We start from the raw sequence: 461,373 nt of genomic DNA, 5'->3' as shown, positions 1-461,373 counted from the left end.
AATGCTGAGCGCTGTGTTGTTTTGCCGCTGAGTCTGATTGAGGTTCATACGGCATTTCAGATAGAAGGCGTATCCGCCGCCTTATACTTGCGGAAACTGATTTTACCGACAGAGAGAGGATGAACTGACCCCATGAAAAAAATACAGCTGATTCAAAAAATTACGGAACAGGGCGTAGTCGCCGTTCTGAGAGGCAAGACGCCGGACGAAGTCGTCGAAGCCGCCGAACAGGCCATCGAAGGCGGCATCAAAGTCATCGAAGTGACGATGACGGTGCCGTTTGCGCTCCAGGCCATTGAAAAGCTGGCCAAAACCTACAGCAGCACGGCGCAGGACGCGTCCAAATTCGCCATTATCGGCGTAGGTACCGTCCTGGACCCGGAAACGGCGAGAGCGGCCATTCTGAGCGGCTCCGAGTTCGTGGTGGGGCCTTCGCTGAATCCGGCGACCGTGGCGCTCTGCAACCGGTACCGCGTGCCGGTGATGCCGGGCACGATGACCGTCAAAGAGATCCAGGAAGCGCTGGAGCTCGGCGTGGATATCGTGAAGTTGTTCCCGGGCAACTTGTACGAGCCGTCCGTAATCAAGGCCATCAAGGGGCCTCTGCCGCAGGCTAACATCATGCCGACCGGGGGCGTATCCCTGGACAATCTCGCCGATTGGATCAAAGCGGGCGCCGTTGCCGTCGGGATCGGTTCGGACCTGACGACGGAAGCGTCCAAAACCGGCGATTTCAGCCTGATCGCGAAGAAAGCGGCTCAATATACGCAGGCTTTCAAAGAGGCTAAAGCGGCTCTTTCTTAAGGGAGCGGAAGTGTTCTTGCGGATGGAGCGGACGTTGGCCGAATCGTTCATCCGACTGAGATGGAAGGACCGGAGAAATTTACTCCGGTCCTTTCTTTTTAGGTGCGGAAATGGCGCCTTTTCCCTGTTTGTAGGAAGTGTAAAAAATTGGATTAAAATTTAAGCGGAAAAGGGATTGAGTTTTCATTAATTATTTGTTATGATATCTCTTGTCGATTCGGAAATGTTTCGAACGAAAGTTTGCGGAAGTGGCTCAGCGGTAGAGCATCGCCTTGCCAAGGCGAGGGTCGCGGGTTCGATTCCCGTCTTCCGCTCCAATCACCTTTGCGGGTGTAGTTCAATGGTAGAACTCCAGCCTTCCAAGCTGGTAGCGTGGGTTCGATTCCCATCACCCGCTTACAGAATTCAGAAGAAGCAGTCTCCTTTGCGGAGGCTGCTTTTTTTCGTATACCCGATGGATACAGCGTCCAGCCCTACTAGAACCGGGCATAGCGATACCCGGCTTTTATACTGCCCTCCCATCCCTCTGCCGGTTATGCAACATTTACAGACTTGTGCCGTTTAACTGGGTAAGAAAGTCACTGGGGGTTGTCTTATGCGGCGGAACAAATGGATAGGGCTGTCCGGCGGACTTGTTATCTTAGTGATGGCTGTTGCCGGGGCCGCCTCGCTTTGGCTTCCTTCAGCCGAGCTCAAGCCGAAGAAGGTGGTTCTCAACTGGGACGGACGCATCATCGAGGTTCCACAAGCGGATTCCCGGTATCAACGTCTGGTGGACGATGCCGAAGCAGTGATAGAATCTACCGCGAAGGGGCCCTGCAAGTGTACGGCCGAGCTGACCGGGGATGTGCCGGACAAGCCCGGACTGCTTCTTATGCTGCCGCCGGGCCAGTCGGTCCGCATCCGGAAGGAGCTTCCGTTGGCCTCACTGGTCAATGACGTCCGCAGGCTCTACGTGTCGTTTCAAGACGGCGGGGATTCGCACCGGATGGAGTTGGACGGAGGAGTCTATGAAGTGAGCAGTGAGAGCCTGAATGCCCTTAAAAAGACTGCCGCCGAGGCTGCCGGAAACTTCCGAGAGGAATAAGATGGGCCGGGAAGCGGAGCTGTGGTACGATAAGCGTTGAAGAAGACGGAAACGGCCGGAGAAGGACAGCGGACATCCAGCGGTTCGGATCGGCAAAGTAGAGATGCCCCGGACCGGAGAGTAAACGAACGTCCCTGAACGAATGATCCAAGGAGGCGGAGAATGACTGAAAAAAGACGATCGCGCGGCAGAAAGTGGCTTCTGGCGCTGGTGATTTTTATACTCGCCGCCGGAATTGCGGCGGCATTCTATTTGCGGCCGTACGGACCGGACCGCACGGCGGTCGAGTCCATGCGAAGCGGCGGCGGTGTTACCGTTACGGACAGCAAGGATGTAACGGTCTACGAAGGCGCAGAGCCGAAGGAGCCCGGCGTGATCTTCTACCCGGGCGGTCTGGTGAAGCCGGAGAGCTACGCGCCTCTGGCCCGGGAGCTGGCTCGGCGCGGGCACCGCACGGTGGTCGTCAAAATGCCGCTGAATTTGGCGGTATTGGGAGGCGGCCGCGCCTCGGCGGTGCTGGAGGCCCATCCCGGGGAGTCCTTCGTCATCGGAGGGCATTCGCTCGGCGGCGTGATGGCGGCCCGCTATGCGGCGGAGCATCCGGAAGGGCTGCGGGGCGTGTTTTTCCTGGCGTCGTACGCCGATGACAAAGGAAGCCTCCGGGACAAAGGGCTTCCGGTTCTCTCCGTGACCGGTTCGGAGGACGGCGTGCTGAACCGCGACAGCTTCGAGAAGAACAAGAAGAACTTGCCGGAGGACGCCAAGCTTTTGACCCTGCCGGGAGGGAATCACGGCCAATTCGGCAGTTACGGCCCTCAGAAGGGCGACCGTGCGGCCTCGATTTCACCGGAGGAGCAGACACGCCGCACGGCCGAAGCGATTACAGATTGGATGACCGGAATCCGGGAGAAGGGGAAGAACTGACACGTGACAAACGATAACAACGGGCAAAAAAAGCGGGTAAACCCCGAAATGCTCCGTCTGCTCCGCTTCGGGGCAGTGGGAGTCGGCAATACGGCAGTGGACTGGGCCGTGTTCTGGCTGCTGTTCTCGGGCCTGCATCTGCATTACGGAGCGGCTCAGACGGTTTCGTACTTGTGCGGAACCTTGAACAGCTACCTCTGGAACCGGAAGTGGACATTCGCCAGCAAAGAACCGGTGCGGGTATCGGAAGCATTGAAGTTCCTTCTGGTCAACGGACTGTGCCTAGTTCTGTCCTACCTGCTGCTCTATGTGTGCAGCGATGTTCTGGGCTGGAACATGCTGTTTAGCAAGCTGACGGTGACGGTTCTGCTGCTGTTGGTGAATTACGCGGCCAGTAAATGGTGGGTTTTCGCGCCGGGCGAAAAGCGCAAGGACGGCGAATCATTGGAGCCTTAATTCGGATAGAAAATTCGCCGGATTTTAGACCAGACGGCGGAGGATTTTTGCAGTATAATGGACCTGAACTTCTGTAACGGATAAAAGATTTCTTCTTTTGTCCGTCTTCTTTTACTCAACGCGTAAGTGCAAACATTTTGCTGACGAAGCCGGAAAACAGCACCGGCTCAAAGGAGAGCTACCGACGTGCAGGCCAAGACCCGCTCCTGGAACCGTTTTACCCCGACCCGTAAACATCTTTGGATCGCGACTCTCGAAGGGGCTCCGGCCACAGTGGTTCAAACCCTTCTCAACGGTCCGTTCCTGACGGGTTATTTGCTCTATCTCGGCGCAACGTCCGCACAGATCGGGCTTGTGCTTGCCATGACGACGATTGTGAACGTTGGTCAGATCCTGATGGCTTTTTTCATGCAGAGATGGAAAAACCGGAAGCTGCAGATTCTCATCTTCGGAGGGCTTCACCGGATTCTGTGGGCGGCAACGGGATTAATTCCGCTATTGCTGGACCGTGATTTGTGGATTCCGGCTTACATCGCCTTATACACGTCGGCTTTTCTTTCGAACGCCTTCGGGGGCGTAGTCTGGTCCACGCTGATGGCGGATATGGTGCCGTCTTCGGTGAGAGCCCGCTATTTCGGCATCCGGAACATGACTCTGAACGCTCTCGGAGCTCTGTGCCTGTTTGCGGGCGGACAAATACTCGACAAGCTCGGTAACGAGGCGGGGTTTGAGGTTCTTTACCTGGTGATCGGCACGGCTGCGGTGCTCAATGTAATCGCTTACCTGTTTTATCCGAACCCGCCCTTCGAGCCTTCCGCGGAAAGCGGGCTTCTGCCCATGCTTACGCGCCCTATGAAAGATACTTCGTATATCAGGGCGACGGCGTTCCTGTCGTTCTGGCTGTTTTTGCAGGGGATTGCGGTGCCGCTCTTCTCATATGTCATGCTGAAGCTGCTGCAGGTAAGCTACGAGACGATTTCCGTGCTGACGGTGCTGCAGACGGCTGTGATGATGATTTCTTTCTACGTATGGGGAAATCTTAACGCGCGGTGGAGCAACCGTCGGCTTCTGTTCTGGACGCTCCCGCTTCTGTCGCTGTCGTGTCTGCTGTGGGGGATGCTCGCCTGGCTTCCGGTCCTTCCGGTGCTGATTGCGGTTCACATCCTGCTTGGAGCGGGGACCGGGGGATTCAACCAACTGGCTTTCAATTTCATTATCGGGGATACGCCGAGGGGCGAGCGGCCGATGTTTATCGCCATGTACAACACCTTGACGGGACTGGCGGCTTTCCTGGGCCCTCTGCTCGGGGGCGTGCTTTACGAAAAGGCGGAAGGGCTGCCGCTCTGGGTTCAGCAGTACGGAATTGCCGCGGGAACGGGCACGATTATGCTCGTCCTGGCTCTGACCCTGGGGCGGAAGGTGCTGCTGGAACGGCAGAGCCGCAGGACAAAGACGAAAGACGCCGGATAAAAGCATGCCGGTTTAGCTCCGTACATACAGTTTTGAACCGGAAGAGTGCGGCGCGCCGTGCTCTTTTTTTGTATACGGGAGCGGAAGGTCCATTGTATCGGCACCCGGAACCCTCTACAATAAGAGCATAAGAACTCATTGGGAGACTAAAATGGAAGCATGGATACGAAAGATCGAGCGGGAGCTTCTTCCCGGCCTCGACTTTAAAAGCGAAAAGCCATATGACCCCGTCGTGGTACATAAACTTCCCGCCCCTTGGCAGTTAGTCGGTGCGGGCAATTACGCGATTGTCGTCTCGCATCCGGACATGCCCGGGCTGGTCGTTAAAGTATACGCCCCCGGAAGAGACGGTTGGGAAGACGAGGTCGAAGTCTACCGCAAGCTGGGCGAGCACCCCGCGTACTCCCGCTGCCATTATGCGAAAAAGCCCTACCTCATCCTGAAACGGATGAACGGGAGGACTCTGTACGATTGTATCCGTTCGGGGATACGGATTCCGGAACGGGTCATTCTCGATATCGAAGAAGCGTGCGACTATGCGCGAAGACTGGGACTGGTGCCGCAGGATCTGCATGCCAAGAATGTCATGATGGAAGACGGACGCGGGAAAGTGCTGGATGTTTCCGATTTTCTGGGCGACACGCCGGATACGATGTGGGAGGATATGAAGAAGGCCTACTACCGCCTGTATCTGCCGCTTCTGTCCAAGCGCCCCATTCCGATGCCGGACACGCTTCTGAACGGCGTACGCAAAAGCTACCGCTGGCTCCGCCGCAACTCCTCTTAGGAGGAAGCGGGATGCGCCTGCGCGGGTTTATGCTCCGCCGGACGTCCGGCATACGAAAAAGCCGCACCCATTGCAAACGGGTGCGGCTTTTTCGGCTCCGTGACGGAGGCACGGTTCCGCGTAAGCGGCCGGCAGCGAAGGCTGCTTTAGGCTGCGCGCGGGCTTTTTTCATGCAAGAATAGAAGCTTACATGACGTCCCTGCGGCGGAACACCGTCCAGGTGAGTACGTTAAAGACGATAAAGTAAGCGGCCAGCACGAGGATCGAGAAGGTCATCGTCATGCCCGGGACAAGAGGCTGACCGTGCAGGTAGCGGGTCAAATCCATGTTGGAGAACAACAGGTATTTGCTCCAGTCGTACCGGCTCAGGATCATGCTGACCGTGTTGCCCAGGAACATGATGCAGAGCGAGATCCCGATCGCCAGCGAGTTGCTGCGGAACAGGGTGGAGATCATGAAGGCGAGCGTGACGATCATGATCAGCTCCACGCATTTGAAACCGTAGGTGCTCAGCATGTCGATGATGACGTTCTTCTCGACGATGGCTCCCATGCTGTTCAGCTCCAGCACGGTCGGGCTTGTTCCCGCCCCGCCGTACAGCACCAGGTTGATGACCAGGGCCGAGGTGAACAGCAGGAGCAGCATAAAGATCGAGAACTGGAAGCCCGCCGCATACTTGGCGAACACGATTTTCGATCTGGAGACGGGCCGGATCAGCAGCAGCTTGATCGTTCCGCTCGAGAACTCACCGGACATGGCGTCGGCGGCAACGACCACGGTGAAGACGGTAATGACCGCAATGAGGCTGGACATGGAGCCGACGGCCTGCCATACGGCAGCCTGGTTCGGGGACATATCCCGGTTCAGATATTCCTGGGCCAGCTTGATCTGCTGATCCAAATCGGCAGCGTTGTCCGGGAAGTCCGCCTTGGTCTTCTCCAATTGCTCGATGCGCTGAGTCTGTGCCTGGCGCCAGTCCGCACTGTTCATTCCTCTGGAATCGTAGTGGATCAGGAACGAAATCAGCCCGACCAGCCCGACAAGCAGAATGACCATAATCCAGGTCGTCAGCCGGCGGTAAATTTTCATATTTTCATTACGAATGAGATTAAGCAATTTGATCACTTCCCGTTATCTGCAAGAATTTGTCTTCGAGCGATTGCGTGAGCGGCTTCATCGCGTACAGGCGAAGACCCGCCTGGATAAGCAGAGCGCCGATGTCGGCGGCTCTTTCGCGTCCGATCGTAAGCTCGATGCCGTTCGGATGCGGGGTCACGTGCAGGTGCGGGTCAATTTCCTGCACCACAGCCTGCGCCGTTGCCGGATCGTTCACCTCGAAGAAGTAGGACGTCTCCTTCGGAGCAGCCCCTTCTCCGCGCAGATCCTGCACGTCGACGAGCTTGCCCTGCTGGATGATGGCGACGCGGTCGCACATCAGCTCCATCTCCGACAGCAGGTGACTGGAGACGACGATGGCGATGCCTTCTTCGCGGGCCAGCCGGCGAAGGTAGTCGCGCAGCTCCCGGATGCCCGCCGGGTCGAGACCGTTCGTCGGCTCGTCGAGAATGAGCAGGGACGGCCGGTGCAGCAGGGCCTGAGCGACGCCAAGCCGCTGGCGCATGCCGAGCGAGTAGGTCTTGACCTTCTCTTTGATGCGGTTTTTCAGCCCGACCAGCTCGACGACCTCGTCGATTCTGGACTGCGGGATGCCGCCCGGAAACATGCGGGCGTAATGCACGAGATTGTTCTGGCCCGAGAGGAATTTGTACATCTCGGGATTTTCCACAATGGCGCCCACGTGCTTGATGGCGCCTTCGAAGCTTTTCTGGATCGACTGTCCGTGGATCACGATGTCGCCTTTGTTCATTTTCATCAGACCGACGATCATGCGGATCAGCGTCGTTTTGCCGGCCCCGTTCGGTCCCAGAAATCCGAAGACTTCACCGGGATACACTTCGAAAGACAGGTCCTGGATAATCTTTTTGCCGCGAATTGTCTTGTTGACGCCGCGTATTTCCAATACGGGTTGATTGTTCATTTTTTTCTCTACCTCCAAAAATCCGTAATCCGTTATCGCTCGTGCAGTGCTCTCGGTTTCTCATTATATAGACCGTTCGTGTCCGGTCACACCGACTCAGGTCTAGGTTTGCTGCCCGACCTTGGTACAAATAGGTCCCCGACCCCGACCGACCCAATGGAGAATTTATTTGCTATAATAGGCATACCCAATAGATTGTAACCGTATACAAAGCAGTTGGCGAAGCGGGTGACAGCTAGAAAACAGGCTGTACGGAGGAGGAACAACGTGAAGAAATGGGCCCCGTCCAAGTGGACCGTCGGCCTCGCTGTGCTGTTTGCGCTGTTCGTGCTGCTGCTCGGCAGGTTTGCTTATACAAACGCCGAGATCAACGGGATTGTCCGGGACATAGAGGACCGCGGCCGTACCCCGGCTTCAGGCGGTAAGACGAAGCATGTGGTCATGATCTCCCAGGAGCTGGACAATCCTTTCTGGCGGACGATTGAAAAAGGGGCGAGAGACGCCGCGGAGCAGTATAACATCAAGCTGGAGTACAGCGGGCCTTACCGCAACAATATCGAAGAGCAGGCGGAGCTTTTCGGCAAGGCGATCGCCGGTAAGCCGGACGGGATTCTCATCCAGGGAATCCGCAGCGAAGCTTACAACAAACAGATCGACAAGGCCGTCGAACAAGGAATCGCCGTTCTGACTGTCGATACGGACAGCCCGGACAGCCGCAGGCTGAGTTATGTCGGCACCGATAATGTGGAATCCGGACGGCAGCTGGGCGAGCTTGTGGCAAAAGCTTACGAAGGCCGCAGCGCGTCCATCGGCATGGTGATCGGCAGCTATGAGGCCGGCAACCAGCAGCAGCGGCTGGAAGGCTTCCGGTCGGTTGTGGACGCTGAACCGAATCTTAAAATCGTGGAGGTCGGCGTCTCCAACATCTCCCGCATCCAGGCAACCCAGGCCGCGGAGCACATGCTGCGCAGCAGGGAAGGCATCAATGTGATGGTCGGCACGAGCGCGCTGGATGCGCTCGGTATTTTGCAGGCGTCCAAAAGCTTGAATAAACAGGAGCAGGTCCGCATTTTCGGATTTGATGACCTGACTGAGACGCGCGAGGCGCTGGCCCGCAAGGAAATTGAAGCCACGGTGATCCAAAAGCCGTATACGATGGGCTTCCGGTCGGTCGAAATGCTGAACCGCTATTTTCAGGGGGAAACGCTGCCAGGTTTTTCTTTTACCCGGATTGATATCTTGAATCCGCAAAATGTAGGAACGGCGGTGGCGCCGTGAGTATCCGCATGAAGCTGTTCCTGTTTATTCCGGCACTTGTCATTTTGATGAATTCGGTTACGTTTTTTATTTATCAGAGCGGACGAACGATACAGGAAAGTTATCATTTGACGATGGACCGCATTTTGCTCTACAAGGAAATTGCCCATAAAACGGAAGAAAGCTTGCGGTCCCTCAGCAGCTACCTGATCAACCTGAACGGAGAAGGCCGCGGAGCATTCGTCGCGCTCCAGGAGGAGCTGAGCAGCCTTCAGGGCAAGCTGGAGTCGGACGCCAGAAGCGAGGAGGACAGCTTCGCACGGAGGAATTACGCAAACATGCTCGGCACCTATCTGGCGGCGGCCGATTCCGTTCTTGCGGCGGTCGAGAGCAAAGACATGCAGAGATACCTCCAGCGGTACGAAGAGGCGGACAAAACCGCCGGGTACATAAAGGCCGAACACCAGAATCTGGTCGATATGGAGCTGAGCTTCTACCAGCCTCTCTACAAACAGATGCTGCTTAAAACCGGCGAAATGAACATGCTCGGCCAAACGCTTGTCGCGGTGAACATGCTGCTCAGTCTGGTTTTCGCCATCTGGCTGTCCCAGAGCATTACAAAGCCGATCGGGCGTCTGGTGCATGCTGCCAGGCAAATGTCCAAAGGCCATCTTGACACGGCTCCGCCGCCCGTGCAGAACGAAGACGAGATCGGCATATTGACGCTCGCTTTCGGGCATATGCAGGTCAATTTGAAAGAACTCATCGCGAAGAACCAGGCCAATATGGAGAAGGACAGACTTGTAAAAGAGCTGGAGATTAAAGCGCTGCAAAGCCAGATCAATCCTCACTTCCTGTTCAATACGCTGAACGTGTTGTCCAAACTGGCCCTCCTGGAAGGAGCCGAGAAAACAAGCGACCTGACGGTGTCGGTGTCCAATCTGTTCCGCTATAATCTCCGTAAGCTGGATCAGCCGGTCAGCCTTCGCGAGGAAGTCGATCACGCTAGGGAATACTTCGCGATCCAGCAGTCCCGCTTCCGGGACCGGATTTCTTTCGAGACGGACATCGACGAAGGGGCCCTGGAACAGCAGATTCCGTGCCTGACGCTTCAGCCGCTGCTGGAAAATGCCTTCATGCACGGGATCGAAAGCATGGAGGAGGGAGCTTTCATCCGGCTCGGCATCATGAAGGCCGGGGGGAACGTCCGCGTCACCGTGGCGGACAACGGAGCGGGGATGAACGAGGAGACCCGGCTTCATTTGCTCCGTTACGGATCGGCGTCCGGTGACGGGGCGGTGCCCGCTGCGCGTGAAGGGATCTCAGCCGGAGAAGAGGAAGGAGTGCGGCGGATCGAGGCGCCCTCCGGGTACGACTTCAGCCGTACGGAAAGGAAACCGTCCACGGGCCTCGGGACGCAAAATGTATTCCGGCGCCTGCAGCTTTTTTACGGAACGGACGGATTAATTGAGATTGAGAGTGCTCCCGGAAAAGGCACGACCGTGGTGCTTACACTTCCGGAAATGACCGGACAGCGTGCCGGGATAAGGGGGGATGCCTATGTACCGCTTGCTGATCGCGGATGACGAGGCGCTCGAAAGAGAAGGGCTGGAGTGGATGATATCACGCTCCATGCCCGGCGTATTCGAGGTGATCCATGCCGAAAACGGGCGGACGGCCATTCAGCGCGCCGAGCAGCACCGGCCGGATATCGTGCTGATGGACATTAAAATGCCGGGAATCGAAGGGCTGGAAGCGCTGCGCCGCATCAAAGAGATTCATCCCCGGATGAAGCTTGTGCTCGTCACGGCTTACGATTATTTCTCTTATGCCAAGCAGGCCCTGGAGATCGGAGTCCGGGATTATATGTTGAAACCCGCGAAGCGGGAGCAGATGATTGGACTCCTGACTTCACTTGTGCAAGAATTAGAGGAAGAGCATGTCCGCCGGGAAGAAGAACTGAAGACTACGGAAAAACTGGCCCGTCTGGAACCTTTGGCGGAGAGTGAGCTGGCTATGCATCTGATGCGTGAGCGGACTTCGGAAACCGGGGAGAGCGATCTGCTGGAGCTGCTGGACCTGCCCGCCGACCCTTCGGGTTACGCGCTGGTTCTTTCATTCGAGGAAGAGGAGCCGCACCGCGTAAGCGGCGGACCGGGACTCTGGGGAAGCGGCGGAGAGAACGGGGATACGGCTTCCCGGAAGCATATGTACGACGCGGTCAAAAGCTGGTGCCGCACGCGTTACACATGCGTGGTCAGCCCGCTCATGGGCCGTCACCTGGCTGTTTTTGTGATCCGGCCCGGTGAGACGGAAGAGAGCGAAGGCTCCGGCCGGTCTTCGCACAGTGTGCCGAGAGGTACTTCGGCAGAAGAAGGTGCGCGGGTCGGCGGTGAAACCGCAGCCGCAGCCGCAACCGCTAGGGCGGCCGAGTCCGCGGGGGAGGCCGACAGCGGCCGGGACGGCGGAAATGGAGCGGGAAGCAGCCGGTACGAGACCGCCGCGGCGAATGCCGTACTGGACGACAGCGGCCCAGACGGAGCGGCCGTGAAAGCGCGTCACGGCCGTCCCATTCCGCCTGCCCCGTCAGCGGAGGCCGCCGAGCCTGCCGCAGCCGCGGGCAAGCTGCACGGCTACGTGAGCGGCCGGCTTGGCCGGCGGGTGACCGTCGGCGCCGGCAGGGCGCATCGCGGCCTGACCGGGCTGCGCCGGTCCTACGCCGAAGCCTGCGCCGCCGCTATAAACGCGGACGAATCTGCGTTTGTCCGCGTATATGACGGCGAGCCTGCAGGGGACGGCCCGCCTGTCTTTGCCGGGAACGCCGCGGCGGGTCACGGCGTTCCCGGCGAGCTGGAGCTTGCCGCGCAGAGGCTGCTGAGCGAGCGCGAAGAGCGTACGACCTCCGTGCTGAAGGAGGCCAAGGATTGGATCGACGGGCACTTCGTCGAAGAGATTACGCTGGAGCAGGCGGCGGAGCGGGTGCATTTGAGCCCCCATTATTTCAGCAAAATGTTCAAGCGGCATATGGGGGCGACGTTCATCGATTATGTCACCCGCCTGCGCATCGAAAGGGCCAAAGAGCTTATGAGGAACGAGGAGCTAAGCTTGAAGGAAGTCTGCTTCGAGGTCGGCTATAAGGACCCCAACTACTTCAGCCGGGTATTCCGCAAAGTAACCGGGGTTTCCCCGACCGAATACCGGGGGCGTTAGCTCCATGGCGTTTTCCGGGGCCGACGACCGTCATGCTATGCCCCGCCGGGCTGGGAGCCCACGGTTTTGCGAAGGGATCATCGGCGGCCCGGCAGTAAACCGTGCAAGCTGCACAAACTGACGTGGTAAAGCGGGATTTTGCGATAAGTATACACTCATAGAATGGAAGAGGACTTATGTATTCTTATATAGAAGAAACTTACACAGGCACGGATTTCAGCGGGCGCGATTTGGGAGAGGGAGAGCTGAGGAACTGCACGTTCGAACGATGCCGCTTTATCGGCACCCGTCTGGAAGAAGCCTGGACCGAGAGCTGTCAATTTATCGACTGTGACTTCTCTGGAGCGCAGTTCAACGCCTCTTCGCATAAGCGGAGCGCTTTTACCAACTGCCGGTTCCGGGGAGCCAATTTTTTTGTCGCCAAATTTGAGGAGTGTAAGATGATCGGTTCCGATTTTAACGAAGCTTCTCTGGACGGAATTACGATTGCCGGGGGAGACTGGTCTTACACGAATTTGCGCTTTGCGAATTTATCGAAGCAGGCCATGAGGGGAATCCGGCTGATCGAAGCCGATTTATATTCCTGCAACCTGGAAAAGGCCGACCTGAGGGACGCCGATCTGACCCGGGCGAGAATGGGCAAATCCCGGATGCAGGGGACAGATCTACGCGGAGCTGTCATGGACGGGGTCGATTTTATGTCGCTCGATATAAAAGGGGCCCGCATGGACGCTCATCAGGGAGCGGCTTTCCTGCGTGCCTATGGGGCCAGAGTGGACGACTAGACCGGGAAAAAGGAAGGAACCGGGCCGATCCGCTCTCTGCGGTTTCTTTCCTAGATGCGGTGCGGACGCAAAGGCCATAAAGGGCGTAAAGTCAGGCCGTGCAGGAGGCCATTGCGGTGCATATCGCTCGGAACGCATGCTTTGATGAGAGAAAAAGTCATCCGGGCTGCGTCACGCATTGCCAAACATACACGCTGGTTTACAGACCGGGGAGGCGGCAGCCGCCCGGCCAAATCCATTCCGTTTATATAGCGGGATGGATTTTTTTGTGGAGATGAAGAGCTGGCAGCGTAAAATAATGCTGATTTTTGAAAAGGGGCAGAGTGTGCTTTCATACAATACAAAATTTTCCAGAACACGCGCAAACTTGTGCAGATTATTCCGCAGCCGGTGGCCGTCAGCCTATGCTACGATATTTATGTAAACGGATACATCAAGGTTGCGGCCCATAAATATAACGAAAAAGGGGATCGATCACATGAAACGCAAGATGGCCACCGTACTCTCTGTCATGACGATAGGTACGACACTGATCGCAGGCTGCGGGTCCGGAGAAAGCGGCGGGAACGGAGCGCAGACAACCCCCGGAGCGTCTTCGCCGGCTCCGTCGGCAGCGGCAGGCGGCTCCAAGAAAGTGGAAATTTTCAGTTGGTGGACAGGTGCCGGTGAAGAAGCGGGCCTTAAAGGGCTCATTGATCTTTTTAAAACGAAGAACAAGGACATTGAGCTGGTCAACGCGGCCGTAGCGGGCGGCGCAGGCACGAATGCCAAAGCGGTGCTTGCCAGCCGGATGCAGGGCGGTGATCCTCCCGGTACGTTTCAGGTGCATGGAGGCGCTGAGCTGAATACGGGCTGGGTGGCGGCCGGCAAGATGGAAGCGCTGAACGATCTGTACGACAAGGAAGGCTGGAAGGATAAATTCCCGAAAGATCTGATCGACCTTGTGAGCAAGGACGGCAGTATTTATTCGGTTCCGGTGAACATCCATCGCGGCAACGTCCTCTTTTACAATAAAAAAGTATTCGACGCGAACGGCCTGAAGGCGCCGAAGACGTTCGACGAGTTTTTCCAGGCGGCCGACGAGCTGAAAGCGAAAGGCATCACACCGCTGGCGCTGGGCGATAAAGAACCTTGGACCGCCACGATGATTTTCGAAAACGTGCTGCTCGGCACGCTGGGTCCGGACGATTACATGAAGCTGTGGACGGGCGAGATTTCTTTCGAGGACGCCAAAGTGAAGCAGTCGCTGGAAACGTTCAAGAAGATGCTCACGTACACGAACAAAGACCATGCCGCCCGCAACTGGCAGGATGCGGCGCAGCTCGTGGCGAAAGGCGATGCCGCTATGAATATTATGGGCGACTGGGCGAAGGGCTACTTTACTACCGATTTGAAGCTGAAAGCCAATGAAGACTTCGGCTGGGCGGCGACGCCGAACACCGAGAACAGCTTCATGGTCATCACGGACACCTTCGGATTGCCGAAGGGCGTGAAAGATCCGGAAGCCGTGAAGGAATTTCTGAAGGTGCTAGGCTCCGTCGAAGGACAGGACGTCTTCAACCCGCTGAAAGGCTCGATCCCGGCACGCACCGATGCCGATACGGGCAAGTATGACGCCTACGGCAAACAGACGATCGAGGAGTTCAAAAAGAGCAAGCTCACGCCGAGTATGGCGCACGGCTCCGCGGCTCCGGAAGGCTTTGTGACGCAGGCCAACCAGGCGATGACGATCTTCGTGACGAAGGGCGATGTGGAGCAGACCGCGAAGATGCTTCAGCAGGCGGCAGCCGCGAGCGGCATGAAAAAATAAATGAAGCGGTCAGGTGGGCGGCCATCTGACCTTCTTTTTCGGGAAGGAGGCTGGAGGCTGTGCGAACGGAAGCAGCGGTGCATGTGCCCGCAGAGACAGAGCGGGGTGTGAAGCCCCGGCGTAAGAGAAAAGGCGGCAGGTGGGTGCCGATTTTGATGGTGCTGCCGTCTTTTGCCGCTATCCTGGTGTTCGTATACGGCTTTATCGCCTGGACGGGGTACGTGTCTTTGTCCAATTGGAATACACTGGTGAAGGATTTATCCTTCGCGGGTTTAAGCAACTTCAAGTTTCTGTTCGCCGATTTCCGTTTTCAGTCGGATCTCCGCAACACGCTGATGTTTACCGTCCTGTTTATCGCGGCCACGATGGCGATCGGGATTTTCCTGGCGATGATGGTGGACGCGAAAATTAAAGCGGAGGCGCTGTTCCGCAACCTATTTATTTTCCCGATGGCGCTCTCGTTTGTGGTAACCGGAGTCGTCTGGCAGTGGATTCTTAATCCGTCGACGGGGGTGAACCTCATCCTGAAGTCTTTCGGAATGATGGACCCTCCGAAGTGGTACACAAGCACGGAAATCGTGCCGGGCATCGCCTGGGGACTGATCGATTTCGGCCTGCCGCTGGCCCTCATTGCCGTTGTCATTGCCGCGGTATGGCAGATGTCCGGCTTTACGATGGCGATGTATCTCGCCGGGCTCCGTGCGATACCGGACGAGCTGAGGGAAGCGGCGCGTATGGACGGGGCTGCGGAGCGGCAGGTGTTCACCAGAATCATTTTGCCGCAGCTTCGGCCCGTGACCGTGAGCGTCGTGATCATTCTTGGGCACATCTCGCTCAAAATCTTCGATCTCATCTTCGCGATGACCGGACCTGGGGCGATGTTCCTGACTGACGTGCCGGGTGTCTACATGTTTGAGACGACCTTCCGCGGCAATCATTACGCTCAGGGGGCGGCCATCGCCATTATCATGCTCCTGTTCGTATCGTTGTTGATCGTTCCGTATCTTTTCTCGAGTCTGAAAAAGGAGGAAGGCTGATGCGTCTCGCGCAGATCAACCGTTCGCTGCTCTATATGCTGCTCGCCGTCATGGCCTGCCTTTACCTGGTGCCGATCTACGTGCTCGGGGCGACCAGCTTCAAGGGCTTGGACGAGATTACGCTCGATCAGATGTGGAGGCTGCCGTCTCATCTGGATTTCTCGGGATATAAGACCGCTTTCGACAAGCTCGCGCCGAATTTCTTGAACAGTCTGTATCTTGCCGTACCGGCGACGCTGCTGTCCGCACTGTTCGGATCGCTTAACGGCTACGTGCTGTCCAAGTGGCAGTTTCGCGGATCGAACACTCTGTTTGCCCTGATGCTGTTCGGCATGTTTATCCCGTACCAGAGCATTCTCATTCCGCTCATTCAATTCCTGCAGAAGATTCACCTGTACAATTCGATTCCCGGCCTTATCCTTGTCCATGTCGTGTACGGTCTGCCTATCTGCACCCTGATCTTCCGCAACTTCTACGCGGGCGTGCCGGACGAAATCATGGAAGCGGCGAAAATCGACGGCACCGGTTTCTTCGGGGTGTACCGCTATATCATTATGCCGCTGTCCATTACCGGCTTCGTAGTCGTCGGCATCTGGCAGTTCACGAACATCTGGAACGAGTTCCTGTTCGCGGTGACACTGACTTCCCAGAAGCAGCAGCCCGTTATGGTCGCTCTGCAAAATTTGTCGGGAAGCCAGATCGTGCAGTGGAACGTGCAGATGGCCGGAGCCATTCTGGCGGCCCTTCCGACTTTGCTCGTTTATATTTTCCTCGGCAAATATTTTGTCCGCGGCCTGCTTGCCGGCTCTATTAAAGGCTGAACGCGAGACCCCGCGGCGGCGGCAAAAGTCTGCATCCCTTCCGGAGAAGGATGCGGACTTTTTGCGTATCCGGCGAGGAAGGGGGGCCGGACCGGACGCCGGACAGGCGGGCAGGTGAACAGGCAGAGAGGAAGCCGGGTGCAAAGGACGGTGTTCCCTTGCACCTTAAGTCCCAAAATTTAGAAAATATCGGAACTTCAGGCGGTTGTTTTCCAAAAGGTTTGATGATACAATTTGTATCGTACGACAAGATTGAGGGAGGACCTTTCTTGAAGAAAAAAACCAAATGGAAAATCGCGGCGCTCAGTGTTCTCGTAATCGGGGTTTCGGCCAGCGGCTGGGCTTACTGGAGCCTGGACCCGTCCAGGCATTTCGAGAATCAGGATATCCCCGTACTGGCACAGCCGCAAACTGCCGAAGCGGCAGCACCCGGACCGGTTCAGGAACCGCCCAAACCGGACATGAAGTCGTTTAACATTCTGATACTCGGTGTCGATTCACGCAGCGGGGAGCCTTCCCGCAGCGACGTCATGATGGCGGTTCATGTCGTACCGGCGGAGCGCAAAGTCAATATCCTGTCCCTGCCCCGGGATACGCGCGTGCCCGTTAAGGGAGTCGGTTTGACGAAGCTGAATCATGCGCACATCGTGGGAGAGTCGAAGGGAGGCAATCAGCAGGGAACACTTGTGGCCACGCAGACGGTCAGCGATTTCCTCGGCGTGCCGATCAACTATTATGCGAAAACGAATTTCGAAGGATTCAAGCGGATTGTCGACAAAGTCGGAGGTGTGGACCTGACACTGGAGAAAGACCTGCACCTGAAATTTCAGAAAACGACGATTCCGAAAGGTCAGCAGCATTTCGACGGAGACACGGCCCTGAAGGTCGTACGGGAACGTTACGGAGCGGAAGGGGGAGAATTCGGCCGGCAGGAAGAGCAGTCCCAAGTTCTTCGCTCTATTGCCATCGAGCTTTTAAAACCGGATAAAATTCCGCAGCTGGCGACACTCCTGCCCTCCTTGCGCAAAGACATTCTCGATACGAATTTCTCGGATTCCGATCTGATCAGCCTCGCCTGGCTTTTCAAAGGGGTCGGTCAGGACAACTTCCGTTACACCCAGCTTCCGGGGCACAGCGGACGTGAAGAAGACCCGCTTGTCGGCTCCAATTTGTACTACTGGATTCCCGATTCCGAGTCCGTCAAAAAAATAAAAGAAGATTTATTTTAGATATTATGATACAATTCGTACCAAAATGAAGTCTTTAGACCTAGATACAAAGATTCATTCCCGCAGGCGGACATGAGGATTAAGTAATGATAAAAGATCGCCAAAGGGACTAGGCATACGAAATGTGGTGTGCTATAATGCCCTTGATACAAAATGTATCATACCATGGGTTAACTAATTTAATGGAGGGATTTCTTACATGCAAGTGGCCCAACCTATTCGTGACCCCGAAAAAATTATAGAACTTCAGGGCGTCCTGAAGAATCATTCCATGAGGGACTGGCTTCTTTTTACGATCGGCATTAATTCGGGTCTGCATCTCAACGATATCTTGAGACTCCGGGTGAAAGACGTGAAAGACCGCAATGAAATCAGCATCACCGAGGAGAAAACCGGCAAGAGCAAATCGTTTTGGATCGATGACGCCCTGAAGTCTTACATCGGCGAGTATGTGCAGTATATGGGTGACGAGGACTATATGTTTCCTTCGCAAAAAACCGGCAAACCGATCAAGCGCATCCGCGTCTACCGGATATTAAACGAAGCCGCCAAGCGGGTGGGATTGCAGGACATCGGAACGCATACGCTGCGGAAGACATTCGGTTACCATTATTACCAGCGAACGAAGAATATTTCCGTCCTTCGCGACTTGTTTAACCATTCGGCTCCTTCCGTAACCTTTAAATACATCGGCATTGATAAAAGAAACAGCGGTTGAGCGTTTACTTTTTATTACTCCGGAGGCTCCGAAAAGAGCAGGAAAGACCTGCTACAGCAGATAATCCGGTAATGTATGCGGTTTCATAAAAGATCCCGGCTAAACAAAGAATCGACACCCGGGATGGAGGAGTCGAAAGGTTTGAAAAGGATACAAAATGTGCTTGACACGGATACAAGATGTATCATAAATTAAATTCATGAGCAGAACGCTTGGGTATGATTACCATTTCAAAACCGGTGAGGGTGCCATAAAAATGACGGATGAAATTGTTATTGATCTCTATAAACTAGTGGACCAGCTGAATTTGAATCCGGCTATACTAAGCTCGTTTCAGACACGAGGTCCGGGAGACGGAACCGAGCCGCCTACTCCGACATCGAACGTTCCGCCCTCACGAAAGCGATAAAACGCTTGGCTTCTTCGGCAGTCAGCTTGCGGCCGTCAATGGACAGTGCGAATTTTTCCAGAATCTTATCGTCGGAAAGTTCCAGGCTGTTCACGAAATCTCTCACATCTTCGTCGAGCACCGCATGCGGGTTGGTCGTTCTTCCGAGCAGATAGTCGGCGGACACTTTGAAGAAGGTCGCGATCTTGTTCATCGTTTCGAAATCCGGCTCGCGCCGGCTCGTCTCGTAATGCGATAACGCCGCGCGTGATATGCCGAGTTTGTTGGCCAGCTCTTCTTGAGTCAAAGCATGCTTTTCTCGCAATTGAGCAATGCGATCCCCATGTTTATTCATCTTAGAATTCCTCTCATTCCACTAGAAAGTAATAACCAGTATAACCACGTCGGCCAATCGTTTAAACCGGTATCACCTAACAACCGCTCGCTTGAATAGGGCTCAATCGGTTACCCGTCAGAGATTACATTGAAAGGTCGATATACTGAAATTATAAATTTTTTGATACAAAATGCAACTATTTGTCGATAAAATGTTTCTCCACAGACCGTAATAACCCCTTTTTTTATGCCGTTTTTACTTTAATTTAAAGAACTTTATACATTATATTCCGTGCTTGACGACTTATGTAATGTTTGGGATTGTATCATAATTTGAGATGGAAAGCATACGCTAACTATCATTCGATCGTCCCAAGCCCGGGTTCCTTCTGCCCACTCATGAAAAAATGAAGGCGGACTTTCATGAAAATTTCATGAAAGTCACGCAAAACTTAACCCGGTCCAGACCGGAATCCGGATGAAGGAGGCGGTCATATGTATACGGATCTGCACTGCCACATCCTTCCGGGGCTGGACGACGGCGCTCCGGATCTGGAAGCCGCGCTGACGATGGCGGAGCACGCTGCGGCGTCGGGCATCAGCCGTGTCGTGGCAACGCCTCATCACGGCGGCGCCTACGAGAACGAAGCCCCGGCCGTGCGGGAGGCCGTCGAGCTCCTGCAGCAGGCGCTGGACCGCCGGGGCATCGCCCTGACCGTCCTGCCCGGACACGAGATCCGCGTCTACGACCGGCTTCTCGATGACCTGCTGGACGGCCGGCTCTGCACCCTGGGCGGTTCCCGCTATCTGCTGCTGGAGCTCCCCGGCGGCCGCGTGCCGGGCGGCTTCGCCGAGCTGCTCCATGAGCTTGGAGTGCGCGGAATCGTCCCGATTCTCGCGCACCCCGAGCGGAGCAGCGAGATTCAGCGCCGGCCGGAGCTGCTGCGCGAGTGGATGGACGGCGGCCTGCTGCTCCAGGTGACGGCGGGAGCCCTCACCGGGGACTACGGCCGCCGGATGCAGGCATTCTCGCTGAGCCTCTGCCGCGCTAATGCGGTCCATTTCCTGGCCTCCGACGCCCATGACGTCGTCGTCAGGAAATGGCACCTCGCGGACGCCTACGCGCTCGCAGCCCGGAAGGTGGGGCCGGAACAGGTCGCGGCCTACCGGGCTAACGCGGACTATGTCGCGCGTGACGAAGTCATTGTGCCGGCTCTTCCGGCCCGTAACATGTCGCTATCTCGGGCCCTGTGGCCCTGGCCCTTCAATATTCGAGTTAAAGGGTAGGGATTGGTCATTTTTCGCTTGACAAGATACATATCGTATCATAAAGTTAGTATTGTAGATACGAATTGTATCGGTTTGGTGTGAAACGGATACTCGTTGTAGCAGAGTCCCTTTCATAAATAATTATCCGCAAGGAGTGAAGCTAGTGAAGAAGGCGTATATCGCACCGACTGTTTTAAAACACCAGCAGATCGTTTTCGAGACCAAGCCGTCCAAGCCGCATCCGTGCGATAACGGCGGTCACACAGGCAGTCCGAATTGTAAATGACACAGCCCCTCATCCGATTTATGAACGACCTGTATGTGGTTCACGGTGCATTCTCCTTCACTGAGGAAGAATACGGACAGATCGCCGAAGACTTGGACCTATTCTCCATCACGGCTCAGGTGTACCACATGCTGAAAGAGAAAGGGAGACTGGGTGAGCTCCCCCTCTTTCTCCAAGACCATCTGAAGCGCAAGGCGGAAGCGACTCTGTTCCAGAACTTGCTTCTCAAGACAGAGACAGACCGGCTGCTCCGATTGTTTGAAGAAGCGGGGCTTCAGGTCCTGCTTATGAAAGGCATCTATTTCAGCGAGCGGTATTACGGCGGGTTCGGAGTAAGAGGGACGACGGACATTGATCTTCTTATCCAACCGGAGAACCTTTCCGCAGCGGCTGCTATTGTCGAGACCTTGGGGTTTGAAAGGTTTGACGAATCGGATGCGAGCCATCACGTCGTATACACGAGAGAAGGAGCTGCCGGCCGGCTTCCCATTACGGTTGAAATTCACTGGGGACTGGTGGAGTTTCGTACAGCCGATATCGATTACGATTTATTTTGGAGTCAGTCCCTTCCTTTGCAGAACTACGTGCATATCCGGAGGATGAACGATTCGGATACATTTTACAGTATATGTTTACACGGTTCTCAACACAGGATGAATTCCATACGCTATTTCTTGGACGTTGTTCATTTGCTCCAGAATGCGGATGTTGAATCCGTCAAGAAAGGAGTGGTCCAACGGGCTGCTCGGGAATATACCGTGAAAAGAATGAAAACGGTGCTGGCGGCCGTTGATTATCTCTTCCCGGGTCTTCCGGTTATCGTGCCGGTCAGACCATCTATCCCGCCATTCTGGTCCTACTCGCTTATTCGCAACGTGCAGCAGGGTCATAAAGGATCTAGGAATGCCCTTTACATCCTGCTTTATCATCTGACACAAGTATATGACAGGTCCGCACATACGGGTGCCTGGTTCTGCAATTTTCTTTTCCCCTATGTTCACCCCGCTTTGCTGGGATTGGATGGAGTGAGGAGCGCCTCACGCTGGAAGCATTTTAAATCCGTTTATGCTGAAAGGTGGAAACGCTTGACTCGTCACGTCAAAATGAAAAAATATGTTTAGGAGATTCGCTGGATGGAAAAAAAATTCAGGCGCCATCAAGATACGGAAGTCATGCTTCTGGACGGGGAATACGTGATTATGCAGATGAACAGGCAGAGCATCACTAGAGTCAACGAAGTAGGCGGTATGATTTGGTCCCTGCTCTCCGAGACCAGAACCGTGCATGAACTTGTGTTATGTTTGCAGGATCACTATGAGACGACTTACCAGACGGCCGAGAATGACATTCATTTGTTTTTACAGCAGCTTGAAGAATATGATTTGGTTGAGATTATGGAAGTCGTAGAAAAAGAATCTGCCCCGCTACCGTATCGTTCGGCGGTTACGTAAACTAGAAACAGGTTGTTATTGGTAAAAACTGTATTTTTATGTTCATTGTGATACAATACGTATCAGTGATTGAATAAAAGTGATACAAATTGGTAAGAGTAAGGCATTTCACTCCACTGGAGGTTAGAACCATTATGGAACTCGACTTGAAAGAGTACTTGCACATTATTCGAAAACGGATTTGGCTGATTGCAACTATCGTTGTCCTTTCTTGTCTTGTGACGGGGTTAATCAGTTATTTCTATATAAAACCGCAGTATGCGGCCAGTACAAAATTGATTGTAAATTCCTCGTATCAGACGGAGGGAATTTCCAGAATCGATTATAGCGAAGTCAGCGCGAGCATCATGCTGGTGAACACCTACAAAGAGATTATACGGACGCCGGCCATCTTGGATAAAGTGGCGGCTCAACTGCCGGAACTTCAGCTGACAGCGGATGAGATTATTTCGATGGTAAAAGTGAGCGCCGTTAATGAAACGCAGGTTTTGACCATCACGGTCACCGACTATAGTCACGCTACGGCCGTAAAACTGGTGAATGCGATATCCAATGTCTTCAAAACGGATATCCCCCAAATTATGAAGGTAGACAACGTAACTCTGCTAAATCAGGCGAAACAGGAAGAAGCTCCTTTTCCGGTTAAGCCGAACCCCAAAATGAATATCGTCATCGCCTTCATTTTATCGGCGCTAATCGGAGTCGGTCTGGCGTTTCTGCTGGAGTATCTGGATGACACGCTCAAGTCGGAGAAAGAGATTGAACAGTATCTCGGACTTCCTACATTAGCGGTAATCAGCCGGATTAAGGCTTCGGATGCACCGAGTAATGTCCCTTCCAAACCGGAACAGAAAGTTGTAGGTGAATCGGTCTATGCCGGCGTTAACCAATAACCGCTTAATTACACATGTTAATCCTAGGTCGAATATTGCCGAAGCTTATCGAACTTTGCGAACGAACATTCAATTCTCCTCCATTGATCAGGAAATTCGGAGCGTTCTCATTACCTCCGCACAACCCGAAGAAGGGAAGTCGACAACGGCGGCCAATCTTGCCGTGGCTTACGCTCAGGAGAACAAGAAAGTCCTGCTGATTGATGCGGATTTAAGAAAGCCGACCTTACACAAGGTATTTAATGTCTCTAACCGTTCCGGACTTACTCATGTACTCGTAAACCAGGATCGATTTGAGGATGCTTTAACCGATACGGGAATTCCTAACCTGACCCTACTTCCATCGGGACCGGTTCCGCCGAATCCCGCTGAACTGCTTGGCTCTAACCGCATGCTTACTCTGCTTGAAGAAGTCGGCGATTGGTATGACATGGTCATTATTGACTCGCCCCCGCTGCTTGCTGTAACGGACTCGCAAATCTTGGCGGCCAAAGCGGACGGAGTCGTTCTTGTGCTCAATCACGGCAAGGTCAAACGCGACCGGGCTCAGAAAGCTCTGTCGCAACTTCAATACGTAAAAGCGCGCGTTCTCGGCGTGGTGCTTAACAATAAAGCCTACTCCAAAAAAGAGTCTTCTTATTACTACTATTACGGCGAAAAAGCTTAAAAAGCGGTTTGTTGTTCGGCTCAGGTTATGTCTACTGTACCTCTATCACTGTAGGCACTCGGTCATGCTGTGGGCGCGAAATGCGCCTTAGACGTTAATCGTCGAAGGGATGATGTGAGGGGGGGTTCGATGCCCCGGTTTTTATTTTGACTTGTCAAAATAAAAACACGAGCTATGCGGTTTTAAGGAAAACCGCATAGCTCGTGTTTTTATAACAATCTTTTAAGGGAGGTAGACGGTAATGTTTGCTGCGTCCAACTGTCATCCTTAACGATCTTAAACACCAGATGGCCATGGACCTTTTTAAAATATGGAGGTAGATGAAACATGTATAATGACCAAAATGGGCTTCTGAGGGAGCCGGCAGTGTCGGTGGAAGTGTCAATTCGTGAGAAAAAATATTTCTTTGGTTTTTATTCGTTTTATACATACGCGAAAAGAATTTCTGATTTTTTGTTAGCCTTGATTGGTATCGTGCTGTCTCTGCCCATTATGCTCGTTGTTGCTCTAGCTATCCGCCTGGAGTCGCCGGGCTCGGTCTTCTTTATGCAGGAAAGAGTAGGGAAGCATGGCAGGCTTTTTAAAATTATTAAATTCCGTTCTATGACTATGGATGCGGAGAAGAATGGAGCCCAGTGGGCACAAAAAAACGATAGTCGGGTGACCCGTGTCGGCAAGTTTATACGCAAGACAAGATTAGATGAAATCCCGCAGTTCATAAACGTTTTAAAGGGAGATATGAGTCTGATCGGCCCTAGACCGGAAAGGCCTGTGTTTACGGAGCAATTTAACGAAGAAATTCCAGGCTTTATAAATCGGCTGGAAGTAAAGCCCGGAATTACGGGATGGGCTCAGGTAAATGGAGGGTACGAGATCACCCCTAAGCAAAAACTGGAACTGGATTTGTATTATATCAAGAAAAGTTCTTTTAGGCTTGATATGAAAATTTTACTCAAAACTGTTGGCGTCGTATTTACAGGAGACGGAGCACGATGAATGCATGGTTGTTGAAACCTTTAGGGGCCAGGTGGAAAACAGCTTTATTGACCCTGTTTGTAATTATTTTGGTTAGTATATGCTCCATTCTTTTATTTGCCCATATCCTTTTAACCCAAATTACTGTGTTTTGCTTGGTGAATATTGCTTTTATTCGATTATATCTAAAGTTAAATCCTGCTCTAAACGCTTTTACAAGCGTTACTGTTTTATTTAGTTTCTTTTTTTTGATTTATGGCATAGCTTTGCCGATGGATACTTTGTTTCAAAATATAAATTTGATCCAAAGTGATGAAGTAATTGGAACCTTTAAAGCCTATTTAGCTGCTAACCTTTGCTTTGTAGCCGGTGTTTTGGTAAGTCAATTTCTGAAAGTTCGGGGAAAGGATAAGTTAGTATCGGATACACCGATAGATCTATTGAAAATACAAGCAGCTGCTATTGGATTATTACTGATCGGTCTTACCCTAATGGTGTATGACCAGTTTCGATTGGGTGGCTTTGATGTAATCGGTGTTGAGAATAGAATGAATAATTTTGTGGCACAAAGACAGTCAACCAACCTTGCCATTCCTTGGAAGATAATGATTACGGCAGGATTTTTTGGCTGGTCTATTTCTGTCTGTAGTAAAAAACAGCTTTATCTTCTTTATTTTACCCTTATAAGTGTTTGTTTGTTTTATTTTTTTGGTTTGGGAAGCCGTTCTTTAATTTTAATGACGATTCTGCCGACCTTCGCCTGGTTAGTTAACCAACGTAAAATAAAGCTGACGAGTATGCGTAAAGTTATCCTTGTCGGAATCGTTTTAGCTATGATGTCACCTATTTTTAACAATGTACGGCAATCCATAATCGAAAATAAAAGCATGGATTCTCCTAAGCAATCGTGGTCTTTTTCCGAAGGAGAGACAGGAACGGCCTTTGAAATCACAAATGACATACTAACTACATCCATCTACCCGAATGCCGATCCATCTTATTTAACAGCCGTGTTATATTTTCTCCCCTCCTCAATATATAAGTTTTTTATAGATCATGAGAAACCTTTAAATATGGGGGACTGGTATGTCAGCTACTTTCACCCTTACCTTTACCAACATGGCGGGGGGATGGGATTTTCTCCAGTAGCTCAAGCTTGGATGAATGGGGAATGGTGGGGAATTTTCGGTGTTTTTATCATCTTGGGTTTTATTCTTTGCAGCTTAGATAGAACCCTACATATTCATTATTTGGTTCTTCCCTTTGCTATCTGGTTTCAAAGGTCTTCATTTCATTCGGTTATGACAGACTTTATCTTTATCTTGATCTTTTATTCATTCATTCGGTTTGTCGGTACACTAGGTCAGGTTTCCAAAAAACCAAAATATAAAATTCAATAGAATTTAATGTAGGAGACGAAGGAATGGAGACGGATAGAAAGAGAATCGCCTTTGTAGCTACTGTATTTGGGCACCTGGAGGCTTTTCATATTCCTTACATGACTTTGTTAAAAAATAAGGGATATGAAGTCCATGCTTTCGGTGCTGTAGATCATGGCTATCCGGGAATCAGCAACCGATTTAAGAGTTTTCCAATTTCTTTTAACAAAAACCCATTTCATAAAGACAACTGGGAAGCATATATGGACTTGGTTTCTTATTTTAAGGAAAACGAGTATAGCATGGTTCATTTTCATACTCCCATTGCCAGTATAGTCGGGAGGTTGGCAGCCCGGAAGGCTAAGATACCTTCAGTAGTCTATACGGCACACGGCTTTCATTTTCATGGAGGCGCACCGCTTTTAAATTGGCTGCTGTATTATCCGGCTGAACGAATAATGGCTAGGTATACTGATTATCTTATTACAATAAATAAGGAAGATTATTTGAGAGCCAAGAGATTTAAAGTAAGAAAAGAGATTATCTATCTGCCTGGAATAGGTGTAGACACTTCAGCATTTGACAGTAAAATTTCACAGGAAGATTCCCAGTCTTTACGGAAGTCATTGGGAATGCAGAACGGTGATTTTATTGTGACTTGTATCGCTGAATTAAATAGCAACAAGAATCAGGAGCAGCTCATTAGGGCGGTCCATATATTGGTCTCCAGGTATCCCCACTTGAAATGTTTATTCATCGGGCAGGGAAACAAGGCTGAATATTATAAAGACCAAGTCGCAACGCTTCAATTAAACGATCATATTCAATTCCTTGGCTTCCGTAGAGACATACCTGAGTTGTTGGCCATTAGCCAAGTAGTAGCGCTTGTTTCAAAAAGAGAAGGTCTGCCAAAGGCTTTATTAGAGGGCATGTCGGCCGGAAAAGCTCTTTTTGGAACTGATATAAGAGGCATCAGCGATCTGATAACAGATGGAAAAAACGGTTTTTTAGTAGAAGTTTCTAACATTCCCCAGTCTGTAGAGGTTCTGGAGAGTATGCTTCAAGATCCGCAAAGGATTGATGAGATGGGATTACAGAGTAAATGTCTTGTCAGCAAATATGATCTTTCCGTGGTTATTAGCGAAATGAATGATATTTATGAAAAAGCATTGTCTAAAAATGTAATTGGGTATATCACGGCAAATGGGGAACCTGCAGAGCTTAGTAAGTAATTGATCGTATAGAGGGTGTAAACACATTTTGGATTCTAAAAGCGATATAAAAGCCCAGGGACCAGTGAAATCTTTGTCACTTAAAATGAACTTTTCTTGGACCTTTGCTGGAAACTTATTTTACGCCATTTGCCAATGGGCAATGCTTTCTGTTATGGCTAAATTAGGAACCGCTGAGATGGTCGGTCAATTTTCCCTTGGGTTAGCGATTACTGCTCCTGTTTTTATGTTTACAAATCTGCAGCTTCGTGGGATTCTGGCATCAGATCGTAAAGATGAATATACTTACGGTCAATATTTTGGTCTAAGATTAACGGCTACCCTAATAGCCTTTTTAACCATCGTAGGAATATCTTTTCTCGGTCCTTACAATTGGGAGACGGCGGTGGTCATTGTTTTGATCGGTTTAGCTAAGTCGGCGGAGGCCATGAGTGAAATTGCTTTCGGTTTGATGCAAAAGCATGAGCGAATGGATAAAATATCGCTATCTTTAATAGCTAAAGGAATTATATCTTTACTGCTATTAATAATTCTTCTTTGGCTGACCCAAAATATTATCCTCGGTATGGTCAGCTTTGCCTTATCCGCCATTTTGCTTTTTTTAACCTATGATTTAACTAATTCAAGAAATTATGATTCCACCAAGATTATTCTAAATCTTCACGAACTTAAGAAATTAATTAAAACAAGTCTGCCTATGGGCTTAGTCATGCTTCTAATTTCATTAAATGCGAACATACCGAGATATTTCATTGAACACGGGATGGGGACAGATAAATTAGGATACTTTTCGGCTATATCATATATGATGATGGCGGGTACGACGGTTGTCAGTGCTCTCGGACAATCAGCTGTTCCCAGGTTCGCAGGATACTACGCTGAAGCTAAGTGGGGTATGTTCCGTAGCCTGATGATAAAACTTGTTATGATAGGTACCATCCTTGGAGTCTCCGGTGTTTTTATTGTGTTGGTGTTTGGAAAAGAAATGCTAACCATTATTTATAAGCCGGAATATGCTTCCTATCAAAGTGTCTTCATCTTGATCATGATTGGAGCGGGAATAAGTTATATCAGCTCGTTTTTAGGTTACGGACTCACTTCAGCGAGGTTGTTTTCTGTCCAGCCGTATATATTTCTTGTCGTTTGTTTAACGACTCTTCTAGCTTCCTATTGGCTGATCCCGCTATGGGGATTGGAGGGAGCGGCAGTAGCTGTAATAGTAGGCAATGTTATCAACCTTGCAGGTTGTATGACAGCCAATTCATTCATTTTAGGAAGATTAAAGGGCTCTCAGGAGGTTAGAACGGTTAATGAAGCCAATTAGAATTCTGCATGTAGTCAGAATTATGAATCGCGGTGGTGCGGAAACGCTTATTATGAACCTGTATCGTCAGATTGATAGGAACCAAATTCAATTTGATTTTGCTGTAAGTTCAGATAAACCTGGCGATTATGACAACGAAATACGGGAATTGGGAGGGCGGATTATCATCCATCCACATCCCACAACTGAGGGAATCATAGCTTTTCAGAAGAGTTTCCTTAATACTTTAAGAAGTCATGGTCCTTATCAAGCCGTTCATAGCCATGTCTATACGTTTAGCGGATTCGTACTGAAAATAGCAAAAAAAGAAAATATTCCGGTTCGTGTTGCTCACTGTCATACCACACAAGACGGCCATGGCCATAATCCTATGAGGGCGATGTACCGCTGGTATGCGAGAAAAATGATCCTTACGTATTCTAATCATATGATTGGCTGTTCAAAAGCAGCTAGTGAAGCATTATTCGGGAAAAATTGCTTTAGCGATCCTAGAGTGCAGGTACTCGCCAACGGAATTGATTTAGAACCTTATAAAGCGTTGAATAGCCAGGCAAAATCGGAAGTTAGAAGGAGACTTGGACTTCCTGTTGACAGTAGAATAATAGGCCATATCGGTCGTTTCTCGGAAGTTAAAAATCATAAAAAGATCATTGAAATTTTTGAGTGCGTAGTAAAGGCTAGACCCGACACTCAATTGGTATTGGTTGGAGACGGGCCGTTGAAAGCTGCTGTAGAAGAGGATGTAAAGAACAGAGGATTGGGAAAAAAAATTCACTTTATGGGTGTGCGTAAAGAAATTCCGGAAATTCTAAAAGCTATGGATGTATTTTTAATGCCTTCTCTTTTTGAGGGAGTTCCGGTTGTTTTAATTGAAGCACAAGCTTCGGGTCTGCCTTGTATTGTCTCCAATACTATTACAAAAGCAGCAGATTTAAGCAGCAGCCATTTTAAATTTTTAAGTTTAGAGGATTCCGCTGAACATTGGGCTGATGAAGTCATAGATTTTCTAGAGAATGATTTGCCAGAGTGGGATATGCGGGAAAAAGCAATACAACAAGCAGGGTATGATATCCGGACAGTTGTGAATAAACTAAGTGCTGTATACATGTAACCAAAATATTAAGGGGCCCTCCTACAGAGGGCTCTTTTATGTTGGAAGTTTTACCAATGTTTTTTGCATAGAAATAAAATTATCGGAGGTCGGGAAATGAAAGTACTGGTTACAGGCGGAGCCGGATTTATAGCATCCCATATTACGGATAAATTGATCGAACAAGGACATGATGTTGTATGCGTGGACAATTTATCGACAGGCACTGAAGAAAATATTAATCCACAAGCTACCTTCTATAAAGAAGATATTACATCCGATAATATAAGAGAAATTTTTATTATTGAGCGTCCCGAATGTGTTATTCATCATGCCGCACAAATTGATGTTCAAAAATCAATTAGATATCCGGTTGAGGATGCGAAGATAAATATCCTGGGAACCATTAATATCTTAGAAAGCTGCAAAGAAGCGGGAACCAAAAAAATAATCTATGCTTCTTCTGCAGCTGTGTACGGAGATCCGCAATATCTTGGAGTAGATGAAATTCACTCTATAGTTCCTTTGTCTCACTATGGAATTTCCAAATATACTCCGGAGCATTATATTAAAGCTTACGAAAAATTGTATGGACTTAGGTACACAATTTTGAGATATGCCAACGTGTATGGCACTCGGCAAATATCTAAAGGCGAAGGCGGGGTTATCTCTATTTTTGTGGAGAATCTGCTTAATAATAATTCTCCTATCATATTTGGAGACGGTGAACAAACCAGGGATTTTATTTACGTCGAGGATATTGCTGCAGCAAATGTAGCGGCCTTAACTTTTGGTGATAACTTCGTACTTAACGTAAGCACAAATGAAAGAACAAGTATCAACCAATTGGTCAATATGCTTAATCGCGTCGCTAACACAGAACTTCCAATAGTTTATCGTGAAGCCAGAAATGGAGACATTGTGCATAGCTGCTTAGATAATACTTTGGCTAAGTTGGAACTGAAATGGGCCCCGAAATTCACTTTGAAAGAAGGACTCCAAAAGACGGTTTCTTACTATGCTTTGAAAAGAGAATTGCAGCCGCAAGTCCAAGTTCTATAATGAATGAAGGAAGGATTTCAATGAAACTTACCTTTGCTTATGATGTGGTTATCGAGCATTTAGAGGGAACGGAACAGTACTTTCATAATTATTTTGACTATACGGTTTGGCAGAGATATTTAAGTGTTTTTGATACGATAGAAGTAATTTCTAGACAAAAAGAAGTGGATTCAGGAAGCAGACAAAACTTAAAAGTTTCAAGCGGGCCGGAAGTCACTTTTTTAAAAGCGCCGTCTTTAAGTGATCCCGTTTCTATGATTACAAAAAGAAAAGAAGTTATAGAGATAATAAAAAAATCACTTTCTACCACTGATGCAATGATAGTAAGACTTCCGAGCGAAATTGGCCCATTGGCGGTGGAAGTAGCTAAATCGATAGGGAAGCCATACGCGGTTGAAGTAGTAGGTCATGCTTGGGATGCGCTTTGGAATTATGGAAACTGGAAGGGAAAGGTTTACGCTCCGATCATGACATGGAAGATGAAGAAGACAGTGAAAAACGCTCCATTTGCTCTCTATGTAACACGTGAATTTTTACAAAAGCATTATCCAACTAAGGGCCATTCGATAAATTGTTCCAATGTAGAGCTCCCGTCCCTTCCTAAAAGTATTCTAGAGGATAGAAAAGTTGTTATGGACGGTAATAACGATACTATAAAGATTGGCCTAATTGGTTCTATGGTGTCAAAATATAAAGGCATTGATATTGCTCTCCAAGGCCTTCATTTGATTAAAGATGAAATTTCATTTGAATTTCGTGTTATTGGAGAAGGGAATCCCACAGAATGGGATGAGTTAAGCAGGAATCTTGGTATTCGCAATAAAGTTAAATTTTATTCTCCAGTTCCTAGCGGAGAACCTATCTTTAAATGGTTGGATGATCTTGACTTGTATATTCAACCCAGCTTTCAAGAGGGACTGCCACGAGCCTTGATTGAAGCCATGAGCCGTGCATTACCAGCTATAGGGTCTGATGTCGGAGGAATACCGGAATTGCTTTCTCCAGATTGTGTATTTAAAGCAGGTAACGCTGAAGAATTGGCTTCTATTTTATTAAGGATGGTCCGAGACAGACAAAAACGTGAAAAAGAAAGTGAAAAAAACTTCAAGACGGCGTTAGAATATACGAACCTTATACTTAACGAACGAAGAACAACATTCTGGGGTGAATTCAGTCAGTTTGCTGAATCATTCAAAAAGGTGATGTAATATGATCTTAGTTACCGGTGCTGCTGGTTTTATCGGTTTTCATCTGGTCCACAAACTTTTAGACGAAGGACAGATTGTTGTAGGTTTAGACAATCTGAACGACTACTACGACGTTCAATTGAAAAAAGACCGGCTTGCACAATTAGGTAAGCGGCCATCCTTTCATTTTGTAGAAGGGGATTTAGAAAACGCAGATGCGGTAAATTCCCTTTTTGAAGCGCATAAACCTGCCGTTGTTATTAATTTGGCTGCACAAGCGGGTGTCCGCTACAGTCTGGAGAACCCTTCGGCATATATTTCTTCGAATATTGTCGGGTTTACCAATATACTTGAAGCTTGCCGTACGTATAAGGTGAAACATCTAATCTACGCTTCGTCTTCTTCTGTATACGGGCTCAATAAGAAAATTCCATTTTCGGTGGAAGACTCTGTAGATCATCCGGCCAGTCTCTACGCAGCGACTAAAAAGTCTAACGAATTGATGGCCCATACCTACAGTCATTTATTCGGGATACCGAGTACGGGCCTGCGCTTTTTTACAGTTTACGGACCATGGGGAAGACCGGATATGGCTTATTTTTCTTTTACTCAAAAGATTCTGCAGGGTAAGCCTATTGCGGTGTTCAATCATGGAGATATGCGTCGTGACTTCACTTATATCGATGATATTGTGGAAGGAATAGTTCGGCTTGTGGATCACCCGCCGCAAAGCAAGACAGGAGCAGACGGGGAGAAGGCCGCTCCTTACAGCATTTATAACATCGGAAATAACAAACCGGTCCCTTTAATGAAGTTCATTCAAGTACTGGAGGATTGCCTGGGCCAAAAGGCGGTCATAGATTTTCAGCCCATGCAGCCCGGTGATGTAAAAGAAACATTTGCTGATATCGATGCGTTGGCAAAAGAAGTGGGGTTTGCTCCGTCCACATCCATTGAGGTCGGATTGAAACGTTTTGTGGAATGGTATACGGAGTACTATAAGACATCGGAAAAAAGTGTGACGCAGACCAGGTAGCTAATCAACCCTGGTCTTTTTTATTTCATTGGGTCTAGGAGGGAACCATGACAATCAAAAAGGCGATCATTCCCGCAGCCGGTCTTGGGACCAGGTTTCTGCCGGCAACGAAAGCGCAGCCCAAAGAAATGCTTCCCATTGTGGATAAACCGACTATTCAATATATCGTCGAAGAGGCCATTGCCTCGGGAATTGAAGATATCCTGATCATAAGCGGCCGGGGTAAACGTGCGATCGAAGACCATTTCGATAAATCTTTTGAGCTGGAAGAAACATTGGAGCAAAAAGGGAAATTAGAAGATCTGAAGCAAATTCAGGCAATCTCGAATTTGGCGAACATTCATTATGTGAGGCAGAAGGAACCGAAAGGGCTTGGACACGCGATCCTGTGCGCCAAGTCTTTTATCGGTCAAGAACCTTTTGCCGTACTGCTTGGAGACGATATTGTTCAGGCGGAAACTCCTTGCACCGCCCAGCTAATTGAAGTCTATGAAAAATACAAGTCAACGGTAGTCGGCGTTCAGTGGGTTGCGGATAAAGATGTTAACAAATACGGCATCGTAGACGCGGGCAAAGAAATTGTTGATCGCCATGTAATCCCTGTCCGATCTCTCGTCGAGAAACCGCAGCCGTCGGAAGCGCCGTCCAATTATGCCATAATGGGCCGCTATATTCTGACTCCCGAAATCTTTAACATTCTGGAGACGCAGCAGCCTGGAGCCGGAGGGGAAATACAGTTAACGGACGCTATAAGAAGACTAAATGAGAACCGGCCCACATTTGCTTACGAATTTGAAGGAATCCGTTATGATGTCGGGGATAAATTAGGTTTTATCAAAGCGACAATCGATTTTGCGCTTCAAAGGCCGGATTTAAGCAGTGATTTATACCGTTACATAAGGGAGATATACGAGAAGGATCTTATTCTACAAGGAGGCTGACAGGATGAGCACTATTGGAGTCATTGGAACAGGATATGTCGGGCTGGTATCCGGAACTTGCTTCTCGGAAGTTGGTCATCAGGTCATTTGTTGTGATATAGATGAAGCGAAGATCGCTAAACTGCAAAGGGCTGAGATCCCGATTTACGAGCCGGGTCTTGAAGAACTGGTAAAGCGGAATACAAATTTAAATAGACTTTCCTTTTCTTCTGATATAGCCTCCGTTATCCACAGGAGCGACGTCATCTTTATTGCAGTGGGAACGCCGATGTCACCAAGCGGAGAGGCTGATCTGAGCTATGTAAGAGCAGCCGCTGCTGCTATAGGGCAGAGTATTCGTGACTATAAGGTGATTGTTACCAAAAGTACGGTTCCTGTCGGAACGGGAAGACTCGTTCAGGAGATCATTCGGAGCAATCAGTCAGATCCTTCTATCCCGTTCGATGTCGCGTCCAATCCGGAATTTCTACGCGAGGGTTCGGCTGTCCATGATTGCATGAACATGGAGAGAGCCGTTATCGGGGCGACGAGCGACAGAGCGGCCGAGATCATAGCCAGGCTGCATGATCCTTTCCGTACAACGATTTTTAAAACGAGTCTGGAGAGCGCGGAGATGATTAAATATGCAGCGAATACGTTTCTGGCTGCTAAAATTTCATTTATCAACGCGATTGCCAATATTTGCGAAAGAGTTGGAGCGGATGTGACCGAAGTAGCCAAAGGGATGGGGCTGGACAGCCGCATCGGTAACAAATTTCTTCAAGCGGGCATTGGTTACGGGGGAAGCTGTTTCCCTAAAGACACCCATGCTTTAAAGCATATAGCCGATGTTTCCGGCTACGATTTTAAGCTTCTTGAGGCTGTTATCGAGACGAATGACAAGCAAAGAATGCTGGTTATTGAGAAATTGGAAAAGGCGATCGGCAATCTGACCGACAAGAAAATCGCTGTACTGGGCCTTGCCTTCAAACCCAATACAAACGATGTAAGGGAAGCACCTTCTCTTACGCTTATTCCCAAGTTACTGGAGAAAGGGGCTCGCGTCCAGGCGTATGATCCTATTGCGGTGGAAGAGGCGCGCTGCTATCTGCCCGATAGTGTGGTATACACCCAAGATCTGTACGACGCCGTTAGGGACTGTGATGCCTGCGTGATTCTGACCGAATGGAAAGAAGTCGTCACGATGGAACTCGATCATATCCGCGAGCTATTACGAAAACCTGTAATTATCGACGGAAGGAACTGCTTTGCATTGGAGAGAATGAGGCAGGAAGGGTTTGAATATTACTCCATCGGGCGGCCCGAAGTTCTTGCTCCAAACGCAGTTCTTTCCGTGTAAACCAAAAGCGGGGGGCTAATATGGATAATCATTCGAATCAGTTGCTTGTACATTTGCAGCAATTCATTGAAAAAGTCGAGAGGCAGCCGGCCCCATTCTCCCATCTTCAAGTAAAACCATTCGTTGAGGATTTAAAGGATATTTTACTGCCTCATCTTTCCGAAAAATCAGGTTCGTCCAATTAGCGATTCCCCCAACGATCTTTACGGTCGGATGGGGGAATTTTTTTATTTAGCACGGAAATGGAAGTGATACTAATGACGCATCGCAGCCGGTTGCGATTTTTTGTTCTGTTCGGGCTTCCTCTTCTCGTCTGGATGGCGGTTATTTACCATTTTTCTTCGGAGCCATACAGCAAGCAGAATCTTAGGCCCTGGTTAAAGCAGGAGTTTTCCGATAAACGTATTAACCAGCTCTTTTCGGAATCCAAGATTCAATATAACGGGAAGGAGGTAAGTATCCGAAAGAGCGGAACGTGGGGATTCGTGGAATTTTTCATCCGCAAAGCCGCCCATTTATTCGTTTATGGGGTACTTGCTGTTCTGATTGCCCGTTTGCTGCATAGAGGACTGGGACAAAGTAAATTAGCCGTCTATGTTACGGTGATTTTGGCCTCGGCTTTGTTTGCAGGTTTGGATGAATTCCATCAATCCTTTGTTTCACAAAGAACCGCCGCAACCGAAGACGTTATCCTGGACACCTGCGGTGCCCTTCTAGGTACAGCGATGTATTATTTTTTTCTAAAAATTCTACAAAAATCTCGTAAAAACGCACCGAATTACCCAAAAACTTCTTGATTTGTTACAAAACGTATCTTATAATAATTTATAAATACAGAATGTAACAAGTTGCGACAACAAGAAGCAAAATGAAGAGGTGTGTGAGAATGAAAGCTTTGGATTTGGTCTACTGCATTCACTGCGGTTCGATTGTGTCCCGGATACAGGCGGATCATATTTTCAAAACCGGATTTTACCGGGTGTCGATACCGCTGGCAAGCTGCAAAGGCTGTGCAGCCCCGAATTCGAACACCACGAGCTGTCACGATCTGCCGCATCATGGACGTTTGAACGAGTACGAGACTCGCCTTCCGTTGATGGCGTAATGCAGAACCGGGTTACATGCTCCCCAAGTCGGTAACGTTCAGGTCAGGGAAAGTAGGATGAGAAGAATGGTTGTTGAGGGGGATAAGGCATGGAAGCCTTGGCTCCGCTGGCTGATCAGCTCGCTTTATTTGCTTCTGGGGATCGTTTCATTGACGCTGGGCCTCTGGCTGTTCTAGTCGATCCCGGTCGTGTTGTGTGCCGCTTTGACTTTGCGAAAAAAAATGACCGCTCCTGTCCCGAGAGGGCCGAGCGGTTTTTTTGGCGTGTATCCGGATCGGTCTGCCTGAAATCTTCCTGCGAGTATGGATAGAAGGATCAGGAATTGATCAGATGTTTGTAAGGCGTGTAGTCAATTTTCTCGCGTTCAAGGAAATTCATCAGGCTCCGGTAATCCCGCTTGGGAGTGGCGATGATATAACCTTTGATGCAGTGCTCGCGCGTAACTTCCGCCGCCTCTTCTTCCAAGGCGATCTGCCCGATTTTGGCCGCGATGGAGTGCTTGGCGATGTCACGGAACGGGCCGGGCACAGGGGCGACAAGTTTGTTAAGAAAGGCTTTGGAATCGTCCGTCCACATATGGCGGGATTTCTCCACGTAGTAGTTCTGCCAGTCGAGCTTGGATTTTCCGTCGGCCTTCGGCAGCACCTTCAGGAATTTACGGAACATAAAATATCCGCCGATCGCCATCAGACCAATGAGGACAAGGGGCCAGAAAGTAATAAACCACATAAACAGGGAGTTGTTCAAAACTCGTCACCTCGGAATCTATATATTCCCGCGCGGGGCCAGGTTTAAGCACTGGATCTCTCTTGAAATTATACCTTATTTCTGGCTTTCTTGCGACATTGCCTGTAAAATAGGGGGAAAAGATTTTACTAAGCAAGGAGCCAATTCCCTATGATTAAAATCGGTTCACACGTTTCATTTTCCGACAAAGGTTTGCTGAATGCGGCCCGGGAAGCTGTCTCGTACGGCTCCGGCACATTCATGATCTACACGGGTGCACCTCAGAATACACGGCGCAAGCCTATTGAAACGCAATATATCGAAGAGGGCCGGGAAGTCATGCAGGAGCACGGGATCGGCGAGATCGTCGTTCATGCCCCTTACATTATCAACCTGGGTTCCTACAAAGACAACACGTACGAGCTGGCGGTCCAATTCCTGCAGGATGAAATCCGCCGCACGGACTATCTGGGCGTGAAAAATATCGTGCTTCATCCCGGCGCGTTTACGGACAAGGATGCGGAGTACGGCCTCGCCCGCATTTCGGAAGGGCTTAACGAAGTCCTCGCCGGCGTCAAGGACACGGGTGTGCATATCGCCCTGGAAACTATGGCGGGCAAAGGCACAGAGATGGGCCGCAGCTTCGAGGAGCTGGCGCAGATTATCGACAAGGTCGAAGACAACGGCCGCTTGACGGTATGTCTGGATACGTGCCATATCCACGATGCAGGGTATGATGTCGTAGGCGACCTGGACGGCGTGCTGGATCAGTTCGACCGCGTGGTCGGTCTGGACCGCATCGGGGTCGTCCACCTTAACGACAGCAAGAACCCGCGCGGCGCGTCCAAAGACCGCCATGCTCCGGTCGGAGCGGGCTGGATCGGCTTCGAGGCGATGAACCGCGTCGTTCATCACGAGAAGCTGCTCGGCCTGCCGATGATCTTGGAGACTCCGTGGATCGGGAAGGACCCGAAAACCCAGCGTCCGATGTACGAAGCGGAAATCGCGCTGCTCAGCGGAACCGTCCTGGAACGTTTCGGCGCATCCTTTGTGGAAGACGTGGAGCGGCTGGCTTCCTTTTTCGAGAAGAAAGAGGTCGATTCGCGCGGCTTCGTCTTGCAGACCTGGGAGCTGCTCAAAACCGACGCGAAAGCCAAGAAAGCGGACGGGCGCGAACCGATGGAGCGCTTGTACGACATGATCGCGGAAGAGCGTCTGTTCCCGGAGCTGTCCGAAGAGCAGATCAATCAGCGCCTGACGGCATGGTTTGCGGGCAAAGATCTGCTGAAATCTCTGTAAGTTAACGGGCAACTCCGTTTTCATCACCGGCTAGACCCGGATAGGTTACTATTTTGCAGGTACAAAGGAGAATCCAGTAGAGATGGCAGCAGCAAACACGTCCGGCGCAGCCGGCAAACAAAACCGCGGCAGAATGCTCATTTCCTGCCCGGACCGGCCTGGAATCGTGGCCGCGGTATCCAAATTTTTGTCCGACTACGGGGCGAACATCGTCCAGTCGGACCAGTACACCATGGACCCGGAAGGCGGCATGTTCTTTATCCGGATCGAATTCGACTTAACCGACCTTGAGCAGCGCAAGCCGCGGCTTGAGGCCGATTTTGCCGGAGTGGCGGCGGAATTCTCTATGGACTGGAGCCTGTCGCTGGCCAGTCAGAGAAAACGTCTGGCGATCTTCGTGTCCAAAGAAGATCACTGTCTGCTGGAGCTTCTGTGGCACTGGCGTGCCGGGGATCTCGACGCGGACATCGCCATGGTCGTCAGCAACCACCCGGATATGGCGCCGCTCGTCGAGCCGTTCGGTATTCCGTACCACCATATTCCGGTAACTCCGGATACGAAGGCCGAGGTGGAGAAGCGCCATCTGGAACTGCTCGAAGGCCAGGTGGATCTGATCATCCTCGCCCGGTACATGCAGATTATTCCACCTTCTTTTATCAAGCATTACCAGAACCGGATCATTAATATTCATCATTCCTTCCTTCCGGCTTTCGTCGGAGGCAAACCTTACGCGCAGGCTCACGGGCGGGGAGTTAAGCTGATCGGGGCGACCGCGCATTACGTGACCGAGGAGCTGGATGGAGGTCCGATCATCGAGCAGGACGTGCAGCGCGTCAGCCACCGCGACAATGTCGACGATTTGAAGCGCATCGGCCGTCATATCGAGCGGATCGTCTTGGCAAGGGCCGTTTCCTGGCATACGGAAGACCGCATCCTCGTTCATCAGAACAAAACGGTCGTCTTCAGCTAACGCCGCAGCCGTGGAGCGATATCGCATCAAGGCTTTTCAGAAAAAAATCCGAAGAAGGCTTCTATGCCGCTTCGGATTTTATTAAAGGAGCATCCCCCTGGACTGTGCCGCTTTAAAGCGGGTCATTCCTTTTTAGAGGCTCGAAGAGCTTTTGTGCCTAAAACGGCGAGTATCACGCCGTAAAGAAGGTGTCCCGCGATCCACCAGATCATGGCGGTTACATCCGAAAGGACGGGTGTTTTCGCCGATACGGCCAGTTGGGTAAGAGGTACGAACAAGGGGATAGGCGAGATACCGAGCAGGATCCCGGGCAGCCACGGTTTTTCCGTACATCTGAGCAGAATCGCGTACAGGAAACCGATAAGGACCGACACGGCCAGATGCAGGGTCAGTTCGAACCATTCAGGCTGATCGCCCCCAAGACCCGGGATAAAGTCGACATTGAGCAGAAGCGTATAGACGCGGGAACCTGCAAAGAATTCCACGGCTTTAAAAAACAGAGCGAGTGCGGCCCCGGGCACCAGCCCGAAAGCAAAGCCCCGCGCGACAAGCGTGTTTCCGTTTTCAAAAAAAGGGCGGCTCATCCGCGTTTCACTCCTCTTGCCCGAATGCGGGCGCTTACACGGCGGGCCTGACATTGCGGTTTCGGATTTTAGCTTTATAATGGAACTAAAGCTTCAATATTGGTGATAATATCAACAACAGTATAACACGAGACTATTCCTAGGAGGATACACCATGTCTGCAAGCAATACGCCTATTCAGGAACTTGCCGTTCACACGATCCGTACACTCGGAATCGACGCTATCGAGAAAGCCAAGTCCGGTCACCCCGGCATCGTTATGGGAGCCGCGCCTATGGCTTATACGCTGTTCGCGAATCAAATGAAACATAATCCGGCCAACCCGACATGGATCAACCGCGACCGCTTTGTCCTGTCCGCAGGCCACGGTTCCATGCTGCTTTACGCGATTCTGCACCTGACGGGTTACGATCTTCCGATGGAAGAAATCAAAAATTTCCGCCAGTGGGGAAGCTTGACTCCGGGACATCCCGAGTTCGGTCACACGGCGGGCGTAGACGCGACAACCGGTCCGCTCGGACAAGGTATCGGCATGGCCGTGGGTATGGCGATGGCCGAAGCTCATCTGGCAGGCCTGTACAACCGTGAAGGTTACCCGGTTATCGATCACTATACATACGCCATCTGCGGAGACGGCGATATGATGGAAGGTGTATCTTCCGAGGCCGTATCACTGGCCGCAACCCTTAAACTGGGCAAGCTGATCATGATGTACGACTCCAACGACATTTCGCTTGACGGCGATCTGCACGTTTCCTTTACCGAAAATGTTCAAAAGCGTTTCGAAGCATACGGCTGGCAGGTGCTCCGCGTAGAAGAGCAAAACGACCTGGAAGCCCTCAATCGTGCGGTTGAAGAGGCGAAAGCCGACACGACCCGTCCGACTCTGATCGAAGTGAAAACGACGATCGGCTACGGCAGCCCGAACAAAGGCGGCAAGGGCGGACATGCCGGACCGCACGGTTCCCCGCTCGGTCTGGAAGAAGCCAAGCTGACGAAGGAATTCTACAAGTGGAACTACGAAGAAGATTTCTATGTTCCTGAAGAAGTCCGCGAGCATTATGCGGCGGTTAAAGAAAAGGGCATCCAGGCCGAACAGGCATGGAAGAAGCAGTTCGACGACTACCGCAAAGCTTTCCCTGAGCTCGCCGAGCAGTTTGAACTGGGCGAAAGCGGCAAGCTTCCGGAAGGCTGGGACCGCGATCTTCCGGTGTACACGCCGGAAGACAAAGCTCTGGCTACGCGCGCCGCTTCCGGTAACGCGCTGAACGCCATAGCGAAGAACGTGCCGTTCTTCTTCGGGGGTTCCGCCGACCTGGCAAGCTCCAACAACACGGAGATCAAGAACGCTCCGATCTTCAACGCGGAAAATTACGCGGGCCGCAACATCTGGTTCGGGGTGCGCGAATTCGGAATGGGCGCCGCCCTGAACGGAATTTCCCTGCACGGCGGTCTCCGCGTATACGGCGGCACGTTCTTCGTGTTCTCCGACTACCTGCGTCCGTCGATCCGTCTGGCCGCCCTGATGAAGCAGCCGGTGATCTACGTCTTCACGCACGACAGCATCGGCGTAGGCGAAGACGGCCCGACTCACGAGCCGGTCGAACAGCTTGCGGCCCTCCGCGTCATTCCGGGCATGACCGTTCTCCGTCCTGCGGACGGCAACGAGACGAGCGAAGCTTGGCGTTATGTGATGGAGCACAACGACGGACCGTACGCGCTCATTCTCACCCGCCAAAACCTGCCGCAGCTCGAAGGCTCCGCCAAATATGCGCGCGAGAACCTCTCCAAAGGCGCTTACGTCGTATCCGACGCGCCTAACGGCAAGCCGGACGCGCTTATCCTTGCGACGGGCTCGGAAGTCCAGCACGGTGTAGCCGCTCAGAAACTGCTCGCCGAAGAAGGCATCCAAGTACGCGTCGTCAGCATGCCGAGCTGGGAACTGTTCGAGAAGCAGTCCCAGGAGTACAAGGATTCCGTCCTGCTTCCGGACGTCAAAAAACGCCTCGGCGTAGAGATGGCTTATCCGCTCGGATGGGAGCGTTATGTAGGCGACGAGGGCTCTATCCTCGGCATCAGCACGTTCGGCGCTTCGGCTCCGGGCGATCTGCTCATCAAGGAATTCGGATTTACGGCAGAGAATGTCGCCAAGCGCGTCAAAGAACTGCTTAAATAAATACAAGAATGCCATCCGGACGACCGCTTTCACAGGGTCGTCCTTATGTGCAGCCGCCAATCACGAGGGGGAGAACAGGTTGTCGAATTTCGAAGGAGTTACCGTAGTCAAGAAAGCGAACGTTTATTTTGAGGGGAAAGTGACCAGCCGCGCCGTTCTGTTCGCGGATGGCACGAAGAAGACGCTGGGCATCATGCTTCCGGGGGAGTATGAATTCGGTACGGACTCCAAAGAGATCATGGAAATCCTGGCCGGCGACCTGAGCGTCCTCCTTCCCGGCGAATCCGATTGGACAGACATTCAGGGTGAAGGGGAGTTTACCGTCCCGGCAAACGCGAAATTCAAGCTGAAAGTCCGGACCGTCACGGATTACTGCTGCTCCTACATCGCGGAATAAGCTTCCGGTTTTAGCTGCGTCTGCGGCTATACGCGCCGGCAGGTACATGCACCGCGGCAGCACACGATTGCGGGCATGCGCAGCGGGTATACGCGCCCGCAGGTGTATGCAAACGCGGCAGCACGCGGTTGCGGGCATGTGCAGCGGGTATACGCGACAGCAGGTACATGCAGCGCAGGCAGCACGCAGCCGCAGGCAACAGAAAAGGCCCTACCGAACGCAGCGTTCGGTAGGGCCTTTCTTGCCATGCGGAGCTCTCGGCACGCGGTGGTTGGCTTCGCATGACGGTGGTTCGCCGGAGCCGCGGTTTCAGCAGCGTGTACCCCCTAGGGATCTCGCGACCGCACGCAGGCGGAGCGGCGAGCTTACGCCGCCTATGCTGAATTGTTTTACACGGTACGCGGCATCACCCCGATAAACGCCGATAAAACCGAAGCGCGGTTACCGATACTGTTAACGGACGGATGATGCGTACTAAACGGTGGTGAGCCCCTAAACGGCGCATAAATCACGAAGCAAGCGGAGATGCAAGTCCCGTCTGCCGTTACGTTGGTACCCACCGGAACCGGCTAAAAGGCGAGCTTTACTGCCCGCCTTTTTTCTCCACGCGCTCGTTCATCCATTCCTCGTAGCACTGGATGGCGGCGGCCAGGTCTTCCTCGCCTAGGCCCTTGCTCAGGCCCATCTGGAAGACGGTGGTGGCTGCATGCAGCATGGGAGCGGGCAATTGGAATTTGCCTGTCAGGTCCGACGCCAGCAGCAGATCCTTCAGCATCAGCTTCAGCGAGAACTGGTTGCTGAAATCGCGCTCGAGGATCTTCGGGCCTTTGAGCTCGGCCTGCTTGCTGTTCCCGGAACCCGCCTGCACGATTTGCAGGAACTGCTCCGGGGCAAGGCCTGCTTTCGTCGCGATCGAGAGGCCCTCCATCAGGCCGATCGCGTTGATGCCCACAATCGTGTTGTGGGCCAGTTTCGTATAGGAGCCGGAACCGGACGGCCCCATGTAAAGCACCTTGCTGCCGAGATCGCTCAGCAGCGCGTGCTGGGCGTCGAACACGGGGCGGTCTCCGCCGACCATGAACACGAGCGTCGCCGCTTCCGCAGCGGGCTTGCTTCCCGTTACGGGCGCGTCCAGGAAGTACGCCCCGCGTTTGCCCAGATCGGCGTGAAGACGCTGGCTGAGGGCCGGGGAAACGGTGCTCGAATCAATCACGGTAAGGCCTTCACCGGCCTTCTCCAGAACCCCATTCTCGCCGTAAAAAACGCTCTCGATGGCGGAATCGTTGCTTAGCATCGTGAACAGAACCTCGGCGCCGGAGACGGCTTCCGCAGGGGTTGCGGCAAGCGAAGCGCCCGCCTGGACGAGCTCCGCCGCTTTATCGGCACTGCGGTTGTATACGGTGACCGCGTACCCTTTGCGGAGCAGATTCAGGGCCATCGGAGCGCCCATGGTGCCTAATCCGATAAATCCGATTTGTTTCATCACTAATCACCTCGTTTAGAGTCACGCCAGACACGATAATTTCACTTGCAGTTTGTCCGGAAAGCTTTTATAGTAAGGAATCAATGCATGCGAAGCCGATGCGCCGGGTGTTTCCGGAGAATAAATCCGCCATCCTGGCAATACTACCGGAGGGTTGTCCGGCAGGCCCGCCCACACGTATCCGTTCCATGTAGCCTTCCCCGCAAGCGCTCGGATGAAGGTACGGCACTAGGCGTTTTTCCTATTGTAGCACGTTTTGCAAAGAGGCAGCATGCCTTGGGGGCGCGACTTGCGGACAGCGGCACAGAAGCGGTATGCTAGAGGAAAGAACCAAGTATAAGAACCGAGGAGGAGAGAAAGTTGACCCAGAAGCTGCAATTTGATTACAGCAAGGCGCTTGACTTCGTTGCCCAGCACGAAATTGATTACCTGGCCGGGCCGATCCGTACCGCACATGACCAACTGCATAACGGAACCGGAGCCGGTAGTGATTATTTAGGGTGGATCGATCTTCCGGTCGCTTACGACAAAGAAGAGTTCGGCAGAATCCAGAAGGCGGCGAAACAAATTCAATCCGATTCCGAGGCGCTTGTCGTGATCGGCATCGGCGGTTCCTACCTGGGGGCCCGTGCGGCGATTGAAATGCTGTCCCATTCTTTCTATAACCTGCTTGATAAAGACAAGCGTAAAACTCCGGCCGTGTACTTCGTCGGCCAGAATATCAGTTCTACATACGTAACGCACCTTCTGCAGCTGCTGGAAGGCAAGGACTTCTCCGTAAACGTCATTTCCAAATCCGGAACGACGACGGAGCCGGCGATTGCTTTCCGTATTTTCCGCGAGCTGCTGGAGAAAAAATACGGCAAGGAAGCCGCGCGCAAGCGCATCTACGCGACGACTGACCGCGAGAAGGGCGCTCTTAAGCAGCTTGCCAACGGCGAAGGCTACGAGTCCTTCGTTATCCCGGACGACGTGGGCGGACGCTACTCCGTGCTGACGGCCGTAGGCCTGCTCCCGATCGCCGTGGCCGGCATCGACATCGAAGAAATGATGAAGGGGGCGGCCGATGCACGGGAAGCTTTCTCCAATCCCGAGCTGAGCGAGAATGCGAGCTACCAGTACGCGGCTGTCCGCAACGCCCTCTACCGCAAAGGCAAAACGACGGAGATTCTCGTGAACTACGAGCCTTCTCTGCATTATGTATCGGAGTGGTGGAAACAGCTTTACGGCGAGAGCGAAGGCAAAGACAACAAAGGGATCTTCCCGGCTGCCGTCGATTTCACGACTGACCTTCACTCCATGGGCCAATTCATCCAGGAAGGCACCCGCAACCTGTTTGAAACGGTTCTGTTCGTAGACCAGTCCGCAGAGGAGATCGTCATCGGAACCGATGAAGAGAACTTGGACGGGCTTAACTTCCTGAGCGGCAAGACGATGGATTTCGTAAACAAAAAAGCGTTCCAGGGTACGATGCTGGCTCACTCGGACGGAGGCGTGCCTAACCTGATCGTGACACTGCCCGACACTTCGGCTCACACGTTCGGTTACATGGTTTACTTCTTCGAAAAAGCCTGCGGCATCAGCGGCTACCTCCTCGGAGTGAATCCGTTCGACCAGCCGGGTGTGGAAGCCTACAAGAAAAACATGTTTGCCTTGCTGGGCAAGCCCGGTTACGAAGAAGACAAAGCGAAATTGGAAGCCCGCCTCAACGACTAGTTTCGTCTAGACAGAACCCGTATCGGGCTCTGTGAGCGGGTTTTGAACGAGAACAGGCCTTTTCCTTCGGGAATAGGTCTGTTTTTTGTTGGAAATAATATTAGAACTAAATTAACTATTGTACTAATATTCTGATTTGTGTAAAATGATATGAAACAGAAGGCGCATTCGTCAGGAAATGGAATGAAGAAGCGGCATGATAGCATCCTACAGAACGGTACAAAAGCATGGAGCCGATGAAATTATCATCAAACGTTCCCGGTTTATCGGTCAGGCGTTGCCGGTTTCGTCCGAAGAGGAAGCGCTTGCTTTTATCGCCGGCGTGAAGAAAGAACACTCGATGGCGACTCACAACTGCTCCGCTTACATGATCGGGGAACGCAACGAGATTCAGAAACAGTCTGACGACGGGGAGCCGAGCGGCACAGCCGGCAAGCCGATTCTCGAAGTGATCCGCAATATGGATCTCAAGAATGTGGCCGTAGTCGTCACCCGGTATTTCGGCGGTATTATGCTGGGAGCCGGAGGGCTGATCAGAGCCTACACGGATGGCGCCGTCGCGGGAATACAGGCCGCGTTGCCCGTTTACAAAGTAAGTCATCAGGAACTGCTCGCTGAAATCGATTATACTTGGCTGGGTAAAGTGGAGAATGAGCTGCGGAACCGCAACATGCGGATGGGCGATACGGAATTTACCGACAAGGTGATCCTCCGGTGCTATCCCTTATCTGCCGAGGCGGATTCTTTTGCCGACTGGTTTACCGATTTGACCCAAGGTCAAGGAAACATCATACGCGGCGAACATACATATATCGAACATAGCGAGCTACCCTAACAATTTCATACACCACCGAAGCGGAGGGATTCTTATGGCGAGGAAGGCAGTCGCTCAGGAACTTAGCAGAGAGCGGATTCTTGAAGAGGCCAGGGAGTTATTCGTAACTCGCGGTTATCGCGCTTTAACGATGCGAAGCATCGCTAAAGCAATGGGTTACAGCCATGGCGCGTTATACTATCATTTTAGAGAAAAAGCAGAGCTGTTCAATGCGCTCATTCTGGAGGATTTCAGCATACTTCTGCAGCGGCAGCGGCAAATCATCGTCGAATCCGCTGTTCTCGGGGTTCCCCTGCTGCAGAAACTGATGATGGAGTTTATCCGGTTCGGGTTGGAGAATCCGAATCACTACGAAATCATGTTTATGATCCGGGACGAGGAGCTGCGTCAGTACTCTCGTACCGAGCAGGCGAAATGTTTCGATCTGTTTGCCACGGTCGTACGCCAGGTCATTTCGGGAATGCCGGACAAGGAAGATCAGGAATACCGGCTCCCATGGAACTTGTTCATGTCTATGCACGGATTTATCTCGCATTCCATTCATTACGGACAGACGTACGAGCTGGTGGAACAGCTTGCCGAAGAGCATGTACAGCTGCTGTGCAGCAACATGGTCTCTACGGCGGCCCGTTCCGAATCTTCTAAAGTCAGTCTGGTCAATCACGAATCAGCTTAACGGTAAACGTACGGCTGCGGGGTCCGTCAAATTCGCAGAAGTAGATTCCCTGCCAGCGGCCCAACTGAAGGCGGCCTCCGCGGATAAATACGGTTTGCGAGGCTCCGACGGTCATGGCTTTCAGATGAGCGGCCGTATTGCCTTCCGCATGACGGTCGCGCGGATGCTCCCAGGGAAACACTTCATCTAAGCGCATGAGCACATCTCTTTTTACATCGGGATCGGCATTCTCGTTGATCGTAATTCCTGCCGTTGTATGAGGGCAGTATACGATAGCGGTGCCGTCTTCCAGACTCATGTCCTGAACCAGCCTAGCCACGATGTCTGTAATTTCAACCATTTCGTCCCGTTTGCGGGTAACAAGATCATAGGTATGCAGCATAAGCGAATTTCCTCCTTGCGGCGTTTGTAACCGGCGTGCAGTAAAGATTGGATGCATAGGAAGCCGAGCGGGCTGCGCATCCTCTTATATGCACGGCATGGTCAAGCCCGGATCTGGGTCAGATTCTATCGTAACGGACGGGATTTCCGGTGTCAAAACGTGTTACAATGAAAGCATAACCGGATAACGAGAGGATGAAACGCATTGGATTTGGCGGTATGGTCGGAACAGAATGTAGAGTATATGTTCGACGAAATCAAAACCAAACTGAGAATGGCGACAGGCGGTTCGATTAAAGCGTCCAACTTTAGCCAGGAACAATATGAAGATCTTAAGGATTTGTACGATCTGGTGATGAGCAAGCCTAATTTCAGCATTAGCGAAATTGACGCGATCACAACGGAACTGGGCAAGCTCCGCAAGGCCTGAAGCCTGCTTGCCCTTTTGCGAAAAGCCTTTCTGCATGGAGATGAATCTTCCGGCAGGGGGCTTTTTTCTATGAAAAAAAGACACCTTCCTTCAACTTGCACTCCTTGCATTCTCTCGGAAAGAATACCTTTACTCCATAAAAAAGGAAGAAGGGACAGCTATCCAATCGGGCCGTTAGCCGGCCGCATATGCTGTAGGGTAGCATGCATGATTCGCTGAAAAGGGAGGTAGACGGTATGAGTTCCAAACTTCGTAATGACGCGTCCAAGCTGGTCGGGCAGAACATCGTGGCCGTCCGCAAGGATGGGTCCATGGTAAGAGGCAAACTGGTACGTATTCAAGGTAACGAGCTGATTCTCGAGCCTCAAGAGGGAACCGCTCAAACAAAAGCGTTCGTTCCTCTCGTCTTGTTCGATTTGCTTGCCATCGGCACATCCCCGTTTGTCAACGGATTCGGTTACGGCGGCGGATTCGGCGGCGGATTCGGTTACGGCGGCGGTTTTGGCGGTCCCGGATTTTTCTGGTAAAGAGCGAGACAGTACAACAGGTTCCGTTTACGGGACCTGTTTTTTTATTTGCGGGCGGGCTTGACCAAACACTAAAGGCCCGGCTGCGGAATAGGCTGGTGTGTATAAGGCGGCGGGAAACGACGTTGCGTTTCTTGAAAGAAGCGGAAAGAGGGGAAGAAGATGAGCAGAGGAAAGAACGAGTTCGACTATGAAAAAGAGTGGGAACGAAAATTCGGATTTCGTTCCGGTGAGATTCCTTCGTTTTCCTCCATATTCGGAGGTGGAGAGACTTTGTTTACCGAGCTGTCCAAACGGATTTCAGAAGACCCGGAAAACACGGCGTGGCTGGACCAATGGCTGGATAAGCTTCTCCGGCAGGCGATGCCGGGCTACCGGATTCCGGAGTGGATGGGAACCGATTGGGAAAACGAGCCGGCCGGGGGGCCGGCGGGCCAGAACGCGCAGGGAAGCACGATGCCGCGCGGCGGGGAGAAACGCCGGGCGAGCGAGGATCACTCTGCCGCCGCCAAGCCTCCCGCGGCCATTCCCATCCCCGGCCTAAAGCCTGTTAAAGGCCTCGCTGCGGGAAGCAAGAAACGGCAAACCGCCAAGGTTAAGGCAGCGGAGTCTTTTGCCTACTCGATAACCGAGGACGGAAGCCGGCTGGTGGTAATCGTGCAGCAGCCGTCGGGGATACGCCCGGGAGAGATTGAACTGGCGGCGGACAGGCGGAGCATCCGTCTTAGCGGCAGCCGGGTCGGCGGGAAGCAGACCATCCGCCTGTTCAGGCCTATCCGGCCGGGTTCATGCCGGATGACCAGCGAAGACGACTCTCTGGTCATCCGGGCCGATTTGGCCCGCCGGTGACGGACGGAGCCGCAGCTTTATGCTCAGCCGCGCAGAGCGGCACACTTGCGGGCACTCCTGGCAGGCTGCGTTCCGGCGTTCCGGGATCACTTCGGTCCGCCGCGTTCCGCCAGCTGCTTCTGCGCCATCCGGACAAGCTCCCGCACCATGCGGCCGCCGATTTCGCCGCCGATTTTACCGGCATCCTCGGTGCGGAGCTGACCGTTGTAGCCCGGCTCAAGAGGCACTCCAAGCGTGCGGGCGACTTCGTATTTAACCAGGTTCGGTTGATCGGCGGACACGTTGTAGCCCGCGTCTCTCATAACCTGGCCCTTGAGCTTATCCAGACTGCGTTCGCTTCCGGGAACAGCGGCTCTGCGGCTTCGTCTTCTTGCCATGCTATCACCTCCTGCGGTTAGGATGCCCAAGAGTTCCCGGAGTATCACTGGGTCCGGCGGTATCGGGTCCGGTAAGATAGTCGTAAGCCCCGGAGCCTGAGTCAGTCCATATAGAAAAACACCGTGCGCAGTAAGCACACGGTGTGATGAGAGAACTGCGGGCATAAAGCTCGCAGCAAAAAGGCTAAGCCTCGTGCTGAAGCTGGCCGTGAGGATATCCCGTCGGAAATTCCGGCAAAAGGGGAGATGTCCACATTTTCACTGAAAGCCGGTTCCCGTCTAAAAAGCTAACGCCCCGCTCGTTCCGCCCCTACCGGAATCCGGTCGAAGTCTGCCGGGCCTTCATAGTCCTGCTGCGTCGGGATTGACTTTTCGATGAGATACAAGGGACGGTGTTTGACCTCACGGTAGATTTTGCCGATATATTCTCCGATCAGCCCCAGGGCAAGAAGCTGCACCCCGCCGATAAACCAGACGGATAAAATAAGAGAAGTCCAACCGGAAGCCGTCGTTCCCCATAATTTCGAAATAATGGCATAAGCGCCCGCCAGCAGGCTGATAATGGAGAACAGAAAACCGGTGACCGTCACCATCCGGATCGGTTTAACGCTGAACGAAGTGATGCCGTCCAGTGCAAACGACAGCATTTTGCGCAGCGGATACTTCGATTCCCCGGCAAAACGTTCTTTCCTCTCGTACATAACCTCGGCCGTACGAAGTCCCAGGAGCGGGACAATCCCTCTCAGAAACACGTTAACTTCCTTGTAGCGGGACAAATAATCCAGAGCGCGTTTGCTCATAAGCCGGTAATCCGCATGGTTGTTCTTAATCTGGACGCCCAGACGTAGCATTAATTTATAGAAGGATTCGGCGGTCGTTTTTTTGAACCAGGTGTCGGTCGTCCGGTCGCTGCGGATTCCGTAAACGATCTCGGCCCCCTCCATATACTTCCGTACAAATTCGCGTATCGCGTCCGTATCGTCCTGCAAGTCCGCATCGATGGAAATCACGATGTCCGATGTATGCCGCGCCGTCATCAAACCTGCAAGCAGGGCATTCTGATGGCCCGCATTCCGTGCGAGCTTAACGCCTGTTACATAGTCATGGGAACGGCTGTATTGATCGATAAGATCCCAGGTCCGGTCTTTGCTGCCGTCATCGACAAGCATCATCACACTTTCTCTTGCGACAAGTTTTTCTTGGATGAGGCGGTCCAGAACCGCGCTTAACCGGCTTACCGTTTCCGGGAGAACTTCTTCTTCGTTATAGCAAGGCACCACGATTGTTAAAATTGGGCTCGACATCCCGCAAAATCTTCCTTTCTTATCCTGGACTGGACATTGCTGCATCCCACCGGATTATTCTTATTGTAAACAAGCACGGTCGGATAAAGCAATTGCCTTCTCGTCGGAACGTGTAGAAATCAGGCGATTTTTTTCTAGATTAAAATAATTATAATTTTATAGTCATTCTATTGACGAGGACAAGAAGACGATGCTATACTACCGTCATGACATTGATAATCATTTTCATATAATAATAATTATAAAGAGGTGTAGAATGAATCCACATCGTCCTTATCTCACAACGAATCAAGGCTTGCCCGTTTCCGACAATCAGAATTCGAAGACAGCCGGTACTCACGGACCGACGCTGCTCGAAGATTATCACCTTTTGGAGAAACTGGCTCATTTTGACCGTGAACGTATTCCGGAGCGTGTCGTTCATGCGCGGGGTGCGGGGGCGTTCGGAGTCTTCCGGCCTTATGCCAGTATGAGCGAGTATACGAGAGCCGCTTTTCTGCAGGACCCTTCCATTGAAACGAAAGTGCTTGTCCGCTTCTCGACGGTTATTCATCCGAGCGGATCGCCGGAGACGCTTCGTGACCCGCGCGGCTTTGCCGTTAAGTTCTACACGTCCGAAGGAAATTATGACCTCGTCGGCAACAATTTGCCCGTATTCTTTATCCGCGATGCGCTCAAATTCCCGGACATGGTACATTCACTGAAGCCGGCTCCGCATACAAATGTCCAAACGCCTAATCACTTGTGGGATTTCATGTCGCTTTCTCCCGAATCGACTCACATGCTGACCTGGGTCTTTTCCGACCTCGGAACTCCCGCCAACTACCGGGAAATGGACGGATTCGGGGTGCACGCCTTCAAATGGGTGAACGCGGAAGGCAAGGTCGTTTACGTCAAATACACCTGGAAATCGCTGCAAGGTGTCCGCTCGTTGAGCCGCAAAGAAGCGCAGGAACAGGGAGGCCGCGACCACAATCACGCGACGCGCGACTTGTATGACGCTATCGAGGCGGGCAGCTACCCGGAGTGGGAACTGAATGTACAGATGCTGGAACCGGAGCGTTTGGACTCGTTCAGCTTCGATCCCCTCGATCCGACGAAGGAGTGGCCGGAAGACCTCGTTCCGTTCGTTAAAGTGGGACGGATGACCTTGAACGAGAATCCTAAAAATTTCTTCGCCGAAGTCGAGCAGTCCGCTTTTGCACCTAGCGTGCTTGTGCCGGGGATCGAACCTTCCGAAGACAAACTTCTGCAGGGCCGTCTGTTCTCCTACCCGGATACACAGCGCCACCGGTTGGGACCGAACTACATGCAGATTCCCGTAAACTGCCCTTATGCGCCGGTACGCAATTATCAGCGGGACGGTCAAATGGCGGTTCGCCAAGATCATTCGCCGATCAATTACGAGCCGAATTCCTACGACCATTTGCCGAAAGAAGCGGGAAGCGCCTATGCGGAGAGTGAGAAGCCGCTGACGGGCTCCACTACACGCCGCAAAATCGAGAAAACGGACGATTTCACGCAGGCAGGCGAGCGTTACCGCCGGTTTACGCCGGAAGAGCGCGCTAACCTGATTGATAACCTCGTGAACGATCTCAAACAAACGGACATGCAAATCCAGCTTCGCGCCGTCTGCAACTTCTTCCGTGCCGATGTGGAATACGGGACACGGCTTGCGGAAGGACTCGGAATCGATCTCGGCGGTTTTATTCCGCAGGGAGCGGGTTCCGGTTCCGGACAAATGCCTCCGCGTTAATTTGTCACCCTGAGCGGAACAGCGGCATCGGGCTAAGCGGCCCGCCGCCATGCAGGAGGAATTCCCCCCTTCCCGCATGGTGTCATAATGCCCGCGCTCACGGATGGTTGGAGGGCACCGGCTGCTCTATCGTTTCCGGCGCGAGGTTTTTAAGATAGATGGCCCTGTGGTCCATCGGCTCAAACAAAGATGCCGTAGGCCGTGTCTTCAAGGGCCGGTACTAAAAAAGAGGCTGTCCCCAAAGTCACGAAAGTGACTAAGGGACAGCCTCTTTTTTTCTGTGAGCTTAGCCGAGCTAGAGGCTCTGCTGCTTTATCGGCATCATGAGCGCATGGTTACCACCGGTTTCGTGATGCAGTCCGATGCGCCGCCTTCGATGCAGACTTCCCGATCGCCGGGAAAGGCCCGGGCGGTCAGCGCGATTACCGGTTGCTTTCCTCCGGAAGCGGAGAGGAAAGCGGCGTAAGCCGGGGAAGCTTGGCGTCGTCCACGAGCTGCCGAAGCTCCCGCTCCTGACCGCTCAAGCTGCTGGAAGGAAGGAGGAGGGTAAACGTGCTCCCGGTCCCTTCTTCACTGGTCAGCCGGATTTCCCCGCCCAGGAGCCGGGCAAATTGGCGTGAAATAGAGAGGCCGAGTCCGGTTCCGCCGAATTTGCGGCTGGTCGTGCCGTCCGCCTGGTAAAAGGCCTCGAAGATCTGCTCCCGCTTGTCCGCCCGGATGCCGATACCGGTATCCCGGATGGCGGCGGCGGGATGCTGAAGGCCTTTGGCGTCCATTTCGATGTAAAAGGTAAGCGTAACACCGCCGCGCTTGGTAAATTTGAACGCGTTGGACAACAGATTTTTCAAAATCTGCTGAAGCCGCTGTTCATCCGTATGAATGATGTCGGGAACGCCGGTTGAACGGATGTGAAAGTACAGGCCCTTCTGGGCGGCAACGGGTTCGAACGTGCGGGTCATCGCTTCCACGACTTCGCTGACGTTCACTTCTCCCGGCGTGATGGACATATGGCCCGCTTCGATTTTGGACAAATCCAGAATATCATTAATCAGCGTAAGCAGATCCTGCCCAGAGCTGTGAATAATCCCGGCAAATTCAATTTCTTCTTCCGAAAGCGTCCCATTCTGATTTTCGGCCAGGAACTGGGACAGAATCAGCATGCTGTTCAGCGGGGTCCGGAGCTCGTGAGACATGTTCGCCAGAAATTCGGATTTGTAACGGGAAGCGGCGACCAGCTCTTCGTTTTTCACTTCCAACTCGTCATGAATCTGCTGAAGCTCCGCGGTTCTTTCTTCGGCCAGCCGGAACTGTTCGGCCAATTCTTGATTGGTCTTGTTCAGCGCTTCCCGCCGGAGAAAATCAGCTTTGAAATCGTGCAGGATGAACGTAAAGAAAAAGCTGAAAAACAGGCCCGCCGTGCCGGACAGCGGAGCAAGCTCGATCAGATATGTAGCGACCGGATATACTCCTAGAATGGCGATATTCGCCACATTGAACAGATTTACGATAAGAATCAGCAGTAAAATCCGGACGGTCTGACGCAGAGACGTGCGTTTGAGCAGCTCGCTGGTCAGAGCCGTTACGATGCCGAGGATGACCATATTGCCGAAGCCCGCCCAAGCGGCGTGGTCCAAGCCGAACGATAAGCGCGTCAGTCCGATTCCGATTCCGATGAGCATAATGTGGGAGGGGCGCGAGAGGAACAGGGGAGCCGCGAGGATAGGAACGAATCTTAAATCGAAGATGACCGACGGGGTCAGCCGGGCTCCGTACAGCATGGAGAGCCAGCCCGCCGCTATCGAAAGCAGGATGTACAGCACTTTCATCCAGTTGACGGGGACCCGGTACAAAATATATTTATAAGCCAGACTGCCTAAATAGGTAAATGTGAGCAAGGTGCTTATATTGGCAAAAAACGATTTGAAATAATCCCCTAAATTATCCATTCCTCTTCCTTTCCCATTTCGAAAGTCCTTCAACTCAGCTCCAATTAGATGATCTTTCCTAGTATACCAAAGTTATCGGCATTCCATCGGCATAAAAAAAGACCCTCAAGGGGTCTTTAGGCATATCGCCGGGCGATATATTGAAAATAACGGAACTCATTTTCGGTCAGGAGCGGGCATGGGCTAAGCTGTTTACAGCCGGTTAAATGAAGTCGGCGGCTTAGCGGTTATCAACCTTTTCCGGATAAAGGTCGTGGTTCATCAGGCGGTGCTCCGCCATCTGTTCGTACTTGGTTCCGGGACGGCCGTAATTGCAGTAAGGATCGATGGAGATCCCGCCCCGCGGGGTGAATTTGCCCCAGACCTCGATGTATTTCGGGTCCATGAGCTTGATCAGATCGTTCATAATGATGTTCATGCAGTCCTCATGGAAATCGCCGTGATTGCGGAAGCTGAACAGGTACAGTTTGAGCGATTTGCTTTCGACCATTTTGGCGTCCGGCATATAGCTGATATAAATGGTGGCAAAATCGGGCTGTCCCGTGATCGGGCACAGGCTCGTAAACTCGGGACAGTTGAATTTGACGAAATAATCGCGGTAAGGGTGTTTGTTATCAAACGATTCAAGCACTTGCGGCGCATAATTAAACGGATATTGTGTCTGCTGGTTGCCCAGTAGGGTGAGATCAAGTTCTTCCTGGTTTCTTCCGGCCATAAAGGCACCTCCGGTTTTGATTTGTGAAAGTTGCGGGTGACTGCATGATAGGTAGAGCTGCAGGAAGGCAGGCTGCTATGCTGTCTAAAAGCAGGATGCGCCGGGCACCGCGCTGTGAGCTTCGCGCGGTACGGAAAAAGCAAGGCTGCCAGGCAGCATGTCGTAGCATCTGTTTTTCGGGCGGTTAGACCGCCTTAGACAGATGCGGGGTCCGGCCCTGCGGTCTGCTGCGGTCCGCTGCCGTCCGCGGGGATCAGACGCCCCGCTTGTTGCCCCACAGCAGGGCGTGAAGCTGTGGCAGCACGCGCACGTCGTTCAAATCCTCGGACGCCATCGTCAGGTCAACGAGCCACTCGTATTTGCGCAGCAGCTGCCCGCGAAGCAGGTCGTCGTCCGCGAGACGGACGTCCTCATTGCCCGCCTGCAGGTAGAACGGGACGGCAGGGTAGCGGCGGTGGACTTCCCGGGCGAACGCGAAATCGCGTTCGTCGAACACGACCACCTTGAGACTGACGCCGTCCGGGTTCAGCCGCCGGACGATATCGTCCAGCTTGGCGAAGTCCGTCTCCATGCCGGAGCTTGGCGGCTTGGGAGAGAGCGTGACCTCGTCGATCTCGGTCAGCCAGTCCTGCCAGCGGGAGCCCTGCGTCTCGACGGCGGTGCGGATGCCTTGGGCCCGCAGCAGCTTCACGAGCGGGCCCAGGCTGCGCAGAAGGGCGGGATTGCCGCCCGACAAGGTCACGTGGGAGAAGCGGGAGCCGCCGGTGCGGACGAGCTCCTCCCATACCGCTTCCGCGGTGAGCGGACGGATATCGGCTGCGCCCGATCCGTCCCACGTAAACGCGGAATCGCACCAGGAGCAGCGGTAATCGCAGCCGGCGGTGCGCACGAACATCGTCTTGCGCCCGATGACCATGCCCTCGCCCTGGACGGTCGGGCCGAAGATTTCGAGCACGGGGATGGTTGCTTCACCCGCTGCCGCTGTGCCCGAAGGGGACACGGCGGCAGCCGCCGTTTTGCCCGCTGCAGGCAAAGTCCGCGGAGGGGACGGGACCGCCGCATTTGTTTGGCTTGCGCTCATTCGGACATCCACTCCCGTCTTGCTTCGGCGTAACTCGTCGGCGTCTCGTACAGACGGACGAATTCGACCCGTCCGCCCCGGGCTTTCGCCTGCATTTCATCCGACTGCAAAGCCGTCTCCATCTGTTCGTACAGCCAGACGACCATATTCTCGGCGGTGGTGTTCATGGGCGGGAGCGTCTCGTTCAAATACCGGTGATCGAGATAAGGCTCGATCCGGGCTTTCCAGATGTCTTTGATCTCTCCGAAATCAAGCGTGAGGCCGATCTCGTTGACATAGCCGCTAATTCCGTAAACGGCTTTGTACGTATGGCCGTGAAGGTTTTTGCACTTGCCCTCGTAGGCGTGAAGATGATGCGCCGCATCGAACGTAAATTCTTTGGATACGAGGACGCGTTTGGTATGGTAACGGAGCTGTTCGTGCCGGATGTCCTGCCCGTACTGCTGAAGGTTCTCTACGATGCGGAATTCGCCTGGCGCCTTCATCGGGCATCGGCTCCTTCGCGCTCCAGAAGATAGTTCTGCAGACCGGCCGAACGGAGCTTGCATGCCGGGCACTCGCCGCAGCCGTCCCCGACGATGCCGTTATAGCATGTAAGCGTCTTGGTGCGCACAAAATCGAAAGCGCCCAGCTCGTCGGAAAGCTTCCACGTTTCCGCTTTATTCAGCCACATCAGCGGCGTATGGATAACGAATGGATAATCCATGGATAAGTTCAGGGTCACGTTAAGGGATTTTACGAAAGCGTCCCGGCAGTCCGGGTAGCCGCTGAAATCCGTCTCGCACACGCCGGTAACAAGGTGTCTGGACCCGGCCACTTTGGCGTATACGCCTGCAAAAGAAAGAAACAGCAGGTTGCGTCCCTCTACGAACGTGGAAGGAAGCTCGCCTTCTTTTTCTTCAATCTCGATATCGCCGCGCGTCAACGCATTGGGTGCGAGCTGGTTCAGCAGGCTCATATCCAGTACGGTGTTTTTTACGCCGAGCTCGCGTGCAATCCGGGCCGCGCACTCGATTTCGAGTTTATGGCGCTGTCCGTAATCGAACGTGAGTGTTTCCACCTCGCCAAAATGCTTCAGGGTCCAGAACAGGCACGTTGTGCTGTCTTGTCCGCCGCTGAATACGACAACCGCTTTTTCTTGTTTCATCGCTCTTCCGTCTCCTTTTAAATAAAAAAAATAGGTGATGGAGAGAGTTCTTGATCCGTCATTTTAAACAAAACAAAAACAATGCCTCAAGGAAGGACGCAGCGCAATCATAAAGCGAACCGGAAGTGAACGTCAAAAAAACGCACATCTAACGTCCGCTTTGTAAGCAGGTGTGCCCGAATATCCAGGGATATTGTTTTTCCTTAGTTTTTTATAGAGGGAGTTCGCGAACCTCTCCCATATGCGTGGGGCATATGGATTTTCTTATTGGGTTATGAATCCGGCACCTTCATCGTTCCGTTCCAAGCCGTGCCGCGCATCGGAACCGTCTCATTATAACGCATTTGCCACGCCCGTGTAAGGGAGCGGTGGAAATTTCCTTTATAATCGAACAATCTGTACAGGGGATCGTGATGCCGTTTTATACTGAAAGTAACAAAAAGCCTCACTAACCAACGTTAGCAGGAGGCGGATGGAGGTACTCATGCACGGAAATAGGCCGGATTCGGCAAATAAGGCTGTTGAACGCGCTAAAGAAGGCCGTGCTCCTGTTGCCATCGTAACGGGAGTTTCCCGCCGGATCGGTATCGGCGCCGCGATATGCCGGGCGCTGGCGGCCAAAGGAATGGATGTGATGTTCACATCCTGGACCGCATTCGATAAGGGAATGCCGTGGGGAGCGGATGAAGAAGGGCCTGACGCGATTCTGCGGGAGCTGGCCGAATCGGGAATCCGCTGCGAAAGACTGGAGATCGACCAGTCCGATCCGGAAGCGGCGATGCGAATTGTGGATGAAACGGAGAAACGGCTCGGGTTTCCGTCAGTCCTCGTCAATAATGCGGCCTACTCGGTAAATGACGGGTACGAGAAGCTTGATGCGGCGACTCTGGATGCCCATTACGCCGTGAACATGAGGGGCACCGCCCTGCTCAGCGTGGAATTCGGCCGCCGCTTTAACCGGGGATCGGGCGGCCGGATTATTAACCTGACATCCGGCCAGTCTTTGGGTCCGATGCGGGGAGAGATCGCTTATGCGGCTACGAAGGCCGCTGTCGAAGCGATGACCGTCACATTGGCTGCCGAGCTGGCTCCGAAAGGGATTACCGTCAACGCGGTCAATCCCGGTCCTACCGACACCGGCTGGATGACGGAAGAACTCCGGAACGGGCTCGCAGATCAGTCCCCGTTTGGCCGGATCGGCAAACCGGAAGACGCCGCCCGGCTTATCTCGTTTCTCGCGGGCGAAGAAGCGGAGTGGATCACGGGCCAGATCCTCCATTCGGAGGGCGGTTTTCGGCTGAGCTAAACGTTCTCTCTACTTTACAGGAGTGCAACATTCCCTTTGGATGACCCTTGCTCCTTTACTGGGCCCATTTGAACCGGGCAACTTCCGACTCGCCCAAGGCCAAATTGGAGGAAGAAATAAAACGAGCTCTGCAGCCTATTCTGCAGAGCTCGTTTTATTTTGCCTGTCCCGCAGGCTCGTCCACGAAAATCGTTTCCGCTTCTTTGCCTTCGAAGCAGAGATTGACGGTGCGCACGTCCGCCCTCGTCCGGTGGATCGTGCCCGCCGGAATCGTAAGCGTGTCGTTCGCTTTCAGCGAGGCAGTCGTTCCGTCCTCGATGTCTATGAAGAGTTCTCCTTCAAGCACCATAAACAGTTCATCCGAATCGGGATGAAAATGCCAGCGGTAATTGCCGGTCATGACCGCGATGCGGAGCACATGCGAGTTTACGTCCGCAACGGCGAAGTTGACGTGCCGCTCTTGGATGTCCCGGGTAAGTTCAAGCAAATTTTGAGTAGTCAGGTTCATTTCGGTTTATCCGGTTCTGCGGACAACTTCGTTTCGATCCGGTCCCGATACCGGGCAAGTGCGGGTGAGAGGTTCATGCTCCGCTCTTCCATTAACATATTGAAGCGAAGTTTCTTGGCGTTGAGCGTTTTCTTCAGCTTGCCGCGTTCCTCCTCGTCATGACAGCATGCAAGGAGTTCCTCCAGTGTGATCATGTCTTTGCGGAGCTGCATTTCTTCGGGAAGGAATCCTGAATTTTTCATGATTTTATAGGACAACCGCAGCTCTTCGGGAACAGCGGACCAATCTTCGAGAACGAGCGGTTTGCCTTTGCCGGGCAGATTGTCGAAATCGCCGTTGCGAATCGCTTCCTGGATACGCTGCTCTACCAGACTGTCGAGAAAACTCATAGGTAAACGCCTCCTTCAAGTATGTTGAAGCGGGAGTTTAGACGGATTTACTGCCGATTCCTGCAAAAATAAAGACATGAAGCGGAACCCTCATGTCTTTGCCTACTGCTTATGACGTTCAAAGGTTAGACACCCATACGTCTTCTTTGATTGTTTTGTTTCTTGGTCTGCTGGCTTTTCATCATCTGATTGCCGGTTACCTGGTGCTTCTGCTGGGAGTTGGCCTGGGCTTGCGCCGCTTTCTTCTGGGCCATTTTCTGTTTCATGGCTTCCGCGAGCGAAACTTTGCGCGGTTCGGCGCCTTCGACCGGTTGTGTTTCTGCGGATTGCGGTGTCTGTTGATTCTCTGACATTCGTATCACCTCACTGCGTTCATTACTTTTAGTTTATTGGTTTTCAGGCCGCTTTACAATAGGGTTTCAGGGCTCTTGTACAATTTCCTGCACCCGTCCGACCTGGCCGTCCGTCAGCCTGACTTTGATGCCGTGGGGGTGATTCGGCGAATTGGTCAAAATATCTTTCACGACTCCGCGCGTCCGTTTGCCCGTACGCTGATCCTGCTTGAGCACAATGTCGACGGTCAGTCCGGCATGGATATTTTTTCTCGATTGTCCGTTCATGGAATTCTCCTTTTATGATGTGGGCTTGCCGGCGAAAACACGCAGAAACTTGCCCGGAATTTGGGTCTCGAACCTCATCGGTTGTCCCGTGGAAGGATGTTCGAACGCGATGACCCGGGCGTGTAAACCGAGCCGGCCGATCGTATTTTTCACGGAGCCGTACTTCTTGTCGCCGACAACCGGATGGCCGATGTCCTGCATGTGGACGCGGATCTGGTTTTTACGGCCCGTTTCGAGCTGAACTTCAAGCAGGGAGTAATCGGAGGAAGCCTGCAGCACTTTATAATGCGTGACTGCCTTCTGACCGCCGTTGTCAACCGGGCTGGAATACATCAGCAGCGTTTTGCTTTCTTTCAGCCACGACACGATCGTGTCTTCGGGCTTCTTGACCTTTCGTTCGACGAGCGCGACATAGGAACGCTCCTGTACGGCCTCCTGCCAGGCGTTTTGAAGCGCCTGCTGGGTTTTCTCGTTCTTGGCGAACAGCATGACGCCCGATGTATCCCGGTCCAGACGGTGGACGACGAAAATACGTCCCTTCGGGTCTTTTCGGCGGACATGCTCAGTGAGCTGCCAATAAGCGGTCAATTCTTTCTCGTCTCCGCCGGAGATCGAAAGCAGGCCCGCTTCTTTATTGATAACCAGAAGGTCCTCGTCTTCATGCAGGATGTGTAGTCCGATCGGTTTCTCCTCTTCGGTAACGACACTCCACTGAACCGTAACGCGGTCGCCGGGCTGGAGAGGATGGTCGTGGCGGGTCGTTTTTTTGCCGTTCACCGACACTTGGCCTCTGGATAGAATGCCCTTAACGGTATTTCTTCCTTTACTTGCAAGCTTTTCAAGCAAAAATTTCATCAGCTCGGCCGGCTGCCCGATTTCGAATTGAGCGGGTTCTTTATCCGTTTTGGGAGTGGCCGGCCTGGCCGTTTTCGTTTTGGGATTATAAGGGGGACGCTGTTTTCGCATAGGTTGGCTCCTTCGGATCTTCTATCCATTTACTATAGCGCATTGGGGATTTAATTTCATCCCGCCCGGGCTTGTGGTAAGTGCCTGATCGAGTGATATAATGGAAAAGCTGGAATTCCTTTTGGGAAAATGAACGCGAAACTCGTACCGGGTTCGGTATCTGACGGAACTAAACGTACATAAAAAATTGAAAAAAGGAGGCTGGGAATGCCGCAGACGGACGGATTATCTGACGAAATTCTCATTGATGTGGACGGGCTGGTCAAAACATACGGAAGCTTCACGGCCGTAAACGGCGTGCGCTTCCAGGTACGTAAGGGAGAGGTGTTCGGACTGCTCGGTCCCAACGGTGCGGGCAAGACCACGACCATCGAAATGATGGAAGGGCTGCGCAAGCCCGACGGGGGAACGGCGAGTATTGCGGGTTACGACACCATCCGGGATCTCCGCAAGGTCAAGGAAGTAATCGGCGTTCAGCTGCAATCGACCTCCCTGTTCGATCTGCTGAAGGTGCGCGAGATCGTGGAGATGTACGCCAGCTTCTATCCGAAATCGGTGCCTGTCGGCCCGCTGCTCGCGGATATGACGCTGGAAGAGAAAGCAGGTGACCGCGTGAAGCACCTGTCCGGCGGACAGAAGCAGCGGCTCGCCATCGCGATCGCGCTGGTCAACGATCCGCAGGTGCTGTTCCTGGACGAGCCGACCACGGGTCTCGACCCGCAGGCGCGGCGCACGCTCTGGGACATTATCCTGCGCCTGAAGGAGAAGGGCAAGACCATCGTCCTGTCCACGCATTACATGGACGAGGCGCACGTGCTGTGCGACCGGATCTGCCTGATCGACAAGGGGCAGGTCGTCGCGCTGGATACGCCGGCCAACCTGGTGCGCAGCCTTCAATCGGAGAATGCGATTGAATTCCGGCTGCCCCAGGCGGATTTGGCTTCCCCGCGGGAGCGGACGGAGCTGACGGACACGCTGCGCAAGGTCCAGGGCGTGAAGCAGGTGGAGCTTGCCCGCGACACCCTCGTGCTGTACACCGACCACCTCCAGCAGTCGCTGACCGGCCTGATCCGGGAGGCGGAGCTGCGGGGCTGGAAGCTGACGGATCTGCTGACACGGACAGCCACGCTGGAAGACGTGTTCATTCACATGACGGGAAGGAGCCTGAGGGAAGAATGAAAGCGTACATTCAATTGACGCTCGCACAGCTCCGGATTTTTATCCGGAACAAACAGGTGCTTCTCTGGTCTTTTCTGTTCCCGGTCTTCTTCATGGTCATGTTCGGCACGTTCTTCGGCGGGGGTAGCAGCATGTCCATCAACGGAGTCGTTATCGACCAGGACCGGTCGGCCCAGTCGGCTCAATTGGTCGGCGCTCTGATGAAGACGCCTGCCATGAAGCTCAAACAGGAGGAGCATACGGCTCCGGGACTCCAAAAGCTCAAAGACGGCGGTCTTCAGATGGTGGTCATCATCCCCGCCGGGTACGGCAACAAACTCGATGCCGCCGTCAAGGGGGGAGAGGCCTCCTCCGTTACCGTTTATTATGACCAGACGAACATGATGACCGCCGAGCTCGGCAAAACCGTCGTGGCCCAGGTGGCGGACGGCATCTCCAAAGAGAAAACGGCCTACAAGCCGGCGATAACGGTCAAAGCGGAAGGCGTTCAGGCGCTGAAGCTGTCTTATATCGACTTCCTCGTTCCCGGCATCGTGTCGATGATGATCATGTCCAACAACCTCAACGGTGTGGCGGGACAGATCGCCTCCTGGAGGGAAAGAGGCATTCTTCGCCGGATGCAGAGCACCACGCTCAAGTCGTCCACGTTCATCGCCTCGCAAATTACGGCGAGGCTCTTGCTGAACGGACTGCAAGCGGTGATCGTTCTGCTCATCGCGTCCGTCATCTTCGGAACGAAAGTGAACGGTTCGTGGGGGCTGCTTCTGCTTTTCGTTATTCTCGGCACGCTGGCGTTTATGTCGATCGGCTTTATCGTCGCATCGCTGGCGAAAACGCCGGAAAGCGCCGGACCGATTGCGGGATTTATCTCGTTCCCGATGCTCTTTCTGGGGGGTGTCTTCTTCTCGGCGGACAACATCCCGTCCTTCCTCCAGCCGGTCGTGAACCTGATCCCGATCACGCATCTGTCAACGGCTATGCGGCAGGTCATGAACGTGGGGGCGGATTTGACCGTGCTGTGGCCGCAGGCCCTTATCCTCGGCGGCTGGATGGTCGTGGCTTTCGCGATCGCGAGCTTTACCTTCAAATGGGAGTAAGGCGGACGTCATAGAGTAACCGCCTGAACATAGAGCAAAGAGCCGTTTCCGTAATAGGAAGCGGTTCTTTTTGTTGTTCGGATAAAGGTTCCGTACATCAAATCGGAAGAGCCAGATAAGCGATGTCGATAATTTTTAACGTAAGAGGATCGATTGTATACTGCTGTTTGTACCGTTCGGTGAATGTCTTTCCGTCCAGGTTATATTCGATTTCTCCCTTAATGGTAACGATGGTTTTCCCGCCTGCGATTTCATGAGTCGCAATGATATTACGGTCCAGCTTCCGCAGGGGGAGATGGTCTCCCGGACGCGAGAGATAGCTGCCGTCGCTTTCTTTCATATAGCCGTAGTCGAAAAAGCGGGCGGCCAGATTCGGTCCGTAGACGGTTTCGAGCTGTTTCAACAGTTCTCCGCGGCCCTTCTCATCCAAGGTTTCTTTACCCGGCTGATAAAGAGTGTCAAATGTCCATTTCTCCACGGCGCCGTAATAATCTTTGGTTGCGACGGAGAGATCTGCTTTTGCGGCCGATGGCTTGGTCTTGAGAATTTCCGCTTGTTTGAGCGAATCGTTCCAGGTCACGGAAGCTCCGAGCAAATCACCCAGCGATTTCAGGGGGACATACGTGCTGCCCTCGTAATTTAGAAGGGGAAGATCGGGAGAAATGTACGTCTGCCCGTCAACGGTTACCGGATAGGTCGCCGCTTGAAGAAGATAGTCGATTACAGGCTTGGCCCACACATCTGTCTGGGAGAAGAGCGTTCCGATCAGAATGCCTCCCGTTAAATAAAGAACCGGTTTTTTGCTTTTCATAAACGAATCCCTCCTGAATGTTCGGTCCGTCCGGTTTATCGTGAACTAGGTCCGGCCGCTTTGAAACTTTAGACTGTATGGATAGGAGAAATGTTTCAATAAAAGAAAAATATGTAAGCGTCGCGATTTACGGTTTCCTCCTGACGGTATGGCCAGGCGGCTAAAAGGGCAACCTGATACTTAAATGACAGCGCTTTAAAAGGAGGAAACACCTATGATTTTGTACCAGCTTACCCAGTGGCTTCAGGAGCATACCAGTATCCGCAAAGCGATTCGGCAGGAGGCGGGGGACCCCGGCGAACTTATGCAGCGCAAAGAACAGGTGGAGCGGCAGCTGATGGAACAGGCGGAGCGGTGGAGGAACGTGTACGCCGATGTGCCTGCCCTGCCCGCCGCCGATCAGTTTCCTTCCTGGTCTTCCGAATCGGGCGCGGGGTGGGAGGACGGGGAGCCGGAATTCGACACGCCGCGCTGACGGGGTGCATGCGCCCGTTTCCGCCCGCTTTGTCAACTCGGCGAGGTTCGTGTAGAATAAGAACGATCCTTGATTTTATTGATAAAAGAGGTTGTAAACGACCATGAATATCGTTCTTGCCACATTGAACGCCAAATACATTCATACTTCGCTGGCTCTGCGGTACCTGAAGGCATTCAGCGAGCCCGAATTTCCGATTGATATCGTGGAGTACACGATCAAAGATCCGGCGATGAACATCGTTTCGGACTTATACGGCAAAAATCCCGACGTGCTCGGTTTTTCGTGCTACATCTGGAACATTGAAGAAACACTCCGCGTCATCCGCATGATCAAAAAAATCCGCCCCGATTTGACCATCGTACTCGGCGGACCGGAAGTCTCCTACGATACGGAGGAATGGATGCGTACGGTACCGGAGGTGGACTTCATCGTGATGGGCGAGGGGGAGGAGACGTTCAAGCATTTCCTCCAAGAGCTTTCAACCACGCGGAAGTTTCATTTCGTGTACGGCATCGCATACCGCAAAGGGGAAGAAATTATTTTAACCCCCGGCCGTCCGAAGCTGGATCTCAATGCGATTCCTTCCCCACACCGGTTCGAGGAAGATCTGAAGGACCTCGGGAACCGGGTCGTTTACTTTGAAACGAGCCGGGGCTGTCCGTTTTCATGCCAGTTCTGCCTGTCCTCCATCGAAGTGGGGGTGCGCTATTTTGATATGGAGCGGACGAAGTCCGAAATTCTGTACCTCATTGCGAACGGAGCCAAACTTATCAAGTTTGTCGACCGGACGTTTAACATTAAGCGGGATTACGCCCTGGAAATTTTCCAGTTCCTGATTGACAATCATCAGGGCTGCGTGTTCCAGTTCGAGATCACGGCCGATATTATGCGGCCCGAAGTGCTGGATTTCCTCGCGGAGAACGCGCCTCCGGGAATTTTCCGCTTCGAGATCGGCGTCCAGTCCACGAACGACGAGACGAACAACCTGGTGAAGCGCCGCCAAAATTTCGCCAAGCTTACCCGTACGGTGACGAAGGTGAAGGAAAGCGGCAAAATCGACCAGCATCTGGATCTGATTGCCGGCCTTCCCGAGGAAAACTACGACTCCTTCCGCAAAACGTTCAACGACGTCTTCGCGCTGGGCCCTGAGGAACTTCAGCTCGGGTTCCTGAAAATGCTCCGGGGAACCGGTCTGCGCATTGATGCGGCCAAGTACGGCTACATTTTCATGGATCAGGCGCCCTATGAGATTCTGGGCAATGACATTCTGCCTTTTACCGATCTGATCCGGATCAAGCGGGTGGAAGACGTGCTGGAGAAATACTGGAACGCCCACCGTACCGATCATACCGTGAACTACCTGATTGCCTCGGAATTTCCATCGGCTTTCGATTTCTTCCAGGAGTTCGGCGATTACTGGGAGGAAAGAGGCTGGCAGAAAATCGGCCACCAGCTGGAAGATTTATTCACCCGGCTGCATGCTTTCCTGACCTGGCGAGGCACGAAGGGAATGGGCGTCATCGAAGGGCTGATGAAGCTCGATTATTTCCTGAATCACAAATACAAGCCGCGTAAAATCTGGTGGGATTTCAAGCTGGACAAAGCCGAACAAAGCGATTATCTAAAAAGAGCTGCGGATCGTCCGGACGAGGTTTCCGGCGATTTCAGCGAGCTGCGCATGGGCGAAAAGGACCTGCACAAGCATGCCGTCATCGAAGTAGTCCCGTTCGACCTGCGGCGCTACCTGCAGGACGGCTCGCTCGACACGTCGGCGGAATCGCTGCTCCTGGCCGTCTACCGGCCGGAAGCGGGCGGTCGTCCGACGGTGTATTCGATGCCGTTAGGCCGCGCATCGGCGCCGTCCGTGTCTGCCGGGAACTGAGCAGGCGTACGGCAGAAAGGCTCCCGCCCCTCGTTATTGGGGGCGGGAGCCTTTTTTGTTCGTGCACGTGCTTCGTCGTGACGACGATGCGCACGGGTCCTTTTGCCGGATTCATCACGTATCCGATGTCAGGAGTCTCACGCGGCCGGGAGGGGCGGCATCGCACATGGCCAAGGCCAGCCGCCCTATGTAAAGCCGTCCTATGTGAAGCCGCACGATGCGCGGCAGCTTCGCATAGGGCGCCTTGACGCAGCATGCTTCGCTTTCCGTACTGCGCGAAGCTCCCAGAAGCGCGGTGCTCGGCCTCACATGACGGTGGTCAACCGCATGCTGCCGGGCTCCCGCCGAGCGAAGGGCGCAAGGACGGCTGCCGGCGACCTGCGGCTCCGTGCCAAGCCCGGCACGCTTGAAGCGAGCGCTACACGGTCGCGCGTTCAATGAGGCGGAACGGCAGCTCCCGGTGTTCCACGGGGCTGGCGGGGTCCTGCAGCCGCTTCAGCAGCAGGGAGAAGGCCGTACGCCCGATTTCGACGAGCCGGTTGTCGATCGTGGTGATATCGAACAGCTGCGCAATCGGGTGGTTGTCGAAAGAGACGATCGCCAGATCCTCCGGTACGCGGAGGCCGTTTTTGACCGCCTCGCTGATGATGCCGGCGGCTACCTGGTCGCCCGCCACGAGCAGAGCGGTCGGACGCTCCTCCATGTCCAGGATACTGCGGACTACCTCCGCTCCGTCTTCGATGGAGTAGATCTGGTAGAACATCCACTCCTCCCGGACGGGAACGCCCGCCGAAGAGAGGGCGTCGGAAAAAGCGCGCCGCCGGTTCCGGCTGTTGAAGCTGTGCCCCCGCCCCAGGCAGTAGCCGATGCGGGTATGCCCTTTTTCCAGAAGAAGCTGCATGGCCAGCCGGAAGCTGCCGTAATGGTCGATATGGACCGAGGAGATCCGGTCGCTCTCGATATATTCGCAGGCAATGATCGGCCCGAACTGCGAGTAAGCCTCGATGACTTCCCATTTCAGGGAACGGGAACAGATCAGCAGGCCGTCAATCTGTTTGATTTTCAGCATGTTCAGCAGCTCGGTTTCTTTATCCGCCGCATAGTTGGTCTGGCTGACGAGGAGATGCACATTGGCTTCCAGCGCCTCCTGCGCGATGCCTTCCATAATGCTGTTGAAGTAGGGCAGATTAAGATAGGGGATGACGACCCCGACCATGTTCGTTTTGCCGGTGATGAGATGAACCGCATTCACATTGCGGGAGTAGTTAAGGCGTTGTACGACTTCCTGTACAGCCGCGCGTTTGGCTTCGCTGACGTAAGGATGATCGTTGAGCACGCGGGAAACGGTCGCTACGGAGACTCCGGCCAGTCTGGCAATATCCTTGATGTTGGCCATAGGTCCGGCCTCCTTTCTGTCCTCAGTTTAATGCAGCCTAATCATCCGCGTCAAAAATTTCGGAAGAGAGACTTGACGTGAAAAGCATTTCATACTTTACGCTTAATTTGCAAGTCTTCATGTCTCCGTCCGGCGTAACCTCCGGGGCGTTACGGACGAGGCGGAGGGCTTCCGATCAAGACCTTGTTACCTCGGCAGATTTCAAAACGAACTTATACCGGAAGGGGTACAGAGAGATGGAGAGAGCGATCGTATTTTTTGATATCGACGGAACATTGCTGGATGAAAATAAACAGATTCCCGCATCCACCCGCAAAGCCGTCAGGCTGCTGCAGGAACGGGGCGTGTATACGGCCATCGCGACCGGGCGCGTACCGTCCATGTTCAAGGACATAAGGGAAGAACTCGGCATTTCGTCCTACGTGTCCATTAACGGACAGTATGTGCTGTTCGAAGGCCGTGAAATTTATACGAATCCGATGGATCCCGAGAAGCTGGCGGAACTGGTCCGAGCGGCGGACGAGCAGGGGCATCCCCTGGCGTACTGCGGCCACCCCGAGATCCGCGTAAGCAGCTCGCATCCTCATGTGAAGGAAAGCTACGACAACCTCAAGCTTCCGTGTCCGGAAACCGATCCGGAGTTTTACAAACATTCTGCGGTTTTTCAGGGACATTTATTCTGCGACGCCGAATCCGAGAAATTGTACGCGGAGCGGTATCCGTATTTTCAGTTCATCCGCTGGCACGAGCATGCTCTTGACGTTCTGCCTGCCGGAAGCTCCAAAGCGATTGGCATTCAGGAAATGCTCAAAGCCGTCGGAATTCCGAACGAGAATTGTTACGCTTTCGGCGACGGGTTGAACGATATACAGATGCTCACCAGCGTAGGAACGGGAATCGCGATGGGCAATGCGGCTCCCGAAGCGAAAGCCGCGGCCGATCTGGTCACCGACTCGTGCTCGGAAGACGGCATCCTCAAGGGACTCGTCCAGGTAGGTCTGCTTCCCGAAGAGGCCCTAGAAGAACTGGGCGAGCATGCCCGCTGAGACAACCCGTCTCCTATAACGTTAAAAAGCCTTCTTCCTTTACGTGCGTCGGCACGGAGGGAAGAAGGCTTTTTTATGTTCGGCCGCAGGGCCTATCTGTAGACTAAGAGCCTAACGCCTTGGGTCTAAGGCAGATAAGAGCGCAGCACCGTCTGGCTGCCGCTTAGCGTATAACCGCCCAGCGTGGCCGGCAGCAGGAAGCAGTCGCCCGGCTTCATCGCCAGGGAGCCGTCGGCCCATTCCAGCGAGCCGCTGCCTTCGCAGGCGATCAGCAGCGTGAAGCTTTCCGGCGTTGTGGACAGGTTCCACGGAGCGGTTACGACGCCTTTTTCCACCACGAAATAAGGGGAAGCGGCCAGCTCCAGCCATTCGTTCGGCGCAGCGTCCATCGTTTTCATAAAAGTGGCGCCGGCCTTACCGAAGCCGATAACATTCAGCGAGTCTTCGATATGAAGTTCCCGCGGCTTGCCGTCGAGTCCGGGGCGGTTATAGTCGTACAGGCGGTAAGTCGTGTCCGAGTTTTGCTGGATTTCCGCTACAAGCACGCCGGAACCCAGCGCATGGACCGTACCTGAAGGAATATAGAAGCTGTCGCCCTTCTCGGCTTCCACAGACATCATGGTGTCCAGAATGCGGTCCTCTTGAACGGCGGCTTCGAATTCGGAACGCGTGATTCCGTCCTTCAGCCCGTAGATGATCTTGGCGCCGGGCTTAGCGTCCAGCACGTACCACATCTCGGTCTTTCCGAGCTCGCCCTGCGCGAGGTTCTCATAGTCATTGCCGGGGTGTACCTGAACGGACAGGTCGTCGTTGCAGTCAAGCAGCTTGACGAGCAGAGGAAAACGTCCGTTTCCGGCGGAAGCGCCTTTCGCACCGAACCATTCGGCGCCCAGCTTTTCGCGGACTTCGTCCAGGCCGAGGCCTTTCAGCTCTCCATTCGTAACGGTAGAGGTGCCGTTCGCATGATCCGCGATCATCCAGCCTTCGCCGACATGGCCTTCGGGAATCTCGTAGCCGAATTCCTCCAGGGCGCGGCCGCCCCATACACGGTGTTTAAAATCGGGTTGAAAATGAATCGGGTAAGGTTTCATTTCAGTACTCCTCTCGGTTTCTTTTTCTCTATACCAATCAGGTAAGGCGACCGTGCCGCACTGTTGATAAACCGGTAGCAGAGCACGCTCCACTTCTCCTGGGGAAGCCCGGCGGCCCAGCTTTCGACCGCCTGCGCCTCGGAAGCTCCGCCATCGTGGCCCGGGTACAGGGCGACGGTGAGGATGCCGCCTTCGTGCAGAAGAAGGAGCGCGGCTTCCAGAGCGGGCAGCGTGGAAGCCGGCACGGTAATAACCTCGGGATCTGCGCCGGGCAGATACCCGAGGTTGAACATGACGGCGGCCGTCCGTCCCAGGCATTCGCCCGGGACGGCGGCCGCCATGTCGGCATGGCTGCGCAGCAGAAGCGAGACCCGCTGCGCGCCGCCGGAGCCGTCCAGCTCGCGTTCCAGCCGCGTACGGGCCGTTTCCAGCGCCTGCGGCTGGATATCGAAGCCGTACACGCGGCCGCGGCTGCCGACGAGCCTAGCGAGGAAGATGGTGTCCACCCCGTTGCCTACGGTGGCGTCGATCACCGTATCGCCGGGGCGGACACGTCCCTCGATCCATTTATGCGCGCAGCTCAGAATGGAGAGAAATCCCATGGCGGCCTCCGCTTATGCCGGTCCGGCGGGGGCTGCGGGCGTCCAGAGCTTCCCCTGCCAAGTATCCCGGCGTTTCAGCTCGGCGTCGATCGCGTTAAGCACTTCCCATTTCTTCAGGCTCCACATGGGGCCGATGAGCAGATCGCGCGGCGCATCGCCGGTCAGCCGGTGAACGATCATTTCCGGCGGGAGCAGTTCAAGCGTATCGACGATGAGCTTGATGTATTCGTCTTGCTCCAGGAAGCGGAGCAGGCCCGCTTCGTACTGCTTCACCATCGGCGTTTTGCGCATCAGGTGGAGCAGATGGATTTTGATGCCCTGCACATCCATGGCGGCAACGGCTTTCCCGGTCTCGATCATCATATCATCGGTTTCCTGAGGCAGTCCGTAAATAATATGCGCACACGTGCGGATGTTGTGTTTTCTCAGCTTGGCGACCGCTTCCGTGTAGCACTGCGTATCGTGAGCCCGGTTAATGAGGGTCGACGTGCTTTCGTGAATGGTCTGAAGGCCCATTTCGACCCACAGGTAGGTGCGCTCATTGAGTTCGGCCAGATATTCCACGACATCGTCGGGCAAGCAGTCCGGCCGCGTGGCGATGGAGAGCCCTACAACGCCGGGCTGCTGAAGAATGACTTCGTAATACTCCCGCAGCTCGTCCACGGGCGCGTAAGTGTTGGTGTAGGCTTGAAAATAGCCGATGTACTTCGCATCCGGCCATTTCTGGTGCTGGCGGTCCCGGATCGTGTTAAACTGCGTTACCAGGTCGTCGCGGCGTCTCCCCGCAAAGTCGCCTGACCCTCTTGCGCTGCAGAACGTGCAGCCTCCGGTAGCGATTTTGCCGTCCCTGTTCGGGCATGTGAAACCCGCGTCCAGCATGACTTTAAATACCTTCTCGCCGAACTGGCGGCGCATCTCGTAATTCCATGTATGAAACCGTTTATCCCCCCACAGGAGAGGCTCGGTTGTAATTGCGTTCATGAGGTTTCAGTACTCCTTTTTCAAATCTGACTTTTCCTATTGTAGCCCAAAACAAAAGGGAATGCACCCCTTCCTCTGCCAGTATGTACCCCGTTTAAAGCAACCCGGGCCGGACATCCTAAGGGAGCAATAAAACAACTGCTTTGAAAGGGGACTGTCCATGAAAAAGCTTCGCTATGCTACGCTTGCTGTTGCCCTGACTTCTATGCTTACGGTGGGTGCCGCGCACGCCAGCACGTTGGGAACAGGTTCGACAACAGGAACGACCAACACGACGGTGACCGGCACGACGACTCCGGGGACAACCATGAACGGTGTCAACCCGAACGCCACAGCTCCGGATCAGTTGAACCGCGCATACAACACGGGCCGTAACGCCGTAACAGGTACGGTAGGCGCTGTAACCGGTGGTGTGACCGGTGCCGTTACCGGTGCCGTAAACGGCGCGGCAACGGGTGCGGCGACAGGCGCAGCGACAGGCACAACGAGCGGCGTGAATACCTACGGTACGGGTCACAACGTCAACACGGGCACGTACGGAACGACCGGTACGGTCGGTACCAACGGCAACCGTATGATGGACCGCATGACCACGACGGGCACCAACAACCGCGGTGCTTACGACACGTCCACCTACCGTACGTACGGAACGACCCGCAACAATAATATGAACTGGGGTTGGCTCGGTCTTCTCGGCCTCATCGGTCTGGCCGGTCTGGGCGGACGCAACAAAAGAGAGAACGAAATTCATAACCGTTAACCCACGGGAAGCAGAAGGGCATCTCTTTTGGAGATGCCCTTTCCCGTCTTCGGAATATATGGTGCCCGAAAGAAGCCATGATCTTGACGGGAACCGCAAATTTTGCTTGGGACGCCCGGGCCGTGGCCGAAGCGCGCCGAAAAGTACGCGTGAACCGGAGGCGGTTTCGATTAACCGCTGACCCTTTTAGCCGGATAGAGCGTTGATTTGGAACGTTTCCGGGGCTTGCCGGATGCTTATTTTCCTTTGCATTTTCCGGGGGAATCGTCTATTATTTGAAGCATGTTTCCGTGATCCCACAGGGAATGACTGCAGGTGACCGGGTAAGGATTAGGGGAGGTAAGCAATGCGTTTAAGAGGAAGAAAAGGAATCCGGGAAGCAATCGAGAAGCAGCGCGATCTCATTGTTCTGGAACCGGCTTTATATAAAGGAAAGTGGGCGGAAGTGTTCGGAAACGGCAATCCGATTCATGTGGAACTCGGGATGGGGAAAGGCCAGTTCATCAGCGAAATGAGCCGGCGCAATCCCGGAATCAATTTCATCGGGGTAGATATGTACGATGAACTGATCCGCAGAGCGAGCGAGAAAGTCCGGATCGCGCACGGCATCGAGGAATCGGCCGTGGATGTATCGCTTGAGAACATCCGGCTTGCTTTGTTTAATATCGAACGGCTGGAAGAAGTTTTCGACGAGAATGAACTGGAGCGGATTTATCTGAATTTCAGCGATCCGTGGCCCAAGAAGAAACATGCCAGACGCCGCCTGACTCATGCGGGCTTCGTCCATAAATACAAACACGCGCTTAACGAGCGCGGCGAAATTCACTTCAAAACGGACTCCAGATCCTTGTTCGAATTTTCGTTGAACTCTTTTGCGGATCTGGATCTGAGAATGCGGAACATCTCCCTCGATCTGCACGGCGGTTTCGAGGAAGGGTTTAATCCGGATCACGTGATGACGGAGTACGAAACGAAATTTGCCAAGCAGGGCATGAATATACACCGTGTGGAAGTGGTCCTCGGGTCCCGGGCTCTTGCCGAACACGTGGAACGCCTACAAGAAGAACAGCAGTCCTAAACGGACTGCTGTTCTTCTTTGTGTATAAGCGTCATGATGACTTGAGAGTAGTCCGTCTGGAACATATTGCGGCAGCTTTCCCGGATATCTTCCCGCATCCGCCGCATTTCGTTTCCGCGTTCCGACAACCCTTTGAACCACAAGCGGATGGTTTCTTCCGACAAAATGGATTCCCCGAAGCCGTTTTCCGTGAAAAACAGCAGATTTTCCTCTTCCTGTCCCGGGATAGGCTTGTGAAAGAGCATCGGAATGCCTTTGGCCAGGCCTTCCGTGCAGGTCATTCCGCCCGGCTTGGTCACCAGCAGATCCGAAACTTCCATCAGCTTGTCGACTTCGTTCGTAAAGCCGAGCAGCTTCACGTGGGGATGAAGGAACCGCGGGTCCTCCTGGCATTTCGCCAATGCCTTCTGATTGCTGCCGAAGCAGAAAATAAGCTGGACCCGGTCGCGCCAGCGGAGCATTTCGTCAAGCACGGTGTCGCCCCCGATGAGTCCCCAGCCCCCTCCCATGACGAGCACCGTAGGAATGGAGGCCAGCTCGAACCGGTGGCGTATTTCCGTCTTGTCGTGAGGCTGTCGGAAACCGGGATGCACCGGAATACCGGTGATTTCGATCTTGTCGCCGGCCACTCCGCGGTGGAGCAGCTTGGTTTTGACTTTGTCGGAAGACACGAGATATTTGTTGACTTCCGGCGAAATCCAGGTGCCGTGCACGTCATAGTCCGTTATGACCGTGCATAAAGGCACAGACAGTCCGGCCCGTTTCAGACGGGATACGACGATGCTGGGGAACGGGTGCGTGCAGACGATGGCGTCCGGACGCAGTTGAGTGATGATCTGGGCCGTCTGGGCGTAAAAAATTCGGTGAAGCGCCATTTGCGTGATGGGATTCAATGACTTTTTGTATTGGAAGCGATAAAGCTTTCCGTATAATTTCGGCTGGGAATGAAGCGTTTTACGATAGGCGGAAAAAATCCATCTGGCTAATGTTGGGTGAAGGAAAGCGCCGAGTTCCAGAACGCGCGTCTGGATGCCTGGATACAGCTGCCGCATATTTTCGGAAAGGGCGTAAGCGGCCTGGGTATGTCCGGCACCGAAGCCTTCGGATAACAGCAGTACTCTTTTTTTGCGCAAGTCTATTCACCTTTCCTTCTTATCCATGAATTTCCATCCTATTACCATACTCAATTCAAGGCCACAGCGCAACGGAGGCAGCAGCCGCTCCCGAGCCGATTACCGCGCCGGCCAGGCAATCGCTGGGATAATGAAGCCCGAGGTACATGCGGGACAGAGCGACCAGCAGGGCGAGCGGAATGAGGACGAAACCGAGAACGGGCATATGGGCCACAAACGGGACGATCACGGAGAAAATGGCCGTCGTGTGTCCGGACGGAAAGCTGTGGTCCTGCAGCGGCTTTCGGCCGGTTCTCGTATTGGGCACAACCAGATACGGGCGTCTGCGAGGATACAGCTTTTTGACGATGGCTACCGGAATATGGCTTATCGCAAGGGCGGCAAGCGCCTGGATGCCGGCAATCTGCCAGACTCCTTTTCCGAATAGGGACAAGAGCAGTGTGACCGCAATGGTTGCGGTCGCTCCCCCGAGATGAGTAAGCGTCCCGAGAATACCATCCAGTATGGTGTGCCGGAACCGCTGGTTGACATAGAGAAACATGCGTGTTTCGTGCCGGTGCATCCAATGAACGACTTTGCTCATGATGATGCCTCCTTCCCTGTTAGCTAACGGTAGTTTAGCTGTTAATTCTTAAGGAGAACGAGTGCTAATTCTTAAGAAAGGTTTAATTTTTCATGGATTTTCTTCGTTTCTTATTTTGACGAGGAATTCCCTCGGACACCTTCAGTATAAAAGCATTTTGTTAGCGCAGTATCAACGGAGGCCGACGCCGGATATTTACAACTTATTAACCGGGTTATGACTTTTCAAAGCTCTCTCGTTAACAAACGCCCTATACAATCGAGAAGAGAAACTTCTCGGAGCGCAGCGGATTGCACTTTCCGGGAGGTCATCCGAGCTGTGGAAACGGAGGGCTGTCTTATGAGAGTCGCGTTATTTACGGATACGTTTCTTCCCGATGTCAACGGGGTCGCCAAAACGCTGGGACGCTGGGTCCGCTACCTGGAATCCCGCGGAGCGGTGTGCCGCGTATTTGCGCCTGCGGCCGGAGAGGCCGGAACTTCGGGCATCCGGAGTGTGGAACGATTTTACAGCATTCCTTTCTCATTGTATCCGGATTGCAGGATGGCGATACCCAATCCCTTGTTGGTCGGCAGGATGCTTAAGGAATTCCGCCCGACCCTCATCCATCTGGCGACGCCGTTTAACCTCGGCCTGACGGGCCTCCACTACGGGAAAAAGCACCGCATCCCCCTGGTCGCCTCCTATCACACGCATTTCGACCAGTATTTGGCCCATTACCGTCTTCAATGGATGGAGCCGATGCTCTGGAAATATCTGCTTTGGTTTCATCAAAACTGTGTAAAAATATATGTACCCTCGCCTTCGACCGGTGAAATACTCCATACAAAAGGGCTGACAGGTATCGAATTATGGGGGCGGGGCATCGATACGGCCGAATTCCGCCCGCATACGGATAGGCGGAAAGTTTTGAACAAGCACAACCTTTTGCCCGGCAAGTTCGTATTACTATATGTAGGACGTCTCGCGCCCGAAAAAGGTTTGGATGCGCTGGTGCGCGCCTTCGCCAATCTGCCCGAAGCCTTCCGCTCGAAATGCGCGCTGATCCTTGCGGGAGACGGCCCCATGCGGGCGGAGCTGGAGAAGCGGCTTGCCCCGTACCCGGACGTCCGCTTCTGCGGCTTCGTGGAGGGCAGGGAGCTGGCGGAACTCTACGCGGCCGCCGACGTATTCGTGTTCCCGTCCGCCTCGGAAACGTTCGGCAACGTGGTGCTGGAGGCGATGGCGTCCGGAACGGCCGTCGTCGGTGTGAACGCCGGCGGAGTGGCGGATAACGTCAGGCATGGGAATACCGGCCTGCTTTGTCCGCCTGACGATGCGTCCGCGTTGGCCGCGGCGGTGCAAAGGCTTTACGAAGCCCCCGAACTGCGTCGAAAACTGGCGCTTGAGGGCCGTTCGCACGCGCTTACCAGGAGTTGGGACTCAATTTTCGCAACTCTCTACGAAAGCTATAGGGAGGTTGCGGGAGACGCCGGCGGCGGAGCCCGAAGGGCGGCAGGCATCGTGAAATAAGCGCCGCGCCGGGATAGTCCGTCCAAGTTGTTTTGGCCCTGCGCCTCGATTATAATGGAGCAGACGGCCCGGCCCGCCGCAAATTAAAACCAAAAAAAGGCCGGCAAACATGGATTTTATAGAGGCCAAAGTCACAAAAAAGCAGAAAACCGGGGGAAGAAGCCGCAATCGCACACGAGAACGAGCGCCGATTACTTTACTGGGGTCTTTTCGCGCTAAAATGTTCGAACCGACCAAATAGTCCATTAATAGGGTTTTGACAAAAGCATGGAAACCCGTCACAATCAAGAACGATTGCATTGGCTTCTGCAAAAAAATGATTACAATGGCTTCAAGTGGAACAAAATGGGTTACATACAAAGCGATAAATATAAAAACAGACTTTGTTGTGAACATTAAAAGGGGGGTTTACGATGCTGGATACAATTTTGCTGGTCTTGCAAATTGTATTGGTGTTATTCGGGGCTTATCAGTTGTTTCTAACATTCTTTGGCTGGAAGCGTCCGAAAAAGAAAACGCAGCATCCGCCGCAGAAATCATTCGCAGTTCTGGTAGCGGCGCATAACGAAGAAGAAGTAGTAGGGGCCTTGCTCGAGAACCTGAAGCAGCTCGACTACCCGAAAGAGCTGTACGACGTTTTCGTCATTTGCGACAACTGTACGGACAGCACCGCCGATATTGTGCGCAGCCACGGACTGTATGCGTGCGAGCGCAACAACCCGAATCTGCGGGGCAAAGGGTACGCCATCGAATGGATGCTCAAAGAGCTGTGGAAGCGTCCGCGCCAGTATGACGCCGTCGTCATGTTTGACGCCGACAACCTGGTCGGTCACGACTACCTGCGTCACATGAACGACGACCTGTGCAGCGGCTCCCAAGTGATCCAGGCTTATCTGGACACCAAGAATCCGAACGATTCCTGGGTTACCGCTTCCTACGCCATTTCGTATTATTTCGCGAACCGCTTCTGGCAGGTTCCGCGTACGAATCTGGGCCTTGCCAACTATCTTGGCGGTACAGGCATGTGCTTTGAGTCGAACTTGCTGAAGCAGATCGGCTGGGGCGCGACGAGCCTCGTCGAAGACCTTGAGTTTTCGATGCGCTGCGTCAAACTCGGCATCAAGCCGACGATGAACTACTACGCGAAAGTCTACGACGAAAAGCCGCTGACGTTCAGAGCGTCCGTCAAACAGCGCCTGCGCTGGATGCAGGGACACTTCGACGTCTGCCGCCGCTATCTGTTCCCGCTTCTGTGGCAGGGACTTAAAGAGCGCAGCTGGACCAAAATCGACGCCGCTTTCTATTCGGCTAACGTATATAACTATTTCTTCGGTTCCATCCTGAGCGTGGCGATTTGGATCAAAGCCATCGTGCCGGGCGGAACGGACATGAATCTGTACGAATTGGCTCCGATTGTCAACGTCCTGGCCATCTCGATTTATGTGATGCTGCCGATCTCGCTGTTTATCGAGAAGGCGTCCGGCAAGACATACAAGTACCTGATCGCGTATCCGATCTTCATGCTGTCCTGGTGGCCTATTACCGTGTACGCGTTCTTCACGCAGAACAACAAGCAGTGGAGCCATACGAAGCATACGCGTGTTATCCGCCTGGAAGAAGTGCAGAGCAAGCAGGTCAGCTAACTTACGGGAGGAGCAGAATAAAGTTGACTTGTCTTCTCCGGAGTGGTATAGTGGTACGAGTGATTGAAAAACTGCATATCTTTGAAAGAAGAGGCGCCCGCTTCTCACCTGACCGATTCCGTCGGCTGGTTACGATGAATAACGTCAACGTTTTGTTTTTGTGTGAACAAACGAACCGTGGGGATGTGGGCTGTTAGCCTGCATCCCCTTTTTATATCCTGGCAACAAGCTTGGAAACAATGGTTGGAGGTGGAGAATATTAGTAAAGATCACATGGTTAACGATGAGATTCGCGCGAAAGAAGTCCGTTTGATCGGGCCCGACAGCGAACAGCTCGGCATTAAACCGATTCGTGAAGCGCTCCAAATGGCGATTGACGCCAACTTGGATCTGGTGAACGTAGCGCCAACGGCTAAACCGCCGGTATGCCGCATCATGGACTATGGGAAATACCGTTACGAAATGCAGAAGAAAGAAAAAGAAGCCCGCAAGAATCAGAAAATCGTGGACATCAAAGAAATTCGCCTGAGCGCTACGATCGACGAGCATGATTTCCAAACGAAGCTGCGCAATGCGGTTAAATTTTTGAACGACGGTGACAAAGTGAAAGCTTCCGTCCGTTTCCGCGGCCGTGAGATTGCTCACGCCGAGAACGGAAGAAAAGTACTGCAGCGTCTTGCAGCCGAAACCGAGGAGATCTCCAGCATGGAGCGTGCTCCTAAGCTCGAAGGACGCAGCATGATCATGATCTTGACACCGAAAGTAACAACCTAAAATTTCTGGGCGCGTGTAAACGCGCCCTGCCTATGAATTTTATTTGAGGAGGACTTCCAGATGCCTAAGATGAAAACCCACAGCAGCTTGAAAGGCCGTTTTAAAATTACCGGTACCGGTAAAGTGAAAAGATACAAAGCTTACAGAAACCACCTGCTCAGCGGCAAATCCGGCCGTCAAAAGCGCGTACTCGCTACAAACCCGGTTATGGCTCCTGGCGATGTTAGACGCCTGAAGCAAGGTCTTGCACAAATTAAGTAATCACTTCGTTTCCATTACCCAAAATCGTTTAGGAGGTCATCATTATGGCAAGAGTCAAGGGCGGATTCACATCCCGTCGTCGTCATAAAAAAGTTCTGAAACTCGCAAAAGGTTATTTCGGTTCCAAACACCGTCTGTTTAAAACAGCTAATGAGCAGGTAATGAAATCCCTGTTTTACGCATACCGTGACCGTCGTACGAAAAAACGCGATTTCCGCAGACTGTGGATCGTGCGTATTAACGCGGCTGCTCGCGTAAACGGACTTAGCTACAGCAAACTGATGCATGGTCTGAAACTGGCCGGTATCGAAGTTAACCGTAAAATCCTGGCTGATCTGGCTGTCAACGATGCTAAAGGCTTCGCTGATCTGGCAACGGCTGCCAAGCAAAAAGTGAACGCCTAAACCGGCGTTTTCCGAATCGTCATGCGTGATAACTGCGTATGGCGATTCTTTTTTTGTCAGAGCTTGTAAATGGGTCTTACAATTATTTTAAAGAAAAGTTGTTGACTATAGAGAGCGGCGTGCATATAATTATCTCTAAATCAATATTCTAAATTGTAAGACTCATCAGAAATCGGCTATGAAGAGGACGAAGTTATAAGGGCCCTTATGCTCAGAGAGCGATCGGAAACGCTGAAACCATCGCCATAATCCCTTTGTACGAGCTCACCTCGGAGCTGTTTTCCTGAAAAGCAAGCGGGCTGGTTAAGCCTTAACGCTTGGTGATTAGGGAGAATCGGAGCGGCACACGTTACCGTGCCAAGTGTGCATTATGTCTGACATAATGTAACCTGTTAAGGTCCTGTGCCGCGAGGCGCACGACAAACTAGGGTGGTACCACGGAAGAATTCAAACCCCTTTCGTCCCGTATGACGCCGGAAATCCGGCGCCGGGAGGATTGGGGTTTTTTGCATGCTGCCATGCGTTGATTTTAAAAAAAATGGAAAAGAAACGAGAGGAGGATTCTCATGAATGTGGGGACAGCCAAAAGGTCTAAAGAGGAATTGATGGAAGCGATGCGCAAGCCGGAACTGATTAACGGTTCGGAAATCTTGCTGCGGAGCCTGGTGCTCGAAGGTGTGGAATGCGTCTTCGGTTATCCCGGAGGCTCGGTACTTTATATTTACGACGCCATGCATGGATTCTCCGATTTTAACCACCTGCTGACGCGGCACGAGCAAGGCGCGATTCACGCGGCGGACGGTTATGCGAGATCGACTGGCAACGTGGGAGTTTGCATCGCGACGTCGGGGCCGGGGGCAACCAACCTGGTAACCGGAATCGCAACGGCGTTCATGGACTCCGTACCGCTCGTTGTCATCACCGGCAACGTGGCGACGACGGCGATTGGTACGGATGCTTTCCAGGAAGCGGATATCACGGGAATCACGATGCCGATTACGAAGCACAGCTACCTGGTACGCGATGTGAACGACCTGCCGCGGATCATTCACGAGGCCTTCTTCATTGCAAATACAGGACGCAAGGGCCCGGTACTGATCGATATTCCGAAGGACGTATCGGCACAGACGGCCATGTTCCATCCGGCAAGCGAAGTTAACATCCGCGGGTACAACCCGACGGTTCATCCGAACAAACTGCAGGTAGAGAAGCTGATCAAGGCGATCGAAGAGGCGGAGCAGCCGCTTATCATCGCCGGCGGCGGAGTCGTTTACTCCAACGCATCCAAAGAACTGCTGGAGTTTATCAACAAGACGCAGATTCCGGTCACGACGACGCTTCTCGGTCTTGGCGGATTCCCAAGCGCTCACGAACTGTGGGTGGGAATGCCGGGCATGCACGGCACGTATACGGCAAACCAGGCGATCCAGAATGCGGATCTGCTGATCTCGATCGGCTCCCGCTTCGACGACCGGGTGACGATGAAGCTGGACGGCTTCGCGCCGAAAGCGAAGAAAATCGCCCACATCGACATCGACCCCGCCGAGATCGGCAAGAACGTGAAGACGGACATTCCGGTTGTCGGAGATATCCGCTCCGTGCTGGAATATGCCAACACGAAAGCGAAGCCGGCTAAATCGGAAAAATGGATCGAACGGCTTCAGGAGAGCAAGCGGAACTTCCCGCTGAAGTATAAAGACTCCGACACGGTGTTGAAGCCTCAGTACGTGATCGAGATGATCAACGAAACGACCAAAGGCGAAGCGATTGTGACCACGGATGTCGGCCAGCACCAAATGTGGGTAGCCCAGTACTATAAATTCCAGCATCCGCGCTCCTGGATCTCCTCGGGCGGCCTGGGCACGATGGGCTTCGGTTTCCCTTCCGCCATCGGAGCGCAAATGGGCAATCCGGATAAGCTGGTCGTCTCGATCAACGGAGACGGCGGCATGCAGATGTGTTCCCAGGAACTTGCCATCTGCGCCATCAACAACATTCCGGTCAAAATCGTTGTCATCAACAATCAGGTGCTCGGCATGGTCCGGCAGTGGCAGGAAATTATTTACGACAATCGCTACAGCCACATCGACCTGGCAGGAAGCCCGGACTTCGTCAAACTGGCGGAGGCATACGGCGTGAAGGGTCTGCGGGCCACGAACAAAGAGGAAGCTCAGAAGGCTTGGCAGGAAGCTCTGGATACTCCGGGGCCGGTTCTAATCGATTTCGTGGTTGCCAAGCACGAGAATGTGTTCCCGATGGTAACGCAAGGCAGCACGATCAGCGAGATGTTGATGGGGGAGGACGACTAATATGATCACGAAACATACCATATCCATTCTGGTTAACAATCAGCCCGGCGTCCTCCAGCGGGTATCCGGCTTGTTCGGCCGCAGAGGATACAACATCGAAAGCATCACTGTGGGAGAGTCCGAAGAAGTCGGACTCTCCCGGATGGTGATCGTCACCGAAGGCGACGACAATACGCTGGAGCAGATTTCTAAGCAGCTGTACAAATTGATCGATGTAATCAAAGTAATCGATCTCAGCAAAAACCCGATGGTCGCCCGGGAGCTCGCTTTGATCAAGGTCAATTCGGAGCCCGCCCAGCGCCCTGAGATTCTCGGCATCGTAGAAACGTTCCGGGCCGCTGTAGTCGATATCGGTCCAAGCTCCCTGATTGTCCAGACAATCGGCGACTCCGAGAAAATCGACGCGATGATTGAACTGCTCCGTCCTTACGGAATACGTGAGCTTTCCAGAACGGGCGTTACGGCGATGATCCGGGGCGCTATCAAGTAAAGCGGCCCTATACCGCCGGACTTTTTAACCTAATACCTTCATTCTTCGTTCTTAACGGAAATCAGAAAAGCCGATTCATCAGCTAAGTCCCCTTGAATGGGACTTTCAGCCCTTAACTCTTTGCTGCTGCAAATCAGTAATTCATTGATGGTTGAAAGCTGAAAGGCCCATTCAATGGGGAAATCATACACGGTTATTTAATTTAAGGAGGATATTATCCAATGGCAGCTACTATGTACTATGAAAAAGACGCAGACTTCGCATCCCTTCAAGGCAAAACGATCGCAATCGTAGGTTACGGTTCCCAAGGTCACGCTCAAGCGCAAAACCTTCGCGATAGCGGACTGAATGTAATCATCGGTCTTCGCCAAGGTAAATCCTGGAACACCGCACAAAACGACGGCTTTGAAGTGTTCACGGTTGAAGAGGCGGCTGCACGCGCAGACGTGATCCAAATCCTTATGCCGGACGAAACGCAAGCACGCGTATACAAAGAAGCGATCGAGCCGAACATGAAAAAAGGCGTAGCGCTCATGTTCTCCCACGGTTTCAACGTTCACTTCGGTCAAATTAAAGCGCCTGCCGACGCAGACGTATTCCTCGTAGCGCCAAAATCCCCGGGCCACATGGTTCGCCGTACGTATGTGGAAGGTTTCGGCGTTCCCGGCCTGATCGCGATCGAGCAGGACGCAACCGGCAACGCGAAGCAAATCGGTCTCGCTTATGCCAAAGGTATCGGCTGTACACGCGCGGGAGTTATCGAAACAACCTTCAAAGAAGAAACCGAAACGGATCTGTTCGGTGAGCAAGCCGTTCTTTGCGGCGGTGCAAGCGAGCTCGTTAAAGCCGGTTTTGAAACACTGGTTGAAGCGGGTTATGCGCCTGAAATGGCTTACTTCGAGTGCCTGCACGAACTGAAGCTGATCGTTGACATGATGTACGAAGGCGGTCTGTCTTCCATGCGCAGCTCCATCTCCAACACGGCAGAGTACGGCGACTATGTAACGGGCCCTCGCATCATCACGGCTGAAACGAAAAAAGCGATGAAAGACGTGCTGACGGATATCCAACAAGGTAAATTCGCACGCGACTTCATCCTTGAGAACCAATCCAACAACGCGTTCATGAACGCGACACGCAGAAACGAAGCCGAGCACCCGCTGGAGCAAGTCGGTTCCCAACTGCGTGAACTGATGCACTGGATCAAGAAGTAAGCGGAGTCCGAATAGATAATCAAAACTCAAGCTTCAGGAGGTGAACGCAAGTGAGAAAAATCTATGTGTTTGATACGACGCTCCGGGACGGAGAACAGTCACCGGGGGTCAATCTCAACATGCAGGAGAAGGTCGAAATTGCGCTTCAGCTTGAGAAGCTGGGCGTTGACCGGATCGAGGCCGGGTTCCCGGCCGCTTCTCCGGGAGATCTGGAAGGAGTCGCTTCCGTCGCCCGCGCCGTGAGAAACGCAACGATTATCGGTCTTTCCCGCTCGCGGGAACAGGATATCGATGCGGCGCGCGAAGCGCTGAGGCACGCTCAGGATCCTTGCCTGCATTTGTTCTTGGCCACTTCGCCGATTCACCGCAAGCATAAGCTGCGGATGGAGAAGCAGCAGGTGCTGGAGACGGCTGAAGCCGCTATCCGCTATGCGAAGAAATATTTCGATAAAATTGAATTTTCCCCCGAAGATGCCGGACGGACCGAGCTCGACTTCCTCTGCGAAGTAACCGAGATGGCGATCCGCGCAGGCGCTACCGTGGTGAATATTCCGGATACGGTCGGATTTCTGAATCCGAGCGAATTCGGAAACATTTTCAAAACGCTTAAAGAAAACGTGCCGGGCATCGAGAAAATCCAGCTCAGCGCCCACTGTCACGATGACCTCGGCATGGCTACGGCCAACGCGCTGGCGGCGGTTCTGAACGGTGCCGATCAAATCGAAGGCACTATCAACGGGATCGGCGAGCGTGCCGGCAATACGTCGATCGAGGAAGTCGCCATGGCGCTGGAAACCCGCCAAGAGTTCTTTCAGGCGAAGACATCCCTGGTGCTTTCCGAAATCTACCGCACAAGCCGTCTCGTCAGCAAATTGACGGGAATGGATGTGCCGGGCAATAAAGCGATCGTCGGCGCCAATGCCTTCGCGCATGAATCGGGTATTCACCAGGATGGCATGCTGAAGGAGAAGACGACGTACGAGATCATGTCTCCGGAGACGATCGGTCTCAAGGAAAGCAAGCTCGTACTCGGCAAGCATTCCGGCCGCCACGCGTTCCGCGAGAAGCTCGTCGATATGGGGTACGACCTCGGCGACGAGCAGGTAAACGCGGCGTTCGCTAAATTCAAGGATCTGGCCGACAAGAAGAAGAACGTGCTGGATGATGACATCCGCGCTCTTCTCGAAGAGAAGCTGGTCAGCACACCGGAAGTATATGTGCTGGATTCTCTGCAGGTATCCTACAGCAACCAAGCCGTTCCGAGCGCTTCGGTGCGTATCCATGCCGAGGAAGGCAAAGTGCTGCAAGAATCGGCAGACGGCAACGGTTCCGTAGATGCCATCTACAACGCAATCGATAAAACGACCGGCGAGGAAGTGGAGCTGGAGGATTACACGATCAAATCGGTTTCCTACGGCAAGGACGCTCTCGGCGAAGTTCATGTCATTTTGGGCCAAAAAGGCGTTTCCGTACAGGGCCGCGGAATTTCCACGGATATTCTGGAGGCAAGTGCCAAAGCCTATATCGATGCCTTGAACCGTCTGATCGAAAAGCGCAAAACACCGACTGCCAAACGCAGCAATGTCACGTTGATTTAATACGCAGCACCTCACTCCCGCCGGGCGCGGAAGTGAGGTGTTTTGTTAACACGAAAGGGGCGGCACCATGAATTATCGGTTCTCAAAAACATTGGGGGCATTTTCCTCCTCCGCTGTACGTGAAATCCTCAAACTTACGCAGGGCAAGTCCATCATCTCTTTTGCGGGGGGCCTTCCGGCGGAGGAATTTTTTCCGGTAGAAGCCGTCAAAGAAGCGATCGGAAGAGTCATGGAGGGCGGAAAGTCCGCTTTGCAGTACGGGCTGACGGAAGGCTACACTCCGCTGCGCCAGAGCATCTGCAACCGCATGGCAACGAAGGGCATGAAGGTTACGCCGGACGATATGCTGCTGACGACGGGCTCCCAGCAGTCGATTGATCTGCTTACTCGCGTCTATATCGACGAAGGCGACGTCATTCTGGTCGAGCGTCCGACCTACCTCGCGGCCATTCAGGTATTCCAGGCGCGCGGCGCCAAAATCGTGTCGGTCCGGAGCGACCGGCACGGGATGGATTTGGAGGATCTCGCCGTCCAAATCAAACAGCACCGGCCGAAGATGGTGTATGTGAATCCGAGCTTCTCCAACCCGGCGGGCCGCGTGTGGAGTCTGGAGCGCCGCAAAGGCCTTCTGGCGGCCTGCCGTCAGAACGATGTGCTCATCCTAGAGGACGATCCTTACGGCGAGCTGAAATTCGGCACGACCGAAATCATGCCGTCTATCTTCTCGCTCGATCAGCATCCGGAGGGAAGCTGCGTCGTGTACACGAGCACGTTCTCCAAAATCGTGGCGCCCGCACTGCGCACCGGCTGGGTCATGGGCGACCGCGCCGTTATCCGCAACATGGCTCAGGCCAAGCAGGCGGCGGATCTGCACTCGAGCACCCTCGATCAGATGACGCTGCACCAACTGATGGAGCAGTTTGATATGGATGCCCATATCGGGCTGATCTCGGTCGAGTACGAGAAGCGGATGCGCACCATGGTACAGGTGCTTCAGGAGAAGAACTGGCCGGGCGTCCACTGGAACGATCCGCAGGGCGGCATGTTCCTGTGGCTGGAGCTTCCGGCGCACATTGACACGCAGGTGCTGCTGGCCGCCGCCGTCCAGCAGGGAGTGGCCTTCGTCCCCGGCGTTTCTTTCTTCGCCGACGAGCCGGAGCGCAACACCATGCGGCTGAATTACACGCACGCGGGAGAAGCGGAGATCAGGCTGGGCCTCGACCGCCTGGATGCCGTTCTGCAGCCTCTGCTGGCGGCTGCGCCGAGGGTGTAATTTTTTGAAGAGTTATAAGAGACCCTGCCGGGTTATGTCTGAACGTTAGAGTCAGATAAAATCGGTGCGGGGTCTTTTTTTTATATCGTTAAGGGGAGCAGGACAGGTGGAAGAGACGATGAGATCATGAAGTGAAAAAAAGAATGAGGTCTCTCAAAAAGATGTTTATAGGTTTTTCCTATGAAACTGATAGCTTTTATATCTTAGTCATCCGTTACCAAATGTGTTAAAACTGAAAGTAGAGATGCAGTAGGGATCGGATTAGCACGGCCCTGTCAGCTACGGACAATCCAAAGGAGTGAACGAACATGTCAGACGTGAAAAAAATCGCCGTCATCGCGGGGGATGGAATCGGCCCGGAAGTCGTTGCGGAAGCGGAGAAAGTTCTCAAGAAAACCGAGGAGCTTTTCGGTCATCGCTTTGAGACGGAGCATGGCTTGTTCGGCGGAATCGCCATCGACGAGAAAGGCACGCCGCTGCCGCAGGAAACGCTGGAACTGTGCCAGCGTGCGGACGCGGTACTGCTCGGAGCCGTAGGCGGTCCGAAGTGGGACAACAATCCGAAGGAGCTTCGTCCGGAAACGGGCCTCCTCGGTATCCGCAAAGCGCTCGGCTTGTTCTCGAACATTCGCCCGGCTGTCGTGTTCGACTGCCTAAAGGACGCGTCCACTCTCAAGCCGGAAGTGCTTGACGGTACGGATCTTATCGTGGTCCGCGAGCTGACAGGAGGCATTTACTTCGGCGAGAAATTCCGCCGCGAGACAGAGAACGGACAAGAAGCGGTCGATACTTGCGCTTACAACGTAAGCGAAGTGGAACGCATCGCACGTCAGGCGTTCGAAATCGCCCGCACCCGCAGCAAGAAACTGGCTTCGGTCGACAAGGCGAATGTGCTGGAGACTTCCCGGTTGTGGAGAGAGACGGTCATCCGCATTTCCGCGGATTACCCGGATGTCGAACTTGAGCACGTGCTTGTCGACAACTGCGCGATGCAGCTTCTGCGCCGTCCTTCCAGCTTCGACGTTATCGTCACCGAGAACATGTTCGGAGACATCCTGAGCGACGAAGCGGCGATGCTGACCGGATCGATCGGCATGCTCTCGTCCGCCTCGCTGGGCGAAGGCAGCTTCGGCCTGTACGAGCCGGTACACGGCTCCGCACCGGATATCGCCGGTCAAGGGATTTCGAACCCGATCGCGACAATCCTCTCGGTAGCGTTGATGTTCCGCCTGACGTTCGGTTACCACGAAGCGGCGGACGCGATCGAGCGTGCCGTGAAGGAAGTGCTTGATGCGGGCCACCGCACGGGCGATATCGCGGTCGATAAGTTGAAAGCGATCGGCACGAAAGAAATGGGCGACCTGATTGTCGCGGCCATCCGTAAATAAAAGAATGCCTGACACCGACACGCAGAAGAGAATTTGCTTTCTGCGTGTTTTCTTTTGTGAAGAAAAGATGTAGGCGGCGGGATGCAAAATGCGCACTATTATAATAGTAGAGATTCGTTTGAAAACTTTGCGTTAGCGAACAAAAATCAAGAAGCGGAAGGCCGGAATGGCAGCAAATGTTCGCACATTGGTCATATTTTTATAATAATTATTATTTAATAGACTCTATAATCTTGACTTTCTTTTGGGCGGATGATACCATTTTATTATTCGACAAGGAATAGATCAAAGGAGGAATTTTTGACATGGCAGAACGTTTGGTAGGCAAACCGGCTCCGGCTTTCACTATGGAAACTGCACTTGGAGACGGAACGGATTTTGGAACAGCGTCTCTTTCCGATTACAAAGGCAAATGGTTGGTACTTTTCTTCTATCCTCTTGATTTCACTTTCGTATGTCCGACTGAAATTACGGCGCTTAGCGAAGCTGCTTCCACTTTCAAGGATCTGAAAACCGAAGTCCTCGGTGTTTCCGTGGACAGCAAGCACTCTCACCGTGCATGGATCAACACCGCTCGTGAGGACAACGGCCTGGGCAAGTTGAACTTCCCGCTGGCGGCTGACCTGACGAAATCCGTAGCTCGCGACTACGGCGTCCTGATCGAAGAAGAAGGCGTAGCTCTGCGCGGCCTGTTCATCATCGATCCGGAAGGCGAACTGAAATACCAAGTCGTTAACCACAACGACGTAGGTCGCAGCGTAGAAGAAACTCTTCGCGTTCTGCAAGCTCTTCAGTCCGGCGGCCTGTGCCCGATGAACTGGAAACCTGGCGACAAAAACCTGTCCGTAAAGTAAGTTGACGGACTGATTATAGGAGCTCCTCGCTTTCCGCTTAACGGCGGCGGGCGGGGAGCTTTTGTTACGATTGCGAACGAAAGGAGGAGCAGGATGGATATCCCGCAGGAACTGTTGTATACCCCGAATCATGAGTGGGTCCGGGTAGACGGAAGCCGGGCTACGATCGGGTTGACGGATTACGCGCAAATGGAGATCGGAATGATTGTGTTTGCAGAGCTTCCGGAGGAAGGGGAGGAGCTGCAGGCCGGCGATTTTCTGGGGATAATGGAGTCCGTTACGGCGGAAACGGATGTGTTTATGCCGTTGTCGGGAACGATTGTATCCACTAACCGGGAGTTGGTTAAGAACTCCCATTATATCAACCGTTTTCCCTATGGCTCGGGATGGCTTATTCAGATTGAGATGAACAAGCCGGAAGAGCTTGAGGCTTTGTGGAGCGCGGAGAAATATGCGGAAGTGTTTGAAGAACGGCTGTAAATGCCCCCGGTCATGAGGTGCCGGTACGGTCTTGGCACCTTTCGTCTTTCCCGTGCCGCGGCTCGGGGCATCCAAGCGTGTACAGCGGCGGGGAAAAAACAGCAGAACTTTCACGCCCTCGGAGGGCGGGAAAAGCCCGTAAAAGCGCCGTAAAGCGTCTGTAATGGCTTTTCGGGTGGAGAGCGGTTTTTTGCCTTTTTTGCAAGGGACAGGGCGGCTGACCGCCTGATAAAGCAGGGAGATGCTGAAAAAACCGCAGGCCGAATTTGAACGGCTTGCGGTTTATTTCGGGAGCAGGCAGGGTTATTTTCCCGCAAGCTGCTCATATTTGCTCAAGTATTTGACGACGGCGAGAACGAAGGTAGCGTGCGACCAGGTGAGAGGGGCGACGGACACGGGATCGCCGTTATACGGATCGAGCTGCTCGGGAAGTATTCCGCTCTCCATTTGATGCTTCACGACCCATTCCAGCGTCTGCCGCGGCGCTTCGAGATCTTCCAGCTTCTTGGCGCATTCGATTTCCCACTCGGCGATCCACAGCGTACAGATGATCCAGGGGTTGCCCGGCACCTGATTCACATCCTGCGACCGCTGGAAATAATAATCGTGATGATAGCGGGCTACGCCGCCGACAGGGGTCTTGATGGACAGGCCGTTCTTGTTGGCCTGCATGGTGCGCACGACGCGATCGTCGTCCGCCGGCAGAACGCCGAACTCGAATATCCCATAGACCGAGCTTTCCAGCGTCATGTCGCGAACCCAAGTTCCGTCCTTTTGATGCAAACCGCGGGCGAAACGGCCTTCTTTCTCATCCCAGAGATGAGTGAGGATGCCGTTTTTGATTTTCTCGGCCGTATGGCGGTAGCGGCTGCTGCGTTCCTCATCGCCAAACAAGTTGCAGAAGTTAGCCGCGGCGATCAGCCCTCCGTAAACCGCGGAAGCGGTGAACGTATAGATACCGTATCGTTCTTCCCACAGATCGTAGCTCGGCTTCGGCAGGTTCAGTTCTTGGTCGATATAAGTGGACATGAAACGTGCGGCCTTGCGGATCAGATCGCGGTAGAGGGACTGTACCAGCTCCAGATTGCCATGCTTCTTGTAGTCCTGCCAGAGAGCGAACAGCACAAGCGCCGTCTCGTCTTCCTGAATCGGCAGCTGCTCGCCGCCGTTGTGTACATACGGATGCCAGCTCGATCCGACGGTTCCGTCCGGGTTGTATTTGTGGTGCAAATACCCCTCGGGAGAAATCACGTTGGCGCAGAAACGGTAAAATGGTTCCATCATCGCCTGATGGCCGGCCATGGACATGGAGTAGGCGACCAGAGCGCCGTCGCGAGGCCACATGTAGCTGTAATGGTCGCGGTTGCTCTGCATGATGTCCGAATCGTTGGCCGCGATAATCGCGCCGTTCACGTCGGTTTGGGTGCGCACAAGGAGCAGGCTCTGCTTGAACAAGCGGATAATTTCTCCGCTCAGATCGCCGAATGACCGCTCCGTCTTGTTGACCCAGCGCTGCCAGTAAATCTGAACGCGGTCGAGCAGCTTGCCGGGATGGCTTTCCTTGACATACTTGTCGAGCTTTTTCACGTCTTCAAGCGTGCGTCCCGCACTCAGCCAGTAGTACAGGGTATGGTCGCCGGAAGGCGGCACATACATCCGGAACGAGATGGTGCTGTCGACCGAGCCCTGCGAGATCGGGTTGCCCATCAGATGGCCGTCTTCGGCGTCGCGCCATGTGCCTTCGGCATTGTAAAAGCGCTTGACTCCGGTTGTGTACTGAAAAATGCCGTCCGTTCCCGTACTTCCGTTGAACATGAAGTATTTGTCTTTTTTATAATGGAAAACGGTGTGATTGGCCGGGTAATAGGCGGCAGTATCGCCGACTTCCGTCTCGTTAATGACGAGATCCTGGTTAAAAAATACCCGTACTTCCTTCACCGCCGAGTGATGGTTGGTGATCTGAATCCGTTTTAGAAAAATATCCTCCCGCTGATGCACGCCGTCTTGAATGCGAAGCGTAACCCCGAGGCCGGGATGCGTCGCCTTCACGTCGGTCACTAAGGAGTCTTCCACATAAGCACGCTGAAACTGCCATTCAGGCGCGTCCAACCACGAAAAAGCACCGTCCACCCAAATTCCGACACGACAATGATACCCGCCGATATGATTCAGCTGCCCTACATACGGATAGTACAAATCCCGCATGTAAGAGTGTTCATCCAGATTGATGAGAAACTTCCCGTTACCGACAACGAAATGTCTGGGCAAAAAATCACTTCCTTACTGGTTACTGGTAAATCCAGGTTATTCGCCATAAGGTTACCGTTTTCAGAAGAAGAGGTCAACAAGTTTTTGTCGATCTTTGGCAATTTATGGCGCTTTGGTAAACGTTCGCGGTGGCGGCGCCGATTTCCTTCATATTAAAGCATGTGTGTAATTTAGCAGAGGCGCGCTTCGTAAAAAGAGCCGCAAGCTCCGGATCGCCCAGCAGAAGGCAAATCTTCCCGGCCCAAGCCCGGGGATCGGCCGGCGGGAGCCGGAAGCCGTCTACGCCGTCTTCGACAAGTCCGGCAAGGCCGCCGGTGTCTGCAGCGACGAGAGGGACGCCGGCTCTCATCGCTTCAAGCGCCACGATTCCGAAGGGCTCGTATAGGCTCGGAATGGCGCAGACATCGGCTTCCGCCAAAAGCTCCGCTTTGGCGGCTTCGTCGGCGAAGCCCGTAAACCTTACGCGGTCTCCGAAGGGAGCGGCCAGCCCGCTGAGGGAAGCCGCCTCCGGTCCCGTTCCGGCAATGACCAGTTCCGTCTCCGGGAACTGCTCCAGGACGTAAGGGAACGCTGCCAGAAGCAGCGGAACATTCTTCTCGGGGACGAGGCGTCCGAGATATAGAATCCGGCGCTTTGCAAACGCCGAGCGCAGCGTACGTCCGGAATCTCCGGCACATGCCGGAGCCGGATGCGGCTTCCGGCTGCTTTCCGCATCGGAAGCGGCAGGAAGACCGTTCGGAATGACCGTCACGCCGGATTTTTTAAGGTTGAAAAGCGACGTCACTTCCTCCGCCATCGAATCGCTGCAAACGATAAGTTTGTCGGCCAGCTCCGCCAGACTGCTTTCCGCGGCGTGAATTTTGCGGGAGACGGGATCGTCCAGCCGGCCCAGCTTGCGGCCGTGTTCGGTTGCGTGCAGGGTAGCGACAAGCGGCAGGCGAAGAGCCTGCCGGCAGTCACGGGCGGCGTAATACACCAGCCAGTCATGCGCGTGGAGGATATCGAACCGAAGCTCCTGATTTTCCTCCAGCAGACGTTCCATCCGTAAAATCATGGCGATGTTCAACCTGAACACCCAGTCGAGAAAAGCCGGGGATTCGGGGCTTTGCAGCACTTCCACGCGATGAACGTGCACTCCGTTCCATAGACTGTCTGAGGCCTCGTCATCCCGGCGGCATGTTATCACATGCACAGTATGCCCGTCACGAGCCAGTTGTGCCGTAAGGTCTCCGACCGCTCGCCCCAGCCCTCCTATCAGATGAGGCGGGAATTCCCAGGCCAGCACGAGAACGCGGAGGGAGGTTTTTTTGCCGGTATTCGGACCAGTGGTGAAGCTGTTTGCGGCAGGCGGTTTAGCCTGTGAACTTCCGGCGGATGGTTTGCCGGTTTCGCTCTCTTGGGCGGCCGTTTGCTCTTCAAGCAAAGGAGCGGCGAGAGCAGAGGCGGGTGCCTGGGATCGTTTTTTACCCGCTAGCGTTTCGGAAAGATACCCCGTGAGGTAGGCTCTCCAATTAACATCGGGAAAAAGAGAAGCGCTTCTTTCCATTCTATGAAGCAATTCTAGCTTTTCGGGTGAAAGAACGGCGGGTTGTCTCTCATCTATATCATCCAGTATCGGTAGCAACTGATAGAAGTTATTCCTATGTTCGTGAAATCTTCCGGCGGCATAGCCCGCCATTTCTCCCGCTTCGATCATAAACGCCCAATCGCTGCTTTGGGCGAGCATAAGCTCCCGCGCAGCTTGGCGCAAAATTCTATCGGTGATAGCGGTGTGCGAAAGATTTTCGTCATCGCGCCGATTCGGGCCGGGGTCAGAGGAATAGAAGGAAAAAGGATCCGAGCTTGAAATAGCGTCAAGTTCCACATTGAGGGCTTGGTGAGCTTTTCTCGCTGCGGTGTCTGTCCGGGCAGCTCTTGCGGCGGCCAGCGCCATGGCTTCTTCTGCGGCATGCAGAAGCGGATACATCCAGTCTGTAGCGGGATTCAGCCAGACTCTGGCATCGCCTCCCCGTCCCCAGCTGGATAGAACGGGGGCCGTGCCTTTGCCGAAAGCGTAGCGCTTTTCATATAGAGAGGGCGTAAGAAACACGGGCTGCTTCTCCGAATCGGGAAGTGAAGGGCCGCTGTGCGAACCGCTGGCGGTATACCGCCGCCGCTGTTCACGGTCGCCTTCGCGCAGCAGGGTTTCCAGCCAGAGGGGGCCTTCGTGCCACCAGTGTCCGAAAAGCTCCAGGTCGAAGGCGCAGACGGCAACCGGCCGGGGCGGCAGCAGGCGTGCCTCCGAGACGGAGGCGGCCTGCGGTCTGGCCCCGCTCTCTCCAGCATAGCTGGCGGAGAGACGTACGGGCTCGGCTTCCGGTGCTGCGCAGGAAGCTTGTCGATCGTAGCGGAGCTCAGCGTCTGAGAGTTCGGCTCGCGTCTGCCGTGCCGCGTCCCCCGCAGGGGCCGAAGCCGGGGGAGCCTCGGCAGGCTGGCGTTTGGCTGCAGCGGAGGCGGGGGAGGCAAGCCCGGCTGCAGCCTGGACGGTCGGCACGGCAGCAGCCCAATCGGCAGCGGAGCCAGCGGCATCGACGGCCGCCCCGCCCGTTGTCGCTGGCTCCGCCGCCCCGAGGGATGCGAGGAAATGCCTCGCATGCACGGCGGCCAGCTCCGCGGCGCGGCCGGCGTCGTACGGGGCTTTGCCGCCGGCTTCGTCTGCGCCCCCGGCGGCGCCCGTTATGCGACAGTACTTGTAGCCTGTCGCAACGGACGTGCCATCCGGCAGCACGTACGGCCGGATGTAAGCTTGCTCGGCCGGAGTGCCGCGGCCGAGTTCGTACCCGATATCGCGATAATATTCGCGATAATCGGGGTGGCCGGGGTAGCCGCTATCCCGGCTCCATACAAGAGCCGAGGCGGCCGCATCCCGGGTGAAAACCCGGAGGCCGTCCGGTGTGACATACGGAGCGGCCGGTCCTTGCCCGGAGTCCCCCGCTTTGTCTTCCGGCGCCTCCAGGATCGTAAAGCGCAGCCCCAGCCTAAGCAGGATAGGCTCCAGCATGGGCGTATATCCGCATTCCGGCAGCCAGATCCCGGAGGGGGCGAAGCCGAAATACCGCCGGAACTCCGTCACGGCGGTATACAATTGCGCGAACGCGGCTTCCTCCGTTTTGAACAAAGGGAGGAAAGGGTGGGTAGCGGCTGCGGGAATCAGCTGGATCAGGCCATGGTCGGCATACAGGCGCAGCCGCGGGATGATTTTACCGTCTATCTTGTCGAATAAAGCAAGCATGTCCGTATACCTTCCCGCATAACGGGAGGCAAGGGAGGCCGGCCCGGGCTTGTCTGCAAGCCGCTCTTTTTCTTTGTGGCCCAGCTCCACGCGCCGTTTCAATATTTCCCGCGTACGTTGCTGCAGGTCGGGATTCTCCCACATAGACAGCAGTACGGGGCTTACGGACAAGGTCACCGCGGAGCAGACCTTGCCGTTTAGCAGACGGTCCATACAATCCGCGAAGGGCAAATAGACGTCGCACATCGCTTCATGGAACCAATATTCTTCTAGAGTGAGACCGCTGCCCGGCCGGTAGACGTAAGGCAAATGCGCGTGAAAAACGAGCAGAGCGGAAACGGGCTGGGATACGCTCACGGCTTTTCTCCTTCCTGTTTGGGCGGCGGATAGATCGTGTAAGTAGAATAGAAGCCAAAATCTACCGGCAGAAGAGGAAAAGGGGGATGATTGTTCCCGCTGTGCCGCCCTTCTTCGGGGAACGGACTTTCGCCGGAACCGTCACCCGTCCTAACGGGAGCGGATCTCAGTAAAGGAAGAAAGCCGCAGTTGGCATTCAGTATTCCCAATTCCGCCTGCCATAGGCCTTTCCGGCCTTGCGTGCGGATATAGGCGGAACCGGCATTTTCGGCCGGTGGCATGGTTCGGACCTCATAAACGACAGACTCGTCGGAACTTTCACCATACCCGTTTATGCGGACGGATACCAGACCTTGTTCGGCTTCGGTTCCGTACTCGGCGATCATGGGTGCCAGGCGGGATGAAATCGACCAGTAAACAAACAGAACCGTCTGCCGTTGAATCATAAGATGCACATTGCCGAGCTTGAGCTGCGGCAGTGGGGAATGGTTTGGACGGATACCGTGCAGAGTAAATTCCTCTCTTCCTTGCCGGGCATATGCCGTATCGTTTTTGAATGCTTCTATTGTAGCACAGCGGAAGGAAGCTCCCAATCTTTGAGCGGAGGAAGCCAGAGAATGCAGCGACGGCAGGGTGTCCCGCTTCCCGTTGTCCGGTTACCGCCGCTTATTTTACCTCCGGTCCGTCATCTTCATGTAGGGGTAGTCTGGGGAAGACGCCGCGATTCCGTCAAGCGCATCAGCGTATCGTAACGGTTCGCCGAGTCCCAAAGGGCTTGAATGTCTTCCAGGTTGAAACCGGTGTAATTCTCCACCTTTCCCGTGTGGTAATAGACCGAGAATTCACCGGTCTGGCTCTCGAATTTGGCAAAAGCAATCTGCCGAGAAATGATGGGAATAATCGTCATTTCACGTCCCTCCGATCTGGTGGTAAAACGGACTCCGGCATGGTTAGCGCAGTTCCCGGAAGTCCTGTTCCTCTTATTTTATGCGGGCTGTGTTAGAGTTAGAAGCGCGGCAAAGCTTGGCCCCGAAGGGTATAAGCTTACGATTTGGGGTTAAAAACCGGTGTCGGGCGAGGCCTATATTGCTAGAAAAAGAGGAATTTTCCTTTGTGCCGGTGAATAGGAATGTTGTAAAATAAAGCATCACATGCAAACGACATGCGTAAATTCACTTCCGCAGGCCGGGAAGGTCTGCAGGACGATCCTTGGGAGGGAAGTATTATGAGTTTTTGCTGCGGTGCAAGTATGATCGGGTCGAAGGGGACCCTTAAACATATACGAACAAGCATTCACAATGTCCCGATTCTTTTCTGTCCGGTGTGTCACCGGATCGAGGTTCATCATCTGATAGAAAACGAGTATGAGCTGCTCGCCGAATACGCGCACGGAGACGGCGCCGCCGAGGTTGATTTCATCGATTATGTGGAAGGCAAGCAGGGACCGGCTATTTATGAGAACTGCGTGAACCACGAGGATGAGGAACCGATGGATGTAGTCCAGAATCAGATCGACATGGGACTGGATCTGCTTTCGGTCGCTAAGTCTCTCGGAGACAGCGCGTGGGAGGACCAGCTCAAAAAACGTCTTCAGGTGCTCAGCCGCCGCCGGAGCAAGCTTGTTAAAGGGCGTACGCCTCAAAGTCCGTAAGCCTCAAAGCAATCGCATTTATTATAGATGGTATTCTCATATAAAAACGGCCAGAGGGTGCTCTGGCCGTTTTTTTTGTTTCATGCAAATGTGCAGGAAGAATCGGCTTTCGTACAGCTTTTTTTAATACGTATAGGTGTTAGTAGGGATCGATTAGATGACGGATAATACCATTAGTTTACTGATCCTGGAATATAATTATGCTTCATCCGCGATTTTTGAGAAGATAAGGGGTATTCCGCTCTTTTTTCTGAGAAAACTCTGTGAAATCTCTTAACTTTTTCGCCGATATTAAAGCTTGTGCTATAATAGCAAAGATTGACCCCCCGAAGAAATTGCTGGAAATCGAATTGTATAAGTGAGGTGGAACAGTGATTCTGGTACTGTTTAAGAAGTTATTCGGCAGCAAACGTCAGTCCAGCCACCACCAAAAAAACGCACCGCAGCCTGAAGAGGTTGTGAAGAAAATACAGCAGGGAGACCTGCGTCTGCGCAATCAGTTTATCTCGGATTACCAGCCGTTTGTCATCAAGGTGGCAAGCCGCTTTTGCAAAAGATATATTGATCCTGCCAGAGACGACGAATTCAGTATTGCTTTAGCCGCGTTTAACGAAGCCATTAATCAGTTCTCCCATGACATGGGGCGTTCGTTTCTCGGTTTTGCCGAGACGGTGATGCGCCGCAGACTGATCGACTATTTGAGAAAGGAGCAGCGGTTCAAAGGACAGATTCCGTACAGTGCGTTTGACCAGGAGGACGAAGAAGATCATTACGTGAATCCCATCGAGATTCATCAAGCGCTGGAACAGTATGAGAAACAGAAGGGAATAGAAGAACGCCGCGGAGAAATTGTGGAATTTAACCGCAATCTTGCCGTTTTCTCCATTCAATTTACCGATTTGGTCGATGCCTCTCCCAAGCACGAAGATTCTCGTATCATGTTATTCGGGATCGGTAAGCTCCTCTCCGAAGACCCAGAACTGATGCGTCTTCTGCTTAGCAAAAAGCAGCTTCCTATTAAGGAACTTCTGGGTAAGGTTAGCGTTTCGCGCAAAACGCTGGAACGAAACCGAAAGTATTTGATTGCCATAGCGCTCATAAACACCGGCTCCTATCCATATCTCAAAGAATATCTGCATATTAAAGAGCAATCAAAGCAAACTTTCCAGGAAAGAAGAGAGGCATATGAGTAAAGGCATCGTCATGGAGCTGAAGGGAAACAGCATTATTGTCATGACGGAGGAGGGGCGTTTCGAGCGCATTTCTAAGAAAGGGCGAAACTGCCAGGTCGGACAAGAAATCCATTACAAATCGACAAGGGGATTCGGGCGTTCTCAGATTTTGGTGCTGACATCCGGTCTTACGGCTGCCGCGATTATTTGCTTTGTTTTCATCGGCGGTTTGTTAAACATGGGCGGTCAGGTAAAAGTGGCGGCGTATGTGACGATGGACGTTAATCCGAGCGTAGAGCTTGCGCTCGACGATGAGGAGATCGTACGGGAGGTCAGAGGGCTCAATCAGGACGGTGCTCGGATGGCCAAGGCGCTTCATGTGGAAGGCAAGCCGCTGACTCAGGCCGCGTCCGTTATTTTGGATTGGCTGGATCAAGGACCGCTCGCCAAAGGCGAAGGGGATATTATCATTTCGAGTACGGTTATAGGCAACGAGCGCAAGGTGAGCGACGTTCTGCTGGCCGACAAAATGGAGAAGCAGGTAACGGACCATCTGCTCGCGAATCATGCCGACCTGAGTAAATATGCGGTCGCGGCTTTCGCGGCGCCGCCTGAACTGCGGCAGGAAGCGGGTACGCATCAGCTGTCCACGGGCAAGTACGCGATTTATTTGAACGCGAAGAGTATGGGAACCGAAATCAGTCTTGATCAGCTGCGTGAGATGTCCATTTACACACTGGCCAAGCAGATGGGCGGAATGGGTAAGCTGTATAACCGCACACAGCCCATCAACAAAGACAACCTTACAAATTGGCTGGCCATGGAAAAAGAAGGCTCCTGGAACAAGGACAACATGGCTCTTCCGAACGAGGAAGAAAAGAATCAGCCGGAGGCTACGAAGACGCCGGAATCTACTCCGACGCCTACGCCTCCGAACAATGCGGCAGGAAACACGGCGAATACGTCCGGCAAAACCTCCGGAACCCAGAATACACCGGTTCCCACACCCACCCCGAAAAAGGAGAATACCTACACGGGCAGCGGCAACGCGGACAACGCGCGGGAAGAATGGCTTCGTCAGAAAGTGGAGCGGGAATACAAGCGCGCCCAGGAAGAGTTGAAGAGGAAACAGGAAGCACAGAAGGAAAAAGAAGAAAGAGAAAGAAAAGCACGGGAGAAAGAACGCGAGAAGCAGCAGAAAGAAAAAGAAAAGAAAGAAAAGAATCGGGAGAACGACGACGACAGGGATGACCAAGGTTCCTGGAAAGGCGGACATTCTTTCGGGGTCCCATTCAAGGAGGGCCCGGTTTATTATAACATCAGCTGAGCGGATGCGCGTACAACGCTTGAACGAATAAGCGCCCCATCCGCAGACAGGCTCGAATAGGAAAAGATAACCCCGCCGACCGCGGGGTTATTTAGCTCGCATATCCAGGCAGGACAGTGAATTTCGGCAGCCGGCAGGCGATCCCGGTTTTAAGGCGGATTCTTACATTTTCCTCTTTTTATGCTCCAAATCGTATCGTAATTTTAAACTTCCTATGTTACAATGAGTGAGATTCCGATAATTAACAAATTCGCGAGGAAATGTAAGAAAATGACGAAAAACCCTTGATTTTTGACGAAAAGTGTCGTTGTGCCGGGTACACAACCCCACGCATAATCTAGGAGGAGTCACATGCCGGATATCCGAACGATGTATCTGCAAGTTTTGCAAGTATTGATGCAAAGCGGACCGGAGGAAGCCCGCTCATATTCCAGCACCCTCAAACCGCTTATCTCCTCTATGCCGCCGCAAGAGGTGACTCTTCTGCATGATAGATGCATGCGGGAGTTAACCGGCCCTGCCAGACCTGAAGATGTTGTGCTGTATTATCAGCAATCGTTCCAAATACTTAGTGAAGCGATATCCTTTTGCACGTCTCAATCCGAGCAGGTTGGTAGAGAACCGTCAAGACGCTTTACCGACAGATTGATGCAGGACTCTTCCTACCCGCCGTCCAACAGCAAGTATGAGAATGTGCTCCAGCATATGGACAGCGGAATAGCGTTATTCGACCAGGAAGGCTTTCTTTCGTTTGCTAACGTAAAGCTCGGCCAATTCCTGGGACTTCCTCGCAAAAGCATGATCGGACGCACGTTCTACGAGCTGGTCAGGCTGCGGAAGCTTTCGAGAGGAATGCGTAAACTTCTGATCAAGCTTCACCGCGAGATGTTCGTGTACCGGCTGCCCTTTCAGGAAGTTCTGGACGAGAAGGGCCAGCATTTTCTGGTGACGGCCAAGTACGATGAGGAGCTCGACGGGGACATTCTCATTTCCGTCAAGGACGTGACCGACTTCAAGCGGATCGAGCAATCCGTCTATTATAACGACAAGCTGGCCATGCTGGGGAAAATCGCGGCTTCCATCGCTCACGAAATCCGTAATCCGCTTACCTCGATCCGCGGGTTTATTCAGCTTTTGCAGCCTGAACTGCTTCGTTTGGGCAAACAGGATTACGCCGATATTATTTTAAGTGAAATCGACCGCGCCAACGATATCATTTTTGAATTTCTGAATTCGTCCAAGCCTACCGCTCCGGTGAAGCAGAAGATCCAGATCGCCTCGCTTATTAAGGAAGTCGTGCTGCTGTTCGAGAGTGAGGCTTTGTTAAAAGGCTGCGATATCCAGTTAAGCGAATCCGACCCGAATTTGTACGTATGGGTGGACGTGAAGCAGATCAAGCAGGTGCTGCTCAACATTGTTAAAAATGCCATAGAAGTGATGTCCGACGGACAGAAAGAGCATGGGCTTATTCGCATCCGGACGATTAAAGTGGATCATCAAGTATGGATTTACATAGAAGACAACGGCAGAGGAATGGATCAGAAAACGCTTTCAAAACTGTTCGATCCGTTTTTTACGACGAAAGAAGACGGGACCGGCCTGGGGCTTTCCGTCTGCTACCGCATCATCAAAAACCATGGCGGTGTCATTCATGTGGAAAGCGAAGTTGGAGAGGGGACAAGCTTCCGGATTCAGCTCCCTTTAAACTGACGCCACGGTGTATTACAATAGAAAAGAACACCCATATGCTCCCCGCTGACGATGTTGCTGATAAACTCGCCGGCCTGAGGGAGTTTTGACTATTTAGAACGGGAATACTGCAAACGCGGACCGAAGGGAAAGACTTGCCGCCAGAGGCATGAGAGGGGCTGAACTCTTAGATGAGAGCGGACTATACAACGAATACGAAAATTTCTATTGCGGAAAGCGGCGGATGGGCTTCGGCGGATGCCGACGCCCTGCTGTTCTTCACGACTGAGGGGGAAGACCCGGGGAGCCTGCCGGATCTGCCGGAAGAGCTCCGGGCTGAGCTGGACCGGCTGAAGCGGGCCGGACGCTACAAAGGAAGCGCCGGTGAAGTGACCGTGCTTCCGGCATACGGGAGCCTGGCTGCGCCGTACGTGATCGCCGCCGGTCTCGGTGCGGCGCCGGCGGGCCGTGACACGCTGCGGCTTGCCGCGGTACAAGCGGCCCGCGAAGCACAGCGGCTCGGGCTGGGCCGCCTGGCCGTGCTGCTGCCGGAGGGGGCCTTCCCGGCTGAACCTCCGCGCGGCGGGACGTATGCGGCTCCGCTTGCGGCGCAGGGCACAGGCGGAGCGGATGCCGCGAGAGGCGCTTCGGTGAAGGCCGCAAGCGTTGACGGCGTGCAAGAGGAGCCGCAGAGCGTGAGCGGAGCGGATGCACGGACGGCGGCAGGCGCGCCAAGCACCGGCTCGGCAGACGAGCGGCCTGCGGGTGCGGCTTCTGCCGCGAAAACGGTGTCCACCGTCGCGGAAGGGCTGCTGCTCGGCGCGTACCGCATCGCGACGTACGCGCGGGAGGCGAAGCCGCGGCAGGAACTGGCCGCGGCGCAGCTGTTCGTTCAGCGGGACGCGCTGAACGGGGAAGCGCTGCAGGCGGCGGTGGCCGCCGCCGAAGCGTATGCGGTCGCGACGAATTATGCGCGCGACCTGACGAACTTGCCCGGCAATCTGCTGCTTCCTTCCGATCTGGCGAAGGAAGCGGAGAAGCTGGCCGGGCAGTTCGGAATCGCCTGCGAGGTGCTGGATGAGCAGGCGATTGTGGAGCGCGGCATGGGAGCGCTCGCGGCCGTCGGCCTCGGCAGCGCGAACCCGCCGCGCATGATTACGCTGAGCTACGACGGCGATCCGTCGTCGGGCGAGGTGCTGGGGCTTGTCGGCAAAGGCGTCACCTTTGACACCGGCGGCATTTCCATCAAGCCTGCGGGCGGCATGGAAGAGATGATCAGCGACATGGGCGGCGCGGCGGTGCTGCTCGGTCTGCTGATCGTGGTGGGCCGCCTGAAGCCGCGCATCAACCTGCGGATTGTCATACCGGCCGCCGAGAATATGCCGTCCGGGACGGCAATGCGCCCGGGAGATGTTATCACGACCTTAAGCGGACGCACGGTCGAAGTGCTGAACACGGATGCGGAAGGGCGTCTCATCCTTGCGGACGGCGTCACGTATGCGATCGAGAAAGGGGCAACCCGTCTGATCGACATCGCCACGCTGACGGGCGCGGTTCTCGTCTCTTTCGCCGATGTCGCCACCAGCGCCCAGACGAACGACGACGCCTTCCTCGCTTCCGTTCTGCAAGCCTCGATACAAGCGGGAGAAAAGGTGTGGCAGCTCCCGAATTTCCCTGAATACCGGGAAATGCTGCGCAGTACGGTCGCCGATATCAAAAATGCTGCCGCCCATAAGTGGGCGGGAGCGATTATGGGCGGCTCGTTTATCGAGGCGTTCATCGAAGATAAACCGTGGATTCATCTGGATACGGGCGGTACGGCATGGCTTTGGGGTGACCGCGGAATCGATCCGAAGGGCGGCACCGGCGCTATGGTGCGTACGCTGGCCGAATATATTTGCGGTGCCGGTCACGGAGCGTAAGGCACTTTAGAAGTCGCCCCGGTCGATTGGGGTCAGGTGCCCGCGAACGTTCCATGTGCGTTACGGAGTCAGCAGTCAACAGTCAACACCGGGCAAGCTCAAGAGTGCAATATGGCCTAGATGGCGTTGGTAAATCCGATCAGGAAATTTATAAAAGAAAGACCCGGTCCTTGTACTAGGACCGGGTCTTTTCGATTTTATTTTAATAGGGAATGTGTCCGATTTGCTTGATGGGCTTACAGACGGCGCGAACGGTCAATGTCATCATTCGGCGCATTGTAAGGCAGACCCGAATTGACGTCGTATGCCGGGGTATCCGTATCGCGGAATACCTGGTCGTCGTAAGTGGATGCGTTCAGGGAACGGTTCGTGCGAAACGTGTCGTAAACGTGAGCGTCGCGTTCGGCATCGGAATCGACGAGCACGAGGATTTTGCCGTCATTGACATAGTTGTCATATTGCTGGGCTTCATCCTCCGGGATGCCCATGCCTACCAGGCCGCCCACTAGGCCGCCTGCGCCCGCTCCGACAGCGGCGCCCGTCAATGTAGCGGCGATCGGTCCCGCCGCGATGAAGGGACCTACGCCCGGAATGGCGAGCGTGCCGATTCCGGCCAGCAGGCCGGTCACACCGCCGAGAATGCCGCCTGTAGCTGCGCCCGTGGCCACGCCTTCAGGCGCTTTCGTTCCGGTTTCATCTAAAATATCGGCTGAATCTTGTTTATCCTTGGCAATAACGGAGATATCATCGGCATGGAAACCTTGCTGTTTAAGACCGTCGATCGCTTGAATAGCTTCTCTTTCTGTATCGAAAACACCAACAATTTTCTTATCCATTTGAACTACCTCCTCAAGAGTCTAGTGCGTATTCTTTCATTTGGCTTAGCTTTCTTCCGGTTACAGCATATCCTTACCCCGCAGGTACCGTGGGTAAACGGATTTCGGACAACTTACGGACGTTTCCAGATATTGACGGACCCCGTGAATAACCCAGATGAAGCACGAACAATGCTTCCCTTTAAGGAAGCGATTTATAAAATGTAAAAACTATTTGACATTCTTGCCCGTTCTTTTATAATAAATATATGTAAAATATATTTGACATTTTAAATAAAATCACTAGAGAGCTTTTGCATCGTAGATCGGGGAGGAAAAGGTTATGAAACTGAAACTGCGTAAAGCGGATGAAATGGAACGATATCAGACGGACAAGTCGGCGAAGATCGCTTTTATATTTTATACGGGGGCTCTGCTTGCCTGGGGGCTTTATAATTTTTTCAGCACGGGGAAGACGGGGGGGGAGTTTACGATTCTGCTTGTAGGTAACGCGATTTTTCTGTGGTCCCGAGTGGTGTACAGGCGGAAAATGCAGTAAGAGGCTGCCGGCGGAGCCTGAAGAGGTGCGCAGACGTGTTTGTGAGGACAGATGTGCCCGAGTTCCGTTTACGAGAGGATTTTGCTTCTTCTATCGCGAAAAGTACTGCATACCATGTGGTGATAAAATACATATCCAAACAATGAGGGGGAGAATAGAAGAATGAAACGGTCTTTTTGGAAAAAAAGCGCACTGGCCGCCGGAACCGCGCTCGTGCTGGTCACGGCTGCGTCGCCCGCAAGCGCTCACTGGCTTTACGAGGATATCGACGGGGTTCCTTGGGCGCAGGACAGCTTAATCAGCACGTCTCAAATGCGCGTAATTGACGGGGTGTCCGAGAAAACGTTCGATCCGGGTGCGAAGGTAACGGGCATCCAGTTCGTCAAGATGGCCGTGATGGCGAACGATCCGTCTTACGAACCCGATCTGGGCAGCTATGCCGCCTGGTACGGAGCTTATTTAAATAAAGCGCAGGCGGAGATAGGTCTTGTGGACGAAGCTTTCCAGAAAACGATGCTCGATCCCGCTTCCCGTCTCGAAATCGTGCGTGTGGTGAGCAAGCTGATTCAGCCGGAATGGAGGTTTAAATCGGTTCCGGATGAAGACGCCGTGGCGCTCTGCGTAAAAGAAGGCATCCTGCAGGGGCGTGCGGAAGGTGATCTGGCCTTGGAGGCTCCCGTTACCCGTGCGGAAGCGGCCGTCCTGATCGACCGTGTCATGGAGAAAACGGGCAAGTACGGCAAGCGCTTCGATAAGCCGGTTGTCGGAGTGGAAGGCGGGGCATTTGTCCTGAACGGACTGTATCTGGGACAGAAGGCGGAGGAGGTCACCGCTATTCTCGGAACTCCGTTCCTGAAAGGGCAGGATGAGCTGGACGGGGATGCTGCCGAAGAGTATAAAAATTTCTATATCGCTTACTATGAGGGCAACGCATCGAGGATTATGTACAAAGCGGTAGATGAAAAGCTTCAGTCCGGCGATGTCGAGCTTCCGGGTGCGGCCGTTTTCAAAGGCTTCGACTCCACTTATTATTACCTGGAGCAGTCGGAGGAAATCCTGATGGTGAAGGATCAGAGCACGTACCTCGGCTTCGCGGACGGCAATTTCTATTTCCACGTCGATAACGGCGGCATCCAGCCGTATAACGAGGCGGCGCGCAAGCTGAACGATTTGTTCGAAAAGCACAAAAACAAATAATAGAGGAACGTTACCCGAAGAGATTCATTCCATGAATCTCTTTTTATTTTGGCCGAACGGGGAGGGACGGAATTTTTCTGCACGGACAATTGTTTATGGAGATTGAGGCTAAACATTTTGTTCCCTTTTGTCGATATTAGAAGAGAGGATTCCAACAATTGGGTAAACCGCCAGTCAAGCGTTAATGAAACGCTTAATCGGAAGTTACCGTTTCTGCCGGGCGAACGCCTTTGACCTAAAAGGGGGATTACATTTTCCAGGTACCGACAAGGACGTCGAAATTACAGTTCGGGTTCGGCACGAAAAGAAGGTCAGCTTTTTGAACAGTTGCGGAAGGAATGCTTGTCTAAGCAGGTTTCCGTGAGGGCTGTCCAACAAGAACAAAGACTAGGAGATGAAATGATGCGGGCAATGAGGATTTTGGCTTTATTCCTTACCTTAACTCTGGTATCGAGCAGCTTCGGCGCAATGAGCGCGATGGCGTTGGAAGTTACCAGCCTGGTGCTGAACAAAAACGAGCTTTCGCTGGAGGTAGGCGGCACCGCTTCCCTTACGGCAACCGCGGTTTACGACAGCGGCGCGACCGAGAACGTAACGGTTAAAACCGACTGGACCTCCGGTTCTCCGGAAATCGCATCCGTGTATGCGGGATCGGTTACGGCGAAGAAAGAAGGCAAAGCCGTTATTACGGCCACTCATAAAGGGAAAACGGTTATCGTCAACGTGACGGTAAGCAAGCATGTCCGTTCCCTCATTAAAGACGTACAAACGATTGATTTGCGCAAAGGCAAATCCGAACAAATTAAACTGACGGCCTACTATGACGACGGTACGAACGAAGACGTAACGAAGAAGGCCGAATGGAACATCGACAACGGTTCCGTGGCTACGGTCGTCAACGGTCTCGTCACAGGTCAAAGCTCGGGTACGGCGATCGTATCCGCGAAATATAACAACCAGACCGTTTCCGTACCGGTCAGCATCGAAATCGCGAAGCGGGTAGATCCCGATAAATCGCAGATCTCCATGCTTCTGAAAGACTCGGAAGCGATCACGTTAATCGCGACTTATCCCGACGGCACTTCCGAGGATGTTTCGGACATCGCCGAGTGGGAATCCGACAACCCGAATGTGGCGGATGTCCTGAAAGGCAAAGTTACCGGGTATGGACCGGGTAAAGCTACGATCAAGGCAAGCTACGGCACGAAGTCGGTGACTATCAAGGTAGACGTGGACAATGCCATCAAGCTGGACTTGGGCAAGGAAACGGTTCTGCTGAAGAAAAACGGCACGGAGCAGCTGAACCTGAAAGCGACTTATGCCGACGGCAGCTCCGATGATATTACGGCTCGTGCGGACTGGTCGTCCAGCGACGAGAATATCGTCAGCGTCGTCAAAGGCAAGCTGTTCGCGAATGCTACGGGCGAAGTGACCGTTACGGCCAAGTACGGCACGAAAACCGTTTCGGTCGTCGTAGACGTGGATGTTCCGAAGCGTCTGGAAGCCGAGAAGGATCCGTTGTTCCTGCAAACCGGCAAAGAGGAGCAGATCGTCCTGTGGGCGACCTATGCCGACGATACGAAGGAAGACGTGGCGGATGAAGCCAAATGGACGGTCGACAACGAAGCGATTGTCAGCGTGACGGACGGCAAAGTAACCGCGCGTAAAGCCGGTGAAGCCAACGTAACCGCGACTTACGGCGGCAAAACCGTCACGGTTAAAGTGTCGGTCGATATTCCGAACACGATCAAAGCAAGCGTGAAAACCGTTAACTTCCAAGTGGGCAGTTACGAGAAGGTAACGCTGAACGCCATCTACAGCGACGGCAAGGTGGAAGATGTAACGGAGAAAGCCGACTGGACCTCCAGCGCCGCGGACATCGCGGAAGTACGCAAAGGCGTGATCACCGGCGTAGGCACAGGTGCCGCGACAGTGACGGCGAAATACGGAACGAGAACGGCTGTCGTTCAAGTGTCCGTAGGGGTGCTGAAAACGTTGACCACCGGCAGCAAGACGACCATTTCATTGAAAAAGACCGGTACTCAGGTACTGGACCTGACGGCGACGTATTCGGACGGCACCAAAGAAGATGTGACGAAAGAAGCGGCCTGGACGAGCTCCAATGAGAAAGCGGCTACCGTAGATGCCGGTCTGGTAACGGGTGTCGCTTCCGGCGAGTCCACCATTACGGCCACTTTCAATAACAAGACGGTTACATTCAAGGTTCAAGTCGACATGGCGGACAAGCTGACGGCGAATCCGACATTCCTGAATTTCGATCTCGGCGAGAACAAACTGATCACCCTTACGAGCACGGACGGCAGCGGAACGCCGAAAGACGTGACGAAAGAAGCGGAGTGGACCTCCAGCAGCGCGGCAGTTGCTACGGTGGATAACGGTCTCGTGACTCCGGTCTCCCGCGGCAAAACGACGATCACCGCGAAGTACGGCGGCAAGACGGTTACGATTCCGGTCGAAATCGGCGTCGTTTCTACTCTTGAAGTGGACAAGCGTTTCGTGACGACCAAATCCGGATCGAGCGTTCAAATCAAAGTAACGGCGACCCTTTCGGACGGAAGCAAGAAAGACGTCACTTCGAGCGTCCTCTGGAAGTCCAGCAACTACAAAATTGCGGATGTGAGCGCAGGGAAAGTGACGGGCGTCAGCGCGGGAAGCACGACGGTTTCCGCAACGTTCGGCGGCAAGAGCATTTCGATTCCAGTCGATGTGGACAAATTGAAATACTTGCAAACCGATAAAGTTACCGTGGAGCTGAAAGCGGGAGCTACGGCAAACGTGAAGGCTACGGCAACGTTCGAGGATCTGTCTGAGCAGGACGCTACGGTCCAGGCGTTGTGGAAATCTTCCAACATCCGTGTAGCGGATGTGAAGGACGGTATCATCCGGGCAACCGGCAAAGGCAAAGCCACGATTACGATTACGTATGCGAAGAAATCGACCAAAGTTTACGTGACGGTCAACTGATAGCATCGGATAAAAAGGATCTGCAGCCGCAGGTCCTTTTTATCGTTTCCCGCAAGGCTTTGGGGGCATACAAAGAGCATCCGCTCGAATTACAAATAGCGGGCAGGAAATTGTTCCCGAAAATACGGCGCGCCTCGGTTTGTTTGTTACCACCCCGTTCAACGTGGCATGCGGATCGTGCCGGTACTCCAATCACGAGCTGTATACAGCCAGTATCGGCAATCCCGATCCGTACGGGGACATAAGCGGATTTTTCGGCCAGGTAAAAGAAAAAGATCAGGTTCCCCCTGCACCGGAGAACCTGGTCTTTTTCTAGCGGATCAAGTCAGCAGATGCCCGCCGTCGACATGGAGGACGGTGCCCGTTACGAAGCTGTTGTGAAGCAGATAAAGCACGCTTTGCGCCACATCTCCGGGCTGTCCGACCCGCTTGACCGGCAGTCTGGCGGCCACGGATTCGTAGAAAGCGCTGCGCGCCGCGTCATCCATGCCGGCCCGGGAAGGCGTATCAATGATGCCGGGCGAGACGACATTGACCCGCAGGGGAGCCAGCTCCAGGGCGAGCGTCTGGCCGAGCGAAGCGACGGCGGCATTTACGGCGCCAAGACTAGCGGCGCCGGCCATCGGCTTGAAGGCGACCAGGCCGGAGAAGAGGGTGATGGAGCCGCCTTCAGCGAGAAGAGGGGCGGCATGCTTCGCCGCGTAGTACTGCCCCCAGAATTTGCTGTCAAACAGCTCCCGGGCTTTGGACGTTTCGGTGGCAAGGAAGGGACCGGACCAGGTCTGCGCCGCCGTGACGACCAGATGATCCAGACGCTTGACGTCGCGCGTCATGAATTCCTTGACGGCCTGCTCGTCGGCCATGTCCAGCTCATAGGCCGAAACGGAGGACCCGAGCGTATTGTGGGCTTGGCGGAGCTTGTCCGCCGATCGGCTGGCGATCACAACCTCGGCCCCTTGCTCCAGGGCCAAAGCCGCGGTCTCCAGCCCGATTCCGGAGCTGCCTCCGATAATCACGATTTTTTTTCCTGCGAGTGTCATGTTAAATTTCCTCCTCGGTTTGAGTTCGCAATGATGGACCGTTTCTGCCGTAACCGGGATAGGTAGATTGGCAAAGGTCGGCCGGTGTTGATTATTCTAATTCCAATTATTCATTTAGGAAAGTAGTGATATTTAATTCACCTTATTTCCCTAAAGTAACTATTGTGATATAGTTAGTTCCACTCAGGCAATAAAAACGGGAGGGTTATCGTTGGAAGAAGTCAAATTAAGCAAGGGCACCCCGGGTACGAAGTGCCCGATCGAGGCGGCCCTGGGGATAATCGGCAGCAAATGGACCTTTCTTATTATCCGGGACTTGCTGATTGACGGAACGGTAAGATTCGGAGAACTGCTGAAATCTTTGGAGGGCATCAGCCCGAAAACATTATCGGTTCGTCTGAGGGAGCTGGAAGAGAGCGGAATAGTCGTGAGAACCGTGTATCCCGAAGTGCCGCCCCGCGTGGAATACACGTTAACCGATAAGGGAAAACAGCTGGAGTCCATCTTCATCGAGTTGAAGGTGTGGGGCTTGAAGCTGTAGCGCGGAATTGCAAGCGGCTGGTTTATTTTCGGATAACAGCCGGCTGCCGTCTCTCTGAACTTGGTTAGCCATCGGAGAGGAATCCTAGATGAGACGTCCTTCTCACTGCCGTACAGCAGACAAAAAAATCCCCGTTTCGGCCGGCGGGGAAAGCACCGGACCGGGCGGACGGTGATATGAAACGGTTACATCGTATTCGAAGGGGAATGCGTATTATTCTTGTATGAGTGCTTCTCGATATACATTTCTTTATCCGCGGCTTCGATAATTTCGGCGGCGGACATGTCCGTGCCGGGTCCGACAGCGAAGAAACCGTGGCTGACCGAAACGGGAAAAGGAATGTCCGGCTCCCGGCTAAGAGCGAGCAGATCTTCGCGGATGCGGGTCCAGATGAGTTCGGCGGCGTCCGGCGGGGTATGGAGCACGAGGACGAATTCATCTCCTCCGTAGCGGAACAGATAATCTTCCGGCTCCAGATTTCTCTGCAGCACTTCGCACGCCTTGTTAATGAGCGAGTCTCCTTCGGCGTGACCGTAACGGTCGTTGACTTCCTTCAAATTGTTGATGTCGACGAAGCAGACGACCAGCTCGCCGCTCTGCTCTCTGCACTGGTCAAGTTCCTGCTGGAGAAGTGCCATCCCGTGCCCCCGGTTCAGCGCACCGGTCAGAGCGTCGAGGGATGCGTAGCGCGCGAGCTCGGCCTCGGCTTTTTTTAACTCCGTAATATCCGTAATCCCCGCGAGTACGCACGTTTCGTTGTCGTATATAATGAGCTCATAGTTGATCATGACCCATTTCTGGGAATGAGGCGATACGGACAACTGGCAGATACGGTTCTTGATGCTGTCTTTTTGCAGCAGCTCATGGATAATCTCTTCCTTCTCCGCGCTGCTCGGATAAGTAAAGGAGGCGTCGGCAGGCGTGCCGCTGTCCAGCGGAATTTGAAAAAAATGCGCGGCTTCCGCATTCAACTGTACGACGGTATTGTCCCGTATCCGGGACAGCACGAGCGGATAAGGGTTGACGGAGAACAGCTTCCGGAAATGAATCTCGTTCTCCTGAAGCTTCCGGGTGTTGATAAAATCTTTTTTTCTCAAGTTATACAAGGTAAGGACGATAAAGCACGCGATGATCGCCGTCCCCGTCGTGTTGATTTGCTTGGTCAGCAGATCAAATTTGTCTTTGTTTGCCATAGAAAGAAGGACTAGGAACACCGGATGGTTAATTAATAGAATAACCAAAAAATTCTTAGGGTGTATGGGAAGGATTATGGCGGCACTCAGCAGAATGATGATATAGGCGTCTACGTTTCCGGTCAGGCTTTGACTGTTGATCGAAGACAGCATGCCGATAAATAGATAGAGGGCCGTGTAGATAGTTACAAGGAGGCGTGGCCAGACTGTCCGTGAAGCAGCTGTCTGATTCCGGAGCAGACGGTACAGGATGAGGAACAGAACCGATAGCAGCGTACTCAGCAAATGTATGCCGATGGAGCCGTATCTGTAAGCCTCGACGGGAACGTCCAGGTAAAGGAAAAAATCCGCGTAGAAGTAATAAGGATAGACGGCAATCAGCAGTATGGAAACCAGTTTGATCCGGTGAAACAAGTGTCCGTGATGGGACTGGGCGAACAACAGCGAATCACCGGTCTGTTTGGAGGGAAAGATCAATTCTCGCAAAGTACTCATCCTTCTTTATCTGCTATACAATATGAATCATTTTATCACAAAAAGCGGAAAGGCCGATTCTTTTTTCGGCGGATTTACGAGAAGAAAAAAATAGAAAAACCCTTTTCCACGAAAAGTGAAAAAGGGCTTGAATTTGAAGAGAAGCTGTGATAAAATCACAAGTACTTATTTTTAGTTAGATATTTAGAATATATCATAATTTCATCTTGGTGTCAATACTCATAATTATAGCAGTTGCAATTGCGATCATTACCCGGAGCTTTGGCGGGTGCAGACGAAGAGAACGACAATGCACTGGACGTGATTCCGGTTTCGGGAAGCAGGGGGCTGAGCATATGACAAAAGATCAACACACAGGAACAGAAGCAGGACAATTCCAACCGGTACTAGATCCGTTTATGAAACCGGGGAAAGACGACTCCCGGGAGGCGGAACAGGGCGGGCAGCAGGATGACCTGTCTTTGCCGCATGGCATCCGTATGGATGATCCCGTACGTATGTACCTGAAAGAAATCGGACGTGTAGGGCTTCTTTCGGCTGAAGAGGAAGTCAATATCGCCAAACGGATCGAGCAGGGTGACGAGGAAGCGAAGCGTATTCTGGCGGAAGCGAATCTGCGTCTGGTCGTCAGCATCGCCAGAAGATACGCGGGCCGAGGCATGCTTTTCCTTGATCTGATCCAGGAAGGCAATATGGGACTGATGAAGGCCGTCGAGAAGTTCGACTATACCAAAGGATATAAATTCAGCACCTATGCGACCTGGTGGATCCGTCAGGCCATCACCCGCTCCATCGCCGACCAGGCGCGCACGATCCGTATTCCCGTTCATATGGTGGAGACGATCAATAAGCTGAGCCGCGTATCGCGCGAGCTTCTTCAGGATCTCGGGCGGGAGCCCGCTCCCGAGGAAATCGCCAAAGAGATGGAGCTCAGCGTAGAGAAAGTCCGCGAGATTATGAAGATCGCCCAGGAGCCGGTGTCGCTTGAAACCCCTGTCGGCGAAGAAAGCGACACGAACCTGGGAGATTTCATCGAGGACCAGGACGCGATGGCTCCGGCCGACGCCGCCGCGTTCGAGCTGCTGAAGGTGCAGCTGGAGGACGTGCTCGACACGCTGAGCGAGCGGGAGGAGAACGTGCTGCGCTTGCGCTTCGGGCTCGACGACGGGCGTACCCGCACGCTGGAAGAGGTCGGTCAGGTATTCGGCGTTACCCGCGAAAGAATCCGCCAGATCGAGGCGAAAGCTCTGCGCAAGCTTAGACATCCGAGTCGCAGCAAACGGTTGAAGGATTTTCTGGACGAATCATAAGAGCAGGGGGATGAAAAGCATGACTGCAGGATTTGTCATCCGCTGTCTGAACTGCGGAGAAGAACATAAAGTGGTGCCCGGCCAGCGTGCTTACCGGGATGAGCGCATCGTGTTCGGCACGGACAATTACGGCGCCGATCAGATTTCCTGCGAATGCGGGAACGCTCTGGAGGAGCACAGCGAATATGAGGGCGAAGCGTTTCACAGCGAGTTCGTCGTAAAATGGCGGGATTTATCCGGCAAAGAGCCGGTCAACCGAACGAATAACATCTGAACGGATAGAGCCGTTCCGGCAGGGCATTTTCCCGGTCCAGGTACTCGCGCGAGGCGCGGTATCTCCCGGCGGAAATGCCTTTTTTTGTTGAAGCGAGAGAAAGAGGGTTGCATAGTCCGGCCGTTCTGTGGAAAAATTAGCAGGGATTAAAGCCCGACCGGCGAAGGACGGGAAATTAACGGCAAGGAGGCGGAGTCCGATGATTCATTTGTATACACATAACGATCTGGACGGAGTGGGCTGTGGCATTCTCGCCAAATGCGCGTTCGGGGAAGAAGCGGAGGTCCGGTACAACTCCGTGGAAGGACTGAACGTCCAGGTCCAGAAGTTTCTGGAACTTGTCCGGCAGGGAAAGGCCAAGCACGAGTACCTCTACATTACAGATTTGTCAGTTAACGAGCAAAACGAGCAAGAGCTGAACGAATACGCGCAATCCGGCGGCAAAATCAGCATGATCGACCACCATAAGACGGCGCTGCACTTCAATGCGTATCCGTGGGCGGCGGTTACCGTGGCATATCCCGACGGCAGGCTCGCTTCCGCGACGTCCCTGTTCTACGAGCATCTGCTCCGGAACGGGTTTTTGAAAGCGACTCCGGCGCTGGATGAATTCGTCGAGCTGGTCCGCCAGTACGACACGTGGGAATGGGAGGCGAACGGCAACGCGCAGGCCAAACGGCTGAACGATTTGTTCTACCTCGTGTCCATTGACGAATTCGAGGAGAAAATGGTGCCCCGCCTCCTGGGAAGCGAACCGTTCGCTTTCGATGATTTCGAAGAAAAAATTCTGGATATGGAAGAGAGTAAAATCGAGCGCTACATCCGGAGAAAACGCCGGGAAATCGTCCAGACCTTCATTCACGATTACTGCGTAGGCATTGTCCACGCGGAATCGTATCATTCCGAGCTGGGCAACGAGCTGGGCAAGGAGTACCCGCATCTGGACTACATCGCGATTCTGAATATGGGCGGCAAGCGCGTCAGCTTCCGGACCATCCACGATCACGTGGATGTTTCCCAGGTGGCCGGACGCTACGGCGGCGGCGGTCACGCGAAGGCTTCGGGCTGCTCGCTGACCGACGAGGTTTATCCGGCCTATGTGGCCGAGCCGTTCTCCGTCGAGCCGATCCGCACGGATGCTTTTCGCAACTACTACAACGTGAAAAACAGCAGCTTCGGAACGCTGTATGAAGGCCGCAGCGACACGCGGTTTTTCCTTTATCCCTTTGACGGAAAGTGGAAGATGGAGATTAACGGCGAAGAAGTCGACGCTTCGTACGAAACGTACGAGGAAGCCGAGCGTTTTATTAAACGGCACTATGCCGCGTGGCTGGTTCGCGATGACGCGTTCGTGAAATTTCTGATGAAGCATTTCAGAAAAGAAACGTGAGCCCTGCGGCAGGGCGGAAGGCCGCGAAAGGCTGCTGAAGACTGCAAAGGCAGCGGAAGGCGACAAAGTGCATGTCCCTGCGGGTATGCACTTTGTCAATTTTACGGGATAACTTCGGCTTCCTAATTAAACAAACCGGGCAGCACCTCCAAGCTTCCAGCTTAGAAGGGCTGCCCTATGTTTTAACGAGTATCGGATGCTATATGCCCAAATGCGCCCTCAAAGTCGAGCCTGCATACTCGCTTCTGAACAGGCCTTTTTCGACCAACTGAGGCATAAGTTTTTCAAAAAATAGTTCCATAGATTTTTCTGAACCGCCCGGAAGAGCTATAAATCCGTCAATAGCACCGGCCTCAAACCGCTCAATAATATCGTTCAACACGTCCTCAACCGTCCCAACGGAAACCCAGTGAGCGGATCCGACGACCTCCGGCCTCGCCAGCACCTCTTCCACCGTAGGCTGGCGGTTTGTAATATACCGGCGCAGCAGCTCGGCATGTGTTCGGCTGCGGACTGGTTGATCGGGATCGGGAAGCATCTCGGCAGTTACACGATGTTCCGAGGTGAAGCCGCTTAAATCGAGGCCCAGCACTGATTTGAGCGATGCGAGTCTGCGCTCCATGCTCAGATTTGCGTGGGCAGCCTTATGTAATTCCCCCGCTTCCTCGCGAGTTTCACCCAAGAAGAAATATAAGCCGGGCAAAACTCTGATGGCGTTCGGATTGCGCCCGTGTTCCCGGGCCCTTCTTCTCAAATCATTGCGTAATTCCACTCCGGACTCCAGGTCCGGCATCGCCGCAAAAATAGCATCCGCTACGGAAGAGGCGAAGTTTCTTCCCGTATCTGACGCGCCTGCTTGAAATAGGGGAATGGAGCCCGACTTATGGGCAGGCAAAGTAAGCGGTCCCTGAACACTGAAAAATTCACCCGAATGATGAATGGGGGAGATTTTGTCCTTATCCGAAAATATGCCTGACTCACGGTCCATCACAATTGCTTCTTGCGGAAAACTTTCCCAGAGCTTGCGTACGACATCCGTAAATTCCATGGCTTTCGCATATCTTTCTTGCGGTGAAGGCATAGGAGAGTCGCTGAAATTTTCTGCGCCTTCAATCGAAGTTACGATATTCCAGCCGGCGCGCCCGTTGCTAAGCCAGTGCAGCGACTGAAGCTGCCTTGCGACAACATAAGGCGGGTTGAAAGTGGTGGAAACCGTTGTAACCAGTCCGATCCGCTCGGTTTCACGAGCAATCGCCGCAAAAATCATGGTAGGATCAGGGCTTCCGAAATTAGCGGAATCGCCCAGCATCTGCGGGCTGACATAAAGATAATCCGCTTTGAAAAGAAAATCGAGTTTTGCCTTCTCCGCCGTTTTTGCCAATTCGATGTAGTAGTCAATGGAATCCATTTTTTCCACACCGCTGCCCGGACGCCTCCAGCCGTCTCCTTTCATCCAAGTTGCAGATAAGGACAATCCGATACACAATGGTCTATGTGTAATCAATTCTACCAACCTCTCTATGTCCTAAAAGTAGTTTCGCAAAATTAATAATGATTCTCATTATCAATGTCAAGTGTAGCAAGGACAAAAGAAAATGCAAATACACAAATCGCGGATTCGATATGCAGGATTATCTAATCCGGACTTGCCGTGTGATTATTTATAATTCTCCATTTTATGTATGTATGCGGAGGGAGACACACCGAATTTCTTTTTAAATATTCTGCTGAAATAAAGCTGATTGGCATAACCGACACTGACAGCAATATCGCGGATGGGAAAATGGCCTGTTTTAAGCAATTCACTCGCTCTTTCCATCCGATAGCGAATGACATAATCGATGGGACGGAACCCCGTATATTTGTGAAAGAAGTAGGAGAAACGTTTGGAACTCATTGCATGCAGCTCGGCTAACCCGTCGAGTGTCAACGGATTCATATAATGCCCATTAATGTAGGCAACGGCCTCCTCTATCACTCTTTTGCTTGGAAAATGGCTGTTCTCCCGATACCTGCAGCCCGCCAGAACTTGATGCACGATGCTTAAGAATAATTCCTTCACACGAAGTTTTCCTATCCCTCCTGGTGTATGGACATTCTGTTGGAGCAGGATCAGTAATTCCGTCACTCTCGGATTTGCGCCAGGTTCTAGCTTGAAGTGAGAGTCGCATTCATGATCTCTATTTTCATTACCTAGCTTGTCCAATCGATAAAAGAGTAAATAGTACTCGAGCTCTGATTGTCCTATAACCCGGGAATCCAGCCGCATGCCCGGAGCCGCATGGAATACCGATCCCGGAAGTAATCGGTAAGCCGTTCCGTTCACGCACATTTTAGCCTCTCCGCGAATGATAAAAAGAAATCCGTGCCTTACGGTCCTAAAATCACTCAATACGCTTTGCGGCTGGATGACTAAACGGTAGGTGCCTTCTATATCATAGGAACAGCCAGCGAATATCCCGGCTAATTTATCCAAGTCTATCATTGCGTCACACCTGCTTCCTCTCAGTTGGTTCAATAGTGCCAAACCATATATCCGTTCTTGGGGTTTATAATTGATCCCATTTATTATATGCGAAACTTATCCGCAATACAGTTTCCTGTTCAACAGAAATCTGTTGCGCCGTTAATAGTGAACGGCCTTAAGGGGATTACCGTGCGGGCAGCGGGGGTAAGTTGTACACATAACGGGCGGGAAAATTTCCGTGAATGGCGCTTTCTGCCGGGGGGAGCCGCCCCGTAAACTTTTTTTTGGGAAGGGGAGAGGGCAGTGAAAAGAAAAATTCTCATCACGGGAGCGACGGGAAGAATCGGCAGCACGCTGCTGGCCGGGCTGGGAAACCTGGACCGTTACGACATCACGGGGGCCGATCTGGAAGCCGATGAAGAGGCCGGGATCGTACGGTTGGATGTGACGGATGCGGACCGTCTGGAGGAACTGACGAAAGGCGCGGATACGATTCTGCACATCGCCTGGGCCGAGGACGACGAGGATTTCCTGGGGAAAGTGCTGCCGGTCAACGTGACGGGCGCTTACCGGCTCTATGAAGCCGCACGCAAGAACGGAGTGAAGCGGGTCATTTTCGCCAGCTCCAATCATGCGACGGGGTTTTACAAGGTCGGGGAGGATGTGGAGGTTACGGACCCTTACCGGCCGGACAGTTTTTACGGACTCAGCAAATGTTATATCGAGCTGCTCGGACGCTTATATGCGGATAAGTACGGCATTTCGTCCTTCAATATGCGGATCGGCAATTTTCCCGGCGATGACCGCCCTCATTCCGAGCGTTCGGCTCACATCTGGATCTCGTCCCGGGACATGGTGCAGCTTGCCGAGCGCTGTATAGAAGCGGATGCGTCGATGAAGTACCTCGTTCTCTACGGAACGTCGGCGAATACCGGCAATTATTACGACATCGGTTATTTAAAAGAATTGATCGGCTACGCTCCGCAGGACGATTCCGCCGTTCTGATGGAGGAAGCCCGGCAGCGGCGCGAGACCATCAAGGAAGACGAGACCCCGTTCCAGGGGGGAAGCTTCGTCGATAAGAAGCCTTCCTAGGAAGTGGGCGGAAATTACAAGCTGCGTGTAACTTTAGCCGTATCCGCAGCCGGACCCGGCTCTCGGCCCGCCAGTCATGCAAGCATAAACGCAACCCCCGGTATAGAGAATACCGGGGGTTGCGCGGTTTGAAGTGTGCCGTCGCCGATGGCGGCGGAGGGATGGCGGTCTTCCGGCTCCCCCGGCTCCCTCAGATCCCAAAATATCCGATCGCCACGCCGCCGTAAATGAACGCGGCAATGATCACGAACGCCGGATGGATTTTGCGCCTCTGCATGGCCCAATAGGCGACGGCGGCAATGCCGAGCGACTGCCAGATGCCGATGGATTGGACGGAGCCCTCGGCCATCTGCCAGGTCAGCACGACCATCATGACGGCGATGACGGGCTGGACGAGCAGCGTCATGCCTTTCACGACGGAGGACTGCCGGTGCTTCTGAAGCAGCTTCAGAAGCACGATCAGGGCGATCGCCGACGGAACGACCGTCGCGGCTATGGCGACGGTCAGCCCGAACCAGCCGGCGACGTCGTAGCCCACGTAAGCGGCGATCTTCGTCGCGATCGGCCCGGGCAGCGTGTTGCCCAGCGCCAGGATGTTGGAGAACTGGCGGTCGTCCGCCCAGTGATAATGCGTGACAACTTCCTGATACACAAGGGGAATGGAGGAGGGTCCTCCCCCGTAACCGAGGACGTTGGAGACGAAAAAACCGATCAGCAGGTTCAGCCAGTCCTCTATCATGAACCGTCCTCTTTTCCGTCATCCGGTGCCCCTTGTTTGCCCAGCCTGCCGCGCAGCCAGCGGACGGCCTTGAAATGAAACGCTCCGTAGGCCAGGAAAACGATGATCACAATCGCCGCGTGGATTTGAATGATTTCGAGCATCAGCAGCGACAGCGCGAAAAATCCGAAGCCCGCCGGCTTACCGAGCCCTTTGACGGCCCGTTCGGCGAACTCGTAGGCCATCAGGCCGATCATCACGGCCACGACCGGGATGACGGCGGCGATCATCCCCTGCACGACGGCGGAGCTGCTCAAGTAGCCCACCACGGAAAGCAGCGCGATCATCGCCAGCGACGAAGGCAGAATATGCGCGATGACGGCGACGATAGCGCCGGAAGTGCCTTTCTGCCGGTAGCCGAGGTAGGCGGCGATCTTCGTCGCGATCGGCCCCGGGAGGGCGTTGGCGAGAGCCAGGATTTCGCCGAACTCCTCGTCCTCCATCCAGCCGTAATGATTGACGGCCTCATAACGGATCAGCGGAATGACGGAGGGCCCTCCGCCGTAGCCGAGAATGCCGGTTTTGACCATGGCCGAGGTCAGTTCGTAGTAGGGCTTTCGCCCGCGGGAAGCTTGTTCCATCTTACAACCTCATTCCCATGCGGCTTTTGAACCGGGTAATCAGCACCTGGCAGTCCACGCTCGTAATGCCCGGCAGCGGGTACAGCTTTTCTTTGAGGAACAGCTCCATCTCATGATGGTTCTTAAAAAGCCCGTGCATATGCAGCTTGCTCGGACCCGTCATATGATAGAGACTCGTCACCGAAGGCTCTTCCGCCAGCTCGTCGGCCACTTGGTGCAGAAACTTGGGCTCTACCTCCACGTTAAAAAAAGCGGAGACCCCGATCCCGATTTTTTCGGGGTTGATGACCGCGGTAAACCTTTCGATTACTCCCGTTTCCATCAGAGCTTGTATCCGTCCTTGGACGGCAACACGTGATAACCCGATATCTTTGGCCAGGTCGGTATAGGAAATGCGGCCGTTGGCGTTCAAGGCCCGGATAATTTTGCGGTCGGTTTCGTCGATTCCCGCGGATTTGGTTTCCGGCGGATCTTGTGTGTTCATTTTCGGATCGTCTCCCTTTGTTTCTTTTATTAAACATATTGCAGGATTAAAGATTACAAAAGTTTCGTTATGTAAGAATATATACGTATTTGATTTCGTTTTCAAACTATTTTTCTGAAAAATTGCGGCATTCGCATGAAAATAAGCCGGTTTATTCCCGGCACGACGGAGCTTCCGGGTCCGGAAGTTTTGGTTTCGGGGCTCTCGAGTCCGAAAAATCGGGGACTTGTTCCGGTCCCCCGAGCCATACTGTGGCCATTCCGGAGCGGACCAGGAGCTTCCCCTTAGCTCTTCTGCGGGAACCGATGTATGGGTCGCGAGATTGCGGAGGGTGGAGAGGAACAAGCCGCCGTCCGGTTAGTTTGACCGGAAAGAGGCCGCCGCATGAAAGAGCAGGCCGAAAAGACCCGGCAGCAAAACCGGGTCTCCCGCGCCTCTCTTTACAAAGCGGCCTGCGCTTCCGCAAACTGGCTGTTCCACAGAGCGCTGTAAGCGCCGCCCCGCCGCATAAGCTCGTCATGGCTGCCGGTCTCGACGATACGGCCCCTGTCCATGACGCAGATCCTGTCGCAGTGCCGCACTCCGCTCAGCCGGTGAGAGATCATCACTGTCGTGATGCCGAGGCCGGCCGTCAGCGAGGAAACGGCCTTCTCGGTGACGGCGTCCAGGCTGCTGGTCGCTTCGTCCATCAGAAGCAGGTGGGGCTTCTTCATGAGCGCCCTCGCTATCGAAAGTCTCTGGCGCTGGCCTCCCGACAGGTTGGAGCCGTTCTCTTCCAGCACTGCCTCGTAATGCTGGGGAAGCGAGGCGATGAAGTCGTGAATCTGCGCCTGTTTGCAGACTTCCGCGACTTCTTCCAGGGAAGGCTTGGGATCGAGTCCCAGACACAAGTTGTCGTAAACCGTGCCGTGGTAGAAAAACGTTTCCTGCGGCACATACGCGATCCGGCTGCGAAGAATACCGGCGGGGATATCGCGCAGATCGTGTCCGTTGATCTCGATGCCTCCCTGCTCGGCTTCGAAAAATTTCATCAGCAGCTTCAGCAGGCTCGTTTTGCCGGAGCCGCTCGGTCCGACCAGAGCCGTCGAGGAACCTTCGCGTATCGTGAGGTTTACATCGTCTAAGGTAAGGGGCCTGCTTCCGTAGCGGTAAGAGAGATTGCGGATCAGCACATCTCCCCGCAGGTCCAAGGCGTTCCCGGAGACGGGGGATTCATCCGGCGAAAGCTCTTTTTCCGGCGCCAGATCCATATATTCACCCAGCCTGGAGGCGGCGACATAGGCCGACTGGAGCACGGGCTGAAGGTCGATCAGCCGCTGAAGCGGGCTTAGAAAATAGGCCAGGAGCACGTTAAAGGTAATGAGCTGGCCGGCCGTGATTTCCCCTGCCAGCACCTGCCGGGCGCCTATCCATAGCAGGACGACTCCGCTGATAAGCTGGAGGGCCGTTTTCAACGCCGACTGGACGTTGTTCATTAGACCGTACTTAAACGCCGTGGCCAGAAAAGCTTCGTATTTCGCCCTTGCGGTTTCTTTTACTTCCCTTTGTGCCGTGGAGGCTTTGACGGTCTCGATTCCTTTAATGGATTCGATGACATAGGAAGTCAGCTCGGCATTTTCGTTCATCATCTTCCGGTTATACCGGTCGAAAAATCCGCGGAAGCCCGCCATAATCAGCACATACACCGGGACGAGCAGCAGCGTAAGGCCGAAGAGGAGCGGGTTTTGATTATAGAGGACGGCAGCCGCTATCAGCAGCGTCAGGGAATCGACCGCGATATGAAGAGAGGCTTCGGAGAGCGCGTCCCGGACGTTGGAGGCGTCGGTCAGCCTTGAGGTGATTTCACCCGTTTTGCGCGAACTGAAAAAGCTCATCGGAAGCGAAATGACATGATTGTAATAGTCCAGCACAAGACTGCGGTCGATCCGCTGGGCGAGATACAGGAACAGATGATTTCTCGCGAAGTCGAGCAGAGTCTGGACCGCATAGAGGACAATGATACCGACCGAAACGAGCGTGAGCGTGCCTTGCAGCTTTTCGGCCATAATCGTATCGAGCAGAATTTGAAAATAAAAAGCGCCGGCCATGCCGATCGCCGTTACGAGTAGCGAGGCCGCAAGGATCGGCAGGAGAAGCTTCCGGTTGCGGCGGAGCAGGGGGAAGAAACGCTTCGCAGCGCCCGTCACCCGGCTGCCGGGTTTGAAGCTTTCGCCGGGCGTCAGCAGAATAAGCACGCCGGTCCACAGGTTGAGGAATTCTTCCGTTTTGTAAGTCCGCATTCCTTCGGCGGGATCGGCTGCAAGGACCTTATCGGGCGTAATCTTGTAGATCACGATATAATGCTGAACTTCCCTGTCGATCACATGCGCGATAGCCGGAAGTTCGAACCCGGCGAACAGAGCCGGGGCATCGCCTTTTACCGCTTCGGCGGTGAAGCCGAGCTTTCCCGCCCCCTGCACGATGCCGTAGGCGTTCGTCCCCGTATGATCCGTGCCGCAAGCTTCGCGGATTAGGGATAGCGGCATTTTCAGACCGTAATAACGGGCCACGGCGGCCAGGCAGGCGGGGGCGCAATCTTTCCGGTCGTGCTGCCGGATACAAACCGGTTTACGGCTTAACCTCAACATAATCACGCCTTCCTACAGCAGGTTCTTACCTTTACATAACCCGTTAAAGCGAGATTAATAACATGTTTTATAATAATTAAAACCTTCAAATAAATGGATAATATAACCAAATAACGATTGAATTTTGGAACTCCGGGTTAAATAGAGACGAGGTTATTCAACCTACTTCGGAAAGGAGAACTTACAATGAAAACACTCAAAAGTAACCACTCTTTCACCAAGCTGGATGAAACCGAAATGATGAACGTCAACGGTGGCGACTGGAGAGACCATGCGCGCTGGACGGCTGACTTCCTGCGGGGCCTCTTCTCGAATCCGCTCGGCTGCGGACTCGGAGATGTGACCGGAGGCAACAGCAAACCGGCGAAGGGCTGCTCGCCTTATCCGGCGAAGAACAGCAACTGCTAATCAGGAAACGGGGCGGGGCCGGTATAACCGGCCCTGTTTTTTCATATCGCTATGCCGGGTAATAATCCCGGTATAAAGATTCAAGAGGCGGAGGAGTGAGCGCATGACTACGATGGACCGGGATTGGCTGAACGCGTACCGATACAATCTCCCTTTCTTTGAAACCATACATAAGGAGCTGCTTCGTTCCGCGGAGGAGTCCCGGAACCCGGGGCCGGAGCACGCATTCGGAGAGGTGCGGGCTCAAGCAGAGCCGGGGATGCCGCTCCCGCTCTCCGGATCTGTCCACTCCACACAACCGTCCAGCGCGGACGGGCTCGCGGAGAACCTGCTCCGCCGGGTTGAAAAGCGGATTACCCTGCTGGAAAAGGTGAGGGAATGCTCGGATGAGCTTGCTTCCCTCATCGGAGAAGAACCGCCTCACATGCGGGAAGAATTAGCGGCGCTGAACGGCAGCGAATACGGAGAACTGCTCGAGGATCTGCTCCGGCCGGGCCAGGCGTCGATATCGGTCGTTATTCCCGTCTTCAACGAAGAACGGTGCATCGCGCGCTGTCTCGACAGTGTGCAGGGGCTGGCCGACGAGATCATCGTCCTCGATACGGGCTCGACGGACGGCACGGTCGACATAATCCGCGGCGGCCACCCCCACGTCCGGATCGAATTTGCGGAATGGCAGGACGATTTTGCCGAAATCCGCAACCGGCTGAACGATCTGGCGGCCGGAGACTGGATCTTCCAGTTGGATGCGGACGAAGCCCTGATCGGCGACGGGGCGGAGCTTAGAGCTTTTTTGGGGCTGTTCTACGATTGTCCGGCCGAAGCGCTGGTCGTCTCGCCCAAAATCGTCAACCATGACGGCGGGGAATTGACGCTGACCCGCAGAATGTACCGCCGGGAAGACGGGCTGCGCTACTACGGCGTCATTCATGAGGATCTCCGGAGGGAGATGGACGAAAGAGGCGCGGATCTGCGGCATCTTATGACGAATTTCACGCTGTCTCACGACGGGTACGAGCCGAAGGTGATCAAGGCGAAGAATAAGCACGAGCGGAACATCCGGCTGGAAGAACAGATGGTGTCCAGGGAGCCGGATAACATCCGGTGGCACTATTTTCTGGCGAGGGAAAAGCAGGAAGCGGGATATCCCGACCATGAAGTCGTGGAGGGAATCCGCAAAGGACTCCGGCTAAGGGGAACGCGTACCGAGCCGGACCATTTTCATCTGCGCAGCCTGCTGCTTTTGGCCGGTATACTGGACAGACAGCCTCAATACAACGAGCCGCTGAATGCCCTGGCAGAGGAAATCAACGCGATCTATCCCGATTGCACCGACGGGCTGTACTATTTGCTTCTGCATGAGTATACGGACGGCACGGGGAATCTGGTGACCCGAGCCGAATCGGGGCTGAACCGGCTGAAACAGCTGGAGCATCCGTATTCCCTGCTGCACCCCAGAAGCGATCATGTCACGCGGCTGATCGGGGAGATATTTATGGCGGCCGGACAATACAAGCGGGCGTTCCATCTCTACTCCCTTATCTCTGACGAAAGAATCCTCCAAGACCTCCGGGAGAGGCTGGGCGGGCTTCAGGAGGAGATAGCCGCATTTTTGGAAGGATGATACGAACAGAACATCCGCATTAACAAGGTTTCTGCGCCGAGGTCAAGCTGCCGGCACGGAGGCCTTTTTTTCTATAATGAATCGTACCCTTGTAGGAACGGTCTGCCCTCTGGGATAATGGGAGTGTAACGAGAACCGGGAAACAGACGGAACTTATTTTAGCGATGAAAAAGAGAGGGGAACCGCATAATGGTTTTATTTGCGGAAGCAACCATTGCCGGGCTGCAGCATGCCATGGAGCAGGGAGAATGCACGTCGTTCCAACTGGTCCGGTATTATATCGAACGGATCGCGGCGTTCGATCAGCAGGGGCCCGGCATTAATTCAGTCCTGGAGCTGAATCCGGACGCTCTGCATCTGGCGGAGGCGGCGGATGCACAGAGGCGGCTCGGACAAGTACGCGGACCGCTCCACGGCATTCCCGTCCTGCTCAAGGACAACATTCAGACGGCGGATAACATGCATACAAGCGCGGGTTCCCTTGCGCTCAAGGATCATTACGCCGGGGAAGACGCCTTTCTTGTCAAAAAGCTGAGAGAAGCCGGGGCGATTATCCTCGGCAAAGCGAACATGACGGAATGGGCCAATTTCATGGCCGACGATATGATTTCCGGTTACAGCTCCCGCGGAGGCCAGGTGCTGAACCCGTACGGGGCGGACCTGTTCGCCGGCGGATCGAGCACGGGAAGCGGCGCCTCCGTCGCCATCGACGTCACGACGGTTGCCATCGGAACCGAGACGTCGGGCTCCATTCTCAGCCCGGCGATCCACAACTCCGTCGTCGGCATCAAGCCGACGCTGGGACGCATTTCGCGAAGCGGCATCATTCCGCTCGCGCACAGCCAGGACACCGCCGGACCGATGGCCCGGACGGTGGCGGACGCCGCCGCGCTGCTTAGCGTGCTCTGCGGGTACGATCCGCAGGATGCGGCGACAGGCAGCGCGGCAGGCTTGGAAGAGCCGGACTTTACCGTCCATCTGGACAAGGACGGCTTGAAAGGCGCACGGATCGGCGTTCCGCGCAGCGAGCACCTGGACCCGCTCACCGACGAGGAACGGGAGCTTTTCGAAGGCCTGCTAGAGGAAATCCGGGAGGCGGGGGCGGTCATCGTCGATCCGGTGGAGATTCCTTCGCTGGAAGAGCTGTCCGGTCACCATTCGAAGGTGTTCTACTACGAGTTTAAGGCGGATATCAACGCGTATCTGAGCAGGCTTCCTGACGGACTGCCGGTGTATACGCTGGCGGAGCTGATCGCCTTTAACGAGGCCCATGCGGACGAAGCGCTGAAGTACGGGCAGCAGGTGCTGATCCGGTCGGAAGCCACTTCGGGCAAGCTGACCGAACCCGAATATCTGCTTCACCGGCTGGCCGACCTCCGTTTGTCCCGGACGGAAGGGATCGACTTCGCGATGCGGAAGCATCAGCTCGATGCGCTGCTGTTCCCCAACACGGCGGGCGACGAGATCGCGGCCAAGGCCGGTTATCCTTCGATCGCGGTGCCGAGCGGGTACTTGCGGAGCGGGATGCCTTTCGGCGTGATGTTCACGGGAGGAGCTTTCGCGGAGCCCATGCTCATCAAGCTGGCTTACGCCTTCGAGCAGCTTCGCCCGCGCAGGAAGCCGCCGGTGCTGGGTTAGCGTCAGCGGAGGAAACGACGCCGGCAGAGGCGCCGAACAGAGGCGATTGGCAGAGACACCGCGCAAGGGCAGCATGCAGAAGCACCACGCAGAGGCGCTGGGCAGGGACACGGCGCAGAGACAACGAGCAAAGACACTGCGCAGGGACAGCATGAAGAAGCACCACGCATAGGCGCTGGGCAGGGACATCGTGCAGGGACACCGTGCAGCAACACTGTCCGGGAATTTAGGCTCCTGCCCATTCTGCAAACAAATCCGGCCCTTGCCTCAGACTGCAAACAAAACCCCCGCGGGTTAATCCGCGGGGGCTTCTTCTTTTCTGGCCAGCACGCCGTCGAGATAAGTCTTGTTGGCCAAAGCCTGGCGGTCGCCGGGACGGTACTCCAGCACCGTCTCGTTGTGCCGGTGCGCAAGCTCGTGTTCGCCTAGACGGTCATAGCAGACGCACAACTGCAGATGCGGGAGCCAGGTCGAGCAGGCGACATGGGTCAGCGCCCACGAATCCGTATGCTTTCCCGCCTGTAAAGCGGCCTCGTACCAGTACGCGGCGGTGCGGTACTCCTTTTTCCGTAAAAAGACGTAGCCCAGCCGGCAGCAAAATTCAGCGCGGGGGCTTGCGTAGAGGAACGAGCGGAACACGCTGTCTAGCTCCCGCTTCTCGTCCCCGAGCGCGTGAAAACAGTCCGCCAGCCTGCCGCATGCGGAGATGTTGTCCTCGATCCAGCCGTTCCCCGTCCCGAGAAACTCCTCGTAATAATGGATGGCCCGGTTGTACATCCGGTGGTCTTTCAATTCATTGGCGAAATAAAACAAGTCCCTCGGCGAGAAGGTTTCTCTCCGGGCCAGCCGGTTTTCGTAAATGCGCAAATTGCGGCCGCTGTCGTGGTACAGAGCCCGGTGGGTGACGGCGATATCCGTCGTCCGGACACTTCCGCCGACTTCCAGATATTCATGCACGGGTCCGTGCCAGAGAAAGCCGCAGCTTCTCTTGACGAGGCGGTTGCGCCGGATACTGGCGGATACTTGGCCGAATTCGTCAAAAGCGAGGTTGTAAACCATATTAACCGCGTCCACGGAAGGTTCCAGGGTTTTCTTGAGCGAGGCGAGCTTGATCCGGTCCGGCTCCTCGAATACGTCGTCCGCGTCCAGCCAGAGGATGTACTCTTTTTCGGCCAGGCTAAACGAATAATTGCGGGCGGCGGCAAAATCGTCGATCCACCGGAAATGATGGACGCGGTCCGTATACTCCCGCACGATGGGGACCGTCCGGTCCGTGGACCCCGTATCCACGATGATGATCTCGTCCACGAGATCCGCTACGGACGCAAGACAGCGCCCGATATGATCCTCTTCGTTCTTCACGATCATGCAAAGGCTGATGGTAGGCACGACAATCCCTCCCGAAGGTTGCTTGTAGCATCCTATTCAGCTTGCGGAAGGGTGTGACGGGCTGTCCGCCTGCCGGGCCACGCGCTGCCGCCAAAGCGGAGAGAACCCGGGGATGCGAAGCGAGCCCGCGGATGCGGAGTGAGCCGTGACAGGCTGCGGACGGGACTTGAATCTAGGGTCTTCGGGCCAAGAGCGTGACGGGCTGCCGGCCGTGACTACATGAGCCGATGAAAAATCGTGGATTGCGGCCAAGGTCGGTCGTCTGGCAGCTAAAAGACTGGACGAAACGGACCGGCAACCTGACTCAGCCGTAATCGCGTGACGAACGGCAAGAGGGCTTGCCTTGCAAGCGTGTGCCTGCATGCTCAATAAGAATGCGAAGCATGGGCGTCGTCCGGCGGGGAAGTTTACCGGGACGGAACATCGGCGCCTTTTTCCCCGAGTACCTGCTCCACTTTGGTAATATGTTGCTCCATTCGCGTCGAGGCTTCCTGCGGCTGCCGGGAACGGATGGCGTCGAAAATGGCCTGATGCTCGCGCAGCAGACGCTCCGCCGATGAACGCTCGGCGTAAAACCAGAGCGCCCGTGTGTCTTTCATGCTGTCGTGCAGCTTCTGCGAAAGCGACGCCATCAGATCGGCCAGCACGGGATTGTGCGTGGCGGCGGCGATCTGTTCATGGAAGCGGACATCGGCCTGCTCGCTCAGCGCTTCGTCGCCGAGATGTTCCTCCATGCTGCGGAGGGTCTCCGCGAGCGCGGCGAGATCGTCATCCGTCCGGCTGACGGCGGCTAGAGAGGCGCAGCCGGTCTCCAGCACCCGCCGGACCTCGAGGATGTGCCGCAGCGATTCGGCCCGGCCGACCCATTCCGGGCGCAGCAGGCCCGGGTGCGGGGGCTCTGTGGGGAGCGCCTTGACGAAGGTGCCGCCGCCCTGCCGGATATCGAGCAGGCCCATGGCCTTCAGGACGCTCAGCGCTTCGCGGATCGTGGAGCGGCCCACGCCGTATTGCGCGGCAAGGTCCACGACGGAAGAGAGGCGGTCGCCGACGGCGAGCCGTCCTTCCTCCAGCTGCTTCCGGAGATCGTTCAACACCCATTCATGACTTTTAAGCGGCCGTCCGTTCGTATTTACATCCATTTGTTAAGCCCCCGTGTTAAAAATTTTATTTTCCGGCTTCCGGTTGATTTATTTTAGTGTATACTTAATTGTAAAGAAAGTCATCAGATGACCTGATCTATTATCGAAATTTATTTCAACGCTTAAATGGCTTTATCAAAGAGCAATCACAAAGAAATGAAGACGTTTTCAGAAGCGGGCCGATTTTATAAAAGGGGTGCTGAATTTGCTGAACGAACAAGTCAGACAAAAATTGATCGCCATTGCGGGCGCGGAAGGGTTTAAAGACGATCCGCAGTCGCTCGTGACCCATTCCTACGACGGGACGCCGATGCTCCAGTCGCTGCCCGACGGCGTAATTTATCCGGCGGATACCGCTCAGGTGTCGGCCATTATGAAGGTGCTGAGCGAACACCGGGTACCGCTTATCAGCCGCGGATCGGGTACGAATTTGTGCGGGGGAACCGTGCCTGTGCAGGGCGGGGTCGTGATGGTGATGCACCGGATGAACCGCATTCTGGAGGTCGATCTGGAAAATTTGACGGCGGTCGTGCAGCCGGGCTTGAATACGAAACAGTTTATTACCCATGTGGAGTCTTTGGGGCTTTTTTACCCGCCGGACCCGAGTTCCATGTCGATCTCCACGCTCGGCGGCAATATTGCGGAGTGCTCCGGAGGTTTGCGCGGGCTGAAATACGGGACGACGAAGGATTACGTTATCGGTCTGGAGGCTGTGCTTCCTAGCGGGGAAATTATCCGTACCGGCGGCAAGCTCATGAAAGACGTGGCCGGGTATGACCTTACGAAGCTGCTTGTCGGATCGGAAGGAACGCTGGCCGTTATAACGGAGGCGACCTTGAAGCTCATTCCGCCGCCGAAGGCGAAAAAGACGATGCTGGCGATGTACAAAGATTTGTACGGCGCGGCTCGCACCGTTTCGAAAATTATCGAGAACCGGATCATCCCGGCCACGCTGGAATTTCTCGATAATCCGACCATCCGGGTGGTCGATGATTTCGCCAAGCTGGGGCTGCCTCTCGATATGGAAGCGATTCTGCTGATCGAGCAGGATGGCGACCCCGCCACGGTGGAGCGGGATATCGCGATGATCGAGAACATCTGCCGCAGCGAAAACGCGGACCGCATCGCCGTCGCGGCGGACGAAGAGGAAGCGCTGAAGCTGCTGACGGCAAGGCGCAGTGCGTTTACCGCGCTTGCAAGGCTGCGTCCGACGACGATATTGGAGGATGCGACCGTTCCCCGCTCCAAGATCGCCGATATGGTGATGGAGATTAACCGGATCGCCAAGAAGCATGACGTAACCATCTGCACGTTCGGCCATGCGGGCGACGGAAATCTTCACCCGACGGCGACGACAGATGCGCGAGATCCCGAGGAGGTTCACCGGGTCGAGGCCGCTTTCGAGGAAATTTTCGAAGCGGCGATCCGGCTCGGGGGTACGATTACCGGGGAACACGGAGTCGGCCTCGTCAAAGCCCCTTTCCTGGAGTGGAAAGTGGGCGCGGCGGGTATTGAGGTCATGAAAGGGATCAAGCAGGCGTTCGATCCGTTTAATCTGCTCAATCCCGGCAAAGTTTTCGCCAAAGAATCACGCAAAAGGGTGGTGATCGACCGTGGCTGAGAAAGCAGCATGCACCACGAGCAATCCGCTGGCACAGAAGCTGAAGCTCCGCCTGGACGAGGACCAGTTGACGAACTGTATGCGCTGCGGCTTCTGCCTGCCGGCCTGCCCGACTTTCCGGGAAACGGGCATCGAGGCGGAGTCGCCGCGCGGCCGCATCGCGCTCATGAAGGCGGTCGCGGACGGGATTATGGCGCCGGACGCCGCATTCGAAGAGCAGATGAACCACTGCCTCGGCTGCCGGGCCTGCGAGCCGGCTTGCCCCGCCGACGTGAAGTACGGGCAGCTTATCGAGCAGGCGCGCGATGCGATCGAGGATCACACGGACAGTCACCGGGGCTGGGTGAAGCTTGCCCGCCGTACGGCGTTTAAGGCGGTATTCCCGAAGCAGAACCGGATGAAGCTGCTGGGCGGCGCGCTTGGATTTTATCAGCGTTCGGGGCTGCAGAAAATCACGCGGGGCAGCGGCATCATGAAGCTTTTCCCCGATCATATGAGGGAAATGGAACAGATTTTGCCGGAGTCGTCCTCGCGGGGCGTAATCGAGCGGATCGGGAGCCGCCATCCGGCTGTCGGGGCCAAGGTGGCGACCGTAGGGCTTTTCCGCGGCTGCCTGATGGACGTTATGTTCACGGAAACGAATGTCCATACGGTCGAGCTGCTCACCCAAGCGGGCTTCGAAGTGGTCATCCCCGACACGCAGAACTGCTGCGGCGCGCTTCACGCGCACAGCGGGGAGGCGGACGGGGCACGCTCGCTGGCCCGCGGCAATATCCGCGCCTTCCGGGAAGCCGGCGTGGATTATATCGTCTCCAACGCGGGCGGCTGCGGAGCCATCCTGACGGAGTACGACCATCTGCTGCATGAGGATGCGCAGTGGAAGGACGACGCGGCGTGGTTTGCCGCCCGCGTCAAGGACGTCAGCGACCTGCTCGTCAACTTCGGCCGGGTGCCGAAATTCGCCGAGCGGGGCCGGGCTCTCACGGCAGGCGGTCCGGTTGCCGCCGGAGCGAGTGCGCCGCAGGCCGCGGACCCTGCGGCGCAGGCGGAAGCCTCTGCCGCCGTTGCGGGCACGCCTGCAACCGCAGCGGCCGCCGGCAGCACGGCAGCCGCTCCCGCGGACATCGGCGCCGAGCTCGCGGCGATCGAGGACGCGTCCGTGCAGCCGTCTGCCGCGAGCGCCGCTGCCGCCTCGGCACCCGCGTCTTCCGTTCGCATCACGTACCAGGACTCCTGCCATCTGCGCAATGTGATGCGCTCCTCCGACGCTCCGCGGAAGCTTATGCGGCAGGTGGCGGGCGTCGAGTACGTGGAGATGTTCGAGGCCGACCGCTGCTGCGGTTCGGCGGGCATCTATAATCTGACCCAGCCGGAAATGGCCAATCAGATATTGGATCACAAAATGGTCCATGCCAACGCCACGGAAGCCAGATATCTGCTGACGAGCAATCCCGGCTGCCTGCTTCAAATGAAGCTGGGCAACGAGCGTCACGGCGACGGCAGCATGAAGGTCATGCATGTCGTCGACTTTCTCCATGAGCGGCTGCTCGGGGACAGATAAGGCCGTCTGCAATTTTTAAACCCTTCGCTTATAAAGAAGGGTTTTTCTTTTTTGCTGCGTTTCGTTACTCGCTATCTTCGCCGAAATGCCGTCGGCCCGCTTACTTATTAATGACGTGAATGATACAATGAACCCAACATCATGAATTACTGAGGGGAGAAATAAAGGTTGGCATACACCCGCGGGAGCTGCCGACTTAGGCTGCTGCTTCAAAGGGCCGGGATGAGACAGGCTGAATTGGCACGGAGGACGGGCTATTCGAGGCATCAAATCTCCAACTGGGTCAACGATCGGGAGAAGATGTCTTTCGATGCGGCCGCCACAGTCGCGTTCACTCTTGACTGCCATATGGAGGAGCTTTATGAATTCCATGAAGGATGAGCCTATGTCGGCTCTTCTCCGGTTGTTTTGTATAGACATAACTATACAAATTGTGTATGATCAGAGTGTTGTGAATCCCATTTATTGTAAAGTTTTAGGTGGTTAAGACTTCATCCCGACCTATATGTTTATGAAGGCGTCAAACGGTTTGGCCCCTCAACTTTACCAAAATAGAATTGAAAACTGGAGGCTTGAAAGAATTGGAGAAAGCGTTTCAAGTGTGTGTCCTGCTTTTTAATCAAGCTAATGAATATCAGTTAACGGCAAAACTTTACGATTCCCTGGGGTATAAAGGACAAGCCAAAAGGTACGCTCATAAAGCGGAAGCTTTTAATGAATCGGCTTATATCGTCCGGAGTTGTTTAGGTATCTCCTTTTCGGATGTGATCGAAGCCGTATCTGCCGCCGAAGCTTGCCCGGAAAATAAGGAAAATTAAGAAATTAACAAATTTATTTACAAAAGAATCATAAAACGATTTCTAAATTATGGTTGACAAGGAAATTGAAAGCGCTTATAGTTTGAGTTAGGATCAAAACGCAGCAGCTGCCGAATTACTCTGAAAAACGCAATTTCGTTCACGATTTTGTTGGGTCAGGTGAGGACAGCTGTTTTTTTACGGCCAAAAGTTAAAGCGCTTTAACTTTATGTACCGGACTGTGGAGTGTGGTCTGGCCGATGCGTTCCGGGAGGTGATGGCCCGCGCGAAAGGGTGGGGATTTTGCTGGTCCGATTCATACGCAGTGCAAATCAGAGAGGAGAATGAACGATGAAGAAAACATTACTGGGATTCACCGCATCCGCTTGTTTGTTATGCAGCCTGGTGGCCGCTCCGGTTATGGCGGGCGCTCAAGGTGTACCGGCCGCATCCGCTTCGGAAGATACCCTGGTACAAAGTCAGGCTGTTAACGCGGTCGCGGCAGCCGCCCTAAAACCGTTCCCTCAGCATGTCTCGTATACGTCCGGCACGATCAAACCGAACAATTATACCCAGGCCCAGCTCGATCAGCAGGTCAAAACGAAATATGACGAATGGAAATCGAGATACCTCGTCAAGCATCCGAAGATTTCAAACCAGTACTACGTATTTTATAATAAAGAAAAAATCGTAACGAAACCGAAGGACGTCGTTTCCTGCTCGGAAGGCCACGGATACGGCATGCTGATCACCGCTTATATGGCGGGTCACGATGCCGACGCCCAGACGTATTTCGACGGGCTTTACCGCTTCTATAAAGCCCACCCGAGCTCGATTGATCCGGCTCTGATGGCATGGCAGCAAGCGAAGGATTCGTCCGGCAATATCGTGGACACTTCGGGCAGCGACGCGGCTACGGACGGCGATATGGATATCGCCTATGCGCTGCTGCTTGCCGACAAGCAGTGGGGCAGCTCGGGAACGGTCAACTACAAGAGCGAAGCCGTGAAAATTATCAACGCCATCATGAAGCGTGAAGTGCACGCGAAATATTTCCATCTAAAGATGGGCGATTGGGCCTCCGACAGCGATCCCGAATTCGGTCCGGGCACACGCGCGTCCGATTTTATGCTGAATCATCTTAAGGCATTCAAGGCCGCCACGGGCAATGCGAACTGGGATAAAGTGACGGACACGACTTACAACGTGATCAATACGGTGTTCAAAAATAACTCCCCGAATACGGGGCTGCTTCCGGACTTCATCGTGCGCAAGTCGGACGGCACTTACGCGCCGGCGCCGGAAGGTTATCTGGAGGAAGCGACCGATAACGACTACAGCTGGAACTCCTGCCGAACGCCTTGGCGGATTGCGACGGACTACCTTATAAGCGGGGATACCCGGGCGCTGAGCCAAGTCCGCAAGATGAACAGCTGGATCCAGTCCGCAACCGGAGGCAACCCGGCCAAGATCGCTTCGGGCTATGAACTGAGCGGCAAGGTGATCGAAGCGGATCACGCGATCGCGTTCACCGCTCCTTTTGCCGTCAGCGCGATGGTGGATTCGTCCAACCAGACGTGGCTGAACAAGGTGTGGAGCGACATCGTGAACTCGCCGACCTCCGACAGCTACTATTACGACAACAGCATCCGCGTGCTCAGCATGATTATGGTGTCCGGCAACTGGTGGACGCCGTAATCGATCCAAGTAAGATGCCCATCCCGGGCATCTTTTTTTGTCCGTTTTTTCGGCAGGAAAGAATTTTCGACGGAAAAGAAACTTTTTTTGAAGAAATAGAGTCTGTAAAAGTGTGGAAATAAATGGATAGAACAGGTGGGCGTTTATGATCCGAAACATCCTTCTAGTTATTTTCGTGCTTGTCTGCTTGCCGGGATGTATAGAGAGTCCAGAAAGTCTAGAAAGTCCAGAACAGTCAAAAAGCACTTTTACCGGATATGTGGCGGAAAAAGACACGAAGGCGAATCGGGCGCTGCTTGTGAGCAATTCCGAAAGCAGCTTAATGGGTAACGAAAAAATTTATGATGCGGACTGGATAGCGGGAATTGCGGATCAAGTTAATGTGGGGGAAAAAGTTACGGTTGAGATTACAGGGATGATCATGACGTCCTATCCGGGACAAACAAGCGGAACCTTCCTCTCTAAGGAAAAAACGGAGAAGCCTGAAGGCGCGGTTCTGGAGCCTGAAGAGGTGCTGCGAAGGGCCTTTCATCAGGAAAAGACCCATATCCCGACTGTGAAGAAAATCTCTCTGGACAACGAAAAGAATGTTTGGAATGTAACTCTCTATGACAATAGCCTCCATAAGGATATCGAAGTTGTTATCGAAGATCGGGAATAGTTTGGGAGGAAGTTCGTTTATATGGTGAAAGTAATCCGCTACACCCTTTTTCCGGTGCCCTTGTTTGTTCGAGAGGATAGCCTGTTCCGGCTTTCTTATGACCTTAATCCGACCGGCTTCATCCGCTGGGACGACGCGCAAATTTACAACAATATTTTGTTTTCGGTTCCGTTCGGGTTCGACCAAGAACAAAGGTGGCAAAACCAAGTACAAGCCTTACGCTTCCAAAGAGCTCTACGACGCGAACAAGAAGCTCGACCGGGACAAAGACCAAATTGCCTGCGAACGCTGATGAAGTGGAACCTTTCCGTATTGAGGCTGTGGATAGAGGGTGGGAACCTGGCGAATTATCAACAGATTGCTATTTCCTATTCCTACCGGGATTTGAGATCAAATGCAGGGGTCAAAAGTAGAACACAAAGAAGACGAAACGGGGAAAAATCCTTCCGTCCGGTGGCGGATGTAGCCCCACGGGAGGTGAAACGGAAAGAAACGGTTTAGATGAAAAATACATTAGCCTGGCCACAGTCGGCCGTCCGCCGGCGCCAGGTGCTCCTTGCGGATCGAATTAAAATGAATCTTTCTGACAAAATTGAAGTATAATGTAAATGAGCTATAATTTTACAGACCCCCCCATCTTCCGCCAGATAAAAAAGAAAAAGGAGTTGAAACGTTTTGAATCACTTACTCGCTGCTGTTTGCGTACAAAGCCTAATTTATTTAATACTATTTTTGTTCATAAGGAAATTGATAGAAAACCACAAAGTAAAGCTCAAAATTTATTGGGTAATGTTAACTCTCTTTGTATTGGGAATTCTTTCATCGATATCAATTTTTATTATAGCAACCTAAATAGTTGCTTTTAATCCCGAATATGCTATTATTTATTTGTGGTAAAAAATAGCATTGGAGGGATTTTTTTGAAAAAGATTTCGATTTTTATGTTGTCCGTTTCTCTTGTTTTAATGTTTGTATTTTCATCGAGTGGTTTCGCTGCTCCAATTGACAACAAGGTCAAATTTGAACAGTATCTTTACAACTTAGATAAATCTGATCCTCTTGTTAGCGAACAGATTCAAAAATACAATAAACTGTCTGAAACAGAAAAAAGTCGTTTGGTTGAACTTATTTATGATCCGAATGTCACTAAACAAGCTTTTGATTCTATGAAAACGGTAGCTTTAGGAAGATCCACTTCTATTTCAAACGGAGAAGTAGTTATACAAAGCAAGGTAGAAGAATCATCCAACAAAAAAAGAGCCATCACAACAGCAAGTGAAGAAAGCTATTGGGGGTCTTATTCCTGGACTATGACATTTTTAGGGATTGATTTAACAACTCTAAAAACAAAAGTATTCTATACCATTGACGGAAATAATAACGTGCTCTCAGCAGACACTGCTGTGAATTCACACTGGAACATCGATCCTTTAGTTATTGTAAGTGATGGTGTTTCAAGCGCCTATAAAAGCGGAGGCTACGCTTATGGAAACGGTCCGTTTACAGTTTATGGAACTGCTACGCTAGGCTTCATTTCTGCATCAGTATCGGTCATAGTAAAATCAAAACCTGGTGACACTACTGGTTGGAAAGAATCCGCAATTACTTAGTAAAGGTGTGAGGTAGTTAGCCTCAATCCTTTCCAAAAACAACAACTCCAAAAGTAAAAAATCGGCCTTTGTTCGCATTCTTTGCGACAGGCCGATTTTTTAGTGGGGTCAGTTCCAGCGAAAAGGAACAGCTCTCTCCCATCACAACAGTCGTATAAAAATGTGCTGCATGGAGCCGTTAAGGGGCACGAAAGGCCTGTTAAATCCGCCGGGAAGGTTCTTTTTTATTGGATACAGGACGGTCTTGCGGTAAATGCTGATTAGGGCATGAAATCTTTCGCGGCAGAATGTTCGGTTAAGAATTCTTCAGACTGCCGCCGCAGGAACGGCACAATCGGTGCTGCTTGGAGTATGCGTCCCGCTCTCTGTCCAAAACGCCCCGGAATAGGGTAAAATCAGAGAGACAACCGGTTAGCCGGAAGAACGGGGGACTCAATTTTGAAAGTAGAAATGGATCTTTACAACGATTGGATTGAAACGGTGAAGGAAATTTTCCGAGGTTCGGGAGCGCCTCTGCCGCAGGGTTGGAGCGCCGAAGAGGTCGGCCGCGAGTATTACCTCCAGACTTCGCCGTCCGAAGAGGAAGCGGAGGAGCGCCGGAAGGCAAACGAACAGAGGCTGACGGATATGCAGCGGACGCTGATGGACAATATGGAGACGGTGGTCGTTCCCGATATCCGTGAGAAAACGGGCTATGGTGGCAGTCACTTCCGCTTCCGCTGGATTTATTCGCAAGGGGAGCATATCGTGGAAGAATGCTCGCAGTACCGCATCCCGCTGGGGCCTTCTCCGGAATAGACGTCTGTTTTATTTAGACAGGCCCAAAAGTTTCGGACCCCTATTGCGAATGTGCTTGACACCTCTTTCGAAGAGGTGTATATTTATCTTAAATTAAAGATATTCAAATTTGAGATATAAACGAAACGGTGGTGAACCGCATGAAAGAGCAGGACAGCACCTTAGTGAATGAAGACATCGACTTATCGCTTAAATTGTTTGTCGTCCTTTCGAAAGCCCAGAAGGTTATTATGGACCGCTCGGTCAAGGATATGAAAAGACACGGCTTGTCTCCTTCGGAGTTCGCCATACTGGAGCTTTTGTACCATAAAGGAAAGTTTCCGCTTCAGCAGATCGGAGACAAGATTCTTGTGACCAGCGGAAGCATCACCTATAACATTGACAAACTGGAGAAGAAAGAGCTTCTGAGACGGATCTCGTGTCCGAGTGACCGCCGGGTGACTTATGCGGAGATTACGGAACGGGGTACGGAGCTGTTTAACGATATTTTTCCCGAACATGCCGAGGTTGTGAAGGCGAGCATGAACGGATTGACGGCCGAAGAGAAGAAGCTGGCGATCGGGCTGATCAAAAAGCTGGGTACGGCGGCTCAGAAGCAGAGCTGAAAAATTTTTTGGCACATATCTTAAAATTAAGATAACCAAATTTAAGATTTCATGTTGAGTTCATTCGGATGAAGGGAGCGGTTCTCATGATCAAAGTACATGGAGCGCTGGCGCGCATTACGAGAAATTTCGGCTGGCTGTATACGAGCCACAGCTTTTCATTCGGCGGATATTTCGATCCGGGGAATACGGAGTTCGGGCCGCTGAGGGTGTTTAACGACGATCGGGTGCAGCCGCTAAAAGGTTTCGATTTCCATAAGCACGAGGAAATGGAGATTGTGACGGTTGTGCTCCGGGGAGAGCTTCAGCACGAAGACACGCTGGGCAACAAAACGGTCACGCGTGCGGGAGAAGTCCAGCGGATGACCGCGGGGACCGGCATCGAACATTCCGAGACGAATCCTTCGGCTTCGGAAGAAGTGGAGCTGCTCCAGCTCTGGTTTACCCCGAATGAGGAAGGGCTGACCCCTTCCTATGAGCAGGCAGCCTACGACCTGGACAGCCGCAAAAACGAATGGGTGCCCGTCGTAACGGGACGGCCCGGGGAAAGCGCCGCCGGTGACGGCGATGACGGAGTGAAGCCGGCCCGCATCCATCAGGATCTGACGCTCTACCTGGCCGAGCTTGAGCCTGGACAAGCGCTTACGTTCAGCCAGAAGCCGGGAAGACGGATGTACGTCTTCGTCATCGAAGGCTCCGCCACGGCGGACGGCGCTTACAAGCTCTCCCGCAGGGACGCGGCGCGCATCACGGAGCAAGAGCGGCTCGAACTGCATACGGAGACGGGAGCCCGTCTCATGCTGATCGACCTGCCGTAAGCGTAAGAGGACTTTTGTCCGGCACGCTTCCGTAACAAGTCCGCACGACCGAAACACATTTCCCGCAAGCTTCCGCTTGACGGTTGATATAGACGCAAAACCCTACCACTGTTGAAATAGGAGAGATGATCATGAAAGAATTCGAAACGGTATTAAAAGAACGGAGATCGGCTACCAAATTCGTGCAAGGTGTCGAGCTGCCGGATCAGGAACTGGATGCGATTTTCAGCCTGGTCAAATATGCGCCGTCGGCTTTTAATTTGCAGCACGCGCATTACGTGGTCGTGAAAGACCCAGCGGTAAAGGAGCGGATATATGAGGCCGCTAACAAGCAGTACAAGGTAAAAATGGCTTCGGCCGCGATTCTGGTGCTCGGTCATATGGACGCCCATCACGATGCCGGTAAGATCAACGAAGGGCTGCTGAATTTGGGCGTAATCAACAAGCAGGAGTATGATCAGACGATCGAAGCGGTCACGGCGTTTTACGAGGACAGAGGCGAAGCGTTCAAACGCGACGAAGCGATCCGCAACGCGAGCTTGTCGGCGATGACCTTCATGCTGGCCGCCAAAGACAGAGGGTGGGACACCTGCCCGATGATCGGCTTCGACGCGGACGCGATGCGCGAGGCGCTGAACATCCCGGACCGGTATGTACCGGCCCTGCTCATTACGATAGGCAAGGAAGACATTTCCGGCCAAAGGCCGCGCGGTTACCGCAAGCCGGTCGGCGAATTCGTAAGCAGGGACTCTTTCTGAAGGGTTCCCGACTAATTTTCTCCTGTAAAGCCAACCTATATTAAAACCGAAGAGGTGCTAAACCATGACGAAAAAAACAGCAGGCATTCATCATATTACCGCTTTTGTGAAAGACGCGCAGGCGAACGTTGATTTTTACGCGGGTGTACTCGGTCTGAGACTTGTGAAAAAAACGATCAACTTCGACGCGCCGGAAGTGTATCATCTGTATTTCGGCAATGAATCGGGAAGCCCGGGCACGGCCATCACGTTTTTCCCTTGGGCAACGTCGCGCAAAGGCCGCATCGGCGGCGGGCAGGTCGGCATTATCACCTTTGCGGTTCCGCAGGGAGCGCTGCCTTTCTGGAAAGAGCGGCTGCGGAAACTGGATGTTTCGTTCCGTGAGACGGAACGTTTCTCGGAAACGTACATCCAGTTCCAGGATATCGACGGCTTGGAGCTTGAGCTGGTGGAACGCGCGGAAGGCGCGGACAGCAAATGGTCGTTCGGCGGCGTACCCGCGGACAAAGCGATCAAGGGCTTCGGGGGCGCGGTGCTCTACAGCCTGAACCCGGAAAGCACGATGCATACCGTTGAACATGTTATGGGGCTGACAAGAACCGCCGAGGAGGACGGATTGGTCCGTTTCGTATCGGAAGGCGACATCGGCAATGTGGTGGATATCAAAAAAGACGAGGTGCCTCACGGCTCGGGCGGATCGGGTACGGTCCATCATATCGCTTGGAGGGCCAAAGACTTCGAAGACCACGAGGACTGGAGAGATCATGTCCAGACGAACGGATTCGAGCCGACGCCGGTTATCGACCGACAGTATTTTAACGCGATTTACTTCCGCGAGGCGGGCGGAATCTTGTTCGAAATCGCCACGGATCCTCCGGGCTTCACGCGTGACGAGCCGTTCGAAGCGCTTGGCGAAGAGCTTGTGCTGCCGGAGTGGTACGAACCTCACCGGGCGACGATCCAGAAAGGACTTCCTCCTATCGAAGTCCGTGTATTGGAGGCGGATAAACAATGACGATGAAACATGTGTACCGCGAAGGAAGCAATCCGGCCGCGCCTGTCCTGGTTCTTTTTCACGGGACGGGAGGAACCGAGCACGATCTGCTTCCGCTGGCCGAGCGCATCTCGCCGGAATCCTCGGTGCTGAGCGTTCGGGGCAATGTGCTTGAAAACGGGATGCCGCGTTTTTTCCGCAGACTGGCGGAGGGCATATTCGACGAGGAAGATCTCGTATTCCGTACGGAGGAACTGGGCGGGTTTCTGGACGAGGCGGCGGAAAAGTACGGGTTCGACCGCAGCAATCTCGTTGCCGTAGGCTATTCCAACGGAGCGAACATTGCGGGAAGCCTGCTTTTCCACTATAAGCAGGCGTTGAAAGGGGCGATCCTTCATCATCCGATGGTGCCTCGCAGAGGTATCGAGCTCCCGGATTCCGCAGGTCTGCCCGTCTTTATCGGCGCCGGCAAGAACGATCCGCTCTGCACGCCGGGCGAGACGGAGGAACTTAAGAGCCTGCTGGAAGCGGCGGGAGCCGAAGTGGACATTCACTGGGAGAACTACGGGCACCAGCTGACGGGTTCGGAAGTTGACGCCGCGGCCCGTTGGTTTGCGGATCGCTTTAAGGGCTGAGGCTGCGTGCGAGGCACGGAATCAGGGCAGCGGTCGTAACCCTGTAGGGCAGGAAGCGCCGCCTAATGGAGCTTCCTCGCCGGCGTCACAGTACCCCGCCCCGCGGAAGCGGAGACGGGAAAGGGGAGAGGAATATGATTGAGATTGACCCGGAAAGCCAGAGCGAACGCGAAACGTATAAGCTGCTGATCGGGAGTATCATTCCCCGGCCGGTCGCTTTCGTGACGACGCTGTCTAAAGAAGGCATTGTAAATGCGGCGCCGTTCAGTTACTTCAACATTGTGGCGGCGAACCCGCCGTTGATTTCCGTCTCCGTCCAGCGGAAGAACGGAGAGCCGAAGGATACCGCGCGCAACGCACGCGACCTGGGCGCGTTCGTCGTTCACATTAGCGACGAATCGTACATCGACGCGATCAACGCGACGGCGGCCGGTCTGCCGCCGGATGAGAGCGAGATCGAGCTTGCGGGACTGACGCTCGTCGAGAGCGGCAAAATCGCCGTGCCCGGCGTAGCGGAAGCGAAGATCCGCATGGAATGCGTGCTGGAGCGGTCGATCCCGCTCGGCGGCATCGAATCCGCGCCGGCGTGCGATCTCCTGATCGGCCGCGTGGTCCGCTTCCACATCGCCGACGAGCTGTACAGCGGAGGGCGCATTGATCCGGCCGCGCTCCGTCCGGTCAGCCGGCTCGCCGGCAGCAGCTACAGCAAGCTCGGCGAGATTTTCTCGCTGGAGCGGCCGGAGTGAGCGCGGGCGGTGTTGGCAGACGGGCGGCGGCGACAGCTAGCGGTGACGGCTAGGGGCGACTGCCTGGCTTCCGCTCAACCGGAGAAACGGTGATCGAAAAGATAAAAAGCTGCGGTCTTTGCCGGGATACCGGAAAGATCCGCAGCTTTTGTTTTGCGCGGGATTTACTCTGGGTGAAAGGTCGTTTTCATGGATTCACCAAGCAACTCATGAAAATAGTTGTCATCATGTTGTTTGAAGTTTTCTTCTGCGAATGCGGCTATATTATTACCTTTGACTTACATGTAAATTATTGGTAACATTTAACAGTGATGACTATGAAAGACTACTACAATTTTAAATAAGTAGTAAAACGGTGGTGATGCTGTGAAAACCCGCACCCAAAGAATAATTCTGACCGTCCCTTTTGTCCTTGCAGTCGTTACGATTGCAACAAGACTTGACCTTTATTATGATTCAAACATGACTTATCAATCTATTGCCACACTCCTGGTTGCTTATCCGGCTGGGTATTGGGCGGCTGGGGGAACGGAAGAGAATTAGGTCAACACTCCATACACCCAGGTACTAAATAAAAGCCCCGTCCAATTGGATGGGGTTTACTTGTTTATATGTGGTCCATGAGGAGGAAGCCTTGCCTTGCTGAATGCTTCTTTGAATCTGTGATCGGATAATCAAGTTCAATTCGCCTCCGGCGATTTCACCGGAACGATTCCATACTCGTCATGTATTTTCGTCGGGTCCGTCCCGGGCTATAATGGGGGATAACGACTAGCGGATGCTTGAGGCGTTTGCGGCAGGGAGTGTTACATAGTGGGTACGAGGCTCATTTTGCACGGCATTTCAAAAAAAAGGCACGACCGACCCTCCGATTACTTGTTCCGGGACATCTCGGCTGAGGTTGGGGAGGGTGAGCGCGTTGCGGTGATCGGGACGTCGGGGCAGGGGAAAACGACGCTGCTCCGCATACTGGCTCGTCTCGACCGGCCGGATGAAGGGGAACTCAGGCTTCATGGCAAAAGCGCAGACGGCTGGAAACCGCAGGAGTGGCGCAAAAAAATCTGCTACGTCGCCCAGCAGCCGGTTATGCTGCCGGGCAGCGTGGAAGAGAATTTGCAGACGGTGAGCAGGCTGCACGGAACCCCGTTCGACCGCGGGCTCGCAGAGCGGTCTATGGCTGCACTCGGTCTGGAAGGTCTGGACTGGTCGAAGCAGGGCGGAGATTTGTCCGGCGGCGAAAAGCAGCGGACGGCTCTCGTCCGGGCCATGCTCCTTCAGCCGGACGTGATGCTGCTCGACGAAGTGACGGCGTCGCTCGATCCCGGCAGCAAGAGGGCGGCCGAGCGTCTGCTCGTCGATTGGTCGCAAAGCGGCGGCGCGTCGCTGGTCTGGATTACGCATGATCTGGAGCAGGCGGCTCAAACGAGCGATTCCGTATGGTTTATGGACGAAGGGCGGCTGATGGAGTCGGCGCTGACCGCAGAATTCTTCCGGGGGCCTTCGACCGAGCAGGCGCGCCGGTTTATCTCGCGTCCCGACCGGGAAAGGGAGGAGTACTGATGTCCAATCTTGCGCTGGCCAGCACGCTGGTGTTCGTGGCCGTGACGATTTTACTGTCCATGAGACAGAAGCTGGGGCTGGAGAAAGAAATTATCGTCGGCACGATACGTTCCGCCGTGCAGCTCCTGTTTGTCGGGTATGTGCTGCATATGGTGTTCGATGCCAAGCACCCGCTGTTTATGGTCTTGATCGTGGCGGCTATGATCGCGGTCGCCACCTGGAACGTGGGCAAACGGGCTAAAGAGATTCCCGGCATAAAAACCCGGATTGCCCTCGCTCTGGCTTGCACCGAGGCTGTGACGATGGCGCTGCTGCTCGGGTTCGGCATCATCGAAGCGATTCCGCAGTTCATTATCCCGATCAGCGGGATTACCATCGGCAGTTCGATGATCGTGGCGGGTCTTTTTCTGAATGCGATGAAAAGGGAAATGGAGGCGGCTCGCGGAGAGATCGAAGCTCTGCTTGCTTTGGGCGCCACCGCGAAGCAGGCCATTCATGCATCGATCAAGCGGTCGGTCCGCTCCGGCATGATTCCGACACTCGACGGCATGAAGACGACGGGACTCGTCCAGCTTCCGGGCATGATGACCGGCATGATCGCGGCGGGAGCCGACCCGGTGGAGGCGGTGCGCTATCAGATTCTGATCATGTTCGTGCTGTCCTCGGCCGCGGCGCTGACCGCCATGCTGCTCGGATTGCTGAGCGCGCCTCTGTGGTTTACGGAGGACGGGCGGCTCAGAGTGCAGGACGCGAAAAAGCTGTAGAGGGAGGCGGTCCGTTCTTCCCGGTGCTGCGGGGTGCCGCTCCCGGCTTCCGTTAACGCGAAGTCGGCCGGAAACGTTTTTCCTCTCAAAAAGGGGAAGCGAAGCCGGTGGATTCGGAGGCCGTGAAGCCTCACAACGGCACCGGTCGCATAAGGCTCGGACCGCAAACAAAAAAAGCGCCTCCCCGGCAGACGACGGGCAGGCGCTTTTTTTGCGGAGGGGCGGGCAGACGGGGAGGCGCCGGCAGAACCCGCTTCCGCGAGCGTTGTGCTGGTGTCGTGCCGTGCCCTGCAGTGACGGGCCTGCCGCTACGGCTTTAGCCCGCCGGATGATCGAACAGCTTACTGCGCAGAGCGGTTCCGAACCATTTGAGGGGCGCGGGTCTGAAAGCTGGCCGGGCATCGACGGCGCGGCGCCGTTTTGCCTCAGATTTCTATATCTCCGCTCGATATCGCGGCCGGAGCACATTTTGATCGAAGTCCATGCGGCGCAAGCCGCCGCTATTTTGCCGATAGTACCGGGCATGATAAACTAGGAATCATACATAACGGTTGAAAAGAAAGGAAGACGAGGATGATCAGATTTGCAGTCGTAGGAACGAATTGGATTACGGAAGAGCTCATTCATGCCGGCAGGGAATCGAAAGACTTCCGGCTCACCGGGGTTTATTCCCGCACGGCGGAGCGCGCGCGGCAATTTGCGGACAAATTCGATATCCAGCACATATATACGGACCTGGAAGCCATGGCTCAAAGCGGCGAATTCGACGCGGTTTATATCGCCAGCCCCAATTCTTTTCACGCCGAGCAGGCCATTGCGCTGATGAAGGGCGGCAAGCACGTGCTGTGCGAGAAGCCTATCGCTTCCAATACGCGGGAACTGAGCGCGATGATCGAGGCGGCGAAGGAGAACAAAGTGCTGCTGATGGAAGCTTTGAAATCCACGCTGCTTCCGAACTTCAAGGCCATCCGGGACAATCTTCACAAAATCGGTCCGGTACGCCGGTATTTCGGCAGCTACTGCCAGTATTCTTCGCGCTATGACGCGTACAAGCAGGGCACCGTCCTGAACGCGTTCAATCCCGTTTTTTCCAACGGGTCCATGATGGACCTCGGGGTATACTGCGTGCATCCGGCCGTTCAGTTGTTCGGCAAACCCGACGCCGTAAAGGCGGGCGGCATGCTGCTGGAATCGGGCGTGGACGGAGAGGGCAGCGTGCTGCTCAAGTACGGGGAGATGGACGCCGTTATCATGCACTCGAAAATTACGCATTCCTATCAGTCCTCGGAGATTCAGGGCGAGAACGGCACGATGGTGATCGACAAGATCAGCCAGCCGGAAAAAGTCGAAATCCGCTACAGGGACGGTTCCGTGGAGGATCTTACGCAGCCTCAGATCGCGCGGAACATGTACTATGAGGTTCAGGAGTTTATCGACCTGATCCGGGACGGCAAGACGGAATCCGCCGTCAATTCCCACGAGGTTTCGCTGACCGCGATGGAAATTATGGACGAAGCCCGCAGACAGATCGGGCTTGTATTCCCCGCGGACAAGCAAACATCCGTGTGACAGACCAGATTTCCCAGGTATAGGTAATAAACCGGAGTAACCACGGTCGCCGCGACCGTGGTTATTTGCTGCGGATTTGGAATTCACCCGTCAGGATGACAAGACGGGTCCTGCGGCCGGATCTGAGCTGGTCACCTGCTCCCGGTCCTTCTTCTTAATCTCCTTCCGGTCATCGTCCGGCAGTCATTTTTCACCTTGAGTTCCTGCAGGCGTTCCCCCAAAGCAAAGTCAAAATAGTGCACATTTAGGTCAGAATCCGAATCGGTCCCGTTCGTCCGGCCATCGTATAGTGAAGGTACCATCAAGGTAGAGAGGTGCTTGAGTATGAAACAGGACAGCTCGAATGTGAGCAGGGCAGCCGCGTCGGCTCCCAAGAAGCCGTTTTGGAACCACCGGAGGAAAGAGGCTACGATAGGCTGGCTGTTTCTGTCCCCGGAGCTGATCGGCATTGTGCTGCTGTATTTATTCCCGGTCTTATTTTCCCTTTATATGAGCTTGTGCGATTGGAACCTGCTGGGCGGGATGTCTTCCGTCAAATTCGTCGGTCTGCAAAACTATGTAGAAATGTTCCAGGACGATAAGGTTCTTGCCGCGATCAAAAACAACTTGATCTACACCGTCCTTACGGTACCGGTCGGCATGGCGCTGTCCCTGGTGCTTGCGGTGCTGATTCACACGAAAGTGTACGCGCAGAGCTATTTTAAAGTGGCGTTTTTTATTCCGTACATTTCGTCGATTATTGCGGTCGGCGCGGTCTGGAGCGCTTTGTACCACCCTTCGCTGGGGCCGATTAACGGTTTTCTGAAAAGCATGGGGATCGACAATCCGCCGATGTGGCTGGCAGATCCGAAGTATGCCCTGCTGTCCATCGCGATTATCGCCATCTGGGCGGGACTGGGCTATCAGATCATTATTTATATGGCGGGCCTGTCCGGAATTCCGGACGATATGTACGAAGCCGCCAGCATTGACGGCGCGAGCTCTCTGCAGAAGTTTTACAAAATCACGATGCCGATGCTCGGCCCGACGAATACGTTCTTGTTTATCACGCTGCTGATGGGTTCGTTCAAGGTATTCGATCTGATCGCCTTCCTGACGAGCGGCGGCCCCAATAACGCCTCCACGGTGCTGGTGTACCGGATTTACGAAGAAGGATTCCGCAACTTCCGGATGGGCTACGCTTCTTCGATTTCGTGGCTGCTGTTCGCCATTGTCGGCATTATCACTCTGATTTCCTGGCAGATTCAGAAGCGCCAGGTTCACTACGGATAGGAGGAAGCACCTATGAGTCTGCGCAAATTCGACTTCTGGAAATTGTTTAACACCGTGATTATCGGCCTGTTCTCCCTGTGCTTTCTGATTCCGCTCCTGTGGATGACCTCGGCTGCCATGAAATACGAGAAGGACGTCATGGTTTTCCCGATCGAGTGGATCCCGAAGGCATGGAACGCGGTAGGGAACTTCAAAGCCGTGTGGGCCGGCAATGTCCCGTTTCACCTGTTTTATTTTAACTCGATCAAACTGTCCGTAATCGTTACGGCTCTGACGCTGATCATCTCCTCGATGGCCGCGTTCTCGTTCACGAAGCTGAACTTCCGGGGACGCAATATCGCGTTTACGCTGCTTCTGACGTTTATGATCGTGCCGGAGCAGGCGACGCTGATTCCGCGCTTCCTGCTGATCCGCTGGCTCGGTCTGTATGATACGCACGCGGCGCTGATCCTGATGATGATGTTCTCCATCTATTTCACATTCTTGCTGCGACAGTTTATGATGAGCATACACAGCGACTTCATCGAAGCCGCCAAAATCGACGGCGCGGGTTACTTCCGCATTTACTGGCAGATTATGCTGCCGCTCTGTAAGCCGATTCTCGCCACGGTCGCGATCATCAAATTCATCTGGACATGGAACGACTACCAGATGCCGCTTATTTTCCTGCTGGACAAAGACCTTTATCCGATCACGCTCGGTATTCAGCTCTTCAAGGACGACTATGCGGACAACTTCGCGGTGCTTATGATGGCTTCTTTATCCGCCATTATCCCGCTGCTGGTTATTTTTATCGCCCTGCAAAAACAAGTGATCAAGGGCATCGCCCTCGGCGGTGTGAAAGGATAACGCCAGGACGCGCAAAATCGTGCACAGAGTCAAAATTGTTCACAAAAGTAGTCAAATTGTTGCACAACGTTTGCCCCGCACGGGGGCTATAATACCGATTGTAAAGGAAAACACATACAGGTTGAGGGGGAACAACACAATGAAAAAGGCGACGGCATGGGTACTCATCTGCGTCATGTTGGCCATTACGGTTCTCAGCGGCTGCGGCAAGTCCGAAGAGAGTTCCGCAGGCAAAGACAGCTCCGGCAAACAGGTCACCATCAAGTATTACAACTGGGATAACGAAACCCAGGCGCAATCGACCAAGAAATATATCGACCAATTCCAGGAAAAATATCCGAACATCAAAGTTCAGCATATTTCTCTGGTACCGGGGAACTCGCTGGAGTCTCTTAAAAAGCTCGACGTCCTACTGACATCCGGTGAGAAAGTCGATGTCGTCATGTTCCCGAGCATCAGCGAGCTGGATACGCGTGTAGCCAACAAAGTGCTGGCTCCGCTGGATGAGTTTTACGCGAAAGACAACGTTAAACCGGAAGAAGAATACTTCGTTAATCCGAAGTTTGAAGGCAAATATTACGGCATCCAAAACAACATCACAACCAACTTCGTGCTTCTGAATAAAGACGCTCTGGACGAAGCGGGTCTGCCGGTTCCGAAACTGGGCTGGACGTGGGACGAGTTCCGCGAATACGCCAAGAAGCTGAACAAAGGCGAAGGCACGGAAAAACGCTACGGCGCCTACTTCCACAACTGGCCTATGTACGCTAACCCAGACGCGCAAATTTACATGCAGCATCCGTTCCTGACGGAAGAAGGCAAAACGAACTTCGACAGCCCGACCTACACGTATTTCTTCAATCTCCGCCGCGCGATGGAGAAGGAAGACAAGACGGCCAAGCCTTACGCGGACGTAATCGGCGCGAAGCTGAACTACCGCGCGGAATTCTTTAACCAGAAAGCGGCTATGCTGCTGTCCGGTTCCTGGATGATCAGCGAAATCGGGGATACGCAAAAATTCCCGCATACGTTCAAAACGGCCGTCGCGCCGGTACCGGTTCAAAAGAAAGGCGATTCGACCGATATGTTCATGGGGGGCAACTACATGTCCGTAGGTGCAAGCTCCGAGCATAAACAGGAAGCTTACCAGTTCATGCGCTTCATGTCCACGAACCTGACGGACGCGCGCGCCGAGCTTCCGGGCTGGAAGAAAGGCGATGCCAAGCCGCTTGCGGAGCGTCTGATCGGCCAGAACAAGGACCTGTACGATGTGGATTCCCTGATGTACACGCTATTCGGTGCAGGCATTAAGGCCCTGCCGCCATCCAAGAACAGCATCTCTTACGCGGCTGCTCTGGACAAGATCCTGACCGACGGATTCAGCATGTTCATTCTGGACAACAAGAAAGTGGAAGATGTTCAGAAATGGATGGTAGACGAAGCGAATAAGGTCATCGAGAAGAATAAAAAGTAATTGAAGGACGATTCTGCGGCAAAGGCCTCCTGAACTGGGGGTTTTTGCCGTAGCTCGTTTTCGGCCATTCTTGGTATAGTGAGAAAACAACCGGTTCGAAAGCGCTTGCGAAGGTCCGGACAGAGGAGGAGCGTCATGCTGCAGAGCTCGTTTTACCGCAAAATTCAATTCTCGTTCCTGATCTTCATCCTGCTGCCGATCGTGACCGTATCCTCGCTTGCCTACATCACGATCAAACGGACCACCATGGATAAAATGGAAGCGGCGAATCAGTCGATTTTGCAGCTCATGACCAAGGATATCGAAAAGCTGCTGGACGACATCTCTTTCGCTTCGCATTTCTACGTGCAAAACGAGGAGATCCGGGACAATCTCCGCGAAATTCAAGGGATGACCGGTATTCATACTTTTGACGATTTCAACAAGTACACCAAAATCCGCAACAGCTACGATCAGGTGTCGATTAACGCCCTGAACAAGTATGTGCGGCTGTTCCTGGTTAACGATACGGGCTTTATCGTGCCGTATATGGATGTGGGGAGCGGGCAGACGCTGCCGCAGATGGAGAACGACTGGAGGACGGTCAAGCCGCGGATTGTGCTGGACAACCCGACCAGTATCCAATGGCTCGGAACGGTCGCGGGATCGGGTCCGGACAAGGACACGTACTATTACTTGTCGCGGGTCATCCGGGACACGGATACCGGAGGCCTGCTCGGGACGCTGATGATCGGCATTTCCAGCACGTATTTCGATCCGTACTTTTCGTCGTCGACTTCCGGCCAGTTTACGCTTTTCGAGAAAAACGGGCAGCGCATCGCGGGCAATGCCTCCATCGCTTTTACGGAGCCGGAGCTTCCGCAGAAACAGGGAGACCGGAATATCCGCAGCGAGGCGATTATCGCCCAAGGCAACTGGAAGCTGGTGTACGAGACTCCGGAGAAAACGGCAACGGGACAAATTACGAAAACATTCTTTGTCAGCGCCATGGCCCTAGCGGTGTTTATCATCATGTTCCTGATGCTGTCCTTCTTCCTGGCGCGCAGCCTCCATCGCCCGATCCGCAAGCTTCAGCGGATTGCCCACCAGTTCGGGGAGGGAAACCGCAGCATCCGCTTCCCGGACAAAGGCAGGGACGAAATCAGCGATCTCGGCCGCTCCTTTAACTCGATGCTCGACGAGATCAACGGGCTTATCGCCGGCATCGAAACCGAGCAGGAGCAGAAGCGCGTGCTGGAGCTTCAGGCCTTGTTTGCCCAGATCCGGCCGCATTTTCTTCTCAACACGCTGAATTCGATCAAATGCAGTCTGTACGTGTCGGAGGATAAGCTGCACGGGCGGATGATCGATTCGCTGAGCAGTCTGCTCCGCGCTTATATGCGAGTGAACGAGCCGTCCACGCTGCGCAGCGAGAGCGCGCTCTTGAAGCATTACCTGGAGATCATGAACATGAGAAACGATCTCGCGCTGGAGCTTTCCGTCCGGATTCCGGCCGAACTTGAGAGGCAGCCGATGCCGATGCTGCTGCTCCAGCCGATCGTCGAGAACGCGGTGGTGCACGGTTTCGTCGACAAGGAGGAGGGCGGTCTCCTTGAGCTCACGGCAGAGCGCGCGGAAGACCGGGTCGTGATCCGCATCTCCGACAACGGCAGAGGGATGACGGACGGGCAGCTCCGTGAGCTGCAGGCCGTGCTGAACCAAGACCCGGACCAGCAGTCCTCGTACCGCCGTGTCGGCCTGCTTAACGTGCTGCAGCGTATGCGGCTGACCTACGGCATGTCGGCGGAGATGGGAATGGAGCGCAGCGAAAACGGGGGCGTGACAGTGCGGCTGTCATTCCCGATTCAACCTTTGGAGGGGGAGAGCCATGTATAACGTCATGCTGATCGACGACGATGTGCCGATGCTGAAATATTTGCACAAGCTGATTGACTGGGAGGCGTGCGGTCTTCACGTAGCCGGAGAAACTTACTCCAGCGTGCGGGCGCTGCAGATGTTCAAGGAGCTGCTGCCCGACATTGTCGTGACCGATATCGGCCTGCCCCAGATGAACGGGCTGGAGCTTGCCGCCCAGTTCTCGAGCATCAAGCCGGGAGTCCGGATTATTTTTCTGACCTGCCACGAAGATTTTCATTATGCCAAACAAGCGCTGCTGCTTAACGCCGACGATTATCTCATCAAGGACGAGCTGACGGAAGATCAGCTTCTCCGAAGCCTGAAGCAGTCCGTGGGACGGATTCAGCAGTCCGTCGTCAGTCTGGAGCAGGTGTCTTACCGGGAGGACGTGAACCGCAACCGGGATCTGCTGAAGGAATCTCTGTTTCAGCGGCTGATCAAGGGAACGGAGGCGGACGGCCTGCTCGGATACGCCGAGCGTCTCGGAGTGGAATGGAAGCATCCGGCTTATGCGCTGCTGCTCGGGCACTTGTCTCTCGCCGGGCTTCCCGAAAAATACGCGAGCCGGGACATGCCGCTTCTGCGCTACGGCGTTTACAACATCGCGTGCGAGGTGGCCCAGACGTACGAAGGCGTCACGGTTTTCAACACGGGCGATTTTCTCGTCATTCTGCTCAATTACCGGCCCGGGCTGACGTTTAACGAAAAGCAGTATCTGCACGATTACACGGCCGATCTGCGGGACAAGTGCGACCGGTTTCTGCATGTGGGCCTGCGGTTTTGGTCCAGCCCGGCGAGGCTGGAGCTGTCTTCGGCCGGCCCGACCTTCCGGAGCATGGCGAAGAACCGGTACCGCTTCTATTACGCGGACTCGGGGTATGCCGCGCCGAAGTTCGACGACGGGTCGGAGGTGTACTATTTGCCCGCGGAAGGGCTGTTCGGGCAGGAGCTGGAAGACATCGGGGCGGCCGCGGCCCATCGGGACCATGCGCTGCTGGAGGAGGCGATCGAGCGCATCCGCCGCACGGCGTGCGGCAAGCTGGCCGATCCCGAGGAGCTGAACCGGCTGTGCGTCCGAAAAGTCCGCCAGCTGTTTATTCAGCAGGCCCGGCCAGGCGCGGACGCGGAGGAAGACGAATGGATTCCGTATCTGCAGACGGCTATGCACGTTGATGATGCGCTCGCCGTCTTCGGCTGGATGATTCAGCGGCTTATGATCGGAACCGATACGGGAGCCGCGCCGGCCGTGAAAGAACCGAAGCTGCAGGTGATCGACGATTACATCTACCGGCACCTGGGAGAGAATGTGAGCTCGATCGACGTGGCGGAGCACCTGTTCATGAATCCGAGCTATTTCTCCCGGTACTTCAAACGCCTGACGGGGGAAAGCTTCACCGATTACGCGCACCGGTACAAGGTGAAAATCGCCTGCAAAGCGCTTCAGATGTCGGAAGACCCGGTGGAGCTGATCGCCGCCAAGCTCGGTTATTCGGACCGGACTTATTTTTCCAAAGTGTTTAAAAAGTACACCGGCCGCACGCCGCGAGAGTATCGGGAGAGATAACCCGGTGCTCTTTTTTTAGGTAAAAAAGGGCCGGCCGTCGGCTTGCGAGAGACGCGCGGACATGCTGCGGAACAGGCGGCGGCGCTTTGACGGGGCTGGGGGCATAGCCTCGAATTTCCGTGCGCGGTGGCTTCGTCTGCGGAACCCCAGGTCAAAATAGTGCACATCCCTGCCAAAATCACACCTGTGTCGGAGGAGCGGCTCCCGTTACAATGGACGCATCACACTCAGCTTGTTAAAGGACATGTTTTCAGACAGGAAAGGGGAATGGCCATGTGGAAGGCGGCAATTGAAGATGCGGTGCTCAAAACGCGCCGGAATATCGAGAAGTTCGGCGACAAGTTCCCGCACGTGAGCGACGGCGGCAGGTACGAACTCCGGGATAACGACGAATGGACATGCGGATTCTGGCCGGGCATGCTCTGGCTCTGTTACGAATATACAAAGGACGAAGTGTTTCTGGAAGCGGCGCGCAGCACCGTGAGAGGCATGAAAAAACGGATGGAAGAGAACAAGGTGCTCGCCCATCACGATATCGGATTTCTATACTCGCTTTCCTCCAAGGCGGAGTGGATCGTACTCGGAGACGAGGACGCCAAAAACTTGACGCTGGAGGCGGCTGACAAGCTGCTCGAACGCTGGAACGACAAGGGGCAGTTTATTCAAGCTTGGGGACCCATGGGTGACGAAACGGAAGGCGGCCGCATCATTATCGATTGCCTGCTTAACCTGCCGCTGCTTTATTGGGCTTACGAGCATACAGGGGATGAAAAATACCGCAAAACCGCCGTTATTCAGGCGGATAAAAGCAGACGGTTCCTCGTGCGCGGGGACGACAGCTCTTACCATACGTTCTTTTTCGAGCCTGTCACGGGTGAGCCGATCGGGGGCGCGACTCATCAGGGCTTTACGAACGGTTCCACATGGAGCCGCGGCCAGGCTTGGGGCGTGTACGGTTTTGCCCTGTCGTACCGGTATACCGGCAATGCGGCGTATCTGGAAACGTCCAAGCGGATGGCACGCTACTTCGCTTCCCAACTGCCGGAGGATTCCGTGGCGTATTGGGATTTCTATGCGGAAGTAACGCCGGAGACGCCGCGGGACAGCTCGGCTTCGGCCATCGTTGCCGCGGGATTGCATGAACTGATCGGACTCCTGGAGCCGGATGACCCGGACCGGGCCGAGTTCGCGGATCTGCTGGAACGTTCGCTTGCTTCTCTCGTGAAAAACTATTCGACGGCCGGCGAACCCGAAGCGGAAGGGCTGCTTAATCACGGGTCCTATCATGTACGTGGAAATCTCGGCCTCGATGACTATATGGTGTGGGGCGACTACTACTATCTGGAAGCCTTGATGCGCGTAGAGCGGGATATTCCGGGCTATTGGTATGACCGCAAGGAGCGGACCTTAGGATGAAGAGCGGCCGGATCGGGGAAGGGTTGAATGCCGGACAGCCGGATCTTGCCACTGCTGCCGCTGCTGCTGCCGCGCTCTTGAAGCCGGGCGGAGAGAGACGGAACGAAGCTTATGATACGCTGAAAAGGCATTACGAAACACGCACCTCTCCGGTGCTGTTTATCCGTGAGGAAGAACGGGAGCGTCTTGTGAGTCATGTCCGTAATCATTACGGGGAAGACATGCGGGAAGTGTTGGCCTCGGCCGAACGCGTTGCCGCGAAGACGTTCCTCTTCCGCGGGGAATGGGACATGGAACCGACCTGCGTTCCGGTCACCTTCGCGGAGGACATCGACTGGCAGCATGTGCCTGCAGGCGATGTGGAGTGGGCTTACATGCTGAACCGGCATGCGTACTGGGTCGATCTGGGACAGGCGTACCTGGTCACGGGCGACGGCAAGTACGCGGAAGCGTTCTGCATGCAGCTGGACGACTGGCTGCGCCGTAATCCCGTGCCCGCCGGTCCGGCGGAAGCATCCGCTACTTTGGCGTGGCGGACGATCGAGGCGGGGCTCCGCTGCATAAACTGGATCCGGGCGTACGAGTGCTTCCGCGATTATCCCGGGTTCACGGCCGAGCTGGTCGGCCGGATGCTGAAATCGCTGCATGAGCACGGCGAGTACATTGCCGGAGCCTTCGATCCTTGGAGACGCCTCAGCAACTGGGGCGTGCTTGAAAACGCGGGCCTCTTCGCGCTCGGCGTATTCATGCCCGAGTTCCGGAATGCGGCGTTCTGGCTGGAAGTAAGCGCCGACCGGCTGCGGCAGACGGCCGCCCTCCAGATCGGCCGGGACGGCATGCACTGGGAGCAGTCTCCGCTTTACCATAACGAAGTTTTCTTCCAATATATGCACGTGCTGCACCTCGCCGAAAATAACGGCATTGGATTGTATCCCGAGTGGATATCGGCCGTGAGGCGCATGGCAAAGGCGAATTTGTATTCCGTGAAGCCGAGCGGCAGGCAGCTGATGAAAGGCGACAGCGACGACAACGATATGCGCGACGCTCTGACCGCGGGCGCGATCCAGTTCGGGGACGCGGAGCTGAAATACGCCGGCCACGCCCGCGTGGATCTGGCGAATCTGTGGCTCTACGGCCTGCATAAGGCGGAAGCTTATGAGCGCTTGACGCCGGTACGGCCGGAAACGGCCTCCCTCGCGTTCGAGGAAGCCGGGCAGTATGTCATGCGCTCGGACTGGGAGCCGGACGCCCGGTTCGCCAGCATGAACTGCGGGCCGATGGGCGGCGGTCACGGCCATGCGGATATGCTGCATGTGGATCTCTGCGCATACGGCCGGGATTTGCTGATGGACCCCGGCCGCTACACGTATTACGGCGGGGACGAGTTCCGCCGGTATTTCAAGCTGGGAGCCGCCCACAACACGACTCTTGTGGACGGCAAAGAATTTACGGAGTACCTGGGCACATGGGACTACGGCCGTATTGCCGCTCCGCTGGGAACCCGGTGGACATCGGGACCTGCGGCCGACTATGCGGAAGGCAGCCACGACGGCTATCTTCATCTGGCCGATCCCGTCATTCCCAAGCGCCGCCTGATCTTCGTCAAGCCGGACTACTGGCTGCTGGCCGACAGCTTCCGCTGCGGGGACGCGCACCGTTTCGAGCAGCGGTTCCACTTCGCGCCCGGCCAGGTGCGTATCGAAGAGCGGGGAGTCTGCTTTACGACGGAGGACGGAACGGCGGGGCTGCACGTGCTGCCGGTTACGCGGACGCCTCTTCTGACGGAAACGGAGCCGGGGACCGATGGAAACAGCGCCGATGCTTCGGCAGGGAAGACGGCGTACGAGCAGAGCGGCGAGTGCGCCGATCAAGCGGGAGTAACGGCCAGCCCGGCCTCCCTCTCCGTGCCCACTCCCGGCGAGGGAGCGGTACCCGCGGACACCGGCGCAGCCGGGCGCGGCCCGCTGCACGTCCGGACGGAGGACGCCTACGTGTCCTACCGGTATAACGAGATGACGCCCGCTCCGGCCGTAACTTTCTCGTGCGGCTCGACGGGTCCGGCTTCCATGATGCAGGTGCTTTACCCGGTCCGTCCCGGAGAGACGGAGGTTCCGGTCGTAGAGCAGGCGGACGTCTTCACCTACAACGGAGCCAAAGTGCCCGACTCCGCCGCAGAAGCCTGCCGCCTGACTTGGACGAGCTCGGGGGAGCAGCATATTGTGGTGGTTTGCCACCAGAAGCCATCGACGAGCATTATGTCTTACGTCGTGGAAGGCGTTCAAATTTTCGGCGAAGTTGTGCTTATTAAAAAAACGCCGGAAGGCATCGAAACAATCAATGTAAGATAGCGGAGCCGAAGGCGGCAGCAGCACAAAAGACATCGGAACTTGGTCTCTCGGGACGGTTCCGGTGTCTTTTTTCTATTTTCAAAAAGGGAAAACTAACAAAATTTTTTGCCATTTTTAAATTAAATAATAAAATAATACTTCAAAAAGCGCTTTCTTTCCCTGATAATAGAAAAGGTGGGGGTATTTCTAAATCATGAATGAAAGTGCTCCCGGTTCATAAAATCTTTATAAAGATAGGGGGTGGAGTTTACAAGAGAACCGTATACTTTCCTGGCACGGCCCACTGCTCAACAGCCGGAATGCGGAAATGACGACAAACTTTGAACCAGCTTGGGAGGTATGTGACGATAATGGCGAAAAACAGACGGAGACTGGCATCTTTTCTCAGCGGAATGATGCTCTGTTCCATCCTGCTGCCGGCAGGACAGGGATTAGCGGCAGTGCCCGGCACGACAGCGTCGGCAGGGCAAATCGTGGACAAACGGGTGGTGGAAATAGGGCCCGGCGCCACGTACCAATGGATGAACATGAAGCTGGACCGGGGACCGGAAAAGCTCCATTTTGTAGAGTTCGATCCTAAAAACGCGGCTTTGGAGCTGCAGGCGGGCAAAACCGGAGGCAAGGTTTACGGGATGCAGGGCGTCAGCCAAATGGCTGCGGATGCGGACCGGACGGGCAACCGGGTCATTGCGGCGGTTAACGGAGATTTTTACGATATGTCCACGGGAATTCCGTCGGGGCTGTTTATGGGAGAGGGCGAAATTCTTGCGAGTCCTCCGGCGGACTGGTACGCCTTCGGCATAAAAGCCGACGGGACGAGTCTTTACGGGCGGAGCCCGAAGCTGACCCGGACCCTTGCGTTCGGCGGGCAGAGCAGTCCCCTTACGGAAATCAACCGGCTGCGCGGAACGGAGTCGCTTGTTCTTTACACACCCGAGTTTCACACTTCCACGATGACCAACGACCTTGGGGACGAGGTGGTGCTCGATGTGACGGGCGGAGCCGTGCAGAGCGGCCAGACGCTCGCGATGAAAGTATCCGAAGTACATAAAAACAAGGGAAATACTCCGCTAGCCCCAAATCAGGTGGTTCTGTCCGCCTCGGGCAAGTTCCGGGATACGCTGGCCCCTCTGAAGCCCGGGGATGACGTCACCGCCAGCTTTACGCTGGAAGGCGAATGGAAAGATGTCCGGGTGGCCATCGGCGGCTCGGGGCTGCTCGTCAAGGACGGGGCCGCCCAGCCGAACGGCGATCCGGCGGCGCATCCCAGGACGGCCGTCGGGACGAAAGCGGACGGTTCCGTCATCCTGCTGGAAATCGACGGCCGTCAGCCGGGCTTCAGTGAAGGCGTGGACTTGACGGAGCTGGGCCTCCTGATGAAAGACCTCGGCGCCGTCAATGCGCTGAACCTTGACGGGGGCGGCTCTTCCACCTTCGTGGCGAGAATGCCCGGCGAGAAGACGCGGAAAATCCTGAACACGCCGTCTGACGGCGGGGAACGTAAAACCGCGAACGGTCTGCTGCTCGTCAACAAAGCGCCGGAAGGCGCTGCGGACAAGCTGGTTGTCCAGCCGCAAACGGAGCGTGTGCTGACCGGCTCGTCCGCTGAGTTCAAAGCGGCTGCCGTGGACGCCAATCTGCATCCCGCGTCTTTTAGCGGGACTCCGCAGTGGAGCGTCGATCCGGCGGTCGGGACGTTTGCCACGGACGGTACGTTTACTGCCGGCTCCAAGGCGGGAGAAACCGTCATCACGGCCGCCTCGGGCGGGTTGACGGGAACCGGGAGGGTGGAAGTCGTGGAAGATTTGACCGAACTCAAATTTGCCGATGCCGTCAAAACCTTCACGTCCGGCAGCTCGGAGACGTTGAAAATAACGGCTTTGCGCGACGGGCAGGTCGTTCAAGCGGACAACAGCCGGATTCAGTGGCGCACCGAGGGGCCGATCGGCTCGATTGACGCCGCCGGGGTGTTCACCGCCACGGCCGAAACCGAGAAAACCGGAAAGATTTATGCCACATACAAGAACGTAGAAACTTCTCTGGATGTCCATGTCGGTGTTCCTCCGGTTATTCTGGAAGACTTCGAGAACGGGCTGGACCGCTACAATCCGAGTGCGGGCGCCCAGTTCAAGAGCACCAACGTGAGCATCGAAACGGATGAAGAATTCGTGCGTTTCGGTAAAAACTCACTGAAGCTGGCCTACGATTTTACCGGGATGCCGGGAACCTCGGGGGCTTATCTGCAAGTAAAAAGCGGCGCCCAGCCCATCCAGATTCCGGGGTACCCCGAGAAAATCAGCATGTGGGTATACGGGGACGGGAACAAGCACTGGCTTCGCGCGCAAATGCGCGACGGCAAAGGTGCCGTGGCGCTCGATTTTGTCGACCAGACGGTAGGGGTCGATTTCAAAGGATGGAAGTACCTGGAGGCCGTCGTGCCCAAAGGAAGAACCCTCCCGCTGACGATGGATATGCCGGTCCGCTATATGGAGACCTCCTCGGCCAAGAAAGACGCCGGAGCGATCTACGTCGACCAGATCCGGGCGCTTTACGGGCCTGCGCAGGACGATATGGACCCGCCCGTGCTGAAAAATTTCTCGCCGGCCGACGGCGAAACGATTAAAAGCAATCTGCCGACGATCAAAGTGTACGGGGAGGACTACGGCTACGACCCCGCCAAGCATCCCGGCACGACCTTGATCGACCCGGACAAAATCCGGTTCTATCTCGACGGAACCTTGGTCCAGCATACGCTGTATCCGCCGGAAGGCCGGATTTACTACACGCCGGGTACGCCTTTGGCGGACGGAATTCATCAGGCGAAGGTTTCGATCCGTGACTTGTCGGGCAACCAGACGACCAAGGAATGGACGTTCAACGTGGATACGGGCTCGGCCAAAATAGTGTACGACACGCCCAAAGAGGTGTATGCGGGCGGCACGTATTCCCTCGATGTTAAAGGAATCAAAGCTGCAAGCATCAAAAACGGCCGCATCGACTTCGCTTTCGATCCCGGTAAAGTCGAAAACATCCGGCTTGTCCGCGGTCCGAAGCTCAGCGATATGCAGCTGACAGCGGACATTGACGGCGCAGCGGGTCTTGTAAGCCTGAAAATGAAAGAGCTGCAGACGGCCTCCCTGACGGATCAGGATATCATCGGCCAAATTCAGTACGATATCCGCAAGGATGCGGCCGGCACGAATCTCATCGCCTTTAAGTCCGGCTCCGTTTCGTTTGCGAATACCGGGGATACGAGCTTCTCCTTCTTCGGTCTGCCTCTCTCTTCGGAGATCAAGAATCAGTTGAAGCTGGAATGGAACGATTACGGCCACGTGCAGGGGTACGAGACCGAGCTTGTCGTGAAAGACGAGCGTGGAGCCGCTGTCGAAGGAGCCGGGGTGCTCGCGGACGGTTCCTCCATCGGAACGACGGACGCTCAGGGCAAGCTCCGTACGCAGGCGCTGACGGCTGCCGTCAAAAGCTATAAGCTGCAGGCGGCGAAAGGGAACGCTTATAGCGCGGTTTCCGTGTTCGCGGTATCTCCTCTCGGAGGAAACGAGACGCCTTATAACATTGGCGTGAACATGGGCTCCGACCCGGCCTCGTCCCGGGCGTTTATCTGGCATACGAATCCCGGAACCGAACCGACTGTGGTCGAACTCGTCAAGCAGTCGGAATTTACAGATTTTCAAGGCGGCAGCGTGAAACGGATTACGGGAGACAGCAGCCTGTACAGCACGCTGGATATCGGCACGATCCGCATTCATAAAGCGGTCGCGGACGGTCTGGAGCCGGGAACTTCTTACGTGTACCGCGTAGGAGACGGCAAAGGCCACACGAGCAAGCAGGGAACGTTTAAGACGGCGGAACTTGCCGGCGATCGTACGAAATTCCTGTATTTCGCGGATTCCCAGGCAGGCGATCAGGCAGGCTTTAATTTGTGGGGCAATACGGTGAAAAAAGCGGTCGCCGACAACCCGGACGCGGAATTTATGGTTCATGCCGGGGATATGGTCGACAAAGGCTTTAACGAAAAAGAATGGAACATGTGGTTCGGTGCGGCCCAGGATGCGTTTTTGAATACGACGCTCGTGGGGACGATCGGCAACCATGAAGTCATGGGAACGAGAGAAAACAGCGACTTCCTGGCGCATTTCAACCAGCCGGGAACCGGACTGGACAGCTTGAAGGGCAGCAGCTTTTCCTATGACTATAAGGACGTTCACTTTGTGGTGCTGAACAGCGAATATCAGTATGAAGAGCAGAAAGAATGGCTGAAGCGGGATCTGGCCAAAACGAACAAGAAGTGGAAGGTCGCCATTTTCCACCGGGGTCCGTACGGAAGTATCTACGATACCGCCGAACTCCGGAGTTTGTGGGCTCCTGTGCTTGAGGAGAACAAGGTGGATCTCGTGCTGAACGGGCATGATCACATTTATTTGAGAACGTACCCGATGAAAAATAACCAGATCGCGGCGGACGGACAGGGAACGACCTATGTGGTTGCCGGTTCCAGCGGTCCGAAATTTTATCCGGTCACCAAACGGGATTGGCAGCGGGTGATCGACGAGGAGCAGACGCAAATGTATGCTTCCATCGACATTGCCGGCGACGAGTTGAAATTTGTGACGAAAACGGTCGGCGGCCGGGTCGTGGACGAATTCAGCTTATATAAGAAAGAGGTTCCTCCGGTATCCGTTGAAATTGAACAGCAGAATCTTAAGCTGGCCGTAGGGGAAAGCGTGAAGCTGACCGCCGCCGTCAAACCGGCTGACGCGACGGACCGGAGCGTGACATGGTCCGTGTACAGCTCGACTCCGGCGGATGCCGTAACCGTGACGGCCGATGGTACGGTCAAAGCGGCGGGTCTCGGCAGCGCGGTGATCCGGGCGACGAGCGGCACGGCGCCGGATGTGTACGGAGAGACGACCGTGACGGTGGACCGTCTGCCGTCGGGCCAGCTTGCTTCCATTGAGCTGTCCGGCAAGGGTTCGCTTAAAGTCGGGGAAACCGATCAGACGGTTACCCGCGCGGTTTACACGGATAACAGCCGGTTCGACCTGACGGACGGCGTGACGTACAGCAGCAGCCGTCCGTCCGTGGCGCAGATCGACACGCACGGAGCGGTGAAGGCCTTGACGGAAGGAACGACCGTCCTGTCAGCCGTCTACGGCGGATTCACCGCGCAGTACGAGCTGACGGTGAAGGCTTCCGGCAGCGGAGGCAGCGACGGCGGCAGCGGAGGAGGCTCCGGCGGCGATAACGGCGGCGGAACTCCGCCCGTACCGCCGGTACCACCGGTAGAGCCGCCTGTGAAGCCGGAGCCCGGCTCCGCCGGCAAGCTTGCGGCCACCGCCGCAGAGCTGGCGGCGATGAAAGCCGCAGGCGCGGTCACGTTCGTGACGTCCGCGCCGTTTGAAGAGCTGGCGCTGCCGGGGAATGCCGGCGCGCTCTTGGACGGCACCGCCGTCCGCATCCAAGCGGGCAACGTGGCGGTGACGCTTCCCGCAGCCGTGCTGAGCGAGCTGGGCGAGCTGGTGCCGGCCGCCGAGCGGGAAGGCAGCATGCTGAAGCTGAGCGCAGCACGGATCGCCGGCGAGGACGCCCGCAGGCTGCTCGGCAGCGCATCGGCCGCTTCCGGGGCGCGGCTTGCGGCTGGAAGCGACCTGCTGGAGCTGCGTCTGACCGTCACGACGAAGGACGGCAAAACGAGCGAGCTGACGAGGTTTGCGAAGCCGGTCACGATTGAGCTTCCGGTCGGTTCGGGCGTGGATGCGAAGCTTGCCGGCATGTATCAAATCGCCGGAAGCGGCGCCCTCGAATATGCCGGGGGCACTTGGCACCTGAGCAAGCTCACAGCCGATGTGAATCATCTCGGCACGTATGCCGCGCTGGAATACGGCAAAGCTTATGCCGATGTGCCCGCAGATCACTGGGCCGCCGGAGTCATCGGGGAGCTAACGGCCCGGCACCTGATTGACGGGATGACCGAGAACACATTTGCTCCCGAGCGGAAAGTGACGCGGGCGGAGTTCACCGCCATGCTCGTCCGTCTGCTGAATCTGAAGGCGGAGGGAGTGCCGTCCTTCTCCGACGTGTCCGGACAGGATTGGTACGCGGGCGCCGTTGCCGCTGCTTCCAAGGCCGGACTCGTCAATGGCGTCAACGCCTCTGGATTTGCGCCGGAAGCGGTCATCAAGCGCCAGGAAATGGCGGCGATGATCGTGCGAGCGTATGAGGCTGCGGCCGGGAAGAAGGCAGCCGTCGGCGAACCCGTCCGTTTCGCCGATGTGGAGGCTTCTCCCGCATGGGTGCGGGAAGCCGTCGACGCCGCCTCGAGCCTGGGGCTCGTGAACGGGCGCACGGCCGGCGGATTCGAGCCGGAAGGCACCGCCACTCGCGCCGAAAGTGCGCAGGTGACCGCTAACCTGCTGAAAATGCTGGGAGGCGTCACCCGCTGATGGGGGTGACCACCGTCATGCAGCGCCACACATGCGCCGGGAGTGCGGGCGGTGTGTAAATAGACGGGATAACGCGAGTAACCCGAGTAACCCGAGTAACCCGAGTAACAAGAGTAACAAGAGTAACAAGAGTAACAAGAGTAACAAGAGTAACAAGAGTAACACAAGTAACTCATGAGTAACGCGAGGAATCCCTCCTGCCTCGGGAAATTTTATAAGGTGCGGAACTGAGCTAATGGGCGAAGCGCCGATCACGCTGCGGTTCTAGTATTTACTTTCATGTTCCGCATTCCGGTGAGTGCCGGAGGGAGGACCTTGGGAGGACAGCTCCCCCGTCGAATACAGCCTCGTTTTAACAACCTGCCCGGCGTCTCAGGACGACGAGGCAGGTTTTATTTTGCCGTAAAACTTATGGAACTTTCTACCGGGTCTTTCCGAAACATGATATGATTCAACCGAAACAGATTGCAGGAATGGACGGGATGAACATGCAAAATACACTGCTGCTTGTGGAAGACGATACGGAAATCAGCGATATGGTAAGCGATTATTTGACGAAGGAAGGGTTCGTAGTCGTGCGCGCCTACGACGGGGAAGAAGCGGTCCGCAAGTTTGCCGGCCGGCAATTCGACCTGATTCTGCTGGATCTGATGCTGCCGAAACTGAGCGGCATGGACTTTCTCCAGAAGGTGCGGCAGACGAGCCTCGTCCCCGTCCTGATTACGTCCGCCAAGGACGGCGACGTCGATAAGGCGCTCGGTCTCGGTTTCGGCGCGGACGATTATATCGCCAAGCCGTTCTCCATGATCGAGCTGGCCGCCCGGATCAAGGCGGCGATTCGCAGGGCGACGCAGTATGCGGCGGCCGCACCCGCGGAACGGACGCCGGCCCCGCCCGAAGTGCTGCGCGTTGGCGATCTGGTCATCGACCTCGAAAACTTTTCGGTAAGCAAAAACGGGGCAGAGCTGAAGCTGACGTCCAAGGAGTTTCATCTATTGAAACTGTTTGCCGTTCATCCCAAACGGGTTTTTACGAAAGCGCAAATTTACAGCTCGGTATGGGAAGACGATTATTACGGGGATGAAAATGTCATCAACGTCCATATGCGCCGGCTGAGGGAGAAAATCGAAGACGATCCGTCGAATCCGGTTTACATCAAGACGTTGTGGGGAATCGGCTATAAGCTGGGAGAATTCGGCGAATGAGCGGTTGGACGGGATTGCTGCTCGCCCTGCTTGCCGTCTCTCTCGTGCTTCACTTCGTTCAATACAGAAGCAAAAAAAAGCGGGACGAAAGCCTCGCCTACATAACGGCCCGGTTAGACGGGATTTTAAGCGGAGGCGCCGCCCGGGGGAAATTGCTGCACTTGACGGACGACAAGCAGCTAATCGCCCTGCTGAACAGGCTGAACGGGCTTGTGGAGACCAATCAGCGGATGACGGCTACGTACAATAAAACCGAAGATTCGATGCGCAAAATGCTCGCGAACATTTCTCACGATCTCAAAACGCCCCTTACTGTGGTGCTCGGCTATATGGAAACGCTCATTCAAAATCCGTCCACACCGGCGGAAGAACGGGAACGGCTGCTCGACAAAGTCCATGCGAAGGCCCGGGAAGTCCTCGTTCTGATCAATCAATTCTTCGATCTCGCCCGCCTGGAGTCCGGTGACCGGGACATCCCCCTGAACCGTATCCTTCTTAACGAAGTGTGCTCGCAGACGATCCTCGCTTTCTATGAACCGCTGACCTCCAAGGGGGTGGAGGTTGTAATCGCGATGCCGGAGACTCCGATTTACGTGATGGGGAACGAAGAGGCGCTGGTGCGCATTTTGAACAACCTGATCTCCAACGCCTCCCAATACGGCAGCGACGGGAATATGCTGGGCCTCACTCTGCGCGAGGACGAGGAACATGCCTATGTCGAGGTGTGGGACCGGGGCAAGGGAATCAGCGAGTTTCATCAGGACCGGGTCTTCGAGCGCATGTATACGCTGGAGGATTCCCGTAACCCTCTTTATCAGGGAAGCGGCCTCGGGCTTACGATCACGAAACGGCTGGTGGAGAAGCTCGGCGGCGTTATTACGCTGACCAGCAAGCCGTACGTGAAAACGTCGTTCACCGTAAAATTCAAAAAAACAGCTTACGGAAGGACGTAAGATTTTTGTAAGAATCGAGTAATAAAAAAGAGAAAATCGGAAGCTAAACTAAGAATCAGAAAGAGGAGATACGAAAGGGGCTAATGAAATGGGCACACTGCTGAAAACGACGCGGCTGACGAAAGTGTTTGACGGCAAAGAAGTGATTTCGGACGTCGATATGACGATCCGGCAGGGGGAAATCTACGGGTTTCTCGGATTGAACGGAGCGGGCAAAACGACCGTGATGAAAATGATGACGAACCTGATTAAACCGACCGGCGGCGAAATTGAAATTTTCGGTGAAAAATTAACGGAAAACTCTTACGAGATTCTGAAACGGATGGGCAGCATTATCGAGTATCCGGTGTTTTACGACAGGCTGACCGCACTGGAAAATCTGGAGCTCCATTGCGAATACATGGGCTTCCATAATAAAGCCGCCATCGGGGAGGCGCTGGACCTGGTTCAGCTGAGAAATATCGACCGCAAGCCGGTCAAAGACTTCTCGCTCGGCATGAGACAGCGGCTCGGAATCGCACGGGCCATCACGACCCGTCCGGAACTGCTGCTGCTCGACGAGCCGATTAACGGACTGGATCCCGTCGGCATCAAGGAACTGAGAAGTCTTTTCAAGATGCTGAGCAAGGAATACGGCATCACCCTGCTGATCTCCAGTCATATTCTGGGCGAGATCGAACAAATCGCCGATACGGTCGGCGTCATCAGCGAAGGCAAGCTGATCGAACAGGTACCGATGGACGAAGTAAGAGGCAGAAATACCGAATATATCGAAGTGGTTACGCCGGACCTCAACAAAGCGGTTTATGTGCTGGAAAGCGAGCTGGGTATGCGCAACTACAAAGTCGTCGGCGATACAACGCTGCGCATTTACGAACGGGGAGTCTCGCAGGCGGAAATTTCCAAAGGCTTGCTTCTTAACGGAGTTCAAATCGAGGCCTTGAACAAGAAGGGTAGCTCGCTCGAAGACTATTTCCTGCAATCCATTCACGGAGGTGGCGTCCATGCTTAAATTGATGAAACTCGAGCTTAAAAAATATAAAATCGGCCGATACTTCCCAGGCATTCTGATCGCCAACGCCGTGATTCTGCTGCTTATCAGCGGTATTCATGTGGCGGAACAGGTAGACGGCGGCATTGATGTTTTTCAGGACTATAAGATGGCGTTCGGTGTCATCATCGGGTTCGTCAAGATCACCTTCGTTATTTTTGCCTCCGTTATCCTGGCCAAGCTTGTGATCGGGGAGTACAATGCCAAAACGGTCAACATTCTGTTCACCTACCCGGTCCGCCGGAAAAAGATCATGGCAGCCAAGCTGCTGCTGGTCAGTCTCTGGACCTTCGCTACGGTTTTCCTCTCCGGCTTGTTTGTAACCGGCGGTTTTCTGCTGGCGGATGCTTCGCTGAATATGGTTCACGAAACGTTAACCGCCCCAATGATCGTGGATCACGTTCTGCGTATGCTGCTGAACGCCGTGTCGGCGGCAGGGCTTTGCCTGATTCCGCTTCTGTTCGGCATGATGAAGAAATCGGTTCCCGCGACGATTGTTTCCGCCGTCATCCTGGTAACCATCACCGATTCGAACAACATGGGGTTCGCGCTGAGTGCCGGATATATCCTTCCGCTTGTTTTTGCGGCTGTCGGTGTGCTGGCCGCGTTCTGGTCCATCCGTAAAATAGAAACGTCCGACGTCCTTTAGATGGGCCCGTCAGGGAATAAAGGAAATGTATTGAACCCTTCCTCCAAGATAGTGTATGATGATCCGGTGAGGAAGGGGGAATAGGGAAATGTTTACTTTAAAGGAAGAGAACCTGAGAACAAAAAAAATTTTATATGCGCTCATGGCAATTGTATTGGCCGTTTCCGCCTTTACGGCACTTTATTACGGAGACGCTTTTTTATTGGGTACCTACGAGAAAATGGACAATGACGACGTCAAATATATGTATGCGGCCAAGGTGCTTCTGGAGGAAGGGACGCTCGTTTACAAAAGTTATCCGAACCCGACCTTGTTCATTATGCCGGGCTTTCCCGTGATGCTGGCTTTTTTTATGTGGATATTCGGGGATTACGAAAATACGGCGATCGCCGTCAGACTCTTTCAATGTGTTCTGCAGGCGGCTTCCGTTTATCTGCTGTTCGTTATCGCCCGGCACATGTTCAATTCCCGGGTCGCTCTGATCGCCTGTATCATCGCCGCCTTGTATCCGCCGAATTATTATACCAGCGGCGTGATTTTGTCGGAGGGGATCTTCCAGATCATTTTCTTGCTGCTCGTATGTATGACTCTGTACGCGCTTCAGAAGCCGTCCGTCGGCAAATACATAGCAATCGGGGCTCTTCTGGCCCTTTGCGCTTATTTTAAGCCTCAATTTATTTTATTTCCGCTTGTTATCGGCGTCACTTGGCTGATCCGGCGGGTCCCTTTCAAGAAAATGGTCCTGTACACGGCGACAATCGTTCTAACCGCCTGCCTGCTGTTAAGTCCCTGGTGGGTCCGGAACTATGCTCAATTCGGCAAGTTTATCCCGTTTACGGACTCGTCGGGCAATCCGATGCTGATGGGGGTGCTTCCGGGCGAGCCTTCTCCGGGATTTTTTAAAGAATATCCGCAATATTCGCCTGACGTCTACGACGACTCCACGGAGAAAGTCGGCCACATTATTTTGTACAGCCTGAAAACGAAACCGTTCGAAACGATCAAATGGTATTTGTTCGACAAAACGATTCTGGCTTTCGAGCAGACGTTCTACTGGCTGGACTTCTGGGGCATGTCTTATCATTTCGTTCTGGCTCTCCATATTATTTTGTGCGTGCTGGGAGTCGCGGGTTTTATAGCGGCCTTGATCAATCGCAGGGGAGATATTCTCGTGGCGGCGCTGACAGTCGCGTACGTGATCGCGGTTCATATTCCGTTCGTCCAGTTTTCGAGATATATGTATCCGATCATATTTATCTTTACGATTTTTGCCGCCTACCTGATCGCTGTGCCGTTCGGATCGCTGTCGTTCCGGAGGTCTTCCTCCGTCACCCGGCACTTTCCGTAATAACGCCCTGCAGCTTTATCATGGCCGGAAGGGTATCCGCAAATGGTTACGAAAGCGGAGAATGTTGTAACTTTAAAAGACAGCCTGAATTTGGTAGCATGGAATAGTCTTCCATTTCAACCGAATCAGGCGAAGCGGCCGGACTTCTGAAAGGGAGTCCGGTCTTTTTTTATGTGATTTCCATTAAAGGGACTGGAGAGTGACCGGTGCTATGAAAAAAGGGGCTAGAGCGGCCACGGCCGTGCTGTTGGCTTTCAGTTTATCGGGTGTCTACGCTTCCGCGATTTACGGTGAAGGGAGCGCGTTCAAAGACGTTCCCGGCGATTTCTGGGGCAGGGACGTTATCGAGTGGGCCGTCGGCAATAAACTAGTGGACGGTTATCCGGACGGAACCTTTAAGCCTGCCCAGGCGGTTGTGCAGAACGAGTTTCTGGCCATGCTGATCCGGGCCTACCAGCCGGGAGATTTCAAGTCGGCCCCAGACAGCTCCGACTGGGCTTCGCCTTACGTGGACTATGCGAGCCGGCTGGGGTGGCCCGTCGTTCAGACGTCCGCCATCGACCGGAACGCTTCCGCGCGGAAAGCGCTGACGAGAGGCAGGGCGGCCCAGCTTCTCGCGAGCGCATCGGGCCGACATTACAGCGTGGACGATTCCATCCGGTATCTGCTGGATGTGGGGCTGGCCGAAGGCAAGGAAGAGCGGACCCCGGAAGGTTTCGGCAAAAACGATACGCTGAGCCGGGCCGAAGCCGTTACGTTCGTGCAGCGGCTGAGGGCGAACGAGAGCCGTCTGCGGCCTAGCCCCGGCAGTCTGGAGGTCTATGATTTGAGCAAGCTGAATACGGTGGCTTATGCCAACAAGACGTACGGATATTCGTTCAAACTTCCGGCGGGATGGGCAGGCAAAATCGACATCGAAGAGGACGGGGATTCCGTCCGGTTCATTCATCGTGCAAGCAAAGCCGCCGGCGGCCTTCTTTTTTCGATAAACGTGGGCTCCAAAGAGGATTACGAGCAAACGAGCGAACTGATCCGCACCGTCTATCTGGGCGCGAAAGGGGACCGGTACGTATATATCTGCTACCCGTCCGATGTGCAGTACAGTCTGGAAGACGCTAAGTCGAGCGCGGAGTATCACGATCTGTTCGACGGGATCAAGAGCTTGAAGCCGACCTTCCAGTGGCGGGATTCCGCACTTTCGGCTCAATAAACAAACAAAAGGACATTTCCCCGCCTTTAGACGGGGGAATGTCCTTTGCTGTTGTTTTAACATGGATAAAGAAGTTCAACGGATATGAATCCGGTCGGTTCCGGGCCGTCACGTTTTCAGCATACGCCCGGAATCACTGTTCGATATGGTTCACATTGATTTTGTACGCTTGCACGGAGCGGTCGCCCTGAAGAATCTTCGTCTCGCCGGTATAGGTGCCCGTAACGACCGCATTGCCGGGCTTCCAGGAGAACTTGCCGGACAGCAGGACATTCAGGCCGTCCATCTCCGCCACGGCCATTCCGCTGCCGATCCGGGTAATCGCCAGAGGCAGGCGGACAACCGTTTCCGCCTGCTGCTGCGGGAGCTCGGACGGTTGGATGTCCTTCGCTTCGAGGGAAGGGTCCGGCACCCGCTGCGGAACTTCCGCCAGCGCATACTGCCCTCCCTGAAGCTTGTAGACCGCTTCTTGTCCGCTACCCGCTCCGGCGGGATTGCGGACGAGCAGTACGCCCGCGCTCTGCAGCTTGTAGCCGTCGGCTTCCACGTCGAGCAGCGCGTTCAGGCCGGAGGCGTCCACTTCGTAAGCGGTGTACCGGGCATTGCGGGTGCGGGACTGGCTCTCCAGCATCACGACCGGGAGTTTGCCCGCGCCGAGCCCGTCGGCGAAAGAGACGGCCTTGACGGCCAGTCCGCCGCCGATCTCGCCTTCCGTCGAGACGACCGAACCGTCGGCCAGCAGGCGCGCCGTCACCAGCGTCCCGCGGTCGGTTACGCCGGCGGCGATCGCTTCGGAGCCCCAGAGGCCTTTGGCTCCGGCGGTCTGCACGAACCGGACGTTGTCCTTCGCCTTCGCGAGAAGGACGCCGGGCTCGGCCGCCATCCACCGGATCTCGGTCTGGCGGATTTCTTTGCCCGTATCCTTATAGTCCCCGAGCACTTTGTACAGCGCGATCGCGTCCGCATATTTGCCTGCGGAAGCAAGCTGCTCCGCTTTGGCCGTTTGCTTGCGCAAGGACGATTGAATAAAGGCATTCACTTTGGAGGAAGAGCCGGAGAGCTCTTTCAGATTCTGGAACGTTTTCGCATGAGTCAGAAATCCGGGTACGTCGTTCGTTTCCAGCAGCCGGGTCAGCGTGCCCTGCACATAGGTTTCCGCTTTAGGGAGCACCCACGCCGCTTCCACTTTACGCTCCGAGTAGAACTGGCGGATCCGGACGATTTCCCCGAGTGCTTCATCGAAAGATTTCTGATTGAAAATCGTCTGGAGCCGGGTCGTATCGTATTTTTGGAAAAGCGTGTTCAAATCTTTTCGCTTGGTTTTATCGTCTTTATAGACGGAAGCCGGAAGCTGAAGCAGCAGAGACATGGCGGATTCGCCTTCCTGCGCCGAGGCACCGTTTCCCTGCTGGAGCAAGGCCGTAAGCGACTTCTTCGCTCCCGCCAAGGCGGCGGCAAACTGCTCGTCCAGCTTGTAGGCGTCCGTCAGCTCACCGAAGCGTTTTTTGGCGGATTCGTCTGCGGCGGCCACTTCCGCTTTCTTGGCCCCATAGGCCGCATAAGCCTGCAGCAGCCGGGCCTGTTCCTGCGAACCCCCGTTGGTCACGGCAATTTCGGAAGCGAGCGAGGCGAACAGACGCTTCAATTCGGTAACGGGACGCAGGGCGGACAGGGCAGCGCTGATTTCGTTATTTTTATAATCGAAGGAAGAAATATCCCGGGCCAGCATGTAGAGGTTCTCCGCTTCGACATCGCGGCCTGCGGCTTGTTCGGCCGCGGCCCGGGCGTACAGGTCGGCCTTGTGCCAGACGCTGTAACCTTTGTATCCCGCAAGGCCCAGCATGAGGACCAGCAAAAGAATGGCTCCGTTTCTGTAACGAATGGACCGGTGGTACGTAGAACCTAGCATAACGTGCAGTCCTTTCATAGGAAGCCCTCAAATTCGGGATCGTTGCCGTATTTGCGGGCGGCCGTTTCCAGTACTTTCTGCCGCAGCTCGGGAGCCCGGTCGGGGTTGTCCTTCACCAGCCGGCACAGCCGCAGGAACCGCTCGCGGGGCAGCTCGTCCACGAAATCGTAAAGGAGGGAAGCGTACTCGAATGCGTATTCCTTCACGCGCAGCGCGGCTGCGGCAACCAGAGCGAGCGTCGCCCGCCCTTCCACCATCCCGCCGATCTGGACGCGGTATTTCTGCACATAATCGAGGGTATCGCGCTGCACCAGGCCCGGGTTGACTTTGGCCGCTTCGTACAGGTAAGTGATGAAGCCGGGTTCGAACTCATCCGGAATGAGCGTGCCCAGTTCCAGCTCCATATCGCTGCGCAGAATAAACCGGTTCAGGCAGTACACCTTGAGGTTGCGGATATGGCTGCCGGTAATGAGGGCTCCGATTTCCCTCAGCTTCTCGTAGGCGGACTTGAAATCCCCGTCCTCCATATCGGAAGCTGCGTCGTCGACGTCCAGCAGGATGCCCCTGCGGATCGCCCGGTTTTCGCCGAGCAGCAGCTTGCGCAGAGCGTTGTTCATCAGCGCCTCGGCATATCTTCTGCGCAGGAAAGCGTAGACGGCGATGAGCAGAACTCCCGCTCCCGCCGACAGGGCCATCTCCTGGAAAGTGCGGGCGAGATAGAAGGCGGCGCAGGCGATCGCGGCCAGAATGAGAGCATCCCTCTGAATATTGCGTCTGAGCACGGAAGAGACGATGTCCCCGATGGACAGGAATTTCCGCTCGGCTCCGCATGAGAGACAGTTATCGTGCCAGAGCACGGAGTAAGTGCCGCAACGCGTGCACTGTTTCAATCGTTCATAAGTATGGACCGTTTGACGGGCTTTGCGCAGCTCTACCGGAATTTTGCCGCTCATGAGGGGTCACCTTCGTTCAGCTCGGTCATAAATTCCCGGTCGATGCTCTCGGAAGTCAAGGCCGCGCGTTTCGCGGAGTTCCACGTCAGCCAGCGGATCAGGACGAAGAGGACCAGGAGGGCAAGAACAATCATCGTCAGCATAACATTCTCCTATCGGACAATTTCATAAATTTGCCGGATTTTTAGGTTCCGGACCCCCGTAAAAGTGGAATTAGCTTCTTGAAAAAGTTAAGATGTGAATGAGATGTTCAAACATTCTACCACCTTTTACATTTTACTACAAAAGAAGCGCGGACGGCTCTTAACGCCTGCCGCCGTGCGTAAACTTACAAGCTTTGGAGGAAAACATCCCGTGATGAAATTACAACGATACGCTTATATGGCTCTGGCATTGCTGTTGCTTGTCATGGCGGTGCCGGGCGGAGTCTTTGCGGCTGATGCCGCCACCGATACGAAGATCGATGCCGTTCTCGCTGCGGACGTCAGCACTTCTATGAACGAAAGTGACGTCAATAAAGTCAGCTACGAAGCGATGAAAATGTTTGTGGACATGGCTTCCGTACAGGGGGACAAAATCGGCGTGGTCGCTTATACGGACCAGATTCTGAGAGAGAAAGCGCTGCTCAAGATCAACAATGCCGGCGACAAGAAAGATTTGAAAACCTTTATCGACCAGCTGACGCGCGGACCGTACACGGACGTGGCGGTGGGACTTAGCGAAGCGGTGAAGGTGCTGGAATCCGGCGCGGAACAGGGCCATGTGCCCCTCATTGTGCTGCTGACGGACGGCAACAACTCCCTGAATCCCGGCAAAACGCAGGCGGATTCGGACAAAGTGCTCGGCGAAGCCGTGCAGAAAGCCAAAGACAAGGGCATCCCGGTTTACACTATCGGGCTGAACGCGGACGGCAAGCTGAACAAGGATAAGCTGGAGTCGGTTTCCAAGGAAACGGGCGGCAAGCTGTTCGTCACCAGCTCGGCGGAAGATCTGCCGAAAATTTTGAGCGAAATTTATGCGAGTCATTTGAAGCTGAAAGTCGTTCCTCTGAACGGCTTTACGGCAAACGGCCAGTTTCAGGACGTCAAAGTGACGATCCCCAACGGAAGTGTCCTGGAAGCGAACATCTCCATTATGTCAGGCAAACCGGTGGAGGCCAAACTGCTCGATCCCAAAGGCAAGGAGCAAAACATTCCGTCCGATAAAATCGTCTATACTTCGTCAAACGCCTATTCGCTGATCAAAATATTGAACCCCGCGCAGGGCGACTGGACGCTTAAGATCAAAGGGGTTCCGCAGGAAAAAATCGACATCAACCTCGTGTACAACTACGATGTGCAGGTCGTGCTGGACGCGCAGCTCCCCAAAACGGCCAAAGCAGGCGACAGCATTGCCATCAAGGCCCACCTGGAATCGGGAGGCCAGAAGGCTGCCGACGCCGGGTTGTACAAGAATGCCAAGGCTTCGCTGGTCGTCACCGACCTGGACACGAAGCAGGCGTCCGAAGCGCCTTTGACGCTTACCGACAAAGGCATCGAAGGCAGCTGGAAGGTTGCCGATTCCCACGCTTACGAGGTGAAGGTAAAGGTGGAAAGCGCCAACTTCACGCGTGAATCCGCACCCGTCTCCGTTTCCGCCAAAAGCGGCGGCGCCTCCTCTTCGGGAGAGGCATCCGGCGATAAAGGCGTCAACTGGGTGAAAATCGGCTCCTGGATCGCCGGACTGGTTGTCCTGCTGGCGGCCGCTTTGTTCGGACTCGCTTTCTGGAAGAAGGCGAACAAAGGCTTTTTCGGCCAGCTGGTCATAGAGATCAAGGACGAAGAGACCGGCGAGCGGACGAACCCGCAGTACAAGAAGCTCAGCGGCTTCAAAGGCAAGGTTCAGCTGCACCAGCTGCTCTCGCTCGCGCCGGAATTTGCGGAAACCAAAGGTATCGTCTTCAAGCCGGGCCCGAACGACACGCTTCTTCTGTTTAACGAGTCCGCCTGCACCATCGAGAAAGGCGGCCGGGTGTTCGATGCCGCGAAAGGCAAAGAACTCAAGAAAAACGACCGTATCCGCGTGACGGTTCCGAATATCCAGAAGTCCGTTTCGCTGGAATATCTGAAATAAGAAATTAAATAAGCCAATGCTTGAAATCCAATAAAAACATGCACACATGGGGGGCCTTTAGATATGAAAGCAACAGTCAGGGAACATATCCAGCAGCTCGACGTCTCTCTCGGCGGCGGAATTATCAGCGATAAAATCCGCGTCGATACGATCGACAACCCGATGCTTGTCATCGGCCTTGGCGGTACGGGCATTGATGCGCTGCTGCGCCTGAAATACCAGATCAACCGGAGATTCAAGCTGCCGGAAGATCCTTTTACGAAGAAAAAGAAAGAAAAGCCGAACAACGTCGAATTTCTCGCGATCGAAACGAACGAGCACGACCGCAACAAGAAATACAAAGGCATCGGGCTCGATCCGCTGACGGAATTCGTGCTCCTGTCCAATGCCGAGATCGGCAGCGTGCTGCAGAACCGCAGCATCCTGGAGCCGTACATCAAGGAATGGCTGTCGCCGGAGCTGACGATCACCGACGGCATCAACGGCGCTTCGGGCGTCCGTCAGGCGGGCCGTCTGCTTCTGTTCACGAAGATCGTGCAGGTCGTGCAGACGCTGGAGCGCAAGATCAAAACCTTGTCCATCGGCACGAACAAAAAGCTGATGGTGTTCATTCTGACCGGCCTGTCCGGCGGTACGGGAAGCGGCTGCTTCCTCGACATTTCGTACATTGTCCGGGGCATTCTGGAGCGCGATTACGGCTCCGCCGGCGTCGACAAGATCAGCCTGCTCGGCTATCTGTTCACGCCGGACGTGAACCTGGCGAACAAGAGCCTGACCGAGCATTCGCGCGAGTATATCAAGAAGAACGGCTACGCGGCGCTCAAGGAACTCGACTACTGGATGAACGTCGACGAGCGCACGGAACGCTTCAAGCAGCAGTACGCGAATATCCTGACGGTCAATTCGCCGATGCCGCCTTTCAACCTGGCGCACCTCATTTCGGCGACCAATCTGGAAGGCAAGCTGCTGGAGAACGCGTACGACTACTGCATGAACGTAACGGCGGAGAATATCACCAACTTCATGGCGAGCGAGGACAAGCAATCCGGCGAAGAATTTGCCATTCACGACTATATCAGCAACATCCGCACGAACATCAACCAGATGCCGAAGGCGTATGCCGCCAACTACCAGTACAACATTTTGGGAGCTTCCTCGGCCGTACTGCCGATCGAGGAAATGACCACCTACCTGGCGTACCAAGTCTTCAAGCGGATGGAAAAAATGTTCGACGCCGGCCCGTCCCAGGAAGAGGTAGAGAAGCTCGCGCATAAACTGGGCCTTGATCCCGATTCGCTGCACCGCGAGTTCGACAAGCGGGTGCCGGAGCCGATTCCGGGCTACCAGAACAGCGAGCGGCTCAGCTATACCAACGTGATCAAGCAGCAGGTCGTCAACATCGACACCGAGCTGGAGCAGAGCTTCTTGTCCCGGGCGCGCGAAGAATACATCAAATCCCGCAAGCAGCTGCCGGGACAGGTGAAGGAAGCCTTCTCCGAGCAGGTGACGAAAATATTCCGCAATCCGGAGCAGGGGCCGTTTTACGTGTCCCGGATTATTTTGCAGGACAAAGGCTTTTGCCTGCTGAAGCTCATTTCTTCCTATATCGAATCGCTTAAGGAAAGCTTGTACCGCATTCCGCGGGACATCCAGGCGGCCGAGGAAAATTCCGAGCAGAAAATGACCGAAGCGCGCAGCGCGTTCATTTCCAAGGACCGGAAGAAAGACGCTTATATCGAAGCAAAAATCCAGGAGTATCTGCTGCACGCCGACCGTGAGCGGATGGAGCAGATGATCGAGTTTTACGAAGATTTGTACAATCTGATCAATCAGGAAAACTCCCGCATTTATCTCGTGTTTACGGAACTTTTATCCGAACTCAACAAAATTTTCGAGAAAAACGGCGACATCCTCACAAGAGGCGACGAGGAAATCGACCACAAAGGCAATCGCACGTACTACTGGAACGTCGTCAGCGTTCCCGACATCGCGAAGCTGATCGGCCAAGTGACGGAAGACCGCAACGCGGACGAGCTGATCCGCGATTTCACGAACGAGCTGCTGGAGAAGTCCAACCAGTGGATCAAGGAACAGGAAGTCGATGTTATCGGCTCCGTTTCCGAGTTCCTGACGGATCATTTCGGCGAGCTGATTACGAAATCGATGGAAGAGTATCTCGTCATCAAGTACGGCCACGAAGATTCCATCGAGAAGCTGGTGGAAGGGCGCATCGCAAGCCGCTTGTACGAGGAAGCGAAGCCGGTGTTCCATCTGACGAACAGCTCGGGCCACTTCAACTTCCCGTCCTGGGGATTCGTTTCGGTTCCGGTTCAGGCCCCGAACATTTTCAAGGGCATCCGCAACTTCCAGGACAACGCGATCGCGAACTCGCGCTTTACGATTAAGGAGAGTGAAGTGAAGAACCGGATTTTCTGGCTCAATACCCAGAACGGAATTCCGCTGTTCCTGTATACGCCGCTTAAAGTATATGAAGAAAGTTACGAGAGAACTATTCTCGAGCCCGAAGGTATCGGCCGCCACCTCGTGCAGACGGACCGCGTGAACTGGACGTATCTGCCGTCTCCGATTCCCGAGAAATCCTGGGGCGAAACGTATGAGAACGGACGCGTCAAGTCCTACAACGCGAGTGTCCGCAGCTTGTTCGAACGCGCCGCGGAGTACCGCTCCGTCCGCCTGAAGGGCGAAGACAGCGGGACGATCAACCGCTACGAATGCGTGCTGACGAAGCCGTTCGATGTCGAAGCGTTCATTTCCGCTTATAACCTCCAGCTGGGTTCGCAGCGTCCGAACTTCGGCGAACTGCAGCGCTGCGTCAACGATCTGAAGGCCCTTCTTCAGACGGGTTTGGAGGCGGACCGCAGCAAAGATATCTTCGGCAGTGTCAACGAAGAGCTGGCGAAGGAAAATCTCATCCGCTCTCCCGAACTGCTCAAGCAGGTAAGGGAAGAGGTGCGCAAGTACGACAATATCGTGCGCAAAATCGGTGAGCTGGAGCAGGCCCTCAGCGCCCACCAGGACGAGGAAAAATTCGTCGCGCAGTATATCGAAGCGATGTACACGTCGACGATCGCCAAGAAAGGCGCCCTGTATGTCTACGATCACGATGCGGACGAAGATCCTTGGGAGCCGTTCGTGAATCTCATGCAGACGAACAAGTTCGTCGAATACGAGATTTACAGCAAAATGCGCGCCCTCGACGCCAAGCGGCTCAGCCTGCTGCAGCGCAAATCGTCCAGACGCAGCCAGGAGATGACCGCTTCCGAAGATATCTCGGGACTGGTGGAAACGCTGCGCGGTATGGCAGCCTCTTATCAGGAAGCCAAATCGGCGCTCGATTACGACCGTTCCGAATATGCGGCCGGGGAAGACATGTACCAGTTCTACAAGCTGGTGGCCGGTAAAGTAAACGATATGGTCAAGAGCTTGAAATAGCCCTGTGAAGATTAGAATCAAGCAGAGACAAAACGACGGAAATGCAGAAATTACGCGGGTATTCCACGGATAAAAGGATGCAGGCGGGACGGCGTGTTCACACGAACCGTCCTTCTCTGCACTGACGCCCAAAGGATAGGAGTGAGGAAACCATGCGGGAGAAATTGGTGGCGTTCGCAAACGAATATGCCGCGGAAACGGACAGCACGGGTTTGGACGGAGATGAGCAGCGCAGCATTCACCATCCGCTCGTTTTTCTGTTCCTGGGCGATACATCGGCGGAAGCCCTGCAGACGATGGCGGAAATCAACAACCGCAGGTGGAACAACAGCACGGGGGTCGTTTACCTCCATGTCGGAACGGAGCGGTCCCGCGAAGAATCCGGCGGGCCGCATGCGGAGCATGAGGCCGCAGCCCGTCAGGATTGGCCGCAGGCTGATCCGCCGGAGGCGGAGAAGCGTTCCGGGCAGGCCGTCCCGGATTACAGGGACCTGCCCCGCAGCGGCGGGACGCACCGGAGTGATCCGGCCGGCGGCCCCGAAGCCGGCAATATCTACACCTGGACGCTGCCGGTCCCGGGAAATAACGCACGCACGGCAAGACCGGACCTCCACGACAGCTTCCGGTCCAACCGGGAAAAGCTGCTGGAGCTGAACGTTCTGCTGCGCAGAATGAACAGCCGGATTTCCGAATTCGGCAGGCTGTACTCAAATCTCCAGCGGCTGAACATCGCGGTCGTCACAAGGCTCGACGATCCCTGCAACGTGCTGCTGCCGGAGCTGACCGCCCTGATGGAGACGATCTTCGGCGAGCATTTCCGCTCCGTGATCGTGGATCTGTACGGGCTGCTCGAAGAGAAGCAGGTCGGAGAGGAATTCGCTCTCCGCGCTTCCATGAGCTTCAGCTTTCTCAGGGAGCTGGAAGTGCTGCAGAGCAGGGACTATACCTTCTCAAGCCCGCTTCAAGTGACGGGCGAAGGCATTACGCTTCCCGCTCAGCACGGCCCTTCCCCGCTTTTCGACACGGTCTATCTCTTGAGCGACAAGGATGAGCGGGGCATTTTTACCGAGAGCGGAATGAAAGGCAGCTACGAAACGATCAGCTCGCTGAATCTGCTGAAATACCGGCATATCAAAGCCGAAAACGAAGGCGATTCGTCTAAGGCGGGCACGTACAATCACCAGCATTTCAAACAAAACATAGCGCCGCCCGGAGAAGAAGGCGTCGGCTACGTATCGGCGGGGTATTCCAGAGTCAGCCGTCCGAATTCGGCGATCGCCCTGACCGTCCTGTATCATCTTTACCGGCATGTACGGGAGAAGATGGAGGAGAACGTCCAGGGCGGCGCCCGGCTGCTGCCCGATCTGATCTCCATGGAGCCCCAGTTGTGGGACCGTGAGGTCGAATCGGTCGTGCCGGGACGGGAGCAGGCCGTGGAGGAGATGTACGGACTTATGCACGACCCGGTTTCTTACGGGGAGCTGAAGTCCATGTCTTTGAAAGAGGCGGAGCTTGCGCTGTTTCAGGACAGCGCCCGCCGGTTTTTCGACATGAACGTCCGGCAGAGAGCGGAGGCGGCCTTCGCGGAACGCGGCTTCGCCAAGCGGCTGGAGCGCACCCTGAAGGAGCGCGTCGTAGACGACCCGGCTTACGGGTACTACGCTCTGAACCGCTGGCTTGCGGAGGAAAGCGGCGCCGGAAGCCGGAGCCTGCCGGGTGAACTGAGGCAGCAGCTGAAGGACGCGGGGAACCGGGCCGATCAGCTCCGGGATGAGCTGGACAATTTTTACGGCGAACGTGTGGACCGGCAGCCGATAGGCAAAGGCTCGCTGTTCGGCTGGAAATCCGACAAGGCCTCGGTAAAGAACCTGATCCGTCACCTGCTGGATGAAGCCTACGGCCTAAGACGCGATCTGCTCGTTCTGGAATTGAAGCAGAAGCTGATGACGGCATACCTGGACAAGCTGGAGGAGCTGAGGGAGCGGGCGGCCGCGGCCGTCCGGCAGATGGACAGCCTGGAGAAGCTTCTGCTCGATACGAGCCGCAGCGGAATTACGGCGGCGAGCGACTATCTGGGCCGCAATATCAACGAGTACTACGAGCACGTGGTGAAGCAGATTTTGACGGAGATGGAAGGGCGCAGAGAGAGCCGGTTTTATTTCGACGAACGGTTCCTGGGGAACGTTTCCGTTGAAATCGACCGGGATGCCGCTCAGTGGCTTCGGAAATTGATGGCCACGGCCCGCCGGGACGTGCTCGTTCATCCTCTTTTCCATCAGACGTTCGAAGCGGAGCTGCTGGAGCGGGCCAATGTGGCCGCCAGCTACGATAACCGGGATGTGCTTTCGAAGGAAGACCTTTTCCGCGATCTTTATACGACGCTTGAGAACGAAGCCGCGGTCCGGATCGATGTGTATCATTCCACCCACCGCAACCGTCATGAAGAAAAATACTTTTTCGGCGACTCGCGGAGTGAGTTTATCCAATATGCGTTTGCGGTTGACGGCGGAAGCCGGACGTACAAGCTCGGCTGCGTGCATGAGAAGAAACCGGGCGGAATCGAAAAGCTCCGGCTCATGGGCGGCTTCAGGCTGGAGGATCTGATGGTGTACCGGAACAGCAGGCGCTATTACGAGACGTATACGGAGAACGGCTATCGCTTTCACAGCATGGAACTGCCCGAAACAGGAACGGACAGCACGAAGCTTTCATAAAGTACGGCTAGGTGACGGCACTCTGCTCGTAGGACAATAAAGAAAAGAGGGGGAGACCTGTGAAACAGAGAAAATGGAATCCGCTGCTGACCTTATTCAGCGTAATCGGAGGATTCGTCGGGTTTATCGTCGGCGAATTTATTTTGAACCGCTGGGAAGGAAGCTGGCATGAAACGGTGCTGATGGGGGTCTATTTCGGGCAGTTGGCCTTGTTTGTCGGCCTGTTCTGCCTTGTGGCGGAGATGATTTCGCCGCAGCTGAACGGAAAAAACTGGCGTCTGCGATACGCGGGCGACGGCTGGAAGTTTCTCGTCCCGGCTACGCTCGTGATGCTGTTTATAGCGGGGGCGCTGTTCCAGGTTTTGTACGGCTTCCAGGTGCTCGGCACGAAGAAGGCGCCGCAAAACTATGTGCTGGTCATCGACAAATCGGACAGCATGTCGCAGAACGATCCGCAGAAACAGAGCCTCCAGGCGGCCAAGTCTCTGATCGGCCGGATGGACGGCAAAAACAGTGCGGCGGTGTTTACGTTTAATGAGGAAACACAGCTTATCGCCCCGCTCACGAAGCTTACCGGCTCCGGCCGGGAAGAACTCCGCGGCAGGCTGGACAAGATCGGCGAGCCGACGGGCCAGACGGATATCGGCCGGGCTTTGACGACGGTCATGGATCAGCTGAAGAAGGACGGAGCGGCGGACAGCTCTTCTTCTGTTATCCTGATCTCGGACGGCTACAGCGATGTGAATACGACGGAGGTGCTGTCTCCGTTCGTTAAGGCGGGGATCAGCGTCCATACGGTCGGCATCGACGATTCCCAGGTGGAAGGCATCCAGCTGCTCCAGCGCATCGCCGAGCAGACGAGCGGCTCCTTCCATGACGTGAAAAGCGCGGACCGCATTACGGATGCGTTCGAGCAGATTTACACGGCCCAGCAGCCGTGGCATCTTGCGGGGGAACGCCTGGGAGCCGCCGCTTCGGACGGGTTCCACGCATTCCTGCGGGTGGCGTTTATTCTGCTGATCGGTACGCTGATCGGCCTTTCGCTGGGCATCATCTTCGACAACCGCCATCTCGCGCTCAGCTTTGCCATTGGCGGTACGCTTGCGGGCCTTTTGGCCGGACTTGTGCTGGAAACCGGAATGCCCGGAACGAACATTCCGTTCTTCTACCGGGCGGTGGCTGACATCGTGCTTGCCTTCGTTTTATCGCTGGGGGCTCTGCTCATCCCGGTTAGCACGAACGATTCCCATTCGGGTCTGCGCAAAAATTACCAGCGGGCCCGGCTCGAAGAGGGGCGTTACGGCAGAAAGGACAGCGCGCCGGTCGGCAAGAAGTTCCGCTGAACCGGGCTGCCCGCAAGCAGGGGAGAAGCGCAAATCAGCGTTCGGTGCTCCGGAGGCATGTGGTTGACCACCGTCATGTGACGCCGAGCACCGCGCGCTGGAAGCTTCGCGCGGTGCGGAATACAGGGGGCCTGCAGCGCCAGCGCACGACGTTTAACAAGTAGGCTAGTGATCAAGTGAGGCGATTTGCATGCAATGGGAAGAAATCAACGAAGAGAACCGGATCACGAAGCTGGCTTCGCAGCCGGCGCGTGAAGGGGAGTGCCTGCTGACATGGCAGTGGCCCAAGGAAGTCGGCGCGGTCTATGTGTACAGCTTCGAGAGCGGAAGCGAGGAGCCGCCCGAGCAGCTTGCCCCGCATCAGCTCAAGCTGTTTACGCGGGAAGAGTACAAGGCGTCCGGCGGTTACCGCGAGCGCATGGAGTACATCGGAATGCGGGGGTACCGCATTTTCCCGTGCGTCATGAAGGACGGCCGCGTGGCTCCGTACCGGCAGACCGGCACGGACAACACCATTCGGGTCAGCGCAGGCAAAGCCCGGATCCGGTATTCGATTAAATACGGAGGCCGGTTGTTCGGCAAATACAAGTCCGCGAAAATTCAATTGTTTTGCGAGATTCCGGTGCCACAGGAAGCGCTTTGTTACGTGAAGAAGGAAGGCGGCCATCCGGCGGGACGGCAGGACGGCACCGCTTATCCTTTCCGCCGGGATTTCGAGGCGGGCACGCAGACCCTGCCGGAGATCGAAATCGGCAAGCACGATTTTCTGCGGCTTTTTTTCACCGATTCCCGTTACGGGGATGTTTATGAACTAATCCAGGAATGAGGAGAGGCGCACATGCTAGGGTATCTGAAAAGTCTTTTCGAAAAAAAGCCGCCCGAGAAAGAGCGGCCGCCTTATTACAGCATCGTCTGCCCGTACTGCTTCAATAAGTTCGAGCCCAACGATGTTGTGTTCCGGGCCACTCATATCAAGGATAGCGACGATGATTTTATGCTTCAGGAGGACGAGCGTCTGAATAGCTGGAGGCGCAAATTCAATTTGTCCGAGGTGGACATGGAGGCCGTTATTCTGCCTTCAACGATTCCCGACTCGTACAAGACATATGTACAGAACGTGCTCGTCGCCGTAACCGACCGTTACGGGGAAACGACCCGGCGGCGCTTGTGTCCGTACTGCCATAACGAGCTGCCGATTTCGGCCGGTAAAGTGCCGAGCAATATTATTTCGATCGTGGGCGCTTCGCAGGTCGGCAAGTCTGTCTATATGACTTCGCTGATCCATACGCTCCAACATACGACGGCTTCGAATTTTAACGCGGCCTGCATGCCGCTGAGCGCGGAAATTTCCCGCAAATTCCGGCAGCACTATCACGAGCCGATCTTCGAACGGGGCAGCATGCTGCAATCGACCAACCCGAACGAACAGCAGGAGCCGTTTATTTTCCAGTTCGTGTTTAAGGATGAGCGTGAGGCTCCGCTGACGATCGTCTTTTTCGATGTGGCGGGCGAGGGTATGGTTCAGAGGGAATATCTCGATATTTATGCGTCTCATATCAAAAATTCATCGGGTATCCTGTTTCTAGTCGACCCTCTGCAAATCCGGAGCATCCGGGACAAAATTCAGATCAATGTCGGCGGGGAGCAGGGCGAATTCGCCAACCGGTACGACGAGCCGCGCGAGGTGGTTATTTCGCTGTTCGAGAATTTTATCGCCCACCAGAGCAACTCCAAGACGGAGATTCCGACGGCGATCGTCTTGACGAAGAGCGACATGCTCCAGTATTTGAAGGAAGAAGACAGCGAGTACATCCAGCCGAACAGCAACGTATTCCGAAATGTCGTCCATCAGGGCTATCTCGACGAATCGGAGTTCGAAAACATTAACGGCGAAATCGGCCGTTTTATTGAAAAAGTGGACCGTCCGTTCAAGGACGCGGTAGACGTCTATTTTTCGAATACGGCTTACTTCGCGGTTTCCGCACTCGGCACCAATCCCGTGAACAAGCAGATTTCGGGCGTCATTAATCCGACCCGGGTCGACGAGCCGTTCATCTGGCTGCTGCACAAGCTGGGCTATATCGCAAGGAGAGATGCGACGTGATGGCTAAACACATTCAACAGCACCTGTTTACGCGGGACCGCGAGGGGGTCTTCCGCACAAGCGAAGGGTTCGATACGGTCGCCAAATCGCCGGGGCTGGACCCTTCCTTTATCAAATCCGCGCTGCACCCATACTGCGTCTATAAGGCACCGCAAGAGCTTCTGGAACGCGGGGAAGAAAACTCCGGGCTGTATCCGGAGTCGGTCGTCGCTTACCACGCGGAGAACGGGGATTTCGTAATCGGGCGCAGCGTCTACGTGGCGACGGACTTCACGGGGCAGCGCAGCGCTTCCTTCACGCACCAGTACGTGATTCCGAAGGAGCGCAAAGAAGCGTACATCCGCGAACCCCGCCGCATTTTCGGCATCCGCGGCTTCCAGAGCCGCTACGACATCCAGGGCGGCAAGGAAATCCCCGAGCTGGAGGATATCCCGTTCGAGCCGGAAATCCGCGCGGGCGAAGGGGACAAGCTGCTGGAGAAGCTCGAGATCGACCGGGATCTGTTCCGCCAGCTCGTCTTCGCGGTGCTTGCCTCCGTGGCGAACAAGAAGAAAGTGTTCATTTCCCTGAACACGGACATCTCGGAGAGCGCCATCTACGCCAAGCGCCTGCTGGAACTCCTGTACCGCTGCCTTCCTTACGCGGTACGCCGGCAGCTCGGCTTCATGACCTTCAACAGCGAGCCGGAAGCGAAGCAGCATCTGCACGTCGTGTTCACGGAAAAAGGGAGCATCCGCTTGCCCGACCGCAAAATCGAAAAAGATTTCATTTTCGATTTCGCCGGCGGCCGCTTCCTGAACACGGAGCTGCCCGCCCAGGACCACGCGTACTTGGATTACGTGTGGTCTAACCGGAACAATCCGGCTGAGCTGCAGAAGTACTTCGACTTCTGCGACGAAGCGGTCTCCGGGCTGGATACCCAGACCTTGCTGAGCGCCGCAGCCTATTCCCGGCTGTGCGTCCTGTATGAGATCGAACGCGGCCGCACGGAGCTGTACGAACAGGACCGGGCCGCTGTTATGAACGGGATTCTGTCGTTCTTCACGACCGAATCTTACCCGCGTAAACCGCGCCTGAAGGAGCTGTTTGTCGGTCTTCTCACCCGCGAAGCGTCGGATAAGGGCCGTGCGGTGGCGGCGGACTATGCGGAAGCCGTCATGCGCTACGAGAAGTTTGCCGAACCGCAGTTGAAGGCGCTGATCGCCCGCTGCCTCGGCATCTTCGTCTCGCGGGCCGCCGATGCGGACGCGGGAGACGGGATCGAGGGCGCGGCTCCGCTGCTGGACCTGCTGGCCGCTTACCCGGCTGTTTTCGCCGGAGTATTCGGCGGGCTGATGGCGAGCCGTCCTGCCTTGGGCGAGGGCTACATCCGCTACCGGATGAAGCGGGTCAAGTCGGTGCAGGCTTTTACCGGCGAGATCGGCTTCTGGCAGTCGCACAGCGAAGAGCTGATGGGAGAAGAGCTGTTCTCCCGGGAAGCTTACGATCCGCTGCGCAAGCTTATGCGGACGGATCTCAGGAAGAAAGTCGCTCTGGCCCGGACGTTAACCGATTATTTCGAACAGTTGAGACAAAATTCGGCCGGAGAGAAGCGGCACGGCGTGAGGCAGTTCAGCCGGTGGATGAAACTTGCCGTGCATCTGGAGCTGGCGGATGACTTGAAGCCGAGCGGCCTCGGCATCGAAGATATCCAAGGGCTGGGGTTCCTGATCGATCCGATCAATCCGGACCTGAAAGGTCAGGCATCGCGCGATCAGGAGGGAGTTCTCCGCGTCTTACAGGCGGCGTACAAAGTGCTGACGCTTGACGGGAAGAAGCAATCCGAAGCGGAAGATGTGATGGCCCGTCTGGATCCCGTCGATTTGGACCGGGCGCAGCTCCTTCTTCAGAAGCTGATGCAAAACGAGGTCACCCCGGCCCGTTTCGGGCAGCTTGTGACGGCTTTCCATAAACCGGGAACCGGCAGAGGTCCGGATCGGCAGCCCGGCTACGATTACGAACGGCTGCTGAACTTTGTGGCCTCGGCCGGGCAAGGAACGGACACGTTTACGGATTTCGCCGCCTGGTCCGCGGAGGATATCCGTTTCCAGGACGGGAAAGGCGCCATTCATCCGTACTACAAGGCGGCGCTCAGCCGCGCGTTCGATGTTCACGCTCCGCAGGCTTTCCGCAACAAGGCTTTATCCCGTAAGCTGCTGGAGACGGGCAATCCTTCATTCGCGGCATTGTTCGAAACCGTCAGACTGCGGCAGTCCGGCAAATGGGCCCGTATCTGGGCCAAAAACAAACGGAAAATCGTACTTAGAGGCTCCATTTTTCTGATCCTGTTTATCGCCATTATCGCCGTGCTTTGGAAGCCGGTATCGGATTGGATGGCTCCGACTCCGGTCGTTATCGTGGGAGACTTACAGGAGAAAACCGGCAGCGAGACGGTGACGGTCAAAGCCTCGCTGAAGGAGCCAGATAAAAATACAAAGCTGTATGTCAACGACAAGGTTATCGAGAACGGGAGCATCGACCTGAAACTGAACGAAGGGGAGAATCCCCTTGTTTTCAAGGCGGTGAGCAAGTCCGGCAAAGCCTCCGAAACCGTGAGCAAAAAAGTGACCCTGGTACCGCGGCCGCTGGTAAAAGCGGAGCAGCCGCCGTTGACGGTGAAAGCGGCCAAGGTCACCGTGACGGTTAAAGCGGAAGACGGCAACGATCCGAGTCCGGAAATTTATATTAACGGGCAGCTTGCCGGGACGGGCAGCGTATCCCAGCAGGTACAGCTCATTCCGGGCGACAATCCGATCGAGATTACGGCGAAGAACAAGCTGGGCCGCCTAAGCGAGCCCGTACGTTATACCGTGAAATCGAATCCTGTGCCCGTAGGGCCTCCTGCCGGGGCAAGATAAGCACACGTGAACAAACCTGCTATTTTAGCCGATACGAATAAAAAACGTTTAAGCACATATCGCCAAAAGGCGGCCTCATCCGGTTTGGAGGGGCCGCTTTTTCGTGTCGGTTATGTTAGTACACGCCAAAAACACCACTGTCCCGAATGGACAGTGGTGTTCGGTTCGCGCCCTTATGGCGCGGACAGTTCAAGGATCGCCTGCACGATCGCTTCCGCATCCCAGCCGACAATCCGGTCGGCATTCTGCTTCACGATCAGGGAAGGCTCTCCCGAATCCGGGGGCCGGACGGCTATAAGCGGCTTGTTCATTTCGCTTGTGGCCGCGATGATTTCTTTGTTGATCCATCTGCTGTAGGCGGAAGGTGCGTCGGCCGGAATAAGCACGGCTTGGCAGTACTTCATCTTGCCGCGCACGGCTTCGTAAAGGGACCGCTCGTTATCCGCGCCGGCCGCCGGATGATCTTCCGGCAGCAGAAACGTATCGAAGCGGAAGCCCCGGTCACGGCAGGTTTGCAGCAGCGCAACCAGCTCGCGGAAGGCTGACCTGTCATTCCAGGCACAGCTCAGATACAGACTGGTTTTATAAGGTTTTGCCGGGGGCAGCACATCGTTCGCCTCCTTGGAACCAGCGTTTTATTCGATGCCCTTGATCCAGGCGTTCACCTTGTCGGCATTCGCGTCGGCCCATTCTTTGGCCGCATCTTCCGGCGATTTGCCTTCCTGGATCGCGACCATCACCTTAGCCATGTCGTCCGGGGTCCATTCGAACTGGTCCAGGAACTTGTAGGCGTTCGGCTGGTCTTCTTTCAGGCCTTTGCGGGCGAGCGTGTGAATTTCTTCTTCGCCGCCGTAGACGCCTTTGGGATCGGCCAGATACTTCAGCTCCATCTTGGCGAACATCCAGTGCGGTGTCCAGCCGGTGACGACGATCGGCTTCTGTTCTTTATAAGCCTTTTGCAGCTCCTGAGCCATGGCGGCCGAAGAGCTTTCGACCAGCTTGTAGCCGGAGAGGCCGTAGTCGGCGACCGCTTTTTCCGTGGACATCATAATGCCCGCTCCGGGTTCGATCCCGATGATCTGATTGTTCAGCGACGCGCTGACATCGGCTTTCTTGAGATCCTCGATCGAGTCGATCTTCATATAAGCGGGAACGGCCAGTCCCGTCTTCGTGCCTTTCAGGTTCGCGCCGAGATCCTCCACGCTGGATTTATACTTCTCCAGGTAGGAGGCGTGAGTGCCGGGCAGCCAGGCGGCTACCATGGCATCCGCGCTTCCGTCGGCGATACCGGCCCACATCGGCCCGGCGTCTACCTGGAGCATTTCGACTTTGTAGCCCAGCTTGCTTTCCAGTACATATTTGGCTACGTTCGTGCTGGCAATCTCAGAATCCCAGGCTACATATGCGAGCTTGACGGATTTGCCTTTGGCTCCGCCTCCGGTGGAACAACCGGCGACCAGTGCAACGGCGAGAACGACGGACAACAACAAACTCCATTTTTTAAAAATAACGATGACACCCCTTAGTTCGATTTTTTCTTTTTAAACACATTCTGGGTCAAACGGTCCAGCAGGATAGCCATAATGACGATGGCGATACCGGCTTCGAAGCCGACGCCCGTCTTGGCCTGCGTGACGGCCCGGTACACGTAAGCGCCGACCCCCTGCGCGCCGATCATCGAGGAGATGACGACCATGGACAGGGACAGCATGATGGTCTGGTTCACCCCGGCCATGATGGTCGGCATCGCGATGGGCAGCTGCAGCTTGACCAGCTTCTGCGCCGGTGTCGAGCCGAAAGCGTCGGCCGCCTCCACCAGCTCTTCCGGCACCTGCCGGATGCCGAGGTTGGTCAGGCGGATCGTAGGCGGAATCGCGAAGATGATCGAAGCGATTACGCCCGGCACGACGCCGAGGGAGAAGAACGACACGGCGGGAAGCAGGTAGACGAAGGCGGGCATCGTCTGCATGAAGTCGAGCACCGGTGTCACGATATTTTGCAGCAGCGTATGCCGCGCGCAGAGAATGCCGATCGGCACCCCGATCACGATGGACAGGATGGACGCCGTCAGAACGAGCGCGAGCGACTGCATGGACAGCTCCCAGAAGCCCAGGTTGTCGATCAGCAGCAGGCCGATAAACGCGAACAGCGCAATCCGCCAGCGGCCGATCCAGTAGGCAAGCGCCGTGATCAGAACGATCAGAACGAGCGCGGGAAGCGCGGTCAGAGCGGTCTCGATGGAGCCGACCATAGCGGCGATGACCGCTTTGATCGCGCCGAAGAACGGTCCGAAATGATCGGTGAGCCAGCTTTCGAGGAATTCGATCCAGCGGCCGAGCGGAATTTTAGGCAGATTCATCGCACACCACCCGCTTCCGGTTCCGCATTTCCGGCCAAGGCCGAAAGCACCGCTCCTTTAATGACGATGCCTTTCAGCCGTTCTTCCTCGTCGACGACGGCAACGGGAAGCCGGGTTTCGGCCATCATTTCGAACAGGTCGTTCAGAAGTGTTCCGGGCGAAACCGTAGGAACCTCGCGCTGCATGACCTGCTCCAGCGACTTGCCTTCTTTGAGAGCCTGGAGAGCATCCTCGGCGGTTACAATACCGAGCAGCTTCATCCCTTTGCTCGTCAGGTACAAGCTGGACACGCCGCTGTCGCGCATAAGTTGAAGGGCTACACGCGGCCCTCTTTCGAGGGAGATCGTTTCCGGCTTTTTCATGACATGGGCCGCCGTGAGGACTTTGGACAAATCCACGTCTTCGACGAAGCGTTCCACGTACTTGTTGGCCGGCTGAATCAGAATTTCCTCCGGCGTGCCGATCTGAACGATGGAGCCGTCTTTCATGAGGGCGATCCGGTCTCCGATGCGCAGCGCTTCATCCAGATCATGTGTAATGAAGACAATCGTTTTCTTGAGCTTGGACTGAAGTTCCAGCAGTTCAAGCTGCATATCCTTGCGGATGAGCGGGTCCAGCGCGCTGAACGCTTCATCCATAAGCAGGATTTCAGGATCGTTGGCCAGCACGCGGGCAAGGCCGACGCGCTGCTGCATACCGCCGCTGAGCTGATCGGGCAGGCTGTTTTCCCAGCCTTCTAAGCCGACCGACTTCAAAGCGACGGTTGCCATCTCCGTTCTCTTTTTACGTTCGACACCCTGAATTTCAAGTCCGTATTCCGCATTTTCAAGTACGGTCCGGTGCGGGAAAAGAGCGAATTTCTGAAAAACCATCCCGATATTTTTCCGTCTGAATTGACGGAGCTGCTCGGGGTTCATTTTAAGCACATCGGTTCCGTTAAAAAGAACCTGGCCTCCCGTCGGCTCGATGAGCCGGTTCAACAGACGGACGAGCGTCGATTTGCCGCTTCCCGACAGTCCCATAATGACGAAGATTTCGCCTTGCTCAATCGAAAATTCCGCCTTATTGACCCCCACGGTCAGTCTGTGTTCTTTCAAAATCTGTTCTTTGGTGCGGCCTTGATCCAGCAGGGTCAAAGCTCTCTTGGGGTCCGATCCGAATACTTTGGTAAGTTGTTTTACCTCAATGATAGGCATGTGGACCTCCTTTCCTGGGTCTTTTGACTGGCTTGCTGACTTGTTTCAGTGTAACGGCATTCTTTTTTGACCGTCAAAGTCCGTATAAGCTTATAAATGTTTGTACAGTTTTAACTTTACGTACGATACGTTAAGTATACTCCGTATAACGCCGTATTCCTTCTTTCGTGTTTTCTTTACTTATCGAGGGGACTTTGATTACAATACAATTTAGAGGTTGAGAAGCAGCAGCTTGTTCCTCAGGAGGGAAACCATGAACGATCTCAGCGGCTTTACGACAGAGCAGAGCCAGAAAATTCAAAAAAACCGTGAACGAGTTATTGATTCCATCGGCAAAAATATGGATTTATACGGCATTACCTTGTCGATCGGGCACTTATATGGTTACATGTACTTCAATAACGGCCCCGTCACGCTGGATGAACTGAGCAAAACGATGGGGATGAGCAAGACTTCCATGAGCACCGGTGTCCGGACGCTGATGGATTTGAAAATGATCGACAAGGTATGGGGAAAAGGCACACGCAAAGACCTGTACGAGGTGGAACCGGACTGGTACCAGAATTTCAGCGATTTTTTCTCCATTAAATGGCGTAAAGCGGTGGAAGGGAATATGAACGCCCTCAACAAATCGCTCGTCGAACTGCGGCATATGAAGAAGGAATACGAAGAGAGTCCGGAGCTCCAGGCCGTGCTTGATGCGGACGAAGCGAAAATCTCGCACGCCATGGATTATTACAAGTGGCTACTGAGGCTGATCGAGGCGATGGAAACCGGCAAGATTTTCGAGCTGATTCCGAAAGAGCCCCGGGAACCCGCTTCAGACGAAGCCGGCCGGCCGGAGCGCGACGGGAAAGAATAAGAAAAAGGACAAGCCGCCTAGGCTTGTCCTTTTTTATTTGGAGAGAATGCAACAGCTCGGGGGGCAGCGGAATAACGAGCCCCTCCAGATTGAGGGATATTAACGTAAGCAATCGCAGTCGCATATGCAAAAAGTGCCCTGTAAGGGGGCTTTTTCCGATTACGGACAACGCCTTTGTCCAAAGTTAGGCGGACTAAATTTAAAGGTTTATTTTTACAAAACATTAACATTAGAAAAAGAAACAATATTTGTTGTTTTACGTCTAATATTGGAAAAAAATAATTTTACAGAGGAGATGTTTCTATGAAGGCTGGGCTGTTTAAAGTTATGTCGCTTGTGTTAGTTTTTTGCATTATGTTATCTCAAGTAGCTAATGCGGCAACGGATACCCTGAAAGAAAGTTTAACTTCCTATCAGCTTCCTGTGAGAGATTTAAATGGTAATGTTATTGGAACTCAAAATACTACATTGCGCTTAGAACTTTCCAAAGAAAAGAATGTAGAAACGGTGACTATGTTTGACGAGACTACTTACAATTTTTTTAAAGATGAGGACGTTTATAAAAAAGTATATAAAAATGGTTCCCGTGTAACAAAATTAGAAAAGCAAGCTAATGGGGAATTTTTTATCAATGGCTCAAAAGTCAATTTAACGATTAATGAAACAAAAGCCAGCGGAGCATCTCCTCGAGCAGTTGATTCTGGAGGAAAAGAGTGGCTTACATATTATACGAATTTTTCAGATAATCCGGATTTGTACGAGTGTTTGGGATACCCTAGTGCGAATAATTTTTTAGACTATGGTACTGGAACCAAACTAGATAGGTTTGTAAAACCCATCGCCCCTTATACTATGTATAAGTTAAACGATTTTAAAATGTATGCGAATTCAGTTGCAAATGCTAGATCTAATATTAACACTGCCTCTGTGACACTAACCGCAGCAATCGGCACACTTGTTTTGACTTGGGAAACTGTCATCGGTGCAATGGTGGGCACCGGCGGAGCTGCAGTTGCTGCTTATCAAATATATGTAGCTAGTCAGGATGGAAAAGACGCTATGGCAAGCGCTTATAATGTGCTAAAAGGATGGCAGCCAGGGGTTAATACATAAGTAAGCAATCTTTTATGCCTAAGGAGGAGCTCCATGAATAACTTGGCAAAAATACTTCCTTTAGTGGTTGTCATTTGCATCATTGTAATATTCATATACCGACTCTCAACGGGGACGATTAAGACCCGTAAACGAGAAAATATAGGTCTGCTCATATTTTTAATTTTAATGATATGGTTATTTATTTCATATAGATAACCTTTCATGGGTTCAAGCCTCTTTTGGCGAAGTAGGATGATGTCTCAGCTTTGCTGCCTTCTATAAGAGTCAAAGTTCCAGCCGCAGGTATTAGACAAACGCCTTTGTTTCCAACGGGACAAAGGCGTTTGTCTGTCCGTGGGCTAGAGGTCCTCACGAAGCATTTTCTGTGTGTTTCCGCATCCGCGTTTGACTATTGCCAGCCCTAAGCAAAAGTGATCTGTAAAGTCTGCGCTTCACCTGGCACATCCGTAAAACAAAAAAGGACAAGCCCAGGCTTGTCCTTTTTTGTTTGGAGAGAATGCCGCAGTCCGGGGAACAGCGGAATAACCCAGAGGGGACCGGCAGAACGAGCCGGAGTTTGAACCTGCCCCTAAATAGCTTATTATAGAAGGAGTATAAGCTCGTATTTCGCCCTATAGGAGTGGGACCGGATGACCTTAAATGAAAAGATTGCCGCTTATGTCGAATTGATGAATGAAGCTCGTGAAATTTCGAACAGGGCAAACAGCCGGGCCTACGAACTCCGGCAAACAGCGGTTCGGATAGGTTTCGAAGCTACGGCCGCGGCGGAACATGCTGCTCTGATGGCGGAAATCGTGAGGGAAAACACGGAATCGGGCTCCTTATCCAAGCTGATTCACGCCAGCCGCGAAGCCGCATCGAGAGCCGCGGAAGCTACGCTGAAGGCTCTCGATGCCATCAAACAAGCCAACGTAGCGGATCATGAAGCGACCGAAGCTTTTGAACGTACGCGTGAAGCCGCGGAGAAATTGACGGAAGCCCTCCAGGTTGAGGGATATTAACGTAAGCGAACGGAAGTCACGAACGAAATCACAATAGCAATCGCATACGCAAAAAACGCCCTTGAGGGGCGCTTTTTTTATTCCGCGGGCGTCAGCTTGGCGGCTCTGCGGTATTCGCCGGGGGTCTGTCCCGTCCACTTTTTGAACATGCGGTTGAACGACGTGATGTTCCGGTAGCCGATGCGCAGACCGACTTCCACAATGTTGAGCTGAGTTCCCGTCAGCAGTTCCTGTGCTTTGGAAACCCGGATGGCATTCAGGTGGTCGCTGAAATTCGCTCCGGTTTTCTCCTTGATATAGACCGATAAATAGGCGCTCGACATCTGGAGGCGGTCCGCAAGATTTTCGAGGGTCAGCTCCTCCCCGTAGCCGTCCCGAAGAGCGTCCATGACGAAGCGGATCACGGGATCTTCCGTATCTTTCTTCTCGTAGATGAGCGCGGCCGCGGAGAAGAACAGTTCCCGGTAGCCTTCGATATAGTCCTCGAAGGTGCAGCACTCCTTGAGCCGCCGGATAAGCGGTTTGACGGACCAGGCAGCGTCCTGCGCGATTTTACAGATGTCCATGAGCTTCCATACCTTGCCCGCCATGGACTCCGCAAGCTGCCTGTACTGGACGACGCCGGCCCCGGACTCACGCATTTCGGCAAGCTGGCGGCCGATCAGCTCCAGGGCGCCTTTGTCGTCCCCGGCCTGAAGGCAGGCGTTCAGCTCCTGCTCCCGGGCGGGGCTTAGCGCGCAAGCCTGCAGGCCGGAGCGCGTTTCCAGGATGACCTGCGTTTCCTCCGCAAGGGTAGCCTGGCCCGCTCTTTCCAGCGCCTGCCGGTAGGCGTCGTTGAACTGGGAAGCGTGCTCGAACCGCGAGCTGACCGCCACGGCCGCCAGGCACTGCTGCTCGTGGGAATCGAACAGATGCCGGATGTCCCCGAGCATGGCCTGAAGCGTGCCGGCAGCGACTGCGCTGCTGATGACCGTAAGGATCTGGTTCTTCTCCATCTGGAACGTATGCGAACCGGGACTGTGTTCCCTCAGAAGCACGTCGAGATGCTCACGGTAATAGGAGGCAAGCCGCTCGTGCGGGACGGGTTCCTCACCCGGTTTCGCCTGCCGGAACCGGAGTTCATAGACGATAATCTGAAAGCTTTCGTCGCTCGCGATAAAATCCTGCCATTCGTGAATATCCGTATGAATGCTTCTCAGCTTGTTAATGTAGCTGTATTTCGTAAGAAGCGACTGCCGGCTGCGCAGCTCGCTGCGGATTTCAGTCTTTTCCTTGAGAAGATCGGCGATTTTCTCCTGGATGAACGCGAATTCCCGGATCGCGCTGGGCTCGCCGCCGCTGCCGCTCATAACTGCCGAAACCATCTGTTTGACGGGCCGGTTGATCCGGCGGCTGCTCAGCAGGGAGACGGCAAGGGCGATGGCGAGCGACAGGAGGAAAATCGCCAGCAGCGTCCAGTTCAGCTTCCGGAGCTGGGAGACCACGCTGGCATTGGGAACGCCGGTGATGTACGTCAGACCGTCGTCGCCGGTATAGCGGAAATAAACCATTCCGCCCGCAACGGCGGTTCCGCTGTTTTCTTCGAAGGCGGGAAGCCCCACCGGAGCCCCGCTTTCGTCTTCGCCCGTCCCGAAAAGAACGCTTCCATCGCCGTTCAGAACATAAAAGCGGCGCCCGTCTCCGCCTTCCCCGAGAAAGTCGCGCTGCGTCTTGTCCACGTCGAGATAAGCCGTAACGAGATAGCTGCTGCCGCTCAGATGAAAACTGACGGGAAGCAGCTTCTTCTCGGCGGGCGAATTCCAGACGGTCTTGAAATCCGCTGCGGGCAGCAGGGAGAACGCATCCGCCGATTTCAGGCGGTTTTCCCAGAAGAAGAGCGGATAAGCGGAGCTTTTGTACAGCCGGTTGTACTGGTCTTCCGCACCGCTGCTGCCGTCCTTGTCGAGCGTAACGCCGTGCGGCAGGAAATACACCTCGAGGTTGTCGAGAAACAGGTGCGGGTTCGAGGTATCCGAACGGAGCCGGGTTACGATGCTTTTCGCCTCCAGATAACGGAGCTCTTCATCCGTCGCGCCCTGCAGATGCCGGTTGAAAGCGATCACACCGGGATCGTTGTATGTATTGAACAGAAGCGTTTTGATCCGGGAGAAATGCGTGCTGTATTTTTCGGCCGTATTTTTAAGCATGGACTGGTTATGGGCGATAATTTCGCCGTGATATTTGGTCTTGAAATAAGCGAAGGCCGCCAGGTCGAACGCGGCAAACAATCCTATAATGACGAGAAAACTGATCAGCGTCGCAAGGAACAGGGAGGTCGGTCTGGTTTTGTTGAACGGCATCATGCGGTATCTCCTTACTCGTTTGGTGGAAAAGCGGCCGGTCTCTTTCCATTGTACGAGCCGAATGTTAGGGGAGTGTATACGCACGGAACAATTTGCCGCACCCTTGAAGCCTCTGTGCGAAGCCAAGTCGTGAAGCCAAGCCATAACGGGACCACCCGCACAAAAAAAGGCAGTACACGGTCGCCGCCGTATGCTGCCCTTTGCTTATTCCTGTTCCTTTACGGCAGAAAGCTTGCGCCGCTTTACGCTGATTTCATCCAATGAAACTTCGTTCGGATCGATCATGCCGGTAAACTGGTCGTCGTAGGTCAGATCCGCCGTTACGGCGTGCCGTTCTCCCCGTTCGTAGAAAACAATGTCGGCGGGCGCGTTCGTTCCGTAAAAGCGGGAGAGCGCTTTTACAAAATCGTGATACGTCGGAACCGGCATTCCTCCGAGGCTGGTCACGATAACCCCGCCATGCAAACCGGCCCGGCTGGCCGGACTGTTCGGGTACACGGTCGCGATGAAGTTCCCCCGTATGCCCGCGCCGGCAAGTCCCTGCTCTTCCAGTTGTGCGGCGGTTGCCGTATAATTCATGACCCCAAGGCGGGGATAATTAAAAATCGAGTTGCGCAGGTCCAGGCCGAGCTCGATTGTATTTTTCAGATGAAATAGAGATTGTCTCCAGCCCGTTTCTCCGCATTCCCTGACCCACTGCATCGTTTCATCCTCCGTATAGCCTTCAACGGTGACGGTCACCCTGGTACAAGTGCCGCAGCCGATGGGCTCGAAAGCGAACGAGGTCCTTAAGTTGTATTCCCAGAGGGAGCCGTCCGGCAAAATGGACGTGTAGCGCTCGTCGAATCGGATGAGCTCCGGTTTAACGCATTCGGCGCAGACGGCGCGATTCGTTAATTCTCCGATTACGAGGGTGAGCTCGTCCCCCTGGGCGATTTCGGGCTGTGCCCCCGAAAAGGTCGCGATGTCGCTCAAAAAATGTTTCCAGCCTTCCGCTGTCGCCACATACCACCAGATTGCGTCCGCAGACGCGTCGATATAAACCGAATTGACCGTTCTTCCTCTATCCGCATTCATCCCGAAAGCAGTCCTCCTCCGCCTGTCACTGATGCCCTTATTCTATCTTTTTTTACGAACAAATGATCGGTTTTTATCGGCATTCCGAAGGAATAAAAAGCCGAGCGGCCGGCAAGGAAAGCGTTCTATAATGCGGCAAAGCGCATGTTTTAGTTGGACTGCCAGGTCCGGAGGTGGTGGTGTTTTATGACAAAAATGAATGTGGTTATCCCGGTTTACAATCAAGCCTACGCTTTATCCCTGACTTTGCACGGGTTAACCAGGCAGGCGGCCCCTTATAACCGCTGCCCGGTTATCGTCGTAGACGACGGGTCCGAAGAGCCGATCCACGCGGTTGCGGAAGCTTACAGTGGGCGGCTGAATCTCACCTACGTGCGCATCCCCCGCAGCGGCAGGGCGGCCGCCCGTAATGCCGGAGCGAGGCTTCTGGACGAAGGCTGCGTCCTGTTCTGCGATGCGGACCGGATACCGAGGCCGGGATTCATCGAAGCGCATGAACAAGCCTGGCGGAAGCACGGAGGCCACTTTGTGGTGGGGCAGGTCCGGGAGCTCTATGTCCCGGATGCGGAGCAGAACCGGGATCTGGTGCTGGCCCGCTACGGGGAGCAGAAATATGACCGCATTCCGCAGTACTGCCGGCTCGTTTACCGGCTGTTTAACGAAAGCGGGTCGACGGTCTCGCCCGTTCCGTGGATAGCCGCCTTGAGCGGGAATATGTCCCTCCCTCTGGACCTGTTCCGGGATCTGGGAGGCTTCGACGATACATTCCGCGAGTGGGGCTTCGAGCACCTGGAGTTGGGCTACCGGGCCCACCGCCGGCAGATTCCCTTCGCTTACTGCCGGGAAGCGGTGAATGTGCATCTGGCGCATCCGCGGGCGGGCGCCTCTTATGCGGATTTTATCCGGCGGAGCCACGACACGTTTTTCCGCAAGCATCCGCACCCGGTGATAGGGGCTTTCTATGATTTTATGATGGGCAGAATCAGCCGGATTCAGCTTGAGAACCTGGCCTCTACGGGCATGCTCGGCAGCGCGGGGAGAAACACTCCCGACGAATACGTCAGGATTCTCAATTTCAAGGCATGAACCAATCCGAAACGGGGGAAGGACGATTGTCACAACAACGTGTGCAGACCAAGGCCGATTCTTTTTTGGGAAAAACGAACCGCGAGCTGGCCGGCTTGTACGTCCCGATGATGAATTCGCTCTGGAAAGTGATCACGACGGGCGAGTTCCGCTACGTCAAGCAGTGCGAACAAGACGAGAAGGATTATCAGGAGGCGCTTGCCTCTCCGGTTCTGCGTAAGCAGACGGAATATTGGCTGAACCGTCCGGGCCTGTCCGCAGACCAAGAGCGCGAGCTGCAAGTGTTGAAGGCTGAAATGGCGGAATACCGGATGGAGGCGGACGAACGGCAGGCCGCCGCTTCCTTGTGGAACGATCTGCATTACACGATCGGCACGTTCCGGGCGGAAGCGGGCGGCGCTCTGTTGTCGGAGCATGCGGCGCGGGTTCTGATGCGCAGGCTCAAGGACGGGCCTCAGCGCAAGCAGATCTGGCAGGCGGAAATGCGGCTTGGCGGCCTTGTCGCGCCCAAGCTCCTGGAGCTGGTCAAGCTCCGCAACCGCACTGCCCGGCGGCTCGGCTACGCCGATTACTTCGCGATGAAGCTGGAGATCGCTGGGGTCGGCACGGATACGCTGACGGAGCTGATCCGGCAAATCCGCGGCGGTCTGGATTTCGCCTACCGGGAGGTGAAATGCGGGATCGACCTGGAACTGGCCGACCGGTTTCGCATCGCGCGAAGCGAGGTCCGCTCCTGGCATTACACGCATCCGTTTTTCCAGATGCATGATGCGATGGAGGAGCCGCTTGGGGCGGGCACGGATGAAATGGCGGACAAGGTGTCCGGGTGGCTGCTGGAACGCGGATTCGATCTGAGCGCCGTCATCCGCAAGGCGGATCTGGCCGAGCGTCCGGGCAAGGGCCAGGCGAACTGCTGCCTGAACCTGGACCGGGGCCGGGATATCCGCATGTCCTGCAACTTGTCCCCTGACACGAAGGGACTGGCGGTGCTGCTCCACGAAACGGGACATGCCCTTTTCGAAAAAGAGCTGGACCCTTCGCTTCCGTTTCTGCTGCGTCAGCCGGCCCATCCCTTCTTGAGCGAGGGCGTCGCCCTGCTGCTGGAAAGACTGGCGTGGGATGCGGAGTGGAGAGAGGGGCTGTTCGGCGGGCAGCCGGAGGGCGATGCACGGTCCGGTCAAGAACGGCTGCGGAAAGAAACGCTGGTCAGGCTGTATTGGACGCTGACTCTGGTGGAATTCGAGAAGCAATTATACGCAAATCCCGATCAGCCGTTAAACGGCCTATGGTGGGATCTCGTGGAAGAAGTGCAGGGCATACCCCGGCCGGCCGAGTGGGATTATCCGTACTGGGCCGCCAAGGCGCATCTGTCCACGCTCCCGGTCTATTACTACAATTACCTGCTCGGCGAGGCGGCCGCCTCGCAGTTTCAGCACACGCTTCAGGCCCGCTTCAAGGTATGGCACGGGAAAGAAGCGCTGGGGCACCTGCGGAAGGAAGTGTTCCGTCCGGGAGCTTCGGCAAGCTGGCGGGATTTGTTAGCGGCGGGCACTTCGCAGGAGCTGAACCCGCTTTTCCTGATCCGTCAGCTGCAAGGCTGAATTTCGTATCTTAAGGAGGATGCCGGCATGGCAACGATTCATATCCAGAAAAGGACGATCGTTTCCCGTATGGAACGGGATTCGACCGAACCGGTTAACAGCCGGGTCAAGACGTATACGCTCACGCCCGAGGAGCTGGACTATTACCGCAGGCTGCCCCTGTCCGCTGCGGACAAGGCATTCAAGCCCGGACTTAAAGTGATGGCGATGGAACGGAGGGACGGAGATGGCGACGGCAGCCGAGAACCTGATCCGGCAGTTGGACCGCTTGTCGGAGGAACTGAGGGGGACGCTCACGCCCGAGAAGCTGGAGGGGCTTGACGAATGGTTCCGTCTGGAGGCGCCGGAGGCGTGCAGAAACGCCTCTCGTTTGCCGTTTCCGTATAACCAGCGGATACTCCGCCACTTCCGCCGTATGCGGGAGGAAGAACGGCCTTTGCCGGCTATCGCCGGCTTTCTTCGTCACGGGCTGGACGAGATCTACGATATTTTGCGCGATTATCAATCTGCTTAAAATGAAATATTTACCTATAATTCTAGAATAGACAAAAAAATCCTAATGCCATGCAAGAGAACCTGATCTTTCTTTCTTGCGGTTTGATACCATGACGGCACCGAAACCATTACGTGTAGGGGGAATGGGTGCCAGTGGACGTGCTACTTATTATCAGCCATCAGCTTAAGGAAGACGAGTTCGAACGAGTACAGCGGTTGTTTTCCCATATGTCCATCATTGCCGAATCGGATTTTAAAGCGGTCGAGAGGTCGCTCCACCGACAGGAAAAAGCTCACAAGCTATTCGTTTTCCTGTCCTTCGACGAATCGCTCCCCGAGGAATGGAAGATCGAGGAGCTTCAGCTGCAAAGCCCGATAATGGTGCTGCTTAAAGTGAACAAACGTGATCTTTTCGTGTTTTATTCTTTTCTCGATTCAGTGGGGCTTTTGTCCAAGCCGTCCGCCGATGTGTCGGCCAAGCCGGAAATTTCGCCGATGCTGTATCAGTCTCTTGAATATATCGAACAAAATTTGTGCGAAAACGACCTGTCCTTGGAGAAAGTGGCTTCGAGTATTTTCGTCAGCCGGTGTCATTACTCCAGGATGTTTAAAGAATATTTTGGCTTCGGCTTTAAGGAATACGTGATGAACAAACGCATTCAGAAGGCAAAGGCCATGCTGCAAAAAGGAGTGCCGGTCACGGATGTATGCTATGCCGTCGGCTACGGGGATTTAACGCATTTCGGCCGGGTCTTCAAAAGGCTGGTCGGGATAAACCCTTCGGTTTACCGGGGACAAAGGCGGGAAGCGCCGTCCTGCGGATAACGGGAAAGGGGGGAGGAGCTATGGAAACGGAGCCGATTCGCTCCCGTTATTTCAACCGGCTCACGATCGGGCCGGACGGGCGGTCCGTCCGCAAAACGAGCCGTCACGACAAGAAACTCCGCGACGAGATCAGTTGGTACCTGAATCTGCCGGAGGAATTGCAAACGTATATCCCCGGTATCCTGGGCTACTCGCTGCAAGATCAAGTATATCTGTGCCTGGAGTATATTCAGGCCCCGACTTTATCGGAGCTGTACATGAGCGGGCGGATGGATCAGGAAGGCTGGGCGGGCGTTTTCGCCCGGCTGGACCGGCTCTTCGGCCGGTTTGCCTCCTTCCCCGCCGAGCTGGCTCCAGCCTGTTTGCACGAGATGTACATCGGCAAGACCCAAACCCGCATGGCGGCCTTTTTAAACAGCAACGAGCGGGCCAGACGGTTTTACAACCAGGGCTATTACCGGCTGAACGGAAAGATGGTGCTCTGCCCCTTCCGGATTTTCGAAAGCCACCTCGGGGGTTTCCGATCCCTGCTCGCTAATCCGGCTATCGCTGTTTTGCACGGCGACCTCTGTTTCTCCAATGTGCTCTATGCGCCGGACACACAGGCCGTCAAACTGGTAGATCCCCGGGGCAGCTTCGGCAATCCGGGGATCTACGGCGACAGGCGGTACGACCTGGCGAAAATCAGACACAGCTTGAACGGGTACGAGCATATTGTCCGAGGCCGCTACTCCTTGCAAACGGAGGGCAACGACATCCGGCTGGAAATCCCGTTTACGGACGGGCAGATCCGGCTTCTCCGCGACTGGGACCGGCATCTGGGCGGCGGTCTGCGGGATGTGGCCAAGATCGAGGCGCTTCTGTTCCTTTCCATGCTGCCGCTTCATAGGGAGAGCCCTGAGCGCCAACTGGCTTTGTACGCCGTGGCAACCCGTCTGTTGTATGAAATTTTCGCCGATTAAAAGCCCCTCGTTAAGCCGAGGATCTTGGCGCTCATTCTTCTATACTGAAAAGGAGCCCAACAGAAAAGGAGAGTGACAAGAATGAATCAGACGGCTGCAAAATTTGTGATGGCGACTGCGATTCTCGTTTCGCCGGCGGCGGGAACAGCGCTGAAGGCAAGCGCTCAAACCGCTGCGGTTCAGGCCCAGCCTGCGGTTCAACCGGCCGGTCAGGCTGCGCAAGCTGCACAGGCTGTACAATCGGCGACATCCGGCACATTGTCCCAAACCGGAGTTTCCGGCGTGAAGACGGAGTCCCGGGAAAAGCTGCAGGAGTTCGGCGGAGCCAACTATTTCACCCCGTCAGTTGTGGGGAAAACTCCAGCGTGACCGGTCAAAAGAGATAAGCGCCCGACGCTTATCTCTTTTGTGTGTTCAGGCAGGGTCAAGGCCGGGAAGGTTTCGTGGTGCACGAAACTTTCGCAGGTTGAAGTCATCCGGTAAAGCCGAGAGAGCCGGGGGCTATTTTTCTATACTGAAGAAGTAGTCCATCCGAACAAAGGAGGTGAAACGAATGAAAGAGATCACGTCTAAATTTATTATCGCCACCGCTATTCTGGCGGCTCCTGCGGCCGCAACCGCTCTGCAGGTCAGCGCCCAGACCGTGGCTGTCCAGCCGGCGGCTTCCCATGAAGCGGCTTCGGCCGTTCAGACTGCGAAGCCTCAGGTACAGGCTGCGGAGACGTCCAAGGCGTCTGTGTATGAATCCGCCCGTATCGGCAGCATAGAGGAATATACGCTGGCGGGCCCTTCTTTCGGTCCCCCGCAAAAAACGATGGCCTAGTTTCTGTTTCATTGACTGTGCACTCTTGCCTGCGCAAGAGTAAGGGAGGATGGGTAACATGAACCAAACGGCTGCCAAGTTCGTTATCGCCACCGCTATTCTGGCGGCTCCGGCGGAAACCGCTCTGAACGCCAGCGCGCACGCCGCAGCTGTCCAGAGCCAGCCTTCGAAGAGCTCTGAAAGCGTGAGCACGGCCGTCACGGCTTACCGGCCATCCATTGCTGCCGCTTCCGAAACAAAGCCTGAGCCTCAGTCCAGGGCTTCCGCCGGTATTGTTGAATTAGTCGAGGCGGAGCCTTCTTTTACGTTCAATGCGGTTATAAAGAGATTGGCTTAAGCCGACTAAAAAGAGAGATGAGCGGGTTAGAGGCTTATCTCTCTTCTCTCTTTACGCCCATGCAGACAGGGAGGGAGTACATGAATCACCGGATGTTTACATGCCTCGATCTGAGGCCCTGCTTGAATAATTGCGGAACGACAGGCAGCCATAACTATCACGAGGGCTACTTAAGCTTGGCAAGGGCTTCTTTTCCGGAAGAATCGTTTCCGTTCGATACCCCTTTTGAATTTAAACAAATTCCGTTCGTTCTATTTAAGCGGCACACTTTCGATAATATCGTTACGGAGGGACAGTCTATCGAGTTCCCCCGGCAGCGGGTGACCAAAATTCATCTTCTCGGCACTTCAAGCGACGCCAATATGGCGGATTATGTGTATTTAATGCTGGACGAGCGGGAGGTCTCGAAGCAAAAGATTCTGTTATCCCATTTTATTTCGGAGGTTCCTTTCCCGCGTAACGAGTGTGTAATCGAAACGTCCTGCCTACATACGATGGATGGCCCTCTTACGCACAGATCCGCCAGGCTCTGGTATGACGGAATTGAATTAGACCGTCCGGTCGAGATGAACCGGATTACATTTGAGGACAACCCTTGCATGCATGTGTTCGGCCTGACGCTCGAAAGCGAATCCATACCGGACAGTAGGTAATATTTTCCTAATAAATGGGAGGGATACAGCCGAGGACCACGCAAGGAAAACTTTTATACTGAAGGAGAACCGGTATTCTTTAGAAGAAAGGAGGGTGGATGGAATGAAAGAAACGACTTCTAAGTTTCTCATTGCAACTGCTGTACTGGTGTCTCCCGCTATGGGGACGGCCCTGGACGTCAGCGCAGGGCAGCCTGCGGTTATCCAGACGTACTCGGCGCTTGCGGACGTTCAGCAGGATCGGGCGGTCTCCGCGTCTGAAGACACTTATGCAAGCTTACAGACAGCGAAGAAGGCGTCCGATCTGCGTTTGCAGGAACCGGGAGAATATACGGTTTCGGGCGTATCGTCACTGTGCGTAAAATGTGTGGCCTAAGTACCTGAAAAACTCCGGTGAGACGAGCACACAAGCGCAGTCTCCCGTTTTTCATGCGAAGAATTGCCCATTCCGGGGAAAGGAAGGTGAAACGGATGAACCAAACGGCCGCGAAATTCGTCATTGCCACCGCCATTCTTGTCTCTCCTGCGGCGGTTGAGACTCTTAACGCGAGTACGACTGTACAGGCGTTGACCGCCCAGAGCACGGCTGCGGATTCTTTGCGGGCGGAGCCGGCGAGCGGGGCATTTCTTTCCGGCAGCACCCTTGCGGGTGTCCAAACTACCCCGTCTGAGGCCGGGAAAGATGTGCGGCAGGAAGCAGCGTACACGGTACCGCCTCCAGACTCGACTTGCGCAGGATTTGCCCTGAAATGCTAGGTGAGTTTGGCGGCAGTTTCCGATGACCGGAAGAGATAAGCTGTAACCCGGCTTATCTCTTTCTCTCATTTATGAAGCGATGGAATCCCGATTTACAGCTTAACGGAGGAGGACGGACCGACGGATGTCTTTTACGTTATACAAAGAAACCCGATTGAATTGTTTCTATGTCAATATTGCCGCTCTGCTGAAGCGCCTTCCCGTTGAAGAGGGCCATCTGGTTTACCTGTTCAATCAGGCCGGATTGTTTTACCGCGATACGGAGGACGAGGATGAGTTCCAAATCAGCCCCTATTACCGGCAGCTGGACGATTTCGTATATGGGCTGTTCGGCGCCCGGCTCCATAAGGAGGCAGCCTCTGCGGGAAACGAGTATATGCGGATGCTGAAAGCGGCTCTTGCAAACGGAAAGAGCGCAATCATCGAATCCGATATTTATTATTTGCCGTACAGCGGGTTTTATAAAAGGACCCATTTCCCGCACGCCTTGGAGGTGATCGGCTGCCGGGAGGGCACGTTCGAAATCTGCGATCATTATTACGAATATCACGGCTTTCTCGAAGAGTCCGAACTGCAGGCCGTATTCGACGCTTCGCTGAACAGCGCGTTTTATAAACGGTTGTATGTGTGGTTCCTGGTAAGAACGGACGGGCCCCCTCCCGAGGAGCTTACGCCGGCATTCTGCAAAAGCGTAATCCGGGACAACCAGGCGAATATGACGGGAGCGATCACGTACGATTGCCCGCCGGGCAGCTATGCCGGTCTCGCCGCTTTCGTGCCCATTTGCGACAAAATAAGAAGCTTGAAGACGATCGAAGAGGACGCCGTCAAGTTTAAGTCGGCCAGTTATTTGTATGAAGGATTCAAGGAAATCGCCAACTCCCGGTATCACCATCACCTTTTTCTTAAAGCGATCGGAGAGCACCCGCTTGCCGAATCGTATCTGGAAGCCGACCAAAGCTGGATGGTGGCGGCTAATCTGCTTATGCGGGCGGCGACGGGCAATCAATTCGAGGCTTTCGAAGAGCGGGTATTGGCCCGAATGGAGCGGGTGAAGCAGAAGGAAGCCGATAATACCGCCCTTCTGCAGCAGTGGCTCGACCGGCGGAGGGAGGGGCCGTCCGATGACGTCCGATGACGTCCGCAGGGATGAATCAACAACCGCCTAATATCCCGCAACGGAATCTGATTCTTGTCCGGCCCGCTCTGGTACGATTGCCGTAGGCAAAGAATGGAGGAATACTATGCGGATCGTATTGGATTTGGACGGGACTATTTGCACATTGAAAAAAGAAGGCGAGTCGTATGCCGATGTTACGCCTTTACCGGGCTCGGTCGAGGCTCTGCGCAGGCTGAAAGAAGAAGGGCACCGGATTATCATCCACACGGCCCGTCATATGAAAACGTGCGGGGGCAATGTCGGGGAGGTTCTTGCCCGGGTCGGCAGCCTGACGCTGGACTGGCTGGAACGCTACGAAATCCCCTACGACGAAATTGTTTTCGGCAAGCCTTACGGCGACGTGTACGTGGACGATCTGGCCCTGGTCTACCACAGCTGGGACGAGGTTCTGGAACGGCTGAACATCGGATGAAGCCCATCCAAATCGTGATTCCGATGGCGGGCCGGGGGCAGCGCTTCCGGGATGCGGGCATATCCGTTCCGAAAATGCTCATACCCGTTGCGGGAAAGCCGATGCTGCAATGGGCGCTGGAAAGTTTAACGCCGCATTTTCCCGGGAATACAATCTTGTTCGTCTGTCTGGAAGAACATCTGGAGCAGGGAGAATTGGAGACGGTCATCAGAAGCTGCTGCGGGAATGCCGTTATCCGCTCTCTGCCCGAAGTTACGGGAGGACAGGCGGAGACGGTGTTAAGCACGGAAGCGTGCCTTGATCCGGAGCTGCCCCTTCTCATTTACAATTGCGATACGTATACGGAATCCTCCATAGGCAGAACGATCCGCACGAGAGGAAACGAGGCCGACGGGATTATCTCCGTGTTTACTTCCGCCAGCCCCGCTTACAGCTATGTGCGGACAGACGAGGGGGACCGGGTCGCGGAGGTCAGGGAGAAGCGGGTGATCTCAAACCGGGCGACGACGGGGCTGTACTATTTCCGGCAAGCCGGACTGTTTCTGGAGTCGGCGGAGGAAGCGGTGCGCTTCGGAACGGCGGAAGGCGAAACCTACGTGGCTCCGCTGTACAACCGGCTGATCGCGCGGGGATTTACCGTCGTCGCGGACCAGGCGGACAGATGCTTTCCTCTGGGAACGCCGGAGGAGGCTGCTTCTTTTACAAGAAACTACAGAAAGCGGGAGAGTGATGGGGCATGACGAAACGGATCTTTTTCGGTTTAAGCGGCGGCCTTGGCCCCGTGCTCCGGTGTTTGCCGGTAGCCGAGCACTTCCGGCGTTCCGGACATGCTGTGGCTTTCAGCATATACGGGGAGGGCAGCGCTGCTTTTATTGAAAGCAGAGGTTTCAAGCATCTGCCTGACGACGATCCGACCGTTCCGTCCGCGGAGAGGATGATAGCCGGGGGTCCGGTTTTCTATAACCTGGACCATTACTATGCGGGAGCGGGCCTGCTCGACCCGGATTTCGTCCAGGCCTGGATTCATCACCGGATTCGCATGCTGGAGAAATTCAACGCCGATCTGGTTATTACGGACATGAGTCCCCACACGGCAATCGCCGCCCGTTATCTGGGCATTCCGGTTGCCTCGATCACCCAGTCCTGCTTCCATCCGGACGGGCAGCCCATGCATTATTGGGGGCGGCCTCCCCGTAATCTGCCGAGAGTGACGCCGGTCGTCAACCGGGTGCTGAACAGGCTGGGCCTGCCGGACATCCGGCGTATGGAGCAGCTTAATGCGGGGACGCTCAACTTTATCCCGGGCATTCCGGAGATGGACCCTGTCTACACGAACGGCGTTCGTTATGTGGGCCCGATCGAATACCCGGCCGCAGGTCCCGCCGGCGCCCGTCTTCCGGACGAGCCGTTTGTCCTCGTCTATCCGGGCAGGCTGCAGGATACCGCGGGCGCTACGGGTTTGCAGCTGCTGAATCATGTCACGGAGGCATTCGGAGGGAAAGCGGAAGCGGTCGTTATAGCCGCAAGCGACGGACTGCCGGAGCGTTTGAAGGCGGGGCTTCCCGCGAATGTCACGGTCATCCCGTATTTTAATTCGCATATGCTGCAGAACTGCCGGTTGTTTATCCACCACGGGGGACATGGAAGCTGCCTGTCCGCCATCATGAGGGGCATTCCGTCGCTTATCCTGCCGACGCATACGGAGCGGGAGTTCAATGCCCGCAAGGTGCAGGAAACGGGAGCGGGAGAGTATATGCTGCCGGGAACGTTTACGGCCGATCATTTGTATAAGCTTGCCTTATATATAATCGAAGACGGTTACAAAGAACGGGCCGGGGAACTCGCTTCGCTGATCCGGAGCCGCAAGTACGGAGGAGCGAGGGAAATCTACAAGCGGTGCATGTCGCTTTTGAACCGAAGGGCGATGGCCCTGGAGGAGCTATGATCTACGGAATTGGCGTGGATTTACAGAACATTGCCCAGCTTGAAGAGGCGGTGAAAAGGCAGGGGGAGAGCTTCCTGCGGAAGGTGTTCACGGACCGCGAGCGGGCTTACTGCAGCCGGCATACGAGTCCCGCCCAGCATCTGGCGGCAAGGTGGGCCGTCAAAGAAGCGTTCCTGAAGGCGACGGGTTCCGGGCTGGGCGGGCAGTACTTATTTAAGGACCTCGAAGTCGTTAACAAACCCTCCGGTCAGCCTGAACTTATCCTGCACGGAAAGGCCCAGGAGGACTGCAAGCGTCTGGGACTTCACATTTACATAAGCATCTCTCATTCGGGGGAGTATGCGCTCGGCCAGGTGGTCCTCTGCAAGGCCTGAACATGTTCCGCAGTCTGTTGAAATGTCTCCGCCGGAGGCAGCCAGCAGGCTTTTTTTCCGTGGAGCGCACCCATTATTTCTTGACGCTCGAACAGCCGCAAAGGTAAGATGTAAATAGCTTTATCCAATTATGGAAGTGTATACCTATAAAGATCAAGGAGCTGATCCCGTGACCCAGACTTTGACCGGAATAGATCATGTTCAACTGCCTGTTTCTGACCTGAAGCAATCCATTGAGTGGTATGGGAAAATGTTCGGCTGCACGCTGCTCGACAACTACGGGGAATGTGCGATGCTGAAACTGGAGAACGGCCCGAATTTAATGCTGTGGCAGTCCAGCGATTATTCTTCCGCACATTTTGACAAAGACGGAGAGACCATGCCGGTCATTTTCTTCAAAAGCAACGAAATCGATCTCCTCGCCAGCAGGCTGGAAGAAGAACAGGTCAGAATCGTCAGCTTCGATGACGGCGGCTTCGCCAAGTTTCTGAAATTTTACGACATTAACAATAATTTTATCGGCGTTTTACAATTGGCGGAGGCTTAAAAAACCTCGGCAAGCAACCGGTACCCGGAAGGGGCCGGTTTTTTTGCGTTCTCCGGCGGCCGTCCAGCTTAATCCCGCAGCATTACGCATGGAAACCCGAGAAGACCGGGCGGCGGAAACCTACAATAAACCTATGCGGCGAACCTGGATGGCAAACGATACGGCGGCAACTCACAAAAACAATGAAGGTGCGTGAAGATGACACAGATGTTTCATCGTTCGAAAGTTTCTTGCCAGCTCACTCCGTGGGGGGAGGCATACCGGACCGGCCTGAAGGAGCTGGCCGCGCTGGATGTGGCCTATGTGGAAATCGGCAGCCGGCTGCTTCTGCCTTTTGAACGGGAAATGGACCGATGGCGTGAGCTGCTGGACGAAACGGGCCACAGGGTGTCCGGTGTGTTCGAATTCGGGCATTTCGCGGGCTGGAACCGGCGCCGGGAAATCTATCTTCACCATGACCGGCTGGCGAGAATGCTGGAGTCGGCCGGAATCGGCCGGGTTATTCTGGGCCCCGGCATCCGGCTGAAACGGGATTGGACCGGGGAAGACCGGCTCCGCATGGCGGCCATGGCGGCCGAAATTAACAAGCGGTACGGCTTTCACGGGGTAGCCGCCGCCATTCATCCGCACATTTCCCACTGTATTTACACACGAGAGGAAATCGATTACGTCATGGAGCGGACGCCCGGCGATCTCGGGCTGGTCCCGGATGTGGGACATCTCCATGAAGCCGGTATCGCGTTGCGGGATCTGCTGGAACGGTACGGACAGAGAATAACGGCTCTGCATGTGAAGGACGTCCGTCCTGTAGAGGGCGATCCGGGGAGCGCCCGGCCGGGCAGCCGGAAAACCGTTTTTACGGAGCTGGGAGGAGGGATGCTGGATCTTTCTTCTCTCTTGCGGGACCTGGCCGGACATGACTTCTCGGGTTTTCTGACCCTGGAAATGGACGAGGTCTCCTGTCCTCCGGGTGAAGCCGTACGTCTGTCTCTGGACGTTCTGAAGAGTGAAAGTTCGAAATTCAGTCAAGAAAGGAAGAAAATAGACGGACATGTGGACTAAGCTACCGATCCTCCCTTATTTTCGCCTGGTCGGCCCTTATCTGAAGCAGCACAAAAGCCGCTTCGCGCTGTTAACGCTGCTGCTGGCCGCCAATATCGTCGTACAGCTTACCATGCCCTGGCTGTTAATGAAGTACTTCGATTCACTGAATTCTCCGGAGCCCGCGGAAAGGTTCATTTTTCTTTTCATCCTGCTGGGCGTGTGTTATCAGATTCTTTCGCTGGCTTCCGACTATGTCGGAGAACATGTCGGCTGGTCGGCCGCCAACAAGCTCCGCAGCCGGCTGATGCGGCATTGTCTGGGGCAGGACATCGCTTTCTTCCACCATTACAGCCCGGGAGAACTGCTGGATCGCGTAGACGGAGCGGTCAACGGACTGGCTGAGTTTTTTTATAAATTTGTGGTCCGGTTCACGAACAACCTGGTGCTTCTGGGCGTCACCCTCATCGTTCTTTACAACATCCACTGGAGTATCGGAGCCGTCATGACTTTGTTTGTGGCGGGCTCGGCACTTGTATATTACCTCCTTCGCGATTACGCGCTGCCGCATTGGGTCCGCGTCGGTGAAACGTCCTCCGCCTTCTTCGGTTTTATCGGCGAACAGCTGACGAATACGGAAGATACTCGCTCGAGCGGGGCTTCGGGGTACGTGATGCGGAAGTTTAAAGCGCTTCTGAATCAATGGCTGCCTGTTCATATGGAGGCCGGCCGGGCGTTCTCCGTTATGTGGATGAGTTCCATGCTGCTGCTGGGTTTAAGCACCATCCTCACATTCGGCGTCAGCTCATGGCTGTGGCATGCCGGTTTGGCAGGTCCCGGCGCCATCTACATGATCATGATGTACACGGTTATGCTGGTCGGGCCTATCGATACCATCCGGCTGGAGCTGGGCGCCCTGCAGCGCGCTTCGGCCAATATCGAACGAATCCGGCAGCTGTTCGAAATCCGGCCGTCGGTGGGCGACCCGGCGGAAGGAGGAGACACCCTGCCGGGCGGCGCGCTTTCCGTCGAATTCAGCGGTGTCGAATTCGGCTATACGCCCGGCGAGCCTGTGCTGCACGGGATCGGATTCAAGCTGGAAGCGGGCGAATCGCTCGGTATAGTGGGCCGCACGGGGAGCGGCAAAACCTCGATCGCGAGGCTGCTTTTGCGCCTTTACGATCCCCAGTCGGGCACAGTTTCTCTGGGCGGAACCGACATCAGCCGCGTAAAGCTGTCCGGGCTGAGGGAGCGGGTGGGCATCGTCACGCAGGACGTGCAGATTTTTAAAGGCACGGTCCGGGACAATCTGACCTTCTTTGACCCAAGCATCCCGGACGGGAAAATTGTCAGCCTGCTGACCGAATTAAGCCTGGACAGCTGGTTCGAGGCGCTTCCGCAAGGCTTGGATACGCAGCTCGAAGCCGGCGGCGGCGGACTGTCCGCAGGCGAGGCGCAGCTGCTGGCGTTCGCGCGCGTTTTTCTCAAGGACCCGGGGCTGATTATCCTGGATGAAGCTTCTTCCCGTCTCGACCCGGCGACGGAAGAAAAGCTCGACCGCGCCGTAAGAAAACTGCTCCGGGGAAGAACGGCTATCCTTATCGCCCACAGGCTGAGTACGCTCCGGCATGTGGACCGGATTTTGGTCATGGACGGCGGACGGATTGCGGAGAACGATCTGCAGGGGGCGCTGCTGGAAGATCCGGATTCGCGCTATTCGCGGCTGCTGCGTCAAAGCTTGCGCAACCGGACGGTATGAGCCCACTTCGGCTGATGTGGAGATTGTCCGTCTGCCATCCCCGGCTTTTCTGGAAGGGGGCCGCGATCTGGCTGCCGTTCAATTTGTCGCCTCTAATCGCGGGGCTGCTGGTCAAGCTGGTCTTCGACAAGCTGGCAGGCACCGGGGAGGAGGCCGGCGGGGTGTGGTTTGTCATCGCGCTGCTGGCCGTGAATGCGCTGGCTTCGGCGGGGTCCATCGTGTGGGGGACCCGGACGGAGACGGAGCTGAACTTCCGCGTCAAGAGCCTGATCCGGCAAAATCTGCTGGAGCATATTCTCAAGCGGCCGGGGGCCAGGGCCCTCCCATACACGACGGGCGAAGCTGTCTCGACGTTCCGTGACGATGTGGAAGAGCTGGCCGATCTGCTGCGTTTGTACAACCTGCTGCCCGTCAAAGTCCTGTTTGCGGCGGCGGCGGGCGGAATTTTATGGTCGGCTTCCCCCGGCATCACGCTGCTTGTTTTTTTACCGCTAGTGTTCATGTTAAGTCTCGGTCAGTTGGCGGCGGCTTCTCTGCAAAAAAGGCGGGAAGCTTCCCGGAAAGCCGAAAGCGGGATATCGGGCTTTATTGGGGAGGTTTGCGGCGCGGCCCAGGCGATCCGGCTGCAGAATGCGGAAACGTTCGTAAGCCGGCGCTTCCGGTCTCTCGGAGAGGTGCGCATGAGGGCCGTTCTGAAAGAAAGGCTGCTGGACCGGACCGTCTCCGCTTTTTTGACGAACACCACGCAGACCGGAACGGGTTTCATTCTGCTGGCTGCCGCTTTTCTTTCGGGGAAAGGGGAGCTGACCGTGGGGAACTTCGCCCTGTTTGTCGCCTATATCGGAGTGTTGACGGGGTTTGTCCAGTACGTCGGTTATCTCTTGAAAACATACCGACAGGCGAGTGTGTCCGTAAACAGACTCCTTCATCTTCTGCAGGAAGCATCGCCCGATACGCTGCTCGCGCGAAGGAAGCTGGAGCTGAAGGAAGAAGCTCCGACGCCGTCTCCGGGTCTTCCCGCCTCCCCAAGCCGGCTGCATTTGCTGGAGACCAGAGGGCTGACTTACCTTCACCGCGGCACGGTCAGGGGAATCCGGAACATTGACCTGCACATTCCCGGAGGATCGTTTGTGGTCGTTACGGGGCGTAACGGCTCGGGCAAAACGACGCTGCTGCGGACGCTGCTCGGCTTGCTGCCTGCGGATGCGGGAGAAATACGCTGGAACCTGGAGAAAGTGGAAGAGCCGGACATGTTTTTCACGCCGCCGCGGGCCGCTTATACCTCGCAGGTGCCGGGCCTTTTCGACGGTTCCCTGAAGGAAAACATTCTGCTCGGCTTGGCCGAAGAACGGCTCGGGGAAGCGGTCTATCAAGCTGTGCTGGACAAGGACATCAGTCAATTGGAAAAAGGTCTCGAGACGATTGTCGGCGTGAAGGGGGTCAAGCTGTCCGGAGGACAGATTCAGCGGACGGCGGCGGCCCGGATGTTTGCCCGCGAGAGCAGCCTCCTCGTCCTGGACGACTTGTCCAGCTCTCTGGACGCCCGTACCGAAAGCGAGCTGTGGAAGCGGCTGGATCGGCTCCGGGATACGACCTTCCTTGTCGTGTCCCACCGCAGGGCGGCTTTCGAGAGAGCGGATCATATCGTCGTCTTGAAAGACGGCGCTATCGCGGAGCAGGGCACCTTGGATGAACTTCTGCGATCCTCCGGTGAAATGCGGCGCTTATGGGACCGGCCGTAAGACCCGCCGTGAAATCTGATCCTGCAAGGAGGAAAAGCCGAGTGGCCTTTTTATCGATACCCAAGGTTCCGGTGCTCCGTTATTACAAGCTGCTTAGAACCTATCTGGCCGCGCTGCGCTGGCCCGTTCTGGCCCTTTGCGCCCTGGTCGCCCTGAATATCGGCCTGCAGCTCATCAATCCTCAGGTGCTGCGCGTGCTGATCGATACGGGACTGTCCTCTTCCGCCGCGGGCATAGCAGGGCCGGCCTTATTGTTTGCCGGGCTGGCTTTGGTTCAACTGCTCGCCACGATCTCCGCCGACTACGCGGGGGAATGGATCGGCTGGACGGCGGCGAACCGGCTCAGGGCGGACTTGCTGGAGCACTGTTTGATGCAGGACGGTTCTTTTTTTCAGGCGCATCCGGCCGGCGAGCTGATCGAGCGCATAGACGGCGACGTGAGAGGACTGTCCGGATTTTTCGCCATGCTGACAGTTTCGTTGTGCGGCAATCTCGGTCTTATCGCCGGGGTGCTTGCCGTCCTTTTTTACGAAAATAGCTGGATGGGAGCCGCTATGACATTATTTGTCGCGGCTGCTTTGCTTACGTTTGGCCGGATCAGGGAATGGACGCTTCCGTTCTGGGTGAGGGTGGGGGAAGCGGGCGCGGATTTTTACGCCTGTCTCGGGGACCAGTTGTCTCATACCGAAGATACGCGCTCCAGCGGAGCCGAAGCCTATGCTCTCTACAAGTTCAGGCGGATGCTCCGGCAGTGGTTTCCGAGGCATATGCAGGCCGGATTCGGTTTTTCCCTGATGTGGGCGGCTTCCGTCGTGATTCTGGGTCTGGGAACCGTTCTTGTCCTGGCGCTGGGCACGTATTTATGGACCGGCGATTCAATCACCGTGGGGACCTTATACATGATGCTGTTTTATATGGGCCTTCTTGCGGGTCCGATTGATCAGATCCGGGATTTGATCGGAAATTTACAGCGGGCCGAGGCCCATCTGGAAAGGATCGGCGGACTGCTGGCCGAGGTTCCGATTATCCGGGACCCTGAGCCGGGGGAGGAAGCGCCGCTTGGGGAAGGCCCGCTCTCCGTGGACTTCCGGGGAGTGCGTTTCGGCTACGGGGGCGAATCCGGCAGCGTCCTTTCGGACCTTACGTTCAGCCTGCAAGCGGGCCAGTCGCTCGGCATCGTCGGCAGGACGGGCAGCGGCAAAACTTCCGTGATCCGCCTGCTCCTGCGGCTGTATGATCCCGCAGAGGGCACTGTTCTGCTCGGGGGAACGGATATACGCCGGGTCCCGCTGGCGCAGCTTCGCGAGCGCGTCGGTCTCGTAACGCAGGAAGTGCGGATTTTAAGCGGAAGTGTCCGGGATAACGTCACATTCTTCGCCTCGCACATCCCGGACGAACGGATTGTGGAAGTATTGGATCAATTGGGGCTCGGGGACTGGTATCGCGCGCTGCCCTCGGGACTGGATACGGAGATCCGGGCGCAGGGAGAAGGATTATCCGCAGGCGAGGCCCAACTGCTTGCTCTTGCCCGCATTTTTCTGCGGAATCCTTCGCTGGTCATTCTGGATGAAGCTTCTTCCAGGCTGGACCCTTCTACCGAGGAGAAAGTACAGCAGGCCACTAACCGGCTCCTGCAAGGCAGAACGGCCATCGTCATTGCGCACCGGCTGAACACGCTGCGCGGCGTGGACCGCATTCTCGTGATGGACGGAGGCCGGATCGCGGAACAGGGGAGCCGTCAAGCATTGACGGAACAGCCGGGTTCCCGCTATTCCCGGCTGCTAAGACAAACATCCGGAAAGGAGACTATATGAACACGAAGCAGTTTTTATGGAGGATGGCCGCATACCATCCCGGATTGTTTTGGAAGGGCATCTTTCAATGGCTTCCCTTTAACCTGGCTCCGGTTGCCGCCGGCCTTCTGATGAAAGTGTTTTTCGACCAGCTTACGGGTCATTCGGCATCGTCCGACGTCACCTGGTTCGTCGTGGCTCTGCTGGCTGCCAATGCGGCCGCAACGCTGGGATCGATCCGGTTTGCGTCCCGCACCGAAACCGCGCTTAATTTCCGCATCAAGGGACTTATCCGCCAAAACCTGCTGAATCACATACTCGGCCAGCCGGGAGCAAGAGCTATTCCGGGGTCGCCGGGCGAGGCCGTCAGCCAGTTCCGGGACGATGTCGATCAACTGGCCGATACGATACGGAACGTGAACCTTCTCGTTGTCAAAACGGTCTTTTTCCTTACGGCGCTGGCCGTGTTATTCGCTATAAACGTCCCGGTAACGCTGGGCGTCATTCTTCCGCTGCTTGCCGTATTTGCTCTTGTGCAGACCCGGATCATCCGGATGAGCGTCCGGCTCCGGCCGAAGGGCAACGGACGGCGGGAATTGTCCGGCTTTATGAGCGAGGTTTTCCAATCGGTGCTGGCGGTCAAAGTAGCCGGAGCCGAGGACAGTGTAGTGGAAGAATTCTCGCGTCTTTCCGATGACCGGCGGAAGCAGGTTTCCCGCGATAGAGTCATGAGCCAGCTGATGTACGCGCTGCTTCCGAATCTGGTCCAGATCGGATCGGGCATCCTTCTGCTCGCCGGAGCTCGCCTGCTTGGACCGGGAAAGTTTACCGTCGGAGATTACGCCTTGTTCGTTCATCTGCTGCTGCATATGAGCAAGTTTATTGAGTACAGCGGAACCAGCATCACACAGATCAAACAGGTAAAAGGGTATTTAAGGCGCCTGAACTGGCTGCTGCAGGGTTCGTCTCTAGACAGGATGATCGACTTCAAGCCCCTGGATCTGGCGGAATCGCCTCCGGCCGCCCCGCCGCCTGCCGTTTCGGAATCGAGACAGTTCAAACAGCTTCAGACGAAATCCCTGACCTATTTTTATCCCGGCACCGCCAAAGGAATCAAGCGGATCGATCTTCAGATCTCCCGCGGCTCTTTTGTCGTCATCGTAGGGCGAGTCGGCTCGGGCAAAACGACGCTGCTCAGAACGATACTGGGTCTGCTGCCGGCGGCGGCCGGAGAAGTCCGCTGGAATAACCGGCGGATCGCGAATCCGGGAGAATTTTTTGTCCCTCCGCGCACCGCTTATACGCCTCAAGTGCCTAAGCTGTACAACGGAACGCTGAAGGAGAATATTTTGCTCGGCCTGCCTGAAGAGGGCTTGGAGCAAGCCGTTTATGACGCCGTGCTGGAAGAAGATGTGCGCCTGCTGGACAAGGGGCTCGATACGGAGGTCGGAGTCCGCGGCGTAAAATTGTCGAACGGTCAAATCCAGCGTTCCGCCGCCGCCCGGATGTTTGTCCGCGGCAGCGAGGTTCTGGTCGTCGACGACATGTCGAGCGCCCTGGACGCCGAGACGGAAAGCAGACTGTGGGAGCGTCTGAACGCCCGCGAGGAAGCGACCTGCCTTGTCGTTTCTCACCGGAGAGAGGCACTGCGTCGGGCCGACCATATTATCGTTATGAAGGACGGGGAAATTGAAGCCCAGGGTACCTTCCGGGAGCTGGCCCTCTCTTCGGAGGAATTCAGAGCTCTGTTGGACGAAGCCGGCGGCACTTTACCGGGGAATCGTCCTTAAAAAGCCGAGTGCTCCGACTCCGTGCTTCTTACACTGGACGTATGGAAGAACCGATTTGGCTTTGGCTAAAGCAAGCGGCTTTTTCCGAACAGAAGAGAAGGTGATGGATTGGAACCGAGCCGCAAAGAGAAGCTGCTGAACCGCCTGGGGCGCAAGCCGCCGGGAACCACGATCGTTCTCGGCGATATTCTGCTTGATGAATACACGGCCTGTACCCGGGATTATTCCGCTAACGAACACTGTGTCGTCCTGCGTAAAGGACCGAGCCTGTTTTTTCCGGGCAATGCCCTCAACGTTTCCTTGAATATCGCGGCATTGGACGGGAGCGCGGCCATTCTCGGCGCGATGGGCACCGATACCGAGGCGGATAGGCTGCGCAGTCTGGCAGGAGACCGGATTGATTCCGGCGGACTGATCGGCGAGACCGGCAGACAAACGACGCTGAAAACCCGGTTGTCGGACGGAGACGGTCTGCTGCTCCGCGTGGACAGGGAGGACAATACGCCGTTGTCCGCATCCGCTGCGGGGCTTCTGCTGAAGCATGCGGACAGCTTGCCCGCCGTCAGCTGCGCCGTGCTGTCCGACCTGGGCAAAGGCGTGCTGCCGGATTCTCTGATCGCCGGTTATATCCGCCGGGCGGCGGATAAAGGCATTCCGGTTCTCGTCGATCCGGCCGGGGAGAACATACGGCGCTACGCGCACGCCTCCGTGCTGTTCCCGAACCTCGCCGAGTTCAACAAGCTGACTTCGCGCAGTTGTGAAAATCCGGCCGAGGCGGCGAGGTACGCCCAAAGAAAGCTGGCCGAATGGGAGATCGGCGCTCTCGTTCTAAAGGCGGCGGAGGCGGGCAGCTATCTGATTACCACAGAAGAAATCCGCCATGTTCCTGCCTATTGCAAGGAGCCGGTTTGCGAGGTGGGCGCGGGGGACTCTTTCCTCGCGGCTTTTGCGGTCGGAATTGCCCACGGCCTACCGCTGGAAGAAAGCTTTATGCTGAGCAATGCGTCGGCGGCCGTTTCGGTTTCCAAGGCGTACACCTCGACAGTGAGCACCCGGGAATTGACCGCATTTATCGGACAATTGAAACAATGGGACGACAGGCGCCCGTGAGGAGGTGGAGTTATGGCGGACGAAGCTTTTCGGCAGCAGGTGAAAAACAGAAGGGACTACCTCCGGTCGTCCCGCGGCAAAATTCTCGTATGGACGGCGGCGGAATGTGAAGAAGACGTCATGAGGCTCCTGTCGGAGAAAACGCCCGATCTGGCGGCCGTCCGTCTGCGTATGCCGGATCTCGCCTTGTTCCGGGCGGGAGGGTTTACGGTGCTCCCCGTCATTGACCGGAACGGGCTGGAGGCTCTGGCGCGGTTTTTGCAAGGGGAGCGCGGCCGCGCAGAGATCGAATCCGATTCCGGCGCAAATCTTACCGCAGCGGCGGACTCCGGCCGGATTGTGACGGCGTTCGTTTTTCATGAGCCGAGGACAGAAAGCGTAACCGGTACCGGAACCGGCACCCGCATCGAAACCGGATCGGAAGCCGCGGATTACGCCCACCTGATCGGGGACATTCCCAAGCAGTATGAGCCTGCGGAGCTGTACGTCTACAGGGAACGGTTCTGCTTCCCGTTCTACTTCCGGGCGGCCGAACCGGCCGAGAAGCTGGACGCCCGCACCGCGGTTCGCGGCAAGCCTAAACCGAAGGCCGTTATAGCCGACTGGTTTCTCGGATACGGGGACGGCGTCATCCTGCTTCCCCTGCTGCGGAAGTTTATAGACAGGGAAGCCCGTCTCGGGCAAGAGGTGCATCTCATAGCCAAGGAAAAGCTGGCGTCGTTTTTCGGGACTTTCCTGCAAGGCTGCCGCATTTACCGGAGTCCGGAAAGCCCGGCCGTGTACGAGGCGGTGCTGCGGTCCTCTCTGTACCGCAAAGCCATTCTTCTGCCGGTTTCCGTTTCTTCGCCTCCTATGCGGCACATAAGCGGGCTGTTCGGCGCGGCGCTCGGCTTTAAGCGGCCCTACCCGCTTCCGGAACCGGCTCCCGCCGTTTACCCGCCTCTGCCTGCCGAACAGGCAGAAGAGCTGGCGGTACTGCGGGCGGCGGGCTGCAAGGCCGTGGGCATCCAGTTCCACACCGGGGACGCGAAGCGCTCCTGGCCCGAAGCCAGAGCCAGGGAGTTTATCGCCCTGTGCCGGGAATGGGGACTCGCGCTGGTCAATTTGACGCCGCTTCCTTATCCGGCGGAAGGGTGCAGCGACTGGAGCATGCTGCCGGTGGAGGAGTTGTTTGCCGCAATTGAAGGGCTCGACGCGGTGGTCGGTATCGACAGCGTCTGCGGGCACGTAGCGGGCTTTCTCGGCGTGCCTCATATCACGCTCTGGGGCAGAAGCTTTCCCCATCTGCAGTTTCCTTTCACGTCCGACGAGTCCCACGTCAGTTTCCGGACGCTGAGAGCCAATTACAGTCTCGTGCCGCAGAGCGCGGATATCGCGGATATCCCTGCGGAGCTGGCTTTTGCCAGGCTCACGGATATTTTGGAGGGAAGACTTTCGCCCGGCAAGGAACTTCATACGGCGGAGGACACGCTGAAAGGACAGGGGATAGAGTGGGTGAGCGGGCGATGAGCACAATCGTGTATATCTGGGACCGGACGAGGGACGGAGCGGACCTCGAAAATTTGCGGGCGGAACTGTCCCGGACGATCCGGGAGTACGGCTATTCCGTTTCCGCAGCTTCCGATAACGAAGGACTGGCCGATTTTCTGCTACTGTCCGAGGCGGAGACGACGGAAGGGAACGCGGAGAATAAATCCGTCCTGATCGTAACCGACGATGAGGAAGTTTTGTCCGATTCGGTTTGTTACCGGAGCGCGGAGGAGATCTGGCAGACGCCTTTCGACGTCGGAGGGATCGTGCTGCTTGCCGAGATTCTCGGGTTTGCCCACCGGTTTACGGGCTTTTCCTATTCTCCCATGTGCCTCGTTCACGTTCCGTCCCGTTCCTTGTCGTATCACCGGCTCGTTTCGTATTGGATACATAAATCCGGCAGAAAGGTCCGGTGAACGATGAGGAACAAGATGGCGGATTTGCCGGAATTGAAAGCGGAGCTTGCGCGGGTGCGGGCCGGAAAAAGCGGAGAGAGGACTAAGACCGTCGTCATGGCCGGAGGCTGCTTTGATATTTTTCATATCGGGCATCTGGATTATTTGCAGGCCGCCCGCGGCATGGGAGATATTCTCGTCGTGGCTGTCAATTCGGACGCTTCCGTCCGCAGAATCAAAAGCCGTCCGCCGGTTTTCGAAGCGGGGCAGAGGGCGGGTATCGTAGCCGCTCTTGAGGCCGTGGATCATGTGTTTATTTTCGGGGAGGACGATTGCTGCGAATCGCTGAGAGTCATCCGCCCCGATTTTTTTGTCAAAGGCTGGGATTACAAGGACAAAACGTTTCCCGAAATGGCGGCCGCCCGCGAAATCGGCTGTGAAATCAAGATTGCCGGCGAGGATAAGAAATCTTCTTCCTCCCGGCTGCGTTCTATTTTGCGGGGCGAAAGGAGGTTTTTATGAACATACTGGGCTTGGGCGGCTCTATTCACGATTATTCGGCTTGTCTGGTTCGCGACGGCGAAGTCCGCTGCATGATGGAAGAAGAAAGGCTTACGCGGGTCAAGCATTGTCTGGGTCTCGGGGGAAAAGTGTTCCGGTGCAGAGCCGCCGATTACTGTCTGCAGGCGGAGGGACTGGATGCCGGGGCGCTCGATCTGGTGGTAGGAAACGATCTGATCGACCCCGTCTACTATATGAAGTACGCGGACAGCATTCAATTGATCAATCATCATTTGGCCCATGCGGCCAGCGGGTTTTATCCGTCTTCGTTTCCAAGCGCGGCCGTGCTGGTGGCGGACGGAAGAGGCAGCTTCACGGGTTTTCCGGCTGAGCGGGAGACGGTCACCTACTATTTTGGAAACGGCTCGGAGCTTAGCGAGATCAAGAAGGTGTCGGGAACGGACACGCTGGATTTCGGTGCCGCCCACGATTCCGAATCCGGTCTGACGGATGCGGATATGTCCAACTCGGTCGGGGGGTTCTATGAACGGGTCACGACGGAGATCGGCTTCGGGCTGCTGCAGGAGGGCAAAACGATGGGGCTGTCGCCCTACGGAACCGCACGGCATACCGACGCTTTCGGAAGCTTTTATTCGATGGATGACGAGGGTAATTTCCGCCAGACTCTGGATCAGGTAAAAGAACTCCGGATGTATATCCGCCGGACGCTGGAAGCTGCGGAAGACCCGGAAAAGTTCCAGGCAAAGGCGGATTTGGCTTATGCGGTCCAGTATCATATGGAGCGCATCCTTGTGAAGGCCTGCCGGTATTTGTACAACGTAACGGGCAGCCGGAATCTGTGTCTGGCCGGAGGGGTGTTCCTCAACAGCGTCGCCAACTACGAAATATTGCGGCAGACGCCGTTCGAGCATATTTTCGTCCAGCCGGCGGCCGGGGACGCGGGTACTGCTATCGGGAGCGCGCTGTACGGCTACCATGTACTCGGCGGCCGGGCGCGCACGGCAGTGAACATTCCTTTCTCGCCCTATCAGGGCAAAAGCTACGGGCCGGACGAGTGCGCGAAAGCGGCCGGGGCATTTGCGGACCGCATCGAACGAGTGGAAGCCGCCGACGTCTCCATGAAAACCGCCGAGCTGCTTGCCGAAGGCCATATTGTCGGCTGGTTTCAGGGCCGCTCGGAAATCGGCCCGAGAGCGCTCGGCAACCGGAGCATTCTGGCGGACCCCCGTCAGGCGGCCATGAAGGATACGATCAATACCCGCATCAAGCACCGGGAGCATTTCCGTCCGTTCGCGCCTGCCGTTCTGGAGGAGAGGCAGGCCGATTTTTTTGACCTCGGCTGTCCTTCCTATTATATGCTGCTGGTTCCTCCTTTCCTGCCGGGCAAAGGAGAGGAGACGGCGGCGGTGTGCCATGAAGACCGGACCGGCAGAGTCCAAACCGTCTCGCGCGGGCTGAATCCCCGCTTCCATGAGCTGCTCGTGCATTTTGAGAGCCTGACCGGCACACCCGTGCTGTTAAACACTTCGTTCAACGACAACGGAGAGCCGATCGTCGAGACGCCGCATGACGCCGTCTCCTGCTTCCTGCGGATTGATCTGGATTACCTGGTCCTGAACGGGACGATTTATAAGAAGCGCAAGGAAGGAGGTGCCGGCCGTGAAAAAAGCGGTGAGCCGCCATCTGGACACGCTGGTTCGGAAGCATGGCCGTCTTGAAGACAGCCGGACTGCGATGGGGGAAGCGTTTGCCGTGATGGAGGGCAGCTTCCGAAACGGGGGCAAGCTTCTCGTATGCGGAAACGGAGGCAGCGCCTCGGATGCCGAGCATATTGTCGGCGAGCTGATGAAGGGCTTCCGCTTGAAGCGCCCGCCGGAAGCCGCATCCCTCAAACGGCTGAAAGGGCGGATGCCAGACACGGCAGGCCTTCCGGGCGAGCCGGTACCGCCTTGTCTGTACGGGCTTCAGCTCGGGCTGCCCGCCATCTCGCTTGTCAGCCAGACCGCTCTCGTCACGGCCGTTCTGAATGATCTGGCGGCGGATGCCGTTTTCGCCCAGCAGGTTCTGGGCTACGGGAATCCGGGGGATGTGCTTCTGGGCATCAGCACTTCCGGACAGGCGGCCAACGTAACGCGGGCCATGGAAGTGGCCCGGACGCTGGGACTCGCCACCGTTGCGCTGACGGGAGCGGGCAAGGGCCGGATACGCGCCTGGAGCGATGTGGTGCTCGCCTCCCCGTCTTCCGTAACGGATGAAATCCAGGAAGACCACGTGAAGATGTACCATACCCTCTGCCTCATGCTGGAAGAGGAGTTTTTCGGACCGGAATCGGAAACGGAGGGATAGCATGCAAGACGGCTATTATTTGTCCGCTTATTTGCACATCGATCCTCTGGATCATTTGCTGGGAACGATTATCCGTCACGACCAGAACGCGGCTTTGTTTCAGAAGAGCGGGAGGACGGTGAAGCTGATCCGGCTGTGGGAGCTGGAGCGTGTGACGGGGATTAAGGAGCACTACGTCTCCTTCCATAGCCCGGAGCAGGCGAAGCGCGTTCTGAACGAGCTTTTGAAGCCGCTCGGCTTGTCGCTCCGGGACATGGTGGAAATATGGGGGACTCCGGGCTTGCAAACGGCGGCTGATTATCACAGCGTTCAGGAATACCGGGATCTTTCTTATCACAGCATTTCCCATCTGTTTTCTGCGGTTATGGCGGATTCGGAGTTGTTTTATAACAAGCGCATTCTCGGTTTTTCGGTTGACGGCGGTCCCGACGGGGTTGTGGACACGAGGGAACGGACGGAGAAATATTTCTTCACCGGAGGCTATATAAACGAGGGCAGGGTTAACCTGTTTCCGGCGGAATCGCCGGGTATGCTCTGGGGTTGGGCCAAGTTTTATTTCCGGATGCGGGAGGGCACGCTCATGGCGCTTGCTTCGGCAAGCACGAGCGAGATCTACGGGGAGAGGACGGCCGGCTTTCCCGTGCTGGACGGACTGCACGACATGTGGGAGTCGGACTGCATCCGCGACCTCGTCAACCGGGTCGAGCAGTTGACCGACGAGGATGCCGGGCGGTTGTTCAACGGATTCGATCCCCGTTTCTCCCGGCGGGAGAACAAGATCAGCATGATCATGAAAATCGTCCAGCAGGTCTCGATGGAAGTCATGGACGCCAATATCGACCGCAGCCTGGCGGCGTACTCCATCGATCCGTCGGAAACTTATCTGGCGCTGGCCGGCGGTTTTGCGTTGAACTGCCCGACGAACAGGCATTTGATGAATAAATACGGGTTTGCCGGATTTATCGCGCCTCCTTGCGTCGGAGATTCCGGGCTTTCGCTGGGGATGGGGCTCTATGCTTTCCACAAAAAGCTCCGGGGGGAACCGTTCGAGTTTAAGCTGGCTCACGCCTATTTCGGGGAGCCGGACTCTTCCCTCCCGGACATCCTTTCGAGTGAAGCCTATGCCCCGTTTATCGAGGGGGCCGGGCCGATGACCGAACAGCAGGCGGCGCGGGATATTCAGCGGGGCCTCGTCCTGTGGTTCGACGGCGAGTCGGAAATCGGCCCCCGCGCGCTGGGACACCGCTCTCTTCTGGGAGATCCGCGGACGGAAGAATCGAAGCGCATGGTGAACGAGGTCAAGCAGCGGGAGTGGTGGAGGCCTGTAGCGCCGATCATTCTGGAAGAGGAGACGGCGGAATGGTTCGAGACGGATTATCCGTCGCGGTTTATGCTGCATACGTTCAAGGCGAGGCCAGACAAGGCTCCCCTCATTCCGGGGGTGCTGCATCTGGACGGCAGCGCCCGTGTTCAGAGCATCGGCCGTCTGGAGAATCCCCGCTTGTACGGGGTCATCGGCGAGTTCCGGAAGCAGACCGGCGTCCCCGTCATTTGCAATACGTCGTTGAACGACCGGGGCGAGCCGATCGTCAACATGATCCATGAGGCGCTCAATTTCGCCCTCCGCAAAGGCATACCGGTGGCTTATATCAACGGGATGCGCATCCGGCTGCGGAATCATGGCGATTACGCCCAGGCTCATGAAGGTCCGTATCCCCGCAGGATCGGCATGAATGCCTTGAGCGACCGGGAAAAGGAGGCAGCGTGGAAGGAGCTGAACCCGTGGGACGTTCCCCGCGACGTGCTCTACCATTACCGGGACCCCAACGAACAGGAACCGGCGGGTGTTTACGACATCCGCAGCCGGGAAGATGCCGAGCGGCTGTGCAGGGAAGTCCGGCTTGTGCAGCGGCATAAGAAATTGTTCCGCACGATCTAAACTGGCGTAAAGGCGTGAATAACGATGCTCATATTGGGATTGGGAGGTTCTATCCACGATTTTTCCGCTTGTCTGCTGCATGAAGGAAAAATCGTATGCGCGATCGAGGAAGAGCGGCTGTCCCGCTCCAAGCAGGCTTTCGTCGATGCCTCGACCTTTCGCTGCAAAGCGGCCCGGTACTGTCTGGATTATGCGGGCGTGACCGAAAAAGACGTCGATCTTATCATCGGCGCGGACAATATCGAAAGCCGGTATTACGCCCGGTATGTCCCGGGAATCCGGCTGATGAACCATCATCTCGCTCATGCGGCGAGTGCGTTCTATCCGTCTCCCTTCACCGAAGCGGCGGTACTCGTGGCCGATGGCCGGGGCAGTTACCTGGACCGGGAGAACAAGATCGTGGAAACCGTTACTTACTATGCGGCAGGAGGTGCTGAAATCCGGGAAATCCGAAAGGTTGCGGGCCGGGAGAGTGACGATTTCCGCAACGTGTCCAACTCCGCCGGCCTCTTCTACTTGGCCGTGACGGAGGAGATCGGGTTCGGGCCGATGTACGACGAGAAGACGCTGGCCGTCTCCGCGTATGGAACCGACCGGCTGGTGGAGCCGTTCCGCGCCTTCTATTCCCTGGACGACGAGGGCGGGTTCAGCCAGACTCTCGGGCAGATGAACGAACTCCGGAGTCTTATCCGCGCGGAGCTCGGCCGCTCGGAAAGCGGCGGCGAGCTGTTCCGGACGAAGGCGGATGCGGCCTATGCCGTGCAGGTTCATCTGGAGCGGATACTGATCCATGCCTGCCGGTATTTGCATAAGCGGACGGGCTCGGACAACCTCTGCCTGGCCGGCAGCGTTTTTCTGAATCATGCGGCCGTAAACAGGCTGCTGCGGGAGACTCCCTTCAAGCGGCTGTATCTGCCGCCTGCCCCAGGCGATGCCGGAGCCGCGGTGGGAAGCGCACTGTACGGGCATTATGTGCTGGGCGGGCACCACAGAGAAGCGCTTCTCCCGGCCACCCCATACTTGGGGAAACCGTATCCGGCGGAAGCTATGGAAGAAGCCGCGCGCAAGGCCGGGGATTTCCTGGAGGAAGTGAAGACCGAGGATATCAACGGACAAGCGGCACGACTGCTTTCGGAAGGAAATCTGGTCGCCGTTTTCCGGGGAGGCGCGGAGTTCGGGCCGAAGGCGCTGGGAAACCGGAGCATCCTTGCGGATGCGGGGTTTCCCGGAAACATCTCGCGGCTGAACTCGGCCAAAAAGCGGGAAGCTTTCCGCCCCTTCGGTTACATTGTGTTGGAAGAGGATGCCGGTAAGGCGATCCCGCCGCAGGGAGAACGCCGGTTTCAGGCGCATGCAGCCGAGGCGTACGCGTCCGGCAGGCTTGACGATGCGGAGAGTGTCGGGGCAAGCCCGGCAGACCGGACAGACCCGGCGGGCCCAGTAAACCCGGCCAGCCTGGCAGACCTGGCAGACCCCGCAACCCCTGTAACCCCGGCAAACCGGACAGACCCGGTGGGCCCGGTAAACCCGAGAGACCCAGCAACCCCGGTAAACCCGCGGGGCCTGACGACGGAGGGGGCAGCGCAGATGCATGCCATCTCTCCCGGATTAAATGCGGAAATGGCCGCTCTTTTAGAAAGCTACAAGCGCATAACCGGCTGCCCGCTGCTCCTTAACACTTCGTTCAATCTGGACGGAGAGCCGATGGTGGAGACTCCGGCGGAGGCCGTCCGCTGCTTCCTGAAAGCCGAGCTGGATGTTCTCCTGATGGGGAATAAGCTGTATCGACGGAAAAAAACGGAAGGGGAGGCATAGGCGTGAAGCATTTGGACGACAAGCTGCTGCAAGATTTCCGCCGTTTTTACGAAAGCATTCCCGAAAAGAACGGCGTGTATTATTTGTTCTTCACGACGGGACTTCTTCACTGGGCGGCCAAATCGCTTCAATTCGTACCGGACACGGTTCCGGTCGTCTTAATCGGGGCGGGGTTTACCGAAGAAGAGCAAATCTGGGTCCGGCAAGAGATCCGGCGCCCTTTCTTTTGTTTCGGGGAAAAAGTAGACGAGGGAATTGTCTGGCATTACCTGACGGCCGTAAACAGGGAGGACTTCGGGTGGCTGGATATCGACTGTTTCGTTTTGAACGACCGGCTGTTCGGTGAAATGGCCCGCGTACCGCGCTCGGCCTCCATGAACTGCGTGTGGTCGTATGAGTACGGAAAAAGAACGGTCCCCCCGGCGCATTTTGATTTTCGCGTCCTCCGGACGTTCTTCTTGTTCATTAACCAGGATGTTATCCGCGAACTGGACGACGGGGATCTGCCCTGGTCGCCCCGGCCGTTTCTTCTTGATGCGGCGCCGGTCTCGTCCTCTTTTAAAAGGTACGATACGCTCCACGTGCTGGACGATGCCCATAAACGCACACTGGCCCGAATCCTCCCGGAAAACGGCGACGGAACGCCGATATTTCCCGCCCAGATCATAAAGAAGGACGGGGTCGTGACCCGCCATCTGGACACCCTGGTTCTGTATCAGCTTCTGGCATATTCCCGGGGATATCCCCTTCATCGCGTAAGATGTCTGGATGAAGACGAGACTGCTTTGTCGGATGAAGTCGTGCATATCGGTTCCGTCTCTTATTACCGTTCTTTTGCGGATCCCGGCTATGAGGTGGTTAGCGGGGAAGAACGGGCCCGGTACAACGAAATCTATGAAAGAGTCCTGCTGCTGGACTATACGATAGTCAGCCAATTCGAACGGCGTCTTCCCAGATCTTACTCCGTTTACCGCAGAATGCTGGAACGGGATATCAAACGGCTGGGCATATCTTCCGAACATGTGAAGGAAGCAGCTTTACAAAAGCTGACCGGTCAGGGCATGAGCCGGGAAGCGGCCGAACGCATCTGCGGGGACCCGCTATGAGGAAAGCCGCACGCAAAGTCCTTGTTACCGGAGCGGGTGGGTATATCGGGTGCAGCCTTGTGCCCGAGCTGGCTAAGCGGGGGTATGAAGTCCTGGCTCTGGACAAGTATACCCGGAGCCAGGACAGGCATTTTATTCACTCGGGCGTAAGCCGGATTTATGCGGATACGAGAACATGGAGCGGCGAAGGGCTTGAAGGCATAGACGCCGTTATCGATCTGGCCGCCATTTCCCATGACCGCCGGGGGGAAATCACTCCGCACGAGACGCTGGATATCAATCAGTTTGCACGCTACCGGACTGCGAAGAAATCCAGGGAAGCGGGAGCGGGGCGGTATATTTTGATGTCCACCTGCGGCGTGTACGGATTCCGGGACGATCCGGGCGGAGCGGATGAGAAAGCGGTCCCGAACCCGCTGACGACTTACGCCAGAGCCGCCTCCCGGTCGGAGCGGGATATTCTTCTTCTCGGCAGGGAAGGGTTTGACGTCACGGTGGCGCGTCCGGCCATCCTTTACGGATACTCTCCGAGAATGAGATTCGATCTCGCCGTTAACGCGATGGTCCGGGCGGCGTGGCAGACCGGTACGATCACTCTCCAGGGCGGGGGCGGGCAGTGGAGGCCGTTCGTCCATCTGAAGGATGCCGTCGAGGCCGTCTGCTGTCTGCTGGAAGCTCCTGCGGAGAAGGTGTCCGCCCAGATATTCAACATCGGTTCCGGTGGGCAGAACATCCGGATCGGGGATCTGGCGGAGCTCGTTGCGGCCGTACTGCCGATTCCCGTCGAGATCCGACGGGAGGGACCGGCCGATCCGAGGTCTTACCGGATCAATGCGGATAAGATCGGCGCGATGCTGGGCTGGAAAGCATCGCATTCGCTGAAAGAAGGGATTGAAGAGCTGTACGGAAAACTCGCCCGGGGTCTCGTCTGAAACGCCCGTTCTCCTTCATCAAGGGGCTTCTCCTTCGGAGCTTCTCCCTACGTCGCAGCCCCGAAGGAGAAGTCCCCAAACCGGAACAAAGAAGCTTCCAAACCCGCATCGCGCAGCGGGTCGGGAAGCTTCTTTCAGGTTTCCGAATCCGGGTTAAAGGCATCCGCTGAGAAGGATCGCAGATTGACTTCGGGGACGGATCGCTCCTTAGCTGCCTTTTTTATACACGAGCGGGTTAAAAGGGGTGTCCGCCGTCTCGCCCGTCTTCTGTCCCCCGAAGTATTGGTTAAGATGCCCGGTAGGGTCGGTCTCGAAAGGATTGACGATAGAGGCTCCGTCCTCGTAATACATCATCGTCATGGCTTCACGGGTATCACTTGTTTCGTTGGGCGGGGCATTGTGAAGCGTCCAGCCCGCGTGAAAGGTCACGTCTCCCAGTCCGATTCCGCCGTAAGTCATCTCCTCCAGCCCGAGTCTGTACGCCGCTTTCAGGTTCTGCTTGGCTGTTTTTCCGCGATTATCGAGCGTATGGGACCGCGAAATAAAGTGAAGCGAACCCATGGAAGCGGTAACCTCCCGAAGAGGAATCCAGGCTGTAATGGAGCGGTCCGTGTCGAGAAGCATGTAGTTGTTGTCCTGATGCATGGGCGTTGCGGCCGCACCGGGCTGTTTGAAGAAGGCGGAGTCCCGGTAAATCCGGACGCCTTCCACGCCCATCAGGTCGGCGGCGATCTTGGCAATCCGGCGGGAAGCGGTGAAGCGCCCGACATCCGGGTGGCGGAGACGCAAATTGACCGTGCCGGAATCGTCCGGACCCGATGAGGGGATCGTATTGGTCATGTAATCGCGGATGGCTTCCAGAATGCGGGGCCGGTAGGCCGTAATTTCCGCTGGGGTGAGAACCTGTTTCAAACAAATATGCCCGTTGTCTCTGAAATAACGGATTTGCTCCTGCGTCAGCGTGTAGCCCGACGATAAATCCGGCAGGGCTTTGTTTGCGGATTCGGATTTCAACTGAATACCTCCTTGTGCGCGTTTACTTTTTTTCTATTATAGAATCCGGTCCGTTTCGGGCCTCAGGTTTTCTTGTCCGGTTAACGCCTTAGAAACGAAGCGGGAAAGAATGTCCGATTAACGAGCAAGAAGTTCAGATTGTCCGTTCCACGGCGTTGTTAGAATGGAAATAAGTTCATGTGGCGAGGTGAAAGCATGCAGGACGGTTACTATCTTTCCACCTATTTTCATATCGGCCCCCTGGATTATTTGACGGGGACCTGTATCCGGCACGATCCCAATATGGCTCTGTTCCGGAAGGAGGGCGGCGATATCCGGCTTATCCGCTATTGGGAGCTGGAGAGATTTACGGGGCACAAACAGCACAGGCAGTCTTTCTATAGCCGTGAGCATGCCACAGGCGTCGTCAACGAATTGCTGGGCCCGCTCGGCCTGTCCTTGGAAGACATGACGGAAGTATGGGGGACCCCGGGTCTGGCTACGTGTTCGGATTACCACTCTCTGGACGATTTCCCGGACTTGTCCTACCACAGCATCTCTCATCTGTTCTCGGCAGTAATGGCGGACAGCAGGCTGTTCTACGAAGGGAATGTGCTCGGGCTTGCCGTGGACGGCATCCCGGATGACGTGGTGGACAGGGAAGCGGGGAGCAAACCGTTTTTTGCCGGCTGTCTGGTGCGCAGGGGGAAGCTGGAGCTGTTTCCGGTACAGTCCCCCGGTCCGCTGTGGGATTGGTCCAGCACGTATTACAACCTGAGAGAAGGCACGCTGATGGCGCTTGCGTATGCTTCCGAATGTGCCGTAAATCCTGTTCCTCTGGAGCTTCCGCCGGCCTACGACCGGAATTTCAATATCTGGGAGCACGATTATTTACGGCCTCTTATCGAAGCTGCGGACAAGCTTTGCGAGAGGGATGCACGCGAAAACCCCGCTTGTACGGGCTTCGATCCCCGTTTCACGGAGAGGGAAAACAAGATCTCCGCCGTGATGAAGCAGGTGCAGGAGGCATCCATCGCCCTGATGGAGCGGAATGTGGAAGCCATTCTCGACACATATGGCGTCAAGCCGGAAGAGACCTATCTCGCTCTGGCCGGCGGGTACGCGCTCAATTGCCCGACGAACAGCCACCTCATGCGCAAGTACGGGTTTAAAGGCATGATCGCGCCGCCCTGCGTAAACGATTCGGGCCTGTCGCTCGGCATGGGGCTGTACGCGTTTTACCGCAAAATGTCCCCGGCGCGCATCCGGTTCCGGCTCGGTCATGCCTACCATGGCGCAGCCGGGGGCCCGCTGGAGGAAGTCCTCCGGTCCGGCACTTTCGCCGGCTGCATCGGAAGCGTGACCCCGCTCGAAGAAAACCGGGCGGCCGAAGATCTGTGCCATGCGCCTGTCGTCTGGTTCGACGGACCGGCGGAAATGGGGCCCAGAGCGCTCGGCGCCCGTTCTCTTCTCGGAGACCCGAGGTCGCCGGCGGCGAAGGATGCGCTGAATGCCGTCAAGCAAAGGGAATGGTGGCGCCCGGTCGCGCCCGTCATTCTTGCCGGTGAGGTAGGGGAATGGTTCGAGGAAGGCTGCCCGTCGCCCTATATGCTCCACACTTTCCGCGTAAAGGCGGAGAAGCGGGAGCTTATTCCGGCCGTCCTTCATCTGGACGGCACGGCAAGGGTGCAGACGGTGGAGGACGCCCCGTCTACCCGGAATCTGTACAGGCTGCTCCGCGCTTTTAAGGAAGCGACGGGCGTTCCCGTTCTGTGCAACACTTCCCTGAACGACAAAGGAGAGCCGATCATCCAGGATATCGGGGAAGCGCTGCATTTCGCCCTGGTGAAGGGGATCGAAGTGGCGTATATCAACGGCGTGCGCGTCCAGTTGGTCAACCACGGCAGCTACCGGGCCCGGGCGGGGGCCGCCTCTTTTCCGCGAAGAATCGAATTCAGCCGGGTGAGTCCCGAAGAGAGAGAGGCTGCGATGCTGCGGCACAATCCTCACCGGATTCCCCTGGAGATCCTGAAATTTTATATGGAACGGATCGAAAGAGGCGGCATCGAGCGCTACGACCTGACCGATCCGAAGCAGGCCCGCCGGCTGATCCGGGAAGTCCAGCTGCACCGGTCGAGGCCGGGAGAACGGGAAGCTCGCGATCCTGAAGCCTAGTCATTCTATATCATTCGAAGGAGGCTGTTTATGACCGCGTATTCATTAAGTGTGCAGGAGAAACAATTTTTTGCCGAGGAAGGCTATCTGGTGCTGAAAGGCGTGTATTCGCCGGAAGAAGTGAACGCTTTGAAGGAGGAATACCACAAGGTTTGGCTGGATTCGATTCTCGACAAGAAAATCGTACAGGACCCGGAGAAGCCGTTAACGAGTCTGTTTCCGCGCATGAAGGATTTGCACAAAGACCATGCTCTTGTGCGCGAATTTGTTTTTAAAGAGAAGGCGGTAGCCGCCCTGGAAGAATTGGCCGGAGAGGAAGCGCTTCTGGTATCGACCAACTTTTATTTCAAGCCCCCGGGTTCGACCGGCATGCCGTTTCATCAGGACAACTACGGAATCGGCGTCCTTCCGGGCACCTGCTATGCGATATGGGCGGGCCTCGATCCGGCGGATGTGTCCAACGGCGGCATGCGGATTGTGCGCAAGACCCATACGCAGGACCTTCAGGTTCCGCAGAAAGTGTACACAACGGCGGAGGATACCTTCGGCGGCTATGTTCAGACTCTAGCGGTTCCGGAGGAACATGAGCTTATCGAGCTTCGGACAGATCCGGGCGATGTCGTGATTTATCACGGAAATTTGATCCACGATTCGGCGGACAATGCGAGCGAGGTTCTTTTCCGCCATTCGATTATCAGTCATTTCGCCGGGACGAGTGCCGAGAAGACGACGCTTAATTTTAACTATCTGATGGACAAAGAAGGCCAACGCGTGCGCAAGCGGATGAATGCGGGCGCCAACTTGGGCCGAAAGGGGGAGTGACCGATGAATGAAAAGCTTCCGGACGACAAGCTTGCCGCGTTCGCCGGCGAGGGATATCTCGTCCTGAACGACGTGTATACACGGGAGGAAGTCAGCGAGTTAATCCGCCAGTTTGATCTGCATTGGGTGCGGCTCACCGCTTCCGGGCAGATTATCCAGAACGGCAACCGTCCGCTCGAAAGTCTGTACCCCCGCCTCCGGGATTACCACCGGAAAAATGAAAAAATTAAGCGGTTATCCCTCAAACCGCAGTTGTTCGATTATCTGGAGCAGCTCATCGGCGAAGAGGCGCTTATTATTTCGACCAGCTATTATTTCAAGTCTCCTTCGACGAGAGGTCTTCCCCTGCATCAGGATAATTACGCTTTCGGCGTCTCGCCGGGAACGACTTATGCCGCATGGATATCGCTGGACAGTTCGGACGAGGACAACGGGGGCATGACTTTCGTGCCCGGTACCCACTCCTTAGACCTGCAGGTACCCGAAGGCGACGCTTCCGACGTCCGCCGGTATTTTTCCGATGAAGGGCAATGGCTGAAGGATTACGAAACGGCGGAGATGGTGAAGGTTGCCACGAATCCGGGCGATGTTATTTTTTTCAACGGGAATATTGTCCACGGCTCTTCGGACAACTTGTCCAGACACCGATTTCGCAGGTCGCTGCTCATTCATTTTACCGGGGTGAGCGTGGAGAAGCTTGCGCTTAATTTTAACAATCTGATGGACAAAACGGGCGCCAGAGTGCGCAGAAGGCTCAATACGGATACGAAAATTACCGAAGGCCAGGACTCGGTGTTTTCGATTCAGGAAGCGGATTATTTTGCCGGGTGGAGGTAGAAAGAGGCGTGGAGAAAGCGGGTGACAGGATGTTCATTCGAGTGCCGCTCGACAAGGTGGCGAAGGCCGGAGATCTGATTCAGCTCATGGAAAAAATCTATTATCTGTCCGATCGCATTACGAACGTCAGCCGGGATGAGGCGGCTTTGACGATCGAGTATGGGGGTTCGGACGAAGAAGAAGTCGTCCGCCGTCTGGATGCCTTATGCGCATCCATGGCCGGGCGCCGGAAGCTTCCGTACCGGAAGGTGAAGGATAACCGCAGGGACGGGAAGGCGGGCGGACGCGCCCAAGCGCAAACCGGAGCGTTATCGTCACGGGAGCGGGACAGCGAACGCAGTGAGGGCAGCGGAGTGAGCGAACGGAGCGAACACAGTGAAAGCGCCAAAGAGGCCCATGTGCTGCTGGAGCAGGCGCTTGTGAAGCTTCTGCGGGGCCGTGCGCATGCTTACGGGGCGGCTCTCCGCAGATACCCGGCGATGATGCCGGAATCCGTTCTGCAGAAGAGCGGGTATATCCGGAATTTCCCGCAGAATGTTTACGCCGTAGGGGAATTCCGGCATCAATTCGACACGATGCAGGAGATCCGCACCCGGCTCGAGGACAACGCGCCGCTGCACGAGCTGCTGCAGCCGAGCGGCATGTATCTGCAGCCCTGCGTCTGCTACCACGTGTACGAGGAACGGAGCGCGACAAGAAGCGGCAGCCCTGCGGGGAACGGGAGCGGCCCCGGGTCGGCGGGGGCGGTTTCGTCCGGCCCGAAGCTCGCGCTCTACTCCGCTTACGGCCCGTGCTTCAGGCACGAGCATGCCAGCCGGATAGACGATTCCCGGCTGCGCGAGTTCGGGATGTTCGAGATCGTCTACATCGGCGGAGCGCAGGAGGTAAGGGATATGCGGCAGAAGCTGCTGGAGGACACGTGGCGCCTCTTCGGGCAGTTGGGGCTGGAGGGGTACGTGGAGACGGCGTCGGACCCCTTCTTCCTGCCGGAAGACACGGACCGCCGGCTGTTCCAGCTCGCTGCGGAGTCCAAATTCGAGCTGCGGTTCGCACCCGGCGGAGAGAGCGCGAGCGATTATGCGGTCACGTCTTTCAACGTATGCGGCGACGTGTTGTGCAAAGCGTTCGGCATAACCGGAGAACCGGCGGAATACGGAGACTCCGGTGAAGCGGGCGAGGCCGGCAAGGGCGTTCCCCTTCATTCGGGCTGCACGGCCTTCGGAGTGGACCGCTGGGTGCAGGCCTTGGCCGAAACGCACGGTTACGAGGCCGGAAGCTGGCCGCAGCTCATCAGGGAGCATCTGTAAGATGGGTACGAGACACCTGCTTCCTGTCGTGGAATCGCCGGGTTTCGAGACCGAATGCTATCACAATATCCGGTTGAGTCTTCTGCTTGCGCATGCCCGGACGCTGCCTTGGTACCACAGCCATTTTATGAATCTGACCCTCAAATCGACGGGGGCCGATCTGTTTCCGGTCGTCCGCTTTGAAGAGCATCTCGACGTCTACTCGGAAGTTCTCGAGGAAACGCCTCTTGTCCGCTGTGAGGATTGGGTGGAGACGGCACGGAAGAACCTGGGCGAAGGCCGTTATATGATCGTGTATTTTAATTGGAGAAACATCCCCTGTTCCCGTTATTACAACAAACAGGATATGTTTCATGAAGCGCTCGTGTACGGCTTCGACGATGAACGCGGGGTTTTTCACTTTCTCGCTTTCGACGTGAACGGCAAAGGATACGGAAGCTCGGAGGTCCCTTACGGCCTGTTCGGCCGGGAGATGACCAGACTGTCCGATGAAGATTTGCATGCCCAGCGCTGGTTTGCTTTCTACGGGTTTCCCGCGTCGGTTATCCGGCTCAAAGACGGGCTGGCGTCCCGTCCCGATACCCGGAACATGTATTTTGCCCTGGAGAGAGGCAGGGTTCGGGGGAACGGCTCGCCGGATGAGACGTTTGCGATGGGCCATTACGTCAACGAGGTTCTGTCCGTTTATTTCCGGCAGCTTGCGGAGGGAAGACCTCTTCAGGTCAAGGAATTCATCTACTGGAACATTATCGTTCATAAAATGATTCTTCACAAAAGCCTGATGCTGCAAAGGATTATTTATCTGCAGACCGGGACGGATTCCAGTCAGCTCGACCTGCTGAAAAATTTGTATATCAAAGCCAAAACGGAGATGGACCGGGTCAAGTGGACGAGCATCAAATATCAGCGGACGAAAGCATCCGCGTACCTGCATCAGCTTGCGGATAATTTTCAGACCCTGTACGAGCTTGAAAAACGGGCTTCCGCCATGCTGATGGAGTTCCTTACGCTGTCGCATTTGAAATGAAAATCTGAATCGTCGAGGTGTAAGCATGGACCAAACAGCCATGGAAGCTGTGATTATTGAACATGTCAAACAGATTTTGCCCCAACAGATCGAGATTGAGCTGACCACCAAGCTTCTCGAAACGGGAATCGACTCCATGAGTTTTATCCGGCTTGTGGTTCTGCTGGAGGAAGCTTTTAACATCGTGATCGAGGACGAGGAGATTCTTCTTGAGAATTTTACCAGTGTGGAAACGATCCGGAACCTGATTCGGAAATGCCTGGACAGCAAAGGGTAAACCGGACGGCACGCACGCCAACAGAAGACGAAGAGGTCATGGTCAAAAGCAGAGTAACCGGCTGGGGGATATGAGATAGTAAAAGTACCCCGGGGAAACAAAAAACAGCCACTCAAGGAGGCAAAACCATGAAAACCGTATCGTCCAAAAAGAATGCCAAGCAAGTGACCATGACACTGGAAAACTCCAACAGCAAAACTTATCTGGAGCTGCTGGACGGACGTTCCGAGGAGCTTCAATTCACTCAAGTAGCGCCGACCGAGTTCACCGTTAACGATTCCGAATTCAGCCTGAAATCCGGCATCAATGTGGAACTGGGCATCAAGAACGTCGATCTTGTCGCGACTTCGAGCGTGATCTGGCCGGGACAAACCATCCGCGTCCGCGGTGGTCTGCACGGTCAAGGCGCGGCCATGAAAGCCCAAGCCACAATCCCGTTCAACAGAAAAATGGCGGACGGCGTTCAAGGCGAGTCCTGGCTGTACTGGGTGATCGAAACTCCGGAAGGCGAATTCCACAACAAGCAGGCGATTCACATGAAAGGGACCCTGAAAGGCCTGCCTCCGAAAAACGCCACGTTCTATTCGGACAGCGTCACTCCGCTGTTTGACAGCGAAGACAATCAAGTGGGAACCGTATACGGATGCCTGCAATCTAACTAATCGAACGGTCAAAGGAGGGGTCATCCACACGGGCCCCTCTTTCTTACTTGAAAATTGCCGTACGAGAAGGAGAATGCGATGTACGACGTGATTATCGTGGGCGCGAGATGCGCCGGAGCTTCGCTGGCTTCCTTTCTGGGGCGGCGCGGACACTCGGTTCTGCTGGTCGATCAATTTCCATACCCGAACGCGACAACGTCAACCCACATCCTGGGCGAGAGCGACGTGTACGAGAGGCTCGGCATTCTCGGGAAAATGGAGTCTGCCGGAGCGCCTTTCTTGACGCGGATGCGGGTGGATTTGGAAGGGACTGTTTTCGAATCGGATATTACGGTGACGAAAAGGGCCCTGGGACTCCGCAGAGAACTGCTGGACCCACTGCTTCTGCAAAACGCTGCCCGTCATCGGAACGTTGAAGTGCGGCTTAACACCAGAGTGACGAAGATTTTACTGGAGAACGGACGAGCCGCAGGCATCGAATGCCGGAGGAAGGACGGGCAGCTTCAGCGTTTCGCCGGAAAAGCCGTAATCGGCGCGGATGGCCGGTATTCGGCGGTGGCCAAAGGGGTGCGGGCCCCTCTGGAGACCGAGACGGAGCGGCCGCTCCACGGGGTTGCTTACGCGTATTTGTCCGGTGTGCAACGGCTGCCCGTTCCGGCGGTCGAATGGTACTGGAAAGGTTCGTCCGTCGTCCTGTGCAATCCGATCGACGGCCTGATGCACTGCGCAGCCATCATGTATTCCCCCGAGGAACAGGAGCGGATGGCCCGCCTCGGACGAGGGGAATTCATGGAAAGGCTGCTGGAAATCCGCACGCTGGCGCCGAGACTGGCGGAGAGCGGATTGGAAGGAGCCGTCCGGGGAATTCCCCCCGGTAAAAGCTTTATCCGTAAAGCTTACGGCTGCGGATGGGCGCTGGCGGGGGATGCCGGAGCCTTTCTGCACCCGGTGGCCGGCGTCGGAATCGACAACGCCGTATGTACGGCCGAAGTCCTGGCGGACGAGCTGCATGCTTTTTTCACGGGCGCGAAGGAATGGGAAGAAGCGATGCGGAGCTACGAAGAGCAGCGCAACAACCGGATTTACCCGCAGTACCGGCATTCGCTGGCCACGCTGGAAACGGCCGGCGACCCCTTTACGGAAACGTCGGCCGGCGCCCTGAAGATGCTGGCGACTTTCCCGAGTCTGGTCAAGAAAATCGGCCTGCAGGCGGAAGCCGTCATTTCATTTTTATCTGGAGGTCAAAATCATGATTGAATGTCCAACGGATCGTACACGCAATGTCACTTATCTCGAAGCCGCCCCGGAGCAAGTATGGTGGTCGATCGCCACGACGGAAGGAACGAATACGTATCTCACCTACTCTTCCTCTACGACAGGCGATCCCTCCCTGCCGAAGGCGGGGGATGTCTACACGCTCAATTACGGCGACATCGAGAATCAGTCTGTCGTTGTGGAAAGCGTGCCTAACCGCCGTTTCGTCCTCTCGGACGCTTATCAATCCCTGGCACCCGACGGCAAGGCGGAAATCTTCTACGTAAACACGGCTTTTACCCTGGAGGAATCGGACGGCTTTGTCAAATTGAGTCTGCAGGTGCAGGGATTCGCCGAAGACACGTACGGGCAGTGGCTGCGCGAGTGTCTGGAAATGGGCTGGCGGCGCTCTCTGATGAATTTGAAGTCGGTGCTCGAATTGGGCCTCGATCTGCGGACGGAGTTATTCAGTTATCCCCGGCTCGGCGTAACCAACTGCACGGTGAACCCGGAACAGAGCCGGGAGACGGGAGTTTCCGTGGGGGGCGGAAATTATTTGCTGGAAGTATTCCCGAACAGTCCCGCACAGAAAGCGGGGCTCCGGGCACACGATGTCATTCTCGGCATCGGGGGACGGAGAACGGCCGTTTACGGCGATTTCGTCCGAGTCATTTCGTCTTACTCCGGTAAAAAGGGGCCCGTATCGGTAACGTTCAGCCGCAGCGGCAAGCGGCACGAAACGACAGTCCTGCTGTCTGTCGAAGAGCAGTTTACCGGCTTGAATAAGGAAAGCCTCTCCCTGGAGGAAATTAAACAAAGGCGCGAGCTTATCGCGAAAAGCCGTTCGGCATCCGGAGCGATCTGGACAGGCACGGAGAACGGCATGAAGACTGCGGCGGAGAACGGGGAAGACGGCGCAGCGGGAGCCCAATGAAACGAAAGGAGCGTGAAGGGAATGATCGGGGAAGACCGCAGTGCGACAGCCGGGCTGGACAGGGAGTACAGACTTACCGGCGAGCAGATTAGCCGCTACCGCAGGAACGGGCATGCTTACCTGGAAAAAGTCTGCTCGGCCGAGGAAGTAAAAGCTTACCGTCAGGCGGTTACGGAAATTTACCCTGCGTTCACGGCCGATTCCTATCCGCCGGACGAACGGGAGTTTTACGGAGTGGAACGGGCTTTTCCGACCGTGATGAACATGTGGGAGAGAAGTTCCAAGGTGAGAACCTTCACCTTCGCCCGCCGTTTTGCCCAGATCGCCGCCGACTTGATGGGCGTGGACAGGCTGCGCCTGTACCACGATTCGGCAATTTTTCTGGAACCGGGGGGCGGAGCGATTCCCTGGCACCAGGACAGCCCCTACATGCTGCAGATGGACCCGGACATGACGATGACCATGTGGATGCCGCTTGTCGATCTGCCGGAGGAGCTCGGCTCCATGCGCTTTATGTCCGGCTCGCACGAGCTGCCTGCGGACAAGCATACGAATCTGCTTCTGCAGGCTTACCGGAAAGGACAGGCCGAGGTCCATTACGGGGCGATGCCCGCCGGAGACGCGACCTTCCATTCGGGCTTGACCCTGCATTATGCGGCGGCTAACCGGACCTCCATCGTAAGGGAAGTCGCCACGATTATTTACGTAGCGGATAACCTGCAAATCGTCGAACCGGATACCGAGGCGAGGGCGTATCACCTGAGACGGATTTTTCCCGGCATGAAGCCCGGGGATACAGCCGTCAGCCCTTGGACGCCGCTTGTGTTCGACCGGTTTGCAGAGTCCGGCAGCCGGACGGAAAGGAAGGGATAAGATGGAGAACACGCACGGTTTTGATGCGCTGGAGCAGGAATGGAGCGTGTCGCGGGAGGATATCGACGGGTTCCGCAGGGACGGACACCTGCTCCTGAAGCAGTTGGCCTCGGAGGAAGATATCGGCGGGATCCGGGAAGCGTGCCGGCGCGAGATCGCCCGGCTGGACGACGGGCTCAGGCTGCAGGTCATGAACGTCTGGGAGAAGGATGCCGCCGTGAAGGCGTTTGTATTCGCCCGGAAATTTTCCCGGATTGCCGCGGATCTTCTCGGTGTGGACGGAGTCAGGCTGTATTTCGACCAGGTCTTCTTCAAAAAGCCCGGGGCGGGCGCAATGCCTCTGCACCAGGCGAATCAGTTCATGCTTGAACTGGACCCCGATTCCGTCCTTTCGATGTGGATGCCGCTCACCGATATTCCGGGAGAGAAGGGGCCGCTCTCATACGTTGCCGGTTCGCATCTTCACGAGAAGCTCCGGGGCGCCAAAAATCCTCTCCTCGCGGCCATGAGACTGGGCCTCTCGGAGAAGCCGTGCGGCCCGATGCAAGCGGGGGATGCCTCCTTCCATACGGGCTGGACGCTTCACGGCGCTTACGGCAACGATACGGAGATCACGAGAGAGATGCTCATTATTACCTGGTTTGCCGAAGACGCCCGGATTACGGACCCCGCGGACAGCGCCGGCAGGAATCCGCAGCTTCAGAGCCTTTTCCGGGGCTTGGAGCCGGGCGGCAAAGCGCAGGGACGGCGGCTTCCGCTGCTGTTTTACCGGCCCTACCGGGATGTGGTCAAGCTGGTTCATCAAGCGGAGGAGGATGCGGAATGAACGGAGCCGTTCACGATGACTTGCCGCCTCTTAGCGACAACTACGCACTGCCGGAGGGCCTGATCGCACAGTTCCGGGCGAACGGGCACGTCTGCATCAGGCAGGCGGCCTTCATCCATGAAATCAGCGCCTACCGTCCGCATATCATCACGGCGGTGGAGGGCTACACGGGAGACCGTAGCGTCCGGCCGCATAAGCAGCTGTATATGAACCTCTGGGAGGAGGACACGCGTGTCCGGCAGTTCGTATTTGCGCGCCGGTTCGCCAAACTGGCGGCGGATCTGATGGGCGTCACGGGAGTCAGGCTGTACCTGGACCAGGCGAATTTTATCGAGCCCGGGGCGAGCGTGACGCCTTGGCATCAGACCGAGGCTTATATGCTGGAGCTGGACCCCGCGCAGATTATCACCATGTGGATGCCTCTGGTGGATCTGCCGGAGCCAGGCGGGCCGGTGACCTATTTGTCCGGCTCGCATCTGCTTCCGGGAGGCGCATCCAAGAATCCCCTGCTGGAAGCGAAAAGAGCGGGACTCCCCGAAGAGAACTACGGTCCGCTGAGGACCGGCGACGCTACGTTTCATGCGGGGCGTCTGCTGCACAGCGCTCCGGGGAACGGCGGGGCTTTCACTCGCGAGGTGATGACGGTAACGTATTTTGCGGACGGCGCGAGAATCCTGGACCCCGAGGACAAGTCCGGCAGAGCCCCGCACCTAAGGCGCCTCTTTGCCGGAACCGGGGCGGGGCGGCCGGCCGAAGGGCCGCTGACGCCTCTGCTTTACCGCAGGCTTTTTTAAGAGGAGGAAACCAGGTGGAAAATTCTCTTTTCACGGCAAATTTGCACGAGGAGATCGTGCTGTCTCCCGGACAAATAGAAGAATACCGCAGCAAGGGTCATGTTTATGCCGGACGGGTCGCCTCGGAAGAAGACGTGGCGGCCCTGCGTCCCCTGGTGAGGGAGCTGGTCCGGACCTGCGTGAAGGAAGACCGGCCGCTGGAGGAGCGGGACGATTTCGGCAAAGCTTTTCTCCAACTGATTAATTTATGGCAGAGAGACGAGGCGATGAAGCAATTCGTCTTTGCCCGCAAATTCGCCCGGATGGCCGCCGATCTGCTGGAAACGGACGGGGTGCGGCTGTACCTGGATCAGATTTTTTACAAGGAGCCGGGAGGCGGACCTACGCCTTGGCATCAGGATGGCGCGTATATGCTCCGCTTTAAACCCGACAAGCTCATTACCCTGTGGCTGCCTCTGACCGATATTCCGGACGATATGGGCTCGCTGCGGTTCATTTCCGGTGCGAATGAGATCGAGAGGATGAAAAATTCCGGCAATATTTTGCTGGATGCGGTCCGCAGAGGGCTGCCGGAGACCGGGTACAAGGGAATGAAGGCGGGGCATGCGACGTTTCATTCGGGTTGGACGCCTCACAGCGCGCTGGCGAATCCGACGGACTCCATGCGGGAAGTCCTGACGATCACGTATATAGCGGAGGATGCGGTTATAGCCGATCCGGAGGATAACGAGGCGAGGCGGAAGCATCTGGAGACGTACTTTCCGGGGCGGAAACCGGGAGAACGCGCGGACAGTCCGCTTAATCCGGTTCTGTACAGCAGGGACGGGGACTGCCCGGTCTGCGTCTGAATCCGCGGCTCAACAAAGCAAGAATTGTTTGCAATCGAAGCAGAGAGAAGCGGCGGCGTGACCTTTACAATGAAAACAACGGAAAGTTTGGAGGGGGGAGCAACGTGTCTGCGAAAGAGTCTGCGAAAGATCAAATACGTCTGTTTTTAAGCGATCAAGGCTGCGGTATGCTGCCGGTCGAGGAGATTAGCGAAGAAAAACGGCTTTTCGATGTGGGATTCGATTCGCTGAGGTTTATGGAGCTTGTCGTGCTTATCGAGGAGCATTTCGGAATCCAGTGGCCGGACGAGGCGCTGGAAATCAGCGGCAGTACGCAGGTCGGGGATATCGTTCAGGCGCTTGAAGGCTGCCTATGAGCCGCCGCCCGGACTACGGTCATTTGCTGACGATGCTGCCCCATCAGTTTCCCCTCCGGCTGCTGGACGAGGTAAAGGATTATTCGCCCGGAAAATTTCTCGTAGCCGGATGCAGCCCGCTACCGCTGAAGATTTACTTCGGCAATACGGATACCATTCCGCCTACCCTGCTCATTGAGGGGCTGGCCCAAGCGTGCGTCATCCTGACCCAATTGGAGACGGCGCCCCTGGAGGAAGATGAAGTTCCCCTGCTGGGAGCGATCAAGGCCAAGCTGCTGATGCCCGTATCCTGGCAGGAACCCATTACTTACAAGGTAGAACCCGTCCGTATTTTAAGCAAAAAAGCGATCTTTACCGGCACTTTGTACCGGTCGGACGGAACAATGGCGGTATCGGCCGAACTAAGCGTAGCTGTTGCCGCGACATCAAATTCATAATAGGCGGGGACCCTCGTATGCCGGCAGAGGCTTATTTGCATGAAGCAAAACCTTGGACCATGGTGGACCGGATTATCGGAGAAAGCGATAGGGCCATCTCAACATTGAAGAATATTTCCGGCAGTGATTTTTATTTGATTGGTCATTTCCCTTCATACAGTGTGTATCCCGGTATGCTGATGGTGGAATGCATCCTGCAGTCGGCCGAGCTTCTGCTGCGGCGTCAATCGCCCGGGAAACCGGGAGACTGCCGGTTCGGCGAAATCGCTTCGCGTTTCCTCAGTCCGGTCGTTCCGGGGGACTCCGTAAGGTTTGACGTCGGCTTTACAGCCGGAGGAAGCGAGCTGGCGGCCGTTGGCAAAGTCGGCGGCCGCACCGTGATTCACTGCAAAATGAAACTGCTGCGGGAGGAGAGAGAGAAGGATGAACGGAGATGAAAGGCTGGTGGAGCTTTACGACCAGGGGAAACTGGCGGGAATTCTGCACCTGCCTCCCGAACACCTCCGACCTTGTCCGGTTATAATCTACTGTCCGGGCAAAAACGGCGAAAGATATGAGGTACACCGGCTTGCCGTGAAATACGCCCGCAGATTGGCAGAGCAGGGGATCGCTTTCCTGCGTTTCGATTATTACGGAATCGGCCTGAGCGACGGGCATTATTTCGACATGACGACCTCCGGCAAAATATCGAATGTGCTGAAAGCCTATGAGTTTGTCTGCGGTCATCCGGATCTGCTGGAACGGGAGGCCGTCTTCCTCGGATTCAGCGATGGGGCCAGGATTGCCCTGATGGCCGCACAAGGCAGCGGGATAGAGAAGCTCGTCCTGTGGAGCCCGCTGTTTTTCGAATTCGGCGGAAACTATCCGAGCGGAAGGCATCCCCGGTTTATCCGGCATCCGGAAGCGGGCAAGCTGGTTATGCCGTGGGCGGGCCTATGGGTTGGGATGGATTTTTACCGGGATTTGCAGAGCATGGACACCGAAGCCGCCCTGGAATCATATAGTGGCTCTTCCGTCCTCATCTACGGAGACAACGATCCTCTGATCCTGGAGGAAATGGAGCTGTCTGAGTCCCGCCGGTCGGCGATTTACAGGCATTCCGCACAGAATCGGGTGGTCCGGGTTCCGGATGCGGGCCATCTGTTTACATCCAGGCCTCTGGAGGAAACGCTGATGGAGCATACAACTTCCTGGCTCCGCACGGAGCATCTGGTTAGGGGAGGGTGGGGGTGAATCATGTGGAAGCAAAGAAGATTCGGCCGTGACCGCGGCATCTACGGACTCGTGGAAGAACCTGACGGCCCCGGGAACGATCTCGTTGTGATGTTCGCGGGACTGGGCCAGGCGATGAGTGAAAAAAATTATTTTTTCTCCAACCTGCGCAAATATTTGGCCCGGAGCGGCGTAAGAGTCGTTCAATTCGACTACCGCGGCCACGGGGACAGCTTCGGCGAACTGGGGGACACGACGGTGTCGGGCATGAAGCGGGACGCGCTCGAAGTGCTTGCCGAGGTTCTGGAAGAGCGCCCGGCGGAGAGGATTTTCCTGATCGGCAATGCCCTCGGCGGGATTATAGCCCTCCAGACGGCAGCCGAGCTGACGGAGAAGGGGGAAGCTTCTCCCGTCTGCATTCCCGTGCTGCTGGCGCCGCCCTTCCGGGCATTCCCGGAGAAGGAAGCTTTGTTCGGGCGGGAGGCGCTTCAGGCTCTGGAACGCGAAGGGAAGCTCGACGCCCAGCTTCTTGTGCCGGGCTTCGACTATTACACGCTGAGCGACTTTAACCGGGAGCCGTACGACTTTTTTATGGCCTGGGGTGCGCATATGCTTTATTTGCACGGCCAGTGTATTTCCGCCGGTATGCTGGACGAGCTTCTTGAGCTGGATACGGCCCGTCTCGTCAAAGAATACGGCGGGCCTCTGCATATTCTATGCGGCAGTGAAGATGAGGACGCCCGGACGACGGCGGAGGAAACGGACCGCGTCATTCTTCATAGAATGCGGGGGTACCGGTATTTTTACCAGCATCCTGCGGCAATGGACCAATGGATAACCGAGGCCGCCTCCATTGTACGGAGCGATAACGGGGAGAGGGAGTAATTTAATGGAAGAAACCCGGAAAACAATAGCGCAAACCATCCTGTCCCAAAAAACCGACTGGCGGTTTCCGGACGGCGAAGGATTATCCCAGCGAACGCTTGACTGCAGACAGCTCTGCATGATGGAGGTGCTTAAATGGAAAGGAGAGCGGCAGCTTACGCCGGTGTTCCTGAACGCCTTCGACTGCGAGTCGAACGGACTTATGCTGAGGCGCAGCGAGCCCGAGCCGGGGAGAGGCTGGAGGCTGACGAAATATTCCCCTTTGAATACGGAGGGGCTGTATCCTCTGATTGATTCCGTTTTCGATCATGAAGGCTATTGCCTGCTGTTTTACAATGCGAAGGAAGCCGTGTTCTCCTCGTATCACGGGAAGCACGATATCGTTCATTGGTCGCTGCTGGTCGATTATGACGAGGCGGGGGTGACACTGGTCGATGACGAAGGGGCCCCCGCTTTTTTTAACGGTTATATCGGCAAAGTCCCCTGGCAAACGCTGATGAGCGCACATGCGAGCTCGGAGAAGGGCGGTGTGGCCATCCTTGGACGCCGGCCGGGGTATGCGAAGACTTGGGAGGAAGAATTCCTCTCGCTGGTCCGTGCCTCGGTACACAACATGGTCGATCAGCAGGGACTTAAGAATTTGGAGAACTTCGTAAAGGCGGTTGCGGAAAGCCGGGCGGAAGCCTTGATTCCCATGCTGGAAACGCTGGAGTTCGATGTCCACTATTTCCGCCGGTTGAGGGAGTTGTGGAAAGCGGCCGTGGAGAACGGCACCGTACCGGACCGGTACAAAGCCCCCGGCTGGGTGGAGGAGCTCGTTTACGTGTGCAAATTATGGTCCCTGGTTATGGGAGTTCTGGCAAAGTGGAAACGGCAGCCGGATAAAGACTATTCGGCCAAGCTTACCGATTACCTCGGGCAAGCCCTGGAAAGCGAAAAGGGGTTTTACCGGGAGCTACGACATCTGGTATGAGGTGAATCATGAAAGAAGAGTTCAAGCGGATTGCGGACACGGTCGTCAGCCATTCATTGAGTCTCCGTCCGGGGGAAAAGGTGATGGTCAAAGTCCGCGGAGATGCGGCGGACTTGACCGAAAGCCTGATCGCGCGTATCTACGAGGCCGGAGCGGTGCCTTTTTTGCAGACAACGGACGTCGAGGAGCTTAAATGGCTGCTGGCGGGAGCCTCCGAGGAACAGATCCGCCAGTGGGCGGAGCATGACCTGGGCCTTGTCGAAGCCATGGACGCGTACATCGGGATTCACTCGGAAGAGAATACCTTCGAAATGGAGGATGCGGACCGGACGCGCTACGGCTATTACGTGAAGCATTATCTTCAGCCGCTGACAATGACAATGGCGTCGAAGCCCAAATGGGTGCTGCTCCGCTATCCCACCCCGGGAATGGCCCAGCAGGCGGGCATCGGAACATCGAAGCTCCGGCAAATTTACGCCTCGTCCTGCCTGATGGATTACGGGGGACTCCAAGATAAGGCGGAGCCGCTCCGGAAGCTGCTCGGGCGGACAAGCCGTATCCGTATCGTCTCGCCGGGGACGGATTTGTCTTTCTCCGTGCAGGGCATTCCCTCTTTCCTGTGCGACGGCCGATACAACCTTCCCGATGGGGAGCTGTTTACGGCGCCGGTGGCGGGGTCGGCGGAAGGACGGATCACGTTCAATGTGCCGACAAGCTGCATGGGCAAAACGTTCGATTCCGTCGCACTCACGTTCCGGCAGGGCAAAGTGACCGAATGGTCGGCGGACGATATCGAAGCGCTGAGCGGCATTTTAAAGACGGACGAGGGAGCTTCGCGTCCGGGCGAATTCGGCATCGGGCTGAATCCCCATATCCGGCGGCCCATGCGCAGCCTGCTGTTCGACGAAAAAATGGCGGGAAGCATTCATCTTGCCTTGGGACAAGCCTACGAGATGGCCGATAACGGGAACACCTCGGGTATACATTGGGATCTCGTTTTATGCCAGCTCGAAGCCTATGGAGGCGGCGAACTTTATTTTGACGACATCCTGATCCGTAAGAACGGTTATTTCGTTGTGCTGGAATTGGAACCGTTAAATCCTTGAGCGGGAGGGAAGCGGATGGCTCACCTGTTTATCGCGGTCCAGAGGGTTCTGGGACATGTAGTTCCGGCCTTGGCCATCGGACAGCAGCTTAAGAAGAAGGGACATGAAGTCACGCTGGCTACTCACCCCGCCAATAAGGAGCTGGTTGTCCTTGCGGGACTGGATTTCCTGCCGGCGGGATGGGGGAAGTTTCCGGAGAAGTTTATTTATGAACAGGCGCTGGAAATGGATGCGCTGCTTGCGGGGAGGGAAGTCGATTGGATGATTTGCGATTCTTCCCAGGCGGCCCCGGCTTATGCGGCGGAGAGAAGAGGAATCCCCTGGATCAGCCTGCAAACGACGGTTCCTTATCCCGAAGAAGCGCTTCCCGGCAGCCGGACAGTCTTTAACCGGCTGAGGCAGAGCTACGCCCGGGAGCTGAACGGGGTCAGGATGAGACTGGGACTGCCGCCGCTTACCGATGACAGGAGAACGCGGGGAGATCTGGCGGGGCTGTCTCCCCGGCTTCATCTGGTCAACGTCCATGCCGCCCTGTACCCGGAAGAAGGCGGCATTCCGGAACAGTCCGTGTTTACCGGGAGCTGCACGCTCCAGTCCGGAGACCGTGACCGCGTAAACGAGGCGTCCCGGTTAGAGCCGGAAGCGTACCCCGGCCGTCCCGTTGTTCTCGTCTGCGCTTCTTCGACCGAACGGCATGATTCCCGGGAGGTCATGAACCGGTATATCGGCGCGGCCGTGAGTCTGTCGGAGGAGAATTCATTTAATCTGATCGTTGCGGAACATAAGCCGTACGAAGGGAAGCGGCCTCTGCCTCCCCATGTCCGCTGGATAACGGCTTATCCCAATCACGATCTCCTGCTGCCCCGTGCGGACGCTGTCATTACGCATGGAGGCTGCGGCACCGTACAGTCCGTCATGAGGTACGGCGTTCCGATGGTTGTGATTCCTCTCGCGTCCGACCAGCATCTTCTGGCCCGGACATGCGAGCGCCTCGGAATCGCCCTGACCGTCGGTCCGGAGGAAGCGGGACGCGGGCGGATCGGACAGGCGCTGCACAGCCTGCTGGCGGAGGGAAACCCTTATATGCCGCGGGCCAAGGAATTGGCGGCGATTGTGGGGCGGGACAACCCGAACGAAGCGGCCGTCCGCGCCATCGAACAAGTTCTGCAAAATAATTCGTAAAGGATGAAGCGCATGTTGACCGGAGAAGCGGCACTGGAAGTCATTCAGAAAATCGGCGGGCTCGATAGCGTGGCTATGGATACCAATTTTCTGGAAAAAGGAATAGATTCCGTTAAGATCGTTGAAATTCTGATTGAGTTCGAAATGATGTTCAATATCGACGTTCTGGACGATCAGCTGAACCTGGACGAACTGTCGACTCCCAAACACATCCAGGACTACGTAAACGGAATTATCGCCAAGTAGCGCAGAGTCGCCAGGAAAGCCGAGTAACACCGCCCTTCGACCCTCTATGCTTAGAGAGAGAAGGGGGAACGTTCCCCGCTAAACGGAAGGAGGGGTACATTGAGCAAGGAAATCATGACGGGCGAAATGATGGAGCACTACAGGGAAAAAGGATTCGCGGTCATTCCCGGGGTGTTTTCGCCGGACGAGGCGGAAGAGGTCAAGCGGGCCTTGAAAGAAGTGTGGACGCGGGGCATCCGCAGCCGCACGATTCTGCAAAGCCTGGTATTTCCGCTGGAAAGCTTATTCCCGCCCTTGAGGAATGTGCATGGGAGCCATGAGGCTCTCAGACGGTTCTCGCTCGATTCCAGAGCCTTCGGGACGGCTGCCCGGCTGCTCGGCGAGAATGCGCTGCTTGTCGGAACGACGGGGTTTTATAAATGTCCGGGGGCCAAGCAGCTGCCCCTGCACCAGGACAATTACGATATCGGGGCCGAGCCTGCCGCGGGCTGCGCGTTCTGGGTGTCCCTCGACGGGGCGTCCCCGGAAAACGGCGGGCTCCGGATGGTTCCGGGCAGTCACCGCCTGGGTCTGCTGAAACCCCGGGCTCCGGGCAGCCGTTCCACCTACGGGCAGTCGGTTCCGGTTCCCGACCGTCACACGGAGGTCGATCTGACCACCAAGCCCGGAGACGTGGTGGTGTTTAACGGCTACACCGTCCACGGCTCCCATGCGAACCGGACCCGGTACGGGTTCAGGAATTCTCTCGTGATGCATTTCGTCGGCGAAAGCGTCAGAAGTCTTTTTGTGCAGAACAGGGAACTTCTCAATTCGGCTGGCGATAACATATTCAGACCCGTCAACAAATCTCACAGCGTGAAAAGGTTGTTTCTGAAAAAGGATTCCAACTAAACGGGGAGGAGCGGGGATGGATGCAAAGTTATTTTTCCGTCAGCTACTTGACCATTCTGGCCTATGCGCAGTGGATGGAACTCATGAAGTCTCCTACAGCCGGATAACGGAGCTTGCGCAGAGTCATGCGAGGATGCTGGAAATAGCCGGACTCGTGGCCGATCCAAACCGCGGACAGCGGACCGTCGCCATCGACGTTTCCGTCGGCTGGAGAGCCATCCCGCTGTTCCTGGCGGCTCTGAGGCAGAAAGTCACCCTCGTTCCGGTCGATCCCGCCAAAAATCCCGGCTTGACCGAAAATGTGCTGAGCTGGATCAACCCGGACCTGTACATCACACCTGAGCTTCTAAACGAAGACGGCGAGCTTCTCCCCGGGCTTAAGCCGGTAACGGCCTCGCCGAGAGAAGAGCTGCGGGACGTCGCGGTCGTCCTGTACACATCGGGGACGACCGGCCGGCCCAAAGGCGTCATGTTGACCTACGGCAACATTTGGTCGAACGTCGGCAGCATCCTGGGCTACTTCAAGCCGGCTCCGGAGGATAGGCTTTATCTGTTCCGGCCGCTTACTTACGCTTCGGCTTTTACAGGCGAGCTGCTGCCGTCCTTATTCCGGGGAGCGGCCGTCTACTTCCGGCCCCCGGATACGAATCCGCTGAGCACGATGAAGAGCATTCAGCGGGACGGCATTACCATTCTCGGCACAACGCCCACCGTCGCCGCCACCTTCGCCCGTTTCCGGAAACGGTTCGATTTCGGCAGCCTCCGCTGCCTCATGCTGAGCGGGGAGTGCCTGACCGTCAGACAGGCGGAGCTCATTGCCGAAGCGTTTCCGGGCGCGGCTGTCTGGAACGCTTACGGACTTACCGAGGCTTCGCCCCGGATCAGCTGTCTGACCGAGGTGGGCGCCTTCCTGAACCGGAAGGGCTGCGTCGGCAAGCCTCTCGCAGGCGTCGAGGTGAAGGTGCTGGCGGAGGAAGCGAAAGGAAGGGCTGCCGCGGAAGGCGAGGAAGGCGTCCTGTACGTGCGGGGACCGAACGTCATGAAGGGCTACTACGGCGATCCGGCCGCGACCTCGCTGAAAATCAAGGGCTGCTGGCTGAGGACGGGCGACCGGGCCGTAATCCGGGAAGGCGACATCTATATTCTCGGAAGAGCCGATTCCCTGATCATCCGGGGGGGAGTCAATATGGACCCGAGCGAGATCGAAAGCGAGCTGATGAAGCTCCGGGGAATCAAGGAAGCGCTCGTTTTTGCGGATCATTCCGAAGACCGGACGAGAGTTCATGCCTGGATCACTTGCGAGAAAGGGGTTCCGATGACACAAATCCGTTCGACGATCGTTCACGAGATCAAAGATTCCCGCTTGTGGCCGGACGTGATCGAAATGAAAGAAGAGCTTCCGAAGACGGCCAGCGGAAAGCTGATCCGTCCAATCCAATCTTTGAGGTGAGTTCATGCACAAAAGCTATCCGGTCGTCCATCCGTTTACATGGATGCCTCCCAGCGGCACGCTAACGACGGACACCTGGCTCGGGCAGGTAACCTGTCTGGAGCGGGGAGACGGTTCCTGGGTGTACGACACGCAGGGCAAAGCCTATCTGTATACGACTACGGCGGTTCCCACGGTAGGGCTCTCCAACTGGCGGGTCATCCAGGCGATGAAGGAACAGATGGAACGTTTAAGCTTCGCGTCGACCTGCGCCCAGACGCACGGCCTGGTCGAGCCGCTGGCGGACAAACTGCTCCGCCTTTGCGGAAGCCGGTATGCCAAGGTGTTTTTTACCAACGACGGATCGGGGGCCGTGGAAACGGCAATGCGTCTCATCCGGCAGCATTTCATCTCCCGCGGGGAGGCGAAGCGGGACAAGTTTATTTCATTCGACGGAAGCTTTCACGGAACAACCTACGGCTCGGGCTCGGTTACCCATCTGGGCATTCGGGAAATGTTCGGAAGAGGCCTCGAGGATTGCTTGTGCGCTCCCGCGCCTAATTTGTACAGGCCTCCGGGGGGCGTCTCTTCTCCCGAAGGTGCGGCCGACTTCTGTCTGAAGGAGCTGGAGCGCCTGATTGAGGAAGCGGGGCCCGAAACGATCGCCGCCGTTCTTGTGGAGCCGATTCAGGCCGTGAACGGAGTGGTTCTTATGCCGGAGTCGTTTTTTTCACAAGTCAGGACTTTGACGCGGCAATACGGCATTGCGGTGATTTCGGATGAAGTAACGACGGGCCTCGGCAGAACGGGACATTGGTCCTTGAGCGAAAAATACGGGCTGGAGCCGGATGTTCTTGCCGTATCCAAAGGATTGACCGGCGGTTATTTCCCGATGGGGGCCGTGCTGATGTCGGGCGAGCTGGACGACAGCTTGTTCGGAAGCGGCGGCATCCTGCTCCACGGTTCGACGCAGTGCGGACATCCGGTCGGCTGCGCGGCGGCGCTGGAGGTGCTGGAAATCATCGAGCGGGATGGGCTGCCGGACCATGCGGCCGTGCGCGGACAGGGGATTCTGGATGATTTTGCGGACGCGCTGGCCGATCATCCGCATGTGGGCGATATCCGGGGAATGGGGCTTATGCTTGCGCTTGAATTCGTGAAGGACAAGGCGACCAAAGAGCCGGTCGATTTCGAATGGGGACGCCGGTTGTCCGGGCATCTCCATGACGAAGGCATACTCGGCAATTATTTTAACGGCATTCTTCTTATGTACCCTCCCCTGAATGTCAGCGGGGAAGAATGCGATTTTCTCGTTCACGGGGTGACGAGAGCATTACGGCGAATGGGGTGAAGACAGTGGCGGCAAGAGAGCACTGGCACGACTTTTTCGGGAAGGACTATCTCCTTTTCTCGGAAGTGATTCTGAATGAAGAGCGTACCCGCTTCGAAACGGGGCAGCTTCTGTCCCTGCTGAATCTGCCGGAAGGCGCGTCCATTCTCGACCTGGGCTGCGGGCAAGGCCGGATCGGCGTCCCTCTCGCTCTGAGAGGGTACCAAGTGACCGGTATCGACGCGTCGGATACGCTGCTGGACGAGGCGCGGCGCCGGGCTCAGGCATCCGGAGCCGAGGCGGTATTCAAGTCTCTGGATATGAGAGAGCTTGATTTCGCGGATGAATTCGATGCGGTTCTTAATCTCGGCACGGCATTCGGCTATCTGGAAAACGAAGAAGAGAATCAGGATATTCTGCATCGTGTCTACCGCGCTCTAAAACTTGGGGGACAGTTGATTCAGGAAACGGAAAACCGGGACTTCAAGCTTCTTTACAGCGCGAAAAAAACATGGGACATGATGAACGGCTGCCCCGTATGGTCGCGGCGGGAGTTCGACAGCGTAACCGGCAGATGGAATGAAGAGATGACGTGGTTTGACAATGGCGAGCTCAAGTCATCCCGGTTGAATCTGCGTCTGTATACGGCCGCCGAACTGCTGAGGCTGCACGGTAATGCGGGACTCGACGTCAAGGGAATATACGGAGGATTCGATCTGTCTCCGCTTACGACCTCAAGTCCGCGAATGCTGCTTCATCTGGAGAAAAAAACGGATTAATCCGGGGAGGGTTCTAGATGGAAACCGAAAATAAACACAAGCTCATTAAATGGGAAGAAATGAACTGGGAGCCGGGCATTTATGAAAACACCGAAATGAGTTACCTGTACGAAGACGAACAGGGCCGATTGTGCTTTCTGGTTAAACTTCATCCCGGAAGCTTCATTCCGATGCACGACCATCCGAGAAGAGAATTCGCCTATCTGATCAAAGGCGATCTTATTTTAAACGAGAACGAAGTGATGAAAGAAGGCGATTTCCTTACGGCGGGCCTGGCGGAATCCCATGACGTCCGCACCGAAAACGGCGCGCTGCTATACGTCTTCATCGACTATCATGTGATCCGGCAGCGGATCGTTGAGATCGAGACCACATCGTAAGGCTGGGAGGAACAGGGGTGAGTGGTGTTACGACCGTTAAGACGGCTTTGTTTAACGAAACTTATCATGCGGCCTATGAATATGTATCGGATTTTACGGCCTTTACCCTTTTGAACGCGATGAAGGCGGAAGGCATCGACCTGAACGGCCCGGTGCGGGAGAGCAGGCTGCTTTCTCAGATCGCCTGCTCGGAGGAGAATAGGCCGCTGTTGAACTGGGCCCTTCATTTTTTGGAGCAGCAGGAGTTTGTCCGGAAGACGACCGGGCCCGGGGGCGCAGTAGTCTTGGCGCTGACCGCCAAAGGCAGAGACTGGACGAACCGGGGGAATCCGTTCCCGGCCGTGCACGTGGCCCCCTCCCTTAAGCTAATCGAATACGCGGGTACATTCTGGCTGCGGGCCATCCGGGGAGAGGTTCAGCCTCAGCACAGGCTGTTTAACCGCGAAGGCATCGCCCTGTGGGAAGTGTATTTCCACAATGCCCATGACTTGTACGCGGTACACAACCAGTGGGCGGCGGAGGAGCTGGCGGATCTGATTCCCGCGGAATCCTGCACAATCCTGGAGCTCGGTACAGGTTTCGGTTCGGCGACACGCGCTCTGCTGACGGAAATCCGCCTCCGGTCGAAGTTCGTCGAGGAGTACACCGTCTCGGACGCCAGCAGACTGCTCACCGCTAAAGCCGGCCGGATGCTCGAAGGAGAGCTCCCTCCGCATAAGCTCCGCCAGCTGACACTGGATATCAACGAGGTGAAGAGCGGCGGGGAGACGTACGACTTTATTTATGCCGTCAATGTCATGCACTGCGCGGAGGATCTCGCTCTTTCCCTGGACGCGCTGCGCCGGCTGCTGAAACCGGGGGGAACGATCGTGTTGTCCGAGTGTGTGAGGGAGCATTACCGGTCCAGGCTTCATCAGGAGTTTATTTTCTCGCTGCTGCCCGATTTTAAGCCGGTCGGCGAAGCGGACGGGAACACGTCTTGTTTCGGCTTTCTTCGCCCGGAGGATTGGTGGAAAGTCATGCAAGCCGCGGGCTTCCGGGACATCAGCGTCAAGATGAACGAGGGGCCGGTCCGCGGTGCGATTATAACCGGAAGCCGGGAGGGCTAGCTTATGATCGTGTTCTGGGACAGGGAAGCCGGCAGGGAGGCGGACAGCGATCCGCTTGATTCCCGCGATACGCCCGCTGCGGCTTATGTGGCCGACGGATTGATTTTGCACGTCGGTACGGCGGAAGATGCCCGCAGCCAGGCTGCAAACGGAAGCTGCGAGGCACTGGTCGTTCTCACGGAGAACGAGCGGGTGGAGGACGGCGGATTGCTCGCGGACGTTTCCGTGCCCGTGTATGTTTTTACGAAAGCGGACAAGCAGTCACGGTTTGTGATCCAGCTTCTGTTTCACTATCTGGCGTCGATCCAGAGCCATGTCTTCTCGAGGAAGACATTCACGGGTGCCGGACCCGATGCGGAGATGGATTGGGAGCGCGTGCTGAAGCACATCCAGGACAACCTGGGCACGGGAGAGCTCTCTCTGGAGAGCGTGGCCAAAGAATGCTACGTATGCAAATGGCAGTTTTCGAAAGTGTTTAAAAAACGGTTCGGCATTACCTTCCGCGACTATCTGATCGAACAGCGGATCGGGGAGGCCAAGAAGCTGCTCGTAAAAGGACACTCCGTTACGGATGCTTGTTACGCCGTGGGATACGGAGATATGACCCATTTCGGAAGAATTTTCCGCAAGAAGGTCGGTGTGAGCCCTTCCGATTACCGCAAGCATTATTACAGCCAGTTTATTTTATGAAAGCCGAAGGGAGATCCCAATCAAGTCAAAGCGAGGGGTAACCGTATGAGAAAAAGATGGCAGTTCTTGCTTGCCGTTCTGATTGTGGCAGGACTATTAACGGAATTTTACTATTACTGGAACCGGCCGTATAAGCTTCCCCCGGTATCCGACGGTATGCGGCTTGAGGAATACAATCTTGCGTTCGAGAAGGAAAAAGCCGCAGCCGGCGGACTGGCGCAGGGAAGCGCGGAAGAATTGCAGAAAAAGGTCGCCGCCGAGCCGGACAACCTGGCCTACGGCAATGCGCTCCGGGTAACGATGGGCAAAGAAGGCCGGATCGACGCCTTCGTCGCGTTTATGAAATCGCTGGAGCAGCCCCCGGCAAGAGCCAAGCTGCAGTTGGCGCTCGCTTACGTGGACCAGATGCAGAACGAATCTCTGGGAACCGCCTCTCTCGGACAAATATCCGTTCATTCCATTGAATTGATGAATGAGGTGCTGGAGAAGGACCCTTACGACTGGCTGGCTCATTATGCCCGCGGAATCAACAATTTGTACTGGCCGGTGGGCTTGCAGCGGATCGACAAGTCCATTCAGGACCTCTCCTTCTGTCTGGCCGTCACGAAGAAATTCGAACAGGACCATCCTTTCTACATGTGGACTCTGGCGTACACGGCACTTGGGGATGCATTGGTTAAAAAGGGCGAGATCACCGACGGGATGAAGATCTGGAAAGAAGGACATCAAGCCCATCCCGATGATGCTGCTTTGAAGGAGCGGGCTCAGGCCTCCAAGGATCAGGCGGTCGAGATTGTCGTGCGCGAGCGGGGCATGGATCAGTTTCAGCGGCCGGAACCGGGAATCAGCGACCTCAGCCCCATTTGGAATCCCGCGAAAGAAGGGAAGGGCCAATGAACCACGCAGATTTTGCATCCGGCGAACGATCCCGTGAGGGGGAGCAAAGGGCAGTGGTAACGGGCCTGGGAGTCGTAACTTCGATCGGCACGGACGAAGTATCCTTCTGGAGAAACCTGCTGCGGGGAGAAACGGGCGTCAAACCGATTACGGTGTTTGACGTGGAGAAGCATACGAACCGGATGGGCTGCCAGATCGACGATATTCCTCTTTCCGAATACGCTCCGGATGCGCTCTTGAAATCGGGAAGGGCGACCCGGATTCTGATGCCCGCCATCGAGCAAGCGCTGCGGAATGCGGGGCTCGATAAGCCTGTGCTTTCCCGCTGCCGGGTCGGGCTTTGCGTGGGCACCACGATGGGGGATATCGACCCGCTCGAAGACGCCATTCAAGGAAAGCGCAGCGAGGCGTTCGGGGGGCCGCATGTCATAACGGAGCAGATCGGGCGGCTGCTCGGATTGAGCGGGCCCGTATGGACGTTCACTAACGCCTGCGCAGCGGGGAATTTCGCCATCGCCAGAGCCATGGACGAGATTGCGTCCGGCCGAGCGGACGTGATGATCGCCTGCGGAGCGGATTCGCTGTCCTGGGTCGCTTTTACGGGATTCAGCAGCCTGCGCGCCATGGCGCCCGACCGCTGCCGGCCCTTCGACGTCCGCCGGAAAGGGCTCATCCTCGGGGAAGGGGCGGGCGTGCTCGTCATCGAGTCGCAAGCTCATGCGCAGGCGCGCCGGATACGTCCGCGGGCCGGGCTGCTCGGGTACGGGATGAGCTGCGACGCTCATCACATTACCCAGCCCGATCCGCAGGGGGAAGGCGCCGTGCGGGCCATGCGCGCCGCTTTGAAGATGGCGGCGGTTCCGGCGTCCGCCGTCGATTATGTGAGCCTGCACGGAACGGGCACCCAGGCGAACGACAAGATGGAAGCGGCCGCTCTGACGGCCGTCTTCAAGGAGACGCGTCTTCCGGCTGCCAGCTCGATAAAGGGCCACATCGGCCATACGCTGGGGGCTGCGAGCGCGATTGAAGCGGTGATGAGTGTGAAATGTCTGGAAGAAGGGTTGGCTCCGCCGACGCTGAATCTGGAGCAGCCCGATCCGGCGTGCCCGGTCCCCGTTCTAATGAAGGAACCCGCGCCCGGCAGATACCTTATCGTTTTGTCGAATTCCTATGCGTTCGGAGGAGTAAACTCCTCGATCGTTCTGTCCGCCGTTCACCCGGAGCGGCCGGAAAACTTGGAATAAGGGGGAGATAGCGGTGCCTCAGTTCATTTATTTAAGCGGGTGCGGTTATTACATGGCCCCCAGCTTTGCGGCGATTGTCGAACGTCCGGACAGCCGGCCTTCGGCTGGGGATTCAGCTGAGGATTCGGGCGACGAGGCTTTGTCTTCCCGGATCGAAGATGAACCGGAGGAGGCGGCAGGGGGGCTTAAGGGGCTGAAGAGGCATTCCAGAGCCGTCCGGCTGGCCTGTCTGGCCATCCGGGAAGCGCTGCAAATGGCCTCGATTTCGGGGCACGCCCCGGGTGGGAAGAGAAACGACATCGGCGTGGTTGTCGGAACCAACGACGCGAATCTGGAAGCCATCGACCGGCTGCAGCAGGAGGCGGAAACGTACGGGGTGAACAACACGAACCCGGGTCTGTTTCCGGAAACCGTATTGAATGTAATAGCCGGCCAGGCATCCATTTACTTCGGGCTCGGCGGCCCCAATGTCACGATATCGGGCAGCGACTTCTCCTCGGTGAAGTCGCTGCAGTACGCGGCCGACATGCTGGAGTCGGGCAGTGCTTCCCATGTGGCGGTCTGCATCGTAAGGCTGCAGCCGCCCGCCGTCTTCGAGGGAAGCATCCGGTACCGGGCGGCCCGGGAGTCCGTCGTAGCTTTGGTGCTGTCCCGGCAGCCATCCGGGGGGAGCGGGAGCGGCCTCAAGCTGCGCTTAGAAAGCGTGACGGACCTGCCGGACGCGGCCGCAACCCGCGTGACGGACGAACAGCTTCCGGCGGTTCTGGCCGTCAAGCTCAGAAGCGGGGAGCTTCCGTCCGGAACGTCCGTGATTTATGCGGATGCCGGCCCGGAGGGGCTGCTTGCCGTCGAGTTTTAAAACCGTGCAAATCCGCATCGTTAAGAGGAGATAACCGTGAAGAATACTAGCGTTCTGGTTACGGGAACGAACATGTTGTGTTCCTTGGGCATGACCAATCACGAGGTATGGCAAGCCGCGCTGTCCGGTTCGGTGCCGGAGCCGTCACGCCGCTCTTATCCTTTTCCGGACGGCACCCGCCTGGAGTATCCGGTCTTTTCTCTGCCGGATTTCGACCTGTCGGATTGGCTGGAAGAGAAGAGCGTGCGGTGGCTCGCGGAAAATCACCTGCTGGACGACCGGGACTTCTGCATGCTGCTTCTGTCTATCCGGCAGGCGCTCGAAGATGCCTCTTTCCGGATAACCGGAGGCAGCAGAATCGGGCTCGTTATCGGTCACGAGAATTTGGGCGCCGTGAAGCTGACGGATAAATTCATCCGATATCAGGATGCCACCCCACAGACGGATCAAGCGGAGAAAATGCCGCTTTTCAACGAGTTCCGGCGTGAATTTTTTAATATCCAGACCTTTCCCTACCTGTTTTACTTGGCTCAGCTGCTGGGGGTGAACGGCCCGGGCTATGTCGTAAACAACGCGTGCGCCTCGGGTTTGTATGCCCTGGAGCTGGGGAGGATGCTTATTGCGAGCGGCAGCGCCGATCTCGTTATCGTCGCCTGTTCGGACTACGCGCACGCATCGGAGTATTTGTGGCTGCAGGAGAAGGGGTTCGTTTCCGGACAGATGAAAATCAGACCGTTTGACCTGCATAGGGACGGCTCCATTCTTGGAGACGGTGCGGGCACGATCATTCTCGAATCGGCCGAACATGCGGCGGGAAGGCCGGTGGAGCCGCTGGCGGTTTACCGCGGAGGAGCATTCCTCCAGGAACACTGGCATATGACGCTTCCGGACGTTTCGAGGCACTCTTACGCGTCGGTCATCACGGAGGCCGCCGGACACGGAACGGCTCCGGAAATTGACGTTATAGTTCCGCACGGGTCGGGCAGTACCCTGTGGGACCGGTACGAGGCTAACGAAATCCATCGCGCTTTCGGCCGTCTGAACCGGCCTGTTCCGGCCGTGACCTCCTTCAAGGGGTATTTCGGACATTTGCTGGGAGCGAGCGCCATGATCGAAACCGTACTGCTTCTGCACTGCATGAAGAGAGAGATTCTGCTTCGTACGCTGAATTACGAACAAGCCGATCCGAGGGTGCAGCTTCCCGTTCAGATGCAAACCGCGCGCAAAAAGACGGTTTCCGCCTTAAAATCGGTACCCGCTTACGGCGGATTCCACGCGGCCGTACTGTTTAACAAGCCGGATTAGGAGGAACTATGGCAACGACGACTTACAGTTTTGCAGGAAAAACGATTTTGGTGACCGGAGGGTCCCGGGGGATTGGCAGGGCCGTCGTTAAACAACTGGCTTCTGCAGGCGCCCGCGTGGTCTTCACCTACTCGAAGGACCGGGAGGCGGCGGAAACGCTCCTGGATGAGACGGGAAATGACTCATCGCGTGTCTCTTGCGTGCAGGCGGATTTTACAGATAGGCTTGCCGTCGCAAAGATGGTCGCAAACCTGCTGGAAGAGGGGCCCGTGCACGGTGTCGTCAACAACGCCGGCATTTTGCGGGATACGCCGATGTACCGGATGGCCGACGAGCAGTGGGACACCGTCCTTCAGGTGAACCTTACCTCCCTGCATATCATTTTGAAAAACCTCATCCGTCCCCTTGCCGCTTCACGGGGAAGCGTGGTGAACCTCTCCTCCGTGACCGGAATTGCCGGAGCGGCCGGACAAACCAATTATGCCGCATCCAAGGCGGGCGTCATCGGACTGACCAAAGCGCTTGCCAAGGAAGCGGGGCCTCTGGGCATACGGGTAAACGCCGTTGCTCCCGGGTTTATCGGCACCGACATGCTGGAATCCATTCCCGCCCGCCGCAAGCGGGACCTGGAAAAGGACATCCCGTTGAGAAGACTGGGAACGCCTGAAGAGGCGGCCTCCGCCGTCCTTTTCCTTCTCTCGGAGGAGGCTTCTTATATTAACGGCGCCGTGCTGGTTGTGGACGGAGGATTACTTTGAAAAGGAGAACTGTCATGAACGTTAAAGCTGTGAAATCCCGCATTATCGAAGTAACGGTGAGTCTTCTGGATTCTACGGAGCCGGTGGAAGAATTGGACGCCGACGCTTTCCTGCGGAAACCCCTGCCCGAAATCGGAATTGATTCTTTGGCTGTCCTGGAACTTGTGGTTACCCTGGAAAGAGAATTCGGCGTGAGAATGACGGAGGACGATCTCGGCGGCATCGCGACACTGGAGGATATTCTGACCTTTATTACAGGCAGGGCGGGACAAAGCTGAGCCGGATCTCATTATGAACGGATGGGGAGATGGAGAGTACATGCAGGTTAAACCTTTGAGCAAAATGCTGCTTGCCGCGACGGCGCTGCTTTTAACGGCCACAGGCTGCGGCGCCGGGCAGAGCCGGACGGATTTCGGCTTTTCGTTGAAGGAGACCACACAGGCTTCCGGTGTCAAATTCATCCACAGCAAGCCGACGTTCGACTCCAAAGTGGCGAACATTATGCCTTGGATGGCTTCGACCGGAGCGGGCGTATTTACGGCGGACTATGACGGGGACGGTTTTATGGACCTTTACTTCATAAACTCCGCCAAAGGCTCCAAGAACGCCCTGTTCCACAACAATGGAGACGGGACCTTTACCGAAACGGCCGAATCCGCCGGGCTTGCGGATGTTAACACGGACGGAATCTCGGAAGCGGCCGTCTGGTTCGATTACGATAACAGCGGATATCCGAGCCTGTTCGTCGGTTCTTGGGGCAAAAGCCGCCTGTTTCACAATAACGGGAACGGGACTTTTACGGAAGTCACGGACCAGGCGGGTGTCGGATACAAAGGCTACGTCAACAAGGCGATCGTCCTCGATTACAACAAAGACGGCAATCTGGATCTGTACTTGTCTTGTTATTTTCACGAAAAGAACGACCTGTGGAATTTGACGACGACGAAGATTATGCATAACGATTTCGAGAGAGCGCGCAACGGCGGAAGGAACGTGCTGTACCGGAATAACGGGGATGGCACCTTCACGGACGTTACCGCAGAGCTCGGGGTGGGCGATACGGGCTGGACCCTCGCTTCCGGGACATGGGACGTGAACAACGACGGCTGGCCGGATATTTACAATGCCAACGATTTCGGACCCGATACCCTGTATTTGAACGAGCAGGGCAAGAAGTTTACGGCCGTGGTTCAACCGAGGGGAATCGGAGATGATACCTTCAAAGGAATGAACGTCGATTTCGCGGATATTTTCCATGACGGCAAGCCGGCCATGTACGTCAGCAACGTCAGCAAATCCCAGTATATTCTGGAAGGCAATCAGTTGTGGCACGAGAAGGACGGACAGTTTATCGACCGCGGCAAAGAAATGGGCGTGAATTTGGCCGGCTTCTCCTGGGGGGCCCGTTTTATGGATCTGGACAACAGCGGCAATTCGAGTCTGGTCGTACAGACGGGGTTTGTTTCCGCCAGCAAGAAGAAAGATTACTGGTTCGACCTCGGGACACTCGCAACGACACCGGGCAATATCGTCGAGGATACGAAGAACTGGCCGGCTTTCGTCGACAAGAGTCTTTCGGGCTATGAGAACAAGTTCCTTTTTTATCCGCAGGGAAATAAATTCACGGATATAGCGGAGCAGGTCGGGCTTGACTTCGTGGAAGACGGACGCGGCATCTCGGCGATAGACATCCGCAACCAAGGCAAGCTCGACCTTGTGTTCGCCAATCAGGGCGGACCGGCCAGAGTGTACGAGAATACCGTCACCAATCAGAACAATTGGATCAAGCTGGATCTGATCGGCACGGCGCCGAGCAGCCGGGATGCGATAGGGGCGAGGGTGACTTTTGAAGTGAACGGAGTCGAAACGGTCATGGAAAAAGACGGAGCCAACAGCTTCGGCGGCCAGAGCGATCCGCGTCTGCACTTCGGCCTCGGCAAGGCGGACAAAGCGGACAAGATCACGGTGCGCTGGCCCAGCGGAAGAGTGGAGCAGTTCCGGGACGTTCCCAAAAACCAGATTTTGCGGCTGACCGAAAAGAAGGACTAGATGAGCAAAGATCCGAGACTGTACATTTTGGCGTTTTTGTTGTCCTTTGTTGCCGCAGGCCAGCTGTTTCTCGGTTTTTTTCAGAGATGGGACTCTTTCTTCGCGTCTGTGTTTACAGCGGTCGTTCTTGAGTTTGTTCTGGTCGGCTTGCTGAAGAAAAAGTGGGCGTTCCCCTTGAGCGCCCTCATTACGGGGATCGGCATCTCTCTGCTGCTTAGCTCTTATGCCGTATGGCCTTACGTCCTGACAGCCGTCCTGGCTGTAACGATCAAGCAGTTCGTAAGGCTGCGGGGCGCCCACATTTTTAACCCGAACAATGTCGCGATGGTGATCATGCTGATCGCTCTGCCCGCCTATGCCGTGAGTACTCCCAAACAATGGACCAACGGGATCGAGGTCATGAGCCTCATTATGATTCTTGGCCTCTTCGCGGCCTATAAAGCGAAACGGCTGGACTCCGTCCTGGCTTTTATCGGGGGTTTTTCCTTCTTCGCGGCTATAAGAGTCGGATTTTTCGGAGAACCGGCTCTGTATGCCTTCGGTCCGATGATGGGGGCATCGTTTCAGCTTTTTTCCTTCTTTATGATCACGGATCCCAAAACGACGCCGCCCACCCGGAAAGCGAGGATTCTGTTCGCCTTTCTGATTGCCTTTACGGATGCCTGGCTGCGCGTGAATCAAATAACGAATTCGCAGTTTTACGCTTCATTTCTGGTCACGCTCCTGCTCGGGGTTCCTTACAGGCTGCTGGCCAAAAAAGCGGGGGAAACGGGCATTCCCGTCTAAACCGTCTAAAGACGCAGCGGCAAGGCAGGGGACTTTCCTCCGGAAGAGGAGAGCCGCTGTATGGCCGGTTGTTTACACGCCAAAAAGTCCGGGGGAGGCGGCTCCGTTTGGAGCTTCCGTTCCCCCGGACTTTTTCTCGGGCGGCTATTCCACATAGCGCTTCTCGGCGCCCAAATGCCTGGCGATGCAGGCTGCGCTGCAAAACCAGTCCCGGTCGAAGTCCCAGTTCTTCTCTCCGGCGTAAATCGGGCTGCGGCATCTGTCGAATGCGCATTCCGTAACTTGACTGGGTTCCTCTGCCTGACGGTCCGGCAGTCCGGCATCAAATCGATCCAACGACGGCAAGTCGAGCCCTCCATTCATCCGTTATGAAACTAGCATACGATGACGGAGGTCGGCGGGACTCCTCGTTTGTTGCCGGCTGTACGGCGTTTGTTGACGTCCGGGCCGGTTTATTCGGCGTCCCGCAGCACGCTCACGACTTTGCCCAGTATGCTTACGTTGGCCGGATAGAGAGGCTGAAAGCGGTCGTTGGCGGGCTGAAGCCTGACGCGGTTGGATTCTTTGAAGAAGGTCTTCACCGTCGCTTCTTCGCCGTCGATCAAAGCGACGATCACTTCCCCGTTGTCCGCCGATAACTGTTGACGGACGAGCACCAGATCGCCGTTCTCGATTCCTTTATTGATCATGCTTTCCCCTTGAATCCGCAGGATGAAATGTTTTCCTTGGCCCACCAGATTTTTGGGGACGCTGAAATACTCTTCGATATTCTCCGCAGCCAGGATCGGACTGCCCGCCGTAACTTTACCGATCAGAGGAAGCCGGACGTAATACTCCGCGGAGAGCGAAGCTTCACGGAGCTCGCTGCCCGATTGGATGGAAGCGGCCCGCACCTTCCCGGACCGGTATAGATCTAGATCACCCGGCGTCTGAGCCCGGTTCTTGTTTGCAAGATGAGCGGCCATCGTCTGAAGGAGGACAAAATCTTCATCCTCAAGCTGCCCGGCGACATCATACAACGCATCTATGTATGGATGGCTTTTCTCGATAGGAGGGAAGGGGACGAAGTTCGCAGGAAAATCGGGAATCGTACCTGTCATCAGCCAATCAAGGGAAACGTTGAATTGTTTGGAAATGGAGATCAATGCTCTAGCAGTAGGGGTCGATTTTTTTTTGCCATTTTCCCAATCACTGATGTTTCCCGGAGAAACTCCGATCATAGCGGCCATCTTGGCCATGGTTAAGTTGTGCTTTAACCGCAGCTCTTTGATGCGCTGATTAATTTCATTCATTTTCAAGCCCCCAATTCGGCATATTCCAGAACAACCAACAAACATATGTTCTAATAGTATATCAAACATTAGTTTCAGAAAATAGCTATTTCTTCCTAGCTTACAAATAGTCAAAAATACGCATTTTCGAACTTTGTCTTGAATTCATACGCATAAGCGTTTATAATTTATTTTACCAGTTTCCTCCAAATGAAATTTGAATGATTATGCCTATCTTTTTCTAAGGATGTGAAACTTCATGACAAAAAAAGACGGATAGGTGACAATTCAAGCAGATCACCGACAAATTATTATTGGTAAAATTTATTACAGAAGCATTTAATAAATCTTTTTATCATTTATCGCTATTTTATGAAATAAAAGCTAATTATCAAGAGGGGGATGAACGAAGTGGATTTGCTGGTCTTTGTACATAAAGCCGAGAAATGTAAAGATTACCTGGCGGATTTGCTGCTTCTTTCCAAAAAAGTGAAGTTGACCGAGTTTGTCGATTTTAACTCCGCTCTCCAACTGGTCAAGCAGGCGCACTACAAACTGATCGTATTTCTTACCTTTGAGCCGGCCTTTCCGAGAACCTGGAACGTGAACGAGCTGCGAATCAACAGCCCTCTGCTCGCGTTAGCCGGAGCCGATAAAATCAGCTTATCTTCCTTAATATCTCTGATTGATATGGTGGCTCAGAATGAAGAAGTTTCCCATGATAACCGGCTTTTCGCGGAATCGCTGGCCTACATCGACGAAAACATATGCGAGAACGATCTGAATCTGGAGAAAGTCGCTTCGCAAATTTATGTCAGCCGGTGCCATTATTCCCGGATGTTCCAGAAGTATGTGGGCACGGGCTTCAAAGAATATGTGATGAATAAGCGTATCCAGAAAGCGAAACTTCTTCTGCAAAGGGGAGAGCCTGTGACCGATGTCTGCTTCTCGGTAGGTTACAACGACTTGACTCATTTCGGCAGAATTTTCAAAAGGAAGGTGGGGGTTAACCCGTCCGTCTACCGATTGAACAAAGCCGCTTCGCAGTAAGGAGAAAAAGGAGGGAAATGAAGAAAATAAGCAGGTCACTGTCTTTTACAAACGCGTCAACCGTTTCAGCCATAAGGAAAGCGGAGGAGATGGATCCATGCAGGTTATTGCAGTCGTATCGGCAATAGGGGCATTCCTGGCCGTTCTTGCTCCCTTCATTTATTTAAAAGCTTTTCACCGCAGCATCCCGAAGATGGTTGCCAAATTTCCGCTCACGCACAATGTCCACTACGACCGCAAATTTCCGCAGATTTTAAGAGCGTTCTTGTCCGGCAGCAACTGGGCTTTGAAACCGGTACTGCCGATGTCGGGGCTGCGTGCCAGGCTGGACAACCGTTTTGAACCGTTCTACAAAGGCTTCGCTTACGAAGGGGCCGGAATGGGACTCGGCGTAAAATCCGCTTTATTCCCGTCCAGAGGCAGGCGTTTCGAAGCTTACATTCATCAACTGTCGCCGGGGTATCTGTATCAGTATTACGTGGGACTCGGATGGTACCTCACGATCCGGCACGGCTTCCGGTACGGGGGATACAAGCGCTGGATCAAGCAGCTCCATCCAAGATACGCGCCTATTGTGTTCGACGGAGCGGGATTTAAAACGGCATTGTTTCACTATAAGAAAAATAAACAGATAATTCAGAAATTTCGACATTTTCCGTTCTCCTACCAGCGAGTCTGTTACCAGGGCTTCGGCCGTTGTTTATGGTTTTTGACGGAATTCGATTTACAAAAAACCGCTGCCGAACTGGAAAATTTGCCTGCTGAATTCAGACACGATGCATATAGTGGAGTAGGGCTAGCCGCAGCTTACAGCTTTTTCGATCAGCTTGCGTTTGCGGCCCATGCGGATAAACAGATTCCGGAGCAATACCGGCCTGCTTTCCGGCAGGGGCTTGCCTTCGGCTGGGAGGCGCGCCGTTTGCAGGACCCCGTTTACTGGGACGAACAATTGGAGAGATACACCTATCCCGTCATTCTCAAAGTCACCGGATTTGTGGACCGTGTCCACGAGGCCGTGCAGTTGTTGGGAGAGGACGATACGGAAGCGGATTATTACATGAGATGGATGGATACGGTACGGAGTCTGCTTAAGGAAAAATAGCTCGTAACCGCAGCGGGAGCTGCCGGTGTAAAGGAGAGAGGGTATGCGTGCGAAGAAGCTTGTGAATACCCGGGCTGTGTCTGATGGGGAATGGCTGGCCTGGCGGAGACAAGGAATCGGCGGCAGCGATGCGGGAGCCGTCTGCGGAGCGGACAAATGGAAAACGGCGCTGGAAGTTTACCTGGATAAAACCGGAGAACTGCCTCCTGTGGAAGAGAAGGAAGCGATGAGGCTCGGCAGTAAGCTCAAAGATTTTATCGCACGGGAATTTACGGATCGGACCGGACACCGGGTGATGAGAAGAAACTGGATTTTTCAGCACCCGGAGCACTCTTTTATGCTGGCCGGCCTGGACCGCTGGGTGATCGGCTCTCACGCGGGCCTTCTATGCAAATCAACCGGCGAATTCAGCAAGGAAGAATGGGAGGACGGCCGGGTTCCCGCGAAGATTGATTTTCAGTGCCAGCACTATATGGCCGTTACGGGCGCGGAGCACTGGTGGGTAGCCGTTCTGATCGGCGGCAACAAGTTCCGTACAGTGCGTCTGGAGCGCAGCGAAGAGCGGATCAAGCGGCTTATCGACCGGGAAGCCGTATTTTGGAACGAGCATGTCCTGAGAAGAAGACCGCCGGCCTTCGACGGAACGGACGCTTCGTCCGAACTGCTGAACCGGCTGTATCCCCCGGCGACGAGCCGGAACTCGTCCGTGCCCTTGACGGAAGAGGCAGAACGGTGGATCGGACAGTACCGGCAGGGGGCGGAGGAAGAAAGGGCGGCGGCGCTGCGCAAGACGGAGGCGGAAAACAAGCTCAAGGGACTTCTGGGCGACCACGAGCAGGGCACGGTAGGGAACTACAAAGTGGAATGGAAAAGCATCAACCGGAAGTCGGCCCGTTTCGCCCCTTACAGGCGGTTTCAGATTTCAACCATTTCGAAATAACGGAGGAATTGCATGCGCAACGAAATGAATACGCATTTGCGTTCGGTCGTATCCTGGCGGGATTACCGGATTGACCCGAGATACTTTATTCTGGTGTTCCTCAGCAGCTTTGCGATAGCCGGGCAAGTGTACTTGGGCTTTTTTCAGAAATGGGACGCGGTTCTTGCGGCCGTCGTTTGCTGCACGGGAACGGAAATCATTTTGAACCGGTTAAAAAATAAAACGTGGATGTTTCCGCTCAGCGCCCTGATCACGGGAATCGGCATCTCTCTGCTGCTCAGTTCCAATCAGCTATGGCCTTACGCGCTCACCGCCGTCATCGCGATCGCGCTGAAATATGCCATCCGCTTTAAGGGCGGGCATATTTTCAACCCCAACAACGTGGCGATGGTCATCATGCTCTACTCCCTGCCCCAGTATGCGGTGAGTACCCCCAAGCAGTGGACGAACGGGATCGGCGTCATGATTCTGATCTTGTGCCTGGGCATCGTGGTGTGCTATATCGCCAACCGGCTCGACGCGGTGCTGGCTTTCCTCGGGAGCTTTACGCTGTTTGCGTTCGTGCGGCATTTCTTCTTCGGAGCGCCTTTGTTTGCGGCCCTTGGGCCTCTCATGGGCGCCTCCCTTCAACTGTTTGCCTTCTTCATGATCACGGACCCCAAGTCCACGCCTGCGACAAGGAGCGCCCGCATCGCGTTTGCCTTTTTCGTGGCCCTGCTGGACGCGGTCTTCCGGATCAACCGGATTCCGAATCCGCAGTTCTACGCGCTGTTTCTTGTCTGCCTTGCTCTGATCATTCCTTACCGGCTGTGGGCTTCCCGCAAAACGGAGCCGGAGCCGGGACTGACGGCAAATTCTTAATCTGACGGCAAACTCCTAAATAGAGGATAGATGACGAAAAAAGATGACCGGGCGATTAATTCGACAAAAGAGGTGAACGCCATGTGCCGGAACGGGACATGCAGGGGGGCTTTCAACGGCGGAGAGGGGACAGGCTGCGGCAGACACTGCGCTAACCTCCGGACGGAAGCCAATTTTAATGAAGAAACGGATGATACAATAGCAAAACCGGTCAGTCGGGCCGCAAACCAGGTCGAAAAGCAGCCGGAAAATCGGATGCCAAGCCGTACGGAAACTCAGCCGCAGCACAGGGAGCGAAACGACGAACTGAAACAGGAGATGCGCGACCGTCTCCCGGCCGACCATTTGCCGTCGAGGTATTTCCTGCGCACGAAGTATTTTAAATACTGGGACTTCTGGGATCATTTCCGCTAACCCGCAAGCCGTAACCCGTAACCCGTAACCCGTAACCCGATAAGTATACAGACAACTCCATAAAATAAAGACAAGGACAGGACGAGCGATCCCGTTTTTGTCTTTTTTTATTTATCCGAATAAAAACAAACATAAAAATAAATATTCAAAAATAAATAAAGATATGATACGATTAAATAAAAGAAAGCAAATGCAAATAAAGCAAAACAATACTCGTTCAATTCCTGAGGAGGAGCACAAAATGACGGCAAATTTATGGGATGCGGAAATCGCGGTAGGCGTTAAGAAAGGGTTGGACGAACTGGTGTACCGGTCGAACCTGCTCGGGTTTGACCGTACGGTCGCCAACTGGGGCGGTGGCAACACCTCGGCCAAAACGGCGGTCACCGATTTTCGCGGGCGGGAAATCGAGGTCATGTGGGTAAAAGGCAGCGGCTCGGACCTTGCGTCCATGAAAGCGGAAAATTTCACGGGTCTGCGCCTGGACGATATTCGTCCGCTTATGGAGCGTGAAGAGATGACCGACGAAGAAATGGTCGCCTATCTGGGACACTGTATGATAGACGGCCGGCATCCGCGGGCTTCGATCGAAACGCTGCTTCATGCGTTTCTTCCTTTTAAACATGTGGATCATACCCATCCCGATGCCATCATCGCCCTCTGCTGCGCGGATAACGGCAAAGAGCTGGCGCGCGAAATATACGGCGACCGGTTTGTCTGGGTGCCCTATGTGCGTCCGGGCTTTACCCTTTCGAAAATGATCGCCGAAGGCGTACGCGGCAACCCGGCCGCCGAGCTTGTCCTGATGGAAAAGCACGGACTGGTCACCTGGGGAGAGACTTCGGCGGCCTGCTACAAGAAGACGATCGAGATTATCTCGGAGGCGGAAAATTTCATCGAATCGCGCGTGAATCGCGCTGAGTTGTTCGGCGGCGCGAAGTACGAAACGCTGGCGGATTCCGCACGCAGAGAGATCCTCGCGCAGGTGCTCCCGGTCATCCGCGGAGCTGTCGGCGGGGAACGGAAGATGCTGCTGACGGCCGATGCCGGAGAAGATGTGCTGGCTTTCGTGAACAGCCGCGAGGCGCAGGCGCTCTCCCAGGTGGGGGCCGCCTGTCCGGACCATCTCGTTCATACGAAGATGAAGCCGCTCTATGTGGATTGGAATCCCGCCGAAGCGGATGTTCCGGCCCTTATCGAAGCGCTGAAGTCCGGCATCGCCGCTTACAAGGAAGCGTACGGGGCCTACTTCGACCGCAACAGGAGCGAGGGTGATGTGATGTTCGAGGCGGCGCCGAGAGTGATTCTGATTCCCGGCCTCGGGATGGTGAATACGGGCAAAAGCCGGGCAATGGCCCAAGTGAGCGGCGCCCTTTACCATCGTGCCATCGCCGTGATGAGGGGGGCGACGGCGCTCGGAAACTTCGTTTCGCTGAGTGAAAACGAGTCCTATAACGTTGAATATTGGCCGCTGGAGCTGTACAAGCTGACACTCGCCCCGGCGGAAGCCGAATTCTCCCGGAAAGTGGCGTTCATTACCGGCGGAGCGGGGGGCATTGGCGGCGCGGCCGCCCGCGAGCTGCTGAAGGGCGGCGCCCATGTCGTGCTGGCCGACCTGAACTTGGAGGGGGCGCAGACGCTGGCCGCGGAGCTTAACCGGCAGTACGGGCAAGGACGCGTCATAGCCGCCGCAATGGACGTTACAAGCGAAGAACAGGTCGGGGAAGCATACAAGGAAACCGTCCTTGCCTTCGGCGGGGTGGACATCATCGTGAACAACGCGGGTCTCGCGACATCGAGTCCGTTTGAAGATACGACACTGAAAGAATGGAACCTGAACATGAACGTGCTGGGAACGGGCTATTTCCTCGTAGCGAGGGAAGCGTTCAAGATCATGAAGGTTCAGGGAACCGGCGGCAGCATGGTATTCGTCGGCTCGAAAAATTCCGTCTACGCGGGCAAAAACGCTTCCGCCTACAGCACCGCCAAAGCCGCTGAAATTCACCTGGCGCGCTGCATTGCCGCCGAGGGAGGCGCTTACGGCATCCGCGTCAATTCGGTGCTGCCGGACGCCGTCCTCCAAGGCTCTGCCATCTGGAATTCCGGCTGGCGCAACGAACGCGCCGCGGCTTACGGCATCGAGCCGGATCAGCTGGAGGAGTATTACCGCCGGCGTACGACGCTGCTCGTCAACGTCTATCCGCGCGACATCGCGGAAGCGATCGCCTACTTCGCCTCGTCGAAATCGGAGAAGACGACCGGCTGCATGCTGACCGTAGACGGCGGCGTTCCGGCGGCGTTTACGCGATAGCCGGAGGGGTGCGGCGGGTTTCGCCTGGCCTTTCGTCTAGTCCCTTCCCGCCCGATATTGTACAATAAAAGAAACAGAGGCGAAGCCCGGACTGCCCGCATCCGTGCGTACGGCAGAAGAACAGGCCCGCCTCGGCAAGAATGGAACCATGAAATGAGGATGCACGATGCTTGTAGCGGAAAGATGGCAGAAAATACTCGCGCTGGTCAATGAAAGAGGCAGCATACGGGTGACGGAGCTCAGCGAGCTGTGCGGAGTCACTGAGGAAACGATCCGGCGCGATCTGGACAAGCTGGAGAGCGAAGGACGGCTCATGCGCAGTCACGGCGGAGCGGTCCGCGTGGGAGAATCCCAGCCCGAAATTCCGTTCAAGGAACGGGAAACGGTGCACGCGGACCTCAAGCGGAGTATCGCGAGGGAAGCCGTCAAACATATCCGGGAGAACGACCGGATCATACTCGATGCGAGCACGACGGCGTGGTATATGGCGCAAATTTTGCCGGACGAACCGCTCACGGTGCTGACCAACTCGATCCAAGTCGCCGTGGAGCTCAGCTCCAAGGAGAAAATACAGGTCGTTTCCACCGGCGGCCGTCTTCTTCCCCAGTCGCTTTCCTACGCCGGTCCGCTGGCCGAACGCTCCCTGGATACGTACCATGTGGATAAAGCGTTCCTGTCGTGCAAAGGCGTGCATACGGCCCGTGGCATTTCCGAATCGAGCGAGCTGCAGGCGCTGGTCAAAGCCAAAATGGTCGCCATCTCCGACGAAGTTTTTTTGCTGGCGGACCACAGCAAGTTCGGCCAGCAGTCGTTTGCTCACGTCGCTTCATGGGAGCGGATCGGGCATGTCATCACCGATTCGTCGACGAGTGCGGACAGCCTGGAAGCCCTGCGCGAGAAAGGCGTAAAGGTTACCCGGCTCACCTGAACCGCCGAGCCGCATCGTGCCCTGCCCGTTCCCCCATCTTGTACGAGGAACGGAACGGGCTTTTTTTCAATCATCGAGACGTATCGTATTTCTTCTATATAAAAGAGAGCGCTTTCAATCGAAAGGGGCGATTCATCTTGAAGGTTTCTTTATTTATCACCTGTTTGAGCGACCTCGTGTATCCAAGGGTCGGGCAGGCAATGGTGCGGCTGCTCGCCCGGTACGGCATCCAGGTTCATTTTCCGGAGGTGCAGACCTGCTGCGGACAGCCGGCTTTTAACAGCGGCTACTGGGACGATGCACGCAAGTCGGCCCGGACTCTGCTGGAAGCGTTTGACGACAGCGACTTTGTCTTGTCGCCTTCGGGCTCGTGCACGGGCATGGTTCAGCATTATTATCCGAAGCTGTTTCAGGATGATCCGGAGATGCTTGCCAAGGCGGAAGCCCTCCGGGAAAAAACGTACGAGTTTACGCAATTTCTCGTCGGTGTGCTGGGCGTTACGGATCTCGGTGCGGTGTTTCCCCACAGAGTCACCTATCATCCGTCCTGCCACGGTACGCGGCTGCTTGGCATTAAGGACGAACCGGCCTCCCTGCTGGAGCATGTGCGCGGCCTTGAACTTGTTCCGCTGCCGCATGCGGAGGACTGCTGCGGGTTCGGAGGCACGTTTGCCGTCAAAATGAGCGACATATCGGGCGCGATGGTCGCGGAGAAATCCGATCATGTCCTGGAAACGGAAGCGGAGGTGCTCGTCGGTCTCGATATGGGCTGCCTCATGAATATATCCGGGAACCTGCTATACAGAGGCAGACCGGTTAAGGTCATGCATCTGGTGGAACTTTTGGAGGAAGGAGTGAGACGGGCCGATGAGCATGTCTAGTGGTAGGGTCAGTGTTAAAGACCGGGCGAAAATCGCGCTTAACAACGATTTCCTGCGGAAAGCCGTCAAATTCACGACCGAGCGTCTGAAAACCGGCAAGTTGAACGCGGCCGCCGAGCAGGGAAACTGGGAAGAATGGCGGGAGCGGGGACGGCAGATCCGTCTGCATACGATCGCTCATCTCGATTATTACCTCGGTGCCTTCGTTGAAAATGCGCGGGCGCAGGGCGTCCATGTCCATTTCGCCGAGACGGCGGAGGAGGCAGTCTCGATTACGATGGAGATCGCCCGTCACCGAAAAGCGAAGAGCGTCGTGAAATCCAAATCCATGGTATCCGAAGAGATTCACATCAATCGCGCGCTCGAAGAGCTCGGCATTGAAGCCGTGGAAACGGACCTCGGCGAATACATCATCCAGCTTGCGGGGGAAGCGCCGTCTCACATCATCATTCCCGCGATCCACAAAAACCGCTACCAGATTGCGGAGCTGCTGTCGGAAGAAGCGGGCGAAACGCTCCCGCCCGATACGGCCGTGCTCGCCGGGTTCGTGCGCCGGAAGCTGCGGGAGAAGTTCCTGGAGGCGGACATCGGCATGACCGGCTGCAATTTCGCCGTCGCCGAGACCGGTTCTATCGTTCTCTTCGAGAACGAAGGCAACGGCCGGATGGTCAGCACCGTCCCCAAGACGCAGATCACCTTCATGGGAATGGAGCGGATCATTCCCACGCTGGACGATCTGGAGGTCATGGCGACGCTGCTGCCGCGCTCGGCCACCGGACAAAAGCTGACCGTGTACATGTCGGTCATCTCCGGGCCGAGAAGAGAGCCGGACGGGGACGGTCCGGAGGAGATGCACGTTATCATCCTGGACAACGGGCGCTCGCTTCAGCTCGGAGACCCGGATTTCCAGGAGCTGCTGAACTGCATCCGCTGCGGCGCCTGTCTGAATGCTTGCCCGGTCTACCGGCACATCGGCGGGCATGCGTACGGCGGCACTTACAGCGGTCCGATCGGGGCCGTCCTCACCCCGGCGCTTAACCGGAACACGGCCGAGTGGGACGATATCGCCGGTGCTTCGACCTTGTGCGGCGCCTGCTACGAGGCTTGTCCGGTCAAAATCCCGCTGCACGACATGCTGGTCTATTTACGCGGCCGCAAGGTCGAGAAGGGCCATGGGGATGCGGCGGAGAAGGCGGGAATGTCCGCTTTCGGTTACATCATGGCCGATGCCAAGCGCTTGAGGCGGGTTGCGGCTCTGGGCAGATTCGGCCAGCGGTTCGTGGCCCGCGGCGGCGTGATCAAAGCGAGAATCGGTCCGCTCAAGGGCTGGAACGCGCACCGCTACGCCCCGGCGCTTCCGCCGAAAACATTCCGCGAGGACTGGAAAAGCTTCGCCGAAGAAGCCGCCGGAAGCCTGCCGGAGATGGACGCGGAAGTGAAGAGCCGCATGGAGCGGATTTTGGACGCCCGCCGGAAAGGGGGCGGCCGCCATGAGTAAATCCGCCGCCGATTTCCTGAAGGGGCTGGAAGCCGAGTCGAGGCGGAAGCAGGAGGCGTTCTTGGGCGGCATCGCCTCCCGGCTGGGGCGTCCCCGGATAACGGAGCCCCCGGCAAGACCGTTCCGGGGAGCGCCGGACTTCTGGAACGCCGTAGATTTGGACGAAGAGGCGCGCATCCGCCTCTTTATGGACAACTGGCGCAAGGCGGGCGGCCATGCCGAGCAGTTGGCCTCCATGGAGGAAGCGGCCGCTTTCGTGCGGCAGTTGATCCGCGACCTGGAGGCGAGGCGGGTCATCCGCCAAGACCAGCCCGAGCTGGAGGCGATAGCGTCCGTGCTGGAGACGGTGGAGGGACTCGACCGCCTCACCGTCTGGAACGCGGAGCATGCCTCGGACGAGGAGAAGGAGGCCATGCTGGCAGACGCGGCCGGAGCCGACATCGGGCTTGTGGCGGCCGACTGCGCCGCGGCTCATACCGGTACGGTCGTGCTGATGTCCTCGCCCCGCAAAGGCAGGAGCGTCAGCCTGCTTCCGGCTGTCCTCGTCGCGGTGGTTCCCGCCAGCCGGCTGAAAATGCGCCTCGGCGAGGTGCTCCGTCCGCTTGACGGACTGGCGGCCGGAGCGAGGCCGGCGGGGATCCACTTCGTATCGGGCCCGAGCCGTTCGGCGGATATTGAGAACGACCTTACCATCGGCGTGCACGGTCCCGGCATTGTCTATGCGCTTGTGGTGGGAGACTGTTAACATCATTCGTCCCCGCCGGGCGGGTTCGGCGGCTTGTCTGCGGAAGCAAGCGAAAATTTTATGGAAATCAACTGCCGTTTCCGAGCGGCAGTTCCTAAACGGTTCTTTCTTTTCATGCCAGTACGCGTTAAAGGCCGGGAACGTTTCAACCTCCCGCAACTAACTTCGTCATGCCGCAGCACCACGCCTGAGCGCAAAAAAAATGCCGTCCCTCAAAAAGGGACGGCATTTTCTCGTTAGGATTCGGCAGGCTCCATGGCCCGTTCGATGAATCCGGCGTTACTTCGCTACCGGTACGGCATTCAAATACTCTTCCATCGTCGTGTTTTTCGTCTTGATATCTTTGGCCATTTGGGTACCTACATAGCGCAGGTGCCACGGCTCGTACTGATAGCCTGTGATGGATTCCTTGCCCTTCGGATAACGGATGATAAATCCGTATTCGTGGGCGTGGTCTTCCAGCCACTTGGCTTCGGGCGTTCCGCCGAAGCAGTCTTCGGCCGCACATTTGCCCGTGCTGCCCGAAACGTCTATGGCCAGTCCCGTTTCATGCTCGCTGTGTCCCGGTACGGCGCTGTATTTCTTGGCCGCGGCCTCGCCGTCCTTTTGTACGTAACGGTTGAACAGGGTCGTCTGCGTGGAATGGGAGCGGTAAGCGGACACGCCGGCCAGCGGTGCTCCGTCGTTCTTGGCCGCGGCGAACATCTTTTCCAGCGCGCCTGCCGCTTCTTTGCGCATCATGCGCTTTTCGATTTTTTCGGCGAATACGAAATTTACATCCGGATACACCAGATCGGAAGGCTTGTACGAGTCCGGAAGCTTGAATTGTTTGTTAACCAGAACGGTCATGCTTTCCGGTTTGGCGGCCACCTGCTCCGAGCCATCCGTTCCTTTGCCCGCTCCGGTTTCTTTGGAAGACGGATTCGGTGTCGGCGAAGTCGTCGGCTTGCTCGTGCTTCCCGGTGTCCCGGACGGATTTGCGGAAGGCGAAGTTACCGCTGACGTACCCGGAGTCGACGTGGCGGACGGGGAGTTCCCGCCCGCTTCCTTGCTGCTCTCGCAGCCGGCGAAGAGTGCGACGGCGGAAGCCAGGATCAGAAGCCGGGTGATTCTTTTTTTCGGGGTCATGGTAGTTCCTCCTTGAATTAAAAAAAGGCGCATTCTTATTCGGGACGGGCCCGGAATACAACCTATTTTATTATACCTTAAGCGGATTAAAAAACCCAATGCGGGGCAATTGTGACTAAGCGGTGAAAACACTATCATCTTGCCATTTCATTCGCTACAATGGGGGTAACGAGAAGGGAGGCAGCAGCTATGATGATCGCATCTCTGATTATCGGCCTGGCTTTGGCGGGTCTGATTTTATGGGCAACGATTTGGATCACCAATAAGGCGTACTCCAGAAAATGGGAAAATCCCGACGAGGATTGAATCCGGGATACCCGGCGGTTCCTGCCCGGGGCCCGACTCCGCCGTCCGGGGGAAGGGCATTTTTCGATTCATGCGTTACCCGTAAGAGAGAGAAGGCAGCAGCAATTGTCGGGGATAAGCCGCAGGAGACGGAGCGGACGCCTTCTTTGCTCTTTTCAATTCATTCCATTTTGCAACCATCGGGTTTACCTCCTTCATAAAGCGTTCTGCTATATATTCGCACTTTTTGCGGATAAGGTTCGCTTTATTCCGTGCCGGGTATGTACATATCCCCCGAAAAAACCTTATGACCCCGATATTCATCCGGTTCTACCCGCCGTATGAGGTCATATTTTCCAAAATAAACCGTTCTTGGCGTTTCACACCTTTCCATTTCGGGTTAACTCCAAATAGGGCAGGATTTCTTCAATTTCCTCCTTTATACAAATTTTTGTCTTTGCTTCCTTTGGAAGCTGTATTATAATCGTTCATGTTCTTAATTATCGTGAGGGATAGAGAGAGGGGAAATCGTGTGAACAAGAAAATTTGGACGTCTGTACTCGCATTACTATTGACTTTTACTGTCGTGTTGGCGGGTTGTGGCAAGAAAGAATCACCGAAGACGGCTTTGGAGGAATCCTACACCGCCGCTTCAACGATGAACAGTGCGGATTTCAACATGAATATGACCTTGAACCTGGATTTCCCGGAATCCGCGCTTAAAGCGGATCCGAGCTTGGAGATGGGAGCCAATCTCCTGAAAAACCTGGATGTTACGGCTAAAGGTGTTTACCAGGCCGATCCTATGCAGCTGGAAATGACGCTGGAAGCCAACCTCAAAGGCGACATGCCGATGAAGATTTCCCTGCCTATGGTCATGACCAAAGACAAGATGTATGTGAAAGTTCCGAACATTCCGCTTCTGCCTATTCCTAAAGACGCTGTCGGTAAATACATCGTCGTGGATGTCAACGAGCTGAATCAGACGACGGAAGGCAAAGTGAACGTAAATGCCATCGACGTGAAGAAACAGCAGGAGTTCGGCCAAGAAGCGATGAAAATCTTTACGACCAACTTTGACGAAAAAACGTACTTTGTCGAGGTCGACAAGAAAAACGCGGGACTGCCCGAGAGCGTAGACGCGAAGCAGGTCGTGAAATTCCAGATCACCAACGAAAACCTGGAACCTGCGATCAAAACGATTGTCGAGAAAGTAGCTCCGCAGCTTCTGGATCTCGTATCCAGCGACAAGTATAAAGACATGCTTCAAGTCGATCCGGCCGAAATCGAGAAGGCAAAGAAAGAACTTGCCGCCGGTTCGAGCAAGGAAGATACCCAGAAGGCGATCGACGAACTGAAAAAAGTGCTGAAAATCAACGATTTCAACATTTTGACAGCCATCAATAAAGATAAATTCCCGGCTTATCAAGAAATTAACGCCAACCTGGACATCACGGAAGAAAAGCAGGGCACGATCAAAATCGGTACGAAAATCAAAACCGAGTACAGCAATATCAACAAGAAGGCTAACCTGCAGCCTCTTCCTACCGATACGCTGACGATCGAACAATTCTCGCAAAAAATGCAAGCTTCCGGTATGTAATACCCGCTCCGGTAGCGTGCAAGACAAATCCCCGGTTTCCTTGATGGAAGCCGGGGATTTTTGCCGTTGTCCGTCGTTAACGGCATGCAGAAACCGTCGGGAAGGGAGGGGGATGCCCGGGTCAGCCGGGTTTATTATTCGGATGTAGAATCGCGATTAAACAGCTTATGCGAATAGTTCATCACGAGGATCATGGCGGCTCGCTGCTCGTCCGTTTTGGCCAGCAGGCAGTGGCGTCTCCAGTCCAGGAAGCGGATGGCGGCCTCTCGGCTGCCGTCCCGGGCTCTCTGCCAGGTGTCTTCGATCTCTTCAATCGACGGAATGACCTGATGTCTCCGGTAAAAGCCGACCGTCCGGGAAATGGAGGACCAGTCATATTGCATGGGAAACCCTCCAACTGTTTCTTTTTCCGCCTTGCCGCTCGAACCCGGTCCGGAACAGGAAGTCTATTTGGGGCTCATTATTCATCGTGTCTTCCTCCTTCGCCTGGCTGCCGGATTTGTATGCAGAGTGTGGACGACTTTTACCGTATCCTGTATTATTACCTCCGTCTCTTTTAAAGAAAACAGCGAAATCAGTCACAAGGGGTTCGTACGGAGACGCTTTTAGAAGGAAGAGGGATTATAGGGCGCTATTTTTACGAAAAAGGGGGTCTGGGTGCCGTTTACGCTCCTATATGAAGTAGAAGAGAGCTTGCTTCTTGCGGAACGGTTTTCTATGATACAGGTGTACATATAACCCTTACAGAGAAACGAGGCGGCCTCTTTTGAAAATCGGATTAAGCTCTTACAGTTTGTACCGTGCCATCAAAGCCGGGGAATTGGACTATGTCAGTGCGTTGGATTGGATTGCGGCTAACGGCGGCGAACACATGGAAGTCGTTCCGCTGGAAATTGATTTTACCCGGGAACCCCAGCTTGTGCAAAACATCAAGGAAAAAGCGAAGTCCGTAGGCATCGAGCTTTCCAATTATGCGGTCGGAGCCAATTTCCTGACGCAAAATGAGGGCGCTTACGAGGAAGAAATTTCCCGGGTGAAGCGGGAAGTCGATGTAGCGGCCGAGCTGGGCGTTAAGCTGATGCGCCATGATGTGGCCCGCCATGAAGACGTTTCCATCCGTACGTTCAACGCGAATCTGGACCGCATGATCGAAGCGTGCCGGACGATTGCGGATTACGCCGCTCAGTACGGGATTACGACCAGCATCGAAAATCACGGCTATCTGGTGCAGGCGAGCGACCGGGTGCTTACCGTCGTTCAAGGCGTGAACCGCCCGAACTTCAAGACGACGCTGGATATCGGCAACTTTATGTGTGCGGATGAAAATCCGGTCGCTTCCGTGCAGAAAAATCTGCCGTTTGCTTCTATCGTACATATTAAAGATTTCTATCTCCGCCCTTCTTACCGGAATCCGGGTGAAGGCTGGTTCAAGACCACGGCCGGCAACTACCTCCGGGGAGCTATTGCCGGGCAGGGCGATATCGACATGTGGGAAGTGCTGCGTCTGGTGAAACGTTCCGGTTTCGACGGCTATCTGTCCATCGAATTCGAAGGCATGGAAGAGTGCAAACAAGGCTCCAAAATCGCCATGGATAACGTGAAACGAATCTGGGCCGAAGTTTAGGCGATTCTGTCTTTGCAGAACCGTTCAGGCTCTATAGAAGAAGCGTTCTGCTTATAAGAAAGGGGACGCTTCTTTCCGGTTACCGGAAGGGAACGGGGAACAGGGAACTTTTTCTGAATAAGGAGAAGTTCTTTTTCATTTTCCGGGAAGGTGGAAACTGATATACTAAGGACAGACTTTGTCCGGATAAAAAGGAAAACCGATGATTTGAGGTGCGCTTGGAAATGAATAAATATTTGGAACTGCTTAAGGATATCAAGGAAAACGGAACCCGCAAAGAAGACCGCACGGGGACCGGCACGATTTCCGTGTTCGGACGTCAGATGCGGATGAATCTGGCGGAAGGCTTTCCGCTTTTGACGACTAAAAAACTTCATATGCGCTCGATTATCCACGAGCTTTTGTGGTTTCTGAAAGGTGAAACCAATATTCACTATTTACACGACAATGGCGTCACCATTTGGGACGAGTGGGCCGACGAGGACGGTAATTTGGGCCGTGTGTACGGCGCCCAGTGGCGCACTTGGCAGGCGCCGGACGGACGGGCAATCGACCAGATTACCCAAGTGATCCATCAAATTAAAACCAATCCCGATTCTCGCAGGCATTTGGTTAGTGCTTGGAATGTCGCAGAGGTAGATCAGATGGCGCTGCCGCCCTGCCATTACGCGTTCCAGTTCTATGTGGCGGACGGCAAGTTGTCGTGCATGTTCCAGATGCGTTCGGTCGATACGTTCCTCGGTCTGCCGTTCAATCTGGCCTCGTACGCGCTTCTCACGCACATGGTCGCGCAGCAGTGCGATCTCGAAGTCGGGGACCTGGTATGGACCGGAGGGGACGTGCATATTTACCTGAATCATCTGGAGCAGGTGGAGAAACAGCTTACGAGAGAGCCGTTTCCGCTGCCCAAGCTTGAAATCAAGCGCAAGCCGGATTCTATCTTCGACTACGCTTATGAAGACTTCGAGTTTGTCGGGTACCAGTCGCATCCCGGCATTAAAGCCCCGATCGCGATCTGATTGCGGGAGTTGTCCGCGAAGAACGTTTCGGACCGGATTCGAACGGAAAATAGGATGATCCATGAACGGCCGCAAAGTCCGCATGGGTCGCAGGAAGAGGTGTTGGTCAGGTGAGTATTTCTTTTATTTTTGCGATGGACCGCAACAATGCGATCGGGATCGACAACAAGCTGCCGTGGCATCTGCCGGCGGATTTGAAATATTTCAAGAAAATGACGACCGGTCATCCGATCCTGATGGGGCGGAAAACATACGATTCAATCGGACGTCCGCTGCCGAATCGGGACAATATTGTCCTGACCCGGCAAAGCGGCTTTGCAGCCGAAGGCTGCACGGTCGTGCATACCGTGGAAGAAGTGTTGGAACGTTACACGGAAGGGGAGGTTTTCGTGATCGGCGGAACGGAAGTGTTCCTGCTGTTCTGGCCTCACGTTGACAAGCTGTACGTGACGTATATCGACGATACCTTTGAAGCCGATACGTTCTTTCCGGAGATTGATCCCGGCGAATGGACGCTTGTTTCCGACGAGCCCGGCATCCGGGATGAGAAAAATCCGTATGATTACACGTTCCGGGTGTACGAGCGGGCGCAGTGACGCCGAAAATGCCGGTGCCGGAACCGAAATCACAAGCGGATACTTATGCGTCAGAAGAGGGTTGGAAGTCCGGCACGGTAACGGAGGGGCCCGGGTGCGCAGGGGATTACGAAGGACGGTAAACGAGCGCTCAACGGTTGCTTTCTCATCTTCCTCCGGCGGCCCAGTCCTCTATACGGCATTCCTTCTAAAAACCGCAGCACGACTAACCCGGCGGCTTACATAAGCCGGGAAAGCTGAACGGGGGGCGTTAAGGTGCAGTCATCAAGCTTACGGATCGGCATGATCGGATTGGACACTTCCCATGCCGTCGAATTTACGAAACTGCTCAACGATCCGGAACATCCCTGGCATGTGCCGGGGGGCCGGGTCGTAATCGCCTATCCGGGAGGATCGGAAGACTTCGAGCTGAGCCGTTCCCGCGTGCGGGGGTTCACCGAGAAACTCCGCGGCGAATACGGCGTGGAGATCGCCGATTCTCCGGCGGCCGTTGCGGCGGCATGCGACGCCATCCTGCTTGAATCGGCGGACGGCCGGGTACACGCCGAACAGTTCCGGCAGATCACCGCCTACGGCAAGCCGGTGTTCGTCGACAAGCCGCTGGCCGTCAGCTCGCGGGATGCCGGCGAGATCGCCGCTCTGGCCGTACGGCACGGCGCTGCGCTCCTGAGCAGCTCGTCCCTCCGCTTCGCCGAAGGCTTAACGGAAGCGCTTAGCGACTCGGAGAAGGGAGCGGTCACCGGAGCCGACTGCTTCGGTCCGCTGGCGCTGGAGCCGACGCAGCCCGGCCTGTTCTGGTACGGCATCCACATGGTGGAGATGCTGTACGCTGCGCTTGGCCCGGGCTGCGTGCACGTCACGGCGTCAGCCGGGGAGTCGCACGAGGTGGTGGTCGGCGTCTGGGCCGACGGCCGCATCGGGACCGTGCGCGGCAGCCGTGCGGGCAGTCCCGCGTTCGGCGCGGTGGTGCACCGCGAAGGAGGGAGCCGCGCGGTCGATATTTCCGCGGACGCGAAGCCCTTCTACGCGAGCCTGCTTGAGCGCGTCATGGAGCTGTTCCGCGGTGGCGAACCGGCGGTCGATATGCGGGAGACGCTCGAAGTGATCCGCTTCATCGAAGCGGCGAACGAGAGCCGCGAGACGGGCCGGCGGGTCCGGTTGTAGGCGGCGTATCGGCTTGCCTCGTGCGGAGCCCCGCCGTTTCCCGTCGCACCCGGGGCCGCGCGACCTCCATCGCCCCAGGGCGTCTCGCTTCGCCTCAGGCCGCTAGCGCCGACTTGCATCGCTCAGGCGGTCTCGCCTCAGGCTGCCCGCACCGGCTCGCACCGTCCCGCGCAGGCTCGCCTTAGGCCGCGGCCCCACGGGGCACCGGCTCACATCGCAAAAAAAGACCTGAACCGCTCTTTACAGCGGTACAGGTCTTTTCAATTGAACCAAAAAGCTGCGGAATTCGTATTCCCGCAGCTTTTTTCCGTTTCCGTCCCGCTGCTCCGGCAGGGCGGAAACGGAACGCAGCTTCGCTTAGGCGCGTTTTCTGAACAGGCTGAGCAGCAGGGAAGCCGCGCTCAGTACCACAGCGGCAATCGACAGATACAGCGGCGTATTGCTCGCGGAAGCGCCTGCCTGCTGGGCCGGAGCCGCAGTGGCGCTGCCCGGCGCCGTGCTTGTATTGCCGTGGCTGTCCGTGCCTGCGCCGGACGGTTTAGCGGCAACCTTCGTTACGGAAGCGGGCTTGTCCGAGCCTTCGGCGCCGGTCCACTCCACTACGCTGCCGTCCTGGTAAGTCTGATAAGCCTTCCAGACGATGGAAGTGGCGTTGTCGGCGACTTTGCCCTGCATATTGAATTCGCCGAATTCGGTTTTGCTGAGGCCGCCGTTTTCCGCGGTCCAGGTCACACCCGTGATTTTATCCGCTCCGTCTTTGGCAATTTCGTATTTCCAGCCCGGTTTCGGTTCGAAACGCGAGATGGATACGGCGTCTACCGGGAATTTCACTTCGATTTTGGTAGTCGGCACATCTTTTTCCGTCGGTACGCGAACGGTAAATTTCTGATAGGAACCCGCCGTCGCTTCGGCAGGATTAACGGTAACGTGGGCGCTGGCCACGCCGGCAAAGAGCATCAAACCGGCTACAACGGCGGCCGCTTGCATTTTAAGCTTGTTCATGATTAACTCCCCTTCTCTCGCAATCTTGTAGTATTTCTACTGTACCCAAAGCGGGCGGAAGAAAGTATGACTCAACTGGGCCATTTTTGCCCCCTAGTTATGATCTTTTCGTGACATTCCGTGTTTCACGGCATAGGCGGTAAGCTGGACGCGGTTATCCATGCCGAGCTTTTCGAAAATATTTTTCATATGGTTTTTAACGGTGTTTTCCGAAATGAGCAGCTTTTCCGCGATTTGCCGGTTGTTATATCCTTCGGCGACATAGAGGACAATTTCATGTTCGCGGGCCGTAAGCTGGGGCAGGGGCTGACCGGAGGCGGCCGATGCCCCGGACGGACGGAAGCGCCGCATAAGCCGGTCCGCCATCTGGCGGGCCACCTGGGAATTGTCGTCGAGCAGGGCGTGCAGATAGTTGAGCCACTCGTCGGGGTCCATATTTTTGAGCAGATAGCCTTGCGCTCCGAACTGGACGGCCGTGAACAGATCGGCCACATCGTCCGACACGGTCAGGATTACGATGCGGATGTGAGGGTAGCGCTGTTTGATCTGGCGGGTCGCCTCCAGGCCGTTCACGGGGCTCATATGGATATCCATGAGCACCACATCCGGCTGAAGGTTGCCGCAGAGGGCGATCGCTTCCTCGCCGTTATAGGCTTCGCCGACGACGTTGAATGAAGAATCGTCTTCCAGCAAGCTCTGGATTGCCTGGCGGGCAAGGGGATGATCATCCGCGATGAGAACGCGATAGCAGGTCTCTGACATGAGGTTTCCTCCTTGATGAAGTGACGGACAGCTCCGTACCGTTTTCGGGCGAAGACTGAAGTTCCCACGACGCTCCGAGTTCGGCCGCCCGCTTGCGCATCATGGTCAGGCCATAACGGTGCCGCTGGGATTCGTCCTCTGCGAAGCCGACTCCGTTGTCGGCGATTCTGAGCGACCATTCCGGGCCGCTCGTTTCCAGGTCGATAGAAGCCTGGGTCGCGCGGGAATGCTTGCGGATATTGGTGAAAGCTTCCTGGATGATGGCGAAAATCTGCACTTCTTCGGCAGCCGTGAGAACTTTGTCGGTTGCCCGCAGATTTTGGACGGTTTCAATGCCGGTCAGCACTTCCCAGTCCTGCAGCCACTTGCCGATGCGCAGGGTGAAGGAGGTCCCTTCCTCGGGCAGGGACCGGAGATTGAAAATCGCCTGACGGAGATGATGGTCGATTTCGGAGACGGCGGCTTTGGCTTCCTCGGTCTTCCCCTGCTTCAGCTTCACGTTAATAAAAAACAGCGTCTGGGCGAGATTGTCGTGCAGCTCCCTGGCCAGCCGCTCGCGTTCTTCGTAGACGGCGCGTTTGGACGTTTCGCGGGCGAGCCGGTTATTGGTACGCTCAATACTGCGGAACATCCAGGTGGCGAATATGTAGGAGACGAGGAGAGTGAGGAACGTAATGTACCAGTTTCCGGTTTCCATGGACATATAGCTCAGCATGAACTCATGCCGGATAAACTCGAATCCTCCGATAAACAGGGCAGGGGTCAGAGCGGCCAGCCATTTGAGGGTTTTAAGCGACATAAGAGCCCGTCCTTTGCATAAATTAATCATTCTTGTCTTAACGGATGTACCCAATATACCGTAACGCGTCCGGAGCAACAAGGCGAGAGAAATTTTCCTCTTCGCAGACCGCGACTTTTTGGAGAAACTTTCGTCTAATGGATTTAGCGTCCTTTTTCGGACGAAAAAAAGCCTTCGGGCAAAGCAAAACCGGCCCCTCGGGTCAAAGGGCCGGCTGCGGATCACTCAATAGAGCATTTCCCGTAAGGAAGCTCCTTTATTAATCGGTTGAGCGGGCAGGTCCGCATAACAGAACGGATCGCCCTCTTCCTCCACAACTTCAATCATGAGAATGTGTTCGATCGGCAGAAGGACGTTATCCATCTTAATCAGACCAAACTGTTCGTAGTGATTGGAAATGATACCGGTAATGGTATCTTTACCGCAGCTGACTTTAACTTTCTGCTTCTGGTATATGAGTATATCAAACATAAATAAACTCACCTCTCTATTAAGATATGACAAGTCATCTGTGATATTCGTCACACCATTTTTTAAAAAGAAAAAACATTAAATTTAATTAAAGACAATTTAAAGATTTGTCTTTAAATGAAGTCTTTCTTTAAAATAAAGGAAGAATGTAAACGCCTACAACAAACGGATTGCCGAGGTGCGTGCTAATCGCGGCGGAAATCCGGCCAGGGACAAGGAGGATGTGCAGCATGGAAATAAAACGACCCCCCAGCCGGGACGAAATCGTAATCGGGCTGATCGGTCCGGAAGAGCTTCTCGATAAAGCGGAGGAGACGATCAAAGCTTTTCCTTCTTTTCATCCTTTGTCTTTAAAATGGGAAGGGGAGCCGCACCGGCTTCCAGACGTTCAGCGTCTCGGCGAGCAGGCCGAGGTGCTGCTCTTTACGGACCCGGACACATTCCGCCTGGCTAAACAGAGCGTCACGTTCCGGATTCCGGCGCATTATGTGCCGCTGACGGGCACGGGCTTATACCGCGCGCTCTATCTGGCCGGCCATACCGGCTCCCCCGGCAAACTGACCGTGGACGGACTGACGGAGCCTGTCGTAGCCAAGGCGCTGAGGGAACTCGGGGTGAACGGCATGGACGTGGTCTGTTACGGCGGACAGATCGACGGCAGCCTGCAGGAGCTGATCGACTTCCACCGGGCAGGCGCATCGGGGGACACAGTTGCTCTAACGGGAATGAAAGCGGTTGCGGAGGCTCTGGCGAAGGAAGGACTGCGCAGCGAGTGGATCGCCCCGACCGAGCACGATATGACGATTTCGCTGCAGCGCGCGCTGCTCTCCACGGAGACGCGCCGGAGCAAAGAGGGCCAAATCGTCATCGGGTTCATCAACATCGACGGATTCGAACGGCTGGCCGCCAGGTCGGGCTCCGAGCACGAAGTGCAGCGGATGAAGCTGGACCTTCACCGGATGGTGCTGGATTACGTCGAACATCTCGACGGGTATCTGAACACGCTCGGCGGGGACGAGTTTCTGTTCATGACGACGAGAGGGATATTCGAGCGGGAGACGGGCGGCTACAAATCGATTCCGCTGGCCAAAGATTTGTCGCTCATGCACGACCTCACGCTGAGCATCGGCATCGGCTTCGGCCGTTCCGCTAACGAGGCGGGTACGCATGCCCGCCTTGCCCTGCGGCGCTCCAAAGATGCGGGCGGCAACATCACGTTCATCGTGCGCGAGGACCGCAGTGTCATCGGTCCGCTGGAGATGACGGAGCCGAACCGCTTCGATCTGTCCCTGCTCGATGCCGAGCTGATCAAGGAAGCGGGAAGGGCGGGCATGACGCCCGCTTACCTGAGCCGGCTGGTCGCGTACGTAACCCGCTTCGGGAAGCTGGATTACACGGCGCAGGAGCTTGCGGGCGTCCTCGATGTGACGGTGCGCAGCACCCACCGCTTCCTGCTGGCTTGGCAGGATGCCGGACTTGTCGACGTTATCGGCGAAGAACGAGGCGTTTCCAAGGGACGCCCCAAGCAAATATTCCGCCTGGCCTTTCTGCAGGAGAGAATCCGTTCGTGACGGTGACCGGTGATCGGTCACCAGCGACCGGAGGTCCTGCCGGACACCTGCGGATTTCGTGGAACGGACCTCTCCTTCACGGCAGCGGGAATAAAGACCGGAGAGGCGGAGCAAACTGTCAATGATTTACTCCATGCCCGCACGCTTCCAATCCGCCTCAAGTTTTTTGGCAGCCGTACCCAGGCAGCGCGGTGCGCAAATAAAAAAGCTCCTCGGCAAGGAGCTTTCAAGTATCGGCTGCGGAACGGGTTTATTCCACAGCGGAGTTTTTTAAGCCCGGTGCATGCGGGTCTCGAATTTTTTGCCGAGCAGCCACAGCAGGACGATTACGACCAGGACGATCAGGAACTTCCAAGGCTGGCGGATAAAAGACATGATGTCGTACCCGACGAACGCCATGGTAAACACCATAACCGCCTTCCCGGCAACGATAGCCGGCAGAAAAATCATTTTCTCGACCCGGGACAAAGCCGCCGCCACCACAACCAGCGAAGAAGGCGTGAACGGGAAGCAGCTCAGCAGGAAGATCGTGCCGAACCCGTGGTTATGAATCCAATTCATTCCGTTGCGCAATTTGGGCGAGCGGGTCAGCTTTTGCATAAACGCCGTATTGGACAGTCTGCGGAACAGCAGGAACAGGCAGATCGCCCCCAGACTCGTGCCGAGCCAGGAGTACAGGAAGCCGAAGCCGAGCCCGTAGGACGCGGCGTTTCCCATGACAATCACGAACAGCGGAAGAACGGGGATGAAAGCTTCGATAAACGTCAGCAAAATACCGGGCAAAGGACCGAGAGAGTTATAATGAGACAACAACTGGGCAATATTTTCTTCGGTCAGCACATTTTTTATAGATTCCCAAGTCACGGCGGTTTCAATAGCTCCTTTTTCGGGTAGTGAAAGATCAACTGGACTGTTTTAATGTTTAGTAAAAAAGGGTTTATACATGAGTATAACGAATGAAATCCCGGAATGGTTTCTCGGGCAAAGGCGGCATCCATATCCGGCAGATTGATCCGTTACCCAGTTTTACCTTAAAACAGAATATTTCTTACACAGCACGAAAGGGGAATTTTGTTCATGGCAAACCGCAATCACAACGGAGGTGGCCCTTTGAAAACGGATCTTACCCGCATTCAGGATTACTTGGAGTGGCTTAAAACGAAAATCTATTTGGACTCCCTGTCCGATAAAGCGAAAACGCGTGCCCTGCGCCGCGGCGAAGTCTACAAATGCAACTTGGGAAAAGGCATCGGAAGCGAAGAAGAGAAAGAGCGTCCGTGCATCATTTTACAAAACGACGTTGGCAACAAACATTCCGGGAACACGATCATCGCGCCTATTACGCATACGGCGGGTATTCCTAGCGTATCCGTAGAACTCAAGGGCAACTATACGTATTTGGAAGTGGGCAAAGAAAAGCAGCTTACCGGTTACGTACTGCTGGCCAATATTATGACTGTCAGCAAGTCGCGCATTACGGGGAGCTGCCTGGCGAACATCCGCGGAGAGATGGATGAGATCGAAGAAAAAGTGATGGTCTCTCTGGGCATGTTCAAAAAATATAAAGATCTTCTCGACAAAAAAGAGAGGGACAAAGCGTTTATCAAACGCCTGCTGCAGGAAAATTACGCGCTCAAAGAGAAACTGGATTTGTATGAGCGTCCGGACAGCGCCTCGGAAATACATGGTTGACAAAGCTTATTTGGTGTGGTTTAATTGTTTTAGCGACTTACAAATATGTTTGATCGGTTGATCGAATCGTATCCAAAGGTCCATTACAATTCAAATATAAGGAATCCGTTGATTCCTTCGTCTTTCGAAAAAAGATCTCCCGCCAGAGGTCTTTTTTTCATGTCTACTAAATAATACACGGCAGGGGATATTTTGAAACGGGGAGACGTAAAAAGTGGATCCTAAATCCAGTTCTGCAATCGTTTTCGAGCCGCTTGGAGACCAGGCCGTCGTGCTTCGTCTGGGTGAAGGCATATCCGAAGAAGTACACCGGCGTGTTCTGGAGGCGGCGGAGGCGATCAGCCGCAGCCCGTTTCCGGGAATGGTCGAGATCGTACCTACCTATACAACAGTCACGGTCTGGTACTCCGTCGTAGAGGCGGCGGTAGCCGCCGGCAGACATTTCTCTCCCTCGGAGCTGGAAGAAACCGAGGCCATGCTGGCAGGCGGAGAGCCTGTCGTTTACACCTGGGTCCGCCGGCATCTGGAACGTGTCCTAGAAACGGGTACTGCGGAGAATCCGGTTCTTCCAGCTTCTCCGTCGCGGGAAATTTTTATTCCGGTATGTTATGGAGGTTCCTTCGGCCCGGATTTGGAGGACGCCGCGCGTGCTCTCGGGATGAGCCCGCAGCAAGTTGTGCGGCTTCACAGCGGAGGCGTATACCGGGTTTATATGATCGGCTTTGTACCCGGCTTCCCTTATTTGGGAGGGCTTCCTTCTTCTCTGGCTCTTGCGCGAAGATCGAACCCCAGGGTCGCCATTCCGGCCGGATCGGTGGGAATCGGAGGCAGCCAGACAGGAATCTATCCCCTTCCTTCGCCGGGAGGCTGGCATATTATCGGCCGTACGCCGCTTGATATGCTGCGGACGAGCGAAAACCCTCCCGTGCTGCTGCAAGCGGGGGATACGGTCCGCTTCGTGCCAGTCGACGAAGGAGATTACGAGCGGCTCTGCCGTGAAGAAGCCGGGACGGCTAAGGAGGGGAACCGCCGATGAGCCTGCTTGTCGAAAATCCGGGGTTGTACACAACCGTGCAGGATACGGGACGCTTCGGCTTCCGCCGCTTCGGATTTGTCTCCGGAGGGGCGATGGACACCCTGTCGATGCAGGCGGCCAACATCCTCGCGGGCAATCCCCGGCATGCGGCCGTGCTGGAATGGACGCTGCAGGGTCCGCGGCTGCTGCTGCGTCAAGATACGCTGGCCGCATGGTGCGGCCCGGAGCTTGCGGTATACGCCGGAGGGACACCCGTACCCGGCTGGCGCCCCGTATATATCCGGGCGGGGACGACGCTCACGCTCGGCAGCGGGCGTAACGGATGCCGGGGCTATCTTGCCATCGCGGGCGGCTTCGACGTCCCGCTTGCGCTCGGCAGCCGGAGCACTTATACCCGCGCCGGGCTGGGCGGGTTGGAAGGACGGCCGCTTCAGGCGGGCGACGAGCTGCTGCCGGGCAGGCCGTCTCCGGCCGCCGAGCGGATGACGGCAGGGCTGCGGCTTCAAGCTTCGGCTGAGGACAACGATGTCCGGGCAGCCGCGTGGGAGGCATCCTGGGCCGTCAGACCTGGCGGGACGGGGGGAAATCCCGCGGTGCTTCGTGTCGTCCGCGGCAGTGAGACCGGCCGGTTCAAGGAAGGTCTGGACGCCTTGACCGCGAGTGTTTACCGGGTGCAGCCCCAATCGGACCGCATGGGCTGCCGGCTGCAAGGCCCCGCCCTGGAGCTGTCCGTTCCGGGCGAACTCGTATCGGAAAGCACGGCGCCCGGGACGATCCAGGTTCCGCCGGACGGACAGCCGATCGTGCTGGCCGCCGACAGCCAGACGACCGGCGGGTATCCGCGAATCGGGCATGTCATCAGCGCGGATCTGCCGGTTCTGGGCCAGCTTGCTCCCGGGGCGTCCGTGCGTTTCGCGGAAGTGACGCTGCACGAGGCGCAGGCGGAGCTGATGCGCCAGGAAATGAACCTGAGGCTGCTCCAGACCGGAGTACGCGCAAGGATGGGGAGATAAGACATGGCATCGATCGATTTGAACTGCGATATGGGCGAAAGCTATGGCGCTTACCGGTTCGGCCGGGACGAGGAGCTGCTGGAGAGCATTTCATCGGCGAATATCGCCTGCGGGTTCCACGCGGGAGATCCCGGCGTCATGCGCCGGACAGTGGCGCTCTGCCTGGAGAAAGGCGTCGCCGTAGGCGCGCATCCCGGGCTGCCCGACCTGGCCGGCTTCGGCCGCCGGGAGATGGCGGTCGGCGCCGAAGAAGTCTACGAGCTGACCTTGTATCAGCTCGGAGCCCTTCAAGCCTTCGTACAGGCCGAAGGCGGCACTCTCCGCCATGTGAAGCCTCATGGCGCTCTGTACCACATGGCGTCCGCACGCGGCGATCTCGCCGATGCGGTCGCCCGTGCGGCGCTGCGCGTCAGCGGCGGCGCTCTCGTGCTGCTCGGGCCGCCGGGCAGCGAGCTGCTCCGCGCCGGGAAGGCGCACGGGCTGCGCGTGGCGGCCGAGGCGTTCGCCGACCGGACGTACCGGCCGGACGGCACCCTGACGCCCAGGACGGAGCCGGGAGCGCTGCTGAGCGACCCGGCGCAGGCGGCCGCGCAGGTGCTGCGCCTCGTGCGCGAAGGCGCCGTGACTAGTGCGCGCGGCGAGACTGTGCCGCTGACTGCGGAGACGGTCTGCGTGCACGGGGACGGCCCGCACGCGGCGTCCATCGCACGCTCGGTCCGGGCGGCGCTGGACGAGGCGGGCATAGCGGTTTGCCCGCCGCACGGCGCGTGAGGGGCCCGCGCGGGCTCAAGCTTTGTGGCGCCGCAGGACGGCGGTCACCGGAGCCGGGCGCGCAGCCCGCGCAGACGCGCTTCAGGTACGCAGGACGGCTCACGACGCCTTCACGACGCGCTTCAGAGCGCCGCAGGCCGGGTCTGCGGAGCTGCTCCGTTTCCAGGCGTTTTTGGAAAGAACGACTATAACGAATCTCCCCCTTGAGAACGGGTCCGCAAATATGCGTTAATAGAGATGCAGCCGGCCGGCTCCACTCTATGAGGAAAGGAGTGATTCGGAACAATGAACACGACAATGGAGGTGGCTTCTGCGTAAGCGGAAGCCCGTGTCGAACCGGGGGCGGCAGCGCCCCCGGTTTTTATTTTCCTGAAATTATGCGAAATATGCGTGACAAACACAGGCCGACTCCATATAATTGGAAATAGTAAACCCAAAAAAACTAGGTGAAAGGAGATGGTTTCCATGAAATTTATTCAAACAGTAAGAGTGAAAGTCACCGTAGAGGTGCTCATTTTCTAACTGCTATCATCATGGAAGTACCGTTCACCTGTTTGTATATACATACAAGCTGCGGCACGATACCTATCGTGTATATCTTTCCTTATGAATGATAGCAGGTGCGGAAGATGAAGACCCTCTACGTTTGACGATGCGGTACGGATCATACACGACCAATTCGAGGAGGTTTTCATCCGATGAGTTATAAGAACGGCAAGGATATTCTTCCGGCCAGCTTGCTTAAAGAGCTGCAGAATTACATCCAGGGAGAGATCATATACGTTCCGAAAAAAGAGAAGAAACGCGCAGGCTGGGGAGAAAATAACGGAACCCGCCTCATCATAGAACGGCGCAACCGCGAAATATTCCGGTTATACCAAAACGGTTCAACCGTACTGGAGCTGATTCAGACGTTTCATCTATCGGAAGACAGCATACGCAAAATCATTGGAAAAACACGCGAGCGGCTGAAAGAAGCTGCTGCGACACCATAAAACGGCGACCTCTAAGGCCGCCGTTTTTCTATGTCTTCGGACAGTCTCCCCCAGAGGCTGGAGATTTTTTTACCCGGATCGGGCCCGTGTGCTATCATAGATAAAAAGTTGCGGTGGATGGTTTATGGAAGGATTTCGGAAATTTTAATCGAACCCTATTCGGTGTAGAGACAGACCGCAGACGAACAGGAGGAATGGACTTGAATCCATACCGCATTTTGCTCGCAGACGACGAAGCCGCACTCCGGTTTTTATTGACCGAGACGCTTTCGGACGAAGGATACGCCATCACGGAGGTTATGGACGGTAAAGAGGCGGTTGCCGAGCTCGTTAGAGAGCGTTACGATCTGGTTATTCTGGATTACATGATGCCGGAGAAAACCGGGGTCGAGGTGTGCGAATGGCTGCGTTCGGAAGGCGGAATCAACCGCGAAGTGCCCGTTATCCTGCTGACCGCCAAGGCTCTGGACAAGGACCGCGAGAAGGCGACTGCGGCCGGTGTCAGCACTTATATTGTCAAGCCGTTTAGCCCTCTTCAGCTGGTCGATACCGTGGAGGCTCTTATAAGCGGCGCATGATAGCGATTACGCGATTACGAACGGAGTGAATCTCAACGATGAATCAACCGAGCTCCCGAGGGCATGGCGCAGATGCCGAGGGAAGAGACAAACGGCTGCTGAAACAGGGGCGCAGGCTGTTCATAAAGGAATTGGCCCATCAAATCGCACAGATGGACGATCTGCTGGTGATCATAGCTTCCTCACCCGAAGCGAAGGATCTTCAGGATATGTACCGGATCGTTCATATGTTGAAAGGAAGCGCCCCCATGTTCCAGTTCGGGAGGATCGGCAAAATCGCCGAGGAACTCGTCCGCGTGTGGGAATGGACGCAGTCCCTTCATCCGTCTGCGGCTTTAACGGCGGATTTCACCCCTCTGGTTAATGAGAGCGTTACGCATACGAGCCAATATATCCGTCATCTGCTGATGGAACACGATGTTTCGGTGATCGAGCTCGAGGTGGACGAACAGAAGGAGAACGGGATCGTACAAACAATGGGCGGCAAAAGGCGCCTGTTGATCATAGACGATGACGATGTGCTGCGCACGTATCTGGTTCGGCGGCTCGAACTGGATGGCTACAAAGTGGACGAAGCAAGCGACGTTCCGTCCGCCAAGCTGCTTTTGCGGCAGCAGGCCTACGATTTGATTACGCTGGATCTTATGATGTACCCGCAGTCGGGCTATGAACTTTTCGATTTTCTTAAGGAAGATCCGACTTTGAAATGGGTGCCTCTGATCGTGCTGTCCGGTCGTGACGATTTAAGCGATAAAGTGCGCTGTTTTCATCTGGGCGCGGATGATTACGTGACGAAGCCTTTTCAATATGAAGAGCTGGCCGCACGCATTTACGGAATTGTGAAAAGAACCAAAAATTTCGAAGAGCTGGCCTTCCGAGATCCCTTGACGGCGGTGTTCAACCGCAGGTATTTCGACCACCAGATTCAACTGGAGCTGGAGAGAGTGCAGCGGTATCCGTCCGCCATCTCGCTCGCTTTTATCGATATCGATAATTTCAAACGGATCAACGACCGGCACGGCCACCATACGGGAGATCTGGTTCTTCAAGGTCTTGCGCATTTGCTGCAGACCCGGATGCGCTCGACGGACCTTGTGTTCCGCTTCGGAGGAGAAGAGTTTGTCGTGGTCATGCCGGGGACGGGAGCGGAAGCGGCGGCGGAGTCGCTGCGCGCTCTGCTCGGTATGGCGCATCTTCAACCGATCGTGTCCGACGAGGGGGAGGACTACTGGATTACGTTCTCAGCGGGCGTGTCGGCGTGGCACCCGGATTTGTCCATAGACGAATGGATTCTGAAGGCCGACCAGGCGATGTACCGGGCGAAGCAGGACGGCAAAGACCGGATCTATATCGAGGAGGAGACGGAAGCCGCCCCGGCCGGTTCCGAGGGAAGCCTCCGGCATCGTCCCAAGCTGCTCGTCGTGGACGACGATAAGATTTTGCGCGCCATTGTGGTCTCGGGCCTTCAGCACCTGTCTCTTGACATCGAAGAGGCGGCGGACGGAGAGGCCGCGTACGAGCGTATCCGCGAAGGCGGCATAGATTTGTGCATTTTGGACGGCATTATGCCCAAAATGAGCGGTATCGAGCTGCTGGAGCGTCTTAACGCCGAGCCTCCCGTGTCGGGAACCATGTGCAAGGTGATCATGCTTTCCGGTCGGAAAAAAGAAGAAAGCATGGACACGCTTCAAAAGCTCGGCGTTCATGAGTACATGACGAAGCCGTTCTCGATGGTCGAGCTGGAGATGAACGTGAAGCGGCTCCTGGGTTAAGCGGCGATCGTCCGCTTCATCCAATTAAAAAACCATTTCAGCCTGCAGCAGGCCGGAAATGGTTTTTTTAATGGAAGATAAGCCGGGACATGACGAACCCGCCGTGAGACTAACGGATCTGGCCGGGACCTAGCGCACCCGCCCGGTACCGGCGGCTGAACGCCTTACACGAGCTGCCCCTGCGCCGTAAAAAATACGCGTCCGCCGACATGGATGGCGAATCGGCCGTCAATTTCGCTCGCCCGCAGATACAGCAGCGATGGGCGGCCGATCTCATAGCCCTGCTCGACAACCGTGTCGACGGACGGGCCTCCGAGATAGCGGCAGCGCGCCAGGTAAGCGGCCAGGCAGCCGCCCGCGCTGCCCGTAGCCGGATCTTCCGGCACTCCGAGCTCGTCCACGAACACGCGGGCATTGATTCCGTTCGCCTTGTCGTAGGTTTCCGGGCAGAACGGCATAACGGGGACGGCGGCCTCGGCGGGAAGCGCCGCCGCCGCTTCGGACCGGTAAACCGCGCTACGCACGGAAGCGAGCGTTTTCACGGGAATGAGGAGGAAAGGGATGCCCGTCGATACCACTTGAGCAGGGTAACGTTCGTCGATTTCCTCCGTTTCCAGTCCGATTACCGCTGCGGCGGCGGAAGCGGAAACAAGGCTTCCGAAAGTAGGCTGAAGCTGCTCCATCCAGAGGACGCCGTCGCTGCCGAAAGTGACCGGAATGTTTCCGGCGGGAACTTTCAGGGTAATTTCTTGTGCATCGGGACTGTAAAGGTGACGGATGATCCAAGCGGTCCCCAGACAAGGGTGACCGGCGAACGGCAGCTCGCTGTTCGGCGTAAAGATCCGGACCCGGTAGCTCCCGTCCGCATCCGGTTCGGGCTGGAGGAACGTGGTCTCGGAATAATTCATTTCGCGGGCAATGCTCTGCATATCCGGAGCGGGCAGCGGCTCGGGACAAATGACGACGGCGAGAGGATTTCCCGCATATTTCCTTTCGGCGAATACATCGACGATATAAAAATCCTGCTTGGACAAGCTCATGGGGGCACCGCCTTTTTTCGGAAAATAGGTTTTGAAAATGATTTTAATGAGATTTTTTTTGAAAGTACAGCACAGAAACAGAAGCAGGACTTCTCCCTTCTTTCATGGAATTGTCATCTGAGCTTTCTTTTTACGTCTTTTTCATCGCGTATACTGGAGAAGGCCGACAGCTCAAGACATTCGATTCGGGGAACCTGTTTCTGGTACACTCATCTTAGGGGGTGGAGTAAATGGCCAAACGGTATTTTACGGTAGCGGAAGCCAACGCCCTGCTGCCTTCGGTGCAGGATCAGATCTCCGGTCTCAAGGAAATCAAGAAGAAGTTTGAGGACAAGTATGCGGAGCTGCGTGAAAAAAGACAGGCGGTCCACAAGTTGGGCGGAACAGAACCGAACGATCCGCTCTTCGAGCTGGAATGCGATCTTGAATTTCTGCAAATCGAAGCCCGCGGAATGATTCAGCACTTTTATCATCAAGGAATTGAGCTGAAGGACATTGATTCCGGCCTTGTGGATTTTCCGTCCATTTTGGGTGGCGAGGAAGTCCTCCTCTGCTGGCGCAGCGGAGAGGAACGCATCGGTTATTATCATAGCCGGCATGACGGATACACGGGCCGCAAACCGCTCCCCGGAGATTAAAGGTCGGGGAAGCGTGACTTACAAAATTGCGGGAGGCGGATGGACTGAACATGAAGGAAAAGGTAGTAAAGCCGGCTAGGCGGGCCTTTATAGCGGCCGGTCTGCTGTGCCTGCTCGTCATCCTGGGAGGATTGTTTCCCCGGGAGGCGTTTGCGCATGCGATTCTGACCGGGACGGACCCCGCTCCGAACAGTACGCTGGCGCAGGCGCCGGAACAGATCAAACTGACCTTTAACGAGCCGCTGGAAGAAGGCGTCTACTATATACGTGTTCTTGACCAGTCGGGCGCGAAGGTTACGGACAATGCGGCGGTGATGACGAAAGACCGGACGGGGATCGTTCTGCAGCTGCCGAAGCTGGACGACGGGCTGTACGTGGTGTCCTACCACGTCATCTCCGGTGACGGTCACCCGGTGGGCGGGAGTTACCCGCTCACGGTCGGCAAAGCGGCGCCCGCTGCCGGAAGCGGCGCTACGGGCGGCACGGGCGGTACGACCGCCGGACACAACCATAATCTCGGCAGCTCGGGCGTAGACGGGCTGATCCAGTATGCGGCACGCGGTCTGTGGTACGCGGCGATGCTCGCGCTGACCGGATGGCTGCTCTGGAGGCGTTCGAAATCCGGCCGGGGGCTGCCGCAGGAAGTTTCCGCGAGATGGACGCTGAATTTACAGCGGTTTTACTTGGTTGCTTTGCTTTTTGTTATTCTTACACATGTGGAGGCTCTCCTCGGCGACGGAGGACTTTCCCAGCTCGGCAGTCTGCTGACGGGTACGGGAATCGGTATTTCCTGGCTCGTATCGCTTGGTTTGTCTCTGACGGGCTTCGTACTGCTCGGGCGTGCCGCCTGGCTGGACTATGCTTGGGCGGTCGCGCTGCTGGCGGTTAAAGCCCTGTCCGGCCATGCGGTAACGTTCCCGCCCGTCTTGGCGAGCGTAGCCGCCGACTTTATCCATCTGGCGGCGGCGGCTGTCTGGGTAGGCGGCTTGACGGCGGCAGCCGCGGTGTACCGGAACAGAAGGGAGGAGTTTACCTCCTTCCTGGGCCGTTTCTCAGGCGCGGCGCTCGGATCGATCGTCGCGCTTACCGTGAGCGGTGTCGTGCTGACGCTGTTATTCCTGCCCAGTCTGGATATGATCATTTATACCCAGTGGGGTATTCTTATGCTCATTAAGGTCGGCGTCGTCGTGCTTGTCGTAGGGACGGCCGCCTTCTTGCGCTATACGATGAAGAACAAGCGGGACAAGGCGACAGCAAAGCTCTACAAGGTGGATTTCAGCCTCATGCTGATTATCCTTGCGGTGGTCGGCGTCCTGACTTACTTGTCCCCCGCTCCCCCGAACGAGCCGCTGAACTGGCACGAGATGGGCAAAACCGTGCATATGACGGCCGAAGTGTCTCCGAAAGCACCGGGCACCAACACGTTTAAGGTGACGGTCTGGGTGCTGGATACGATGGGACCGCCCAAGCATGTGCAGATGAACGCCCAGTACGAGCCGAAGGAAGAAGAGGAGGCCACGCTGGCTCCCATCCAGATTCCGCTGGAGCTTCAGGAGAATCAGGAAGAGAACTGGCTGGAGGGGTACAATATGTACACCTATTACACCCAGGGACCTTACCTGCCGCTTCCCGGCAAGTGTACGCTGGAAGTCCGGATTATGGACTCCAACGATGACGAAGCGGTTTACAAGAAGGAATTCCGGCTTTATTAGATAGCGAAAACAGCCCCTTGTGCTTGAAAGCACAAGGGGCTGTTTTTTTGTACGGCGCGGGATTCCGGGAAGAGTGGGCCGGAGAGCGTGATTCGGACGGGAATATCGGCGGGATGATGAAGGCTGCGCGCCGCCGGAGATTTGCTTACCGGCTTTGCCCGCGTCCCGGCGAGAGGCGGCCGTACGTCCATTTTCTCCAGAGCCACTCGACGGGCCCGTAGCGGAATCTTTTCAGCCAGAATGCCGAAAAGGCGATCTGCAGCGGGTATATGACGAGGCAGAGCAGGGTGCCCTGCCACAGACTGACTTGACCGTATAAGCGGAAGCCGAGAAACAGAATGACGCAGAGGACTGTCTGCGACAAATAATTGGTCAGCGCCATCCGGCCGTAAGGCTGGAGAAACCGGAGCCGCCGCTGCCAGAGCGGATTTTCGAGAAGCAGGGCAAGGCAGGCGATGTAGACAAACGCCAGCGTGAACCCGCTCATGTAGACGAGGAAGAACGTCACGAGGCTGAGATCGGTTTCCGCCCCGATCGCGTAAATGGCGGCGATGGCCGCCAAAAGCGGCAGGCTAAGCGCAAGGCCCCGGCTGCGGATCTTACGCCACCGCTCCCGGTGGGCGCTTACGTCATGGAGCAGGCCGCTTCTTCCCGCCGCCAGCCCCAGCAAGAACATGCCCAGAACGACGGGCAGCATGGAAAGCTGGCTGGACAGCGAGTCCCACACTTCGCTGCGCCAGTGCCAGGCCAGCCAGTCGGGCCAGGAGAGCGTACGGAACGCGTGAAGGCTTGCGGCGGCTTCGGCTTCCGTGTATAAGGGGCCGCCCAGGGAGGGATCGATCCCTCCCTTCGCGTAAGCTACCAGCGCCACGATCAAGGCGGGCAGGCCGAGAATCAGCAGCAGGTAACTGAGCGCGAGGAGGAGTCCCCACTTGCGGACGGTTTCCGTTTTCATCCGGTAAAAAACGGGAAGCAGGAAACCTGTGATGGCGTAAAGAGTCAGAATATCTCCTCTCCAGAAGAGCGCCAAATGCAGGAAGCCGATCAGCAGCAGCGCGAGGAGGCGCCTGCGGAACAGACCGGGACCGAATCCCTTCTGTTCGGCTCGCGACATGAAGATGTAAAATCCAAGACCGAACAAGAAGGAGAAAATCAAATAAAATTTTCCTTGGACGAACAAATCGAACAGCAGCCGGAGCCACCTGTCCGCGCCGTGGTAGACCGCAAATTCGCTTCCGCTGAAGGTCGGCATATTGACCAGGAAAATACCGAGCAGAGCGAAGCCGCGGATGATATCGAGTGCGATGATGCGTTCATTCCCTGTGGAGGGTCCGATCATAGGAGTAGCACCGTCCCGTCATAGCCCAGAAAGGCGATTTTTTCCTCATCATACGGGAAAGAGCCCCCGGTAGCAAATCGGGGGCTTGCAGACGGAAGAGAGGCGATACGGGCAAGTCCCGAAGCTCTCATCGGAAGCCGCTGCGGTCCGGGTGACGGTCGGTCGATCTGGTTGGTCCGGTCGATCCGGTCGGCCCGGTTGCGCTGCCGGCGGGCGGGTTCGTTCTCCCGCACACGGCCGTGCTTCCGGACACGGCTGACAGCTTGCCTGGCCGTCCGTTTCCGGCAGTCGGCTTCAGTTCCGCGCCCGCGCGCCCCGCTCAAAACAGCGTGAGCGCCCACAGAATGAACGAGGTGGCGGGGACGAGCAGCGCCTGGGCCAGAATCGTTCCGGCGAGACGGGACAGCATGAGGAGGCCGAACATTTTGTTTACGGCCTCCTGACTGGCTTTGCCGTGCATGGCCCGGTCCGTCAGCAGCCCGACTTTCGGGTCGATCAGCAGCGTCATAATAATGGTGGCGATGCCGTTGATGAGGGCGGAGGACATGGTGGCCTGCGACTTGTTGTCTGGGCTGTAGGCCGACGCGTACAGGGCCGCCAGGACGCCGACCGTGTAGATGGCCGTGACGATGACATTGAGCAGCACGAGGCGTTTGGGCACCCCGCCGATCCTTAGGCGGGAGAGCATTTGCAGACGGGGCGGGCGCAGGTGCTTGCCGGCCTGTTTGATGCCGTGTACGTTGGCCGTAGCCTTAAGCAGGGACGGAATGGACCCCGTGACTTCGAAATGGGCGATCAACCTCGCCGACAAGGAGACGAGCGTCGGAAACAGCACGATCGCTATTGCCGTTCCGACCGATGCCGACATCAGGACGAAGCGGAACGGGGCCAGCGCCAGATGGGGGTCTGATTGTCCGGCCTTATCGGCAATGCCGGAGATCATCAGGCCCTGCACCATGTTCGAAGTCCGGGAAATCAGGACGATCATTCCCGCCAGCGAAAGGGCGACTGCCAGTTTGGCGGTCCGGATTCCGGCCAGACGGAAGGCGTAGGCGGACGTTTCGGCCGCGTGAATAATCAGGGTGAACAGACAGGCGAGGAGAAGCATGGTCAAGAGATATCGACTCTCCTTTCGAAGGAATGGAATCGCGCCGACGGGCCCGGTTCTTGCGGGACTCGTACCTTGGCAAGGGTCATAGGGAAGACGGTGCGATATGCCGCGCGGCATTGCCGCACCGTTCGTTTATTTTTGCGCGCTATTGCCGTCGTGTTCATTTTGCCGTACGGTCTTTCTAGTGGAATTATACAAGGAACCTTTCCTATTAGCGAGAGAACCCGGCAGGCAGAGGAAGTTTTACACGGTCAAGGGGATCGTTATGGCGGAAAAGCGAGTGATGTCAGGTTGACAACCTCTCTATAAAAAGGTATCATTCCTTGTGAATGATAATCATTATCACCAAGAGAACGGACAGGGGAGAATAGAACGAATGAAATCAGCAGCACGCAAATCTTACGTATTATGTCTGATCGTCCTTGCGATGGCGCTTGCTCTGGCAGGCTGCGGCAAAGGCAACCAGGCTTCTGATGGGGGAGCGGCGTCGCCCGCGCCCGGAGATACAGCGAAACAAACGATCAAGGTTAAACATGCTATGGGCGAGACCGATGTGCCGGCTGCGCCGAAACGCGTCGTCATTCTGACGAACGAAGGAACGGAAGCCTTGCTGGCTCTGGGCATCAAGCCGGTCGGTGCGGTTAAATCGTTCACCGGAAACCCATGGTACGACCATATCAAAGCCGATATGGAAGGCGTAACCGTCGTGGGCGACGAGCATCAGCCGAACATGGAAGCGATCATCAGTCTGAAACCGGATCTGATCATCGGCAACAAAATGCGTCAGGAGAAGGTTTACGCTCAGCTCAGCGCGATTGCGCCGACCGTATTCTCCGAAACGCTGCGCGGCGAGTGGAAGAACAACTTCAGCCTTTACGCCGAAGCGGTCAACAAAAAAGCGGACGGCGAGAAAGTCATCGCCGATTTCGATAAGCGCATCGAAGACTTCAAATCCAAAGCGGGCGACAAGCTCAAAGAGAAAGTGTCCGTCGTGCGGTTTATGGCCGGCAAAACCCGCATCTACCTCGACGATACGTTTACCGGCATTATTTTCAAACAGATCGGCATTGCCCGTACGCCTGTAAAAGCCAAGGATACGTTCGTGGAGGAAATTACGAAAGAGCGCGTGCCGGAAGTGGATTCCGACCGTCTGTTCTACTTCACGTATGAAACGGGCGACGGCAACGGTACGAAACAGGAAGAAGCGATTACCAAGGACCCGCTCTGGCAGAACCTGAACGTGGTGAAGAACGGCAAGACTCAGAAAGTGAACGATGTAACCTGGAACACCGCAGGCGGCGTTAGAGCGGCTAACCTGCTTCTGGACGACCTGTACAAGTTCTACGACATCAAGTAAACATAACTGGCGAAGCTTTGGCGGCGCCAAGCGAAAAACTCCGTCCTCCGGGCGGGGTTTTTACTATGTTACGGGCGCTTATCTTAAAATAGTTTAAGAAATCCCACAAAATAGGATATGGTATCATTAAGGACAAAGACAGAAAACGGGCGGTTGTCCAAGCAAACCGTTAGCCGTGTTGGAGGTACAGTTATGTACGGGGGAACGATTCTACTCGTCGACGACGAGACCGAGATCACCAATCTTCTGGAGATTTACTTGAAAAACGAAGGCTACCGGCTGTTGAAAGCATCCGACGGCGCCGAGGCTCTCGAGCTTTTGAATGAAAACGAAGTCGATCTGATCATTCTGGACGTCATGATGCCCCGGATGGACGGTATCGAGGCGTGCATGAAAATACGGGAAGAAAAGCATATGCCGATCATCATGCTGTCGGCCAAAAGCCAGGAGATCGACAAAATCACGGGGCTGAGCATAGGGGCGGACGATTATGTGATCAAGCCGTTCAGCCCGCTGGAGATGCTGGCACGGGTCAAATCGCAGCTCCGCAGGTACAGGCAGCTCAACAGCCATTCCGCCAAAAACGAGAATGAAATTCTCATCGAGGACCTGCTCATTAATTTGGGAACCCATAAAGTATATGTGGAGGGCAGCGAGGTCAGACTGACCCCCAGAGAGTTTGCGATTCTTCAGGTTCTGGCACGCAACAGAGGGCAGGTGCTGAGCATGGAGCAGATTTACGAAGCCGTATGGGACGAGCCTTTTTTTGAATCGAACAATACCGTCATGGTTCATATCCGCAAAATCCGCGAAAAAATCGAAAAGGATCCGAGCCGTCCGCAAATGATCAAGACGGTCTGGGGAATCGGCTACACCATCGAATAAGTTCGGCTCGGAGGGGCAAGACTGGAGTGAACAACTTGAAAAACAAATTTATCCACACCGTGCGCTGGCAGTTTATTTTTATTTTTATTCTCAGCATTGTGTTCGCTGCGGGAACCGTGCTTCTCGCCTACCGGATAGTGAAATCGATCGTCGGCCTCAGCTATTACTCGGGACCCCTCCGCTGGGTCGTGAACAACATCGGCTCTACGCCCGTGATGGTCGTGGTCGGGGGCGGGCTGTTTCTTGTTTATTTTTTTATTTTCAGCCGCAAGATTATCGGGTATTTGGAAGAGATTACGCAAGGCGTGCAGGAAATCGCGAAAGGCAATCTGGACTATGAAATCGTGGCCCGTTCTACCGACGAGCTGGGCGAGGTTGCGGAAACGATCAACGTGATGACCCGGAAGCTGAAAAAGTCCATCGAAGAGGAAAGAAAAGCGGAACGGACGAAAAACGAGCTGATCACGGGCGTTTCGCACGATCTCCGTACCCCTCTGACGTCGATTTTGGGCTATCTGGAACTGATTGAGACGGACCGGTACAAGGATGAGGTCGAACTCCGGTATTATACGCGCATCGCTTTTGAGAAAACGAAAAATTTGAACAAGCTTATCGACTACTTGTTCGAATACACGTCTCTGCCTGGCGAAGGCATCGAGCTTGAAATGAAGAAAGTGAACATCTACGGCTTTCTTAAGCAGTTGGCGGAGGAATTCGTCCCGATTTTAACGAAAGCGGGCATGACGTGCCGGGTGACTGCGGAGGACGACACGCTTTATATCCGGGCGGACGGCAGGCAGTTGGTCCGGGCCTACGAGAATCTGATCTCCAACGCGATCCGTTACGGCAGCGAAGGCAAGTTTGTCGATATCAAAATCAGCCGCAGCGGGCAAGAAGCTGTCGTGGAGATTGTCAATTACGGAGAGCCCATTCCGGAATCGGATCTGCCGTATATCTTCGAACGGTTTTACCGGGCGGAGAAGTCAAGATCGTCCCGTACGGGCGGAACCGGCCTGGGACTGGCTATCGCCAAGAGCATCATCGAGATGCACGGCGGGAAAATAGGGGCGCGCAGCCACCGGAAACAGACGGTTTTCGAAACGCGGCTGCCTTTGCAGCCTTCGCGACAACCCGGAACAGACAGCTAAGGAAGGCCGATCGTCAGCGGCCTTCTTTTTTTCTATCGGCAGGGAAATCCTTAAGTTTTCTTAAGAATGCTTTAAGCGGGCGGTAAGCGGTCCTAAACCGCGCCTTAAACTCTCTCTTGTATACTAGGAATCACGGGAACGCCGAAAGGAGCAGAATTATGAACCGTAAAAAACGGGTATGGGCCGCATTGGCGATAATTTTGCTGCTGGCGGCATATGTGAGGATCGATTTTCTACGTTCGGTCGATCACGAGATGCCCCATGACTCGCTGAATTACGATAAGATGGTCAGGCAACTGCTGGAGACGGGAGTATACGCCTACAACGGCGAGACCCCGAATGCGTTCGTGACGCCCGGTTATCCGCTTTTTTTGGCGGCGGTATATGAGATCGCGGATTATAAGGAGCACGACCCGCTTCCCTGGGTCCGGTATATACAAGCGCTGCTGAGTCTGGCCGCCTTAGGGTTCATTTACCGGATTGCGAGGAGGTTTTCCGGCGAGCTGCCGACCCTCATTGCGCTTCTGATCGCGGCCGTATATCCGCCGTTCGTCTGGGCCAACGGAGCCATTCTGACCGAGGTGCTGGCCATTTTCCTCTTATTGGGATATCTGCTTGCTCAGATCCGGGTTTTCGAAACGCCCTCTTACGGACGGGCTGCCGCCGCTGGAATTTGGCTCGGTCTGACCGTGATTGTGCGTCCGGAGTTTCTGCCGCTGATTGCCTTGGCCTTCGCGTTCCAGTGGCTGCGGGACAAAGAAGCCAGGAAGCGGACGATCCGGCTGTTTGCCTGCTCCGCCGCGGCCGTTGTGCTGTTGCTTGCGCCCTGGTGGATTCGCAATGCCGTCACGCTGCATCAGTGGGTCGTGACGGCGACCCAGGAAAATCCCTTCCGGGCTGGAACGTATCCGTACAATACGTTTAACGACGAGAGCCTGGTGGACCCCGTGGGCAAAACGGAAAAAGAGCTGGCCATAGCCCGGTTGAAAGCGGGTTTCACGACCCAGCCGGGGCTGTTTATCAAGTGGTACACGATCGGGAAAATGCAGTACGTGTACCAGAGCGTCTACCGCGGCGGCGGCCATCAGCCGTATTATCCGGTGATCCCGTTCAACGCGAACCTGCTTCACCGCACGCTCATGCTGTCCGGCGCGATAGCCGTTCTGGCCGCACTGAGGCGCTGGAGGGAACCCGTCACGCTGCTGGCTCTCGTGGTCATTGCAATGAGCCTGATCCGTCTCGGCTTCGTGGCGGATTACCGCTACAACGTCACGATGATGCCCCTGATCATCATTCTGGATTGTGTCTTGGGCTGGCGTGCGTTTATGTGGTGGAAGGGCAGGCGGGCACAGAAAGCCGCCGCTTTGAACCCGACTAAATAACGAAATGAAGCATGAACGAATTAAAAATTGAAATGAATGAAAATGAAAATGAAAATTACGAGGTGCGAACATGTCCGGTTCTTTTTTTACAGGTAAAAAAGGTTTATTGCTCGTTCTGGTTCTAGTCCTTCTGGCGGGTGCCGGAGGGGGCTGGTATTATTATTCTTCTAAATGGAAGGCCGCTGTCGGGGGACCGCTTCCGGCCAAGCAGGAGCTGACCAAAGTCGTATCGGCCGACAAGCTGAAAGACAACTACGACGTTATTGTAGTCGGCACGGATCCCGAAGGCGTCAGCGCCGCCGTGTCCGCTTCCCGCAACGGGCTGAAGACCCTTTTGATCGAACCCCGCAAACGTACGGTTCTGGGCGGCCTTATGACGGAAGGCTGGCTGAACAGCATCGACATGAACTGGGACAAAACCGTGTCGACTCTGCCCGGCAAAGAGCCTGAGTATTTCAATCAGGGCATTTTCAAAGAATGGTACGAGAAAATCGAAGGTCATTCCTTTGACGTAACGACGGCGGCTAACGCATTCAACAAACTCGTTACCGATGAAAAAAACATGGATGTCTCGATGGACGGATACAGTGTGGAACCGGTTCTCAAACAAGAAGGAGCGGCTCAAACCGTAACCGGCATTACCGTAACCAAACAGGACGGGACGAAACAGACCATCGGCACCAAAACCGTTATCGACGCGACGCAGGATGCGGATTTCGCCGCGGCTGCGGGAGTGCCTTTTACGATCGGCCGGGAAGATATCGGGGATAAAAAAGCCCGGATGGCCGTTACGGCCGTATTCCGGCTCAAAAATGTCACGGACGAAGTGTGGAGCAAGGTGGCCAAAAGGCTGAACGGCGACAATGATAAGGATACGGGCCTGGACAAAATGTCCGCCTGGGGCTACGGCAAAGAGATGGCGGGATATGTGCCACTGAATAAAGAACGGATGAAGATGCGCGGACTCAATATCGGCAGACAGCTTGACGGAACGGTGCTGATCAATGCGCTGCATATTTTCAATATCGACGGCCTGAACGCGAAATCCCAGCAGGAAGGGCTGGAGATCGCTGCCAAGGAAATTCCGAACGTCGTCAAGTATTTGAAGACGTTCGATGAATTCAAGAACGTCGAGCTGGACAGCATCGCTCCCGAGCTGTATGTGCGCGAAACCCGCCACATGGAGGGGTTGTACAGGCTCAGCGTCGTGGATTTGCTGGAAAATCGCGACCAGTGGGACCGGATCGCCTTCGGCTCTTATCCCGCGGATATCCAAAGAACGTCGCCTAACGATAACGGCGCGGTCGTCGTTCATCCGACGAAGTACGCGGTTCCGTTCCGCAGCATCGTGCCGCAGAACGTAGACGGCCTTCTCGTCGTCGGCCGGAGCGCCAGCTACGACACGCTGGCGCACGGCAGCGCCCGCGTCATCCCCGTCGGCATGGCCGAGGGCGAAGCGGCCGGAGCGGCGGCCAAGCTGGCCGGGGAGAAGGGCACGACCTTCCGCGCCATGGCGGAATCCAAATCCCTGATCGCAGAGCTGCAGAAGCGGCTGAACGATCAGGGGATGGACCTCAAGCCTTACAAGCTGGACGAAGCGGCGTTTATGAAACATAAGGCCTATCCCGGCCTGAAAGCGGCAGTGTCTATGGGCATCGCTTACGGCTCTTATGCCAACGTAGGCTTTAAGGAGCTGGATAATCCGTCGAACGCGCAGCGGATGGTAAACCAGATGAACAGCGTAAGACGGATGTACTTCGCTTCTTTCCCGGGAGATCCTTCCGCCGCCGTGAAAGGGATGGAGGAGCCCGCGAAGAAAACGCTGACTCTGCAGCAGGCGAGCTACACGATCGCGCTGGCCGCGGGGCTGAAGGTGGAAGCTGGGGAGGCACAGGCCGCGCTGGAAAGCGGCGGACTGCTCAGCAAAGCGACCCTTGGCATCATCGCCAATAAAGAGAAGTTAAGCGACGGCGACGTCTACATGATGCTCAAAGACGCGGTAGAAAAGCAGGCGGGAGCAAAGTTTTAGAAAACCGCAGACTGTATAGGGGGATCTAAACGATGCAAGATCCGGTTCGTTTAGAAACCGTGCCTGGGTGTCTTGAAGCGTCCCCTCCGCAAAGATGCTTGCTAGGGACAGGCTTACAGAAACGAAACCGGTCCCGAAAAAAATTAATGCCCTGTTCCGTCGGCGGAACAGGGCATTTTTCATTGTCCGGGCTTATCCCGCCAATTTATTGCAGATTGATTTTAACGGCCTTGTCCGGTCCCGTGTCTTCTTTGTGAAGAAGCTGGAGCTTGGGATCGCCCTTTGGCTGCTCGAACACCAGCGTACCCGAAACTTTGGCCCCGGGTGCCAGCTCGCCGTATTTAAGCCCGGTTTCGCCGGAGAAGGAAGCGAGCACTTTGTCGCTGGTCATCCCGCGGCTGTTGGCCATTTCAAAGCTGTACGGGTTGTACGCGAGCTCTTGGGCCCCCGAATTTTCGATATTCAGCGTCACCACGACAAATTCGCCGTCCGGCAGGTTGGGCGTTTCCGGACCCTGCTCCGTAAATTTTTCCACTTTGCTTACTTTTATTTTCGCATCGCCGATTTGAACGGTGTCTTCTTTGGAGTATTCCTGAGTGAGGGACGCGGCAAAACGCGGTGCTTTGGCGGCGGAAGAACGGTCTGCGGCGCCGCCGCCCTGCTTGAGCGGGGATGCTTGCTCCTTATAGTCTCCGCATGCGGTCAAGGCCAGACACGAAACGGCGGCAAGCAGCCCGAGTTTTATTTTCAAAAGACTCTCCCCCAATCTGAATGTGGTTCGTTAAGACTTATAACCCGCAAACGAAACCCGGTAAACAATTCCGGCGCGAACAATTGCCTTCCTCACCGCAGCCTGATAAACTGTTGAAAAGCAAGCCGAAAGCATATCCGTCACGATGAAGAAGAAGAGTAAGCGTCAGGCAGGACTTCAGAGAGCTGATGGCAGGTGAGAATCAGTGTCAGGCAGACGCCGAATGGGCTTCCGAGTGCCGGTCCGAACCCCTTTTGCGGGCAGTAGGAACCGGCGGCATCCGGTCCGGCCGTTATCCTTGGACCCCGTATCGAAAGCGGACCGCTTTCCGTACGTTAGAGCGCGTTTGTCATAGGCAAACGAACAAAGGTGGTACCGCGAAGAGCAACTTCGTCCTTTTTAAGGACGGAGTTTTTTTGTTGTCCGGTTTACGCTCCGGACCTTATTCTTCGAAAACATTTTATTATACATAAAGGGGGTGATGGCCGTGGAAGACGGTTGGTGGTGGCGTCTGGAAAGCAGGACGCGCGGAGGTTTGACAGATTTGCGAAAAGGGATTGAAACCAACATTCAAAGGAGAAATGAATATGGAACGGATATTAACGGGAGACCGCGTCACCGGGAAGCTGCACCTCGGCCATTACGTCGGAAGTTTGAAAAAGCGGGTGGAGCTGCAGCATCGGATGGAAACGTTTCTGCTGCTGGCGGATGTGCAGGCGCTGACGACGCATTTTCAGGACCCGGATTTGGTAAGAAGACATCTGCGGCTTGTCGCGCTGGACTACTTGGCGGCCGGAATCGATCCGGAGAAGGCTGTGCTCTGCGTGCAGTCGCTCATTCCGGAAATCGCCGAACTGACGGTGTTTTACTCGATGTTCGTCACAGTTAGCTCGCTGAGGCATAACCCGACGACCAAAAGCGAGGCAGAGCAGCGGGGGTACGACGATTTGTACTACGGCTTCCTCGGTTATCCGGTCAGCCAGGCGGCGGACATCACGTTCTGCAAGGCCACGCTCGTTCCGGTAGGCGACGATCAGATTCCTCATATCGAGCAGACCCGCAAAATCGTCCGCAGATTCAACTCGCTCTACCGGCCGGTGTTCGAAGAGCCCCGGGCGCTGGTCGGCGATACATCGCGCCTGATCGGTCTGGACGGGAACGGCAAAATGAGCAAGAGTCTGGGCAACGGCATTGAGCTCGATGCCTCTGCGGAAGAGGTAAGAGAAAAGCTGAAGAAGGCCAAGACGGACCCTTCCAGAATCCGCAAAGACGATCCGGGACATCCCGGGATTTGTCCGGTCTTCACCTACCATGAAGCGTTTCTGGCCGAAGAGGCTCCGGAAATAAGAGAGAGCTGCGAACGGGGGAGCATAGGCTGCACAGCCTGCAAGGAGAAGCTGGCGGAAGGGCTGAACGCCCTGCTGGAGCCGATGAGAGAGCGCAGGGCTCATTACGGGGCGAAGCCTGCCGAAGTGGACGAAATTCTCCAATCCGGCACAGCCAGAGCGCGCGGCATCGGCCGCGAAACGATGCGGGAAGTGCGGGAAGCGATGGGGATTGATTATTTCGGACGTTGACGGGCCGGTGAGGTAACACCGTGCTTTGCTGCCTTAGCACGGGGCAGGCCTCCGGTCGGACCCTTTCCGCGTCACCCGGAGCTTCGGGTGCTCCGGAAATCGGAGCGGCCATGGCCTTGCGGAGCCGGATGCGCATGCGCCTAGGCGGGAGCCGGGCAAGCCTCGTGCCTACGGCAAACCCGTCCGTGCAGGCCCGCGGCGCACCTGCCCACGGCAACACAAAAAAGCCTATCCGTTAAAACCGGATAGGCTTTTTCGCGTGCGCAATCATGCGCCGGAAGCTTCCGCTTCTTCCGTCCATGCTTGCGGGTGATTGTCGCTCAGATACTGCGCCGCTTTCGCGTTGCTTTCGACTTGAGCGACGTTTTTGCAGCCCGGGATGACGGCGCTGACCGCGTCATGCTTCAAGCACCACGCGAGGGCCCACGTCGCCATGTCCATCGCTTCCGGCACTTCGTGCTCGCGGATGCGCTGCACCTCCTCGAGCTTACGCTGCGTCTCGGCGGGGTCGTGCCGGTGGCGCGTATCCGTGGCGGCGAAAGTGGCGCCCGGCTTGTACTTGCCGCTGAGATAGCCGCTGGCGAGGGGAACGCGGGCAAGCACGCCGAGGTTCTGCTGCAGGCACGACTGGAACACACTCTCTTCGGGAGCGCGGTCGAGTCGGTTGTACACGACCTGGATCGCTTCCGATCCGACCTGCGTGGAGGCGGCTACCTGATGCAGGTTGTCGTTCTTCGCGATCGAAGTGCCGATGTGAAGAATTTTGCCCGCCTGCTTCTGCTTGTCCAGCGCCGTCCAGAGAGCGTCGTTGTCGAACGCGGAATCCGTTCCCGAATGGAACTGGTACAAGTCGACATAGTCCACTCCCAGCGCTTTCAAAGAGGCGTCGAGCTGCCCGATCATATCTTCCGCCGAAAAACGCTCGTCCCGTTTAAACCGGTCATGGTAATGATGGCCGAACTTGGTCGCCACTACCCAGTCTTCACGGCCCCGACGGCTCAAATAATTGCCGATAAACGATTCCGACAAATGATCGCCGTAGCATTCCGCCGTATCGATGAGGTTGATCCCGAGCTCCTTTGCCTTATCCAGGACAGCGTCCACTTCATCCTGTGTAAAGTCCTGTCCCCATTCGCCGCCGAACTGCCATGTGCCGACGCCGATTACGGACACTTTTAATCCTGTTTTACCGAGTGTGCGGTATTTCATCGTTTCAGCCTCCCGCGTGCGTTTTTGACCGTGTTGGACCCGGAATCCGTACGGTATGTTCTCTTTCATTTAACGGGAAAATGAAGACAAAGTCAAAATGCCGCTTGATCCCAAAGCGGAAATGTGACATACTGTACCTAACTAATGTTAGTTAGGAGAATGAGGCTCATGAATACCCCCGACCGGATTAAAGCGGCCGCACTCGATTTGTTTGCGTCACAAGGCTACGAAGGCACCTCCATGGCGAATATCGCCGAAGTCGTAGGGATAAAAACGCCTTCCATCTACGCACACTTTAAAGGCAAAGAGGAATTGTTTCTCAGCGTGCTGCAGGACGCGTCGCGCGGCGAGCTGGATTTTGCCGCCTCGCATCTGGAAACAGGGGGCGAGGCGCTTGACCGCAAGCTGTATAAGCTGTTGTCCCATACGCGCGGCAAGTACGAGCACAACGGTTCGACGAAGTTTTGGATCCGGATGATGTACTTTCCGCCGGCCTCGGTGTACAGGGAAACGATAGATCTCTCTTATACGTACCTGTCCCGGATGGAGGAGCTGCTTACGTCCGTGTTTACCGGGGACCGCTCGGCTATCGGCGTCGATCCGGATAAAGCTGCGGCTGCTTTTCTTTGTTTGATGGACGGGGTCATTGTGGAACTGCTGTACGGTACGGCCGAAAGTTACGATAAAAGGCTGGAGGCTTCGTGGGACGTCTACTGGCGGGGAATCTCCCATTCATGAGCCTTCATGAGCATACGGAGAAAGAAGGAGGCACGATTCGATTATGAATCGGAACTGGATTTATGTACTGGCGGCGGGATTGCTGGAAATCGGCTGGGTTTCGGGTCTGAAACATGCGCATGACGCGTTTACCTGGATATTGACCGGAGCCGCGATCCTGCTCAGCTTCTGGGTGCTGCTGATGGCGACTAGCCGTCTGCCCGTAGGAACGGTGTACGCGGTATTTACTGGGATCGGCACGGCGGGCACTGTCCTTACGGAAACGATCGTGTTCGGAGAGCCGATCAGTTGGCTGAAGATTGTCTTTATCCTGATTCTGCTCGGCGGCGTGATCGGGCTTAAAATCACGACGAAAGAACCGGAAGAACCGGCGAAAGGAGGGAATTCCTGATGGCATGGGCCGCACTGATATTGGCGGGATGTTCGGAAATTTTCGGCGTACTCGCCATGAACAAAATCGCACGGAAGAAGACGATTGGGGCTTACGTGCTGCTTTTCTTCGGCTTCGGCATCAGCTTTTCGCTGCTGTCCTATGCCATGGAAACCATCCCGATGGGCACGGCTTACGCCGTGTGGACCGGAATCGGCACGTGCGGGGGCACACTGCTGGGCATGTTTATGTTCGGGGAGTCCAAAGACTGGCGCCGCATCCTGTTTATTGCCATGATTATTTCGGCGGCCGTAGGACTCAAGCTTCTTACGTAACCGCCGCATGTTCTTTTTTTACAAGGAAAGCGGGCTTTGAATGGGCTTGCAACGCCGCGCCGATTTTCATATAATAGGTGGCATAGTTAAATGCAGTAACCAATTCCATAACAAATGCAATGAAGGAGAAAAGTACGCAGTGCTTCCTGACAGGGAGGAGACGCCGGAGATTGAGAGCGTCCCCGTGGAACCAGGCTGCCGAAGTTCGCTCCCGAGCAGTTTCTTGAACAGTGGCCTGGGGCCAGTCAGTAGAGAGTACCGGCTACGAACCGTTATTTCGAAGAGTGAGACACGTCAGAGGCGGATGACCTTCCGAGAAGGCATTTTGCGCAGCAGGCGGTCTAACAAGGGTGGTACCACGGCTTTTTCGTCCCTTACCGGGCGGAGAAGCTTTTTTTGTTGTCCGGAAACCGTCAAGGGTTGCCAGATCTAAAGGAGGGATTACACATGAGAGAACGTTTGGAAGCGTTAAAAGTACAAGCGCTGCAGGAATTGGCCGCTGTCGGCAGCCAGCAGGAGCTGAATGATCTCAGAGTCAAGTATTTGGGCAAAAAAGGGCCGCTGACCGAAATTTTGCGCGGCATGGGCGCGTTAAGCGCGGAAGAGCGCCCGGTTATCGGCCAGGTGGCCAATGACGTCCGCGGTGCGATCGAAGAAGTGATCGCGGCGAAGCAGGAAGAATACGATCGCCAGGAGACGGAAAACCGCCTCCGCGCCGAAACGATCGACGTTTCGCTGCCGGGCCGTCCGTCCGTGCAGGGAGCCGTTCATCCGCTGAACAAGATCGTCGAAGAGATCGAGGACATTTTTATCGGAATGGGATTCACCGTCGTGGAAGGGCCGGAAGTGGAGCGCGATTACTACAACTTCGAAGCGCTAAACCTGCCGAAGGACCACCCGGCGCGCGATATGCAGGATTCGTTCTACATCACCGAGGAGCTCCTGCTCCGCACGCATACGTCCCCTGTCCAGGTCCGGACGATGGAAGGCCGCAAAGGAGCCGTGCCGGTCAAAATCATCTCTCCGGGTAAAGTGTACCGGCGCGACGATGACGACGCGACGCACTCCCATCAGTTCACGCAAATCGAGGGTCTTGTCATCGACAAGAACATCCGTATGAGCGATCTGAAAGGAACGCTGCTGCAGTTCGTGCGCGAGCTGTACGGCCCGCAGACTCAAATCCGCCTGCGCCCGAGCTTCTTCCCGTTCACCGAGCCGAGCGCGGAAGTCGACGTGTCCTGCATGATGTGCGGCGGCGAAGGCTGCCGGACCTGCAAGCAGACCGGCTGGATCGAAATTCTGGGCTCCGGCATGGTTCACCCGAAGGTGCTCGAAATGTCCGGGTACGATCCGAACGAATACAGCGGGTTCGCTTTCGGCATGGGGCCCGAGCGCGTAGCGATGCTTAAATACGGGGTTGAAGATATCCGTAATTTCTATACGAACGATCTGCGCTTCCTGAAACAGTTCGTCCACCTATAAACGGGAAAGAAGGAGGAAAAAGGCGATGAAAGTATCTTATCAATGGCTGTCGGATTATGTAGACGTGCAGGGCTTCACGGCTGAAGACCTTGCAGATAAAATGACACGGAGCGGCATCGAAGTCGACATTGTCGAATCGCTGAACAAAGGCGTGTCGGGCGTTGTCGTCGGCTATGTCAAATCGAAGACGAAACATCCCGATGCGGACAAACTCAACGTGTGTACGGTCGATGTGGGAACGGGCGAGGATCTGCAGATCGTCTGCGGAGCGAAAAATGTGGATGCCGGACAAAAGGTCCCGGTTGCCGTTATCGGCGCCGTACTTCCCGGAGATTTCAAAATCAAGCGTGCCAAGCTTCGCGGCGTGGAATCACAGGGCATGATCTGCTCCGCCAAAGAGCTGGGCATGAACGATAAACTGCTGCCGAAGGAAATTCAGGAAGGAATTCTGGTTCTTCCGGAAAATACCGAAATCGGAAAGCCGATCGTGGACGTGCTGGGTCTAAGTGACAATGTCCTGGAACTCGAGCTGACGCCGAACCGTTCGGACTGCCTGAGCATGATCGGCACCGCGTATGAAATCGGCGCGATTCTCGGACGTCCGGTGAAGCTGCCGGAAGAAGGACGCAACATCAACGTCGATTTCAGCACCGTCAAAGCGGAGGATAAAATTTCCGTCTCGATCGCCGCACCCGATCAGTGTGCGCATTATGCGGCGCGCCTCATTGAGGGCGTCCGCGTCGGTACGTCTCCGCTGTGGCTGCAGAACCGGCTGATGGCGGCGGGCATCCGTCCCATCAATAACATCGTAGACGTTACGAATTACGTGATGCTGGAATACGGTCAGCCTCTTCACGCGTTTGACGCGGATCAGGTCGCGGGCGGCAAAATCGAAGTCCGCCTGGCGACGGAAGGAGAGAAGCTTGTGACGCTCGACGATGTGGAGCGTACGCTGGAGCCGCACATGCTGCTCATCACCGACGCCTTCAAACCCATCGCGATTGCCGGCGTTATGGGCGGAGCCAATTCCGAAGTGACGGAGGGCACGACTTCGATTTTGCTGGAGTCGGCTCGGTTTGCCGGCCCGTCCGTCCGTAAAACGTCCCGTCAGCTCGGTCTGCGTTCGGAGGCGAGCCTCCGTTTCGAGAAGGAAGTCAATCCGGAAGCGGTGATTCCCGCGCTTGACCGTGCGGCGGCTCTCCTCGTGCTTTGCGCCGGAGGCCAGGTAGCCCAGGGTATCGTGCAGGAGACCGTTCAAGCCTACTCCGGCGTCAAGATTCCATTGAAACTGGAACGTGTGAATACGTACCTCGGCACGGAACTTTCGCTGCAGCAGGTCAAAGAAATTTTTGACCGTCTCGGTCTCGAATACGGATTGCTCGAAGAAGATTCTCTCATCGTTCACGTGCCTGGCCGTCGCGGAGATATTACCCGGGACGTTGACCTCATTGAAGAGGTTGCGCGTCTGTACGGGTACGATAACATCCCGACGACGCTGATGACCGGCGTAACGACCCCCGGTTCCTTGACGCGCGAACAGTCCCTGCGCCGGACTATCCGCCGTCTGCTTACGGGAAGCGGTCTGCACGAAGTGATCACGTACACGCTGGGACAGCGGGAAAATGCCGCCGATTATCCGGGTCTTTATCCGGAATACGCGCCGATTCCGCTTGCGATGCCGATGAGCGAAGACCGCAGCGCCCTGCGGACGTCGCTAGTGCCTCATCTGCTTGAGGTTGTGAGCTATAACCGCAACCGGAATAACGATGATGTCGCGATTTTCGAAACGGGCACGGTATTCCTGTCCAAGGAGACGGCCTTGACCGCACAGCCGCAGGAAAAACGTCTGCTGAGCATCGCGATGACCGGTAACTGGAGTGGGGCCCACTGGGGACAGAAAGCCCGCAAAGCCGACTTCTACGATTTGAAGGGCGTGCTGGAACGGGTGATTTCTTACCTGGGCGTAACGATCGAATTCAGGTCCGCACAGAAAGAAGGCTTCCACCCGGGACGCACGGCGGAACTGTTCCTGCTCACTCCGGATGGAGAGCGCCGGTCCATCGGCTACATGGGGCAGCTGCACCCGACGCTTCAGAAGAAACGGGACCTTGAAGACACCTACGTGCTGGAAGCCGAGCTTGATCCGCTTCTCCAACATGCCGATTTCGAAGTGGATTACCGCATACTTCCCCGCTATCCGTCGGTAGGGCGCGATATGGCGCTCGTTGTCGATACGGCTGTGCCGGTAGGCGATCTGGAACGCCTGGCGGCGGAAACGGCTTCGGAGCTGCTGGAATCCATCCGCGTTTTCGATGTTTATACGGGAGAACGCCTGGGCGAAGGCAAAAAGAGCGTCGCTCTGGCGCTGGTATATCGTCATCCCGAGCGCACGCTTCAGGACGAAGAAGTCACAGAAACGCATGCGCGTGTCGTGGCGGCATTGGAATCGGCTTTCGGAGCCGAGCTCCGCAAGTGATCTTTCGCTGAAATATCAAGGCTACGGAAGGAAATAGGGCCGGTCGCATCGAATTCTTTTTCGATGGACCGGCTTTTTTCTATAAAACAAGGAAACAAATGGAAAAGTCCGATGTCTTCAACCGGAACCGCCATGCAGGCGGCCGGATTTCGAGTGTTTAAACCGAAGGAGGATATCTCATGAATTCGGAAGAAAAAACGAAAATCATCGTTGATATATATGGAAATGAATATAAATTGAAAGCCAATAACAGCCCCGGCTACGTGCGCAAAGTGGCGGCGGAAGTCAATGATCAGATGGTTCAGATCGCCGAAAGCTATCCGCGACTCGATACCTACAAAATCGCGGTGCTTGCGGCCGTCAATCTGACGGATGAGAAAGCCAAAGTCGAACAGAGATTCAGCGAGACGGAAAGCCGGCTGAACGATTTGCAGCGGGCGCTTTCCAAAGCCGACGCCGCCGTGGAAACTGCACGCGGGCAGCTCGAAAGAGCCCAGCAGGAGGAACAGCTGCGCAAAGCCGAGCTGGCGGAAGCCCGGGAACTGGGAGCCAAAGCGGCCAAGCGCCAGCAGGAGCTTACGGCATCCCTGGAGCAGACGAAGCAGCGGGCGGAACAGAATCTGCGAGAGTTGAACGCGGCGAAGGAAAAGGCCCAGCAGGCAGCGAAGCGGGAAGAACAGCTTAAGTCTGAGCTTCAGCAGGCCCGGCAAAACACGGAGAAGCTCCAGCGGGAACAGGCGTCTCTTAAGCAGCAGATGGAAAAAGACGCTCGCCAGGCCGATCAGTGGAAGAAGGAGCTGGAGCAGGCGGCGGGGCAAATCAAGACGCTCGAAAGCAAAATCGGGCAGGCGGAGCGCGATGCCGAATCGCTGCTTGAGCAGTTGGAACAAGAAAAAACGGCGGCCGGTCAGGCAAGAGAAGAATCGGCGGCCGCTCTTCTACAAATCCAGGAGGCCGCAGAGAAGGAACAGACCCTACGGGCCGAGCTTCAGCTGGTCAAACAGCGCAGCGAGCAAGTCCAGCGCGATCTGCAGGCGTCCAAGCAGCGTGAGCAGCAGCAGAACGGACAGATGGAGCAATTGCGGGGGGAGCTTGCGGAAGCGGCCCAAAGAGAAGCCGCGGTCCGGAAGGAAGCGGATCAGGCGAAGCAGGATGCCGAAGCGCTTTTGGAGGAACTGGAGCTTGAAAAAGCCGCCGCCGAAGAGAATCGGCAGCAGGCGGCATCCGAGCTGGAGAAGCTGGCGCGCGAGCAGAAGCACACGGACGAACAGCTGCGCCAGTTGAAGGACGAACTCGAGCTGGCGAAGCTGGAGGCGGACGAAAGCCGTGAAAGAGAAGAGCGGCTGAATGCCGACGCGCAGCAGGCCGCCGAACGCGAGGAAATGCTGCGCAGCGAGCTCCAGCAGGCCCAGAGAGACGCCGAAGCGCTTCTGGAGGAAGCGGAGCGGGAAAAAGCCGCAGCGGACAGCTTGAAGGAACAGCTCCGCGAAGCCGGGGAACGCGAGCAGACGCAGCGCACCGAACTTGCGCTTATGAAACAGCGCGGGGAGCATATGCAGCGCGAGCTGGCCCAGGGCAAAGAACTGGCCGCCAGCCGCGAGCAAAAGCTCCGGGAAACGGCCGATCAACTGGAAGAAATCCGCGAAGAATTGGAAAAGTCGCGTAAAGATGCGGAGGCGCTTCTGGAAGAGCTGGAAGCGAACAAGGCTTCGGCGGAAGAAGAACTCCGCGAATCTACGGAAGCGCTCAAAGCGGCGCGCTTGGAATCCAAAGCGGTGCGGGAAGCGGCGGAGACTGAGAAAGCGGCAGCGGAAATGAGGCTGAGGAATGCCGAAGAAGCGCTGGTAACGGCTCGGCGGGAAGCGGAGGAAAGCCTGGCCGCAGACCGTCTGGAAGCTGCGGAGAAGCTTGAAGTTCTGCAGAAAGAAGCGGCCGAGCGGTTGGAACTGGCGCAGCTTGAAGCAGAAGAGCAGCTTGAAGCATTGCGCAGGGAAGCGGCCCATCTGGAAGCGGCCCGGAAGGCGGCTGATGCGCAGCTGGAGGCTCTGAAGCGGCAAAGCGCCGAAGAGCTGGAGCTGGCTCAGATGGAAGCCGAGGAGAAGCTGGAGGCCGCACGAAGGGAAGCTGCGGAGAAGCTGGCGGTAGCCGAGAACGAATCGGCAGACAAGCTTCTGACGGCCGTACGAGAGGCCGAAGAGATAGAGGCCGCCCGCAAGGAAGCGGCAGCAAAGCTCCAAGAAGCGCAGCGTGAAGCGGCAGTCGCTCGCGAGGCGTTCCGGCAGGAGATGGAGGCGGCGCGTGAACGGGCCGAGCAAGAGCTCCTGGAAGCGATGGAAGCGGCGGAACAGGAAGGCGAGGCGCGCAAGGAGGCCCAGCGGGGCCGAGAGGCCGCCGAGGCCAAGCTGCGTGAAGCGTCCGAGGCTTTACAGGCATTGGAGCTGAAAGCGTCCGGGCTGGAAGTGGAGAAGCAAGAAGCTGCCGCACGTCTGGAAGCGCTGGAACGCGAAACCGCCGATCGGTTTGAAGCTTTGAAGCGCCAAGGAGCGGAAGAACTGGAGCTGGCTCAACTGGAAGCCGAAGAACAGCTCGACGCCGCGAGAAGGGAGGCGGCAGCGGAGCTGGAGGAAGCGCGGCGCGAAGCCGCCGCACAACTGCAAGCTGCTGCGAGCGAAGCGCAGGAACTGGAGGCTGCCCGCAAGGAAGCGGCGGACAAGCTGGCGGAAGCGCAGCGTGAAGCCGAGGCCGCGCGTGAAGCGTTCCGGCAAGAATTGGCGGCCGAGCGGGAGAAGGCCGAGCAGGAGCTGCTGGAAGCGATGGAAGCGGCCGAGCGGGAAACCGAGGCGCGTGCTGAGGTCCAGCGCGAGAAAGACGACGCCGAGGCCAAGCTGCGCGAAGCGTCCGAAGCGCTGCAAGCGGCGGAGCGTAAAGCGGCCGAGCTGGAAGCGCTGATGGAAACCGCTGCGGCGCAGCTGGAAGTTTTGAAGCGGGAAAGCGCGGATGAGCTGGAATTGGCTCAGTTGGAGGCGGAAGAGCGCCTGGAAGCCCTGCGCAAGGAAGCGGCAGCCGAACGGGAGGCCGCTGAGAGCGCGGCGGCGGAGAAGCTTCAAGCGGCGGAACGCAAGGCGGAAGAGCTGGAGTCCGCCCGCAAGGAGACGGCGGACATGCTGGAGGCGGCACGCCGCGAGGCGGAAGCCGCACAGGAAGCGCTCCGCCGGGAGCTTGCCGAAGAGCGCGAGAAAGCGGAGCAGGAGCTGCTGGAAGCGATGGAAGCGGCCGAACGGGAGTCTGGTGCGCGTCTGGAGCTCCAGCGCGAGAAGGAAGCCGCGGAAGCGCGCCTTCGCGAGACGGAGCAGGCGCTTACGGTCGTCCGGCAGGAAGCCGGAGAGCTGGCGGCTTCCCGCAGCGAAGCGGCGGAGGAACTGGCGGCCGCCCGGAGAGATTTCGCCGAACAGCTCGAGTTTGCGGAGTTGGAGGCGGCGGAGAAGCTGGCTTCCGCACAGCGGGAAGCCGAAGCCGCCGGCCGGCGCGAACTTGCCGCGGAACGCGAACTTGCCGCGGAACGCGAACGTGCCGAGCGGGAGCAGCTGGAGACGGCGGGAGCGGCGGAGCGGGACAGAGCGGCGCGGGAAGCGGCCGAAATGGAGAAGGCCGCTTTAGAGGCCACGCTGCGCGAAACCTCCGAAGCGCTTGAGGCGGCCCGGCAGGAAGCGGTGCAGGCGCGCGAATCGGCCGCGAAGCTTGTCGAAACGCTCCGTGCGGAGCTGATGGGGGCGCGGCAGGATGCCGAAGCGCTGCTCGAAGACCTCGAGCAGGATAAAACCGCAGCGGACGAGGAGCTGCGGAAAGTGTCGGAAGCTCTGCGCGCCGCACAGGAGGAAGCGGCAGCCGCCGCGAGTTCCGCCAACGCCGCGAAAGCCGCGGAGCGGGATGCGGAAGCCCGTACGGTTTCCGTACGGGAGGAAATGGCGGTCCGCTTGAGAGACTCCGAAGAGCGCGAAGAAGCGCTGCGCGCCGAGCTGGAACAGGCGCGCCGGGATGCCGAGGCGCTGCTGGAAGACCTGGAGCAGGGGCAGACCACCGCGGACGAGCGGCTGCGTGAAGCGGAGAAGGCGCTCGAAGAAGCGCGCTTGGAAGTGGAGCGTGCCCGTGAAGACCGCGCCAAGCTGGAGGCTTCTCTTAAGGAAGAGCTGACCGAAACGCTCAAGCAGGGCGAACTCATGCTTACTCAGGTGGCTGCCGCCCGCGAGAAAGCCGACAAGGAACTTGCGTCGGAACGCGGCCGTTCGGCCCAAGAACGACTTGCGGCGGCTGAACTTGCCGCCCAGTTGGAAGGGGCCCTTAAGCGTGAAGAGACACTTCGGACCGAGCTGAACCAGGCGCGTCAGGACGCGGAAGCGCTCCTCGAAGATCTGGAGAAAGGCCAGGGCGCGGCGGCGGCTAAGCTGCAGGAAACGGCCGCCGTATTGGAGGCCGCACGCGAAGCTGCGGTACGTGAGCTGGCAGCCGAGCGCGACAAGTCCGCCGGAGAGCGGCGGAAAGCGGAAGAGCTTGCCGAACAGCTCCATGCGGCGGTTTCCGGCCGGGACGAAGCGGCCGCAAGAGAGGCGAAGCTGCGCGAGGAGCTGAACCAGGCGAAAGCGTCCGGTGAGGCGCTGAATGCCGAGCTGACGGCTGCCCTCCGCGAAGTTGCCGCGACCCAGCAGATGGCTCACGAGCAGGTGCTGCAGGAGCAGTCCATCCGCCGGGAGCTGGAGAGCTCCATGCAGGAGCGCCGGTCGTTGCAGGAAGAGCTGGACGCGTACCGTCAGCTTATGGACGAGCAGGCCGATCAGGAGCGCGCCAGCCTTGGTGAACTCGGCGGCCTGCGCGGAGAAACCGAACAGCTCCGTCAAGAAGTGGCCCGGATTACCGAAGAACTGGAAACGGAAGCAAAGCGGAGCGGGCTGCTCCGGCATCAACTGGAGGAATTGGAGCAGACCCATCTTCAGGCGGAGCAGAGCCTCAAAGAAATGAGTCGTTTGCATGAACAGACGAGCGGGCGATGGGACGAGCTGCAGGAAGAACACCGCAAGCTGCAGGACGAGTATGCGAAGCTTCAAACGGAGTATAACGAATGGATTCAGCTTGTGATGGAAGAACCTAAGGGATAATGACTCTTCCTCCCTGGAATGTACTGGATTGGTCTATCCTCGTGCTTATCGCCGGAGGACTTGTTCTCGGCTATGCGCGGGGGTTGATCTCCCAGCTGGTTTCAATTGCCGGATTGTTTATCGCCCTGTACGTCGCCGTCCGTTTTTACGAGCCCGTTGCCACGTATTTATTGCAATGGCTTTCCCTTTCTTCCTTTTCCGGTTATGATAAATATGAGTTTTTGGTAAAAGGGCTGAATTTGGAGCGTTATATCGCGAATGCCCTCTCTTTCGCCCTGCTGTTCTTTCTGGTTAAGCTTGCCCTTGGAATCGGGGGGAGAATGCTCAACCTGATTGCCCGGCTACCTGGTTTGCATACCGTTAACCGGGTGACGGGAGCGCTGCTCGGAGCGATAGAAGCGTTTGTGATTGCCGCGGTTGCGGTTCATATCATGACGATTCTGCCGTCCGACTATGTTCAAGACAGGCTCGGCGAGTCCCGGTTTGCTCCTTATATTCTGAATGACGTAATGGAATGGGCCCGGAAATTGTGGCAGCGAAGCATGTAAGTTCAAGGATATTTCCTCCCGTAAGGGAGGTTTTTTATTCATTTTAATCGGCTCTCCAGCGATCCGGTCGGCGTGAAGCGCGGAGGTTGGAATTTGCACCGGTACTCCTCGTACAAGCAAGACTATGCAGATGCACGCGGCACTCCCGCCTAAGCCTGCTTCCGTCCCGGCGAGCGACGACGATGCGATTGTGGAGCAAGGGAGGGAGAAACCGTATGGAACAAACGTTAGCCGCCGGCAGCGTTGTGACCACAGCTTGTATCCTGGCTGCAGCATGTCTGGGTTGGTTTTATGTATGGATTCGTAGAAAACAAAAAGCGGAGGGTGCCGCTCTCTTGCAGTCGGTCATAACGGCTTTGGCCGTGACATTCTTTTTCCTGCTGCCGCTGCTGATTATGTTCGTGTGCGTCTATGCGGCCCTTCTCAGTGCGGGGACGTTCCTGCCCGACAGTATCTGGTTCCAGCAGTCGGAGGATTTGCTCAGCCTGGCTCTGCTGCTTATTTTCGCCCAGACGCTGCTGAGCATACCGGTAAGGCTGCTGCTTAGGCTCGGGGCTTTGAAAGGGCTTGGGGAATTCCGTAAAAAAATCGGGATGCCGCTCGTTCCGCTGCAGCTCAGCCTGACGATGCTGACTTTCGCACTCGGCTATATGGCCGCCAGAGAGTGGCACCTCACTTCGGTCGATCTGACCGAAAGCGGGCTCTATTATGTGTCTATCCTGCCGCCTCTGGCCGCATTCGGTATTTTTACCCTGCTGCGCAGAAGAAGAGAAAACCCTCCGGGAGCGTAGGACGAAAATTCCTTAAAGACTGCGACAGGTGTGTCTCCCTTGCTGGAAAAGCGTTCACGTACTGCCGTCCCGCATGACGGCGGTCAATCTAGAAGCTTTTTCAGGGGCGGCTGCTTTGCAGAACAAAAAAGGCTTGCGGACGTATCGACGATACGTAACCGCAAGCCTTTTTTTAATTCGCCGGAAATTGCCGGCGGGTTTGATTTATTCTACAACGAGCTTGGCTGTCATCGTGGAGTGGCCGCTTCCGCAAGGAATGCTGCAGAGAATGTTGTAAGTGCCGGCTTTCTCCGGAGTGACGACTTTGCTCTTGCTGTTGTTGTCGAGACTGACTTTCAAATCCGGAATCGATACGCCGTGAACGCCTTCCTTGATGTCCAGGTTAATTTTAAGCGGTTCGCCTTTTTTGACTTTATATTCAGCCTGGTCGAATTTCCAGTTGGACGCTTGAAGCGTAATTTCCTGGCTTGCCGTCGCGTTCGCGTCCGTTGCCGCCGTATCCGTTTTTTTGCCACAGGCGGCCAGAGCGAATACAAGGACAAGAGCCATCAGCAGTGCTGCTGTTTTTTTCATAAATTTCCCTCCCTTTGTATCATACACCCTCATCATACACCCGGAAGGTAGGGAAGTCAGCGGCTAACAAGTGAACCCTTTATGACAAATCATCGAATAAGATGTGAAAAATGAAGAAGACCGGATCCCGCCCGAGAGAGCGTGAATCCGGCCGCGGCATCCCGCCGGTCAGTGCGTGCTTTTGCGCCGGCTGTCTTTTCTGTCAAACGGAGAGACCGGAATAAACAGATCGACAATCCCGACGACGAGAGCGGCAAGGATCGCACCGATGATGGAGGCGTGTACGCCCGTAACGATGAACTGGGACAGCCAGATGACAAGCGCGCTTGTCAGGAAGCCCACGATTCCCCGTCCGAACGGCGTAATCTGCCTGCCGAAGATGCTTTCGATAATCCAGGCCAGCACAGCGATGACGATGGCCAGCAGCAGGGCGCTTACGAACCCGCCCACTGAAAAACCGGGAACGATCCAGCTGACAACCATCAAAACCAGTGCGGAAACGATAAATCTGATCACATGACCGAGAAATCGCATCGGAAAGGCACCTCCTTGATTTGTTGACGGAACGGCGCAAAGCAGCGGTCTGCGCTTAATTCCCCCCGCTTTCGCATGAACCGGGTTCCCCGCTTTTTGCGGTCCGGGGACCGAAAGCCGTAAAGTACGCTTGCCGCGGTCATGGCAGGATGCGCGTTTTTAGCATGCCCGTCTTGGTGTTTTCGCATGAACCGGAGGTTATAAAAGAACTCTCCATAGCTTCGTCGTCCCGGATTGGATATAATAAAGAGATCATACTAGATGTGATGAGGGAGAATGCTTTGAATACCAAAACTTTTAACACAATGGAATTTCATAAAATCACACATAAACTGAGCAGCCACGCGGCCACCTCGCTGGGAACGGCAAAAGCGGCGGAGGTAAAGCCTTCCGGGGATTTTGAGGAAGTGAAGCTGCGCCTGCAGGCGACGGACGAAGCTTTCGCCGTCGACCGGCTTAAGGGCGGTGCCCCTTTCGGGGGCATCCGGGATATCCGTGCGGCCGTGCACCGTGCCAGAGTGGGCGGCATGCTCAATCCGAGCGAGCTGCTGGATATCGCGACTACGATCTACGGGGGCCGGAGGCTCCGCAAGTTTCTGGAGACGATGGACGAACAGCATCCTGTTCCGAGGCTGCTGAGCTGGGCCGAACTCCTGAGCGACAACAAGGAGACCGAGGACCGGATCAAGAGCTGCATCGACGACAACGCGGCGGTGATGGACAGCGCGAGCAGCGAGCTTTCCCGCGTGCGCAGCGAGCTGCGGACGGGCGAAGCGAGGGTCCGCGAGAAGCTGGAGCAGATGATCCGCAACCCGTCCGTGCAGAAAATGCTGCAGGACGCGCTGGTGACGATGCGCGGAGACCGTTATGTTATCCCCGTCAAACAGGAATACCGTTCTTCGTTCGGGGGTATGATTCACGATCAGTCCGCGTCGGGCGCCACTCTTTTCATTGAACCGGAAGCCGTCGTTACCCTAAACAACCGGCTCCGCGAGCTGAAATTCAAGGAAGAAGCCGAAGTGGAGAAAATTCTCCGGATGCTGACGGCAGGGGTTGCGGAAATCGAGGAAGACCTTCTGTCGGACGTCGAACTGCTCGCGCAGCTGGACTTTACGTTCGCCAAGGCGGGACTTGCCCGCGAAATGAAGGCAACGCTGCCGAAGTTGAACGACCGGGGCTTTCTGAAGCTGAAAAAGGCGCGTCATCCGCTGATCCCGCTTGATAAGGTCGTTCCGATCGATCTGGAACTCGGCGGGAGCTTCACGACGATTATCGTGACGGGACCGAATACAGGCGGTAAGACGGTGTCTCTAAAAACCGTCGGCCTGCTCAGCCTGATGGCGATGTCCGGCCTCTTCGTCCCGGCGGAGGAAGGCAGCGAGCTGTGCGTCTTCGACGGCATCTTCGCCGATATCGGAGACGAGCAGAGCATCGAGCAGAGCCTCAGCACCTTCTCCAGCCATATGACGAATATCATCGGAATCCTCCGCGATATGACGCCGAAGAGCCTCGTGCTCCTCGATGAGCTGGGGGCCGGCACCGATCCGGCGGAAGGCTCCGCGCTCGCCATCTCGCTGCTGGAGAACATCCACCGGATGGGCTGTCGCATGATCGCGACGACTCACTACAGCGAGCTGAAGGCGTATGCCTTCGAGCGCCGCGGCGTGATCAACGCGAGCATGGAGTTCGACGTGCAGACGCTGAGCCCGACGTATCGTCTGCTCGTCGGGGTTCCCGGCCGAAGCAACGCGTTTGCCATCGCGGAGCGTCTCGGTCTTCCGCGCGCGATTATCGAGAAAGCGCGCGGACAGGTCAGCGACGAGGACCAGCGCGTCGAGACGATGATCGCCTCGCTGGAGGAGAACCGGCTGACCGCCGAAGCGGAACGCCACAGCGCCGAGCAAATCCGGCGCGAGAACGAAGAGCTGCGGGCGGCGCTCTCCGCGGAGCGCGCCAAGCTGGATGAGCAGCGGGACAAGGTGCTGCTCAAAGCCGAGCGCGAAGCGCAGGACGCGATCGCCAAAGCCCGCCGCGAAGCGGAAGAGATCATCGCCGACCTGCGGCGTCTGGCGAAGGAAGAGGCCGGCGCGATCAAGGATCACAAGCTGATCGCGGCCCGCCGCCGTCTCGACGAGGCCGAGCCGAAGCTCCGCAAGCCGGGAGCTAAGCGCCCCGAGCGGAGCAAGGCGGAGGTCGAGCCGGGCGACGAGGTGCGCGTGGTGAGCCTCGGCCAGAAAGGCCACGTCGTGGAAATCGTGAATTCGTCTGAAGTGACCGTGCAGCTGGGCATCATGAAGATGAAGGTGAACAAGACCGACCTCGAAGTGATCAAGGCTTCGCCTCAGAAGAAACCGGTCCAGCAGGTGGCCGCCACGGTTAAAAGAACCCGGGACGACAACATCCGCATGGAGGTCGATCTTCGCGGAACCAACGTGGAAGAAGGCATCATGGAGCTCGACCGGTTCCTGGACGAATCGTTCCTGAACAACTTCGCCCAAGTGTATGTCATCCACGGCAAAGGAACGGGCGTGCTGCGGACGGGCATCCAGGATTATCTGCGCAGGCACAAGCACGTCAAAAGTTTCCGGATCGGAGCTTATAACGAGGGCGGCCACGGTGTGACGGTGGTTGAACTGAAATAACCGGACAAAAGCATCCGGAAAAAATATTTGGAAATGGTTGAAACGTTCTTGAAGGTCCCCCGTATGAAAAAGTATGAAAGTTATAAAAGCACAATTCAAACGAAAGCGGGAGGGAATTCCAAATGGGAATTTTTAAAAGACTTAGAGACTTGACGATGGCTTCGATGAACGATTTACTCGATAAAGCGGAAGATCCGGTAAAAATGCTGAACCAGTTCCTCAGAGACATGGAGCAGGACATTCAGGAAGCGGAAGTGGCGGTAGCCAAGCAGATCGCGATCGAGAAGAAATTCAAACAGCAGTACGAAGAAGCGGAAGAAATGGTCGGCAAGCGTACGGAACAGGCCATGAAAGCTCTGGAGCAGGGCAATGAAGATCTCGCCCGCCGCGCGCTGGAAGACAAGAAGGAGCACCAGACCCGTTTCGACGAAATGAAGCGTCAGTACGACATCGCCAAAACGAATGCGGATCAGCTCCGCAATCAGCTCTCCGATATGAAAGACGAATTTTCGAAAATGAAAAACAAGAAAGACCTTCTGATCGCCCGTGCCGAAGCGGCGAAAGCCCAGAAGCACATCAACCAGGCGATGTCCGGTTTCGGAACCGACAACGCGGCGAAAGGCTTCGACCGCATGTCCGAGAAGGTGCTTCAGCTTGAAGCCGAAGCGCAAGCAAGCGGCGAGCTCCGCTCCAAAGGCAAGAGCCTGGACGACGAACTCGACCAGCTCGGCAAGAGCGACGGAATCGACGACGAGCTTGCGGCCATGAAAGCGAAGCTGGCTGAAAAAAAACAATAAGCATGATATAATGGCGGTATGCCTAACGCGGAGACTGAGAATTTTCTCAGTCTCTTCCCTTGTTTACCATTCCTTGCGACGGAGGAGGCATACATTTGTACGAAGAGGTGAATCAGTTGGTCAGCAATCCTTACCTTGGAGCGCTAGCGTACTTCTCTGTGGCGGTCGTGGCCGTTATCGTATTTCTTACCATTTTCGAGATTGTAACGAAGTATAATGACTGGGAAGAGATCAAGCGCGGGAATGTTTCTGTGGCAATGGCTACGGGCGGTAAAATATTCGGAATCTGCAATCTGTTCCGGTTTGCTATCGAAAACAACGATTCGCTTATCCGCTCTCTCATCTGGGCGGGATACGGCTTCCTTCTATTGATGGCCGCTTATTTTATTTTTGAATTTTTGACGCCGTATTTTAAAATCGACGAAGAAATCCAGAAAGACAATCGCGCGGTGGGACTGCTGTCGCTGATGATATCCGTCTCCATTTCGTATGTCGTCGGAGCTTGCGTGCCTTAAAGGCACCCTGATCCGGCTCTTCGGCCGCTTGGCGATGGCGGAAAGGAACGCGAACGATGAAATATTTATGGGGAATCTTATTTGCTCTGGCCGTGCTGTTTATGGGGCTGGGCGTCTGGTATTTGATGAATCATTGACCTGTCGGAGGTGAACTGGCGTGAACGAGGAAGAACTGAAAACCGTATGCCCGTGGTGCCAGACGGAAATCGTATGGGACCCGGAGATCGGACCGGAAGAAGAATGTCCGCACTGCTATAACGAACTGAGCGATTACCGCAGCATCCGGCTCGGAGCGGATGAAGAAGATGCGGACGAGCCGGATGAAGAAGCTGTACCGGCGGCCGGTTCGGATGATTTCCTGGACTGGGAAGAAGAGGACAGCTATACCAACGAGTACGCCGAAGCTGTCCGGAATGTGCTGGATACCCAAGAGGAAGCACCGGAATGCTCCGCCTGCCGGGAACTTATGCTCCACGGGGGCACGCAGGTAACCGCGGGTACGGGCTATGCTCCCGTCATACCGGGAACGGTCGGCAAGGCTTTCCTGAATCCCGGCTACAAATTGAATGTATTTGTGTGTCCGTCCTGTTTCAAGGTCGAGACTTTTTTGGCGGAGGAAGACCGGGAGAAGCTTCTGGCCGTATTGAATCCGTCCAAAGAGCAACCGGCAACCGACAACTAAAACAGATCCGCGTAAAACGCTGCCGTCCCGAGGACGGCAGCGTTTTTGCTGCACAGGGTGAGACTCACGGCGCAGAGCTCGGCGTCACATGACAACGGTCAGCCGCCATGACGCGGGTTGAGCTGGAGAGGTGCGGTCTGCGGCGTTCACGCAAAAGCGGAGTCGTTTCGGTAATTGAAAACAGGAAAAAAGCGGAACTTAGCTGCTTCTTTGAAGAGACCTTCTTTTGGACAGGATAAGGAAGATCAGGCTTCGAAAGGAAGGGATTTGAGGATGCAGCAGGACAAAGAGCGGGGTCGCTCCCGGCTGGCAGGCTGGCTCGGAACGGCCAAGGAAACGCCGGCGGCGGAGTCTTGGGAACATGAAGCGGATGCCGCAGCTTCCGCCGGGGAGAAGAAGAAACCTACCATTGGAAGACTGGATGCCCAGTCCGCCCTGCTGCTTATAGAAAATATGCTTTTTGCGGCCGCCAACGCCTTATCCGGAACGTTCGTCAGTATCTATTTATGGAAAGCCAAAAGCGATTTTGCCATGATCGGATGGTTTACACTCACGCATCAGCTTGCGATGGCGCTCACCTTCTGGGTGGCGGGCAAGTGGGTGAAAGAGCATAACAAAATGAACTGTCTCCGTGCGGGTGTTGTCATGTCGGCGGTTTTTTACCTGCTCGTTTTGATGCTGGGTCTGTCCAGCGTGAATTATATTTTCCTGCTCGGTGCGGTTCAGGGAATGGCTGCGGGTTTTTTCTGGCTGGCGTTCAACATCGTCTACTTCGAGGTTACGAGCAGGGAGACACGTGACAAATTCAACGGCTGGGCAGGCTTGCTGGGAGCGGGAGTCGGCATGCTGGCGCCGTGGATTTCGGGACTCATCATCGTTCATATGGCGGGAACGAACGGTTACCGGGTTATCTTCTCAATCTCGCTGGGTATTTTTGTTCTCGGCGTGGCGGTGAGCTTTTTCCTGAAAAAGCGGAAGATCGAAGGCACATACGGCTGGACGTACGGTTTCCGTCATTTGCGGCAGGGTGATACTCCGTGGAGGCCGGTTTGTGCCGCTTTGATGGCTCAAGGTTTTCGCGAAGGCGTATTCGGGTTTATGATTTCGCTGCTGGTGTATATCGCGACGACGAGCGAGCAAAAGCTCGGAAGCTACGCTTTGGTGACTTCGGGCGTTTCCTTCGTCAGCTTCTGGCTGGTCGGCCGTGTGCTCAAACCCAAATACAGAAGCAGAGGGATGCTCCTCGGGGTGCTGATGGTCATCGCGGCCATACTTCCGTTTTTCTGGAAAGTGAATTATATGACCCTGCTTGCGTTCGGTATCGGGACGTCCCTTTTTCTGCCGTTGTTTACGATTCCGATGACGTCGTCCGTATTTGATCTGATCGGAAGAGACGAGGAAAGCGTGAGGCACCGGGAGGAGTTCGTCATTCTGAGGGAGCTGGCGCTGAACGCCGGGCGGATTCTGGGCACGCTGCTGTTTATTGCCGTTGTATCCCAAAGCACCTCTGCGATGGTGATTAATACCCTGCTGCTTGTGATCGGAAGCGCGCCATTCCTGAGCTGGCTCTTTATGAGGAAAGTTCTGCATCCAGAAAACTCTTGACAGAGCTGTCCATTCCTATAAAAATAGTGGGTATATGTTTGGAACCCAATGCGTTGGAAAGAGGAACAATCGTGCTTCGGGGAGGAGACCGGAAATGAGCGGGAAACTGGTAAACAGCATCGCGGAACTGATTGGAGACACGCCTGCCGTGAGGCTTAACCGCCTGACAAGCGAAGAGCATGCGGAAGTCTATGTTAAGCTGGAATATTTCAATCCGAGCGGGAGCGTAAAAGACCGCGCGGCCTATAATTTGATAGCGCAGGCCGAGAAAGACGGCCTGCTGAAGCCCGGCGCGACGATCATCGAGCCGACGAGCGGCAACACCGGCATCGGACTGGCCATGAACGCGGCCGTGAAGGGGTATAAAGCGATTCTGGTCATGCCGGATAACATGACCAAGGAGCGGATCAATCTGCTCAAGGCCTACGGAGCGGATGTGGTGCTGACGCCTGCGGCGGAGCGTATGCCGGGTGCGATTGCCAAAGCGCTGGAGCTTCAGCGCGGCATTCCCGGCAGCTTCATCCCGCAGCAGTTCGAGAACAAGGCGAACCCGGACATTCACCGGGTGACCACCGCCTTGGAGATTCTCGAGCAGACGGACGGCAGGCTCGACGCGTTCGTCGCTTCGTCCGGCACCGGCGGGACGATCACGGGCACGGGCGAGGTGCTGCGCGAGCGGATCCCCGGCATCGAGATCTACGTCGTCGAGCCGGCCGGATCGCCGGTGCTGTCGGGCGGAGAGCCCGGCCCGCACAAGCTGGTCGGCACGTCGCCGGGCTTCGTGCCGAAGATTTTGAACACGGACGTCTACGACGAGATCGTCCGGGTAGAGGACGAGGATGCGCTGCGCACGACCCGTGAGCTCGCGGCCAAGGAGGGCATCCTCGTCGGTCCGTCCGCGGGCGCGACCGTGTGGACGGCCATCCAGGTGGCCCGCAAGCTGGGGCCCGGCAAGCGCGTCCTGTGCATCGCGCCCGATACGGGCGAGCGGTACCTCAGCATGGGCATCTTCGGCGAATAAATCGTCGGAGGCGGCGGGATGCGGCCATATCGCAGCAGCATCGCGGAAGGATGAATTCCCGTATGCCGGTCTGATCAAGGACGTACCCTTGAATACGGCTGCCGTCCGGGGCGTTTTCATAAGCGCGTGCGAGGATGCGATGCGTAATCGGTGTCCCTATAAATAAGAGAGCTTTTCCTGAATCCGGGGAAAGCTCTTTTTTATGCGGTCGATTTTATGAACAGGAAGATTGAGGGTCCCTATAAATAAAAAATAAAGCGGCTGCCCGTATGCATGAAGGCAGGCCCGGAATGCCTCACTGATTTTGTGGGGACTTCATACTTACGGAACGGAGAGTTTCGCCTCCGGCGCCTTGGGCCGGAAGTCACCGTCATGCGATGACACACGGCCGCGCCGATAACTGTGCGCGGTGTGAAAGCGGAATGGCAGGAGTAAGTTGTCCTGTGCATATTCAGGACGATGCTGCCGGAGGAGAAATAGGATTTTTTTGTAAAGGCGTGGAATATGAAAGGAAGTCGTTGAATAAAAATACAGTATCATGTATAATTATCACAGATTCACTTGTTCGTAGAAAGGTGGCCTGCAAGAATGATTTCGTTGTCCGGTGAGATGCCTAAACCATGGGTCCTGAACCCCTTTATACAATCCTATACAGAATTAACTTCCCAGAAGGTCGATCGCAAAAGTTTGAAGCAAATCGGAAACGGCCGTTTTATTTCCGCTTACGAGGATCAGAAACTGGTCGGAATCGCCTTTTGTACCGGAGACGTGGAGTGGGAGAACGAAGTCTCCCTTTCGGTCCTTATTCTGCCTTCTTACCGCAAAAGAGGGATCGAATCGGCCATGCTTCGTCTGCTCCGCGGCAAGCAGTCGTCCTACAGCCGCACAGTAGGCTAGAGCGGAGTGCAGCAGTTGGCGGGTTCCCGCGATCGGCAAGACCCGCAAAAGCACGTCCGGCAGCCCCGGAGACCGGGCATAAGGAGATGCCTGTACGGGGAAGGGCTTTCCGAGCAGAAATCCGCGAGACCGAAAGCCCCGGCAGGCTAGGGGAGCGACCTTGCCGTTTTGCGCCGCCGGGCGATGCCGAACCGCTTGCCGGGGCAGGGAGATGAAGCTGCAAGGAGCGCGTGCTTGCGGCTTTTTTGCGCTTCCGTTTTTTATTGAATTCGGCGGGGGCTGCGTGTAATATGGAAGATAACGATTTTCCCTATCCGATGCTTGATTTCATTGGACCTTATACATGATCGATTCTTAGTAGGAGGCTTGACGATGGACGATTTGAAGCACAAGATTCTGGATATTCTGAAAGAGGATTCCCGCCGCTCTCCGGCGCTTATCGCGACCATGCTGGGAATTACGGAAGATGAGGCAACGGCGGCCATCCGCCAGATGGAAGACGAGCACATCATCGTGAAGTACGCCACCGTGCTCAACTGGAGCAAAGTGGACAGCGACAAGGTGAACGCGCTGATCGAAGTGCAGATCACGCCTGAACGGGGAACCGGATTCGACGCGATTGCGGAACGCATTTATTTATATCCAGAAGTGAAGTCGGTCTATCTGATGTCCGGAGCTTACGATCTGCTTGTGGAGATCGAGGGCCGTACGCTGCGGGAAGTGTCTTCTTTCGTTTCCAGCAAGCTGTCGACACTGGACCGGGTATTGTCAACGAAAACTCATTTTATTCTGAAAAAATACAAACAGGATGGGATCATTTTTGATGACCGTGAGGATGATCATCGGATGCTGGTCTCACCATAAAGGACGATGACGATGATAAACCAGGAAGAAATCGGAAGCAAACCGAAATCCATGCAGGGCTATTTGTCACCGCTGGTCCGGGATATTCCTCCTTCGGGCATCCGGCGTTTTTTTGATTTGGTAAGCGGAAGCAAGGATATTATTTCTCTTGGCGTCGGGGAGCCGGATTTCGTGACGCCGTGGCATGTCCGCGAGGCGTGCGTGTATTCCCTGGAAAGAGGCCGGACGAACTATACGCCGAATGCGGGCCTCCCTGAGCTTCGCGAAGCGATCGCCGAGTATTTGTACACGAATTTTGCCGTAAAATACGAGCCTTCGAATGAAGTTGTCGTAACGGTCGGCGGCAGCGAGGCGATTGACCTTGCGCTGCGCGCGCTGATTGCGCCGGGCGATGAAATTCTCATTCCGGAACCCTGCTACATCGCTTACAGTCCGATCGTCACGATTGGCGGAGGAGTCCCGGTCGGCATCGAGACCTTCGCGAAGGACAGCTTCAAGCTGAAGCCCGAGGCGCTCCGCGCAAGTCTGACGCCGAAATCCAAGGTTCTCGTTCTGAGCTATCCGAGCAACCCGACGGGCGGCATCATGACGTACGAGGACTGGGAGCCGATCGCCCGGATCGTGGAAGAGAACGATCTGATCGTCATCGCCGATGAAATTTATGCGGAGCTCACTTACGGAAGCAAGCACGTGAGCTTCGCGTCGCTGCCCGGCATGCGGGATCGTACTATTCTCGTCAGCGGCTTCGCGAAAGCTTTTGCCATGACGGGCTGGAGAGTCGGCTACATGTGCGGGCATCCGGACCTGATCTCCGCGATGCTGAAGATCCATCAGTACACGGTCATGTGCGCTCCGATCATGGGCCAGATTGCCGCTCTTGAGGCGCTCCGCAACGGGCTGGAGGAGAAGGACCGGATGATCGAGTCCTATAACCAGCGCAGGCGTCTGGTCGTTCAAGGCTTCCGGCAGATCGGTCTCGACTGCCACGAGCCTCAGGGAGCGTTCTACGCGTTCCCTTCCATCGCTTCGACGGGCCTCAGCTCGGAAGAGTTCGCTCAGCGACTCCTGACAGAAGCGAAGGTGGCGGCCGTTCCGGGACAAGTGTTCGGCAACGGCGGCGAAGGCTTCGTCCGCTGCTCCTATGCGACTTCCGTTTCACAGCTGAACGAGGCTTTGGACCGTATTGGGTCTTTTGTGAAAAAATTGTAAAGACTTGTCCCAAAAAATAGTTTTCAGAATCGGAAAAAACTGATATCTTTAGGGTAAAGGAGGGATATGTATGGCTTATTTAGAATATCGTCTGGCCGACAACTCGGGTTGGTACAGTCATGACGTTTCCGATCAACGCTGGTTATCCAAACGACCTGCCAAATTAGCCTCCCTCTTTCACCTGGAAGAAGAAATTCAGTTTATGCGGCACAGACTGGAACAGATGGTTCAGTCCGGTGAGGCTATGACTTCCGAGTCCGTAATTGAAATGAGTACGCTTCTTGATCATAAGATTAACGAATATATGAATCTAGTCCAGAAGAGCCGGTAAATGCCGGCTTTTTTGCAGCGTTTGCATAAGCTATCGGGCAACGGAGGGATTTTGATGACACAGAAACGCTGGTTTCCGGCTGCAGTACTGCTTCTATTATTCACCGTCTTGGTTTCCGGGTGCGGGAAGGCCCAGCCCAAAGCGGATGTTTCCATCTTTATGATGGCCCGTGACGGCATACCGGTCGATGCCGCTTTTAAGCTTGAAAATTCGTTGAAAGCGCTTGTGGGGGACAAGCCGTCCATCTATTTGAATACGTCCCCGCTTTTTTCCAATGAAAAGATGATCGTCGAAATGGGATACGGCAATCACGGTATCCTGATCATCCCCGAAGAACAGTTTAAGATTTATGCGGCCGAAGGGGCATTTTTGCCGCTGGAAGAGCATTTCAAGCAGGAAGACTATCCGGAGGGCGTACTCGAGGCGACGATTGAACCTGCCGGCAAGAAAAAGAATCCGCCCGAAGCGCCTAAGAAGGAGACGCATCTGTACGGCATTCCCCTCCAGTATTCCAAGTGGATGAAGGATAACGGCGTGGAAGGCAAGGGGCTCGTCGCTTTTATGGCGGTGAACAGCCGCAATCCCGAGCAGTCGTTCGAGGTGCTCAAAAAGATCGCCGCCAAATCGTGAAGCGACGGCCTTGCCGCCGCCGCGACTCCATAGCGGACGCCGGGAACTGCACGTGGTGCGATGACTAAAGTCCTTGTCTTTCCGGCGCCGCTTGGCCTATAATGGGGGATGAACTTGAAGGCCCAACCTCATACGTTTACCGTCAGGTCCCGAAGCGGCGTCTCGTAACAGAGCCAAAGCCCAGGGTGAAAAGGGAAGCCGGTGCAAATCCGGCACGGTCCCGCCACTGTAATACGGAGATCGTCTTACGATGCCACTGTCCGCGCCGGATGGGAAGGCAAGACGGTCAGCCATCCGTAAGTCAGGAGACCTGCCTGCCGGTTTGCAGCACAATATCCTTCGAGGAGAGGATCGCGCGAAACCGGAAAGGACGTCCGATTGACGGCCGTTTCACCTCGTGATTCTGAAAGTTATCCCCTCTATCTCCGGATAGGGGGGATTTTTTGTTGACATGCGCGAACATCGTGGGACAACCTCAAGTCAAACTAAATCAGCAAGGGAGTAGAGAACATGAACAACGAACGAAAAACCACCGGGGGTTTTAAATACGCCCTGCTGCTGCTCGTTTTGACGATGGTCGTCGGCCTGGCAGCTTGCGGCAAGCAAAGCGCGGATAACGGAACGGCGGGATCAGCCTCTCCGGCGGCAAGCACCGCTCCGCAATCGAGCGCGAAGAAAACGCAGTATCCTTTGAAAGTAACCGATGCGACGGGCAAGGAATTTACGTTCGAGAAAGCGCCAGGAAAAATCGTGTCGGTTTCGCCGGCGGAGACGGAAGCTCTTTTTGCGATCGGTCTGGGCGATATAATCGTCGGCGTGTCCGATTTTGACGATTATCCGGCGGAAGCGAAAACGAAGCCGAAAATGGGCGGAATTACGCAGCCTAACCAGGAATCGGTTATCGCGTCGGGAGCCGACATTGTTTTCACAGGCGTTTCGATGAAAAAAGAATCGGTCGAAAAGCTGCGCGCGATGGGCATTAACGTGTTCAAGGTGGAGCCGAAGACGCTTGACGACGTCATGAAAAATATTCAGCTCTACGGCCAGATTACCGATCATCAGGAACAGGCGGAAAAAGTCGTCGCAAAAATGAAAGAAGACCGTCAAAAAGTTACGGATGCCGTAAAAACCGTAGCGGCGGACAAGAAGAAAAAAGTCTATATCGAATTCTCCCCGGGCTGGACAGTGGGCAAGGGTGAATTTATGGATGAGCTGATCACGCTGGCGGGCGGTGTCAATGTCGCTTCCGACATTACGGGCTGGAAGCAGATCAGCGAGGAGAAAATCATCCAGCAGAATCCGGACGTTATTTTATTCGCCAAAGGCGTAGTGGATGACAAAACGAAGAAAAGTCTTGAAGAACTCATTCGCGGACGCAGCGGGTGGAACGAAATCAATGCAGTTAAAAACAACCAGGTGATCGGTCTCGACCAGAATACGCTGACCCGTCCGGGACCGCGTCTGACAGAGGGACTTTTGCAAATGGCTAAAGCCATCTATCCGGACTTGGTGAAATAAATGAAACCTAAATGGGGACTTTGGGGAGGAGTAGGAGTTTTACTCCTTCTTCTTTCTATTGTGCTGAGTCTTTCGCTGGGCTCGGCCCATCTGCCGGTGAGTCAGATCGCTTCGATTCTGGGGAGCAAGCTGCCTTGGATCGGAGACCGAATTACGCCGGACTGGCCCGTATCCTCGGAGCAGATTATTATGAAGGTAAGGCTGCCGCGCGTGATGCTGGCCATCCTGGTCGGGGCCTCCCTTTCGGTAGCGGGAGCCGCTTTTCAAGGCGTCCTGCGCAATCCGCTTGCGGACCCGTATACGCTTGGGGTAAGCAGCGGAACGAGCGTCGGCGCGGCGTTCGTCATTTACTTCGGTCTGCAGACGACGTTTTTCGGTACGTGGACGATACCGGTCGTCGGTTTTGCCACCGGAGCCGTTTCACTTTGGATCGTATTGCGTCTGGCCCGGACCGACGGCAAAATCCGTATGGAGACGCTGCTGCTTTCCGGTGTCGTGATGCAGGCGTTTCTCGGCTCCGTCGTTTCTTTTCTCGTGTCGATGTCCAAACAGGTCGTCAATGAAATCATTTTCTGGCTGATGGGCAGTCTCGCGATGAAAGGCTGGTCGTACACAACCGTTCTCCTTCCGTATTTCCTCGTAACTTTCGTTGTGCTTTACAGCTATGCTCGGACACTCAACCTGCTGGCGCTCGGGGAACGTCAGGCCGCTCATCTGGGCATCCATGTCGAGCGGACGAAATTGATCGTGCTGATCACCGCGACTCTGGTGACGGCTGCCGCCGTTTCCGTATCCGGTGTCATCGGGTTTGTCGGGCTGATCGTGCCCCATCTGATCCGTCTGATCGCGGGACCGGATTACCGGCTGATCGTGCCGCTTTCCGCCGTAGGCGGAGCCATCTACGTCCTTTGGGCCGACACGCTGGCCCGGACGCTTCTAAGCCCGACAGAGATTCCGCTCGGCGTCATCACCGCGTTTCTGGGCGCGCCGTTCTTCGCTTATCTGCTGCGCAAACAGAAGAAATGGGGTAGAAGCTGATGGAACCGATCATCGAAGTACAGGGTGCGGGAAAAAGCTTCGGCGGAATCCGCGTGCTCAAAGATATCCGTTTCGAGGTGAAGCCCGGCGAATTTTTCGGCGTCATCGGGCCTAACGGGAGCGGCAAATCGACTTTGCTGAGACTGATCTCAGGCGTAGACCCCCTTACGGAAGGCCGTATTCTTCTCCAGGGGAGGGAAGTCGCGGGCTACGCCCGCAAAGAGCTGGCGCGCTGGCTTGCCGTGCTTCAGCAGGATGCGCTGCCTCCGCTCGGTTTCACCGTCCGTGAGGTGGTGGAAATGGGCAGGTTCCCTTTCCAGAACTGGCTCGGGGAAGACCGGGAGGACGCCGCTGCGCTTATCGACCGGATTATGCGGCGGCTCGATCTGGAGCCGCTGGCCGACCGGACGGTCGAGAACCTGAGCGGAGGGCAGAAACAGCGCGTGGCGCTGGCGAAGGTGATGGCGCAGCAGCCCCGCCTGCTGCTGCTCGACGAGCCTACGACTTATCTGGATATCGGCTACCAGATGCAGCTGATGGACTACGTGCGGCAGTGGCAGCGGGAAGAAGGGCTGACGGTGGTCGCCGTCCTTCACGATCTGAATCTGGCCGCTCTCTACTGCGAACGGCTTCTCGTCGTTCATGAGGGAGAAGGCATATCTATCGGCACGCCGGAGGAAATTATGAGAAGCGAACTGATCCTGGACGTCTACGGGACGGAACCGATCGTCCTGGAGCATCCCGATCACGGCATTCCTCAAATCCTGCTGCGCCGGGGAGATTGAATAGAGTGAATCCGGACCGCCCGCAGGGCGGTTTACCTACATACCGACTAACACTACACCAGAGGAGGAACAAATATGAACGAACTTCAGGATGTAATCGGCGCTATTCGTCCGCTCCGTCAGGAAGCGAAGGATGCGGCATCCGTCCATCTCGATAATCTGACTAAACCGCCGGGAAGCCTCGGCAAGCTGGAAGATATGGCACGCCAGCTTGCGGGGATTACCGGAGAGGTTATGCCCGATATGAGCCGCAAGGCCATCGTCGTCATGGCGGCCGACCACGGCGTCTGCGAAGAAGGCGTCAGCGCGTTTCCGCAGGAAGTGACCCGCCAGATGGTGATGAACTTCCTGCAGGGCGGCGCGGCCGTCAATGTGCTGGCCCGGCACGCGGGAGCGGAAGTCGTATGCGTCGATATCGGCGTCAACGCAGACCTGGAGCATCCGGACCTTCTCTCCCGCAAAGTCCGTAAAGGCACGGCCAATATGGCCCGCGAAGCCGCCATGACCCGCGAAGAGGCTCTCCAGGCCATCCGCGTCGGAATTGAAGTGGCAGACGGGCTGGCCGGACGCGGCGTACGGGTTCTGGCGACCGGGGAGATGGGGATCGGCAACACCACGGCCAGCTCCGCGCTGCTGAGCGTGCTCGGGGGCATCGCCGTTGAAGAAGCGGTAGGACGCGGAACAGGCATCGACGATGCCCGCTGGCTGCACAAGCAGGAAGTTGTCCGCAGAGCCATCGAGGTCAACAAGCCGGATGCGGACGATGCGCTCGATGTGCTGGCGAAAGTCGGCGGCCTTGAAATCGCGGGTCTGACCGGAGTCATCCTGGGCGCGGCCAAGAACGCTTGTCCGGTCGTGATCGACGGTTTCATCTCCTCGGCCGCCGCGCTGGTTGCTTCGCGGCTGGCTCCGGAGTCCCAGCCGTATATGATCGCCTCCCATCAGTCTCACGAGCAGGGGCACGGTCGGATGCTGGAAGCGGTCGGGCTCGGCCCCATGCTTCATATGGATATGAGACTGGGAGAAGGGACCGGGGCTGCGCTCTGCTTCACGCTCATGGATGCGGCGGGCAAAATCATGCGCGAGATGGCTTCCTTCGAAAGCGCCGGAGTGTCGCGGGGCTGATGAATCTGGCGCAAGAACATAAACCGGGAGCGGGAGCTGTCCTCGTGACGGGCGGCGCCAGAAGCGGCAAAAGCTCGTTTGCCGAGCAGTTGTCTTCGCGGCTTGCCGCACACGGGACTTATCTCGCTACGGCCCAGATCTGGGACGAGGAGATGCGGCAGCGGATCACTCTGCACCGCACGCAGCGCGAGCAGTCCGGCTTCCCCTGGATTACGGCGGAAGAGCCGATGGAGCTGTCCGCCGCGCTGAAAGCTTGCAGCGGCGAAAGAGGCCGGGGCGTCGTCCTGGTGGACTGTCTGACGCTGTGGCTTTCCAATCGTCTCCTGAAGGAGGAGTCTTCGCCGGATGCGGCCGAACAAGTGAACGCCGCAGTGGACGAGCTTGTCCGGACGGTTGAAGCCTACGAGGGACCGCTCGTGCTCGTCACCAACGAAGTCGGGAGCGGTATTGTGCCCGAATATCCTCTCGGGCGGTTGTACCGCGATCTGGCCGGCCGGATGAATCAGCGGCTGGCACAAGTTTGCGGCCGGGTTTTTCTGGTGACCGCCGGGATACCCATTGAGCTGAAAAGCCGGGCTTACCGGTTTGAATAGAGGGAACTCATGATTTTTTATTCGCTGAAAGAAATCTTGTGGATGATGCTGGCGGCTGTTGCCGTCGACCTTGTGATCGGCGATCCGAAGTGGCCGACGCACCCGGTGATCCGCATCGGGAGTCTGATCAGCTTTCTGGAACGGAAGCTGAGGAAAGAGCCGGCATCGCGGAAGAGCGCGCCGGAATGCACCGGAGGGGGCCAGGCCGAGGCGGGAGCTGAGACCGGGGCCGAGACTAGGGCCGTGGCCGGGGCTGCTGAAGGCGTGCCTCTGGAGGCCGGAGCGCCCCTTGACACGGCCGGACAAGCGGCCGCTCTGTCACCGCGCTCCTTGAAGCGGCGGGGGATTGTCCTGGCCGCAGCCGTCATGCTGGCCGCATTTGCCGCCATGACGGCCGTAACGGCCATAGTCGCGGCGATACATCCGTGGCTGGGTTACGCGGTGACGACGTGGTTTATTTCGACGACGATAGCCGTCAAAGGCTTGAAAGATGCCGCACGGCTGGTAGCGGTACCCTTGGCAGCGGGAGATTTGGCCGCCGCCCGCAAATATACGGGCTATATCGTCGGCCGCGACACCAAAAACCTCGACGAAGGCGAGCTGACGCGCGCCGTCGTGGAAACGGTCGCCGAGAACACCGTCGACGGAGTCGTTTCGCCGCTGGTCTTCGCCCTCATCGGCGGAGCGCCTCTGGCGATGCTGTACCGGGCGGCGAACACGCTGGACTCCATGGTCGGCTACAAGAACGACCGGTATGTGCATTTCGGCTGGGCCTCCGCGCGGTGGGACGACGTGATGAACTGGATTCCGGCCAGACTGACCGGAATCCTGCTGATTCTGGCTGCTGCCGTGCAGCCACGGATGAGCGCTTTTCGGGCGGCCCGCTCGGTAGGCCGTTTCGCCCGGCTTCATCCGAGCCCGAACAGCGGAATTCCGGAGTCGGCGGTCGCGGGCGCACTTGGAATTGAGCTGGGCGGACGCAATACATACGGAACCGTGGTCAGCGAGCGGGCGCGCATGGGCTGGCCGCTGCGGCCGCGGAACCGCGGAGACATCGACGGCACGGTCCGGCTGCTCTACGGGGCGACGGGCTGGCTGGCAGGAGGGGTTCTATGCGCAATCTGGCTGCTGAATTAAAGCTCTGGCTGTTTGGACTGGTCACGGCCATCCAGTTTCTTACCCGGCTGCCTCTTCCCGTAAGGATCGAGTGGACACCGGCCGTTCTGCGGCGGAGCCTCGCTTTTTACCCGGTGGTCGGGATGATCCTGGGCCTCCTCCTTACCGGCTCCGGCTGGGTGCTGGAGAAGGCGCTTCCCCCTCTGCCCGCTGCCGCGCTTCTTCTGTGCCTGTGGATCGGGCTGACGGGAGCGCTGCATCTGGACGGACTGATGGATACGGCCGACGGGCTGCTCAGCCACCGTTCGAGGGAGCGCATGCTGGAAATCATGAAAGACAGCCGTGTCGGAGCCATGGGCGTCATTGTATGTGTCGCGGTCATGGTTCTCAAGTGGAGCGTAATGGTGCCGCTGCTGACGGGCGGCGCTCTCACCGGGAGCTGGATTTTGCTGCTTGTTCCGGTCTGGAGCCGGACCTTCATGGCCGCAGCCGTGGCTTTATGGCCGTATGCGCGGAGCGGAGGCGGTCTGGGCGGTTTTTTTGAAGGAGAAAAAAAGCCCTTCGCGCTTCTGGGCGCGGGAATCGCTTTATTTCTGAGCGCCGGAGCGGTCGCGTTTTTCCGTCAATCGGGCGGGACGCTTCCGCTCAAGCCTTCTCTGCATGTTTTGGAAGGGGCGGGGCCTGTATTGTGGGGAATTATGCTCCTCATGGTCACGTTTGCGCTTGGAGGAGTCTTGGCGGTCTGGATGGCTAAAAAGCTCGGCGGGCTGACGGGGGACACCTACGGGGCTTTAAATGAGCTGCTGGAAGTTTTGCTGCTGCTTGCCGCCGCTTTCGTGCTGCATTTGACCTAGTTTAGATGCGCGGATACCTGCGAAAAGGCTTTTTGCCGTAAGGGTAAAAGGAGCGTGCGGAGCAGGCAGGCTTCCCGAAAGGAACCAAAAAAGAGGCGGGATGGATTCGTTAGCCGGACTCCCGGCCTTTTTGCATATAAACGGACAGGACATGACAAAAAAAGTGGGGGAATCACTATGCTGGAGCGATACGGACACGGCGGGGATGTGTGGACGGCGGAGGAAAAGTTCGGGCGCGGCCGGGAACAGTTTCTCGATTTCAGTTCGAATATGAATCCGTTCGGTCCGCCTGATGCGGTGGAGGAAGTGCTGCGGTCAGGCTGGAAAAATATTGTCCGGTATCCGGACCCGGCCGTCAGGGAGCTTAGAGGAAAAATTGCCGCCAAATACGGAGTTCCCGCGGAATCCGTGCTGGTGGGCAACGGAGCCGCCGAACTGATTGATCTTATCGTGCGCGTTCTGCAGCCGGAGGTGACGGCGCTTGCCCGTCCCTCTTTCAGCGAATACGAGGATGCGGTGCTTAAAACGGGAGGCCGTATCCACGGGATTCCGCTGCGTGCGGAGCATTGCTTCCGGCTGCAAAAGGCGGATGCCGAAGAAGCGCTTAAGCGATCGGATCTGCTGTTCCTGGGACAGCCTAACAATCCGACGGGCAGGCTCATCCCGCAGGAACTGCTGAACGATTTGGCGGGCAGCGGGCATCCGCTCATTCTGGATGAGGCGTTTCTCGATTTCGTACCCGACGAAAAAAACGTGACGCTTCTGCGGCTTGCGGCCGAATCCAGGCATGTCGCCGTGATCCGCTCCATGACGAAATTTTACGCGATCCCGGGGGCCCGGCTCGGCTTCATTGTCGCTCATCCGGATGTCATCGGCCGGATGTCCCGTCTGCAGGTGCCGTGGAGCGTCAATTATTTCGCCCAGCTTATCGGATGCGCCGTCCTGGAGGACGAGGCTTTTCATGCGAAAATCATCTCCTGGCTGCAGGAAGAGAGTCCCTGGCTCGCCGCCGGACTTGCGGGTCTAGGGCTTGAGGTAACGCCGAGCGACACCAACTATTTGTTGTGCGCGCTTCCGGAGCAGAGCCCAATCAATGTCCGCATCCTTCAAGAAGAAATGGGCAGACGCGGGGTTCTCATCCGGGATGCTTCGCTTTTCGAAGGGCTCGGCACGCGTTATTTCCGTACGGCGGTCAAACTCCGCAGCGATAACGAGCGCATGCTTGCCGCTTTGTCAGACGTGCTGAAAGCGGCTCAAGCCGGTGAAATTTCCCTTGAAAGGGGCGGCCGATGAACATGAGGAATTCCACTCATACAGAAGGACGCAAAGGTACGGTCTCGACTCACCGCGACCGTGAAGCGGATCAACCGGAGGCCAGCGGGAGCGGGACGGACGGAACGCGGGCCAGAACCCTTATGGTACAGGGGACGGCTTCGGATGTCGGCAAAAGCATTTTGACGGCGGCTCTGTGCCGCATTTTCGTGCAGGATGGCCACCGCGTGGCGCCGTTTAAGTCGCAGAACATGTCGCTGAACTCTTACGTGACTCCAGACGGCAAAGAAATCGGGCGGGCACAGGGCGTACAAGCCGATGCGTGCCGCATACCGGCCACGACCGATATGAACCCGATTCTGCTGAAGCCGTCTCAGGATATGCGCTCCCAGGTCGTTGTTCACGGCAAGCCTTATCAGGATATGGACGCGAGAGCATACCGCGAATCTTACCTGCCCCTGGCGGAGAAAGTCGTGTGTGAGGCGCTAGAACGGCTGCGTCGGACGGTTGACCTCGTTGTGCTTGAAGGAGCCGGAAGTCCGGCGGAGATCAACCTGAAAGACCGGGATATCGTGAACATGCGGATGGCGAAATGGGCCGACGCCCCTGTAATTCTCGTGGCGGATATCGACCGGGGCGGGGTGTTTGCGTCGATCGTCGGGACGCTGGAGCTTCTGGAGCCGGATGAGAGGGAGCGGGTAAAGGGATTTGTCATCAACAAATTCCGGGGAGACGTCAGCCTGTTGAAGCCGGGATTGGACTGGCTGGAGGAACGGACGGGAAAACCAGTTCTCGGCGTCGTCCCTTACTATCCGAAGCTGGGGATTGAAGACGAAGATTCTGCTTCGCTGGATTCCAAAAGAAGGCTGGAACCGGCTCCGGCCGCACAGCAGGACGGTCAGCGGCCGGATGTGCTCGATATCGCGGTCGTCCGGCTGCCCCGGATTTCCAACTTCACGGATATCGATCCGCTGCACGAAGAGCCGGATGTGTCCGTGCGTTACGTCGGCAGCGCCGCCGAATGGGGGAATCCGGATATCGTGCTTGTGCCGGGGAGCAAAAACACGATGAGCGACCTTCTTTTTCTGCGGGAAAGCGGCTTGGCCGACAAAATCGTCCGTCACGCGGGTTCTGAAGGCAGGGTTGCAGGGATATGCGGAGGCTACCAGATGCTGGGCGAGGCACTTTCGGACCCGCTCGGAACGGAATCCGATTATAGGGGGGACCGGGAAGGACTCGGCCTTCTGCCGGTGGCGACCGAATTCAGGCCGGAGAAAAAAACGGTGCGTGCCGAAGGAAGCTGCGGACTTTTTCGCGAAAAGCCGGATCTGCCGGTCGACGGCTATGAAATTCATATGGGCGTGACAAGGATGACGGACGAAACGTCGGAGCGCCCCTTTCGCCTTCGCGCTTCCTTGACGGGTTCCGGGGATGAAGCCGGTGCGGCGGAAGGTTTGCATCCGGAGGGAGCTTCGGCTTTCGAAGGACGGGTCTGGGGAACGTATCTGCACGGCATTCTTCATAACGACGATTTCCGCAGATGCTGGCTGAACGAAGCTCGGCAAAGCAAAGGCTGGGAGCCTCTTTCCGCCGAACTGCGTTTTCGCGAAAAGCGGGAGGAAGCGTTCGACCGGCTCGCGGATCACGTTCGCAACCATATTGACATGGATCTCTTGTACGAGATGGCGGGATTAACCGCTGAGTAAAAGCGTCCGGACAAGTTTCCGGAGAGAGCGAATTTCGGATCGAATCCATTTGCACTGCCTGTCCGGGGAAGCTATGATAAGAAAAAGAGCCTTTCGGAGCTGATGAAGCGAACGGGCGATGTTTGATTTTTACCCTGAATATAAGAAAGATACTTGGCGTGAGCGGGAGGAATACAGGTGAAAATTTATACGAGAACAGGGGACGCCGGCAAAACGGGCGTCATCGGCGGACGTGTCGATAAAGACGACGAACGGGTGGAAGCATACGGAACGGTAGACGAGCTGAACTGTTATCTGGGGCAGGCGATGAGCTTTATGGACCCGGAGAAGTTTGGCGATCTGCTGGAGGACCTGCTTACGGTCCAGCATGAGCTGTTTGACTGCGGGTCGGATCTCGCGCTGCTCAAGCAGGAGCTGAGGCCTTTTAAAGTGACGGCGGAGATGGTGGACAATCTGGAGACTTGGATCGATAAATACGATGCCGAGACGCCCGATATTACACGGTTCATTCTGCCGGGGGGAAGCCGGGGTTCCGCTGCGCTTCACATCTGCCGGACGGTATGCCGCCGTGCCGAAAGACGCGTCGTGACACTGGCCCGCACCCAGGAGATCAACGTGGAGGTACGCCGTTACTTGAACCGCCTGTCGGATCTCTTCTTCACGATTGCCCGCACGGCCAACTTCCGGGAAGGTCAGACGGACGTGGAGTATGTCCGCAGCGCCGAGGTGTTCCGCCGGAAAAAATGATGAATTATTACAGTCCTTTAACGTATGTGGTCCCTCCCGATGAGGAGGGTTTTTATCTGAAAACGATTTTGCAGAACCGGATGGGTCTCTCGCGGAAACTGCTCTCCAGGCTCAAGCTGACGGAGCAGGGAATCACCGTCAACGGCAAGCGCGAATATATCAGCATCAAAGTGAACGGCGGAGACGTGATCGAGATCCGGATGCAGGAGGAAGAGTCGGAGGATATTTTGCCTCAAGACCTTCCGCTAGAAATTTTGTACGAGGACGAGCACCTGCTCATCGTCAATAAAGAGTCCGGGATGATCGTGCATCCGACCCACGGGCATTATTTGAATACGGTGGCCAACGCCGCCGTGCATCACTGGAAAGAGCGGGGGGAAAACGTCCGCTTCCGGCCGGTTCACCGGCTGGACCAGGAAACTTCGGGCGTGCTCGCGATTGCGAAAAATCCGTATGTGCACCAGCAGATTTCGGAGCAGATGATTGCTCACAGCATAACGAAGGAGTACCTGGCCATTGTGCACGGCACGGTAGCGGAGGACCGGGGTACGATCGACGCTCCGATCGACCGCGATCCGGAACAGCCGCACGTCCGCATCGTGACGCCGTCCGGTTATCGCGCCGTCACGCACTACGAGACGGTGCGGCGCTACGACGGCATCACACTTGTGCGGCTGATGCTGGAAACCGGGCGGACGCATCAAATCCGCGTCCATATGAAGCACCTCGGGCACCCTCTCCTCGGTGACAAGATGTACGGCCCGGAGGCGGACGCTCCGGCCCGTAAGAGTGAAGGCAGCCCTTCCGGGGAGGCGCGCGATGCGGCGGAGGGTTGTGCCGCCGGAGAAGGCGTATACGGTGCCCCGGAGGCGGACAGCGCTGCCGGAGAGCCTGCACGTCCGCCCGCGGCGGACTTCGCCGCGGGTGAGGCCCCCGGAGCGGACGTCTCCGGCGGAATGCCGGGAGCGCCCTCTGCCGCGCCGTCTCCGGCAGCAGACGACGCGGCGGGCCCGGCGCTCGCCCGGCAGGCGCTGCACGCGTACCGGCTGGGCTTCGTCCACCCGGGCACGCGGGAGCGGGTGGAGTTCACCGCTCCGCTGCCGGCGGACATGCAGGCGGTTCTCGACGCCTGCGAATAGGCTCTCTGCGCCACGCGGGCTTTGCTGCCCGGCGCCGTAAGCTGCTGCGGGGTCCGCAGTCCTGCCTGCACCCAGCCGGGCGCCGGCAGGATTAGGCTGCCGGTTACGACGTACGGGAGCAGGCGCAAAGCCGCTTATCACCGCCGGCTTTGCCGACCGCCCAGCCATGCGCCGTCTGCCCGCGGGGCCGCCCGGTGGAACTTTTCCGGCAGTCCTGCGTATAAGAGCATACGGCAAGCAGGCCGCGATTCTTTTTAAACCAGCCTCCCCGCCGCATCGGCAGCGGAGGTTTTTTTCGGATACGCGAACCGCAGACCGTCAGCTACCATTATTGTCCATGAAAGGAAGTTATTTTTATGTCCGTAACAATTTATGAATACAGCAAATGCAGCACGTGCCGCAGCGCCCTGAAATGGCTGCGCGCCAAAGGGCTTGATCCGGTAACCGTTCCGATTATGGAACAGCCGCCGACCGTGGAGGAAATTCGCGTCCTTGTCCGCAACAGCGGGTTGGAGCTCAAAAAGTTTTTCAATACCGGCGGAGAAGTATACAGGGAGCTGGGACTGAAAGACAAGATCGGGAGCATGACGGAAGACGAGCAGCTGGCTCTGCTTGCATCCAACGGCAAACTGCTCAAGCGGCCGATCGTAACGGACGGGAGCAAGGTTACCGTAGGTTTTAAGGAAGCCGACTTCGAGAAGGCGTGGGGGTAACGGAGAAGTTCCGCAGGGACTGTCCGTTTCCGGAAAGGGGTGACTGAATTGCCTGATAAGCAATCGTCCAAATCATCTAAAAAAAATCCGCTCTGGGTTCTTGGAGCCATCGGGGCTTTTTTGCTGAAATTCGGAAAGTTCGGAAAGTTCGGGGCGACGATTATTTCGATCGCGATTACGATCGCCAGTTATGCGATCATTGCTCCGCTGCCGTTCGCTATCGGGCTGGTAGCGATGATTTTTATCCATGAAATCGGCCACGTGCTCGCGGCCAAGAAGAAAGGGCTTCCGGTCACGGCGCCTCTTTTCATTCCGTTTCTGGGCGCGCTGATCAGCATGAAGCGCAATCCGAGGGATGCCGTTACGGAAGCTTATATCGCCTATGGCGGGCCGCTGCTCGGAACGATCGGGGCTACGGCGGCATTTGCCCTGGGTGTGTACACCGACTCCAACCTGCTGATTTCGATCGCGTATACCGGATTTTTTCTGAACCTGCTCAACCTTCTTCCTATCCATCCGCTGGACGGGGGACGTATCTCGACCGCTGTGACCCGCTGGCTGTGGCTGGTCGGCCTGATCGGCGGACTGGTCGTTATCCTTTATTTGCGAAGCTTCCTGTTTCTGATCATCTGGGCTTTGTTTGCCTGGGATTTATACAAAAAATTCGTCAAATTCCGCGATAAGCCTCAGATTATGCATTTTCAGCCGCGTTTTGACATGACGGCCCACCATTTGCTGGCACACGGGTATATGATTCCGGGAGAGGATCACCGGCGCGATCTTGCTTTTACGACCTACTCCGAGCTGAGCGGGGATGAAGCAGGCGTGCAAATGGTGCATACCTCCTGGGACGCGATCGAATTCGAAACGAAATTCGCCCTGCCCCGGCAGGCCGTGGTTCACCGTGTCCAGGTGGTTAAAATCGAACGGGTTACGCGTGAAGACGGCCTGCATCTGGTTCTGCACTTCGATGTCGAACTGGAGCCGTTCGAGAACGATGCCTATTACGAGGTTCCCACGGCTTCACGCTGGAAGTTCGGTGCGGCTTATTTCGCGCTCGCCGTGTATCTGCTGGCTATGATGAACTGGGTCCACCGGGTACTGCCCGCGGCCGCTTATTAAAAAGTCGATTCAAGGGGGAAACATTCCGAATGAAAGCATACGGCTCGACAAGATTAGACAGTCTGGGGTCGGCGATTTTCGCCGAGGTCGCCCAGTGGAGAAGGGAGGCGGAGGAACGCGGCGTCGATGTCATCGACCTTGGAATCGGAAGTCCCGACCTTCCGCCTTCTCCGCGTGTGATCGAGGCCCTGGCGGATGCCGTGAGAAATCCGCGGGCCTACGGCTATCCGGGCTCGGAGGGAACGCCCGAATTCCGCAGGGCAGCCGCGGGCTGGATGCACCGCCGGTTCGGGGTCACGCTCGACCCGCAGCGCGAGGTACTGGCCCTGATGGGCTCGCAGGACGGATTGGCCCATCTGGCGATGGCCCTGTGCGATCCCGGCGATACGGCGCTTGTGCCCGATCCCGGCTATCCGATTTATGCGGCCAGCCTCGTTCTGGCCGGCGTGCAACCCGTTCTGATGCCTTTGAGGGAATCGAACGGGTTTCTTCCGCATCTGGAGAGCATCCCGCCGGAAACGGCGGAGAAGGCTTCTTTCCTGCTGCTGAGCTATCCCGGCAATCCGATCCCCGAGGCGGCGGACCGGGCTTTTTACGAGAAAGCGCTGGCCTTTGCGGAGCGTTACGATCTTCTGATCGTGCACGACCTGGCCTATTCGGAGCTTGCGTATGACGGCTACAAACCGATGAGCATTCTTGAGCTGGAAGGCGCGAAGAAGAGGGCGGTGGAATTTCATTCCTTGTCCAAAAGCTTCAATATGGCCGGCTGCCGGATCGCCTTTCTGGCCGGTAATGCGGAAGCGGTGGGCGCTCTGCGCCGGTTGAAGTCCAACATCGACTACGGCGTTTTCCTGCCTGTTCAACAGGCCGCCGTCGTAGCACTGGAGGAGGAGACGTCGTTTCCGTCTTCCATTTCGGAGGTATACGAACGGAGACGGGATGCGCTCGTGGACGGCCTGCGCCAAATCGGTTGGCATGTCCCCCGGCCTAAGGCGACGATGTTCGTCTGGGCGAAAATTCCGCAGGGATGGACTTCCCGACATATTTCTCGGGAAATATTAGAGCGTGCGGGAGTAGCGATGATCCCCGGAGACGCTTTCGGGGCGGAGGGTGAAGGCTATGTGCGCATAGCGCTTGTCCAGTCAGAAGAACGCCTTCGGGAAGCCGTGTCTAGAATCGGCGAAATATGGCAGTCGATTAGCGAAAGAGAGAGAAATACATAAATTTTCCAAAAGACCCGTTTTAAAGAAGGAAATTCTGCCAAGAATGAGTAAAGTAATAGAGGTTCCTCTACGAAACAGGGTTGAAAGGAGTTAATTATGGATTCTATCTTTTCGCTGTCCGAGCTGCTGTCCCAACAGAAGCCTTCTTCCCTTGTGGAAATTCCGGGTGTGCTCGGCCAAACTTTTGGACAAGCGACGCTTTCGACAACATTGCCTATTAGCAAGCTTTTTTCTATTTACGAGGTGGATCTGGAAGTTCAGCGTGCTATCATTCCGCGCAATCTCAGCAAGCTGATGGATTATGTTTCGCTTTATCTGGATAATCATCAGCCGATTTATTTCCCGGGTGTTATTTTCTCGGCAAGGGGGGCCGGCAGCTACGACTCCGAGCAGCACGTGTTCCAACTTCAGCCGATTGAAAAGTTGTATGTCGTCGACGGACAGCATAGGCTGGCGGCCTTCCAGCGTTTGATGGAAACGCTTCAAAGCCAGATGGCGCGCGCCAAAGACCGCAGGGAATACGACCGGATGGAAGTAATCACGGAAAAACTGAGCCGTCTGTACGCATTCCCGGTTTCGACGATGATCTATCTGGACATCGACGCGCGCCAGGAACGCCAGCTGTTCTCGGACATTAACAAGCTTCCGCGCAAAATCGGCGGAAATCTGGCCGTTCTCCGGGACCAGCGTCGTTTCTACCACGTGACCGCCTCGCAGCTCGTAGAGAAGGCTCCGGTGATGCAGCACATCCCGGTCGATATGTTTTCCGAGCGGGGAAAAGCGCCGGAATTCCTGTTCACGTATCACCTTCTGATCGAAATTCTGGTTGCCCTGTTCGAAGGGCGGATGAAGTCCGGCGCCCGCAATAACGGCTACCATTATGAGGAAGAAGAAGTAACGGATCATCTTTCGATCAGTTCCTTTTACTTCCAGCAGCTGCTGAAATATTTGCCGGAACCGGTAAAGGGCGAGCCTGCCTGGTCGGAGAACATTCAAATCGCGCTTGCGCTCTTCTTCCACGAGGAAGCGACCAAAAGCGCGAAGTTCAACCGCTACGCGCTGGAATACGCGACGAAAATCCTGCCTCATATCGACTGGAACGCGATTTTCAGCGGAGACGAGAAGGACCGGCTTCCGCGCCGTTCGCGGATTATGAAGGCCTATCAATATATCCGCTCGTTCTACCAGGAGCAGCATCTGTTCCTGATCAGCGATAAGGAGGATGTCGGCTGATGGATGGATTATGCCTGCGAATGACGATTCACCCGTTCTGCGAACGTTTCGGTCTCGCGACTGTAGCCCTTAAAGTGCAGGACCTGCTCAACTATACGATGATTGATGCGATTGTACAGCGCAAGCTGAGCAAGATGCAGCGCCGTAAAATCTCGAACTATCTTCAGGAGCGAGAGCTCGACCAGGTCTTTTTCGGTCCGGTCACGCTGTCGCTTCGGGATGTGAGCCAGCTTACCCGCACGAGCGAGGAGCTGTACCTGCGGCACGGGTCCAAGCTAAGTATTATCGACGGGCAGCACCGGATTCTGGCGCTGGGGTTTGTCAATGAACAGATGCAGAAGGAAGTGAAGCGCACCGAGCGCAAGCTGGCTTCCCTGCGAGTGCGGCACCGCAAAGAAACGGACAACCGGGAGCTGGCCGACGAAATCGCTCAGGTAAGCGGTCTGCTGGAGCAAATGGAGGCCCGGCGGCTGGGGCTGATGGAAAGCGAACTGGCCGTACAAATCTACATCGGGCTTAACGAGGTGGAGGAGCAGCAGCTTTTCGGGGATATCAACTCGAAGGTGCAGCTCGTGAGCAAAGAGCTCGGGCATTCGTTCGACTCCGTCGATCCGCTCAATCTTGTAATCCAGCAGGTTGTCGACCATAACATGCTGTTGAAAGAGGCCGGCGTGGAGAAGCGCAGCAATTTGACGGCTTTCAACCGGAATTTCACGTGTCTGTCGTGGATGTATTCGACGGCGGTCATGCTCTTTTCGGGCAAAATGCAGTCGTCTTACGAGCTGCAGCGCAAAATCCGCAAGGAAACGGCCACGTACGTGGAAATTTTGCACCAGTTCTATAACACGATTCTGCCGATGATGCCGGAGCAGCCCGGGCTTGTCCAGGTCACTTCCGCCAACCGGGTTATGCAGGAAAGCGTTGCGTTGTATGCGAACCAGTTCTTGTTCCGTGACGGAGTGTACAACCCGGAATGGACGTCGTGCCTGCGGATTCTCGAAGGCTTCGACTGGTCGCATGGCAATGAAGAGCTGGTCTATATTTTCGGCTCGCTGGATAACGGCAAATTAAATCTCATTCATGAAAAATCTCTGCGCAAGCACGGCAAGCTCGTGAGCTTTTTCCTGGAAGGCATCGAGCCGGACGGGTTGAAATCGGCCGAGCTGGCTTAGAGGGACAACGAGTAAACGAACAACCGGATCGGAAGACGTCTGCCTGTGGGCGATGTTCCGAGATCCGGTTTTTTGGTGTGCTTGCGGACGGAAACCGGTACGGGAGGTGCGGAGTCGTCAGGGGGCGCGAAGGCACCGGAGGTAAATGTGTTTGCCAACCAAGGGACCGTTCCTCCATAATAGGAAGAAATACGCTGGATTTTACAAAGCTGTAAGGGAGTGAACGCATGCAAATCGGGGAAACGATGCCCAAGGAGGCGAATGTTCGGCACGCTATTTTCGCTTTGGCGCTGGCGGCAGCCGTTCTCATCCGCTTTCTCGTGGCTCCGAATGTTTTTGGCTACGACGCCGATGTGCGCACGTTTATGGCGTGGGCGGACCGGGCGTTTACGGTCGGATTCGGAAATCTTTATACCGACCCGGGCTATTTTCTGGATTACCCGCCGGGGTATATGTATATCCTGTACCTTATCGGCGCCGCCCATCATCTGTTCGGGATCGGATGGGGAACGGGACTGTCTCTGGTCCTGCTGAAAACACCTCCAATGCTGGCGGATCTGCTGGCTTCGGTTCTTCTGTACCGGCTGGCTCTGCGGTCCGCAAATGTACGGCAGGCCGCCGTGCTGGCTTCGCTGTATATGCTGAATCCGGCCGTATGGATCAATTCGGCGGCCTGGGGCCAGGTGGATTCGCTGTTTATGCTTTTCGTTCTTCTGTCCCTGCTGCGCGTGGAGGACAAAAAGTTCCCGGCAGCGGCGGTTTACCTGGGGCTGGCGGTTCTGCTTAAACCGCAGGGCCTGCTGTTCGGCCCGTTCTTCCTGCTGGCTCTGCTCTGGCGGGTCCGGCACAAAGGGTTCGGGCGGGAGCTTGCGGTCAGCGCAGCCGCCGGAGCGGCTGCCTTTCTGCTGCCGGCCCTGCCTTTCGCCTGGAAGATGGAGCCGCTTTGGCTGCCCAAGCTGTATTTCGGCACGCTGGCTTCATATCCGTACGCTTCGCTGAATGCCTTCAACCTGCTGGCGCTGCTCGGCGGCAATTTCGAGTCTGTTGACGGCCGCCTCTTCTCTTTGACCTACGGGGCTTGGGGCACGCTGTTGTTTGTGCTGTCGCTCCTGTTCGTTCTGGTTTTCTTCGCCAAAAACATGGGCAGGAAGGGCGCGGGCTTGTACGCGGGGTTCCTGTTCGCCACAAGCGCGTTTATGCTGATGACCAAAATGCACGAACGGTATTTGTTCTACGGGCTGCTCCTGCTGCTGGCCGCTTATTTGCGGTCGAAGGACCGGAGGTTGCTTGTGCTGTTCGCCGGTTTTTCTGTGACGCATTTCGCGAATGTGGGCTATGTGCTCTGGAAAAGCGTGAAGGGGGTGTTCCACATCCCCAAACACGATCCGGTTCTCATGCTGGTCTCCCTGCTGAACGTGATTCTGTTCGTGATGGCGTGGCAGGCTGCGCGCACATGGGCGAAGAAATCCGCCGGTGCGGACACCCGGCCTCAAGCCGGTGCCGCCGCCGGGAAGGGGCTCTTCGCCGGCTTAATGAACCGTGGTTCCGTCGCGTGGGACCGGGACGGAGCCGTGGCCGCCAGACAGCCGCTTCTGACGAAGAAGGACGGCTGGCTGATGGGCGGAATCACCGCAGTCTATGCGGTGATCGCGTTGGTCAACCTGGGGTCGTTCGACGCGCCCCAGACGTTCTGGAAGCCTGCGAGTCAGACGGATACGGTCGTCGCCGATCTCGGCGCGACGAAGCAACTGACGCGCATCCATGATTTTGCCGGCGCCGGAGAAGGCGAATTCCGGTATGAATTCTCCATGGACGGCGTCACCTGGAATGATCCGATCGACGTGAAATCGGATTATACCAAGGTATTTACCTGGAACGTCGTGAAGACGGACCGGAATGCCCGGTATGTGAAGATTACGCCGCTCGCTACCGGGTTCGCTCTGCATGAGGCGGCCTTCTTCGACGGCGCGTCCGACACCCCTCTGCCGGTCAGCGTTCTTCCGGGAGACGATACGCAAAATTCCGGGGAACACCGGAAAATATTCGATGAGCAGGCGATTGTACCGTCCGCTCCGGGCTATAAAGACGGCACTTATTTCGACGAAATCTATCACGCCCGGACGGCTTACGAGCATCTGCACCGGATTGAGCCTTATGAGAGCACGCATCCGCCTCTGGGCAAAATTCTGATCTCGGCGGGTATCGCCCTGTTCGGAATGAATCCGTTCGGCTGGCGCATTGTCGGCACGCTGTTCGGCGTCGCGATGCTGCCGCTCATGTACGTGATGGCGAAGCGTTTGTTCGGCCGGACGGAGTATGCGGCAATGGCGACGTTCCTGTTCGCCGTCGATTTTATGCACTTTGCCCAAACGCGGATTTCTACCATCGACGTGTACGGCGTATTTTTTATCATGCTGATGTTTGCCTTCATGTACCGCTATACGACACTGAGCTTTTATGACGTACCGCTTCGCAAAACGCTGCTTCCGCTCGGGCTTGCGGGCGTCACGTTCGGCATCGGCGCCGCCTCCAAGTGGATTGTGATCTACGGCGGAGCGGGTCTTGCCGTGATGCTTGCCCTGTCGCTCTGGGAGCGGTTCGGCGAGTACAGGCAGGCGCGCCGCAGTCTTGCCGAGTGGAGCCGTGAGGCATCTACGGCGGAGGGGCCGGATAGGGTATGGAACGGGGGAGGACCGGCGGGAGCAGCCGATGCGTCAGGCGTATCCGCCGTTTCCGGTGAAACCGGGCAGCCGCGTATTCCGGGCGTATTCGAGCGTTTTCATACCTCGGAGAGCAGCGACGACGACCGGGAAAGGTGGACGCGAATCGTTCGTAAATTCCCGCGGAATACGGTGTACACTCTGCTTTTCTGCGTGGTCTTCTATGTACTTATTCCGGCCGCCATTTATGCCGCGTCCTATATTCCGTTTATGCTGGTGCCGGGTCCGGGTCACGGATTTGCCGATGTGATCACGTACCAGCAGCATATGTACAGTTATCACAGCGGGTTGGTCGCGACCCATCCGTTCTCTTCAAGCTGGTGGGAATGGCCTCTGATGATCAGGCCGATCTGGTACTACAAAGGGGAGTTCGTTCCGCCGGGCAGTATGTCGAGCATCGTATCGTTCGGCAATCCTCTCGTCTGGTGGCCGGGGCTTATCTGCGTCCTGCTTGCCCTGTGGGCAGCCGTTAAAACGAAAAACAAGCCGCTCCGGTTCTTGCTGATTGCGTACGCATCTCAGTATCTGCCCTGGATGCTTGTACCGAGGCTGACGTTTATTTACCATTATTTCGCCATGGTTCCGTTTATGATTCTGATGATTACCTTCTTCCTCCGGCACCTTATTGAGACCAGGCCGAAGCTGAAACGATGGATTTACGTGTATCTGGCCGGCGCAGCCGTGCTGTTCGCGGTCTTTTATCCGCTGCTTTCGGGTCTGGTCGTGGATGATTCGTACACCGGATGGCTGCGCTGGCTGCCGGGTTGGAGCTTTTTCTGAAAAGATGGAAACAATTGTCCCCTCTATCAACCGTTTCTTGTAAAGGAAGGCTTGCCCCCGTGTGATATAATAGAGGGGAAGAATCAGGGTTCGGCCCATGATGGGAGAGATATTTGTGACACAAACCAGACCTGCAGTCCTGCTGGTGGACGGAATGGCGCTGCTGTTCCGGGCTTACTACGCATCGGCTGTGACCGGATATATTAAACGGACGAGCGCGGGAGTGCCGACGAATGCCGTGTACGGCTTCGTGCGGTATTTCTGGGACGCCGTCCAGACCTTTTCGCCGTCGCACGTCATCGTATGCTGGGACATGGGCTCCAAAACGTTCCGTACCGAGCAGTTCACGGATTACAAGGCTAACCGGGCCGCAGCGCCCGAAGACCTGATTCCCCAATTTGACCTTGTCAAAGAAGTAGTGGACAGCTTCGGAGTGCCGAATGTGGGGATGAGCGGCTATGAAGCGGACGACTGTATCGGAACGTTGGCGCAAGCGTACAAAGATTCGGCGGATGTGTTCATCCTGACCGGGGACCACGATCTGCTTCAGCTCGTGGACGACAGCGTAAGCGTCATTATTATGAAAAAAGGCCACGGCAACTACGCCGTTTACACACCGGACCTGCTGCTGGAGGAGCGGAATCTGTCAGCGGCCCAGATTATTGATATGAAAGGGCTGATGGGCGACACCAGCGACAACTATCCGGGCGTAAAAGGCATCGGAGAGAAAACGGCGCTGAAGCTTATTCAGCAGTATGGCACCATCGAAGGCATTCTGGAGAATCTGTCTGAACTGCCGAAAGGGGTCCGGGCGAAGATCGAGGCGCAGCTCGATATGCTGCATCTGTCCAGGGAGCTGGCGACGATTTTCCTCAAGGTTCCGGTCGCCTGCGCACTGGAGGAGTGCTGCTGGGCCATCGATCACGAGCGGGTGCTCACGAAGTTCGAGGAGCTGGAGTTCAAGGGATTGGCCAAACTGGTCAGCCAGCCGGCTTTTTTGTAAGAGAAATGAAAGGGAACGTGTAAAGTACAGCACTTGCAGTCCGGCTTGCCGGCCCTTTTGGAATTGGAAGGCGATTCGTTCGGCTGCTGCCGGCGGATCGCTTTTTGATTGTTAATTCCGCCTTTTCTTCTTATTAAAATGTCGCAAAAGGGTTCCCACCATTTCATGTTTTTGGTATGTTAGGGAGTGAACTGTTTACAGCATTTCGGAAAAAAATGAAACAAAATCGCCGCTCAAACGTTAGAAATAGCATGATAATTTCCTAACCGCATTTTGAAAGGATGAAAACGATGGAAGCTAACGTATTGATTATTGAAAAATTGGAAAACGGCGAATTGAAGACGATTGATGAGCGTAATTGGAATGCGACGATGTTGGCGATGATGGAGCATGCCAATTTTCTGTATGTCGGCGGCAAAGAGTACGAAATGATCGAAGGAAGACTCGATGTAGAGAATCAGAAACTGGAAGTGCTGGTACTGCCAATTAATAAGCAAGCGAGTGAGTAAGAAGTCAGAATTGGAGGGACTTGCAATGAACGACAATCTGAACAACAACGCAGGCGGGCTTAACGATACGGAAGAGAATGCAAACTTCAACGCTGCGGCGGGCGAGAGCGCTTCGGAAGCGGTTGCAGCGGAAGCGGCGGGTGCGCCTGAAGCAGGCTCACCCGAAGCGGTGCTTGCCGCACGGGCGGCTGACGCGGACAAAGCGGCGCAGGCGCGTGCCGCCCGCAGGACGCGTACCCCGAAGCCGCTTCGTGTGCTGAACACGTCGCTCGGCGTCGTGCTGGCGGCCAACCTGCTGCTGGTTCCGGCGGTTTATGCCGAGAGCAAAGCGGCCGAGCCGCAAATCATCGAATGGTCCAACGAGGATGTCAAAACTTATTTCGATCCGAGCGCGGACTGGAACATTCCGCTCCCGGAACAGCTGGATAAACCGGGAGCGGGAGCGACCCCGACTCCTACTCCTTCCGCGGGCGTAGGTACGGGCGGCACGGGGGCGGGAGTCGGCACAGCCGCTCCGATCGTGTACAACAACGGCCTCAACTGGACCGACCTGATGCTGTATCATCTGATCTTCAACAGCGGCGGCTCCTACTCGTCGAGCGGCTGGTCCAGTTCACGGCCGTCTTACGATTACCGGACGAAGAAGCCTTATTCGGTGCCGACGTACGATTCGACGAAGTTTCAGAACAAGCAAACCGCGAATTCGACGGTTAAGCCAAAAACCTCGAACACAACGGGAGCTTTTAACAGCAAATCGACGATTAATTCGCGGAACAATTCGAGCAAGAGCTCGTCCACAACAGGATCTTCTTCGACCGGCAAGAGCTCGACGAGCAGCGGCTCCTCAAGCACGAAATCCGGAACATCCAGCTCTTCAGGCTCCGTATCCTCCGGTTCATCGAGTAAATCCTCGTCCTCGTCGTCCGGCAGCATCGGCGGCAAGTCGGGCGGATTCAGCTCGTCGGGCAGCTCTTCCAGCGGAAGCTGATGGACAGCCGGACATTCAGGGTACTCGGACAGCCGCATAAGGACCGCGAGGCTTATGTAGCCGAGCTGGGCCGGATGGGTTTTACATGGGCCGATCTGGAGCAGGAGCAGTACTGGATCGACCAGCTTGTTCTTATGGACCGCGGCGTTTACGAAGAGCTGAACCAAGCGTCGAGACTCTTGTGGGACATTTTCGATAAAGGGGCACGGTTTGTTATCGGCCGGCGGGATTTGTACGACATGCTGAGCATCCCGGAGGTGCTTTGGGACGGTCTGGATGGACTGGAACCGGGACCGAAGGGGCTTCTCAGCCGCTATGCGCGGTTTGACTTCAGCATATCTCAGGAAGGGGATATCAAGCTTCTGGAGCTGAATGCCGATACCCCGACCGGATACGTGGAGGCATCCGTTGTCACTCCGTGGATGTGCAGCCGGTACGGCGGTCACAGTCCCAATACGGCAATGCCGGATCTCGTCCGCCAAGCTTGGTCGGAAGAGATGCCGGAGGCTGCCGCATGCATAGATTACGGCAAACACTTGGAAGATTCGGGCACGATCGATATGTTGATCCGTCACAGCGGACTTGAAGTCCGGCCGGTGGATTGTCTGGATCTGTGGGTGGACGAAGGCATTCTCAAAGACGGGGAGAACCGGGAAATCCGAAGCATGTTTGCCCTCTATCCGAAAGAATGGATGGGTGTGGACGACGGAGGGGAAGCTCTCGCGTACTCCATTGAGAACGGTCATTTGCGGCTGTTTAATCCTCTTCACGCGATAATTTTGCAATCCAAGGGATTACAGGCCGTGATCTGGGGGCTCCATGAGATGATGGCCCCGTTGTTTACGCCGGGAGAGCACCGGACCATCGAGCGTTATATGCTGCCGACTTACAATCAGCCGGTTTTGGAAAGCAGTTACGTGTCCAAATCGATGTTCGGCCGCGAAGGTGGCTCCGTGCGGATGTACGGCGTTTCGGGCGAAATGGATATCCAGGATGAGGACGGCTTCGATACAAGCACTCTTTTTACGAATGTGTATCAGGCGCGGGCGGACTTGCCGCAAATTTCACTCACCCATGGGGAATATCGGCTGCTTACCGGAATGTTTGTCATCGACGGACAGCCGTGCGGTCTTCTGGGCCGTGCCGGAGGTTTGATTACCGGCAATGCGAGTCATTTTGTGGCGATAGGAGTTGAACAGAAATGAGCAGACCTGCGATGAACAGCAGATACGGATCAGGCAAGAAGCGGAGCCGGGTCATGATCGGAATTTTCTCGGCGCTTGCCCTTCTCCTCGTTTTCGGACTAATCGGGGCATGCTCCGATAAGAAAAACACGAGCGGCGGCGCGACCGCATCCGGCGGGGCTACAACCGAATCCAGCGTAGTTCCGTGGGATTATAAAGTCGAGCAGGCCAAAGTAGGGGATCTCATCGGGGGCGACATGACGCTGCTTCCGAACAACGATATGCTGCCTAACGACGGCAATTTCGCAACGGGAGATCAGGTTTGGGTGCTGAGCTTTATGACCGCGGAAATGAAAACCGGAGATGACGGGAAGAACGATGTCAAGCTTTCGGGTTGGACACCGCTGAAAACATTTAAAACCGAAAGTGCGGCAAAGACGGACATGAGCCAGCTCAAAACCGAAATTCAAACCGAGGTCGATCTCATCGGCGTCTACAAGACGCAGTACGGGGATAAACACCGGGACTTCGCCGTCGTCTCTATGCCATCGGGTCATAAAGTGAAGCAGCCGATTTCCGATGAGCGCTATACGGCGATTAAAGACAAGAAACGCGTGAAAATCGTCCTTGAAGAAGTGCACGATTTCTCGAATTATGATTTGGCCATGTCCAAGTTCAGGGGGTGGGCGGAATGATCGCCTTGAATATTTTAATCAGCTTTATTGTCATTGTGGCTTTACAGGTTATTGGCATGGTCATTTTTAACTGGATTACGCCGTTTAACGACATGGAGGAGCTCCGCAAAGGCAATAAGGCGGTAGGTCTGGTCCTGGGCGGGAAATTTTTCGGAACGGCCATTATTCTGGGTGTCGCGGCTTACACGAATTCTTCGATCCTTCATATGGCGATGTGGTTTGCGATCGGTTACGTCTGCCTGCTTCTCACTTACTTCGTTTTCGACTTGCTGACGCCGGGCATTAAACTGTCCGAGCAGCTTAAGGAAGGCAACGTGGCAGTAGGTATTATGCTGTGCGCGATCTATGTCGGTGTCGCGTTCTCCATGAGCAGTTTGATTATTTAGGTATCATCCGTTGGAAAAAAACAATCCCCGCAACCGGAAGCCTTAGAGGCCCGGTGCGGGGATTTTTGCTTTGAACGGAGCGAGATCGACAATCGTCATGCCAAGCGCATCGCGGTGGGACCTCGTAAGGTGCGAGCGTCTTAAGGTCCGGGTGTCTCTTCCGACTGGTCGTCGCCGGGATAATCCCGCTCGATTCCATAATGAAGCTCGCGGTTTTCGTAGCGGAACCGGTTCGTTGGACGCTGGTCATCCCGCCAAGGAGTGCTTTTGCCGAGAGATTCGCTTAGAACGGACGAGCCGTAAGGACCTTCCGGAAATTCTTCGGGGATCGTATCGTTCCGCTGGGACTCGACGGTGGACAGATCGGCGCCCCGGCTTTCTTCTTTTAAAAATTCATCACCCATGGGAATCCTCCTGATCGGGCGGCCTGTTTAAGCGCTGCCGGTGGTCTTTTCCCATTTTCTCCCCCGGAGGCCTCAAATATCCGTGAAATTGACAGTACCCACGATCTGGAAAAGGAAAGAGCGAAGCTCTTCGGCTTCTTCCTCGGAGATTTTATACACGTGTTCGAGATAGCCTTCTTCATTCAAATCGTCCGGACCGATGATGGCGGTTTTGCCGGATTGCAGATCGGTGATCATTTTTTTGCCGTAAAAACGGTTCGTATTCGTGACCGCCAGATCGAAGCGGTGCAGGGACGAGCCTACAAAGCAGACAAAACGGGTCGAGGTATCTTCGGTATGGTCATATAAAAAATCGAATTCGGACATCACGTTCACTCCATTTACCGGTTAATACTCCCGATTATATCGGAAGTGGGGCCCGGCGTCCAAGACCGGTTCCGAAAGTGGGGAAAAAAAGATGATTCCGCTTTTGAATGTTGTTTGAAGGAAAGAATTTTGTCCGGTTCGGGCGTTTTGCGGTATGATAAGGGCAAACGGTAAATTTTCGAAAAACGGAACGAAACAAGCGGGATAGATTCGAACTGGCCGTAAACTCGGGCAGCGGGGCGCACTATATACCCGTACCGGGAAGTTGCGCGTTGTTATATATGAATGGCAGAGTGTTCTAAAACTGAGGTGTATCTCTATAATTTCTCGGGAAAATGGGCGGATTTGGAGCCCAGAAGAAGGATAGAAAGAACGATGCGTACGCTTTTCTGAACGCGGTGGTCTTGTGCGGTTTTGGTCATGGCGGGCTGCCTCCTTTTATTTAAGAAAATACCGGTCATGTAAGCGACCTTCTTTATAAACCAATTGTACATCGGACACCGGACCGGCGTAACGGACCCCGGGACGAGTCGGGACCCCGACAAAGGTCCAGGCTTCGGTGAACGAACGAAGCATGAAGCTTGTTTAAAAAAGGGGAGAAGCGGAATGCCACAGCTTCAATGTAAGGTCGAGAGTGTTATCCGGCAGGGACAAGGCGTGTGCAACGAGGATGCGCTGCTTCTGGCGCCCGAAGAAGGCTTGTTCGGCGTGATCGACGGCGTCTCGGGCCTGACGGCGTACCGGGACGCGCGAGGCCGCACCGCCGGCCATATCGCGTCGGCGCTTGTGGCGGCCTGCTTCGCCGGCGCCGGCAAGGCCGATCTCGAGCGTACGACGCTCGAGGCGAATGCGCGGCTGCACGAAGAAATGGAGCGCCTGCAAGGGCAGGAGCGCTCCGAAGACACCGGCAGCCGGTGGGGTGCCGTCCACGCCGTCGTGCGCGTGGACGAAGATCGCGTCGCCTGGGTGCAATCAGGCGACTGCATGGTTTACGCCGTCTACGAAGACGGCGTAGTGCGTGCGGTGACGCGGGACTCCGTGGAGCCCCACGACGAACGCGCACTGGCGCTCTGGCGCCGGGAATATCCCGGCGAGTGGGAGCGCAGGGTCCAGCCGCCGGAAGTGACGGAAGCGCTGCGGGCGAACCGCAGGCGCGCCAACCGGCCCGGCGGCTATAGCGTCATCAACGGTGATGACGCGCTGGCCCGGCACCTGGAGAGCGGGAATATCGCCCGTTCGGGGCTGGCGCACCTGCTGCTCGTCACGGACGGGATTTATCCGTGGCGGGAAGAGCACCGGCACAGCACGGAGGAGTGGGTCCGTGCGGTAATCAGGACGGGGCTGGAAGCTTATGTGGACGAGTTGGAGGCATTCGAGGAAGACGATCCGGAATGCCGCAGCGTGCAGCGTTTCAAACGTTCGGACGATAAGACCGGGATTTTACTTTCCTTTTCCAAAGAAAGCCGATCGGATAGCAAGACTGTTCGTTGAAAGAGAGACTCTTGTGAAATTGATTCATGTATGGTAGGATATGGATATAGCTCAGTACACAGAGGAAGCACCTCTCCACCTGCGTTTTATTACGCACAAGGAGAGGTGCTTTTTGCGTTCCCGGGCCTTATTCAACGTGAAAATAGAGGAGGAAAAGTATGAACGTGATTTATTTGACGACTTTGGAGAAACAAATGGAGGAAGGAAAAGTCAGGCAGGCTCAATTTTTTGCCGGCGAGAAGACGGGAATCTGGCAGGCGATGTGGAATGAAGTGAACGACAACGGCAAGCCGGTCCAGGATATCTGGTATGAAGGCATCTCTTGGGAGGAACTTGTCCATGCCATCAGGAAAGGGCTTCAACTCAAGCTTGCGGAAGGTTACAAACCTCTGCTCCGGGGAATCGGTGAAGAGCAGACGGGGTTGTCCGCCAAAGCGGAGATGACGCAACTGCTTCAATATTACGGCGAGCTTAACGCTGATGAAGCCGTCTATGATGAGCTAAGAGCCTGGAGACGCGAACAATCCTTCAAAGAAGGCCGCTCTCCGTTTATTTTGGCATCCAACCGGATGCTTCAGATGATCGCCGCTTTTTGCCCGCAATCGTTGGAGGAATTGCTTCATATTCCAGGTTTCGGGCAGAACCGGGCTTCCAAGTACGGCGGCGATGTACTGCGCATCACGAGGGACAAGCAGCGCCAGACGGATTTTCCGCTGGATTGGGTCGCGGGCGCGACAGACCGTCCGCAGTTCGAAGCCTGGATGAACCGGCAGTTGGAACGCCGGGTGCAGAAAGAAGCGGCTCGCCAGTCGGGGAAACGCAGACTTCTGGAAGCGATGGCAAGCGGCGGCAGTCTGGCACAGATCCGGACGGAGCTCTCTTTTACTTCCCGGGAACTGGTTGCCTTGCTGGAAGAGCTGGAGCGGGAGGGCTACGAGGTGCTTGCAGGCATTGAGAGCGAGCTTGCCAAAGTGCCTTCCGAGCAGTTGGCCGAGGCGGAGCGTCTGTTCGCCGAGATGGGAGACCGCTACCTGAAGCCCATCCTCCAGGGCTTATACGGGGAGCAGCTGCCTGATGCCCAGACGGCAGACGGCGTCTATGAATGGCTGCGGCTGCTGAGATTCAAAACACGGAAGATGAAGGAGGAAGCGGCGAGGGAACGGGATAGCGGGCAAAAAGCCGGATAGCCGCGACACGCCAAACAGACAGCGATAAACAGGCAGTTTTGACCCGTGATCCGGAAATTTCATTGCATTAGCGGAAAGAGAGCGATTTCGATTCGCCTGTCCCCGATCCCCTCCTAAATCTTAACCTTTTTGTAACCAGTCTGGAGGTTCCGTTCAATTGTAAATAAAGGGCGGTTTTGCTACACTTGAACGTATAGATTGTGAGAGAGGGCTGGCTTATGAAATCGCCTTATACCGAGCAGGACCCCGCCAAAAGAGAAGCGGACAAACGCATTCATTTTACACTCCGGATCAATATTTTTTTCTTCGCTACTTTCGCCCTGTTTTGTGTGCTTATCGTTAAACTTTCCTACCTTCAATTCGTTAAAGGTCCTGAACTTCAAATTGCAAAAACGAATGGGATGAATACGGATACCGCCATTCCCCCCATACGCGGCAATATATTGAGCAAAGACGGGGTGCCGATTGCCACTTCCAATTCCACGGAATCGCTGTATTTTCGTGTCGAAGGCGGCACCAAAAATCAAGATCCGATCATAGAGACGGCCAAGAAGCTTGAAAAGATTCTGGGTGAGCTTGGCGACAAGAATCTGCCCAAGATGACTACGGAAGATATCATGAAAGCCATGGATCTGGATTTTGATATCAACAAGCAGAAGATCAAACCCAAAACACCTTATTCGGAGCCGAGAAGAATAAAAGCCAATTTAAACAAGGAAGAGGTTGCTTACCTTCTTTCCCACCGGGATGAGCTTCACGGCGTGGAGGTTGTCGAGGAAAGCATCCGCATGTATGACCAGCGGAAAATAGCTGCTCAGCTCGTAGGCTACTTGAAAAAATACGATGATACCGCAAATCTTAACTTTTATAAGAGCAGGAAGGACCAAGGCTATTTGCTTCGGGAAACGGTTGGTTTTGACGGGCTTGAAATGATGTATCAGGATGAACTGCGCGGAAAACCGGGTAAGAAGAGTTATCCGGTCAACGCGGCCGGTAAAATTGTCGGCAACGGGACTTTGGAAAAACCGGAGAAGGGGCAGAATCTCCGGCTAACGATCGATACCAACGTGCAGCTTGCGGCCCAGCAGGCGATCATGGATCAGTTGAAATGGCTGCATAGCCCGCCATCCGGGTATGCAAAGTTTGCAGCCCCATACGCCCGTTCCGGTTATGCGGTAGCGATGGAAGTCGATACGGGCAAAGTGGTCGCTATGGCCTCCATGCCGGACTACGACACCAATTTGTGGACCGGTGGAATGTCTACCGAGACGTATAAGCAGCTTGAATATTTTATCAATAACGGAACCATTCGGACTTCGCCGGCCAACTTTCCGGAAAAAGAGCAGAAGAAGCATCCGTCTTCTCTCGTATATCTGGGGTCGACGATTAAGCCGCTTAGTGTGTTAGTGGGCCTTCAAGAAGGATTTCTAAGTCCCGGAAGCACTTATAACGACACCGGATCGTTTTCGTTCGGTAAAGATAAAAGTACCATACGTAACTCGGATGGTCACAGCTACGGAATCATGGGTCCCACAAAAGCAATCGAAGTATCTTCCAATACTTATATGTCCGCTATGATAGGAATTCCGTTCTATAACAAATATCAAAAAAAATCGGGTGAGTTATGGGATAAACATATGGCGGAATTTGGTTTGGGCGTTCTGACAGGCAGTGGGTTGCCTAGAGAAATAGAAGGTTTCTCAGAAATCGATGCCGCCGCCAAAACAAGCAGTTATCAATCCGCCATGGTTTATGCTTCTTGGGGACAAAACGAAAAGTACACCACTTTGCAGCTAACTCAATTTGCTGCTACCTTGGGGAGCCGCGGCAAAAGAATGAAACCGCAGTTCGTGGAAGAAATCCTCGATTCCGACGGCAAGGTCGTCAAAGGCTACGAACCGGAGATTCTGAATCAAGTCGATCTTCCCAAAACCTACTGGGATACGGTTATCAACGGGATGAAAAGCGGAGCGGAAGGCATCGACAAACTGCCGTATCCGGTAGCGCGTAAAACCGGTACTTCGACGCAGCAGGTTTCTGGCGGAACTGTCGATAACGCGGTGTTCATTTCCTTCGCGCCCGCTCAAAATCCTAAGCTGGCCATTGCCGTTGTCGTGCCGGAAGGCGGTTACGGCCGTTACGGGGCGTCACCGATCGCGGCCAAGATTTACGAAGCCTACGACCAGTATGTCGGCGGTCTCAGCACACCCAAAAAATAAAAAAGGCACAAAAATAGCATCGGCTTCCACTTCGTTCTTGGTCAAGAACAATGGAAGCCGATGCTTTGTTAGGTCAACGTCGTCATTCTGCATAGTCAAATCCACCCTTTTTTACGGAAGAGTAGGAACATGCACAGCCCGAGTACACCCATAAATCCGAAAATGAATAAATCCGCATATGGAACAGTCAGCAGCCCGAGAATATCGGTGAAGTTCATTCCGAAAATACCGGTGATAAAGGTCAGTGGCATAAAGATTGTGGTCAGTGCGGTAAAAATACGCATGATTTCGTTCGCGCGGTTCGCTACGCTGGACTGGTAAGCTTCTCGTAAGTTGCCCATGAGATCGCGGAGCGTATCGAAGGTGTCGACGATTTTGACGGCATTTTCGTGAATGTCGCCGAAATATTTTTGCAGTTGGTTATCGATCAGTTTCAGTTCTTTGCGGTTTAATGTCGCCACGACGTCACGCTGCGGCACAAGCATTTTTTTCAGCCATAAAATTTCCCCGCGGAGTCCGACGATCTCGTTCAAATGAGATTTTTTCGTGTGCATCAGGATATCTTCTTCAAGCTTCTCGATCTTATCTTCGATCCGGTCCCCGACAATGACGTAGTTGTCAACGACGAGGTCAACCAGATGATACAGGAAGCGGTCCGGGCTGTTAACCTCTTCATCCCAGAGAAAGGGTTTGATGGCACGAAGCTCCTGGATTTTCTGTCTCGTAACGGTAATGATGAAATGCCTGCCCAGAAAAATATTGAGTGCGCGAAGAAAGATTTCTTCATCATCAAACCGGATGCTGTTGATTACAATAAAATAGTGCGTGTCGTAAATTTCGATTTTGGGCCGCTGTTCTTCTTCGCTGAGACAATCCTCTACGGCCAGATCGTGAAGATGGAAGAGCGGCTGCAGCTGCTCCAGATCGTCCACATCCGCATCGATCCAGTAAAAACCGGATTCGGGTGGTGTCAGCGCTTCGTGAATGTCATCAACCAGCGTAAAAGCGCCCTTGTGTACCAGGCGTGTTTTCATCCGTTTCACCTCTTTATGCGAAACGGCGCACAGCACTCCGGTCCGTAGGGAAACTACGGACGCTGGAGTGCCGGCCCCGGTTCGCTGCTATTCGATTTTGATCGTACCGGGTAAAGCGTCTACTTCTCGGTCGGTCCCCGTCCATCCGTATGTTCCCCCCTTTATCATTCCGTGTCGAATACTTGTCTAGTATATACCTACATTTTCCACGATTCAAGCATCAAACTCTGGTACTTTTCTCCTGCTAATCCCCGTGGTCTGGGGATTTTTTATCCTATGCCGGAGAAGGGGGTGAGGTGCGGGCGGACGATCGGACAAACAGCTTGGAGGGTTCATACGGAATACGGCCTGCGCTAAGGAGGCGACCGTCATGAGACGCCACACATGCGCCAATAGCTGCGAACGTTATGAAAGACATTCATTTTTCGCTTAGCAAGTTTATTATGTGCAACTTTTCAAAAAGCACTTGACATTTGCCCGGTAACCTTTAAGATAGGAGATAACTGAATAAACTTTCTTATCAAGAGTAGGTGGAGGGACTGGCCCGATGATACCCGGCAACCGACATTGTAACCCCCGAGGGGCAATGCACGGTGCTAATTCTTGCGGGAGCCGTATGAATAGCGGCTTCTGGGAGATGAGAGAGGAGCATGTTGCATAGGGATGAACAGGCCTTTCTCAACTTTTTGAGAGAGGCCTGTTTTAATTTCTTTCGAGGAGGAATGACCGATGCCGATTAAAATACCTGATAATCTTCCGGCTAAAGAAGTGCTGAACCAAGAAAATATTTTTGCGATGGATGAGACGGTTGCCTACCATCAAGATATCCGCCCTCTGCGGATTGCGATTCTGAATCTGATGCCGACGAAGGAAACAACGGAAACCCAGCTGCTGCGTCTCCTGTCCAATACGGCTCTTCAGGTCGAATTTGTCCTGCTGCACCCTAAAACCCACACCTCTAAAAACACTTCTCCCGAGCACTTGGAGATGTTTTATAAAACGTTTGAAGATATCAAAGACGAAAGATTCGACGGAATGATCATTACCGGGGCACCCGTTGAGCAAATGGATTTCGAGGATGTTCATTACTGGGATGAGCTGAAGAATATCATGGACTGGAGCATAGACAACGTAACCTCGACGCTTCATATATGCTGGGCTTCCCAGGCCGGACTTTATCATCATTTCGACGTGCCGAAGTACACGGTGGACCAAAAAGTGTTCGGTGTTTTCCCGCACATGATTACGGAAGAAAACGTGAAGCTGCTCCGCGGGTTCGACGAGTTCTTCTTCGTTCCCCAGTCGAGACATACGGAAGTGCGCCGTGAAGACATCGAGAATGATGAGCGGCTCGTGATTTTATCGGAGTCGGAAGAATCCGGCATTTATATCGTGGCGACGAAGGACGGCAAGCAAATTTTCGTAACGGGACATTCCGAGTATGATCCGCTGAGCCTGAAATGGGAGTACGACCGCGATGTCAATAAAGGCATGGACGTGGCGATCCCGAGAAATTATTATCCGAACGATGATCCGAGCAAGAAGCCGATGATCACGTGGAGAGCGCATGCGAATCTTCTGTTCTCCAACTGGCTGAACTATTACGTTTACCAGGAAACGCCGTATGATCTTAATGCGGGTCGTGAACTCAGCGCGCTTAGTGCCTGTCTATAGTATAGAACGAATGATACCTTAAAGGAGAGATTCCACGCATGAACATCGAAAGTCGATTGGCCCAAATCGGTTCGGTTTCCGAACCAACGACCGGAGCGGTCAGCTTCCCTGTGTACCAGGCAACCGCGTTCCGTCATCCGCGTCTTGGAGAAAGCACCGGATTCGATTATGCCCGCACGAAAAGCCCGACCCGCAGTGTGCTGGAGGATGCTATTGCCGATCTGGAATCCGGAGACGCCGGCTTTGCCTGTTCTTCGGGCATGGCGGCGCTGCAGACCATTTTCACGCTGTTCAGCCAGGGAGACCATCTAATTGTGTCTCTGGACCTTTACGGCGGTACATACCGTCTGCTGGAGCAGATCATGTCCCGCTTCGGCGTGAGCGCTTCCTATGTGGACACGAACGACGTCGAAGCGCTGGAAGAAGCCTACCGCCCGAACACGAAGGCGATTCTGATCGAAACGCCGACAAATCCGCTCATGATGGTGACGGACCTGAAACTCGTCTGCGGCTGGGCCAAGAACAAACAGATTCTCTCCATCGTGGACAACACGCTGCTCACTCCTTATCTGCAGCGTCCCATCGAGCTTGGCGCGGATATCGTCATCCACAGCGCGAGCAAATATTTGGGCGGCCACAACGATGTGCTGGCCGGTCTGATCGTGACCAAGGGGCAGGAGCTTTCCGAACAAATGGCGTTCCTGCACAATTCCATCGGCGCCGTGCTCGGTCCGCAGGACAGCTGGCTGCTTATGAGAGGGATGAAAACGCTCGCTCTGCGCATGGAGCGGCACGAACATAACGCGACGACGATCGCCCGTTATCTGCAGTGGCATCCCCTTGTAACGGATGTATACTATCCGGCGCTCGAATCCCATCCGGGTTATGCGGTCCAGAACAGACAGTCGTCCGGCAACACGGGAATTTTCTCCTTTAAGGTAACGGATGCGCGTTTAGTGGAGCCGATTCTGAGGCACGTTAAGCTTATTGCGTTCGCGGAAAGCCTCGGCGGAGTGGAGTCGCTTATGACGTACCCGGCCGTTCAGACGCACGCCGATATTCCTCTCGAAATCCGGGAAAAAGTAGGCGTCGACGACCGGCTGCTGCGTTTTTCGGTCGGCATCGAGCATGTGGACGATCTTATTACCGACCTGGCGCAGGCTCTGGAACATGCACAGGCTGAGGTGGAAGGAGACAATCAAGCGTGAGTACCGACAAAAAACTAGGAACGAAAATTATCCACTTCGGTGGAGAAATCGATAAAACGACGGGCGCTTCCAGCGTACCGATCTATCAAGCATCTACCTTTCATCATTTCTCGCTGGATAATCCGCCGGAGTTCGATTATTCCCGTTCGGGCAATCCGACCCGTCAGGCGCTGGAAGACTATATCGCTCTGCTGGAAGGCGGAGCGCGGGGATTTGCGTTCGCTTCGGGGATGGCGGCCATCTCATCGGCTTTCTTCCTGCTGTCGAGTGGGGACCATGTAATTTGTACGGAAGATGTGTACGGCGGAACGTACAGGCTGCTCACCGCGATTCTGACCCGGATGAATATCGAAACGACGTTCGTCGATATGACGGATCCGGAGAAGGTCAAGGCGGCGCTGAAGCCGAACACGAAGGCGGTCTTCCTGGAGACGCCGTCCAACCCGACGCTGAAGATTACCGATATCTCGGTCATCTGCGCATGGGCGAAAGAAAACGGGCTGCTCACGATGCTCGACAACTCGTTCATGACGCCGTACCATCAGCGTCCGATCGAGCAAGGTGTCGACATTGTGCTGCACAGCGCGACGAAGTTCCTGAGCGGTCACAGCGACGTGCTGGCCGGCCTGGCCGTGGTGGCTAACGAGAGTCTCGGACGCCGCATGAAGCAGATCCAGAACGGCCTGGGCAACGTGCTCGGACCACAGGACAGCTGGCTGCTTATGCGCGGCATGAAGACGCTCAAGGTGCGCATGGAAGGCTCCGAGCAGAACGCCCGTCGTCTGGCCGAATGGCTGGACAGTCACCCGGCGGTCGAGGCCGTGTACTATCCGGGGCTGCCGGGCCATCCGGGCCGCGAGATTCACGAGAAGCAGTCGAGCGGCTACGGCGCCGTCGTCTCGTTCGACGTGAACGGGGGCGAGCGCGCCAGGAAGCTTCTGAGCGAGGTCAAGATCCCGCTGGTCGCCGTCTCTCTCGGCGCGGTCGAGAGCATCTTGTCCTACCCGGCGATGATGTCTCATGCCGCGATGTCGCGCGAGGTGCGGCTGGAGCGGGGAATTACGGACGGGCTCGTGCGGTATTCCGTCGGTCTGGAAGACATCGACGATATAATAGCGGACCTGGACGCGGCTTTATCTCATCTGCAGGGATAAGCGGCTGTCTGAGGGCTCGAAAGAAGCAAGCGCAAGTGGGTATATTCCGTTCGGATGAAACGGGTGCCGCTTCGCTTGCTTTTTCTTTTTTACCGAAATCAAGTACGAAAGATAGCCGAAAGGCCTATTTTTCCCGTAGCCGGATTTGGGGCGTTATGTTACAATGGTGATAATGTTTTTTTATACATGTAACTTTTTTCACATAGTATATCGTGAGCCGCGAATTCATACCTAAATTCGTGTGCGGAAGTCAGAAAGGAGTGAATGCCATGAATCCGATCGACCGCATTCTGGATAAATCCCTTGCAGGCGGACGAATTGATCTGGAGGAGTGTGTCACACTGCTCGAATCCGACCAGATCGAGAAAATGGGTCATGTCGCTAACCAAATTATGCTGAGGCACCATCCTGAACCGATCACTACGTTTGTAGTAGGCCGCAACATCAACTACACGAACGTTTGTGACGTTTATTGCAGATTTTGTGCATTCTATAGAGCTCCCGGTTCTACGGAAGGATACGTACTTACCAATGAAGATATTTTCCGTAAAATCCAGGAGACGCTAGATGTAGGCGGAACCGAGATTCTGATGCAGGGCGGCACGAATCCGGATTTGCCGTTCAGCTACTATACGGATCTGCTGCGCGAGATCAAGCAGCGCTTCGATATTACGATGCATTCTTTCTCTCCGGCGGAAATTTGGAAGATGAAAGATGTGTCGAACGGCCTATCGCTGGAAGAAGTGATCCGTCAACTGCGGGACGCCGGACTGGACTCTCTGCCCGGCGGAGGCGCGGAAATTTTGGACGACCGCATCCGTATGAAAATTTCCAAGAAAAAAGGCTCCTGGCGCGACTGGATGGATGCCATGGAAACGGCTCACCGTCTGGGCATGAATACATCCGCGACGATGGTTTACGGTTTCGGCGAGACGATGGAAGAGCGCGCCATGCACCTGCTTCGCGTGAGAGAAGCGCAGGATAAGTGCATCCAGAACGGCTACGATTCGCTGGGCTTCCTGGCCTTCATCCTGTGGCCGGTACAGCCGGACAACACGAATCTGCGCGTAGAGAAAACGAAGCCGGAAGAGTACCTGAAAATGCTGGCCATTTCCCGCATTATGCTCGACAATATTCCGAACTTCCAGTCTTCCTGGGTAACGATGGGCCCCGAAATCGGCCGCCAATCGCTGCATTACGGCTGCAATGACTTCGGAAGCACCATGATCGAAGAGAATGTCGTTTCGGCTGCGGGGACCACCCATAAAGTGAACATTTCCTCCACGCTGGAAATGATCCGCACCGCAGGCAAAATTCCTGCCCAGCGCAATACGAAGTATGAGATTCTCCGCGTGTACGACGAGAACTCTGTCGTTGAAAAAGACTTCATTATGCAGAACTAATCGTATCTAACATAGATTTCCCTTTCTCAAAAAAAGCAAAGAAACCCGGAAGCCGTCTACAACGGTCTTCCGGGTTTCTTTTTGTTTCCGTGGAGCCTGGCCATGAAGTCGATCTTTCAGAAACAGGCGGTAATTAATACCGGCGAAGTTTCACATGGAACATAATCGATTTGCCGCGGTTCTCCGCCCAAATGCGGCCGTCATGAGCTTCGACGATGCTGCGGGCAATGGCGAGGCCTAACCCGGAGCCGCCTGTATCGGAGGAACGTGCGGCATCCATCCGGTAAAACCGGTCAAACAGGCGATCGAGCTCCTCCGTTTCCGATAGATCACCTTCGTTGATCACCGTCACTTTAACGTCGCGTCCTTCCTCCTGAACGATCACCTCGATGGTGCTCGGTTTGGGGCTGTATTTGACCGCATTCGTGAGCAGATTTTCGAAGACGCGGATCATCTGATCCGGGTCCATGGAGACGAACAGCCGCATAGGCGGGAGAACGAGGCGGAGGGTGAGGCCGTTCTGTTCCGCGATCGTGATATATTCCTCCGAAAGCTGGTAGATCAGGTCGTTTACGCAGACCGATTGTTTGGCGAGCGGCACGCCCTCGTTCGTCATCCGGCTGAATTCGAACAGCTCGTCAATGAGAATCTTAAGTTTTTCCGCGCGCCCGTAAGCGATTTGCATATAATTCGCCGCCTGCTCCTCGTCTTTGTAATCCTTGTCCTTCAAAAGCCGAAGGTAACCGATGATGAGCGTAAGGGGCGTGCGGAGATCGTGGGAAACATTGGTGATCAATTCGTTTTTCAGCCGCTGAGATTTGCGCTCTTCTTCCAGAGAATGCTGAAGATCGAAAGCCATGGAGTTCATATGTCCGGCGAGCACACCGAGCTCGTCATGACTTCTTTCGGGAACCCGATGAGCGAGATTACCTTGGGACATTTGGACAAGTCCCTGCGCCATTTCTTCGATAAGCTGCATTTTCCGCCGGGTAATCCAATAGAAGAGTCCCAGGAAGGTAGCGATCCCGGCGATCAGGGGAAGAGAGGTATCCTGCTCGTAATAAGAGATCTGAGCTTCGGGAACCGCCTTGGCTACGAGAAATGATTGAGTGCCGTTTAAAAGAATCGGGTACATGAACGTGAACTCGCGGTTTTCGTGACTCTCCCGGAATGTGCCTTCTGAATCCATGGCGCTGCCGACCAGCTGCGGGATATCGAACCGGCTTTCTCCACTTCCTTTTGTTCGGTACAGTACCTTGCCGGCTGCATCGATAATATAGAGCGATTTTCTTCCGGGCCTGTCGGCTTCATCGTCCAGAAGAGACTGAATATCCGCCGGATTTACCGGAAAAAAGGAGGGCGCCGGCTGCTCGGCGGCCTTGCCCGGTGTCGGCGTTTTTTTGCTGTCCGCTTCCGCTGCGCCTGGACCGGCGGGCTCCGGAGCCGCTTTGCCGTTCGTGCCCGTCCCATCCGGGACGGCGGATTCCGGCATTGGAGACGGGGCAGCCGATTTCGGTGCGGTGGAAGAGGCAGAGCTTCCGGAGTCCGCCTGCCGATCCGGTCCGGAGCCTATACCGGTACCGGTATCTTCGGTCTCCTTCTGGCTTTGGAGCTCCTGATCGGTGCTTGGCAAGTGCTTCAAGGCCGACTCCTCTTTAGCGGCAGGGTACCTGTCGGTATCGCCGCCGTACTTTTGAATCTGTTCGAGGCGTTCCACAAGACGGCGAACCTGGTTTGCCGTAATCTCTTTGTCCTGAATATAAGAGATGCTGCTTGCCGTCCGCCAAGATTTAGTAAGCTCGGACACTAGGCCCCCGGCCGCGATCGCGACCCCAATACATAAAGCGAACGCCAGGATAAGCTGCATTCGCAGGCTGCGCATCACATTTTGCTTGCACAAAATAACGGGACGAACGATGCCGCGCACCAGCAGTCCCCAAATCTTCCCGAACTTCCGGCTTCGATTAGGTTTCAATTTTGTAGCCTACCCCCCAAACGGTTTTGATGTATTTCGGCTGCCTTGGGTTGCTCTCCACTTTTTCCCGGATTTTGCGGATGTGCACCATGACGGTGTTGTCCGATTCGAAGTACGGGGTGTTCCAGACCGTCTCATAAATGCGCTCCGTACTGAACACGATTCCCCGGTTGCGCCCCAGCAGCTCCAGGATTGAAAATTCCCGGGGAGTCAGTTTGACCGGCCGCCCCTCCACATGAACTTCGTGCGTAGCCGTATCAATAATCAGATCGTCCAATTCGATACGGTTTGAAAGCGTTTCGGATGGCATGGGGGCGTTTAATCTTTTATACCGGCGCAGTTGGGATTTCACCCGTGCCATCAGCTCGAGCGGATTAAACGGTTTCGTTAAATAATCGTCCGCCCCGGCGGTTAATCCGAGAATTTTGTCCATATCCTCGCTTTTTGCGGAGAGCATCAGGATGGGCATGTTTTTCTCCTTCCGGATTTCCAGGCACGCCTGGACGCCATCCATACGGGGCATCATAATGTCGAGGATAATCAGATCGACCTCCCGGCTTTTCAGCACATCCAAGGCTTCCAGACCGTCCCCGGCCGAAACCGTTTCATACCCCTCGTTGGTTAAATAAATACGGATGAGTTCCACGATTTCTTTTTCATTGTCTACGACCAGAATCGTTTCTTTTCCCATGACTATGCGCTCCTTTATGTGCCGGAAAACGGATGCCGCCGTGTACCGGACCCTGCTTTCCCTTGATTCCATTCGTATAAAACAAGCTATTGCGACGTTAGCACAGGAAGAAGGGATTGGCAATTCCGTTATTCGGGGAGCGGCACCTCCATCAACAAGCTTCCATAGAGATTATTATAGGAGGTTGTTCTTAACAAAACCGCGCTGAATTTCTTAAGGAATGTTTAAGATCGGCCTTATTTTCCCGAATTGAACGGCCTTTGGACATGTCAAGAGTTGGTTGTATATCCGCCTCCGGCCGACCATATACTTTTAGAAGGAATTCAGCGTCAGGAAGGAGTGAGCCCATGTCTATCGTACAGTTTGTATTCAACAATTCCGCCGTGTTTGATATTTCTGCGCTGCAAAGCCGGATAGAAAGCCGCCTAGCGCTTCTGAATCAGGAAGGTAACCCGCTCCGGGTCGTCCGTGACACGTTGGAACAGTACACGATGCTGCGGATAGAGGGAACAATAGGCGGCAAAAAGCATCAGCCGAAGTCCGAGCCCGTTATCGAAGCAGCCGCAGCCGCAGCCGCCGAGCAAATCGTGGAGGGTGAAGAAGAGAGGCTGATCCGGAAGCTGCTGGTGAATACCTTTCATTATAAAGATCTTGAAGAAGCGGCTAAAATCGGCCGTTACTGCCGCCAATTCCTGAACGGTGAGGAAGACGGGAGAAGCGCCGCGGGCGAATACGGCTTGGACGATTACCTGGACTGGGGGCCGATCGACGGCATGAAGCTCCGGGCGGGCAAAATCAGCGAGCCTTTGAAAGCTCTGCTGCAGGAAGGGCAGTCCGTAAACTTGCCGGGTTTCATTACGTTCCGGCTGCAGGAATACATGGACGAGCTGAAAGAGGTCGTCGAGTACGCCATCGACGAATATGTAATGGACCAGCAGTATCAGGAATTTATTTCTCTGCTCCAGTATTTCGTCTATATCCAGGAAACGAAGACGGCAGCAGCTCATTTGGTACATAAGGAAGGCGCCGAATTTACAATTCTGGATGAACATATGCAGCCGATCGACACCAGTAAGATGGAAGCGTCCTTTACGCTGGAAATGATCGAGAAGGATATCAGCTTCGAAGATATGATCGTCTCGACGCTGATTTCGGTATCGCCGGCGACGATTTATATTCACACGCGGGAACCGGATCTGCCCGTTATCCGCACGATTATGCAGATTTTCGAGTCCCGCGCGACCATCTGCTCCTACTGCGGCATATGCCGGACGAAGCTGGCGGGGAACTCGGACAGCGGGTCCCCGTCCCCCTTGACCTGATTCCGCGGCAGGCTTATAATGAGGGAATCAAAGGCTTTGACCGAAGACACGAACCGCTTGTCACACTGCTGCCAGAGAATGGGGCCCCGGCTGAAATCCCCTGCAGATGTACGGTATGTTCACCCCTTCGAGAGCCGCAAAGCGGAAACCGAACAAGAGCGGACGCAAGACGTCCGGTCCGGAAGTAAGCTTAGCCGATTCATTCCCGTTACCGGATGCTGAATGAGGATTCGTCCGCATAAATCCAGGCGGTGAATCGAATGAGGGTGGAACCACGAGTCGAGCGCACTCGTCCCTTTCGGGATGTGTGTGCTTTTTTGCGCTCTTTTTTTTGAAATTTATAGAGCTAAGGAGCTGACGAATCATGATTAAATTAACTTTTCCGGACGGTTCCGTGAAAGAATACGCCCCGGGTACAACGGTTGAGCAGGTAGCGGAATCCATTTCCACGGGCCTCAAAAAAAATGCGGTGATCGGCGTAGTGAACGGCCGCCAGGTCGATTTGAACGCTCCGATCGAAGAGGATGCCGAGCTTAAAATCGTAACGCTGGATTCCGAAGAGGGAGTCGAAGTGCTGCGCCACAGCACCGCCCACTTGATGGCCCAGGCGATCAAGCGTCTGTACGGGGAACGTGCCGTGAAGCTCGGCATCGGTCCTGTCATCGAAGACGGGTTCTACTACGATATCGATATCGAAAATCCATTGACGCCGGAAGATCTGACGAAGATCGAGAAAGAAATGGCCAAGATCGTTCAGGAAAACCTGCCGATCGTCCGCCGTGTGGTCAGCCGTGAAGAAGCGATCGCGATTTTCGAGGAGCTCGGCGATCCGCTTAAGCTGGAGCTGATCCGCGACCTGCCGGAAGACTCCGTGCTGACCATTTACGATCAGGGCGAGTTTTTCGACCTCTGCCGCGGACCTCATCTGCCCTCCACCGGCAAAATCAAGGCCTTCAAGCTGCTAAGCGTTGCGGGCGCATACTGGCGCGGGGATTCCAAGAACAAGATGCTTCAGCGCATCTACGGAACGGCATTCCCTAAGAAAGCGGAATTGGACGAGCATCTCCATCTGCTTGAAGAAGCGAAGAAACGCGACCACCGTAAGCTGGGCCGGGAGCTGAAAATGTTCACGTTCTCCAAAGAAGTCGGCCAAGGGCTGCCGATCTGGCTTCCTGCCGGAGCCAAAGTACGCCGCGTTATGGAGCGCTACATTGTCGATCTGGAAGAGCGCCTGGGCTATCAGCACGTCTATACGCCGGTACTCGCTAACGTGGAGCTGTACAAAACAAGCGGACACTGGGATCACTACCACGAGGACATGTTCCCGAAAATGGTCATGGACAACGAGGAACTCGTTCTCCGTCCGATGAACTGCCCGCATCATATGATGGTGTATAAGAGCGACATGCGCAGCTACCGCGAGCTGCCGGTCCGTATTGCGGAGCTGGGCATGATGCACCGCTACGAGATGTCCGGCGCCTTGACCGGCCTGCACCGCGTACGCGCGATGACGCTGAACGACGCCCATATTTTCTGCCGTCCCGATCAGATCAAGGAAGAGTTCGCCCGCGTTATCAACCTGATCCGTCATGTGTACGAGGATTTCGGCATTAAGGACTACCGTTTCCGTCTGTCCTACCGGGACCCGAAGGATACGGAGAAATATTTCCCGAACGACGAGATGTGGGAAATGTCCCAGCGCATGCTCCGCGAGGTTGTGGAAGAGATGAACCTGCCGTTCTACGAAGCGGAAGGGGAAGCGGCTTTCTACGGTCCGAAGCTGGACGTTCAGATCCGCACGGCGCTGAAGAAAGAAGAAACGCTCTCCACCGTTCAGCTGGACTTCCTGCTGCCGGAGCGTTTCGAGCTTGAATACATCGGCGAAGACGGCCAGAAGCACCGTCCGGTCGTTATCCACCGCGGCATTATTTCCACGATGGAACGGATGACGGCATTCCTTCTGGAAAACTACGCTGGAGCGCTGCCGACCTGGCTGATGCCGGTACAGGCCAAAGTCATTCCGGTATCGCCGTCTTACGAGGCGTATGCCAATGACGTGACGGAGAAGCTGCTTGCGGCCGGAATCCGGGCGGAAGCGGACAACCGCAACGAGAAGCTCGGCTACAAGATCCGCGAAGCGCAGCTGGAGAAGACGCCGTACATGCTCGTTGTAGGGGAGAACGAAATGAACTCCGGCACTTTGTCCGTCCGCAAACGCGGCGAAGGCGACCTGGGCGTTCACAGCCTGGCGCATGTGGTCGGCCTCATTCAAGAGGATATCGCCAACAAGTCCAGATAAGCAGGCGGCTGCTATAGCGCTGTGGAGCCATACGGCCGAAGCGTCGATTTTCTGCAAATAGCGTCTATAAAACCGCAAAAACAGGGGGAACCTCAATAGAGGCGCTCCCTGTTTTTTTGTCATTGGACATTACTGAGTAATTAAACTATAATTACTTACAAAAAGTAATTAAATATATTTTGTCTTGATCAATACGCTGCATAAATAATCTTGATTGAAAGGGTGACTCTTATGACAATGACGCCTGTTATCGACCCCCGGACTGAAATCGGTTATGTGCATATTAAAGTCGGCAGCCTCTCCAGATCTCTTCCGTTTTACCAGGACGTGATCGGACTTAAACTGCTGAAACGGGACGGAGCTTTCGCCGAACTGACGGCGGACGGCAAGAAGCCTCTAGTTATTCTGGAAGAGCTGCCCGGTGCCGCTAAAGCACCGAAACGCGGTTATGCGGGTCTGTATCACTTCGCGATTCTTCTGCCCGGCCGCAAAGAGCTGGGGTTCGCGCTGCGCAGCTTGATCCGCAGCGGGATTGAAGTCGGCCAAGGGGATCATCTCGTGAGCGAAGCGCTCTATCTGGACGATCCGGACGGCAACGGCATTGAAATTTATGCCGACCGCCCCCGCGAGACGTGGCGGAAGGATGCGAACGGCCACTACGTGATGGCAACCGATCCGGTGGACTGGGAAAGCCTGCTGGAGCTTGCCGGCGAGGAGCCGTGGAGCGGAATGCCTGCGGGAACGCAAATCGGTCACGTTCATTTCCATGTGACCGATTTGCGGGCGGCGGAGGCGTTCTACTGCAGCCTTCTGGGCTTCGAGATCACGCTCCGCTTCGGACCGGCGGCTCTATTCGTGGCGGCGGGAGGCTATCACCACCACATCGGGCTGAACACGTGGGCAGGCGCAGGCGCACCGCCTGCACCCGCCAATGCCGCCGGAATCCGCTGGTTTACCGTCGTGCTTCCCGATAACGGCGAGCTGGAGCGGATTCTGGCGCGCCTCCGGGAAGGAAGCGTGGACGCTGTATCCCGGGAAGACGGATGGCTCGTGACGGATCCTTCGGGAATCGGCGTAATGCTGACGGTACGGGATTAGCGGGAGCTGCACGTCGTGCGCCGCGCGCGGTACGAAGCCCGCAGCCGATCGGGCTGAACCGGCCAGATATGGTTATTCCTATATCCGTGTTTTTTGCTCCAAACATTTGCTGCTTTACGACAGTTTGATTGGGATAATGAACTAAAAAAGGGTTCTAAAACCGTTGCCGAGGCAGACCACACCTATAACTAAATCAGGTGTGGTTTTTTGTTTTAATGGACTGAAAATGGTGGGAGCGTAGCCACAATGACTGGATAGTACAGGGCACGAGAGGAGACCCGTTGTATCCCGAAGGTTGGCTTTATTGCGAGTATTCCCAATCCATATAAGGAGGATAAATATGTAATTAAAAGGTAAAAAACAAACTAAGGAAGCATAGGACTGTCGAATAAAGGATTCTTATGTAATATCCTAGAATACTACACTTTGTTTAGTAGACCATTACCCAACATGGAAAGGGAGCCGAGACGATGGGGAAAGGCAAAAAGAAAACAGGATTAACTTTTTTTTCAAAAAACTTGATTTTTTCTATTTCAGGAATCGTTCTAGCTTGTATGATCATGTCAGTGATTAGTTACGTTGTGATGAGTCGTGCGCTTACCGGCAGCTTGGAGGTACAGGCGAAAGGAATTGCAACATTATGGAAGAACAGATTTGAAGTAGAAGACTTGAAAAAAGGGAAGGCAACTCCCTCTTTAGATTCAACCGTTCAGAAAAAACTTGTGTCCTTACTGGATGAATTGTCAAAAGGAAATGCTAATGTAGCGCAAGGGTTCATATTCGAGCCGGATGTCGTGGAGGGTGCAAAAACAAGGGTCATATCTAACCCTACTCATTTATTAGAAGTTGGACTTAAACCTGGAGTATTATTTGATCAGCCGCCTGAGATGGTTAAGGCATTCCAAACATTGAAGCAAACGAAATCGCCAGTCATTCCCCCTATTTACAAGGATGAGATCGGATCATGGCTCACTGTATTAGTTCCGGTCCTCGATGAACAGCAGCAGCTCGTCGCCGCATTTGGGATTGACGTGAATGCATCGGTAATTTCAGAGCAACAATACAAATTGATTTGGTCTTTAGTAACCGCTTCCATGCTGTTTTTGCTAGTTGGGGTTACGATACAAATTTTTGGTCTAAAAAAGTTATTACGTCCTATCCAAGAATTAATTAGTGGTGTCGGAAAGATCAGCAAAGGTGACCTTACACAAAAAGTGGTTGTCCGCTCAAATGATGAACTAGGACAATTATCCGAGAGTTTCAATGAGATGGTCCAATCGTTACATAGTACCTTGGAGCAAGTACAAGTCACTGTCGAACAAGTGGCGAGCTCCTCGGAACAATTATCGGTTAGCGCCGAAGATTCAACAAAGTCGTCTATGCAAACAACTGCTATCGTCCAAGAGCTGGCGACCGGAACGGAAATACAGGCGGGAAATATTGATCAAACTAATCGTGCTATAAACGATATATCGACAAGAGTAGGACAGATCGAATCCAATTCACGGGTGGTCATGGATAAGGTGATTATCGCGACAAACCGTGCAACGGAAGGAAATCAAGCGATTGATATGGTTGTTAGACAGATGAATTCTATCAGTTCTACAGTGAACCAATCCGCTGAGTCTATGAAATACTTAGTAGATAATGCTCTTCACATAGGAAGAATTGTAGAAGTGATTAATACAATCGCTAATCAAACGAATATGCTAGCCTTAAATGCTTCTATAGAAGCATCCCGAGCCGGAGAACATGGACGTGGATTTGCTGTGGTTGCAGGTGAAGTGAGAAAGTTAGCCGAACAGTCATCCAACTCGGCCCAACAGATTACGTCCTATGTGGAGAGTATCCAAGATGGAATTCAAAACGCTGTCCAGTCTATGGAGCAAGGTACAAAAGAGGTTAATGAGGGCCTCCATTTGGTGAACCAAGCGGGATCATCGTTTAATGAAATTCGGAATGCGGTTGATGAGGTGTCGCTGAATATCGAAGTTGTTTCTACTGCACTGGAAGAAATGACATCTCGTGTTTCGGAGGTTCTAACATCGATGAATCGAATTTTGGACGTCACCAATGAGGTGGTAGGCGGAACGCAGAATATTGCGGCCTCAACGGAGCAGCAGTTAGCTTCTATGGAGGAGATTACATCTTCTGCAAATGTACTGTCTAGCATGGCAGAAGAGCTCCAAGAGAAAACAACCCAGTTTAAGTTGTAACAGGATCGCGGGTGTGGTTCGCCAAGCCGGCTCTCTTGCACGGGCGCGCCTGTGCCGCCGCTCACCTGCGGGACTGTAGCCAGCGCACACACATCGTGAGACACCGGGCCGCCGTCCCGCAACCGCAAAAAAGCACCCTTCGGAAACGATTCCGGAGGGTGCTTTTTGCTGTACGCCTTACATCGAGATGTTATCGTGGTCCTTGCTGTTCTGTTTCTTATCCCAGAAGCGTTTGACGGCCGGAATGCTGCCGATACCGACGGAGATAATAAAGGCGGCGCCGAGAGCGACCATGACCACCATGTAACCGGATGTGATAATGACCGAGCCCAGTCCGATTTCCGTCAGACCGATGACGACGGCCAGAACGATGATAACCGGCTGGACAAACCCTTTGAGCGGGTTGCCCGGACGAATCATGCGCTCAGCGAAGCCGGCTAGGATAATGCCGATCAGAACGATGATGACGATCAAGATAAATTTAGGCAGCATCACCATTAGAGCGGCGAATGTTGCGGAGATAAATTCCAGATCCAGAACGTTCGTCGATTCGACGAGGAAGAAGCCGAATACGAAGACAGCGATCAGAGTCGCGATCCATTTCGTGATAGGCAGAGCGGAAACGGATGCGGCCGGATTTACGCTGCCGGGCACGCCCATTTCGGCACCGGCATCGGCGGCTTTGCGGCGGAACATCGGCATCAGGCCGTTCAGCTTGCTGTCGATATCCATCGGCGAAAGCAGCGTAATGATGAGATTGCGGACGATTTTGGCCAGAATGTAGCCGATGTAGAGCAGGAACGCCGCAATGAGAATCTTTGGAATCCAGGCCATGACAAGATTCAGGATGCCTTGAGCCGGAACCCGGATGGATTCGATTTGCAGCAGGTTAAGCGCTTGTACCGCGATCGGGAACAGAATCAGGAAATACACGATGCTGTAAACGAATTGGGATACGTTCATCCCGGCTCCGATCCAGCGCTGAAGATTCAGCGAGGACGTGAGGGTGGAAGCCAGTTTGGCCACGAACTTGGCCACATAATGACCCAGCACGATAAGCAGAATCGCACCCGCGAGAAGTGGCAGATAGCCGATGACCATATTGATGACCGCGCTGATCGGCACGGAGATGGCCGGAATCTGAAGCGAAGCCAGAATGCTCGGTGCGAAGAGCAGGATCACGATGGCATAGGCGATGTTGCCGGCCACTTCGCGGTAATGCACCAGACTCGGCATTTTGCTTTTAATCGTATGGGAACCGAAGAAACCGGACACGACACTTTTGAGCATAGAGCCGAGAATATGAGCGACTGCCGCAAGCAGCGCCGCAGCCAGCAGGTGAGGTATGTAAGAAGTGATGATGGCGATGAAACCGACGAACGGATTCAGCACATTCGTGAAATTCAGAAGCTCAAGCACGACGAGAAGTGTGACGAGAATAATGAAATACTTGACTACCTGGGACACAATCCGGCTGACGGAGCTGTCCGGTGGGAAAAATTTTCTTCCGCGTGTATCCACGTTCGCTTTTAGAAGTCCTTTATAGACGGCTTTGGAAGCGGCGCCTGCTATCCATAAACCAATGATCAGAACAAGAACGGCCCCAATGAGCCTCCAAATGGAATTTCCGTTCATCATGAGAAAGTTCCATTCGCCCCAATTCCTTACGTCCATTCGATCATCCGCCTTTCCTTTTAGGTTGTGATGGGAGTGTATTTCCCACCCTATTTACCCGGCCGCCCGCAAGTTAAACCCTGTAAAAAACTAGGAATTCAGGCGCGAATAAAATTCGTCTTCCAGGGAAAACCTGACTTTGCAAAGATTGGAGAATGTTTAAACTCTTTTAAAATTGGACAAACTCTTATAGTAGGGGGAGGTATCGAACAAATGTTGCCTGATTCAAGCAATCCGACCAAATGGTTCAGTATGGTTATGATGTTGAACATCGCTCTTGTCTTGTGCGGTCAAGATCAAACAAGTCTGACAGGGTTAACAGATACAGCGGCACTCGAGAAAAAAATCGCTCCCGCGATTTCGGGATTAGCATCCCGCCAAACATCCGAAGCACCCGAGAAGTCAGTCCAATCTCAGAAGGGAACCGCGGACGCTCAAGCCGCTTCGGGCCAATCACGCAAAGTCAGCTATAAGCTGATGCCTGATTCCAGTCAGGATCTATCCCAGTACAAGGCGGTAGAAGTGGTAGCGACCGGCTATTACTCGGGAATCGAATCGACCGGCAAAAATCCGGGGCACCCGGATTACGGCATCACCAAATCCGGCATTAAGGTCAAACGGGACGAGCATTCCCTGTCGACGATCGCGGCGGACCCGAGGGTGTTCCCGATCGGAACCGTCCTTTATATACCGGGTTACGGATACGGAATCGTAGCCGATACGGGCGGGGCCATTAAAGGCAAAAAAATTGACCTTTATTATGAAACGAAAGACCAGATCTACAAAGAATGGGGCAAGAAAACTGTCAATGTCTTTGTCGTCAAAGAAGGTACAGGCAAAGTGACCCAGATGATCTGGAACCAACTCGTACAGGAAATTTTCAAAAACAATCCTGTCGATACACCGGAAGCCTAAACATTCACATACACCGCACAAGAAGTAAGTACCGCACAAGAAGCGTCTGCGATTTCCGCAGGCGCTTTTTCTCGGTCTCGGGACCGAGTAAGGAATCAACCCTTTGTCTCTTTTCAGAAAAGAAGGACAGAGGTACACTTAATTCAGGAAAACGAAATTCAACGGGGGAATAAATCATGAACGGTTCTATATGGGGAAGATTGGCGGGAGGCTTTCTCCTGATTGCGATCGGCCTGCTGTTTTTCCTGAAACAGCTCGGCTTTGTCACCTTGAGCATCGGAGCGCTCATTTCAACCTTTTGGCCGCTGTTTCTGATCTACGCGGGACTGATGAGCGTGCTCTTTAACAGGGGGAGGCAGGACGGAGCCTGGGTCCTGATCCTGATCGGAGGCATTTTCCAGCTCCGTAATCTCGGGTGGGCTCCTTACTCTCTTGGAGAAATGTTTCAGTTTCTCATCCCTGTCGTCCTGATCATTTTCGGAATCAAAATGATTTTCGGCCGGAAAAGCTCCCGCCGTCACGATTCGGAATACGGCGGAAGCCGGGACGGGCACGGACATGGTGATGGGAATGGGCATTGGGGAAGCGACTGGGAACGTAAAATGGAGGACAAGTGGGAGGAGAAGGCGCGGAAATGGCAGGAGAAAATCTCCAGACGCGAGGCTAGACGCGGCAGGAAAGCCGACTGGAAGAACGACGGCGTATATCCGGAAGCCGGTGAGGCAAGCAGGGAATCCGGTTATGCACCGCCTCCACCTCCACCGCCACCGGCGGGAGGTTCTTATAAACCCGGACCGGATTACCACTATGTGAATTCCTACGCCCCTCCGCAGAACAAATCCGGTTTTATCGGCGATGTGTATATGGGACAGGATTACTGGGAGCTGACGCCGCTTAACATCTCCCACTTTATCGGCGACACCTCGCTGGATCTGACAAAAGCGAGCATCCCGATGGGAGAGACGCGGATCAACATCTCTGCATTTATCGGTGATGTGAAAGTATTCATCCCGAGCGATCTCGATGTGGAGATCAGCGTAACCGCGTCTTCTTTTGTCGGCGATATGAACGTGCTGGAGCGGCGCGAGGACGGAATCATGCGCTCGATGAATTACCGGACGCCTTATTACCAGGAAGGCGCCAAAAAAATTAATCTTCACGTATCGATGTTCATCGGAGATATCGTCGTGAAGAAGATGGGTTAGGAGGCCGGACGCATGATAAAGCTGTGGAGCATGAAATGGCAGCTCATGCTGTATTTCCTGGCCTCCAGCCTTCTGACCCTCGGCATCCTGGGCTTTGCGCAATTCTATATGCCTTGGGACACGGCAGGCGGCGGGTGGAAGTTCGGCCTGGCCGTTTTTGCCGTGCTGTTGGGGCAGGCGGTCGGTTTTGTGGCCTCCCGCACCTTCCAGCGCAAGGTGGATGTGCTGCACATCGCCATGCTTCAACTGGCGAAAGGCAACTTGAAGGATCGGATACAGATCGATCCCATCGATTCTTTCCATCCCGTCTACAAATCGTTCAACGAGATGGCGGGGGCGCTCGAAGAGCGGACGCGGCTGCTGCAGGAAATGGGCGAGGAACGCTCCGTAATGGAGCGCGGCTCCGTCGAGACAGCGGTGGTCGAAGAGCGCCGGAGGCTGGCCCGGGATCTGCACGATACCGTCAGCCAGGAGCTCTTCGCGATTCACATGTCGGCCTCCTCTCTGCCGAAAGTGATCGGGCACAATCCCGACGTCGCCGGTCAGCTGATGGAGCAGCTGATCCAGATGTCGCACCATGCCCAGAAGCAGATGCGGGGGCTCATTTCCCAGCTGCGGCCGATCGAGCTGGACGGGAGCACGCTGGAGCAGGCGCTGGAGAAATGGTTCCCGGAATACTGCCGGGCCCATGAGCTTCAGGGCCGCCTGGATGTAGAGACCGAGCAGCCGATTTCCGAGGCGATCGAGCATCAGCTGTTCCTGATCATCCAGGAGGGGATGGCCAACGTCGTCAAGCATGCTTCCGCTACGGAAATCGAGCTGCAGCTGCACGACTCCGGGCGCCAGTATGTGCTCCAACTGGCGGACAACGGCAAAGGCTTCGAGCGGAGCGCGATATCGTCCGCCTCCCACGGCTTGTCCACGATGCGCGAACGCGCGCAGAAGCTGGGCGGAGATGCCGAGGTCCTCAGCGGATCGGGCAGCGGGACGACAGTCCGTGTACGGATACCGAAATTTGTGAAAGAACCGAAAGGGGAAGCTTCTCTGTGAAAGAACAAATAAAAGTGATGGTTGTGGACGACCACGATATGGTGAGGGTCGGTCTACGCACATATATTATGCTCGATGAGGAGCTTAGCGTCGTGGAGGAAGCGTCGAACGGGGAAGAAGCGCTGCGCAAGCTCGGAGCGCTGGACGCTGAACGCATTCCCGATGTGATTCTCATGGATCTGACCATGCCCGTTATGAATGGAATTGAGGCGACCCGGGAAATTACGCAGCGTTTTCCTTCTATTAAAGTTATCATGCTGACCAGTTTCCTGGAAGAAGACAAAGTCGTTCAAGCGGTTGAAGCGGGCGCGATCTCTTATGTGCTCAAAACCATCTCCTCGGAGCAGCTCGCCCATGCGGTCAAGGGTGCCGCCGCCGGCATGCCGGTACTTAACCCCGAGGTCTCACTGGCGCTTACCCGAGGGCTTAGGCAGCGGTCGTCGCAGACGGAAGACGAGGTGCTTACGGCGCGCGAGCGCGAGGTGCTTTCCCTCATTTCCGACGGCAAATCGAACAAGGAAATCGCCGAAGCGCTGCATATCAGCATCAAGACTGTGAAGACACACGTGAGCAACCTGCTCATGAAGTGCGAGCTGGACGACCGCACCCAGCTGGCTATTTATGCTCACCGCAAGGGCTGGGCCGGCACCGGGGCCTGACGCGGGCCTCTGCGCCGCTCCGCTTTTTCCAGCCGCTCATAAAAGAAGGCAGAAATACGCAACCTATTGCTGCGCGGGTTCGTTTTCAACGGCGCGATGAAGAGGAGGTTGCCTTGTGAAAGCTTTGAATTCCTCACTCCAGGAAACGGTAGAAGCGTTCGACAATGTCCGGGACTATTTGCACACGTTCGAGTTTACATTAGGCGGGAACTGGGAGTACGATCACGGTTCGTTCGACCGCTATCTGGATGAGGCGCACAAAGTGTGGCTGCGCATCCCTTTTGAAGTGACGGAAGGGACTCTGGACGGCGATACGGACGAAACCGACGCGATGGTGAAAATCGGGGCGCCTTACGTGCTGAAGCACGTTTACAATGAAGGCAACGATCCCGAAGCTCATATGATGACGGTTTCCGCGCTGGTGAACCAGTTTCAGACCCCGCTCGATCCGGACGCCGAGATTGAAAGCGAGTGGATCGGAAAAGCGGAGAAACTTATGAGGGATGTCGAGCAAAAATGGCTGCACTAGGCGTCCCCGCCGCATGTTTTTAGTAAAAAGGACCCAGATCGACACGATGCCGGCCGGTGAGCCGGCTTTTTTACCTCCATTTTATTGAATTTTAAGGTTTGCTTAAGGAAGGAAGTCCATTATAAAAGTACAGAGACGGTGAACAACACGAATTACAAAAAAAGCCTTCATGTCAACCGTCCTTCGTTTTTTATACTCTTTTTCCTAACTTTTATAAATGGAGGAATTTGCCATGGATGATCATAAAAAAGAATTCGGCCCTGACCGCAGCAACGATTCGGATTTGAACCGCGACCGCGACCGCGAGCGTGAACTGGAAAGACGGGAGGCCGGCTACGAACCCGGATACGACTCCCGTCGCGAAGAAGCGGCGGCGCAGGAGAAACCTTCCTACTACTACTCTTACGGTCCCCACAAGACGGGTATGAACGAGGAAACGCCTAGTACGGAATCGGACACGACCGCCTACTCGAACCACGAAGGTTCGGCGCCTGTGGAAGTGACGCCTCCGAAGCCGGTAAGACCCTTCTCCTTCAGCGGAGACGGCGCCCCTAAGCAGGGCGGAGGCTGGAACGGCAGCGGCCCCGCCAAGAAGCGCTCGTCCCTCCGCAGCGGATTCGCCGCTTTCCTGGCCGGTGCGGTCGTCGTGAGCACGCTTATGTTTGCGGCCGACAAGACGAACCTGTTCACCGGCAAACAGCCGATGACCCTGCCGGGCGCGCAGCCTAATTCTTCTCAGACGGTAGCGGCGGGCAGCGCAAGCAAAGTTTCGCTGGACTCGGCCCGTCCGGACAACATCGCCCAGATTTTCGCCCAGGCAAGTCCCGCAACCGTTAAGATCGAATCTTACGTCAAGACGAAAAGCAGCTCCCAGAAGAGCCAGATGAACGATCCTTTCTACCGCTTCTTCTTCGGTGACCAGGGTGACTCCGGAAAGCAGGACAGCGGTTCGGGCAAAAGCGACGGCACCCTTCAGCTGGCAGGCAGCGGAACCGGCTTCATTTTCGAGAAAAGCGGCTACATTCTGACGAATGAGCACGTAATCGACGGAGCCGATGAAATCCGCGTAACCGTTCAGGGCTACGACAAGCCGTTCGTCGCCAAGCTTCTGGGCAACAGTTACGACCTTGACCTGGCCGCGATGAAAATCGAAGGCGACAAGGACTTCCCGATTCTACCGATCGGCAAAGCGGACAGCCTGAACGTAGGAGACTGGGTTGTCGCGATCGGCAACCCGTACGGATTCGACCATACGGTAACGGTCGGCGTGCTCAGCGCCAAGGAGCGTCCGATCACGATTCAGGATGAGCAGGGAACGCGCAACTACAAGCACCTGCTGCAGACGGACGCGTCCATTAACCCCGGCAACTCCGGCGGCCCGCTGCTCAACATGAACGGCGAAGTCATCGGGATCAATACGGCCGTAAGCTCGCAGGCACAGGGGATCGGGTTCGCTATTTCGGAAAGCACCTTCTCGACCGTTCTGGATAACCTGAAGAACAACGTGACGATTCCGAAGGAGAAAGCTCCTTATATCGGCGTGAGCCTTCAGAACGTGGATAAGGAATGGGTCAACGAGCTTAAGCTGCCTAACACCGAAGGCGCGATTGTAGCCGAGGTTACGCGCAAGAGCCCGGCCTTCCAGGCAGGTATGCGTCCCTATGACGTCATCGTCGACGTGAACGATCAGAAAGTGACGAATTCACAGGATGTGACGACCAAGATCCAGGCTCTGAAAGTGGGGGACAAAGCCAAGATCGGCGTGATGCGTGACGGCAAACGTGTCGAAATCAACGTCACCGTCGGAGACAAAAACGCAGCGGATACGACCGAGAAGAAATAACGGTCGGACTGCCGCGCCATGCGGAGCAGAGAACGGCAGCGATGCCGTTCTCTGCTTTTTTTTCGGCAGCTAGCCGTGCTTCAAGGGCGGAGGATGTCCGAGATTTTGCTCCAACGCCGAATTTGATACAATAGAGGGTAAAAGCATTCTGCGAGGCTGCCTGCAGCCCGAATCCATCTACAGAAGGGTGAAATCATTCATGCGTGAAACGATATTGGTTATAGATGACGACGAGAAAATTACGTCCATGCTGCGGCGCAGCCTTGCTTTCGAGGGCTATACGATCGTAACGGCCAACAACGGCAACGACGGCTTGAAAAAAATGCTTGAGCAGGAGCCCCACCTGGTCATTCTGGACGTGATGATGCCCGTCGTGGACGGGTGGGAGGTCTGCCGGCGAATCCGCGAGGGCGGAAGCAGCGTGCCGATTCTCATGCTGACAGCCAAAGACGAAGTCACCGACCGGGTGAAGGGGCTTGATCTCGGAGCGGACGACTATCTCATCAAGCCATTCGCGCTGGAAGAGCTGCTGGCCCGCGTGCGGGTGCTGCTGCGCAGACGGAACGAACGCGCCGAGCAGCCGACGAACCGGCTGCACTACGACAACATCACGCTGGATATGGATACGCGCGAGGTGTTCCGCGAGAGCCAGCTTATCGAGCTTACGACGAAGGAATTCGATCTGCTGCACCTGTTTATGCAGAATCCGAAGCGGGTTCTCTCCCGGGACATCATCATGGAAAAAATATGGGGGTACGATTACAGCGGGGAATCGAATGTGCTGGAAGTGTACATTGCCCTGCTCCGGCAAAAAACGGAGGAGTACGGCCATAAGCGCATTATTCAAACCGTGCGCGGGGCCGGTTATGTGCTGAGAGGAGAGAACTAGATGTCTATCCGCCTCCGGCTGACGCTGTGGTATTCCGGCATTTTGTCGGTCACGCTGCTGCTGTTCGGCTTCGGCCTCTATTTATTTCTTTCCTTTTACATCTATAACGATCTGGAAAAACAACTGGGCCGCACTTGGACGGAGACGTACGAGCGGATTAAGCCGCTTGCCGCTCCCTCGATCCGGGGGAGGGTTCCGATCAAGCTGGAGCTCGACAACGTGGATATGTTTTCGGAAAACACGCTCCTGCAGCTTGCCAGTTTGAACGATACGGAAGGCCCCGTTATTCACGACCGGTCTTCCGTTCTTAAAAATCTGGAACTGACGCTGCCCATTACAAACAATGCGGCGCAGAAGCTGAGGGGCAAAGATTCGCTTGTGGTCGAGCGGCTGAACTTGAAGGTGATGGACAAATCGTATCCGATTATTCTGGTCAGCCGGGGGTTTGACATCACCGATCCGGTAACCGGGAATAAGCTGACCCGGGGCGTGCTTCAAGTCGGAGCGACCATCAACTACTACGAGAACTTCTTCAACCTGCTCCAGTATACGCTGGCGATTCTCGCCATGCTGACGGTGCTGATCGCCGGAACGCTCGGCTGGTTCCTCGCGAGGAAGGCTCTGCGGCCGATTGAACAGGTCATCGTGGCTACGCAGCAGATCGAGAAGGGCACGGACCTCGACAAGCGGATCTTGTACGACGGGCCCGAAGACGAGATCGGGCGGCTCACCGTCACGATCAACGGCATGCTCGGCCGGCTCCAGCTCGTATACAGCGAGCTGGAGGAAGCTTACCGCGCCCAGCGCCGGTTCGTCTCGGATGCTTCCCACGAGCTGAGGACGCCGCTGACGACGATTCGCGGCAACGTGGAGCTGCTCGAGAAGATGTGGAGCCGTACGCTGACAAGCGGGCAGGCCGGCGGCCAGGACAAAGAGCAGATGGAGATGTCCATCGAGGCGATGCAGGATATCGCCGGAGAAGCCCACCGGATGAGCCGGCTCGTCAACGACATGCTGTCGCTGGCGCGGGCGGATGCCGGCTTCGAGATGCAGCGGCAGCCTCTTGAGCTGAGGCCGCTGGTCGAAGAAGTAGCCCGGCGCGCCCAGTTTCTGCCGCGTCAAGTGCAATGGGAAGTGGGAGACCTGGAGCCGCTGACGGATGTGGTCGTGGTCGGCAACAAAGACTACGTCCAGCAGCTTTTGTTCATTTTTATCGAAAATGCCTTCAAATACACCGAGGAAGGAAGCGTCCGGCTGGATGCGCTCCGCTCCGGTGACCAGGTCGGCCTGCGTATTGCGGACACGGGGATCGGGATGGACAAGGAAGAGGTTCCGCACATTTTCGACAGGTTTTACCGGGCGGACGTTTCCAGGGGAAGGACGGCGGGCACCGGACTCGGCTTATCGATCGCGAAATGGATTATCGACGAGCATAAGGGCTCCATTGAAGTAAAAACCCGCCAGGGAGAGGGCTCAACCTTTATCATTTGGCTGCCCGTTGTCTTTCTTCCCGTGTCCTGATCGGCTATAATGAAAGTACGAACGACAAAAAAGGTGGTGCTATCGTTGAAAGTCGTCAAAATTTCCCCAAGGGGCTATTGTTACGGCGTGGTGGATGCAATGGCGCTTGCAATGCAAACCGCCAAGAATCTGGATCTGCCGCGGCCGATTTATATACTCGGTATGATTGTTCATAACTCGCACGTAACCCGTTTCTTCGAAGACGAGGGGGTTGTCACGCTGGACGGTCCTAACCGGCTCGAAATTTTGGAGCAGGTGACGAGCGGTACCGTTATTTTTACGGCACACGGCGTTTCGCCGGAAGTCCGCCGCAAGGCACGCGAGAAAGGCTTGACGGTTGTTGACGCAACTTGTCCGGATGTAACGAAAACACACGATCTGATCCGCGAGAAAACGGCGGAAGGATACGAGATTATTTATATCGGCAAGAAAGGCCATCCCGAGCCGGAAGGCGCCGTCGGCATCGCTCCCGAGCACGTCCATCTGATCGAGACGCTGGCGGACGCGGAGGAGCTGAATATCGCTTCTTCCAAAATTCTGATCACCAATCAGACGACGATGAGCCAGTGGGACATCAAGCATATTATGAAGAAACTGCTGGAGAGTTTCCCGACGGCTGAAATTCATAACGAGATTTGTCTGGCGACGCAGGTCCGTCAAGAAGCGGTTGCGGAGCAGGCGAAGGAGACGGATCTGGTCATCGTGGTCGGCGACCCCAAAAGCAACAATTCGAACCGGCTGGCCCAGGTATCTGAAGAAATCTCCGGCGTCAAAGCGTACCGGGTTTCGGACGTTTCCGAAATCGACAAGAGTTGGCTGATGGGCGTCCGTACGGTCGGCGTCACTTCCGGCGCTTCCACACCGACGCCGATTACGAAGGAAGCGATCGCTTATCTGGAGCAGTTCGATCCGGCACATCCGGCTACATGGGACATTACACGGACCGTGAATATGAAGAAATTGATCCCGATGGCCAAAACAAAGGCTGCCGCTGAATAACCGGCCTAATTTACAGGATAGGATGAGGCACCATGCAGATTAGTGAAGGGGCACTCCGTAAAAAGTTTGATCTTAAACAGATGGGCCGCTGGTTTAAATACAAATATCTTCTGCTGCTTCGCGCCAAGGGCGGTCCTTCCATGGTCGCCACCGGATTTTCCATCGGACTGGCCGTTGAGATGTTCACTCTTCCGACGGTCGGGCTGGCTTTTTTTCTTATTTTTCCCCTCGTATGGCTGCTGCGGGGCAATTTTGCGGGTGCGCTGATCGGGTTCGTGTTCGGTAAAATCATTTACGTGCCGATGGCGATCCTGTTAAACAAACCGGTGGGTTCGCTTGTCGTTCCTCCGGGCTTCAAGGAGTACCTGATTCACCACGTTCCCGCTTTTCTTGCGAATGTCCTGAAAGGAAGCCTGGAGCTGATCGTCGGCGGAATGATCGTCGGGGGCATTCTCGGCCTGATCATGTACTTCCCGATCATGCTTCTGCTGAGGCTCCATGCCAACCGGCGCAAGGACAGGCGCAGACTGCGCAAGGAACATCAGCACGCTATGGCTTCCGGGCTTCCGGGTGACGCGGATTGACGTGGATGGACGCACAAGCCTCGCGGCTTAATAGAATAAACAGACAGATGCAGGCTTGACGGATAATCGTCAAGCCTGTTATTATTATTTTAGCGAGTTACTTTAACGGATAAAAGCATAGAAGCTAAAAAGCTTAAAAGCAAACAAGCGTTGAAGCGTAAAGGTAACCCATTATTCTACATTCAGGAGCGTGAACGGAATGATCGTCATTCTTTCAAATAAGGTTGAAGAAGCCCGTATTCAGGAAATCGTACACATCATCGAGAAGCATGAAGTAAAAGCGCACGTATCGCACGGAGAAGACCGTACGGTTATCGGCATCATCGGACAGGCCGATCCGGTATTGGCCGAGCAGCTGCGCCAGCTAAAGGGAGTCGAGCAGGTGGTCAAAATCTCGAAGTCCTACAAGCTGGCAAGCCGCGACTTCCATCCGGCGGATACGGTGATCCGTATCAAGGATGTGGAGATCGGCGGCGATCAGCTCGTGGTCATGGGCGGCCCGTGCGCCGTCGAGACTCCCGAGCAGATCGACGAAATCGCCCGCCTGGTCAAGGCGGCGGGCGGTCAAGTGCTCCGGGGCGGCGCTTTTAAGCCGCGCACGGGCCCTTACAGCTTCCAGGGCGTTGGCGTGGAAGGGCTCGTCATGATGGCGGAAGCCGGACGCAAGCATGGCCTGCTTACGATTACGGAGGTCATGACGCCGGAATACGTGGATGTTTGCGCGGAATACGCGGATATTCTGCAGGTGGGCACCCGCAACATGCAGAACTTCGATCTGCTGCGCAAGCTGGGCTCGATCCAGACGCCGGTGCTGCTCAAGCGCGGCTTCAGCTCGACGTACGACGAATTCCTTAATGCGGCGGAGTACATCCTTGCGGGAGGCAATCCGAATGTGATGCTCTGCGAACGCGGAATCCGAACATTCGAGACATACACCCGCAACACGCTCGATCTTTCGGCGATTCCGGTGCTGCAGAGCCTGAGTCATCTGCCGGTCATCTCCGATCCGAGTCACGGAACGGGGCGCCGCGAGCTGGTCGAGCCGATGACGAAGGCGTCCGTGGCCGCCGGGGCGAACGGCCTGATCATCGAAATGCATACGGACCCGGACAATTCGATGACCGGAGACGGCGTCCAGTCCCTGTTCCCGGACCAATTCGCCAAGCTTCTTCAAGATCTGGAAAAGCTGGCTCCGCTTTGCGGCAAAAGATTCGATACCGCCAAAACCCCGGCACTTGTCTGATTCGACAGGTTGTCCGAGAATCCCCGAAAATCCCCCCAGAACAGCTTAAAAACCGGAGAAATCCGGTTTTTTTGTTTTTCATGTAACATTACCTGACATTCGTTAAAAAAATACCTGACATGAGTATTGACGACATTTCTCCGGCCGCTATATAATATGAAAAAAGATCGAATGAAAACTGGAACATTACACAGGGGAAACGGTGTTAATGTACGGAAATAGGAGGGTTTACACATGTCAGTACAGGACGTTTTGAACATCATCAAGGAAAAAAACATTGAGTGGATCGATTTTCGTTTTGTGGATCTTTTAGGTAAGGCGCACCACATTTCTCTCCCGGCTTGCGAAGTCGAGGAAGAAACTTTCGAGAACGGAGTTGCTTTTGACGGTTCCTCCATTCATGGTTTCCGCGGCATTGAAGAGTCGGATATGGTCATGATGCCTGATACGGAGTCGGTTTATGTCGACCCTTTCACCGCTCACCCGACACTGATCGTCATGTGTAACATCCACACGCCGGACGGCGAGCGTTACGAGCGCGATCCGCGCAGCATCGCACAGAAGGCGGAAGAATTCCTGCAAACAGCCGGCGTAGGCACGACGGCGAACTTTGCCCCCGAGTCCGAGTTTTTCATTTTCGACGATGTCCGTTACGAAAGCGGCATGAATACCTCTTACTACTCCGTTGATTCCGAAGAAGGCGCATGGAACACCGGACGCAAAGAAGAAGGCGGCAACCTGGGCTTCAAAATCGGCGTTAAAGGCGGCTATGTGCCGGTTCAGCCGGTCGATACCCAGCAGGATATCCGCAGCGAAATGTGCCGTCTGCTTCAAGAAGCGGGCCTTCGCATCGAGCGTCATCACCACGAAGTGGCGACAGCCGGTCAAGCGGAAATCAACTTCCGTTTCGATACGCTGACCAAAACGGCCGACAATCTCATGAAATACAAATATATCATTCACAACGCGGCAAGACAGTACGGAAAAGTCGCAACCTTCATGCCGAAGCCGCTCTTTGGCGACAACGGATCGGGTATGCACGTTCACCAAAGCATTTTTGACGGCGACACGCCTCTGTTCTACGACAAAAACGGCTACGCCAACCTGAGCGAAATGGCTCTGCACTACATCGGCGGTATCCTGTACCATGCACCGGCTCTGCTCGCTCTGACGAACCCGTCCACGAACTCGTTCAAACGTCTCGTTCCGGGTTACGAAGCACCGGTCAACCTGGTGTTCTCCAAAGGAAACCGTTCCGCAGCGGTCCGTATTCCGGTTGCGGCCGTAACGCCGAAAGGCTGCCGCATCGAATTCCGTACGCCGGATTCCACGGCTAACCCTTACCTGGCTTTCGCGGCCATGCTGATGGCCGGTCTGGACGGCATCAAGAAGAAAATCGATCCGCGTGCGCTCGGCTACGGTCCGCTGGATAAAAATATCTACGAACTGTCCGACGAAGACAAATCCGAAATCCGCAGCGTGCCGGGTACCCTGGACGAAGCTCTCGACGCTCTGGAAGCCGATCACGAATTCCTGCTCGAAGGCGACGTGTTCACGCAAGATTTCATCAACAACTATGTCGACATCAAACGCGGCGAAGCGAAAGATGTTGCGATCCGTATCCACCCGCACGAGTATTCCCTGTACTTCGGCTGCTAATACCTCTACTTCCTCCTCATTCAAGCAGGCAAAACTCCCGGACATTTCCCAAATGTTTCGGGAGTTTTTATTTTCCTAACATTCTCTTAGCATGTTCCTAAATCCCATGTCATATTTTGGTTGTATAGTAAGTAGGAAGTAAAAGAATTAGGTGGTGTGCAGCATGAAACCCTGGACCGAAAAGGAAGTCCTCCATCTGCTGGGGAGAGCTTCTTTTTCCGCTACGCCGGGAGAAGTGGATAGATGTCTGAAGTTAGGCCGGGAAGAGACGGTCCGCAGGCTCACCTCGGGCCAGCCTCTGGCCGATGGAGCCGCCTCCGCCCTTGTATTCTCGGAGGTAAAAGCGGACGAGAAGCCGCTGATTGTGACGGGAATGGGCGACCAGCAAACGTACTGGCTGTACCGGATGATCGCGTCACCGGCTCCGCTGGTGGAGAAAATGACGCTGTTTTGGCACGGACATTTTGCTTCGTCCCAGTATAAAGTGAGCGATATCAAGCTCATGGTGCGGCAGAACGGCCTGTTCCGGCAACACGCCCTGGGCAGCTTCCGCAAACTGACCGAAGAAATCGGCCAAGACCCGGCCATGTTGCTGTATCTCGATTCATACACGAATCAGAAAGGGAGTCCCAACGAGAATTACGCCCGCGAGATGATGGAGCTGTTCACGCTGGGCATAGGCAATTACACCGAACAGGACGTGAAGGAAGCCGCGAGGTCCTTAACCGGATGGAGTTATACCCGGAAAACCGATATCGTCCAGTATCAGGAAGCCCGGCACGATGCCGGACATAAGGTTTTTTTGGGCGAAGCGGGATATTTCGATTCCGCCGATGTGGTGCGCGTCGTCTTCAAGCAGGCGGCGCTCCCGAAGTTTCTGGCGACGAAGCTGCTCCAGTACTTTGCGGCGGAAAATCCGTCAGAAGCCTGGATAGACCGTGTCGCAGGCAATATTGCGAAAATGCCGACGATCGAGAACGTGCTGTACGAGTTGTTTGTTTCCGACGAATTTTACGAGGAAGCCTACCGGATGTCTCTTATCAAAAATCCCGCGGAGTACGTGGCGGGCGCGATGAGGACCCTGGGGCTCCCCCTAACGGCGACGTTCCGTGCGAGTATGGGGCTTATGGGCATGGATCTGTACGCGCCACCGGATGTCTCCGGCTGGAAGGGAGGGGCTTCCTGGCTGGCGACAAGCCGCCTGATCGCACGTTACCAGTTCGCCGAGAAGGTAGCCAAACGCGTCACGGATGACCAGCTCCAGTCTTTGGTCCCTCAAGGGACGCAAACCGGTCCGGAAGCGTATGTGGAAGGGTGGAGACGCGGCATGGGGCTGGCTCCGCTCGGCAAGAACACGATGAATGTGCTGAAGCAGTACGCGGCGGAGACGATCGTGAACTCGAAAAAACCGGCCGGCGGCAAACGGAGCCTGCTGCAGCTCCTGCTCATCAGCCCGGAAGCGCAGATGAAGTGAGCGGAGGACTACGGATATGAATTTAACGAGAAGAGAATTTCTGATCAAGGGGACGGCGCTGATAGCGGCGATCGGTATCGGAGGCCCCCTGCTATATGCGGACAGTAAAAATATACTCAAGCCCGGACCGCCCGCGGGGGCAAAAGACCGGGTTCTTGTCGTGGTCCAGCTTTCCGGCGGCAACGACGGCCTCAATACGCTCATTCCGTACGGAATCGGAGCGTACCACGACGCCAGGCCGCGCCTTCGTCTCCAGCAGCATGAGGTGCTGGATATCAACGGCCAGCTTGGCCTGCACCCTAGTCTCGCCCAGCTCCATGGGCTGTACCAGCGCGGAAAGGTCGCGATTGTGCAGGGCGTCGGCTACCCGAAGCCCGACCATTCCCATTTCCGTTCCATGGAAATCTGGCACACCGGGGAGCCCGAGAAGCGGATCAGCGACGGCTGGCTGGGGCGCTACGCTTTTTCGTCCCTGGATACGGCGAATCCGCTCCGGGCCGTCCAGCTCGGGAAGACGGAGACGCGTGCTCTCCGGCACGATTCCATCTCGCTTCCCGTGGTGTCGGCGCTGGATTCCTACAAAATCTTTACCAGCAAGCCCCCCGATCCGGACCGCGGCCGTCTGAACAAGGCTTTCCTGGATATGTACAACCTGAACAAGCAGACCGCTCCTCTGCGGGTAGCCTGCTCCAGCGGGATCGAAGCTTACCGCAGCGTGGAAGCGATCGGCTCTCTGCGGCCGGGTTACACGGCGGGTGCGCCTTATCCGGACACCTCGTTGGCCAAGGATTTGCAGCTTGCCGCGCAGCTTATGGCGTCCGGCTCCGGCACCCGGGTCTTCTACACGCAGCTCGGCACGTTTGACGATCATGCCAACGAGAAGGCGCATCATGCTTCCATGCTGTCCACGCTGGACGAAGGGCTCGGCGCCTTCTACCGCGATCTGGAAGCTCACGGCCTTCAGGATCAGGTCATGGTCATGGCATTCTCCGAATTCGGCCGGAGAACGAAGGAGAACGGCAGCGGCGGGACGGATCACGGTACCGCGGGACCCGTTTTTCTGCTGGGAGGCGGAGTGAGCGGCGGGCTTTACGGGGCCTATCCGAGCCTCACGAAGCTGGATAAGGGAGATTTGAAGGCGGAGCTCGACTTCAGATCGGTGTATTATACCGTCGTGGAGAGCTGGCTGAACGGAGACGCCCGCAGCGCGGTCGGGCGCTTGTACGAGAAGCTCTCGTTCGTTTAGACCCCTTGCTCCATAATGCCTGCCCGTCACACCTCGATGAAAAAAAGACCGTTTCCCCAATGGGGAGAACGGTCTTTTTCGTCGTTCAAGCATCAGCAGGCTTGAGTTGAATTAGTAAAGGAACGTTCTGCTGACAATAACCAGAAGAATGAACAGAACCAAAATGACAGCTGTGCTTGTAAAAACGCCGCCGTATCCTCCTGACATTTCGCATGACCTCCTTCTTAATGGAGTACGTGATATCGTATGCGCAGTGAAACCGCAGGGTCTGGGTGGGCAGGGCCCAAGTATGCTGGCGGCCCGAAATCCGCACGTTTTGGCTTCTGCGGCCGTATGATAGGAATCAGATGAATAGATCTAACAAAATCGCCGGTTTACTTGCCGGATTTCGCTTACACGTCAACTTGCATATGGAGAATACGGGAGGCTGGCCATGGATTCACAAAACGTTCTGCCCAATACCAAACTGGGTAAAAACCAATTTTTGAATCGGCACTCGGAGCTGAAAAAGTTTCAGCCGGATACGGCGCAGGCAACGAAAGATAATCTGTACGACTTTCTTAAACGGTACCGGATGGTATACGTCAAGCCAAACAACGGGACGGGCGGCAAGGGCATTTTTAAGGTGGAATACAGCTCGAAGGGCGGGTACCGGTATCAGATCAACGAGACGAAAAAGAAATTCGAAACGTACGATGAGCTGTACCGCACGATGTCCAAACGTTTCGGGGACACGAAGCATCTCGTACAGAGGGGCATTCATCTTCTGACGAGCCAGGGCAGACCTTTCGACATCCGGATCATGGTACAGAAAAATTTGCGAGGCGATTGGGAAAACACCGGTATAATCGGCCGTGTGGCCCACCCGGATAAGATTGTGACCAATTATCACCGAGGCGGAACCCCGACGGAAATTTCGAAGCTTTTGAAAGAGTATATGAAAAAGGAACAAGTGCCGGATTACGTGGCAAAGCTGAACCGACTTGGTCATGAAATCGCCGAATATATGGAGAACGGCTATCCCAAAGTAACGGCGATCGGTGTGGATATCGCGCTGGACAATGTGCTGAAGCCCTGGATACTCGAAGTGAACACCAAGCCGGACGCTTCTATTTTCAAAAAACTGGACGACAAGAGCATCTACCGGAAAATATGGAAGTACAAAAAAGCAAACCGGATCCTCGTCCGCAGGAAAAACCTCGGCAACAGCTCTACATCCAAGCCTCTTACCCGGGTATAGACAGTAGGACCGGAGCCGCTCGGAAAAAACGCATAAAAAGGGGTGCAGGAGATTCTCCTGCACCCCTTTTTTACGCTTTAGCCGAAGACCGCTCATGAGGAAATGCCGCCCCGTCGGATTTGCGGTCCGTGACCGGGGCGGCCGGCGGTTATTTTTCTTGCTCCTGCTTCTGCTCCTGTTTCTGTTCCTGTTTTTGCTCCTGCTTTTGCTCTTGTTCGTTCAAATAGATTGCGTACTGCAGCGGCCGGCGGATGGATTGCTGGTACAGATCTCTACGGCCCATCTTCCTGAACAGTTCGCGTCCCGGCTTCGGATTTACTTCGATCAGCCACACGCTGCCCTGCTTATCGATTCCGATATCGAGCCCGTATTCCAGCATTCTGCCGAAATGCTTCTCGATGACGGTGACGACCCCGTGGGCCAGATTGTGGCACTCGGCGATGATCTCACGTGTCTTCTCGGGCGTAAAGCGTTTGTGAAGCACGGCTTCCGTGGTGGACGCGCGGCCGCCTCCGTGCAGGTTCGAAGTGGGATTGTTGACGCCGCCTATGCGCATGCCTTCGCCGGTAACTTCCCACTTGCCCTGGTCGTTCTTCTGGATGAGCAGCCGCATGTCGGACACGTGGCCCGGCAGAAGCTCCAGATCCAGTCCCTGCTGGATCATAAAGCTGCCTTTGCGTATCCTTTCCTGCCGGACCCAATTGTTGAGCCAGTTCGTGAGCGAGGTGAGGTTGCGGAAGATGACGTTGCGCTTCGCGTACCCTTTCGTCCGCCCGAGCAGTCTGTAGCCGTCCTTTACCCGTGAAATTTTCACGATGCTCTTGCCGCCGGTTCCGTTGCCGGGTTTGATGTAAACAATCCGGTGGTTTTTGAACATGCGCACGAGGTTTTGGGCGTTGTAATCGACGGTAGCCGGAATCCATTTCTTGAGTCCTTCCTCGTTCGAAAAAAGCCGGGTCGCGCTCATTTTGTTCGTAAACGTATGATTGGCGTACACAAAATGCTTTTGTTTGCGGAATTCGCTGTAGCCTTCTTGGGCCGTTCGGCAGCGGTCGATCACGACGTCCGGCCAGGGGAAGATACGGCTGGTCCAGGTGTTACCGTCCGGCACATAGCCGCGGACCTGTTTTTTATCCGGGAACGCATCTTTGTGAGAGAAAATAAATACGGTGGCGCCTAATTTCTGGCCTTCCCTCACCAGCGAGCGAAAATAGCCGGGTTCCTTGAAGGAATGCCCCTCCCGCCAGGTGAGGATGCCGATTACGGGCTTTGCCATTACGATTCCCAGTCCCTTCTTGTTAAACTGTATTATCATATGGCCGGCGGGAGCGGTTTGTGAGTTGTAAACGGGGTGCGCGGCGCCTATCCTTCCCCGGCCGGGGAACGGTCCGGAGCCTTTTGTCATACAATGAATGTACGAGTAGGGATTGGAATTCCGTATACGCAAATAAACCGGGAGGCAAGCTCCCGGTTTTGAAGGCCATAACGCATTATTTGAGAATGCGGGCCGATGCGACGTAGTGATTTTTCTGCCAAGTGTTGTTGAGATCGCCGATGACGACGTCATCCTTTGGATTCACGTTGTGGATGAATTTGTTGTTGCCGATGTAGATGCCCACGTGACCGATTTTGTTGACGGTGTCTTTGTTGCCCGCTGTAGCCGTCGTGGAGAAGAAGACGAGATCGCCTTTGCGCAGCTCGCTCTTGCTGACAGGTGTGCCCAGCTTGTACTGAGCTCTTGCGCCCCAAGGCAGATGGATGCCTTCTTTGTTAAACACATACTTCGTGAACGAAGAGCAGTCGAAGATAAGGTTCTTCGTGTCGTTCTTGGCGTAAGCGTATTGCACTTTACCCTGAAGAGACTTGGCGAACGAAAGAATGCTGTCCGCCTGCTTGCTCCAGGTTGCGCTGCTGGAACCGGAAGTTCCCGGTTTAGAAGGAGCCGGAGCCGGAGCCGGAGCCGGAGCCGTAGAAGTTCCGCCGCCGACCGCCTTTAAGTGCAAGGTGGAAATATAGCCGGTTTGACCGTTATAGTTCACCTTGACGTAATACTTGTTTGTATTTTCGAGCACAGTCAATTTGGTGCCTTTAGGCACGGTTCCATAAATTTTTCCTTGGCTGGAATAAGGAAGTTGTTTCAGATATGGATTGCCTGTGGTAATAATAGTAGATGATGTTGTTATTGCGGGTGCCGTCGCTGCAAAGGCGGCACCGGCGCTAAGACTGCTTCCTGCAAGAAGACTTAGTCCCAGCACAAGCTTGGCTATTTTTTTCATAGAAAGAATCCTCCGCTAGTAAAAAGATTGTGTGAGTTATTTGATGACTCTTACTGCGGTCACGTAATGGTTGTCCCACCAGCCGGAACCCATGTTGCTGTATGTGACGCCCCCTTTTCCAAAGGTGTGCAGGACTTTATTATTGCCGGCATAAATCCCGACGTGACCAATGCGGTTAACGGAGCTTGCGGAATATTTCATTGTTTTGGTCGTGGAGAAGAAAACGAGATCTCCCGGTTGAAGCTCGCTGCGTTTGATCTTGACTCCGTTTTTGGACTGATCGCGTGCGCCGCGGGCAAGTTTGATGCCGTTTTGCTGATATACATATTGAACGAAAGAAGAGCAGTCGAAGGAGCTCGTGTTGCCTGTCTTGGCTCCGAATTTGTAAGGTCTGCCGAGGTATTTGTTACCCAGTGTGATGATCTTATCGGCTTTCGCTTTGAAAGCGGAAGAAGAAACGGCGGCGTGCGATTGCTGAGGAAGAGCAGTAAGTCCTCCCGAGAGGGCAATTGCGGCGCTCAGACTTGCGATGATGAGTTTCTTTCCTAGTTGTTTTTTCAATGTCTTGTACCTCCATCTCGTGATGTGTCTCAGTATAGCACACACAAAGATGGGGTTAATTGGATAAAAAAGCGCAAACCCAGACCTCGTCTGGGTTTGCGCCGTTTAATTAGAAAACTATTAGAAATAGCCCGAAAGGAACTACTAGGCGGATGAGAAGCTTTTCATTCTGTTTTCTCTCCGCTATCCTCTGTTTATCTCGGGTTTTCTTGCGCTTACATTAATGATTCGCCAAATACTTGGAATAGCGGATGACCCTGCGGACGGACGGCCTGATTTTATTGCCCCCGTCCAGCGGGGTATTGTCGTTCTTTGACGGCTTCGAATTGATCTCCAGCAGCCACACCCGCCCGCCGGTATCGACAGCCAGATCGACCCCGAGCTCGCCGAACAGGGCGGGGATATGAGTCTGGATACCTTCCGCTACGGCAAGGGCCGCTTTACGGATCTGCGTCGAGATCTTCTTGTGGTCTGCCGCCGACAGAGAGGTTTGGGCGAGTGCCTCCTTGACCGTGCTGAGCGATCCGCCGCGGGCCAGGTTGGAGACGAAGTGATTGGCCCCCGCAATCCGGGCGACGACGGAGGTAATCGCCCATTCTCCCTGCTGGTCCTTCTGGACGAGGGCGCGGAAATCGACGGGGCGGCCGCCGACCTGCACGAGCTGAAGACCCTGCTGGATCTGGTAGCGGCTCGTTTTCAGCTTCCCGGCCTGGGCGTTGAACAACTGCAGCAGACTCGGGTACACTTTGCGGCTCGTGCCGTTCAGCGTAGGGATTTCACAACTGTACGCCCCCCCTTCCAGCACGGAGACGCGCAGGATGCCTTTGCCGAGGCTTCCCAGTACGGGCTTGAGGAAGACAGTGTCGTACTTCTTGCACATAGACTGCAGCATGGCATAATTTTTGAAGAGATACGACTCGGGAAGAAAGCTTTTGCACGCCGCATCATCTTTTAAAGCCTGAAAAACTTCCGTTTTGTTCAAATATTTCTCGTTAAACACTTTGGCGCCGTAGCTTGCTTTGGCGTCCCGGAAAAATTGCTGGACCTTCGGCCGGTTTTCCAGAATTCGCGAGGTGAGCCGGTTATAAATAACGGAAGGCATCGGGAAAGTTCCTTTTTTCCAGTCTCCGGAGGTATAGTGCCAGCCGGTTATTTGCGGGCTTCCCGGCTTTATGCCGTCAACGGAGAAGAAAAACACGCGGGCTCCCTGCTCTTTGCTCGCTTCGTCCAGCTCTTTGCAAAAAGTCGTGATCCCCCCGAACAGGTTGGGGGAGGAGGGCTGAAGCGTTTTGACGAGTACGCCGATCAGCGGGTTGGAGCGGCCTGCATTCGCATGGATCTGTGCCTCAAGAAGTTCTTCTTCGGTCAGCCCGTCGATACGGCCGGTCTCTGCGGAACGGCGCTGCGGGTTTTCGGCGGCATCCAGGATGGGCAGTGTTGCTTCCTCGGGTCCCGTTGAGCCGCCGGGGGGCGGGGTTTTGCTCCCGGAGGATCGCGGATCCACCCGGAGCAGTCCCGCCGGAAGTGGTGAAGCTTGCCGCCTTTTGCGGGACGGAACCTGTTTGGCCATATATAATCCCCTTCTCCAAACGAATCTCCTGCAAGCATTTTATTAGAAGGGGAGGATTGGTGTGCCTGTACGATGCCGCGGATTTACCAGACGGAATACTGGAGAAAATAATGAACGGCCAGCGACAGGAGGCCAAGCGCCAACTGCACGATCCCCAGCCACAGTGTGAACGTCTTTTCCTTGTGCCAGCCGCTTACGGCATAAATCCGCTTGTCGACCCAGAGGAGCATCAGTCCCGATACCGCAAAAAAACCTCCGAGATAATGCAAAAAGTTTAGGATGAAAACCGCCTCCTATCTGAACTGCATGCCGGTCCGGTTGATACGGACCGTGGTCTGAACCTCGACGGGGAGAACGGCATAATGGGTTTCCCATTTTTCTTTCGAACCGATGCGGGCGGACCAGTAGGCGTGCTCTTTCGCCCGGATGTGCTCCCCGAAGCCGAAGACATCCGATTTCATCCGCTGTGTTTTTCGGATAAAGTTTAGAATGATTTTGTTCGCTTCTTTGCTTATCGTTTCTTCGATTTTGGAGATGGCCTTTTCGTCGATTACGCTGTCTTCAAAGTACTTCTCTTGCAGATCCTGCTCCAGATAGATCTTCACTTTGAAACGGGGAGAACCGTTCTTCATCTCCAGATCAATCCTCGATTTTCTTAGTGTAGTCGTTGCCATAACCGGACCTATCCCGGGCACATCCACAAGCGGGGAATAGCCGGCCGGATTCATCTCTTTTACGGCCATAAAGGCTCCGATTTCCAGAGGTTCGGAAGTTCCTACCATTTTATTGTTGCGGAAAAGCGCCATGCCTCCGATCAGGATGTTCTCGTTCCGGCGGATATCGACATAAGGAAGATAACCTTCCTGCCCCTGCTTGGACTGGGTGCTCCAGAACGATCCGATATAATCGCGGGGGAACTTGCCGAGTTGGACCGATTTATCGAGCATGGCGAGGACATAGAGCGTCGGGACTCTTTCCAGGGGAGGGGCCACGTTAAGGAAGCGGGCGGCCTCTCCTTTGGAAATAAGGAGCCATGTTCTTCTGCGCACCTCGGAATCGCGGCGGAAATAATCGTTGATGTGTTCGAGGGTGTCGTAGGCAACCTCTTCGCTAACGATTATCACCCGCAGATGGATCAGAAATTTGGGGTCGGCAATCTGCTGCTGCAGATTGTTCAGGGCGTCGTTGACTGTATGACCGAACACGGAAACGACCCAGACCGGCTTGGTCGTGTCTTGTCCGCCGCTGCCTCCTCCGCCTTCGCCGGGGCCGAGCGGAATGCGGCCGGGCACGGCAATAGAAGCGGTCACGCGGATCATTTTGTCGGCAGGGATCGGGTTGGGCTCCAAATGATTAACCTGGTCTTTGCTCTGCATATTGGCCGGATTCTCCGCCCGGTCTATGGCCATGCCGAGAATGAGGGCCCGGTCTTCGATCTCCTGCCGATCCCAGCATCCGGCAAGGAGCAAAGACAACAGCGGTACGGTCAGCAGAAGAAGCGGCAGCCTAGCCCTTATCGGGTGCATGGGCGACGCCTCCTTTGCCGCGTATACCCGCTACCACCAGCAGAGCAGACGGAATGATGATCATGGCGATCAGTCCCCAAGGGAGGATATGAGTACTCAGCCTGTACAACTGGATCACATTCTGCGGCATCATGGCCGCCAGAAACATAAACGGCATCAGGAAGGTCGCCAGCATACGGTGATCTTTGAGCCCTAATTTTTCTTTTATAATGAGAAGAATCAGGTAGTATCCGCTCAGAAGAGAATTAAAGACCGAAATAATCCATGTGACAAGGAATAGGGCGTCCATTCTCTCCAGAAATTCTCCGGGAATGATCGTCGCTCGTCCAAGCTCCAGAGTGGGCCAGACGAGCCGTTTGATTTCCTCCGCTCCGAAAACGCCGACCGTGGTGATTACGATCACCAGATACAGCCCTCCGGAAATCGCCGTTCCGGTTAACCCGACCTTGAGCGCTTTCTGCGGGTTTCTCATGCGCGGTACGATAAAAGTGTAGATCACCACGTTCCGGAACAGGGTGGTGATGCCCAGAGAGCCGACCCAGAACGTGAAGTCCGGATTTGTCGTGAAGGGCTGCAAATTCAGCAGTTCCACTTCACTGAACGAGAGTATCATCATAAACACGACGGGACCTACCACGAAGGGAGTATAGAAAGCGTGGATCAGCGTAAACGAGTAAATATCCTTCCGCGCGGATATCACAACGAGCAGAAGCATCATAAACAGGATTACTTCAAGCGGTGTGCGCCGGAGAACGAAAGTTCCGGTTACTTCACTGAATTCCCGGAAAGAAAAGGCCGTCGCGACGAGATAGAACAGCGCGATGACAAATAACAGCACGCCGGACGCCCATTTGCCGAGTATCAGCTTGCTGTAAGCTACGGGAGACAGATCCGGAAACCGCATCCCGAGCAAGGACCAGAGCATGACAAGCAGGGCGCCCAGCAGGATGCCCCCGACCGTTACGAGCGGCGCGGCCGATTCGCCTGCGGTAACGGCCAGTCTCGGCAGGGGAAGCACGCCGACTCCGGCTATTGTGCCGATGAGAATGCACATAGCCTGCCAGTTCGTTAAACGCTGGTCATTCATCCGGCGCACCCCCTTGGTCAGGGACTTCGGGAACCTTGTCCCAGGAGTAGGACGGAGACCGGTAATACCGGTCAGTATGCTTGCGTCTTTTAGTCCGAAGCGATTTTAGATGCTTCGGCCTGTCGCTCATCCACCAAATCGGTCCGCGCAGCAGCGTATCTTTCCATTCCTGCGCGTTAAAAGGAGTGATCGGGGTCATATAGGGAACGCCGAACGAGCGGATACTGAGCAGATGATTGGTAATAAGAATCATCCCGAACATGATGCCATACAGACCGAAGGAGCCGGCAAGCATGATAAGCGGAAAACGGAGCATCCGCAGAGCAATGGCGGCGTTGTAAGCCGGCGTAGCGAAAGAACCGACGGTGGTCATGGCGATGATGACGACCGTAATAGGGCTGGAGAAACCGGCGGACACGGCCGCCTGGCCGATGACCAGAACGCCCACGATGGAAAGCGCCCCGCCGATAAGTTGGGGCAGGCGGATGGTGGCCTCGCGCAGCACCTCCATGGAGATTTCCATCAGGAGGACTTCGATCATGGCCGGGTAAGGAACCCCCGCTCTGGAGCCGGCTACCGCCACGGCAAAGTCCGTCGGGATGACTTCCGGATTAAAGGAAATTACCGCCACGTAAAGCGAGGGGAACACCAGGGAAAAAAGCAGCGCAATCAGCCGGATGAACCGGATCATACTGCCGATCAGGAACCGCTCCGTGTAATCGTCTACAGTCTGGTAAAACTGGCTGAACACAGTCGGCGCGATAAGCGCAAAGGGGGAACCGTCGACCATAATGACGAACTTGCCTTCCACAAGCGCGGCGACGGTCTTGTCGGGGCGCTCCGTATTCTGAATCTGCGGAAAGGGCGAGAGCGGATGATCTTCGATGAACTGCTCGATATACCCGGCATCCAGGATGGAATCCGTATCGATGGCGGACAGGCGCTTCTTGGCTTCATGGACCAGTGCCGGATGGGTAATTCCCTGAATGTAGCAGAGCGCCACCTTCGACTTCGTCACACGCCCGATGTGCATGGTATGTACCCGGAAATCAGGGGTTTGCAGCCGATAGCGGATCAGGGCGAGATTGGTCTGTAAATGCTCGATGAAACCTTCCCGGGGACCGCGGATCACCTGCTCGGTCTGCGGCTGCTCAATCGAGCGTTTTTCGATCTTCCGTGTATCCGCCAGGAAGGCCGCCGCGATTCCGTCCACCAGCAGCACGGTTACTCCCATGGTCAATTCGTCGATGATCCGGTCAGGGGCTTTTTCCTCCGTGATCTGGCTCACCTGAACGACCTTCTCCGTCAAGTAGGAGGCCAGCGATTCGGCATCGACAATCAAATCTTCCTGCTCCGTATGAGTCATAAGCGGCTTAATCAAATAAGAACGGATCATCTCCTGGTCTACAAAAGAGGAGAAGAACACAAGAGCGGCGGAAGTCCCTTCGAACAATTGAAAACGGCGAACGGTCAAATCATCGTTGTACTGAAGAACATCCTGAAGAAGCTTCAGATTTTCCTCGATTCCCGTGGAAAGCTGCTTGCCGCTCAAAATATCTTCTATATAAAGGCTCGGTACCACTATCCGCGGCTCGGGCATGGGGCTGCCGGATAACGGGCCGCCGGTTTTGCGGTTTTTCATCCAGTTCCACATCATCGGTCTCCTCCTTTCTTGAGCGGGTTAAGGGACTGGACGTTCGTTCCTCAACTAGGAAAAATCACTTGTATATGGGGCTTAATATTGATCATTCCAGCCGCTTTCATTCATAGGGAGGCGGATAAGCAGGTCAATAAAATAAGAAAAAAGCGGAAATTTTCCGCTTTTTCTTCGTTAATCTTTATGATTTACTGGGCAACAAAGTCCAGGGATAAAGGCAAGTTGTTTGAAGGTTGAACGATAGTATGAAGCGTATAAGTCGGCGTATCGTTAATGACAATGCCATTCCCCTTATCTACATGGCGATTAGTTACTGTACTTATTTTATAAGTGATAAATGCGCCGCTGGTTCTGCTGCCATACAAGGTATACACATTCGGAAGGCCGCTGGAATTGGTAATGTTAATGCGGTACGTATAATCCGTACACCAGTAAGCGCCCCTGATCTTACCGTTGAAGGATGCGGGGGCTTGATCTTGCGGGTTTCCGTCGACATTCCATCTGGACAGGAGAATATCTTGTTCATTCGTATACCCGCCATCGTCGCTTTGCGTAATAAATTTGGCAGGTGCGGCGCTCGTTAGGGTAAGATTGATATCCGCAGTTCTTCCCGAGTATTGCAGCAAACCCCGATAATCGTCCTTTGTTTTGGCATTGTAGTTGGTCGAGGCAATGGTGGCCGTATTTGCGTAGGCGGCTAAATTCGTCGTTCCCGTATTTGTTGATAGATCTGAAATTTTCACATCGGCGTCGCTGCCCGTAGTCACATCCACTGCTCTGAAATCCGCGATATGTACAATCGCTTTCTGACTTGAAATTCCTCCCGCCGCGGAGTATTCATAAGCGTATCCTTGACCCGGTGCAATAGTTGCCAGATAAGTTCCGCCGGTATTTTTGCTCATAAAGCAAGTAGTGGCCGTAGAAGCCGCTTTCGTAACATCCCCGCCTGCATTGGAATCTCCATAACCATCCTTTATTAAGTACAATTTAACGGAGTTCGTGGCAGACGGATTTTTGACGTACAGAAAGAATTGGATGTTTCCGGTCGTCATATTTCTGTGGGAGGACCAAAATCTAAACGTACCATTCATAGTGTCCCGGTATAACGTCTTGTTTACTTGATGATCGTAGATGGATTCCGGCGCATTTGAAACGAATACGGGATGCCCCGTTTTGGAAAAAATAACATCTCCGGAGGTATAAGATTCTTTGGCTGATGGAGTTGGAAAAGGTGTTTCCGTACCTATGGTGTAAGCGGCAAAGGCGTTACTAGGTACTAATAAAATGGCACAAATCATCATTAATAAACGGGCCGTGTTCATCAAGCGTTTTCTCATCCCATACACTCCTAACCGTGTCGGTTTATTTGGCATGCTTATGTAGATAAAAGTTTGTCATGTAACCTGTGGCATCTTTTTAATCGACTAAACGAACCTCCTTCCTTTTGAATGAATTTCATACATCCGTATCTTAATTTGAAAATATTTCCAATACAACTCAATGAATGGTTAAAGTCATTGAATTACTAAAAATTGTCATTGTTTTGCTGTGGATACCCTAGGCCAAGCCAAGCAAAAAAAAGCCTGTGCATGAAGCGCAGGCTTTTTTCGTAAAGGGACTCGATAGGTTGCCGGAAGCGGCGGTTTCAAATAAATTGGAGTTATTTCTCGTAAGGCTTGTCCTGGTGATAGAAGTTCGGGGTTTTCCAGGTGTTCTCATACTTGCTGTGAAAAAGATGCGTAGTCGCCGGGGATACCGGAGGAATGAGCCACGTCCAGTCTCCCGTTATTTCCCTTCCCGCCTGGGCTTCCTGCTGCTCGAACAGTTGAAACTGCTGGGCTGCCGTATGATGATCGACAATGGATACGCCGGAGTTGCGGTAGGAATGATAGACGGCGGCATTCAGTTCGATCAATGCGCGGTCTTTCCAGAAGGTCGCGTTCGAACCGGTATCCAGCCCCATGAGGGAAGCCGTCCGCGGAAGCAGGTTGTATCTTTGTTCGTCAGCCAGATTGCGGGCTCCGATTTCGGTTTCCATGTACCAGCCGTTAAAAGGGGCGGCGGGATAAGAAATGCCGCCGATTTCAAGCCGCATGTCGGCGATAATGGGTACGGCGTACCATTTCAACTGCAATTCCTCGAAACCCGGCAGCTCGGGGTGACGAAGGGGAACCTCCAGCACGAGGTCGCGGGGAAGCTCGAACCACCGGGGAGCATCGTCGCCGATCTGGATGACCAGCGGCAGCAAATCGAAGTGCGTGCCTTCGCCTTTCCAGCCCAGCTCCCGGCAAATCTGTGTGAAAGGGATGGAATTCGGATCGCCGACCGGTCCGTTCTCCGTCTCGTAACCGGCGTAACGGATGAGCTGATGGTTCCAGATGCGTACGGGACAATTGCCGTCCTTCCCGGCGGGAGGGAGAACGGTGATGGCCGGACGGATTTTTCCGTCATTTGTGGCAAAACGGATATGCGTAAGCAGAGCGTCGCGAACTTCTTCGAAGGTACCGATATGACGGCCGTCAAATACACTCAGCGTGTTCCAGAACAAACGGCCGATGCAGCGGTTGCTGTTGCGCCAGGCTAATTTGGCGCCGTACTCCAGTTCTTCGGGCCTATGTACATAAGTGCCGGTTTCTTCGATTTGGGCGTAAACGTCGAGCCACCGCTCTTCGGCTTCCCGTTCGCTGCGGCCCCATTCGCTGTAACAGGTATAGAGGAAGGCGCGGGCTTTGTCCGCAATGTCGTTAGTTGAGTTCATTCGAATGCCTCCTTGGTTCAAGGATCGGCACGGGGGTAGTCCGTTAGTCCTTGCTATGTAATGAGCGTAACATAAATTCGAAGGCACAAAATCGACAGTTTTGGGAACGCGCGCCGCCTTGTCAGGATGTCTCCCGGCGGCGATTTTCAAACGGGACGGAAGGGAGCGGGACTGCTGCGCATGGGCGAAGCGGGCGACGGAGCCGGACCGCGATGTCGAGCGCGTGGGCGCTCAGCCGCGGCAAAAAGGCCGCCGTAACGTCCCCGGCGGCGCTTCCTTCACCCGCGCAGAGCAAACGCTCCTGCGCGTTCATACATCGGTGACCGGCCCATATGGGTCCGGTACACCACGATTTCTTCCGCCGTCCAGGAGGCGGAAGGAGGCTCACCCGGCGCGTCCAGCCGTTCACGCGCCCATTTGCGCCCGCCCGTATAGCGGCGGGCGAGCGTGATGTGGGGCCGGTAAGGCCGGTCCTCCGGCTCGAAGCCGAGGGACGAGCAGGCCGCCTCCACATCACGCTGGAGCCTGTGCAGGGCGTCCAGATCGCCCTGCACACCGGCCCAGAGGATGCGCGGGGCATCCTCCGGGCCGAAGGTTCCCGCTCCCGCCGCGGTAAGCTCCAGCGGAGAATGAGCCTCTGCCGTTTGTTCGAGCAGAGGGGAGAGGGCGGGCAGGGTAGACCGGGACGTGTCGCCGATAAACTTCAGCGTGATATGGAAGTCCTCGGGATGAACCCATTTGTGGAAGGGGGTTCCCGATTCTCTCAGCCTGCCGGTCCAGCCGCTCAGGTTCTCCCTGACGGGTCCGGACAGCGGAACGGCGATGAACAGGCGTTCTAACGCGTCGGTCATGTCGAATCTGCTCCTTTTGTGTAAGCTTCTTTTAATTTTGGCGGAAAGGCCCGTATCCATGCAATTTTTTCTTGCTGGTACTGGCGAATACTGCTATCATAGCGATAAATCAAATGAAGCAGAGGGTGTGGAGAGAAAAATGGGAAACCGTGCTTACAATTTTAACGCCGGTCCGGCGGCTCTGCCGTTGGAAGTGCTGGAACAGGCGCAGAAGGAATTTGTCGACTTCCGCGGCATCGGCATGTCGATTATGGAAATTTCGCACCGCAGCGCAGAGTACGAAGCGGTGAACAACGAAACGCAAAACCTGCTTAAAGAACTGTTCAGCATTCCGGACGGCTACAAAGTGCTTTTCCTCCAAGGCGGAGCAAGCACACAATTCACCATGATTCCCATGAATTTTCTGCAAGCCGGACAAACCGCAGCCTATGTTCAAAGCGGCGCGTGGGCGGACAAAGCGATCAAGGAAGCGAAACTTTTCGGGGAAACCGCCGTTGTGGCGAGCTCGAAAGATCAGAAGTTCATGCGTATGCCGGACCTCGGTGCGCTTAACCTGTCCGATCAGACGGCTTATCTGCATGTCACGTCGAACGAAACCATCGAAGGCTCGCAGGTTCAAAGCTACCCGGACACCGGCAGCATTCCGCTCATCGCGGATATGTCCAGCGATATTCTCAGCCGTCCGGTCGACGTCTCGAAGTTCGGCCTGATTTACGCAGGCGCTCAGAAGAACCTGGGACCTTCGGGTGTAACGGTCGTTATTTTGCGGGAAGACATGCTGGAGCGCGCGAATGCGAACCTTCCGACCATGTTCCGCTACGACACCCACGTGAAGAACGATTCGCTTTACAACACACCGCCTTCTTATTCGGTGTACATGATCAATCTGGTGCTGCACTGGATCAAACGCCAAGGCGGACTTGCCGCACTGGAGAAGATCAACCGGGACAAAACCGATCTGATTTACAACGCCATTGACGCCAGCGGCGGCTTCTATCAAGGCTGTGTCGATGCGGACAGCCGTTCCAGAATGAACATTACGTTCCGTCTGCAATCGGAAGAGCTGGAAAAGCTTTTCGTCAAGGAGTCCCAGGCGAACGGATTTGTCGGTCTGAAAGGGCACCGCAGCGTCGGCGGACTGAGAGCCTCGACTTACAACGCGGTTCCTTACGAGTCGTGTCAAGCGCTCGCCCAGTTTATGAACGATTTCAGCAAGCGCAACGGATAAACCTCCGGTATACGGTACCGGACAGGCATCTTTTTTATTCGGATCGGAAAAACGGGGCCCTTCACAGGGTCCCGTTTTTGGTGTGTGAATGAGGACTTCGAGGGAGGCTGCGGCCTATCCCCGATGTCCGAAAGTCATACGTGCTCTATCCCGGACAGTGCACGAAGTATTAACACAAGCTGTATAACCATAAAAAAAGGTACGGCGAATGATTTCGCCCTACCTTTTTAAAACTCTCTTATAAAACTCTCGTGCATGCTTGTATTCCGGGCGGCCCTCAGGCAAAACTCTCTTTAATGGCGGGCTCAGTCAATTTGTAGCCGACGTTGCGGATGGTCATGATATATTCGGGTGTCCGGGCGTTGGCCTCGATTTTATCTCTGAGATGAGAGATGTGGACATCGACGATCCGGGTATCGCCGAGGAAGTGGTAGTCCCAGACGCCGTGCAGCAACTGCTGGCGGCTCAGTACTTTGCCTCTGTGCTTGCAAAGGAACACAAGCAGCTCGAATTCTTTGGGGGTCAGATCAACCGGCTTGCCCGCACAGGTCACCTCGCGCTGATCGGGACGGATGCTGAGCTGGCCGATCGTGATCGGAGCTTCTTCGCCCGAGGCCGGGAGGGTCTGAATGCGGCGGATGATCGCCTGAATGCGGGAAATCAGCTCTTGCGGACTGAAAGGCTTGGTCATATAATCGTCGGCACCGTTATCCAGCCCCGCGATTTTATCCGATAAATCCTGCATGGCGGTGAGCATAATGATGGGAACGAGATTGTTTTGACTGCGCAGCTTGCGGCAGACCTGCAGGCCGTCCATTTTGGGCAGCATCAGGTCGAGAACGATAATGTCGGGACGAAACTGGCCGATGACGTCGAATACGGCTTCACCGTCATACACGCACTGGACTTCGAAGCCTACGAGCTTCAGATTGAACTCGATGAGCATGGAGATCGAAGGTTCGTCGTCTACGACTAGCACTTTTTTCTTCATGAATCGGTCTCCTTTGGGTTCGGTTATTAGCTCTATTATCGCTCCTATGTATCACGGTCATATTAAGAACACGTAAAACGAGTGTTAAAATTGCGGAGCGGAAAGTGGTATACTAGTTGAGGAAAGAGGTGAACGTGCAGCATGGCTTTTCACATCGTATTGGTTGAACCCGAAATTCCCGCGAATACGGGAAATATTTCCCGGACCTGCGCAGCGACGGGGACTTACCTGCATCTGGTGCGGCCGCTCGGATTTTCAACGGACGACAAAACACTGAAACGGGCGGGGCTCGACTACTGGCATTCCGTCAAACTCGAATATCACGATTCTTTTGATGAGGTCAAAGAGAAATATGCCGGAAGCCGGTTCTTTTTTGCCACCACGAAAACCGATAAGCGGTATACGGATTTCGAGTTCCGCGACGGAGATTTTTTCGTGTTCGGCCGAGAAACGAAAGGGCTACCGCCTGAAATTCTGGAGGCCCACCCCGGGCAGACCATGAGAATGCCGATGTCGGATGCGGTCCGCTCGCTGAACTTGTCGAATTCGGCGGCCATCATCCTGTTCGAAGCGCTCCGCCAGAATGATTTTCCGGGACTCCGGTAAGCAGGACAAAAAACCTTAAGGAGAAGGGAACCAGCCCTCTTCTTAGGGTCCTCCTGTATACACCCAAACTCAAAAAGTCTTCTTGACATAGATTGTGGCAAGCATCCCTTTTACCTGAACGGTCTTCGATTTTCGAAGATCGTTTTTTCTTAGGCTAAAAGTCGAGGAACCGTCTTATATAAGACGGTTCTCCAGGGATTCGATTGCCAGTTTAAGTGCAGTTAAGCGATGCGTATTTAAAGTTTTTTGGGAACTGCCTTCCTTTGCTTTTGCTATCTGTTGTTCGACAGATGGAATGATACTTTGTAGAACTTCTTTAGAAGTCAATATGATTTCTGCGTCATAGGAAAAATCTTCGCCGTTCCAAATGCCTTTGAGGCTTTCTAGACCAATTTTTACAGCGTTTTGTCTCTTTTGGACGAGGGTTGTGTTTGAACCTTTTTCTGTCATACTTTTATAAGCATTTGTAAGTTTGTTAAAAGTCGACTCCAAGGATTTAACGGACAAATCTTGGATTTCTTGGCTAACAGTCTTCATTCATACAAACCTCACATTCTTTTTTTAGTAAGATTATACTATGGATTTAGGAAGGCATGAACAGAACCTACGGAATGATGGTGTTCGTCACTTTCAGAGAGCGGGCCGAACGGAAACTAGCTTCCCTAGTTTTTTCCTCTTCTACACTTGTCTGTTATATTTAGTTGTAATGTATGTTATGTTTATGGAAGATGGCAGGAACTAAGCTTTATCCAATTTCGCCGGTTTCAACGCTTCCCTCTCTTTGACAAATGATTTGATGGGGCAGATGCCTCACCGTGATACTTAAAAGGCCGGATGGTGCCGCGGGATAAACGCGGGATCTCCTTACAGGCGGACGTGGGCCGGAAGGTTCATTTCGGATTCGGGAAAAACCGGAGAGCCCGGGATTCGTTATGGGATTGTATGAGCCTAAAGCAGCAGTGCGATATTCGCGGAAAGGGAGTCCGGGCGATTTTCCGGGAAAATTTTCTAGGCGTATAGGCATATTTGGGCTAGTTTGCGCGCCGGACAAGGGTTCTTTTGCTCTGGTGCTTTGGAATCTTGTAATCTTTTCCGTTTTGTATCCCTAAATAAAAAGAATATAACGAAGTTAGAAGGAATTAGCAGAAATTTGGCGAATAAAAATTGGGTAAAGTTTGTAAAGCCGATTATACTTCGGTGAAATGAGGTGAGTGGCACAATGATGAAACCAGCTGGAGTTGTCCGTAAAGTGGATCAGCTTGGACGTATCGTATTACCTAAGTCGCTGCGTAAAAGATATCAAATGAACGAAGGCGATCCGGTCGAAATTTTAGTACAAGGGGACCATATCATCCTAGAGAGATACCGCCCGAAATGCGTGTTCTGCGGTGAGATGGATCATGTTAACGAATTTAAAGAGCGTCACATCTGTTCCAATTGTCTGGGTGAAATGAACGCAATGAAACAACCGAGAGTCTAGTTAGGTCTTATTTCCTATTTTTACCGAGACGATCGAACACACCAGACGAAAAAACGCCGTTTCCTTCGGGAGACGGCGTTTTTTCGTGGCTCCGCCTTTTTTAACCCCCTAAAAGCAAGGGAATATGGTAAAATCAGGATAGAGCTTTCGGCGGAATAGAGAGGAGAGAAAGCCGTGATAAACATAAACGGTATAGGGTTCGGAGACGGGCCGGGGATGTTCGGTCTTGTGTCGGCGTTGTTTCCGCTCGTTTTCATCGCCATTCTGGCGTTTATTGCATTTACCCTTGTGAAAAGCATCCTGCAGTGGAACCATAATAACAAGCAGCCGATACTGACGGTAGAAGCGCGAGTCGCCACGAAGCGTACGGCAGTGTCCCACCATCATTCGGCTTCGAACGAATCCACGCACAGTCATTCCACGGACACGTCCTACTTCGTCACGTTCGAGGTAGAGAGCGGCGACCGAATCGAGTTCCGGATAAGCGGATCGGAGTACGGCCAGCTTGTGGAAGGGGACATGGGGAAGCTGAATTTTCAGGGTACGCGGTATCTCGGTTTTGCGCGGCACCGGGTGGTCAGTTATCCGTAAGCCTTGGCGATCGAACTCCGACGAATAATTAAAGGGGCTGATTTATCAGCCCCTTTTTGTTAGATGATTTCTTTTTCGATACCGGAAATGATTTCGAAAGCTCCGCCGGATTTGTTGGAGCAAACCACGATAGACCGCTTTTCTTTGGGATAATATACAGACCTGAAGTTCACGCCCGGGTCATACCCCATTAAAATATACTTCTCTACATCCTGCTGCCGAAGCTTCATTCGCAGCCCGTATCCATAGTAAATATCGTTGGTTACATGCACATGGGGCTGCAGCAGTATTGAGGTCGTTTTTTCGCTCAATAATTCAAATGTCATTAAACTTTCCCAGAATTTCATCATATCCGTTGCCGTTACATAAGCGCCCCCGTCCGGGCCGCCTTTGGCGGGAAGCGAGAAAACATTGGTTTTCCAGCTTCCGTCTTCGTGATCGATATAGCCGGCCGCCGTACGTTCCGGCAAAGCATCCGCTTCGAAGTAACCGGAATCCTTCATATTCGCTTTGGCAAAAATAAATTGCTCCACATAGTCGCTGAAGGCGAGCCCGCTAACGTGCTCGACAACGAGCCCCAGAACGATATAACCTCCGTTGTTGTAATGAAAAACCCGGCCAGTCTCGTGCTTCATCTTTTTTTCCGCAAACAAGGGAAGGAAGTCCTGAGGACGCCGGACACGGTACATGGGATAATCCGTCCATAAGTCTTCGAAATTGTCCATGGTCTCTTCATCGAAATAGTCAGGTATTCCTGAGGTATGCGTTAACAAGTGGTGAATCGTAATTTCTTGATCGAAATTTTTAAACTCCAAAGGGAGACAATCCCGCAGCTTGGAATCGAAAGAGAGTTGACCTTTCTCCACAAGCTGGCAGATCGCAGTGGCGGTAAACAGCTTGCAGCCGGATGCTATTCCGAACCGGGTGTCTGCCCGGTTAAGGCTGCCTTCGGAGCGATTGGCATAGCCGCCGCTGAAGGCGGCGAGGATTTCTTCCTTGTTCCCCGCAAGGACTGTACCGGAAAACCCGGTGGCCTCTTTAAGAGCTTGCATAGACTCGCTGATGATTTCTTTCATGTCGCTTTCCTCCGCTCTTGCACATGGAACGGTATCTTCCCCGTGCCTCTTTGTTTCCATAAAAAAATCCCCATCGCAGCCGGACAGAACAAGAAATTCATTCTGTTTGCTAGGGTGGGGATCATTTCATATTCATGACTTTCGTTTACTTCCGCATAACGGACGAACCTTACAGGCCTTTGGTTTTATCCTCGTTGTACGAAGATGTGAAGATGGCCACGATAAACATGGTAAGCACTACAATAATGATCCAGAAAGCATGAGACATCCAAGCGCACCTCCAAGTAAACATACGTTAGCCTAATTATACCCAATCACCGTTCAAAAGAAAATGACAAAAATGTGAACAAGCCCTTCACATGATCGGTTGGTTGGCTTTCCGGTATTCGTTCGGCGAGCAGCCGGTCACTTTTTTGAACACTTTGCTGAAATATTTCTCGTCGCTGTAGCCGACCATTTCGCTGACCTGGGAGATCCGCAGGTTGGGATTCATCATGAGCAGCTTCGCTTTGTCGATGCGGATGGCGCCCAGATAGTCGGACAGATTCGTGCCGAACTCCTGTTTGAACTTGCGCGAAATGTATTCACGGGAGAGGAAAAAACGGCCGGCGATATCCTGAAGCGAAATTTCCTCGTGATAGTGCGTCTGCAAATATTTCGCAATGTCGTAGATGACGTTCTTCTCGCGGTGCTGTCTTTTGAGCAGCTTCTTCGAAAGCTGGACGAACGAATGCGTCAGCTCCTGCTGCCAGTCGGCCAGCGAGAGCGTGCCCTGTTCGTTCAGCGGAACGATGGTCTGCCCGCTCCCGGATTCCGAGCGCACCTCCGCGAGCAGCTCTTCGGGACCGTCCGGGAAGAAATCCTCGATCCATCGGCCCCGCATGGTGTCCGCTTCGCGGCGCCACTGCTCGATCTGCTCGAGCGTAATGGCGCTCAAGCTCCGCACGCCGTCGAACCACGCCTGCACGGCGGAGGAGATCTCTTCGGCGCTGCCGCTGCGGATGGCCGTCCGGATCGCCTCCTCGAAATCGCTGAAGCGCAGCCGCCGGGGCTGGAGGCCTTCGGGCCGGACAGCCTCGTGAATCCAGCCGCCGCGGCTGAGCAGATTGCGCTGGCGCAGCGCGTCGCGGGCTTCGCGGTAAGCCGCCGGGAGGCCGTCCGGGAAGGCGTGCGCTCGGCTGAGTCCGAAATCGAGCCGGCTGTGCAGGGCGGTCAGGATGCCTTCGTTGATGTCTCCGAGAAGGGCGGGGACCTTGTCCGGCTCGCCCCACACCAGGAGCAGGATCTCGTTGGAGCTCCAGTAGCGGAAGGCGGCCCCGCGGCTGCGGCGGTGCAGAAACTCGTTGCAGATGTTGATCAGCGAGAAGAAGAGCAGGTCCGTGTTGCGGCCGAATTTGTTCTTCAGCTTCCTCTCCATCGTGACCATGCTGAGGATGGCGATGCGGCACGAGCCCGTTCCCGCCGGAAGGCCCCAGTCGGCCTGCAAATCCCGGACGGCGACCGGATTCTGCGCGGGCTCGTCGAGCAGCCCGGACAACTGCCGGTCCCAGTAGACCGGCTTGATGCGGTTCATCTCGATGTTCCGCTCCACGCTCCGGGACCGTTCATGCTCTTCTTTGTTCCAACTGGCGACCGCTTTAGCCAGCGCCTCGTTGACCTGATCCGGATCGATCGGCTTCAGGATATAGTCGGTTCCGCCATATTGGATCGTATGGCGGACGAGAGAAAAATCATCGTGGCCGCTGATTACGATTGATTTGGCGGAAGGGTCATTGGTCTGCAGCCATTGGAGCAGCTCCACGCCGCCCTTTACCGGCATCATCATATCCGTAATGATGATCTGGGGCTTTTCCCGCCGGATCACCTCAATGGCTTCTTCTCCGTTTTCCGCCTCGAATATTTGCGAAATGCCGTGTTCTTCCCATTTGATCAGCATCCGCAGGGCGCTGCGGACGTGTTTCTCATCATCTACGAGTAATGCGATCATGTTGTTGTATCCTCCCCGAGCGGAATGCGCATCGTAATCCGGACGCCATGCGGGTCCGTATTTTCAAGTGTCAGCGAAGCTTGCGGATCGAAGTAAAGGCGCAGTCTCGTCCTCACGTTGCCGATCCCGATTCCACCTTCTTCGTCCATCCCGGTCTCCTCGCGCATAACGGCAAGTCCGGCTTGCAGCTCCGTCAGCTTGTCTTCCGGGATGCCGCGTCCGTTGTCTTCGACTTCCACGAAGAGGACGGGGCTTGCGGAAGTCCCGCCGGAATCGGGCGACGAGTCCGCCGCAGCGGAATCTTCGTCCGGCCGGGATTCCGGCGCGTTTCTCCGGGCGGAGGCAGCTGCGTGTCCGCTATCTGCGCCGGCCCCGTCCGGCCCCGCTTCTCCGCCCGGTTTGAGCGGAACCTCGCCGGGTCCCGTCCCGCCGCCGGGTTCGACCCGGGCACGGATGGTCAGATGACCGGGTCCGAGCTTCGGATCGAAGCCGTGCTTGAAATAATTTTCGATCAAGGGCTGAATGATCATCTTCGGAACCTCAATGCCGAGAGCGACTTCGTCCAGTTCGAAGTCCGTGCGGAATTTGCCCTCGAACCGCTCCGTCTGGAGTTCCAGATACGCTTTCACATGGCCGATTTCCATGGAGAGCGGGACGGCTTCCTGGTTCGTGTTCATGCTGTAGCGCATCATTTTCGCCAGCGAGTTGATCAGCGAGTAGATGCGCGGGACGTTATGCTGGAGAGCCAGCGTGCCGATGGACTGCAGCGCATTGTTCATGAAATGCGGGTTGATCTGCGCCTGCAGCGCCTTCAACTGATTCGTTTTATTGGCGATGTTCAGCCTGTACTCCCGCAGAATGAGGTTGTTGATCGTCTCCATCATCGTGCGGAATCGGCGGACCAGAATGCCGATTTCATCCTGCCCTTCGCCGTCTACGCGGGCCGTCAGATTACCGGCCTGGATCTGGTTGATCGTCCCGATCAGTTTTTTGATCGGAGCGGTAATCCGGATCGTTACGAACAGAGTGGCCGCAATGACGAGCAGCAGAGAAACCGCCGCGATGATGATATTGATCTGGGTCAGGCTCCGCGCCCCTTCATACAGATAGCTGTGCGGGATTTCCTTCACCAGCGTCCACTTCATGTAAGGGGTGTCCATTTTTTCGTACAAATAAACCGACTTGTTCATTTCCAGTTGTCCGCGCGTTTCCTTGGACTCCAGAATCGGGCTCGTCCAGGCGTCGGAGAGAGGCTTGCCGATCAGGGAGCCGTCTCCGGAATAAACGACCATGCCCGACTGGTCGAGCAGGTAAAGACGTTCATGCTGCTTGTTAAAAAGCTGGTCGGCAATGTCCTGAATCGCCTCCAGCTTGATATCGATCGACAAAGTCCCCAGCCATTCCGTCGTCGGGACATTGTAGATGGCCCGGTGTAATGTAATGACGGGGCGGGGGTCATAATAAGGTGGACTCTGACCCAGGCCGTAAATGGAACTCATATGCGTGGGCTCCACGACGGAAGACGGGTTGCCGGTCGTATAAGGCTCGCTGAAATTATCCGTATCGTAGCCGCGCTTCGGAATATCCCCGATGAGCAGCGTAGACCTGCGGGTTTTTGCCATATACAAATAGATCTGGTATATGCCGTCCACGGAGTGAGTCATATTTTGCAGCAGGGTATAGGTCTGGGCCTCGTTCGTGTAATCATGCACATTCCGCCGGAGCATCAGCAGGATGCCCGGATCGTTATAGAGGGAGAGCGAGTTGCGGTTCAGCGTGTCCATGTACGCTTGTACATTCGTTTTGCCCTGGTAAATCAGGTTCGCGTTCTCCTGAATCAGCTTCGTGCCGACTGAACGGGTGGTGTAGAAATACGTGACGATCATGGAGATGACGATCGGAATGACAGTTGCGGCCAGCATGAGCAGGATGAGGCGTGTACGAATGCTGCTGTTGTTCATCGGGCAGACTCCTCAGATCAATATATTCCACCTAACGGTTCACCTCGTGCGGTAGTGGGGAGCGGGTGGAGCGCCCTATACTAAATACACAACCTTCCGTAGAAAAAGGAGGAAGACAGATGCATAAGCGTTCATCGCAATGGGGTCAGCAATTATTTTTTCTCGGACCTGCGGTCCTGTTCTTTACCTTGATTATTATCATCCCTTTCCTGCTCGGCATGTACTACTCGTTCACGAACTGGAACGGGGTATCCGGCGAGGTCAGTTGGGTAGGCTTTGATAATTTTAAAAGAATCTTTACCCAGGATCAAGATTTCTGGAGTGCGTTCTGGTTTACCGTCCGGTTTACGATCGTGGGCGTCGTGCTGTCCAATCTGGTCGGATTCGTTCTGGCGTATCTGCTGACGAGACCGCTTAAGACCCGGAATTTCCTGAGAACCATTTTCTTTATGCCGAATGTAATCGGCGGACTTCTTCTCGGATTTATTTGGCAGTTTATTTTCGTAAAAGGGTTCTCCGCTATCGGTGAAATGACGGGAATCGGCTTCTTCAATCTTCCGTGGCTCGGGGATTCGACGACCGCCTTCTGGGGAATTGTCATCGTGTTCGTCTGGCAGACAGCCGGGTATTTGATGGTCATTTACATCGCGGCTTTCAGCAACGTGCCCAAAGACGTGATCGAAGCGGCACAGATCGACGGAGCCACGCAGGGACAAGTTCTGCGCTCCATTATGATTCCGCTCATCATGTCGGCCGTTACCGTCTGCCTGTTCCTTGCCATCTCGTGGACGTTCAAAATGTTCGATCTCAATTTGTCGCTGACGAAAGGCGGACCCTTCCGCTCGACCGAATCCGTCGCGATGAATATTTACAGCGAAGCGTTCCAGAACAACCGGTACGGTCTCGGAACAGCCAAGGCGCTGGTGTTCTTCATCGTCGTCGCGGTCATCACGTGGCTGCAGGTCCGATTCACGAAAAGCAAGGAGGTCGAAGCGTAAATGGAAGCACAAAACCGTTACTCCGGGCGTGTGTTTATCGCCGAAATCGTAACGTTTGTCATCGCTCTTCTGTTCCTTGTCCCGTTTTACTTCCTTCTTGTGAACTCCGTGAAAAGCTTCGGCGACCTGCTTTCCAATGCCGCCAGCTGGCCGGAATCGTTTCACTTCGAGAATTACAAGCGGGCCTGGAGCATCACCAAATTCCCGGTCGTCTTCTGGAACTCTCTGATCGTTACCGTGATCAGCAACATCGGCATTGCGCTCATAAGCGCCATGGCGGCTTACCGGCTGGTGCGGTATAAAAGCCGCATCAACCAAGTCCTGTTCGGCATGTTCGTGGCCGCGATGGTCATTCCGTTCCAGTCGATCATGATTCCGCTCGTGAAGGTTCTCTCCGGCGTAGGCTTGATGGACAGCCTGTGGGGCCTAATCATCTGCTACCTGGGGTTCGGGGCGCCGATGGCGATCTTCCTCTTCCACGGATTCGTGAAATCGATTCCTTTGGAGATCGAAGAGTCGGCTGTCGTGGACGGAACGTCCCCTTACGGCGTGTTCTGGCGCATCGTGCTGCCGCTGCTTAAGCCGATGTTCGTAACCGTCATCATTCTCAACGCCCTCTGGACGTGGAACGATTATCTGCTGCCATCGCTCGTCCTGCAAAATCAGTCCCTGCGGACCATTCCGCTGGCCACATTCTCGTTCTTCGGCCAATATATGAAGCAGTGGGATCTGGCTCTGCCGGCGCTCGTGCTCGGCATTACGCCGATTATCATTTTCTTCCTGGCCATGCAGCGCTATATTATCGAAGGCATTACGGCCGGATCGGTTAAAGGCTGACGTACGGATCTGACAAATCGTGTAAGGTCAATTTGTTCCACTCAACAGATCAACAGCTTACGTGTTAACGGCTCTTTCCGGTTTATATAATGAAGAAGTCATCCAGAAAGAAGCAAGATCATAAAGGGAGGTTTCACCATGAAAAAGCTTTCTACACTCGCACTCGTTTCCGTATTTGCGATGTCCACCGTGCTCGCAGGCTGCGGAAGCGGAGATTCCGGTAAAACCGCAGAAGGCGGCAATGCGGCCGAAGGCGGAACGAAAACAATTAAAATTTTTCAATTTAAAGTAGAAATCGCGGAAGCGCTGAACAAAGTCAAAGCCGAATACGAAAAAACACATCCCGGCGTGAAGCTGGACATCCAGACCGTAGGCGGAGGCGCGGATTACGGCGCGGCGCTCAAAGCCAAGTTTGCCGGCGGCGATACGCCCGACATTTTCAACAACGGCGGCTTCCAGGAAATGAACACGTGGATGGAGCATCTCGAAGATCTCTCCGACCAGCCCTGGGTAAAAGACCTGGTTCCGGTTGCGAAAGAACCGATGACCAAGGACGGCAAAATCTACGGACAGCCGATGGGACTGGAAGGCTACGGCTTTATTTACAACAAGGACCTGTTCAAGAAAGCCGGCATCGCCGAGCTTCCGAAAACGCTGACTCAGCTCGACGAAGCCTCGAAGAAACTTCAGGCGGCGGGCATCACGCCGTTCGCGAACGGGTACCAGGAATGGTGGGTGCTGGGTAACCATACGCTTAACGTCGCGTTCGCCAACCAGCCGGATTCCAACAAATTTATCGCCGGCCTGAACGCCGGAACCGAGAAATTCAAGGGCAACCCGGTCTTCGAGCAGTGGACCAGAATGGTGGATCTAACCCTGAAATACAGCAATAAAAATCCGCTGACGACCGACTACAACACGCAGGTCACGATGTTCGCGAACGGCCAGGCCGCTATGATGCAGCAGGGTAACTGGACGCAAGTACAGATCGACGGCATCAACAAAGATCTGAACATCGGCATTCTGCCGATGCCGATCAGCGACGATGCGGCTCAAACGGACAAGCTTTATGTGGGCGTTCCGAACAACTGGGTCATCAACAAGAACTCCAAGGTCAAAGCCGAAGCCAAAGAATTTTTGAACTGGCTCGTCTCTTCCGATGCGGGCAAAGCTTTTATCACCCATGACTTCAAATTCATTCCGGCCTTCACGAACATCGAAGCCAAACCCGAAGATCTCGGCGACCTGGCCGCGGATATTATGACGTACAGCAAAGAGAATAAAGTTCTGGGCTGGAACTCCTCTAAGTATCCGGAAGGCGCCATGCAGGAATTCGGAGCCACGATGCAGGCTTATGTAGCCGGCAAGAAAACGAAAGATCAAATGTTGGACGACTTCCAGAAAACGTGGGACAACCTTAAGGGGAAAACCGCGCAGTAAGGAAAAAGTTAAAGAAACGCTTGCGATGTGAATCGCAGGCGTTTTTTTGCGTGTGGTAAAGCTTGCGGATGCATGGCAGGGAGCGGCTCTCAGTGAGGGAAGGAAGCGTAGTGACATGCACAGGATTGGAGGGGGCGGGGTGAGATAACGAGGATAAGCGATCTGACGAGCGGGAGGACAGGCGTAAAAAATCGGAGACATAGCGAAGGGGAAATGAAGAAAAAACGAAGGAAGAATGAAGGAAGAACGAAGAATGGAGAACGAGGATGAAGGAAGCACCGGTAAACGGAGGAAAAGCGGTCCCTTATGCGTAAAGGAACCGCTTTTGTTTATTCGGGACCATTCCCTCGTGTAACGGCCCAGAAGAGAAGGGCCAGCCCGCTGACGGCAGCGCCGAAAAGGCATACTCCGTTCCAGCCGCCGATAGCGTACAAGCTTGTCGAAGCAATCGCTCCTGTGGCACTGCCGAGCGAGTAGAAGATCATGTACCCGGCGGTCAGCCGGCTCCGTGCCTCGGGGCGTACGGTGAAGATCAGGCTCTGGTTCGTCACATGGACGGCCTGGACGGCAAGGTCGAGCAGGATGACGCCGATGACCGCGGCTGCCAGCGAATGGGGCGTGAATCCGATAAAGCCCCAGGACGCCAGCAGCAGAACCAGCGCCAATCCGGTGGTTCGCTGTCCCAGGCCCCGGTCGGCCAGCCTGCCCGCTCTGGCGGCTGCTAGAGCTCCGGCTGCTCCGGCAAGACCGAATGCGCCGACAGCCGTGTGGGAAAGCGACAGCGGAGGCGCGCTGAGAGGAAGGACAAGGGCGGTCCACAAGGTACTGAACACGGTGAAGATCAAGAAAGCCAGGACAGCGCGTATCCGCAGCAGGCGCTCTTCTATAAACAAAGCGAAAACCGACCGGAGCAGCCGAGGATAAGAGAGTTCCGTTTTTGTGTGATGAACATCCGGCAAAATGCGGTACAGGGCGGCGCCCGTCACAAACATCAGCAGTGCCGAGATGAGATAAACCGATCTCCAGCCGGCCAGGTCCGTCAGGGTGCCGGCGAAGGTTCGTGCCAGCAGGATGCCGATTACGATGCCGCTCTGCACCACGCCTACGACGCGTCCCCGTTCAGCGGAGGAGGCGAGGGTGGAGGCGTAGGCGACAAGCACTTGAGTCACGACGGCGAGCAGCCCGACAGCGGCCAGTCCGGCCAGCAGTACCGGTGCGGACGGGGCGGTGCCGACGATCAGGAGAGCGCCGGCCGAGAGCAGCATTTGAACGACGATCAGCCGCCGCCGGTTCAGCAGATCCCCCAGGGGGACGAGCAGCAGCAGGCCCAGAGCGTAACAAATCTGAGTTACGGTAACGACAAGGCCCACGGCAGCGGGAGCTACCCCGAATTCCGACGCAAGAGCGTCGAGCAGAGGCTGCGCGTAGTAAATGTTGGCCACGGCGAGCCCGCAAGCGGCGGAGAAAAGCAGCGCCTTCGAAGCGGACAAGGAAGACGGGGCCGAAGGCGGAACGGGAAGAGAGGCTGGAGCCGAAGGCGATACGGAGCGGGGCTGCGAATCCGCGGACAAGGCCCCGGTCGATGCCGGTGCGGGTATCGAAGCAGAGGCTGTTACCGGTGACGGTTTCAAAACCGATGCCGATGTCTGATCTTGCACGAGAGCCTCAGCCTCTGCCGGGATCGGGGCGGAAGCTTCTACCACGGGGACGTCTGACGCCGTTTCCGGACCGGATGCGCCATCCGTGAGGCCGGCGGGAGAGCCGATTTTGCAGGGGGAAACCATGTTCATTCCACTCCTTTGGTGAATTTTAAAATTTATAATATACTGAATGGTACATAATGATTGTTAAATTACCAGCAAAAAACACATCTGTCAAGAGACATTTTAAAACGCGCCACAAATTAAAACGATCCCAAAAACAGTGTTTTTTAACCTTTCAATAGGGGTTTTCTGCAACAGAAGCCCTTGATTTATTGACAAGAAGTAGAAGGAAAACTAAAATGATAACATACTGAACGATATACTAAGGGGTGTTCCTATGGTCCGGCAAAGAGAATTCGATGAGGACGCTGCTTTGGACGCGGCTATGCGGTTGTTCTGGGAAAAAGGATACGAGGCCGCTTCGTTAACCGAATTGACGGCCAGAATGGGCATCCAGCGGCCGAGCATGTATGCCGCTTTCGGCAGTAAGAAAGAGCTGTTCGAGGCCGCTCTGCGCAGCTATACAAAGGCTCACGCCGCCCGCGTCCGGGCCAAATTGCAAAGCCGCACTTCCGTAAAAGACGCCTTCCGATCTTTGTTCGAAGGAATCGTAGCGGATGAATACGAGGGAAGCCTGAACCGGGGATGCTTCAGTATTAACACGATGGTGGAGCTTGCGCCCCACGATGAGAAATTCGAGATTCTTACTAGGGAACATCAATTGTACCTATCGGTAATTTTCCAGGAAACGATTGAACGGGGCATACGCACGGGGGAGCTGGATGCGGCGCTGGAAGCAAGAGGAACAGCCCAGGCTCTGCTGGTTTCGCTGATCGGGCTTACGGTCATGCTTAAATCCCGTCCGGACAGGCAGTTCGCCGATAACACGGTAAAGACGGTGCTAACTTTGCTTCGCTGACCGGCCGAAAAGATACCGCATGTTTCAAGGGCGTGTAGCGCACGGCATTCAACGCACGGCGTGTGGCGTACGGCACCGGGTACCCGGCAACCGGCATGGGGGCGATGCGGCGTCGGAAAAAGATCACCTGAACCCGATGAGAGTGTAATCGAACCGATTACATTTTGTAAGCGAAGGGTATAGTAAAGAGAAGGTTGTTTGACGTTGTTTCACTTGTCTCTCTACTATAAAAGAAGGTGACTTATGACATACGATTCGATTATTGTCGGCGGAGGAATTGCTGGCCTGCAGGCGGCCATCCAGCTTGGACGCTACGATCATCGCGTCCTGGTTATCGACGCGGGATACGGCCGCTCCACTCTGTGCGCCAACTACCATAACGTGCTCGGCTACCCCGACGGGATATCCGGCGAAGAGCTGCGGCGCACGGGCCGGGGCCAGGCCGAGGCGCTGGGCGTCGCGTTCGCCGAAGGACTGGCCGTCCGTCTTGCGGGCTCGCTGGAGACCGGCTTCCGCGTCGGCGTGCGGAAGCTCCTGCCGGACGAGCGCGGCGGCTCGCATCCGCTGGCGGCGCACGAGCCCGGCGGGCGGGGACTGCCCGATGAGTCCGGGGCCGGGCCGGAAACCGAATACACCGGTGCCACGCTGCTGCTGGCTACCGGTGTGATGGACCGCTTCCCGGAGCTGCCGGGGCTGCGGGAATGCCTCGGACATACGGTATACGTATGTCCGGACTGCGACGGCCACGAGGTGGCGGGCCGCCGCACGCTCGTGCTGGGCGCCGGAAATCCCGGCGCCGGCATGGCTTTGACCCTGCGTCCGCGGACGGACAAGCTCACGTTCGTGAATCACGAACGGAGACCCGTTAACGCGGACCTGCAGGAGAAGCTGGAGCGCGCCGGCATCGACACCGTCGCCGGTCCGATTGCCGCCATCCTGGAGGATGACGGCAGGATCGGCGGCGTGAAACTGGCCGGCGGCGAGACGCTGGAAGCCGAGAGAGGGTTCCTCGGCTTCGGCGGCAATGCCGTCCACTCCGGCCTGGCCTCGCAGCTCGGCGTGGAACGGATGGAGAACGGCCATCTGCTGGCCGATCCGCGCAGCAAGGAAACGAACATTCCCGGCGTCTATGTGGCCGGAGATATCGGTGTGCATGCGGAGCAGCTTACCGTCGCGATGGGCGAAGGCGCCATGGCGGCTATCTGGATGAACAAAGCGATCCGCAAGAAGAACAACTGACCGCACGAAAGGCGGAGGACGGCACCTGTCGACAGGTGACCTGTCCCTCCGTCTTTTTTTGGTCCCGGTGGCGTGGAAGGCTAAGATTACGTGAGAGCTGGGCGTGGCGTGGGGCGAGGTGACGTGACGTACATGACGATCCTGCCGATTCCTTTTTTTCGATAAAAAAAGTTTCAAAAGAAGGTTGTAAAAGCCGGGCTCTGTTCGCCTTATTAAGTGAAGGAGCAGGGCCGTACCTTTTTTCAAGGCTCGGGCCGTCCTGCGGGAATCGTGGGGATCAGCTCCTACCTTTGAATGAACCCGAGGAGGAACAAATCTATGGCGGAGTATGCGAAAATTTTACGGTGGACCAAAAGCGATGCGGTTTACGGGCTGAAAACGAATATCCAGCTGCCTTCCAGCGCATCGGTCGGAACGACCGGCGGTTTTATTAACTTTTATTTGGGCGTTTACGGGTCCAATACGAATTACGAGTGCGGCCTGTCCACGAACTATACGGAAGCGCTAAACGGCAAATGGCACTGGTTCTGGAACACGGGAGCTGCGAACGACGGCGGGGCCTTCAATCTTGCGGCCGGAAGCACCGTGCCCATCGAGCTGTCTGTCAACAGTTCGAACAAGTTGGACTTTAAGGTAAACGGCACCGTGGTGAAAACTTTTTCCGGCGCGACGGGCACTTTCGGTTCGCTTACGAGTGCGCGGCTGGTAGTCGCGGCATGCGACCGGTCGTTTACGACGGTTCCGAATCCCCTGCCGAACTGGAATACACTCCATAATCAGGTGGTGTGCAGCGGCATCAGCTTCCGAAACAGCGCGGGTGCGTGGACGGTGCTTTCCTCCGCGAACTCAACGCCGCCTTCTTCGACCACATTTTGGCCGGACGGCTACAGCCACACGGGAACACCGGCGGATTACACGAAGGTCGTGTCCACCGGCCAGTTGATCGCTTCGCTCAAGCGTTAAAACGAAAAAGAGTCTTCTTCGGTTTTCTAAGCCGGGCGAAGGCTCTTTTTTGCAACCGGCATAGCGGGACAGGATGCAGGGAAATAAGCGGGAAGCGTGCCTGCGCTATGTTTCGGGCGGATTTTGAAACCTGTCGTGCGTAATATTTAGAAAAGATGTATGATATTTCTATAAATACAATTATTTAATGAGGTGAATGTTGTGAACGAACGCTCGAACCTGAAGAGGGAGAAAAAACCATGGAGCCTGACGATCCGGCTGCTCAATATTTTGCTGATACTGGTTATATTGGGCATTGCGCTTTATGTGGGCTTATGGATTGTAGGTATTTATGGAATGAATGCAAAGGGGTAAAAGGCTTCTACGTTTAAAATAAATGTGTAGCATTCTCAGCAGTGTGCCTTTCGGATTTTGAAAGAATACATTCAAATGCCAAAGTCCCGCGGCTAGGGACCGGCACGTTGTGCTGCAAAGATGCTTTGCGTCTACTGGCAGGCGCAGGGCTGCTGCGCTGCTGGTTCTGTAACCTCACGAGAGAAGGTGTTGATTATGGGGTATTTGATAACGCCAGTCGGAATCATATTTTTAACGATTATCGTTATAACAATAATTGCAGTTTTATTTTTAATAATGAAATCACATAAAAAATAAGAGCTATCGGTGTACTTATGACCTTTTACTATAATTCTGTAAATGAACAACGCAAAAGACAATTTTCCTTTCATTAGCTACTTTTTCTGTTCTTACTTGAAACCATTAGGCCAACTGGCTGTTCAAAGCCGATTGTAATGAATCGTAAACATCCTAGCCAAAGCAAACAAAGGGGGCTCGACGTGAGCCTCCTTTCTCTTGTTAGACGGGCAGTTCTTTCGGTTCAAGGAGACATTCCTTTTCTAATCGCGCATTTTAGTGAAAAAGATGCATGGTTATAAACCACAGGTGTGATATGCAGGATAAAGAGGAGGTAGGCCGCGGCTCATGCCACACTATGATGCAGCAGCTTTCTTTATAGTAGCGCATATGGACGACTGGCAGCTTTTCATGAATCCTCAAGCGACTTGGGAAATGTCCTCTGACACAGTTAAGGTGATCTTTATTTACACGTCATTTATGGCTTCTTGCTTCAGGAAGTTCAATCACAGGTTATGCAAGCGGGAAACCGTGCCTGCGCTATGTTTCGGGCGGATTTTGAAACCTGTCGTGCGTAATATCTAGAAAAGATGTATGATATTTCTATAAATACAATTATTTAATGAGGTGAATGTTGTGAACGAACGCTCGAACCTGAAGAGGGAGAAAAACCCATGGAGCCTGACGATCCGGCTGCTCAATATTTTGCTGATACTGGTTATTTTGGGCATTGCGCTTTATGTGGGCTTATGGCTTGTCACCATACTTGGAATCAACATATAGGGCAAAGGGCTTCTCGGAAAGAGGCCCTTTTTTATGCCATGAATTTCTCCTCTGTTCAAAAAATGTAGATTCGTATATGCTGGGGTAGTAAATTTTACCCAATTGCTAGAGTGGTCGTAAAATTTTCTGCTTGTAAAATGTCTATGGGGGAATTTTTCGAATGAGAAAGCTTGTCGGTTTTATACTTGTTTTTACCTTAGTTTTCAGTATGATGGCCGTTACAAATGCAAACGAGGCTTCAGGCAGCGGGAGTGTTCCACAACCTGACTATCTGCCATATGTAGAGGTAGGCGTTCTATCGGAAGGACTGGCCTTTTATATGGAAGCCGGGGAAGAGACCGATTCCTTCGGATTCATCGATACATCCGGGAAAATCGTGATCAAGGCCCGGTTTGAAGCTGCGGGAATATTTCATGATGGTCTGGCTCCCGTCCGAATCGACGGATTATGGGGATATGTCGATAAAACCGGACAGTTTGCTGTGCCACCTATTTATACGGGAGTGGGAAGAGTATTTGAAGAGGGGTTTGCCCAAGTAGTAAAAGACGATAAATGGGGGTATGTGGATAAAACCGGAAAAGAAGTGATTGCGTTTGATTATGAGGATACCAACCCGTTTAATAACGGGCTTGCTCCCGTGAAAAAAAATGAAAAATACGGTTACATAAATAAAGAGGGGAAAGAGGTCGTTCCGTTCCGATACGAAGCCGCTACGGTTTTTAGTGAGGGAAGGGCTATGGTAAAGATCAAGGACAAGTGGGGCGTTATCGACCAAAACGGCATAGAAATCGAAAAGCCGAAGTTTGAGGAAGCTTTTCCGTACAGCCGCGGCTTGGCAGCTGTCAAACATGAAGGAAAGTGGGGATACATCGATTTGTCGGGTAGAGAAGTCATCCAAGCACATTATGATGAAGCCCGCCCCTTCCAAGAAGGTGATCTGGCGCCCGTTCAAGTCGACGGCAAATGGGGGTATGTAAATAAAGAGGATACGATGATCATCCGGCCGCAATTCATGGATGTATATACTGTTTTTTCTGAGGGACTTGCCTTGGTGTCCATCGAAAACGAAGATGATTATGAAATGTTAGGCTACATTGATCAAAGGGGAAAAGTCGTTGTGCCCTATAGCTACGATTTGATGGGTTCCTCTTTTAGCGGTGGTCTTGCTACCGTAGCGGACGGCGGACAAGGAAGCTTTTATTTTATGCGGAATCCGCTGAATGTCCAAACTCAGGAGCCGCAACCTCAATCCGCTTTGCCTTCCGCGTCCAAAGTAATGATAAACGGGCGGGAAGTTTCCCCGGAGGCTTATAACATCGGCGGGAACAATTTTTTCAAGCTGCGCGATTTGGCTATGCTTTTGAACGGGACGAACAAAGGGTTTGAAGTCGGCTGGGATCAAGATGCCAAGGTTATTCGCCTTACTACGTCAAAAGCTTACACAGAAGTGGGTGGAGAGCTTGCCGCAACCGGCCAGCTTTCCGTCAAGCAGGCGGCCCCTGCTGCGGCAAAGCTGCTTGTAAACTCGGAGGAGGCCCGCTTCACAGCCTACACGCTCGATGGCAACAATTATTTCAAACTTCGGGATCTTGCTCAAGCGCTTGATTTTAACGTTTCGTGGGATGCTGCCTCAAACGCTTTAACGATCGATACGAAATCCGGCTACCAGCCTGAGTAGCATGACATAGAAACAGATTCAAAAAGAAAGGAGGCTCACGTCGAGCCTCCTTTCTTTGCTTTGGCTGATTTCCTTTTCCGCGTAGACGGGGTCTGCTGCAAACCGGACGCGTCCGGCTTATCCCGCTTGTCCGTCTGAGCGGTAATGTCCCGCTGACTCGATGCGTTCCGCAAGTCCGGCGAGTCCGCAGGCTCCGACACGTCCTGTGCGTCACGCACGTCCGCAGGCTCCGACGCGCCCGGCAGCTCAGCCATAGCGGCCACCCCCGCCTCCGGACGCGGGTGTACCGTCTCGGGCGGTTCTGGCAATCGGACGCGCGTGGTCGGTCCTGCCCCGGCAGCCCCTCCCCGCTCGTCCGCAGCACCCGCCTCCGGCCGAGAATGCTCGCCAGATTCCGTCAGCCCGGCATCCGGGGACGCGTCCGGCTCGCGAGGCATGAAGCGGGCCGCCACGTGGGCGAACGTGTCCAGCGCTTCTTCGCCGGGGCGCGTCAGCCCGTACAGTCCCCGCCTGACGCGGACGAACCAGCCGTACACGTTGCGCTGGAGCAGGGCCGGCGTCTTGGCGTTGCCCGTAAGCTCGCGCAAGCGGCGGGGAGAGAGCGGTCCCTGCTCGCGAATCAGCAGGGCGCAGTGCAGCGCCTTCTCGCGGTAAGCCGTGACGAGCTTGAGCCCCCGGCTGCCGCCCACGTTGTAGTCGGCGCTGCGCTCGCGGAACTCGCCGAGCACTCGCTCGGCGGCGCGTTTCCTCGTCTTCCGCGCGGGAGCGGTGTCGCCGAAGCCCGGTGGCTCGCACACCACCTCGACGGCGGGCTTCCTCGTTTTGTAGAACTGCACCGTGATAAGTCCGAGACCGAGACGGCCGCACAGCTTGCGGATGTCCGCCCAGGTCATCCGGTGGGGGACCCGCCCTTTGGCGGGAAGCTCGATCGCGATATAGACGCGGTGCGTCACGTCCTGCCGCCGGAGTCCCTGAAGCAGCAGGGGGACGGTCAGGCTGCGCTTGAGCTCGACGACGACGGGCGGCTCGCCCTCCAGGACGGCGACGAGATCGCAGTGCCGCACTTCTCCCCGGACGTCGTAGCCGAGCTTTTCCCAGTAGGCTTTAACCGGGCCGTACAGCTCCGTTTCGCTCCGAATCGCCACTGTGTTATGCGCCCCTTTCCTTCCAAAACGGTTTTCCGGTTTCTTGATTATAGCACGAAAAAGACGTCCGGGTCGGCTACCCGCGGTAAAGACTTCCACCGATCTGCCACCGGTTGTGAGGCTTGTTTTTCCTTTGTTCCTGTACAAATTTAGTGGCAAGAATCGTCCTTGGACCGCATAGGATTGTAGTACCCTAAAATCACTATCACGAGCTATCCGCTCTTTTGAGGCAATGGCAGTGAGAGGAGGTACCCATGGATATTTTCAAACGCATCACGGAGCACCGGACCGAGAAGGAGCAGCTTGCATGGTCGGGCACACTCCGGGAGTATCTCGAGCTCGTGCGGCAAAATCCGGGTCTGGCGATGACAGCCCATGCGCGTGTGTACGAAATGATCGCTTCTCACGGCATTGAACAAAACGACGGGCACACCCGGTACAATTTTTTCGACAAGGAGATCTTTGGGCTCGACCGCGCAGTCGAAAAACTGGTGGAGGAATATTTCCACTCCGCCGCACGGCGTCTGGATGTCCGCAAACGGATTTTGCTGCTGATGGGGCCGGTAAGTGGAGGCAAATCGACGATCGTCACGCTGCTGAAAAGGGGTTTGGAGCAGTTTTCCAAAACAGACAAGGGAGCCGTTTATGCGATTAAAGGCTGCCCGATGCACGAAGATCCGTTTCACCTCATTCCGAATGAATTGAGGCCGGAAATAGAGTCCGAGCTGGGTATCCGCATCGAAGGGAACTTGTGCCCGTCCTGCCAGCTCAGGCTGAAAACGGAATACGGCGGCAACATCGAGAACGTGCTGGTCGAGCGGGTGCTGATCTCCGAGGACGACCGGGTGGGGATAGGCACGTTCAGTCCGTCCGATCCGAAGTCCCAGGATATCGCCGACTTGACCGGAAGCATCGATTTTTCCACGATCACGGAGTACGGCTCCGAATCGGACCCGCGCGCCTACCGTTTCGACGGAGAGTTGAACAAGGCGAACCGCGGACTAATGGAGTTTCAGGAAATGCTGAAATGCGACGAGAAATTTCTCTGGAATCTGCTGTCCCTGACGCAGGAGGGCAATTTCAAAGCGGGCCGCTTCGCGCTTATCTCGGCGGATGAGCTGATTGTGGCGCATACGAACGAATCCGAGTACAAGGCGTTTATCGCGAACAAAAAGAACGAGGCCCTTCAGTCGCGGATGATTGTCATGCCGATTCCTTATAATCTGAAGGTAACGGACGAAGAGAAAATTTACACGAAGCTTATCAAACAGAGCGATATGTCGCATATTCATATTGCGCCGCACGCGCTGCGGGCCGCCGCTATTTTCTCCATTCTGACCCGGCTTAAGGAAACGAAGAAACAGGGCATGGATCTCGTGAAAAAAATGCGGATGTACGACGGCGAAGCCGTGGAAGGCTACAAGGATGCGGACCTGAAAGAGATGCAGAACGAGTACCTGGAAGAAGGAATGAGCGGCATAGATCCCCGCTATGTCATCAACCGGATTTCCAGTGCGCTTATCCGCCACGATCTCCAGTGCATCAACGGACTCGATGTGCTGCGGGCGCTGAAGGAAGGACTGGACCAGCATCCGTCCATCACCCGGGACGAACGGGAGCGGTACCTCAACTTTATTTCGGTCGCCCGCAAAGAATACGACGATATCGCGAAGAAGGAAGTGCAGAAAGCGTTTGTATACTCGTTCGACGAGTCGGCCAAAACGCTGTTCGACAACTATCTCGACAATATCGAGGCTTACTCCAACTGGGGCAAAATCAAAGACCCTCTGACGGGGGAGGAGATGGACCCCGACGAGCGTCTCATGCGTTCGATCGAGGAGCAGATCGGCATTTCCGAAAATGCGAAGAAGGCGTTCCGCGAAGAAATTCAGATCCGGATTTCGTCTTACTCCCGCAAAGGGAAGAAGTTCGATTACAGTACGCATGAACGGCTGCGGGAAGCGATTGAGAAGAAGCTGTTCGCCGATCTGAAAGATATCGTCAAAATTACGACTTCCACCAAGACTCCGGACGAAAGACAGTTGAAGAAAATCAACGAAGTGACCCGGCAGCTGATTGACGGGCATGGTTACTGCCCGGTTTGCGCGAATGAGCTGCTGCGGTATGTCGGCAGCCTCTTGAACCGGTAATTTTTTTCTTAAACAAAGATAACCGAAGAATACCGCCTAACAATCGTGAAATGACGAGGTAGGCGGTTTCTGTTGTCCGCACAAGAACTTCGCTAACCGGGTTTACGCTATGGTAACATTAGGATATCGTTTTGCTGCGGTTGGTATGGTTCCCGAGAGGGAATCATACAAGCGCGGCTCATTTTATTAGGAGGAAGCACCCCGCCATGGCGAAAAACGAAGCACAAATGGATTTGACCCAAGGCCCGATTGCGAGAAAATTGCTCCTGTTTTCCCTGCCCGTCCTGTACGGGAATGTGCTGCAATCACTGAACGGGACGGTTAACAGCATCTGGGTCGGTAAATTTTTGGGTGAAAGCGCTTTTGCGGCTACATCCAATGCGAACAATGTGATGTTTCTTATGCTCAGTTCCATCTTCGGCATAGGAATGGCATCCACGATTATGATCGGGCAGAGCATCGGAGCGGGCGATACCGCCCAGGCGAAGCGGGTGGTGGGAGCGAGCGCCCTGTTTTTCTTCACCCTTTCGCTGGTTGTGGGTATCCTGGGCGTGCTCTTGTCCCCGCAGATTCTGCAGTGGATGCACACTCCCGCGGATGCGATGGACATGGCCAACGCTTATCTGAGAATTATTTTTATGAGCATGCCGTTTATGTTCTGCTATAACATGATTATGACGATCCTGCGCGGCGCGGGGGATTCCAAAACGCCCTTCCGGTTTCTCGTGCTGTCCATCATTCTGGATATCGCGCTGAATCCGCTGCTGATTTTCGGCTGGGGTCCGATCCCCGCACTCGGCATTTCGGGTTCCGCACTGGCAACGGGCATCTCGCAGCTTGTCGCCCTCGTCGCTATATTAGTGTCGCTGTATCGGAAAAAATATTTTCTCCGCATTACGCGCGAAGACCGGCATCTGCTGCGCTTCGACGGGGCGATCATCGGATCGCTGGTGAAGAAAGGTGTTCCCATGGGGCTTCAAATGATCGTGGTTTCGACAAGCTCGCTGGCTATGATCAACCTCGTAAACCGGTTCGGATCGGAGGCGACGGCGGCCTATGGGGCGGCGATCCAGCTGTCTTCTTACATCCAGATGCCGGCTATGGCGATCGGCGGAGCCGTTTCGTCGTTTGCGGCCCAGAACGTGGGCGCGGGCAGGTGGGACCGGGTGCACCGCGTAACAGGCGTCGGGGTCATGTACAATGTCCTGATGACGGGCGTACTCGTCTGCCTGATCTATTTGTTCAACCGCAGCGCCCTGAGTCTGTTCCTGCCGGAAGGCCAGGCCATCGAAATCGGTATGCGGATCAACCTGCTGACGCTTTGGAGTTTTATCATTTTCGGCATTACCTTCGTGGTCTCGGGTGTCGTGCGTTCGACGGGGGCCGTCATGTTCCCGCTTCTGATCACGTTCCTGGCGCTTTGGTGCGTGCGCATCCCGCTCTCGTATTATCTGGCCGATTCCTACGGTCTGGATGCCGTATGGTGGAGTTTTCCGGTTGGATTTACGCTGGGTTCCCTCCTTTCGGTCGCTTACTACTTCTGGGGCAATTGGAAAAAAGCAAGCATGCTCACCGGCGGCGTTCAAAAAGCGTAGCTTCCGCTCCCGTCGTATCCTTTTTAAGCTAAATTCCATCCGCTCCGTTCATCCGGATTTATCTAGGCAAGCGCCCAAGTTTGGGCGCTTTTCTCACGTTCTGGGCATCTGTTCATACGATGTGTTAGATGCAAAATGCCTTTGGGCACAACATACAGAGGGTGAGGGATTGCTTATGACATTCGAAACTCAAGGTCAGGGCACATACGGCCAGGACATATACGGTCAGGGCGCATACAGTCAGGACATATACGGTCAAGGCACATACGGTCAAGGCACATACGGTCTGCAGCAGGAATGGAACCAAGCCGAATGGGTCAGTACGGAAGCGGACGAAGAAGCGCGTAAGCAGGGAGAATACGCCGTTCCCGGCGGGTATCCCGGAGGTCAAGGCGGCTACGATGGGGGTCAAGTAGGTTATCATGACGGTGGTTATCATGGCGGCTACCATGGAGGTTACCACGGTGGTTATCACGGCGGCTATCCTTACTATCCCTATCATCATCACTACTACCCGCAGCCATACTGCCCGTACTACCCGCCTTACTACAACTATCCTCACTACTATCCGTATAATAGATAACGAAAAGGATAAATAGGCTTAAGGCCGCAGCAGGCTGTCCGCAGAAGCGGGCGGCCTTCCTTTCTTTAGGCGGATAACGGCGGGAAAGGACGGAAGAGGGAGATTCTATTGGGCAAATGAAGTATAATAAAGAAATAACCCGTAATCGGATAAGATAAGGATGGTCGCTTGTGCTTAGATCAATTTCGGATACATTATTTTTACTGGCTTTAATTCTGCTCATTGTGTCGGCAATCGTGAGCGGCATCGGTTTCCAGGCCTTTACGATGAGAAGAAAAGACAATGACCCGCGTCAAATCGAGGTCCCCAACAAGCAAAAACAGCTCGAAAAGCAGAACAAAGGGATGGCCGGATTCATTCGTTCCAAAATTACGCTGACGGCGCTCGTATTTGCTTTGGTGTCGGTCGTTTTATCCTATTTGGAACGGTATGTGTAATAGAAGAAAAAGCAAATCCGCAGGCGTAGAAATGCGCTTGTCCGGATTTGTTTATAGGAAAAAACTATAAAGAACGTAGTTTTTATATATTAGACATTATAAGTCTTGTTCTTCATACTGAATGTACTACCCCGCACAGACGGGAACGGGAGGCGTTCGGAATGAACGAAGCGGAACAAGGTAAGTGGGACGCGGGGCATTATGATACGCAGATGTATTTTGTATCCAGGCTCGGCCAAGGGGTGATGGACCTTCTGAGTCCGGTCCCGGGAGAATCGGTTCTCGATCTGGGGTGCGGAACGGGCACCCTTGCGCACGAAATAGCCCTTCTCGGCGCGCAAGTGACAGGGGTGGATTTCTCGGAGGCCATGATAGAGCAGGCGAGACAGAACTATCCTGAGCTTGCTTTTGAGGTGGGAGACGCGAGAACATACCGGAGCGGCCGGACGTTCGACGCGGTGTTCTCCAACGCCGCGCTGCACTGGGTCCCGCAGGCCGATGAAGCCGCGCGGACGGTAGCGGAAGCGCTGCGGCCGGGAGGGCGGTTCGCGGCCGAATTCGGCGGCTTCGGCAACGTGGCCCGGATCGAGCGGGCGATTCACGAGGCCGTGCGCGAAGCGGGGATCGACCCCGAGCCGCGAAACCCTTGGTATTTCCCGACTATCGGGGAATATACGGGCGTGCTGGAGAGGGCCGGGCTCGATGTCCGCTACGCGGAGATCTTTGACCGGCCGACGCCGCTGCCGGGAGGAGAGCAGGCCATCCGGCACTGGCTGCACGCGTTTGCCGGCAGCTTCTTCGCCGGAATCGACGCGGCGACGCAGGAGCGCATCACGCAGGGCGTGGAGGAGCGCCTGCGCCCCGCCCTGTTCCGGGACGGCGCCTGGACCGGCGATTACTGCCGGATCCGGGTGCTGGCCCGAAAGCCGCTGGGCTGAGGCGCGCAGGGGCCGCAGACGGCATGGCCGAGCTCTCCGCGTGAGGAGCGCAGGGGCCCCGCAGACGGCAGGGCCGAGCTCTCGGCGTGAGGCGCAGCAGGGGCCGCAGGCGGCAGGCCGTGCTCTCCGCGTGAGGAGCGCAGGGGCCGCAGACGGCATGGCCACGCTTTCTGCGTGAGGCCCGCCGGTTCCGCGCCGCAGGCTTCGCCGCGGCTGTACTCGCGTCAGCGGCATACCGCGCTGTACTCGCGGCATACCGCGCTGTACTCGCGGCATACCGCCTGCGCTAGCCCGACGCCCGCGCGATGAATTCCGGCGCGAGGACGATCTTCTCGTGAGCGCGGCCGGGATGGCGCTTGCGGTAGAGGAGCGTCTCTACCGCCCGGATGCCGAGGAGCTCCTTGCTCAGCTCGACCGTGCTGAGCGTAGGCGACGAAGCGGCCGCCGCTTCGATGTTGTCGAAACCGATCACGCGGCACTGTCCGGGGATGTCGAAGCCCCGCTGCTTGAGCAGAGCCATCAGCCGCAGCGCGATGTGATCGTTCGCGCAGATGAAGCCGTCCGGCAGCTCGCTCGTGGAAACGGAGCCCACGCGGACCGCCAGATCGTGGGGCCACGTCGGACTCGCGTAAGGCACGTTCCACTTGCTCAGGCAGACGGGACGGCCCGATTCGGCCGCTTCCTCGGCGGCGATCCGGCAGCCCAGCGCGCGTTCCCTGAAGCTGACGGAGAAGGAGTCGCTCCCGACGAAAACGAGCGAGTCGCAGCCTTCCCGGAAAAGCTGCTTGGACGCGGCCACTGCGGCGTCGACATTGCTGTTGACGACACAGTCCACGTCCACGAGGGGTTCCTCATGGTCCACAAGCACGAGCGGCAGCCCGGTTTGCTGCAGTGAGATGACCGCCCGCGTCGAAAAGGTGCCGAGCAGAATGTGGCCCATACACCGTGCCGGGTCCAAAAATCCCGGCATGGCCAGTTCGTCTTCCCGGTGGGGCGGGACGGAAATCAGCATGTAGTCTGCCTGAAGATCGCGGCACGTTTGAGCGAGGCCGTCGATGACCTTCGGCCAGAAGAACGGGTCCTGCTGCTTGGCGCTGTGTATCCATACGAGCATATAAGGATCGGAGGAGGAAGAGGTTATTTCTTTTCTTCTGCCATCCCTCTCCTGGAAAAGTCCGGCCGCGGCCGGGCTTTTGTTTATTTTTTTGCGGTAGCCCATGGTCCGGGCGGTTTCCATGATTTTCAGCCGCGTTTCGTCGCTGACCCCGTCTTTGCCTGAAAGCGCTTGTGAAACGGTGTATTTTGAAATGCCAAGCCGGTCGGCAATATTTTGCATGGAGACGTGTTTACTCATCGTGCACCGCCTTTAAGTGAGTTCGGTTTGACAGCACTGCCCCCTCATTTTTCCTTCAAAAAAAGGTTCTGTCAATACCCGCGGCGCAAATAGTTGCGGGATTTTTTCCGGCTTTATTTTCTCCCTGCTTGAAAAACTTGTGCTAAACTAGCAGAGGAATGGATTCCGAGCGAGAACGCTTGGGACCTCTATATGCTGAAGGGAGGGTTTCCCATGATTCGATCCGTACGTTACGGGATTCGGCAGCTGCTGCTTTTCGGCTGGCTGGAAGCTCTTTCGTGCCTGTTTCCCGTTCTTATTTTTATCAGTCTGGCTGTTCTGAAATCGGCAAACGTCCCTCACATGTATGACCTCATGCTGGTCATCTGTCTGCTGATCCAGTGGGCGATGGTCCGGACGGGGCTTGAAACCCGGGATGAAGTGAAAGTGATCTGCCTGTTCCATCTGATCGGGCTGGCGCTGGAGATTTATAAGGTGAATATGGGCTCCTGGTCGTATCCGGAGGAAGCCTGGACGAAAGTATGGGGAGTACCGCTTTACAGCGGGTTTATGTACGCGAGCGTGGCGAGTTATTTGTGCCAGGCCTGGCGGAGATTGCATGTGGAGCTGACGCGCTGGCCTTCGCCTTGGTTTACGGTCCCGCTCGGAGCCGGAATCTATCTGAATTTTATGACCCACCATTATATCTGGGATTTGCGCTGGGTGCTGACCGCTCTGCTGTTCGTGCTGTTTTTCCGGACTGCGGTCCTGTTTACCGTCGGCAGGCAAACGTACCGGATGCCGCTCGTCCTTTCTTTTTTTCTGATCGGCTTTTTTATTTGGCTGGCGGAAAATATCGCAACCTTCCTGGGAGCGTGGCAGTATCCGAACCAGAGGGAGAGCTGGCAGCTCGTTTCTTTCGGCAAAATGAGCTCGTGGTTCCTGCTGGTCATCGTGAGCTTCCTGATTGTCGCGCAGCTTAAGCGGGTCAAACAATCGGAAAACAAGCCTGACGGGAGGATGGTTCCGGCGGCGGTGCCGGAGGAGTAGTCTATGTTTACAAATTGGGGAATGATTTTGCGGCTTGCGGTTCCGTCGATCGTGTCGTTCGCGGCGGCGACGCTGACCGGTACGATTAATTTGATGATGGTAGGCCCGATGGGCGCTCTCGTCATCGCTGCGGTAGGAATCTGCAACATTATTATGTACAACGCCTGGGCGGCCTGCTCGGGGATCGGTCACACGGTAAATTATCTTGTGGCTCAAAATTTCGGGGCCGGAGATATGAAGAAAGGCGTGGAGCGCACGTACATCGCGCTTTATCTTTGTCTGGCTCTCATTGCCGTCATCCTGGCTGCGGGGTGGCTCGGAAGCGAAGGGATTCTGCGGCTGATGGGAAGCTCTGAAGAGCTGGTCGCCGCAGGGAAGGAATATCTGGAGCTCCGGTTTTATGCGATGGCGTTTTCCGTGCTGAATTTTGCCCTTTTCGGATTCCTGAGGGGAATCGGAGATACCCGATCTCCTATGGCACTTACGATTCTGGGGAATGCGGCGATGATTGTGTTCACTTACGGGTTAACGTACGGGCATCTCGGATTTCCCGAGCTGGGGCTTCCGGGCGCCGGGCTGGCCGTCCTGATCGGGGAAGCCATCTGCAGTATCGGCTCCGTGTACATCGTGTTTTTCCGGCTCCATGACAAATACCGGACCCGCACCCGGGTCAAGCTTGACCGCAGGGAAGCGCGCCTGATCGCCGGTGAAAGCGGGAAGCTCGGCATGCAGGAATTCGCGATGAGCCTGGCCATGTTCGTGTTCACGATGTTCGTGACCCGCTTGGGGACGGAGGCGCTGGCCGCCAACGAGATTGCCCTGAACGTGATGTCACTCGGCTTCATGCCGGCTTTCGCCTTCGCATCCACGGCGACGATCCTCGTCGGGCGCGAGGTCGGCAAGCACCGGCCCGACTTGGCCCGCCGGTACGGCACCGACACGGCGGTGCTCGGCAGCATCTGCCTGCTGGTCCTGGGCGCGGTGGAGTTCGTTTTCGCGGTTCCGATCGCGAAGCTGTATTCTCAGGACCCGGAGGTTTACGTGCTTGCCGCCGACCTCATCCGGATTTCCGCGTTTTTGCAATTGTTTGACGGTCTCCTGAATTTCTACGCGGGTGGTCTGCGGGGAATCGGAGATACGACCTTCTTGCTGGGAACTTCGCTTGTGCTCAGTTGGGTCTTTTTCGTGCCACTTGCGTATTTGCTCACCTTTGTGTGGGGATTCGGTTCGGCCGGCGCCTGGATTTCACTGTATTCGTTTATCGCCGCCTTCGGCCTTGCCGTCATGTACCGGTTCTACCGGACGGACTGGGCTGCGGTGCGGATTAAAGAGGCCGAAGGCCGCTGAAAGGACGGCCGGGTTTCGGCCGTCCTTTTTTTATGGGGAAATGCGCAGTAAGGGACAGTGGAAAAGGCAGGATAAGAAACGAGGAACGCGCATAACGTGTATAAACGTGCGGACTTGGCCGGCTTTCGATGGAGTTTGGCGGGTGAAACGCGTTCATTTATGCACGGGTTAAAAAAGAGCCGGATTGCTCGCGGGACACGCGGGGTAAGAATAGGTAACGGCTTAGGCGTGCATGGGTGTGCACGGGAGGAGGGGGAAACGATGATGGGATGGCTTTGGGCCGTTCAAGTGATCTTGTTTGCCGCCGGTACCGGTCTTGGAATGTCGGATGCCCGGCGTAAAAGCACGGAGGTCCGGCTTCCGTTATGGGTGCGGATGCTGATCAGTCTGACACTTACCGCGGCTGCTTTTGCTTTGTGGCGGGATGATCCGGCGTCCTCCTCCAAAGAGTGGATTTTCTGGGGAATGGCCTGGTCGTTTATCGGCGATTTGTCCATGGCCGGGATCATTCCCTGGAGGCATCCGATGATCGGCGGAATGCTGACGTTCGCCGTGGCGCACGTCTTCTATATCGCGGCGTTTGCGGCTGCCCTGCACCATGAAGGCCTTGACCTGATGAACGCGGGCCTGGCTGTCGTCGCCGTGTTCTACGGCCTGGTGCTGATCGCCGCCTGGCTGCTTCTGATCCGCAATCCCGACGCTCCGCGCTTGTTCAACATCGGCTCGCTCGTCTACGGCTTGTGGATCGGGGCTATGGCGTCGGCTGCGGCTGCTATGGCCTGGTCCCTTGGCGGGGCGCTCTGGCTGACGGCTGTCGGCGGGCTGCTCTTCGTCGTTTCGGACACGATCATCGGGGCCGCAGCCATCGGCGGCAGGTTGCTCCGGCATCAGGGATACTGGGTATGGCTGACCTACGTGGCGGCCCAGATGTGCATCGTTTACGCGTTTACCCTGTGACCCCGTCTTTAGGCAGCGTCTGCACGAACTGCGAAAAAGCGGCGGTATGGTCGATTTTCTGTTTGACGGACCAGTCGTCGATGCTCTTGTTGTGGCGGGTGAACTGTTTCTCGATGGCTTCGTAAGCGCCGTAAAAAACTTTGCCGTCCAGACCGGCCCAGTTAATGGCATGCCGGTATTCGACCGGTCCGGTCTTGAACGGAACGAGGTATTTCAGGCAGGAGTATTATGGGGCAGATCACGACGTACTGGATCGTAAACGGGAGGTAAATCGACTCATCAGCCTGCATGATCGGGTCCGTATCCACCTGATCAATCAAGTTCAGCACGTCATCCGTCAACGTATCCATCCAGATTGACTCTAACTCGCCAGTTGTGACAGCTTTCTTGTTGCCGTATGGTTCGCCTGGGCCGCCTCGGTTACCGTTTCCTAGGGGAGCACCACCTCCACACTAGACTCAAATCTCTAATAATTAATAGTCAATTGATGCAAGATTAACGCACAAACTATTTCGTGTAAGCATTCATATGCTTATAAAAAAACCTGCCAAACATACGGCAGGCAATAAACCCTTATATTTAATCACTATTACGGAGTTAATTTCAATATCGTAAGAGTAGTGTTGGTAAGGTTATGAAGCTGTGCAGGTGTAGCATTGGCATTTACCAATTGAATTGTTTTTGGTACCGCAGTAACGACAATAATCACTTCAGCAGATGTAGGGCCGCCACCATTTCCTGTAAAAGGAACAGGAGTAACAGGAGCACTACTTACAGTTAAGTTAAAATCAGCATTGCCTTGATTGTGAACAGTAAAAGAAATCAAATAAGTTCCAGTTTCATTGATTGTTATTGTCGCTGAAGGTGGTACAAAAGTAAATGCTCCCCCAGAGTTTGCGAATACACCGTTAAAAATAACAGCTGCATTACCTGGGACTGTATCGGTTCCTGTACCGGGATCAAAACGGTAAATACTCAAAAAGTCTGAAATCCCTGCTCCGGCTGGTCCGGGAGGTCCCGCTACTCCAGGGACACCTTGAGCGCCAGTTTCACCTTGTGGGCCTTGGGAGCCAGTTTCACCTTGTGAACCTTGAGCGCCAGTGTCACCTTGAAGGCCCTGAGGGCCAGGAATTCCTTGTGGACCCTGAGGGCCAGGGATACCCTGTGGACCAGGAGGCCCGCCGGCAGGGCCAGGAATACCTTGAAGGCCCTGAAGGCCCTGTAGGCCCTGTGGACCTATTGGTCCTTGCGGTCCCTCAGGTCCAAGAAGCCCAGGAATTCCTTGTGGCCCAGGCTGGCCTTCTGGGCCAGGTACACCTGGAACCCCCATAGGTCCCTGCGGCGCATTCACGTTAATTTTGGGTCTGACATTGACTTTAACTATTTTTTTCCCTTTATGAATATGCCTGGGTTTATGTCTCTTACAGTCCATAATATGTTCGCACACCTCCAAAAATTAAACTCAAAGACAGTTTATTGTCTATCCCTTTTAAAAGATTGGACTAATAACCTTTATATCGGGAAAGTGGTTTATGCCTAACATTACAGAAATCTTGATTGTTATTTGTTCCCCTCGGCTTTCCGTTATGATGGAATGCGAGATAGCGGATGTCTGCAAATGCCACGTGTGGCGCGCCGCTATCTCAGCCGGGGGATAGCCTGGTCGATGGGGAGGACGTTCACGCGTCCTCCCTTTATTTATTCAGAACGTTGTACAAGGACAGGCTCAATTCCAGTTGACTCTCGGTAACGTTTCATAATCACGTCGCAAAATAAAAAGAGCCTATTCCATTAGGAATAAGCTGCTCATCTTTGCATTTCAATTTACTATGTGGCGCGCTCCAAAAATATCTGCCCTGTACTCTTTCCCAGGTTAAGCCTCACAGGCAATATCGTAATCGTTCATCCCAAACACGTGGTACATCATAAAGCGCTGCTACTCCCGTCCGGCCGGGTCAGGAGCTGCTGCAGGACGAACTACTGCATGAAGAAGAACTGCTGCAGGAAGAACCGCTGTCGGACGAGCCGCTGCATGACGAACTGCTGCAGGAAGAACCGCTGCCGGACGAATTGTTGTCCGACGAGCCGCCGGAGTCCGAGGAGCTGCAGGAAGAGCTGCTGCAGTCCGAATCGCCGGACCCGTTCCCGCCGCCCCCCTCACGATCATCGTTCCCGTTCAGGATGGAGTAGAACAGCAGGGCGCTGAGGGCGCCGTAACCGGCGCCGGAGACGTCGTTGGCGTTAAACGAAGAGGCCGCCGTTCTTCCGGCCGAAGACATCCTGCCGGAATTTCGTGCTGCGGCGGCCGGCGGGGCATTCTGGATCCCGTTGAAAAGGTGATGCACCAAATCCTGAACGGCATCTTCATAAATGACGATCGTATTCGGCTTGAAATAATCCCGCCGGATCCGGTTCCAGTCAAAATCTCGGGCATATGCGACGAATTCCGGGTGAAGCCTGCGCTGTCCGAATTTTCCGAGCAGCTGTTCATTTTCCGGGTAGAAGCGGAACACAAGGGAGTAGACCAGCTCGAACAGGGCTCTCTCGTGTTCGCCCGGCTGCGGCGCATCGCCGACATGCGGCGAATGGTGAATCATTTCCCCCAGAAGATCCCGGCAAAACTCCTGATAATCGCGGGTGAACATCAAAGCTTCGTGCCAGATGTCATCCACGGACGTGCTGTACATGCCCACGTTGTTTAAATAAATGTTGAGCGCCAGAAAGCGTTTGAACTCCAGGAAAATCCACGAATACTCGGTTTCGGAAATATCCGGATTCTCCTTCAGCACGCGTGCTTTTACATGATCCCAATACTTGGCGTATTTGCCGAAGACCTCATTGAACCGGGCTTCTACCGGTTTGAGGCTGTCGTTCTCCAGAACACCCAGCCCATACGGAGCGAAAGAGGAAAACAATTGGACGGGCGGAGCTTTTGGCTGCTTTTGCACAGGCTGTGATTTCATACTAGTAAAAAACCATTTAAAAAATGACACGCGAAACCTCCATCATCAGGCCGATACCTGTTTAGTTCGTTGCTCGGTTAGTTGTTAGGATCGTGGTTCAAGACCGTTCGCACGGTTTCTTGCTTCTTCACTTCCGGCGATTCTTGCCGACGAAGGGCTTCGGAGGAGCTGCAGCTTCGTGCGCCGTCTGAGTGCGGTCGTAGTACTCAAACGCCGCGTTAAGAAACTCCAGCAGTTCGGGTTCGAACGGGTACAGGTTCATCGGATTATCTTCCGCGCCGTGCAGCTCCCAGTACTTGTTCATCAGGGTATGATTGCCGTCAAAAGCCTCCAAGGCCAGCGTCGTGATCCGCGCAGCGACTTCCTGCGCGGCCGGAGAAGCCGGATCTTCGTGCATGACGGCCTTGGCCTGTGCAACCTCTTCTGTCCAGCGCATTGTCAGGGGGTCATCTTTATTCAGATTAGGCAGCTTGTGAAGCAGCTTCCGCTCCTCGGCCGTGAAATGCTCGCGGATGAAGCGCTGTTTGGCCGCGGGATCTTTTTGACTGAGCCGGATCATTTGGAACATCGCGTTCCAGTTCAGGGTGCCTTCTATTTGAACGGAATGGATCGTAACGCGGAGCATGCTTTCCAGTTCTTCGAGTTTCTCTTTCTCGCGCTGAACCATTTGAAGCTGATCTTCCAGGCAGGAGAGCCAGTCGGTTCCGTAGCTATCGAGCATTTCATGGACGGCTTTTAACCCGAGTCCCATTTTTTTGAGGATCGAAATCTGTTCCAGCCGCATAACATCCTCGTCGGAGTAAAGCCGGTGGCCGCCTTCCGTGGAGCCGGAGGGCTTCAGAAGCCCGATCTGATCGTAATGGTGCAGGGTGCGCACCGTGATGTTCGCTTTACGCGCAAGTTCGCCAACGGAATACATATCATCCGGATTTCCTTTCCCGATGGGTTCTTTTCCTATTCTTACATCCTAAAACGTTCCAGTTCGGGCTTCAAGTTGTTTTTTATTGGGACCGGGGGCAGGTGACGGAAAAACGAGTAAGGGAAATCGCCGGATGTCCTTTTAACCGGGAACCGAAGTTTATAAGCGGCGGACCCGAAAAAGGAAGAGAAAGTAAAGCGGCCGAATAGAGGGCCTTCCGCGGGCGAAAACTAGGAGGGCAGAGCGGAGAATCGACTCGTCGACGAACCGTACCCCTTCACGAAAAGGAGTGTCGTTTCATGACCCAATCGAAGAACCGGAAGGAAGGCTTGGCCAAAAGCCGTAAGCAAAGACAGAATCCCCACGGGAAAATCCGCTCGCTGAAAGAAATTGCCGCCGAAACTCATCAGGGAATAGAGGAGTAGAGGAAAGGGGATTGCCGGGCTTACGTGGCATTTCCCGGGGAATCCGGCCTCCCGGTGGAAAGCGAAAAGCCCGCGCATTATGCCGCGGGCTTTTCATTTAGAGACCGGTAGGATGCAGCCTTGCGGACCGCCGAAATGGCGGTTTTCCCGTAAGGCTGCATTAAATCCTGCGTATCGCGTACAGAGGGATGCGATCATCCTGGCGCGGCGTCAGCGCGGCCGGTCCGTTTCTTCGCGAGCAGCGAATAGTCGGAATTGCCGGGACCACGACCTGCTCCAGGCCGGCAGAGGACAGCCGGCTCTACCTCATATACTGAACTCCGCATGCTTCAGATGACGGGTTTCTACCTGGATGGTGGCATGCCGGATCTTATACTCGTTCTCCATACAGGCAACGGCCTGCTGGAGAACCTCCTGGCTGTCGGCTTCATCGTCGATGAGCAGATGACAGCTAAAAGAATCCATGCCGGACGTGATCGTCCAGATGTGAAGATCATGGACCTCGCGGACGCCGGGAATACGCAGCAGGGCGCTGCGGACATCATCGGCGTCCAGGCGCGACGGAACGCCTTCGAGCAGAATATGCGTGGCGGATTTCAGCACGCCCCAGGCGCTGCGCAGAATGAGCAGCGAGACCAGGATGGAGATAATCGGGTCTGCCTGATACCACTGGAACGCCTGCATCAGAAGACCGGCGATTATCGCCCCTACGGAGCCGAGCGCATCCCCGAGCACGTGCAGATAAGCGCTTCTGACGTTGAGGTTGTCTTTGGCGCCGCCCATCCGGGTCAGAAACCAGGCGCTGACGAGGTTGGCGACCAAGCCGATGACGGCGATAAGCGTCATCGTGCCGCTCGCGATTGCCGGAGGGTGCGCGAAGCGTTCAACGGCCTCCCGGATGATCAGGATGGAGAGGACGACGAGGGTGATGCCGTTCAGCATAGCCGTTAAAATCTCCACACGGTAGAAGCCGTACGTTCTTCTGGGAGAGGCGGGACGGGCCGCAAACCACATGGCGACCAGACTGAGCAGCAGAGACGCCGCATCGCTCAGCATATGCCCGGAATCCGACAACAGCGCCAGACTGTTCGTCAGCAGACCGCCGGCGAATTCCAGCACCATAATGACCGTTGTGATGAGAAAAGCGATAAACAGTCCCTTTTTGCTGCTGGGGCCGTGATGATGCCCGATTCCGCCATGTTCGTGATCATGAGAATGGTCGTGGGAATGCCCGTGATCGTGCCGGTGAATTTGGCCGCTTGCGGCACCGGCTGCTTTCCGTTTTTTTGAGTCGTTCATACCGCTGTTCCTCCTTTGCGTGACGCAAGTTTGATAAAAACTAGGGTGTCCTTCCCAACTGCTCTCGATTTATTCGGCTTTCTTATCCTGAGTAAGGAAAAATGAGATTGCATTGGGTTGTGTTAAATTTTAAAACAAATATATGAGCAAGTATTCATATGTTATTTTTATAATACCCAATCCAGAAGATTTTAACAAGCCTAAATTTTTATGAATGACGGCAAAAAAATTTCGGTCAAAAGATTATTGAAATACCCCCATGGGGTATGTTATGCTGGTGATAAGGGAGGTTGAACAAGATGGTACTCCATTCCGAAAAGGATAACGGCAGAACCGAAGGCGAAACGGGCAGCGCTCCGCTTGCTTCGGCGGATGCCGGGACTTCCTGTCATACACATACGCGCGACGAAGATACGGAAAGAAGAAGCCATCACAGCGACAAGGTGAAGAATAACTTGGTTTCCAGGTTGAACCGGATCGAAGGTCAGATCCGCGGCGTCAAAGGCATGATCGAGAAAGACACGTACTGCGACGATGTGCTCAACCAGATTGCCGCTGTGCAGTCCGCCTTGAACAGCGTGGGCAAACTGCTGCTGGAAGGGCATATGAAAAGCTGTGTGATCGAGCGGATTCAGGAAGGCGATACGGATGTGATCGACGAACTGCTCGTTACTGTCAACAAGCTTATGAAATAAACCCAAACTAATCGGAAGAAAGGGGTAAGGAAAATGGAAAAATTGACGTTGAAAGTGGAGGGCATGTCCTGCCAGCATTGTGTGAATTCGGTAGAAAAAGCGGTCGGAGAGCTGGGAGCGAAGGCTCAGGTACATCTGGCCGAGGGACGTGTCGAAGTGGAATACGAGGCGGGAGCCGTAAAGCCCGAGCAGATCAAAGAAGCGATCGAAGAACAGGGCTACGACGTCGTATAAGGCCGGCCAAGCCGCAAACCCGCGGGAAGTGCCGCGGCTGACCGGCATCACTGGCAGCGGAGCTTTCCGCGGGCAATACAGAACAAAAAACCACTCGGAATCTAGATTCCGGGTGGTTTTTTGTTCTACCGGTAGCCCAGGCCGAACGAAATGTTGCGCGTCGTCAGAAGAACCTGCTGCAGGAAAGCATCCTGCTGCGGAACGACCCGGTCCGACGGCCCGATGAGGCTGACGGACGCGACAATCTCGCCCGTCGCATCCCGGATCGGAGCCGCCATCCCCGTCACGCCGACGTTGCGCAGATTCGTCGAAATCTCGTAGTCGCGGCTGCGGATAGCCGCAAGCCGTTCTTTGATTTCGTCCGGCGCCTGCATGGAATGCGGGGTATACGTGCGGATTCCGTCCGCAAGCACGCTGTCGATAAACGCCTCCGGCCGGAAAGCCAGCATCACACGGGACGCGGAGGTGGCATACAGCGGGAAGCGGCGGAACGCGTCCACATTGAAGCGGATGGGGTGCTGGGAATCGATTTTATCTACATATATGGCGTCTTTCCCGTCGACGACGCACAGACAGGCCAGTTCTTTCGTTTTCTCCGCAAGCTGCTGCAGGTAAGGTTTGGCGAAATCGACGAGATTATGATCACGAAGCACTTTCGTGCCGAGTTCGAGCAGAGTAAAACCGAGCGAGTACTGCTTCGTACTCGGATTTTGCGAAATAAACCCGTCGCTTTCGAGCGTAGCGAGCAGCTTATGAACGGCGCCTTTAGACAACTGAAGCCGGCGGCTCAGTTCGGTGACTCCGAGCTCCTTCGGACCGTCTAGAAACTCTTTGAGCAGGCGGCTGCTGTTTTTAACGGAAGACAAATGGTGCTCCATGAACAGACTCCCCCAGGCGGTCATATCGTCGGAATATCCCGACATGCAAGCAAATTATTGCTATTGTAGCATACTTATTTTGGGTTTCCTAGAGGTGCTTCGGACGGGCTACGCTCCGGAAAAATAATCTTTTTTTAAACCTGACATATGTATTGCTAGGCTGGAAAGAGCGTGATAGAATCACTTTAAGATTTCCTTATAGGAAACATTGTTCACATATAGTGAACGATTAGCGAAAACCAAATAGAAGGGATGTCCATCCATGAAAAAGAAAATCGGGGTCTTGGTTTCAGTTGCCGCTCTGTGCGGATCACTTCTTGCAGGATGCGGATCTTCAAAAGAGCCGGCAAAGGATGCCGCCGCTTCGCCGGGCGCATCGACTTCAGCGCTGCAGCCGGAGAAAGAGCTTGTTGTTGCGGGTAACGGAGCTACGGTAGAAGAGCTGATGAAAGACGAAATTTTCAAACGTTTCAAAGCGAAATATCCCGACATCAAACTGACGTATGTATCCGGCGTATCGACCGAAATCGTCGCCAAAGCGAAAGCGGTTAAAAACGATCCGCAGACGGACGTTGCCATCATTGAAGGCGGCGAGCAGGAAATCGGACGCAAAGAGGGTCTTTTCGAACCGCTTAAAGAAGCCGATATCCCGAACATGAAAAACGTGATCGCCGATCTGAAAGTGGCCGAAGACAGCGGGGTCGCCGTTAACTTCACGCCGATGGGCATCTCCTATAACGAAGCGATTGTGAAAGAAAAAAATCTTCCGATTCCCGAGTCCTGGAACGATCTGGCCCGTCCCGAGATGAAAGGCAACCTCACCCTGACCGAGATTTCCAGCAACTTCGGCCGTTCGGCTCTGATCATGCTGGCTTATGCGAACGGCGGGTCGGAGAAAAATATGGATCCGGGCTTCGAAAAACTGAAAACGATTGCAGGATACATGCCGACCTTTGCCAAAAGCGCCGCGCAGCTCCAGCAGAACCTGCAGAACAAATCGGCGGCGTACACGTCCTGGACGATGGCCCGCAGCATTGTGCAGAAGGACCAGGGGATCGAGCTGAAGTTCGTCGTGCCGAAGGAAGGCGCCAACCTGGTGCCGAACGTGGCCACAATGACCAAGAACGCGAAGCATCCGAACGCCGCGAAGCTTTTCATCGACTTCCTTTTGACGGACGAAGTTCAGACATTGTACGCTTCAAAGCTGTATTATAACCCGGCCACATCCGTAAAGCTTCCGGAAGATATATCCAAAAAAATCGAATTCGACCGCTCCAAAATCGTGAAATTCGATTACGAAACCGTAGGCGGCAGCACCGCCGGATGGATCGACCGCTTCAACAAGGAAATCGCACCTTCGGTAGGCAAATAGATTCGGAAAACAGGTGATTCAGTTGGAAAAGAAGATAGATGTCGAACTTAATGCCGTCCGTAAAACATTCGGTTCCAACGTGGTCGTCGACAACTTTGACCTGAAGATCGAGCAAGGAGAGTGCATCTCCTTTCTCGGCCCTTCGGGGTGCGGCAAGACGACGACGCTGAACATGATTGCCGGGTTCTTGGACCCGGACGGCGGCGAAATTTCGATCAAAGGCAAGCGTATGAACGGCGTTCCTTCGAATAAGCGTGACCTGGGCATGGTGTTTCAGACTTATTCGCTGTTCCCGCATATGACGGTTGCCGAGAATGTAGCCTACGGGCTCAAGCTGCGCAAAATGCCGAAGGCGGAAATCAAAGACAAGGTGCGGAAGATACTGGAGCTCGTCAAGCTGCCCCATGTGGCCGACCGCTATCCGAAGCAGCTTTCCGGCGGACAGCGCCAGCGGATCGCGATCGCCCGGGCGCTCGTGATCGAGCCGTCCCTGCTTCTTCTCGACGAGCCGCTCAGCAACCTGGACGCGAAGCTGCGTGAAGAGCTCCGCGACGAGCTGAAGCGTTTGCACAAAGAGACGGGCGTCACGACGATTTTCGTAACGCACGACCAGGAGGAGGCCCTGTATTTGTCCGACCGGATCGTCGTGCTGGATCACGGCAAGGTCGAACAAATCGGCACGCCTTGGGACATTTACAACCGCCCAGCCTCCGAATTCGTGCACACCTTCATCGGCAAATCCAACCGCTTGCCCGGCACGGTCCGGGGATCTGCAAACGGCGGGATGGCCGTGCAGACCGACGCCGGATTCGTGCTGGAGGCGTTCGCGGACGGACGCACGTTTACGACAGGGGAATCCGTGGTCGCCTACGTGCGTCCGGAGAAAATCCGCCTGACGGAGTCCGGCGCGCTTGCGGATACCGTACGGGCCGCGGGAACGATCCGGCAGCTATCCTTCCTCGGTTCCTTCGTGGAATGCGAGGTAGAGGTCGGCTCCGCGCTCGTTACCGTAAGGATGCAGATGCAGGACGGGCTGGCGGACTACACGGCGGGCCGGCAGGTGGGACTGACGTGGAATCCGAAGGATGTCTTCGTATTCCCGCGGAAGGAGCAGTAGGCCATGCAGGCGAAATCCTCCCGCTTCCGCCGCCTGTCGTCCTGGACGGGGCTGTTTCTTCTGGCCCCCGGTCTGATCGTTCTGCTCGGCGCGTTTCTCATCCCGATGATCTACATCCTGCTCCAGAGTTTGCAGGACGCCGAGCAGCAGTTCTCGCTGCATAATTACCTGCTTTTCGTACAGGACCCGTATTATGCGGGCATCTTGTGGCGGACGATCAAGCTCAGCTTGTATACTGTCCTGCTGACGCTCATTCTCGGATACCCGGTTGCGCTCTTCATGTCCAAGGCGTCGGGCAAAATGCGCGGACTCGTCACGTTTCTGATCATTTCACCGCATCTGATCTCCGTGGTCATCCGCAACTTCGGCTGGGTCGTCATTCTGGGTGACAAAGGCTGGGTCAACAGCTCTCTGATCAAGCTCGGCCTGATCGACAAGCCGCTTAAGCTTCTGTACAACGAGCTTGGCGTGGTCATCGGACTCACGGATTCCTTTATCGTGTACATGGTGCTTGCGCTGGCGACAAGCTTGTATGCCGTCGACCAGTCCCTGTACAAAGCGGCGGGAATTCTGGGCGCCTCGAAGGCCCGTTCGTTTTTCTCCATCACGCTGCCGCTCAGCCTGCCGGGCATTTTTGCCGGGACGACCTTGGTGTTCAGCTTATCCATGAGCGCTTTCGTCACCCCTGCCCTGATGGGCGGAAGCTCGGTTAAAGTCATGCCGGTCATCACGTACGAGAAAATTATGGCCACGCTCGACTGGCCGCTCGGCTCGGCGCTCGCCTTTCTGATGCTGGCTTCCACCTATGCGCTCGTGACGGTATTTACGAAAATCGTGGAAACGAAGCGCTACCGGGAGGTGTTCTCGTGATCAGACGCATCCCGTGGCTCGGCATCGTTACGTTTATCGTGCTGCTTTTCGTCATTTCACCGCTGCTGGTCATTATTCCGACCTCGCTTACGTCGGCCAACTATTTGTCCTTCCCGCCGGAAGGCTTTTCGCTGAAATGGTATGAGAAAATTTTGGACCGGCCGGAATTTATCGAGTCGTTTATTTTCAGTTTGGAGCTGGCAGCTCTGTCGGCCGTTTTGTCTACAATCATCGGCACGCTGGCCGCCATGGCGATTCACAAATACAAGTTCCCGGGGAGCGGCTTCGTCAATGCATTGCTGCTGTCTCCGCTCACCGTTCCTTCTATTATAATAGGGATGGCTGCGCTGCTCTTCTTCACCCGGATCGGCCTGGCGGGAACCTTTACTGGACTGCTGATCACCCACATGCTCATTTCGATCCCGTATGTGGTCCGGCTGACGATGACGGGGCTGAGCGCATACGATTACACTTTGGAACGTGCGGCTTATATTCTGGGGGCCAGTCCGTTTCAGGTTTTTCGCGACATCACGCTCCCGCTGCTTCGTCCAGCGATTTTGTCCGGGATGATCTTCTCGTTCCTGACTTCGTTCGATAACGTGACGGTTTCACTGTTCCTGGTCTCCCCGGAGACGACAACTCTGCCGATGGCGATTTTCAGCTATATGCAGGAAACGCTCAATCCGCTTGTCGCTTCGGTTTCGTCCGTCGTCATCCTGCTCAGTCTGGTGTTTATTTACATTCTGGAGCGGGTGTACGGGCTCGATAAGCTCTTCGGCACGAATTCGCATTCTCATTAAGATTTCTTTATTCAGGCAAGTTCGGATTCACTCTATAAAAAAGAGGGGCGGCATGCGGGTTGCATGCCGTCCGTTTCTTCCGCAGCGCGTTCGTACGGACGTACCCGTTTATTTTGCGCAAAGAAAGGTTTATTTCGTATGTCAGACGTAACTCTTGTGGAAAACTATATGCCGGAGCTGCTCCGGCTCTTGGAAGAAAGCGTAAATATGGACTCGCCTTCGCGGCACAAGGCGCTCTGCGACCGGATGGCGGACTGGTACGAGATCCAGTTCCGGCGTTTGACCGGGGGCACGGTAACGCGCCTTCCCCATGAGGTCTCGGGCGACCGGCTGCTTTGCGAGTGGGGAACCGGCAGCCGGCGCATTTTGCTGCTGGGCCATTACGATACCGTATGGCCCGAAGGCGAAGCGTCGCGGAGGCCCTACGGCGTCCGCGATGGCAGAGCCTTGGGACCCGGCGTGTACGACATGAAGCTGGGGCTGCTTCAGGCGATGTTCGCGCTGAAGCTGCTCGGTGACGAGGGACGCGGTACCGCGGAAGATGTTACCGTCGTGCTGCTGATCAACAGCGACGAAGAGATTTCCAGCCCCAGCTCGCGCGGGCTTATCGAGCAGACCGCCCGGGGCTGCGAGGCGGTCTTCGTGCTGGAGCCTCCGATGGAGCCGGAGGGCGCGCTCAAAACCGGCCGCAAAGGAAGCGGCCGCTACAAGCTCCTCGTGGAAGGGATCGCCGCCCATGCGGGCGTGGACCCTTCCAAGGGCGTCTCGGCCATCGAGGAGCTGGCGCACCAGATCCAGCATCTGCACGGCCTCACCGATTACGGCATCGGCACGACGGTGAACGTCGGCATCGTGCACGGAGGCATCGGCACGAACGTGGTCGCGGACCGCGCCGAAGCCGAGATTGACGTGCGTGTGAAGACGTCGGCCGAGGCCGAGCGGGTGCACGCGCTGATCGCGGGCATCCGGCCGCACCTGCCGGGAGCCCGGCTCCGCATCGAGGGCGGCATGATGCGCCCGCCGATGGAGCGCACGGACGCGATCGCGCGGCTGTACGGCATCGCGCGGAGAATCGCCGCGGACGAGCTGGGCTTCGAGCTCGGCGAGACGGCGACCGGCGGCGTCAGCGACGGGAACTTCACCGCCGCGTGCGGGGTCCCGACGCTGGACGGCCTCGGCGCGCGGGGAGATTTCGCGCACTCGCCGGACGAGTATGTGCGGCTGGACGAAATCGCGCCGCGTACGGCTCTGCTCGCGCGGCTGATCGAGACGGTCGCGGCGGGGGAGAGACGGTAAGCGGGCGTGAGGGGTAGGCTGCCCTGCCGCAGGCTGGGGAGTCACCCAGCCGGTTCCGCACGGTTTGGTATGCATACAACCCGTTCGACAGACTTTGTTCTGTCGGACGGGTTTATTTTTGTTGGGCAAAAGTAAAAAAAAGCAAACACCCATTCGAGACAAACAGGTGTCGCGTCGAAGTGATAACCTAAATAATGGAATTGATATCATGATTTGGGGAAGGGGATTGTGCGGAGAGATGGGCACGGGGAGAAAACTTATGCTGGATGTCGGTGTCATTTGCGAAGAATTAGGGCTGAGAAAGGACTACATAGAGAATGTCGTGAAGAAGAACGGAGGTATGAAACCGGGGGCGCGGGAAGCGGAAGACGAGCAGGGAGACGGAGAGAAGGACGAAGAAGACGAGGACAAGAAGGACGCGGACAAGCAAAAAGAAAAGGAGTCGGGAAAGGAGGAATGGCTAAAGTTAGGGCTCGAGGAAGGCCGGGAGCAAGGGCTAGAGCAAGGGCTAGAGCAAGGGCTGGAGGAAGGCTGGGAGCAAGGAATGGAGCAGCGACAGGAGCATGGTCAAAGGGATTTTTCGGCTTTGTCCGATAACGAGGGGCTGCCCTCCCGGAGCCGTTTCCGGTTTTCCTTTTTTATGGAAGGAGTAGGAAGTTAAGGGGCCGTTGTCGAATTCATTTCTATAGGCACATAGACCTAAAGGAATGGAGTGACACAAGACCCTTATGATGGACAAAGTCATCCGATTGTTTCATATTATTCTGGCCATTCAAGCCAATCCCGGAATCTCGGCTTCGGACATCGCCCGTAAATGCGGAATTAATCCCCGAACGGTTTACCGGGATCTCGCTACATTGAGCCTGATAGCGCCGATCACCAACGAGGGCAGGGGGACCGGGTACCGGTTTATGGGGAAGTTTTTCTTGTACCCGTTAAACTTTACGGAGCAGGAGGCGCTCGTTTTTTCGATGCTTCCTTCGGTCCTCAATAC

General features: G+C 55.3%; 425 protein-coding genes, 2 tRNA genes, 1 pseudogene, 3 riboswitches and 1 other annotated feature (2 of these 432 cut by a window edge). Of the genes and pseudogenes, 327 read left to right on the top strand and 101 right to left on the bottom strand.

Annotation, left to right across the window (positions count from 1 at the left end; all coding sequences use genetic code 11):
• The 9 genes from PCH01S_RS13140 to PCH01S_RS13100 form a co-directional block, all read left to right on the top strand.
• Position 1: a 1-nt sliver of a sugar kinase gene (locus PCH01S_RS13140; protein ID WP_042229883.1), read on the top strand. The gene continues 974 nt to the left of window position 1, outside the view; a 1-nt sliver of its 975-nt coding sequence is all that appears in the window; its start codon lies off the left edge, out of view; the stop codon is cut by the window's left edge — 1 of its three bases falls inside, at position 1.
• A 131-nt stretch (positions 2–132) separates the two neighbouring features.
• Entirely contained in the window at positions 133–804 is a 672-nt protein-coding gene (locus PCH01S_RS13135) for a bifunctional 2-keto-4-hydroxyglutarate aldolase/2-keto-3-deoxy-6-phosphogluconate aldolase (RefSeq protein ID WP_042229882.1), read from the top strand.
• A 242-nt stretch (positions 805–1,046) separates the two neighbouring features.
• Positions 1,047–1,121: transfer RNA gene (locus tag PCH01S_RS13130), tRNA-Gly, on the top strand.
• A 9-nt stretch (positions 1,122–1,130) separates the two neighbouring features.
• Positions 1,131–1,201: transfer RNA gene (locus PCH01S_RS13125), tRNA-Gly, on the top strand.
• Between the two features lie 198 nt (positions 1,202–1,399).
• The gene (locus PCH01S_RS13120) at positions 1,400–1,891 is read left to right on the top strand and encodes a hypothetical protein (protein ID WP_042229881.1); all 492 of its coding nucleotides are present in this window, start codon (positions 1,400–1,402) and stop codon (positions 1,889–1,891) included.
• A 162-nt stretch (positions 1,892–2,053) separates the two neighbouring features.
• Positions 2,054–2,815 carry an alpha/beta fold hydrolase gene (locus PCH01S_RS13115; RefSeq protein WP_042229880.1) on the top strand — a complete coding sequence of 254 codons (762 nt, stop codon included), beginning with the start codon at positions 2,054–2,056 and terminating at the stop codon, positions 2,813–2,815.
• Positions 2,816–2,818: 3 nt separating this feature from the next.
• On the top strand, positions 2,819–3,271 hold the full coding sequence (locus PCH01S_RS13110) for a GtrA family protein (protein ID WP_042229879.1): 453 nt from the start codon (positions 2,819–2,821) through the stop codon (positions 3,269–3,271).
• A gap of 186 nt (positions 3,272–3,457) precedes the next feature.
• Positions 3,458–4,741 carry an MFS transporter gene (locus PCH01S_RS13105; RefSeq protein ID WP_042229878.1) on the top strand — a complete coding sequence of 428 codons (1,284 nt, stop codon included), beginning with the start codon at positions 3,458–3,460 and terminating at the stop codon, positions 4,739–4,741.
• A gap of 151 nt (positions 4,742–4,892) precedes the next feature.
• Positions 4,893–5,528, top strand: a complete 636-nt coding sequence (locus tag PCH01S_RS13100) for a serine/threonine-protein kinase (protein ID WP_042229876.1) — start codon at positions 4,893–4,895, stop codon at positions 5,526–5,528.
• 186 nt (positions 5,529–5,714) lie between these two features.
• Here PCH01S_RS13100 and PCH01S_RS13095 read toward each other — a convergent pair whose 3' ends face one another.
• Positions 5,715–6,653, bottom strand: a complete 939-nt coding sequence (locus PCH01S_RS13095; protein ID WP_255246839.1) for an ABC transporter permease — start codon at positions 6,651–6,653, stop codon at positions 5,715–5,717.
• Positions 6,637–7,566, bottom strand: coding sequence for an ABC transporter ATP-binding protein (locus tag PCH01S_RS13090; RefSeq protein WP_042229873.1), 930 nt, complete (start codon positions 7,564–7,566; stop codon positions 6,637–6,639). The genes PCH01S_RS13095 and PCH01S_RS13090 overlap by 17 nt, the downstream gene beginning before the upstream one ends.
• Positions 7,567–7,833: 267 nt before the next feature.
• Here PCH01S_RS13090 and PCH01S_RS13085 point away from each other — a divergent pair, with 267 nt between their 5' ends.
• From PCH01S_RS13085 to PCH01S_RS13045, 9 genes are all read left to right on the top strand, one after another.
• Positions 7,834–8,844 carry a substrate-binding domain-containing protein gene (locus PCH01S_RS13085; protein WP_042229872.1) on the top strand — a complete coding sequence of 337 codons (1,011 nt, stop codon included), beginning with the start codon at positions 7,834–7,836 and terminating at the stop codon, positions 8,842–8,844.
• Positions 8,841–10,409, top strand: a complete 1,569-nt coding sequence (locus PCH01S_RS13080) for a sensor histidine kinase (RefSeq protein WP_042229871.1) — start codon at positions 8,841–8,843, stop codon at positions 10,407–10,409. Before PCH01S_RS13085 ends, PCH01S_RS13080 begins: the two co-directional genes overlap by 4 nt.
• Entirely contained in the window at positions 10,384–12,033 is a 1,650-nt protein-coding gene (locus PCH01S_RS29300) for a helix-turn-helix domain-containing protein (protein ID WP_053228708.1), read from the top strand. The genes PCH01S_RS13080 and PCH01S_RS29300 overlap by 26 nt, the downstream gene beginning before the upstream one ends.
• 176 nt (positions 12,034–12,209) lie before the next feature.
• Positions 12,210–12,818 carry a pentapeptide repeat-containing protein gene (locus tag PCH01S_RS13070; protein WP_042229869.1) on the top strand — a complete coding sequence of 203 codons (609 nt, stop codon included), beginning with the start codon at positions 12,210–12,212 and terminating at the stop codon, positions 12,816–12,818.
• Positions 12,819–13,296: 478 nt separating this feature from the next.
• Entirely contained in the window at positions 13,297–14,628 is a 1,332-nt protein-coding gene (locus PCH01S_RS13065) for an ABC transporter substrate-binding protein (protein WP_042229868.1), read from the top strand.
• Positions 14,629–14,687: 59 nt separating this feature from the next.
• The gene (locus PCH01S_RS13060; protein WP_042229867.1) at positions 14,688–15,665 is read left to right on the top strand and encodes a carbohydrate ABC transporter permease; all 978 of its coding nucleotides are present in this window, start codon (positions 14,688–14,690) and stop codon (positions 15,663–15,665) included.
• Positions 15,665–16,486: a carbohydrate ABC transporter permease gene (locus tag PCH01S_RS13055; RefSeq protein WP_042229865.1), complete on the top strand. Its 822-nt coding sequence runs from the start codon at positions 15,665–15,667 to the stop codon at positions 16,484–16,486. The genes PCH01S_RS13060 and PCH01S_RS13055 overlap by 1 nt, the downstream gene beginning before the upstream one ends.
• 269 nt (positions 16,487–16,755) lie before the next feature.
• Complete coding sequence (locus PCH01S_RS13050) at positions 16,756–17,715, top strand: LCP family protein (protein WP_042229863.1); 960 nt, start codon at positions 16,756–16,758, stop codon at positions 17,713–17,715.
• A gap of 199 nt (positions 17,716–17,914) precedes the next feature.
• On the top strand, positions 17,915–18,433 hold the full coding sequence (locus PCH01S_RS13045) for a tyrosine-type recombinase/integrase (RefSeq protein WP_042229860.1): 519 nt from the start codon (positions 17,915–17,917) through the stop codon (positions 18,431–18,433).
• A gap of 368 nt (positions 18,434–18,801) precedes the next feature.
• Here PCH01S_RS13045 and PCH01S_RS13040 read toward each other — a convergent pair whose 3' ends face one another.
• Positions 18,802–19,176, bottom strand: a complete 375-nt coding sequence (locus PCH01S_RS13040) for a helix-turn-helix domain-containing protein (protein ID WP_009672225.1) — start codon at positions 19,174–19,176, stop codon at positions 18,802–18,804.
• A 476-nt stretch (positions 19,177–19,652) separates the two neighbouring features.
• On the opposite strand from PCH01S_RS13040, the gene PCH01S_RS31345 reads away from it, so the two are divergent.
• From PCH01S_RS31345 to PCH01S_RS12955, 18 genes are all read left to right on the top strand, one after another.
• Entirely contained in the window at positions 19,653–20,444 is a 792-nt protein-coding gene (locus PCH01S_RS31345) for a tyrosine-protein phosphatase (RefSeq protein WP_042229858.1), read from the top strand.
• 145 nt (positions 20,445–20,589) lie between these two features.
• The gene (locus PCH01S_RS31340; RefSeq protein WP_255246838.1) at positions 20,590–20,712 is read left to right on the top strand and encodes a hypothetical protein; all 123 of its coding nucleotides are present in this window, start codon (positions 20,590–20,592) and stop codon (positions 20,710–20,712) included.
• Positions 20,709–21,833 (top strand): nucleotidyltransferase family protein, encoded by a 1,125-nt coding sequence (locus PCH01S_RS29295; protein WP_053228707.1) that lies wholly within the window; start codon positions 20,709–20,711, stop codon positions 21,831–21,833. The genes PCH01S_RS31340 and PCH01S_RS29295 overlap by 4 nt, the downstream gene beginning before the upstream one ends.
• Before the next feature lie 12 nt (positions 21,834–21,845).
• Complete coding sequence (locus PCH01S_RS13025) at positions 21,846–22,163, top strand: PqqD family protein (protein ID WP_042229856.1); 318 nt, start codon at positions 21,846–21,848, stop codon at positions 22,161–22,163.
• A gap of 134 nt (positions 22,164–22,297) precedes the next feature.
• Positions 22,298–23,056 carry a YveK family protein gene (locus PCH01S_RS13020; RefSeq protein WP_042229855.1) on the top strand — a complete coding sequence of 253 codons (759 nt, stop codon included), beginning with the start codon at positions 22,298–22,300 and terminating at the stop codon, positions 23,054–23,056.
• Positions 23,037–23,723, top strand: a complete 687-nt coding sequence (locus PCH01S_RS13015; RefSeq protein WP_042229854.1) for a CpsD/CapB family tyrosine-protein kinase — start codon at positions 23,037–23,039, stop codon at positions 23,721–23,723. The genes PCH01S_RS13020 and PCH01S_RS13015 overlap by 20 nt, the downstream gene beginning before the upstream one ends.
• 327 nt (positions 23,724–24,050) lie before the next feature.
• A complete protein-coding gene (locus tag PCH01S_RS13010) occupies positions 24,051–24,719 on the top strand; it encodes a sugar transferase (protein WP_042229853.1) in 669 nt (222 codons plus the stop codon).
• Entirely contained in the window at positions 24,716–26,098 is a 1,383-nt protein-coding gene (wzy, locus tag PCH01S_RS13005; RefSeq protein WP_042229852.1) for an O-antigen polysaccharide polymerase Wzy, read from the top strand. Before PCH01S_RS13010 ends, wzy begins: the two co-directional genes overlap by 4 nt.
• A gap of 23 nt (positions 26,099–26,121) precedes the next feature.
• On the top strand, positions 26,122–27,309 hold the full coding sequence (locus tag PCH01S_RS13000) for a glycosyltransferase family 4 protein (protein ID WP_042229850.1): 1,188 nt from the start codon (positions 26,122–26,124) through the stop codon (positions 27,307–27,309).
• Between the two features lie 28 nt (positions 27,310–27,337).
• Positions 27,338–28,633, top strand: coding sequence for a lipopolysaccharide biosynthesis protein (locus PCH01S_RS12995; protein WP_053228706.1), 1,296 nt, complete (start codon positions 27,338–27,340; stop codon positions 28,631–28,633).
• A complete protein-coding gene (locus PCH01S_RS12990; protein ID WP_042229849.1) occupies positions 28,620–29,744 on the top strand; it encodes a glycosyltransferase family 1 protein in 1,125 nt (374 codons plus the stop codon). Before PCH01S_RS12995 ends, PCH01S_RS12990 begins: the two co-directional genes overlap by 14 nt.
• 96 nt (positions 29,745–29,840) lie before the next feature.
• Positions 29,841–30,785: an NAD-dependent epimerase/dehydratase family protein gene (locus PCH01S_RS12985; RefSeq protein ID WP_042229847.1), complete on the top strand. Its 945-nt coding sequence runs from the start codon at positions 29,841–29,843 to the stop codon at positions 30,783–30,785.
• Positions 30,786–30,805: 20 nt separating this feature from the next.
• Positions 30,806–31,993 (top strand): glycosyltransferase, encoded by a 1,188-nt coding sequence (locus PCH01S_RS12980; protein WP_042229846.1) that lies wholly within the window; start codon positions 30,806–30,808, stop codon positions 31,991–31,993.
• Position 31,994: 1 nt separating this feature from the next.
• Entirely contained in the window at positions 31,995–33,008 is a 1,014-nt protein-coding gene (locus tag PCH01S_RS12975; protein WP_042229845.1) for an NAD-dependent epimerase, read from the top strand.
• 47 nt (positions 33,009–33,055) lie between these two features.
• Positions 33,056–33,949, top strand: coding sequence for a UTP--glucose-1-phosphate uridylyltransferase GalU (gene galU, locus PCH01S_RS12970; RefSeq protein WP_042229844.1), 894 nt, complete (start codon positions 33,056–33,058; stop codon positions 33,947–33,949).
• Positions 33,950–33,953: 4 nt separating this feature from the next.
• Positions 33,954–35,288, top strand: coding sequence for a UDP-glucose 6-dehydrogenase TuaD (gene tuaD, locus PCH01S_RS12965; RefSeq protein WP_042229843.1), 1,335 nt, complete (start codon positions 33,954–33,956; stop codon positions 35,286–35,288).
• A 257-nt stretch (positions 35,289–35,545) separates the two neighbouring features.
• On the top strand, positions 35,546–36,085 hold the full coding sequence (locus PCH01S_RS12960; RefSeq protein ID WP_042229841.1) for a VanZ family protein: 540 nt from the start codon (positions 35,546–35,548) through the stop codon (positions 36,083–36,085).
• 89 nt (positions 36,086–36,174) lie between these two features.
• A complete protein-coding gene (locus PCH01S_RS12955; RefSeq protein ID WP_042229840.1) occupies positions 36,175–36,393 on the top strand; it encodes a hypothetical protein in 219 nt (72 codons plus the stop codon).
• 316 nt (positions 36,394–36,709) lie between these two features.
• Here the strand turns inward: PCH01S_RS12955 and PCH01S_RS12950 are convergent, their stop codons facing one another.
• The gene (locus PCH01S_RS12950) at positions 36,710–37,123 is read right to left on the bottom strand and encodes a DUF2621 domain-containing protein (RefSeq protein WP_042229966.1); all 414 of its coding nucleotides are present in this window, start codon (positions 37,121–37,123) and stop codon (positions 36,710–36,712) included.
• A gap of 168 nt (positions 37,124–37,291) precedes the next feature.
• Between PCH01S_RS12950 and PCH01S_RS12945 the strand changes: the two genes are divergently transcribed.
• Together PCH01S_RS12945 and purU are read left to right on the top strand one after the other, a co-directional pair.
• Positions 37,292–38,419 (top strand): deoxyribonuclease IV, encoded by a 1,128-nt coding sequence (locus tag PCH01S_RS12945; protein WP_042229838.1) that lies wholly within the window; start codon positions 37,292–37,294, stop codon positions 38,417–38,419.
• Between the two features lie 82 nt (positions 38,420–38,501).
• Positions 38,502–39,389, top strand: coding sequence for a formyltetrahydrofolate deformylase (purU, locus tag PCH01S_RS12940; protein WP_042229837.1), 888 nt, complete (start codon positions 38,502–38,504; stop codon positions 39,387–39,389).
• Between the two features lie 122 nt (positions 39,390–39,511).
• On the opposite strand, the gene PCH01S_RS12935 is transcribed toward purU, so the two are convergent.
• On the bottom strand, positions 39,512–39,973 hold the full coding sequence (locus PCH01S_RS12935; RefSeq protein WP_042229836.1) for a hypothetical protein: 462 nt from the start codon (positions 39,971–39,973) through the stop codon (positions 39,512–39,514).
• Between the two features lie 154 nt (positions 39,974–40,127).
• Here PCH01S_RS12935 and tkt point away from each other — a divergent pair, with 154 nt between their 5' ends.
• Together tkt and ppnP are read left to right on the top strand one after the other, a co-directional pair.
• On the top strand, positions 40,128–42,149 hold the full coding sequence (tkt, locus tag PCH01S_RS12930; RefSeq protein ID WP_042229835.1) for a transketolase: 2,022 nt from the start codon (positions 40,128–40,130) through the stop codon (positions 42,147–42,149).
• Between the two features lie 79 nt (positions 42,150–42,228).
• Positions 42,229–42,546, top strand: a complete 318-nt coding sequence (gene ppnP / locus PCH01S_RS12925; RefSeq protein WP_009672106.1) for a pyrimidine/purine nucleoside phosphorylase — start codon at positions 42,229–42,231, stop codon at positions 42,544–42,546.
• Positions 42,547–43,129: 583 nt separating this feature from the next.
• Here the strand turns inward: ppnP and PCH01S_RS12920 are convergent.
• Positions 43,130–44,029, bottom strand: a complete 900-nt coding sequence (locus tag PCH01S_RS12920) for an NAD(P)-dependent oxidoreductase (protein WP_042229834.1) — start codon at positions 44,027–44,029, stop codon at positions 43,130–43,132.
• A gap of 360 nt (positions 44,030–44,389) precedes the next feature.
• Here PCH01S_RS12920 and PCH01S_RS12915 point away from each other — a divergent pair, with 360 nt between their 5' ends.
• The 3 genes from PCH01S_RS12915 (at position 44,390) to PCH01S_RS12905 (ending at position 47,256) form a co-directional block, all read left to right on the top strand.
• A complete protein-coding gene (locus tag PCH01S_RS12915; protein ID WP_042229833.1) occupies positions 44,390–45,745 on the top strand; it encodes a glucose-6-phosphate isomerase in 1,356 nt (451 codons plus the stop codon).
• Positions 45,746–45,941: 196 nt separating this feature from the next.
• Entirely contained in the window at positions 45,942–46,580 is a 639-nt protein-coding gene (locus PCH01S_RS12910) for a YigZ family protein (RefSeq protein WP_042229832.1), read from the top strand.
• A 34-nt stretch (positions 46,581–46,614) separates the two neighbouring features.
• Positions 46,615–47,256 carry a TetR/AcrR family transcriptional regulator gene (locus PCH01S_RS12905; protein WP_042229830.1) on the top strand — a complete coding sequence of 214 codons (642 nt, stop codon included), beginning with the start codon at positions 46,615–46,617 and terminating at the stop codon, positions 47,254–47,256.
• On the opposite strand, the gene PCH01S_RS12900 is transcribed toward PCH01S_RS12905, so the two are convergent.
• Entirely contained in the window at positions 47,237–47,638 is a 402-nt protein-coding gene (locus tag PCH01S_RS12900; protein ID WP_042229829.1) for a secondary thiamine-phosphate synthase enzyme YjbQ, read from the bottom strand. The two genes, PCH01S_RS12905 and PCH01S_RS12900, sit on opposite strands and share 20 nt — an antisense overlap.
• Before the next feature lie 204 nt (positions 47,639–47,842).
• Here PCH01S_RS12900 and PCH01S_RS12895 point away from each other — a divergent pair, with 204 nt between their 5' ends.
• From PCH01S_RS12895 to PCH01S_RS12885, 3 genes are all read left to right on the top strand, one after another.
• Positions 47,843–48,067 carry a DUF1128 domain-containing protein gene (locus tag PCH01S_RS12895; RefSeq protein ID WP_042229828.1) on the top strand — a complete coding sequence of 75 codons (225 nt, stop codon included), beginning with the start codon at positions 47,843–47,845 and terminating at the stop codon, positions 48,065–48,067.
• 236 nt (positions 48,068–48,303) lie between these two features.
• The gene (locus PCH01S_RS12890; RefSeq protein WP_042229827.1) at positions 48,304–48,594 is read left to right on the top strand and encodes a hypothetical protein; all 291 of its coding nucleotides are present in this window, start codon (positions 48,304–48,306) and stop codon (positions 48,592–48,594) included.
• A 162-nt stretch (positions 48,595–48,756) separates the two neighbouring features.
• Positions 48,757–49,443, top strand: a complete 687-nt coding sequence (locus tag PCH01S_RS12885; protein WP_042229826.1) for a hypothetical protein — start codon at positions 48,757–48,759, stop codon at positions 49,441–49,443.
• A gap of 86 nt (positions 49,444–49,529) precedes the next feature.
• On the opposite strand, the gene PCH01S_RS12880 is transcribed toward PCH01S_RS12885, so the two are convergent.
• Both PCH01S_RS12880 and PCH01S_RS12875 read right to left on the bottom strand, forming a co-directional pair.
• Positions 49,530–49,820: an alpha/beta-type small acid-soluble spore protein gene (locus PCH01S_RS12880; RefSeq protein WP_042229825.1), complete on the bottom strand. Its 291-nt coding sequence runs from the start codon at positions 49,818–49,820 to the stop codon at positions 49,530–49,532.
• 287 nt (positions 49,821–50,107) lie between these two features.
• Positions 50,108–51,124 carry a glycosyltransferase family 2 protein gene (locus PCH01S_RS12875; RefSeq protein WP_042229824.1) on the bottom strand — a complete coding sequence of 339 codons (1,017 nt, stop codon included), beginning with the start codon at positions 51,122–51,124 and terminating at the stop codon, positions 50,108–50,110.
• 256 nt (positions 51,125–51,380) lie between these two features.
• Between PCH01S_RS12875 and PCH01S_RS12870 the strand changes: the two genes are divergently transcribed.
• On the top strand, positions 51,381–52,880 hold the full coding sequence (locus PCH01S_RS12870) for a catalase (protein WP_042229822.1): 1,500 nt from the start codon (positions 51,381–51,383) through the stop codon (positions 52,878–52,880).
• Between the two features lie 422 nt (positions 52,881–53,302).
• Here the strand turns inward: PCH01S_RS12870 and PCH01S_RS12865 are convergent, their stop codons facing one another.
• The 5 genes from PCH01S_RS12865 to queC all read right to left on the bottom strand — a co-directional run bounded on the left by PCH01S_RS12865 (position 53,303) and on the right by queC (position 57,769).
• Positions 53,303–54,826: an ATP-binding protein gene (locus PCH01S_RS12865; RefSeq protein WP_042229821.1), complete on the bottom strand. Its 1,524-nt coding sequence runs from the start codon at positions 54,824–54,826 to the stop codon at positions 53,303–53,305.
• Positions 54,827–55,046: 220 nt separating this feature from the next.
• The gene (gene queF, locus PCH01S_RS12860; RefSeq protein ID WP_042229820.1) at positions 55,047–55,541 is read right to left on the bottom strand and encodes a preQ(1) synthase; all 495 of its coding nucleotides are present in this window, start codon (positions 55,539–55,541) and stop codon (positions 55,047–55,049) included.
• Between the two features lie 253 nt (positions 55,542–55,794).
• Positions 55,795–56,622: a 7-carboxy-7-deazaguanine synthase QueE gene (queE, locus tag PCH01S_RS12855; RefSeq protein ID WP_042229818.1), complete on the bottom strand. Its 828-nt coding sequence runs from the start codon at positions 56,620–56,622 to the stop codon at positions 55,795–55,797.
• Positions 56,619–57,107 carry a 6-carboxytetrahydropterin synthase QueD gene (gene queD / locus PCH01S_RS12850; protein WP_042229816.1) on the bottom strand — a complete coding sequence of 163 codons (489 nt, stop codon included), beginning with the start codon at positions 57,105–57,107 and terminating at the stop codon, positions 56,619–56,621. The genes queE and queD overlap by 4 nt, the downstream gene beginning before the upstream one ends.
• Positions 57,104–57,769 (bottom strand): 7-cyano-7-deazaguanine synthase QueC, encoded by a 666-nt coding sequence (queC, locus tag PCH01S_RS12845; RefSeq protein ID WP_042229815.1) that lies wholly within the window; start codon positions 57,767–57,769, stop codon positions 57,104–57,106. Before queC ends, queD begins: the two co-directional genes overlap by 4 nt.
• A 197-nt stretch (positions 57,770–57,966) precedes the next feature.
• Positions 57,967–58,010, bottom strand: a riboswitch (PreQ1 riboswitch).
• A gap of 243 nt (positions 58,011–58,253) precedes the next feature.
• Between queC and PCH01S_RS12840 the strand changes: the two genes are divergently transcribed.
• Entirely contained in the window at positions 58,254–59,075 is an 822-nt protein-coding gene (locus PCH01S_RS12840) for an SDR family oxidoreductase (RefSeq protein WP_042229964.1), read from the top strand.
• 154 nt (positions 59,076–59,229) lie between these two features.
• Here the strand turns inward: PCH01S_RS12840 and PCH01S_RS12835 are convergent, their stop codons facing one another.
• From PCH01S_RS12835 to PCH01S_RS12815, 5 genes are all read right to left on the bottom strand, one after another.
• Complete coding sequence (locus tag PCH01S_RS12835) at positions 59,230–59,577, bottom strand: cupin domain-containing protein (protein ID WP_174446813.1); 348 nt, start codon at positions 59,575–59,577, stop codon at positions 59,230–59,232.
• A gap of 2 nt (positions 59,578–59,579) precedes the next feature.
• A complete protein-coding gene (locus PCH01S_RS12830; protein ID WP_042229812.1) occupies positions 59,580–59,972 on the bottom strand; it encodes a DnaJ family domain-containing protein in 393 nt (130 codons plus the stop codon).
• Between the two features lie 125 nt (positions 59,973–60,097).
• Positions 60,098–60,325 (bottom strand): hypothetical protein, encoded by a 228-nt coding sequence (locus PCH01S_RS12825; RefSeq protein ID WP_042229811.1) that lies wholly within the window; start codon positions 60,323–60,325, stop codon positions 60,098–60,100.
• Between the two features lie 66 nt (positions 60,326–60,391).
• Positions 60,392–60,592 carry a YwbE family protein gene (locus PCH01S_RS12820; protein ID WP_009672054.1) on the bottom strand — a complete coding sequence of 67 codons (201 nt, stop codon included), beginning with the start codon at positions 60,590–60,592 and terminating at the stop codon, positions 60,392–60,394.
• Positions 60,593–60,604: 12 nt separating this feature from the next.
• A complete protein-coding gene (locus tag PCH01S_RS12815) occupies positions 60,605–61,558 on the bottom strand; it encodes an RluA family pseudouridine synthase (RefSeq protein WP_042229809.1) in 954 nt (317 codons plus the stop codon).
• Between the two features lie 207 nt (positions 61,559–61,765).
• On the opposite strand from PCH01S_RS12815, the gene PCH01S_RS12810 reads away from it, so the two are divergent.
• Positions 61,766–62,737: an ABC transporter ATP-binding protein gene (locus PCH01S_RS12810; protein WP_042229807.1), complete on the top strand. Its 972-nt coding sequence runs from the start codon at positions 61,766–61,768 to the stop codon at positions 62,735–62,737.
• Positions 62,734–63,834: an ABC transporter permease gene (locus PCH01S_RS12805; RefSeq protein ID WP_042229805.1), complete on the top strand. Its 1,101-nt coding sequence runs from the start codon at positions 62,734–62,736 to the stop codon at positions 63,832–63,834. Before PCH01S_RS12810 ends, PCH01S_RS12805 begins: the two co-directional genes overlap by 4 nt.
• Before the next feature lie 97 nt (positions 63,835–63,931).
• On the opposite strand, the gene PCH01S_RS12800 is transcribed toward PCH01S_RS12805, so the two are convergent.
• Complete coding sequence (locus tag PCH01S_RS12800) at positions 63,932–64,645, bottom strand: stalk domain-containing protein (protein ID WP_042229803.1); 714 nt, start codon at positions 64,643–64,645, stop codon at positions 63,932–63,934.
• A gap of 214 nt (positions 64,646–64,859) precedes the next feature.
• Here PCH01S_RS12800 and PCH01S_RS12795 point away from each other — a divergent pair, with 214 nt between their 5' ends.
• Together PCH01S_RS12795 and PCH01S_RS12790 are read left to right on the top strand one after the other, a co-directional pair.
• A complete protein-coding gene (locus tag PCH01S_RS12795; RefSeq protein WP_042229801.1) occupies positions 64,860–65,120 on the top strand; it encodes a hypothetical protein in 261 nt (86 codons plus the stop codon).
• Between the two features lie 103 nt (positions 65,121–65,223).
• Complete coding sequence (locus PCH01S_RS12790) at positions 65,224–67,005, top strand: B12-binding domain-containing radical SAM protein (protein ID WP_042229800.1); 1,782 nt, start codon at positions 65,224–65,226, stop codon at positions 67,003–67,005.
• Positions 67,006–67,119: 114 nt separating this feature from the next.
• On the opposite strand, the gene PCH01S_RS30885 is transcribed toward PCH01S_RS12790, so the two are convergent.
• Together PCH01S_RS30885 and PCH01S_RS12780 are read right to left on the bottom strand one after the other, a co-directional pair.
• Positions 67,120–67,443: a hypothetical protein gene (locus PCH01S_RS30885; RefSeq protein WP_042229799.1), complete on the bottom strand. Its 324-nt coding sequence runs from the start codon at positions 67,441–67,443 to the stop codon at positions 67,120–67,122.
• Positions 67,424–68,401 carry a LacI family DNA-binding transcriptional regulator gene (locus PCH01S_RS12780; protein WP_042229797.1) on the bottom strand — a complete coding sequence of 326 codons (978 nt, stop codon included), beginning with the start codon at positions 68,399–68,401 and terminating at the stop codon, positions 67,424–67,426. Before PCH01S_RS12780 ends, PCH01S_RS30885 begins: the two co-directional genes overlap by 20 nt.
• Positions 68,402–68,637: 236 nt before the next feature.
• Between PCH01S_RS12780 and PCH01S_RS12775 the strand changes: the two genes are divergently transcribed.
• Positions 68,638–69,447, top strand: a complete 810-nt coding sequence (locus PCH01S_RS12775; protein WP_042229963.1) for a Cof-type HAD-IIB family hydrolase — start codon at positions 68,638–68,640, stop codon at positions 69,445–69,447.
• A 125-nt stretch (positions 69,448–69,572) separates the two neighbouring features.
• Here PCH01S_RS12775 and PCH01S_RS12770 read toward each other — a convergent pair whose 3' ends face one another.
• Genes PCH01S_RS12770 through PCH01S_RS12760 form a run of 3 tightly spaced genes read right to left on the bottom strand, consistent with a single transcriptional unit; the run spans position 69,573 to position 72,121 of the window.
• Entirely contained in the window at positions 69,573–70,538 is a 966-nt protein-coding gene (locus PCH01S_RS12770) for a type I phosphomannose isomerase catalytic subunit (RefSeq protein WP_042229796.1), read from the bottom strand.
• Positions 70,535–71,140 carry a class I SAM-dependent methyltransferase gene (locus tag PCH01S_RS12765; protein ID WP_042229794.1) on the bottom strand — a complete coding sequence of 202 codons (606 nt, stop codon included), beginning with the start codon at positions 71,138–71,140 and terminating at the stop codon, positions 70,535–70,537. The genes PCH01S_RS12770 and PCH01S_RS12765 overlap by 4 nt, the downstream gene beginning before the upstream one ends.
• A 12-nt stretch (positions 71,141–71,152) precedes the next feature.
• Entirely contained in the window at positions 71,153–72,121 is a 969-nt protein-coding gene (locus PCH01S_RS12760) for a TIGR01212 family radical SAM protein (RefSeq protein ID WP_042229792.1), read from the bottom strand.
• A 160-nt stretch (positions 72,122–72,281) separates the two neighbouring features.
• On the opposite strand from PCH01S_RS12760, the gene PCH01S_RS12755 reads away from it, so the two are divergent.
• The gene (locus tag PCH01S_RS12755; protein WP_042229791.1) at positions 72,282–72,881 is read left to right on the top strand and encodes a WGxxGxxG-CTERM domain-containing protein; all 600 of its coding nucleotides are present in this window, start codon (positions 72,282–72,284) and stop codon (positions 72,879–72,881) included.
• A gap of 346 nt (positions 72,882–73,227) precedes the next feature.
• Entirely contained in the window at positions 73,228–73,959 is a 732-nt protein-coding gene (gene trmB / locus PCH01S_RS12750; protein ID WP_042229790.1) for a tRNA (guanosine(46)-N7)-methyltransferase TrmB, read from the top strand.
• Here trmB and PCH01S_RS12745 read toward each other — a convergent pair.
• Both PCH01S_RS12745 and PCH01S_RS12740 read right to left on the bottom strand, forming a co-directional pair.
• Positions 73,956–75,092, bottom strand: a complete 1,137-nt coding sequence (locus PCH01S_RS12745) for a UDP-N-acetylglucosamine--LPS N-acetylglucosamine transferase (RefSeq protein WP_042229788.1) — start codon at positions 75,090–75,092, stop codon at positions 73,956–73,958. The genes trmB and PCH01S_RS12745 overlap by 4 nt on opposite strands.
• A 55-nt stretch (positions 75,093–75,147) precedes the next feature.
• Positions 75,148–75,675, bottom strand: coding sequence for a phosphatase PAP2 family protein (locus PCH01S_RS12740; RefSeq protein ID WP_042229787.1), 528 nt, complete (start codon positions 75,673–75,675; stop codon positions 75,148–75,150).
• A 339-nt stretch (positions 75,676–76,014) separates the two neighbouring features.
• Here PCH01S_RS12740 and PCH01S_RS12735 point away from each other — a divergent pair, with 339 nt between their 5' ends.
• From PCH01S_RS12735 to gcvH, 13 genes are all read left to right on the top strand, one after another.
• Complete coding sequence (locus PCH01S_RS12735) at positions 76,015–77,187, top strand: glycosyltransferase family 4 protein (RefSeq protein WP_042229786.1); 1,173 nt, start codon at positions 76,015–76,017, stop codon at positions 77,185–77,187.
• A gap of 413 nt (positions 77,188–77,600) precedes the next feature.
• Complete coding sequence (locus tag PCH01S_RS12730) at positions 77,601–78,830, top strand: glycosyltransferase family 2 protein (protein ID WP_042229785.1); 1,230 nt, start codon at positions 77,601–77,603, stop codon at positions 78,828–78,830.
• Positions 78,831–79,103: 273 nt separating this feature from the next.
• Complete coding sequence (gene infC, locus PCH01S_RS12725; RefSeq protein WP_042229784.1) at positions 79,104–79,604, top strand: translation initiation factor IF-3; 501 nt, start codon at positions 79,104–79,106, stop codon at positions 79,602–79,604.
• A gap of 60 nt (positions 79,605–79,664) precedes the next feature.
• Positions 79,665–79,865, top strand: a complete 201-nt coding sequence (gene rpmI / locus PCH01S_RS12720) for a 50S ribosomal protein L35 (protein ID WP_009672104.1) — start codon at positions 79,665–79,667, stop codon at positions 79,863–79,865.
• Positions 79,866–79,909: 44 nt separating this feature from the next.
• Entirely contained in the window at positions 79,910–80,269 is a 360-nt protein-coding gene (gene rplT / locus PCH01S_RS12715) for a 50S ribosomal protein L20 (RefSeq protein WP_042229782.1), read from the top strand.
• 566 nt (positions 80,270–80,835) lie between these two features.
• On the top strand, positions 80,836–82,578 hold the full coding sequence (gene ilvB, locus PCH01S_RS12710) for a biosynthetic-type acetolactate synthase large subunit (RefSeq protein ID WP_042229781.1): 1,743 nt from the start codon (positions 80,836–80,838) through the stop codon (positions 82,576–82,578).
• 1 nt (position 82,579) lies between these two features.
• Complete coding sequence (gene ilvN, locus PCH01S_RS12705; protein ID WP_042229780.1) at positions 82,580–83,068, top strand: acetolactate synthase small subunit; 489 nt, start codon at positions 82,580–82,582, stop codon at positions 83,066–83,068.
• 221 nt (positions 83,069–83,289) lie between these two features.
• Positions 83,290–84,282: a ketol-acid reductoisomerase gene (ilvC, locus tag PCH01S_RS12700; RefSeq protein WP_042229779.1), complete on the top strand. Its 993-nt coding sequence runs from the start codon at positions 83,290–83,292 to the stop codon at positions 84,280–84,282.
• A 50-nt stretch (positions 84,283–84,332) separates the two neighbouring features.
• Positions 84,333–85,880, top strand: coding sequence for a 2-isopropylmalate synthase (locus PCH01S_RS12695; protein WP_042229777.1), 1,548 nt, complete (start codon positions 84,333–84,335; stop codon positions 85,878–85,880).
• A gap of 67 nt (positions 85,881–85,947) precedes the next feature.
• Positions 85,948–87,153 carry an aminotransferase-like domain-containing protein gene (locus tag PCH01S_RS12690; RefSeq protein ID WP_042229776.1) on the top strand — a complete coding sequence of 402 codons (1,206 nt, stop codon included), beginning with the start codon at positions 85,948–85,950 and terminating at the stop codon, positions 87,151–87,153.
• A gap of 308 nt (positions 87,154–87,461) precedes the next feature.
• Complete coding sequence (gene leuB / locus PCH01S_RS12685) at positions 87,462–88,541, top strand: 3-isopropylmalate dehydrogenase (RefSeq protein ID WP_042229774.1); 1,080 nt, start codon at positions 87,462–87,464, stop codon at positions 88,539–88,541.
• A gap of 305 nt (positions 88,542–88,846) precedes the next feature.
• Entirely contained in the window at positions 88,847–89,395 is a 549-nt protein-coding gene (locus PCH01S_RS12680) for a peroxiredoxin (protein WP_042229773.1), read from the top strand.
• A gap of 93 nt (positions 89,396–89,488) precedes the next feature.
• Entirely contained in the window at positions 89,489–89,875 is a 387-nt protein-coding gene (gcvH, locus tag PCH01S_RS12675) for a glycine cleavage system protein GcvH (protein WP_042229772.1), read from the top strand.
• A 303-nt stretch (positions 89,876–90,178) separates the two neighbouring features.
• On the opposite strand, the gene PCH01S_RS12670 is transcribed toward gcvH, so the two are convergent.
• The 4 genes from PCH01S_RS12670 to PCH01S_RS12655 form a co-directional block, all read right to left on the bottom strand.
• On the bottom strand, positions 90,179–92,143 hold the full coding sequence (locus PCH01S_RS12670) for a glycoside hydrolase family 15 protein (RefSeq protein WP_042229771.1): 1,965 nt from the start codon (positions 92,141–92,143) through the stop codon (positions 90,179–90,181).
• Positions 92,144–92,216: 73 nt separating this feature from the next.
• Complete coding sequence (locus PCH01S_RS12665) at positions 92,217–95,771, bottom strand: 1,4-alpha-glucan branching protein domain-containing protein (protein ID WP_042229769.1); 3,555 nt, start codon at positions 95,769–95,771, stop codon at positions 92,217–92,219.
• A complete protein-coding gene (locus tag PCH01S_RS12660) occupies positions 95,768–96,217 on the bottom strand; it encodes a DUF4912 domain-containing protein (RefSeq protein ID WP_042229961.1) in 450 nt (149 codons plus the stop codon). Before PCH01S_RS12660 ends, PCH01S_RS12665 begins: the two co-directional genes overlap by 4 nt.
• A gap of 245 nt (positions 96,218–96,462) precedes the next feature.
• On the bottom strand, positions 96,463–96,678 hold the full coding sequence (locus PCH01S_RS12655) for a hypothetical protein (protein WP_042229768.1): 216 nt from the start codon (positions 96,676–96,678) through the stop codon (positions 96,463–96,465).
• A 318-nt stretch (positions 96,679–96,996) separates the two neighbouring features.
• On the opposite strand from PCH01S_RS12655, the gene PCH01S_RS12650 reads away from it, so the two are divergent.
• The 5 genes from PCH01S_RS12650 (at position 96,997) to PCH01S_RS12630 (ending at position 103,532) form a co-directional block, all read left to right on the top strand.
• Positions 96,997–97,422, top strand: a complete 426-nt coding sequence (locus PCH01S_RS12650) for a hypothetical protein (protein WP_042229766.1) — start codon at positions 96,997–96,999, stop codon at positions 97,420–97,422.
• Between the two features lie 371 nt (positions 97,423–97,793).
• Entirely contained in the window at positions 97,794–98,615 is an 822-nt protein-coding gene (gene sigI, locus PCH01S_RS12645) for an RNA polymerase sigma factor SigI (RefSeq protein WP_042229765.1), read from the top strand.
• Complete coding sequence (locus PCH01S_RS12640; protein WP_042229763.1) at positions 98,608–99,921, top strand: anti-sigma-I factor RsgI family protein; 1,314 nt, start codon at positions 98,608–98,610, stop codon at positions 99,919–99,921. Before sigI ends, PCH01S_RS12640 begins: the two co-directional genes overlap by 8 nt.
• 351 nt (positions 99,922–100,272) lie before the next feature.
• Positions 100,273–101,631: an ATP-binding protein gene (locus tag PCH01S_RS12635; RefSeq protein WP_042229762.1), complete on the top strand. Its 1,359-nt coding sequence runs from the start codon at positions 100,273–100,275 to the stop codon at positions 101,629–101,631.
• Between the two features lie 170 nt (positions 101,632–101,801).
• Positions 101,802–103,532, top strand: coding sequence for a leucyl aminopeptidase (locus PCH01S_RS12630; protein ID WP_042229761.1), 1,731 nt, complete (start codon positions 101,802–101,804; stop codon positions 103,530–103,532).
• Positions 103,533–103,768: 236 nt separating this feature from the next.
• Here PCH01S_RS12630 and PCH01S_RS12625 read toward each other — a convergent pair whose 3' ends face one another.
• Positions 103,769–104,368, bottom strand: coding sequence for a general stress protein (locus tag PCH01S_RS12625; protein ID WP_042229759.1), 600 nt, complete (start codon positions 104,366–104,368; stop codon positions 103,769–103,771).
• A 322-nt stretch (positions 104,369–104,690) separates the two neighbouring features.
• Here PCH01S_RS12625 and PCH01S_RS12620 point away from each other — a divergent pair, with 322 nt between their 5' ends.
• The 4 genes from PCH01S_RS12620 to PCH01S_RS30425 all read left to right on the top strand — a co-directional run bounded on the left by PCH01S_RS12620 (position 104,691) and on the right by PCH01S_RS30425 (position 109,404).
• Positions 104,691–104,906: a hypothetical protein gene (locus PCH01S_RS12620; RefSeq protein ID WP_084706588.1), complete on the top strand. Its 216-nt coding sequence runs from the start codon at positions 104,691–104,693 to the stop codon at positions 104,904–104,906.
• 162 nt (positions 104,907–105,068) lie between these two features.
• On the top strand, positions 105,069–106,103 hold the full coding sequence (locus tag PCH01S_RS12615) for an S-layer homology domain-containing protein (protein ID WP_042229757.1): 1,035 nt from the start codon (positions 105,069–105,071) through the stop codon (positions 106,101–106,103).
• A gap of 399 nt (positions 106,104–106,502) precedes the next feature.
• Positions 106,503–109,088, top strand: coding sequence for an Ig-like domain-containing protein (locus tag PCH01S_RS12610; protein WP_042229755.1), 2,586 nt, complete (start codon positions 106,503–106,505; stop codon positions 109,086–109,088).
• Positions 109,089–109,227: 139 nt separating this feature from the next.
• The gene (locus PCH01S_RS30425) at positions 109,228–109,404 is read left to right on the top strand and encodes a hypothetical protein (RefSeq protein WP_156972819.1); all 177 of its coding nucleotides are present in this window, start codon (positions 109,228–109,230) and stop codon (positions 109,402–109,404) included.
• A gap of 4 nt (positions 109,405–109,408) precedes the next feature.
• Here the strand turns inward: PCH01S_RS30425 and PCH01S_RS12605 are convergent, their stop codons facing one another.
• Positions 109,409–110,128: an SDR family oxidoreductase gene (locus PCH01S_RS12605; RefSeq protein ID WP_042229754.1), complete on the bottom strand. Its 720-nt coding sequence runs from the start codon at positions 110,126–110,128 to the stop codon at positions 109,409–109,411.
• A 211-nt stretch (positions 110,129–110,339) separates the two neighbouring features.
• On the opposite strand from PCH01S_RS12605, the gene PCH01S_RS12600 reads away from it, so the two are divergent.
• Entirely contained in the window at positions 110,340–110,669 is a 330-nt protein-coding gene (locus PCH01S_RS12600; RefSeq protein WP_042229753.1) for a winged helix-turn-helix transcriptional regulator, read from the top strand.
• Between the two features lie 185 nt (positions 110,670–110,854).
• Here PCH01S_RS12600 and PCH01S_RS12595 read toward each other — a convergent pair whose 3' ends face one another.
• Positions 110,855–112,357, bottom strand: a complete 1,503-nt coding sequence (locus PCH01S_RS12595; RefSeq protein WP_241688796.1) for a sensor domain-containing diguanylate cyclase — start codon at positions 112,355–112,357, stop codon at positions 110,855–110,857.
• A gap of 398 nt (positions 112,358–112,755) precedes the next feature.
• Here PCH01S_RS12595 and rpoD point away from each other — a divergent pair, with 398 nt between their 5' ends.
• The 3 genes from rpoD to PCH01S_RS12580 all read left to right on the top strand — a co-directional run bounded on the left by rpoD (position 112,756) and on the right by PCH01S_RS12580 (position 115,331).
• Positions 112,756–113,667 carry an RNA polymerase sigma factor RpoD gene (gene rpoD, locus PCH01S_RS12590; RefSeq protein ID WP_196809670.1) on the top strand — a complete coding sequence of 304 codons (912 nt, stop codon included), beginning with the start codon at positions 112,756–112,758 and terminating at the stop codon, positions 113,665–113,667.
• A gap of 19 nt (positions 113,668–113,686) precedes the next feature.
• Positions 113,687–113,941 (top strand): hypothetical protein, encoded by a 255-nt coding sequence (locus PCH01S_RS12585; RefSeq protein WP_241688797.1) that lies wholly within the window; start codon positions 113,687–113,689, stop codon positions 113,939–113,941.
• A gap of 199 nt (positions 113,942–114,140) precedes the next feature.
• Positions 114,141–115,331: a DHH family phosphoesterase gene (locus PCH01S_RS12580; RefSeq protein WP_042229749.1), complete on the top strand. Its 1,191-nt coding sequence runs from the start codon at positions 114,141–114,143 to the stop codon at positions 115,329–115,331.
• A 199-nt stretch (positions 115,332–115,530) separates the two neighbouring features.
• Here the strand turns inward: PCH01S_RS12580 and PCH01S_RS12575 are convergent, their stop codons facing one another.
• Positions 115,531–116,835, bottom strand: a complete 1,305-nt coding sequence (locus tag PCH01S_RS12575) for an NtaA/DmoA family FMN-dependent monooxygenase (protein WP_042229747.1) — start codon at positions 116,833–116,835, stop codon at positions 115,531–115,533.
• A gap of 153 nt (positions 116,836–116,988) precedes the next feature.
• Complete coding sequence (locus PCH01S_RS12570; RefSeq protein ID WP_042229746.1) at positions 116,989–117,816, bottom strand: AraC family transcriptional regulator; 828 nt, start codon at positions 117,814–117,816, stop codon at positions 116,989–116,991.
• Between the two features lie 285 nt (positions 117,817–118,101).
• On the opposite strand from PCH01S_RS12570, the gene PCH01S_RS12565 reads away from it, so the two are divergent.
• Entirely contained in the window at positions 118,102–118,893 is a 792-nt protein-coding gene (locus PCH01S_RS12565; protein ID WP_042229745.1) for an NAD-dependent epimerase/dehydratase family protein, read from the top strand.
• 190 nt (positions 118,894–119,083) lie between these two features.
• Here the strand turns inward: PCH01S_RS12565 and PCH01S_RS12560 are convergent, their stop codons facing one another.
• The 4 genes from PCH01S_RS12560 to PCH01S_RS12545 form a co-directional block, all read right to left on the bottom strand.
• On the bottom strand, positions 119,084–119,632 hold the full coding sequence (locus tag PCH01S_RS12560; protein WP_042229743.1) for a chromate transporter: 549 nt from the start codon (positions 119,630–119,632) through the stop codon (positions 119,084–119,086).
• The gene (locus PCH01S_RS12555; protein ID WP_042229742.1) at positions 119,629–120,252 is read right to left on the bottom strand and encodes a chromate transporter; all 624 of its coding nucleotides are present in this window, start codon (positions 120,250–120,252) and stop codon (positions 119,629–119,631) included. Before PCH01S_RS12555 ends, PCH01S_RS12560 begins: the two co-directional genes overlap by 4 nt.
• A gap of 1 nt (position 120,253) precedes the next feature.
• Entirely contained in the window at positions 120,254–120,736 is a 483-nt protein-coding gene (locus tag PCH01S_RS12550) for an Lrp/AsnC family transcriptional regulator (protein ID WP_042229741.1), read from the bottom strand.
• Between the two features lie 440 nt (positions 120,737–121,176).
• The gene (locus PCH01S_RS12545; protein ID WP_042229740.1) at positions 121,177–123,363 is read right to left on the bottom strand and encodes a peptidase domain-containing ABC transporter; all 2,187 of its coding nucleotides are present in this window, start codon (positions 123,361–123,363) and stop codon (positions 121,177–121,179) included.
• Positions 123,364–123,549: 186 nt separating this feature from the next.
• Here PCH01S_RS12545 and PCH01S_RS12540 point away from each other — a divergent pair, with 186 nt between their 5' ends.
• The 3 genes from PCH01S_RS12540 to PCH01S_RS12530 all read left to right on the top strand — a co-directional run bounded on the left by PCH01S_RS12540 (position 123,550) and on the right by PCH01S_RS12530 (position 127,033).
• Complete coding sequence (locus PCH01S_RS12540) at positions 123,550–123,771, top strand: bacteriocin-type signal sequence (protein WP_009672156.1); 222 nt, start codon at positions 123,550–123,552, stop codon at positions 123,769–123,771.
• A gap of 103 nt (positions 123,772–123,874) precedes the next feature.
• Positions 123,875–125,395: a glycosyltransferase family 2 protein gene (locus tag PCH01S_RS12535; protein WP_042229736.1), complete on the top strand. Its 1,521-nt coding sequence runs from the start codon at positions 123,875–123,877 to the stop codon at positions 125,393–125,395.
• A gap of 189 nt (positions 125,396–125,584) precedes the next feature.
• On the top strand, positions 125,585–127,033 hold the full coding sequence (locus tag PCH01S_RS12530; protein ID WP_174446801.1) for an amidase: 1,449 nt from the start codon (positions 125,585–125,587) through the stop codon (positions 127,031–127,033).
• Between the two features lie 294 nt (positions 127,034–127,327).
• On the opposite strand, the gene PCH01S_RS12525 is transcribed toward PCH01S_RS12530, so the two are convergent.
• A complete protein-coding gene (locus PCH01S_RS12525; protein ID WP_042229734.1) occupies positions 127,328–128,422 on the bottom strand; it encodes a tetratricopeptide repeat-containing glycosyltransferase family 2 protein in 1,095 nt (364 codons plus the stop codon).
• Positions 128,423–128,829: 407 nt separating this feature from the next.
• On the bottom strand, positions 128,830–129,561 hold the full coding sequence (locus PCH01S_RS12520; protein ID WP_042229732.1) for a FadR/GntR family transcriptional regulator: 732 nt from the start codon (positions 129,559–129,561) through the stop codon (positions 128,830–128,832).
• 205 nt (positions 129,562–129,766) lie between these two features.
• Between PCH01S_RS12520 and PCH01S_RS12515 the strand changes: the two genes are divergently transcribed.
• The 32 genes and pseudogenes from PCH01S_RS12515 (at position 129,767) to PCH01S_RS12355 (ending at position 170,452) form a co-directional block, all read left to right on the top strand.
• Positions 129,767–131,182, top strand: coding sequence for an FAD-linked oxidase C-terminal domain-containing protein (locus PCH01S_RS12515; protein WP_042229730.1), 1,416 nt, complete (start codon positions 129,767–129,769; stop codon positions 131,180–131,182).
• On the top strand, positions 131,175–132,743 hold the full coding sequence (locus PCH01S_RS12510) for a (Fe-S)-binding protein (protein WP_042229729.1): 1,569 nt from the start codon (positions 131,175–131,177) through the stop codon (positions 132,741–132,743). The genes PCH01S_RS12515 and PCH01S_RS12510 overlap by 8 nt, the downstream gene beginning before the upstream one ends.
• A gap of 168 nt (positions 132,744–132,911) precedes the next feature.
• A complete protein-coding gene (locus PCH01S_RS12505; RefSeq protein WP_084706587.1) occupies positions 132,912–133,124 on the top strand; it encodes a helix-turn-helix domain-containing protein in 213 nt (70 codons plus the stop codon).
• A gap of 200 nt (positions 133,125–133,324) precedes the next feature.
• Positions 133,325–133,561, top strand: coding sequence for a hypothetical protein (locus PCH01S_RS12500; RefSeq protein WP_042229728.1), 237 nt, complete (start codon positions 133,325–133,327; stop codon positions 133,559–133,561).
• A 330-nt stretch (positions 133,562–133,891) separates the two neighbouring features.
• On the top strand, positions 133,892–135,238 hold the full coding sequence (locus tag PCH01S_RS12495; RefSeq protein ID WP_042229726.1) for a glycosyl hydrolase family 8: 1,347 nt from the start codon (positions 133,892–133,894) through the stop codon (positions 135,236–135,238).
• A 145-nt stretch (positions 135,239–135,383) separates the two neighbouring features.
• Positions 135,384–135,899, top strand: a complete 516-nt coding sequence (locus tag PCH01S_RS12490; protein WP_042229725.1) for a DUF3221 domain-containing protein — start codon at positions 135,384–135,386, stop codon at positions 135,897–135,899.
• Between the two features lie 169 nt (positions 135,900–136,068).
• Positions 136,069–136,191: pseudogene (locus PCH01S_RS30415) on the top strand (excalibur calcium-binding domain-containing protein); the annotation flags it as partial.
• Between the two features lie 628 nt (positions 136,192–136,819).
• Positions 136,820–137,509, top strand: a complete 690-nt coding sequence (locus PCH01S_RS12480) for a hypothetical protein (protein WP_042229722.1) — start codon at positions 136,820–136,822, stop codon at positions 137,507–137,509.
• A 438-nt stretch (positions 137,510–137,947) separates the two neighbouring features.
• Entirely contained in the window at positions 137,948–138,307 is a 360-nt protein-coding gene (locus PCH01S_RS12475; protein ID WP_042229720.1) for a hypothetical protein, read from the top strand.
• Positions 138,308–138,447: 140 nt separating this feature from the next.
• On the top strand, positions 138,448–138,912 hold the full coding sequence (locus PCH01S_RS12470) for a MarR family winged helix-turn-helix transcriptional regulator (protein ID WP_042229719.1): 465 nt from the start codon (positions 138,448–138,450) through the stop codon (positions 138,910–138,912).
• 86 nt (positions 138,913–138,998) lie between these two features.
• Positions 138,999–139,730, top strand: a complete 732-nt coding sequence (locus tag PCH01S_RS12465; RefSeq protein ID WP_042229717.1) for a pirin family protein — start codon at positions 138,999–139,001, stop codon at positions 139,728–139,730.
• A 131-nt stretch (positions 139,731–139,861) separates the two neighbouring features.
• The gene (locus PCH01S_RS12460) at positions 139,862–140,488 is read left to right on the top strand and encodes a nitroreductase family protein (protein ID WP_042229716.1); all 627 of its coding nucleotides are present in this window, start codon (positions 139,862–139,864) and stop codon (positions 140,486–140,488) included.
• Between the two features lie 64 nt (positions 140,489–140,552).
• Positions 140,553–141,503, top strand: coding sequence for a ring-cleaving dioxygenase (locus tag PCH01S_RS12455; protein WP_042229714.1), 951 nt, complete (start codon positions 140,553–140,555; stop codon positions 141,501–141,503).
• Between the two features lie 2 nt (positions 141,504–141,505).
• Complete coding sequence (locus PCH01S_RS12450; protein WP_174446812.1) at positions 141,506–142,117, top strand: alpha/beta hydrolase; 612 nt, start codon at positions 141,506–141,508, stop codon at positions 142,115–142,117.
• Positions 142,118–142,251: 134 nt separating this feature from the next.
• Entirely contained in the window at positions 142,252–142,863 is a 612-nt protein-coding gene (locus tag PCH01S_RS12445) for a flavin reductase family protein (protein WP_042229957.1), read from the top strand.
• Between the two features lie 813 nt (positions 142,864–143,676).
• On the top strand, positions 143,677–144,423 hold the full coding sequence (locus tag PCH01S_RS12440; protein ID WP_042229710.1) for an ABC transporter ATP-binding protein: 747 nt from the start codon (positions 143,677–143,679) through the stop codon (positions 144,421–144,423).
• Complete coding sequence (locus PCH01S_RS12435; protein WP_042229708.1) at positions 144,423–145,187, top strand: ABC transporter permease; 765 nt, start codon at positions 144,423–144,425, stop codon at positions 145,185–145,187. The genes PCH01S_RS12440 and PCH01S_RS12435 overlap by 1 nt, the downstream gene beginning before the upstream one ends.
• Positions 145,188–145,760: 573 nt before the next feature.
• Positions 145,761–146,756, top strand: a complete 996-nt coding sequence (locus PCH01S_RS12425; protein ID WP_042229706.1) for a Gfo/Idh/MocA family protein — start codon at positions 145,761–145,763, stop codon at positions 146,754–146,756.
• A gap of 324 nt (positions 146,757–147,080) precedes the next feature.
• Positions 147,081–148,028 carry a carbohydrate ABC transporter permease gene (locus PCH01S_RS12420; RefSeq protein ID WP_042229704.1) on the top strand — a complete coding sequence of 316 codons (948 nt, stop codon included), beginning with the start codon at positions 147,081–147,083 and terminating at the stop codon, positions 148,026–148,028.
• Between the two features lie 12 nt (positions 148,029–148,040).
• Positions 148,041–148,877 carry a carbohydrate ABC transporter permease gene (locus PCH01S_RS12415; protein ID WP_042229702.1) on the top strand — a complete coding sequence of 279 codons (837 nt, stop codon included), beginning with the start codon at positions 148,041–148,043 and terminating at the stop codon, positions 148,875–148,877.
• Between the two features lie 139 nt (positions 148,878–149,016).
• Entirely contained in the window at positions 149,017–150,351 is a 1,335-nt protein-coding gene (locus tag PCH01S_RS12410; RefSeq protein WP_042229701.1) for an ABC transporter substrate-binding protein, read from the top strand.
• Between the two features lie 135 nt (positions 150,352–150,486).
• Positions 150,487–152,226, top strand: a complete 1,740-nt coding sequence (locus PCH01S_RS12405) for a sensor histidine kinase (RefSeq protein WP_042229700.1) — start codon at positions 150,487–150,489, stop codon at positions 152,224–152,226.
• The gene (locus PCH01S_RS12400; protein WP_042229699.1) at positions 152,219–153,811 is read left to right on the top strand and encodes a response regulator transcription factor; all 1,593 of its coding nucleotides are present in this window, start codon (positions 152,219–152,221) and stop codon (positions 153,809–153,811) included. The genes PCH01S_RS12405 and PCH01S_RS12400 overlap by 8 nt, the downstream gene beginning before the upstream one ends.
• Positions 153,812–154,084: 273 nt before the next feature.
• A complete protein-coding gene (locus tag PCH01S_RS12395) occupies positions 154,085–155,227 on the top strand; it encodes a glycoside hydrolase family 88 protein (RefSeq protein WP_174446811.1) in 1,143 nt (380 codons plus the stop codon).
• Entirely contained in the window at positions 155,224–157,575 is a 2,352-nt protein-coding gene (locus tag PCH01S_RS12390) for an alginate lyase family protein (RefSeq protein WP_042229696.1), read from the top strand. The genes PCH01S_RS12395 and PCH01S_RS12390 overlap by 4 nt, the downstream gene beginning before the upstream one ends.
• A 350-nt stretch (positions 157,576–157,925) precedes the next feature.
• Positions 157,926–164,036, top strand: a complete 6,111-nt coding sequence (locus PCH01S_RS12385) for a phosphodiester glycosidase family protein (protein WP_042229695.1) — start codon at positions 157,926–157,928, stop codon at positions 164,034–164,036.
• Between the two features lie 482 nt (positions 164,037–164,518).
• Positions 164,519–165,241 (top strand): response regulator transcription factor, encoded by a 723-nt coding sequence (locus tag PCH01S_RS12380; protein WP_407670209.1) that lies wholly within the window; start codon positions 164,519–164,521, stop codon positions 165,239–165,241.
• On the top strand, positions 165,238–166,194 hold the full coding sequence (locus tag PCH01S_RS12375) for a sensor histidine kinase (protein WP_042229694.1): 957 nt from the start codon (positions 165,238–165,240) through the stop codon (positions 166,192–166,194). Before PCH01S_RS12380 ends, PCH01S_RS12375 begins: the two co-directional genes overlap by 4 nt.
• 88 nt (positions 166,195–166,282) lie before the next feature.
• Positions 166,283–167,206 carry an ATP-binding cassette domain-containing protein gene (locus tag PCH01S_RS12370; protein WP_042229693.1) on the top strand — a complete coding sequence of 308 codons (924 nt, stop codon included), beginning with the start codon at positions 166,283–166,285 and terminating at the stop codon, positions 167,204–167,206.
• Positions 167,199–167,894 (top strand): ABC transporter permease, encoded by a 696-nt coding sequence (locus PCH01S_RS12365; protein WP_042229690.1) that lies wholly within the window; start codon positions 167,199–167,201, stop codon positions 167,892–167,894. Before PCH01S_RS12370 ends, PCH01S_RS12365 begins: the two co-directional genes overlap by 8 nt.
• Before the next feature lie 88 nt (positions 167,895–167,982).
• A complete protein-coding gene (locus tag PCH01S_RS12360) occupies positions 167,983–169,242 on the top strand; it encodes an ArnT family glycosyltransferase (protein WP_042229689.1) in 1,260 nt (419 codons plus the stop codon).
• A 211-nt stretch (positions 169,243–169,453) separates the two neighbouring features.
• Positions 169,454–170,452 carry an S-layer homology domain-containing protein gene (locus tag PCH01S_RS12355; protein WP_042229687.1) on the top strand — a complete coding sequence of 333 codons (999 nt, stop codon included), beginning with the start codon at positions 169,454–169,456 and terminating at the stop codon, positions 170,450–170,452.
• Between the two features lie 133 nt (positions 170,453–170,585).
• Here the strand turns inward: PCH01S_RS12355 and PCH01S_RS12350 are convergent, their stop codons facing one another.
• From PCH01S_RS12350 to PCH01S_RS30880, 3 genes are read right to left on the bottom strand one after another with little or no spacing between them, the layout of a single operon-like run.
• Positions 170,586–172,361 (bottom strand): hypothetical protein, encoded by a 1,776-nt coding sequence (locus PCH01S_RS12350; RefSeq protein ID WP_241688798.1) that lies wholly within the window; start codon positions 172,359–172,361, stop codon positions 170,586–170,588.
• A gap of 14 nt (positions 172,362–172,375) precedes the next feature.
• The gene (locus tag PCH01S_RS12345) at positions 172,376–173,314 is read right to left on the bottom strand and encodes a hypothetical protein (protein WP_042229683.1); all 939 of its coding nucleotides are present in this window, start codon (positions 173,312–173,314) and stop codon (positions 172,376–172,378) included.
• Positions 173,311–173,457: a hypothetical protein gene (locus PCH01S_RS30880; protein WP_164977109.1), complete on the bottom strand. Its 147-nt coding sequence runs from the start codon at positions 173,455–173,457 to the stop codon at positions 173,311–173,313. Before PCH01S_RS30880 ends, PCH01S_RS12345 begins: the two co-directional genes overlap by 4 nt.
• Before the next feature lie 214 nt (positions 173,458–173,671).
• On the opposite strand from PCH01S_RS30880, the gene PCH01S_RS12340 reads away from it, so the two are divergent.
• The 7 genes from PCH01S_RS12340 (at position 173,672) to PCH01S_RS12310 (ending at position 187,937) form a co-directional block, all read left to right on the top strand.
• Positions 173,672–175,426, top strand: coding sequence for a vWA domain-containing protein (locus PCH01S_RS12340; protein WP_042229682.1), 1,755 nt, complete (start codon positions 173,672–173,674; stop codon positions 175,424–175,426).
• A 63-nt stretch (positions 175,427–175,489) separates the two neighbouring features.
• Positions 175,490–178,879: a tubulin-like doman-containing protein gene (locus PCH01S_RS12335; protein ID WP_042229680.1), complete on the top strand. Its 3,390-nt coding sequence runs from the start codon at positions 175,490–175,492 to the stop codon at positions 178,877–178,879.
• 152 nt (positions 178,880–179,031) lie between these two features.
• On the top strand, positions 179,032–181,593 hold the full coding sequence (locus tag PCH01S_RS12330) for a hypothetical protein (RefSeq protein WP_042229678.1): 2,562 nt from the start codon (positions 179,032–179,034) through the stop codon (positions 181,591–181,593).
• 59 nt (positions 181,594–181,652) lie between these two features.
• Complete coding sequence (locus tag PCH01S_RS12325) at positions 181,653–182,936, top strand: vWA domain-containing protein (RefSeq protein ID WP_042229676.1); 1,284 nt, start codon at positions 181,653–181,655, stop codon at positions 182,934–182,936.
• A 190-nt stretch (positions 182,937–183,126) separates the two neighbouring features.
• Complete coding sequence (locus tag PCH01S_RS12320; RefSeq protein ID WP_042229675.1) at positions 183,127–183,762, top strand: hypothetical protein; 636 nt, start codon at positions 183,127–183,129, stop codon at positions 183,760–183,762.
• Positions 183,763–183,774: 12 nt separating this feature from the next.
• Complete coding sequence (locus PCH01S_RS12315) at positions 183,775–185,040, top strand: TRAFAC clade GTPase domain-containing protein (protein WP_042229673.1); 1,266 nt, start codon at positions 183,775–183,777, stop codon at positions 185,038–185,040.
• The gene (locus PCH01S_RS12310; protein WP_042229672.1) at positions 185,040–187,937 is read left to right on the top strand and encodes a GAP1-N2 domain-containing protein; all 2,898 of its coding nucleotides are present in this window, start codon (positions 185,040–185,042) and stop codon (positions 187,935–187,937) included. The genes PCH01S_RS12315 and PCH01S_RS12310 overlap by 1 nt, the downstream gene beginning before the upstream one ends.
• Positions 187,938–188,110: 173 nt before the next feature.
• Here the strand turns inward: PCH01S_RS12310 and PCH01S_RS12305 are convergent, their stop codons facing one another.
• Genes PCH01S_RS12305 through PCH01S_RS12290 form a run of 4 tightly spaced genes read right to left on the bottom strand, consistent with a single transcriptional unit; the run spans position 188,111 to position 191,492 of the window.
• On the bottom strand, positions 188,111–188,545 hold the full coding sequence (locus PCH01S_RS12305) for a TIR domain-containing protein (protein ID WP_042229671.1): 435 nt from the start codon (positions 188,543–188,545) through the stop codon (positions 188,111–188,113).
• A 27-nt stretch (positions 188,546–188,572) separates the two neighbouring features.
• Positions 188,573–189,421, bottom strand: a complete 849-nt coding sequence (locus tag PCH01S_RS12300; protein WP_241688799.1) for a glycine betaine ABC transporter substrate-binding protein — start codon at positions 189,419–189,421, stop codon at positions 188,573–188,575.
• 38 nt (positions 189,422–189,459) lie between these two features.
• Positions 189,460–190,296, bottom strand: coding sequence for an ABC transporter permease (locus PCH01S_RS12295; protein ID WP_042229669.1), 837 nt, complete (start codon positions 190,294–190,296; stop codon positions 189,460–189,462).
• On the bottom strand, positions 190,293–191,492 hold the full coding sequence (locus PCH01S_RS12290; RefSeq protein ID WP_042229667.1) for a quaternary amine ABC transporter ATP-binding protein: 1,200 nt from the start codon (positions 191,490–191,492) through the stop codon (positions 190,293–190,295). The genes PCH01S_RS12295 and PCH01S_RS12290 overlap by 4 nt, the downstream gene beginning before the upstream one ends.
• 253 nt (positions 191,493–191,745) lie before the next feature.
• Between PCH01S_RS12290 and PCH01S_RS12285 the strand changes: the two genes are divergently transcribed.
• From PCH01S_RS12285 to PCH01S_RS12275, 3 genes are all read left to right on the top strand, one after another.
• On the top strand, positions 191,746–192,354 hold the full coding sequence (locus PCH01S_RS12285; protein WP_042229666.1) for a GbsR/MarR family transcriptional regulator: 609 nt from the start codon (positions 191,746–191,748) through the stop codon (positions 192,352–192,354).
• Between the two features lie 303 nt (positions 192,355–192,657).
• The gene (locus PCH01S_RS29290; protein ID WP_053228704.1) at positions 192,658–193,467 is read left to right on the top strand and encodes a hypothetical protein; all 810 of its coding nucleotides are present in this window, start codon (positions 192,658–192,660) and stop codon (positions 193,465–193,467) included.
• Between the two features lie 632 nt (positions 193,468–194,099).
• Positions 194,100–194,471: a hypothetical protein gene (locus PCH01S_RS12275; protein WP_042229665.1), complete on the top strand. Its 372-nt coding sequence runs from the start codon at positions 194,100–194,102 to the stop codon at positions 194,469–194,471.
• A gap of 77 nt (positions 194,472–194,548) precedes the next feature.
• On the opposite strand, the gene PCH01S_RS12270 is transcribed toward PCH01S_RS12275, so the two are convergent.
• Both PCH01S_RS12270 and PCH01S_RS12265 read right to left on the bottom strand, forming a co-directional pair.
• A complete protein-coding gene (locus PCH01S_RS12270) occupies positions 194,549–196,813 on the bottom strand; it encodes an AraC family transcriptional regulator (protein WP_241688800.1) in 2,265 nt (754 codons plus the stop codon).
• Positions 196,814–197,017: 204 nt separating this feature from the next.
• Positions 197,018–197,890: a hypothetical protein gene (locus PCH01S_RS12265; protein WP_042229664.1), complete on the bottom strand. Its 873-nt coding sequence runs from the start codon at positions 197,888–197,890 to the stop codon at positions 197,018–197,020.
• A 186-nt stretch (positions 197,891–198,076) separates the two neighbouring features.
• Here PCH01S_RS12265 and PCH01S_RS12260 point away from each other — a divergent pair, with 186 nt between their 5' ends.
• The 33 genes from PCH01S_RS12260 to PCH01S_RS12105 all read left to right on the top strand — a co-directional run bounded on the left by PCH01S_RS12260 (position 198,077) and on the right by PCH01S_RS12105 (position 229,706).
• Complete coding sequence (locus PCH01S_RS12260; RefSeq protein ID WP_042229662.1) at positions 198,077–198,976, top strand: glycosyltransferase family 2 protein; 900 nt, start codon at positions 198,077–198,079, stop codon at positions 198,974–198,976.
• Between the two features lie 26 nt (positions 198,977–199,002).
• Positions 199,003–200,577 carry a M2 family metallopeptidase gene (locus PCH01S_RS12255; protein ID WP_241688801.1) on the top strand — a complete coding sequence of 525 codons (1,575 nt, stop codon included), beginning with the start codon at positions 199,003–199,005 and terminating at the stop codon, positions 200,575–200,577.
• A gap of 69 nt (positions 200,578–200,646) precedes the next feature.
• Positions 200,647–200,898, top strand: a complete 252-nt coding sequence (locus PCH01S_RS12250; RefSeq protein WP_255246836.1) for a hypothetical protein — start codon at positions 200,647–200,649, stop codon at positions 200,896–200,898.
• Positions 200,846–201,091 (top strand): hypothetical protein, encoded by a 246-nt coding sequence (locus tag PCH01S_RS30410; protein WP_129112456.1) that lies wholly within the window; start codon positions 200,846–200,848, stop codon positions 201,089–201,091. The genes PCH01S_RS12250 and PCH01S_RS30410 overlap by 53 nt, the downstream gene beginning before the upstream one ends.
• A 134-nt stretch (positions 201,092–201,225) precedes the next feature.
• Positions 201,226–201,897: a helix-turn-helix transcriptional regulator gene (locus tag PCH01S_RS12245; protein ID WP_241688802.1), complete on the top strand. Its 672-nt coding sequence runs from the start codon at positions 201,226–201,228 to the stop codon at positions 201,895–201,897.
• A 20-nt stretch (positions 201,898–201,917) separates the two neighbouring features.
• Positions 201,918–202,859, top strand: a complete 942-nt coding sequence (locus tag PCH01S_RS12240) for a hypothetical protein (RefSeq protein ID WP_042229658.1) — start codon at positions 201,918–201,920, stop codon at positions 202,857–202,859.
• A gap of 81 nt (positions 202,860–202,940) precedes the next feature.
• A complete protein-coding gene (locus tag PCH01S_RS12235) occupies positions 202,941–203,228 on the top strand; it encodes a hypothetical protein (protein WP_042229656.1) in 288 nt (95 codons plus the stop codon).
• Positions 203,229–203,412: 184 nt separating this feature from the next.
• Entirely contained in the window at positions 203,413–203,682 is a 270-nt protein-coding gene (locus PCH01S_RS12230) for a hypothetical protein (RefSeq protein ID WP_042229655.1), read from the top strand.
• A 58-nt stretch (positions 203,683–203,740) separates the two neighbouring features.
• Complete coding sequence (locus PCH01S_RS12225) at positions 203,741–204,019, top strand: hypothetical protein (RefSeq protein ID WP_042229654.1); 279 nt, start codon at positions 203,741–203,743, stop codon at positions 204,017–204,019.
• Between the two features lie 80 nt (positions 204,020–204,099).
• The gene (locus PCH01S_RS12220; RefSeq protein ID WP_042229653.1) at positions 204,100–204,672 is read left to right on the top strand and encodes a hypothetical protein; all 573 of its coding nucleotides are present in this window, start codon (positions 204,100–204,102) and stop codon (positions 204,670–204,672) included.
• Between the two features lie 103 nt (positions 204,673–204,775).
• Entirely contained in the window at positions 204,776–205,048 is a 273-nt protein-coding gene (locus PCH01S_RS12215) for a hypothetical protein (protein WP_042229652.1), read from the top strand.
• Positions 205,049–205,143: 95 nt separating this feature from the next.
• Positions 205,144–205,428, top strand: coding sequence for a hypothetical protein (locus PCH01S_RS12210; protein WP_042229651.1), 285 nt, complete (start codon positions 205,144–205,146; stop codon positions 205,426–205,428).
• A 124-nt stretch (positions 205,429–205,552) separates the two neighbouring features.
• Positions 205,553–206,566: a BtrH N-terminal domain-containing protein gene (locus PCH01S_RS12205; RefSeq protein WP_241688803.1), complete on the top strand. Its 1,014-nt coding sequence runs from the start codon at positions 205,553–205,555 to the stop codon at positions 206,564–206,566.
• A gap of 106 nt (positions 206,567–206,672) precedes the next feature.
• Positions 206,673–207,020, top strand: a complete 348-nt coding sequence (locus tag PCH01S_RS12200; RefSeq protein WP_042229650.1) for an HAD hydrolase family protein — start codon at positions 206,673–206,675, stop codon at positions 207,018–207,020.
• Positions 207,017–207,760 (top strand): glycosyltransferase family 2 protein, encoded by a 744-nt coding sequence (locus PCH01S_RS12195; protein ID WP_042229648.1) that lies wholly within the window; start codon positions 207,017–207,019, stop codon positions 207,758–207,760. Before PCH01S_RS12200 ends, PCH01S_RS12195 begins: the two co-directional genes overlap by 4 nt.
• Positions 207,757–208,965, top strand: coding sequence for a glycosyltransferase (locus PCH01S_RS12190; protein ID WP_042229646.1), 1,209 nt, complete (start codon positions 207,757–207,759; stop codon positions 208,963–208,965). Before PCH01S_RS12195 ends, PCH01S_RS12190 begins: the two co-directional genes overlap by 4 nt.
• Positions 208,962–209,339 (top strand): holo-ACP synthase, encoded by a 378-nt coding sequence (acpS, locus tag PCH01S_RS12185; RefSeq protein WP_042229644.1) that lies wholly within the window; start codon positions 208,962–208,964, stop codon positions 209,337–209,339. Before PCH01S_RS12190 ends, acpS begins: the two co-directional genes overlap by 4 nt.
• Before the next feature lie 169 nt (positions 209,340–209,508).
• A complete protein-coding gene (locus tag PCH01S_RS12180) occupies positions 209,509–209,886 on the top strand; it encodes a VOC family protein (protein WP_042229643.1) in 378 nt (125 codons plus the stop codon).
• Between the two features lie 198 nt (positions 209,887–210,084).
• Entirely contained in the window at positions 210,085–210,948 is an 864-nt protein-coding gene (locus PCH01S_RS12175; RefSeq protein WP_042229641.1) for a sugar phosphate isomerase/epimerase family protein, read from the top strand.
• Positions 210,938–212,686 carry an ABC transporter ATP-binding protein gene (locus tag PCH01S_RS12170; protein WP_042229640.1) on the top strand — a complete coding sequence of 583 codons (1,749 nt, stop codon included), beginning with the start codon at positions 210,938–210,940 and terminating at the stop codon, positions 212,684–212,686. The genes PCH01S_RS12175 and PCH01S_RS12170 overlap by 11 nt, the downstream gene beginning before the upstream one ends.
• Positions 212,683–214,428, top strand: coding sequence for an ABC transporter ATP-binding protein (locus PCH01S_RS12165; protein WP_042229637.1), 1,746 nt, complete (start codon positions 212,683–212,685; stop codon positions 214,426–214,428). The genes PCH01S_RS12170 and PCH01S_RS12165 overlap by 4 nt, the downstream gene beginning before the upstream one ends.
• Positions 214,429–214,469: 41 nt before the next feature.
• A complete protein-coding gene (locus PCH01S_RS12160) occupies positions 214,470–216,242 on the top strand; it encodes an ABC transporter ATP-binding protein (protein WP_042229635.1) in 1,773 nt (590 codons plus the stop codon).
• Complete coding sequence (locus tag PCH01S_RS12155; protein WP_042229633.1) at positions 216,239–218,011, top strand: ATP-binding cassette domain-containing protein; 1,773 nt, start codon at positions 216,239–216,241, stop codon at positions 218,009–218,011. Before PCH01S_RS12160 ends, PCH01S_RS12155 begins: the two co-directional genes overlap by 4 nt.
• Before the next feature lie 108 nt (positions 218,012–218,119).
• Complete coding sequence (locus PCH01S_RS12150; RefSeq protein ID WP_042229632.1) at positions 218,120–219,121, top strand: bifunctional heptose 7-phosphate kinase/heptose 1-phosphate adenyltransferase; 1,002 nt, start codon at positions 218,120–218,122, stop codon at positions 219,119–219,121.
• A gap of 12 nt (positions 219,122–219,133) precedes the next feature.
• The gene (locus tag PCH01S_RS12145; RefSeq protein WP_042229629.1) at positions 219,134–220,630 is read left to right on the top strand and encodes a glycosyltransferase family 9 protein; all 1,497 of its coding nucleotides are present in this window, start codon (positions 219,134–219,136) and stop codon (positions 220,628–220,630) included.
• A complete protein-coding gene (locus PCH01S_RS12140) occupies positions 220,627–221,067 on the top strand; it encodes a hypothetical protein (protein ID WP_042229627.1) in 441 nt (146 codons plus the stop codon). Before PCH01S_RS12145 ends, PCH01S_RS12140 begins: the two co-directional genes overlap by 4 nt.
• A gap of 15 nt (positions 221,068–221,082) precedes the next feature.
• On the top strand, positions 221,083–221,568 hold the full coding sequence (locus tag PCH01S_RS12135; protein ID WP_042229625.1) for an adenylyltransferase/cytidyltransferase family protein: 486 nt from the start codon (positions 221,083–221,085) through the stop codon (positions 221,566–221,568).
• Positions 221,565–223,286, top strand: a complete 1,722-nt coding sequence (locus PCH01S_RS12130; protein WP_042229624.1) for a carbamoyltransferase family protein — start codon at positions 221,565–221,567, stop codon at positions 223,284–223,286. Before PCH01S_RS12135 ends, PCH01S_RS12130 begins: the two co-directional genes overlap by 4 nt.
• Positions 223,228–223,914, top strand: coding sequence for a D-sedoheptulose-7-phosphate isomerase (locus PCH01S_RS12125; RefSeq protein ID WP_042229623.1), 687 nt, complete (start codon positions 223,228–223,230; stop codon positions 223,912–223,914). The genes PCH01S_RS12130 and PCH01S_RS12125 overlap by 59 nt, the downstream gene beginning before the upstream one ends.
• A 1-nt stretch (position 223,915) precedes the next feature.
• Entirely contained in the window at positions 223,916–225,853 is a 1,938-nt protein-coding gene (locus PCH01S_RS12120) for a carbamoyltransferase C-terminal domain-containing protein (protein ID WP_042229622.1), read from the top strand.
• Between the two features lie 24 nt (positions 225,854–225,877).
• Positions 225,878–227,668 (top strand): carbamoyltransferase C-terminal domain-containing protein, encoded by a 1,791-nt coding sequence (locus tag PCH01S_RS12115; protein WP_042229620.1) that lies wholly within the window; start codon positions 225,878–225,880, stop codon positions 227,666–227,668.
• A gap of 2 nt (positions 227,669–227,670) precedes the next feature.
• Positions 227,671–228,774 carry a hypothetical protein gene (locus tag PCH01S_RS12110; RefSeq protein WP_042229619.1) on the top strand — a complete coding sequence of 368 codons (1,104 nt, stop codon included), beginning with the start codon at positions 227,671–227,673 and terminating at the stop codon, positions 228,772–228,774.
• Positions 228,771–229,706, top strand: a complete 936-nt coding sequence (locus tag PCH01S_RS12105) for an NAD-dependent epimerase/dehydratase family protein (RefSeq protein ID WP_042229618.1) — start codon at positions 228,771–228,773, stop codon at positions 229,704–229,706. Before PCH01S_RS12110 ends, PCH01S_RS12105 begins: the two co-directional genes overlap by 4 nt.
• Positions 229,707–229,913: 207 nt before the next feature.
• Here the strand turns inward: PCH01S_RS12105 and PCH01S_RS12100 are convergent, their stop codons facing one another.
• Positions 229,914–230,720, bottom strand: a complete 807-nt coding sequence (locus PCH01S_RS12100) for a phytanoyl-CoA dioxygenase family protein (protein WP_042229617.1) — start codon at positions 230,718–230,720, stop codon at positions 229,914–229,916.
• A gap of 177 nt (positions 230,721–230,897) precedes the next feature.
• Between PCH01S_RS12100 and PCH01S_RS12095 the strand changes: the two genes are divergently transcribed.
• From PCH01S_RS12095 to PCH01S_RS11915, 37 genes are all read left to right on the top strand, one after another.
• Complete coding sequence (locus tag PCH01S_RS12095; RefSeq protein WP_241688804.1) at positions 230,898–232,874, top strand: nodulation protein NodU; 1,977 nt, start codon at positions 230,898–230,900, stop codon at positions 232,872–232,874.
• A 30-nt stretch (positions 232,875–232,904) separates the two neighbouring features.
• Positions 232,905–233,696 carry a phytanoyl-CoA dioxygenase family protein gene (locus PCH01S_RS12090; protein WP_042229615.1) on the top strand — a complete coding sequence of 264 codons (792 nt, stop codon included), beginning with the start codon at positions 232,905–232,907 and terminating at the stop codon, positions 233,694–233,696.
• 3 nt (positions 233,697–233,699) lie between these two features.
• Positions 233,700–234,533 (top strand): phytanoyl-CoA dioxygenase family protein, encoded by an 834-nt coding sequence (locus tag PCH01S_RS12085; RefSeq protein WP_042229613.1) that lies wholly within the window; start codon positions 233,700–233,702, stop codon positions 234,531–234,533.
• 29 nt (positions 234,534–234,562) lie between these two features.
• Positions 234,563–235,840 carry a class-II aminoacyl-tRNA synthetase family protein gene (locus PCH01S_RS12080; protein ID WP_042229951.1) on the top strand — a complete coding sequence of 426 codons (1,278 nt, stop codon included), beginning with the start codon at positions 234,563–234,565 and terminating at the stop codon, positions 235,838–235,840.
• Between the two features lies 1 nt (position 235,841).
• Positions 235,842–236,867 (top strand): hypothetical protein, encoded by a 1,026-nt coding sequence (locus tag PCH01S_RS12075; RefSeq protein ID WP_042229612.1) that lies wholly within the window; start codon positions 235,842–235,844, stop codon positions 236,865–236,867.
• Positions 236,868–236,892: 25 nt separating this feature from the next.
• Entirely contained in the window at positions 236,893–237,144 is a 252-nt protein-coding gene (locus PCH01S_RS12070) for an acyl carrier protein (protein ID WP_042229610.1), read from the top strand.
• Positions 237,145–237,272: 128 nt separating this feature from the next.
• Positions 237,273–237,806, top strand: a complete 534-nt coding sequence (locus PCH01S_RS12065) for a hypothetical protein (protein WP_042229609.1) — start codon at positions 237,273–237,275, stop codon at positions 237,804–237,806.
• Between the two features lie 78 nt (positions 237,807–237,884).
• On the top strand, positions 237,885–239,063 hold the full coding sequence (locus tag PCH01S_RS12060) for an NAD(P)/FAD-dependent oxidoreductase (RefSeq protein ID WP_042229607.1): 1,179 nt from the start codon (positions 237,885–237,887) through the stop codon (positions 239,061–239,063).
• Positions 239,056–239,994: a PDZ domain-containing protein gene (locus tag PCH01S_RS12055; protein ID WP_042229606.1), complete on the top strand. Its 939-nt coding sequence runs from the start codon at positions 239,056–239,058 to the stop codon at positions 239,992–239,994. Before PCH01S_RS12060 ends, PCH01S_RS12055 begins: the two co-directional genes overlap by 8 nt.
• Before the next feature lie 21 nt (positions 239,995–240,015).
• A complete protein-coding gene (locus PCH01S_RS12050) occupies positions 240,016–240,867 on the top strand; it encodes a phytanoyl-CoA dioxygenase family protein (RefSeq protein ID WP_042229604.1) in 852 nt (283 codons plus the stop codon).
• A gap of 1 nt (position 240,868) precedes the next feature.
• Positions 240,869–241,693, top strand: a complete 825-nt coding sequence (locus PCH01S_RS12045) for a phytanoyl-CoA dioxygenase family protein (protein ID WP_042229602.1) — start codon at positions 240,869–240,871, stop codon at positions 241,691–241,693.
• Positions 241,690–242,487 carry a phytanoyl-CoA dioxygenase family protein gene (locus PCH01S_RS12040; RefSeq protein ID WP_042229600.1) on the top strand — a complete coding sequence of 266 codons (798 nt, stop codon included), beginning with the start codon at positions 241,690–241,692 and terminating at the stop codon, positions 242,485–242,487. Before PCH01S_RS12045 ends, PCH01S_RS12040 begins: the two co-directional genes overlap by 4 nt.
• 14 nt (positions 242,488–242,501) lie before the next feature.
• On the top strand, positions 242,502–243,335 hold the full coding sequence (locus tag PCH01S_RS12035) for a phytanoyl-CoA dioxygenase family protein (protein WP_042229597.1): 834 nt from the start codon (positions 242,502–242,504) through the stop codon (positions 243,333–243,335).
• Between the two features lie 104 nt (positions 243,336–243,439).
• A complete protein-coding gene (locus tag PCH01S_RS12030) occupies positions 243,440–243,691 on the top strand; it encodes an acyl carrier protein (protein WP_241688806.1) in 252 nt (83 codons plus the stop codon).
• On the top strand, positions 243,688–244,128 hold the full coding sequence (locus PCH01S_RS12025; RefSeq protein WP_042229595.1) for a 3-hydroxyacyl-ACP dehydratase FabZ family protein: 441 nt from the start codon (positions 243,688–243,690) through the stop codon (positions 244,126–244,128). Before PCH01S_RS12030 ends, PCH01S_RS12025 begins: the two co-directional genes overlap by 4 nt.
• A gap of 17 nt (positions 244,129–244,145) precedes the next feature.
• Positions 244,146–244,565, top strand: coding sequence for a 3-hydroxyacyl-ACP dehydratase FabZ family protein (locus tag PCH01S_RS12020; protein ID WP_042229593.1), 420 nt, complete (start codon positions 244,146–244,148; stop codon positions 244,563–244,565).
• Positions 244,552–245,361 carry an alpha/beta hydrolase gene (locus tag PCH01S_RS12015; RefSeq protein ID WP_042229590.1) on the top strand — a complete coding sequence of 270 codons (810 nt, stop codon included), beginning with the start codon at positions 244,552–244,554 and terminating at the stop codon, positions 245,359–245,361. Before PCH01S_RS12020 ends, PCH01S_RS12015 begins: the two co-directional genes overlap by 14 nt.
• 3 nt (positions 245,362–245,364) lie before the next feature.
• A complete protein-coding gene (locus tag PCH01S_RS12010; protein ID WP_042229588.1) occupies positions 245,365–246,225 on the top strand; it encodes an alpha/beta hydrolase in 861 nt (286 codons plus the stop codon).
• A gap of 4 nt (positions 246,226–246,229) precedes the next feature.
• Complete coding sequence (locus tag PCH01S_RS12005; RefSeq protein ID WP_042229586.1) at positions 246,230–247,198, top strand: hypothetical protein; 969 nt, start codon at positions 246,230–246,232, stop codon at positions 247,196–247,198.
• Positions 247,199–247,206: 8 nt separating this feature from the next.
• The gene (locus PCH01S_RS12000; protein WP_042229584.1) at positions 247,207–248,304 is read left to right on the top strand and encodes an aminopeptidase; all 1,098 of its coding nucleotides are present in this window, start codon (positions 247,207–247,209) and stop codon (positions 248,302–248,304) included.
• A gap of 15 nt (positions 248,305–248,319) precedes the next feature.
• Positions 248,320–249,486 (top strand): glycosyltransferase, encoded by a 1,167-nt coding sequence (locus PCH01S_RS11995; protein ID WP_042229579.1) that lies wholly within the window; start codon positions 248,320–248,322, stop codon positions 249,484–249,486.
• Positions 249,487–249,498: 12 nt separating this feature from the next.
• Positions 249,499–249,732, top strand: coding sequence for a phosphopantetheine-binding protein (locus tag PCH01S_RS11990; protein ID WP_042229575.1), 234 nt, complete (start codon positions 249,499–249,501; stop codon positions 249,730–249,732).
• Between the two features lie 99 nt (positions 249,733–249,831).
• Positions 249,832–250,623, top strand: coding sequence for a phytanoyl-CoA dioxygenase family protein (locus PCH01S_RS11985; protein ID WP_084706583.1), 792 nt, complete (start codon positions 249,832–249,834; stop codon positions 250,621–250,623).
• A gap of 16 nt (positions 250,624–250,639) precedes the next feature.
• Positions 250,640–252,073: a class I adenylate-forming enzyme family protein gene (locus PCH01S_RS11980; protein WP_042229572.1), complete on the top strand. Its 1,434-nt coding sequence runs from the start codon at positions 250,640–250,642 to the stop codon at positions 252,071–252,073.
• 4 nt (positions 252,074–252,077) lie between these two features.
• Entirely contained in the window at positions 252,078–253,403 is a 1,326-nt protein-coding gene (locus PCH01S_RS11975) for an aminotransferase family protein (protein ID WP_042229570.1), read from the top strand.
• A 5-nt stretch (positions 253,404–253,408) separates the two neighbouring features.
• A complete protein-coding gene (locus PCH01S_RS11970; protein WP_042229566.1) occupies positions 253,409–254,161 on the top strand; it encodes a class I SAM-dependent methyltransferase in 753 nt (250 codons plus the stop codon).
• Positions 254,162–254,178: 17 nt separating this feature from the next.
• Positions 254,179–254,541 carry a cupin domain-containing protein gene (locus PCH01S_RS11965; RefSeq protein ID WP_009677210.1) on the top strand — a complete coding sequence of 121 codons (363 nt, stop codon included), beginning with the start codon at positions 254,179–254,181 and terminating at the stop codon, positions 254,539–254,541.
• A gap of 17 nt (positions 254,542–254,558) precedes the next feature.
• The gene (locus PCH01S_RS11960) at positions 254,559–255,650 is read left to right on the top strand and encodes a class I SAM-dependent methyltransferase (protein ID WP_042229564.1); all 1,092 of its coding nucleotides are present in this window, start codon (positions 254,559–254,561) and stop codon (positions 255,648–255,650) included.
• A gap of 3 nt (positions 255,651–255,653) precedes the next feature.
• Positions 255,654–256,340: a helix-turn-helix domain-containing protein gene (locus tag PCH01S_RS11955; RefSeq protein ID WP_042229560.1), complete on the top strand. Its 687-nt coding sequence runs from the start codon at positions 255,654–255,656 to the stop codon at positions 256,338–256,340.
• Between the two features lie 45 nt (positions 256,341–256,385).
• On the top strand, positions 256,386–257,237 hold the full coding sequence (locus PCH01S_RS11950; RefSeq protein ID WP_042229558.1) for a hypothetical protein: 852 nt from the start codon (positions 256,386–256,388) through the stop codon (positions 257,235–257,237).
• Entirely contained in the window at positions 257,234–258,481 is a 1,248-nt protein-coding gene (locus PCH01S_RS11945) for a beta-ketoacyl-[acyl-carrier-protein] synthase family protein (protein ID WP_042229554.1), read from the top strand. Before PCH01S_RS11950 ends, PCH01S_RS11945 begins: the two co-directional genes overlap by 4 nt.
• A 13-nt stretch (positions 258,482–258,494) precedes the next feature.
• The gene (locus PCH01S_RS11940; protein ID WP_084706581.1) at positions 258,495–259,340 is read left to right on the top strand and encodes a beta-ketoacyl synthase N-terminal-like domain-containing protein; all 846 of its coding nucleotides are present in this window, start codon (positions 258,495–258,497) and stop codon (positions 259,338–259,340) included.
• Positions 259,341–259,376: 36 nt separating this feature from the next.
• Positions 259,377–260,645 carry a beta-ketoacyl synthase N-terminal-like domain-containing protein gene (locus PCH01S_RS11935; RefSeq protein ID WP_042229551.1) on the top strand — a complete coding sequence of 423 codons (1,269 nt, stop codon included), beginning with the start codon at positions 259,377–259,379 and terminating at the stop codon, positions 260,643–260,645.
• A gap of 8 nt (positions 260,646–260,653) precedes the next feature.
• Positions 260,654–261,403, top strand: a complete 750-nt coding sequence (locus PCH01S_RS11930; protein ID WP_042229548.1) for an SDR family oxidoreductase — start codon at positions 260,654–260,656, stop codon at positions 261,401–261,403.
• Positions 261,404–261,417: 14 nt separating this feature from the next.
• Positions 261,418–261,681, top strand: coding sequence for an acyl carrier protein (locus PCH01S_RS11925; protein ID WP_042229547.1), 264 nt, complete (start codon positions 261,418–261,420; stop codon positions 261,679–261,681).
• Between the two features lie 40 nt (positions 261,682–261,721).
• Positions 261,722–263,452: a CRTAC1 family protein gene (locus tag PCH01S_RS11920; RefSeq protein ID WP_042229544.1), complete on the top strand. Its 1,731-nt coding sequence runs from the start codon at positions 261,722–261,724 to the stop codon at positions 263,450–263,452.
• A complete protein-coding gene (locus tag PCH01S_RS11915; RefSeq protein ID WP_042229543.1) occupies positions 263,453–264,238 on the top strand; it encodes an RnfABCDGE type electron transport complex subunit D in 786 nt (261 codons plus the stop codon).
• 144 nt (positions 264,239–264,382) lie between these two features.
• Here the strand turns inward: PCH01S_RS11915 and PCH01S_RS11910 are convergent, their stop codons facing one another.
• Together PCH01S_RS11910 and lexA are read right to left on the bottom strand one after the other, a co-directional pair.
• The gene (locus PCH01S_RS11910; protein WP_042229541.1) at positions 264,383–264,583 is read right to left on the bottom strand and encodes a hypothetical protein; all 201 of its coding nucleotides are present in this window, start codon (positions 264,581–264,583) and stop codon (positions 264,383–264,385) included.
• A gap of 107 nt (positions 264,584–264,690) precedes the next feature.
• On the bottom strand, positions 264,691–265,530 hold the full coding sequence (gene lexA, locus PCH01S_RS11905) for a transcriptional repressor LexA (protein ID WP_042229540.1): 840 nt from the start codon (positions 265,528–265,530) through the stop codon (positions 264,691–264,693).
• A 390-nt stretch (positions 265,531–265,920) separates the two neighbouring features.
• Between lexA and PCH01S_RS11900 the strand changes: the two genes are divergently transcribed.
• The 10 genes from PCH01S_RS11900 (at position 265,921) to PCH01S_RS11855 (ending at position 276,239) form a co-directional block, all read left to right on the top strand.
• Positions 265,921–266,559, top strand: a complete 639-nt coding sequence (locus PCH01S_RS11900; protein WP_042229947.1) for a helix-turn-helix transcriptional regulator — start codon at positions 265,921–265,923, stop codon at positions 266,557–266,559.
• A 97-nt stretch (positions 266,560–266,656) separates the two neighbouring features.
• Positions 266,657–267,661, top strand: coding sequence for a DUF1702 family protein (locus tag PCH01S_RS11895; protein ID WP_042229538.1), 1,005 nt, complete (start codon positions 266,657–266,659; stop codon positions 267,659–267,661).
• Between the two features lie 43 nt (positions 267,662–267,704).
• A complete protein-coding gene (locus tag PCH01S_RS11890; protein WP_042229537.1) occupies positions 267,705–268,601 on the top strand; it encodes a YqaJ viral recombinase family nuclease in 897 nt (298 codons plus the stop codon).
• A gap of 12 nt (positions 268,602–268,613) precedes the next feature.
• Positions 268,614–269,462, top strand: a complete 849-nt coding sequence (locus PCH01S_RS11885) for an RnfABCDGE type electron transport complex subunit D (protein WP_042229533.1) — start codon at positions 268,614–268,616, stop codon at positions 269,460–269,462.
• Between the two features lie 30 nt (positions 269,463–269,492).
• Positions 269,493–269,876, top strand: a complete 384-nt coding sequence (locus PCH01S_RS11880) for a hypothetical protein (protein ID WP_241688808.1) — start codon at positions 269,493–269,495, stop codon at positions 269,874–269,876.
• Positions 269,877–270,117: 241 nt separating this feature from the next.
• Positions 270,118–272,187: a bifunctional rhamnulose-1-phosphate aldolase/short-chain dehydrogenase gene (locus PCH01S_RS11875; RefSeq protein WP_042229532.1), complete on the top strand. Its 2,070-nt coding sequence runs from the start codon at positions 270,118–270,120 to the stop codon at positions 272,185–272,187.
• A 166-nt stretch (positions 272,188–272,353) separates the two neighbouring features.
• The gene (locus tag PCH01S_RS11870; RefSeq protein WP_042229530.1) at positions 272,354–273,115 is read left to right on the top strand and encodes a DeoR/GlpR family DNA-binding transcription regulator; all 762 of its coding nucleotides are present in this window, start codon (positions 272,354–272,356) and stop codon (positions 273,113–273,115) included.
• A gap of 137 nt (positions 273,116–273,252) precedes the next feature.
• Complete coding sequence (locus tag PCH01S_RS11865) at positions 273,253–273,996, top strand: (Fe-S)-binding protein (RefSeq protein ID WP_042229527.1); 744 nt, start codon at positions 273,253–273,255, stop codon at positions 273,994–273,996.
• Positions 273,983–275,494, top strand: coding sequence for a LutB/LldF family L-lactate oxidation iron-sulfur protein (locus PCH01S_RS11860; protein ID WP_042229524.1), 1,512 nt, complete (start codon positions 273,983–273,985; stop codon positions 275,492–275,494). The genes PCH01S_RS11865 and PCH01S_RS11860 overlap by 14 nt, the downstream gene beginning before the upstream one ends.
• The gene (locus tag PCH01S_RS11855) at positions 275,487–276,239 is read left to right on the top strand and encodes a LutC/YkgG family protein (protein ID WP_042229522.1); all 753 of its coding nucleotides are present in this window, start codon (positions 275,487–275,489) and stop codon (positions 276,237–276,239) included. Before PCH01S_RS11860 ends, PCH01S_RS11855 begins: the two co-directional genes overlap by 8 nt.
• Before the next feature lie 279 nt (positions 276,240–276,518).
• Here PCH01S_RS11855 and PCH01S_RS11850 read toward each other — a convergent pair whose 3' ends face one another.
• Positions 276,519–277,367, bottom strand: a complete 849-nt coding sequence (locus tag PCH01S_RS11850) for a M15 family metallopeptidase (RefSeq protein ID WP_042229519.1) — start codon at positions 277,365–277,367, stop codon at positions 276,519–276,521.
• A gap of 817 nt (positions 277,368–278,184) precedes the next feature.
• On the opposite strand from PCH01S_RS11850, the gene PCH01S_RS11845 reads away from it, so the two are divergent.
• On the top strand, positions 278,185–279,255 hold the full coding sequence (locus PCH01S_RS11845; RefSeq protein WP_042229517.1) for a hypothetical protein: 1,071 nt from the start codon (positions 278,185–278,187) through the stop codon (positions 279,253–279,255).
• 134 nt (positions 279,256–279,389) lie between these two features.
• On the opposite strand, the gene PCH01S_RS11840 is transcribed toward PCH01S_RS11845, so the two are convergent.
• Positions 279,390–279,638, bottom strand: a complete 249-nt coding sequence (locus PCH01S_RS11840) for a hypothetical protein (RefSeq protein ID WP_042229514.1) — start codon at positions 279,636–279,638, stop codon at positions 279,390–279,392.
• A gap of 383 nt (positions 279,639–280,021) precedes the next feature.
• Here PCH01S_RS11840 and PCH01S_RS11830 point away from each other — a divergent pair, with 383 nt between their 5' ends.
• The 4 genes from PCH01S_RS11830 (at position 280,022) to PCH01S_RS11815 (ending at position 283,658) form a co-directional block, all read left to right on the top strand.
• Positions 280,022–280,879, top strand: a complete 858-nt coding sequence (locus PCH01S_RS11830) for a sugar phosphate isomerase/epimerase family protein (RefSeq protein ID WP_042229510.1) — start codon at positions 280,022–280,024, stop codon at positions 280,877–280,879.
• Between the two features lie 224 nt (positions 280,880–281,103).
• Positions 281,104–281,898 (top strand): thymidylate synthase, encoded by a 795-nt coding sequence (thyA, locus tag PCH01S_RS11825; protein WP_042229507.1) that lies wholly within the window; start codon positions 281,104–281,106, stop codon positions 281,896–281,898.
• Positions 281,899–282,008: 110 nt separating this feature from the next.
• On the top strand, positions 282,009–282,494 hold the full coding sequence (locus PCH01S_RS11820; protein ID WP_042229506.1) for a dihydrofolate reductase: 486 nt from the start codon (positions 282,009–282,011) through the stop codon (positions 282,492–282,494).
• 255 nt (positions 282,495–282,749) lie between these two features.
• Positions 282,750–283,658 (top strand): Gfo/Idh/MocA family protein, encoded by a 909-nt coding sequence (locus PCH01S_RS11815; RefSeq protein WP_042229504.1) that lies wholly within the window; start codon positions 282,750–282,752, stop codon positions 283,656–283,658.
• A gap of 357 nt (positions 283,659–284,015) precedes the next feature.
• On the opposite strand, the gene PCH01S_RS11810 is transcribed toward PCH01S_RS11815, so the two are convergent.
• The 4 genes from PCH01S_RS11810 to PCH01S_RS11795 form a co-directional block, all read right to left on the bottom strand.
• Positions 284,016–284,660 (bottom strand): YcnI family copper-binding membrane protein, encoded by a 645-nt coding sequence (locus tag PCH01S_RS11810; RefSeq protein ID WP_042229501.1) that lies wholly within the window; start codon positions 284,658–284,660, stop codon positions 284,016–284,018.
• Positions 284,661–284,753: 93 nt separating this feature from the next.
• Positions 284,754–285,422, bottom strand: coding sequence for a response regulator (locus tag PCH01S_RS11805; RefSeq protein ID WP_042229500.1), 669 nt, complete (start codon positions 285,420–285,422; stop codon positions 284,754–284,756).
• The gene (locus PCH01S_RS11800; RefSeq protein WP_042229496.1) at positions 285,385–286,221 is read right to left on the bottom strand and encodes a sensor histidine kinase; all 837 of its coding nucleotides are present in this window, start codon (positions 286,219–286,221) and stop codon (positions 285,385–285,387) included. Before PCH01S_RS11800 ends, PCH01S_RS11805 begins: the two co-directional genes overlap by 38 nt.
• Before the next feature lie 225 nt (positions 286,222–286,446).
• Positions 286,447–286,692, bottom strand: a complete 246-nt coding sequence (locus PCH01S_RS11795; protein WP_042229494.1) for a hypothetical protein — start codon at positions 286,690–286,692, stop codon at positions 286,447–286,449.
• Between the two features lie 230 nt (positions 286,693–286,922).
• On the opposite strand from PCH01S_RS11795, the gene PCH01S_RS11790 reads away from it, so the two are divergent.
• Entirely contained in the window at positions 286,923–288,263 is a 1,341-nt protein-coding gene (locus PCH01S_RS11790) for a helix-turn-helix domain-containing protein (protein ID WP_042229493.1), read from the top strand.
• Between the two features lie 270 nt (positions 288,264–288,533).
• Here the strand turns inward: PCH01S_RS11790 and PCH01S_RS11785 are convergent, their stop codons facing one another.
• The gene (locus PCH01S_RS11785; RefSeq protein ID WP_042229490.1) at positions 288,534–289,127 is read right to left on the bottom strand and encodes a TVP38/TMEM64 family protein; all 594 of its coding nucleotides are present in this window, start codon (positions 289,125–289,127) and stop codon (positions 288,534–288,536) included.
• A gap of 246 nt (positions 289,128–289,373) precedes the next feature.
• Between PCH01S_RS11785 and PCH01S_RS11780 the strand changes: the two genes are divergently transcribed.
• From PCH01S_RS11780 to PCH01S_RS11750, 7 genes are all read left to right on the top strand, one after another.
• On the top strand, positions 289,374–289,955 hold the full coding sequence (locus PCH01S_RS11780; protein ID WP_042229944.1) for a type II toxin-antitoxin system PemK/MazF family toxin: 582 nt from the start codon (positions 289,374–289,376) through the stop codon (positions 289,953–289,955).
• Between the two features lie 214 nt (positions 289,956–290,169).
• A complete protein-coding gene (gene pxpB / locus PCH01S_RS11775; RefSeq protein ID WP_042229488.1) occupies positions 290,170–290,991 on the top strand; it encodes a 5-oxoprolinase subunit PxpB in 822 nt (273 codons plus the stop codon).
• Positions 290,988–292,004 carry a 5-oxoprolinase subunit C family protein gene (locus tag PCH01S_RS11770; protein WP_042229487.1) on the top strand — a complete coding sequence of 339 codons (1,017 nt, stop codon included), beginning with the start codon at positions 290,988–290,990 and terminating at the stop codon, positions 292,002–292,004. Before pxpB ends, PCH01S_RS11770 begins: the two co-directional genes overlap by 4 nt.
• Before the next feature lie 3 nt (positions 292,005–292,007).
• A complete protein-coding gene (locus tag PCH01S_RS11765; RefSeq protein ID WP_042229485.1) occupies positions 292,008–292,775 on the top strand; it encodes a LamB/YcsF family protein in 768 nt (255 codons plus the stop codon).
• 698 nt (positions 292,776–293,473) lie between these two features.
• Positions 293,474–293,770, top strand: coding sequence for a CD3324 family protein (locus PCH01S_RS11760; protein WP_009676152.1), 297 nt, complete (start codon positions 293,474–293,476; stop codon positions 293,768–293,770).
• Positions 293,771–293,970: 200 nt separating this feature from the next.
• The gene (locus PCH01S_RS11755) at positions 293,971–294,348 is read left to right on the top strand and encodes a response regulator (protein ID WP_053228701.1); all 378 of its coding nucleotides are present in this window, start codon (positions 293,971–293,973) and stop codon (positions 294,346–294,348) included.
• Between the two features lie 38 nt (positions 294,349–294,386).
• Complete coding sequence (locus PCH01S_RS11750; protein ID WP_042229480.1) at positions 294,387–296,120, top strand: diguanylate cyclase; 1,734 nt, start codon at positions 294,387–294,389, stop codon at positions 296,118–296,120.
• A gap of 164 nt (positions 296,121–296,284) precedes the next feature.
• Here PCH01S_RS11750 and PCH01S_RS11745 read toward each other — a convergent pair whose 3' ends face one another.
• Entirely contained in the window at positions 296,285–297,160 is an 876-nt protein-coding gene (locus PCH01S_RS11745; protein WP_042229479.1) for a PhzF family phenazine biosynthesis protein, read from the bottom strand.
• A gap of 230 nt (positions 297,161–297,390) precedes the next feature.
• Between PCH01S_RS11745 and PCH01S_RS11740 the strand changes: the two genes are divergently transcribed.
• Both PCH01S_RS11740 and PCH01S_RS11735 read left to right on the top strand, forming a co-directional pair.
• On the top strand, positions 297,391–297,798 hold the full coding sequence (locus tag PCH01S_RS11740) for a DUF2203 domain-containing protein (protein ID WP_042229476.1): 408 nt from the start codon (positions 297,391–297,393) through the stop codon (positions 297,796–297,798).
• 50 nt (positions 297,799–297,848) lie between these two features.
• Positions 297,849–299,510 (top strand): copper resistance CopC/CopD family protein, encoded by a 1,662-nt coding sequence (locus tag PCH01S_RS11735; protein ID WP_042229473.1) that lies wholly within the window; start codon positions 297,849–297,851, stop codon positions 299,508–299,510.
• Between the two features lie 145 nt (positions 299,511–299,655).
• Here PCH01S_RS11735 and PCH01S_RS11730 read toward each other — a convergent pair whose 3' ends face one another.
• From PCH01S_RS11730 to PCH01S_RS11720, 3 genes are all read right to left on the bottom strand, one after another.
• On the bottom strand, positions 299,656–300,849 hold the full coding sequence (locus tag PCH01S_RS11730; RefSeq protein ID WP_042229472.1) for a DUF418 domain-containing protein: 1,194 nt from the start codon (positions 300,847–300,849) through the stop codon (positions 299,656–299,658).
• Entirely contained in the window at positions 300,846–301,082 is a 237-nt protein-coding gene (locus PCH01S_RS11725; RefSeq protein ID WP_218002297.1) for a hypothetical protein, read from the bottom strand. The genes PCH01S_RS11730 and PCH01S_RS11725 overlap by 4 nt, the downstream gene beginning before the upstream one ends.
• 86 nt (positions 301,083–301,168) lie before the next feature.
• Complete coding sequence (locus PCH01S_RS11720) at positions 301,169–301,957, bottom strand: lipid II flippase Amj family protein (protein ID WP_174446810.1); 789 nt, start codon at positions 301,955–301,957, stop codon at positions 301,169–301,171.
• A gap of 379 nt (positions 301,958–302,336) precedes the next feature.
• On the opposite strand from PCH01S_RS11720, the gene PCH01S_RS11715 reads away from it, so the two are divergent.
• The 5 genes from PCH01S_RS11715 (at position 302,337) to PCH01S_RS11695 (ending at position 308,761) form a co-directional block, all read left to right on the top strand.
• The gene (locus PCH01S_RS11715) at positions 302,337–303,317 is read left to right on the top strand and encodes an ABC transporter substrate-binding protein (protein WP_042229463.1); all 981 of its coding nucleotides are present in this window, start codon (positions 302,337–302,339) and stop codon (positions 303,315–303,317) included.
• A gap of 192 nt (positions 303,318–303,509) precedes the next feature.
• Complete coding sequence (locus tag PCH01S_RS11710) at positions 303,510–304,202, top strand: response regulator transcription factor (RefSeq protein WP_042229460.1); 693 nt, start codon at positions 303,510–303,512, stop codon at positions 304,200–304,202.
• A gap of 35 nt (positions 304,203–304,237) precedes the next feature.
• Positions 304,238–305,350 carry a sensor histidine kinase gene (locus tag PCH01S_RS11705; protein ID WP_042229943.1) on the top strand — a complete coding sequence of 371 codons (1,113 nt, stop codon included), beginning with the start codon at positions 304,238–304,240 and terminating at the stop codon, positions 305,348–305,350.
• 158 nt (positions 305,351–305,508) lie between these two features.
• Positions 305,509–306,732 (top strand): ArnT family glycosyltransferase, encoded by a 1,224-nt coding sequence (locus tag PCH01S_RS11700; protein WP_042229458.1) that lies wholly within the window; start codon positions 305,509–305,511, stop codon positions 306,730–306,732.
• 70 nt (positions 306,733–306,802) lie between these two features.
• Positions 306,803–308,761, top strand: coding sequence for an FAD-dependent oxidoreductase (locus PCH01S_RS11695; RefSeq protein ID WP_042229457.1), 1,959 nt, complete (start codon positions 306,803–306,805; stop codon positions 308,759–308,761).
• A 205-nt stretch (positions 308,762–308,966) separates the two neighbouring features.
• On the opposite strand, the gene PCH01S_RS11690 is transcribed toward PCH01S_RS11695, so the two are convergent.
• Entirely contained in the window at positions 308,967–309,512 is a 546-nt protein-coding gene (locus PCH01S_RS11690) for a DUF4352 domain-containing protein (RefSeq protein ID WP_042229455.1), read from the bottom strand.
• Positions 309,513–309,648: 136 nt separating this feature from the next.
• Positions 309,649–309,913: a binding site (T-box leader), on the top strand.
• 186 nt (positions 309,914–310,099) lie between these two features.
• Between PCH01S_RS11690 and trpS the strand changes: the two genes are divergently transcribed.
• Positions 310,100–311,089: a tryptophan--tRNA ligase gene (trpS, locus tag PCH01S_RS11685; protein ID WP_042229453.1), complete on the top strand. Its 990-nt coding sequence runs from the start codon at positions 310,100–310,102 to the stop codon at positions 311,087–311,089.
• Between the two features lie 267 nt (positions 311,090–311,356).
• Here trpS and PCH01S_RS11680 read toward each other — a convergent pair whose 3' ends face one another.
• Positions 311,357–312,298, bottom strand: a complete 942-nt coding sequence (locus tag PCH01S_RS11680; RefSeq protein WP_042229450.1) for an aldo/keto reductase — start codon at positions 312,296–312,298, stop codon at positions 311,357–311,359.
• A 168-nt stretch (positions 312,299–312,466) separates the two neighbouring features.
• Between PCH01S_RS11680 and PCH01S_RS11675 the strand changes: the two genes are divergently transcribed.
• From PCH01S_RS11675 to PCH01S_RS11640, 8 genes are all read left to right on the top strand, one after another.
• Positions 312,467–313,036, top strand: coding sequence for a TetR/AcrR family transcriptional regulator (locus PCH01S_RS11675; RefSeq protein ID WP_042229449.1), 570 nt, complete (start codon positions 312,467–312,469; stop codon positions 313,034–313,036).
• Between the two features lie 43 nt (positions 313,037–313,079).
• The gene (locus PCH01S_RS11670; RefSeq protein WP_042229448.1) at positions 313,080–313,427 is read left to right on the top strand and encodes a DMT family transporter; all 348 of its coding nucleotides are present in this window, start codon (positions 313,080–313,082) and stop codon (positions 313,425–313,427) included.
• Entirely contained in the window at positions 313,427–313,741 is a 315-nt protein-coding gene (locus tag PCH01S_RS11665) for a DMT family transporter (RefSeq protein WP_042229446.1), read from the top strand. Before PCH01S_RS11670 ends, PCH01S_RS11665 begins: the two co-directional genes overlap by 1 nt.
• 447 nt (positions 313,742–314,188) lie before the next feature.
• Positions 314,189–315,223, top strand: coding sequence for a phenylalanine--tRNA ligase subunit alpha (pheS, locus tag PCH01S_RS11660; protein ID WP_042229445.1), 1,035 nt, complete (start codon positions 314,189–314,191; stop codon positions 315,221–315,223).
• A gap of 25 nt (positions 315,224–315,248) precedes the next feature.
• On the top strand, positions 315,249–317,699 hold the full coding sequence (gene pheT / locus PCH01S_RS11655; RefSeq protein ID WP_042229444.1) for a phenylalanine--tRNA ligase subunit beta: 2,451 nt from the start codon (positions 315,249–315,251) through the stop codon (positions 317,697–317,699).
• Between the two features lie 179 nt (positions 317,700–317,878).
• Positions 317,879–322,849 carry a hypothetical protein gene (locus PCH01S_RS11650; RefSeq protein WP_042229441.1) on the top strand — a complete coding sequence of 1,657 codons (4,971 nt, stop codon included), beginning with the start codon at positions 317,879–317,881 and terminating at the stop codon, positions 322,847–322,849.
• Positions 322,849–323,397 (top strand): CvpA family protein, encoded by a 549-nt coding sequence (locus PCH01S_RS11645; protein WP_042229440.1) that lies wholly within the window; start codon positions 322,849–322,851, stop codon positions 323,395–323,397. The genes PCH01S_RS11650 and PCH01S_RS11645 overlap by 1 nt, the downstream gene beginning before the upstream one ends.
• 215 nt (positions 323,398–323,612) lie before the next feature.
• On the top strand, positions 323,613–324,188 hold the full coding sequence (locus PCH01S_RS11640) for a hypothetical protein (protein ID WP_042229439.1): 576 nt from the start codon (positions 323,613–323,615) through the stop codon (positions 324,186–324,188).
• A 204-nt stretch (positions 324,189–324,392) separates the two neighbouring features.
• Here the strand turns inward: PCH01S_RS11640 and PCH01S_RS11635 are convergent, their stop codons facing one another.
• Both PCH01S_RS11635 and PCH01S_RS11630 read right to left on the bottom strand, forming a co-directional pair.
• Complete coding sequence (locus tag PCH01S_RS11635) at positions 324,393–324,761, bottom strand: cupredoxin domain-containing protein (RefSeq protein WP_009676126.1); 369 nt, start codon at positions 324,759–324,761, stop codon at positions 324,393–324,395.
• A gap of 168 nt (positions 324,762–324,929) precedes the next feature.
• Entirely contained in the window at positions 324,930–325,295 is a 366-nt protein-coding gene (locus PCH01S_RS11630) for a phage holin family protein (protein ID WP_042229438.1), read from the bottom strand.
• A 281-nt stretch (positions 325,296–325,576) separates the two neighbouring features.
• Here PCH01S_RS11630 and PCH01S_RS11625 point away from each other — a divergent pair, with 281 nt between their 5' ends.
• The 34 genes from PCH01S_RS11625 (at position 325,577) to PCH01S_RS11460 (ending at position 362,109) form a co-directional block, all read left to right on the top strand.
• The gene (locus tag PCH01S_RS11625; RefSeq protein ID WP_042229942.1) at positions 325,577–327,937 is read left to right on the top strand and encodes an endonuclease MutS2; all 2,361 of its coding nucleotides are present in this window, start codon (positions 325,577–325,579) and stop codon (positions 327,935–327,937) included.
• Between the two features lie 122 nt (positions 327,938–328,059).
• A complete protein-coding gene (locus PCH01S_RS11620; RefSeq protein WP_042229435.1) occupies positions 328,060–328,734 on the top strand; it encodes a PspA/IM30 family protein in 675 nt (224 codons plus the stop codon).
• Positions 328,735–328,829: 95 nt separating this feature from the next.
• Complete coding sequence (locus PCH01S_RS11615; protein WP_009676216.1) at positions 328,830–329,249, top strand: DUF350 domain-containing protein; 420 nt, start codon at positions 328,830–328,832, stop codon at positions 329,247–329,249.
• A 157-nt stretch (positions 329,250–329,406) separates the two neighbouring features.
• Positions 329,407–329,931, top strand: coding sequence for a hypothetical protein (locus PCH01S_RS11610; RefSeq protein ID WP_042229429.1), 525 nt, complete (start codon positions 329,407–329,409; stop codon positions 329,929–329,931).
• 273 nt (positions 329,932–330,204) lie between these two features.
• Entirely contained in the window at positions 330,205–331,536 is a 1,332-nt protein-coding gene (locus PCH01S_RS11605; RefSeq protein WP_042229424.1) for an MFS transporter, read from the top strand.
• A gap of 94 nt (positions 331,537–331,630) precedes the next feature.
• Positions 331,631–332,557 carry a cysteine synthase A gene (cysK, locus tag PCH01S_RS11600; protein WP_042229423.1) on the top strand — a complete coding sequence of 309 codons (927 nt, stop codon included), beginning with the start codon at positions 331,631–331,633 and terminating at the stop codon, positions 332,555–332,557.
• Between the two features lie 588 nt (positions 332,558–333,145).
• Positions 333,146–333,454, top strand: a complete 309-nt coding sequence (locus PCH01S_RS11595) for a GNAT family N-acetyltransferase (RefSeq protein WP_042229420.1) — start codon at positions 333,146–333,148, stop codon at positions 333,452–333,454.
• A 372-nt stretch (positions 333,455–333,826) separates the two neighbouring features.
• Entirely contained in the window at positions 333,827–334,318 is a 492-nt protein-coding gene (locus PCH01S_RS11590) for an Lrp/AsnC family transcriptional regulator (RefSeq protein WP_042229418.1), read from the top strand.
• Between the two features lie 12 nt (positions 334,319–334,330).
• Positions 334,331–335,527, top strand: coding sequence for an aminotransferase class I/II-fold pyridoxal phosphate-dependent enzyme (locus tag PCH01S_RS11585; protein ID WP_042229941.1), 1,197 nt, complete (start codon positions 334,331–334,333; stop codon positions 335,525–335,527).
• 70 nt (positions 335,528–335,597) lie between these two features.
• On the top strand, positions 335,598–335,858 hold the full coding sequence (locus PCH01S_RS11580) for an aspartyl-phosphate phosphatase Spo0E family protein (RefSeq protein WP_009676194.1): 261 nt from the start codon (positions 335,598–335,600) through the stop codon (positions 335,856–335,858).
• 54 nt (positions 335,859–335,912) lie between these two features.
• Entirely contained in the window at positions 335,913–336,488 is a 576-nt protein-coding gene (locus tag PCH01S_RS11575) for a hypothetical protein (protein WP_042229940.1), read from the top strand.
• A 127-nt stretch (positions 336,489–336,615) separates the two neighbouring features.
• A riboswitch (cobalamin riboswitch) is annotated at positions 336,616–336,820 on the top strand.
• 178 nt (positions 336,821–336,998) lie between these two features.
• Positions 336,999–338,006, top strand: a complete 1,008-nt coding sequence (locus PCH01S_RS11570; RefSeq protein WP_042229417.1) for an ABC transporter substrate-binding protein — start codon at positions 336,999–337,001, stop codon at positions 338,004–338,006.
• Complete coding sequence (locus tag PCH01S_RS11565) at positions 338,007–339,044, top strand: FecCD family ABC transporter permease (protein WP_009676079.1); 1,038 nt, start codon at positions 338,007–338,009, stop codon at positions 339,042–339,044.
• Entirely contained in the window at positions 339,044–339,829 is a 786-nt protein-coding gene (locus PCH01S_RS11560) for an ABC transporter ATP-binding protein (RefSeq protein WP_042229416.1), read from the top strand. The genes PCH01S_RS11565 and PCH01S_RS11560 overlap by 1 nt, the downstream gene beginning before the upstream one ends.
• A gap of 75 nt (positions 339,830–339,904) precedes the next feature.
• A complete protein-coding gene (gene cobT, locus PCH01S_RS11555; RefSeq protein WP_042229415.1) occupies positions 339,905–340,954 on the top strand; it encodes a nicotinate-nucleotide--dimethylbenzimidazole phosphoribosyltransferase in 1,050 nt (349 codons plus the stop codon).
• Entirely contained in the window at positions 340,954–341,547 is a 594-nt protein-coding gene (gene cobU, locus PCH01S_RS11550; RefSeq protein ID WP_042229413.1) for a bifunctional adenosylcobinamide kinase/adenosylcobinamide-phosphate guanylyltransferase, read from the top strand. The genes cobT and cobU overlap by 1 nt, the downstream gene beginning before the upstream one ends.
• Before the next feature lie 9 nt (positions 341,548–341,556).
• A complete protein-coding gene (gene cbiB, locus PCH01S_RS11545; protein WP_042229410.1) occupies positions 341,557–342,684 on the top strand; it encodes an adenosylcobinamide-phosphate synthase CbiB in 1,128 nt (375 codons plus the stop codon).
• The gene (cobS, locus tag PCH01S_RS11540; protein ID WP_042229409.1) at positions 342,660–343,517 is read left to right on the top strand and encodes an adenosylcobinamide-GDP ribazoletransferase; all 858 of its coding nucleotides are present in this window, start codon (positions 342,660–342,662) and stop codon (positions 343,515–343,517) included. The genes cbiB and cobS overlap by 25 nt, the downstream gene beginning before the upstream one ends.
• A gap of 177 nt (positions 343,518–343,694) precedes the next feature.
• On the top strand, positions 343,695–344,810 hold the full coding sequence (gene cobD / locus PCH01S_RS11535) for a threonine-phosphate decarboxylase CobD (RefSeq protein ID WP_042229408.1): 1,116 nt from the start codon (positions 343,695–343,697) through the stop codon (positions 344,808–344,810).
• A gap of 2 nt (positions 344,811–344,812) precedes the next feature.
• Positions 344,813–346,495 (top strand): cobyric acid synthase, encoded by a 1,683-nt coding sequence (locus PCH01S_RS11530; protein ID WP_156972816.1) that lies wholly within the window; start codon positions 344,813–344,815, stop codon positions 346,493–346,495.
• Positions 346,496–346,672: 177 nt separating this feature from the next.
• Positions 346,673–347,242 (top strand): cob(I)yrinic acid a,c-diamide adenosyltransferase, encoded by a 570-nt coding sequence (locus PCH01S_RS11525; protein WP_042229405.1) that lies wholly within the window; start codon positions 346,673–346,675, stop codon positions 347,240–347,242.
• A complete protein-coding gene (locus PCH01S_RS11520; protein ID WP_042229404.1) occupies positions 347,239–348,381 on the top strand; it encodes an RluA family pseudouridine synthase in 1,143 nt (380 codons plus the stop codon). Before PCH01S_RS11525 ends, PCH01S_RS11520 begins: the two co-directional genes overlap by 4 nt.
• Positions 348,382–348,737: 356 nt before the next feature.
• Complete coding sequence (locus tag PCH01S_RS11515; protein WP_042229403.1) at positions 348,738–349,094, top strand: arsenate reductase family protein; 357 nt, start codon at positions 348,738–348,740, stop codon at positions 349,092–349,094.
• Between the two features lie 48 nt (positions 349,095–349,142).
• Positions 349,143–350,216, top strand: a complete 1,074-nt coding sequence (locus tag PCH01S_RS11510; RefSeq protein WP_042229402.1) for a site-2 protease family protein — start codon at positions 349,143–349,145, stop codon at positions 350,214–350,216.
• A gap of 29 nt (positions 350,217–350,245) precedes the next feature.
• Positions 350,246–351,439 (top strand): aminotransferase class I/II-fold pyridoxal phosphate-dependent enzyme, encoded by a 1,194-nt coding sequence (locus PCH01S_RS11505; RefSeq protein WP_042229401.1) that lies wholly within the window; start codon positions 350,246–350,248, stop codon positions 351,437–351,439.
• A 96-nt stretch (positions 351,440–351,535) separates the two neighbouring features.
• Positions 351,536–352,672, top strand: coding sequence for a DNA sulfur modification protein DndB (locus tag PCH01S_RS11500; RefSeq protein ID WP_042229398.1), 1,137 nt, complete (start codon positions 351,536–351,538; stop codon positions 352,670–352,672).
• Positions 352,672–353,844: a DNA sulfur modification protein DndB gene (locus PCH01S_RS11495; RefSeq protein WP_042229395.1), complete on the top strand. Its 1,173-nt coding sequence runs from the start codon at positions 352,672–352,674 to the stop codon at positions 353,842–353,844. The genes PCH01S_RS11500 and PCH01S_RS11495 overlap by 1 nt, the downstream gene beginning before the upstream one ends.
• A 227-nt stretch (positions 353,845–354,071) precedes the next feature.
• A complete protein-coding gene (locus tag PCH01S_RS11490; protein ID WP_042229393.1) occupies positions 354,072–357,344 on the top strand; it encodes a glycosyltransferase family 39 protein in 3,273 nt (1,090 codons plus the stop codon).
• 97 nt (positions 357,345–357,441) lie between these two features.
• Complete coding sequence (locus tag PCH01S_RS11485; protein ID WP_042229390.1) at positions 357,442–358,347, top strand: 5'-3' exonuclease; 906 nt, start codon at positions 357,442–357,444, stop codon at positions 358,345–358,347.
• Between the two features lie 290 nt (positions 358,348–358,637).
• Positions 358,638–358,856 (top strand): hypothetical protein, encoded by a 219-nt coding sequence (locus PCH01S_RS11480; RefSeq protein WP_042229387.1) that lies wholly within the window; start codon positions 358,638–358,640, stop codon positions 358,854–358,856.
• A gap of 25 nt (positions 358,857–358,881) precedes the next feature.
• Positions 358,882–359,844, top strand: coding sequence for a hypothetical protein (locus PCH01S_RS11475; RefSeq protein WP_042229384.1), 963 nt, complete (start codon positions 358,882–358,884; stop codon positions 359,842–359,844).
• Complete coding sequence (locus PCH01S_RS11470; protein WP_042229383.1) at positions 359,844–361,049, top strand: glutathionylspermidine synthase family protein; 1,206 nt, start codon at positions 359,844–359,846, stop codon at positions 361,047–361,049. The genes PCH01S_RS11475 and PCH01S_RS11470 overlap by 1 nt, the downstream gene beginning before the upstream one ends.
• On the top strand, positions 361,046–361,723 hold the full coding sequence (locus PCH01S_RS11465) for a hypothetical protein (RefSeq protein WP_042229381.1): 678 nt from the start codon (positions 361,046–361,048) through the stop codon (positions 361,721–361,723). The genes PCH01S_RS11470 and PCH01S_RS11465 overlap by 4 nt, the downstream gene beginning before the upstream one ends.
• Positions 361,720–362,109 (top strand): DUF350 domain-containing protein, encoded by a 390-nt coding sequence (locus PCH01S_RS11460; RefSeq protein ID WP_042229378.1) that lies wholly within the window; start codon positions 361,720–361,722, stop codon positions 362,107–362,109. The genes PCH01S_RS11465 and PCH01S_RS11460 overlap by 4 nt, the downstream gene beginning before the upstream one ends.
• A gap of 140 nt (positions 362,110–362,249) precedes the next feature.
• Here PCH01S_RS11460 and PCH01S_RS11455 read toward each other — a convergent pair whose 3' ends face one another.
• On the bottom strand, positions 362,250–362,513 hold the full coding sequence (locus PCH01S_RS11455) for a hypothetical protein (protein ID WP_042229375.1): 264 nt from the start codon (positions 362,511–362,513) through the stop codon (positions 362,250–362,252).
• Positions 362,514–362,585: 72 nt separating this feature from the next.
• Positions 362,586–362,879, bottom strand: a complete 294-nt coding sequence (locus PCH01S_RS11450) for a DUF3055 domain-containing protein (protein ID WP_042229373.1) — start codon at positions 362,877–362,879, stop codon at positions 362,586–362,588.
• Positions 362,880–363,365: 486 nt separating this feature from the next.
• On the opposite strand from PCH01S_RS11450, the gene PCH01S_RS11445 reads away from it, so the two are divergent.
• The 3 genes from PCH01S_RS11445 to PCH01S_RS11435 all read left to right on the top strand — a co-directional run bounded on the left by PCH01S_RS11445 (position 363,366) and on the right by PCH01S_RS11435 (position 367,776).
• Positions 363,366–364,370 (top strand): protein phosphatase 2C domain-containing protein, encoded by a 1,005-nt coding sequence (locus tag PCH01S_RS11445; RefSeq protein WP_241688809.1) that lies wholly within the window; start codon positions 363,366–363,368, stop codon positions 364,368–364,370.
• 158 nt (positions 364,371–364,528) lie between these two features.
• On the top strand, positions 364,529–365,557 hold the full coding sequence (locus PCH01S_RS11440; protein WP_042229369.1) for an HRDC domain-containing protein: 1,029 nt from the start codon (positions 364,529–364,531) through the stop codon (positions 365,555–365,557).
• Positions 365,558–365,775: 218 nt separating this feature from the next.
• Complete coding sequence (locus PCH01S_RS11435; RefSeq protein WP_042229367.1) at positions 365,776–367,776, top strand: peptidoglycan D,D-transpeptidase FtsI family protein; 2,001 nt, start codon at positions 365,776–365,778, stop codon at positions 367,774–367,776.
• 95 nt (positions 367,777–367,871) lie between these two features.
• On the opposite strand, the gene corA is transcribed toward PCH01S_RS11435, so the two are convergent.
• Positions 367,872–368,810, bottom strand: a complete 939-nt coding sequence (gene corA / locus PCH01S_RS11430; protein WP_042229365.1) for a magnesium/cobalt transporter CorA — start codon at positions 368,808–368,810, stop codon at positions 367,872–367,874.
• A 514-nt stretch (positions 368,811–369,324) separates the two neighbouring features.
• Positions 369,325–369,454: riboswitch (SAM riboswitch) on the top strand.
• An 85-nt stretch (positions 369,455–369,539) separates the two neighbouring features.
• On the opposite strand from corA, the gene metA reads away from it, so the two are divergent.
• From metA to mqnC, 4 genes are all read left to right on the top strand, one after another.
• Positions 369,540–370,484 carry a homoserine O-acetyltransferase MetA gene (gene metA / locus PCH01S_RS11425; protein ID WP_042229361.1) on the top strand — a complete coding sequence of 315 codons (945 nt, stop codon included), beginning with the start codon at positions 369,540–369,542 and terminating at the stop codon, positions 370,482–370,484.
• 38 nt (positions 370,485–370,522) lie between these two features.
• Complete coding sequence (locus PCH01S_RS11420) at positions 370,523–371,692, top strand: aminotransferase class I/II-fold pyridoxal phosphate-dependent enzyme (RefSeq protein ID WP_042229360.1); 1,170 nt, start codon at positions 370,523–370,525, stop codon at positions 371,690–371,692.
• The gene (locus tag PCH01S_RS11415; protein ID WP_042229358.1) at positions 371,689–372,846 is read left to right on the top strand and encodes a trans-sulfuration enzyme family protein; all 1,158 of its coding nucleotides are present in this window, start codon (positions 371,689–371,691) and stop codon (positions 372,844–372,846) included. Before PCH01S_RS11420 ends, PCH01S_RS11415 begins: the two co-directional genes overlap by 4 nt.
• 269 nt (positions 372,847–373,115) lie before the next feature.
• The gene (mqnC, locus tag PCH01S_RS11410; protein ID WP_042229357.1) at positions 373,116–374,249 is read left to right on the top strand and encodes a cyclic dehypoxanthinyl futalosine synthase; all 1,134 of its coding nucleotides are present in this window, start codon (positions 373,116–373,118) and stop codon (positions 374,247–374,249) included.
• Between the two features lie 133 nt (positions 374,250–374,382).
• Here the strand turns inward: mqnC and PCH01S_RS11405 are convergent, their stop codons facing one another.
• Positions 374,383–376,224 carry an ATP-binding protein gene (locus PCH01S_RS11405; RefSeq protein ID WP_042229356.1) on the bottom strand — a complete coding sequence of 614 codons (1,842 nt, stop codon included), beginning with the start codon at positions 376,222–376,224 and terminating at the stop codon, positions 374,383–374,385.
• Positions 376,214–376,915 (bottom strand): response regulator transcription factor, encoded by a 702-nt coding sequence (locus PCH01S_RS11400; protein ID WP_042229355.1) that lies wholly within the window; start codon positions 376,913–376,915, stop codon positions 376,214–376,216. Before PCH01S_RS11400 ends, PCH01S_RS11405 begins: the two co-directional genes overlap by 11 nt.
• 347 nt (positions 376,916–377,262) lie before the next feature.
• Between PCH01S_RS11400 and ytxC the strand changes: the two genes are divergently transcribed.
• The 4 genes from ytxC (at position 377,263) to PCH01S_RS11380 (ending at position 383,850) form a co-directional block, all read left to right on the top strand.
• Positions 377,263–378,237: a putative sporulation protein YtxC gene (gene ytxC / locus PCH01S_RS11395; protein WP_042229354.1), complete on the top strand. Its 975-nt coding sequence runs from the start codon at positions 377,263–377,265 to the stop codon at positions 378,235–378,237.
• Between the two features lie 364 nt (positions 378,238–378,601).
• Positions 378,602–380,536, top strand: a complete 1,935-nt coding sequence (gene thrS, locus PCH01S_RS11390; protein WP_042229352.1) for a threonine--tRNA ligase — start codon at positions 378,602–378,604, stop codon at positions 380,534–380,536.
• A 237-nt stretch (positions 380,537–380,773) separates the two neighbouring features.
• Entirely contained in the window at positions 380,774–381,634 is an 861-nt protein-coding gene (locus tag PCH01S_RS11385; RefSeq protein ID WP_042229939.1) for a VOC family protein, read from the top strand.
• Positions 381,635–382,104: 470 nt separating this feature from the next.
• Positions 382,105–383,850 (top strand): methyl-accepting chemotaxis protein, encoded by a 1,746-nt coding sequence (locus PCH01S_RS11380; RefSeq protein WP_042229350.1) that lies wholly within the window; start codon positions 382,105–382,107, stop codon positions 383,848–383,850.
• 177 nt (positions 383,851–384,027) lie between these two features.
• Here the strand turns inward: PCH01S_RS11380 and PCH01S_RS11375 are convergent, their stop codons facing one another.
• A complete protein-coding gene (locus PCH01S_RS11375) occupies positions 384,028–385,524 on the bottom strand; it encodes a mechanosensitive ion channel (protein ID WP_042229348.1) in 1,497 nt (498 codons plus the stop codon).
• Between the two features lie 213 nt (positions 385,525–385,737).
• Between PCH01S_RS11375 and PCH01S_RS11370 the strand changes: the two genes are divergently transcribed.
• The 14 genes from PCH01S_RS11370 (at position 385,738) to PCH01S_RS11305 (ending at position 401,340) form a co-directional block, all read left to right on the top strand.
• Positions 385,738–386,439, top strand: a complete 702-nt coding sequence (locus PCH01S_RS11370; protein ID WP_042229347.1) for a 3D domain-containing protein — start codon at positions 385,738–385,740, stop codon at positions 386,437–386,439.
• 176 nt (positions 386,440–386,615) lie between these two features.
• The gene (liaF, locus tag PCH01S_RS11365; RefSeq protein WP_042229346.1) at positions 386,616–387,644 is read left to right on the top strand and encodes a cell wall-active antibiotics response protein LiaF; all 1,029 of its coding nucleotides are present in this window, start codon (positions 386,616–386,618) and stop codon (positions 387,642–387,644) included.
• Between the two features lie 12 nt (positions 387,645–387,656).
• The gene (locus PCH01S_RS11360) at positions 387,657–388,694 is read left to right on the top strand and encodes a HAMP domain-containing sensor histidine kinase (RefSeq protein ID WP_042229344.1); all 1,038 of its coding nucleotides are present in this window, start codon (positions 387,657–387,659) and stop codon (positions 388,692–388,694) included.
• Positions 388,691–389,353: a response regulator gene (locus PCH01S_RS11355; RefSeq protein WP_042229342.1), complete on the top strand. Its 663-nt coding sequence runs from the start codon at positions 388,691–388,693 to the stop codon at positions 389,351–389,353. The genes PCH01S_RS11360 and PCH01S_RS11355 overlap by 4 nt, the downstream gene beginning before the upstream one ends.
• 115 nt (positions 389,354–389,468) lie before the next feature.
• Complete coding sequence (locus tag PCH01S_RS11350; protein WP_042229341.1) at positions 389,469–389,882, top strand: YugN family protein; 414 nt, start codon at positions 389,469–389,471, stop codon at positions 389,880–389,882.
• Between the two features lie 232 nt (positions 389,883–390,114).
• On the top strand, positions 390,115–391,725 hold the full coding sequence (locus tag PCH01S_RS11345; RefSeq protein WP_042229338.1) for a S1C family serine protease: 1,611 nt from the start codon (positions 390,115–390,117) through the stop codon (positions 391,723–391,725).
• Positions 391,726–391,924: 199 nt separating this feature from the next.
• Positions 391,925–392,614, top strand: coding sequence for a response regulator transcription factor (locus tag PCH01S_RS11340; protein WP_042229337.1), 690 nt, complete (start codon positions 391,925–391,927; stop codon positions 392,612–392,614).
• On the top strand, positions 392,615–394,135 hold the full coding sequence (locus PCH01S_RS11335) for a sensor histidine kinase (RefSeq protein WP_042229336.1): 1,521 nt from the start codon (positions 392,615–392,617) through the stop codon (positions 394,133–394,135).
• A 45-nt stretch (positions 394,136–394,180) separates the two neighbouring features.
• A complete protein-coding gene (locus tag PCH01S_RS11330) occupies positions 394,181–395,134 on the top strand; it encodes a 4-hydroxy-3-methylbut-2-enyl diphosphate reductase (RefSeq protein ID WP_042229335.1) in 954 nt (317 codons plus the stop codon).
• A 32-nt stretch (positions 395,135–395,166) separates the two neighbouring features.
• Positions 395,167–395,718 (top strand): DUF2062 domain-containing protein, encoded by a 552-nt coding sequence (locus PCH01S_RS11325; protein ID WP_042229333.1) that lies wholly within the window; start codon positions 395,167–395,169, stop codon positions 395,716–395,718.
• A gap of 199 nt (positions 395,719–395,917) precedes the next feature.
• Complete coding sequence (gene aroF / locus PCH01S_RS11320) at positions 395,918–396,961, top strand: 3-deoxy-7-phosphoheptulonate synthase (protein ID WP_042229331.1); 1,044 nt, start codon at positions 395,918–395,920, stop codon at positions 396,959–396,961.
• 234 nt (positions 396,962–397,195) lie between these two features.
• A complete protein-coding gene (gene glnA / locus PCH01S_RS11315; RefSeq protein ID WP_042229330.1) occupies positions 397,196–398,620 on the top strand; it encodes a type I glutamate--ammonia ligase in 1,425 nt (474 codons plus the stop codon).
• A gap of 163 nt (positions 398,621–398,783) precedes the next feature.
• Positions 398,784–400,094 (top strand): DUF1800 domain-containing protein, encoded by a 1,311-nt coding sequence (locus PCH01S_RS11310; RefSeq protein ID WP_042229328.1) that lies wholly within the window; start codon positions 398,784–398,786, stop codon positions 400,092–400,094.
• A gap of 16 nt (positions 400,095–400,110) precedes the next feature.
• Positions 400,111–401,340, top strand: a complete 1,230-nt coding sequence (locus PCH01S_RS11305; protein ID WP_042229327.1) for a DUF1501 domain-containing protein — start codon at positions 400,111–400,113, stop codon at positions 401,338–401,340.
• Positions 401,341–401,451: 111 nt separating this feature from the next.
• Here PCH01S_RS11305 and PCH01S_RS31100 read toward each other — a convergent pair whose 3' ends face one another.
• Positions 401,452–401,547 carry a YjcZ family sporulation protein gene (locus PCH01S_RS31100; protein ID WP_206735006.1) on the bottom strand — a complete coding sequence of 32 codons (96 nt, stop codon included), beginning with the start codon at positions 401,545–401,547 and terminating at the stop codon, positions 401,452–401,454.
• Positions 401,548–401,773: 226 nt separating this feature from the next.
• Here PCH01S_RS31100 and PCH01S_RS11300 point away from each other — a divergent pair, with 226 nt between their 5' ends.
• Positions 401,774–402,580, top strand: coding sequence for a YheC/YheD family protein (locus PCH01S_RS11300; protein ID WP_042229324.1), 807 nt, complete (start codon positions 401,774–401,776; stop codon positions 402,578–402,580).
• A gap of 148 nt (positions 402,581–402,728) precedes the next feature.
• Here the strand turns inward: PCH01S_RS11300 and PCH01S_RS11295 are convergent, their stop codons facing one another.
• From PCH01S_RS11295 to thpR, 11 genes are all read right to left on the bottom strand, one after another.
• On the bottom strand, positions 402,729–403,856 hold the full coding sequence (locus PCH01S_RS11295) for a YheC/YheD family endospore coat-associated protein (RefSeq protein WP_042229323.1): 1,128 nt from the start codon (positions 403,854–403,856) through the stop codon (positions 402,729–402,731).
• Positions 403,857–404,070: 214 nt separating this feature from the next.
• The gene (locus tag PCH01S_RS11290) at positions 404,071–404,856 is read right to left on the bottom strand and encodes a C40 family peptidase (RefSeq protein WP_042229322.1); all 786 of its coding nucleotides are present in this window, start codon (positions 404,854–404,856) and stop codon (positions 404,071–404,073) included.
• Positions 404,857–404,892: 36 nt separating this feature from the next.
• On the bottom strand, positions 404,893–405,417 hold the full coding sequence (locus PCH01S_RS11285; protein WP_042229320.1) for a C40 family peptidase: 525 nt from the start codon (positions 405,415–405,417) through the stop codon (positions 404,893–404,895).
• Between the two features lie 220 nt (positions 405,418–405,637).
• Positions 405,638–406,987 carry a YheC/YheD family endospore coat-associated protein gene (locus PCH01S_RS11280; protein WP_042229318.1) on the bottom strand — a complete coding sequence of 450 codons (1,350 nt, stop codon included), beginning with the start codon at positions 406,985–406,987 and terminating at the stop codon, positions 405,638–405,640.
• Between the two features lie 83 nt (positions 406,988–407,070).
• Positions 407,071–407,256 carry a CLC_0170 family protein gene (locus tag PCH01S_RS11275; protein WP_042229316.1) on the bottom strand — a complete coding sequence of 62 codons (186 nt, stop codon included), beginning with the start codon at positions 407,254–407,256 and terminating at the stop codon, positions 407,071–407,073.
• A 24-nt stretch (positions 407,257–407,280) separates the two neighbouring features.
• Positions 407,281–408,513: a Ger(x)C family spore germination protein gene (locus PCH01S_RS11270; RefSeq protein WP_042229314.1), complete on the bottom strand. Its 1,233-nt coding sequence runs from the start codon at positions 408,511–408,513 to the stop codon at positions 407,281–407,283.
• On the bottom strand, positions 408,494–409,600 hold the full coding sequence (locus PCH01S_RS11265) for a GerAB/ArcD/ProY family transporter (protein ID WP_042229937.1): 1,107 nt from the start codon (positions 409,598–409,600) through the stop codon (positions 408,494–408,496). Before PCH01S_RS11265 ends, PCH01S_RS11270 begins: the two co-directional genes overlap by 20 nt.
• Entirely contained in the window at positions 409,593–411,257 is a 1,665-nt protein-coding gene (locus PCH01S_RS11260; protein ID WP_053228699.1) for a spore germination protein, read from the bottom strand. Before PCH01S_RS11260 ends, PCH01S_RS11265 begins: the two co-directional genes overlap by 8 nt.
• Before the next feature lie 188 nt (positions 411,258–411,445).
• The gene (locus PCH01S_RS11255) at positions 411,446–412,594 is read right to left on the bottom strand and encodes a hypothetical protein (protein ID WP_241688810.1); all 1,149 of its coding nucleotides are present in this window, start codon (positions 412,592–412,594) and stop codon (positions 411,446–411,448) included.
• Between the two features lie 323 nt (positions 412,595–412,917).
• Positions 412,918–414,015 carry a nitric oxide synthase oxygenase gene (locus PCH01S_RS11250; RefSeq protein WP_042229311.1) on the bottom strand — a complete coding sequence of 366 codons (1,098 nt, stop codon included), beginning with the start codon at positions 414,013–414,015 and terminating at the stop codon, positions 412,918–412,920.
• Between the two features lie 278 nt (positions 414,016–414,293).
• The gene (thpR, locus tag PCH01S_RS11245) at positions 414,294–414,866 is read right to left on the bottom strand and encodes an RNA 2',3'-cyclic phosphodiesterase (RefSeq protein ID WP_042229933.1); all 573 of its coding nucleotides are present in this window, start codon (positions 414,864–414,866) and stop codon (positions 414,294–414,296) included.
• Positions 414,867–415,005: 139 nt separating this feature from the next.
• Here thpR and serC point away from each other — a divergent pair, with 139 nt between their 5' ends.
• A complete protein-coding gene (serC, locus tag PCH01S_RS11240) occupies positions 415,006–416,094 on the top strand; it encodes a 3-phosphoserine/phosphohydroxythreonine transaminase (RefSeq protein ID WP_042229309.1) in 1,089 nt (362 codons plus the stop codon).
• Positions 416,095–416,371: 277 nt separating this feature from the next.
• Here serC and PCH01S_RS11235 read toward each other — a convergent pair whose 3' ends face one another.
• Positions 416,372–417,085, bottom strand: a complete 714-nt coding sequence (locus PCH01S_RS11235) for a response regulator transcription factor (protein WP_009676211.1) — start codon at positions 417,083–417,085, stop codon at positions 416,372–416,374.
• Between the two features lie 141 nt (positions 417,086–417,226).
• Here PCH01S_RS11235 and trmL point away from each other — a divergent pair, with 141 nt between their 5' ends.
• Positions 417,227–417,691, top strand: coding sequence for a tRNA (uridine(34)/cytosine(34)/5-carboxymethylaminomethyluridine(34)-2'-O)-methyltransferase TrmL (gene trmL / locus PCH01S_RS11230; protein ID WP_042229308.1), 465 nt, complete (start codon positions 417,227–417,229; stop codon positions 417,689–417,691).
• Between the two features lie 174 nt (positions 417,692–417,865).
• Here the strand turns inward: trmL and PCH01S_RS11225 are convergent, their stop codons facing one another.
• On the bottom strand, positions 417,866–418,228 hold the full coding sequence (locus PCH01S_RS11225) for a hypothetical protein (RefSeq protein WP_042229307.1): 363 nt from the start codon (positions 418,226–418,228) through the stop codon (positions 417,866–417,868).
• A 685-nt stretch (positions 418,229–418,913) separates the two neighbouring features.
• Here PCH01S_RS11225 and PCH01S_RS11215 point away from each other — a divergent pair.
• On the top strand, positions 418,914–419,171 hold the full coding sequence (locus tag PCH01S_RS11215; protein WP_170318711.1) for an AbrB/MazE/SpoVT family DNA-binding domain-containing protein: 258 nt from the start codon (positions 418,914–418,916) through the stop codon (positions 419,169–419,171).
• 174 nt (positions 419,172–419,345) lie between these two features.
• Positions 419,346–419,762, top strand: a complete 417-nt coding sequence (locus PCH01S_RS11210; RefSeq protein ID WP_042229304.1) for a DUF2500 domain-containing protein — start codon at positions 419,346–419,348, stop codon at positions 419,760–419,762.
• 59 nt (positions 419,763–419,821) lie between these two features.
• Here PCH01S_RS11210 and PCH01S_RS11205 read toward each other — a convergent pair whose 3' ends face one another.
• The 3 genes from PCH01S_RS11205 to PCH01S_RS11195 form a co-directional block, all read right to left on the bottom strand.
• Entirely contained in the window at positions 419,822–420,838 is a 1,017-nt protein-coding gene (locus PCH01S_RS11205; protein ID WP_042229302.1) for a serine hydrolase domain-containing protein, read from the bottom strand.
• A gap of 355 nt (positions 420,839–421,193) precedes the next feature.
• Positions 421,194–422,825: a response regulator gene (locus tag PCH01S_RS11200; protein WP_042229301.1), complete on the bottom strand. Its 1,632-nt coding sequence runs from the start codon at positions 422,823–422,825 to the stop codon at positions 421,194–421,196.
• Positions 422,822–424,786: a cache domain-containing sensor histidine kinase gene (locus PCH01S_RS11195; RefSeq protein WP_042229299.1), complete on the bottom strand. Its 1,965-nt coding sequence runs from the start codon at positions 424,784–424,786 to the stop codon at positions 422,822–422,824. Before PCH01S_RS11195 ends, PCH01S_RS11200 begins: the two co-directional genes overlap by 4 nt.
• Before the next feature lie 119 nt (positions 424,787–424,905).
• On the opposite strand from PCH01S_RS11195, the gene PCH01S_RS11190 reads away from it, so the two are divergent.
• The 3 genes from PCH01S_RS11190 (at position 424,906) to PCH01S_RS11180 (ending at position 428,061) form a co-directional block, all read left to right on the top strand.
• On the top strand, positions 424,906–425,784 hold the full coding sequence (locus PCH01S_RS11190; protein ID WP_009676154.1) for a carbohydrate ABC transporter permease: 879 nt from the start codon (positions 424,906–424,908) through the stop codon (positions 425,782–425,784).
• A complete protein-coding gene (locus PCH01S_RS11185) occupies positions 425,785–426,621 on the top strand; it encodes a carbohydrate ABC transporter permease (protein WP_042229298.1) in 837 nt (278 codons plus the stop codon). It begins immediately after the preceding gene.
• Between the two features lie 138 nt (positions 426,622–426,759).
• Positions 426,760–428,061, top strand: coding sequence for an ABC transporter substrate-binding protein (locus PCH01S_RS11180; RefSeq protein WP_042229297.1), 1,302 nt, complete (start codon positions 426,760–426,762; stop codon positions 428,059–428,061).
• Between the two features lie 329 nt (positions 428,062–428,390).
• Here the strand turns inward: PCH01S_RS11180 and PCH01S_RS11175 are convergent, their stop codons facing one another.
• Positions 428,391–429,845: an MFS transporter gene (locus PCH01S_RS11175; protein ID WP_042229295.1), complete on the bottom strand. Its 1,455-nt coding sequence runs from the start codon at positions 429,843–429,845 to the stop codon at positions 428,391–428,393.
• Positions 429,846–430,101: 256 nt separating this feature from the next.
• Between PCH01S_RS11175 and PCH01S_RS11170 the strand changes: the two genes are divergently transcribed.
• From PCH01S_RS11170 to PCH01S_RS11145, 6 genes are all read left to right on the top strand, one after another.
• A complete protein-coding gene (locus PCH01S_RS11170) occupies positions 430,102–430,683 on the top strand; it encodes a TetR/AcrR family transcriptional regulator (protein ID WP_042229293.1) in 582 nt (193 codons plus the stop codon).
• A gap of 243 nt (positions 430,684–430,926) precedes the next feature.
• The gene (locus PCH01S_RS11165) at positions 430,927–431,922 is read left to right on the top strand and encodes an NAD(P)/FAD-dependent oxidoreductase (RefSeq protein WP_042229292.1); all 996 of its coding nucleotides are present in this window, start codon (positions 430,927–430,929) and stop codon (positions 431,920–431,922) included.
• Between the two features lie 318 nt (positions 431,923–432,240).
• Positions 432,241–432,885: a hypothetical protein gene (locus tag PCH01S_RS11160; protein ID WP_042229290.1), complete on the top strand. Its 645-nt coding sequence runs from the start codon at positions 432,241–432,243 to the stop codon at positions 432,883–432,885.
• A gap of 201 nt (positions 432,886–433,086) precedes the next feature.
• Entirely contained in the window at positions 433,087–433,239 is a 153-nt protein-coding gene (locus PCH01S_RS30875) for a hypothetical protein (protein WP_164977111.1), read from the top strand.
• Between the two features lie 912 nt (positions 433,240–434,151).
• Positions 434,152–434,298 carry a hypothetical protein gene (locus PCH01S_RS30870; RefSeq protein WP_164977112.1) on the top strand — a complete coding sequence of 49 codons (147 nt, stop codon included), beginning with the start codon at positions 434,152–434,154 and terminating at the stop codon, positions 434,296–434,298.
• 160 nt (positions 434,299–434,458) lie between these two features.
• Positions 434,459–435,976 carry a WG repeat-containing protein gene (locus PCH01S_RS11145; RefSeq protein ID WP_042229284.1) on the top strand — a complete coding sequence of 506 codons (1,518 nt, stop codon included), beginning with the start codon at positions 434,459–434,461 and terminating at the stop codon, positions 435,974–435,976.
• Positions 435,977–436,011: 35 nt separating this feature from the next.
• Here PCH01S_RS11145 and PCH01S_RS11140 read toward each other — a convergent pair whose 3' ends face one another.
• Positions 436,012–437,121: a DUF2161 family putative PD-(D/E)XK-type phosphodiesterase gene (locus PCH01S_RS11140; protein WP_042229282.1), complete on the bottom strand. Its 1,110-nt coding sequence runs from the start codon at positions 437,119–437,121 to the stop codon at positions 436,012–436,014.
• Positions 437,122–437,375: 254 nt separating this feature from the next.
• Between PCH01S_RS11140 and PCH01S_RS11135 the strand changes: the two genes are divergently transcribed.
• The 5 genes from PCH01S_RS11135 to PCH01S_RS11115 all read left to right on the top strand — a co-directional run bounded on the left by PCH01S_RS11135 (position 437,376) and on the right by PCH01S_RS11115 (position 442,824).
• On the top strand, positions 437,376–439,271 hold the full coding sequence (locus PCH01S_RS11135; RefSeq protein ID WP_042229280.1) for a PrkA family serine protein kinase: 1,896 nt from the start codon (positions 437,376–437,378) through the stop codon (positions 439,269–439,271).
• 206 nt (positions 439,272–439,477) lie between these two features.
• Positions 439,478–440,866, top strand: a complete 1,389-nt coding sequence (locus PCH01S_RS11130) for an MATE family efflux transporter (RefSeq protein ID WP_042229279.1) — start codon at positions 439,478–439,480, stop codon at positions 440,864–440,866.
• Positions 440,867–441,041: 175 nt separating this feature from the next.
• A complete protein-coding gene (locus PCH01S_RS11125) occupies positions 441,042–441,449 on the top strand; it encodes a hypothetical protein (protein ID WP_042229932.1) in 408 nt (135 codons plus the stop codon).
• Between the two features lie 170 nt (positions 441,450–441,619).
• On the top strand, positions 441,620–441,886 hold the full coding sequence (locus PCH01S_RS11120) for a hypothetical protein (RefSeq protein ID WP_042229276.1): 267 nt from the start codon (positions 441,620–441,622) through the stop codon (positions 441,884–441,886).
• Positions 441,887–442,047: 161 nt separating this feature from the next.
• Complete coding sequence (locus tag PCH01S_RS11115) at positions 442,048–442,824, top strand: class I SAM-dependent methyltransferase (RefSeq protein WP_042229273.1); 777 nt, start codon at positions 442,048–442,050, stop codon at positions 442,822–442,824.
• Positions 442,825–443,110: 286 nt separating this feature from the next.
• Here PCH01S_RS11115 and PCH01S_RS11110 read toward each other — a convergent pair whose 3' ends face one another.
• A complete protein-coding gene (locus PCH01S_RS11110; protein ID WP_042229272.1) occupies positions 443,111–444,178 on the bottom strand; it encodes a LacI family DNA-binding transcriptional regulator in 1,068 nt (355 codons plus the stop codon).
• Between the two features lie 213 nt (positions 444,179–444,391).
• Here PCH01S_RS11110 and PCH01S_RS11105 point away from each other — a divergent pair, with 213 nt between their 5' ends.
• The 3 genes from PCH01S_RS11105 to PCH01S_RS11095 all read left to right on the top strand — a co-directional run bounded on the left by PCH01S_RS11105 (position 444,392) and on the right by PCH01S_RS11095 (position 447,511).
• Positions 444,392–445,207, top strand: a complete 816-nt coding sequence (locus PCH01S_RS11105) for a DUF817 domain-containing protein (RefSeq protein WP_042229271.1) — start codon at positions 444,392–444,394, stop codon at positions 445,205–445,207.
• Between the two features lie 3 nt (positions 445,208–445,210).
• Positions 445,211–446,554 (top strand): MATE family efflux transporter, encoded by a 1,344-nt coding sequence (locus PCH01S_RS11100; RefSeq protein ID WP_042229269.1) that lies wholly within the window; start codon positions 445,211–445,213, stop codon positions 446,552–446,554.
• Between the two features lie 261 nt (positions 446,555–446,815).
• Positions 446,816–447,511: a lysoplasmalogenase family protein gene (locus PCH01S_RS11095; RefSeq protein ID WP_053228698.1), complete on the top strand. Its 696-nt coding sequence runs from the start codon at positions 446,816–446,818 to the stop codon at positions 447,509–447,511.
• A gap of 161 nt (positions 447,512–447,672) precedes the next feature.
• On the opposite strand, the gene PCH01S_RS31030 is transcribed toward PCH01S_RS11095, so the two are convergent.
• From PCH01S_RS31030 to PCH01S_RS11075, 4 genes are all read right to left on the bottom strand, one after another.
• The gene (locus PCH01S_RS31030) at positions 447,673–447,861 is read right to left on the bottom strand and encodes a hypothetical protein (RefSeq protein ID WP_042229268.1); all 189 of its coding nucleotides are present in this window, start codon (positions 447,859–447,861) and stop codon (positions 447,673–447,675) included.
• Between the two features lie 239 nt (positions 447,862–448,100).
• Positions 448,101–448,490, bottom strand: a complete 390-nt coding sequence (locus PCH01S_RS31335; protein ID WP_241688811.1) for a hypothetical protein — start codon at positions 448,488–448,490, stop codon at positions 448,101–448,103.
• Between the two features lie 976 nt (positions 448,491–449,466).
• A complete protein-coding gene (locus PCH01S_RS11080) occupies positions 449,467–450,504 on the bottom strand; it encodes a glycine-rich domain-containing protein (RefSeq protein WP_042229267.1) in 1,038 nt (345 codons plus the stop codon).
• Between the two features lie 97 nt (positions 450,505–450,601).
• The gene (locus PCH01S_RS11075; RefSeq protein ID WP_042229265.1) at positions 450,602–451,393 is read right to left on the bottom strand and encodes a MerR family transcriptional regulator; all 792 of its coding nucleotides are present in this window, start codon (positions 451,391–451,393) and stop codon (positions 450,602–450,604) included.
• A 299-nt stretch (positions 451,394–451,692) separates the two neighbouring features.
• Here PCH01S_RS11075 and PCH01S_RS31325 point away from each other — a divergent pair, with 299 nt between their 5' ends.
• A complete protein-coding gene (locus PCH01S_RS31325) occupies positions 451,693–451,818 on the top strand; it encodes a DUF6254 family protein (protein WP_241688812.1) in 126 nt (41 codons plus the stop codon).
• Between the two features lie 306 nt (positions 451,819–452,124).
• Here PCH01S_RS31325 and PCH01S_RS11070 read toward each other — a convergent pair whose 3' ends face one another.
• Positions 452,125–453,117 (bottom strand): cation diffusion facilitator family transporter, encoded by a 993-nt coding sequence (locus PCH01S_RS11070; protein WP_042229264.1) that lies wholly within the window; start codon positions 453,115–453,117, stop codon positions 452,125–452,127.
• 299 nt (positions 453,118–453,416) lie between these two features.
• Between PCH01S_RS11070 and PCH01S_RS31600 the strand changes: the two genes are divergently transcribed.
• Both PCH01S_RS31600 and PCH01S_RS11060 read left to right on the top strand, forming a co-directional pair.
• Positions 453,417–453,812 carry a metal-sensitive transcriptional regulator gene (locus PCH01S_RS31600; RefSeq protein ID WP_042229263.1) on the top strand — a complete coding sequence of 132 codons (396 nt, stop codon included), beginning with the start codon at positions 453,417–453,419 and terminating at the stop codon, positions 453,810–453,812.
• 33 nt (positions 453,813–453,845) lie between these two features.
• On the top strand, positions 453,846–454,046 hold the full coding sequence (locus tag PCH01S_RS11060; protein WP_042229261.1) for a copper ion binding protein: 201 nt from the start codon (positions 453,846–453,848) through the stop codon (positions 454,044–454,046).
• Positions 454,047–454,171: 125 nt separating this feature from the next.
• On the opposite strand, the gene PCH01S_RS11055 is transcribed toward PCH01S_RS11060, so the two are convergent.
• A complete protein-coding gene (locus PCH01S_RS11055) occupies positions 454,172–454,924 on the bottom strand; it encodes an IclR family transcriptional regulator (RefSeq protein WP_042229259.1) in 753 nt (250 codons plus the stop codon).
• Positions 454,925–455,186: 262 nt separating this feature from the next.
• On the opposite strand from PCH01S_RS11055, the gene PCH01S_RS11050 reads away from it, so the two are divergent.
• From PCH01S_RS11050 to PCH01S_RS11020, 7 genes are all read left to right on the top strand, one after another.
• Positions 455,187–456,296, top strand: coding sequence for an ABC transporter substrate-binding protein (locus PCH01S_RS11050; protein WP_042229258.1), 1,110 nt, complete (start codon positions 455,187–455,189; stop codon positions 456,294–456,296).
• A 22-nt stretch (positions 456,297–456,318) separates the two neighbouring features.
• On the top strand, positions 456,319–457,413 hold the full coding sequence (locus tag PCH01S_RS11045; protein ID WP_042229257.1) for an ABC transporter ATP-binding protein: 1,095 nt from the start codon (positions 456,319–456,321) through the stop codon (positions 457,411–457,413).
• A 3-nt stretch (positions 457,414–457,416) separates the two neighbouring features.
• The gene (locus PCH01S_RS11040; protein WP_042229256.1) at positions 457,417–458,283 is read left to right on the top strand and encodes an ABC transporter permease; all 867 of its coding nucleotides are present in this window, start codon (positions 457,417–457,419) and stop codon (positions 458,281–458,283) included.
• Positions 458,280–459,083: an ABC transporter permease gene (locus PCH01S_RS11035; protein WP_084706577.1), complete on the top strand. Its 804-nt coding sequence runs from the start codon at positions 458,280–458,282 to the stop codon at positions 459,081–459,083. The genes PCH01S_RS11040 and PCH01S_RS11035 overlap by 4 nt, the downstream gene beginning before the upstream one ends.
• 138 nt (positions 459,084–459,221) lie before the next feature.
• Positions 459,222–460,379 (top strand): M20 family metallopeptidase, encoded by a 1,158-nt coding sequence (locus tag PCH01S_RS11030; RefSeq protein ID WP_042229254.1) that lies wholly within the window; start codon positions 459,222–459,224, stop codon positions 460,377–460,379.
• Between the two features lie 259 nt (positions 460,380–460,638).
• The gene (locus PCH01S_RS29730) at positions 460,639–461,040 is read left to right on the top strand and encodes a hypothetical protein (RefSeq protein ID WP_241688813.1); all 402 of its coding nucleotides are present in this window, start codon (positions 460,639–460,641) and stop codon (positions 461,038–461,040) included.
• A 67-nt stretch (positions 461,041–461,107) separates the two neighbouring features.
• Positions 461,108–461,373: the beginning of a helix-turn-helix transcriptional regulator gene (locus PCH01S_RS11020; protein WP_042229253.1), read on the top strand. 685 nt of this gene lie beyond the right edge of the window; the window shows 266 of its 951 coding nt (coding positions 1–266); it begins with the start codon at positions 461,108–461,110; the stop codon falls past the right edge of the window.

This window comes from Paenibacillus chitinolyticus NBRC 15660 (assembly GCF_000739915.1).
Classification (GTDB): domain Bacteria; phylum Bacillota; class Bacilli; order Paenibacillales; family NBRC-103111; genus Paenibacillus_F; species Paenibacillus_F chitinolyticus.
Note: the sequence above shows the minus strand (reverse complement) of the source record. Positions and strands in the feature narration are given on the sequence as shown.

Bases quoted from the DNA above. Each gene is read 5' to 3' on its own strand.
- PCH01S_RS12240 (WP_042229658.1), top strand. From the start codon at position 201,918: ATGGAAACGGAGCCGATTCGCTCCCGTTATTTCAACCGGCTCACGATC.
- PCH01S_RS12290 (WP_042229667.1), bottom strand. From the start codon at position 191,492: ATGCCTATCATTGAGGTAAAACAACTTACCAAAGTATTCGGATCGGAC.
- PCH01S_RS12465 (WP_042229717.1), top strand. From the start codon at position 138,999: ATGATCAAAGTACATGGAGCGCTGGCGCGCATTACGAGAAATTTCGGC.
- PCH01S_RS12410 (WP_042229701.1), top strand. From the start codon at position 149,017: ATGAAAAAGGCGACGGCATGGGTACTCATCTGCGTCATGTTGGCCATT.
- PCH01S_RS11260 (WP_053228699.1), bottom strand. From the start codon at position 411,257: ATGATGTGGAACTGGATGAAAAACCGCAAAACCGGCGGCCCGTTATCC.
- aroF (WP_042229331.1), top strand. From the start codon at position 395,918: ATGATCGTCATTCTTTCAAATAAGGTTGAAGAAGCCCGTATTCAGGAA.
- PCH01S_RS12015 (WP_042229590.1), top strand. From the start codon at position 244,552: ATGAACGGAGATGAAAGGCTGGTGGAGCTTTACGACCAGGGGAAACTG.
- PCH01S_RS12390 (WP_042229696.1), top strand. From the start codon at position 155,224: ATGAAGAGCGGCCGGATCGGGGAAGGGTTGAATGCCGGACAGCCGGAT.
- PCH01S_RS12760 (WP_042229792.1), bottom strand. From the start codon at position 72,121: ATGAACGCAATTACAACCGAGCCTCTCCTGTGGGGGGATAAACGGTTT.
- PCH01S_RS11305 (WP_042229327.1), top strand. From the start codon at position 400,111: ATGAATTTAACGAGAAGAGAATTTCTGATCAAGGGGACGGCGCTGATA.
- PCH01S_RS12810 (WP_042229807.1), top strand. From the start codon at position 61,766: ATGCCGCAGACGGACGGATTATCTGACGAAATTCTCATTGATGTGGAC.
- PCH01S_RS13100 (WP_042229876.1), top strand. From the start codon at position 4,893: ATGGAAGCATGGATACGAAAGATCGAGCGGGAGCTTCTTCCCGGCCTC.
- PCH01S_RS12840 (WP_042229964.1), top strand. From the start codon at position 58,254: ATGCACGGAAATAGGCCGGATTCGGCAAATAAGGCTGTTGAACGCGCT.
- PCH01S_RS12400 (WP_042229699.1), top strand. From the start codon at position 152,219: ATGTATAACGTCATGCTGATCGACGACGATGTGCCGATGCTGAAATAT.
- PCH01S_RS11030 (WP_042229254.1), top strand. From the start codon at position 459,222: ATGTCAGACGTAACTCTTGTGGAAAACTATATGCCGGAGCTGCTCCGG.
- PCH01S_RS12865 (WP_042229821.1), bottom strand. From the start codon at position 54,826: ATGGATAATTTAGGGGATTATTTCAAATCGTTTTTTGCCAATATAAGC.
- PCH01S_RS11805 (WP_042229500.1), bottom strand. From the start codon at position 285,422: ATGTCAGAGACCTGCTATCGCGTTCTCATCGCGGATGATCATCCCCTT.
- PCH01S_RS11765 (WP_042229485.1), top strand. From the start codon at position 292,008: ATGGCATCGATCGATTTGAACTGCGATATGGGCGAAAGCTATGGCGCT.
- PCH01S_RS11495 (WP_042229395.1), top strand. From the start codon at position 352,672: ATGGATGGATTATGCCTGCGAATGACGATTCACCCGTTCTGCGAACGT.
- PCH01S_RS12380 (WP_407670209.1), top strand. From the start codon at position 164,519: ATGAACATGCAAAATACACTGCTGCTTGTGGAAGACGATACGGAAATC.
- PCH01S_RS11760 (WP_009676152.1), top strand. From the start codon at position 293,474: ATGAGTTATAAGAACGGCAAGGATATTCTTCCGGCCAGCTTGCTTAAA.
- PCH01S_RS11580 (WP_009676194.1), top strand. From the start codon at position 335,598: ATGGCTTATTTAGAATATCGTCTGGCCGACAACTCGGGTTGGTACAGT.
- PCH01S_RS11630 (WP_042229438.1), bottom strand. From the start codon at position 325,295: ATGCGATTTCTCGGTCATGTGATCAGATTTATCGTTTCCGCACTGGTT.
- PCH01S_RS12905 (WP_042229830.1), top strand. From the start codon at position 46,615: ATGGCGAGGAAGGCAGTCGCTCAGGAACTTAGCAGAGAGCGGATTCTT.
- PCH01S_RS12345 (WP_042229683.1), bottom strand. From the start codon at position 173,314: ATGAGCGGCAAAATTCCGGTAGAGCTGCGCAAAGCCCGTCAAACGGTC.
- PCH01S_RS11715 (WP_042229463.1), top strand. From the start codon at position 302,337: ATGAAATCAGCAGCACGCAAATCTTACGTATTATGTCTGATCGTCCTT.
- PCH01S_RS11070 (WP_042229264.1), bottom strand. From the start codon at position 453,117: ATGAACGACTCAAAAAAACGGAAAGCAGCCGGTGCCGCAAGCGGCCAA.
- PCH01S_RS11270 (WP_042229314.1), bottom strand. From the start codon at position 408,513: ATGCACCCGATAAGGGCTAGGCTGCCGCTTCTTCTGCTGACCGTACCG.
- thrS (WP_042229352.1), top strand. From the start codon at position 378,602: ATGATTAAATTAACTTTTCCGGACGGTTCCGTGAAAGAATACGCCCCG.
- PCH01S_RS11955 (WP_042229560.1), top strand. From the start codon at position 255,654: ATGATCGTGTTCTGGGACAGGGAAGCCGGCAGGGAGGCGGACAGCGAT.
- PCH01S_RS12775 (WP_042229963.1), top strand. From the start codon at position 68,638: ATGGAGAGAGCGATCGTATTTTTTGATATCGACGGAACATTGCTGGAT.
- corA (WP_042229365.1), bottom strand. From the start codon at position 368,810: ATGAAAACACGCCTGGTACACAAGGGCGCTTTTACGCTGGTTGATGAC.
- PCH01S_RS11880 (WP_241688808.1), top strand. From the start codon at position 269,493: ATGACGAAAAAAGATGACCGGGCGATTAATTCGACAAAAGAGGTGAAC.
- PCH01S_RS11480 (WP_042229387.1), top strand. From the start codon at position 358,638: ATGGAAGCTAACGTATTGATTATTGAAAAATTGGAAAACGGCGAATTG.
- PCH01S_RS11860 (WP_042229524.1), top strand. From the start codon at position 273,983: ATGAGCATGTCTAGTGGTAGGGTCAGTGTTAAAGACCGGGCGAAAATC.
- galU (WP_042229844.1), top strand. From the start codon at position 33,056: ATGACAATCAAAAAGGCGATCATTCCCGCAGCCGGTCTTGGGACCAGG.
- PCH01S_RS12145 (WP_042229629.1), top strand. From the start codon at position 219,134: ATGGCGGACGAAGCTTTTCGGCAGCAGGTGAAAAACAGAAGGGACTAC.
- PCH01S_RS12445 (WP_042229957.1), top strand. From the start codon at position 142,252: ATGATTGAGATTGACCCGGAAAGCCAGAGCGAACGCGAAACGTATAAG.
- PCH01S_RS11620 (WP_042229435.1), top strand. From the start codon at position 328,060: ATGGGAATTTTTAAAAGACTTAGAGACTTGACGATGGCTTCGATGAAC.
- PCH01S_RS12330 (WP_042229678.1), top strand. From the start codon at position 179,032: ATGCGGGAGAAATTGGTGGCGTTCGCAAACGAATATGCCGCGGAAACG.
- PCH01S_RS11265 (WP_042229937.1), bottom strand. From the start codon at position 409,600: ATGAATGACCAGCGTTTAACGAACTGGCAGGCTATGTGCATTCTCATC.
- PCH01S_RS11190 (WP_009676154.1), top strand. From the start codon at position 424,906: ATGCATAAGCGTTCATCGCAATGGGGTCAGCAATTATTTTTTCTCGGA.
- PCH01S_RS11435 (WP_042229367.1), top strand. From the start codon at position 365,776: ATGAAATCGCCTTATACCGAGCAGGACCCCGCCAAAAGAGAAGCGGAC.
- PCH01S_RS12230 (WP_042229655.1), top strand. From the start codon at position 203,413: ATGAAAGAGATCACGTCTAAATTTATTATCGCCACCGCTATTCTGGCG.
- PCH01S_RS12075 (WP_042229612.1), top strand. From the start codon at position 235,842: ATGGGTACGAGACACCTGCTTCCTGTCGTGGAATCGCCGGGTTTCGAG.
- cbiB (WP_042229410.1), top strand. From the start codon at position 341,557: ATGATTTTTTATTCGCTGAAAGAAATCTTGTGGATGATGCTGGCGGCT.
- ilvC (WP_042229779.1), top strand. From the start codon at position 83,290: ATGGCAGCTACTATGTACTATGAAAAAGACGCAGACTTCGCATCCCTT.
- PCH01S_RS12820 (WP_009672054.1), bottom strand. From the start codon at position 60,592: ATGAACGGACAATCGAGAAAAAATATCCATGCCGGACTGACCGTCGAC.
- PCH01S_RS29300 (WP_053228708.1), top strand. From the start codon at position 10,384: ATGTACCGCTTGCTGATCGCGGATGACGAGGCGCTCGAAAGAGAAGGG.
- PCH01S_RS31345 (WP_042229858.1), top strand. From the start codon at position 19,653: ATGTATACGGATCTGCACTGCCACATCCTTCCGGGGCTGGACGACGGC.
- PCH01S_RS12780 (WP_042229797.1), bottom strand. From the start codon at position 68,401: ATGGCCAACATCAAGGATATTGCCAGACTGGCCGGAGTCTCCGTAGCG.
- ilvN (WP_042229780.1), top strand. From the start codon at position 82,580: ATGATCACGAAACATACCATATCCATTCTGGTTAACAATCAGCCCGGC.
- PCH01S_RS12005 (WP_042229586.1), top strand. From the start codon at position 246,230: ATGGAAGAAACCCGGAAAACAATAGCGCAAACCATCCTGTCCCAAAAA.
- PCH01S_RS31600 (WP_042229263.1), top strand. From the start codon at position 453,417: ATGGTACTCCATTCCGAAAAGGATAACGGCAGAACCGAAGGCGAAACG.
- thyA (WP_042229507.1), top strand. From the start codon at position 281,104: ATGAATAAATATTTGGAACTGCTTAAGGATATCAAGGAAAACGGAACC.
- PCH01S_RS12000 (WP_042229584.1), top strand. From the start codon at position 247,207: ATGAAAGAAGAGTTCAAGCGGATTGCGGACACGGTCGTCAGCCATTCA.
- PCH01S_RS12800 (WP_042229803.1), bottom strand. From the start codon at position 64,645: ATGAAAAGCAAAAAACCGGTTCTTTATTTAACGGGAGGCATTCTGATC.
- PCH01S_RS12595 (WP_241688796.1), bottom strand. From the start codon at position 112,357: ATGAGTACTTTGCGAGAATTGATCTTTCCCTCCAAACAGACCGGTGAT.
- metA (WP_042229361.1), top strand. From the start codon at position 369,540: ATGCCGATTAAAATACCTGATAATCTTCCGGCTAAAGAAGTGCTGAAC.
- PCH01S_RS12580 (WP_042229749.1), top strand. From the start codon at position 114,141: ATGATTCATTTGTATACACATAACGATCTGGACGGAGTGGGCTGTGGC.
- PCH01S_RS11740 (WP_042229476.1), top strand. From the start codon at position 297,391: ATGGCCAAACGGTATTTTACGGTAGCGGAAGCCAACGCCCTGCTGCCT.
- PCH01S_RS11400 (WP_042229355.1), bottom strand. From the start codon at position 376,915: ATGGGAAAAGAAACGATTCTGGTCGTAGACAATGAAAAAGAAATCGTG.
- PCH01S_RS12900 (WP_042229829.1), bottom strand. From the start codon at position 47,638: ATGCTGCATACCTATGATCTTGTTACCCGCAAACGGGACGAAATGGTT.
- PCH01S_RS12070 (WP_042229610.1), top strand. From the start codon at position 236,893: ATGGACCAAACAGCCATGGAAGCTGTGATTATTGAACATGTCAAACAG.
- PCH01S_RS11590 (WP_042229418.1), top strand. From the start codon at position 333,827: ATGGACGATTTGAAGCACAAGATTCTGGATATTCTGAAAGAGGATTCC.
- PCH01S_RS11200 (WP_042229301.1), bottom strand. From the start codon at position 422,825: ATGATCGCATTACTCGTAGATGATGAGAAACACGTCCGCAGCGCCCTG.
- PCH01S_RS11440 (WP_042229369.1), top strand. From the start codon at position 364,529: ATGAACGTGATTTATTTGACGACTTTGGAGAAACAAATGGAGGAAGGA.
- PCH01S_RS11720 (WP_174446810.1), bottom strand. From the start codon at position 301,957: ATGCTTCTCCTCGCCTGTCTGTTCACCCTGATTATTCACGCGGCCGAA.
- PCH01S_RS12395 (WP_174446811.1), top strand. From the start codon at position 154,085: ATGTGGAAGGCGGCAATTGAAGATGCGGTGCTCAAAACGCGCCGGAAT.
- PCH01S_RS11565 (WP_009676079.1), top strand. From the start codon at position 338,007: ATGAAACCTAAATGGGGACTTTGGGGAGGAGTAGGAGTTTTACTCCTT.
- PCH01S_RS11745 (WP_042229479.1), bottom strand. From the start codon at position 297,160: ATGAGCTTGTCCAAGCAGGATTTTTATATCGTCGATGTATTCGCCGAA.
- queF (WP_042229820.1), bottom strand. From the start codon at position 55,541: ATGGCCGGAAGAAACCAGGAAGAACTTGATCTCACCCTACTGGGCAAC.
- tkt (WP_042229835.1), top strand. From the start codon at position 40,128: ATGTCTGCAAGCAATACGCCTATTCAGGAACTTGCCGTTCACACGATC.
- PCH01S_RS11280 (WP_042229318.1), bottom strand. From the start codon at position 406,987: ATGGCCAAACAGGTTCCGTCCCGCAAAAGGCGGCAAGCTTCACCACTT.
- PCH01S_RS12885 (WP_042229826.1), top strand. From the start codon at position 48,757: ATGAGCAGAGGAAAGAACGAGTTCGACTATGAAAAAGAGTGGGAACGA.
- PCH01S_RS12155 (WP_042229633.1), top strand. From the start codon at position 216,239: ATGAACACGAAGCAGTTTTTATGGAGGATGGCCGCATACCATCCCGGA.
- PCH01S_RS13090 (WP_042229873.1), bottom strand. From the start codon at position 7,566: ATGAACAATCAACCCGTATTGGAAATACGCGGCGTCAACAAGACAATT.
- PCH01S_RS12010 (WP_042229588.1), top strand. From the start codon at position 245,365: ATGTGGAAGCAAAGAAGATTCGGCCGTGACCGCGGCATCTACGGACTC.
- PCH01S_RS12935 (WP_042229836.1), bottom strand. From the start codon at position 39,973: ATGAGCCGCCCTTTTTTTGAAAACGGAAACACGCTTGTCGCGCGGGGC.
- PCH01S_RS11310 (WP_042229328.1), top strand. From the start codon at position 398,784: ATGAAACCCTGGACCGAAAAGGAAGTCCTCCATCTGCTGGGGAGAGCT.
- gcvH (WP_042229772.1), top strand. From the start codon at position 89,489: ATGGATATCCCGCAGGAACTGTTGTATACCCCGAATCATGAGTGGGTC.
- trmL (WP_042229308.1), top strand. From the start codon at position 417,227: ATGGCTTTTCACATCGTATTGGTTGAACCCGAAATTCCCGCGAATACG.
- PCH01S_RS12460 (WP_042229716.1), top strand. From the start codon at position 139,862: ATGAAAGAATTCGAAACGGTATTAAAAGAACGGAGATCGGCTACCAAA.
- PCH01S_RS11340 (WP_042229337.1), top strand. From the start codon at position 391,925: ATGCGTGAAACGATATTGGTTATAGATGACGACGAGAAAATTACGTCC.
- PCH01S_RS12250 (WP_255246836.1), top strand. From the start codon at position 200,647: ATGGAACGGGATTCGACCGAACCGGTTAACAGCCGGGTCAAGACGTAT.
- PCH01S_RS12055 (WP_042229606.1), top strand. From the start codon at position 239,056: ATGATTGAATGTCCAACGGATCGTACACGCAATGTCACTTATCTCGAA.
- PCH01S_RS12605 (WP_042229754.1), bottom strand. From the start codon at position 110,128: ATGACACTCGCAGGAAAAAAAATCGTGATTATCGGAGGCAGCTCCGGA.
- PCH01S_RS12985 (WP_042229847.1), top strand. From the start codon at position 29,841: ATGAAAGTACTGGTTACAGGCGGAGCCGGATTTATAGCATCCCATATT.
- PCH01S_RS11730 (WP_042229472.1), bottom strand. From the start codon at position 300,849: ATGATCGGACCCTCCACAGGGAATGAACGCATCATCGCACTCGATATC.
- queC (WP_042229815.1), bottom strand. From the start codon at position 57,769: ATGAAACAAGAAAAAGCGGTTGTCGTATTCAGCGGCGGACAAGACAGC.
- PCH01S_RS11490 (WP_042229393.1), top strand. From the start codon at position 354,072: ATGCAAATCGGGGAAACGATGCCCAAGGAGGCGAATGTTCGGCACGCT.
- purU (WP_042229837.1), top strand. From the start codon at position 38,502: ATGGCAGCAGCAAACACGTCCGGCGCAGCCGGCAAACAAAACCGCGGC.
- PCH01S_RS12105 (WP_042229618.1), top strand. From the start codon at position 228,771: ATGAGGAAAGCCGCACGCAAAGTCCTTGTTACCGGAGCGGGTGGGTAT.
- PCH01S_RS12960 (WP_042229841.1), top strand. From the start codon at position 35,546: ATGACGCATCGCAGCCGGTTGCGATTTTTTGTTCTGTTCGGGCTTCCT.
- PCH01S_RS12470 (WP_042229719.1), top strand. From the start codon at position 138,448: ATGAAAGAGCAGGACAGCACCTTAGTGAATGAAGACATCGACTTATCG.
- PCH01S_RS11810 (WP_042229501.1), bottom strand. From the start codon at position 284,660: ATGAACAAGCTTAAAATGCAAGCGGCCGCCGTTGTAGCCGGTTTGATG.
- lexA (WP_042229540.1), bottom strand. From the start codon at position 265,530: ATGAATGAAATTAATCAGCGCATCAAAGAGCTGCGGTTAAAGCACAAC.
- PCH01S_RS11575 (WP_042229940.1), top strand. From the start codon at position 335,913: ATGACACAGAAACGCTGGTTTCCGGCTGCAGTACTGCTTCTATTATTC.
- PCH01S_RS11670 (WP_042229448.1), top strand. From the start codon at position 313,080: ATGAATCGGAACTGGATTTATGTACTGGCGGCGGGATTGCTGGAAATC.
- PCH01S_RS13135 (WP_042229882.1), top strand. From the start codon at position 133: ATGAAAAAAATACAGCTGATTCAAAAAATTACGGAACAGGGCGTAGTC.
- PCH01S_RS12520 (WP_042229732.1), bottom strand. From the start codon at position 129,561: ATGGATGTAAATACGAACGGACGGCCGCTTAAAAGTCATGAATGGGTG.
- PCH01S_RS11735 (WP_042229473.1), top strand. From the start codon at position 297,849: ATGAAGGAAAAGGTAGTAAAGCCGGCTAGGCGGGCCTTTATAGCGGCC.
- PCH01S_RS31100 (WP_206735006.1), bottom strand. From the start codon at position 401,547: ATGTCAGGAGGATACGGCGGCGTTTTTACAAGCACAGCTGTCATTTTG.
- PCH01S_RS12945 (WP_042229838.1), top strand. From the start codon at position 37,292: ATGATTAAAATCGGTTCACACGTTTCATTTTCCGACAAAGGTTTGCTG.
- PCH01S_RS12770 (WP_042229796.1), bottom strand. From the start codon at position 70,538: ATGAAACCTTACCCGATTCATTTTCAACCCGATTTTAAACACCGTGTA.
- PCH01S_RS11790 (WP_042229493.1), top strand. From the start codon at position 286,923: ATGGAAATAAAACGACCCCCCAGCCGGGACGAAATCGTAATCGGGCTG.
- PCH01S_RS13000 (WP_042229850.1), top strand. From the start codon at position 26,122: ATGGAGACGGATAGAAAGAGAATCGCCTTTGTAGCTACTGTATTTGGG.
- PCH01S_RS13010 (WP_042229853.1), top strand. From the start codon at position 24,051: ATGTATAATGACCAAAATGGGCTTCTGAGGGAGCCGGCAGTGTCGGTG.
- PCH01S_RS12920 (WP_042229834.1), bottom strand. From the start codon at position 44,029: ATGAAACAAATCGGATTTATCGGATTAGGCACCATGGGCGCTCCGATG.
- PCH01S_RS12435 (WP_042229708.1), top strand. From the start codon at position 144,423: ATGTCCAATCTTGCGCTGGCCAGCACGCTGGTGTTCGTGGCCGTGACG.
- PCH01S_RS12790 (WP_042229800.1), top strand. From the start codon at position 65,224: ATGAATATCGTTCTTGCCACATTGAACGCCAAATACATTCATACTTCG.
- PCH01S_RS12220 (WP_042229653.1), top strand. From the start codon at position 204,100: ATGAATCACCGGATGTTTACATGCCTCGATCTGAGGCCCTGCTTGAAT.
- PCH01S_RS12360 (WP_042229689.1), top strand. From the start codon at position 167,983: ATGTTTACTTTAAAGGAAGAGAACCTGAGAACAAAAAAAATTTTATAT.
- PCH01S_RS12165 (WP_042229637.1), top strand. From the start codon at position 212,683: ATGAGCCCACTTCGGCTGATGTGGAGATTGTCCGTCTGCCATCCCCGG.
- PCH01S_RS12050 (WP_042229604.1), top strand. From the start codon at position 240,016: ATGATCGGGGAAGACCGCAGTGCGACAGCCGGGCTGGACAGGGAGTAC.
- PCH01S_RS13040 (WP_009672225.1), bottom strand. From the start codon at position 19,176: ATGAATAAACATGGGGATCGCATTGCTCAATTGCGAGAAAAGCATGCT.
- cobT (WP_042229415.1), top strand. From the start codon at position 339,905: ATGAACGAACTTCAGGATGTAATCGGCGCTATTCGTCCGCTCCGTCAG.
- PCH01S_RS12195 (WP_042229648.1), top strand. From the start codon at position 207,017: ATGAAGCCCATCCAAATCGTGATTCCGATGGCGGGCCGGGGGCAGCGC.
- PCH01S_RS11695 (WP_042229457.1), top strand. From the start codon at position 306,803: ATGTCCGGTTCTTTTTTTACAGGTAAAAAAGGTTTATTGCTCGTTCTG.
- PCH01S_RS12875 (WP_042229824.1), bottom strand. From the start codon at position 51,124: ATGTCGAGCCCAATTTTAACAATCGTGGTGCCTTGCTATAACGAAGAA.
- PCH01S_RS31325 (WP_241688812.1), top strand. From the start codon at position 451,693: ATGACCCAATCGAAGAACCGGAAGGAAGGCTTGGCCAAAAGCCGTAAG.
- queE (WP_042229818.1), bottom strand. From the start codon at position 56,622: ATGAGCGCAAGCCAAACAAATGCGGCGGTCCCGTCCCCTCCGCGGACT.
- PCH01S_RS12620 (WP_084706588.1), top strand. From the start codon at position 104,691: ATGAAACTGAAACTGCGTAAAGCGGATGAAATGGAACGATATCAGACG.
- PCH01S_RS11520 (WP_042229404.1), top strand. From the start codon at position 347,239: ATGATGAATTATTACAGTCCTTTAACGTATGTGGTCCCTCCCGATGAG.
- PCH01S_RS11930 (WP_042229548.1), top strand. From the start codon at position 260,654: ATGGCAACGACGACTTACAGTTTTGCAGGAAAAACGATTTTGGTGACC.
- PCH01S_RS13020 (WP_042229855.1), top strand. From the start codon at position 22,298: ATGGAACTCGACTTGAAAGAGTACTTGCACATTATTCGAAAACGGATT.
- PCH01S_RS12890 (WP_042229827.1), top strand. From the start codon at position 48,304: ATGAGTTCCAAACTTCGTAATGACGCGTCCAAGCTGGTCGGGCAGAAC.
- PCH01S_RS11500 (WP_042229398.1), top strand. From the start codon at position 351,536: ATGGATTCTATCTTTTCGCTGTCCGAGCTGCTGTCCCAACAGAAGCCT.
- PCH01S_RS11975 (WP_042229570.1), top strand. From the start codon at position 252,078: ATGCACAAAAGCTATCCGGTCGTCCATCCGTTTACATGGATGCCTCCC.
- PCH01S_RS12530 (WP_174446801.1), top strand. From the start codon at position 125,585: ATGGTTTTATTTGCGGAAGCAACCATTGCCGGGCTGCAGCATGCCATG.
- PCH01S_RS11380 (WP_042229350.1), top strand. From the start codon at position 382,105: ATGGGGAAAGGCAAAAAGAAAACAGGATTAACTTTTTTTTCAAAAAAC.
- PCH01S_RS11995 (WP_042229579.1), top strand. From the start codon at position 248,320: ATGGCTCACCTGTTTATCGCGGTCCAGAGGGTTCTGGGACATGTAGTT.
- PCH01S_RS12735 (WP_042229786.1), top strand. From the start codon at position 76,015: ATGAGAGTCGCGTTATTTACGGATACGTTTCTTCCCGATGTCAACGGG.
- PCH01S_RS11455 (WP_042229375.1), bottom strand. From the start codon at position 362,513: ATGGGTGATGAATTTTTAAAAGAAGAAAGCCGGGGCGCCGATCTGTCC.
- PCH01S_RS11290 (WP_042229322.1), bottom strand. From the start codon at position 404,856: ATGAAAAAAATAGCCAAGCTTGTGCTGGGACTAAGTCTTCTTGCAGGA.
- PCH01S_RS12140 (WP_042229627.1), top strand. From the start codon at position 220,627: ATGAGCACAATCGTGTATATCTGGGACCGGACGAGGGACGGAGCGGAC.
- PCH01S_RS12090 (WP_042229615.1), top strand. From the start codon at position 232,905: ATGACCGCGTATTCATTAAGTGTGCAGGAGAAACAATTTTTTGCCGAG.
- PCH01S_RS12825 (WP_042229811.1), bottom strand. From the start codon at position 60,325: ATGTCAGAGAATCAACAGACACCGCAATCCGCAGAAACACAACCGGTC.
- PCH01S_RS12265 (WP_042229664.1), bottom strand. From the start codon at position 197,890: ATGAATGCGGATAGAGGAAGAACGGTCAATTCGGTTTATATCGACGCG.
- rpmI (WP_009672104.1), top strand. From the start codon at position 79,665: ATGCCTAAGATGAAAACCCACAGCAGCTTGAAAGGCCGTTTTAAAATT.
- PCH01S_RS12980 (WP_042229846.1), top strand. From the start codon at position 30,806: ATGAAACTTACCTTTGCTTATGATGTGGTTATCGAGCATTTAGAGGGA.
- leuB (WP_042229774.1), top strand. From the start codon at position 87,462: ATGTCAGACGTGAAAAAAATCGCCGTCATCGCGGGGGATGGAATCGGC.
- PCH01S_RS12200 (WP_042229650.1), top strand. From the start codon at position 206,673: ATGCGGATCGTATTGGATTTGGACGGGACTATTTGCACATTGAAAAAA.
- PCH01S_RS12570 (WP_042229746.1), bottom strand. From the start codon at position 117,816: ATGATAGACTTGGATAAATTAGCCGGGATATTCGCTGGCTGTTCCTAT.
- PCH01S_RS11420 (WP_042229360.1), top strand. From the start codon at position 370,523: ATGAACATCGAAAGTCGATTGGCCCAAATCGGTTCGGTTTCCGAACCA.
- PCH01S_RS12285 (WP_042229666.1), top strand. From the start codon at position 191,746: ATGAACGATCTCAGCGGCTTTACGACAGAGCAGAGCCAGAAAATTCAA.
- PCH01S_RS11645 (WP_042229440.1), top strand. From the start codon at position 322,849: ATGACTCTTCCTCCCTGGAATGTACTGGATTGGTCTATCCTCGTGCTT.
- PCH01S_RS11225 (WP_042229307.1), bottom strand. From the start codon at position 418,228: ATGAAGACTGTTAGCCAAGAAATCCAAGATTTGTCCGTTAAATCCTTG.
- PCH01S_RS12350 (WP_241688798.1), bottom strand. From the start codon at position 172,361: ATGCTAGGTTCTACGTACCACCGGTCCATTCGTTACAGAAACGGAGCC.
- PCH01S_RS11135 (WP_042229280.1), top strand. From the start codon at position 437,376: ATGGATATTTTCAAACGCATCACGGAGCACCGGACCGAGAAGGAGCAG.
- PCH01S_RS11040 (WP_042229256.1), top strand. From the start codon at position 457,417: ATGCAGGCGAAATCCTCCCGCTTCCGCCGCCTGTCGTCCTGGACGGGG.
- PCH01S_RS12085 (WP_042229613.1), top strand. From the start codon at position 233,700: ATGAATGAAAAGCTTCCGGACGACAAGCTTGCCGCGTTCGCCGGCGAG.
- PCH01S_RS11840 (WP_042229514.1), bottom strand. From the start codon at position 279,638: ATGCAATATGACTGGTCCTCCATTTCCCGGACGGTCGGCTTTTACCGG.
- infC (WP_042229784.1), top strand. From the start codon at position 79,104: ATGGTTAACGATGAGATTCGCGCGAAAGAAGTCCGTTTGATCGGGCCC.
- PCH01S_RS11650 (WP_042229441.1), top strand. From the start codon at position 317,879: ATGAATTCGGAAGAAAAAACGAAAATCATCGTTGATATATATGGAAAT.
- PCH01S_RS12270 (WP_241688800.1), bottom strand. From the start codon at position 196,813: ATGATGCCGTTCAACAAAACCAGACCGACCTCCCTGTTCCTTGCGACG.
- PCH01S_RS12795 (WP_042229801.1), top strand. From the start codon at position 64,860: ATGATTTTGTACCAGCTTACCCAGTGGCTTCAGGAGCATACCAGTATC.
- pheS (WP_042229445.1), top strand. From the start codon at position 314,189: ATGAGAGAACGTTTGGAAGCGTTAAAAGTACAAGCGCTGCAGGAATTG.
- PCH01S_RS12560 (WP_042229743.1), bottom strand. From the start codon at position 119,632: ATGATAGAGGACTGGCTGAACCTGCTGATCGGTTTTTTCGTCTCCAAC.
- rpoD (WP_196809670.1), top strand. From the start codon at position 112,756: ATGAAACCGGGGAAAGACGACTCCCGGGAGGCGGAACAGGGCGGGCAG.
- PCH01S_RS11115 (WP_042229273.1), top strand. From the start codon at position 442,048: ATGAACGAAGCGGAACAAGGTAAGTGGGACGCGGGGCATTATGATACG.
- PCH01S_RS11055 (WP_042229259.1), bottom strand. From the start codon at position 454,924: ATGGAGCACCATTTGTCTTCCGTTAAAAACAGCAGCCGCCTGCTCAAA.
- PCH01S_RS13070 (WP_042229869.1), top strand. From the start codon at position 12,210: ATGTATTCTTATATAGAAGAAACTTACACAGGCACGGATTTCAGCGGG.
- PCH01S_RS12910 (WP_042229832.1), top strand. From the start codon at position 45,942: ATGATAGCATCCTACAGAACGGTACAAAAGCATGGAGCCGATGAAATT.
- PCH01S_RS12535 (WP_042229736.1), top strand. From the start codon at position 123,875: ATGACTACGATGGACCGGGATTGGCTGAACGCGTACCGATACAATCTC.
- PCH01S_RS11710 (WP_042229460.1), top strand. From the start codon at position 303,510: ATGTACGGGGGAACGATTCTACTCGTCGACGACGAGACCGAGATCACC.
- PCH01S_RS12260 (WP_042229662.1), top strand. From the start codon at position 198,077: ATGACAAAAATGAATGTGGTTATCCCGGTTTACAATCAAGCCTACGCT.
- PCH01S_RS11460 (WP_042229378.1), top strand. From the start codon at position 361,720: ATGATCGCCTTGAATATTTTAATCAGCTTTATTGTCATTGTGGCTTTA.
- PCH01S_RS11050 (WP_042229258.1), top strand. From the start codon at position 455,187: ATGAAAAAGAAAATCGGGGTCTTGGTTTCAGTTGCCGCTCTGTGCGGA.
- PCH01S_RS12630 (WP_042229761.1), top strand. From the start codon at position 101,802: ATGAGAGCGGACTATACAACGAATACGAAAATTTCTATTGCGGAAAGC.
- PCH01S_RS12045 (WP_042229602.1), top strand. From the start codon at position 240,869: ATGGAGAACACGCACGGTTTTGATGCGCTGGAGCAGGAATGGAGCGTG.
- PCH01S_RS12990 (WP_042229849.1), top strand. From the start codon at position 28,620: ATGAAGCCAATTAGAATTCTGCATGTAGTCAGAATTATGAATCGCGGT.
- PCH01S_RS11325 (WP_042229333.1), top strand. From the start codon at position 395,167: ATGCAGATTAGTGAAGGGGCACTCCGTAAAAAGTTTGATCTTAAACAG.
- PCH01S_RS11560 (WP_042229416.1), top strand. From the start codon at position 339,044: ATGGAACCGATCATCGAAGTACAGGGTGCGGGAAAAAGCTTCGGCGGA.
- PCH01S_RS11795 (WP_042229494.1), bottom strand. From the start codon at position 286,692: ATGTTTGATATACTCATATACCAGAAGCAGAAAGTTAAAGTCAGCTGC.
- PCH01S_RS11530 (WP_156972816.1), top strand. From the start codon at position 344,813: ATGAGGAATTCCACTCATACAGAAGGACGCAAAGGTACGGTCTCGACT.
- PCH01S_RS12660 (WP_042229961.1), bottom strand. From the start codon at position 96,217: ATGATTCAACGGCAGACGGTTCTGTTTGTTTACTGGTCGATTTCATCC.
- PCH01S_RS12765 (WP_042229794.1), bottom strand. From the start codon at position 71,140: ATGGGATTTCTCTCCATTCTGAGCTGCGCGCATAAATGGATCGAGGGA.
- tuaD (WP_042229843.1), top strand. From the start codon at position 33,954: ATGAGCACTATTGGAGTCATTGGAACAGGATATGTCGGGCTGGTATCC.
- PCH01S_RS11505 (WP_042229401.1), top strand. From the start codon at position 350,246: ATGAAAGCATACGGCTCGACAAGATTAGACAGTCTGGGGTCGGCGATT.
- PCH01S_RS11255 (WP_241688810.1), bottom strand. From the start codon at position 412,594: ATGAGAAAACGCTTGATGAACACGGCCCGTTTATTAATGATGATTTGT.
- PCH01S_RS13055 (WP_042229865.1), top strand. From the start codon at position 15,665: ATGCGTCTCGCGCAGATCAACCGTTCGCTGCTCTATATGCTGCTCGCC.
- PCH01S_RS11105 (WP_042229271.1), top strand. From the start codon at position 444,392: ATGATTCGATCCGTACGTTACGGGATTCGGCAGCTGCTGCTTTTCGGC.
- PCH01S_RS12805 (WP_042229805.1), top strand. From the start codon at position 62,734: ATGAAAGCGTACATTCAATTGACGCTCGCACAGCTCCGGATTTTTATC.
- PCH01S_RS12740 (WP_042229787.1), bottom strand. From the start codon at position 75,675: ATGAGCAAAGTCGTTCATTGGATGCACCGGCACGAAACACGCATGTTT.
- PCH01S_RS12060 (WP_042229607.1), top strand. From the start codon at position 237,885: ATGTACGACGTGATTATCGTGGGCGCGAGATGCGCCGGAGCTTCGCTG.
- PCH01S_RS11165 (WP_042229292.1), top strand. From the start codon at position 430,927: ATGACATACGATTCGATTATTGTCGGCGGAGGAATTGCTGGCCTGCAG.
- PCH01S_RS11185 (WP_042229298.1), top strand. From the start codon at position 425,785: ATGGAAGCACAAAACCGTTACTCCGGGCGTGTGTTTATCGCCGAAATC.
- PCH01S_RS12025 (WP_042229595.1), top strand. From the start codon at position 243,688: ATGAGCCGCCGCCCGGACTACGGTCATTTGCTGACGATGCTGCCCCAT.
- pheT (WP_042229444.1), top strand. From the start codon at position 315,249: ATGAAAGTATCTTATCAATGGCTGTCGGATTATGTAGACGTGCAGGGC.
- cobD (WP_042229408.1), top strand. From the start codon at position 343,695: ATGCTGGAGCGATACGGACACGGCGGGGATGTGTGGACGGCGGAGGAA.
- PCH01S_RS12040 (WP_042229600.1), top strand. From the start codon at position 241,690: ATGAACGGAGCCGTTCACGATGACTTGCCGCCTCTTAGCGACAACTAC.
- PCH01S_RS11205 (WP_042229302.1), bottom strand. From the start codon at position 420,838: ATGAAAGAAATCATCAGCGAGTCTATGCAAGCTCTTAAAGAGGCCACC.
- PCH01S_RS11450 (WP_042229373.1), bottom strand. From the start codon at position 362,879: ATGTCCGAATTCGATTTTTTATATGACCATACCGAAGATACCTCGACC.
- PCH01S_RS13065 (WP_042229868.1), top strand. From the start codon at position 13,297: ATGAAACGCAAGATGGCCACCGTACTCTCTGTCATGACGATAGGTACG.
- PCH01S_RS11925 (WP_042229547.1), top strand. From the start codon at position 261,418: ATGAACGTTAAAGCTGTGAAATCCCGCATTATCGAAGTAACGGTGAGT.
- trpS (WP_042229453.1), top strand. From the start codon at position 310,100: ATGGAACGGATATTAACGGGAGACCGCGTCACCGGGAAGCTGCACCTC.
- PCH01S_RS12120 (WP_042229622.1), top strand. From the start codon at position 223,916: ATGCAAGACGGCTATTATTTGTCCGCTTATTTGCACATCGATCCTCTG.
- PCH01S_RS12340 (WP_042229682.1), top strand. From the start codon at position 173,672: ATGAAATTACAACGATACGCTTATATGGCTCTGGCATTGCTGTTGCTT.
- PCH01S_RS11465 (WP_042229381.1), top strand. From the start codon at position 361,046: ATGAGCAGACCTGCGATGAACAGCAGATACGGATCAGGCAAGAAGCGG.
- PCH01S_RS12210 (WP_042229651.1), top strand. From the start codon at position 205,144: ATGAACCAAACGGCCGCGAAATTCGTCATTGCCACCGCCATTCTTGTC.
- PCH01S_RS11335 (WP_042229336.1), top strand. From the start codon at position 392,615: ATGTCTATCCGCCTCCGGCTGACGCTGTGGTATTCCGGCATTTTGTCG.
- PCH01S_RS11170 (WP_042229293.1), top strand. From the start codon at position 430,102: ATGGTCCGGCAAAGAGAATTCGATGAGGACGCTGCTTTGGACGCGGCT.
- PCH01S_RS12640 (WP_042229763.1), top strand. From the start codon at position 98,608: ATGAGTAAAGGCATCGTCATGGAGCTGAAGGGAAACAGCATTATTGTC.
- PCH01S_RS11890 (WP_042229537.1), top strand. From the start codon at position 267,705: ATGCGTGCGAAGAAGCTTGTGAATACCCGGGCTGTGTCTGATGGGGAA.
- PCH01S_RS11110 (WP_042229272.1), bottom strand. From the start codon at position 444,178: ATGAGTAAACACGTCTCCATGCAAAATATTGCCGACCGGCTTGGCATT.
- PCH01S_RS12425 (WP_042229706.1), top strand. From the start codon at position 145,761: ATGATCAGATTTGCAGTCGTAGGAACGAATTGGATTACGGAAGAGCTC.
- PCH01S_RS11180 (WP_042229297.1), top strand. From the start codon at position 426,760: ATGAAAAAGCTTTCTACACTCGCACTCGTTTCCGTATTTGCGATGTCC.
- cobU (WP_042229413.1), top strand. From the start codon at position 340,954: ATGAATCTGGCGCAAGAACATAAACCGGGAGCGGGAGCTGTCCTCGTG.
- PCH01S_RS11700 (WP_042229458.1), top strand. From the start codon at position 305,509: ATGAACCGTAAAAAACGGGTATGGGCCGCATTGGCGATAATTTTGCTG.
- PCH01S_RS11680 (WP_042229450.1), bottom strand. From the start codon at position 312,298: ATGAAATACCGCACACTCGGTAAAACAGGATTAAAAGTGTCCGTAATC.
- mqnC (WP_042229357.1), top strand. From the start codon at position 373,116: ATGAATCCGATCGACCGCATTCTGGATAAATCCCTTGCAGGCGGACGA.
- PCH01S_RS12950 (WP_042229966.1), bottom strand. From the start codon at position 37,123: ATGTGGTTTATTACTTTCTGGCCCCTTGTCCTCATTGGTCTGATGGCG.
- PCH01S_RS12095 (WP_241688804.1), top strand. From the start codon at position 230,898: ATGTGGCGAGGTGAAAGCATGCAGGACGGTTACTATCTTTCCACCTAT.
- PCH01S_RS12190 (WP_042229646.1), top strand. From the start codon at position 207,757: ATGACGAAACGGATCTTTTTCGGTTTAAGCGGCGGCCTTGGCCCCGTG.
- PCH01S_RS11895 (WP_042229538.1), top strand. From the start codon at position 266,657: ATGCAGGTTATTGCAGTCGTATCGGCAATAGGGGCATTCCTGGCCGTT.
- PCH01S_RS12385 (WP_042229695.1), top strand. From the start codon at position 157,926: ATGGCGAAAAACAGACGGAGACTGGCATCTTTTCTCAGCGGAATGATG.
- PCH01S_RS13015 (WP_042229854.1), top strand. From the start codon at position 23,037: ATGCCGGCGTTAACCAATAACCGCTTAATTACACATGTTAATCCTAGG.
- PCH01S_RS12370 (WP_042229693.1), top strand. From the start codon at position 166,283: ATGGGCACACTGCTGAAAACGACGCGGCTGACGAAAGTGTTTGACGGC.
- PCH01S_RS29295 (WP_053228707.1), top strand. From the start codon at position 20,709: ATGACACAGCCCCTCATCCGATTTATGAACGACCTGTATGTGGTTCAC.
- PCH01S_RS11485 (WP_042229390.1), top strand. From the start codon at position 357,442: ATGATGGGAGAGATATTTGTGACACAAACCAGACCTGCAGTCCTGCTG.
- PCH01S_RS11990 (WP_042229575.1), top strand. From the start codon at position 249,499: ATGTTGACCGGAGAAGCGGCACTGGAAGTCATTCAGAAAATCGGCGGG.
- PCH01S_RS29290 (WP_053228704.1), top strand. From the start codon at position 192,658: ATGAAGGCTGGGCTGTTTAAAGTTATGTCGCTTGTGTTAGTTTTTTGC.
- PCH01S_RS11160 (WP_042229290.1), top strand. From the start codon at position 432,241: ATGGCGGAGTATGCGAAAATTTTACGGTGGACCAAAAGCGATGCGGTT.
- PCH01S_RS13045 (WP_042229860.1), top strand. From the start codon at position 17,915: ATGCAAGTGGCCCAACCTATTCGTGACCCCGAAAAAATTATAGAACTT.
- PCH01S_RS29730 (WP_241688813.1), top strand. From the start codon at position 460,639: ATGCTGGATGTCGGTGTCATTTGCGAAGAATTAGGGCTGAGAAAGGAC.
- PCH01S_RS13120 (WP_042229881.1), top strand. From the start codon at position 1,400: ATGCGGCGGAACAAATGGATAGGGCTGTCCGGCGGACTTGTTATCTTA.
- PCH01S_RS12610 (WP_042229755.1), top strand. From the start codon at position 106,503: ATGATGCGGGCAATGAGGATTTTGGCTTTATTCCTTACCTTAACTCTG.
- PCH01S_RS12555 (WP_042229742.1), bottom strand. From the start codon at position 120,252: ATGGAACAAGCTTCCCGCGGGCGAAAGCCCTACTACGAACTGACCTCG.
- PCH01S_RS12405 (WP_042229700.1), top strand. From the start codon at position 150,487: ATGCTGCAGAGCTCGTTTTACCGCAAAATTCAATTCTCGTTCCTGATC.
- liaF (WP_042229346.1), top strand. From the start codon at position 386,616: ATGAACGGTTCTATATGGGGAAGATTGGCGGGAGGCTTTCTCCTGATT.
- PCH01S_RS11295 (WP_042229323.1), bottom strand. From the start codon at position 403,856: ATGGCAAAGCCCGTAATCGGCATCCTCACCTGGCGGGAGGGGCATTCC.
- glnA (WP_042229330.1), top strand. From the start codon at position 397,196: ATGTCAGTACAGGACGTTTTGAACATCATCAAGGAAAAAAACATTGAG.
- PCH01S_RS11515 (WP_042229403.1), top strand. From the start codon at position 348,738: ATGTCCGTAACAATTTATGAATACAGCAAATGCAGCACGTGCCGCAGC.
- PCH01S_RS11195 (WP_042229299.1), bottom strand. From the start codon at position 424,786: ATGAACAACAGCAGCATTCGTACACGCCTCATCCTGCTCATGCTGGCC.
- PCH01S_RS11885 (WP_042229533.1), top strand. From the start codon at position 268,614: ATGCGCAACGAAATGAATACGCATTTGCGTTCGGTCGTATCCTGGCGG.
- PCH01S_RS11965 (WP_009677210.1), top strand. From the start codon at position 254,179: ATGGAAACCGAAAATAAACACAAGCTCATTAAATGGGAAGAAATGAAC.
- PCH01S_RS11665 (WP_042229446.1), top strand. From the start codon at position 313,427: ATGGCATGGGCCGCACTGATATTGGCGGGATGTTCGGAAATTTTCGGC.
- cobS (WP_042229409.1), top strand. From the start codon at position 342,660: ATGCGCAATCTGGCTGCTGAATTAAAGCTCTGGCTGTTTGGACTGGTC.
- PCH01S_RS11100 (WP_042229269.1), top strand. From the start codon at position 445,211: ATGTTTACAAATTGGGGAATGATTTTGCGGCTTGCGGTTCCGTCGATC.
- PCH01S_RS12420 (WP_042229704.1), top strand. From the start codon at position 147,081: ATGAAACAGGACAGCTCGAATGTGAGCAGGGCAGCCGCGTCGGCTCCC.
- PCH01S_RS12690 (WP_042229776.1), top strand. From the start codon at position 85,948: ATGAATTATCGGTTCTCAAAAACATTGGGGGCATTTTCCTCCTCCGCT.
- wzy (WP_042229852.1), top strand. From the start codon at position 24,716: ATGAATGCATGGTTGTTGAAACCTTTAGGGGCCAGGTGGAAAACAGCT.
- PCH01S_RS11750 (WP_042229480.1), top strand. From the start codon at position 294,387: ATGAATCAACCGAGCTCCCGAGGGCATGGCGCAGATGCCGAGGGAAGA.
- PCH01S_RS11250 (WP_042229311.1), bottom strand. From the start codon at position 414,015: ATGAACTCAACTAACGACATTGCGGACAAAGCCCGCGCCTTCCTCTAT.
- PCH01S_RS12415 (WP_042229702.1), top strand. From the start codon at position 148,041: ATGAGTCTGCGCAAATTCGACTTCTGGAAATTGTTTAACACCGTGATT.
- PCH01S_RS12635 (WP_042229762.1), top strand. From the start codon at position 100,273: ATGCCGGATATCCGAACGATGTATCTGCAAGTTTTGCAAGTATTGATG.
- PCH01S_RS12455 (WP_042229714.1), top strand. From the start codon at position 140,553: ATGACGAAAAAAACAGCAGGCATTCATCATATTACCGCTTTTGTGAAA.
- PCH01S_RS11130 (WP_042229279.1), top strand. From the start codon at position 439,478: ATGGCGAAAAACGAAGCACAAATGGATTTGACCCAAGGCCCGATTGCG.
- PCH01S_RS13115 (WP_042229880.1), top strand. From the start codon at position 2,054: ATGACTGAAAAAAGACGATCGCGCGGCAGAAAGTGGCTTCTGGCGCTG.
- PCH01S_RS12235 (WP_042229656.1), top strand. From the start codon at position 202,941: ATGAATCAGACGGCTGCAAAATTTGTGATGGCGACTGCGATTCTCGTT.
- PCH01S_RS11875 (WP_042229532.1), top strand. From the start codon at position 270,118: ATGACGGCAAATTTATGGGATGCGGAAATCGCGGTAGGCGTTAAGAAA.
- PCH01S_RS12295 (WP_042229669.1), bottom strand. From the start codon at position 190,296: ATGAATCTGCCTAAAATTCCGCTCGGCCGCTGGATCGAATTCCTCGAA.
- PCH01S_RS11145 (WP_042229284.1), top strand. From the start codon at position 434,459: ATGAGAAAGCTTGTCGGTTTTATACTTGTTTTTACCTTAGTTTTCAGT.
- PCH01S_RS12730 (WP_042229785.1), top strand. From the start codon at position 77,601: ATGCTGGATACAATTTTGCTGGTCTTGCAAATTGTATTGGTGTTATTC.
- acpS (WP_042229644.1), top strand. From the start codon at position 208,962: ATGATCTACGGAATTGGCGTGGATTTACAGAACATTGCCCAGCTTGAA.
- trmB (WP_042229790.1), top strand. From the start codon at position 73,228: ATGCGTTTAAGAGGAAGAAAAGGAATCCGGGAAGCAATCGAGAAGCAG.
- PCH01S_RS12335 (WP_042229680.1), top strand. From the start codon at position 175,490: ATGAAAGCAACAGTCAGGGAACATATCCAGCAGCTCGACGTCTCTCTC.
- PCH01S_RS12680 (WP_042229773.1), top strand. From the start codon at position 88,847: ATGGCAGAACGTTTGGTAGGCAAACCGGCTCCGGCTTTCACTATGGAA.
- PCH01S_RS11215 (WP_170318711.1), top strand. From the start codon at position 418,914: ATGAAACCAGCTGGAGTTGTCCGTAAAGTGGATCAGCTTGGACGTATC.
- PCH01S_RS12450 (WP_174446812.1), top strand. From the start codon at position 141,506: ATGAAACATGTGTACCGCGAAGGAAGCAATCCGGCCGCGCCTGTCCTG.
- PCH01S_RS11770 (WP_042229487.1), top strand. From the start codon at position 290,988: ATGAGCCTGCTTGTCGAAAATCCGGGGTTGTACACAACCGTGCAGGAT.
- ytxC (WP_042229354.1), top strand. From the start codon at position 377,263: ATGTCTATCGTACAGTTTGTATTCAACAATTCCGCCGTGTTTGATATT.
- PCH01S_RS12545 (WP_042229740.1), bottom strand. From the start codon at position 123,363: ATGTTGAGGTTAAGCCGTAAACCGGTTTGTATCCGGCAGCACGACCGG.
- PCH01S_RS11125 (WP_042229932.1), top strand. From the start codon at position 441,042: ATGACATTCGAAACTCAAGGTCAGGGCACATACGGCCAGGACATATAC.
- PCH01S_RS12650 (WP_042229766.1), top strand. From the start codon at position 96,997: ATGAGTTTTTGCTGCGGTGCAAGTATGATCGGGTCGAAGGGGACCCTT.
- PCH01S_RS11385 (WP_042229939.1), top strand. From the start codon at position 380,774: ATGACGCCTGTTATCGACCCCCGGACTGAAATCGGTTATGTGCATATT.
- PCH01S_RS12020 (WP_042229593.1), top strand. From the start codon at position 244,146: ATGCCGGCAGAGGCTTATTTGCATGAAGCAAAACCTTGGACCATGGTG.
- PCH01S_RS12755 (WP_042229791.1), top strand. From the start codon at position 72,282: ATGAAAAAGCTTCGCTATGCTACGCTTGCTGTTGCCCTGACTTCTATG.
- PCH01S_RS30880 (WP_164977109.1), bottom strand. From the start codon at position 173,457: ATGCTGACGATGATTGTTCTTGCCCTCCTGGTCCTCTTCGTCCTGATC.
- PCH01S_RS12655 (WP_042229768.1), bottom strand. From the start codon at position 96,678: ATGACGATTATTCCCATCATTTCTCGGCAGATTGCTTTTGCCAAATTC.
- PCH01S_RS11475 (WP_042229384.1), top strand. From the start codon at position 358,882: ATGAACGACAATCTGAACAACAACGCAGGCGGGCTTAACGATACGGAA.
- PCH01S_RS11980 (WP_042229572.1), top strand. From the start codon at position 250,640: ATGGATGCAAAGTTATTTTTCCGTCAGCTACTTGACCATTCTGGCCTA.
- PCH01S_RS12365 (WP_042229690.1), top strand. From the start codon at position 167,199: ATGCTTAAATTGATGAAACTCGAGCTTAAAAAATATAAAATCGGCCGA.
- PCH01S_RS12975 (WP_042229845.1), top strand. From the start codon at position 31,995: ATGATCTTAGTTACCGGTGCTGCTGGTTTTATCGGTTTTCATCTGGTC.
- PCH01S_RS12490 (WP_042229725.1), top strand. From the start codon at position 135,384: ATGATCCGAAACATCCTTCTAGTTATTTTCGTGCTTGTCTGCTTGCCG.
- PCH01S_RS12495 (WP_042229726.1), top strand. From the start codon at position 133,892: ATGAAGAAAACATTACTGGGATTCACCGCATCCGCTTGTTTGTTATGC.
- PCH01S_RS11375 (WP_042229348.1), bottom strand. From the start codon at position 385,524: ATGGACGTAAGGAATTGGGGCGAATGGAACTTTCTCATGATGAACGGA.
- PCH01S_RS11635 (WP_009676126.1), bottom strand. From the start codon at position 324,761: ATGAAAAAAACAGCAGCACTGCTGATGGCTCTTGTCCTTGTATTCGCT.
- PCH01S_RS12170 (WP_042229640.1), top strand. From the start codon at position 210,938: ATGTGGACTAAGCTACCGATCCTCCCTTATTTTCGCCTGGTCGGCCCT.
- PCH01S_RS11850 (WP_042229519.1), bottom strand. From the start codon at position 277,367: ATGACCCCGAAAAAAAGAATCACCCGGCTTCTGATCCTGGCTTCCGCC.
- PCH01S_RS11095 (WP_053228698.1), top strand. From the start codon at position 446,816: ATGATGGGATGGCTTTGGGCCGTTCAAGTGATCTTGTTTGCCGCCGGT.
- PCH01S_RS12065 (WP_042229609.1), top strand. From the start codon at position 237,273: ATGAAAACCGTATCGTCCAAAAAGAATGCCAAGCAAGTGACCATGACA.
- PCH01S_RS12310 (WP_042229672.1), top strand. From the start codon at position 185,040: ATGGCTAAACACATTCAACAGCACCTGTTTACGCGGGACCGCGAGGGG.
- PCH01S_RS12375 (WP_042229694.1), top strand. From the start codon at position 165,238: ATGAGCGGTTGGACGGGATTGCTGCTCGCCCTGCTTGCCGTCTCTCTC.
- PCH01S_RS12955 (WP_042229840.1), top strand. From the start codon at position 36,175: ATGAAAGCTTTGGATTTGGTCTACTGCATTCACTGCGGTTCGATTGTG.
- PCH01S_RS11945 (WP_042229554.1), top strand. From the start codon at position 257,234: ATGAACCACGCAGATTTTGCATCCGGCGAACGATCCCGTGAGGGGGAG.
- PCH01S_RS12550 (WP_042229741.1), bottom strand. From the start codon at position 120,736: ATGAACACACAAGATCCGCCGGAAACCAAATCCGCGGGAATCGACGAA.
- PCH01S_RS11855 (WP_042229522.1), top strand. From the start codon at position 275,487: ATGAGTAAATCCGCCGCCGATTTCCTGAAGGGGCTGGAAGCCGAGTCG.
- PCH01S_RS11605 (WP_042229424.1), top strand. From the start codon at position 330,205: ATGCAGCAGGACAAAGAGCGGGGTCGCTCCCGGCTGGCAGGCTGGCTC.
- PCH01S_RS12585 (WP_241688797.1), top strand. From the start codon at position 113,687: ATGACTGCAGGATTTGTCATCCGCTGTCTGAACTGCGGAGAAGAACAT.
- PCH01S_RS12625 (WP_042229759.1), bottom strand. From the start codon at position 104,368: ATGGATAAGAAAATTGTTGGTGTTTTCGATACAGAAAGAGAAGCTATT.
- queD (WP_042229816.1), bottom strand. From the start codon at position 57,107: ATGAAGGCGCCAGGCGAATTCCGCATCGTAGAGAACCTTCAGCAGTAC.
- PCH01S_RS11800 (WP_042229496.1), bottom strand. From the start codon at position 286,221: ATGTCGCTTAAAACCCTCAAATGGCTGGCCGCTCTGACCCCTGCCCTG.
- PCH01S_RS11300 (WP_042229324.1), top strand. From the start codon at position 401,774: ATGGATTCACAAAACGTTCTGCCCAATACCAAACTGGGTAAAAACCAA.
- PCH01S_RS11470 (WP_042229383.1), top strand. From the start codon at position 359,844: ATGGACAGCCGGACATTCAGGGTACTCGGACAGCCGCATAAGGACCGC.
- PCH01S_RS12815 (WP_042229809.1), bottom strand. From the start codon at position 61,558: ATGCGAAAACAGCGTCCCCCTTATAATCCCAAAACGAAAACGGCCAGG.
- PCH01S_RS11585 (WP_042229941.1), top strand. From the start codon at position 334,331: ATGATAAACCAGGAAGAAATCGGAAGCAAACCGAAATCCATGCAGGGC.
- PCH01S_RS11060 (WP_042229261.1), top strand. From the start codon at position 453,846: ATGGAAAAATTGACGTTGAAAGTGGAGGGCATGTCCTGCCAGCATTGT.
- PCH01S_RS12215 (WP_042229652.1), top strand. From the start codon at position 204,776: ATGAAAGAAACGACTTCTAAGTTTCTCATTGCAACTGCTGTACTGGTG.
- PCH01S_RS12205 (WP_241688803.1), top strand. From the start codon at position 205,553: ATGTCTTTTACGTTATACAAAGAAACCCGATTGAATTGTTTCTATGTC.
- PCH01S_RS11675 (WP_042229449.1), top strand. From the start codon at position 312,467: ATGAATACCCCCGACCGGATTAAAGCGGCCGCACTCGATTTGTTTGCG.
- PCH01S_RS11345 (WP_042229338.1), top strand. From the start codon at position 390,115: ATGGATGATCATAAAAAAGAATTCGGCCCTGACCGCAGCAACGATTCG.
- PCH01S_RS12880 (WP_042229825.1), bottom strand. From the start codon at position 49,820: ATGGCAAGAAGACGAAGCCGCAGAGCCGCTGTTCCCGGAAGCGAACGC.
- PCH01S_RS12115 (WP_042229620.1), top strand. From the start codon at position 225,878: ATGCTCATATTGGGATTGGGAGGTTCTATCCACGATTTTTCCGCTTGT.
- PCH01S_RS11370 (WP_042229347.1), top strand. From the start codon at position 385,738: ATGTTGCCTGATTCAAGCAATCCGACCAAATGGTTCAGTATGGTTATG.
- PCH01S_RS11175 (WP_042229295.1), bottom strand. From the start codon at position 429,845: ATGGTTTCCCCCTGCAAAATCGGCTCTCCCGCCGGCCTCACGGATGGC.
- PCH01S_RS11360 (WP_042229344.1), top strand. From the start codon at position 387,657: ATGATAAAGCTGTGGAGCATGAAATGGCAGCTCATGCTGTATTTCCTG.
- thpR (WP_042229933.1), bottom strand. From the start codon at position 414,866: ATGACCGACGCGTTAGAACGCCTGTTCATCGCCGTTCCGCTGTCCGGA.
- PCH01S_RS12870 (WP_042229822.1), top strand. From the start codon at position 51,381: ATGAATCCACATCGTCCTTATCTCACAACGAATCAAGGCTTGCCCGTT.
- PCH01S_RS12540 (WP_009672156.1), top strand. From the start codon at position 123,550: ATGAAAACACTCAAAAGTAACCACTCTTTCACCAAGCTGGATGAAACC.
- PCH01S_RS12225 (WP_042229654.1), top strand. From the start codon at position 203,741: ATGAACCAAACGGCTGCCAAGTTCGTTATCGCCACCGCTATTCTGGCG.
- PCH01S_RS11570 (WP_042229417.1), top strand. From the start codon at position 336,999: ATGAACAACGAACGAAAAACCACCGGGGGTTTTAAATACGCCCTGCTG.
- PCH01S_RS12315 (WP_042229673.1), top strand. From the start codon at position 183,775: ATGCTAGGGTATCTGAAAAGTCTTTTCGAAAAAAAGCCGCCCGAGAAA.
- PCH01S_RS11920 (WP_042229544.1), top strand. From the start codon at position 261,722: ATGCAGGTTAAACCTTTGAGCAAAATGCTGCTTGCCGCGACGGCGCTG.
- PCH01S_RS11075 (WP_042229265.1), bottom strand. From the start codon at position 451,393: ATGTATTCCGTTGGCGAACTTGCGCGTAAAGCGAACATCACGGTGCGC.
- serC (WP_042229309.1), top strand. From the start codon at position 415,006: ATGGGAAACCGTGCTTACAATTTTAACGCCGGTCCGGCGGCTCTGCCG.
- PCH01S_RS11950 (WP_042229558.1), top strand. From the start codon at position 256,386: ATGAGAAAAAGATGGCAGTTCTTGCTTGCCGTTCTGATTGTGGCAGGA.
- PCH01S_RS12355 (WP_042229687.1), top strand. From the start codon at position 169,454: ATGAAAAAAGGGGCTAGAGCGGCCACGGCCGTGCTGTTGGCTTTCAGT.
- PCH01S_RS11640 (WP_042229439.1), top strand. From the start codon at position 323,613: ATGGAACAAACGTTAGCCGCCGGCAGCGTTGTGACCACAGCTTGTATC.
- PCH01S_RS31030 (WP_042229268.1), bottom strand. From the start codon at position 447,861: ATGGATACGTTGACGGATGACGTGCTGAACTTGATTGATCAGGTGGAT.
- cysK (WP_042229423.1), top strand. From the start codon at position 331,631: ATGAGCGGGAAACTGGTAAACAGCATCGCGGAACTGATTGGAGACACG.
- ilvB (WP_042229781.1), top strand. From the start codon at position 80,836: ATGAATGTGGGGACAGCCAAAAGGTCTAAAGAGGAATTGATGGAAGCG.
- PCH01S_RS12830 (WP_042229812.1), bottom strand. From the start codon at position 59,972: ATGAGTTTTCTCGACAGTCTGGTAGAGCAGCGTATCCAGGAAGCGATT.
- PCH01S_RS11235 (WP_009676211.1), bottom strand. From the start codon at position 417,085: ATGAAGAAAAAAGTGCTAGTCGTAGACGACGAACCTTCGATCTCCATG.
- PCH01S_RS12615 (WP_042229757.1), top strand. From the start codon at position 105,069: ATGAAACGGTCTTTTTGGAAAAAAAGCGCACTGGCCGCCGGAACCGCG.
- PCH01S_RS12175 (WP_042229641.1), top strand. From the start codon at position 210,085: ATGACACAGATGTTTCATCGTTCGAAAGTTTCTTGCCAGCTCACTCCG.
- PCH01S_RS13025 (WP_042229856.1), top strand. From the start codon at position 21,846: ATGGAAAAAAAATTCAGGCGCCATCAAGATACGGAAGTCATGCTTCTG.
- PCH01S_RS11870 (WP_042229530.1), top strand. From the start codon at position 272,354: ATGCTTGTAGCGGAAAGATGGCAGAAAATACTCGCGCTGGTCAATGAA.
- PCH01S_RS12320 (WP_042229675.1), top strand. From the start codon at position 183,127: ATGCAATGGGAAGAAATCAACGAAGAGAACCGGATCACGAAGCTGGCT.
- PCH01S_RS11915 (WP_042229543.1), top strand. From the start codon at position 263,453: ATGAGCAAAGATCCGAGACTGTACATTTTGGCGTTTTTGTTGTCCTTT.
- PCH01S_RS11595 (WP_042229420.1), top strand. From the start codon at position 333,146: ATGATTTCGTTGTCCGGTGAGATGCCTAAACCATGGGTCCTGAACCCC.
- PCH01S_RS12130 (WP_042229624.1), top strand. From the start codon at position 221,565: ATGAACATACTGGGCTTGGGCGGCTCTATTCACGATTATTCGGCTTGT.
- PCH01S_RS12080 (WP_042229951.1), top strand. From the start codon at position 234,563: ATGTTCATTCGAGTGCCGCTCGACAAGGTGGCGAAGGCCGGAGATCTG.
- PCH01S_RS12275 (WP_042229665.1), top strand. From the start codon at position 194,100: ATGACCTTAAATGAAAAGATTGCCGCTTATGTCGAATTGATGAATGAA.
- rplT (WP_042229782.1), top strand. From the start codon at position 79,910: ATGGCAAGAGTCAAGGGCGGATTCACATCCCGTCGTCGTCATAAAAAA.
- PCH01S_RS12135 (WP_042229625.1), top strand. From the start codon at position 221,083: ATGGCGGATTTGCCGGAATTGAAAGCGGAGCTTGCGCGGGTGCGGGCC.